The sequence below is a fragment of the Streptomyces malaysiensis subsp. malaysiensis genome (assembly GCF_040653035.1).
Classification (GTDB): Bacteria; Actinomycetota; Actinomycetes; order Streptomycetales; family Streptomycetaceae; genus Streptomyces; species Streptomyces malaysiensis.
The window spans coordinates 282,883-648,818 of sequence record NZ_JBEZNG010000002.1 but is presented as its reverse complement, the minus strand read 5'-3'; the positions used below and the strand labels follow the sequence as shown (position 1 = coordinate 648,818).

Here is a 365,936-nt window from a genome sequence, read left to right as displayed (position 1 = left end):
CGCCGTCGTTGCGGTTGCCGCCGGTCAGGGGCGCGGCTCCGAGGAGCTCCGGTTGTCGGTCAGCTGGACTTCTGTCCGTCGAGCGACTCGCGGATGAGGTCCGCGTGTCCGGCGTGCTGGGCGGTCTCCGCGATGACGTGCATCAGCACCCGGCGCACGCTGTGCGCCGCCCCCGGCTCGTTCCAGGGCGCCTCCGGCAGCGGATGCGTCGCCGACAGATCGGGCACGGTGGTGATGATCTCCTCGCTCCGGGCGGCGACCTCCTCGTAGCGCTGGAGGATCCCGGCCAGCGTGTCACCGGGCAGCATCTGGAAGTTGTTCTGGTTGTCGATCGCCCACTGCGGGATCTCCCGTGCGGTACCGGCCGCGAGGTCGGCCCAGGTGACACCGTCGGGCAGGTCGAAGCGGAGCGCCGACGGGCCTTCGAGTACGAAGCGCAGCCATCCTTCCTCGATGGCCGCGACGTGCTTGATCAGCCCGCCCAGGCACAGCGCGCTGACCGTCGGGCGCTCGCCGGCCTGCTGGTCGCCGAGCCCGCGCACCGTCTTGGTGAGGGCGGATCGCGCGGCGGCGAGCTCGGCGAGCAGATCGGCCCGCTCGCTGTCGAGCTCGGCGGAGGGTGTGGTGGTTGCGGTCACGGTGATCGGGTCCTTCTGGTCGTTCCGGTTGGTCTGACGGAGACAACAGTGGCAGGGGAAGCGGACAGGTTGTGGCCGCTACTGGCGGCAGAATGGGAGTCATGCAGAAGACCTCAGCGCGACTGCTCTCCCTGCTCTCGCTGCTCCAGGCGCGCCGGGACTGGCCGGGGCAGCTGCTGGCCGAGCGGCTGGAGGTCAGCCCGCGCACCGTGCGCCGCGATGTCGACCGGCTGCGCGAGCTCGGCTACCCCATCGTGGCCACCAAGGGCCCCGACGGGGGTTACCGGCTCGGCGCCGGTACGGAACTGCCACCGCTGCTGTTCGACGACGACCAGGCCGTGGCGCTGACGGTGGCGCTTCAGACCGCCACCGCCACCGGGGCGGGAATCGAGGAGGCGGCGGCCCGTGCGCTGAGCACCGTCCGGCAGGTGATGCCCGCACGGCTGCGCCATCGCGTCGACGCCCTCCGGATCACCGCCGTCGAACACGCGGGGGTCCGGCCGCAACCGCGGGTCGACCCGCGGGTTCTGATGACACTCAGCGCGGCCGTCCGCGCCCACGAGGTGCTGCGCTTCGACTACACATCGGCCCGGGTCGGCGACGACGGCCCCGCCACGGCGCCACCGCGCCGGGCACAGCCGCACCACCTCGTCACCCGGGGCGGGCGCTGGTATCTCGTCGCATGGGACCTCGACCGCGAGGACTGGCGCACCTTCCGCGTCGACCGCATCACCCCGCGCACCCCCACCGGGCCCCGCTTCACCCCGCGTGAAGTGCCCGGAGGGGAGGTGGCCGCCTTCGTGGCCGGCCGGTTCCGGGGCTCCGACGGCCCCGGCGACTGGCCCTGCCGTGGCGAGGTGATCCTCGACCTCCCCGCCGCCGACGTCTCCCCCTTCGCCCACGACGGAGTCGTGGAGGAACTCGGCCCGGACCGCTGCCGGCTCGTCCTGGGCGCGTGGTCATGGCCCGGACTGGCCGCCACCATCGGCAGGTTCGACGCCGATATCGAGGTCGTCGGGCCGGCCGAACTCAAGGCCGCCTTCGCCCATCTGGCCCGCCGCTACGCCGACGCGGCGGGCGGACCCGCCGAACCCACGCCGCCACCTTCGAGCCGATGAGCGATGGGCGATGAGCGATGAGCGCCGGGCATCGTGCCTCGGGAGCGTGCCGTTCATCGGGCCTCAGTAGCGCATCGGGCCCCGGCAACGCATCGCGTCTCAGCAGCGCATCGCGTCAGGGCGCGGCGTCGAGATCCACCTCGAGGTTCTCGGTCTCGGTCCAGAACCCGTCGTCCGCGTCCTGGAGTCGGGACGCCGCGTGCCTCAGATGGAGCAGCGCCGCGTCGCGCGCCGCCTCGGCGTGGCGCGCCTCGATGGCGGCCAGGATCGCGTGATGCTCCTGCCGGACCGCTTCGAGGAAGTCGCCGCGGCGCGCTTCGTTCGCGCGCGTGACGCGGATTCCGCCGCGCAGCACCTCGCCGAGGTAGCGCAGCGTCGAGAGCATCACCGCGTTGCCGGTCGATTCGGCGATGGAGCGGTGGAAGGCGAGATCCTCGTCCACGCCGTCGCCACCGGCCGCCACCGCCACGTCGATGGCCTCCAGGGCCTGACGCATCCGGACGAGGTCGGCCGGGGTGGCGCGGGTGGCGGCGAGGTACGCCGCCTCGCCCTCGATGGGGCGGCGCACCTCCACGATCTGCCGCACCTTGGACTTGGTGTCCTCGGCGGTCTCGGCCTCCAGGTCGAGCGGCCGGGTGCGGCGCGGCATCACGAACACACCGAGCCCCTGGCGCGCTTCCACCAGGCCCGCGTTACGGAGCCTGGACACGGCCTCGCGCACGACGGTACGGCTGACGCCCAGCTGCTTGACCAGCTCCACCTCGGTCGGGAGCTTGTCGCCCTCGGCCAGCCGCCCCGACTCGATCTCTTCCGAGAGTATCGACGCGACCCGATCCGCGAGCCGCACGGGACCGCTCACCTTGGAGAACATGGTCTTCAGTTTATCGGCACCGCTCATCGGCACAGCCCCGGCCGCTAGGGTCTGTCGTCAAAGGGGGCGCCCGGCCGCGAGCGGCGGCTGGTGCGGTCGATCGCAAGGCGGAGCGTCGCCCTCGTACTGGACGTACTCGGGTGACGCGACAACGCGGCGAGCGGCCGTGCCAGGCGTCGGGAGCAGGGCGCCCCCTTTGACGACAGACCCTAGGGTCCGTCGTAGGGGTGCGGACCGCCCGCGACCGCGTCGGCGTGGTCTTCGAGGTAGTCGCGCACCACCGATGCGAAGTCCGGGTCGGGGGCCAGGCCGAGCGCGGCGGCTCGGGCGTTGTCGAACGCGGCGGGCCACGAGCCCACTATGGCCTCGACACCGGGATCGGGCGCGATGGACACCAGGTCGGCGACGGCGTCTCCGGCCACCCGCCGCAGTGTGCTCAGCATGTCGGCGACCGAGACCGTGAGCGCCGGAAGGTTGACCGGGACCGCGCCGTCGATCCGGCCGGGCCCGGCGCCGCGCTCCACCTCGGCCACGCGGAGGATGCCCGCGACGGTGCGCCGTGGCGAGGCCAGGGCCACTTTCAGATCTGGGTGGACCGGACAGACGGAGGGGAGGCCCGCGAGCGGTTCGCGGATGATGCCGGACAGAAAGCCGGAGGCCGCCGCGTTCGGCTTGCCCGGCCGTACGGACACGGTCATCAGGCGGGCGACGCGCCCGTCGAGGAAGCCGCGGCGGGTGTGGTCCGCGATCAGCTGCTCGCAGATGAGCTTCTGGATCCCATAGCTCGACCGCGGTGTGGGCAGGGTGGACTCGCTGACGACCGGCGGCAGCGGCAGCGCGGGATCGGAGCCGTAGACGGCGACGCTGCTGGAGAACACCACCCGTGGCGTCGGCCCGCCGGCGGCCGACTGGGCCCGCGCGGCCTCGAGCAGCGCGCGGGTGGTGTCCACATTGGTGCGCATCCCGAGGTCGAAGTCGGCCTCGCATTCGGCCGAGACCGCGGAGGCGAGGTGGATCAGCACATCCACCGGTTCCGTGAACACCTCGTCGAGCCGGTCGGCCAGGTCGCCCCGTACGACGTCCACGAGGGGGTCGGCCGCGGCCGAGCCGGACGGCGCGACACGGTCGGCGAGCACCAGCCGGTCGATCGGCGCACCACGGAACGTCCGTGTGGTGAGCAGCGCCTCGGCGACCCGCTGCCCCAGGAAGCCGAAGCCACCCGTGATGACGATCCTCATGCGTTGTCTCCTCGGTAGTCGTGGCGCCAGCCGAGGCCCTCGCTCGTGCCGGCGCGGGGGATGTACTCACAGCCGATCCACCCGTCGAAGCCCAGGTCGTCGATGACACCGAACAGATGACGGATGTTGAGCTCGCCCCGGTCGGGCTCATGGCGATCGGGTACGCCCGCGATCTGAAGGTGACCGACCCGGCCGGTGGGCAGGTCCCGGCGCAGGGTCGTGGTCAGGTCGCCCTCGACGATCTGGCAGTGGTAGAGGTCGAGCTGCACCTTGAGGTTCGGGGCCGCCACCTCCCGTACCACGGTGTGCGCTTCGGACTGGCGGTTCAGGAAGTAGCCGGGCATATCACGGCGGTTGATCGGTTCGATCAGGATGTCCACGCCCGCCGCGGCGGCCCGCTCCGCGGCCCAGCCGAGGTTGGCCAGGTAGGTGTCACGGTGCTCGGCCGCCTCAACCGGCTCGGCCGGCTCCGCCGGTGTGGCGCCCGCCGGTCCCACCAGCCCGGCCATCACATGCACCCGCGGGCAGCCGAGCTCGGCCGCGTACTCCAGCGCCCGGTCGATCCCCGAGCGCAACTCCGCCTCACGTCCGGGCAGCGCCGCGAGCCCGCGCTCTCCGGACTCCCAGGCGCCCGGAGGCGCGTTGAAGAGCACCTGCCGCAGACCGTGGTCGTCGAGCCTGCGGCGCAGCTCGGTGGCGTCGTACGGGTACGGGAAGAGGTACTCCACGGCCTCGAAGCCGTCCGCCGACGCCGCGGCGAAGCGGTCGAGGAAGCCGTGCTCGGTGTACATCATGGACAGGTTCGCGGCGAACCTCGGCATGCTGGCTCCTGCGTTCGGGCCGGGACCGTCCCGGTCAGCGATTGACGACGTGCTTGTTGGTGGTGAGCACCCCGGCGGCGCCGGCGACGAGGGTGAACGCCAGGACGTACATCGGGATCGACGCCGAACCGGTGGCGTCCTTGATCGCGCCGATCATGTAGGGACTGACGAAACCGGCGAGGTTGCCCACCGAGTTGATGATGGCGAGTCCCGCCGCGGCCGCGGTGCCGCCCAGGAACGCGGTGGGGAGCGACCAGAACAGCGGAGCGCAGGTCAGCACCCCGGCCGCGGCGACGGACAGCGCGGTCAGGGACAGCGCGGTCGATCCGTTCCGGACGGCGGCCGGCGAGAACCCGACGGCGCCCATGAGGCTCGGTATGACCAGGTGCCAGCGGCGCTCGCGGCGCCTGTCCGCCGAACGGCCGAACACGTTCATGGCGACGAGCGTGGCCAGGAACGGCACGGCGCTGAGCACGCCGATCGCGAAGTTGCCCTCGATGCCGGTGGACTCCACGAACGAGGGCATCCAGAAGGTCAGTGCGTTCTGGCCCATCACGAAGCAGAAGTCGATGAGGCACATCAGCCACACCCTGGGCTCACGGAAGGCGTTCCGGACCCGGCTCCGCACCGTCTGGTGCGCGGTGTCATCGGCGACCGCCCGCTCGACCACGGCCTTCTCGGTGCAGTACAGGATCACACCCGGGTAGAACCCCGCCTCCGCCGCACCGGGCAGAAACCTGAGTACGTAGAACGTCGCCTTGTCGGTGACGAACATGAACGCCGCCGAGACCAGGCCCCAGCTGATCATGATGGGGGCGATCCAGAGCGCGACCAGATGGGTGGAGTGGGTGTGGATGATGAACCGGGCCGTGGGGTCGGCCGCGTAGACGCGTCGATGGAGCGTCAGGGTCTTGCTCGCGCGGTCGCCCGCGATCCGCTCGCCGTTGGCGTCCACCAGTGCCAGGCGGTGGCGATCTAGGAAGCCCAGGGCGGCGTCGGTGGGGGTGATCAGATGGCCGTCGCCGACCCTGGCGCTGATGTTCCCGGCGCTGGCGTGGACATAGCCCCTGTTGAACAGGCTCGTACCCACCCGGACGATCTCGTTGCGCGCCTTGTCCACGGCGGTGTCGGGGAGCTCGGTCGTCATGAGGTCTCCCGGTCGGGGCCGAGCAGGGCGAACGAGTCGGTGAAGAAGCCGGGGCCGCCGAAGTTGCCGGACTTCAGCGCGATATGGAGCGTGTCGCCGCCGGGAAGCCGGAGCGTGCCCTCGCCGGGAAGCGCCGCCGCGCACCAGGGCACACCGGGGTCGATCTGCGGGCCGAGCCGCAGTGCGGTGATGCCGAGCGCCCGGACGACCGCCCCCGAGGTTTCGCCTCCGGCGACGACGAGTTGGCGGACACCGCGCTCCACCAGGCCCTGGGCCACGCGGGCCAGGGTCCGCTCCACGAGTTCGCCGGCCTCGGCGGCGCCGAGCCTGCTCTGGACGGTCCGCACCGCCTCGGGCGGCTCGGTGGAGTAGAAGAGGACAGGTCCGTCGGCCAGCCGCGACTCGGCGAAGGCGAGGGCCTGGCCCGCCACGTCCTCACCGGCCGCGACACGCAGCGGATCCACGCGGAACGCGGGCCGGCCACCGCGCAGGAACTCCAGGACCTGCTGATGGGTGGCGGCGGAGACCGATCCGGAGATGACGGCTTGGTGGCCACTCGGCGGTGGCAGCCGCGCGGCGGCCGCGGACGGTGTGAACCCCCAGTTCGCGGGCAGGCCGATGGCCAGGCCCGAGCCCGCCGTCACCAGGGGCATCCCCTGGACCGCCGCGCCGAGGCGCAGCAGATCGTCATTGGAGACGGCGTCGGCGATGGCGATTCCGACCCCCTGCTCGCGCAGTTCGTCGATCCGGGCCCGGACCGCCTCGGCGTCGTGGCCGACGACCGTATGGTCGATCAGGCCGACCGCCCGTGTGGTCTGCGCACCGAGGACCGAGACCAGATCGGGGTCGGTCATCGGGGTGAGCGGATGGTGGCGCATACCACTCTCGCTGAGCAGCACATCGCCGACGAAGAGATGGCCCTTGAAGACCGTGCGCCCGTTGTCGGGGAACGCAGGTGTCGCGATCGTGAAGCCGGTGCCGAGGGCGTCCATCAGGGCCTCGGTGACCGGCCCGATGTTGCCGGCCGGTGTCGAGTCGAAGGTGGAGCAGTACTTGAAGTAGATCTGCTCGGCGCCCGCGGCGCGCAGTCGGGCGAGGGCCCGCAGCGACGTGTCGACCGCGTCGGCGGCCGGAACGGTCCGCGACTTGAGCGCGATGACCACGGCGTCCGCGTCCACCGGCGGCTCGGCGCCCGGCGGCGGTACGTCGATCAGCTGGACCACGCGCATGCCCGCGCGCACCAGGTTGTTGGCCAGGTCCGTGGCACCGGTGAAGTCGTCGGCGATACAGCCGAGTCGGATTCCCATGTCAGCCACCCGCCGGCCGGGGCAGATCGATCCCGGGGAAGATCTTGATGACCGCGCTGTCGTCCTCGGCGCCCAGACCGGACGCCGACGCCTGGAGGAACATCTGGTGAGCGGTGGCGGCCAGGGGGAGCGGGAACCTCTCCGGCCGTGCGGAGTCGAGCACGAGCCCCAGGTCCTTGACGAAGATGTCGACCGCGGAGAGGGGTGTGTAGTCACCGGCGAGCACATGCGCCATCCGGTTCTCGAACATCCATGAGTTGCCGGCGCTGTGCGTGATGACCTCATAGAGCGCCTCGGCCGGAACACCGGCCTTCAGGCCCAGGGCCATCGCCTCGGCCGCCGCGGCGATATGCACCCCCGCGAGCAGCTGGTTCACGATCTTCACCTTCGAGCCGAGACCGGCCTGCTCGCCCAGGCGGTAGACCGTGCCGCTCATGGCCTCCAGCACCGGATCGGCGACCGCGTACGCCTCGGGGGATCCCGACGTCATCATGGTCAGCTCACCGGCCGCGGCACGCACGGCACCACCGGAGATGGGGGCGTCCAGGTAGAGCACACCGCTCCCGGCCAGGCGCGCACCGAGCTGCGCGGACCAGCCCGGGTCGACCGTGGAGCACATCACGAAGACGGCTCCGGGGCGGAGCCGGGCGGCGGCTCCATCGGCGCCGAACAGCACCGACTCGACCTGCGCCGCGTTGACCACCACGCTGACCACGACGTCCACCGCGGCCGCCAGGTCGCCGGGGGTGGCGAACGCCGTCCCGCCGTCGCGGGCGAAGTCCTCGGCCACCTCCGGTCGCAGATCGTGGACCCCGACGTCGTAGCCAGCCCTCCGCAGGCTGTGCGCCATGCCGAGTCCCATGGCCCCGAGCCCCACCACGCCCACGCGCGGCCGTACCGGCCTGTCCTGGTCGCTCATGCCCCTCCTCGTCCCTTGCTGTGCCCATGGGGGAGCGCCGCTGCCCTTGCCGTGCGGTCCGGTGGCGTGATCGGCCCCGGCTGCCTGGTGGCGATCGGGTCATATGATGACCTGAAGATAAGGTTCCCGCATGCTGTGACGTCCGTCACAAAGTGTGGAGGGGCGTGTGGCGGAGCCAGGTGGGACGTGGTGAAGCCGCGTGCCGACGGATTGTCAGCCGGCGTCGGCGAGCAGGGCCTCGGACACCGTCCACAGGCGCCGTGCGTTGTCGGCGTCGACGGCGTAGCGGGCGACTCCTCGCAGGTTGCCCGTGGGACGGTCGACGACCTCGGCCTCGTCGCAGTCGGCGAAGTAGCGGCCGCCGACCCCGTCGAGCAGCGGCGACGTGGCGAGCAGCACCGACGTGGCGGCGCCCTGCTCCACCGACTTCATCTGGTCGGGCCGCACCCGGCCGCCGCCGTCGCCGATGTGGCGCTGGAGGTTGGTCCTGATGGCGCCCGGCATCAGGGCGTTGGCCGTGATGCCGTCGGCTGCCCACCGGCGGGTCGCCTCCACCGCGAAGAGCACATTGGCCGTCTTGGACTGTGCGTAGGCCAGCCACGGGTCGTAAGGGCGGAAGGTGAAGTCGATGTCGTCGAAGACCACGGGCGACCGCTGGTGCCCGGAGGAGCTCACCGACACGACGCGCGCGGCGCCGCCCGCGGCGAGTGCGCCGTGCAGACCGGTGGCCAGCGCGAAGTGGCCCAGGTGGTTGGTGGCGAACTGCCACTCCCAGCCCTGCCGGGTGTGGCGCTCGGGGCACGCCATCACTCCCGCGTTGTTCACCAGGATGTGCAGCGGGCCCTGCCACGCGGCCACGAAGGCGCTCACCGAGGCGGGGTCCGTCAGATCGAGGGGCGCGGTGTGCACCGCCTGGTTGCCGGTCGTCGTGGCGATGTCCTTGGCCACCCGTTCGCCCGCGGCCATGTCGCGGACCGCCAGGACGACCTCCGCACCGCGGTCTGCGAGCGTGCGCGCCGTCTCCACGCCGATGCCCGAGGCGCCGCCGGTGACGATGGCGCGCCGTCCCGTGAGATCGATGCCCGCCGCCACCTCGGCGGCGGTGCTGGAGAACCCGAAGGGGGTCGTGATGGTGCTCATGTGGAACTCCTCGTGGTGCTTCGGCGGGGGTTGCGCATCCGCGGCCCCCTCATGGGGCGCACTCCGGGCAATGGAGTGCGACCCGACGGTGGGCGCGGCCCGGACGCCGTGTCGCACCGGCGGGACCGTGCCGCGCGGGGGCGTCCGCCACCTCACCGTAGAAGCCGGTCATCTATGAGGCCAGCGAAACTTCGGCACACGTGGTATGCGTTGACGTCATGGATTTCCGGGATGTCTCACTCACCGCCCTGCGGGTCTTCCGTGCGGTCGCCGAGCAGGGCACCTTCACGGCAGCGGCGGTGTCCCTCGGCTACACCCAGTCGGCCGTCTCCCGCCAGATCGCCTCCATCGAGCGGGCCGCCGGGGTGAAGCTGCTGGAGCGGCGGCGAGAGGGAGTGCGTCTGACCGCCGTCGGCCACCTCGTACTGCGGCGCGCCACCGCCGCCCTCGACCAGATCGATTCGGCGGCCCGGGAGCTGTCCGGGCTCCCGGACCAGGGCGGGACCGTGCGCGTGGGCTGGGTCCCCAGCGTGGGTGCCGCACTGCTGCCACGGGCCGTCGCCGCGTTGCGCACCACGCATCCCGCCATCACCGTCACCAGCCGTGAGGGCACCACGGCCGCGCTCGTCCGGGCGCTGCGCAGCGGTGGCATCCACCTCGCGCTGCTCAGCTCCGCACCCCCGTTCCGGCCGTTGGACACCGAATCGCCACCGCTGGTGTCCCGGACCCTGACCGAGCGCGGCCTGCGGCTCGCCGTGCCCGCGTCCCACCCCCTGGCCCGCCGGGACTACGTGGACATCGCCGATCTGCGGGGGCAGCGCTGGATCGCGGCACCGCCATCCGGCGAGGACCGGCTGATGGGCGTGTGGCCCGGTCTGGACGAGCGGCCCGAGATCGTCCACACCACCCGTGACTGGCTGGCCAAGCTCAGCCTGGTCGCCGCGGGCTGCGGCCTCACCACGGTCGGGGCCTCGCTCGCCCCGGCCGCCCCCGAGGGGGTACGCATCCTGCCCGTGCGCGGCGGCCCACGGGAGCAGCGCCGCCTCGTCCTCGCCCGGCTCCCCGATCCGCCCGAGGAAGCGGCGGTACGCGTCGCCGAGGCGCTGCGCGCCGCGGCCGTCGAGGAGGCGGACGCGCCGCTGTGAGGCGCCCCGCCGAACATGGTTGATCGGCTGTCCGGTGGTGGCCCAGGGGCCGCGTACGGGCAGCGGCGGAGGCGTCCCGTCTGTCGCCGCCCGTCGTCGGAGCCCCGGCGCGGAACGGATGCGCCGGGGCTCCGACGACGGGTTCGCAATGCGTGCGGACGGGGCGTCAGGACGCGGGTGTCAGGAGGCGGGCGTCAGGACGAGCTTGGCCTTGTGGCCGGAGGCCGACTGCACCCGGATGCTCAGGTTGTTGAGCCTGACGGTGCCGCCCGGACTGGTGCTGCCGCTCAGGCGCGCGCCGCCCGTCGTGGTGGCCGACATCTTCACGGACCGGGAGCTGATGTGGGTGATCCGCAGCTTCCCGAACCCGAACCGGTGGCTGTCGACCTTGATGCTCGTGGGCCTCGACACGGTGGTCTTGCACCGCCCGTCGTAGCAGGGCCCGTGGCCGGCGGCGTGTGCCACCGGTGACATCAGGCCGAGTCCCAGCGTGCTCGCCAGAGTTGTGGTCAGCGCGGCCGTCGTGGTCCTCCAGCGCATACCGGTACCCATCAGTTGGACCTCCTGTGTCGGGGAACTCGTGCGCGGCTTTTCTAACCCGCGGGTCCCGGGACCGTTCCCGAGGAGGTGCCTGACCGTGGTGCGGTGTCCCGGCCGCGGCGGTGGCGGCGGCTGTCCGACACGACCGGTACGTCCGGGAACCGCTTGCGCGGCTCGGCGGCGCCGCGCTCGCTCCGGACGACGTTGACAAGCGCCAGGTCGTGGAACTGGGCCAGGCCCGTCACCAGCCGCCCGACCGACGAGCCCGCGCGGTCTGCACCAGAAGACCGTCGTTTCCGAAGGCCAGGTGTCCCTGTGCCTCACGGCGCAGCATCTGGTACGCCCATCAGTCCAGTGTGATCCGCGCCGCGACCGGCAGATGGTCGCTGCCGGTGGCGGACAGGGCGCGGATGTGGCCGACGGTCGCCGAGCGGGCCATGACCTGGTCGATCCGGGCCAGCGGGAAGCCGGCGGGGAAGCTGAAGGCGAAGCCCCGCTCCGCCACGTTCATCCGAGACGTCAGCGGCGCGAGCCCTCGGTCGTCGACCGTGCCGTTGAGGTCGCCCAGCAGGATCACCGGATTCCGCTTCTCCGCTGCGATGGCCCTGCCCAGCAGGCCGGCGCTCTCGTCACGCCAGGAGGACGCGAGGCCGCTCGCCCGGACGCGGACCGAGGGCAGATGCGCGACATACGCCGCGATCTCGCCACGTGGCGTGTGGACGGCGGTCCGCAGTCCGCGGTTCCATGCCTCCGTGATCCCCCGGGGTTTGATGTCCAACGGCCGGGTATCGGTGAGCGGATGCTTCGACCAGAGCCCGACCGTGCCCCGGACGGCGTGATACGGGTAGTCCCGGGCGAGGGTCTTCTCGTACACCGGCAGCGCCGTGGGCACCAGCTCCTCCAGCGCGATGAGATCGGGCCCGGCGTCGGCCAGGGCTCGGGCCGTCCCCGCCGGGTCGGTGTTCTCATCGCTGACGTTGTGCTGCACCACGACCAGGTCATGAGCGCCCGGTTCCGCCCCGGGCAGGAACAGCCCGCCGAAGAGGTACGTCCAGGCCGCCACCGGCAGGAGCAGGGCCACCAGGGCAATGGCCGAACGGCGCAGCAGCGCCAGGCCGAGCAGCACCACGACCACCAGGCCGAGCCACGGCAGGAACGCTTCCAGTAAACTGCCCAGCCGCCCCACGGAGTTGGGCACCGCCCGGTGGAACGCCAGCAGCCCGGCCGTCAGCACGGCCAGTACGGCGAGCACCCGCCCCCGCGCCCAGGCCGACCGGCCCCGCGCGTCCTCGCCCCGAGCCCACCGCACCACCCGGCGCCCCGCCCGCCGAGGCGCTGCCGCCCGCATCGGCGGCGTCGCACCGCTGTCCACCCGCTCCACCATGGCTTCCCCTCCGTTCGTCCTCGTCTGCCAAGACGAGCCACCGGGCGAATCGGTTTGGGCGGCGAGCGGCGAAATTCCGGTGACGGCGGCCCGCGCGCTTCCTAGGATCGGATCTTGTGTTCTCCCGTCCCTCCTTCATCGGCGACGAAGCGATCGCGCATGCCGTCGCCGCCCACTGGCTGCCCGACGTCGCCGAAATCGCCTATCTGCCCTGGGGTTTCGGCGCCCACCACTGGCGGGTGGCGGCCGGTGGCGGCACGGTCTTGTTCGTGACGTTGGACCAGCTGGAGCCGCGGCACACCGCGGCGACGCTGGAGGCCGCCTACGCGGGGGCGGCGGCGCTGGCCGCGGCCGGTGTGGACGTGGTGTGCGCGCCGCTGCCCGCCCGGTCGTCCGGCCGGTTCACCGTCGGCGTCCAGGCGGGGGCGCTGAGCGTGACGCCGTGGCTGGACGGGCGGAGTCCCACCGAGGAGGAGGCGCGCGGGCCCCGCCACGTCCGTGAGGTCGAGGCCGCGCTGGCCGCGCTGCACCGCGCCGCGCCGCCACCCGGGCTGCGGCGGTGGACCCCGCGGGTCGGCCCGGAGTTCGCCGGGGAGCTGCGGGCGCGGACCGCCCGGCCCTGGACGTCAGGACCGCTGGGGGAGGAGGCGCGGGCCGCGATCGCCGCGCACGATGCCGCGATCGCCCGCTGGACGGACCGCTACCTCGAACTCGCGGACCTCGCCCTCTCCCGCCGGGAGACGTGGGTGCCGACCCATGGCGAACCGCACAACGGTAACCAGGTCGTGGGCGCGTGCGGGCTGAAGCTGGTCGACTGGGAGTCGCTGGCCCTCGCGCCACGGGAGCGGGACTACGCGGATCTGATCGAGGCCGGGGCGGGCGACCGGCTGCGCCCCGACCCGGCGATGGTGGAGCTCTTCGCCCTGGACTGGCGCCTCTCCGAGATCGTCGAGTACGCGCACTGGTTCGCCGCCCCGCACACCGGCACGGACGACGACCACACCGCTCTGGAAGGGCTGCGCGAGGAGCTGCGGTAGCTCACCGGGCCAGGGCCGTCCGGGCCCTCACCGGGCCAGGGCCGTCCGGGCCACCGTGAGCGCCTGCCCGGCGTAGCCGCGGCCGAACAGCACGGTGTGCACCAGCAGCGGGAAGAGCTGGTGCAGTCCGACGCGGTCGGCCCAGCCCGCGGCGAGCGGGGCCACCTCCTGGTAGCCCTCCAGCACCCGGTCGAGATGCGGGCAGCCGAACAGATGGAGCATCGCCAGATCGGTCTCCCGGTGGCCGCCGTGCGCGGCCGGGTCGATCAGCCACGCCTGCCCGTCGGTGCCCCACAGGACATTGCCGTTCCACAGATCGCCGTGCAGCCGGGCGGGCGGCTCGGCGGGTCCGGCCAGCTCCGGCAGCCGCTCACATGCGCGTTCGACCAACTCGGCCTCGCCGCGGCCCACCGTGCCGTCGTCGACGGCGCGGCGCAGATAGGGCAGCACCCGGTGTTCGGCGTACCAGTGCGGCCAGTCGGTGCCCGGTACGTTGCGCATCGGGGCCAGCCCGATGTACGCGTCCGTGGGCCCGTCGGGCGGCGGGGCGCCGAACGCGGGCGCGCCGACGGTGTGCAGGGCGGCCAGGTCGCGGCCGAGCCGGGCCGCCGCCCGGGCGCTCGGCCGGCCGACCGGCACCTGGCCGGTGACCAGCCAGTGCCGGTCGTGGCCGTGCACCGCCGGGACACGGACCGTGTCCGCGTCGGCCAGCCAGCGCAGCCCGGCCGCCTCGGCCCGCACCGCGCCGGGGCCGTCACCCCGTTTGACCATCACCGTCCGCCCGCCGTCCAGGGTGACCTCGGTGAGCGTCGCGGACAGCGGCCGTTGGCGGGTCACCGGACGGCCGGTGAGCCGGGCCGCCGCGGCACCGGGGTCCTCGCCCGTCCCGGCCGCCGGACGGGCGCTCATGAGCCGAGGCGCTCGCGCACCCAGCCCAGCAGGCCGGGCACCGCGGCTTCGATCATGGCCAGCACCTCGTCGAACCCCTTCGGGCCGCCGTAGTACGGGTCGGGTACGTCCAGGTCACCGGTCGCGTCCGGGTCGAAGGACCGCAACATTCTGATGTGGGACGGATCGTCCACCAGCCGCCGCAGCGCCTTCTCATGGCCGCGGTCCATCGCCAGGAACAGCTCGGCGTCCCGGTGCTCGGCGCCGAGCTGGGCCGCGACATGCCCGACCGGGTAGCCGTGCCGGGCCAGCAGCGCCCCGGCCCGTTCGTCGATGGGTTCACCGGCGTGCCAGGGGCCGATACCGGCGCTGCTGACCCGTACCGCGCCATCGAGGCCGGCCCGGCGCAGATGCTCGGCGAAGACCAGCGCGGCGGACGGCGACCGGCAGATGTTCCCGGTGCAGACAAAGCAGATGTGCACGGCCACCAGGGTAGGGCCTGGCCTCGCGGTACCGCAGCGGTCGGGTCGCCCGGGATGACCCGGGCCCGCGCCCCGCTCACTCCGCCCAGGGCTTGTCCACCAGCGGTGTCCGGAACCATCCCATGCGTCCGGTGGCCTCATCGCGCCTCAGATCCAGGATGTGGCCACCGGGCCGGTCCGAGGCCCTCGCGATCGCGCTCACCAGGTGCTCGGCGAGTTCGTCGCCCTCGGCGTCGTCCATGTCGTCGATCGGCGCGCCGCCCCGCACGTCCTGATGGACCTCGTCGCCGTTGTGCAGGGTCAGGATCAGATGCTGGGGCGTCTTCCGGTCCCATCTGACCTGCTCGATGGTGTCGGAGCGCACCATGCGGCCGCCGAACGCCGCGCTGTTCACCCGCACCCACACATCGGGCGTCATCACCGCCGCCCCTCGCGGCGGCACCGCTGTTCCGCGTCCACCATCACGGCTTCCTCCTCCTGTGGCGCGCCGCTTCCTCCTGCCGAGCGACCGGACCCTCTCGTTGTACCGGACGGAGCCCGGGGTCAGACGCCGTGGCCCGCGAACGGACCATCGGCGGTGAAGGCCAGCGCGGCGAAACGCTCCCCCATACGGCGGTGGGTGGCCGCGTCCGGGTGGAGCTCGTCGGGCAGCGGCAGCTCGGCGGCGTCGGCCTCGCCGTAGAGTTCGAGGCCGTCGAGGTAGTGGAGGTGGGGGTCGTCGGCCGCCCGCTGCTTGACGATCCGCGACAGCTCCTCCCGGATGACGCGCAGCGTCAGCTTCCCGGCGGCCCGCTCGGCGGGGTCGCCGGTGGCCTGGAACCGCAGCTTTCCGGCGCCGAGCGCGCTGATGTCGAAGGCCGCGGGGCCGGGCGTGTCCTCGTGGATGGGGCACAGGATGGGCGAGACGACCAGCAGTGGCGTGGTGGGATGCCCCTCGCGGATCGTGTCGAGGAAGCCGTGCACCGCCGGGGTGAAGGCGCGCAGCCGCATCAGATCGGCGTTGACCAGATTGATGCCGATCTTGATGCTGATCAGGTCGGCGGGGATGTCCCGCATCGTCCGGGCGGTGAACGGATCGAGCAGGGCGCTGCCGCCCATGCCCAGGTTGATCAGCTCCACGCCGCCGAGGGAGGCCGCGAGCGCGGGCCAGATGGCGGTGGGGCTGGCGGCGTCGGAGCCATGGCTGATCGAACTGCCGTGGTGCAGCCAGACCTTGCGGCCCCGGGCCGGTACGGGCTCGACGGGGGCGTCGGTGCGCAGGGCGACGAGCTCGGTGGTCTCGTTGTGCGGCAGCCAGATCTCGACGTTCTTGACGCCGTCGGGCAGATCGGTGAAGCGGACGGTGCCCGCCGGGCCGGGGTGGTTCTCGGCGGTCCCGGTGGCAAGGTCGATGGCCAGGGTGTTGCCGCCGGTCACCGTGGACTGCCCGGCCAGGCGGCCGTCGACGAGCAGGTCGTACACGCCGTCCGGGCGGGGCGGGGCGCCCGCGTAGACCCGCTTGGTGGGGAGTGTGTCCAGTTCGACGGCGGTGGCCCGGGTACGGAAGGCCAGCCGTACGCCGGAGGGCTGGGCCTCCGCCATGGCGAGCTGCCCGTCGGTGTTCTGGGCGCGGGCCCAGGCGGGCAGCCGGTGCGGCAGTACGCCGTGCGCGGTGTGCTCCAGGTCCAGGGCGCCCCGCAGGATGTCCGCGGTGATGGGGGTGGTGATCCAGTCGTGCTCGGTGGTGTGCATGGTTCCAGCCTGTTGATCACAGATGTACGGATGGACTGATGGTGCGGATGCGCCGGTGCGCGGCGGGGCCGACCGCCTCGGGCTCGACGCCGTATCCGCCGGTCAGGGGCGGGCCACGGTCAGGGGGCGGGCCAGTGCCGCAGCAGGGCGTCGAGGGCGTCCAGGGCGCGCGACCAGCTCTCCTGGCTGTCGGGGGCGCTGTGGCTGAACCCGCCCGCCAGTTCGAGGCTGACGTAGCCGTGGAAGACGCTGCCCAGCAGCCGGACCGCGTGCGTCTGGTCCGGCTCGGCCAGGTCGTAGCCGCGCAGGATCGCCCGCGTCATCTGCGAGTGCCTGACAGCGGCGCTGGCGGCCGCCGTCTCCGGGTCGAGCCTGAGCCGGGCCGCGGTGTAGCGGCCGGGATGCTCGCGGGCGTAGTCGCGGTAGACGTTCGCGAAGGCGACCAGGGCGTCCTTTCCGGCCCGCCCGGCCAGGGCGTCGGCGGCCAGGTCGGCGAGCTCCTCCAGGGCGAGCAGGGCGATCCTGGTCTTGAGGTCCTGGGAGTTCTTCACATGCGAGTACAGACTCGCGACCTTGACGTCGAACCGCCTGGCCAGCGCCGAGACGGTCACCTGGTCGAAGCCGACCTCGTCGGCCAGCTCCGCCCCCGCCCGGGTCAGGCGTTCCGTGGTCAGTCCCACCCGTGCCATAGCTGTCCTCTCCCTCGCCAGAGCCGATTATGCATTTGCCTAACCCCTTTAGGCAAATTAGCCTGCGGTATATGAAGCCGCTGACTGAGCAAGAGATCCGTGCCGCGTTCGTGAACTGCACCAAGGGCGAGGCGAAGCGCCTCTCCGTCCCCCGCGACCTGGCCGACCGGCCCTGGGACGATCTGGACTACCTGGGCTGGCGAGATCCCCAGGCCCCCGGCCGCGCCTACCTCGTCACCGAGCTGGACGGCCGCCCGACCGCGCTCGCGCTGCGCTGCCCCGCCCCCGCCTCCTGGCAGGCGCGGCGCAGCATGTGCTCGATGTGCCTGACCGCCCACACCGGCGGCGTCTCCCTGATGGTCGCGCCGAAGGCGGGCAAGGCCAGGCAGCAGGGCAATTCGGTGGGTGCCTACATATGCAGCGACCTCGCCTGCTCGCTGTATGTGCGGGGCAAGAAGGACGCGGGCTCCGGATCGCGGCCCCCCGAGTCCCTCACGCTGGAGGAGAAGATCCAGCGGACCGTGGCGAACGTCGCCGCGTTCCTCGCCAAGGTGACCGCGTAGCAGCGCCACACCGCGTACCGGTCCAAGGCGGGAGAAGACGGCTTACGCAAGAAACGCCAGCCGAAATGGGGCTGACGGCCACCGAGCTGTCGGGGGAAGGGATTTCGAACTCTTTGGAACCCGTACCCCCTGAAGTGTGATGTTTTGGTGGAGGGGGCGAGGGTGTTCGCCGGTCATTCTTCGGAGCTTTTGTCGGACGTGCTGTCGTTGCCGGCCATGGGTATCCCGGGCGGTGCTGTCGGTGGTGTGTCTCTCCTAGACTGTGCCGGTCCCCAAGTTGATCGGAGCACCTTATGCGTCGCCTTGCCGCCGCCCTTTTGGTATTGACCGCTTTTGCCTCGCTCGCCGGCTGCGCGCAGGATTTCGACCGGGGCCCCGACGGCCAGGTCACCGACAAGGTCAAGGACGGGAAGAAGTTCTACTTGGTCGTCAATCCGGCCAAGGGGGGTAATGAGAAGAAGTTCCGTGTCAGTAAGTATGACTATCACGACTGCAACCGGGGCTCGAAGTACCCCAAGTGCGTTGACGATTAATCAGCTCCGGCTGCGCCGCCGCTCACAGGGTCGGCCGTGCCTTTCGGCCGGCCCGCCGCCCTCCGCCGCCCTCCGCGGCCCTCCGCCGCCCTCCGCGGCCCGGAACGACTCAGGTCTCCGGACCGCTACCGCCTTTGCGGAAGGAGCGGTTGAGGGTGCGATGGAGTATGCGCTACAGAGAGCGATTGGGATAGGGTCTGGCCGGAGGTGAGCCCCGTGCCCGCTGAGGACGAGTTGTTCAGCGCTGTTGACGCGCTCCTGGAACAGGTCGCCCAGGACGATCTTCCGCCGCCCGCGGAGCGCAAGAGGCTGCGCGAGGCCGCGGGACTGAGCCAGGCCGAGATCTCCAGGGCGCTGGACATCCGCCGGGAAGCGGTGGGCAATTGGGAATCCGGCAAAACCGAGCCCCGGCAGCCGAAGCGTGCCGCCTACGCCCGGCTTCTGAAGGGCCTGGCCGCCCGCTTTCCCACCCCGGCCGCGGAGGCGCCGGGGGCGGGGGCGGGTCCGGCCCCCGCCGCCCCCGAGTCGTCACCTTCCGCCCGGCCCACACCGACACGACCCCCGCACCCGGGCCAGGGTCCTTCCCCCGGGCGGGACCATTCCCCGGCGCGGAGTCACGAGGGCCCCGGGGCGCCCCCAGCACAGGGCGCGCCCCGGCGACCCACCACGCCCCCGACGCAGCGGTCCCACCCGCCCCGGCCGTCCGCGTCGCGCCGCCCGGATGCGAGGAAGCCCGCGACGGCGGCGGCCGACACCACCACGGCGGCCCCCGCCGTGGACCCGCGCTTCGCCAACGGCCCCCTGGCGGTCGTGGATGTCGCCGATGGCGAGGTCCGGGCGTACTGCCCCGGCGGACTGGTGCTGGACACCCCGGCCAAGTCCCTCCCGTCCCTCGTGGAGTGGACTCTGGCCGAGGCGCGGCTGGGCGCGCCTCGGCTGAACCGCAACGGCAGGGACGCCGACCCGGTGGTGGTGCTCACCGACGCGGCCGCGGTGCGCTTCGGCCTCCCGGCCCGGCTGACCGACGAGGAGCGCCGGGCCGGGAGGCTGTCCGAGGGCCACAAGGTCCTCGAGCAGCTGGAGCGGGCCGACTGGCGGCTCACCCGGCGTGGGCTCGGCCCGTGGGCGCGGATCTACCGCCCCGCCGAGGGCTCGCGGCGCGCCTGCGTCCAGCTGTGCGTGCTGGGCTGGGACGCCCTCGACGCGCGCTCCTGGGGCGGGGCCGCGCAGTTGCCGCCCGCCGATCTGGCGCATCTGCTGGGCACCTACGCCGACCGCGTCATGACCCCCTGCGGCTCCACCGCCGTCACCGGCCTGGAGCTGATGACCGCTCTGCACCCGCCCACCCGCGCCGGTGAGCCGGACGACAGCGGCCGGCGGCACGGCGAGCGCAACCCCGGCTCGCTGGGCACCCAGCCGGTGCGGTGCGCCCCGCCCGAGGCCCCGGACGGCCACCCCCTGCTGGCGCATCTGCCGCGCTTCCACCAGCGCACCCCCGACGAGGTCCTGGTGGAGGAGGCGTACGACTGGGCGCGGCCGCTCACCGACGACGAATGCGCCAAGCGCTATGTGGTCGGCATCGACGTCAACATGGCCTTCGCCGCGGCCGCCAACGGCACCGTCTTCGGCCTCGGCGAGCCCGTGCACGTCAAGCGGCCGCCGTTCGACCCGAAGGTCCCCGGCTCCTGGCTGGTGGACCTCTCCCACATCGCACTCGATCCACGCCTGCCGAGCCCCTTCACCCCGACCGGGGAGCGGCCGTCGGGACCCGCCTGGTACGCCACGCCGACCGTCGCCTACGCCGTCGAGCTCGGCTACGGCGTCGCCCCCGTCGAGGCGTACCTCCGCCCGGACAACGGCCGCTATCTGGACGCCTGGTACTCACGGCTGCGGGACGCCTATGTCGCCACGATGGCCGACCTGGGGGTCACCACCGGCATGGGGCCGCGGGAGTTCCTGGCCGCGATGGACGGCCACCGGCAGGCCGACCCGCGGATGGCGATCGTCCTCTCCGCGATCAAGGCGACCGTCAAGGGCGGCATCGGCAAGCTGCGGGAGCGTCCCCGTGGCGGTGGCTGGCGCCCCGGTCAGCCGTGGCCGGCGCTCCAGCGCCCGACCTGGCGGCCGGACATCCGCGCGGCGGTCATCTCCAAGGCACGGATCAATATGCACCGCAAGATGCTCAAGATGGCGGCGGTCACCGGCCAGTACCCGGTGGCGGTCCTCTCGGACTGCGCCGTCTACCCCTCCGACGGGCCCGGCCCACTGGACTTTCTGCCCCATAAGGACGGCAAACCGCTGCCGGGCGGCTTCCGGATCGGTGTGAGTCCGGGGATGGTCAAGCATGAGGGCACCCAGACGACACTGTGGGCCGAGGGCGTGCGCGAGGAGCACGGCGATGACCTCAACCTCGCCCGGTACATCAAGGACGGCCAGGTCACCGGCCCGGACAACGGAGAGTAGAAGACGATGGGCAAGCTGGCGGAGGGCCTGGACAAGGCGGTGGAGGGCGCCTTCACCCGCCCCATCCCCAAGTCGGCGGGTGCGCGGATGCGTTATCTGGTCAGGCAGCTCAAGGGCACCCGGCCGGTGGCCGATCTGCTCGGCATCTCCCAGCGCACCGTCGAGCGCTACGTCAAGGACCAGCTCAAGCGGCCGCGTCAGCCCCTCGCCACCCGGATGGAGCGCGAGGTGAGGAAGCGGTGGCAGCCGCAGATCCGCGCCAAGGCCAAGCAGCACGCCGCCACCACGGGCGGTCTCGTCCTCGACACCCGCGCCCGCTTCGGCTTCACCGCCGCCCCCGGCACCACCGACGACGCCCGGCTGCGCCACATCACCCAGGCGCTGCCACCGCGGTACGCGGCCCGGCTCTTCGACGCCCAGGAGCAGGGCGCGGCCGAACAGCAGCTCATCGACATCGCGGCCGAGGGCCTCCAGGAGATCTACTTCAAGGACCGTGGCCGCCGCGCCCAGGGCCTGCTGGTGGAGTTCACCGACATCGACTACATCGAGGTCGACCTGTGAGCCCCGGCTGCTTTCATCAACCGCACAACTGTGCGGTGACGCACTCCAGTTGGGCTGTGGTGCGGTCAGTAGGGTCGAGGGGTGAGGGTTCGGTGCGGAGCTGAGGAGCGGCATGGCTCGTGTCGTGGGTGTGCATGGCATCGCCCAACAGATGAAGGGCGAGCAGGTCCTGCTCAGCGCGTGGCGGCCGGCGCTGGCCGACGGTCTGACCCGTGCCGCCCACGCCCCTGTGGCCGACGCGGAGGTCGCGATGGCCTTCTACGGGGATCTGTTCCGTCCGCCCGGGGAGCTGCTCGCCGTCGGCGATCCGGTTCTCACCGCGGCGGACGTCGCCCCCGGACTGGAGCGGGAGTTGCTGCTGGCCTGGTGGCGGCAGGCCGCGGCGGTGGACGAGACGGTGGCCCCACCGGACGCGGACACCCTGGTGCGTACACCGGTGTCGGTGCAGGCGGCGCTGCGACAGCTGTCCCGTTCGAGGTTCTTCGCCGGGGTCGCGCTGCGCGCCCTGGTCTTCGACCTCAAACAGGTTAGCCGCTACCTCCTCGACGCCGAGGTGCGGCGGGCCGCCCGGCAGCGGGTGATGGACCGGATCACGGCGGACACCGAAGTGGTGGTCGCCCATTCGCTGGGGTCGGTCGTGGCCTATGAGGCGCTGTGCGCGCTGCCGGAGCACCCCGTACGGGCCCTGGTCACACTCGGTTCCCCGCTGGGCATCGCCCATCTGGTCTTCCACCGCCTCGACCCCGCGCCGGAGGAGGGGCGCGGCCGGTGGCCCGGGACGGAGCGGATGATGTGGACCAATATCGCCGACCACGGGGATGTGGTGGCGCTCGAGAAGGACCTCCGCCCCCGGTTCGGTGACCGGGTGCGCAACGCGATCGTCCACAACGGGGCGCATGCCCACGATGTCACCGCCTATCTGACCGAGGCGCACACGGGCGAAGCGATCGCCGGGGGTCTGCGTGCTCCATGACACCGACCGCGAGGGGAGCCGCGTCGAGGGGAGCGACACCGAGAGGCGATTCCTGATCGCCACCGCCGTGGCGAACCACCGCCACGAGCCCGGGTGGAACCGCCCCGGCCTGGCCGCCGCCCGCGAGGAGATCATCGACCTGTTCACCGGCCCCATGGGGTACGAGCACGTCAATGAGCTTGGACTGGACCCGACGCGTGAGCAACTGACCACGCGGCTGCGGGAGTTCTGCCGCTCCCCGGAACGGCGGCCCACGGATCTGCTCACGGTCTACATCGCCTGCCATGGCGAGGTGCTCGAAGGCAGCGAGGAGCATGTCCTGCTCACCGCCGACACCGACCCCGAGGACATCGCCGACGCGCTGCCCACCGCCGAGCTGGCCCGCAAGATGCTGCTCGGCACCCGGGTGCGGCGGGTGCTGCTGATGCTCGACACCTGCTACTCCGGACGCGGCGGCAACGAACTCACCGCCGCGGCGCTGACCCGGATGGCCCACAGCTGGGAGCGTACGTCGGGATCCGGCCTGGCCGTGGTCACCTCCGCCCAGCCCGCCGAGCAGGCCCGGACCGGCGCCTTCCCCCATCTGCTGCGGAGGGCGGTGGACGGCCTGCCCACGGCCGGCCACGCCCCCTCGACGCTGGCGGTGGACGCGGTGGTTTCGGCGATGAACGCCGACTCCGAGCGGCCCGGGTTCCAGACGATCAGCGCCAGCCTGTCCCTCCTGACCGGCGGGGTGCCGCCGTTCCTGCCCAACCCCCGGCACCGGTCCCGGCCGACCGAGGTGGACCTGGCGATCCAGCGGGCCGGTGACTGGGAGGCCCAGGATGAACGGCGTGCCGTCGAGTACCGGACGCGGCTGCTGACCCGGGCGATGGGATACCAGGGACCGGCCCGCGGATGGTGGTTCCTGGGGCGCCACGCGGCGCTGACCGACATCACCCGATGGCTGGCCAACCCGGACCCGGGGCGGCCCCTGCTGGCGGTGACCGCCGCCCCCGGATCGGGCAAGACCGCCGTACTGGGCCTGATCGCGGCCCTCGCCGACCCCGACCGCCGGGCGACCGTACCCCTGCACGCCCTGGGACTGCCGCCCGCGGCGGTCCCGCCGGCCGGTGCGGCCGATGTGGCGCTCTACGCACAGGGCCTGACGACGGATCAGGTGCTGCGCGGGATCTCCGCGGCCGCCCGCACCGACGCGGACACGCCCGGAAGTCTGCTGGAGGCCCTGTCCGGGCGCTCGGTTCCGCTGACCGTCCTCATCGACGCCCTGGACGAGGCGGGAGACCCCGAGCACCTGGTCCGGCGTCTGCTGCGGCCCCTGGTCGACCACGCGTGCGGCCGGCTGCGGCTGCTGGTCGGCACCCGTCCGCATCTGCTGAAGGACCTCGGCCTCCAGCGTGAGAGCAGCATCGATCTCGACGCCCCGCGCTACGCCGACCTCGACGCCCTGACCGGCTACGCCGCCCGCGGTCTGCTCGACTCCGCCGCCGACAGCCCCTACCGGCGTCAGCCCGCCCCGGCGCTCCGGGCCGTCGCACGGGCGGTGGCGGAGGCGTCCGAGCCGTCGTTCCTGGTGGCCCGGATCACCAGTGGCACCCTCGCCGCCGACCCCGCCGTGCCCGATCCGCGGGACCCCGTATGGCGCCGGAGCCTTCCGCGGCTGCCCAGCGACGCGATGCGCCAGGACCTGGAGGCCCGGCTGGGCCCGGACGCCGCGCGGGTGCGGGATCTGCTCCTTCCGCTCGCCTTCGCCGAAGGTCAGGGGCTGCCGTGGGAGGACATCTGGGCCCTGCTCGCCTCCCGTATCGCCGGAGTGACCTACACCGACGACGACCTGCTCCGGCTGCGCCGCCGCGCCGGCTCCTACGTCGTCGAGGCGCCCGCGGCGGGCCGCTCCGCCTACCGCCTCTACCACCAGGCGCTGGCCGAGCATCTCCGCGACGGTGCGGACGAGGCCACCGTCCACCGCGCGTTCACGCGGGTGCTGCTCGCACGGGTGCCTCCCGGGCTCGACGGTGCGCGGGACTGGACCCGCGCCCACCCTTACGCGCTGCGGCATCTGGCGACCCACGCCGGGCGGTGCGGACTGCTGGACGATCTCCTCATGGACGCCGGCTACCTGGTCCACGCCGAACCCGATGAACTGCTCCTCGCGCTGCGCGACGTCCACACGGACGAAGGGCGGCTCACCGCCGCCGTCTACCGGGCGTCCGCCACGGTGCACCGACCGCTCAGCCCCCGCCGCCGGCGCCATGTACTCGCCACCGACGCCGCCAGGTTCGCGGCCGGCCGGCTGTGTGCCGCGCTCGCGGAGCCGCTCGAATGGCGCCCCCGCTGGGCCACCGGGCAGCAGACCTCCCCGGCCCTGTACGCCAGTGTCCCCGGTGACGAGGGCTCGATGAACACGGTGGCCCGCACCACGATCGACGGCCGGCCCATGGCCGTCGTAGGCGGCCACGACGACGCGGTGCGAGTGTGGGACCTGGCCACCGGCGCCCTCCACACCACCCTGCACGGCCATGGCTTCGGTGCCTCCGCGGTGGCCTGTGCCAGTGTCGACGGCGCTCCCGTGGCCGTCGTCGGCTGCGATAAGCAGGCGCTGGTCTGGGATCTGGCCGACGGCACTCTGCGGGCGACCCTCACGGGCGACGACTGGCATCTGTTCGCGGTGGCGTGTGCGACCGTCGACGGCAGGGCCGTGGCCGTCACCAGCAGCGGCCGGGCCCTGCGGGTGTGGGACCTGGCCACCGGCGCCCTCCGCGCCACTCTCTCGGGCCGCGACACCTGGGTGCAGGCGGTGGCCTGCACCACCGTGGGCGGCCGACCCATGGCTGTCACCGTCAGCGATGAGGACGTGGCGCGGGTGTGGGACCTGACCACCCACACCCTCCATATCGACTTCCCCGTCGCCTCCGCCGACGACCAGGACGACGGTGAACACATGAGGTCGGTGGCGTGCGCCACCGTCGACGGGCGCCCCGTGGCGGTCATCGCCAAGGACCTGGCGGTGCGGGTGTGGGATCTGACCACGGGAGCCCCGCGCGCCACTCTGACGGGGCACAGCGGCGAGGTGAGCTCGGTGGCGTGCACGGAGGTCGACGGCCGGCCCGTGGCGGCCACCGCGGGCCACGACGGGGTGCGGGTGTGGGATCTGACCTCCGGTGCTCTGTACGCCGCCTTCGTCGCCGCCCTCGACGGCGAAGGCGATTCGGTGGAGGCGCTGGCCTGCGCCACGGTCGACGGCCGGCCCGTGGCCGTGACGACCAGTGGAAACGCGATGCTGCGGGTGTGGGACCTGGCGGGCGCGGCCGGGGGGAACATGCCGGACGACGGCCACACCGATGACATCGCCGAGGTGGCGTGCGGCATCGTGGACAGCGGCGCGGTCGCCGTCACCGCCGGCCGTGACGCCGCCGTGCACGTCTGGGATCTGGCCACCGGCGCCCTCCGCACGACCCTCGCCGGGCACCGCGGCCCCCTGCGGGCGGTGGCCTGTGCCACCGTCCAGGGCCGTTCCCTGGCGATCACAGCCGGATGGGAAAGGACGGTACGGGTCTGGGACCTGACGACCGGCGCCCTCCGAGCCACTCTCACCGGCCACACCGACACGGTGGACGCGGTGGTGTGCACGACAGTCGACGATCGCCCCGTGGCCGTCACCGCGGGCCGTGACGCCGTACGGGTGTGGGACCTGACCGCGTTCACACCGCGCATGACCCTGCCCCATGAGGGGGCCTGGAGCGCCACGCTGGCGTGTACGACGGTCGACGGCCGTCCCGTGGCCGTCGTGGGCGACCACACCAGGCTGCGGGTGTGGGATCTGACCACGGGCGACCTGCGCACCACCCTCTCCGGCCTCGCCCAAGGGCTGGACGCGGTGGCGTGCGCGAGCGTTGACGGTCGTCCCGTGGCGGTCACCGCCGGGCGTGACCCGGTGCGGGTATGGGATCTGACCACCGGTGATGTCCGTGCCACGCTCGGCCAATCGTGGGTGGTCGAAGTGGTCTGTGGTGTGATCGACGGTCGGCCCGTGGCCATCACCGCCGGTTACGACCTGACCGTCCGAATCTTCGACCTTCGCACCACGGCCGAGCTGGCGGTTTTCGACGGGGGAGGACCCGTCCACCGGCGGCTGTGCATGGGACCCGGACAAGAAGTGGTCATCGGCACCGGGCGCGACGTCGTGGTGCTCGAACGGCGCGCCCGGCGCGGGCGCGAAGAGGACGGTGGCCGGTCTCTCGGCCGGTGAGCCGGAGTCGGGCGCGCTCGTCGGCCGGACCGTACACCCGATGTGCTCAGCGGCCGGCGACGATGTCCAAGGTGATCTTCAGTCGGCGACCCACCATGCCTTTGGACTTGCTGACACCGAAGGCGTATCGGTCGATCGAGGCGGTGCCATTGGCCGTGATCCGCTTGCCTTCGGCCACCACGGAGCCGATCGTGACAACCACCGGCCGGGTCACTTCGCAGACGGTCAACTCTCCTTGCAGCACATCGCCTTGGGCGGTCCGCTCCAGGCCGCTGCACCCGAAGTGGATCGTGGGATGTCGCTCCACGTCCAGGAAGTCGGACGACCGTACGTGGTCGTCGCGCCGCTGAATGCCGGACGCGAAGCTGGCCGCGTCCAACTCGACGTCCACCGACGACTCCTCCGGCGTCTCGGCGACGGTGATCCGGCCTTGTCCGATGGTGAACGTCCCATGGACCGGGAGCAGCCCGAAGGCGCGCGTTTCGAAGCGAACGGTCGATGCCGCCGGATCGATCTCGTAGCTGCCCGCGGCCGGTGAGGACCGCTCCGCCGCGTTTGGTGTCGCCATGTTCGTAGCCTCCGTCGGCTGAGGACCCGCCTGAGTGGATCAGAATCTCGTACACTCCGGCGGCTGCACCAGCCCTCGTCGAACAACGGCGGCGGAGCGGTACCTGGTTTGCGTGGATATCCCGCGAACCGAGGGTTCTCAGCGGCGGCCCAGCACCTCGGCGACGCGGATGAACCCATCGGTGCCATGGCCCAGCCCGATGGCCCGGCGGGCCATGCCTTCCGCCGCGCGCATCACACCCGCGTCGATGCCGTGGCCCTCGGAGGTGTGGACGATATGGGCCATGGACGATACCGCCGAGGTGATCGGGTTGCCTTCACCGGAGAAACCGCCTCGGTCCACTTCCTCCGCGGTCTCCTCGAAGAGCGGCGGGAGGATCGCGCCGATGCCCTTGGCGAAGGGCGCCAGCTCCCGAGCGCTGATTCCCTCCGCCCGCGCCACCGCCAGGGCGTGTGCGTAGCCCGCCATCGCCGTCCAGAAGATGTCGAGCAGCGCGATGTCGTAGGCCGCCGCCCGGCCGATCTCCTCGCCGAGGTGGGTATGGGTGCCGCCCAGCGCCTCCAGCACGGGCCGGTGCTCCTGGTAGAGCTCCGCCGGGCCGCTGTGGATGAACACCGAGGCAGGGGTTCCGATGGTGGTGGTAGGCGTCATGATCGCGCCATCGAGGTACCGGATACCGTGCCCGGCGGCCCATTCCGATGTGTCCCGGGCCCGGTCCGGAGTGTCCGCGGTCAGACTCACGACGGTGCGTCCCTTGAGCGCGTCGGTGACCGCGTCGCGCCGCAGGATCGCATCCGACGCGTCGTAGTTCACCACGCAGACCACGGTCAACTCGCTGGCGGCGACCGCCTCTTCCGCCGATGGCGCGCCGACCGCGCCCCGCTCGATCAGCTCCCGGTCCCTGCCCGGGGTCCGGTTCCAGACCGTGGTCCGCAGCCCGGCGTCCAGGAACGCACCGGCCAGGGCGCGGCCCATCGGCCCCAGACCGAGCACGGTGACGGCAGACTGTTCGGAGTGCATGGACATGGCTCAACTCCCGTATACATATACGTGTAAGTGATGACACACAAGAAATAGGGTGACGATGACGCGCAGCCGTGCCCAGGACACCAACGTCTGTGGAGTGACCGCCGCGATCGCCGTGATCGACGGCAAGTGGAAGACCGCCCTGCTCTGGGCGTTGGAATCCGGTCCGCATCGCCCCGGCGAGCTGCGCCGGCGGCTGCCGGGCCTCAGTGAGAAGGTGCTGACTCAGGCGCTCCGTGAGATGGAGACGGATGGCCTGGTGCACCGGGAAGTGCACGATGTGCTGCCGCTGAAGACCGTCTACTCCCTGACCGCGTTCGGCCGTGACCTCTCCGAGGCGTTGGCTCCCCTGTCCGATTGGGGCCATCGCCGTCTGGAGAAGCTGGCCGAGGCCCAGCCGGGCCTCTGACGCGACACCACCTCCGTCTCATCCGATCCGGCGGCCCCGCCGGCCGCCCGCAACAAGATTCGCTCGGCCGCCCGTCGCTGCCAAGTACCCACAAATAAGTGGGTACCGCGGACGCCATTCGTCATCCTGGGCCGGAAGCCCGGTGGCCACGCGGCCCCGCGCCCAAGCGCCCCCGCCGTCCGCGTTCAAGGTTTCAGGCCCAGGCTCCGTGCGATGCGCGCGCCGAGGTCGGAGTCCACTCTCGTCCAGTAGTCGCCGACCGCCCGTTCCTGCATGGACCGCTCCACGCCCTGGCTCAGATGCGCGACGATGTTGTCGACTAGATGGTCTCGATCGGTCTGCGTCATCACCTGGCGGTAGAGCATGCCGGGCTGGACGAAGTCGTCGTCTTCCGGGTGCGCCTCATAGGCCGCGCGCATGATCTCGGCGGCCTCCGTGAACCAGCTGGGGTCGCGGAAGCGCTGGGGGTCGGCCTTGGGGCCGCCGTAGCTGTTCGGTGCGTAGACCGGCTGATTCCCGCTGTGGTGGTAGCGCATCGGGCCGTCTTTGTTGTAGTTGTGCACCCCGCTGAGCGGTTGGTTGACGGGGAGCTGCGCATAGTTCGGGCCGGTGCGATAGCGGCTCGAATCCCCGTAGGCGAACATCCGCGCCAATACCATCCGGTCCGGGCTGGGCCCGATTCCCGGGACGAAGTTCGCCACGTCGAATCCGGCCTGCACGATCTGGGCGAAGAAGTTCTCGGGGTTGCGGTCGAGCACCAGGCGGCCGACGGTCATGGGCGGATAGTCCGCATGCGGCCAGACCTTGGTGATGTCGAACGGGTTGAAGCGGTAGTCCGCCGCTTCCTCATAGGGCATGATCTGCATTTCGAGGCGCCATGACGGATATTCCTCGCGGGCGATCGCGTCCCACAGATCACGGCGGTGACAGTCGAGATCTTCGGCGCGCATCGCCTTGGCCTCTGCGTCGGTGAAGTTCTCAATTCCCTGCTCGGTCTTGAAGTGGTACTTGACCCAGAACTTCTTGCCCGCGGCGTTCTCCCACATATACGTGTCGCTGCTGTAGCCGTTCATATGCCGCCAGGTGCGCGGGGTGCCGCGATCGCTCATCAGGACCGTGACCTGATGGGCGGACTCCGGGGAAAGGGTCCAGAAATCCCACTGCATGTTGTTGCTGCGCAGACCGGTGGCGGGCATCCGCTCCTGTGAATGGATGAAGTCCGGGAACTTCATGGGGTCGCGTACGAAGAAGACGGGGGTGTTGTTGCCGACGAGGTCGTAGTTGCCCTGCTCCGTATAGAACCTCATGGCCCAGCCGCGCACATCGCGGTCGGAATCCGGGTATCCCTCCTCGCCGGCCACCGACGAAAAGCGGAGCAGCACCGGAGTGCGCTTGCCGACCTCGTTCAGGAAGGCGGCCTTGGTCCACTCGGTGACATCGGCGGTCACCTCGAAGTAGCCGAACGCACCGCCGCCCTTCACGTGGTACACGCGATCGGGGACGCGCTCGCGGACGAAGTGGGCCAGCTTTTCGATCAGATAGGTGTCCTGGAGCAGGACGGGACCGCCGGCGCCGACGGTGAGTGAGTACTCGTCGCTGCCGACGGGAGAACCGGCATCCGTGGTCGTATGCAGCGGGCGTTCACTCACGTCTGCGTCCTTCGCTCATGGGTCCGGTCGTCTCGGCCACCAGCCGAATCCCCCGCGCGCCGCTGACCAGGTCAGGGCTCCATAGGAGTATTTCGCCGCGATCGGGCCGTTGTCCTGCCACGCCGCCCGCCCGGCGACCGTCCGGGTGAATCGGCGGTCGGCGGGCGCCTCATGATCCCATTTGGAGATGGGACATGTCGGGATTAGGTTGGTTGATGTCAAGCAACCAACTCCCGATGGGAGTGATGCTCGGTGGGTGGGATGACCGAGCGGCGTACGGCCGGAGCCGAGGGGGCCGTACGGCCTTATGCGGACGGCGGCGCGGGGTCGCGATACAAGTGGATCGCCCTGTCCAATACCACGCTGGGCGTTCTCATCGCGACGATCAACATCTCGATCATGCTGATCGCGCTGCCGGACATCTTCCGTGGCATCGGCGTGGATCCGCTGCGCCCCGGGAACACCAGCCTGCTGCTGTGGCTGATCATGAGCTACATGGTGGTCACCGCCGTGCTCGTGGTGAGCTTCGGGCGGCTGGGGGACATGTTCGGCCGGGTGCGGATGTACAACCTGGGGTTCGCGGTCTTCACCGTGTTCTCCGTGCTGCTCTCCGTGACCTGGATGCAGGGCACGTCCGGCGCTCTATGGCTGATCGGGATGCGAGTGCTCCAGGGTGTGGGCGGCGCCATGCTGATGGCCAACTCCAATGCCATCCTCACCGACGCCTTCCCCGCCGATCAGCGCGGTCTCGCCCTGGGGCTGAACCAGGTGGCGGGCATCGCCGGATCCTTCATCGGGCTGATCCTGGGCGGGCTGCTCGGTCCGCTCGACTGGCGCCTGGTGTTCCTGGTCTCCGTCCCCATCGGGGTGTTCGGCACGGTGTGGGCGTATCTGAAGCTGCGGGACACCGGTGTGCGCACCCCCGCCCGGCTGGACTGGTGGGGCAATGTCACCTTCGCCATCGGCCTGATCGCCGTGCTGTCCGGCATCACGTACGGCATCCAGCCCTACGGTGGCCAGACCATGGGCTGGGGCAACCCCGCGGTGATCGCCGCGATCGCCGGGGGAGTGGCGGTGCTGGGCGTGTTCTGTGTGATCGAGAACCGGGTCGCGCAGCCCATGTTCCACCTGGGCCTGTTCCGTATCCGCGCGTTCACCGCGGGGAACGTGGCCAGTCTGCTGGCGGCGCTGGGCCGCGGTGGCCTGATGTTCATCCTGATCATCTGGTTGCAGGGCATCTGGCTGCCCCGCCACGGCTACGGCTTCGAGGAGACCCCGCTGTGGGCGGGCATCTATATGCTGCCGCTGACCATCGGGTTCCTGCTCGCGGGCCCCTTCTCCGGCTGGGCCTCCGACCGGTTCGGCGCCCGTACCTTCGCCACCGGCGGAATGCTGCTGGCCGCCGCCACCTTCGTGGCGCTGGAGGAGCTGCCGGTGAACTTCGGCTATCCGGTGTTCGCCGGGATCCTGCTGGTCAACGGCATCGCCATGGGCCTGTTCAGCTCCCCGAACCGGGCGGCCATCATGAACAGCCTGCCACCCGACCAGCGCGGGGTCGGCGCCGGGATCAGTACCACGTTCCAGAACTCGGCCACTGTTCTGTCCATCGGCATCTTCTTCTCCTTGATGATCGCCGGGCTCGCCGGTTCGCTCCCCGGCGCCCTCACCCACGGCCTGACCGCGCAGGGGGTTCCGCCCGCCGACGCGGCCCGGGTCGCCGCCCTGCCACCGGTCGGGGTGCTGTTCGCCTCGCTGCTCGGCTACAACCCGGTGAAAACTCTGCTCGGACCGCAGGTGCTCGGCCATCTGCCCGCCCACCACGCCGCCTATCTCACCGGGCGCGGCTTCTTCCCGGCGCTGATCTCCCCGCCGTTCGCCCAGGGCCTGTCCGCGGCGTTCGACTTCGCCATCGCGGCGTGTCTGGTGGCCGCCGTGGCATCGCTGCTGCGCGGCGGGCGCTATGTGCACCAGGGCGGGCCCACGGCGGGGCCGAAGGCCGCCGCACCGGCGGTGGTGGCGGCCGCCCCGGGCGGCACGGCGGGCCCCGGCACCGAGCACACCGAGCAGGCCGCGAGCACCGAGCACACCGGGCACGTCGCCGACACCGAGCACACCGCCGACTTCAAGCACACCGAGCACGTCGCGTGCACCGCGCGCCCCGAGGACACTTCCCGCCACCCGGCGCCCGCACCCCGGCCGGTACCCCCACCGGAGTCCGGACCACCATCACGGCCACAGCCGTCACAGCCACGGCCACAGCCACCACCGTCACCGCCTCCGTCCCCGCCCGGCCGCGGGCCGGGCCCACCACCCGAGGAGCCGAGATGACCGCGCTCGATCCGACCGCCCCCGGCCCTGTCACTCCGGGCCCCGCCACTCCGGGCCCCATGGCCCCGGGCCATGTAGCCCGTCCCGCCGTTCCGGAACCCGCGGAGCTGGCCGAACGACTCCGTATCGCCATCCAGGATCTGCTCCCGGCCCTGCGGGGTGCCCGGGGCGAACACGGTGATCTCACCCCCAGCCGCCAGGCGGCCCTGGGAGCGCTCGCCACCCAGGGCCCGATGCGCATCAGCGCCCTCGCGACCCGGCTGGGCATCGCCCTGCCGACCACGTCCCGCATGGTCGATCTGCTCGACGCCTCCGGCTGGATCGAGCGCACCCCCGACCCCGAGGACCGCCGCGCCAGCCTGATCGCCCTCACCGACCCGGGTCGTGAACTCCTCCGCACCGTGCGCCGCGAGGCCGCCACCCGGCTCGCCGCACGGATCGAGAAGCTGAGTCCCGAGGAGCGGCGAACGCTGTACGCCGCGCTGCCCGCCCTGGAGTCCCTGGCCGACTCCATGGGCTCGTAGCCTGGCCGGTGTGCTTCGCGTGGTGGCTCGCCAGGGTCACTGCCCGCGACTACGTCGGCACCGCCCCACGGGTCGGCTGAGCCTTCTCAGCAGTTGGACTCGGGGCCCGGCGCCTCGCGCTGAGCGGTCCGGGCGACGCGCGTCAGGAGACGGCGCAGTTGGCGGGCGTCGTCCTCGTCGAGGTCGGCGAGCAGACGCGCCTCGGCGAGGGAGAGCCGCTGCCGGGCCCGGTCAAGGTGGGCGCGCCCCTCTTCGGTGATCAGGACTTGGCGCGCCCTGATCAGGTGCGGGGCTACCGGTTCGGCGGGATTCGGTAGACGGAGACGTGCGAGCGCGACTCGGCGGTGAATTCGGCGCCGGACCAGTCCGCGTGCCTGCTCTCCAACTCGAATCCCGCCAGCTGGGCCATCAGGTCGAGCTCGGCCGGCCAGATGTAGCGGTGCGGAGTGCGGGTCAGCGGGGCCTGTTTGCTCTCGTCGAACCGGAAGTGGTGCGAGACGACCTGCTGGCGCAGCACGTCGTAGGTGTCCAAGCCGATGTAGCCGGGCTCGGTTTCCCAGACCGTGGCCTTCTGGCCCGGCGGCAGCTTGCGCAGCTCGGGCACCCAGAGCTCGATCACGAACCTGCCACCGGGCCCGAGGTGGCGGGCGGCATTGCGGAAGCACTCGACCTGCTCGGCCTGGGTGAGCAGATTGGAGACGGTGTTGTAGACGAGATAGACGAGTGTGTACTCCCCGGGGGCCACGGACGTGGCCATGTCGCCCACGATCACGGGGATCGTCGCTTCGTCCGCCCTCGTACGCAGTTGCCGGATCATCGGAAGCGACAGCTCGATACCGGTGACGGGGACCCCTCGTCCGGCGAGCGGGACGGCCACTCGGCCGGTGCCGATGGCGAACTCCAGCGCCGCTCCGCCGCCCGCGAGCTCGGCCAGACGGTCCACGGCCGGCCCCAGGATCTCGGGTGCGAACATGCCCGTGCCGGGCGTGTCATAGCGCTGTGCGGCGTCGACGTCCCAGATCTCCTCCTGGTTCATGGCGCCACCATTCACCGCTGGGATACGCGATGTCCACTGATTTTGGGGGCCGACGGGTCCCGGCCCGCCCGGCTCATCCGGCCGGCCGGGGCTCCGTGCTCCTGGAGTGTGTGAGGAGCCGCCTGAGCCAGCGGGTGCGGGCGTCGCGCGCGTCCTTGCTGATGGCCGCCTGCGGTGCCAAGCCGTCGAAGCCGTGGTAGGCGCCGGGCCATACGTGCAGTTCGGCCTGGCCGCCGCTCCGCCAGATCGCGTTCGCGTACGCCACGTCCTCGTCGCGGAACATCTCCGCCGAGCCGACGTCGATGAAGGCCGGAGGGAGACCGGAGAGGTCGGTGGCGCGGGCGGGGGCCGCGTAGGGCGGTACGTCCGCCGCGCCGTGGCGGTCGCCCAGCAGCGCCTTCCAGGCGGTCTCGTTGGAGATGAGGTCCCACATGCCGAGGCCCGACATCTGGTGGCTGGAGAAGGTGTGTCCGCGGTCGTCGAGCATCGGGCACAGCAGCAACTGCCCGAGGACGTCGGGAACGCCGCGGTCACGGACCAGCAGGGCGAGGGCCGCGGCCAGACCACCGCCCGCGCTCTTGCCGCCGATGATGACCCGGTCCGTGTCGATGCCCAGTTCGGCCGCGTGTTCGGTGGCCCAGAGGAGTCCCGCGTAGCAGTCCTCCAGCGGTCCGGGGTAGCGCGTCTGCGGTGCCAGCCGGTACTCGACCGATATGACGCACATGTCCAGCGGAAGGACCCACTCGCGCTGGATCCGCGGCAGTACCGACCATGCGTTGCCCATGATCATCGCGCCACCGTGCATGTAGTACAGCAGCGGCAGCGGCCCTTCCCGTCCGGCGGGTCTCACGCTCACCAGCGTGACGTCGGGCCCGTCCCGCAGCGCCGGAACAGACAGCTCCGCCACCTCGAAACGGCCGTCCGCCCGGAGGTCCTCGGCCGTCGGCCTGGGTCGGGTCGCGGCGTCCCGCTCCTGCCGGGCCGCGAGGTTCTCCGGAGTGACCGGCGCCCGCGGTCCGTTGCCCAGGGATTCCAGCGCGACACTCAGTTCGGGATCGAAGGGCGGCACCGGCGTCGGTCTCGGAGCGGAAGTGCCTGTGGGGGAGAGATCCATACCGGGCATCCAAGCATCCGGTGCTGCCCGAGGGTATCGGCGGGTCCGGCGACCGTACTCCCGCCGCGGTTCGCCGCTCCCGGTGGCTCCGGCCCCGGGAGATCGGCGAACGGTAGCATTTCGGCTGCGGGCCGCAACGAGGGTCGACCGTGGCCGGGGGGAGGCGTGGACAGCACCGGGCAACACAGCGACTCACTCGTCGTGCTGACCGCACTGGACGTGGAGTACGCGGCGGTGCGCGCACACCTGGTCGATCCACGGCCCCAACTCCACCCGTCCGGAACCCTGTTCGAGGTCGGACGGCTCGACGGTACGCCATGGCGGGTGGCCCTTGCCGAGCTCGGCGACGGCAACCAGGGGGCGGCCGTGCTGACCGAGCGGGCGATCGCCATGTTCCAGCCGCGCGCCGTGGCATTCGTCGGCGTGGCCGGGGCACTCAAGGACGATATCGAGCTCGGGGACGTCGTCGTCGCCACACATGTGTACGCGTATCACGGCGGCAAGGACGAGGAGGGCGAGTTCCACTCCCGCCCCAGAGTCTGGCCGGTGCGTCAGGAACTCGACCAGCTGGCCCGCTACATCCGCAGGTCCGGTTCATGGACCGGCCTGCTGCCTGAAGGCCCGCCGGGCACCTCCTGCCCGCCCGGCACCTCCCGACAGACCGGTGGCTCCTGCCCGCCCGGCGCCTCCCGTCCGGCCGTCCACCTCAAGCCCGTGGCCGCCGGGGAAGTCGTCCTCAACTCGGCGGACTCGCCCCTGAGACGGCAACTGCGCCGGATCTACCAGGACGCCGCCGCCATCGAGATGGAGGGCGCGGGAGTGGCGCAGGCCGCCCATCTCAACGCCGCGTTACCCGCCCTGATCGTCCGCGGAATCAGCGACCGGGCCGACGGGAAGAAGTACGACGCCGATGCCGAGGGTTGGCAGTCCCTCGCGGCGCGCCACGCCGCCGCCTTCGCCTTCGCCGTCCTCCGCGAGCTGCCACCCGCACGCGGCCCGGCACCACCCGGGCCGGGTACTCCCACGGGCCCGGTGCCGGGATTCCCGCAAGGCCCGACGGCCCCGGTGCCGGATCAGCCCGCGAGCCCGCCCCCAGCCCCCGTGAGACACCCCGACGCGGAAACCCCACCGGACACCGGACCGGCCGCACATCGCCAACTGCTCCGCTGGGCACGGCGGTTCGCGGACGACCTGGATCTCGTGGACTCCCCGCGGCCGGATGGCGGCACCGCCTCCCCGCCGCAGCTCAGCGGCGGGCTGTATGTGCGGCGCGCCATCCAGGACCGGCTCGTGGAGGCCCTCTACGACGGCGACCCGAAGGCGGTCCTGGTGACCGGGGACGCCGGGAACGGCAAGAGCAGCCTGTTGTGGGGCCTCGCCCGGGACCTGACCGCCCTGGAGGACGCCGAGGTCTTCCTGGTGAACGCCGCCTGGCTGCTGCGCCCTCCGAGCGGCGCCTCGGCGGCCCCCATGCTGACCCCCGGGGCGGTGGTGTCCGGAGCGACCCACGCCCGCACACACGGGCGCACACCCGTGGTCCTCCTCGACACCGCCGATCTGCTGCTGCACGACGACTACCACGAGATGGCGCTGCTCGATCTGTGCGAGGACCTCGCCGCCGCCGGTGTCCGCCTGGTGCTGACCTCCCGGCCGGAGGAGGCGAACCGGCTGCGGACCGGTTTCGTCCGGATGTCGCTGGGCCCGTACGACGACAGCGAGATCCCGCACGCCATCCGAGGACATGCCGCGCTCTACTGCCCCGACGCCGTTCCCCGGGACGACGAGGCGCGGGTGCGGAGGCTGATGGAGCCCGTCGCTCGCGGGCTGCCGGTGCGCGAGGTGTGCCGAAGCCCCCTCCAGCTGCGGCTGCTGTTCGAACTCGCCCGGGACGACGGGGCGTTCCCCAGCGCCGAGATCGACGCCACCGGCCTCTACCGCCGCTACTGGGACCACCGGGTCGTCACCGACCGGCGCCATCACGGCCACCAGCGCGCCACGGCACCGGAGGACCTCTCCTCGGTCACCGGCGCGATCGCCGTCGTGCTGATGTCGGCCGGCCGGACCGAGCTGTCACGCGAGGATCTGATCGAGCGGCTCACCTCGGCGCACGGCGGCCCTTCGTGGCCGTACGAACCGGCGCGCGTCCGGACATCCCTGGAGCTGCTGATCGACCGGGGTGTGCTGGCCAGGGGAGCCTCGGACGGTATCCACTTCTTCCACCAGACCCTGTTCGAGTACGCGGCCGCGCGCGGCCTGCTGCACCTCACCGGGGCGCAAGCGCCACTGTCGCTGTGTGCGTGGATCGGGTCCCATCCCCGTGACTTCTTCGTCGGGGCGATCCTCGAACAACTCCTCATGCTCGCCGCGGCGTCCGAGAGGTATCACGACCCGGTACGGGACACGCTGATGCGGATGGCGGCGCACGAGGACGCCATGATCCTGCACACCGTGGCCGTGGCCGTGGCGGCCCGGAACCCGGCCGTGGGCGTGCCCGTCGAGCCGCTGCTCGCGACGGCGCCGCACGGCGTCGCCCGACGGTACGCGGTCCTGGCCCCGACCGTGCGCGACACGGATGTCGACGCCCTCCTCCCGCGGCTGCGCGGGCTGTGGGAGCGGAAGGAGCCCAGCCTCGAGGAGGCGGTGCTCGAAGCGCTGGAACGGCTGGCCGCCCAGGACTCGCTCGCGGTCCACGCCGCCCTGGCCGAGTGGGGCTGCGTACGGGAACTGACCGGCCGCCGTACGGCCGGCGCGGGTATCGACGTCCTGCCCCGGCTGCTGGTGCTGACGTCACACATCGATGAGGCAGCCGCGCGGAACGGCCTCATGGAGATGCTCGACTTCGCCCTGAACCGGGGGCTGGCGGAGCTGGCATCCGGCCTCATGACCCTGTGGGCCCGGCACTGGGAGACACTCGGCTCGCCGGAGTGGGCCGCGGCCGTCCAGGAGCGGCTCCGGCGTGTGCGCATCGCGCCGAAGTCACACGACGTCGAGGTTTTCCAAACGGCCCTGGCCAGGGTGCTGGCCGCCTCCTGGACCCATGACCACGGGCTTCCCGGGGACCACGCGTTCCCCGGCGACGGCGACGGCACCGACGGCGGTCCGGCCGCCGGGGCACACCCCTGGACGCGTCGCCTCGACACCGCCGTGGCGCTCCTCGAAGCGGACGACCACGACACCGCGGGCAACGCCGGGCTCATCGCCGCCACGGCGATCCTGACCACTCTGCCGCACGGCCACTGGGCCATCGAGGCCACCCTCGACCGCTGTCTGGAGATGACCGGGCCGGGAGCGCCGCACGCACTCCAGCACCGGATGGTCTTCCCCCTGCTGCTCGGCACCGACTGCGCCGCCGCGGAAAGCCTCGTACACCGGCTGGCGGCCATGCTGAGGGCCCTGCCCTGCCCCGAGAATCGGCCCGTCCCGCCGTCGCAACGGTTCGCGCTGGTCGCCCGCCGGATCCTCGCCCACCGGGAGGTGCCTCCGCACCGCGTCCGGCAGGTCCTGGAACACTCCGGCTTCGACGCCGACTCCGACCTGTGGCTGTCCCGGGACGGCCTGGCGACGTTGCTCCTGCCGGCCGCGCTCGGCGGCCACCCCACCGCCGTGAGCAGGGTCGAGAAGGCGACGACCGCCCCCGCGGCCGCCCGGGACCTCGTCCGCCGCTCGCTGCACCGGGCGGTCACGGACGCCGGTCTCCACACCGAGCGCCATATCGGCCTGCTGGTGGACCTGTCGCTGATGGACGCCGACACCGTGCTCCTGGAAGCCATCACCACCGGCCGGGCCAAGAAGGGCACCGGCCCGCTGCCGCCCCTCGCCCATGAGCGGGTGCTCGGCGCGCTCCGGGCATCGGCATCGGCCCTCACCGGACTCATCGCGGACGAAGTGGCCGAGGGCAACAGCGGAAAGCGGCAGCGTCAGGCGCTCACACTCTGGGAGTGTTCCGTGTCGGCCGGTGTTCTCCCCGTGCCCGGCCTGACCGAACTGCTGCCGCGGTACGGCACCTTCTCCGACCAGAAGACCCGCGCGGCCTTCCTCGGGCTGGTGGGCACCATCGCGGCGCGCGAACCCGGCCAGTACACCACGGCACACACCTTCCTCTCGGAGCTGGTGTTCGACACCACGGGCGCCATCCCCCGCCTCGACGACGCATCGGCCGGCACCCGGAACGCCGCCCGCAAGGCCCTGCTCCACGCCGCCTGCGAATCCGGCCCCCTCACCGGGACGGCCCTCGCCACCGCCCTCGACCTGGCCTTCGCCCCACCGACCGACGCCGGGCTGATCAGCGGGCTCGGCCAGCTGGTGCGCCGGCTCAGCGCCGCGCACGGCGCGGCACCCGCCGCCGAGCTGCTGATCCGTGTCATCGGCGCGGCCGTGGCCGCCCAACTGGGCCGCGCCGCGGAGAATCACCTCGCGAAGGCGCTCCGCGGCGCGATGGACAGCATCTTCGACCACGGATCCCCGGTCGTGTACCGGAGGCTGTGGGAGCACCTCGAGGAGCGTGGCCCGGAGGACGACGCGGACCGGGTGGTCTTTCCGGAGCGGTACGCCCTGGGGCTGGTGAGCTGCGCGGTCCGCCGCGCGTACGCGGCGACCCACCAGGATCTGGAAGCACTTGTCGCCCATCCACGGGTGCCACAGCCCACCAAGATGTGGATCGGCGACCAGCTCAGCGCCCGGTCGCGGGAGCACACGGAGCACGACCTCAGCTGGGTGCTGGGCGGCGAGCCGCCCCGGTAGCCAGTGGCAGGATGCTTGCGGTAGTCGTCTTCGAGGTCACGGGTGCGCGGATGCCCGTGCGATCGCGGGAGAGCCGAAGGAGCCCGATGAGCCGTAAGCACCACCATGTCGCCGTGCTCGTGCTGGAAGGTGCGAAGCCACTCGACGTCGGCATCCCCGCGCAGGTGTTCTCCAACCGGCCGAGCATGCCGTACGAGCTGCGGGTGTGCGGTGCCGCGCCCGGGCCGGTGACCGGTGGCGAGGGCCTGTCGTACCACGTGGCCGAGGGTCTGGAGGCGTTCGAGCACGCCGACACCATCTTCATCCCCGGCTATCGGGAGCCCGCCACCACGGAGCCGCCGGCCGCGGTCGTCAGCGCGCTGACGGCCGCCCATGAGCGCGGGACCCGGCTCGCGGCCATCTCCACGGGGGCGTTCGCGCTGGCGGCTACGGGGTTGCTCGACGGCAAGCGGGCGACGACCCACTGGCACTACACGAAGGCCCTCGCCGAGAGACATCCGCGCGTACGGGTGGACGAGAATGTGTTGTTCGTGGACGAGGGCGATGTGCTCACCTCGGCGGGCGCGGCATCCGGTATCGACCTGTGTCTGCACCTGGTGCGCCGCGACCATGGCGTCGGGCTCTCCAACCACGTGGCCAGACGGCTGGTGGCGGCGCCCTACCGCAGCGGGGGACAGGCGCAGTACGTTCCGCGAAGTGTGCCCGAGCCGCTCGGCGACCTGTTCGCGAGCACCCGGGAGTGGGCCCTGGCCCACCTCGCCGAACCGCTGACCCTCGAGGAGCTCGCCCGCAACGCGCGGGTGTCGGCGCGCACCTTCTCCCGGCGGTTCGTGGAGGACACCGGCTACACACCGATGCAGTGGGTGCTCCGGGCACGGGTGGACCTGGCGCGCGAGCTGCTGGAACGCACCGATCTGGGCGTGGAGCAGATCGCCGACCGGGTCGGGCTCGGCACCGGCGCGAATCTGCGTCTGCACTTCCACCGCATTCTCGGCACCTCACCGACGGAGTACCGCCACACGTTCTCGGCCTGAGCGCCCCGCGTACGCCGGGCACCACGGGCACCCCGAGCATCGTCCGTACGCGGGCCGCCGAGGCTGTGGCGAGATCCTTGCGTGTGGTGGCGTTCATGCCGCTTTCGGCCGGGGGTCCGGATACCGAACATGGGGTGCGGAACGAAAGGAATCTCCATGACCCGCATCGCCATCAATGGATTCGGCCGCATCGGACGCAACACCCTCCGGGCCCTGCTCGAACGCGACAGCGACCTCGAAATCGTCGCCGTCAACGACCTCACCGCGCCCGAGTCCCTCGCCCATCTGCTCAAGTACGACAGCGCGCTCGGTCCACTCGGCCGCTCCGTCGAGGTCGACGGGACCGATCTCGTGGTCGACGGCCGCCGTATCAAGGTGCTCGCCGAGCGCGAGCCCGCCAAGTTGCCGTGGGCCGAGCTCGGCGTCGGTATCGTCCTCGAGTCCACCGGTCGCTTCACCTCGGCGGACGCCGCTCGCGCACACCTCGACGCGGGTGCCCGGCGGGTGCTGGTGAGCGCCCCCTCCGCGGGCGCCGATGTCACGCTCGCCTACGGCGTGAACACGGATGTCTACGACCCCGCCGAGCATGTGATCGTCTCGAACGCCTCGTGCACCACGAACGCGCTGGCTCCGCTGGCGGCCGTACTGGACGACCTGGCCGGTATCGAGCACGGCTTCATGACCACGGTGCACGCCTACACCCAGGAGCAGAACCTCCAGGACGGCCCCCACCGCGACCTGCGCCGCGCCCGCGCCGCCGGGGTGAACATCGTGCCCACCACCACCGGGGCCGCCAAGGCCATCGGGCTGGTGCTGCCGAATCTCGACGGCAAGCTGTCGGGCGACTCGATCCGCGTGCCCGTCCCGGTGGGTTCGATCGTGGAGCTGAACACCGCGGTCTCACGGGAGGTCAGCCGTGACGAGGTGCTCGCGGCCTACCGCGCCGCCGCCGACGGCAGGCTCAAGGGCATCCTCGAATACTCCGACGAGCCGCTCGTCTCCAGCGACATCACCCGCCGGCCCGCGTCGTCGATCTTCGACGCCGCCCTCACTCGCGTCGACGGCAAGCACATCAAGGTGGTGGCCTGGTACGACAACGAGTGGGGCTTCTCGAACCGCGTCATCGACACGCTCGAACTGCTCGCGCGCGACTGAGCGCACCGGCTGACCGAACGGTGAGGGGCCGGAACGGACCGGCCCCTCACCGTTCGTGCCAGCGGCTCCAATTTCTCTATGTAGTGCTATATGAGGCATACCCGGCGCGGTGAATGCACTCCGCGAACACGAATGGAATGAGTAACTCCATTCCCGTTCCATTGTTCGACTTGTGACTTGCATCACAAGCCCATCCGCAATGGATCACATTTTCGGATCCCTGTGAAACGATGCCTCGGTGCTGGCCTCGACGAAGTAGTCCATCGCGAGACAGCACCGGACCACCGATCGCCCGAATCCACTTCGGGCGGCAGTACGGCAAGTGACTTCTTCAAGTTCGAGCTAGCCGTAACGGGGGAAACAGGAATGCCGACGATGGTTGTTATCGGCTATAGAGGCGAATTCGGGGCAGCCTATTTACGGCAGCAGCCGAACAAGCCGGCGACCGGAGCCGGTGCTCTCCGTACGAACGGATTTCGAGCGCCGTTTCCTCTTCGATGAGATCGACTACGATTCATCGCCTGACGCACCGGTCGGTCCGTACGGCCGGGTGGGACAGGCCATCGTATCCGACCCGGATGAGCTGAAACCGCGGAAGACGATCGAGGGCATCGTGCGATTCAACGAGGTCGGATCCACCTGATCTGACGGCCGGTCCGGACCGAGCCACCGGCCCGGGATACCCCCGCGTAAAAGAAATCGCCTCACCTCGATCAAACGTGCCGTCGGCGCCACGCTCCGCCCCGGCGCATGCGACCGCGACCCGCCCGGGATCCGCATCACCGTCGTCGGCGATATCGCAGCCCGGCCCTGGTGCCCTTCTCCGGCGTGGCGTGCCCCGAGCTCCGCTCTTCATGGTTTTCCGTCCCTTTTGATCGGAGGACTTCCCCCATGCCCGATCCACATCATGTTTCGACGCTTCCGCAGCTGCTCGAGCGTGCGGCCTCCGACACGGCTCAAGGCATCACGTTCATCGGCGGCCCGTTTCTGACCTACGCCGAATTGCGGGAGTGCGCCTGCCGGATTTCGCAAGGGCTGCGCGACCGCGGCACCGCCCCGGGCGACCGGGTGCTCATCGCGGCCAACGATCCGGAGCTCTTCTTCCGCGCCTTCTGGGGGTGCGTGCTCACCGGCGCGGTGCCGTGCCCGTTCGCGCCGCCGGCCGATCCTTCCCGGCTGCACGCACAGCTGGAGCATCTGCGCACCCTCCTGGGCGATCCCTTGGTGATCGTGTCGAAGACGGCTCACGGAGACCTCCCCGAGGCCGGGCTGCGGACCGTGACGATCGAGGAGCTGAGTCATGCCGCGGCCGAGCCCGATCAGCTCCATACGCCCGCGCCCGACGATCTCGCCCTGCTGATGCTCACCTCCGGGTCCACCGGATCGAGCAAGGCGGTCAGGCTCACCCACGCCAATCTGCTGGCGGCCCAGGCCGGTAAGGCGGGGGCGCTGGAACTCGGGCCCGACGACACCTCGTTGAACTGGATCTCGGTCGATCACATCGCCGCGATCGAGGCACACCTGTTGCCGATGTTCAACGGCGCCGACCAGGTCATGACGACGCCGGCCACGGTGCTCGCGGACCCCGTGGAGTTCCTCAGGCTGCTCACGGCACACCGGGTGAGGGTGACGTTCACCCCCAACTTCCTGTTCGGGCAGATCAACCAGGCCCTCGCCGGGCGGCCCGCCTCGGAGCGGGAGGTGGACCTGTCCTCTGTGCGGCACATCATCTCCGGCGGTGAGGCCACCGTGACCGCCACCGTACGGGCCTTCCTGGACACGCTCTCCCACTACGGGTTGCGCGGAGATGTGATCGTGCCCGCCTTCGGCATGACCGAGACCTGCGCGGGCAGCGTGTTCAACCGCGACTTCGCCACCCATGACCTGGAGACGGAGTTCCCCTCGCTGGGGCGCCCGGTGCGGGGTCTGCGGATTCGTATCACCGACGACGACGGCAAGGTGTCGGCCTCCACCGACCGGCCCGGATCGGCCGAGCCGGGCGAGGTGCAGCTGTACGGTCCGATGGTCTCCGACGGCTACTTCGGCGATGAGCGGGCCACCGCACGGGCGTTCACCCCCGACGGCTGGTTCCGCACCGGGGACCTGGGCCACCTCGACTCCGAGGGCCGGCTGATGCTGGTCGGCCGCACCAAGGACTCCATCATCGTCAGCGGTGTCAACTACCACAGCCACGACCTGGAAGCGGTCCTGGACGAGCTGGACGGGGTTAGGCGCGGACATGTCGCCGCGTTTCCGATACGGCCCGAGGGGGCCGATACCGAACAGCTCGCCATCGCGTTCGTCCCGGCGGGCGACCTCGCCGACGACACCGCGGTGTACCGGGCCATCGTGGCGATCCGGAGCTCCACGGTGATGCACTGGGGGTTCCGCCCCCAGCTGATCCTCCCCGTGGCAGAGGACGAGATCCCCCGCGGCAACCTTGGCAAGATCCAGCGGTCGCGGCTGCGCGCGGCCGTCGAGGACGGGCGGCTGGACGCGGCGGCCCGCCGGTCGGACGAGGTGAGCGCCCGCTTCCTCGGCGGCCATGTGGCGCCGGAGGGCGAGGTCGAGACCGCACTGGCCGGGATCTACGCCCGCGTCCTGGACACCGGGACGGTGTCGGCCACCGCCGGCTTCTTCGACCTGGGCGGTACCTCGCTGGACGTATTGCGGCTCAAGCTGGAGATCCAGACCGAGTTCGGCATCGAGGACGTGCCGATGTCCACGCTCCTCCAGGCCCCGGCCGTGCGAGCCCTGGCCGGGCGGCTGACCGCCGGGCAGGGCGCCGGCGGAGACACCGCCTACGATCCGCTGGTGCCGCTCCAGGTCACCGGGGACGGGACGCCGCTCTTCTGCGTCCACCCCGGCCTGGGGGAGGTGCTGGTGTTCGTCAACCTCGCCAAGTACTTCACCGGCGAGCGGCCCTTCTACGCGCTGCGGGCCCGTGGCTTCGGGCCGGGCGAGACCCACTTCGGGTCGTTCGACGACATGGTCTCCACCTATGTGGCGGCCATCCGGCGGGCGCGGCCCGGCGGCCCGTACGCCGTCGCGGGGTACTCCTACGGCGGGGCGGTGGCGTTCGAGATCGCCAAGCGGCTGGAAGCCGACGGCGACAAGGTCGACTTCGTGGGCATCTTCAACCTGCCGCCGCGGATCTCCGACCGCATGAACGAGATCACCTTCACCGATGGCGCCATCAACCTGGCGCTGTTCCTCGAATTGATCGACGACACCGATGTCGAGCGGCTGACCAGCACACTCCGGCCGCTGCCCGAGGCCGATCAGCTGGCCCATCTGATCGACCACGCGCCGCGGCGGCGCCTGAGCGAACTTGACCTCTCCCTGGAGCGGTTCACCGCCTGGGTTCACCTCGCGCAGAGCATGGTCCACCTGGGCCGCAGCTACGAACCGTCGGGCTCGGTCGGGCAGGTGAAGGTCTTCTACTGCACTCCGCTGCGCGGCACCAAGGAGGAGTGGCTGGACAACCAGCTGAGCCACTGGGACCGGTTCACCCGTGAGCCCAACACCTATATCGAGGTCGACGGGGAGCACTACACCTTGATGAGCCCGCGGCATGTGCAGACCTTCCAGGCAACGCTGCGGCATGAACTGGCCCGTGCGCTCGGCTGAGAGCGGGCAGGGCAACCGCTGACACCACCAGGAGCCGCCGATCATGCGAGGCAAGAAGATACTCATCACCGGTGGGACCGGACAGGTCGCCAGGCCCGTCGCCGAAGCGCTCGCCATCGACAACGAGGTGTGGTGCCTGGGCCGGTTCGGCGACCCACACGCCCGCAAGGCACTCCAGGAACTGGGCGTCCACACCGCCGTCTGGGACATGGCCACCGATGACCTGGAGGGCCTGTCGCGCGACTTCACCCATGTGCTGCACTCGGCGGTGCACCGGGGCGACGGCAGGGACTTCGAGGAGACCGCGCGCGTCAACGCTGTCGGCACCGCACGGCTGATGACACACTGCTCCGCCGCCGAGTCGTTCCTGTATGTCTCGTCCGGGGTGGTCTACAACCGAGCCGATCGCACCCACCGGTACCGGGAGAGCGACCCTCTGGGCGGCGCGGCGCCATGGCTGCCGACCTACCCCATCGCCAAGATCACCGCCGAAGGTGTGGTGCGCGGTCTGGCCGAAGCCCTCGAGCTGCCGACGGTGACGGCCCGCCTCAACATCGCGTACGGGCCGTACGGCCACGGCGGTGTGCCGATGATCCTGTTCAACCAGATGCGCGCGGGGCAGCCCTGCGCGGTGCCCCGCGAGGGGCAGAACTACTGCAATCTGCTGCACACCGATGATGTCGTCCGCCAGGTGCCCTTGTTGTGGGACGCGGCACGGGTGCCCGCGCGGGTGGTGAACTGGGGCGGTGACGAGGAGGTCGGCATCACCGATCTGCTGGAGTACATGTCCGCGCTCACCGGAGTGCCGGTTCAGTTGGACCGCGGCGACTACAGCCGGGAAACGGCCGTCTTCGACCACGGTGTCCGCCGCGGTCTGATCGGCGACTGCTCGGTGGACTGGAGGGCCGGGATCGCCCGCACCCTGGCCGACTTGTTCGAGGAGTACCGCGACCGCATCGACGCGTACATGGACGCGCGCGGGGCCGGGACAGCCAAGTGACACCGAGGAGTGGAGAACGAGCATGCGCAGGTCCGCAGATATCGACGCGCTTCAGCATGTGCTGTCCGCCGCCCTCGGGCCAGGCGCGCCCGTGTGCCCCCTGGCCCGACTGGGCCACGACACGGGCTCCTTCGCCGCACTGGATCCCGCGGTGTTCGAGCGCCCCACCCTGATCGGCGGCGGGGCCCCGTACCACCCGAGCAGCCCCGCCCCCACCCCCCACGCCCTCGATGAACTGGTCCGCCGCGCCGAGGAGTTGGACGTGGCCCAGATCCTGGTGCCCCATGTGCGCCGCGGTGATGACACCGGCGCGCTGCGGGCGGCGGGGTTCGTGCCCCTCGCCACCGAGAGCGAGGGCGTCGTCCGGCTGACCGGGGACGTGGACGAGGTCCTACGGGCCCGCGTCGGTGCCGAACGACTCCAGGACCTCCGCCGGCGTGACCTCGCGCTCTCCCGTGAGGCCACCTGGGAGCGGATCCCGCTGAGTGAGCTCGACGGGAGTCCTTGGGCGCGGGACGCCTTCGTCAGGCTCCACCAGCGGCGGGCCGGGCGCGACGGCGGCCACGGCTGCCTCTACAACGCCGAAGCCCTCGACGCCCTGGCACACGGCGCGCTGGCGGACCGCACCGAGATGCTCGTACGCCGTCGCGAGAACACCGTCCTCCAGGCCGGACTCATCGCCATGTCCCACACCGGCCGGGGGATCTACTCCCTCACACAGGCCGTCGCCCACGACGATCCCGCCGTACGGCGCGACCTCCGCGCCGCGACCGTGTACCGGCTGTGCCTCGACGCCCGGCGCTCCGGTCTGGAGTGGGTCCACCTCGGCAGGGGCGATGTCCACCACATGCGCCGCCTCGGAGCCGATCTGTTCATCCCCCTCGACCACTGGCTGCGCGCCCCCGATCTGGTGCCCCCGGAGGACGGGGGAGCGGAACCGGAGCTGTCGGAGTTCGCGGCTCCTCCCGTCACGGGGGTGCCGGTCCCGGGCCCGGCCCGCTTCCGCCACGTGCCGCGGTTCGACACCATCGACCTGTCCAGCAACACCAGCCCGTTCCTGGGGGTCGCGGGCGAGTATCCGCACCTCGATACGACGGAGCTGGCCGCCACCTACCTGAACACCATCTCGACGTTGCCAGGCCACGGTGGCGTCGAGGCGCTGGGGCCGGATCATCTGCTGTTCAGCAGCGGATCGGTGGACGGCGTCATGCTGCTCCTGACGGCGCTGACGTCACCCGGTGAGCGAGTCTGCGTCACACCGCCCACCTTCCCGCTCTACGGCCACTTCGCCCACCTGCTGCGTCTGCCGGTCGTCGAAGTGCCGCTGTACGGCGACGATTTGACCCAGCTGGACACCGAGCGCATCCTGGCGGCCGATCCCCGGGTGACCATCCTGTGCGACCCCAACAACCCCGTCGGCACCAGGCACGATCCCGAGCAGGTACGCGACCTGCTGGTCCGCGGCCGTGGGCTGGTGGTGATCGACGAAGCCTATGTCGAGTTCAGCGAGAATCCCTCGTACGCCGGGCTGATCGGACGGTACGAGAACCTCATCGTGCTCAGGACGCTGTCCAAGGCATGGGGACTGGCCAGTGCGCGCTGCGGAATCGCGCTGGCCCAGCCCGGCATCATCGAGGCGCTGCGGCGGGTGCAGGTGCCCTTCGGGTTCACCAACGCCTCCCAGCACGCCGTGCGGGATCGGCTGACCAACTCGCGGCCGGTGCTCGCCGGTGTCCAGCGCATCCGTGCCGAACGTGACCGGATGGCCTCGGTGCTGGCCGAGCACCCCGCGGTGGCCCGGGTGTTCCCCTCGGAGACCAACTTCCTGTTCGTCCGACTGCACAAGCACGAACGCGTGATGGACCGGCTTCGGGGCGCGGGGATCCTCGTCGCCGACACCGGGCGCGTGATCCCGGACACATGCCGTATCACCATCGGCGACCGGCGCGCTAACACCGCCCTGCTCGAAGCACTCTCCTCCGCCCTGTGAGCCATATCGAGCCCTGTCGTCCAGCCGAAAGGATCCGGTGTCGTGGGTCATCATTCTCACTCCGATCTCCCTTTGTCGAGCACCGTTGTCGCCGAGGGGTTTGCTCGCTGGAGCCCGGAGCTGCGAAAGGAATTCGACAACAATGCCGATAACGGCTGGATCGGCCAGTCGCTGGTACAGGAGACCGATGCGTTGCGCATCTGGGAGACCCACCTCCGACCGGGAGAGCGGATTCCCGTCCATCGGCATGTGCTGGACTACTTCTGGATAGCCCTCACCGGCGGCCGGGCCCGCCAGCACTCAAGCGATGGCACCACTCATGAAATCTCTTATGCCCGTGGACAGTCCCGGCATTTCTGTTGTCCCGAAGGGCGATACCACCTTCACGACCTGAAGAATATCGGCGACGATGTTCTGTCGTTCTTGACCATCGAGACAAAGGGCGGGCCGAACGAGCCCATTCAGCTGCCCGAGGCATGAGGGACGTTCGGCCCGCGGGGCGAGTGCGCCCCGCGGGCCGACGGCTCAGCCAGCCTTCTTGGTGACCACGAACCGGTCGATGACCAGGTAGTCGATTTCGGTGGCGAGGAAGCACTCCACCGCGTCCCGCGGCGAGCAGACGATGGGTTCACCGGCCACGTTGAAGGACGTGTTCAGGAGGCAGGGCACATCCGTCCGTGCCGTGAAGGCGCGCAACAGCCGTGCGAGCGCGGGGTTCTGCCGCTCGTCCACCGTCTGGGCCCGCGCCGTGCCGTCCACGTGACAGGCACCGGGGATCCGCTCCTGGTACTCCTTCCGCACCGGGAAGACAAACGTCATATAGGGGGACGAGGTCTTCTTGCCCATCTCGAAGACGCGCGGGGCCTCGGATTCGAGGATGACGGGCGCGAACGGACGGAAGGGCTCCCGGTGTTTCACCCGGAGATTGATGATGTCCTTGATGTCGGGGAAGGCCGGATTGGCGAGGATGCTGCGGTTGCCCAGGGCGCGCGGTCCGAACTCGCTCCGGCCCTGGAACCAGCCCACGACGTTCTTCCCGGCCAGCAGCTCCGCCGTCCGTTCGGCGACCGAGGCGGCATCGGGCTCCTCCTGCCACTCCACCCGGTCCGCGTACTCCGCCAGCGTCTCCAGGACCTGCCGCTCATCGTAGGAAGGCCCCAGGTAGGGGGTGGTGACCGCGTCGGCGGGCCGATTCCTGAGACCTGCGGCGTACACGGCCGCGCCGATGGCGACCCCCGGATCGCTGGCCCCGAAGCTGACCTCCATACCGGTGAACGGCGACCTCTCCAGCATCTTCGTATTGGCTACGCAGTTCAGCGCCAGGCCACCCTCGAAGAGCAGGTGGTCCAGATCGGAGCGCGCGGTCAGCGTCCGCAGCTGATGCGCGGTGATGGCCTCGACCATGTGCTGTGCCAGCCCGGCGACCTTGACGCGGAAGTCGAACTGCTCGCGCTTCTCGCTGTCGCCGCCGAAGAGGCTGTCGAACAGGGCGTAATACGCTCCTGTGTCCCGGGGGGTGGTGATGGTGTACGAGCCGTTCTCATGCAGCCGCACCACGCGTTCCAGCAGCGGGTTGTGGTGCGGCGGCGGGCCGTACGCGGCCAGGCCCATCACCTTGTACTCATCGTTGTTCGGCACGAACCCCAGGTAGCGGGTGATCCTCCCGAACGCCACGCCCAGCGAGCTGGTCATGGGGACCGAGCTCTCCTCGAACACGCTGACCACGCCGTTCCGCAGCTCGCCCATGACGGCGGACAGGGTCTCCGCCCGGCCGTCGCTCACCAGGAACGCGGCGTCGCCCCCGCCGGCCAGATAGGCGCCGCACATGAGATGGGCCAGATGGTGGGGGACCAGTACGAGCTTGTTGGGATCCAGCTCATAGCCGGTCCGCCGGACGAAGTCGTCGTACACCGCGTCGCGGCTGATCATGCCGTTGTAGAGCTCGCCCGTGCCGCGCAGGGCGTCGAACTTCGCCGTGACCGGCATGTCGGAGTCACATATCTGCGAAATCATCTCCTCGGCCACCGTCGGCGAAAACCGCCAGGGGAAAGCGAAAACGTCCACCTGGTCGAGGTCGACGCCCGCGGAGTTCAGACACCATGTGATCGCGTGGGCCGGAAAATCGGAGGTCTTCTTGACCCGGCTGAGCCGCTCCTCCTCGACCGCCGCGACCACTTCGCCGTCGATCGCCAGAGCCGCCGCGGCATCATGACCCACCAAAAGGTTACGACCGACACCAGTCGCCCCGTAGAGGCGCCCGAAAAGCTCCGCACCTCTGCTGAATCCGTTGTAACCGAGTACGATCACAGGCTCTCAGCCCCCTCAGTACTACAGTATCGACGGGAGAACAGGCTACTCGGCGTGGATACTTGAGGGATAGGCGTGATACACAAGCAAATTGCGGTTTGCCTTCGCCGGCTGAGGGCGCCTCGGGGAGAATTCCGCGTCGAATGCCGGTGGGCCAGGAAACCAGGGGCGGACGCCGCCATCGTTACGTATGCTTTTGGGCATGTTGAGGTTGGAGCGGCTGAGGGCCGACCATGCACCGGCCCTGTTGGCCTTCGAACGTGAGAACCGGGAGTACTTCGCTCGGACCGTTCCCGACCGCGGGGACGCGTACTTCGTGGAGTTCGCTTCCCGTCACCGTGCCCTGCTCGCCGAGCAGGACGCCGGGGTGTGTCATTTCCATGTCGTCGTGGACGACGAGGGGGAGCTGATCGGCCGCGTCAATCTCATGGACGTCGAGGACGGGGACGCCGAACTCGGCTACCGGATCGGCGAGCGGACAGCGGGCCGGGGGGTGGCAACCGCGGCGGTCGAGGAGATGTGCCGGATGGCCGCCACGGAGTACCGGCTCGACTCCCTCACCGCGGTCACCACCCTCGACAATGTGGCCTCCATGACCGTGCTCGGCCGCAATGGCTTCACCCTCGTGGGAGACGTCACAGTTGGTGGACGCCCCGGTGTGCGGTACCGCCGCGGACTCGTCGCGGCCCGCTGATCCCTGGACGGTTCGGCGCGTCCCCTCGGATGCGGCAGCCGTCGAGCAGGACCGCGCCTCCGAAGGCGCTGATGCCCATTCAGCTGCCCCGGTACTCGGTGCAGGCGTCGAGCAGCCAGGTGGCCAGATAGGAGGCGAACGACGCGCGGACCAGCAGCCAGACGCTGGACGCTCCTTCGCCTCGCACCACGAGGGTGATCGGGGCCTGGGCCAGCAGCGTGGTCAGGCAGGAGCCGACCGGTGTCACCCGCGGGTCCAGATCGATGGCACAGCCCCGCGCCAGTACCTCGCGTACGAGATGCCCGGACAGGGCCAGCGTGGTGCGCTGCGCCGAGACGTCGGTGACAGTGGCGAACTCGTCCCCGATGGCGGATCGCAGCCGCGCGAGGAGATCGTGCCGGCTGTCCTCGGGAGCCACCAGCAGCCATTCGTCCGGGCCCATCCACAGCACCTCGACGTCCTTTGACACCTCGGCGCGCAGGGGGCCCGGCAGCGTGATATCCAGCGAAGCCTCGATGGACCTCGCCGCGGTGCTGCCGGGCTCAGCTCGAAGGGTGAGCTGGGTCGGGCAGGGCAGCTCCCGGACCCGCACTCCGGTCGGCAGCTGCGCGAAGCTGTCCCGCCACTGGGACAGCGGGCTGAAGCGAGCGGGCGTCTCAACCGTCACGGCGAGTTCCCTCCTTGTCGAAGAGCACGGGCTCGGTCACGGTCACCGGTACGGTCCGGCCGTCCAGCGGGACGTAGAGGGTCTCGCCGATGCGCTGGGTTCCCGAGCGCACCAGAGCCAGGGCGAACGTCCGTCGCAGGGCGTCACTGCGGTAGCTGGACGTGATGTGGCCGAGCATGGGTACCGGTGGCGCCGGGATCTCGCTGGTGGCGATGATCTGGGCGCCTTCGGGCAGCAGGACCCGCTCGTCGGCCGGCAGCAGGCCCACGAGCTGCTTGCGGTCGCCGCGCTGGTTCTCCGCACGGGCGAAGGACCGCTTGCCGACGAAGTCCGGCTTCTTCTTGGACACGACCCACGACATGCCCAGGTCCTGCGGGGTGACGGTGCCGTCGGTGTCCTGCCCGATGATCGGGTACGCCTTCTCCGCGCGCAGTACATGCATCGTCTCGGTGCCGTACGGCGTGATGCCGAACGCGCCACCGGCCGTGTGCAGGGCCTGCCACACCGTGATGCCGTCCCACGCGGGCACATTGATCTCGTAGGCGAGTTCACCGGAGAAACTGATCCGGCACACACGCGCCGCCACCCCGGCGACGGTGGCATCCCGCCAGGACATGAACGGAAAGGCGTCCTTGCCGACGTCCAGGCCCGGGGCGACCAGGGCCAGCACATCGCGGGAGCGGGGACCGACCAGAGGGATCGTCACCCAGTGCTCGGTGACGGAGGTGAGGTGCACGCGCAGGTCGGGCCACTCCGTCTGGAGCCACTCCTCCATCCACGCGAGGACCTTGGCCGCGTTGCCGGTCGTCGTGGTCAGCAGGAACTCCCGCTCGGCCACACGGATCACGGTGCCGTCGTCGATGGCCATGCCGTCGACGCCGCACATCACCCCGTAGCGGATCCGGCCCACCTTGAGGGTGCTCATCATGTTCGTGTAGAGCCGGTCCAGCAGTACGCCCGCGTCCGGGCCCTGCACATTGATCTTGCCGAGTGTGGAGCCGTCCATCATCGCGACGCCGGTGCGAGCCGCCCGGCACTCGCGCAGTACCGCCTCGTCCATGGTCTCGTCGGCCCGGGGGTAGTACCAGGGACGCTTCCACTGGCCGACGTCCTCGAACAGGGCGCCGTGCTCGACGTGCCAGGGGTGCAGCGCGGTCACCCTGATGGGGTCGAACAGGTCGCCGCGGTTACGGCCCGCGAGGGCGGCGAAGGCCACCGGCAGCGCGGGCGGACGCGAGCGTGTGGTGCCGAGGTCGGCGACGTCCACCCCGAGGGCCTCGGCGACGATGCCCGAGGTCATCACGCCCGATGTGCGGCCCTGGTCGTGGGCGGTGCCGATCGTGGTGTAGCGCTTGACGTGTTCCACGGACCGCAGACCCGCTCCGGTCGCCCGCAGCACATCGGAGACGAGGGCGTCCCGCTGCAAGTCGACGAACTGCTTCGCGCCGTCCTGATCGTCCTGCGGACTCGGGACCCGCCAGAGCACTTGGGCGGGCGCCGCGTCCGGGAGCGGAGCGGGGCTCGGCAGGGCGGTCGTCCGGTAGGTCCTGCCGATGGCCGACAGGGCCCGCCGGGCGGCGTCCACACCGTCGGCGAGAGCGCCGGCCAGCGTGAACGTACCGCTCGCCGATCCCGCCGTACGGACGCCGTCCAGCGCATGCGCGGGGACGAACGCTCCGATTCCGGCGTCGTAGCGCAGGGTGCCGCGGGCCTGGCTGAACAGGGCCACCGCGGGGTTCCAGCCGCCGGAGACCAGCAGCAGATCGCAGCCGATGCCCTGCCGCTCGCCGAGGCGTCCCCGGCCGAAGGCGGCGACATGGGCACGGGTGACGCGCTCGACACCGCTGGTGCCGGTGACCACGTGGCCCGCGCGGACGTCGATGCCACGTTCGTCGCAGGCGACGCGCCAGTGCTCCGGCACCTCCTCGCGCGCGTCGATCACCGCGGCGATCCGGATGCCCGCGTCGGCCAGTTCGAGTGCGGCCGGGTAGGCGCTGTCGTTGGTGGTGAACACGACGGCCCGCCGTCCGGGCAGGACGCCGAAGCGGTTCAGGTAGGTGCGGGCGGAGCCGGCCAGCATGATGCCGGGGCGGTCGTTGTTGTCGAAGGCGACCGGACGCTCGTAGGCGCCGGTGGCGTACACGACCTGCTTGGCGCGGATGCGCCAGACCCGTTGTCGCGAGATGTGGGCGGGCGCCATGGCACCGAGGTGGTCCGTGCGCTTCTCCAGGGCCAGGACGAGCCCGTCGTCATAGTGGCCGAAGGCGGTGGTGCGCCTCAGCACCTGCACGTCGGCGTGGGCGTCGAGTTCGGCGGCGACCTCGTCGGCCCATACGGTCGCCGGTGCGCCGTCCAGCAGTTCCTGGCCGCCGAGCAGCGACCCGCCGGGCCGCGGGAGTTCGTCGATGAGGATCACGCGGGCGCCGGCCCGGGCGGCCGCCAGCGTGGTGGCCAGCCCTGCCGGGCCCGCGCCGACGACCAGCAGGTCGCAGTGGGCGTGCATGGTGTCGTAGCGGGCCGGGTCCGAGCGGTTGCTCAGCCGGCCCTGGCCGGACAGGCCCCGCGCGACGAGGCCGTCGTACAGCTCCACGGTGGTGGCCGTGAGCATGGGCTCGGGGAAGGGCGCCTCGATCTGCACGAGCGCGTTGGGCTCTTCGGCTCCCGCGGCCAGGACGCCGCGCGGGCGTCCGTACTTGATGCTGCCGGCCACGCGGTGCACGCCGTTGGCCAGCAGGGCCGAGGCGAGGGTGTCGCCGGGGTGTCCGGTGTGGGCGATGCCGTCGAAGGTGAAGGACAGGGTGGTGTCGCGGTCGACATGACCGTGGCCGTGGGCGCGGAACGGCGTGTTCATCGGCTGGCCTCCTGATCCTTCCGCCGCGGTGCGGCGGGTGCGGCGCTCGTGGTGGGAGGGTGCTTCGCGCGGGCGTCGTAGACCGCGAGGAACTCGTGGGTGACGGTGTCGCGCAGGGCGTTGAACCAGCGCCGGCAGCCCGCCGCATGCACCCAGCGCTCGGCGAACGGACCCTTGGTGTTGTCGCGGAAGAAGACGTACTGGGCCCACTGCTCGTCATCGAGCGCGTAGGGGTCGTGGGGGTAGGCGACGTGTGCCTGACCGCCGTAGTGGAATTCGTTCTCCTCGCGCTCACCGCACCAGGGGCAGGCTATGAGCTGCATGACGATCTCCTCGCTGGAGCGGTGGTCAGTGGGCGACGGCGGCCGCGCCGTGTTCGTCGACCAGGGCGCCGGTGGTGAAGCGGTCGAGCGTGAAGGGCGCGTTGTAGGGGTGGGGTTCGCCGGTGGCGATGGTGTGCGCGTAACACCAGCCGACGCCCGGTGTGGCCTTGAAACCGCCGGTGCCCCAGCCGCAGTTGAGGTAGAGGTCCTCGACGGGGGTCAGGCCGACGATGGGGGAGGCGTCCGGGGTGACGTCGACGATGCCGGCCCAGGTGCGCAGCATGTGGGCGCGTGCGAAGACGGGGAAGAGCTCCAGGGCGGCGGCCATCTGGCGCTCCAGGATGTGGAACGCGCCGCGCTGTCCGTAGCCGTTGTAGCTGTCGATGCCGGCGCCCATGACGAGCTCGCCCTTGTGGGCCTGGGAGACGTACACATGCACGGCGTTCGACATCACCACGGTCGGGTGCACCGGTTCGAGGAGCTCCGAGACCAGGGCCTGAAGCGGATGGCTCTGGAGCGGCAGCCGCAGGCCCGCCATGGAAGCCAGCACGGAGGAGTGCCCGGCGCCCGCGAGCGCGACCTTTCCTGCGGCGATGGGGCCCCGTGTGGTCCGCACGCCTCGTATGCGGCCGCCCTGGATGTCGAGGCCGGTGACCTCGCAGTCCTGGATCAGATCGATGCCGTGGACATCGGCCCTGCGGGCGAAGCCCCACGCCACGTAGTCGTGCTTGGCGATGCCCGCGCGCGGCTGGTAGGTGGCGCCGAGCACCGGATAGCGCACATCGGGGGAGACGTTGACGATGGGACAGACCTTGGCGACCTCGTCCGGCTCCAGCCACTCGGCGTCGATGCCGTTGAGCTGGTTGGCGTGGACACGGCGCTTGCTGTCGCGGATGTCCTGAAGGCTGTGGGCGAGGTTGAGCACGCCGCGCTGGCTGAAGAGGATCGGGTAGTCGAGATCCTCTTCCAGGGTCTCCCACAGTTTCAGCGAGTGCTCGTAGATGCCCGAGCTCTCGTCCCACAGGTAGTTGGAGCGGATGATGGTGGTGTTGCGGGCCATGTTGCCGCCCGCGAGCCAGCCCTTCTCCAGGACGGCGACATTGGTGATGCCGTGGTTCTTGGCCAGGTAGTAGGCGGTGGCCAGGCCGTGCCCGCCGCCGCCCACGATCACGACGTCGTACGACCGCCTCGGTTCGGGGTTGCGCCACAGGAAGTCGGGGTGATCCGGCAGGGCGTCGCCGGGCCCGGCGTCGGGGTGCGAAGCTCGGTTGAGGGTGGTGGCGGGAGACGGGCGGGCGGGAGCGTTGTCGCGCGGGGGCGTCATTGGGCAGCCTCCTGGGCCACGGGCCGCGGATCGACGGGGTAGAGCGGGAAGCGGTCGGTCAGGACCTGGACGCGGCGGCGAAGCGCGGCGGCGACCTGGTCGTCGAAGCCGGGCAGGAACGCCGTGGCGACGATGTCCGCGACCTCCGTGAACTCCTCCGCCCCGAAGCCGCGGGCGGCCAGGGCGGGGGTGCCGATCCGGACACCGGAGCTGACCATGGGCGGGCGGGGGTCGAAGGGGACGGCGTTGCGGTTGACGGTGATGCCGACCTGATGCAGCCGGTCCTCGGCCTGCTTGCCGTCCAGCTCGGAGTCGCGTAGGTCCACCAGGACCAGGTGCACATCGGTGCCCCCGGTCAGCACGCTGACCCCGGCCGCCTTCGTGTCCCCGGCCAGCAGCCGCTCGGCCAGGATCGCCGCTCCCTCCAGGGTGCGGCGCTGGCGGCCCGCGAACTCGGGCTGGGCGGCCATCTTGAACGCGACGGCCTTCGCCGCGATGACGTGTTCGAGGGGACCGCCCTGCTGGCCCGGGAAGACTGAGGAGTTGATCTTCTTGGCCAGCTCGGCGGTGGAGAGGATCACACCGCCGCGGGGGCCGCCCAGCGTCTTGTGGGTGGTGGTGGTCACGACGTGAGCGTGCGGCACGGGGGAGGGGTGCAGTCCGGCGGCGACCAGCCCCGCGAAGTGGGCCATGTCGACCATCAGGTAGGCGCCCACCTCGTCCGCTATGCGGCGGAACTCCGCGAAGTCCAGGTGGCGGGGGTAGGCCGACCAGCCGGCCACGATCAGCTTCGGCCGGTGCTCATGGGCGAGTGCGCGGACCCGCTCCACGTCGACGCGGTGGTCGCGTTCGCCTACCTGATAGGCCGCCACCTGGTACAGGCGCCCGGAGAAGTTGAGGCGCATGCCGTGGGTGAGGTGGCCGCCGTGGGCCAGGTCCAGCCCGAGAATCGTGTCGCCGGGCTTCAGCAGGGCGGCCATGACCGCCGCGTTGGCCTGCGCGCCCGAGTGGGGCTGCACATTGGCGGCCTCGGCTCCGAACAGTCGCTTGATGCGGTCGATGGCGATCTGCTCGATGGTGTCGATGTGCTCGCAGCCGCCGTAGTAGCGGCGGCCCGGGTAGCCCTCGGCGTACTTGTTGGTCAGGACCGAGCCCTGGGCCTGCATGACCGCGAGCGGTGCGAAGTTCTCGCTCGCGATCATCTCCAGGGTGTCGCGCTGGCGGGCGAGCTCCGCGTCGATCGCCGTGGCGATCTCCGGGTCGAAGTCCGCGAGCTGGGCGTCGAGAACCGAGCGGTGGGCGGCTCGCTGGGCGGGGGTGTGGGCAGTCATGAGAACTCCCTGAGGAGCAACTAAAAGGCGACTGATATATCAACCTGCTGTTGCGATACGCTAAGAGCACGCTTCGGCTCGCGTCAAGAGAGGGGTTTCGGGTGACCGCGTCGACCGTCGCCGGTCAGGGCGATGGAACCCTGGCCGATCGGGCCTATCGCTCCATCTCGGACCGTCTTGTGACTCTCCGGATCCGCCCCGGAGAGCCGATCAACGATGAGCGGATCGCCGCCGAACTCGGCTTCGGGCGCACTCCGGTCCGTGAGGCCCTCAAGCGGCTGGAGCACGAGCGCCTCATCGTCGCCTACCCGCGGCGCGGAACCTTCGCCACCGAGGTGCAGATCGCCGATCTCGGACACATCTCGGAAGTCCGTGAGCAACTCGAGCCCCTCGCCGCGGGCTTGGCCGCCCGACGCGCCGGCCGGGCCGATCGCGGTGACCTCGAGCGGCTGCTGGTGCGGCTGGCGAAGGTGTCCGGCGGCGGCACGGAACTGATCCGGCTCGATATGGCCGTGCACCGCGCCATCTACGCCGCGACCCGGAATCCCTACCTTGAGGACACCCTGATCAGGTACGACAACCTGGCCACGCGGATCTGGTGCCTGTTCCTCGACCGGCTGCCGGGCCTGGCGGGCCATGTGCACGAGCACGGGCCCCTGCTGCGCGCCGTCATCGACGGCGATGCGGAGAAGGCCGCCACTCTCGCCGCCGGACACGTCGAAGGGTTCGAGGCGGCGATCCGCGGCGTCATCTGACCCACGACCCGGTCGAAGAGGTCGTGCCCGCCGGTGCCCTTCGCCGTGCGGCCGGTGAGTCCGCCGTGTCGGGGTGCCGCGCCCCGCGGTTCCCCCGGGCGCGTGCCGGTCGTCGCGCAGACCGGTGCGCTGAGCACCGGGGAAGCGGTCGAACTCTCCCGCCACGCACAGGCCGCCGGGGCCTCGGTGCTGATGGTGGTCACCCCGTACTACGAGCCGCTCACGTTCGACGAGACGCCGCGCTATCTGCGTACCGTCGCGGACGCCGTGGACATCCGGATCGTGGTAACGCACCGGGTCGCCTGGGGCGCTGGTGGTGGGACCGTATTCAGCGGACGGGATCCGGGCCCGCTGCCGTCACTCCATGCGGGCGTAATGTGTCTATATGGGTGATGTCCGGTGCCAATGGTGCGATGCATCGCTACCGGATCAGGTCGGCCGCAACCGGCGGTATTGCAGCCCGGCTCACCGACAGGCGGCCTGGCGGGCGCGGCATCGATGGTCGGCGGCGGCCCAGACGCGGCAGGCGATGATGCTCGCGGGTGTGGACCTGCTGGCCCGAGTTCAGGCGGTGGCGCGGCAGACGGGTGATCCGGCCCCGGAGCGGGAGGCCGCGGTGGGCTGTCACTGTGACGCGGTGGCGGAGGTCCCCGGGCTGGCCGAGCGGTTGGTGCGGTACGCGGTGCTCGCCGATCGGCAGGCCGGAGCCGGCTGGGCACGGATCGGCGCCGCCCTGGGGACCAGTGGCGAGGCGGCCAGGCGCCGCTTCGGGCATGTGCGGGATCTCTCGGGGGAGGATCGGGGGCCGCGCGATGACGCCACGTCCGCTGTCTGCTCCGGTATGGAGTTCCTGGATACGATCCTGCGTCAGGCGGTACGGGAAACAGGCGCGTCCGCGGGCATGGTGTACCTGCTGTCGCCGTCCGGGCAGGTGCTGCGGCTGGCCACCATGACCGGAGTGCCATCCAAGGTCACCGCACTGTGGGAACGGCTGCTGCTTCCGGCTTCGGGTCCGGTGGCGGACGCGGTGCGGGAACGGCGCCTGGTGTGGCTCGCCAGCCAGGCGGCGCTGGTGCGCCGCTACCCGAGGGCAGCGCTGGTATTGCCCTACCCCGTGGCGCTGGCCGCCGCACCGGTCACCTCCGGCGCCCCTGTTCGGGGCGGACTGGTGCTGCTGTGGCCCGAATCGCGCCCATCGCACCTGAGCGCGCAGGAGCGCGCGGTGATCCGCTCCACCTGCGACCGTACGGGTGCGTTCCTCCAGCACGCCGCCGAGGACGGACACCCGATATCACCCGAGGAGCCGCATATGGCGGACCCACCGCGGGCCCGGACCGGCGCGCGGACCGCGGTGGACTTCGGCGACCGCCCCGCGGAGGGCTGTTGTGTGCTGGACGCGGAGGGCCGGATCGCCTTCATCAGCGCCACCGCCGCCGACCTGGTCGGTGGCGGCGTCCCGGAGCTGCTCGGTGCACCGCTGTGGGAGGCACTGCCATGGCTGGACGACCCGGTCTTCGAAGACCGCTACCGGGCCGCGGTGCTCGGCCGCCGGCCCACGTCCTTCACCGCCCTGCGCCCACCGGACCGGTGGTTGTCCTTCCAGCTCCGTCCGGACGCCTCCGGCGTCAGCGTGCGCGTTTCCCCCACCGAGCGCACCACCCCGGTGGACCACCCGGGGCCGGGGCACGGAGCGGGCACCGCCACACCGGCGCGGGCCGGCACGCTGTACGACCTGATGCATGTGGCCGGTGCGCTCACCAAGGCCGTCAGCGTGCGGGACGTGGTCGAGCTGACCGCCGACCTGGTCCTGCCGGCCTTCGGCGCCCAGGGCTTCGTCCTGTCCGTCGCCGAGGGCGACCGGTTGCGTGTCGTCGGCCACCGTGGCTACTCGGCCAAGGTCATCAGCGCCCTCGACCTCCCGCCCTTCCGGGACGAGTCGGCCCCTACCGTGCGCGCGGTGACCATGGGAGTACCCCTCTTCTTCGCCTCCCGCCGCGAAATGGCACAGCTCGCCCCCGAGATCCCACGGCTGACCAAGCGGGCGGCCTGGGCCTTCCTGCCGCTACTGGCCTCCAGCCGCCCGGTCGGCTGCTGCGTGGTCTCCTACGACCAGCCCCACGACTTCACCCCCGACGAACGCGCCGTTCTGACCTCTCTCGCCGGACTGATCGCCCAGGCCCTCGATCGCGCCCGCCTCTACGACGCCGAGCACCAGCTCGCCCGTAGTTTGCAGAGCGGCCTGCTCCCCGCCACCCTCCCCACCGTGCCCGGACTGGAGGTGGCGGCCCGCTATCTGCCCACGGCGTGCGGCATGGACATCGGCGGGGACTTCTACGACCTCATCCGCTGCGACGCCACCACCGTCGCCGCGGCCATCGGCGACGTCCAAGGCCACAGCGTCAACGCCGCCGTCCTCATGGGGCAGGTCCGCACCGCCGTCCACGCCACCGCCGGCGCGCCTCCCGGCGAAGTCCTGGCCCGCACCAACCGCCTGCTCACCGACCTCGACCCCGGGCTGTTCACCAGCTGTCTCTACGCCCATATCGACCTGGCACACCACCTTGCCCACCTGGCCACCGCCGGTCATCTGCCCCCACTCCTGCGCCATCCCGACGGGCACACCGAGGTCCTCCATCTGCCACCCGGCCTCCTGCTGGGCATCGATCCCGACGCCGACTACCCGGCCACCGAGATCCCCCTGCCGCCCGGCGCCGTGCTGGCCCTCTACACCGACGGCCTCGTCGAAAGTCCCGACGTCGACCTCGACGACGCGACCGCCAACCTCGCCGACCAGCTCGCACAGGCCCAGGACCAGCCCATGGCCACCCTCGCCGACACCCTCATCCACCACGACCCGCACACCGATCCCCGCAGCGATGACATCGCCCTGCTCCTGCTCCACCCACAACCGGATCGCGGATGACATAGCCTCCGCGCCCAGCGGACGTGTGGCCCGTGCCCGGGGGCTGGGACGTTCGTCGTCCAGGACGCATCGCGCGATGCGGCCCAGCGATGTCTTCGCGGGTCACTCCGTGGCTTCTCCGCCGTGCTCGGTCTCGCGCGCCGGGTGTTCGTGGTCCTCGATCCGCTTCAGCGGGCGTACCGCCGGCCCCTGGAGGACACTGCCGTCGACGGCGAACCGTGAGCCGTGGCAGGGGCATTCCCAGGTCCGCTCGGCGTCGTTGAACCGCACCAGGCAGCCCAGATGGGTGCAGCGGGCGGACAGCGAACGCAACCGGCCCTTCTCGTCACGGTGGACGGCCCGCTGCCGGCCACCGAGGCGGACGACCGCCCCGTCGCCGGGCGGGATGTCCCGTTCCGCGTCGGCGCCGTCGCCGGACAGCCGGTCGCCGATGAAGTGGCGCGCGGCCGTGGCCTGGACGCGCAGCAGCGCGGGCGCCTCGCGCACCGGATTCAGCCGTCGCGGATCGTACAGGCTCTCCCAGGGCAGGGGCCGTCCCGTGAGTCGCGCGGCCAGCAGCCTGCCAGCGAGTACGCCACCGGTCATGCCCCACCCGGCGAACCCCGTGGCCACGAAGGCGTGGCGGGAGGCGGGGTGCAGTGGGCCCACATAGGGCACGTGGTCGGTGGTCCAGTTGTCCTGCGCCGCCCAGCGGAAGGCGGGTTCGGCGTCGGGGAAGCGGTCCCGCGTCCAGTCCATCAGCCGCTCATAGCGCCGCTCGACATCACCGCCGCCGGGGGTGAACTTCTCCCCGGTGACGATGAGCAACCGCTGCCCCTGCCCATACGGCGCGGTGCGCACCGAGCGGGTGCCGTCCTCGGGCGTGAGGTACATACCGCGCGGGGCGCGGTCGGAGCGGAGCACCGCGGCGACGACCAGCTCACGCCGCACTTCCAGCCGGGGGAAGAGCAGGGCCCGGTCGAAGACCGGGTAGGCCGTGGCGACCACCACGTCCCGGGCGCGCACCCGCGCTCCGCGGTCGGTGGTGAGACGACACGGATGGCCTTCGGCGAGACTCACCACCCGCGAGCGCTCGAAGACCAGACCTCCCCGCGCGATCAGGTCCGCCACCAGCGCCAGCAGGTACTTCCGGGGGTGGAACTGCGCCTGGCCCGCCACCTCGACCGCCCCCGCGACGGGGAAGGGCAGATCGGTGGCGGTGGTGAACGTGGCGTCCAGCCCAGCCTCCGCGGCGGCCCCCGCCTCGGCCCGCACCTTCGCCAGGGCCTCCTCGCCCTCGGCGTAGGTGGCGGCGGGCGCCTCCTCCAGATCGCAGTCGATCCCCAGCTCGGCGGTCACCTCCCTTACCCGGTCGATGGCATCGGTCTGCGAGCGGGCGTAGCGCCGGGCCGCCTCCTCACCCCGCGCCGCCCGGATGTCCTGGTACGCGAGCCCCTGGAGGGCCGAGAGCTTGGCCGTGGTGTGGCCGGTGGCCCCGGCGGCCAGCCGGTCCGCCTCCACCAGCGCCACCCGGCGTCCGGCGCGCGCCAGCTCCCAAGCCGTGCAGATGCCCGCGATGCCCCCGCCCACCACGGCGACCTCGACATCGGGAGCGGTGCCCTCCCAGCCCGGCTCCAGGGCCGGGTAGGAGGCTCCCGGCGCTGATGACATCCAGTACGACGAGGGCGCGTACCCGGTGGGAAGACTCGTCATCGTCGGCTCCTCTCCCGATCCGCTTCCCGGCCGCGATCCCCTCCCGGGTGCCCCGATACCGATCGGCTACCGCGCTGAAGGGCGGGAGGCGGCGTGGCGGCCGTCGAGTCACCGGTTTCCACCACCGGCCGACCGGGTCCGCCCTGTCCCGCTACGAGCGCCGGGGCGGCACCGGCCTGCCGCTCGCAGCGGGGCAGGGCTAAGGGGTGGGGCGCAGGGCGAGGAGGGCGATGTCATCGGTGCCGTCGGTGACCAGCCCGCCGACCAGTTCGTCGCAGAAGACGTCGAGGGGCGCGCGGGCCAGCGCCGCGGTGTGCTGGCGGAGCCGGGTCTGGCCGTGGGAGAGGGATTCTCCATGGCGCTCGATCAAGCCGTCGGTGAACAGCAACAGGGTGGAGTGGGCCGGTAGCGGATCGCGGCCGGTCGGACGCGGCAACTCGGGATTCATGCCGAGCAGCAGCCCCCCTCCGCCGCCTTCGAGATATCGGGTGTCGCCCTCGCGGGTGGTCAGCAGGGGCGGCAGGTGTCCGGCCGAAGCGTGCTCCAACCACCAGGGGCCTTGCTCCTCCCCCTTGATCAGGGCGTAGATGCAGGTGGCTGTGGCGTTCTGGTACAGCGTGTGATTGGCCATGTCCAGTCGGCGCAGAACGTCACCCGGGGGCTCCTGACGGTCGACGGCGATACCGCGCAGCATATGGCGCAGGGCGCTCATCGCGACGGCCGCTTGCAGGTCATGGCCGGTGACGTCGCCGATCACCAGCACGGTGTCGCCCTTGGGGAGGACGAAGCAGTCGTACCAGTCGCCCCCGACCTGTGCGGTGGTGCGCGAGGGAGCGTAGCGGGCGGCCATCTGGAGGTGGCCGATCTCCGGGAGCGCGGGCAGCAGGGCGCGCTGGAAACGTTCGGCGATGTGCTGGGTCTCCTGATGGAGCCGTGCGTTGTCCACCTGGATCGCCAGGCCACGGACCAGGTCTTCGACCAGGGGGACGTCTTCTTCCGTGAACGGATGGCACGGATCGGTGCGGGAGACGGTCAGGGCGCCGAGAACCTCCCGGCGGGCCCGCAACGGGGAGACGATCGCGCTACGCGCCTCCAATTGATGGAAAAGCTCCAGCTGGCGGGCGTGGAGCGGGTTCACGGCCTGGCTCGGCGGGGGAATGTCGGTGAGCAGCAGCGGCCCGGCGCCCCGCAGCACCCGTGGCAGCGGGCCCACGGCGTCCTCCGGCACCGGCGGGAGCCGGCCTTCGTATCTTCCCGGAGGCAGCACCTCGGGGGTACGGTGCACGACGCTCACACGGTCCAGACGGCCCGGCTCGCGGAGCAGGTCCACCACGCACCAGTCGCCCAGCCGCCTGGTCAGGATCCGGCACACCCGCCGCAACCCCTCGGACAGGTCCAGCGTGCTGGCCAGCGCGGCCCACGCCTCTGTCAGCAGAGCCAGCCGCTCCATCCGCGTCGTGTCGGCTTTGCGCTCCTTCACCCTTTCATCTTGCCGTGTCCCGGCCGTGAAGGCCCCAGCACCGCCGGGTGCCCATGGCCGCCGTGATGATTCGTGCGGATCCGCGCACATCATGGAAGGCGCCCGCGGGCGCGGCGGCGAACCTTGTCAAGATTTGCGGGCGGGCGCCGCACCGACCCAGCGGTGATAGGCGTCTACGTCGACGTTGCTGCCGCACACGATGGTGACGATGTGCCGGCCGGCGAAGCGGTCAGGGTCTTCGAGGAGCGCCGCGATGCCCAGCGCGGCCGACGGTTCGACGATGAGACCGGCATGGTCGAGGAGCATCCGCATACCGGCCGTGATCGACGACTCCTGGACCAGGACGGCGTCGTCAGCGACCAGGAGAAGGTCGTCCAGGACGGCCGGGATGGGACGCCGGCCGGCCACGCCGTCAGCGATGGTGTTGGTCGAGTCGGTGGTGACGACGCGCCGTTGGTGCCACGAGCGTGTCATCGCCGGGGCGCCCAGCGGCTGGACGCAGATCACCTCGACTTCGGGCGCCCACGCCTTCACCACATGACCCACACCGGTGGCCAGCGCTCCGCCGCCGAGGGCGATCAGGACGGTGTCGAACGACGGCGTGGTGTCCACCAGTTCCAGGCCGATGGTCGCCGCGCCCTCGCAGGTCTCGATGTCCAGGCTGTCCTCGAGAAGCCGGATGCCGTCGTACCGCGCGATGGCCGCCGCCCGCTCGCGAGCCATCTCGTGGTCGCCGTCGACCAGTTCCAGCCTGGCGTCCAGTGCGCGGATGCGATCGAGCTTGGCCGCGGTCGCGAAGCGGGACGCCACGACGGTGACGTCGAGCCCCCGGCCGCGACCGGACCAGGCGAGGGCTTGGCCGAGGTTGCCCGCACTGGCGCAGACCACGGCTCGCGAGCCACTGTCGGCGAGGAGGCTCGCGACCACCTCGGTGCCGCGGGCCTTGAAGCTGCGGACCGGGTTCGCCGTTTCGAGCTTGATGCTCACCGTGCACCCGAGGGCGGGCTCCAGCGCCTCGCAGCGGTACAGCGGAGTGTCGAGAAAAACCGGGTCGATCACGCGGCGAGCCGCCCGGATCCGAGCAGTGTCGAGGCGCGTCTCCCGCATGACACAGCACTGTAGCGCCGAAGGTGCCTCTGACGTTCCTCGGACCACATCCAGTGCTCGCACCACATCGCACACGCGCACAACGGCCCCTCGCGGGTACTCGCCACTGATGGTGTTCAAGACCCCTCCGGGTGTGTACGCGCCGCAGGACGACACATGGCTGCTGGCCGGCGCCCTGCTGCGGGAGAACATCGGGGCCGATACGGCGGTTCTCGACGTGGGGACGGGCAGCGGGGCCCTGGCCCTCGTCGCGGCTGGGCGCGGTGCGGCCCAGGTGACCGCCGTCGATGTCTCACCGCTCGCCGTGAGCGCCACCTGGCTGCGGGCCCGTCTCAAAGGGCTCACGGTGCGTGTTCTCCAGGGCGATCTGCTGACACCGGTCGCGGACCGCAGGTTCGATCTCATCGTCACCAACCCGCCCTATGTGCCGATGGCGGAGCGACGGCTCCGGCGGGGCCGCGGTGTGGCCTGGCAGGCCGGTGCCGACGGGCGGGCGCTGCTCGATCGGATCTGCCGCGACGCGCCACCGCTGCTGCGCCCCGGCGGTGCGCTGCTCCTGGTCCATTCGGGGCTGTGCGGCGCGGATCGTACGGTGGAGCAGTTGACGGGGGCCGGGCTGCGGGCGGCGGTGACCGACCGCCGCACGATCCCCTTCGGGCCGGTGCTGCGCGAGCAGACGCCCTGGCTGGAGTCCCATGGGCTGATCGCCCCGGGCGAGACGGAGGAAGAGCTGGTGGTGATCCGTGCCGAACGACGAACATGATCGCGCGGTGAGGGTGCGGCTGGGGACCGACGGCCCGATGCTGATCGAGGGACCGGTCGAGATCACCCTCCCCGATGGCGGCGTGGTCCGCTCCGACCGCTTCATGGTGGCCGTGTGCCAGTGCGGCCGCAGCGCCCGCTACCCGTGGTGCGACACCAGCCACCGCCGCGTACCACCGAGGTCACGGCGCGGATCGGGCGCGGCGTAGAAGAAGCGCGGCATGGCGTAGCAGAACGGCGGTACGACGACGTAGCAGAACGGCGGTACGGCCTATCGGGACCCGGTACGCGAGGCCCGGGACCCGGGTCGGCCGAGGCACGCTCGGCCTCGGCGCGACGGGTCAGGTGGTGGCCAGCAACAGGTCTTCCCCGCTCGACGGACGGAGGCCATCGGCGCGACCGGCGAAGTAGCGCTCGGCGTGCGAAGCGCCGGACACATGCCGGACGTCCTTGAAGCCCGCTTCGCGGGCCAGCGCCAGCATGTCCTGCGGGGCGTAGAAGCTGATGAACGGTGTTCCGGCCGCTTGCGCGCCTTCCTTGCTCTTCCGGAGCCCGGGACGATCGGCGTCGTCGAGGAGTTCGGCCGGCAGCAGGAAGGTCATGGCGAGCGTCGAGCCGGGCGCGAGCCCCGCGATCTGGCGCAGGGTGGCCGCGGTGGCGTCCTCGGTGAGGTACATGGTGACCCCGGTGGAGACGATGACCGCCGGTTGGGCGGGGTCGAATCCGGCGGCGGTCAGCCGCTCCAGCCAGGACTCGCTCGCCTCGAAGTCGACCGGCACCAGGTGCAGCCACTCGGGGATGCCGTAGCCGAGTTCGACCAGGCGGTGGCGCTTCCATGCCTGGGGGCCGGGCTGGTCGACCTCGAAGATCCGCAGCCGGGAGGCGATCTCCGGCCTGCGCTGGGCGAAGGTGTCCATACCGGCCCCCAGGATGACGTACTGGGTGACGCCGCGGTCGGCCTGCTCGGCGACCAGGTCCTCGATGAAGCGGGCACGGGCCACGACGGCCGCCCGGAACCCACGGGTGGTGTCCGGGTCCATGTCGGGGCGGCCGCGCCAGTCGTCGTCGGGCGCCGCCAGCCGCAGTCCGATCTCGTCCTGGAGCACATGTGGCGGCGGGTCGACCTGGACGTGCATCGCCCGCCAGAGGGCGACTCGCACCGCGGTGCTGTCCGGTGTGCTGGTCTGCTCGTCCGCCATGCTGGTCCCTCTCGTCGCGGTCAATTCTTCACGGGGCCGCATCCGCCACCGGCTTCATTGAACCGTACGATTTCCTCGATCGTCCGCTGGAGCTTCGGCTCATCAGGGTCGGATACGATCGCCTGCCCCACGCGGCCGTACGGACCGACCGGCGCATCGGGCGACGAAGCATATTGGATCTCATCGAAACGGAAGTTGCGCTCGAAGTCCTCCTGGGTCACATTGCCGACTTTCGGACGGCGTAGAAGGATGTACCCGTAGAAGCGTTCGGGGGCGCCGCCGTTCAGCGTCCGGGGCACCTCTTCCCCGAGCGCCAGGCTGATTTCGACGTCAAAGAGATCGACGCCGAATGTCAGCCTGTTGACCTGAGGGGAGAGGGCGCCCGGGAGACGGATGGCGCACTCGCCGAAGGTGAGTCCCGTGTCTTCCGTGAACGCTTCCAGATGGAATACGCAATCAGGGGCGTCAAGGCTTGCGAGTGCCTGTCCGGCGAGCGTCTCCGCCTGCTGGAACAGTGCTTCATACCGCCTTCTGTCCAATATATGGGCGGCCAGAACGCCGCCCTGTACGGCACTCAGCGGTGAAATATGGTTGCGGCTCATGGACGACCATTGCAGCTCGCCGCTCTGCCAGATGCCGTCCATATAGACTTCCGAGGCGTCTATGAAGGACTCGGCGACGATCTCGACATCCGACAGCCCTGTGAACAGCTTCAAGGCTCGTCCATAGTCTTCCGGAGACCGGATGATGTTCGTACGGAGAGCGCCGGCTCCGGTGGCCGGCTTGACCACGAAGACATCCCCCAGCTCGTCGGCGAGATCCGTGAACGACGTACCCCTGGGTACGTATCGGCAGCGCGCTCGCTTGATATGAGGCGGCAACTTGCTCTTCTGTAGACACTTGTCCCGGAAGTGGAGAGTGGTCTTTGAATCCGTATTGCCGGGAAGGTTCAGCTGCTGCCGCAGATAGGCGGCCCCGAATACGCCCATTTCATGAACGGTCAGCACTCCCGCTATATCGTCGAGACGCGCGGACAGCACCGCCCGCAGGATTTCCTGGGCGTTCTCCATGTCCGTGACACACCTGAAGCCCCGGCCCTTCGGCGTGCGCACCGGCGGCTGCACGATATAGAAGGGCTCCAGGCCCCGGCGCTCCAGCGCCTCGTCCAGCCCGTCCCGGTATCCGATGACGATCATCGTTGGCATTCTTTTATCCCCCGATTGCGGTCGGCCAAAACCTTGAAGCGGTAATGTGTCATACCGCCGCCCGACGCCAATACGGTGGCATCCTTCCACAGGAATAGAGAGTTGTTGCCTGTGATGTGGGTCACGGCAAAATCTTTGCGATGTCAGCGGCATGGATTGCCCGTCCCTTTTTCGCTCCTCGGTGAATGGCCGCGCCCGGGGCGCCGTGTGCCCGATCGGTGGCGGCGATCGGTCGCGTGGCCCACTGGCCCGGCATACGCGCCGCGACGTCATCGCGGCAAGGGTGACGCCCGGCGTATACGATTCGTGGCAATCAGTCCGCTATGCGGTTATTTGTGGAGTGGTGTCATGGAGGGCATTGCCGATATGGGCGGCACCCCGGGATGGGGCGCCGTTCATCCACCGAGACATGATGAGCCGGTCTTCGACGAGCCCTGGCAGGGACGTGCCTTCGCGCTGGCGATTCTCTCCGGCCGCGTCGCGTGCGGCGGAGCCAATACGGATGCCTTCCGGCACGCGCTGGAGCGTCTGGACCGGGCGGCCTACCTGGACGACGGCTACTTCGGGCGCTGGCTCAACGGCGGGGAGCTGATGCTCACCGACAGCGCCATCCTGGCGCCCGGGGCGGTCGACGCCCGCGCCCGCAATCTGCGGGGCGAACACGTGGCGGAGCCGCCGATCCCCGAGCCCGCGGTACCCGACTACACGCCTACCGCCGAGGGATCGCTGCGTTCCGTGGACACCGCGCCGGCCTTCGCCGTCGGCCGTCGCGTACGGGCCAGGGCCATGTCGGTGCCCGGGCACACCCGGCTGCCGGGCTACGTACGGGGACACATCGGAATTGTGGAGGCCGTGCGGCCCGCTTCCGTGCTGCCGGACACCAACGCCCACTTCCAGGGCGAGAACCCGCAACACGTCTACTCCGTGCGATTCGCCTCGCGCGAGCTGTGGGGCGCCGACGCCGAACCCTTCGCGCTCACCGTTGAGCTGTTCGAGAGCTACCTGGAGCCCACCCCATGACCATCACCGATGGCGGCCCCGAGGAGACCCTTCCCGTGGCCCTGCGCACCGAGGCGCTCGAGCAACTGCTCACCGAACGCGGCCTGATCGACCCGAAGGCGCTGGATAAGATCATCACCACCTACGAGACGAACGTGGGCCCGCTCAACGGGGCCAAGGTCGTCGCCAGGGCCTGGACCGACCCGGAGTACCGGCGGCGGCTGCTCGACGATGGCACGGCGGCCATCAAGGAACTCGGCTTCTCGGGGCCGCAGGGCGAGCACATCGTCGTCGTGGAGAACACCGCGACCACTCACCATGTGGTGGTGTGCACCCTGTGCTCGTGCTACCCGTGGCCGGTGCTCGGGCTGCCACCGAGCTGGTACAAGGACCCCGCCTACCGCGCACGTGTGGTGAAGGAGCCCCGCACGGTGCTGTCCGAGATGGGACTCGAACTCGACGACGACGTGGAGATCACCGTCCACGACTCCACCAGCGAGGTGCGCTGGCTGGTGCTGCCCGAACGTCCGGCCGGCACCCAGCACCTGACCGAAGAGCGGCTGGTGCCACTGGTGACCCGGGACGCGATGGTCGGCGTGGCCAAGGTGGTGGCGCCGTGACCGCGCCGCTGGACGTGGCGGGCCCCGTCGCACCACCGCGCTCCAACGGCGAGTTGGTGTTCGCCGAGCCCTGGGAGAGCCGCGCCTTCGGCATGGCCGTCGGCCTCTACGAGGCGGGGGCGTTCACCTGGCCGCGGTTCCAGGCCGCGCTGATCGCCCGGATCGCGGCCTGGGAGAGCGCTCCGCCACCCGACGAGCCCTATCGCTACTACGCGCTCTGGCTGGCCGCCCTGGAGGACGTGCTCGTCGGTCTGCGCGCCGTGTCCACCGATGAAGTCAGCGCACGCACCCATGCCTTGGCGCGACGTTCCCCGGGCCACGACCACCGGGACGGCCATGACCACGGCCATGACCACGGCCACGACCACGAGCACCGACCCGTGCACTGACCCCGGACGCCCCCGGTCAGGCATGGTGTCCGGACTCCGCCCGGTGTCCGGCGGAGTCCGGGTCGAGACCGGCGTAGGCGACAGGATCAGATTGCCGCCGAGCGCCACACCGATCATGCCGGTGGCGATGGTGGCGAGATGCGCGTCCTCGGCGAGCTGCTCCAGCAGCAGGGCCGCCTCGCGCGGAGCGTCGGTGGCCGCCGTGATCACCTGCTTGGCGACCGACACGGCGAACGGCGGCTGCGCCGCCAGCTCCGCGGCGATCTCCACCGCCTTCTCCCGCACCGCGCCCGCTTCGGCGAGCTCCCCGATCAGCCCCCAGGGAGTAGCCCGACAGGGCCGCCACCGTGGGCTGGGGCGACCTCGTCCCCACGGCGGCGGCCCAAACCCAACTGACCCCTTGAACCGTGCGGGCGCGGAGTGTGTACGGCCGCGATTCCAAGGCGCTTTTGCTGGTCCGTATCCTCACACCGCGTTGATCAGGTCGTGGGTGAGGTGGTGCAGGCGCAGTGCGTCGGCCTGGTCGAATGCCGGGCCTTTCAAGGGCAGTCGGCGTGTGGTGCGGTAGGCGCTGAAGCGGTCGCCCGGCGGTTCGTCCAGGAGGCGGGCCATCGGTGTGACGGCCTTGGGCACGGAAGTGGCGAGCAGGGTGAAGGATGCCTTGGTGAGGGTGCGGAGCGGTTGTGGGAGGTGGTCGGGCATGCCGGTCGACACCATGCCCGGGTTGTAGCCGACGTAGCGGATCGGGGTGTCGGCGTGCAGTGCGGCGAAGGCCACGCCGAGCAGGTCGTTGGCGCGGAAGGACTGCAACGTGGCCTTGAAGCCGCTGTAGCGGCGCGCCAGTTGGGGATCGTCCCAGTGGATCCGGCCCAACGGGACACCGGGGGTCGCCACGTTCATGATGACCGGCTGTGGCGCGGATTCCAGTGCCGTGCGCAGGCCGTGGCCGAGGACGTAGCGGCTCAAGTACGCGAGGGCGAAGCTGTGCTCGAACCCCTCGCGGGTGACGGTACGGGAGCCGAAGAGCCGGTATCGCTGGGCGCACAGGATGAGTTTGTCCACCGAGGAGCAGGCGCTCTCCACCGTGGCGACCAGGTCCCTGGTCGCCGCGACCGACGTCAGATCGGCTTGCAGGAAGACCGCGCGGCCGGCGGCCGAGATGGTCGCCGCCTGGGCCAGAAGTGCCTCGCCCTTGGCGGGTGTGCTGCCCACGGCGAGCACACGCGCTCCTCGGTGCAGGTAGTGCAGTGCGAGCCCTTTTCCGAGCCCGTCGGTTCCTCCGGTGATGACCACAGTCTGCATCCCTGGCCCTTTCCAGAACCATGATCCGGATATCTGGTATCCGCTTCTTCGGGGACAGGACCGTAGCATGAAACGGATATGCTGTATCCGGTTATGGATCGGTCGTGTCATCGGAAGGGCAGTCCATGGGCGGACAGAGGGGCGGCGGGGAACCTGCCGCGGCGGGGGCGCGTCCGCTGAGGCGGGATGCCGAACTCAATCGTCAGCGCATCCTCCGGGCCGGGCGCGAGGTCTTCGCCGCACGCGGACTTCAGGCCACACTCAACGATGTCGCGCACCATGCCGGGCTCGGAGTCGGCACCGTCTACCGGAAATTCCCCGACAAGCGGGCGCTCGCCGAGGCCGTCTTCACCGAAGAGCTGGACGAGATCGCGGCGATGGCGCGAAAGGCGCTGGCCGAGGACGACGGCTTCGCGGCGCTTGCCGGCTTCCTCGAGAGAGCCCTGGGGCTGGCCGCGCACAACCGTGGGCTGCGCGAGTTGATGCGCCATGGCGCGGTCGAGGGCACCGGCCTCGCTCGGGCGCGGCGGCAGGTCGCATCCCACTGTGAGGCTCTGGTGGCACGGGCCCGCGCCCAAGGCGCATTGCGGGACGGGGTCACCGAGACCGATATCGCGCCGATCGCCGCAATGATCGACGCCGTCATGGCTCTGCCGGGCGAACGCCCCTCCGAGCTGTGGCGACGCTATCTGGCGATCATTCTCGACGGGCTCCGCGCCCAGCGGTGCCAGACTTCACTGCCCAGCGCTGGCCGGACATCCGGACATGAAGTGGCCCTCACCGACGGGGGATGCGGTGAGGGCCACTCATAGTGTGGCACGACATAGGTCCGGAATCGCACCTTCCGAGCAACACAGTCGCATATATCTACAACCGGAACTCGACGGCCCGCACGAGCGAGGCGGTCCGGGCGTTGTGAGGCCGTCGTGACGGCCGTCGTAACGGCCTTCGTCGGCGGCCGGGATCAGGGGGGGCGACGGCTTGGATCAGGAGGAGGAGCTTCGTGCCATGGCGGCGGGGTCGGCGATGCGGTCGAAATCCTCCGCGCTGACAAAACCCGAGGCCAGCGCGGCCTCGCGCAGCGTGGTGCCCTCCTCGTCGGCCTTGTGCGCGATGGTCGAGGCTCTGTCGTAGCCGATGGCCGGGGAGAGCGCGGTGACCAGCATCAGGGACCGGTTGACGTAATCGTCGATCTGGTCGCGGTTGAGCTCGGCGCCCTCGATGCAGTACTCGCGCAGCTTGTCGCAGGCGTCGGCCAGGATGGTGGCCGCGTGCAGGAAGTTGTTGATGATGACCGGGCGCATGGCGTTGAGCTCGAAATTGCCCTGTGAACCGGCGAAGGCGATGGCCTGGTCCTCGGACAGCACCTGGATGCAGACCATGACCATGGCCTCGCACTGGGTCGGGTTGACCTTGCCCGGCATGATCGAGGATCCCGGCTCGTTCGCCGGGAGGTCCAGTTCGCCCAGGCCGCAGCGGGGCCCCGAGGCCAGCCACCGGATGTCATTGGCGATCTTCATCAGCGGCACGGCGAGGGCCCGCAGCCCGGCCGAGGCGTCGACCATGGCGTCCAGACCGCCTTGGGCCGCGAACTTGTTGTCGGCGGTGGTGAACGGATAGCCGGTCGCCGCGGCGATCTCGGCGGCGATCCGCTCGCCGTACTCCGGTGGCGCGTTCAGCCCCGTGCCGACCGCCGTACCGCCCGCGGCGAGCTCATGCAGCCCTTCCGCGCACCGGGCCACCCGGCCGGCTCCCTGGGCCAGTTGGTGGGCGTAGCCGGACCACTGCTGTCCGACCGTGAGCGGGACCGCGTCCTCCAGATGGGTGCGGCCGATCTTCACCACGTCGTGCCACTGGTCCACCTTGGCCTCGATCGCCCGCCGAAGCGCCCGCACGCTGGGCAGCAGACGTTCGTGGACCGTCTGGACCGCGGCGATGTGCATGGCGGTGGGGAAGGTGTCGTTCGAGGACTGCCCCATATTGACGTGGTCGTTGGGGTGGATGGGTGTCTTGCTGCCCAACTCGCCGCCGACCAGCTGGATCGCGCGGTTGCTGATCACCTCGTTGGTGTTCATGTTGGACTGCGTCCCGGACCCGGTCTGCCATACGTACAGCGGGAAGTGATCGTCCAGCTTGCCCGCGATGACCTCGTCGGCCACCTTTCCGATCAGCTCCGCCTTCCAGGCCGGCAGCCGCCCGGCCCGCCCGTTGACGATCGCGGCGGCCTTCTTGACGTGCCCGTAGGCGTGGTAGACGGCCTTGGGCATCCGGTCGTCCCCGATGGAGAAGTGGATCAGGGACCGCTGTGTCTGCGCACCCCAGTACCGGTCCGCCGGGACGTCGATGGCGCCCATCGAGTCGGTCTCCCGGCGGGTGCCGGTCGTGTGCAGGCCGATGGGCAGGTCGAGGATCTCCGGGGCGCCGTCGCCCCCGCCAGAGGCGGGCTGCCGCGCGGTCATCACGCCGCTCCGCCGACGTAGACCGGCTCCCACATGGCCTGGTGGACGGCCTGGGCGGGATCGGCCGACGTGCTGGTGGCGACCCCCTCGCCGACCGCCGCCTTGACCACGGCGGCCGCGGTGACCTCCGAGGACTCCCGCAGGCTCGCCACCGGCGGCAGCAGGGAAGCGCCCGGTTGTGTGAGATCGACCTGGTCGGCCACCGCTTGAGCTGCCGCGAGCAGCATGGCCGCGGTCACCGTCGACGCTCCGGAGACGATCGTGCCCAGGCCCAGCCCGGGGTACAGCAGCGCGTTGTTGGCCTGTGCGATCCGGTACGTCACCCCGTCGTACTCCACGGGCGGGACGGGGATGCCGGTCGCTATCAGGGCCTTGCCCTTCGACCAGGCGATGATGTCGGCGGGCATGGCCTCGATGCGCGAGTTCGGGTTGGAGAGCGGGAAGACGATCGGGCGCTCGGTGCCCGCGGCCATGGCCTCGATCACCTGGCGGGTGAACGCCCCGTGCACGGTGGAGGTGCCCAGCAGGATCGTCGGCTCGACCTGGCGCACCGTCTCCAGCAGCGAGATCGCGCCGCCGTCGCCCGCCCAGCCGGCGACCTCCGCCGGGTCGCGCAGATAGGGCCGCTGGAAGTCCCGCAGATCGGGCATGCCACGGGTGAGCAGGCCCTGCCGGTCGATCAGCCAGACCTGTGCGGTGGCCTGCTGGGGGCTCGCCCCGTCGCGGATCATGGCATCGCGGAGCTGGTCGGCGATGCCCACCCCGGCGGTGCCCGCGCCGAAGACCACGAGTTTCTGGTCGCGCATCGGCACACCGCTGACCTTGACCGCCGACAGGGCCGCGGCCAGGGTGATCGCACCGGTGCCCTGCATATCGTCGTTGAAGATCCGGTAGGTGCCGCCGTACGTCTCCAGGATCCGCCGGGCGTTGCTGGGCCCGAAGTCCTCGAAGTGCAACAGCGCGCGCGGGAACATCGACGAGGCCGTCCGCAGATACTTCTCGATGAACGCGTCGTAGTCGGCACCGCGGACCCGGCGGTGCCGGTTGCCCAGGTACAGCGGGTCCTTCAGCAGTGACTCACGGTCCGTTCCCACATCCAGCGACACGGCGATGACACGGTGTGGATCGATACCGGCCGCCGCGGTGTAGACCGCCAGTTTGCCGACCGAGATCTGGATCCCGCCGACGCCCCAGTCCCCGATGCCCAGGATCTGCTCGGCGTCGGTGCACACGATCAGATCCACGTCCTCGGGCCCGAGCTGAAGCGTGGCGAAAGCCTTCTCCATGGCGTCCGCCTGGTCGATCGAGAGGAAGACGCCCCGGGGGCGGCGGTACTCATGGGAGTACTTCTCGATCGCCTCGCCCACCGTGGGGTCGTACACGATCGGCAACAGCTCCACGAGATGCTCGCCGAGTATTTTGTAGTAGAGGGTCTCGTTGCGGTCGTGCAGTTGCTCCAGATACACGTTCTTCGCCAAGTCGCTGCCCTGAGCCTCCAACTGCTGATAGGCGCGCTGCGCCTGCTGCTCCAGCGTCAGCACCCGGGACGGCAGCCGCCCGGTCAGGCCCAACTCGTCCCGCTCCGGCTGCGTGAACGCCGCGCCATGGTTGAGGAGTGGATCCACCAGGGCGCCTGGAGTGGCGGGAGTCGGTGCGGTGCTGTTGGCCATGATGCTCTCCCCATGTGCGGATTCATGCGTGTGCCGCCCGGCGAGCCCGGACCATAAGAGTCCGGGCCGGATGAGCCCGGACCAGGAGAGCCCGCGACGCTATCCCCACCGTGCGCACATCGCGTCCGCTTCCGCTCGTTGACCTTGGGCGGTCGAATTGCTCCGGTATGCGGTGCATGCAATGCCTGTATCGGGGCATTACGTCATGTCGCAGACATACCTCGACGAAGGGCGTGTCATGAAGTTCGCGGTCATGGGCGGTACCGGGCTGATCGGGTCGCAGGTCGTCAAGAATCTGAACGCCGCCGGACATGAGGCGGTACCGCACTCGCAGTCCACCGGAGTCGACGTCATCAGCGGCCAGGGAGTGGACGAGGCGGTGGCGGGGGCCGATGTCGTCGTCAATCTGACGAACTCCCCGACCTTCGACGAAGCCTCCCCGGCCTTCTTCCAGACCTCGATGGACAACCTCCTGGCCGCGGCCCAGAAGGCCGGGGTCGGCCACTTCGTGATCCTCTCGATCGTCGGCGTGGACCAGGTGCCCGAGCTGGACTACTACCGGGCCAAGACGCTCCAGGAGGAGATCCTCGCCGCCGGGCCGATCCCCTACTCGATCGTCCGGGCGACGCAGTTCATGGAATTCATGGAGTCGGTCCTGTCCTGGACCGCCGACAGTGACACCGTCCGGCTGCCCGCCACGCCGATCCAGCCCATCGCCGCCAAGGATGTGGCCGCCGCGGTGGCGGAGGTCGCCGCGGGCACCCCGCTGCGTGGCATTCGCAATATCGCGGGCCCCGAGATCTTCCCCCTGGACGAACTGGGCCGGATCACCCTGTCCCACAAGGGCGATGACCGCCCCGTCGTCATCGACCCCACCGCCGGTATGTTCGCCGCCGTCAAGGGTGACGTCCTCACCGACATGGACGCCCACCTCGCCGCCACCCGCTACGCCGACTGGCTCTCCTGAACCCCCCGCACCCTCCTCACGCTATGGCGTGAAGGGCCCGTGGTCGACGAAACGGTGGAGCTGCCGGGCGAAAGCCCGAGCCTCGCCGGGTGGCCAGGCGGCGAGGGAGTCCTCGATATGCGCGGCGAGGCGCTGCCGGGTGGTTTCGACCGCCTGCCGCCCGGCTTCGGTCAGGGTGAGCAGGGTGGCGCGCCGGTCGCCGGGGTCGGGTTCCCGGCTGAGCAGGCCGGCTTCCTCCAGGCGGGTCGCGCGGCGGGTGACGCCGGAGCGGTCCAGGCCGATCTCGTCGGCGAGGCCCGCGGCGCTACGCGGCCCGGTGCGGGCGAGTCCGCTGAGAACGGGGTAGGTGACCTCGTCCACGGCCTCGCCCAGGCCCTCGGTCAGGCGTCGGTGGATCTGCTCACGGGTGCTGCGCTTGAGCAGCGTTCCCAGCGCGTCGGCGATCTCGTGTCCCACATCGTTCGGCATGACACCAAGATTAGCGTGCGCGGGGCACGCAATATGCGGTACGGTGCGGATGCGTGCTCGACGCACGCGGTTTTCCGCTTCCGATACCGAAGGGCACCCTCATGGCCACCTCCGCCCCCGCCGCTCGCACCAACATCGCCGCCGCCCTCACCGATCTGCTCCTCACGCCCGGCCTCGAACTGACCGAGGCCGTCGACCGGCACTTCGCTCCCGACTACCGTCAGCGCACCGACGGCCGCTGGGACGACCGAGGTGAGTTCATGGCCCACATCGCACATCTGCGCACGATCGTCGCCAGTGGCTCGGTCCAGGTCCTCGACGAACTCGCCCAGGGCGACCGCTACGCGGACCGTCACATCATCGACGTCGCCAAGACCGACGGCTCCACCGTGCGTACGGAGGTCTACCTCTTCGGTGAGTTCGCCCCCGACGGGCGCTTCCGCCGTATCGAGGAGACCACCCTCATGATCGAGGGCGCCGACGCCGACCGGAACCTCGGCAGCGCTCGCTGACGCCGCGCGGCTGCTGACATCCCCTGGCGGGACCGCGTGTTCCGGCTTCTCGCCCGGGATGATGTGATCCCATCCGGCGGTCGCTCCTGACGGCTCTACTTGGACTCGACTCGTCCGAGCGGGTCGGGACCGGCCGTCAGTGCCTCGCACGCCGTCTGCCAAGCGGAATCCCCCGGGGAGAGCTGTGTGCGGAGGTAGGCGCAGGTGAGCCGCTGGACCACGGACACCCGCTCGGGGTTCTCGTCCGTCGTCTCGGCGACGTCATATCCCGAGACCCCGCCGAGCCCGTGCTCCGCGTCGAACAGGGTGAGCAGCGACTTGGGGCCGGGGGAGAGGGTGTACGGATCGGTGTGCCATTCCGCGCCCCGAACCGTCAGACCGGGCGAGGCGTCCTTGTCGCCGGCGACCACGAGCGTGGGCGTCGTCATCTTGGAGAAGTCCGTGGTCAGGAAGAAGGGGAAGTTCTGGGCCGTGGACTCGGTGAGGGCGTCGCCGCCCCTGCCGGGCGCGGCGAGCAGTACACCCGCCGTGATCCGGGGCTCGACCAGGTCCACTTCCGTACCGTCCGCCGGATCGGTGAGCCGGGCGCCCAGCAGCAGGCTCGCGGTGTGCCCGCCCATCGAATGCCCGGCCACGGCGACCTTGCCGCGGTCCACGCGCCCGAGGAGCTGCGGCACGGCGGCCTCGATCACATCGAGCTGGTCGAGGATGCGCTTCATGTCCTCGGCCCGCGACCGCCAGTGCAGGGGCGCCCCGGGGGTAGCGGGGTCCAGGCTCAGCGTCCTCGAGCTGAGATGGGTGGGCTGGATCACCACGAAGCCGTGCGCCGCCCAGAAGTTGGCGAGCGGCGCGTATCCGTTCAGGGAGGAGAGGTGGTTCGAGTAGCCCTGGCCGTGCGAGAGAAGGATGACCGGCAGGTCGCTCCCGGTCACCGGTGCGGAGACTCGCAGCTGGAGGTCCACGGCCCGGTCGGGAGCCGGCAGTACGACCGGGCTGACCGAGAGGACGGGGGCGGGTGGGCCGGAGATATCGGCTGTGTAAGTGGATTCACTCATGTTGTGCGAAATTTCCCTTCAGGGGCATTGTTTGCCACGCCGAAAGCGGATCATCGTTCCGATTAAGATGCGGAGCGTGGTTCCGCTTTGTCAACGGCCGCCCCTGGGAAGGGGAGTACGGTGCCGGGTCGCCCCGGGGGCAGGCCGTGCGGCCCGCCCCCGGGGCGCCAACGCCCGTCAGACCCGGCGCGCGGCGACGCAGCGGGCGTGGGCCGCCAGCAGGGTCGGCATCGCGAGCCGCGGCCCGTCCGGATCCTTTGCCGCGTCGTCCCAGCGGCGCAGCGCGACCGCGTCCGCGGCCAGCGGATGCGCCGCGAACTCCGCCACCTCGCGCTCGTCCATCGGGCCGCCCTGGACCTTGAGGGACGCGACCGACGCCGGGCTGAGCAGGGCGTGGTACGCGGGATCGGTCGCCACCAGATAGCGCTTGGCCGGTACGTGCCGGGCGATGACCCACGCCGCCCGTTCGCCCACCCGGCGCCGGGCGAACTCGGCGCCCGCCACCTCGTGCGGCAGGCCGGGGTGTTCGGCCCGGACCGGCCGGGCCCGGCCGATGTCGTGCAGCGCCGCGGCCACCACCAGTTCGTCGTCCGCGCCCGCGTCCATCGCCAGCCAGGCCGTCTGGAGCGCGTGCGTCCGCTGGTCGACGGGCTCCCCGCCGTACGGCAGGCCCGCGAGGCCGTCGACGAGTGCGGTCAGTTCCTCGCCCGTGAGCGGGGTGGGGGTGGTCATCGGTCCTCCGTTCCGCGGATGGTGTCCGCGAGTTCCTCCGCCAGCCGCGGGGTGGCCGCGACCACGCCCGACCAGCGGCGGGTGAGGTCGGGGTCGATCTCCAGCGGGCGGCCGTGCACATCGATCACCGCGCCGCCCGCCGCCGGGACCGTCACCATCGCGGCCGCCAGGTCCACGATCCGGTGGGTGTCGGAACCCGCGTCGGCGAACGCGTCCGTGGAGCCCTCGGCCACCAGCACCGCTTCCAGGCAACTCGTGGACAGGATGCGGATCCTGGCCGCCCGCGTCGCCACCCGCCACCACGCGTCGGCGATACGGGCCTGCGGCCGCAGCAGACTCACCGCGGCGCCGTCCAGCTCCGTACGGCCGTTGGTGCGGTATGGCGAGGGCTGCCCTGCCACCGTGTGCCAGCAGCGCCCGGTGTCCAGCCAGCAGGTCAGCGCCTCCTTGGGCACGCCGTCCACCGCGATGACGCCCGCGAACGCGGACAGGGGGACACCGGAGGCGGCGTTCGCCGTGCCGTCCACCGGGTCGGTGACCAGCGTGACGGCGGACCCGTTGTCGATGCTGCCCAGCTCCTCGCTGAGCAGATTGACCCGGTGCGCGTTCACGACCTCGGCGATCGCGGTGTCCACCAGGATGTCGAGGCGCATCGTGGGCGTACCGTCCGCGCCGACCCGCACCTTCTCGGCCAGCTGGGCCCGGTCGTACCTCTCGCGCGCGGCGCGGAACGCGTCCACGGCGGCCCGGGTCGCCGCGGCCAGCGCCGGGTGGACACCGGAGGGCAGCAGCGGTTCGGGCACCGGCCACAGGATCCGGCCGCTCATGCCGCCTCACCCCCCGAGCCCGCGCGCAGCACGGCCGCCACGACCGGCCAGGGACGGCCCGGTTCGGCCAGCACCAGATCGGCCCGCAGGCCCGCCTCGAGCCGGCCGCGGTCGTGGAGACCGGCGACGTACGCGGCGCCGCCGGTGACCAGGCCGACCGCCGCGGGCAGCGTCGTCAGCCCCTCCTCGGCGAGCAGCAGCGCCGCCCCGAGCAGCCCCGACGGCAGATAGTCGGAGGCGAGCGCGGTGACCAGGCCACGGCCGACCAGCTCACGGCCGGAGGCGTTGCCGTTGTGCGAGTGGCCGCGCAGGACGTTCGGCGCGCCCATCACGACCGGCATGGCGTGCTCGCGTGCGGACTTCGCGGCCTCCGCCGTCGTGGGGAACTCCGCGACCGCGCCGCCCCGGTCGCACAGCTCCTCGACCTCTTCCGGCGAGCCGGGGTCATGGCCGAGCAGCCGGATCCGGCCCGCCCGGGCCTGCTCGCCCAGCCAGTCCAGCGCCTCCTCGCGGACGTCGAGCCGGCCGTCCCGGTCCTCGATCAGCCGGTCGACGTAGGCGCGCGCCTCCTCCTCGGTGACCCCGCGGGTACCCATCAGATACCGCTCGTAGTAGCCGCGGTCCGCGTACTGCCCCTGGCCCGGGGTGTGGTCCTCGTGCGACACCAGGAGCGGGCCGCCAGCGGTGCCACCGATCTCCTCCAGCCGCTGCCGCAGCCCGGCCAGCCCCTCCGGACAGCGGACGTCCAGCCGGTGCAGGATCCGGTGGTCCACCAGACCGTCGTCGCCGCGGCTCGCCACGGCCGCGCAGATCCGCCGCGCGTTCTCCAGGGTGCGGCGCATCCCGCGGCCGCCGCTCTCCTCGAACGCCGCGCCGTGGAACGCGGTGGTGACACCGGCCGCGCGCAGCTTGCCCTCGAAGGACAACAGCGCGAATTCCAGGGGCAGTTCGGCCCCGGGCCGGGGCAGCTGCTCCTTCTCGAGACCGTCGCTGTGCACATCCACCAGACCGGGCAGACACAGCATGCCCTGTCCGTCGACGTCGGCCTCCACACCGGCCGGGTGGGGTTCGACCGCCGCGATCCTGCCGTCCCGGACCGCGACCAGCGCGTCGTCCAGCACCTGATCCGGCAGCACCGCCCGTACGTGCCCCAGCACGTAGTCCGAGGGCGGGCCGCCCAGTGTCCAGCCCTGGGCCGGCGCCTCGGCCGGCCCCCCGCTCACCAGACCCGTGCTCATGCCGCTGCCTCCAGCATCTGATCCGGTGCGCCCTGCCGGGCGATCCGGCCGTCCCCGACGAACACCACCCGGGACGCCAGCCGCCGGATGGCGTCCATGTCGTGGAAGACGGCGAGGACGGCCACGCCCTGCCCCGCCAGTGAGTCGATCAGCTCCAGCGCGGCCTCCCGATTGGCCGGGTCCAGCGCGGAGACCGGCTCGTCGAGCAGCAGCAGCCGGGGCGGCTGTACCGTTCCCGCGGCGAGGTTCACCCGCTGGCGCTCACCGCCGGAGAGGACACCGCAGTCCACGTCCCACAGCGCCTCGTCGAGGTTCAGCCGGCGCAGCGCGGCCACGGCGGCCTCCCTCGCCGCGCCACGGTCGAGCCCGCGCCGCCGGGCGGTCGCGGCCACCACCTCCAGCGGGCCGGTGCGCGGCGGGGCGGCCAGGAACTGCGAGACATAGCCGAACTGGCGGCCGCGCAGCCGGGCCATCTCCCGGTCGGGCAGGGTGGTCAGCTCGACCGTCCCGGCCGCCGTGCGCAGCCGGACGGAACCGGAGTCCGGCAGATAGGTGCGGTACACACAGCGCAGCAGCGAGGACTTGCCCGCACCGCTGGGGCCGGCGAGGGCCACGTGTTCGCCGGTGTGCACATCGAGGTCGACACCGCGCAGCGACGGGACGGTCCGCCCGTCGATGCTGTGCAGGGTGAAGGACTTGTACAGGGCGCGTACGGAGAGGACGGCGTCCTGGGTCTCGGACGGGGGGTGTGATGTGTTCACCGGGCTCACCTCCGGGCCGCGGCGACGAGCCGCTGGGTGTAGGGGTGGTGGGGGTCGTGGAAGAGCTGGTCGGTCAGGCCGTGTTCGACGACCCGGCCCGTCTGCATGACCAGCGTGCGGTCGGTCAGCGCCTCGATCACGGAGAAGTCGTGGCTGACGACCACGGCGGCGACGTCCCGCTCGGAGAGCAGGCTCCGCAGCAGATCGAGCACACCGGCGGCGACGGAGGCGTCGAGACCGGTGGTGGGCTCGTCGAGCAGCAGTACCGGCGGTTCGGTGGCCAGGGCCTTGGCGATCTGCACACGCTGCCGCATACCGCCGGAGAAGGTGTGCACCGGGTCGTCCATGCGGGACAGCGGCACCTCGACCCGGTCCAGCAGCTCCGCCGCGCGGCGCCGGATGGCGTGATAGCCGCGCCAGCCCGCCGCGGTCAGCCGCTCGGCGATGTTGCCTCCGGCGGAGACACGCAGGTCGAGCCCGGCGGCCGGGTCCTGGTAGACCACGGCCATCGAGTCGATCCGCAGCCGCCGCCGTACGGCCGCGGGCAGTGCGAGCACTTCGGACCCGCCGCCGTCCACCGAGGCCAGGTGCACCTGCCCGGCGGTGGCCGGTTCGTCGCCGACGACACAGCGCAGCACGGTGGACTTGCCGGAGCCCGACTCGCCGATCAGGCCCAGGGCCTCGCCCGGCGCCACGTCGAAGGAGACGTCCCAGGCGGCCACCACCGCACCGGTGGCCGGGCTGATCGCGGTGCCGTGCTCGGGACCCGTGCCGGGTACGGCCGAGGCACCGCCCGCGCCGTGCACCTTGCCGATGCCGTCGACGCGCAGGGCCCAGTCGGGGCCACCGGTCCTCGCCCTACGGGCGGGTGCGGGCGTGTCGTCCGCCGCGGCGGCAGGGGCCACGGGCGTGTCGCGGCGTCCCGCGCGGGCCCGCGGATCGGGCAGCAGGGCCAGTGGCGCGCGCTCCCGGTGGGCGGCGGTGTCGGCGTCCCCCGCCTGGACCCGGGCGCACCACTCGGTGTCGCTGCACGCGTAGGCGCCCTCGGTGCCCGCGTTGACGAGGAAGACGTCGTCGCCGCCGCAGAACGTGCAGCGCGCGCCCGGCTCGTGCTCGACCTCGAACGGCACGTCGTCGAAGGTGAGGGGGCGGACATCGGTGTGCGGGGGCACCGCGTAGAGCCGCTTCTCGCGGCCCGCGCCGAAGAGGTTGAGGTGCTCGGCCTGGTGGAGCCGGGGCACGTCCCAGCGCGGAATGGGGCTGGTCGCCATCACATAGCGGCCGCCGACCAGCACCGGGTAGCCGGTGCTCGCGGTGATCATGCCATTGCGGACGATGTCCTCGTAGAGGCTCACCCACATCGCGGCGTAGTCGCCCTCGGCGTGCATCCGGGCGCATTCGGCCACCGACTTCTGCACACCGCGCAGCGGCTCGGGCACCGGCACCTGGTAGACCAGCACATGGTGGGCGCCCAGGGCCTCCTCGGGGATGCGGTGGCGGGTCTGTACGACCGTGGCCTCCCGGGTGTCGGCGGATTCGCCGCACCCGGTGGTCCGCGCGATCATCCGGCGCAGATTGGTGGCGTTGACCCCGGCGTCATCGCCCTGGTCGATCACCTTCACCGTGTCGCCCGCGCCGATCACCCCCAGGGTGACCTGCAACCCGCCCGAGCCCCAGCCGCGCGCCACGGGCATCTCCCGGGAGCCGAACGGGACTTGGTAGCCGGGTACGCAGACCGCGGCGAGCGCGGCCCGGCGGATCTCCCGCTTGGCGTCCTCGTCGAGGATCCCGGCGGGCGGGCTGCCCGCCTGCGCGTCGGCCACGAGCGTGTCGATCCCGGACGCCCGCGGGGTGTCGTACGCGGTGCTCATCGGCAGTCCTTTCCGGCGGGCTCGGCGGCCCGTACGGGCGGTTCCTCTCCCGCCTCGGCGGCGGCCCGCATGGCTTGCTTGCGCTCGGCCATCGAGCGGAAGGTGACGTAGTGGGGGAGCTTCAGGTGCTCCAGGAAGCCGCCCGAGTCGAGTCCGTCGATGGTGAGCAGCAGCAGTTGCTCCAGCGGCCCGTTGCGCCCGAAGCGGCGGTTGGCGATGTCCAGGTTGGCCATGGCGATCGCCTTGCGCTCGTTGTGCCCGAAGCACAGGCCGTAGCCGATGTCGAACCGCGTACGGTCCTCGTCCGCGCCGTCCAGGTCCTCGATGGCCTCGGCCTCGGTGACCCGGAACTCGCCGACGGTGACGGGGTTTCCCGTGTGCGGGTGGCGGACCCGCAGCGGCAGCCTGCCGTGCCGCAGATCGCCCAGGGTGATCTCGTGCACATCGCCGTCCGGCCCGAGGATCGAGCGGTACCACAGCGCCACCAGCGCACCGGACTCGGCGCGGGCCATGGCGGCCAGGACGGCGGACCGGTCGGCGGGCGGCCGGGCGGGCTTGCGGGTGATGTCGTGCGGCTCCGGATCGTCCGCGGTCCGTCCCTCCGCGACCAGGTCCAGCTTCCGGAGGAGGTCCAGGAACCGGCGGGGGTTGCGCTGCTCCTCGGTGCGCTCCGTGCCGTTCCCGACAAGGGCGGTGTTCTCGTGCGGCGGCTCCGGCGGGCCCTCGGGCCGCTCCAGCAGCCGGCCGGTGTAGTCGGAGGTACGGCCGAGCAGCTGAGGCCCGTCCGGCTGGCGGAACGCCGGCACGATGCGGCGCAGTACGGTCATCTCGCCCGGGTCCACGGGTTCGCTGACCGCCAGCCGCGGCAGGGTGGACCGCTGCGCGCGCAGCAGGTGCGACGCCTCCAGGGTGTCGCCCTCGGCCTGCCGGAAGGCGTCGGCCGCGGTGGGCTCGTGGTACAGCCCGGCCTCGCCCATCACCCGGTCGACGGCCAGCCGGAAACGGGCGGCGATCTGCTCGGTGGACGCCCAGGGCGCGGACGCGTGGTCGCGCTTGCGGCGGACCAGGTCCTCGGCGGCGAGAATCGCCTCGAGTCCTCCACGTGCTCCCGAGTACCCCATCAGTCCTCCTCCTCGGCCATGGCACCGGTAGCGGTGCCGGCCACCGCGTCGGCCACGATCGTGATGGTCGTGCTGCGCGGCAGGCCCATGACGCGGCCGTCGGGCGTGGCGAGCAGCAGATCGGCCCCCGCGGGGAAGCCGGCGACGGCCTCGGCGCGCGCCGCCACGAACCCGTCCGGGACGCCCTGCGGTGCGACGTCCCGTTCGCCCGGCACACCGGGCCCGGAGAGCCGCCACACGGACGGCCCGCCCTCCAGCGCGGTCACCGGCAGGCACAGCACGGCGCCGTCCTCCGGCGCGTCGGCGGTGCCCCGGGGCAGCCGCAGGATCTCCTCGGCCGCGACGGGCCGTACGGCGGCGGCGAGCCGGGCCTTCTCCAGCGCCACCGCGGGGGCGTCGGTGGCCACGCTCACCACGTCGGACCAGCGCCGTGAGCCGTCCTCCTCCAGGACGTGGACACCGGTGCCCAGGTCCGCGAGCGCGAGGAGCGGCAGCAGCGCGGGCGGCACCGCGCCGGGGACGTCCGAGGGGAACCGCGCCACCGTGCCCGGCCGCGCCAGGGCGTCGAGCACGGCGCGGAAGACACCCTGAGCCTGGGCGGGGCGCAGCTTGGCCGCGGTCACCAGCTCCGCGGTGCCGGAGGCGCCCGCGGCGGGTGCCGGAACCATCTCCACGGCGGTCACGTCAGCTCCTCGAATTCGACGACGGTCGGGGCGAGCTCCGCCCACTCCTGGCTCTCCCGCAGCTCCCGGCGCCCCGCGACCCGCTCGCACAGCAGGTCGATGTCGGCGGCGCGGGGACGGCCCGAGTGCGCCTCGGCGTCGAGCACCGCGGCGGCCAGCACGGCCGCGCGGTCGTCCCCGAGGCGCATGGCCCAGCCGCGGTGGCCGGCCAGCTCCACCTCGGCCCGGCAGGCCAGCACGTCACCGAGCAGGAACCGCTGGTCCAGGACCGGCTCGCGGACCTGCGCGGTCACACAGCCGACCTCGGGTCCCACCAGCACCCGTACCCGCGCGCCGTCGGCGATGCAGGCGTCGGCCAGTTCGATCAGTTCGGCCCTCTCGGCCTCGGCCAGCAGGGCACAGCGATGCTCCCTGCTCATGACGTATGTCACTACTTCTCCTGGTTCTCCTGGTTCATTGCGGTGTGATGGCTCTCCGTGGTGTGCCGGCGTCGGCACCGGTGGCCGCCCGTTCGTCGAGTTCGACCACGACACGGACGGCGTCGGCGCGGGTCCAGGTACGGCTGCACATCAGGACGTCGCCGATCGCCTCGTCCCGGCTGACGCTCTCCACCAGCCAGGCGGGCTGGCTGCTCTCCATGCGCAGGACGCGCAGGACCTCCGTCGGCGGGACGTCGATGCTGACCCGGCACCAGGCCCGCATCGGCCGCACCCGCACCGTCTGACGGAGCACCTGGTCGACCGAGTCGACCGCGTGCAGCGCCAGATCCAGATGGGGCACCTCGTCCACCGGGATCCACTCATGGACCCAGGAGGCGAGGAGGTCGTCGATGTAGAACTCGCGCACCACCTCGTGCACCGGCGAGCCGGCCGGCCGCTCGAACCTGTCCGCCAGGTGGGCGGGCAGGGGGATCGTGCGCACCGACTTGACCAGGGCGCGAGGTGTGGCGCCGGCCGCGGCGATCGTGGCGGACCACGACGGCGGGACGCTGCGCGAGATGACGTAGTCGATCCGCCGGTTGACGAACGTGCCCGACCCCTGGGTCCGGCGCACGACGAACCGGCGCTCCAATTCCTGAACGGCCGCCCGTGCGGCGGCCCGGCCCACGCCGAACCGCCGGGCGATCTCGGCCTCGCTGGCCACCCGGGTGCCACGGGCACACTCGGCCAGCTCGGCGGACAACCGCTCCGCGATCTCCAGATACCTGGTCGCACTCACACCGGGAACTGTGATCGGCCCACTCGTCCGGACAACCTGCCGATGGCCAACGAGTCCGGCCGGGAACGTGAACAACCGGGACAGTTGTTTCACGGTTCGAACCGGCCGTCTCCCGTGGAATCCAAGGTGTGCATCCGGCGGTCAGCGGTCCTGCCCGGCCGGGCCGCCCGGAAGCGCGAGCCCGGTGCTCACCCGTTCGGCGGGGCGTGTCCCGGGGCCCGGTGGCCCGGCGAAGTCACCGGTGACAGCATCGGCACTGGCAAGCCGGCGTGGCACGACAAGACGCATCAAGAAAGGTCGCGTCATGGGCGTATGCACCGTGGGTGACTATCTCCTGCGCCGTCTACAGGAGATCGGAGTCAGGCATGTCTTCGGAGTGCCCGGCGACTACCAACTCGAATTCCTGGACCAGGTCGAGGCGATGGACGGCATCGACTGGGTCGGGAACTGCAACGAGCTCAACGCCGCCTACGCCGCGGACGGCTACGGCCGGCTGAACGGGATCGCCGCGCTGGTGACCACCTTCGGCGTGGGCGAGCTGAGCGCCCTGAACGGCGTCGCCGGCGCGTACGCCGAATCGGTGCCCGTCGTGTCCATCGTGGGGACACCGGCCACCTTCGTCGTGGAGGGCAAGCAGAAGGTCCACCACACGGCCGGCGACGGCGACTTCACCCGTGCCGCGAAGTGTGCCGGTGAGTACACCGTCGCCCAGGCGATCCTGACCCGTGACAACGCCGCCTCGGAGATCGACCGGGTGCTGCGCTTCTGCTGGCTGCTCAAGCGTCCCGTGTACATCATGGTGCCCTCGGACGTCGCCTACGAGACGATCGAGGCACCGGCCGACCCCCTCGCCCTCCTGGAGCCCTCCAGCGACCCCCGCAAGCTGGAGAAGTTCGCGGGCCGGGCGCGGGATGCGCTGCGTGCGGCCCGGTCGGTGGCCGTGCTGGTCGGCCCCGAAGTCGACCGCTACCACCTCACCGGCCAGCTGATGGAACTCGCCGAGAGGATCGCCTGCCCGGTCGCCTGCCTCAGCAACGCCAAGGGTGTCTTCCCGGAGGACCACGACCAGTTCATCGGCGGATACGCGGGCAAGCTCAGCGACGCCTACGTCAGGGAGTCCATCGAGAACGCGGACTGCCTGCTGGCCCTCGGCACCCAGTTCACCGACTCGGTGACCGGCGGGTTCTCCCAGAACATCGACCCGTCACGGGTCATCGCACTGCATCCGACGGGCGCCGCCGTCGGCAACACCCAGTACGCCCATGTGTCGATGAAGGACGCCTTGCTGGCCCTCGCCGGCACCGGCGTCCACAAGCCCTCCGCCATCGCCTCGCTCCTCCAGCGCCGCGCCAGGGGGCAGGCGTATGAGCCCGTCCGCTCGGCCCGGCTGGTCCAGGAGCGCTTCTGGGAGCAGTTCCAGGCGTTCCTCGAGCCCGGCGACGTGGTGATCGCCGACCAGGGCACCGCGTACTACGGATGCGCCGAACTGCCTCTTCCGCACGACTGCACCTTCGTGGGCCAGCCGCTGTGGGGGTCGATCGGCTATACGCTTCCGGCGCTGCTGGGAACCATGCTCGCCGCGCCCGGCCGCCGCCACATCCTGCTGATCGGCGACGGCTCCTTCCAGCTGACCGCGCAGGAGCTCTCCACGCTGCTGCGGAACGGGCTGCACCCCGTCATCATCCTGATCAACAACGACGGCTACACGGTCGAGCGCTGCATCCTCGGCGCGGACGCGAGCTACAACGACATCGCCACCTGGCGCTACGACCGACTGGTCGAGGCATTCGACCCCCAGGACCTGGCCATCACCGCCAAGGCGAACACCGAGGACACACTCGCCGCCGCGTTCGCGGCGGCCAGGAGCAACCGCGACCGGCTCGTGTTCGTCGAGGCGGTCATGGAGCGCCTGGACGCCCCGGAGTCCCTGGTCAAGCTGGGCAAGGCGTTCGCCACCGCGGACTACCACCACGCACCCGTCTCCTGAACGCGAACCGGTCCGAACTCCCGTTGAGTTCGGCGGTGGCCGGGAGCGCTGCCCTTCAGCGACGAACCGTGGTCGACTCGGGTAGCCTGACCATCAGGTTCACTTCGTGAACAGACTCAGGTTCACGAAGTGAACACGCTGTCAGGCTCTCGATCACCATCCGGCGGAGGCTCCCCATGAGCAAGTCGACACGGTCGTCCGACGCCACGCGCGCGGACCGTGGCGACCAAGCCGATATCCAGGCGGTGAGCCGGGTCAGCCAGATCCTGTCGCTGTTCGAGCCCGCCACTCCGGAAATGACCGCCGTCGAGGTGGCCGAGCGGCTCGGCCTGAACCGCACCACCGCATACCGGTACTGCACATCCCTCGTCGCGGCGGGGCTGCTCGAGCGCAACGCCGAGGGCAGCTATGTGCCCGGTGGTCTGCTGCTGCAACTCGGTGCCTTCGCCATCGGCCACCGCAGTGTCATCAACCTCGCCCCGCGCCATATGAGGGCGCTCGCGCGCGCCACGCAGACGACCGTGGTGCTCAGCCTCTGGGGCCTCACCGGACCGGTGGTCTCCCGGGTCGAGGAGAACATCTCCGCCGTGGTCGTGGTGTCCGTGCGGGTGGGCAGCCATCTGCCGCTGGATTCGGCGCAGAGCAAGGTCTTCCTCGCGTACCACGCCGACCAGCTGTCGATGGAACGGCTGATGGCGAATCTGCCGGGCCAGGCGCGGGAGGAACTGCGCGCCGATGTCGAGCGGGTGCGCACGGTGGGACACTGCTCCGCGATGAGCACTCCCGGTGTCGTCGCGGTGGGCGCGCCCGTCTTCGACGAGTACGGCATCTGCGCCACCATCGCGGTCGTCGGCCCGGACAACACCCTGTCGATGGCCGATGACACCCCCGAGCTGCGCGTCGTCGTCGACACCGCGCGTGCCCTCACCCAGGAACTCGGCGGCCACTACCGGCCCGACGACCTCGACCAGCGGGCGGTGTAGAGCGGCCGCTGGTCGTACGGGGCCGGGCCGGGTGGCGCCGAGCCGGGTGGTGCCGGGTCAGGCCAATTTCGGGATCGAGCTGTCATCGGCCATGTCGACGTCCTTCGTCTCCGGGCCGAGGAAGCCACCGAACGCGATCAGTGCGCCGGCGAGCGCGATCAGGACGGCCGGGGCGAGGTGTGATGGCATGACGCCGTCGAATTGCCGCAGATAGAACTGGTAGAACGCGGGCGCGATCAGCGCGAGGCTGTACCCGACGCCGTAGCCCGTGGAACGGATGCTCGCCGGGAACCGCTCGGTCAGATACGCGGCGATCGGGCCGAATGTGCCGACGGTGAAGACGCCGATCATGACACCCCAGCCGACGGCCGCGCCCAGGCCGCCGTCGGACACCATCAGCAGCGCGTATGACCCGGCGCCGATCACCATGACCGACAGCCCGTAGCCGATGTAGAACCGCCGCCGCCCGATGCGCTGGGAGAGCAGTCCGAAGAGGGGGTAGCACAGCGCGGCGGACGCGTTGATCACGAGCATGGTCAGCGTGACCTGCTTGCTCGACAGCGCAAGGTGCTCCTTGAGCTGTCCGGGGGTCACGGCGGCCTCCATATTGGTGGCCAGCCAGGTGCCGGTCATCAGCACGAACACCTGGGCCAGCGATTTCGGATAGCGCACAAGGAGCTGGACCAACGGCAGTTTGTGCCGCTCCCCGGTGTACTCGGGCGGCGGCTCGTGCACCTGCTTGAGGTAGTAGCGGAACAACAGGGCCGACAGCACCGCGCCGACCAGGAAGGGTATCCGCCAGCCCCACTGCACATAGCTGCTGTGCAGTCCGGTGGACGGCATCGCTTGCAGCAACAGCAGGGTGAGCGCGGCGATCATCGCGTACGCGGCGGGGGAGGTCGAGGTGATGACCGAGGCGTAGAGCCCGCGCTTGTGCCGTGGGCTCCACTCCATCGCCAGGGGCACCGCGGTGGTGTACTCACCGCCGAGGAAGATCCCGTCGATGAATCTCAGCGCGATCAGCAGGCCGACCGACCAGGTCCCGATCGTCTCGTGGCCCGGCAGACATGCGGTGATCAGCGTGATGACGCCGAAGCCGCCGACCGCGACGAGTGTGGTGCGCTTGCGGCCGACCGTATCGGCGAAGTGGCCGAAGATGATGGCGCCGAGTGGGCGGCCGATGAGCGTCGACGCGAACACCAGCGATGCGAGCAGGGCCGTGGTGCTCGCGCTCAGCTGCGCCGACTGGAAGTAGTCCGTCGCGGGCGCGAGCACCACGATCGGCAGATAGATGTCGAACTGGTCGACGAAGTAGGCGAACGCCCCGCCGCGCACCGCGGCGCGCGCCTTGGCGGTGTCCGGACCGTGCGGGGTGTTCGGGTGAGCGTCGTCGTCCAAGATCGCCGACTGCTGCTCTGCGGGGGGCAGTGGGGACATCGCGTCCTCCGGATCGGTTGCTGGCTGCCCGCAGCTCTGAGGTGCCACATGCGGCGCGTTGCGAACTGCGTGTTCACGAAGCGAACTGTCGACCACCCTAAAGTTGTGACTTGAGTCGCACAAGAGTGCTGCAAGGGGTTGACTTGCGGTCTACAGTGAAACGCGAATTCACAATACGAACCGAGGTGGTTTCCTATGAGGGAACGTCCTGCCATCGCCTCCGTCCTGGACGGCCTGGTCGATATGCATGTCCACTCCGGCCCCAGCCCGTTTCCGCGTCGCCTCGACCATGTCGAAGCCGCACAGGACGGCGCCAGGATCGGGATGCGCGCCATGGTCGCGAAGTCCCACCATCACAACACCCAGATGGACATCCTGGCGATGAAGGGACGCCTCGCCGGGGTCGCCGCCTCCGCCTACGGTGGCATCGCCCTCAACAGCACCGTCGGCGGTCTCAATGTGCACGCGGTGCGCATGTGTCTGCGCATGGGCGGCAAGGTCGTCTGGTTCCCGACCATCTCCTCGGGCCGGCACATCGACTGCCACCCCGAGGACGGGGCGTTCCCGACCACCACCGTGCCCCTGACCCTGGAGCGCATCGACATCGTCGACGGGAACGGGGAACTGAAGCCCGAGGCGGCCGAGATACTCGACGAGATCAAGGAGCAGGAAGCCGTCGTCAACGGCGGTCATATGTACCCCGAGTACATCCGCACGCTGTTCCGGGCGGCGAAGGACCGCGGCATGACGCGGATGGTCGTCAGCCACCCCGACTATGTGATCGGCGCCGACCCCGACCTGTGCCGCGAGCTCATCGCACTCGGCGCGTTCATCGAGCACGAGGTCGGCATGTACGACCCCGAGGGGACGCAGAAAAGGGATCCGAAGCGGCTGCTGACCTGGATCGAGGCGCTCGGCCCCGAGCACACCGTACTGGCCTCGGACTTCGGCCAGGCGGTCAACCCGAAACCGGTGGACGCGTGGCTGCGGGTCGCCGGGGCGCTGCTCGACCTCGGCCTGCCGGAGAAGGACCTGCGGCGCATGGTCTGCGACAACCCGGCCTATCTGCTCAACCTCGACACCTGAGCGAAAGGACACCACGGTGTACGAAAAGGACGACCCCCGCTCCTCGCTCGCCACGGCGACCGCACCACGGCCGGACAGCGGTGCCGCGATAGCCGCCGCCCAGTACTTCGATCTGCACCGCCTCGCCCCGCCCGGCGCCGCGACACCGGACGCCCGTACCGCGGTCGTCCGCGCCCAGAACGTGGTGCTGGCGCACGCCGAAGCGCGAGCCGGCGACGACCTCGACAACGGGACGCTCGACGGTGAGCTCGCCGTGGTGGTCACCGGCGCCTCTCCCGCCTTCACGGTGGTCACCGGCGAGGGGAGCACACGTATCGATACGCCCGGACTCGTGGTGGTCCCGCCCGGTGCCTCGCGGATCAGTGTGCACGGCGACGGCCCGCTGATCCGCCTGGTCGAGGCCGCCGAGCCGGCGTGGCGGGACCGGGCCGCCAACGCCGAGGCGTACGCGGCGGACCACCCGCGCGTCGCACTGCTGGAGCGGTGGCCGGAGCCCGTCGGCGGACCCGCCGTACGGTTCTACCCGCTGGCCGGGGTGCCGGAGGACCCGGCTCGGTTCGGCCGCATCTTCCGCACCCGGTCCTTCATGGTCAACTTCCTGCCGGAACTGGACGGTCCGCGCGACCCGCACAAGCTCTCACCGCACACCCACGACGACTTCGAGCAGCTGTCGCTGGCCGTGCGGGGGCAGTACGTACACCACATCCGCACCCCCTGGCTGGGCGACAGCTCCCAGTGGCGCGACGACGAGCATGTACGGCTCGGCAGCCCGTCCCTCGCGATCATTCCGCCGCCCACCGTGCACACCTCCGAAGCGAGCGATCCCGAGGTGAACCAGCTGATCGACATCTTCAGCCCGCCACGCACCGACTTCTCGGAGAAACCCGGCTGGGTGCTCAACGCCGACGACTACCCGATGCCATGAGCGCGCCACGACGCACGGGCGCCGGGCTGTTCGCACCGGACCGCGCCACCACCCCGCTCGGCACCTGGCTGAAGATCGCCTCGGGTGAGCCGGCCGAGATCATGGCGTACGCCGGGTTCGACTTCGTGGTGATCGACCTGGAGCATGCGCCGCTGGACCTCCAGACCGCGTACCGGCTGATCAACTCGGCCGCCGCGCTGGGCATGGTGCCCCTGGTACGGGTGCCGGACAAGACGGCCTCGACGATCCAGAAGATTCTCGACGCGGGGGCCATGGGCATCCTCGTGCCGCACGTCGACACCGTCGAGGAGGCCGCGGCCGTCGGGCGGGCCTGCCGGTTTCCGCCCCACGGGGTGCGCGGTGCCGGAGGCACCAGCCGGGCCGGGGCGTGGGGGCTGGCCCCCGGCGCCGACTACCTCGCCACCGGCAACGACGATGTGCTGTGCATTCCACAGCTCGAAAGCGTCGAGGCCATCAAGGCCGCACCGCGGATCCTGGCCCTCGACTCCGTCGACGCGGTGTTCGTGGGCGCCGCGGATCTTTCGATGTCGATGGGCTCCACACCGGCCTCACCGGAGGTGCTGGAGCTGATCAGCTCGGCGGAGGAAGCCGCGCACACCGCGGGAAAGCTCTGCGGGCTCGCGTTCGGCGGCGTGCCCGAACGCGCCGCGCGGGCGGTGCGCGACGGCTGCGACTTCGTCCTGCTCAGCAATGACACCTCGATGCTGGCGGAGACCGCGCGCGGGCTGGTCACGGCGTTCCGGGAAGCGGACGGGCACCGATGACGCTCTCCCTGCCCCGCTCGGCGCTGTCGATCGCCGAACTGGACGACCTCGACCACGAGGGAGCGGTGCGTTTCCTCCGGGCCCTCGAAGAGGGCGGCCACCGGATGGTCTGGATCCCCGAGGTCGCCGGGCGCGAAGCGTTCACCACCGCGGCGCTCGCGCTCGGTTCGACACACCGGATGATCGTGGGCAACGGCGTCGCCCGTGCGCTCGAACGTGTGCCGAAGTCCGCCGCGTCGGCGGCGCGGGACCTCGCCGCCGGCTACCCGGGGCGCTATGTGCTGGGGCTCGGGGTCAGCGGCGCGGTCCGCGAGCGGGGTGTCGGCCCGCTGCCCTTCCTGCGCGACTACCTCGACGAGGTCGACGCGACCATCGCCCGCCGGGGCGGCAGCCGGGCGGCGGTGCCACGGGTGCTCGGCGCGTATTCGGCCGGGATCACCCGCCTCGCCGCCGAACGCGCCGACGGCCTGATCACCTTTCTCGTCACACCCGAGCACACCCGCTGGGCGCGCGAGACGATCGGGGACGACCTGTTCCTCTCGGTCGTCCAGTGGGCGGTGGTGGGCCGCGACCGTGCCGCGGCCCGCGATGTGGCGCGCGAACGCCTCGCCTACTACCTGACGCTGCCGCACCAGATCGCCAAGCTGACCCGGCTCGGGTTCACCGAGGCCGACCTCGCACCACCCGGCTCCGACCGGCTCGTGGACGCCCTCGTCGCCTGTGGCACACCCGACCAGGTGCGCCAGGCGGTGCGGCGGCAGTACGACGCGGGCGCCACCCAGGTGGCCATCAGCCTGGTCGGCCGGCTCGACGACGCCAAACTCGACGCCTACCGGGCGCTCGCACCCCCGCACACGACCCGGACGACAGGAGACGACGACACATGACCATCACAGAGGAGAAGAACTGATGCGGGCGGCCGAGAAGGTCATCATCACCACCGCGGTGACGGGCTCCGTACACGTGCCGTCCCAGAGCCCCTACCTCCCGCTGACCGCCGAGCAGGTGGCCCGGGCCGCGGTCGAGTCGGTCGAGGCGGGATCCGCCGTCGTACATCTGCACGCCCGGCGGCCGGACGGGCAGCCCACCTTCGAGCCCGAGGTCTTCGAGCGGATCATCGCGTGGATCACCGCGCGGACCGACGCCGTCATCAACATCACCACCGGTGGCTCACCGGCGATGACGATGGAGCAGCGCCTGGCGGGTGCCGTCCGGGTCCGGCCCGAACTCGCATCGATGAACATGGGCTCGATGAACTTCGTGTACTCGGGGATGGCCGACCGGGTCACCGACTGGAAGCACGACTGGGAGAGGCCCCATGTGCTCATGTCCTACTCCCGCCCGTTCATCAACACCTTCGACGCCATCGAACACGCCTTGCGGACGCTCGGTGAGTCCGGCACCCGGTTCGAGTACGAGTGCTACGACATCGGACATCTCTACTCGCTCGCCCACTTCGTGGAACGGGGCCTGGCGAAACCGCCCCTGCTGATCCAGGGCGTGTTCGGCGTCCTCGGCGGCATCGGCGCCGATCATGAGAACCTGGACCACATGGTGCGCATCGCGGACAAGCTCTTCGGCGACGACTACTCCTTCTCCGCCTTCGCGGCTGGCCGCGACCAGATGCGCTTCGGCACCCACAGCGCCCTGCTCGGCGGCCATGTGCGGGTGGGGCTCGAGGACAGCCTGTGGATCGGCAGGGGACGGCTCGCGGAGAGCAACGCCCAGCAGGTCAGGAAGATCCGGTCGCTTGTCGAGGAGTTGGACCTGCCGATCGCCACCCCCGCCGACGCCCGGGCGATGCTCGCGCTGCGCGGTGCCACGGACATCGACAGGAGCACGGTCTCATGAGCACTCCGCCGCTCGCCGGCAAAGTCATCCTCCTCGTCGGGGCCAGCGCGGGGATCGGAGCCGATGCCGCGCGTGTCCTCGCGGAGGACGGCGCCGCCCTCATGCTCGTCGCACGCACCAAGGAGCCGCTCGCCGCCCTCACCGAGCAACTCACCTCCGAGGGGCACGATGTGGCCTTCACCACCGGCGATATCTCCGACGCGGCGAGCGTGGCCGGGTTCGTCGACGCCACCGTCGCACGGTTCGGCCGGCTCCACGGCGCGTTCAACAACGCCGCGATGACCCAGGGCGGGCGCCTCGACGCGGTCCCGGAAGCGGACTTCGACCGGATCATGGCCGTGAATGTGAAGGGCACCTGGCTGTGCATCCGTGAAGAGATACGTGTCATGGAGGGGCAGGGCTTTGGCTCGATCGTCAATGTGAGCAGTATCGGCGGTCTCCGCGGCAGCTCCGGCATGGGCGCGTACCAGGCCACCAAACACGCGGTCATCGGCCTGACCCGCACCGCCGCCCACGACTTCGGACCGCTCGGAATCCGGGTGAACGTGCTGGCTCCCGGCCCGACCGAGACCCCGATGCTCGCCGAGACCCGGCGGGCCATCCCCGGTGGCGTGGAGGCACGGATCGCGGCCACGCCCTTGCGCAAGGCCGGAACGGGGGCTGAGGTCGGGGCGAGCGCGGCGTTCCTGCTGAGCGACCGGGCGAGCCATATCAGCGGGGCCGTACTGCCGGTCGACGGCGGGTTCCGCGCCTGACCCCCACACCCGCCCGCGTGGGGTTTCTACTCCGCGCTCTCCAGGAGCCTGAACTCCGTCAGGCCGAATTGATGACCGTTGACTTGAAGCTGCACGGCGTGGGTGCCCGGGTAGTAGACGCGTGTGCTGATGGGGCGAAATGAATGGCTGCGCGTCACATCAACGGATTCCGCGGGAGCCAGGTCGCGTTTGGTGAGCTTGAACACCTTGGGTGCCAGCTTTCCGTTCGCCTTGAGGTGATGAACGACGTAGTCGATGGCGAGGGAGACGGGCCGGTCGGAGACGTTGGTGACGCTCGCGGTGAAAACGAGGGTTCCGCCATGAGGGACCGCCGTCTCCGTCAGCAGCGGCCCGACCACTTGGAGATCCTCGCGGCCGCCATGGAAACCGACCAGCTCCAGGGCTGCCGGATCGCCCTTCTTGACGAGGGTGCGCATGGCGTGACGCACCAGGGCCGGTGTGGTGGGCGCCGGGTTGTGCGTCCACCGGGCGGCCACCTTGGTGGCCAGTTCGGCGTCGAGGCGGGAGATGTCATTGACGTGGTTCGCCACCGAGCGCCGCACATCCGGCGAGATATCGGAGTGCAGCTTGTCCAGCACGGGAACGGTGGCGCCGGGATCGCGGTTGAGCTCGGGAACCTGCCGCGCCCAGGGGAGTTTGGGGCGGCTGCCCTCGCTCGCCAGCCGTCGTACGGCCGGGTCGGGGGAGTCCGTCCAGACCAGCGCCGCCGCAAGCGTGCGTTCCAGATCCTGGTTGAGGAATGTCCGCAGGGCGAACTCGCTCGTCAGACGTGGGGTGAGCTCCGCCAGCAGGTCGAGGCCGTCGTCGAAGTGCCGGCCGTCGGCGGCCTCGGTGGCCGCCACGGCGACGGCTTCGCCGACCGGCCAGATCATCCAGCCCGTCAGGTCCGGGTGCGTCAGGCCCTTGCGCACCGCGTGCGCCAGGCGTTCGTAGTCGCGGCCGCAGTCGGTCAGGAGCGCGTCGGCCACGGACCGCGCCCGTTCGCCGAGGCCGAGGGGCCCCAGCGTCGTCGAGCTGTTGGCCACGGACTGCCAGCGTGAGGGGGCGGGGGAGGACTTCTGGAGGATGGCAGCCAGGCGGCGGATGCCGTCGGGGCTGATCAGCTCGTCTGCGGTGGGCACATGTACTCCAGGAAGGCGTGTTGCTCCGGCGGGATCTGGGTGGGCTCGGTCGCAGCGGCTACCGCGCGGGCGCGGGAGGGAAGTCGGCGCCGCGGGACGCGGTTTCGAAGGCGCGCAACTCTTCGAGCATGCCTTCGAGTTGGTCGTGGACGGCATCGTAGCCCGCGCCGCCGAGGACGATCCGGCGAGGAGGGGTGTCCCGCTCCATGGCGTCCAGGACGGCCCGCACTCCGCGGTGGGGGTCGCCGGGCTGCGTACCGTCCTGGCCGATCATGGAGTCGCGGACGGTCTCGACGAACGGCACATAGGCGTCGACCGTCTCGGCCACCGGCTCGGCGGCGAATCCGGCGTACGCGCGGGTGCGGAAGGCGCCCGGTTCGACGGCGAGCACCTTGATGCCGAACGGCGTCACTTCCTCACGCAGCGCTTCGGTGAGACCTTCGAGGGCGAACTTCGCGGCGCTGTAGTAGCCGAAGCCGGGTACGCCCCTGAGCCCCGCGACCGAGGACATATTGACGATCCACCCGCCGCGGCGGGCCCGCATGCCCGGCAGGACGGCGCGCAGGACCGCGGTGACGGAGAAGAAGTTCAGCTCGAAGGAGCGCCGGATGTCGGCGTCGGGCGATCCTTCCACGGAGCCGTACCAGCCCCGGCCTGCGTTGTTGACCAGGACGTCGATGCCGCCGAACCGTTCCTCGGCGGCGGTGACGGCGTCGTGGATCTGCCGGGCGTCGGTGACGTCCAGCGGCAGCACGAGCGCCTTCTCGCCGTGGCTCTTCGCCCACTCGTCGAGCAGATGCGGGCGGCGGGCGGTGAGCACCACGTTGTCACCCCTCTCCAGGGCGGTGTCGGCGTAGGCCATGCCGAATCCGCCGGGGGTGCCGCCGGTGATGAACCAAGTCTTCATGGGTTGCCTCTTAAACGGGTGGGCGTGCGCTGCTGTCATGGTGGCCAGGACGGCCGGACCAGCAACTGCTAAAATAGAAGCTAGTGACTTCTACTTTAGCAGTAACCCTGGGAGGGTGTCATGCCGAGCCGGATCCGGCTGGAGGACCGTGAGTGTCCGCTGTCGACCACGGTGCAGCACGTCGGCGAGTGGTGGACGCTGCTGATACTCCACGACGCCTTCGACGGCTATACGCGCTTCGACCAGTTCCAGCAGAGCCTGAACATCTCCACCAGCATGCTCACCGCCCGGCTGAAGACCCTCGTGGCCGACGGCCTGCTGGAGCGACGGCCGTACCAGACCAACCCGGTCCGCCATGAGTACGTCCTCACCGAGCGCGGGCGCTCCCTGCGGCCGGTGATCGTCGCCCTGGCGGCTTGGGGCAATCAGCACCTCGCCCCCGAGGCCCGCGCCATGATCCTCGTGGACGCGGAAACCGGCGAGGAGGCCGAACCGGTCGTGGTCGACGCGCGCACCGGCAAACGTCTCGACGACAGCAGGATGTACACGTTCACCGCCGGTCCGGCCGCCAGCGAGGCCATGCGGGCGCGCTATGACGAGCTGGACCGGCGGCGCATGGAAGGGAGCACACAGTGACGCGAACACTCGGACTCATCGGCAGTGGATCGATCGGCACATCCCTCGCCCGGCTGGCCGTCGCCGCGGGGCTCGACGTCGTCCTCAGCAACTCGCGAGGGCCCGAAACCCTTCGCGAACTCGTGGACACTCTGGGTGACCACGCCCGTGCGGCCACCCCCGCGGAAGCCGCACACGCCGGAGACCTGGTGGTGGCGACCATCCCGCTGAAGGCTTACGAACAGATCCCCGCGGACGCGCTGAACGGCAAGACCGTGCTGGACACGATGAACTACTACCCCGACCGTGACGGCCGGATGGCCGAGCTCGACGCGGACGACATCACCTCCAGCGGTCTGCTCCAGCGCCATCTGACGGGCTCGTCCGTGGTCAAGGCGTTCAACAACATCGGCTTCCACCAGCTGTTCACCCTCGCCCGGCCCGCCGGGGCACCCGACCGCAGCGCCCTGCCCATCGCCGGCGATGACACAAGGGCCAAGGAAGAGGCCACGCGTCTGCTGGACACCCTCGGATACGACGCGGTGGACATCGGCACACTCGCCGAGAGCTGGCGCAGCGAACCGAACACCCCGGTGTATGTCGAGCCCTATCGCGGCGAGGCACCCGCCGGACTCGGCCCCAAGGACTGGTTCCGGTGGACCTCGGAGGACCCCGGCAGCACCGTCCCCGCGGCGCGGGTCCGCGAACTGGTCGCGAGCGCGGTGCGTGGGCCGTCCCGCGCCGGTGTCCTGCCGGCAGGGCTCGGCGGCTGACCGCCACTTCGGTCCGCGGTCACGCGGCGGCGGACCGATGCGGCGGAATACGGGCCGCTCGGCGGGGACGGTCATACGAGGGTCTCCGTGACGGCGATGGGCGCCAGACCGGGAGCCGGGCCGGACGTCGGGCCGGACGCCGGGCCGGGAGCCAGCCGCAGCCGCTCCAGGAAGAGCACCACCGTGGCGGCGGCGGTGCGGTGCGTCACGTCGTTGAGTACGTCGTGCCGGGTGCCGGCCAGACTCACCAACTCCGCGCCGGGCAGCCCGCGGAACGCACGGCGTACCTCATCGAGGGGGCTGACGGTGTCCTCCGTACCGTGCAGCCCGAGCACGGGAACGGAGATCCCCTCCAGCGTGGGCGACTCCGGCGCCGGCGACCCCGCCAGGGCGCCGCGCCGGAACGCGGGGTCGGCGGTCAGCCTGCCCCGATGCGTGGGGCAGGCGGTGCGCCGCTCCAGCTCGTCCTCCCAGTCCGAAGCGGCCGTTTCGGCCGGACCCGGCCCGGTCGGCAGTCCGGCGAGGATCAACCCGTCGAGTCCGGCGGTGCCGAGGGCGGCGAGCCGCGCCGCGTGGGATGCCCCGGTGTCGGAGCCGACCAGTACGCGGGGGCCCGGGAGCGTCTCGTCGCGCAACAGCTCGGTGGCCGTCTCGGCGATGGCCTCGGGGCCGGACGAGGCGTCGCCCAGGGCACGGACGCGATAGCCGTCGGCGGAGATCCGGCGGCCGAACCGCTCGTACACACCGCCGTGTTCACCCCGACCGGGGAGGAGCACGAGCGTGCCGCGCGGGGCGATTCCCGCTGGTTCGTCCCAGGAGTGGACAGGCTGAGCAGAGGACATGAGAACTCGATTCATCGACAGTGGCGCCACCCGCACGCGCGAGCGGGGGGAGCGGCCGTGCGGGTGAGGAGGTGTGGACGGGGGAGGAGGCGCCGGGAGCGCTTCCCGGCGCGGGGGCGCGCAGGCGCGCGCGGGGAGGCAGCGGAGGAGCGGCGAACAGGCCCCGGCGAGCGCGGCGAAGAAAGCCTTGAGTCAGCGACAGCGCATGGCGCCGGTGCGGCCGAAATCGACCACGCGCCGCCGTGTCAGCATGGCGCTCGTGGCACGGCACACCACCGGTCCGGCGGCCGACGGGCCGGACCCGGTGCGGTGAGTGCGCGGCCCGGCGGCCGCCACGAACGCTGTACGCGGCATGACCTCAGAATGCACGAGGCCGGAGCCGGCCGTCCAACGATGATGTGCACATCGTCGAACGTGACGCCCGGAAGGCCCGGTTCACCGCCCACGGCACCCGGCTTCTGGAAGAGGCCCAGCAGATCGTCGGCACCCACGACGCCGCTCTCCGCAGGCTCATGGGGGAGGGCCCGGCCGACGCGGTCGGCTGCGACCCCGCCCTGACCACAGCCACCATCGAGGCGGTGCGCGCCCTGCTCGGCTTCCGTGACATGGCACCGAGGGCCGTGTAACGCGTACATGGCAGCCGTACGAAGTCGTCATTGCCGCCTGCTGGAAAGGCGAACGCGCGCTTGACCCCTTCTCGGCGTCGTGGATAGCTTCAGCGGCATGCCGATCTCTCCGCGGTTCACGCAGCGGCGCCCCGTCGATCCGATGCGCAGGGCCGGCGCGCTGTGTAGCTGAAATCCAGCGGCGAACAGACCTTCATCGCGCCGAATTCCGCCCCGCGGGACCAGCTGACTTCCGTACGCCCCGCTGCCGTACGCCTCGCGCCCGGGAATGTGCACGCCCAGGCGCGCGCCGTTCGTGCTGACCGCTCTGCCCTCCACATCACCGCAGGTCGGCCGCGCGCACACGACTGTCACCGTGCGCACCCCGACCGAGCTTTTCGCATGTCCCGACGTATGAGGAGTTGCTGGTGAGTCCGACAGCCACCCGACCGTTCATGCTCGCCCTCGGAACCGCGTCGCTGCTGGCCGCCTCGGCCGTGGCCCCGGCCGCCGTCGCCGCGCCCGCCGAGTCGCGTCCATCGGTGGTGCTCGACTGGTACGACACGACAGCCCGGACGATCGCGGCGGCCGGAGCGCCGACCCAGGTGACCAACAGCCGCACATGGGCGGTGAGTTGGCTGGCCGGCGCACGGGCCGGCCGCGAGGTGCCCCCGGGCGTCGACCGGGGCGACTACCAGGACGCCGCGCTGGCCTCCGCGGTGCACAGTTCCCTGATCGCCCTCGTGCCGACGCGCACCGAGCAGCTGGACGCCGCGTTCCGCCGCACCCTCGACGGGATCCCGGACGGCCCGGCCGAGGACCGCGGCGTGGCGGCGGGTGAGCGGGAGGCCCGGTCCGTCCTCGCGTCCCGGGAGGGCGACGGCCTGGACCCGGCGTCGGTCGACGCCCCGTTCACCGTGCCCCCGGCCGCCCCCGGTGTCTGGCAGCCGACGCCGCCCGCGTATGCCCCCGCCACGCAGTACGGCAACCGCGTCGCGCGGCCGTTCGTGCTGGCGGCCCCCGACCAGTTCCGGCTCGGACCGCCGCCGGCGCTGGATTCCCGGCGGTACCGTTCGGACCTGGCCGAAGTGCGTGCCTACGGCGCGGCGGACAGCACACGGCGCACCGCCCACCAGACGGAGACGGCGAATTTCTGGTACGGATCCTCGCTGACCCTCTACACCGAGCCGCTGCGGGTCGCGCTGTCCCGCTCCGCCGGGTCGGTGGAGGAGCGGGCGAAGCTGGTGGCGCTGTTCCACATCGCGTCGGTGGACACGCAGATCGCGACCTCCGACTCCAAGTACGCGTATCTGCGCTGGCGTCCGGTCACCGCCATCCGCACCGGTGCCATCGACCCCGACCCCGACTGGACGCCGTTGCACAACACACCGGCGCACCCGGACTATCCGAGCGGCCACAACACCTTCGCGGGCGCGGCGGAGGGGATACTGTCCGCGCTCACCGGCCCGCGCACCGCGCCGTTCGAGCTGACCAGCCCCACCGCGCCGGGGGTCACCCGTGAGTACACGGACTGGCACCGGCTGACGGCCGAGAACGTCGAGGCGCGGATCCTCTCGGGCATCCACACCCGCTCCGCCGACGAGTCCGGAGTCGCCCTCGGCAAGAAGGTGGCCGCGTACGTCCTGGGTGCGTCCGGTCGGCTCCTGCGCTGAGCCCGCGAAACGGACGGCTCTTGCGCTCACCGCCCCGCCCCCGTCGCCGGATACGGGATCAGCCGCGCGCGGCCGGGACGGCGGCGGGCGTCCGGGGCGGTGAGCGAAGGGCCGTGCCGACGCTTGCCCCCGCTCCCGAGGCAGGAGTCGTGGGCGTCGTGAACCGTTTCCGTCTCGTCATCACCGGGAGTCCGGCATGAGCGAACCCGCCAAGCAGGTGCACCTCGGGGCAGCTTTCCCCGGCGTGAACAACCACACCGTCTGGAGCGATCCGCGCTCCGGCAGCCAGATCGACTTCTCCTCCTTCCGCCATCTCGCGCGCACCGCCGAGCGCGGAAAGTTCGACTTCTTCTTCCTCGCCGAGGGGCTGCGGCTGCGCGAACACCGCGGGAAGATCTTCGATCTGGATGTGGTCGGCAGACCCGACACCCTGCCGGTGCTCAGCGCGCTGGCGGCGGTCACCGACCGCATCGGCCTGGCCGGGACGGTGAACGCCACCTTCAACGAACCCTTCGAACTCGCCCGGCAGTTCGCGACGCTGGATCACCTCTCCGGCGGGCGCGCCGCATGGAACGTGGTCACCTCCTCGGACGCCTTCACCGGCGCCAACTTCCGCCGGGGCGGCTTCCTGGACCGCGCCGACCGGTACACCCGCGCCGCGGAGTTCGTCGAGGTCGCTCGCGAGCTGTGGGACGCCTGGGCCCCGGACGCGGTGGCCGCCGACCCTGCCGCCGGGGTCTTCGTCAAGGACGGGGCCATCGCCGAAGTACGTCATCGGGGTCGGCAGTTCGACATCGCCGCGCGTCCGACGGTGCCGCGCAGCCCCCAGGGCCATCCGGTGCTGATCCAGGCCGGAAACTCCGGCGACGGCCGTGAGTTCGCCGCCGCGACCGCCGACGCGATCTACACCATCCACGCCGAACTGGCGGCGGGTCGGTCCTTCTACGCCGATGTCAAGGGCCGGCTCGCCAAGTACGGCCGTGCTCCGGGGCATCTGAAGATCCTGCCCCAGGCCACCTTCGTGCTCGGTGACACCGAGGAGGAGGCGCGGGAGCGCGCCCGCCACATCCGCCACCAGCAGGTCTCCCCGCAGGGAGCGATCGCGCAGCTCGAACAGGTATGGGGACGCGACCTGTCCGGCTATGACCCCGACGGACCGCTTCCCGACGTCGAACCGCTCGCCGACGCCGTCGGCATCACCCGCGGCCGGGCACGTCATCAACACGACCCCCTCGCGGTGGCGCGCCACTGGCGGGAGGTCGCCGAGGCCAGGAAGCTGAGCATCCGCGGCCTGGTCATCGAGCTGACCGGCCGCCACGCCTTCGTCGGCACACCGGGCCAGGTCGCCGAAGAGATCAACACCCATGTGCAGGGCGACGCCTGCGACGGATTCATCATCTCCGGGCACCTCACCCCCACCGGTCTGGACGAGTTCGTCGACACCGTGATTCCCGAACTCCAGGAACGCGGGGTGTTCCGCACGGAGTACCACGGCACCACCCTGCGCGACCACCTGGGCCTGGGCCCCGCCCCGGCCTCGGTCCGATGAGCGATATCCGCGTCCGCACCGCCCGTGCCCATGAGCATGAGCGGGTCGCGGCCGTCACCGTCGAGGGCTTCCGCAGCCGTAACAGCGCACCCCGCCCCGAACGGCTGGCCCTGCTGCGCGACACGCCCGGCCGCGCGGCCGCCGGAGATCTGCTGGTCGCCGTGCACGAACCGAACGGCACACTGATCGGCACCGCGAGTCTGCTGCGCCCCGGCACCGCGTACGCCCGCCTGGCCCTGCCCGATGAGGCGGAACTGCGCCTGCTGGCCGTCCTGCCCGAACACCGAAGCCGCGGAGCCGGCGGTGCGCTTCTCACCGAGGGCGTCGAGCGCGCCAGGTCCTGGGGCATGCGCGCCCTGGTCCTGGACACGGGCTGGGACAACCTCGTCTCCCAGCGCGTCTACCACCGCCTCGGCTTCGTCCGTCAGTACGCCCGCGAGGAGCGCGAGAACCGGCACAGGCCGCTGAAGACCGCCGTCTTCTCCCACGACCTCGGCCGGCGCCGGGCATGACGGCCGCCACCCGCCCCGACACCGGCCGACACCGGCCGACAGCGAGCAGTCGGCGATGCCGCGTCCGGCGGTGTCGATCACGTGGTGGTCCCGATGCCACGGTTCGTATGCGCGGTCGGTGATGTCCGTCCAGGTGGGCAGGGGCAGGCCGGGGATTCCACCGTGCGCTGGGACGCCCGCCTCTTGCGCTCGGCGGGATCCGAGCAGACGATCTCGATCTCGGCGGCGGCGACGCCGACACGGACAGCGACGTCGCGCCACGCGTCGCGGGTGAGGGCGAGGAGGTTCACGGATTCGGCGATCACGACCTGTCCGGGGAATATGTCGCGGCACCGTCCGAGTTGATGATTGCGTGAGGTCACCGGCCTCACGTAGCGTTCCGAAATACCAGCCTGGGCCCCGAAGGCCCGTCGGGAACGGGAACGAGAGGCGATGGTGATGCGGCCGATGATCCGTCCGCCCGCGCCGGCTCCGGCCCTCCGTGAGGGTGTCCGCTTGTACTCCCGGCACCACATCGACCTGTTGCGCGTGGCCGGCGCGCTCTGTCGTCGCTGACCTGATCACCTCGAAGACCTCGTGCCCTCCCGTCGAGGGGGGCCGATCACCCATGGCTGAACAGGGAGGCACCCTTCGTGTCCGAGTCCTCATCCACGTCCTCTTCCACGCTCCTGCACCTGGCTGTCGCCCTCGACGGGGCGGGCTGGCATCCGGCCGCGTGGCGCGAGCCGCAGGCCCGGCCCCGGGAGCTGTTCGACGCCGCGTACTGGACCGATGTCGTCACCGAGGCCGAACGCGGTCTGCTCGACTTCGTGACCTTCGAGGACGGGCTCTCGCACCAGTCCTCGCACCGCACGGAGCCCGACGGCCGCACCGACCAGGTGCGCGGGCGGCTGGACGCGGTGCTCATCGCCTCCCGGGTGGCACCGGTGACCCGGCACATCGGGCTGGTGCCCACCGTCGTCGCCACCCACACCGAGCCGTTCCACATCTCCAAGGCGATCGCCACCTTGGACTACGTCAGCACCGGCCGCGCGGGGCTGCGGCTCCGGGTGTCCAGGCGGAGCCATGAGGCGGAGCACTTCGGCCGCCGCGCCATTCCGCGCTTCGGCCCCGAGGATCTGGACACCCCGGCGGTCCGGGAGCTGACCGCGGAGCTCTTCGAGGAGGCCGCCGACTATATCGAGGTGGTACGCCGCCTCTGGGACAGCTGGGAGGACGACGCCGAGATCCGGGACGTGGCCACCGGACGCTTCATCGACCGCGACAAGCTGCACTACATCGACTTCGAAGGCCGGCACTTCAGCGTCAAGGGCCCCTCGATCACCCCCAGGCCACCGCAGGGACAGCCGGTCGTCAGCGCCCTGGCGCATCAGAGCGTGCCCTACCGGCTGGTGGCGACCTCCACCGACATCGGCTACCTCACCCCGCACGACACGGACCAGGCGCGCGCCGTCATCGCCGAGATCCGCGCCGCCCAGGCCGCGGCGGGCCGCGCGGAGGAGCCCCTGCACCTCTTCGGCGACCTGGTGGTGTTCCTCGACGACGAACCGGGCGCCGCGGCCGCCCGGCTGGAGCGCTTGGACGCCCTCGCGGGCCAGCCGTACACCAGCGACGCCAAGGTGTTCACCGGCACCCCCGCACAGCTCGCGGATCTGCTGCTGTCCTGGCAGCGGACCGGACTGTCGGGCTTCCGGCTGCGCCCCGGTGTGATCGGCCACGACCTCGAGGCGATCACCCGCGGTCTGGTGCCCGAACTCCAGCGCCGCGGCGCCTTCCGCCGGTCCTACGAGTCCGACACCCTGCGCGGGCTGCTGGGCCTCGCCCGCCCCGCCAACCGCTACGCCACCATCTGAGCCGGAGGGACCACCGACCATGAGCAATTCGCTCAAGCAGATCCACCTGGCGGCCCACTTCCCCGGTGTCAACAACACCACCGTGTGGAGCGATCCGGAGGCGGGCAGCCATATCGAGTTCAGCTCGTTCGCACACTTCGCGCGCACCGCCGAGCGCGCCAAGTTCGACTTCCTGTTCCTCGCCGAAGGGCTGCGGCTGCGCGAACAGGGCGGCCGGATATACGACTTGGACGTGGTGGGGCGGCCGGACACCTTCACGGTCCTGTCCGCGCTCGCCGCCGTCACCGAACGGCTGGGCCTCACCGGCACCATCAACTCCACCTTCAACGAGCCCTACGAGGTGGCGCGCCAGTTCGCCAGCCTGGACCACCTTTCGGGCGGGCGCGCCGCGTGGAACGTCGTCACCTCCTGGGACGCCTTCACCGGGGAGAACTTCCGGCGTGGCGGCTTCCTCCCGCAGGACCAGCGGTACTCCAGGGCCAAGGAGTTCCTGGCCACCGCCACCGAGCTGTTCGACTCCTGGCGGGGTGACGAGATCGTCGCCGACCAGGCGACCGGCACCTTCCTCGACGACGCGCGGGCCGGTGCCTTCGCCCACCGGGGACAGCACTTCGACATCGCCGGGCAGTTCAACGTCCCGCGCAGCCCGCAGGGCCGCCCGGTGATCTTCCAGGCCGGTGACTCCGAGGAAGGCCGGGAGTTCGCCGCGGCCGGCGCCGACGCCATCTTCAGCCGGTACAGCACCTTCAAGGAGGGGCAGGCGTTCTACACGGACGTCAAGGGCCGCCTCGCCCGCCATGGCCGTACCCATGACCAGCTGCTGATCCTGCCCGCGGCCACCTTCGTCCTCGGTGACACCGACGCCGAGGCGCGGGAGCTGGCCCACGAGGTGCGGCGCCAGCAGGTCAGTGGCGCCACCGCGATCAAACACCTGGAGTTCGTCTGGAACCGGGATCTGTCCGCGTACGACCCGGACGGCCCGCTCCCCGACATCGACCCCGACCCCGGTGAGCACACCGTCGCCCGCGGCCGCGCCCAGGTGCGGATGTACCGCGATCCGCTGGCCGTCGCCCGGGAGTGGCGGGAGCTGGCGGAGGCGAACAAGTGGTCCATCCGTGACCTGGTCATCGAGACCGGCAACCGCCAGTCGTTCATCGGCTCCCCGGCCACGGTCGCCGAGACCATCAACTCCTTCGTCCAGGCCGACGCCAGCGATGGCTTCATCCTCGTCCCGCACATCACCCCCGGCGGGCTGGACGTCTTCGCCGACACCGTCGTCCCGCTGCTCCAGGAGCGCGGCGTGTTCCGCACCGAGTACGAGGGCACGACCCTGCGCGACCACCTCGGCCTGGCCCACCCCGCCACCGATACGCACCCGGAACAGGCAGCGTCATGACGTCCCTCGCCACCCCCCTCGGGGTCCTGGACCTCGTGCCCATCTCCTCCGGCTCGACCGCCGCCGAGGCACTGCGCAACAGCGTCGACCTCGCCCGGCAGACCGAGCGGTTCGGCTATGCGCGCTACTGGTTCGCCGAACACCACCTCAACCCGGGCGTGGCCGGGACCTCGCCCGCTGTCGTCCTGGCCCTGACCGCCTCCGCCACCTCCACGATCCGCCTCGGCTCCGGGGCCGTACAGCTCGGCCATCGCACCGCCCTGTCCACCGTCGAGGAGTTCGGCCTGATCGACGCCCTGCACCCCGGACGGCTCGACCTCGGGCTCGGCCGCTCCGGTGGACGTCCCACCGAGCGCACCGGCGACGCACCGCCCACCACGACACCCGTCATCGACGGTCGCACCCCGAACGGTCTGCGCATCCCGCCCAAGTTCTCCGTCCAGCGGCTGCTCGGCTCGCCCCGTATCGCCCTCCAGCGGCGGCTCCTCCAGCAGCCGGGCGCAGAACCGCAGGACTACGGCGAGCAGATCGACGACATCCTCGCCCTCCTGCGCGGCGACTACCGCTCCGAGGGCGAGGAGGCACACGTGGTCCCCGGCGAAGACGCCGATGTGCAGGTGTGGATCCTCGGCAGCAGCGGCGGGCAGAGCGCCCAGGTCGCGGGCCGGGGCGGTCTGCGCTTCGCCGCCAACTACCACGTCAGCCCCGCCACCGTCCTGGAGGCCGTCGAGGCGTACCGCGCCGCGTTCCAGCCGTCCGGGACGCTCCACAAGCCGTACGTCAGCGTCTCCGCCGATGTCGTGGTCGCCGAGGACGACGCGACCGCCCGCGACCGCGCCACCGGCTACGGCTTGTGGGTCCGCAGCATCCGCACGGCCGAGGGCGCCATTCCCTTCCCCACCCCCGAACAGGCCCGTACCCACGTCTGGTCCGACGAGGACCGGGAACTGGTCGCCGACCGCGTGGACACCCAGTTCGTCGGCTCGCCCGCGCGCGTCGCCGACCAGCTCGAACAACTCCAGGAAGCCACCGGCGCGGACGAGTTGCTCATCACCACCATCACCCACCGCCACGCCGACCGGGTGCGCTCCTACGAACTGCTCGCGGAGGAGTGGCGACGCCGCTGAGCCGAGCCGCACAGCGGCAGAAGAGTCGACCACCGGCCTCGGCCGTCGACACCCGTTCGGCGGCCGAGAAGACGCGTTGCCGCAGTGGAGCCGCCAGGGCAGTCGCGATGCCGAGACGGTTTACCCGTCCGTATTCCAAGACATGGTTGACAGGAATGGCGGGCCATCACAGAATTTCTGCCCATGACCTCGGATCCCTTGCTGACCAGCGAACGCTGCGTCGACCTTCTCCGGGTTTCCAGCGCGCGGTGTTGATGGCCTGGGCGCTTTGAGCCCCCAGGAATCAGTCTTCTGACTTTTTCACCCATCTCGTTTGCCGAGATACGGGTTCAGATACGGTCTTGGCCCTGACGCGGCCCGGCCGGTCACCCCTTTCATCCGACGGCACAGCCGAAGAGATCTGTGCTGTCCACTCTTGCCTGCCGCCGGCATGGCATGCGTCCCGTCGCGGACGTGCTCGTAGTGATCGGCTTCGTCACCGTCTCATGTCCCCATGGGCCTCCGCGTCGCCCTTGTCCGGCAACGCCCACCACCGCCATGTCCTCGGAAGGAAATCCGGCTGTCATGAAACTCTCTCAACGCCGGGCGTTTTCGCCCCGCAGCGCCGCCCTGGGGGCGGCAGTCCTGCTGCTCTCGGCTTGCAGCGGCGGCACACAGAACACCGCGAACTCGTCGGGTGACGCGGGGAAGCCACAGTACGGCGGCACACTGAAGTTCTACGACCCGGTGAGCTACAAGGCATGGCAGATAACGAACACCCTGTGGTCGAACAGCAATGTGACGACCAACCTCGCCGACCGGCTGACATGGCAGAATCCGAAGACCGGGAAGATCGAGCCCTGGCTCGCCAAGAGTTGGACGATCAGCCCGGACCATCTGACCTACACCTTCACGATCCGCTCCGGTGTGACGTTCAGCGATGGCAGCAAGCTGGACGCCGAGGTGGTCAAGCACAACCTCGACCAGCATGCCTTCGGCGACAAGAAGCTCGGCGTCGCACCGGATGAGTTCTTCGCGAACTACGCCGGCACGAAAGTCGTCGACCCGCGGACCGTCCGGGTCACGTTGTCGAAGCCCAATGCCGGTTTTCTCCAGGTGCTCTCGATCTACCGGACCGGCATTCTGGCCGAGTCCTATCTCAAGAAGGACTGGAACGACAAGGGCAAGCTCACCAGCCTGATCGGATCAGGCCCCTTCGTCGTCGCCGGAGGCAATGGCACGACCAATGTGGTCCTCAAACGCCGCGACGACTACAACTGGGCGCCGAAGAGCTTCAAGCACCAGGGCAAAGCGTATCTGTCGGAAATCCGCTACACGACCGTTCCGGAGCAGAGCACCGCTGTGGGCGCCCTGCAATCGCAGCAGGCCGATGTCGTACGCAACATCGCGCCGGATGACGAGGAAACGGTCAAGAGCTCCGGCGGTCAGGTCGAAGCGTTTCCGGCGCAGGGAGAAAGCAACGCACTCCACATCTCATTGGCGGCGAACGCGCCCACCCGGGACATCCAGGTGCGGCGCGCGCTCCAGGCGGCGACCGATCGCAAGGAAATCAACAACATCGCGCTCTCGCCCAGTTACGGGGTCGCCAAGAGCATCCTCGTCCACGGCACACCGAAGCGGCCGGACGGCAGCGCCTATCTGAAGTACGACCCGGCCAAGGCCAAACGGCTCCTGGAAGCGGCCGGCTGGAAGACCGGCCCCGACGGAATCCGGGCCAAGAAGGGTGAGCGGCTCTCGTTCACGCTCTATGTCACGCCGTACTACCAGGTTTCCCAGGCCGTGGTCGAAGTGCTCCAGTCGCAGTGGAAGAAGGCCGGGATCGAGGTGAAGCTCAAGAGTCCGTCACTGAGCCAGTACGAGGCGGAGATCGGCAAGAACACCGTCTTCACACAAGGTCAGCTCTCCCGGGCCGAACCCGATGTGCTGCGCTCCGAGTGGCACAGCGAACTCGCCGATTCGACCTACACCGAGCTCCCCGAACTGAACACGTTGCTCGAGGCCCAAGTCGCCGAGTTCGACCCGGCGAAGCGTACGGCGGACATCAAGGCCGTCCAGGACTATGTGCTCAAGAACGCCCTCGCCATTCCGCTGTACGACGAGACGCAGGTCTTCGGCCTGCGGCCGAACGTCCAGGGCTTCCAGACCGAGGCCGTGGCCCGGTCGCAGTTCTACAACACCTGGCTGTCCTGACCCATGGCCCGCTACGTACTCAAGCGCCTGGCGCACACCGTCCTGGTTCTCTGGGCGGCCTACACACTGGCTTTCATCCTGCTCACCGCGTTGCCCGGCAACGCGATATCCAATTTGATCAACAATCCGCAGAACCAGCTGACGCCGGAGGACGGCAAGCTCCTCAAGGCGTTCTACGGCCTCGACCATCCGGTGGTGGTCCAGTACGTCCATGCGCTGGACGCCCTGCTCCACGGGAACCTCGGGTACTCGCTGAGCAGCGGGGCGAAGGTGGCGGATCTGCTCGGTGACGCGTTGCCCGGCACCCTGCGGCTGACCGCGCTCGGTTTCGTCTTCGGATCGGTCATCGCGGCCGGAGTCGGAGTCGTCGGGAGCTACGCACGGTGGAACTGGCTGCGAACTCTTCTCCAGTCCTTCCCGGCCCTGGCCGCCTCGGTGCCCAGCTTTGTGATCGGAATCCTGATCCTCTACTCCTTCTCGTTCCAGCTGCATCTGATCCCCGCGGTCGACGACGGAACCTTCCTGGCCCTGCTGGGGCCCGCGGTCACCCTGGGGATCATGGTCTCGGCACCGCTGTCCCAGGTATTCAGCGCCTCGATCGCGGCGACCCGGCGACAGCCCTTCGTACACGTCCTCCAGGCGAGGGGGGCCGGGGAGCGGTACATCTTCGGACGCGGTGTCCTGAGGAACTCGTCCTTGCCGGTGCTCACCATGCTGGGCCTGGCCGTAGGCGAGTTGATCGCGGGCTCGGTCGTCACCGAAGCGGTGTTCGCACGGAACGGAATCGGTCAGATCACCCTCAACGCCGTCAACACTCAGGACCTGCCCGTCGTCCAGGGCGTGGTGCTGGTCGCCACCACGGGCTACGTCCTGGTCAACCTCGTGGTCGACGTGGTCCACCCGCTCATCGATCCGCGCATCCGGGCCGACATTCTCGCCGCGCGCCCGAAGAAGACCAAGGGTTCGGAGCAGGGGGCCATACCGGCCCGGCCCGGCCCGGAGGAAGCGACCTCTCCCCGGCTCCCGGAGGAGGTGGCCACGCGATGACGACGACAGCCGAGAACCCCGCGCCCTCGGTCGAAGCGCGGGATACCGCAGGGCCGGCGAAGGCGTCGCGAGGCCGTGCCATCGCGATACTGCTGTGGTCGATCCGTCACTGGTCGGTCGTGGTGGCGGGAGCGGTCCTCGTAGTGGCGGTTCTCTGGGCGCTGGTCCCCGGATGGTTCGCCCATTCGAGCCCGACGGCGATCGGGGCGACGGACAAGCTGCTGCCGCCGTCGAGCGCGCACTGGTTCGGCACCGACCGGCTCGGCCGCGATCAGTACAGCCGCGTCGTCCACGGCGCCCGCGCGTCACTGTCGGGCTCGGTGGTGGCCGTGCTCATCGGTGTCGCGGTGGGCTCGGTCTTCGGCGCCCTCGCCGGCTGGTTCGGCCGCTGGATCGACGCCGTCGTGATGCGACTGATCGATGTCGTGCTGTCCATTCCGGGTTTCCTGCTGGCCATCACCATCGTGGTCGTCCTCGGTTACGGGATCTTGCAGGCGGCGGCCGCGGTCGGCCTCACATCGTCGGCGGCCTTCGCCCGGCTCATCCGCTCCGAGGTGCTGCGCGCCAGGACGAGCCAGTACGTGGAAGCGGCGGTCGCGAGCGGCGCCCGTTCGTCGACGATCCTGCTGCGCCATGTGGTCCCCAACTCGCTGGGGCCGACGCTGTCGCTGGTCACCATCCAGTTCGGCATCTCGATCATCTGGATCGCCTCACTGAGCTTTCTCGGCCTCGGCGCCCAGCCGCCGAGCCCGGAGTGGGGCCGCCTGGTCGCCGATGGCCGCAACTTCTTGGCGAGCAAGCCCTACCTGGTGGTCTATCCGGCGCTGACCGTCGCCGCGGTCGTCCTGGCCGGCAACCGTCTCGCCCGCCATTTCGCAGAGAGGCAGAAACGATGAGCGGTGACGTGGCACAGCGGGCCGCCCGAGACGGCACCCCACCCCCTGGTCCGGTCCTGGCCGTGGAGGATCTGAGCGTCGGCTATCAGCTCGGGCACAGTACCAAGACGGCTGTGCGGAACATCTCGTTCGAACTCGAACCGGGCCAAGTCCTCGCTCTGGTCGGTGAGTCCGGCTCCGGCAAGTCCACGATCGGACACGCCATCCTGGGACTGCTGCCCGCCAACGGCCGACTGCTCGGCGGTTCGGTCAGGTTTCAGGGCCGCACCATCAGCGACCTGCCCGGTGGTCAGCTGCGGGAGCTCCGGGGACGCGCGATCAGCCTGATCCCGCAGGATCCCACGGTCTCCCTCGATCCGGTCCGTCGGGTGGGCCCGCAGGTCGAAGACGTCCTGCGCCTGCACACCGGCCTCGACAGCGAGGCGCGGCGCAAAAGGGTCCACGAACTCTTCGCGCTGGTGGGATTCGACGACGTCGAGCGGCGCTTCCGGCAGTTTCCCCATGAGCTGTCAGGCGGCATGCGGCAACGGGTGCTCATCGCGGCCGCCGTGGCCGCCGAGCCCGATGTGATCGTCGCCGACGAGCCGACCTCCGGCCTGGACGCGACCGTCCAGGCCCAGGTACTCGATCTCATCGACGACCTGCGCCGCCGCGGCGGCACCTCGGTGGTGCTGATCACCCATGACCTCGGCGTCGCCGCGGACCGTTCCGATCTCGTGGGTGTGGTCCGGGACGGACGGCTGGCCGAACTCGCGCCCACGGGGGTGTTCGTCCAGAACCCACGGGACGAGTACAGCAGGCACCTGCTGGACAACGTGCCCTCACGGCTGAGCTTCACCAGGGACAGGGACAGGGGCAGCGGAACCGCCCCCGGGGACCCGGGGCCCGCGGTCGAGGTGAGGCACCTGAGCAAGCACTACGGCGGACACGCCGCGGTCGACGACATCTCCTTCACCGTGGCGCGTGGCCAGACCTTCTCGATCGTCGGGGAGTCCGGCAGCGGCAAGTCGACAACGGCACGAATCCTCACCGGCCTCACCCGGGCGACGGCGGGGCGGGTCTCGCTGCTCGGAACCGAGGTCGGCACCCTGGACACCAAGGCGTTCCGCCCACTGCGCCGCGATGTCCAGATCGTCTTCCAGAACCCGTACGCGTCCTTCGATCCGCGATTCGACGTCCTCTCGGTGGTCGAGGAGCCGCTGCGGTCCTTCCAGCCGGCGGGTTCCGCTCGGCGTCGCCGACAGGAGAACCGTGACCGGGTGGTCGCGGCGCTGGAGGCGGCGTCGCTGCCGGCCTCGTTCCTCCATCGTCACCCCCGCGAATTGTCCGGGGGACAGCGTCAGCGGGTCGCGATAGCGCGCGCACTCGTGCTGGAGCCGAAGGTCGTGGTGCTCGACGAGCCGATCTCCGCCCTCGATGTGTCCGTTCAGGCCCAGATCCTCGAGCTGCTGGTCGGGCTCCAGAGCGAGCTCGGCCTGACGTATGTCTTCATCTCGCACGATCTGGCCGTTGTGCGGGCGATCTCCGACCGGGTGGCGGTGATGCGGCGCGGCGGGATCGTGGAGCAGGGAGAGACCGCCCAGGTCTTCGAGAGCCCCGCTTCCCCCTACACCGCCCAACTGCTCGGTGCCATAGCCGGCCGGCGACTGGCCATCCGCTGATCCATGAAGGAGCCCCATGAGCGACCCGTCCCACGCGCTGGAAGAGGCCGTGGCCGAGTTCCGCAGGATCTTCCAGCGGCTGGAAGCGGAGGCCGGTGTCCGCGACCAGTCCCGTAAGCACCCGCATGAGTTCGTACGCGAACTGGCCGACGCCGGATTCGGCCGTCTGCGCGTGCCGATCGCACAGGGAGGCTTCGGCGTCGACCTGCCCACCCTGTTCCGGCTGCTGGCCGAGGCGGGGAAGGCCGACTCCAACATTCCGCAGATCCTGCGGGGCCACTTCACCGCGGTGGAGATACTGCGGCACGCGGACGACCCCGACATCGGCGACCACTGGCTCCGCAGGATCGCGGAGGGCGCCGTGTTCGGCAATGCCCAGTCCGAGGCGGCGGGCACCAGCCCGGACTTCGGCATCTCGACACGCGTCCATGAGGTGGACGGCCGCAGGGTGGTCAGCGGCACCAAGTTCTACTCCACCGGTTCGCTGTTCGCCGACTACATCCGCGTCGCGGTCGCGGACGACGACGGCAACCGCTGGTTCGCCGTGGTTCCCGCGCGGCATCCGGGCGTCACCCACGCCGAGGACTGGGACGGAATCGGGCAGCGTCTGACCGGGAGCGGTACGACCGTCTTCGACCGCGTCCCCGTCGAGGAGAACGGGGAACTGGGCCGGTTCAAGGAGAACCTGCGCTCCCTCCCGGCCTTCGTGCAGCTCGTACACCTGGCCAACCTCGCCGGTATCGCCCACAGCCTGGTCGACGAGACCGTCACCGTGGTGAGGTCCCGCACCCGCACCAGCCTGCACGCACTGTCCGAACAGGCCACCGAGGACCCCGAGGTGCTGGGTGTCGTCGGTCGCCTCCACACCCGTGCCCTCACGGTGGACTCCCTGCTCAGGACGGTCGCCGAGGGCCTTGAGACGGCCGACCGGGACGGTTCGCAGCAGGCGCACACCGCCAACTACATCGATGTGTCGGCCGCGCAGATCGCCATCGTCGAGGCCGTTCTCGACGCCGCGACCATCGCCTTCAACGCCGGCGGCTCGTCAGCGGTCCGGGAGAGTGCCCACCTCGACCGGCACTGGCGCAACGCCCGCACCCTCGCCTCGCACAACCCGGTCATATACAAGCCCAGGGTCATCGGCGCGTTCGTCGTGAACGGTGTCGCCCCGCAGTCGTCGTACGACCGCGGCCGGCGGTCCCAGGAAGGTCGGCAACAGTGACTCGCCAACTGCACATCAACGTCAACATCCTCAACGCCGGTGTCTTCGGCGGCTCGTGGCGCTTCCCCGGGACCGACGGGCGGGCGAGTTACACCATCGAGCACTACACCAGGATCGCCAAGAAGGCGGAGGCGGCGAAGCTGGACGCGGTGTTCCTCGCCGACGGCCCGGTCCTCGAGCCTCTCGTCCGCCACCGGCCCGGCAACAACCTGGAGCCGACCACCGTGCTGGCGCGGATCGCCGCCCAGACCGAGCGCATCGGGCTGATAGGAACGCTGTCGTCGAGCTACAACGATCCGATCGAACTCGCCCGCCGGGTGGGCGACCTGGATCACCTCAGCGGTGGCCGGGTCGGATGGAACGTCGTCACCACCGCGGGCGCCGCCGCCGCACGCAACTTCGGACGGCCGGGCGAGCCCGAGCATGCGCAGCGGTACCGGCGGGCGGCGGAATTCACCCACCAGGTCATCGCCCAGTGGGCGGACCGGCGGACGTTCGCCTCTCCGCAGGGGCGCCCCGTTGTGGTGCAGGCCGGTGGGTCCAGCGACGGACGCCGCCTGGCTTCGCGCGTCGGCGAAGTGATCTTCTCCGCGGACCAGGACATCGACGACGCCACGTCGTTCCGTGACGAGATCCGCGCCGGCGCGGTGGAATTCGGACGCCGTCCCCAGGACGTCGTCGTCCTGCCCGGCCTCTCGACCGTACTCGGCAGCACCGAGGAAGAGGCCCGCAGGCGGCGCGAGACGCTCGACGAGATCCTTCCCGACGCCTACGCGCGACAGCGCCTCGCGGGCCAGCTCGGCTTCTCCCTGGAGGGCCTGTCGGACGACGAACCCATCCCGCGCGAGCTGCTGGTCGAGCCGGACCGGGCCGGTGGCTCACAGACCTTCTACCGGGTCGTGAAAGCCATCATCGACAAGGAGAATCCCACGCTCGGCCGGCTGCTGCGCAAGCTGAGCGGCGGTGGCGGCCACCGGATCGTGGTCGGCACTCCGGAGCAGGTCGCCGACGATATCGAGCTGTGGTTCCGGCAGGGCGCGGCCGACGGCTTCAACGTCATGCCCGATGTACTGCCGTCCGGATTCGACGACTTCGCCGACCAGCTGATTCCCGAGTTGCGGCGCCGCGGTCTCTTCCGCCGTGAGTACGACGACACCACACTGCGCGGCCACCTCGGCCTCCAGACGCCCGGTCCGCCGCGCCCGTCCTACGTGTCCGCCGCACCCGGAGCCACCCGCTAGGCCAGGAGGGCCGGAACACCTCATGACCAGAACCATCGTCCTCGACCTCGCGGTCGGATCCTCCCGCTCCGCCGCCGACGCGATCGAGATCGCCGCGGTGGCCCGCGATACGGGCGTGACCGCGGTGCGCCTCCTCGACGGCGATCCGGATGACGTACTCGACACCACGGTGGTCGCCGCCCACCTGGCCGGTCGTTTCCCCGAGTCGCACTGGATCGTCGACGCTCCGACGACACACAACGCGCCGTACAACCTCGCCCGCCGGGTGCTGTCACTGGACCGCGCCACCGGGGGCCGCACCGGCCTGGCCCTGCGAGCGGGAGACGGTGACGAGGTCAGCGAGGCGACGGTGCCCGACCGGACGGCCACGGCGCGGCACCGGCGGTGGGCCGAATACGCGGGTGTCCTGACCGGTCTGTGGGAGAGCTTTCCCGCCGCGGCCTTGCTCGGTGACCAGGCCACCGGCGTCTTCGCGGAGTCCACTCTCATCAAGCCGATCGACCATGAGGGCCGGTTCTACCGCGTGGCGGGGCCACTCGACGGACCGTCCTCACCGCAGGGCCGGCCGGTGCTCGTCGCCGATGCCCGCGACGATCTGGACTGGGCCGATGTCGTGGCCCTGGCCGATGCCGTCGTCGTCTCCCGGGCCCGGGCCCCGGAGGCGGCCGCACGGCTGGCGGAGGCGTTCGAGCGCGTCGGCCGGCGGCGCGCGGACATCGCGGTGCTCGGCCGGGTCGAGCTGCCGGCGGACGACACCACCGCGGAGCGGACCGCCACCCGGTTGGCCGACTGGGCCGAGCGGTACGACTTCGACGGGCTGGAACTCGTCCCGACGGGCGACCACGACCGCCTTCTCGCCCTGCTGCGAGCACTCGTGCCACGTCTCGGGCCCTCCGGCGGAGCGACCCTGCGCGCCGCGCTCGGCCTGCCCGAACCGATCGGAGCCGGTTCATGACCTGGACGCTCCATGCCACCGGCCGGGCCACAGACCCGGCCGCCCCGCCGACCGTGGCGGGCATCCGCGCCGCGATCGCGCCGGTCCTCGCGGAGCTGGCCGCGACCGCCCGCCACCGTGAAGATACCCGGGACCACCCGTTCGGGCAGGTACGCGCGCTCGCCGAGGCACGGTTGCTGCTGATCGGTATTCCCTCCGAGGACGGCGGCGCGGGCGGGACATCGCGCGATGTCGCCGAGGTGGTCATCGACCTCGCCCGGGCCGATTCCAGCGTCGCCCAGGCACTGCGATCGAGCTTTCTCATCGCCAACCGCGTCGCCGTACGCCATGACCTGCCCCACCGGGAGCGCTCACTGGAGCGACTGCGACACGGCGACCTCTTCGCCGCCACCGGCAATGAGCGAACCGGCGGCGCGAGCGGCTCCGTGGCCACCACCCTCCGCCGTGACGGCTCCGGCCATGTGCTCAACGGCACCAAGTACTACAGCACCGGCGGTCTGTACGCCGCATGGTTCGGCGGCACCGCGGTCGACGAGAACGGCGACATCGTCCAGTTCACCGTTCCCACCGATCGGGAAGGCGTCGAACGGCTCGATGACTTCGACGCCGTCGGCCAGCGCCTCACGGCCAGCGGAACCACCCGGCTGACCGACGTCCGCGTCACCGATGACGAACTCGTCCGCATCGACAGGAACGAGCTGCGCAATCCGTGGCTGGGATCATTCGCCCAGCTCTACCTGGCCTCGATCCAGGCCGGTATCGCCGCCGCGGCGCTCGACGACGCGGTCTGGTTCGGCCGGGAGAAGGCCCGTCCGATCAAGCACAGTACGGCGGGCAGAACTATCGACGACCCGTATGTCCGGCATGTCGTCGGTCAGATGGCGGCCCGCGTACACGCCGCCCGCGGTTCCGTCGTCCTCGCGGCCGAGGCACTGGAGCGGGTCCGGCACACCCCGGACGACGAGGTCCGCACGGCCGGCGCGACCGCGGCCATCGCCGTCGCCCAGGCGCAGTACATCGCCATCGAGTCGGCTCTCACGGCGGGGGAGCTGCTCTTCGACGTCGGCGGAGGCTCCGCGACCGACCGGGAGTACGCCTTCGACCGGCACTGGCGCAACGCCCGGACCGTCGCCAACCACAATCCCCGGGACTGGAAGGCAGCCGTGGTCGGCGCCTACCACCTGGCCGGTGAGGAACCACCGACCACCGGGCTCTTCTGAAACCACACCCGGCCCGCGACCCCTACCAAGTCTTCCCACGTCCACGAAAGGACACCCGTTCATGCCGGCCTCCGGACCCTTCGAAACCACTCACCACGCGGCGGACGACCGCTACACGAAGCAGGAGTACCGACGTACCGGTGACTCGGGCCTCGACCTGCCCGCCTTCTCCTTCGGCCTCTGGCAGAAGTTCGGGACCGACTACCCCTACGAAACCCAGCGCGAGATCGTGCCGCACGCCTTCGACCTCGGAATCACCCATTTCGACAACGTCAACCGCTACGGCCCGCCGCACCGCGCCGCGGAGAAGTTCTTCGGGACGGTGCTGAGGAAGGACCTCGCACCCCACCGGGACGAGCTGATCCTGTCGACCAAGGCAGGCAACCCGATCGGCCCGAGCCCGCTGACCGATGAGGAACTCGCGCTCATCGACCGGCACGGCGTCCACGGGACCGGTGTCCGTGTCTGAGGGGACCTCCGAGCGGACCGGGGCGGTCGGAGCCGGGGTGGCGGACGGCCGCCCCTTCCGGCTCGCCTTCCTGCTCCACCTCGACTCGGACCTCGCCCCCGCCGCGGCCTACCGACAGGCCATCGAGCTGTTCGTCGCCGCCGAACGACTCGGCTACGACTCGGGCTGGGTGATACACCGCCACTTCCGCCAGGGCAACGAGCATGTCTCCGCCCCACTGGTCCTGCTGGCCGCGATCGCCGAGCACACCACCCGCATCCGGCTCGGCACCGGTGTGCTCGTCCTGCCGCTCGCCGACCCGCTGGCCGTTGCCGAGGACGTGGCCGTGCTGGATGAGCTCAGCGGCGGGCGGGTGGAACTGGGCGTCGGCTCGGGGCCGTTCCCCACGGCCTGGGAGGCGTTCGGCCGCAGCCTCGAAGACAAGCGGATCCTCTTCGACCGGAACGTGGCGAAACTCCACGAGGTCCTGGAGGGCCGCCCGGTGAACACCGCCGGAGAGGTGCTGCACCCTCCGGGCACCGGAGTGCGGCAGCGGGTGTGGCAGGCGACCACGAGCGACCCGGGGCGGGCCGTCGACGCGGCGATCGCGGCCGCCGGGGCCGGCGACGGGTTGCAGCTTTCCCGGGCCGGCGACTGGACCGGCCGGCAGACCGTCGAGCAGCAGGCGGCTGTCGTCGCCGCGTATCGCGAGGCCGCGGCCGCGGCCGGGTACGAACCGCGTGTCCAGGTCTCGCGCGCGGTCTATCCGCACCCCGACAGCGCCGGTGCCCTGCGCGCTGTCGCCCCCGGTGTACGCCGCTGGCAGTCATGGGCGTCCAGGCGCCGTGCTGACACCGAGGTCGGCGTCGAGGAGTACCTCGAGCGCGACCGGGCACTGCTCGGGCCGGCCGGGGCGATCGCCGAATCCCTAGCCGCCGACCCGTCCCTCGCCGGAGCCACCGACCTGCTCGTCAGCTTCGTCCCCGGCGTGCCGGGGTTCGACGAGCACATCCGGCTGCTCACCGCCACCGCCCGGGAGGTCGCACCACTGCTCGGATGGCATCCGCTTCAGGAGCCGTGCGACTGCCGCACGCCGATCCGCTGACCTACTTGGACGTCGACCACTTCAGCCGACTCGCGAAGGCCGCCGAGGACGCCAAGATCGACGCGGTCTTGGATCATGTGAGCAAGGGACGCGCCGCGGTGGACATCGTGACCACCGGAACCACCGCGGCCGCGGCGAACTTCGGTCTGGAGGACCACCCGTCTCGGTCTGCCCACGGACAGGTTCGGGCCCGACGACACCATCACGATCGACGATCTCCGATCTCGCAGGCACGTGGACTCTTCCGGAAGGAGTATCCAGCCGGCACACTCCGCGAACACTTCGGGCTCCCATGGCCGCGGTACGTCCGCGCCGCCGCCGAGCGGCCGGACCCTCGCGCGCAGCGGCTCACCGAATTCGGCTGACTCGCCCCGGCGTCCGAGACCGGCGCCGGGGTGCCCGCCTGCCGTCAGAACAGCTTCCGCAGGATCAGCTCCAGGGAGAACTCCACGTGTTCGCGTGCGGTCGTCGCCGCCCGTTCGGCGTCACGGGCGCATACCGCCGTGATGAGCTCGTCGTGCTGCCGGGAGGAGCGGGCGAGCTCATCGGGGCTGTAGAGGGCCGCCAGCCGGGTGTTGAAGTGGAACAGACGGTTGGCCTGGATCGCCGCCAGCAGCCGGAGGTTGCCCGATGCCGCGTTGATCGCGTCGTGGAAGCTGTCGTTGTTGCGGGCGCGGTCGTTCAGTACCGTCGGGTCGTGGGCGGTCATCCTCGGCCGCCAGCCCTCGATCACCTTGAGCTGTTCCGGTGTGGCTCGTCGGCCGGCCAGGCGGGCGGCGTGGCTTTCGAGCCCGCACCTGACCTCGTACAGCTGGACGATCTCGTCCTGGGTGTGCTCATGGACGATCCAGCGCCGTCGATGGGAGTCGATGAGCCCGTCCGCCTCCAGCCGCTGCATGCTCTCGCGCACCGGCGTACGGGAGACACCCAGCCGGGCGGCGATCTCGTCTTCGACCAGCGCGGCGTTGGGCCGCAGCACACCGGCGGTGATCTCGCGGCGCAGCGTCCAGTACACCTCCTCCGAGCGCCGGGTACGCGGGCGGGGCGGCGGAGCGGCGTCCCGTGCGGGGGCCTCGGCGGGCGCGCGCTCCACGGGTTCCGACTGCACTGGATTCTGGGTCATCCGTTCCGATTCCTCATCGCCTGGGGACTGGTGTGCGGCGGCTCTAGTAAACCGGTCGTTCACCGGTGCCCGCCCGGCCCGTGTCCCAGGCGGGCACCGGAGGAGTGTGGTCGATCAGGTGCGGGACCTCGATGTCGAGGTAGAGCGGACCGCCGTCCTCGTGGAAGGAGCGCAGCCTCCGGGTCAGTTCGGGCAGTGACCGGACACGGTGGGCCCGCATTCCGCAGGCCCGCGCCACGCCGACCGCGTCGATGGTGCCGGGATCGACGCCGAAGTAGCGCCGTCCGGTGTACAGATGCTGGAGCATCTTGATCCAGCCGAGGCTGTGGTTGGTGAACTGTAGGTGCACGATGGGCAGTCGCAGCCGCACGGATGTCTCCAGCTCCCCACAGGCCATCGCGAAACTGCCGTCGGCGGTGAAGGAGACGACCTCGCGGCCGGGGTGGGCCATCGCCACCCCGACGGCGGCCGGGATGGCATAGCCCATCGGGCCGTGCCCGCGCGGGATCAGCACACTGCGCGCGGCACGGGTCTGCCGCCAGAACGCCGCCACGTTGGGGGTGGGGGTTCCGGGGTCGGCCACGACCAGAGTGCCGTCGCCGAGGACCGAGTTGACCGTGCGTACGACATCGGCGGGCAGCAGCTGTCCGTCGGCCCTGGTGGCAGGCGCACCGGTGAGGGAGTCGTCCGTGCCCGCGCGGGCGGCCCGCACCCGTGCGCGGCGCTCGGTACGGACGTCGGCGCCCACCGGCGTGATGTGCGTGAGGAGCCGTCCGAGCACGGTGGCGGCGTCGCCCACGAGCCGGATCGCATCCGGGAAGTTGCGCCCGGCGCGGTCGGCGTCGATGTCGATCTGGATGACGGTGGCCCCGCCCTCAGGATCGCGGCTGGGTCCGGTCCAGCTGTTGGTGTCGGTGGCGTTCGCCCGGGTGCCCACCAGCAGGACGGCGTCGGCGTCGCGGACGGCGGCGTTGGCGCCGGGCTGTCCTCCGTTGTTGCCGACCACGCCGAGCGACCAGTCGGAGCTGTCGGGCAGGGCGCCCTTGCCATGGATGGTCGTGGCCACGGCCGCGCCGAGCGCGTCGGCGAGTTCCGCCAGGACGTCCCAGGCACCCGAGACATGCACACCGGAGCCTACGAGGAGGGTGGGGCGCTCGGCGCGGGAGAGCGTGTCCGCGGCCCGCGCCACGGCCGTTGGATCCGCCGCGGTGCGGACGGCGGGCAGCGCGGGCACACCGGTGACCGGGGTGATGTCGTCGGCGGGTTCGTCGAGTACGTTCTCCGGGATGATCAGCGCCACCGGGGCCGGGCGCCCCGATACGGCGGTGTACAGCGCCTCGTGCAGCAGCGCCGGGATCTCCGCGGCGCTCTCGGCGACCCGGGTCCACTTGGTCACCGCGGAGAAGAGGGCGGTCTGGTCGATCTCGGTGAGCGCCCCGGTGCCGCGGCTTCGCGCGTGGATGTCGGAGGTCAGCAGGAGGACGGGGACGCCCGAGGCGTAGGCGTCGCCGAGCCCGCCCACCACATAGGTGGTGCCGCCGCCGCTGGAGACCTCGACGACGCCGACCCGGTTGCCGCTCCGGGCATAGGCGTCGGCCATGGCTCCGGCGTGGCGCTCATCGCGGGCGAGGACGTGCCGGATGCCCTCGGGGCGGTGGTAGAGGGCGTCGTAGAACGCCACTCCGGTGTCGCCCGGGACGCCGAAGAGCGTGTCGACGCCACCGGCGATCAGCGCGTCGACGAGGACATCGGCGCCCCGGCGCGGCCGGGTGCCGCCGGTGCGGGGGACGTCGTCCGCCGGCGCGGTGGCGGTACAGTGGCCGGTCGATTCCAGGTCAGTCATGGGTGTCTCCTGTTCGGTGCGTCGATGGCGGCGCCGGTGACGGGCCGACGTGCTGCCAGGCGAGTGCCGCCAGCAGCCGGGCGGCGTCCGGAGTCACGGAGTCGTCGAACACCGCGGTCGGGGAGTGGTTGCCGGACGGGTGCCCGGGAGCGTCCGCAGGGGCCGCCCCGAGATAGCCATACGCCCCCGGAACACGCCGCAGGACACGGGAGAAGTCCTCCGAGCCGATCCGCGGCCGGGCCAGTTCCTCGAAGCGGTCGTCGCCGAACAGCGCCCGGGCCGTCTCGGCGAACAGGGCCGCGTGCTCAGGGGAGTTGACCGTGGCGGGCAGGACCGTCTCGAAAGTGGCCTCGGCCCGTGCCCCATGGGCGGCGGCGATTCCCTCGACCAGCGCCGGCAGTTCGGCGGCCAGCCGCTCGGTGACCGGGTCGGAGAACGACCGCACCCCCGCACGGAAGACGGCGTGCTCGGGGATCACATTCGGCGCGGTCCCGGCATGGAACTCGCCGACGGTCACCACCACCGGCTCGAACGCGTCGAAGCGGCGGGTCACATACGTCTGTAGGGCGGTGGCGGCCTCGGCGGCGACCGGGATCGGATCGAGCGCCTCATGCGGCCGCCCGCCGTGTCCGCCCCGCCCGGTGACCGTCACCTCCAGCACGCCGTAGGAGGCCATGATCGGGCCGGGCCGGGTGTAGCAACGGCCGGCGGGCAGATCGGCGACGACGTGCAGCGCGTACGCCGCGTCCGGCGGCCGGGGCGTGGCATCGAGCAGTCCCTCGTCGAGCATCAGCCCCGCTCCGTCGTACCCCTCCTCCCCGGGCTGGAACATGAAGACCACGCTGCCCGAGATCTCCTCCCGGCGCGCCGCCAGCAGTCGCACCGCGCCGATGAGCCCCGCCGTGTGCAGATCGTGGCCGCAGGCGTGCATCGCCTCGCCCTCGGCGGCGAACGGCAGCCCGGTGCGCTCTCGCACGGGAAGCGCGTCCATGTCACCGCGCAGCACTACCGTGGGCCCCGGTCCGGCGCCGTCCAGCACCGCGACCACCGAGCTGAGGTTCTCGCCCGTCCGCACGCTCAGCCCCGTCCCGGCGAGCGCGTCCAGCACCAGGGCCTGGGTGCCGGGCAGGTGCAGCCCGACCTCGGGGGCGGTGTGCAGCGACCGGCGCAGGGCGACCAGGTCGGCGGCGAGTGCGGCGGCCTCTTTCTCGAACAGGCCCCCCATCAGATCCCCTCCGCCCGCAGCTTCGGCAGTACCTCCGCGACGACCTCCTCGAAGACGCCCTCCTTGTGCGGCCCCTGGAGCGGATACGGGAACATGAACTCGGTGATGCCGATCTCGCTGAACCGGCCGATGAAGTCGGTGAACCGTTCGGTCGACTCCCAGGGCGCGTCCTCGGTGAACCCGGCCATGAACGACTTCCGGATGCTCGCCGGGTCACGGCCGAACCGCTCCGCGTGCTCGTCCAGGAGCCGCCCGCGGTCCCGGGTGAGCCGCAGGCTCTCCGCCTCGCTCAGCTTCACGCCCCGCCGCAGCTGGGAGAAGAGCGTGCCGTACGTACTCCAGATGTCGGCGTCCCGCGCCGCGATCCGGATGGTCGACTCGACATGCGCGGCGATCAGCAGCGGTGGGTGGGGCGCCGCGACCGGCGCGGGAGCGCGTACGGCTCCCTCGACGCGGTAGTGGCTGCCGGAGAAGTCGAAGCGGTCCTGCCGCAGCAGCCCGCCGACGACCGCGCTGTACTCGTCGAAGCGCGCCGCGCGCTCGGCGGACGGCCGGCTCTCCACGCCCGCCACGGCATGGTCCTTCGGATTGCCCCCGGCACCGATGCCCGGGACGAAACGGCCGCCGGACATGTGGTCGAGCGTGATGGTCTGCTTGGCGAGCACCGCGGGGTTGCGCAGCGGGAAGGCGCTGACCAGCGTCCCCACGGTGATGCGCTCGGTCGCCGCGACCATGCCCGCGGCGAGCTGCCAGGCGTCGAAGCGGGGCCGGGAGGTGACGCCGGAGTCGTCGATGGAACTCCACACGTGGTCGCCGGCCCACAGGCTGTCGAAGCCCTGCTCCTCGAAGGCGCGCCACCGTGCCGTCAGCTCCGGCCAGGGTGCGGCCTCGTAGGTCATCAGCCCGAATCGCAAGTGTGTCGTCGTCATGGTCGTGTCTCAGCCCTGTTCCTCGATGACGTCCCTGATCAGCTCCGCGGTGACGGGACCGGCCCCGGCCCGCGCCTGTGCCGCGAGATAAGCGGCGCGGTAGGCCCCGGCGCGCCGTGCCCGGGGCAGCCGCTCGACGGCCGCTACCAGCTGTTCCTGTACCGCTTGCGGCCACCGCTCGTCGTACGCCCGGCGCGCCGCCCCCAGGTCGAACAGTGCCGCGCGCTCGGGCAGCGACGCCCGGTCGCGTTCGGTGGCCGCCGCGTCGACGGCGCCGTCCCGCAGGACCACGCCGTAGGCGCGCAGCGCCTGCTCCGGGCCGATCAGTCCCCGGGCCGCGTCGACGGCCACCTCATCCGGCGCGCGGTCGGCGGGGTCGCCGAGACCGCCGCCACCGGCGGTCTCGATGAGCAGCACATCACCGGCGGCCAGGGTGACGACGTTGACCCGGCCGAGCTCCCGCTCTCCGGACCTCCCCGGGTTGAGCACGGCGCGCCCCGGAGCGCCGGGCCGTCCGCCGTTCACCCCCCACGGCTGGAAGAGCAGCCGCTCCATGCCCCGTACCGCGAGGGTGACCCCGTCGGCGAGGGCACGCAGCCGCAGCACGATGCCCGCTCCACCGGGTCTGCGGCCCGCGCCGCCGGAGTCCGGGCGGTAGCGGTACTCCTCGACGAGGACGGGCGCGTCCCGCTCCAGCAGCTCGTTGGGGACGTTGCGCAGCCACCCGCCGGTGAAACTCGTCCCGTTGAGCCCGTCCCGGGCCGGACGGCCCCCCGAACCGCCGGTCAGTGGCTGGCCGACGGAGACATGGCGCCGCCCGGTCACCGGGTCGGCGTGGGCGACGGTCGCGATGGCCACGGCGCCGGAGGAGGTGGCGAGCGCGGACTCGGGAGCAGCCTGGGCGAGACAGCCCAGCACGCAGTCCATGATCCGGAAGAAGACGGCGGCCCGCACTCCGCAGGTGGCCCCGGGCCCGGGGTTGACGATGGAACCCGGCGGCAGTTCGGCGGTGATACCGCGCACCAGCCCCGAGTTGTACGGGATCCCGGGGTCGAGCGAGCAGAAGTAGTTCACCAGGGCGAACACCAGCATGTAGTGACCGGGTTCGCCGCCGGTGGGCAGATTGATCGCCTCCGCCACCTGGGGGGAGGTACCGGCGAAGGACAGATGGGTGGAACCTCCGGAGACCGTCAGCTCCAGGCTCAGCCGGGTGGGCGGCACCGTCGTCGCGCCGTCCTCCTCCAGCCCCTCGACATAGTCGACGAAGCGGTAGCGGCCGTCGCGCAGCCCGTCGACGAGCCGGGCCGCGCGCTCGGCCGCCTCGTCCAGCAGGTCCTCGATCGCGTCGCCGACCGCCGCGGCGCCGTACCCGGTGACGATCTCGTCGATCCGGCGCTGCGCGGTGGCGAGCCCGGTCAGCTGCGCCTCGATGTCGCCGCGGTTCTGCTCCGGAACACGGGTGTTGGACAGGATCGTGCGCAGCAGCGCCTCATTGGTCCGGCCCGCCTCGCGGAGCTTGGCGGGCGGGATCAGCAGCCCCTCCTGGCAGCGGTCGGTGTGTGCCCAGGAGATGGAGCCCGGTACGTCGCCGCCGATGTCGGAGGAGTGGACGAAGCTGAACGCGAACGCGATGATCCGCCCGCCCGCGTAGAGCGGCGTCCACAGCCAGATGTCGGGCAGATGGGTGACCAGCCCGCCCGTGGCGTCGGGGTCGTTGCTGATGCCGACATCGCCGGGATGGTAGGGGCCGAGCGATTCGATGGCGGTGCGCGCGGGAATCCCGATCATCAGGTTGCCCGAGATGGCCCGGGGCGCGGCGAAGACCTCGCCCTCGGCGGTCACCAGACACGTGCCGAAGTCGGCGGTCTGCTTGACGAACACACTGAAACTGGTCCGCCGGATGGTCTCGGCCATCTCCTCGACCACGGCGGTCAGCCGGTGGGAAAGGATTTCCCGGGTCACGGGGGAGCTGCGCATCACGATCCCCTCCTGTCGTCGGTGTCGTTGTCCCGACCGGTGGCCGGATCGCGGTCCGGGTCCAGGTCGATCAGCAGATTTCCCAGCGCGTCCGCACGGGCCGCCGCTCCCGTCGGCACGAAGACGGTGGTGTCGGGGGCCGAGACGACCAGCGGGCCGCGGACCGTCGCGTTCACCGGCAGCTCGGCCCGGCGCAGCCGCAGCGCGCGGCGACACTCACCGGATTCGTGGACGGTGTGCTCGCGCGGCGCCCCTGCCGGGCCCGCCGCCACCGCCGGAAGCCGCGGATCGCCGGGTGCGGTCAGGGTCACCCGGAGGTTGCGGACGTCCAGTTCGCCGCCCGAGGCGTCCACGCCGTAGGCGGCCCGGTAGGCATCGGCGAAGAGCGAGCGCAAGGTCTCGACCGTCGGCGGCCGGCCGTCGGGCAGGACCACCGGGAGCGTGAAGGACTGGCCGACCAACTGGACATCGGCCCAGCGGCGCAGTTCGGGACGCTGGTACGGCGCCGTGTGCTGTCGCGCGTACCAGGCGTGCGCCTGCTCGGCGAGGTCCTTCCAGACCCGTTCCAAACGGGCGTCGTCCAGCGTCGCCGTCGTCTCGCCGATGGACGCGACCACGTCCTGGCGCAAGCCCGTGGCGAGAGCGCCGAAGGCGCAGAGCGTGCCGGGTGACCAGGGGACGAGCACCCGCCGGATGTTCAGCGAGCGGGCGAGCAGCGCGGCGTGTACGGGCCCGGCGCCGCCGTAGGCGACGAGATGGGAGCCTGTCGCGTCCAGGCCGCGGCGGGCGAGCAGCGGGACGAGCTGGGCGTGCATCATGGCGGTCGTCACATCGATCGTGGCGGCCGCGGCCTGTTCCACCGTCAGCCTCAGCCGCCGGGCCAGGGGGCGCAGGCTCGCGTACGCGGCCCGGGGGTCGATGGTCACGGCACCGCCCGCGAAGTCCTCCGGATCGATGAAACCGCAGACCACATACGCGTCGGTGAGCGTGGGATCCGTACCACCACGTCCATACGCGGCGGGCCCGGGGACGGCGCCCGCGCTGCGCGGGCCGACCTTGAGCACCCCCGAGGAGTCGACCCGGACCAGCGAGCCGCCGCCCGCGCCGATGGAGGAGATCTCCACCGTGGGGATGATCAGCGGGAAGTCACCGAGCACGCTGTCGGTCGAGTACGGGATGTCGCCCTCGACGAGTGCGACATCGACGCTGGTGCCGCCCATGTCCATGGTGATGAGCCGGTCGACCCCCGTGGCGCCCGCCAGCCGGATCGCCCCGGCGACGCCCGCGGCGGGACCGGAGAGCAGCGTCTCGACGGCGGCGCGCAGGATCTCGTCCGACCCGGTGTCCAGCGACATCACACCGCCGTTGGACTTGGCGATGTACAGCGGGCAGCGCAGCCCCAGCGCCCGCAGCCGGTCGAAAAGCTCACCGAGATAGCCGCCGAGCAGTCCGGCCACATGGGCCGCCAGCACGGCGACGGTCGTACGCTCGTACTCCTTCTCCTCCGGCCACAGTTCGGCCGCGCCCACGATGACCAGCCCGGGGTGCGCGGCGCGGAGCAGCTGCACGGCGCGCCGCTCGTGCTCGGGATGGGCATGGGCGTGCAGAAAGGACACCGCGAGCGCCTGGACACCGTCCGCCACCAGTGCCTCGGCGGCGGCCAGCAGCCCGCCCTCGTCCAGCGGACGCTCCACACTCCCGTCCGCGCGGAGCCGCTCGTCCACCTCCCGGACGTCCGCGCGGTCGACGAGGGGACGGCGTGGGGCGGCGAAGAAGTCGATGGGGTCGCGCAGCCGCAGCCGGCCTATCTCCAGCAGATCGGGGAAGCCCGAGGTCACCAGCAGCCCGGTGCGGGCTCCGGCCCGCTGAAGCACGGTGTTGAGGGCGAACGTCTGGCCATGGGCGAAGTGCTCCACCTCTGCCGCGTCCACCCCGTGCCGCGCCAGTGCGCCGGCGACGCCCTCCGCCACGGCCGAGGCGGGCCTGGCCGCGTCGGAGGGCACCTTGGCGGTGTGCACGGTGCCGTCCTCCACGTGGGTGAGGACGATGTCGGTGAACGTTCCGCCGACGTCGACGCCGAGCCGGTAGCGGGCCCGTCGTGCATGAGGCGCGGTCACGGTGTGGACTCTCCTTCCGCGGACCCCTCGGGTCCGGTGGTCCGTGCCCCGGCCGTCGCGTCCACGCCGCCCAGGGCCCCGCCGGTCCGGCGCGCGGCCACGGCGGCGGCCGCCGCCAGCAGCAGTGAACCGGCGATGAGGATGCTGGACATCGCCGTGACCGTGGGGTCCTGCTGCTGTTCCAGGCGCAGGAACATCGCGACGGGCAGGGTGGTGGTATCGGCCGGCATCAAGAAGACCGAGGTGTCGACCTCGTCGAACGAGGTGATGAACGCGAAGATCCCGGCGGCGAGCAGCGCCCAGCGGATCTGCGGCAGCGTCACGTGCCAGAAGGCACGGCCCGCGGAGGAGCCCAGGTCGCGCGCCGCCTCCTCCAGAGCGGGATCGAGTCCGGCCAGCGCCGCCCCGACGACCGCCACGACGAACGGCATCAGCAGCAGACAGTGCGCGAAGGCGATCCCGCCGACCGTCCCGTACGCGGCCGGGAACAGCGACGCGTACAGCACGAACAGGCAGAATCCCGCGACCACCCGAGGCAGGCTCAGCGGCATCACGAAGACCGAGCGCAGCAGCTCCCGTCCGGGGAAGCGGTAGCGGGCGATGGCGTAGGCGGCCATGGTGCCGAACACCAGGGAGATGACCGTCGCCACGCCCGCGACCTCCAGCGAATAGAGCAGCCCCACCCGGAACGGTTCATGGTCCAGCGCCCGCTGGAACCACCGGAGGGTGAAGCCGCTCGGCCATCCGCCTCCGGTCTCGTCCACGCTGAAGGACGACACGACGACCACGGCCAGCGGAAGCAGGACGAAGACGGCCACGAGGGCGAGGAACAGGACGCGCAGCGCGGCGGCGGCACGCCGTCCGGCGGGGGTCACCGCGAACCACCCCCTTCCGGGCTCCGGTGGCGTATGTCCGCGTACCGGCTGAGCCGGTTGAACAGGGCCAGCACGGCCAGCGCGATGGCCAGCAGAAGCAGCGCCTGGGCGGCGGCCAGCGGCCAGCGCAACTGCTGGATGTTCTGGTACACCGACTGCGCGAGGACGGTGACGCGACCGCCGCCCAGCAGGGACGGGGTGGCGAAGGCGCTGACCGTCAGCGCGAAGACCAACTGCGCGGAGGCGACGATCCCCGAGGCGGTCAGCGGCAGCAGCACCGTGCGCAGCCGGCGGAGCGGGGGCGCGCCGAGGTCGGCGGCGGCCTCCAGGGCCCCCGGGGGCAGATTGCGCAGCGAGGCCAGCAGCGGGAACACCGCGAACGGCAGCTCCACATGGACCAGGGCGAGGATGACCCCCGGTTCGTGGTAGAGCCAGCCGCGCAGCACACCGCCGAGCAATCCGCCGTGGCCGAGCAGCAGCATCCAGCCGTAGGAGCGGACGACGACGCTGACCAGGATCGGCGAGAAGATGATGAACATCAGCAGACCCGCCACCCACCAGCGGCGAACCCGCAGCAGGCACCAGGCGATCGGGTAGGCGAGGACCACGGTGAGCAGGGTGACCACGGCTCCGACGCGCAGCGTCGTCCACAGCACTCCGAGGTTGTAGGGGTTGCTGAGCGCCTCGGCCCAGGTGCCGGTGTCGAACGGGGCGACGAGCCAGCTGGTCTGCTCGGTGCGGAAGCTGTACGACACCAGCAGCAGGATGATCGAGAGGAAGATCAGCACCAGATACGCGGCCCCGGGCGCGACCAGTGCGTAGGCGACCCGCCGCCCGCGTATCCCGCCCTGCCGCTCCTCGGTGACGGTCGGGGCGGACGTCTTCCGGGTCATCCAGCCGCCCCCTTGGCCCTGACGGCCCGGCCGTCGGCCGGCACCACGGTGATACGGGCGGGGTCCACCGCCACACCCACGGTCGCGCCGACCGTCACGGAGGCCGCGTGGGCATCGGTGTCGGCCAGGACCTCCCGCCCCGTCGAGGTCTCCAGGACGATGCGGATCCGCGCTCCGAGGAAGCCCACCGAGCGTACGACCGCGTCCCCGACGGCGCCGTGGTCCAAGGGCCCGACGACACGGATGAACTCCGGCCGCACCGCCACCAGCGGTGACCCGCCACCGGGTACGGGGAAGGTCAGGCCGTCCGCCCGCGACCGGCCGGGGGAGTCGGGATCGGGCGCGGTGTCGAAGAGGTTGTTCTCGCCGATGAACCCGGCGACGAACCGGCTGACGGGGGCTCGGTAGAGTTCCTCGGCCGTACCGAGCTGTTCCACCCGCCCGTCGTTCATCACGGCGATCCGGTCCGAGACCTCCATCGCCTCGCTCTGGTTGTGGGTGACGCAGACGAACGCCGTGCCCGTCTGCCGCTGGAGGCTGCGCAGTTCGCGGCGCATGCGCAGTTGCAGACCGAGATCGAGCGCGCTGAGCGGCTCGTCGAGCAGAAGGACATCGGGGCGGCCGACGAGCGCGCGGGCGATGGCGATCCGCTGGCGCTGGCCGCCGGAGAGCGTCGACGGGGCGCGCCCGGCGAACTCCGACATGCCGACCACATCGAGGATCTCGGCCACCCGCCGGGTGATCTCGGCGCGTCCCGTCCTGCGCGCCCGCAGTCCGTAGGCCACGTTGTCGAACACGGTCATGTGCGGGAACAGCGCGCCCTGCTGGAAGACGAGATTGGTGGGGCGGCGGTGGGGCGGGGTGTCGGTGACGTCGGTGCCACCCAGCAGCACCCGTCCGCGGTCGGGCCGCTCGAGCCCGGCGATGATGCGCAGCGCGGTGCTCTTGCCGCACCCCGATGGTCCGAGGAGGGAGAAGAACTCACCCGCACGGACGGTGAGTTCGATGTCGTTGAGTACGTCCTTCCGTCCGAAGGACTTCGAGAGCGACCGGACGGCTATCGCATGATCGCTCACAGATGTGCCTTGACGTCGCTGTTCCACTGGTCCGTCGCCTGCTGGACGCTCTTGGCGAGCCGTCCCCAGTCCAGCTGGAGCGATTCCCGTACCGCCGTCAGCTGGAAGCCCGGCTTGCGGCGGAATCTGGCGGGCAGCTCGGCGCCCTCGATGAGCGGGATGGTGGCGGTGGCCGCGCTGTAGCGGCTGACGGCGTCGGGCGCGAGGATCTCGTTCATCAGCTTCGCGCCCTCCTTCAGCTGCTCGGAGCTGGAGCCCTTGACCAGCTGGAACCCCTCGGGGAAGGCCATGACGCCTTCCGAGGGCACCGCGAAGCCGATGGGGTCACCCGCGTCGATCCAGGGCTGGGCCACGCCCTGGAAGCCGGGGGCTATCACGACCTGCCCGCTGACCAGTTGCTTGCGCAGCTGGTCGATGGAGGCCACCAGCCCGGCGAACTGGCCCTTCTTCGCGGCGTCCGCGAAGACGTCGATCCCCTTGGACAGATCCGCCTCACCACCGCCTTTGAGCTTGTTGATGACGGGCACGGCGTTGACGGCGAAGGCGGGGGCGTCCCAGGTGGTCACCTTGGAGCGGTACTCGGGCTTGAACAGATCGAGCCAGGACTTCGGGGGACTCTTGACGACGTCGGTGTTGTAAAGGATGCCCATGGCGTCCATCACCGTGTACACCCCCAAGCCGTCATCGCGGCGGAACTCCGGCAGCACCTTGGCCGCGTTGGGGACCAGTTTGGAGTCCACCGGGGCCCACAGGCCCTCGGCGGCCCCCTGGGCGAAGCTCTGGGCGTTGAAGAAGCCGAGGTTCAGCAGGGGCCGGTGGGCGTTGACCTGTACCGAGGAGACGAGTTTCGGGAAGGTCTCGGCATTGGTGCCCTCGATGTACCGGACCGTGACGCCGTTTTTCTTCGCGAAGGCGTCCCCGACCTCCTTCGGCACCTCCCCCTGGGCCCCGGCCCAGCGGAACATGGTCAGCCGGGTCCCGCCGCCGGACGAGCCCCCGGGCGCGCCACAGGCGCTGAGGAGCCCTCCACCCAGGAGGGCCAGTCCGGCCGCTCCGGTGGACCGCAGAACGTCACGGCGACTCACATGGTGCGTCATAAGGCTTCTTCTTCCTCAGATGCGATGCGTCCGGGTTTTCCTCCCGTGAAGTGCTGCCGATACTGCTTCGCATGCGAAGTCGGATGCAAGAGTCGGGAGATTTGTTCACGCGTCTGCAACAGAACAAGCCATATGACCGGATCCCCGTCCCTCGGAGTCGTCGGCCTGCTCGGGAATCCGAGACGATTCGTCTCGGATGCTGAGACGCTGTTGTCTCGCGCGACACGCTCGTACAGTCTTCTCCCCATGTCGAGTCACCGCGTCCCCGTGCACGCCGGCTTCCGCCTGGCGCTCATCGGTGTGCACGCACACGCGGTGTCCGACGTCGACTGTCGCTGAGCCACGGGCTCGAAGAGGCGCTGCCCGCCTCGCGTCGTCATTCCACCGAGCCCGATCCGGCGCAACACTTCTCTCGCCCGTCGGTGCGGTTCGCGCGCTCAGCGCCCTTCTCCAGCTGTTTCCGCTGCCTTCCGACGGCGCCCTCCGCCCCGAAAGGCATCCATTCCCCATGCGTGAACCCAGACCGTTCGCCCAGCGCGCCGCCGTGGCCGCCGTCAGCCTGGTCCTCCTCGGAGGGATCGCGGCCTGCTCCGGGCCGCAGGACGGCGGTGCGAGTTCCGGAGGGGGCGACGGGAAGGCGGCCAAGGGCGGCAAGCTCACCGTGCTCAATTCCGAGCCCCAGTCGGACTTCGACCCGGCCCGCCTCTACACCTCCGGCGGAGGCAACATCCCCTCGCTGGTCTTCCGTACGCTGACCACCCGCAACCGGGCGGCCGGTGCCGCCGGCACGAAGGTGGTCCCCGACCTCGCCACGGGCCTCGGCACCCCCAGCAAGAACGCCACGGTGTGGACCTACACCCTCAAGAAGGGGCTGAAGTTCGAGGACGGCTCCGCCATCACCTCCGCCGACATCAAGTACGGCGTGGAGCGGTCCTTCGCCGCAGAACTCTCCGGCGGGGCCCCGTACCTGCGCGACTGGCTGATAGGCGGCGACACCTACCAGGGCCCCTACAAGTCCGGCAAGGGCAAGGAGACGCTCGACTCCATCGAGACGCCGGACGATCGGACCATCGTCTTCAAGCTGAAGAAACCCGTCGGCGACTTCCCCTACCTGGCGACCCAGACCCAGTTCGCGCCCGTGCCCCGGGACAAGGACACCGGCACCACCTACGAGAAACACCCCATCTCCTCCGGACCGTACGAGGTCGTCAAGAACACCAACGACGGTGAACGGCTCCAGCTGAAGCGCAATACGCACTGGTCCCAGAAGGTCGACGACCAGCGCAAGGCATACCCGGACACCATCGATGTGCGCTCCGGGCTCGACCCGGCGGTCATCAACCAGCGGCTGTCGACCAGTTCGGGCGACGACGCCGCGGCCATCACCACGGACACCAACCTCGGCCCCGCCGAACTCGCCCAGATCGGCCAGGACAAGGCCCTGAAGTCACGCGTCGGGATCGGGCACTTCGGCTACACCGACTATCTGGCGTTCAACCCCAAGGTGAAGCCGTTCAACCGGCCCGGGGTACGCCGGGCGATCTCGTACGCGATCGGCCGCGGCAGCGTCATCAACGCCGTGGGCGGCTCTTCCCTCGCCGAGCCCGCCACCACTTTCCTGCCGAACCAGAAGGCATTCGGCTACACGCCCTACGACCACTTCCCGGCAGGTGGGAACGGCAACCCCGCGAAGGCCAAGGAGGAGCTGAGGAAGGCCGGCTACCCGGACGGCCTCACCGTGACCCTCACCCACTCCACCGCCGAGGGCGAGATGGGCCCCAAGGTCGCCGCGGCCGTCCAGCAGTCCCTGGCCAAGGCCGGCATCACGGTGAAGCTCAAGGGCCTGGAGACCAACGCCTACAACGAGAAGCGCTGGGACACCGACGACACCCCCGGGTTCTTCCTCAGCCGCTGGGGCGCCGACTGGCCCGCCGGCTACCCGTTCCTCGCCCCCATCTTCGACGGACGGCAGATCGTCAAGGACGGCGCCAACTTCAACCACGCCCAGCTCGACGACCCCGCGGTCAACAAGGAGATCGACGAGATCAGCGGGCTCACCGACCTGGACGCCGCGGCCGAGCGCTGGGGCGCCCTGGACAAGAAGATCGGTGAGCGGGCCCTCACGGTGCCGCTCTTCCACCCGGTCTACCAGCGCCTGGTCGGCAAGAACATCCAACACGTCGTCATCAGCGACTGGACCGGCGTCCTCGACATCTCGCAGGTGGCGGTCAAGTAATGGCGGTGCAGGACGTGTTGGCACCCGGGGCGGGCGATCCGCCCGCCCCGGGGCCGGCGGCCGGGGCCCGCGGTGTGTGGCGCAGGCTGCGCACCCGGCCCTCGGCCGTCGTCGCGGGCGCGGTGCTCGCCGCGCTGCTCCTGGCCGCACTCGCCGCGCCGCTGCTCACGGCGGTCAGCGGGCAGGACCCGTACACCTACCACGACGAGCTGGTGAACTCCGCGAGCGGCGGCGCACCGCACGGCGCGTTCGGCGGCATCAGCGGCACCCACTGGCTGGGTGTCGAACCCGGCACCGGCCGCGACCTCTTCGCCCGGCTGGTGTACGGCGCCCGGGTGTCGCTGCTCGTGGCGGCGGGGGCGCTGCTGCTCCAGGTGCTGATCGGGGTGAGTGTGGGCCTGGCCGCGGCGCTCGGCAACAGATGGGCGGACCAGGTCCTCAGCCGGATCACGGATGTGATGGTGGCGCTGCCGATGCTGGTCCTGGCGATCGCGCTGACCACCGTGGTACCCGAGGACTTTCCGCGCCCGCTGCTGCTCATCCTGGTCATGGGCGCCCTCAACTGGGGTGGTACGTCCCGGCTGGTACGGGCCCAGACCCTGACCCTGCGCCGCCTCGACTTCGTCGCCGCGGCCCGCCTCGGCGGCTCGGGCCCGCTGCGCGTGGTCCGGCGGGAGATGCTGCCCTCGCTCGCGGCGCCCGTCATCACCCACGCCGCCATCCTCCTCCCGTCCAACATCGTGCTGGAGGCGTCGCTGTCGTTCCTCGGCATCGGCGTGAAGCCGCCCACGCCCGCATGGGGGCAGATGCTGTCGACGGCGACCACATGGTTCCGTGCCGACCCGATGTACGTTCTGCTGCCGTCCGGGCTGCTGTTCGTCACGGTCCTCGCCTTCACCGTGCTCGGCGACGCGGTGCGCACCGCACTCGACCCGCGGGAGGCCAGCCGCCTGCGGGTGGGCACCCGCAAGGAGAAGACCCGTGACTGAACGATTTACGGGCCTGCGCTTCGCGGCGAAGCGCCTGGTGGGTGCCGTGACGGTACTGCTGGTGCTCTCCGTCGTCCTGTACGCCCTCTTCTACCTCGTCCCCGGCGACCCCGCCCAGCTCGCGTGCGGGGAACGCTGCAACCCGGCCCAGGTGGCGCAGGTGCGCGGCCAACTGGGGCTCGACGAACCGGCGTACGCCCAGTATCTGCACTTCCTCCAGGGCGTGTTCGCGGGCCGCGACTACTCGACGGGGACCTCGCTCCAGCACTGCGCCGCACCCTGCCTGGGGCTGTCCCACCAGAACGACCAGCAGGTCACCGCGTTGATCGTGGCGGGGCTCCCGGCCACCACCTCGCTCGCCATGGGCGCGCTGGTGGTGTGGCTTGCGCTGGGTGTCGGCACCGGTCTGCTGTCCGCGCTGCGCCGCGGCGGGGTGACCGAACGCGTGCTCACCGTCCTCACCCTGGCCGGAACCGGCACCCCCGTCTTCATCCTGGGTCTGCTGCTGCTCATGGCGGTGTGCGCCTATCTGCGGTGGCTGCCGTTCCCGTCGTACGTCCCGCTGTCCCAGGACCCCGAACAGTGGGCCTGGAACATGCTGCTGCCCTGGCTGACCCTCGGCCTCTTCGAGAGCGCGAAGTACGCCCGGCTCACCCGCTCCGCCACCCTCGAGGTCCTCGCGGAGGACCACATCCGCACCTTCCGCGCCTACGGAGTGAGCGAACGCGCCCTCGTCACCCGGCACGCGCTGCGCGGGGCGCTGCCCCCGGTGATCGCCCTGAGCGCGCTGGACCTGGGGCAGGTGATGGGTGGCGCGATGCTCACCGAGCAGCTCTTCGGCCTCCCGGGGCTGGGCCGGCTCCTCGTCGACAGCGTCCGCTCCGTGGACCTGCCGGTCGTCGTCGGTGTGGTGCTCGTCATCGGGACCGCCGTGGTCATCGCCAACGCCGTCGCGGACGTCCTCTACGCCCTGGCCGACCGAAGGGTGGTCCTGTCATGACATCGCGGCAGCCGATGGATCCGGCGGCCGGGACGGCCGAACCCCTGGTCGAGGTCCGGGGACTGACGGTCGACTTCCCCATGGGTGAGGAGACCGTCCGCGCGGTCGACGACCTGTCCTTCCGGCTCACCGCCGGGCAGGCACTCGGCATCGTGGGGGAATCCGGCTCCGGGAAGAGCACGGTCGCCGCGGCGCTGCTGGGCCTGCACCGCGGCACCGGAGCACATCTGACCGGCACCGTACGGGTCGGCGGCATCGATGTGGCGACCGCGTCGGTACGGGAGCTGCGGCGTCTGCGCGGTGGCATCGCCGCCATGGTCTTCCAGGATCCGCTGTCCTCCCTCGACCCCTACCTGCCCATCGGCGACCAGATCGCCGAGGTCCACCGGGTTCACACCCCGCAGGTGTCCCGGCGAGACGCCAGGCAACGTGCGATCACCGTGCTGGACCGGGTCGGCATCCCCGACGCGGCACGCCGCTCCCGGTCCCGGCCGCACGAGTTCAGCGGCGGTATGCGGCAGCGCGCCCTGATCGCGATGGCGCTCGCCTGCGCGCCGCGGGTGCTGGTGGCAGACGAGCCGACCACCGCCCTGGACGTGACCGTCCAGGCCCAGATCCTCGACCTGCTCCACGACCTGCGCGCGGAGACCGGCATGGGCCTGGTCCTGGTCTCCCACGACCTGGGCGTGGTGGCGAGCAGTGTGGAGGACATGCTGGTCATGAGGGGCGGGCGGGCCGTCGAGCGGGGTCCGGTCGGCACCGTTCTGAAGTCCCCGCGGCAGCCGTACACCCGCGAACTGCTGGCCGCCGTGCCCCGGGTGGAGACCCGGCGTGCGCCGATGGCCGCCGCGTCCGCCCTCTCGTCCGCGTCCCCGGGCGATGTCCTGCTGGAAGCGGCACAGGTGCGCCGGGAGTTCGGGCGCAGGAAGGACCGCACGGTCGCCGTGGACGGTGTGTCGCTGACCGTGGCGCGAGGCGAGACCCTCGGCATCGTCGGCGAGTCGGGCAGCGGCAAGACCACACTGGGCCGGATGCTGGTCCGCCTGCTGGAACCCAGTGGCGGCTCCATCCGCTACCGGGGGCGCGAGCTGACCGGTGTCCACAGCGACCTTCAGATGGTGTTCCAGGACCCGGTCTCCTCGCTCAACCCGCGCCGCGGCATCGGCGAGTCCGTCGCCGACCCGCTGCGCGCGGCGGGGGCCCTCACCGACGCGGAAATCACCCGGCGAGCGCGGGAACTCCTGGAGCGCGTCGGACTCGACCCGCGCTGGTACCACCGCTATCCGCATGAGTTCAGCGGCGGTCAGCGCCAGCGCGTCGGCATCGCCCGTGCGCTCGCGCCCGGACCGAAGCTCATCGTGTGCGACGAGCCCGTCTCCGCGCTCGACGTCAGCACCCAGGCACAGGTCCTGTCCCTCCTGGCCGAACTCCAACGCGACCTCGGGCTCGCCCTGGTGCTGATCGCCCACGACCTCGCGGTGGTGCGGCAGGCCAGCGACCGGGTGGCGGTCATGCGCCAGGGCACCGTCGTGGAGGAGGGCCCGGCGGACACGGTCTACGACGCCCCCGACAACCCCTACACCAAGGCCCTGCTCGCGGCCGTCCCCGTACTCGACCCGGCAGAGGCCGCACTGCGCCGCGAGGCCCGCCGAAACGGCGGCGGGCTCCTCAGGGCGAGTGCCGGCTAGAAGTGTCCTTCGGAGCGGGGCCACCGTGCCGGATGGGCCGCCGGGGTGGCCCCGCTCCACGACAACCGCACCCGCCGCGGCCCGCCGTCTTCCGGTCTGCCCGGCACCCTCGGCGATCCCACCGGCGCCCACGAGCGGCAACCTCACCGGACGTCGTCAGGAGCGGGGTCCGCGCACCGGCTCCACTCCGATGACCTTGCGGTAGACACGGGCGCCGTCGCCGTAGTCGTCCACGGCGTAGTGCCAGGTCGCCCTGTTGTCCCAGAGCACGAAGTCACCGGCCTGCCAGCCGAAACGGATCGTGTAGTCGGGCGACGAGGCATGCCTGAGCAGATGGTCGAGCAGCACCCTTCCCTCCTGCGCCGTGACACCTGTCAGACCGAGCGCCGAGGTGCTGATGAACAGTCCCTTCCGGCCGGTCTCGGGGTGCTTCAGAACGACCGGATGCTCGGTGGTCTCTTCGACCCCGCGTCGCCTGCTGCCCTGTGCGTAGTTCTCCGCATTGGCGTCGTAGACCGCGTTGACCGATTCGAGCAGCTCCTTGAAGGGCTCGGACAGGTCGTCGTACGCCGCCTGAAGATCGGCCCACAGAGTATGACCGCCCAGCGCGGGCACGACCTCGTACGTCAGCGACTCGATGGCGAAGACCGGGTTTCGCCACAGCCCGCCGATGTGCCAGGTGCTGGCCTTGCCGGTCCGCTGGACGTTGTACGGATAGACCAGCGGATTGGCGGGGTCCTTCACCGCGGTCGGGTGGGCGAAGGGCTCCGCGAAGGCGCGCACGGCCTCCACATGCTGATCCGGTGTGAGGTGCTGGCCGCGGAACACCAGCACCTTGTGCTCCCGGAACGCCCGGCGCAGATCCTCGGCGGTTCGCTCGTCGACGCCGGTCCTCAGGTCGATGCCGGTCACCTCCGCGCCGAACCGCGGACCTGCCCGCCGTATCTCGAAGCCCGTGGCGGTGGTGGTCATGGTTTCTCCTCTCGGTGTTCCAGTTGCCGCCCGCCGGATGGGGTCCGGCGGGCGGCTGGGGTGATCAGGGAAGGCCGGGTACGGCGATCAGGGGGTCACTGCACGATCTTCAGCAGCTTGTTGGGGGAGCCCGAACCGATGCCGGAGAGCGCCCCCGAGGTGGCCCCGTCCACCAGCGCGCTCCCCACCTCGGACGGGGACGCGGTGGTGTGCCCCGAGAGGTAGATCGCCGCGGCGCCCGAGACATGCGGGGCGGCGAATGAGGTGCCGGAGCCCGTGTAGGTGGCGGTGTCGGAGGTGTTCCAGCCGGCCGTGATGTTCGAGCCCGGGGCGAAGAGGTCCACGGTCGAGCCGTAGTTGGAGTAGCTTGCCCGCGCGTCCGTGTTGGTGGTGGCGCCCACGGTGAGGGCGGTGGGCACCCGGGCGGGGGAGTAGTTCGCGGCGTTGGCGTTGGAATTGCCGGCCGCGATGGAGTAGGTCACCCCGGAAGCGATCGACTTGGTCACCGCGTTGTCGAGGGAGGTGCTGGCGCCACCGCCCAGTGACACGTTGGCGACGGACGGGCCCGAGTGGTTGGCGGTGATCCAGTCCACGCCCGCGATGACGCCTGCCGTGGTACCGGATCCGTCATTGCCGAGCACCCGGACGGCCACGATGTTCGCCTTCTTGGCCACGCCATAGGTGCTGCCCGCGACGGTCGTGGCGACGTGTGTGCCGTGGCCGTAGCCGTCCTGCGCGGTGGTGTCGTTGTCGACGAAGTCGTAGCCGTACGACGCCCGGCCGCTGAACTGCGCGTGGGTGATCCGCACACCGGTGTCGAGGACGTAGACGGTCACGCCGCCGCCGGCACTGTCCGGATAGGTGTACGTGCCGCTCAGCGGCAGGTTGGACTGGTCGACGCGGTCCAGGCCCCAGGGTGCGTCGGTCTGGGTCGCGTCGGCGTGGACCTTCTGGTCCTGCTCGACGGAGGCGACCGCCGGATCGGCGGCGAGTCTCCGGGCCTCGGCGGGCGCCAGGCGCACCGCATAGCCGTTCAGCGCGGCGGTGAAGGTCCGCTTCACCTGGCCGCCGTATCCGGATATGAGGTCCTCGCCCCGGGCGGAGGACGCCGTGAAGCCGGCCGTCTTGTCCAGGGTGACGATGTAGCTGCCCGGGACCGCTTCCGCGGCTCCGGCGTTCAGGACGGTGCCTTCGGCCGGTGCGGCGTGGGCGGGGAGCACCGTAAGTGCTCCGATGGCCGCCGCGGCGGCCATTCCTGCGGCGATCCGCCGCTTGGTGGTACGCATCACTGCCATCGCGAGGGAGTCCTCCTCGGTCGGTGGCGCGCTGCGGTGCGTGCGCGCTCTGCGGGTTGTGGGGCTTGCGCGTTCGCGGGGAGCGCATGGTCACGCTTCCGGCTCGTCGAGGATTCGCCGGGTCGTGTGCGGGTGGCAATGGATGACATAAACATGACATGCAGCCGTGGCGGTGCGTCATATGGCGTTACGGACGGTCAAATCCGTGTCATCACACGTACATACACGGCGGGTGACAGCCGTTTCATCCTCGCTCCGGGCCGGAGCCTTATCGAGGGGCCGCTGTCCGGGGGAGGCGGTCGGTTTCGCGTAGGGCGGCGTACCGGCTCAGGGTGCGCACCATGGCCTGGTGCGGGGTCGGCGGGAGCGGTGGCGCCACGCCGCTCACCGCCCCAGGATCCGGTCGACATCGGCCAACTGCCCGGCGGTGAGCGGCCCCTTCGCGATCGCGCCCGCGTTCTCCTCGGCCTGGAGGACCGTACGGAAGCCGGGGATGGGGATCGTCCGCGGGCTGCGGGCCCAGATCCAGGCGAGGGCGCCCTGTGCGAGGGTACGGCCCTCGCTGGTGAGGATGTCCCGCAGGGCGTCGACCCGCCGGAGCCAGGCCGGGTCCGCGCCCGCGTCCGCGATGAACCCCGGCAGCCAGGCCGGGGGCGCGTTGCGGATGTCCCCGTTCTCCAGGGAACGCCCGGCGGTGTGCTTACCGGTGAGCAATCCCATGGCGAGCGGGCTGCGGTTGATGCTGGCGAGGTCCGACTCCGCGCAGAGCACCAGGAGTTCGTGCGCGTCCTGGAGGACGTTCAGACGGTGCTGGACGGCCGTGCAGTGCGGGCCCTCGGCGAAGACGGCGGCCCGGGCGGGGTCGTCGGTGCTCCACGCGTACGCGCGGATGAGCCCCTCGCGTACGAGTTCCTCGCAGATGTCGCGGAGTCGGGCGGCCCGTTCGGGGGCGACGTCGGAGATATGGAGCTGGTAGAGGTCGACGTGGTCCGTGTCCAGGCGCCGCAGTGAGGCGGTCAGAGCGCGGCGTACATGGTCCGGGGAGTCGTCCTGTCCGTGGCGGATCCGGGTCCGCTCGTCGAAGAGATTGCCCCATTTCGTGGCGACGACGACCTCGGCGCGGTGCTTGCCGAGGGCGCGGCCGAGTATGCGTTCGCTGTGGCCGGTGCCGTACACATCGGCGGTGTCGAAGAAGGTGACGCCGAGGTCGAGTGCGCGCCGAATCGCCCGCACCGACTCGTCGTCGTCAACCCTGCCCCAGCCCAGGGGCTCCCCGTCGGCGGACCGCCACTCACCGCCGATGGCCCAGCAGCCGAAGCCGAGGGCGCTCACTTCGATGCCGCTACGGCCCAATGTCCTGTTGTGCGCCGTGGTCTCCATGCCCGTGGACAGTAGGAGTTGGAGCGCACACGAGGGCAAGCCCCACCGCGACACCGGCGCCCGCCTGTTCGGGCCGGCAACCTCGCCCTCGGCGACAAGGCCGTGTCCCCGGCCGTGAGGCAGGCCGTGGTGGGATTCAGCCGTTCATGACGCGGCGCCAGATCTCCATGGTGGTCGCGGTCGCGTGGGCGAGGTCTTCCCCGGGCGAGCAGGCGGCGCGGTAGAAGGTCCGTTCCGTCATCCAGCACAGGGCGCCCGCCAGCGCGGCGGCTCCGTCGGGGCCGTGCTCATCAGGGATTCCTGTCCGCTTCAGCACCTGGGTCATGGAGCGGGCGAACGCTTCGACCGTGTCGTTCCAGGCGGACCCGATCACCGGGTGCAGCGCGGAGTAGTCGACGGCCGCCCGCATGACGGTGCCGTGCTCGCGCCAGACCCGCTCCACCCCGTGGACGGCCCGTTCCATGACGTCGACGGGTGGGGAGGCGGCATCCTGCGCCGTGCTGTTGGCCTCGGCGCGAATGGTGCGCATGGTGCGCTCGACGAGAGCGGCGAGGACTTCGTGCTTGTTGCCGAAGTAGAAGTAGAGGGAGCCACGTGAGATCCCGGCACCTTTGGCGATCGCCTCGACCGTGAGCTCCTCGAGACTGGTGTGTTCGAGCAGCGCCTCGGCGGCGTCCAGGAGGGCCTGCTCGCGCAGGTCTCCCTTTCTCGGGGCGGCACCGCGCCTTCCCACTGTGGCCTCCCCTGATCGGCTCTTCCGAGCACTGTACTTCCGCCGGACGAGGGACCGGGGCGTGGCCCTCGTCCGGCTCGGTGCCCAACGCGCCGCGGGTCAGTTGCCGGTGAGCTGGGCTCCGCCGGGGAAGTCGGTCGTCCGGGACAGCTTCTCCCAGCCGCGGATGTCGTCGTCCACCGCCTGCCGGGCCGCCGTGATCAGGCGCAGCGCGTCCGAGCCCAGCACGAGGTGGGCGGGCGGCTCGGGGACGTCGAGGATGTGCAGCAGCGCCTCGGCGGCCTTCTCGGGGTTGCCGAGCTGATTGCCACTGGCGCTGATCCGCGCCTCGCGGATCGGCGTGAACAGCTCGTCGTAGTCGTCGATGGCGCGTTCCGCGCGGGTCATCGACCGTCCGGCCCAGTCCGTGCGGAACGAGCCGGGCTCGATGGCCGTGACGTGGATACCGAACGCGGCGACCTCCTTACGGATGCTCTCCAGCATCCCCTCCAGGGCGAACTTGCTGCCGCAGTACGCCGACATGCCGGGCACCGCCATCAGACCGCCCATGGAGGTCACCGCCATCAGATGGCCCGCGCGCCGCCTGCGCATATGGGGAAGGACGGCCTGGAGCGTCGCCGCGGCCCCGAACACATTGGTCTCGAACTGCGCCCGGACCGCCGACAGGGGTGTCTCCTCGAAGATCCCCTCCAGGCCGTAGCCCGCGTTGGCGACGGCCACATCGATCGGACCGACGGTCGCCTCGACCTCGTCGACCACGGCGCGTACGGCCTCGTCATCGGTCACATCCAGCCGGCGCGCATGGGCTCGTCCCGGCGCCAGGGCCTCGAACGCCGCCATGTCGGCTTCCCGGCGCACGGTGCCGATCACCGTGTGCCCCGACTCCAGTGCTCCCTCGGCGAACGCCCGGCCGAGCCCGCTGCTCACACCGGTGATCAGGAAGGTCTTCATTTTCGTTCACATCCCTTGGCCGCGGCAGGTGCGCCGCGTCTGCGATTCGGCCTCTCGCTTAAAATCTACACCACGTCGATTTTTTTCTGCATGGCGTAGATCCGGGGTCGCGGAGCAGGGCATGCTCGAGAGCGCACAGATCGAGGGGGCCGGTGTGATCGAGGTGTTACTCACCGGAGTGGGCACGGCGCGGCCACGACGGCGCGGAGTATGCGCCGCGGGCGTACGGCGCCATCGCGGCCGACACCGCGCGCGGCCGGACGCCCGCCGAGCGCGGGCCGGGCCGGAATGCGGGGTCAGCCCAGGAGATCCTTGGCCATCAGCTCGAGACGCTCGGCGAATTCGGTGAGTCCGGCCTCGCTGACGTTGCCGAAGCTGGCCCGGAACATCTGGCGGTCGTCGGGCAGGAAGGCGGTGCCCGGTATGACGAGCGTGTCGTAGCGGATGATGAGGTCGCGCACGACCTCGTCCGTGGGGCGATCGGCGAAGGGGTGGCGGATCCAGCCGAAGAATCCTCCGCTGCTCATCAGCTCGAAACCGCCCGGCCGATCGGCCAGCGCGGTTTCCAGCCGACGTCGCTTGTCCGCGATCTCGTTCGCACGCGCGCGTCGCCATTCCTGGGCCGAGGCCAGTCCGGCCCAGGCGGCCTCCTGCCCGATGCGCGGAGGACAGATCGCCACACAGTCGAGCAGCTTCATCACCTGGCGGCTCAGCTCCGGCGAGGCGACGACCGCGCCCACCCGGTAGCCGGGAATCGCCAGGTCCTTGGAGAAGCTGTGCAGGCTCACCAGGGTCCGGTCCCAGTCCGGGTCGGCGAACAGCTCGTGTGCCGGTTGCGCGGTGTCGCGGAACGAGCGGTAGGTCTCGTCCAGGATCAGCGCGATATCGTGCCGCTTCGCCACCTCGTAGAACCCCGCGAGCACATCAGGCGTCAGGGTGACACCGCTCGGGTTGCCCGGGGTGACCAGCACGATCGCCCGGGTCCGCGGCGTGATGAGCGCTTCGGCCGCCTCCGGGTCGGGCACGAGGTCGGGGCCGGGCTCCAGGTATCGCGGCACGACGCCGTTCATACGCAGCCACATGTCGTAGTTGAAGTAGTACGGCAGGACTTCGATGACCTCGTCACCCGGCTCGGTGAGCGACTGGGCGACCAGGCAGAACGCCTGATTGCAACCCGCGGTGACGACCATCTGACCGGCCCCCACCGGGCTCTGGTACGCGTGGCTGAGGTCGGCGGCGAACGCCTCCCGCAGCCGGGGCAGCCCGGGAGCCGGTACGTAGGCGGCGCCGTTCGGCTCGTGTGCGACCCTGGCGACGTGCTCGTTCATCTCGATCGCGGGCGGGTAGCTCGGCGCGGCCTGGGCCAGATCGAGTAGCGCACGCTCGCCACTGCGGCCCGCCAGCAGGGCGTAGGTCGCGCCCATCGGCGAATCGATCTCGTGCACGGTTCGCGGGCTGAGTCGCACGTCGGCGCTCCTTCACGGGTTGGCGATTTCACGGGCCGGCGATCCGCTGACCGTCGACCACGATGCTATCGGCGCCATGCCGCTCGGCCTCGGCGCGGCGGGGGAGCGGTATCGGCGCCCGACCGGCGGCCGGGCGCCGATACCCGCCACATCAGGCCGGTGAGGGTACGGCCGCGCCGAGGTGGCGGGCGAAGAACCGGACCGCGCTGTCGGCCTCGAACCTGCCCGCCGCCATCGTCCGCCGGAGCGTGTCGATCTCCCGCTCGTCGACCGCCGTACGCGGCCGGCCGCCGTGGCCGGGCGCGTCGATGGCCACGGCGTGGAAACCGCGGTTGGCCACCAGGAGGTCCGCGCGGCCCACCATCCCCGGTGCCTTCTTGTGTGTGCCGCCACCGTGCCCCAGGGGCCCCGGGGGCGCGCGATCGGGGCCGGACACGGACGACCAGAGCACACGGTGAAGTCGCGTGCCACGACACCGTTGGACGGCGGTACGACGTTGCCCCTCAGCCATCGGCCCCGGCCCCTACCCCGCCCAGGCGAAGGTGGCGGTTCCGCTCACCCCCTCGAAGACGACCGTATCGCCCACGCGGTGGGCGCCCCGGCCCGCGTCCCCCGACGGGCGGCCGTCCTGCCAGGCGATCCGGCCGTTCACGGCGATGGTGCGGTCCTTGCCGAGGAGGGGCACCGCGACCCGGCCGGATGTGCCCTCCGGCGCGCGGACGGTGAGGACGAACGAGTCGTCGCCCGCCCCGCGCCGCCACCGTACGGACACCGTGCCCGCCGGCACCGGCACATCGCCCTGCGCCCAGCGCAGGTCGACCGGATCGGGTTCCACCGCCCATCGGCGGTAGCCGTCGGCGAGCGGCCGGATGCCGAGCACGTTCATCGACAGCGCGGGCACCGCGGTGCTCCAGGCGTGGGCCATACCGACGTGTCCGCCCCAGGTCAGCGAGGTGCCGGGCCGGGGCACGGCCGGTTTCCCGTCGGCGCCGGCCTCCTCCCACGGCGTTCCGGGGCCGTTGCGGACCATGTGGTCCCACGCGGTGCGGATCAGCCCGAGCGCTCCGGTGCCGTCGCCGTGCCGGAACCGGCCCAGGCTCTCCTGGGCCAGCACATACGGGGAGATGTACCGGGTCATGTACGGGTTGTCGGTGTGCCGGGTGGTGAGTGTGCCGTACGGACTACTGAGGTGCGTGTTCAGATGGGCGATGGCGCGGCGGGCCCGTTCGCGGTCGAGCACCCCGAAGGCGAGGGCGGCGGCGTTGGCATCGGCGGTGTGGTCGCGGCGCGGGTCCTCGATGTTGAGCGTCATGGCCCCGGCCACCGGATCCCACAGCCGGGCGATGAGCGCGGCCCGGACCCGGTCCGCCCGGTGGCCGAGCGCCGCCGCGGCGTCCCGGTCGCCCGCCACGGACCGTTCGAGCCGGGCGAGTGAGCGCAGGGCCGCGTAGTAGGCGGCGTTGGTGGTGGCGTCGACACCGGCGGCCCGGTCCGGGGTGTGCCAGTTCTGGGCGGCCAGCCCGCCGTAATCGGCGGTCCGGAACAGCCCGCCGTCGGCGTCCGGGGCATGTTCGGCGAAGAACCGCAGGGCGCGGCGTGCCACGGGCAGCAGCGGCTCCACGAAGGCGCGGTCCCCGGTGAAGCGCAGATAGTCGGCCACGCTGACGACCCACAGGAGGGTGAAGCCGTCGAGCCTGACCTTGCCGGCCTCGCCCGGCGGCTCGAACCCCGGCGGCGACCCGTCCGGCGGACCGGGGTTGCCGGGCTCGCACGGCACGTCGATCAGACTGGTGGCCGGAAGCGTGCCGTCGGGCAGCTGCTGGCAGGCGAACAGGTTGATGGTGTCGCGCAGTACGCGGCGGTACGCGCCGCCCTGCTGGTACGCGGCCAGGGCCACCAGCTGGAGGTCGCCCGCGTAGACGGTACGGTCCCGCTTGGGACCGTCCATGACGACCCACGGCCGGTCCCGCCCCGCGCCGGTACGGCGTCCACGGGCTGTCGACAGGTCCAGGCCGTACGCGCTCGCGTACCAGGCCCGGTTGAGCACCGCGTCGCTGGAGAGGAAGTGCCCGTCGTACGCGCCGGGGAAGGTGGTCTGCCGCACCCGTACGAAGTCCAGAGTGAGCGAGCCGGGTCCGTCCAGCGTGATCGCGATGTACCGCTGGGAGCCGCGCAGACCGGGGCTGCGCAGCACGGTGGGCCTGCGCGGCGGTGCGTGGACGTCCGCCCGTCCGTCGGGATCGTCGTCGGTGCCCAGGGTCCTGCCCTGGTGGAAGAAGCCGCCGGGGTCGGGATCGGCGTCCCCGTCCGGGCCGAGGTACTGGCGCGCCTCCGCGTACGACGCCCTGATCGGCGCGCCCGACGCCCGCCGGACCCCCAACTCGACGTATCCTCCGGCCAGTACGCCGAGGTCGATCACCAGCCGCGCGCCACGCGGCGCGGTGGTGGTGAGGGTCGCCGCCGCGCCGCCCTCTCGCAACACCCCGTCGGCGCCGGTGACGGTGCCACCGTCTCCCTCGGCCGTCACCGATGTGGGCCGTACGAACGTGCCGGGGACGTCCAGCACTTGCTGTCGCCAGGCCGGGTCCATGGCGATCGGCTTCCGGGACATCGCCACCGCCCGGTCCTGAGGTCCGGCGGCATGCGTCCCGGGGAGAGTGGCGGCGAGGGTGGCGGCGAGACAGCCGAGAACCACGGTCGAACGAGTCATTCGGTTCGATTTCATTGTTTATGCTGTACGCATACGCTGAGTGGTGGTCAACGTCTGGCGGGGTGATGGCGGATGGAATCCGGCCACAGCGGGGAGGCGGGCGCCGTGCGCGGCCTGGAACTGCTCTGGGGCCTGGGTGAACGCCCCAACCGAGGCCGGCGTCCCGCCTTCACCCTCGAGCAGATCGTGCGCACCGCCATCGGGATCGCCGACGCGGAAGGGCTCGCCGCCGTCTCCATGCGCCGGATCGCCGATGCGCTCGGCTGCACCACGATGTCGCTCTACCGCTACGTGCCAGGCAAGGCCGAACTGCTCGACCTCATGACGGACGCCGTGATGGGCGAAGTCCCGCCGGCCGACGCCGCCCCGGGCGACTGGCGGACCAGACTGGAGCTGTCCGCCCGCGCCGACTGGGCCCTCTACCACCGTCATCCGTGGATCCTGCGGCTCCCGGCCGGGCGTCCCGCCCTGGGGCCCAACGGCTTCGCCTGGTACGAATCCGTCCTGCGGGTGCTCACCGCGACCGGTCTGTCCCCGGAGGCGCTGGTCAATGTGTTCGACCTGGTCGACGCCTACGTTCGGGGCGCGGCCCGCGACGCCCTCGACGCGGCCGCCGTCGAGCGCCATTCCGGCCTCACCGACGAGCAGTGGTGGGCCGCCCGCGCCCACTTCTGGGACGCCGTCTTCGTCCCCGCCCGCTATCCGGTGGTGGCGAGCCTCCGCGCCGCCGGTGCCCTGCGCCACCCCCGCGACCGGGGCTTCGAGTTCGGCCTCCGGCTCGTGCTGGACAGCATCGAGACGTTCGTCCGGAACCAGCCCCGGCGCCGTGACGGAACGTCGCCACGTTACGAAACTCCCTGCCCGCAGTGCGGCGACCCCATCTCCCGCTCCAGTCCCACCGGCCGCCCCCGTACCTACTGCTCCGACGCCTGCCGCCAACGCGCCTACCGCGCCCGCCGCCGCGACCGCTCCGAGGGGAAGCCCGGCCAGGGGTAGAGGGGAGCGAGGCCGGATCGGATCGCTCCCAAAAGGTCTGTGTTCCCCTTTCTGCGCCTATTTCTCTGCTCACCGCTACGCTCGTCCCGTGATGCAGCCGTGGAAAGACCACGTCATCCGTCATCCCCTGTGGGGCGCACTGGAGTTGACGTTTGCCTGGCATGCCGTGCTGCTGCTGTTCGCCAAGGTGATCCTGCCTCCACTGGCTCCCTCGTGGTATCCGGACCTCGGCGCCACCCTGGTCAACGCCATCTGCGCCACGGGGGCGTGGCTCGTCCTGTGGCGCTGGGGCTGGCTGCGAGCCTCCACGGTGGCCGCGCTCGGCCGTCCCCGCCGCTGGTGGCCGGCCGCGCCGATGCTGCTGATCGCCTGCTCGTACGCCGTGGCGGGACTAGACGGCAGCGCGACACTTATCGTCAGCGGCCTCATCTCGCTGCTGTGGGTCGGCGTCAACGAGGAGATCTACAGCAGGGGACTCGTCCAGGAGACCCTCCGCCCACTCGGTCCGGTCCGCGCGGCCATCGGCGTCGCCATCCTCTTCGGAGCGGGACACATCCAGAACTTCCTGTTCTTCGGCGACCCGCTCGACGACACGCTGTGGCAGATGCTGTCCGCCGGCCTCTTCGGCTTCACCTGCGCCGCCCTGCGCTATGCCATCGGCTCGATCTGGCCGATGGCGGTCGTCCACGGACTCGACGACTTCTTCCAGATCCGCTCTCCCGGCGCGGCCCCCGACTGGTGGCAGGCGAGCGTGTACGCCTTCCACGCCGCGTATGGCCTGTGGCTGCTGCGCCGGTACGGGGCCGAAGAGGCCCCCTCACCTGTCGAAACCGTCCCCGCCGACCCTGGCGGGACACCGCCTGGAACGGCGGCGCGCCGGACCACCGGGCCGCGCTGAACGGGCCCTGCCCGTATGGCTGTTGGCCCGGCCCGTATGGCCGCTCATGAATCAGCGCGTGCCAGCTTCACCCGACGCACCCGGTGGCGGTATCGCAGCGGTGACTCGCCCACCTCCCGTTTGAACGCGGTGCTGAACGCGCTCACCGACGCGTACCCCAGGGTGGCGGCCAGCGACTCGATCGGATCGTCCTCGTCGCGAAGGGCGCGCTGCGCCAGGAGCATCCGCCAGCGGTTGAGATAGGTGAGCGGCGGCATGCCCGCCACGGCCCGGAAGTGCGTGGCGAACGACGTCCGCGACATCGCCGAGGCGCTCGCCAGCGTCTCCAGCCGCCAGGGTTTCGCCGGTTCGGCGTGCATGAGGCTGAGCGCCGGATGCAGCCGATCGTCGGTGAGGGCCCGTAGCCACCCCGGAGGGAGCTCGGCCTGGTCGATGTAGGCGCGCAACGTGTCGAGCAGGAAGAGCTGGCCGTGCTGCCGGATGGCGAACGCGGAGCCGACGCGGTCGCCGGTCAGCTCGTCGAGGAGCGCGTCGAGCCGGTCGCGCAGATGGGTCGCGGCGGGGGAGGCCCGGACATGCCCCACCGGTGGCAGCGCCTGGAGCAGCAGGGTCCGGCCGACCGAGTTGAGGGCGATATGGCCGCCCAGGATCACATCCGCTCCGTCGTGGTCGGCATCGTCTTCGCGGATGGACGTGTAGCTCGCCGTTGTCACATCGATGTCGCGGGGCGGCCCGTCGCCGGTGCCACCCCTCAGCTCCAGCCACGCCCGGTTGTTCAGGATGGCCACGTCGCCCGGTTCGAGGGCGAGGGGACTCCCGGTGCTGTCGGTGGTCAGCCGGGCCCGGCCGCGCGCCACCGCGATGAACTTCAGGGGGTGGTTGAGGGCGCCACGCGCCACCCAGGACCCGCGGGCCGCGAAACCACTCGTCATCAGTCCCTGGATCTCGATGTGATCGAACACTTCGGAGAGCTGATCGTCGACCATGCTCGTACGATCGAGCAAAAAACTCGAACGCGCAAGTATTCAGAGTACGAGGGGTACCCGCGAGAGTGGCCACATGGATCACAAACAACACCCCCTCGGATCCGGCTTCACCGCGGCCTCGACGGCCCGTGAGGTCCTCGCGGGCATCGATCTGTCCGGTACCCACGCCGTCGTCACCGGCGGCCACAGCGGACTCGGCCTGGAGACCACCCGGGCACTCGGCGAGGCCGGTGCGTCCGTCACCGTCGGCTCGCGCGACCCGGATGGCGCCGCTGCCGCGCTGGCCGGGATCGAGGGTGCCGAGGTCAGCCGGCTGGATCTGCTCGACCCGACGTCGATCGACGCCTTCGTGGCCCGGTACCTCGACTCCGGCCGCCCGCTCCACATCCTGGTCAACAACGCCGGTCTGCCGCTCGGCGACGGTCCGGTGCGAGACGCACGCGGCTACGAGTCGCAGTTCGCCACCAACCACCTGGGCCACTTCCAGCTGACCCTGGGCCTGTTGCCCGCGCTGCGCGCCGCCCACGGCGCCCGCGTCGTCAACGTGTCATCCGGTGGCCACCGACTCTCCGACATCCGCTGGGACGATCCGCACTTCACCACCGGCTACGACCACTACCTCGCCTACGGCCAGTCCAAGACTGCCAATGTGCTGTTCGCCGTCGAACTCGACCGCCGCTGGGCCCAGGACGGTGTCCGCGGCTACGCCGTGCACCCGGGCGTCGTCGTCGGCACGAAACTGAACGGCTCGGTCGGCGAGGAGCAGCAGCGGGCCATGGGACTGCTCGACGAGTCCGGCCGGCCCATCGTCGACCCGGACCGCGGGCTCAAGAGCCCGCAACAGGGGGCCGCCACCATCGTGTTCGCGGCGGCCAGCCCACTGCTCGCCGAGATCGGCGGTGTCTACCTCAAGGACAACGACATCTCACCACTGGACGAAGACCCGGCCCCCCTGACCTTCGGCGCCGAGCAGGACCCTCCGTCCGACGTCGTACCGCACGCCATCGACCCCCGGTCCGCCCAGCGTCTCTGGGAGGTGAGCGAGGAACTGATCAGGGTACGGGCCCCACTCGCCTGAGGTCGCGGAGTCCGGCTCGTTCCGCATGGGCCGCGTATGCGTCACGCTGTCGCGGTGATGAATTGCGTCCGGATCTGGACGGACTGGCCGGCTACTGGAAGCTCGAAGTGATTGACTGCCGTCACCTCGTCGGCGTCCTCGATCTGCCATCCGTTCTGCTGGAAGAGTGCCAACCAGGCGTCGCGGGATCGGATCGTGTGCAGGGGACCGGCACCGCTGAACATCACATCGTCCACGGTCGAGACGACGAGGCCGGACTCGAGTCCGGCAGGATGCACTTCGGCGGTGATGGCCAGGGCGCTCCCACTCGCGGCGCGGCTGGAAACCCCGGCGAGGAGCCGCTCGACGCCGCCCGGTTCGAGGAACAGAACAAGATGTTCGGCGATGAAGAGGGTCGGCTGCTGGGCGTCGTGCCCCGCGTGAGCCAAGACCTCGGCGACATCGGCGGTTCCGAAGTCCACTGCGACCAGGGCGATGTGCGTGGTGTCGGTGTCCATCGCTTCGAGCCGACGGGCCTTGTCGGCAACGACGTCAGGCAGATCGAGGTCGAAGAACCGCACGCCGGAATGGCGGAACCGCAGAGCGCGGTCATCGTAGCCGGCACCGAGGTTTACGACCTGGAGAATCCCCGCCTCGACAGCGTCCAGCACCAGCCGGTCGAAGTACGGGGCGCGGGGCGCCAACAGTCCCAGTGACAGGGAGATGTCACTGGGCTCGCCGCCCGGCCCGATCGCTTGCAGCCCCTGTACGAGCGCACGTCCGGCGTCGGGGTCGCCCTCGGCGGTGTGCGGTCGTTCGAACTCGACGCGCCCGAGGGCGCACACCACGCGGATCATGGTCAGTGTCCGGTCTGCTCGCGTCATGATGACGGCACCTTTACTTGCCGGACGCGCTTGTCCGGGCGGGTTCGAGTGCGCGTCGGCCGATGCCGACACGGTGGGGAACGGGATGTGGTTTTGGCGTCTCGGCCGGGCGCGTCACGAGTCGCCCAGGATCGGCAGATCAGCGGTGATCTTGTCGAGCAGTGTCTGGAGGGCGGCGCGCTCCGACCTGGTGAGCGGCGCGAGGATCGACTCGTCCACAGCGATCATCGCCTCCTCACGTCCAGCTACGAGCTCAATGCCGGCGTCCGTGGCGAAGACGCGTTTGCTGCGTTAACGGTGAACTCCCTAACCGGGTCTCCTCTGTCCTGGGCAGGACCGAGGAATCGTTCCCCCGGGCGTCCGCCGCGGCGTGACGCCGTGTCGGGCTGGTCGGCTCACATCGAGCGGATCCGTATGAGATGGCGCGGTCGGCCCGTGTGGGGACATACGATCAGCTGCTATGAGCATCACGCGTAGGCCGCTCGGTCATGGTCCGCAGCCTCAGCCCTCTGCCGCTGCCCAGCTTGAGACGGACGGCGTCCACCGGGTGAGCGCTGCTGAGGCCGACATCGAGGCGGTGCCGCTGTACCGGCCCGGTGGGTTGGAACACCTCGCCCAACTGCGCGAGCGTGGCGTGCTCCGCTCGCCGGATCAGCCCGCCTGACTGCTGTGAGCGCGGGCGGGGCCGGGATGCCCGGTGAAGAGACGATCCGCCGGTCTCAGCCTGCCGTGCGGGCGGACAGCAGCGCCGCGGTCTCGTCCCACAGCCGCTTCTGCACGCGAGGATCCCGGCCGGGCTCGGGGCACTCCAGCGGCCGGGCATCGCGTACGGAGAAGTAGCCGCCACTGGTGTGTGCGAACGCGGGGTCGGTGGCCAGCCGAACGATGATGCCGGCCCCCTTGCGCGGGTCACCGATGCGCAGAGTGTTCAAAACGCGTTGCAGGACCCCGGAGCCGGGCAGGTCACGCCCCAGACCGGTGGCGTTGAAGCCGGGATCACAGCAGTTGACGGTGACCTTCGCGGGATCCAGGTGCCGCGCCAGTTCCTGCGTCCACATGATGGTCATCAGCTTGGTCCGTCCATACAGGGCCATCGACTCCCGTCGGGTGTAGGAGTCGACGCGGCGCAGGTCCTCGGTCGGCGTGATCGTCTTGGCCTGCCGGGATGCCTCGGAGGCGACGTTGACGATCCGCGCCGGCGCCGACGCGAGAAGCCTGCCGGTCAGTGCGTGGGTCAGTACGAACGGGCCAAGGTAGTTGACCGCGGTCATCTCCGCGAAGCCTTCGGCGGTGGTGCGCTGGGAGAAGGCGTGCAGCCCGGCGTTGTTGATCAGCACGTCCACCCGCGGATAGTGCGCGGCGATCTCTTCGCCGACCCGATGGGCGTGCGAGATGAGGCTCAGGTCCGCGTGGAAGACGTCGACCGGAGCGTCACCGAGCGCCGCCTCGAGCTCGCTCACGAGCGCGTCGGCCCTGACGCGGGAGCGGGCCACCACGCCGATGCGGTAGCCGCGGCCGGCCAGGTCCAGAGCGGCGATACGGCCCAGGCCGGAGGTGGCTCCGGTGATCAGGGCGACGGGACGGTGCATGACACGCTCCATTCATGAGGTACCTCACTACTTCTTTGTGGGAGGCTACCTGACACCATGAGCGAGCATGAAGCGATCACCGTCGGCGGTGGCCCTGAACAGGTAGGACTGTCCTTTCTCACCGCGGCCTACGGCGTACGGGAAGAAGTGGACAGATCCATGCTGTCGGCCGCGGGACTGTCCCTGTCCCGCACCAAAGTCCTCCAGGTGCTGGCCGCACGCGGCACACTGCACCAGGCCCAGCTCGCCGATGCCCTCGGTCAGGCACCGCGTTCCGTCACACAGATGGTGGCGGGCCTCGAACGCATCGGCCTGGTTGCCCGCGCCGAGGACGCCGACGACCGCCGCCGCAAAACCGTGTCCCTGACGGACCAAGGCCGCACAACGCTGGCGGCAGCGGAACAGGCAGGAACACACACCCTGCGCCGGCTCTTCGGCTCACTCGACTCGCAGCAGCTGACAACCCTGAGGGCACTGCTTGCCCACCTCGATGCGGCACTTGAGCGCTGAACCGTCACCTCGACGTGTTCGCCGCCCGAGGCGTTGGCCGAGATCATCCTCGCGAACCGCACGGCGGACTCGCGTGCTGGCGTCGGCCCGGTCCGGTGGGCTACGCTGCGCGGCGATGAATACCGGGACGGCCTCGCGCCACACACGGATTGGTGACCCGGTGCTCTTCTGAGCGCCGAACGGGCCGATACGGGCCCGCTGTTCGAACGAGGCCCCGGCGTTGCCGCGCGGGCTCCGCCTCCGTCGCGTTGATCACAGGTTCGACAGATCAACCACGACAGGAGGATTCATGCCCACCAAGACGCTTCGGATTCCCACATCGGACGGCCGGGCCGACGCATTCGCCGCCCTCCCCGACCACGGCGAGCGGCACCCAGGGGTGCTCATGTACGCGGACGGCTTCGGCGTCCGGCCCGTGCTGCGGGAGATGGCCCATGAACTGGCCGGGCACGGGTACTACGTGCTCGTCCCCAATGTCTTCTACCGGCACGGCCCGGCACCGGTGATCGAACTTCCCGAGCACATCGGAGCAGAGGCCCGGCCCCAGGTCATGGCCCAGTTGATGCCCTTGATCGAGGCACACACCGCGGAACGTGTCCTGAGCGACGCCGATGCCTACCTCCGGTTCCTCGCCACCCGGCCCGAGGTCGCCGCCGGCCCGGTCGCGGTGACCGGCTACTGCATAGGTGGCCTTCTGGCGATGCGCACCGCCGCGGCCCACCCCGGCCAGGTGGCCGCCGTCGCCGGATTCCACGCCCCCGTGGACACCGACAGGCCCGACCTTCTCGCCGAGCTCACCGCCCAGGTCCACCTCGGCCACGCCGAAAGCGACATGACACCCGAGGCCCTCGGCGAGCTCAACCGGGCCCTGGATGCCGCGGGTGTCGACCACACCTCCGAGATCTACCCCAGGACCAGCCACGGCTTCACCATGTCCGACACCGACGCTTTCAGCGCCTCCGGGCTGAAGCGCCACTGGGACCGCCTGCTTCCCCTCCTGGACCGCACCCTGGCCAACAGCTGAGGCTCCGGCTCGGCCACCGGCGCCGAACCGACCACGGACGACTGGCTGCCCGAGCCGATGCCCGTCGGGGCCCGTCGCCGCGGCGATGGCGGGACCTCGATCTCATGTGAGTGAGAGGGCTGTCGTCGCGTCGTGGCTGCCGCCCAGCGCGCCGAGCGCGGTTCGGACGAGCAGATCGACCTTCGCCTCGGTCTCGTCTCCGGTGGCCGAGGAGGCCAGGGCCGTGGAGTCCGCGGGCAGGTCATGGACCTCGTGGAGAAGGGCCAGATAGACCCGGCGACACCAGGCGGGGTCCACCGCGGTGATCGCTCCTGTGTCCCGCAGGCGGGCGAAGAGCAGATCGAGGCCGTCGAGAACGGTCGGCGTGATGGCCGCGCTGAGCTGGACGGCGAAGCGGTGGCTGAGCTTGAGGTCGAAAACGATCTCCGTGAGTCGGTGCAGCGCGATAAGGGGCGGCGCGGTCTCCACCCGTGCTTCTGCCAGACCGAGCAGATAGCGCCGGCTGAGCTGCTCGGCCAGCGCGTCCAGCAGCGCGGTGCGGGAAGCGAACCGTCGGTGGACGGTGGCGCGGGCGAGCCCGGCGGCGTCCGCGATCCGCTCCAGGGACGCGTTGGCGTCCTCGGCGAGCACGGTCTCGGCTGCTTCCAGGATGCGGGCCGTGCTGCGTTCGGCGTCCGCCCGTATCCGCCGGGAAGGGGTGTTCCCGCCCATGCAACCTCCTCCTTCGTCGGAGTGTCACCCTACCCTCGACGACGGTAAACGAGACATCGGTGGCGCAGTTATTGACGAAATGAGGCAGCGATGTTTCAGTTATGGCGCTTGAGTCTTCTCACACAGGAGCACGTCATGGATCTTCAGTTCGCCGGCAAGCGCGTCCTGGTCACCGGGGCGAGCAGGGGCATCGGCCTTGCGATCGTTCGGGCGTTCCAGGAGGAAGGCGCCTCGGTGACCGCGACGGCGCGAAGCATCACGCCCGAGCTCGAGGCCACGGGAGCCGCATTCGTTCCCGCCGACCTCTCCACGGCCGACGGCCCGCAGCGCATGGTCGAGGCCGTCCTGGCCGCCCATCCCAGGCTCGATGTCCTGGTCAACAACGCCGGCGGCGGCGTCGTGCCGGATGAGGCGTTCGGCGATCCGCTCGACGGCGGGGACGACGTCTGGGCAGCCGGGTTCGCGCTCAACTTCGACGCGGCGGTACGGACCACCCGCGCCGCCCTGCCCTCGCTCACCGAGGCCAGGGGCGCCGTGGTCAACATCAGCTCCGACAGCGCCCGCCGGCCGGGGGCGGAGCCGCTGCCCTACACCACCGCAAAGGCAGCCCTCAACGCCTTCACCCGACAGCTCGCCGAGCGCGTGGCGTCCTCCGGGGTACGCGTCAACGCGGTGTCGCCGTCAGCCACGCGCACCAACCTGGTGACGGGCACGGACGGATACATCGCGCAAGTGGCGGACAGGGCGGGTATCGACCACGACATGCTGGTGGCCAGCCTGCCGAAGCAGAGCGGGATGCTCACCGAAACCCTGATCGACCCCGCCGAGATCGCCCGGGCGGTGCTTCTGCTGGCCTCCCCGACCATGCCGAGCGCGATCGGCGCGAACTGGTTCGTCGACGCGGCGGCCACCAAGGTTGTCTGAACGCGCATGTCAGTTGTGCCGACGGGCAGATGAGGCGTTCAGAGGCCGACCATTTCGTCGCTCGCGGGTTCGAGGATCCGGTCATCCTTGGTGATGACGACCGTCGCCGGGACGGGGAAGAAGCGGGCCGCTCGTCGACGAGCGGCCGGCAGACCGCGTTGCCGGCCACGGTGATCGTGCCCGCACGCTGTGTCGCCGTGGTCTGCCAGACGTGGCGCGGATTGAGTCGGCCGGTATGCGCGGTGATGGCGCGGCCGCCGACCGGCAGGGCGTTCGTCCCGGTGCGACCAGGACAGATGACGCAGACGGACCCTGACACGAGGGGGATGATGCGGTGTACGGCGGGAGGCATGCTGGTCACAGAGTCCTCAGCGCGGAGGAGCAGGGAGGAGGCGCCCATGCCCAGCCGAGGCCACGGCGCGGAGGTCGCGGAGCCGTACTCCGGGGAGGCCGGGCCTGCTGGCCCGCCGATCGCGTGGGCGCAGTTGGCCGAGCATGCTCCCGACGGTATCGCCGTGATCGACTCCGACGGACAGTTCGTCCAGATCAACGCTGCGGGGTCCGAGTTGTGTGCACGCCCAGCGGAAGACCTGGTCGGAAAGCCCGCACCGTTCGAGCTCGCGCAGCGCTTGTCCGCCGACACCCTCGGGCTTCTCGACGATGGCGCGACTGAGCAGGTCTGCGTCTGGGAGCCGGGCGCCGGGCAGGGCTGTGAGTTCGCCTATCGGACTCGTCCGCTGCCGGGTAATCCGTCGATGACCGTGGTTGCCTTCCGCGACGTCACTGCCGAGCGGCAGCGGCAGCGCCGGGTTGCCGCCATCGCCCGCTCGTCCGTGAAGCTGGTGTCGGAGGGCTCGATCACGGCGACCCTCGACGCCCTCGCCAGGGAGATGTTGCAGGCCGACGCCTTGGCCGGAGTGCAGATCCTCACTTTGGACGAGTCGGGCAGGGGCTTGCAGATCATGGGCTCGGCCGGATTCCGCCGCTGGCCGGACTTCTTCGACCGGCTCATGGAGTGCCGCGGACGCGGGGCCGCCCTGAAGATGATCGACGCGTTCGAGCAGCGCGATCCGGTCGTGGTGCCCGACCGCTGGGCGTCCATCCAACGGGATCCGTCATGGGAACCGCTGCACGAGTACCTCGGCGAGTTGAAGTGGGACTGGTTCGCCAGCGTGCCCTTGACGATCCGCGGCCGCTCCGCCGGCATCCTCAACGCTTTCTTCGCGCCCGGCCAGATCGTCGGTTGCCGGACCATGGAGTTTCTGCTGGCCATGGCCGAACAGGCCGCCGTTGCGGTCGACCACGCCTCCTTGCTGCAAAGCGAGCGGGAGCTCGCGCGCCGCGAGGAGCGGCAGCGGCTGGCCCGTGACCTGCACGACTCGATCGTGCAGCAGGTGTTCTCCATCGGGATGCAGGCCAAGTCGATGGGTGTGCTGGGAGCGCGCGGCGAGAGCATTCCGGGCGAGAGTGTGCGGCGCATCGCCGACGAGGTGGGAGTGCTGTCCAACACCGTCCTGGCGGACCTGCGTGCCATGGTTCACGAGCTGCGGCCGACGGCATCGACTCAGCTGGGGCTCGAGGAGGCCATCCGGGCCTTCGCCAAGAGCACCACGAACCGCACCGGACTGCGATTCAGCGTCATCGCCGGAGCCGGGCTGGACCGCGTCGCCCCGGAGATGGCCGAGGACGTGTACTGGATCGTCGCTGAAGCCATCCACAACATCGTCAAGCACGCCGATGCGAACACGGTCACCATCCACATGGGTGTGCGATCCCACGCCCTTACCGTGAATGTGGCCGACGACGGCAGGGGGATTCGCGCAGCCCATGCCGGATGCCAAGACCTGGCAAGTGGATACGGCCTGATCAGCATGCGCGAGAGGGCGGAACGTTGGGGTGGCATCGTGCAGGTTGGACCGCGCTCGGACGCGGGCACCTCGGTGCGGGCGATGATCCCGCTCCCGGTCCTCGTGCCACACGCCGTACTCTCGCAGCCCGAGCAGCTTGACGAACAGACGGAGGACCCGACACCGTGAACGTCCCGGCCGAACCGACTCCGACCAGGACAGAGATCCGGGTCCTTGTTGTGGACGATCACGTTGTCGTCCGTCGCGGAATTCGCGCCTACCTTGAGGTCCTCGAGGGCGTGGAGGTGGCCGACGAAGCCGGCAACGGCCTGGAGGCCCTGGACCGGCTGGCTGCCATGGCCGTCCACGGCGAATTGCCGGACGTCGTCCTGATGGACCTGTTGATGCCCAAAAAGGACGGGGTGGTGGCAACAGCGCGCATTACCCAGCTGTACCCGCGCGTGAAGGTCGTGGTTCTGACCAGTTTCGGCGAGATGGAGCGTGTGCACGCGGCGCTGGCCAACGGCGCGTCGGGCTACCTGCTCAAAGACGCCGAACCCGGCGAGGTCGTCGCCGCGATCCGGGCGGCAGCGGCTGGGGATGTATTCCTCGCCCCGGCGGTCGCCCGCCGGCTCACCCAGGAGATCGTGTCGCCGCCGACGGGCATCGGTGCTCTGACCGGTCGCGAGCGCGATGTCCTGATCCTCGTCGCCCAGGGGTGCTCCAACCAGGAGATCGCTGACGAGCTCGTCATCAGCGAGCGCACCGCCCGGACACACGTCAGCAACGTCCTGCGCAAACTCCAGCTCACCTCCCGCACGCAGGCCGCGCTCGTCGCGGTGCGGCAGGGGCTCGTGTCCCCGCAGAGCTGACGTGGCCTCGGCCGACGCGCATCAGATGACGAGAGCGCCGACGGGGCGCTGAGGCGGCCGCATGCTTGACGGCAGGGTTGCCGTGGTTACCGGAGCGGGCCGCGGTCTCGGCGGGTTCGTTGCGGAGGACCGGTGCCCGAGGGGACAATCCGTGGAGGTGCCGGGTGGTCATCCCGGCGAAGTGTTGGAGGCGCTGCTTGTGAACACCGCATCGCGGTGCGACTCGCTGTGCGCGCCAGACGCCGACCACTTCGCTTCGCCCACCGGCTGACCTGCTTCGTTCGCGGTGGGCGCTTCCCCTTATGGGAGACCACCGTAGTGCCCGAAGACTTCTTGACGGGTGATCGCCGTCCTCTGACAACGGTTCTTGGCGCCAACCTCGTTTCGATCACTGGGAATTGCCTCACGTACATGGGCGTGCCGTGGTTTGTGCTCCAGAGCACGGGCAGTGCCGCCCAGGCCGGGATCGTCGCGTTCTGCACACTGCTGCCCGTGGTGCTCGCTGCGCTCGTCGGTGGTCCGGTCATCGACCGGATCGGGCGACGGCGGGTGAGTGTCGCTTCGGATCTCGCCTGCGGAGTCGCGGTTGCGGCGATCCCGCTGCTGCAATTCGCCGACATCCTGCATTTCTGGATGCTGTGCGCGCTGATGGCGATGACAGGGCTGTTCCGTTCGCCCGGTGAAACTGCCCGCAGCGTGCTGTTGCCCACGCTCGCCGAACGCGCCGGAATGCCGTTGACCAGGGCTGCCGGGTTGTACGACGGTGCGGCACGCTGTGCGGCGCTGACTGGATCGGCTCTCGGAGGTGTGCTGATCGGCGTACTCGGAGCCGAGAACGTCCTGTTGGTGGATGCCGCGACCTTCGCTGTGTCCGCGCCGCTGTTCGCGTTCGGGGTGCGCGGTCTGCCTGAGGCACAGGCCAGACGGCGCGTCGAGCCCGCGTCATTGCGTGCCTACCGTCGTGAACTCGCGGAAGGGTATCGCTTCGTGGCGGCCACGCCGTTGCTGTTGGGCCTGTGCCTGATGACGCTGGTCACCAGGGGGCTCGATCAGGGATGGAGCGCCGTGCTCCTCCCGGTGCATGCCCGTGAGGAGCTTGATGGTGCCATCGATCTCGGTCTGCTGAACGCGGCGTTTGGTATCTGCGCACTCACGGGGGCGCTGGTCTACGGTGCGGTGGGCAGCCGGTTTCGGCGGTGGCCGGTGTTCACGGTTGCGTTTCTCATCGTGGGCCTGCCGCGCTTCGTGGTGGCCGCCCTCACCGACACCTTCGCGCCGCTGGCCGTGATCATGGCGGTTGAGGGCCTCGCTTGCGGTGTGCTCAACCCCATCATGGCCACCGTGACGTATGAGACGGTGCCGGAGGCACTGCGCAGCCGGGTGCTGAGTGCGACGACAGCCTCGGTCCAGCTGGTCACTCCGCTGGGCGGACTGGCTGTGGGCTTCCTCGTGGATTCGGTCGGCCCGCCCTCCACGCTGCTGACGATCGGGGGTGTGTACCTGCTCGCAACGCTGTGCCCGGTGATCTTCCCGGCCTGGAGACAAATGGACAGTACCGCCACACGCTGGGAAGTCGCCGATGGTCTGGCGACCGTGCAATGACCGATCAGCTTCCCGGCTGCTCGTCCTCTTTTGACCAGGACAAATGACGTAGGGGTACCGTGCTGAGCGAAGGATGACGCCGTTGCGTGACCCCGGGCATGCTGTCTTGGGCAGCCCGCTGTACGGAAGAGCAGTGAGGAGGGCCGATGAACAGCCGTAGTCGTGGCACGGGTGTCGCCGACGTGCGCGACAGGAGCGTCGTGCCTGTGGGTGCGCCGATCACCGATGGGTGCCTGTCCGACGTTGTGCCCGATGGCATCGCGGTGATCAACGCGGAGGGCGCGTTCGTCCGGCTCAACGCTCCAGCGATCACCTTGTGCGCACGCCCCGCCGCCTCGCTCGTGGGGGCTCTGGCTCCATTCAAGCCTGTCCAGGATGTATCACCGGATGCCCTGGGGCTCTTGGACGACGACGCTGCCGAGCAGGTCTGTGTGTGGGATACCGCCGACGGCCGACGTCTGGAATTCGCCTATCGCAGTCGTGCGCTTCCGGACGATCCGTCGATGACGGTGGTTTCCTTCCGGGACGTGAGCGGGGAGAGGCGTCGGCAGCGTCGTCTGGCAGCGATCGCCCGTTCGGCGGTGAAGCTGGCCTCGGAGGGGTCGATCACGGCGACTCTCGACGCCTTGGCGCGGGAGGTGTCGCAGGCGGACGCAATGGCCGGGGTCCAGATTCTGACTCTGGACGAGTCGGGCCAGGCTTTGCAGGTCATGGGTTCGGCCGGCTTTCGTCGGTGGCCGGACTTCTTCGATCGGCTCATGGAGTGCCGTGAGCGCGGCGCAGCGCTGAGAATGATCGACGCTTTCGAGGTTCGGGAGCCGGTCGTGATCCCTGACCGGTGGGCCGCCATTGAGAAGGACCCCTCGTGGGAACCGCTGCATGAGTATCTGGGCGAGCTGAAGTGGAGCTGGTTCGCCAGCGTTCCCTTGCTGATCCGCAGCCGTTCGGCGGGGATCTTGAACGCCTTCTTCGCTCCCGGGCAGGTGGTCGGCCACCGGACGATGGAGTTTCTTCAGGCCATGGCCGAACAGGCTGCGGTCGCCGTCGACTACGCTTCGCTGCTACAGAAGGAGCGTGAGCTCGCCCGTCGTGAGGAACGTCAGCGGCTGGCCCGTGACCTGCACGACTCGATCGTGCAGCAGGTGTTCTCCATCGGCATGCAGGCCAAGTCGGTGGGCGTGCTGGCGGCCCGGGGAGAGAGCGTTCCCGCTGCTTCTGCCCGACGTTTCGCCGACGAGGTGGGCACGCTGACTCAGGCGGTCCTGACGGACCTGCGAGCGATGGTTCACGAATTCCGGCCGGCGTCCCTGACCCAGCTGGGCCTGGAGGAAGCCGTCCGCGCCCTGGCTGAGAGCGCGACGAACCGCACGGGCCTCACCTTCAGCGTGCTCGTCGGTGCGGGCCTGGACCGGCTCACTCCGGAGATGGCCGAGGACGTGTACCGGATCATCGCCGAAGCCATCCACAACGTGGTCAAGCATGCCGAGGCCAGCGAGGTCACGATCCGTATGGGCGTGCGCAACTACGAGCTCGCGGTGACCGTGACCGACGACGGCAAGGGCATCCGAACGACGCGTATGCAAAAGGGCGTCCCCGGCGATCGGTACGGCTTGACGAGCATGAAAGAAAGAGCGGAGCGGTGGGGCGGCACGGTCCGAGTCCGCCAACGCTCCGGCGCCGGCACTGTGGTACGTGCAGTCGTCCCACTGCCGGCGCTCGTGCCCCGCAGTACGCACTCCCAGCCCGGCCAGCACAAGGAACCAGCGGAGGACCCGACACCGTGAACGCTCCGGCCGAACCCGACCCGACCAAGGTGGGCATCCGGGTTCTGATCGTGGACGACCACATCGTCGTCCGCCGCGGTATCCGCGCCTACCTCGAGGTTCTCGATGACATGCAGGTGGCCGCCGAAGCCGGCAACGGCCAGGAGGCGCTGGATCGGCTGGTGGCCATGGCCGTGCATGGGGACCTGCCGGACGTCGTCCTGATAGACCTGTTGATGCCCAAGATGGACGGGGCCGCGGCCACCGCGCGTATCCGGCAGCTGTACCCGGATGTGAGGGTCGTGGTGCTGACCAGCTTCGGCGAGATGGAGCGCGTACACGCCGCGCTGGCCAACGGCGCTTCCGGTTACCTTCTCAAGGATGCCGAACCGTCTGAGGTCGTCGCCGCGATCCGCGCTGCGGCGGCCGGGGATGTCTTCCTTGATCCGGCGGTCGCCCGACAGCTCACCCAGGAGATCGTGTCCCCGCCTACCGGCCTGAGTGCGCTGACGAGTAGGGAGCGCGACGTCCTGATCCTGGTTGCCCAAGGCTGTTCCAACCAGGAGATCGCTGATGAGCTCATCATCAGCGAGCGCACCGCTCGCACACATGTCAGCAACGTGCTTCGCAAGCTCCAGCTGACCTCCCGCACCCAGGCCGCGCTCGTAGCGGTCCGGCAGGGGCTCGTTCCGCCACAGAGCTGACTCATGGACGTCGTCACGGGGCAGGCCATCGCGGCCGGTGGTGACCGGGGGCAATCCGTAGGACCACCTGCCCATGATCACCAGAGCGACGCCGGTCTCTTCTTCCGAACGGAGAGACCGGCGCCGCCGCGCGGTGCGTGGATCAGACGGTGACCGAGGTACGCCATCCCGGCTGGTAGTCCTCGCGGGCCATCGCAGTGTAGGGGGCGGGGCTCACGATGGCGCGGACGGCGAACTGCTCGTGCGGCTGCACGGTGGTCTTCCTGGAGCCGCCGTCGGGCTCACCCCAGATGACCTTGACCTCGGCGCCCAGCGGGACGTCGGGGTTGACGGTGGCCAGCGACAGCGCCTTGCGCTCGTTGGCGCTGTAGCCGGTGAACAGCGACAGGCCGATGGTGTTGCCGTCGGCGTCCTGGACCGCGTCGAAGTTCGACGAGCCGTAATTGGCGTTTGGGAGGTCGAAGAACTGGTAGCCGGGGCCGTCGGGGTCGACGGGGGACGCGAGGAGCTTGGCCACGTCCTCGGCGTTCCAGGCGAGGGTCACCTTACGGCGCTGGGCGGCCGGGTCGATCGCTTCGAGGGCGCTGCGGCCGACGAAGTCGTGGTCGAACTTGACAAAGCCGCCGTAGCCGAGCTCCCAGGGGTTGAGGTAGTAGTCCTCGATGTTGCTGGAGACGAAGCTGCCGGCCAGCGCGTTGATCGCCTCGTAGCTGTTGGGCTTGAGCCACTCGCGGTAGGCATGCAGCTCCGGCGACGTGTAGATCGCGGGCAGCGGGGAGGGGATCCAGCCCGACTCGAGGGTGTTGCAGGAGTAGGCGCGGGCCCCGGACGCCTCCAGGCCGAACTCACGGCCGGCCTCGAGGATGGCTTCGCGGATCTTGTCGTAGCTGTCGTAGGGTCCCCAGATCTCCAGTCCGGGCGCCCCGGCCATGCCGTGGCGCAGGGTGCGGATGCGCTCGCCGGCGATGTTCATGTAGCCCATCTTGAAGAACTTGACTTTGTCGACGGGCCCGCCGTTGACCTTCTCGATCACGTCCCAGGCGCGCGGTCCCTGGATCTGGAATCGCCACACGTCCCGGGTGACCTGCTTGCCGTAGGGGCGGGAAGGCGAGCGGTCGTCGAAGCGGACGTCGACGTCGTAGCCCTGCTCGGCCTTGTAGGTCAGCCAGTTCGCCACCGGGGCGCGGCCGACAAAGACGAACTCGTCCTCGGCCAGGCGGAACAGGATGCCGTCGCCGATCACACCGCCCTCAGGGGAGACCGGCACGAACTGCTTGGCCGAGTCGACCGGGAAGTTGGCGGTGCTGTTGATGCCGGTCTCGGTGAACAGCCGCAGGGCGTCCGGGCCGGACACCCACAAGTTGACCATGTGGTGGGACTGGTTGAACAGCACGGCGGTGTTCTGCCACGCCTGCACTTCGCGGCGGAAGTTGGTGAACTCGGCGGGCACGACCGGGTAGATATAGGCCCCGAGTTGCGAATTGCGCAGCAATTCGACGGTGTTGCCCGCCTGGTCGAGTACTTCCTGTAGATTCTTGGCGCTCATCGGTGCCACCCGTTCTGACGTCTCGGACCTTCCAATGTCCGACGGTATGGAGGGATCCAGCGGAGCGGCAGTGAGGAATGGCGGGACCGAAACGACCGGGACGGCCGGTGCCCGCGGGTCATTTGACGTAGACGCTCGCCTGCTAGGTCATTTGTCGTGTGGGGAACTCGACAGGTCGCCGCGCACCAGTCGCGACAAGTGCGCGATGGCCGGGGGGCTTGGGCGTCCTACGGTCGAAGCAGACCGCCGTCGGCGCATCGCGCGAGCTGAGTCAGGGAGCACTGTATGACCCCACAGAGCAGGGCGGACCTGCCTGGAACCTATGTCTTCGATGGTCCGACGAGCCGCCGCGGGCACAACATGAACAAACTGTTCATGTCGCTGCGCGAGGAAAGCGCCAGGAAGGAATTCCTCGCCGACGAGGCCGCATACTGTCAGCGCTTCAGCCTTTCGGAGGCGCAGTGTGCAGCGATTCTCGGCCGTGACTGGCAGGCGATGCTCGACCTCGGCGGCAGCATTTTCTACATCTACAAGCTCGCAATGATGGACGGGCTGTCCATGCAGTATCTCGGCGGTGTGTTCACCGGGATGTCCGAGGCGGAGTTCAAGGCCGCGATGCTGGCGGGAGGACGCACTGATGTCTGAGGTTATCTGGGGCCTGGCCACGTCGCATGTGCCGTCGATCGGCGCGGCCATGGACCGCGGCATGACGGCGGACCCGGTGTGGGCGCCGCTGTTCGAGGGCTACCGGCCGGCCCGCGACTGGCTTGCCCAGAACAGGCCGGACGTGGCGATCTTGGTCTACAACGACCACGCCAATGGGGTCGACTTCGACATCGTCCCGACGTTCGCCATCGGCACGGCGGAGAAGTACCAGGTGGCCGATGAGGGCTTCGGGCGCCGCCCGGTCCCCCATATCGAGGGAGATCCCGACTTCTCCTTCCACATCCTGCATCACCTGATGGACGAGAACTTCGATCTGACGGTGTTCTCCGAGCTGGATGTCGACCACGGATTCACGGTGCCGCTGTCGGTGTGGACGCCGGAGCCCGGGGATGCCTGGCCCTGCCCCGTCATTCCGATCATGGTCAACGTGATCCGGTATCCGCAGCCGACCGCGGCCCGCTGCTACGCGCTCGGCCAGGCCCTCGGGCGGGCGATCGCCGGCTACGACGGGGTGCGGACGGTCGGCATCCTCGGCACCGGTGGGATGTCGCATCAGCTCGCCGGCGCGCGTGCCGGGTTCATCAATCCCACCTTCGACCACATGTTCCTCGAGGCGATCGAGAAGGATCCGCAAAAGCTCGCGGAGCTGAGCCGGGAGGAGTACATCCGCGAAGCCGGCTCCGAAGGCATCGAGCTGATCATGTGGCTGGTCATGCGCGGAGCGATGAACGCGCAGGTCCGCAAGGTGCACAGCGTTTATCATGTGCCGGCCTCCAACACCGCGGCCGGTCTCGCTCTGTTCGACAACCGGCCGGCCTGATCAACCTCGCGCCGCCGCCCAGCAACCCGTGCAGGAGTACCTCGATGTCGGTGAAAAGCCTCATCCACTCCCCGCCGTCCGCCGGTAGCGAGGAAGCTCCTACTCACCGCTGCCAAGTGATGGGCATCGTCAACGTCACCCCGGACTCCTTCTCGGACGGCGGGCTGTATGCCACGACGGAGGCGGCGGTACAGCGGGGCATGGCGCTGCGGGCGACGGGCGCCGACTTCGTCGACGTGGGCGGCGAATCCACCCGGCCGGGCGCCGGCCGGGTGGATCTCGCGGATGAGCTGCGGCGCGTCATCCCCGTCGTGAAGGAACTGGCAGCGGCTCATGTGCCGGTCAGCGTCGACACCACCCGGGCAGCCGTGGCGGAGCCCGCACTGGCCGTGGGCGCTGTGGTGATCAACGATGTCAGCGGTGGGCTGGCCGATCCCGACATGGCACAGGTCGTGGCCGCCGCCGACGTGCCGTGGATCCTCAACCACTCACGGGGCACGAGCCGGGACATGTACACACAGGCCACATACGACGACATCGTGCGCGAGGTGAGCGCCGAACTGATGGCGCGAGTGGATGACGCGCTGCGCGCCGGTGTCCGTCCGGACCGGCTGATCCTCGATCCCGGTCTGGGATTCGCGAAGCGGGGCGGCCAGAACTGGGCCCTTCTCGCGCACCTCGACGAGATCATCTCGCTTGGATTCCCGGTGCTCGTCGGCGCGTCGAGGAAGCGTTTCCTCAGTGCGGCGCTCGGCGCCGACGGGGAGAACCGGCCCGCGGCCGCCAGGGACGCCGCGACCCTGGCGACAACGGTGCTCGCCGCCCAGGCCGGAGCCTGGGGTGTTCGCGTCCACGACATCTCCGCGTCCGCGGATGCCGTCCGGGTCGTCACGCGAGTCGCTCAAGCCTCGCCGGCGCGCAGGAAGCGGGCCTGACCGGCGGTGACGACGCTGCCTGTGACCGTTCATGCGGATCTCCTGTGCCAGGTCGTATCGGGGGATGAGATATCGGCGGTTCGGGTCAGGACCGTCGCGCTGCGCCACCCGCGAAGGGAGCTGACGAGCGCTACAGCCTCGGCCCGGGCCAGGTCCTGTCGACGGAGTGGCCGTTCGCCGAGTTGGCGCGTGTCGATAAGGCGTGCTCTCTCGACTCCGGGGAAGCAGCCGCTGCCCAGTGGCGGGGTCCACCAGACGCCGTCGAGTCGGACGGCCAGGTTGGCGGTGCAGGCTCCGGTGAGCTCGCCGTACTCATTGACGAGCAGGACGTCGTCGGCCTCCGGGTGGCGTGCGAGCCGTGTCGTGAAGGGCTCGCGCCGGCTCGTTTTGTGGTGGAGCCAGCACTGCGTCGAGTCCACCGGCTCAAGATCGAGGGCGACTCGCGCCGGCCCGGGACGGGACGGCGGCAGGTCCTCGATGTCGATGCGGACACTGCCGTCGCGGAACAAGCTGAGCAGGATGCCGGCGTCGCCCGCTCCCGCCAGGCGCTCGGTGAGTTGCGCCCGCAGTGCCGCTTCGTCGAATCGGAAGCCGAAGTAGGCGGCCGAGTCGGCAGCCCGCGCGACGTGCGCGTCGAACGAGCACAGCCCGATGGCGGCGTGATGGCGCATCACCTCTATCAAGTGGAACTCCTGGGGTCGCACGTCGAGAACGCGGGTCTTGGCCAGCAGTTCCCGGTATTCGGCGGCCGGTTCGGAACTCCAGGTGATGCCTCCGCCGGTGCCGTAGGTGGCCGTCTCGGTGTCCCGGTCGAGGAGGAGGGTCCGAATGGCTACGGAGAAGCGGGCCGAGAAGCGGACGCCGGGCTGGGTCGGGGGTGAGACGACGCCGATCGCACCGCAGTACACCCCGCGCGGGCTGTCCTCCACGTCGGCGATGATGTGCATCGTCCGCACCTTCGGAGTTCCTGTGATGGAGCCGCATGGGAACAGGGCGCGGAAGGCGTCGGTGAGGCCGACGTCGGCGCGCATCTCGGCGGTGACGTCGGAGGTGAGCTGGTGGACTGTCTCGTAGCGTTCGGTGTGCAGCAGGCGCGGGACAGTCACGCTGCCTGGCACTGCAAGACGGGCGAGGTCGTTGCGCACCAGATCGACGATCATGATGTTCTCGGCTTGTTCCTTGGCGCTGGAGCGCAGCGCGGACACTGCTTGGCGGTCCTCACTCGTCGTGCGGCCGCGAGCGGCGGTGCCCTTCATGGGGCGCATCAGGATGGTGCTGCCGCTGGTCTCGAAGAAGAGTTCGGGGCTCGCGCTGGCCAGGACGAAGCGGCCGGTGTCGAGATAGGCGTTGTGGGCGCCGCGCTGGGCGAGAGCGAGGTCGCGGTACAGCCGCATCGGGTCCTCGCGCACGGGGCCGCTGAGCCTCGTTGTCACGTTGCACTGGTAGGTCTCGCCGGCCGCGATGTGGGACCGGACTGTTGCGACGGCCCGCGCGTGGGTGGGTTCATCCCACTCCCGCTGCCATGGCCCGGCCGTGCGGGCGAGGTGGGATCGGTCCGTCTCATGCCGTACGACCGGTACCTGACGGGGGGCGTCGGTGATGGCGAACCAGGCAAGCGGCAGTCCGTCGATGGGTGGGCGTACGGTGAAGCCGGGATCCAGGCCGGGAGCAGCTTCGTAGGTGACATAGCCGAATGCCCACTTGCCCTGGGAGGCAAGGCGTTCAACGGCGTCGAGGACTTCGACGACCTCCTCCGGGCGCTGCGCCACCAGCACCTGCTGTACGGCTTCGAAGACCTGTGCCGTCTGTGCGACCAAGTCGTCGAATCGGGCCCACGGGCCGGGACCGTCTTGCATCGAACTACCTCCCGCCGTTGTAGGCCGGCTCCCGCGGGGCCGGGCGCGGTTTGACCACCGCAGGACCGATATTGCCTGTGACCTGGACTTTCGGGATCGGCGTATTGCGCAGGGCTACCGGGTCTTCCGTCCGCGGGCAGCAACGTCATCTGTCGCGGAGCCGTGTGTTCGAGCCTGGGCTACGTCACTTGTCCTGGGCGCATCGCGACGCTCGGCGAGGGGAGGTCCGGTCATCCGCGCGATCCTTGTCAACGCCGCATTTCTTAGCGTCGTAGCAGGTCCGGAGCCCGGCCCAGCGGCGCCCTGCGGTGGCCTCGACGGCGGCGCACCCGACACATTCGGTTCCGAGGAAAGGTTCTGCTGCGATCATGACTTCCGAGAGTCTGGCGACGGCCATCGCCCGTGTTGGGAACCCAGTCGACCTGCTGCGCAACACCGCCGCTCGCGCCCACACGTTCCCCGTCGCCCCCGAGTTCACCAACTGGCGTTCCGAGCAGCGCGCCTGGGCGGAGTCCTGCGCCCTGCTGGACCAGTCGCATCACATGGTGGACCTGTTCCTCCAGGGCCCCGACGCGCTGCGCCTGCTGAGCGACCTGGGCGTCAACACGTTCAACAACTTCGGTGTGAACAAGGCCAAGCAGTTCGTGGCCGTGAACCCGGACGGTCAGCTGATCGGTGACGCGATCCTGTTCCACCTCGAGGAGGAGCTGTTCGACCTGGTCGGTCACCCCATGGTGCTCGACTGGGTGCTCTTCCACCTGGACCGCGGCGACTACAAGGTCACCGCCGAGCGCGACGAGAACTCCGCTGTCCGCACCGACGGCCCGCCGAAGTTCTACCGCTACGAGCTTCAGGGCCCGACCGCTGCGGCTGTCCTCGAGCAGGCCACTCAGCAGTCGCTGCCGGAGACGAAGTTCTTCACGATGGCCGACTTCACCATCGCCGGCAACACCGTTCGCGGTCTGCGTCACGGCATGGCGGGCCAGCCCGGCTTCGAGCTGTTCGGTCCGTGGGAGGAGGGCGAGGCCGTCCTGGCGGCGCTCCTGGCGGCCGGCAAGGACCACGGGCTCGTCCGCGCGGGCGCGAAGGCGTACTCGACGGCCAATCTCGAGTCCGGCTGGGTTCCGGCCCCCATCCCTGCGATCTTCGGGGACGACCCGCTGCTACAGGAGTACCGGGAGTGGCTGCCGGCCAGCGCCATCGGCGCCATCGGCGGCAGCGTCGACTCCGACGACATCGCCGACTACTACCTCACGCCGTACGACATCGGCTATGACCGCACGGTCAAGTTCGACCACGACTTCATCGGCCGTGCCGCCCTGGAGGAGCTGGCGAAGAACCCGCCGCGTACCAAGGTCACCCTCGTGTGGAACAACGATGACGTCACCGCCGCGCTGGGCTCCCTGCTCGGGGACGGCCCGGGCGCGAAGTACTTCGACCTGCCGAAGATCCGCTATGCGCTCCACCAGGAGGACAGGGTCCTGGTCGACGGGGAGCGGATCGGTATCTCCCTGGACTGCGGCTACATCGCCAACGAGCGCGCCATGGTGTCGCTCGCCACGATCGCCAAGGAGCATGCCGAGCCGGGCACCGAGGTGACCGTCGTCTGGGGCGAGCACCCCCGCTCGGCGAAGCCGCAGGTCGAGGACCACAAGCAGTGGGAGATTCGCGCGACCGTCGCTCCCGTGCCGTTCGTCCAGTTCGCCCGCACCAACTACCGGAGCAAGTGAGATGACACTGGCAACGGACCAGGAAGGCTCTGCTCCGCGGACCGCCAGGGCAGCAGTAGCGCACGCGCTGCGCAACGCGACCTACGAGATCCTGCCGTTCAAGAGCGCCGAGGAGAAGGTGCTGGCGCACGTTCCCTCGGACGTGGCGCTCACGGTGACCACGACCGAGGCCAAGGGCCTGGGACCGACCATCGACCTGGCTGCCTCCCTGAGCAAGCAGGGGTACTCGGCGGCGCCGCACATCGCCGCACGGCTGGTGCGCGACCGGGCGCATCTGTCCGACATCGTGGACCAGCTGCGTGACAGCGGCATCGACCGGCTGTTCTGCATCGGCGGTGACGCCGCCGAGCCGGTCGGCGACTACACGGACGCGCTGAGCCTGCTTCAGGGGCTGCGGGACCTCGGCCACCCGTTCTCCTCCATCGGCATCGGAGGCTATCCGGAGGGGCACGGCTCGATCAGTGACGAGCTGATCGAGCGGGCCCTGGAGAGCAAGGCGCCCTACGCCGACCTGATCATCACCCAGCTCTGCTTCGACGCCGACACCACCATCCGGTGGGCGCGCAAGGCACAGGACCGGGGTATCACGCTGCCCATCCGGGTCGGCATTCCGGGAGCCATCAGCAGGCAGAAGCTGATCCGGGTGTCGGCGGGCCTCGGCCTCGGCCAGTCCGCGCGCTTCCTGAAGAAACAGCAGACCATGTTCTGGCGGTTCTTCCTGCCCGGCGGCTACAGCCCGAACAAGCTGATCCAGAAGCTGACGTCGGCCTTCGCCGAGCAGGACAACAACCTGCGGGGCTTCCACGTCTTCACCTTCAACGACCTGGACAGCACCGAAGCCTGGCGCAAGGCATGGCTCGCCCGCCTGACCTGACCGCTACCCCGCTGCCGGCGTTCCCGTCCACCCGTGGGCCGGCTGTGTACCGCACAACCGGCCGGCCCGCGGGGCCCCAACCTGAGGAGTTGCACCATCCATGAGTGCCCAGGTCATCGACGGGCGTGCCTGCGCCCACGCGCTCAAGGCGACCCTGCCGGCCGATGTGTCGCGCCTCCAGCAGGACGGACTGCCCATCGGACTGGCCACGATCCTCATCGGTGACCAGTACGGGGCCTCCGCCTACGAGCGCCGTATCCGCCGCTTGGCCGCAGAACTGGGCGTTCCCCACCGACCGCACCCGCTGCCGGCGGACACCCCTCAGGACGACGTCATCCGTCTGATCGAGAAGCTGAACAACGACTCCTCCGTGTCCGGCATCCTCGTCCTGCGGCCGCTGCCGGCCCATATCGACGAGGCAACCGTCTTCCGCGCGATCGACCCGCGCAAGGACATCGAGGCGGTCCATCCGGAGAACGCCGGTCTCCTCGCCCTCGGAGTGCCCCGCTTCATCCCCTCCACCGCCGCCTCGGTGTTCCACCTGCTCGACACCTGGCTCGATTCGGTCGGAGAGAACCGCGCAGACTTCTACCACCGTTCGCTGATCGTGGTCGTCGGCCGATCCAACAATGTGGGCAAGCCGGCCATCTCCCTGGGCTACGAACGGCAGGCAACAGTCCAGTCCGTCGATGAGTGGGCCGACCGCACAACCGGTATCGGACGCCACACACGATGGGCCGACGTCCTGATCGTCGCCGCCGGCAAGGCCGGGCTCATCAAGACGGAGCACGTCAGCGAGAACGCCGTCGTCATCGATGTCGGCATCAATCCCCGGACGGACGCCGACGGCCGCGTGCGCATGGTCGGTGACGTCGACTACGCCTCCGTCGCTCCGCGAGTCCGCGCCATCACCCCCGTGCCCGGGGGCGTGGGACCGGTGACCGACGTTTGGCTGCTGCGCAACACCGTGCGTGCCGCCCACCTCCTTGCATGCCTTCCCGTCGACGACGTGCTCTCCTTTGCCACCCCGATTCCAGCGCTCATGGAGGAGTCATGACCCCGCCCACCGCCGCCCAGCGCGGCGTGCTTCTGCTCTCGTGCCCGGACGCCCCCGGCATCGTGCACGCGGTCAGCGAGCTGCTGATGCAGGAGAAGTGCACCATCGTGCAGAGCCAGCAGTTCGGCAGCTCAACCAGCGGCATCTTCTTCATGCGTGTCGAGTTCGCCCACGTCGACGGCTCCTCGCTCGACTTCGACGCCCTTCGCCAGGAGATCGAGCCGCTGGCCGGCAGGTTCGACATGACGTGGCAGCTGGCCGACGCCGCTCAGCGGCTGCGCACCGTCATCATGGTGAGCAAGTTCGCGCACTGCCTGAACGACCTGCTCTTCCGCAACTCCATCGGCGAGCTCAACCTCGACATCGTGGCGGTCGTCTCCAACCACCCTGACCTGGGCCGCATCGCCGACAGCTACGGCGTGCCGTTCCGCCACATCCCTCTGACGAAGGACACCAAGCCGCAGGCCGAGGCCGCCCTTCTGGACCTGGTCCGTGACGAAGACATCGACCTCGTCATCCTGGCGCGATACATGCAGATCCTGTCCGACACGCTCTGCAAGCAGCTCGCCGGCCGGGCCATCAACATCCACCACTCCATGCTGCCGAGCTTCAAGGGCGCCAAGCCCTACCACCAGGCGCACGCGCGTGGCGTGAAGTTCATCGGCGCAACCGCGCACTACGTGACCGCCGACCTCGACGAAGGCCCGATCATCGAGCAGGAGCTGATCCGCGTGGACCACTCCCTCAGCCCGGACCAGCTCGCTGCCCGCAGTCGTGAGGCCGAAACCCGTGCGTTGGCCCGCGCCGTTCGCTGGCACAGCGAGAACAGGGTCGCAGTCATCGGCAACCGGACCGTCGTCTTCCCATGACCGGGCAGACAACCGGGGTCACCCTCGGACAGCAGACAGTCGGAGCGTTCCTTGACGATCTGGCCGCCCGGGTGCCCGCGCCGGGCGGCGGCGCGACGGCGGCCCTGCACGCGGCCCAGGCGGCAGCGCTCCTGAGCATGGTCGCCCGCTACACCACCGGCAAGAAGTACGCCGCGGCAGCTGACGTCGTGAAGAACGTCCTCCGGGCGTCTGAGGCGGAGCGCGCCATCGCCATGCGACTCGCCGCCGACGACGTCGCGGCATTCACCGCGGTGACCGATGCCTACGGCCTGCCCCGTGACACGCACGAGGACAAGGAACGGCGAACGGCGGCCATTGCCGCCGCGCTCGCTCGAGCCGCGAGTCCGCCGGCCGGTGTCATCCGGCTCGCCACCTCTTTGATGTCGCTCGCGGAGGAGCTCCTGCCCGTGGCGAACCCCAACGTCATCACCGATGTCGCTGCGGCCGGCGAGGCGGCCCGGGCCGCAGCCACCACGGCCCGGCTCAACGTTGAGATCAACCTCGGCGGCATCCGCGACGAACCGGTCCGACAAGCTCTCCTCGACACCTTGGCTCAGGTGGACGACCTCACCGTCCGCGCCGCTGCCGTGGAGCGTTCGGTGCGTGAGGCACTGAGATAACGCCCAGGGCGGCGGGCACCCGGTCGGGCCCGGGCGAGCGGAGGACGGGGCGAGCGCCCGGGCACACCGTCGAGTGATCGGCCGGCAGAACCTGTGGTTCTGCGGGCTCGTCCGCCCTTGCCGCCGCGGGCCCACCCGTCAGGGGCAGTTGCGGTGGTGCGGAGTGTCGCGGGACCCGGTCGTCAGCGCCGGTTGATGCGACTGTTGCGGCTGCGTACCAGCCGCCGGCGGAGGGGCAGGTGTCTGCTCCTCCGCCGGCGTGCAGAGGGATCAGGTCGTGGTGTCATCCACGAGGGGGCGGAGTGTGCGGGACGTCGTCGGGACGGCGGCAGGTTCTTCGGCGTAGAGGACCTTGCGGCTCGCTGCGAGGATGGCGCACAGGCTTGTCAGGCAGATCACAGCGATGAGCACGGAGACCGCCGCGCTGGTGCCGTACTCAGCGAACAGGGCCGTGGCCAGCAAGGGCGCCACCCCACCGCCGAGAATGGAGGCGAAGGTGTAGCTGATGGAGGCTCCGCTGTAGCGCAGACGAATGGGGAACATCTCCGTGATCAGGGCGGGCTGCGGGCCTGCCATGATGGAGTTGGCGGCGGTGATGCCGATCAGGGCTATGACGATCAGGGCGATGGATCCGGTGTCGACGAGCCAGAACATGGGGAATGCCCACAGCACGCCGACCGCGGCGCCGAAGGTGAAGGTGGCCTTGCGGCCGAAGCGATCGCCCGCGAGCCCGGAGACGAGCATCATCACGATCCAGGCCCCGCTGACCGAGACAAGGATCCAGAGCATCGTCGGGGTCGGCAATCCGAGGGTCTTGGTGCCGTAGGAGACCATGTAGACGGAGACGATGTAGCCGATCGCGGGGGCCGCGATGGACGCCAGTGATCCGACCAGGATTTGCAGGGAGCTGCGTCTGAATACCTCCACCACGGGCAGCTTCTCGACCTGTCCCGCGTCTCGGACCTTTTCGAAGTCGGAGCTTTCCTCGATACGCAGCCGGATGAGGAGGCCGACGACGATGAGCAGGGAGCTGGACAGGAAGGCGATGCGCCAGCCCCATGCGGTGAAGGACTCGGCGGACATGACGCCGGTGAGGAGCAGGAAGGCAAGTTGCGAGAGCAGGATCCCCGACGGCAGTCCCAGCTGCGGGAAGCAGCCGTAGAGGGAGCGGCGCTTGGGAGGAGCGTTCTCGACGGCCATCAGGACGGCTCCGGCCCATTCGCCGCCGACGCCGACGCCGACGCCCTGGACCAGGCGTAGGACGATCAGGAGGATGGGTGCCCAGGCTCCGATCGTGTCGTAGGTCGGGATGAGGCCGATCAGCGTCGTCGCGATGCCCATCATGAGCAGGGAGACGACCAGCATCGACTTACGGCCGACTCGGTCGCCGAAATGGCCCATCACCACGCCGCCGAGGGGGCGTGCGATGAACCCGACCGCGAAGGTTCCGAGGGAGGCGAGGGTGCCGGCCAGGTCGGAGAAGCCGGGGAAGAACTCGGTGCGGAAGACGAGCGTCGCCGCGACACCGTAGATGAAGAAGTCGTACCACTCGACCGTTGTGCCGATGTAGCTGGCGAGTGCCACCGTGCCGGCCTTGCGGCCGGCCGCGGCGTTCCCCGGGGCTGGTGGGCTGATGGACATGGCGGCTCCTCATTGAGCGGATATCGGTGCGGGACCGGACCTGTGGGGAGGGGGCGGGGGCGTCGCCCGCCGATGTACTCGGGCGTGGGCGACGCCGATCACGCGGGTCTTTCAGCGGAGAAGGCTGCCTCCGTCGCAGACGAGTGACTGGCCGGTGACCAGGCGCCCGTCGGCTGACGCGAGGAAGGCAACGAGGCCGGCGAAGTCTTCGGGGGACACGAACTCCTGAATGGCCTGTTGAGCCATGGTCCGTGCGAAGACCTCGTCGTCTGAATGCGCGCGAGTGCCTGGTGTGGCGATCTGCGCGGGCATGACGGCGTTCACGCAGATTCGGTGTTCGCCGAGTTCACGGGCCATGACGCGGGTCATCCCGATGAGCGCCCCCTTGCTGGCGATGTATGCGATCTGGCCGGGCGCTCCGGTGAAGAACGTTCGTGAGGCGACGTTGATGACGCGGCCTCGGTGGGCGCTGTCCCGCAGGTAGGGGAAGCAGGTTTGGACCATGAGCAGTGGTCCGACGGCGTTCACGGCGTAGTAGCGGTGCAGGTCCTCTGATGTGGCGTTGAGGAGGCTGCTTCGTCCGGAGAGCAAGCCGGCGTTGTTGACGAGGACGTCGATGCCGCCGAGGTGGTCGGCGACCTGGGTGACGGTCGTCCGTATGGCGGTGCGGTCAGTGATGTCGCAGGTCCAGGTCGAGATGCTGCCCGGTCCCTCGCCTGGGTAGGGGTTGTGGTTCCGGTGGAGGTCGAGGGCGGCTACGGATGCGCCTTCGTCGGCGAGGCGGGTCGCGATTGCGGTGCCGAGTCCGCCGGCGGCGCCGGTGACGACCGCGGTCACGCCGGCGAGGCGATGGCTCACTACCTCTCCTGGGGGTGTGTGGCGAGTGCTTCGACGGTGATGTCCATCCACTTCCACATGGGCAGGGAGGTCAGCGCGTCGTGCAGGGCGGCGGGGTCTTCGGCTTCGTACAGGCCGACGGTGGCGTTGCGTCCGGGCACTCGCCAGAGCCGCTTGAGAATGCCCGCTTCGCGCAGTTGCATGGCCCGCTCTCGCTCGCCCTTCTTCAGCTGGTCGCGGACCTCTTCGGGGGTGTCGTGGGGCAGCAGGTTCTCCGTGCGGACCAGAAACTCCACAATGTTCTCCTCGGCGATGGCAGGGGGCGGGTCAGCCGGCTGCGCCGTCCATCAGCAGCGCGGCGAGTTCGTCGGGAGCGGTGACCATGGCCTCGTGGCCGGTGGCGATCTCGTAGGTGGGCCAGCCGCGTGCCGCCGCCTTCTCCGCCTGCGGTGTGAACACGCGCATCCAGTCCACGCACTCGATGAAGGCGGCAGGGACCTGCTCGCCCTTGCCGGTCAGACGCAGAGGCTCGGTGTAGGTGAGATACGGCTGCGGCGTCAGCCTGGGTGTGAGCCAGTCGATGTCCGCCTGGTCGGTGACGCCGAGCTTGGCCAGGGAGCGAACCGGGATCAGCCAGCCGAATCCCGGGCCGGCAGCACCTTCGCGGTAGTGGCCTGCGATCGCCGGAGGGAGCAGGTCGAGGGCGGCGTCGCCGTCGTCACCGACGAAGCCGTCGAGGTGGATCCGCTTGGACAGTCGGCCCGGGATGCGGTCGGCCACACCGGTGATCACCTGGCCGGCGTAGCTGTGCCCGACGAGGATGACGTCGCGGGCGTCGTACGCCTCGATGAGGGACACGACGTCTTGTATATGGGTGGACAGTCCGACCTGCGGGTGGAGCGAGTGGGCGCGGTCGGACAGGCCGGTCAGCGTCGGCGTGTGGACCTCGTGGCCGGCGGCGCGGAGCGCGGGGGTCACGCGCTGCCAGGCCCAGCCGCCGTGCCAGGCACCGTGGACGAGAACGAATGTACTCATCAAGAGTCCTTCTCAGAGGTGGAGGCGTCGTCTGCGGCGTCGACGTAGCGCACGCCGAGCTGTTCGAGAAGAGGACGCATGTTGTAGATGTCGATCCCGAGTTCTCCCTCGCGGAAGCGCAGACGCTTGGCCTCCTCGTTGGCCTCGCGGCGGGCGCATGCCTCGACGACTTGCTCGCTCTGGGCCAGCGGGACGCACAGGACACCGTCGTCATCCGCCACGATGACGTCGCCGGGATGTATCAGTTGTCCGGCGACGACGACCGGCACGTTGACGGAGCCGGGCACTGCCTTGGCTGTTCCCTGCGCGTGCACCGCACGTGACCAGGCGGGGAAGCCCAGGGCGGTGAGGTCGGCGACGTCGCGGACTCCGGCGTCGATGACCAGTCCGCGGACCTTGCGGTGCAGCAGTTGTGTCGCGAACAGCTCGCCGAACATGCCGTCGGTGGACCGGGATGTGGTCGCTACCACGAGCACGTCGCCCTCGCGGCACTGTTCGATGCAGGCGTGGATCATGAGGTTGTCGCCCGGGTGGGACAGGACCGTCACCGCGCGGCCCGCGATGCGCGCGCCCGGGTAGATGGGTCGCAGTTCGGGGCCGAGCAGTCCGCGCCGTCCAAAGGCTTCGTGAGCGGTCGCGACGCCGCTCTTGGCGAGTGCTGTGACGACGTGGTCGGAGGGGCCGCGGCTGGTGCGGACGATGACGGGTCCGCTGTGCGCCGGCGTCATCGCAGTTCTCTCCCGACGATCGGGAAGACACGCTGGTATGCCTCGGCCTGCACGATGGTCTTGGCGCCGCCGTTGCGGACCGCCTGAACGCCGCGGCGCAGGCCCAGGTCGGTGTAGTACTGCACCAGGTGGGACTGCGCGCCCATGCACTCCATGGCCTTGCGCTTGCGGTCGAAGACGGAGGTGATGTCCAGCAGCAGGTTGGGGACGAAGCCGCACTGCTCGGGCTGGTGGGGTTCGAACTGCACCACCTGCGGTGCCCCGATCGGGCTGGTGGAGCGGTCGTGTCCGGCCGCTTGGGCGACCTGCCGGGCCAGCAGCGTCGCCTCGTGTGCGGCGTTGTGGTCGCGATTGTAGGGGTCCGAGGCCACGTGGGTCAGGAGGACCTCGGGCTGTGCGGCACGCATCTCGGCGACGATGCGATCCAGTGCCTCGGGGTCGATGCGCAGCGGGTAGTCGCCCAGGTCGAGGAAGGTGATGCTCGCGCCCAGCGCCTCGGCGGCGGCCTCGGCTTCGGCGCGGCGTCCTGCCTTGGCGCCTTCCAATGTCATCCCGTCCTGCTTCCACAGGCCCTGGGACTCGCCGCGCTCGCCGTAGCTGAGGCAGACGATTCGGACGTCGTAGCCGCGTTCCGCGTACAGGGCGAGCGTTCCGCCCGCGCGCCATACGAAGTCTCCGGAGTGCGCGCTGATCACTTGGATGGAGGGGCGCTTCTCGAGGGTCATGTCTGTAGCCGTCACCTTTCTTGGCCGTTCGGCGGGGGTCAGAGATCGAGGACGAGGCGGCCGTTCTTGGCGCGTGACACGCGGATCATCGTCGTGTCGTTGGCCGCCGTCTCGTCGTCGGTGAGGACGGCGTCACGGTGGTCGAACTCGCCGTCGAGGACTTCCGTCTCGCGGGTGCCGCGGGTGCCGCGGGTGCTTCGGAGCAGGACTTCAGATTCGATCATCTCCTCGCAGCGTTGCCGATGCCCACCGTGCGTTCAGGAGGGCGACGAGACTGACGCTAAAGAGGTCTGCGAAGACAGGTAACTCGCTAATGACCGGATTGACGCGGAGTCTTGTCCTGCCGCAGCTACGTCATATGTCGCAGCCGCGTGGGCGATTTTCAGAAGGGACGCCGCGGCGTGTGGTTGGTCGACCTTGCCGCGCTTGCGGATCCGGACCACCTGGTCGACGCCGTGCTGTCCGACCTGCCAGGTGGCTGATCAGTCCAGCAGGTGGGCCATGAGCCAGTTGCTGGATCACCTGCGTGACCGGTCGATGCTACAAGTCTTGCCGGTGGCACCATTGCCGGTGCCCGATGCCGTAAGGCAGCCGCCTATCGAGGTGCCGGCACGATGCTTTGCGGTCGGCCCGGAGTACCGACAGCGACGATGTCCCCGTCGGCGGCAGTTCCGCCTGCGCCGCCCGGCATTGCAGGGGTGTACTGGTGGTTGGTGGACGGTGCCATCGCGGAGCATCGCGAAGAGCACGTCGGCCCGGCGTCTGGCGAGGCAGAGGAGGGCTTGGGCGTGGTGCTATCCCTGGGCGATCCTGCGGAATACTGAAACATATGGAACTTCATGCTGTGCTGCCGGCGGAGCAGGCCGATGCCGACCCCCGCCGCCTCGTAGAACTCGCCCGCTCCGCAGAGGAGTTGGGGTATGGAGGTGTCTGGCTTCCGGATCACCTGCTGCCTCCGAAGCCGTTCGGTGCCCAGTACGGGGGCCCGCACGACGCTCTGGTGACACTGGCTCACCTCGCCGCTGTCACCGAGCGGATCGAGCTCGGGACCTCGGTGCTCATCCTGCCGCTCCGGAATCCGTTCGTGGTCGCCAAGCAGGCCGCCACTCTCGCCGCGCTGAGCGGCGACCGCTTCGTACTGGGTGTCGGCGCAGGCTGGGAGAAGTACGAATTCGATGCCACCGGAGCCGACTTCACCACCCGTGGTGCTCGTACCACCAGTGCCCTGCGTCTCATCCGGGACCTGCACACGACTGGCGGCGCCCCTTTCGAGGACCCCCACTACGGCCATCCGGGGGGCCATTTCGCTCCCGCTCGGCCGGTGCCGTTGTTGGTCGGCGGCACCTCCGATGCCGCCTTGCGCCGCGCCGCCGCTGTCGGGGACCGGTGGCAAGCGTTCGCCCTGACACCGGAGGCGTTCGCCGAGCGAGCCGCCCGACTGCGCGAACTGGCGGGCCGACCGGTTGGCGTCGAGGCCCGGATCGGAATGGGTGACGGTCCTGCGGCCGAGGCCGTCGCGGCGACCGCGGCCACGCTCGACAGCTGGGCCGCTGTCGGCGCCGAACGTCTCGCTGTCTGGTTCAGCGGTGAGGCCAACAGCGCCGGCGAGCGGATGCGTGCGCTCGCCGCCCGGCCCGAGGCCGCTCCGTACCTCGCTGGGTCTGACGTGGCTGCCGGGGCACACCCAAAAATGACCAGCCAGGCCCCTGTGCGCTGATCGTGGCCCCGGTCACGCTGCCAGGATGGTTGAGTGCTTCAGACGGCGATCACAAGCCTCTCGGCAGACACCGTGCGGTGACGGACAGGACGCCGTGTCGCGGTCCTCGGTCACCCCACAGGACGACCGCCACGGACCCTGTACAGCGCGTACCACCCAGCGGGGCGGGGTGTGCGGGAGGATCGTGTGCATGAATCAACTCGGTGCCGCGCTGCGGGCGTGGCGGGACCGGCTGGACCCCGCGACGGTGGGCTTCGCACACGGCTCACCCCGTCGGGTCCCCGGTCTGCGACGCGCGGAGCTGGCGACGCTGGCCGGCATCTCTGTCGAGTACGTGGTCCGGCTGGAGCAGGGACGGGTGGCGACACCCTCGGCGCAGGTCTGCTCGGCCCTGGCTCGCGCCCTGCGCCTGTCCGACGACGAGAGCGCTCACCTTATGCGCATGGCTGGTCATGCAGCGGATCCGAGCCGGGTTCCGCGAATGATTCCAGGGAGCCTGTACCGGATCGTGGACCAGCTCGCCGGCAACCCGTTGGCGATCTACGACGCCACCTGGCAGTTGCTGCACTGGAATCCGCTGTTCGCGGCCGTGTTCGGCGATCCCACGGTCCGCGGTGTGGGGGACCGCAACGTCCTGGTCTGGCAGTTCCTGGGTGAGCTGCCCCGGGTCCGGCAGACGGCGGCCGATCGGGCGGCGTTCGAGGAGTCCCTCGTCGCCGACCTGCGCGCGACGACGAGCCGGTACCCCGACGATCCCGACCTCGCGGCGTTGGTATCAAGGCTGAACCTCAGCCCACGGTTCTGCGAGTTGTGGAGCCGCCGAGCGGTGGGCGGTCACCAGAGTGCGCACAAACTCGTCCAGCACCCGGATGTCGGAGACATCGCCATGAACTCCGACATCCTCAACACCCAGGACACGAACCTCCGCCTCGTGGTGTACACGCCGCAGCCAGGCACTGACGCCCGTAGCAAACTCGAATTCCTTGCGGCCCTTGGGGTCCAGAGGATGTCTCCTCAGGGATGAAGGCCCGCGTTCCGCCTCGTCCGGTGGACCAGGCCGCTGGGTGGTACGCGCGGTACCAGGAAGTCCCGTAGCTCCCGCCAACCCTCCCGGGGACCCAGCATGGAGTGCGTGAACAGCGCACGACCGTGCTGTTCGGACCAGGAGGAGCCAGCATGACCACCACATTCATCACCGGGGCCAACAAGTCCCTCGGTTTTGAAACCGCTCGTCGCCTCGTCGAGGCGGGGCACACCGTCCTCCTCGGTGCCCGCCACGGTGAGCGCGGTCGGGCCGCGGCCGAGTCGCTCGGCGCCCGGTTCGTTCAGATCGACGTGACCGACGACGCCTCGGTCCGGGCCGCGGCCGCGGACGTCGCCGCGCATGAGGGAACGATCGACGTCCTGGTCAACAACGCCGGCGTACTCGGCAAGGTCGGCCCCGTCGAGGAGTACACCGCGGCCGACGTGAGCGCCGTGCTCGACGTGAACGTCGTCGGGATCGTGCGCGTCACGCACGCCTTCCTCCCGCTGCTGCGCAAGTCGCCGAACCCCGTCCTCGTCAACGTGTCCAGCGGGATGGGCTCCTTCGGCATGACCCAGGACCCGGTGCGGATCGAGTCGCAGTATGCCCTGCCCCTCTACTGCGCCTCGAAGGCCGCGGTCACGATGCTCACGACTCAGTACGCCAAGGAACTCAAGGATGTGAAGGTCAACGCCGCAGACCCCGGGCAGACCGCGACCGACTTCACCGGCGGCCTCGGACACAGCGTCGCCGACGGCGCGGAGTCCATCGTGACCTTGGCGACGATCGGCCCGGACGGGCCGACGGGACAGTTCATCGACCGATCCGGGAACCTCCCGTGGTGAACCTGCTCCCGTCCGGGGGGAGTTCGTCGTCGGCCAGCCGCTGGGCCGCGGCACCGCCGCCCGATCCCCGACCGAACCGTCTGCGCCGATCCCGGGGTGAAACCCTAGGGGGTTGTTCCGGGGGTGTCGTGGGGCTCGAACTATCCAGGCGAGCTACCAACCTTGGGCTCGCAGATCGTGGACTGGGTCTCCGAGTACCTGATCGTCCCGGACGGCCCCACCGCCGGGGAGCCGCTCGTCCTCACCGGTGAGCAGGCCCTGCTTGTGCTCCAGCTCTGCATCCGCCGAGTGCTCTCCCGCCAAGAGCTGAGGGAAGTCCCCGCCGCCGGTGGAGGTGGGGTGCTCCGGGTCGACCAGCCCGAACAACTCGCCGGCGTGGACTGGGGGCCCAACCGCAGGAGTATCTGGTGATGGCTGCGGCTGCCGACATCGCCCTGCTGGCCGGGCACGCCCAGGAACTGCGGACGGGCAAGTCCGGCGAGTGGGTCGCCCGCGGCATTGGGAGTGGCCCTGGCCGCAGACCGCGGTGGCGTGCTGGAGCGGCTCCTCGGCGAGGGGCCGGTCTCCCTCGACCGGGACACCACGCGGTGCCCGCTCGGCGGCCGTCGCCTGCCTATCTGATCGAGTCCAACTCGGCCGCTGCGGACTTCCTCTGCGCTGTGGACCCGGCGGGCGCCTCACCAACCGCGGATTCCAGGATGAGACAACGAGAGGAAACGACCTCTGGGCGGGGCCGGACAGCGGCGGGACGAAGACGCGGAGCTGGAGTCGGGTGCTCATAGCGCTGGTTTCGCTACCCGGGCCGGGACGGGCTGATCGACGCCAAGGAGTCCGTCGTTGGTGAAGTCCGTCGGCAGTGACGCGCTCGGGTGGATCCGGCGTTGCACCCGTGCGGGGACGTTGAACCCGATGAGCAGGATGACAACGAAGGTCAGCGAGAACGAGAGCGTCGACAGCGCCACACCGAGCGAGAAGTTTTCGGCGATGGCGGCGCCGAGCACCGGAGCGATCGCACCACCGAGGGCCCCGACGTTGTAGGTGAAGCCCAAGCCCGCGGCGCGCTGCTCGGTCGGGAAGAATCCGCCGATCCACTTGGGGAGGAGGCCGGAGATGCCCTGCCCGAACAGCTGTTGCAGGAACAGCAGCACCCCGAGTACGGCGAGCTGGGTCCCGCCGATCGCGAATACCGGGAAGATGAGGAACTGCGACAGGAGGAGGCTGCCCACGTACGCCCACCGGGTGCCGAACCTGTCACCGGTGAACCCCGCGACACAGCAGCCGACGGCCGCGCCGAACCCCGCGAAGAACACCACGCCGGAGATCTGTGCCGGGTCGTGGTGCAGTTCGGACGCCGCGTAGGTCGGCAGCAGGGCCTGGATGGGCCATGAGTACAGGAACGCCGCCAGGACGGTCACCGTCACCGCGACGATGAGTGGCCACCGGCGCCCGCCGAACTGAACCATGTAGGACACGAACACCGCGGCGATGAGGATCGCGGCGCCGGCTACTGCCGGGCCGTTCAGCCGGCCGGTGAAGACGAGCATGAGGAGCCCCATCGCGACGATCGCGGTGATCGTGTTGACGACCCGGAGCCGGCGCTTGAACAGCACCGCGAAGACGTTCGGCGCGGTGACGGCGTCCGTTGCCGCGCTGCGGCGTCGGGCCCGCTCCCAGTCCTCGGGCTCGGGCAGGCTCCGGCGCAGCCACAGGGTGAGGGCGATCGGGGCGAGCCCGATGACGAACAGCGCGCGCCAGCCGAACTCCGGAACGACGAACCGGAAGACCTGACCGGCAAGCACGGTGCCGATCGCGGCGCCCGAGATGAGGAAGCCGCTCGCCTTGTTCTTGAGGCGCTGGGGCCACGCCTCGATGACGTAGGTGGAACTCGCACCGTACTCGCCCGCCATCCCGAGACCGATGACGAGTCTGGCGGCGAAGAGGGTGCCGTACGACGGGGCGACGGCGCAGGCGAGGGAGCCGAGCGAGAACAGCAGGATACTCGTGACCATCGCGGTCCGCCGGCCGAACCGGTCGCCGATCGCGCCGATCGCGAGACCGCCGAACCACCGGCTGACGAACGCGGCAGAGACGAGGCTCGCCGCCTGCACGCCGGTGAGTCCGAACTCGTCGGAGATGTCCGTCAGCACGAGGGTGATGAGCACGAAGTCGAAGCCGTCGAGCATGTAGCCGAGCCACGACGCGCCGAACATCTTCCACTGACGGCGGGACACTTCCCGGTACCAGGGCACTGCGGACAAAGGGGGATTGGTCATGATGGCTCCGCACTTCATTGCATGGGTGATCGTGCCTGATGGCCTGGTCGGCCGTGCCGTCAGACGGCTATGGGGGTGAGGAGGTCGGCTCCCAGACACAGCGCGACGACGTTTCGGACCGCGAGGTCGGCCATCGCCTCGCGCGTCTCCCGCGTCGCGGAACCGAGGTGCGGCGCCAACGTCACGTTCGCCAGCTCGGCGAGTCCTGGGGCGAGCAGCGGCTCGTGCTCGTAGACGTCCAGTCCGGCGGCGCCGATGGTGCCGGCGCGCAGGGCGTCGACGAGTGCCGCCTCGTCGACGACGGGGCCACGCGCCGTGTTGATGAGTACCGCGGTCTTCTTCATCGACCGCAGGCGGGCAGCGTCGACCAGGTGTCGGGTGTCGTCGGTGAGCGGGCAGTGCAGCGAGACGACGTCCGACTCTGCGAACAGCCGGTCCAGGCTCATCCATTCGACGTCCGGCTCGGTGCGTGGGCGGCGGGAAGAGGACGCGACAGTCATCCCGAAGGCGCGGGCCCGGTGGGCGACCGCCTCGCCGATGCGTCCGTAGCCGACGATGCCCAGGCGCTTCCCGGCGAGCGAGCTGCCCCACATGAAGTCGAACGCCCACGACCACGGTTTCCCGCTGCGGACGAGCCGGTCGCCCTCGGTCACCCGTCGGGTGGTGTCGAGGAGGAGTGCCATCGTGATGTCGGCCGTGGCGTCGGTGAGGACGTCCGGCGTGTTCGTCACCGTGATACCGGCCGCGGCCGCCGTGGAGACGTCGATGTTGTTGTACCCGACTCCGACGTTCGCGATGAGCCGCGTCCCGGCGTCGCGCAGCGCGGCCACGGCTTCGCCACCGACGGGGTCGGTGATGGTGACGATGGCCGCGTCGATGTTGGTCAGTGCGGTGAGGCCGGATACGCTCTCGACGGGGACAAGGTCGACGCCCAGATCCTCGAGCCTGGCCATGGACCGGGCCGGCAGTACGACGGTGGACCCGATCCGAAACGTCACGAGAGCACCGCCGTCGATGCCTGTAGGATCCCGCGGGCCTCGGTGCCGAGCTGCTTCCACGCCGTGAACAGCATCTCGACGTCGATGCCCAGGGAGAAGTGCCGGAAGCCCCGCGCGCACAGATCGCTGAACTCGCCGAGGTCGGCGAGCTCGATCCTGGCCGGCACGCCGTTGCGGTCGCAAGTGTCGAACAGCTCGCTGCGGGCCCGGTCGATCTCGGCGGCGGTGCCGCCCGAGCTCATCCGGAAGTCCGTGGGGCCCCACTGCACGAAGTCGACGCCCGGGACCGAGAGCAGGGCGTCGAGGTCGTCGAAGCTCTCCCGCTTCTCGATCATGACACCGACGACGGTCTCGGCGACGCTCGTGACATACTCCCGGCCGCCGCCGTAGTTCGGGCGGGCGTTGCGGCGGGCCGCGGCCCCGTATGTGCCGGCGTGCTCCGGGGTGTCCGGGCGAACGGACCCGACGGCCCGCTCGACGTCCTGCCGGGTCCGCATATCCGCGAACAGGACGCCGCTGAAACCGGACCCGACGGCGCGCTGGGCCAGGTAGTGGGCGTGCTCGTAGTCGAGTTTGATCATCGTGCCGAGTCCGTGCAGTTCTGCTGCGCGGCCGATGTTGTCGAGATCGTGGAGGGTGAAGGCGTTGTACTCGGCCAGGAACTCGACGTAGTCGAACACCCCGGTCTGCCCGACCGCCTCGGTGACCGCCGGGTCCGGCAGGAACACGCGGGTTGCGATGGTCGGCGCTCCGCCGGCGAACTTGTCGCGGATGGGGTTGGGGCGCATGGGCCGGTTCCTCTCGTCGATGGGGGGAGCCGCGGCGGCACGCCGCGAACGACGCCGTCCCGGCCTCAGGGCACGGTGGACGGCGCCGGCGCACGGCGTGTCACGGGTACGGTCGCACTGGGTACCGGCCGGTCGCCGCGTCTGCGTGACCTGCGTGACCCGGTATCGCGACTCACGACCGAGAGCGTACGAACGCGATCCGGGCGGCGGCAGACCCCTGGCGAAGTTTCGCGTGTTCTTTCGCTCGCGGCGCGGGCCGGGGCCTCAGCCCGTGCGCATCGTGGAGCCGCGCACCACCAGGCTCGGCTCGACCCGGTGCATGCCCGGCCGCGGGTCGCCGTCGATGGCCCGCAGCAGCAGTCCGGCCGAGAGCCTGCCGAGTTGTTCGAGGTGCATGTCGACCGACGTGAGCGGCGGCCGCGTCGACTCGGCCATGTCCAGCCAGTTGTCGTGCCCGATCACGCGGGCTCGTCCGGGGACGTCCCACCCGAGGTCGCGAAGCACGTCGAGCACGCCGCGCGCGATCTGGTCGTTCCCGCAGAGGAACCCGTCGATGTCGGGCGTGCGTCCGGTCATCGCCCGTGCCGCTGTGCGGCCCCAGGTCTCGGAGTACGTGCCGGTGTGGACGACCCCGCCGACGATCTCGACGCCCGCCGCGGCGAGGTGCCTGCGGGCGGCGTTCGACCGCTGCGCCGTCGCGCGGACGCGGGGATCCCCGGCGATAATCCCGACCTTGGTGGCGCCGGCCTGGACAAGGTGCTCGGCGGCCATGGTGCCGGCCTGCTCGTGGCCGGCGTCGACGGAGGTGTCCTCGGGCGCGCTCGAGGGTGCGTACGCGTAGACGAGCGGCACATCGAACATGCTCCCGAGACTCGCCCGTTCCGTGGAAATGCTGCCGAGCACGATGATGCCGTCGACGTGCCGCTCGACGAGGGCCCGCAGATGGTGCCGTTCCCGGATGGCGTCGCCTCGTGCATCGCACATCACGATCGAGATGGCGCCGAGTCCGAACGCGTCCTCCGCTCCCATCATGATCGGCAGGGCGAACCGTCCGGCGAGATCGCTCGCGATGATGCCGACCGTGCCGCCGAGTTTGAAGCGGCGCGCACCCTGCCGGGGGACGTATCCGAGGCGTTCCGCCGCGGCCACGACGCGTGCCCGGGTGGTGGGGCTGACTCGCGGGCGATCGTTGAGCGCCTTGGACGCCGTCGCGACGGACACACCGGCAGCTGCGGCGACCGCCGCGAGCGAAGCAGCCCCGGGCATGCGTCAACCTTTCGTCCACGTCGATGCGAAAGCGCGCAAAACACTAGCGGCAATCATCGCACCGGCCCCGCACCACGGGACGAGCGCAGCAAGCGAGTCCATGCCACAGCGGCTGGTCTGGATCTGATCGAGGGTATCGACAGTGCCATGGCCGGCGTCGATAGATGCGCAAGGAGATCGACGGAGTCGGGATCCTTGAACCCGGTGACGCGGCCGCCATGGGGGCCGCACGCCCCCCGATGGAGCCAGTCAGCACTGCGCGGCCAAGCGCGAGACCACGAGCTCCTTGAACGGGGTGAGCTCCGCTATGGTCTCGTCCCGCCGAGCCAGGCGCTCTTTTAGCTCGGTGACCTTGGTCCTGAGCCGTTCGATCTGCGCGATCCTACTCGGTCCCTCCGCCGGGACCGGCCGGGCCGGCCGACGCCGCCTCGGCGTCCGGGTCAAGGCGCTCGACCCGGTCGATGAGGAGGGCATAGGAGAGCAGACCGAGGATCGAGAGGAGTGAGACAAAGGCGAGCGCGCCGTTGAAACTGCCGGTGGCGTCGAGGATCACCCCGATCACCACGGGCACGACCGCCCCGCCGAGGTTGGTGAAGAAGTTGAACACACCGCCCGCGAGTCCCATCATCCGCACCGGAGCGATCTCGGAGGCGAGCGTCCAGCCGATGGCCGCGAGGCCCTGGGCGAAGAAGGCGACGGACATGATGGTGATGACGAGCGGCACGCTGTCGGTGTAGTTCGCCGTGACGATCACCCCGCACAGGGCGAACCCGACCATAATGGGGAGCTTCCTCGCCCAGGTCCTGCTCATCCCGCGCTTGAGCAGGTGGTCGGAGAGAAAGCCACTGAGGATGACACCGCAGAGCGCGGCGATGTACGGAAAGGTGCCGACGAAGCCGGCCTTGAGGAAGTCGAGGTGCTTCTGTTCCGTCAGATAGCTGGGGAACCAGGTCAGGAAGAACCACATCGAGCCGTTGCTGCAAAACTGGCTGACGTACAGTCCCCACAGCCGCTTCTTGCGCAACAGGTAACCCACGTCTTTCCGGTCGACTGGCTGAGCCTCGACCGAGCGTTCCTCCTCCGGGGATGCCTCCGTCGTACTTTCTCCCGCCGGGGTGGGCCGGGGCCCGAAGCGGTTCCAGAGCCAGACCGCCACCGCGCCCATCAGCCCGGTGACGAGGAAGACCGACCGCCAGCCTGCGACCGCCACGAGCCAGGAGAGGAACGGCAGCGCGATGGTCAGCCCCAGGTACTGGCCCGCCAGGTACGTCGCCGTGGCCCGTGCCCGCTGTGACGACGGGATCATGGTGGTGACCAGCTTGTTATTGGCCGGATAGGCCGGCGACTCGGCGATCCCCAGCGCCATCCGCAGACCGAGTAGCGAGGCGAACCCCCGGGCCAACGACGTGGCGGCGGTGACAAGTGACCAGGCCAGGATGGACAAGGCGTAGGAGACCCGGACGCCGAAGCGGTCGACCGCCCAGCCCGCGGGCAACTGCGCGATGACATAGGCCCACGAGAAGGACGACAGCAGCAGCCCCTGCTCGGTCGCGCTGAGCCCGAACTCCTCCTTGATGTGGGGCATCGCCACGGAAAGGTTGGAGCGGTCCAGGTAGTTCAGGGCGGTGATGACGAAGAGCAGTGCCAGCAGCACGCCGCGCGCTCTGGTGTTCTTCGTGGGCGTCGTGTCATGCCGTGTGTCGGCGTCCATGGAGCACCTCGCTGTGCTTGAACCGGAGCGGGCCGGAAGGGGACGGGGAGGGTGAAGCAGGGGGGATGGGACCCAGCGGGGGAGAGAAGGGGGTCAGCGGGGTGTGATGACCTTGCCGGGGTTGAGGATTCCGTTCGGGTCGAAGAGCCGTTTGACGCCGCGGTGCAGGGCCAGGCTCCGGGGCCCGAGTTCCTTTGCGAGCCAGGAGCGTTTCACCAGGCCCACACCGTGCTCGCCAGTGATGGTGCCGTCGAGGTCCAGACCGAGCCGCATGACATCGTCGAAGGCCAGCCGGGCCCGGGAGACCTGGTCGGGGTCGGAGGCGTCGAACACCACGGTGGGGTGCATGTTCCCGTCCCCGGCGTGGCCGGTGCAGGTGATGAGGACGTCGTGCCGTTCGGAGATCACGGCGACCCCGCGCACCAGCTCGATAAGACGCGACCGGGGCACGCACACATCCTCGGAGAGGAACGAGCCCAGCAGCTCCTGTGCGTAGCCGACGCTGCGCCGGCCCTCGAGCAGCATGGCCGCCTCGGTGGCATCGGTGGCCACCAGTGCATCGCCGCCGTGCCGTTCGGCGATTTCAGCGAAGACTCGCAGGTCCTCCGGGGCTCGCGGACCGCGGTCCGACTGTGTGATGAGCATGGCCCCGGCGCCCTCGGGGAACCCCAGGTCGCGGTATCTGCGTACCGCTTGGATGCTGGGCTCGTCCATCAGCTCCAGCATCGAGGGCCCGACACCGGTGGCCATGTAGTCGGTCACGGTCGCGCAGGCGTGCGCCACGTCGGAGAAGAAGGCGACCGCGGTCAGGGCGGCCTCGGCCGCGGGCCGCAGCGCCAGGGTGAGTTCGGTGATGACCGCGAGCGTGCCCTCCGAACCGACCAGCAGCCGAGTGAAGTCGTACCCGGCCACCCCCTTCGCCGTCCGCCGCCCGGTCCGGATCGTTGTGCCGTCGGCGAGGACGGCTTCCAGGCCCCGGACGAAGTCTCCGGTGACCCCGTACTTGACGCAGCACAGACCACCGGCGTTCGTAGCGGCGTTGCCGCCGATCGTGGAGTCCTCCCAGGACGAGGGATCCGGCGGATAGAACAGCCCCTGTTCCGCGACGGCTCGGGACAGCACCGCGTTCCGCACGCCCGGTTGGACCACCGCCGTGTGGTCGACTGCGCTGATGTCGAGGATGCGGTCCATCTTTTCCAGGGAGAGCAGCACGCACCCGTCGACGGCGTTCGCCGCACCGGCCAGTCCCGTCCTGGCACCCTGCGGAATCACCGGGACGCGCAGCTCGTTGGCAGCCCGAAGGGTCAGGGCCACGTCTTCCTTGGTTCGCGCCCGCACGAGCGCGAGCGCGGTGCCCGCCGCGCAGAACGGCGCGTGGTCGCGGGAGTGGGAACGCAGGATGTCGGGGTCCGTGACCACTACGCGGCCACCCAGCAGACGGCGTAGCTCGGCCACGGCGTGTTCATCGGCGGTAGTGGATCGGGCGTCCGGGACGGTCATGATCGCTCCATGGACAGTCGGAGTGGGGACCTCGGGCTCGGGACGGCCGGGGGTCGTGCGCCGCGCATGGCAGCGGCCGGGGAACGTCACCATCGATGTGTGGCTTCCGGCGGGACGGCGAGAAGCCCGACCACGGCTTGCCAAGGCGGGAGTTGGCGATGGCAGGGACCGGGTCACCTGCCCGACGACACCCCGTCGGCCCGCTCGTCACCCCTGATGGCTGGGAGGGACCCCGCGTCCGGCCTCACCGGTGGCATTACCGCGCGGCAGCCGGATCCTCGCTCCGCGCTCCGCGAGGCGGTCGCGAACGTACCGCACGTCCAGCTCACCCGGGTCGACGGCCTTTGCGGCAGCCTGCGCGGCGGCGACACCGGCGGCCTCCCCGGTGACGAAGCACGTGGCGGTGATGCGCAGCGAGCCGTTGGCCTCGTGGTCGCTCGACAGGCAGCGCCCCGCGACCAGTAAGTTCGGCACGTCGGGTACGAGCAGGGCGCCCAGCGGGATCTCGTAACCGGCGCCCACGCTGTCGGTGTGCGACAACGTCGGGGTGTCCGCGGCGTGCACGTCGATCGGAAACGCTCCGCACCCGATGGCGTCGGCGAAGACGGCACCGCCCCGGACATCGTCACCGCGGATCGTGTACGTACCGAGCACCCGCCGGGACTCCCGTACCCCGACCCGGTCGGCCACCGCGGTGAGATGACAGTCGGCGAACCCCGGAACGCGCTCGCGGAACCACCGCACGAACTCCAGCACCTGGCGGCTGAGGTGAGCATGTGCTGTACCACGCCACGCGGGTGATGTGCCGTCCCCAACCGCCGTACGGGTCACGTTGACCACGACCTCACGGCGCCGGGCCCACGCCGCCAGGTGCAATTCGGCGCGGCGCAGGCTGAGCAGGCCGTCACGGTGCCCTTCGGTCAGCAGCGTGCGTAGACCCCAGATGTTGGCGTGTGCGGCGGTGTCCTCGCCGATGACGCTGCCCGGACGCAATTCCTCGGGACGCTCGCGCAAGTAGGCCAGCAGCTCCGGTACTTCGACGGAGCCGAGCTTGAACGACAGGGACACCGGCTGCGTCGCGGCCGTGTCGGACTGCATCGGCGCACCGGCGAGAGCGGCCACGGCGGCGTCCCCGGTGGCGTCGATGACCGTCGCCGCTCGCACGGTGCGCGGCCCGTCGGGAGTGTGCACGGCCGCCTCGGCGAGCCGGCCGTCCGCTCCGCGGGTGACGGCGGTGACCGCGGACTCCGTCCACACCGACGCGCCCACCTCCGCCAGCATCATCGACTCGGTCAGCGCCAGTTCGGCGTGGTCGACGGGGGTGCGGCTCGCGGTGTAGCCGACGTCGTCCCGGATGTGGCCAGGGGAGGCCCCGTTCGCGGCCAGCCGGTCGACCAGCCGCTGGGCCCAGCCCGCCACCACCTGGTTGCCGGTGACGCTATGGAAGCCGGCCGAGTGCTCCAGATACTGCCAGGCAAGGGTGCCGCCGACGGATCCCGACGCCTCCACCAAGACGGTGCGGGCACCCTCCTCGGCAGCGCTGCACGCGGCCGCCACTCCCGCCGAGCCGCCACCGGCGACCAGTACGTCCACCTCCTCTGCCTCGGCCGCCCGACCAGCCTCGGACCGGACACCGTTGTTCACCATGCGGGCACTCCTCACAGGGGAAGACGGCGGTTGACGAAACCGCCGTACATCACGGACGTCACCACCAGCAGCGCCGCCGCGATGATCAGTGCCGGAACGAAGCCGCCGAACCGGTCGACGATCATCCCCGTGGCGATGGGCGCGAATGCCCCGCCCAGGAAACCGGCGAAGTTCTGGATGCTGCCGACGGAGCCGACCAAGCGGTCGGTGCTCACCACATCCGCGGCGAGGGCCCAGTAGGAGGCCGTGGTCAGGCTGTAGGCGAACATGCCGAGGGTGAGCATCGTGACCGCGGCGACCGGACCGTTGCTGAAGGCCGTCCCCAGCAGGGCGAGCCCTGTGAGGAGCGCGCCACCGGCGATGGTCCGCCGCCGCGCGTGCATGGCGAGCATGCCCCGCTTGACCAGCATGTCGGAGAACCGGCCACCGATGATCACCGCGATCCCGCCGGCGACGTACGGCAGCGCCGAGACCAGGCCGGCCGTCGTGATGGAGAAATGCTGAGCCGACTCCAGATAGCCAGGCAGCCAGGTGATGTAAAACCAGAACACGTACTGGAGGCAGAACGCGCCGAGCATCATCGCCCAGATCGTTGGGTACCGGAACAGCCGCGCCCAGTCACCTCCCGCGGACCCGCTCACCGTCGGCTGTCCGGCCCGCTGCTCCTGCCGGTCCGCACGCTCCCCACGGTCCTTCTCGATGTAGATGCGTTCCTCGGCGCTGAGCCGGGGGTGGTCCTCGGGACGGCGGTATACGGCCATCCAGCCGATGACGCCCACGAACCCGAGCAGGCCGACGATGACGAACATCAGCTGCCAGCCGAACGCGATCATCAACGCCGTGGTGATCGGCGGCGCGATAGCCAGGCCCACCTGGGTCGCGGCGATGTAGATGCTGGTGGCCCGGGCTTTTTCGTGCTCCGGGAACCACTCGCTGGTCGCCTTCAGCGCCCCAGGGAACAGCGGGGCCTCGGCTACGCCGAGCACTACCCGCAGTCCGAGGAACATGCTTACGCTCCGGGCCGCGCCGGTGAGTGCTCCCGCGACGGACCACAGCCCGGCGGCCAGGGTCATCAGGAGGCGGGGCCCCCACCGGTCGACCGCCCAGCCGGCCGGCAAGTTCATGATCGCGTAGGGCCAGATGAAGGCGGAGAGGATCAGCCCTGTCTCGGTGTTGCTGAAGCCGAGGTCGTCCGCGATCAGCGGAGCCGCCACCGAGAGGTTTCCGCGGTCCAGGTAGTTGGTGATCGTCAGAACCGTGATGGCGCCGATCACCGCCCAGCGTAGGTTCTTGCCCTTCGGCCGTGCCGGAGGATGGGCGGGCTCGGCCTGCTGCCGGAGTACCCGGTGGCTGTTCTCCACTGACACGTTGTCACCTCGTTGTGCTGACGGGGGTCCGCAGCGTGGAAGCAGCCACTCGCGGAGGATGTCACCGGTTACATCTGCATGAGAGCAAGGCCCGAGTCGCTGTGTCAACCAGCGGTATCCAATTTGTTTCCGCTTCTGTTCTCGATGGATCCGGCGCGGTGGCCGGACTGTGTGATGGGCCCCCGTGCCGGGCGTGGGCGGCGGACGCCGTCCTCGCGGCAGAGTCCGCGCTCCGGGAATCGGCGGCTGGGAAGCCTGGGTGCGGTCGAGATCTGGACCAGCCGTGTGCAAGAGCGAGGGGCTGATCGCATCGGCGGGACAGACCCGCGGTCGGGGTTCTGCGGCCAGAGCTTCGACGGTCCTTGCGGCCGATGCCGTCAGGAGGTGCCGACGAGGCGGGCTGCGGCCGATGCCTGTCGAGAAGACGAGGCGGGCTGCGGCCGATGCGCGTCGAGACGAGGTGCGTCCTCGGGCGGGCCGCGGCCGTCGTGACCTGGCAGGACAGTGCGGTGGCCGCCTGGCTACAATCTCAGGAGCGCGGAGGAGGTTGTGAGCTGTGGCCAGTATTCGCGACGTAGCGCGGACCGCGGGAGTCTCGACCGCGACCGTGGTGCGGGTCCTCAATGGAGGTGCCACGGTCAGTGCGGACCGCACCGAGCGTGTCATACGTGCTGTAAAGGAACTCGACTACGTCACCAACGGGGTGGCCGCAGGGCTGTCCCGCGGCCGGACCGGGCTCCTCGGGCTGTTGGTCTCGGACATCGCCAACCCCTTCACCGCCCAGGCCGCGCGCGGCCTGGAGGATGAGGCGGTCCGGCGCAGCTACCAGGTTCTGATCTCCAGTTCGGACTTCGACCCGGGCCGCGAGGCGCAGATCCTCAAGTCGTTCGCCCGCCGAACGGTTGACGCGGTCGCTCTGATGTCCACCGGGGAGGCGGCCGAGGGGGTGCAGCGGCTGATCCGCAACGGGATCCCCACGGTGCTGATCGACCGCAGGCCCCCCGACGTGCTATCGGTCCCGCTGGTGCGCACGGACAGTCTGTCGGCGGCACGGGACGCGGTCCGGCACCTGATCGCACTGGGCCACACCGACCTCGGCATGATCTCCGGTCCGCCCGGCATGGCGACAGCGGCACAGCGGCTGGCCGGGTTCCGGGCCGCGTGCGCGGAGGCCGGCCTGCGCGTTCGCCCGGAGTGCGTGCGCGAGGGCTTCCTCGGCAGCGAGGGCGGACACCGGGCGATGCTGGAGATCCTCGACCTGCCTGTTCGCCCGACGGCAGTGTTCTCGTTCAACAACATGCTCGCGGTCGGCGCGCTCGGGGCGCTGCGCGAGCGTGGCGTGCATCTGCCCGAGGACCTTTCGATGATCACGTTCGACGACACGGACCTGTTCCCGTTCATCGACCCGCCCCTCACCGCGATCGCGCAGCCCGCCTACGAGATCGGCTCGGCCGCGGGAAAGCTGCTGTTCGACGAGCTCGACGGTATCGCCGGGCCGGCCGCTGGTCGGGATGTCGTACTGCCCACGGAACTGCGTGTACGGCGCTCATGCGCCCAGGTGACGGCCACGCGTGCAGCGGATTGTATCCAGTGACCACTCCTTGGCGCGGTCGCGAGGAGCCAGTCACGAAAGTCCACGCCGAACTCGACCCGGGGACCTACGACACTGGCATCAAGGTCACCGACGGCGGCATCGACGCCCGATAGCCAGGTTCCGGACGCCCGCTGACGGCAACTCAACCGATGCACCCGTCGCCGCCACCATCCCGGGCCGCGCGGATGCTTATCACTCAGTTCGGCGACACGGATGCCCTGCTGGCGTCGAGGTCCGAGCATGGTCGAGTCCTCCCTCGGCCATTGCGGCGCCAAGCCGTTCGGGCGCTTGACAGCAGGAGCGGCGGTCACACATGCTGCAAATGTCACCGGTTACATCCAGTGTGCGTACGGCTCGTACTTGCCGACGCGTGGGATTCGAACCCGGTTGACGGCACCTCTCGGCCTTAAAAGGAGACACCTGCGATGACGCTTGATCTTCATGGCATCATTCCCCCGCTTGTCAGCCCCTTCACCGCTGACGAGCAGCCCGACCTTGACGCCCTTCGCGCTGAGGTCCGCTACCACCTCGACCTCGGAGTGCACGGCCTGTGCGTCACCGGCAGCACGGGTGACGGTCAGATGCTCTCAGTGGATGACTCGGTGGCGATCGCCGACACCGCAGTGCGCGAGACCGCGGGACAAGTGCCAGTGATCGCCGGAATCATCCAGGACAGCACTCGCGAGGTCATCCGCTACGGCAAGGCGATCGCCCAGACCGGCGTCGACGCCCTGCAAGTCACCCCGGTCCACTACCTGTTCCAGCCCGACGAGGAGCGGACGATCGAGTACTACCGGCGGGTAGCCGAAGAGACAGGCATGCCGGTTGTCATCTACAACGTGATTCCGTACGCGCTCATCCCCGCGACCACGGTCGCCCGGATACTGAACGAGGTTCCGAACGTCATCGGTGTGAAGCAGTCCGGCGGTAACATCCACCAGTTGGCCGACCTTCTCCACATGAACCCGGCTGGCGGGAAGGTGTTCACCGCCGTCGACGACCTGCTCTTCCCGAGCTACCTGATGGGCGCCCAGGGCGCCATCTCCGCAACCCTGACCGTCGTCCCCGAACTGTGCCTGCAACAGTGGGACGCGGTACAGCGGGGCGACATCGCGACTGCCCTGGAGCTACACAATAAGCAGCTTCCGATCTGGCGTGCCATCGACGGCCCGAACATGACCCCCCGCATCAAGGCGGCACTGGCCATGCAGGGCCGCAACGGAGGCCACAGCCTCTCGCCGCTGACACCGGTCAGCGACACCGAACGCGAGACCCTCCGCGCCGCCTTCAAAGCCGCTGACATCAAAGTCACCAACTGAACCTTGGGTAAGGGGGGCTCGACGAGCAGGTCTGACCTCCTCCTAAGGCGGCACGGCTGATGTGCATCGAGGCGCGTTTTGATGCGTGGCCACTCATGGGTGACCCATCGGGCGATCTCGGACTCGTCCCGCTCGACCGCCCGGCGCTGGGGACGCCGCGGACTCCACCCCAGTCGCCCGGTCGGCAGCCGCCACACCGACGCCCGTGCCAGCTTCACCCCCGCCGCACGCTCTCGGGACGGACCCCAGCATGCCCGCGATCTGCGCATGGGAGCGTCCCTGCTCGAACAACTCCACCGCCCGCATACGTCGGGCCTCGGCCAGCTGCGGTCAACGACCGACATGACGCTTCCGGGGGGTGATCTCGCAACCTGGAGTCTCAGGGGTGCCGTCGGTGGCGGGCGTAGGCATCGGCCAGGGCGGTGAATGATTCCTTGGGCTCCCAGCGCCAGGCGGAGTCCGGATCCGCCGGGCGGTCCCGGATCACTTTCACCAAGCTGTAACTGGCCATATCCAGGTCGAGTTGGTGCTCACGGCGGTGTGGGGCGTCGGGTGTGATGAAGGTGTAGGCCATGGCCGCGTACAGGTTCATCGACTCGAACACCTCCAGCACATCCGTCAGGTAGGCGGCCTGGGTGCGCTCGCTGCGCACCAGTTCCTTCTTCACCCGCGGCGGTGTCGTGGTGTAGTCGACGACGTCCCAGGCCATGCCGCCCAGGCGCGGTGCGCCCTCGAAAGTGCAGGAGCCGAACTCGGTGATCGCCAGCGGCTTGCCGTCACGCTGATACCGGCGCAGCTCCCGGACGTGTCCGGCGCGGTGGGGAAACCAGCCGTAGTAGTCGATGCACACCAGGTCGAACAGGTCCCAGTCCACATCCTCGTCCTGCGCGGCCCCGTACGACAGGGGCCCATGGAAGACCGAGCGGCCGACGGCCGCGGCGCGGGTGGTGAACCGGTGCAGCCGCTGGGCGGTCTTCACCGGGTCGTAGTTGCCCTTGACCAGGTTCTCGATCCGTTCGACCGCGGTGGCGCCGGGCACGATCCCGGGCACGAACAACATGAACTCACAGCCCACGTTCAGATGCACCCGCACGCCCTGCCGCCGCAGGTGTTCGGCGAACCGTCCGGTCTCCGCGAGGTGGTCGAGGATGTCCCCGGCGGGCATATCGCCGAGGGTCGGCTCCAGCCATATGCGCAGACCGCTCTCGGCCGCCTCGGCCGCGGTGCGGGTGAGCCGTTCGACACCATCGCCGGTGATCTTCACCGTGTCGGCATGCAACTCGTGGCGAATCGCCCGCAGATCGGCCCGGGTACGAGCCGGATTCCATGCCGTCGCCGGTGTCTCGCCCTCTCCCACTTCGTAGACGACCCCGCGATATCGCACACCGCCCGGGTCCACGTCTCCCGCCTCCCTCCCATGGACTTTGGTGCGTGTCCCCTCGTACCGCCTCGCCGCTGCGGCCTGCCCGGCGGACAGTGCCGTGCCGACGGCGACGGCCCCCGTGAGCTGCAAAAACCGCGCCCTGCTGATCTGGGCTGCACCCATCTGGTTCTCTCCCGTTCTTCCGGATGGCAGCAGCCTGAAGGGTCACCGCGGTCGGCACCATTCGCCGATGGTCTACGGGGAGACAGGCCCAAGGACCTATCGCCATCGCCGAAAGAACGACCCGGCATGCCCTCCCGGACCGATGGCCTTGACGCCACGCCGACCATCGGCGCCACCCGCCTCGGCCAGGTGGCCGAGGCCGACCTGGCCGGTGGGCCGATACCGCTGCCCTGCGCGGCCCGCATACCCTCACCCCATGACCAACGGCCTCGACCCCGCCCTCCGCGCCGGGCGCACCTGGCGTGACTGGGCGGTGGACGCGGTGCTCTTCTGCGTGGCCGTCTTCCTCGGCATGGTCGTCCTCGGCGTGGTGAAGGAGCAGGGCGAGCTGCCGGGCTGGGTGACCGAACTGGACCCGCTGCTGGGGCTCGTGGCCTGTCTCGCGCTGTGGTGGCGGCGTGGCTTCCCGCTCGCCGTGGCCCTGATCGGGCTGCCCGCGGTGGCGCTGGCCACCAGCGCTCTGCCCGCGGGCGCGGTGATCGTCACCAATGTCGCGCTCCGCCTCCGCTGGCGGCGGGCGCTGGTGATGCTCGCCGCGTACGTGGTGTGCATGGTGCCCTCCGGCCTGCTGCTGTCGGGGCACGCCGAGGACCTGTGGTTCGACGCCGTGTTCTGCCTGGCCTACCTCCTGGCCTCCTTCGCCTGGGGCCATGCCCTGCGCTCCCGTCGGCTGCTCGTCCAGCGGCTGCGCGTGGACGCCGAGCGCGCCAGGGCCGAACACGAGCGCAGACTCGCCGACGCCCGCCGTGGCGAACGCCAGGCCATCGCCCGTGAGATGCACGATGTGCTGGCACACCGCATCTCCCTGCTCTCCGTGCACGCGGGCGCACTGGCCTATCGCACCCGACAGGCGGAGGCCGGCGCCGGACCCGCGCTCAACAGCACCGAGGTCGCCCAGAGCGCCGAGGTGATCCGGGGAAACGCGCACGAGGCCGTGGAGGAGCTACAGGAGGTGCTGCACCTGCTGCACGCGGAGGGCGGTGGCGAGCCGGTGTCGCTGCTCCCGCGGATCCAGGACATCGACGGTCTCGTGGCGGACGCCCGCGCCACGGGCCAGCCGGTGGACTTCCACACCGAGCTGACCGCCGACGCCGTCCACGAACTGCGGTCCCAACTGCACCGGACCGTCTACCGCGTGGCCCAGGAGGGCCTGACCAACGCCCGTAAACACGCGCCCGGTACACCCGTCAGCGTGTGCCTGACCGGAGGACCGGGCACCGGCCTCACCGTCGAGGTCCGCAACGGGCTGCCCACCTCGCCCGCCACCGCCGACACCGACACCGACACCGGCGAGGCGATCCCGGGCACCGGCGCCGGTCTGACCGGGCTCGCCGAACGCGTCCGCCTCGACGGTGGCACCCTCGACCACACCGCCGCCGACAACACCTTCACACTGCGCGCCCGGCTACCGTGGCCCGAGAGGTGACGCCATGATCCGAGTGCTGCTGGCCGACGACGACCCTCTGGTACGGACCGGGTTGACGATGATGCTGCGCGGTGCGGACGGCATCGAGGTCGTCGCGGAGGCGGCGGACGGTGCCCAGGCGGCCGCCGCGGTCCGTGAACACGAACCCGACGTGGTCCTCATGGACATCCGCATGCCGGTCATGGACGGCCTCGCGGCCACCCGGGCACTCACCCGTCACGATGCTCGGGCCCCGCGGGTGATCGTGTTGACCACCTTCGACGAGCACCGCCTGGTGCTGGAGGCGATGCGCTCAGGCGCCGCCGGGTTCCTCGCCAAACACGCCGCGCCCGAGGACATCGTCGAGGCGGTACGACGGGCTGCCCGCGGCGAGCCCGCGCTGTCGCCGTCCGCCGCGCGCGCCCTGATCGAGCACGCGGCGGCCGGACCGGGCGACCGGGCCGAACACGCCCGGCAGCGGCTCGCGTTGCTCACCGCACGGGAGCGAGAGGTGGCCGAGGCGGTCGCCGAAGGCTTGTCCAACACCGACATCGGCGCCCGCCTGCACCTGTCCCTCGGCACGGTCAAGGCACACCTCTCCAGCGCCCTGACCAAACTGCGTCTGGACAACCGCGTCCAGCTCGCCCTTCTCACCCACGACGCCAATCCGCGGCCCTGACCAGGGGGACGAGTGGATGCTGCCACCGGGCCGAGGGGAGTTGGCGCCCGCGGTCAGCCCTCGCGCCGTCAGCCCTTCGGGCGGGTGACCAGGCGGCCGCGGACCTTGCCGTGGCGGAGTCGGTCCAGTCCCTCGTTGAGTTCGGCGAACGGGATCTCCTCCACGATCGGCTCGATCCGGCCCGCCGCGATGAAGTCGAGGACCTGGCGGTATTCGTCCTTGCTGGCGCCGTACGAACCGTGCAGCCGCACGCTCTTGCGGATGAGGCTGCCGTTGGAGAACGTCGTGGTCTTCGTGCCGAGGCCGACCACGACCACCCGGCCGAGACGGCGTACGGCGTCGATCGCGTCGGACGTCGTCGAGCCCACGCCCGCGAAGTCGATGATGGCGTCGGGCCGCAGGTCCGCCAGCGCGGCCACGTCGGTGAAGCACTCACGGGCGCCCGCCGCGCCGGCGGCCTCGAAGGTGTCGGGGTTGATGTCCACGCCATAGACCGTGGCCCTCGCGATCACTCCCGTACGGACTCCATTGAGGCCGAGGCCGCCCAGGCCGACGACGGCGATCACATCGCCGGGTTTGGCCCGGGCCTCGGTACGGACCGCGTGATAGGCGGTCACGACCGAGTCCGTGGCGACGGCCGCATGGACCGTCGAGACACTGTCGGGCAGCGGCACGAGGGTCGAGGCATGGGCCACCAGTCGCTCGGCGTAGCCGCCGTCCACGCCGATGCCCGGCGCGTAGGACGCCTGGACCTCCGGGTGCGCGATGATCGCGACGGCCACGCGGTCGCCGATCGCATAGCCCTCCACCCCCTCGCCGAGCGCGGAGACCGTGCCCGCGACCTCGTGGCCGAAGGTGAAGGGCGGGCGGCGCATCGGTTCGATCAGGCCGTCGATCATATGGACGTCGGAGTGGCACAGCCCGGCGACCTCGACATCCACCACGACCCAGCCCGGGTCCGCCACCGGATCCGGCAGCTCGGCAACTTGCAGCGGGGCGCCCTTTGCCACGTACCGGAAAGCCTTCATCGATCACTCCAAAACTCTTCAACCGAGGCGACCGCCGAAGCCTACCGCCGGGTCAGCTCGCGCCCAGGAGCGGGGAGTTGGAGCGAGGGCGACTACCCGCTCAGCCGCCCACGTCCCCCATCCGCCTCCGCAACCACCGCAGCGAGGCGAGGCCCAGCGCGGTCATCATGGCGATGAGATGGGGATCGGCGCCCGGTCCGGCCCCGGCAGCGGTCCGCAGGAGGAACCCGGCGTGCAGGGCGAGCACCTCGTTGAGCTGAACGGGGTCAAGGCCGCGGGTCAGCGGGTGGTTCTCGGCGATCGGCTGCGGGTCCAGGCCGCTGAGAGACGCGCTCGAGATCAGTGTGACCGCATCACAGTGGCGGGGGCCGACCCAGGCGTGCGGCCAGTCGACGACGAAGACACGGTCCGCTGTCAGCATGATGTTGAACGGGTACAAGTCTCCGTGCAGGAGCGTGGCGCCATCCAGCGAGGCGTTCCCTTCCAGGGCGGCGAGTCGGCCGAAATGGTGGCCCGCCCACGGTGACAGCTCCCCGACCTTGCCTCTGACAACGGCATCGTCCGCCATCGCCAGCCACCCTCCGAGGCGCGGCCTGCTCAAGATGGCCTCATTCACGGGCGAGGGCGTCAGGACCTCTGCCATATCGGTGACGGCTGCGAGCACTCTGTTGAGTTCCTCCCGTCGCCAGGGCTGGGCGGGCAACTGTCCCGGGATCTCCTCGAAGGCCAGCACCACCCAGGTGCCGTCGTCATACGCATCGAGCAGTCGCGGGGCCGGTACCTCCCCGGGAAGCTGCTCGGACACCGCGATCTCACGGCGGTGGAAGTCCGCCTCCGCCGGTGCCATCAGCGAGCTGGCCGCCTTGATGAACGCACGCTTGCCGTTCTCCAGGCGTACGCGTGCGGCGAGCCCTTCGGAAAAGCCGCCCCGCTGGCTGATCGCGTGGGCTACGGGGCTGCCGAGCATCCGCTCGATCCGAGCCGTCGCCTCGCGTGGCATCGCCGCCCAGTCCATCCTGCGGCTCCCCGTGGCCTCGGGCATGCCAAGGCCCGCCACGGTGAGCCTTTCGCCGGGATCGCGTGTCATGGTGATTCCCCCGTTCTTCAGTGAATGGCGGTGACTTTTCAAGAACACGCCGCTGCCACCATGGCCGACAGACCATCGGTCGTGCGTGCTCAGCGCGGCAGTGGCGCCCCGCCCTTCCCTGCCACCGCGTAGCCGGGCACGGACGGCCATCGCACGGTCAGTACCACCGACTCTTCCTCCGCGAACCACGAATGGTCGACGCCGCGCCCCCAAACGACGTAATCACCCTGCTCCTCCAGAAGGACGTTGCGGCCCGGGAGCTCGTCGGGAGACGACGGTTTCGGCGGCTTCCGCGTCGTCCGCCGGTACGGGGGATGTGTTCTTCGGGCCGCGGGCCAGGATGTAGAGGAGCAGGGCGCCCATGACGGCGACGCCTGCCCACATGGCCTGCTGCCAGCCGTCGACGAAGGACTGCCGCGCGGCGTGGACCAGCGCCTGCCTGTGGGAGCCCGCGCCGTTGGCGGCCTCGACGGCGTTTGCCACGCCTTCGCGTGCGGCGTCCGCCGCGCCATGGGGGATGCCGTCGAGCCTGTCGCCGATGGCGCCGCGGTAGCCGGCCGACAGGAGCGCCCCGAGCAGGGCGACGCCGAGAGCGGTGCCGAACTCGCGCGTGACGTCGTTGAGCGCGGACGCGACACCCTGGCGCTCACGCGGCAGGGAACTGGTGATGGCCTCGGTGGAGGGCGTCATCGACAGGCCCATGCCGATGCCCATGGCGAGCATGCCGGGAAGGATGGACAGATAGCCGCCGTCGACGGAGACGATGACGGCCATGAGCGCCAGACCGATTCCGGCCAGGAGGATGCCCGTGGCCATGGTCGAGCGGGGGCCGATGCGCACGGCCAGCTTGGGAGCGAGGCCGGAGGCCATCATCATCAGCACGGCCATCGGCATCAGCGCCAGTGTGGACAGCAGGCCCGACCACCCGAGCACGGCCTGGAAGAACGGGAAGAGAACGACGAAGATGCCCGCCTGAACACCGAAGACGGTCAGCAGCGTGATCGAGCCGCCGGCGAGGCCGCGCTCGCGGAAGAGGCGTACGTCCAGCAGGGCGGCGTCCCGGCGGCGCAGCTCCCAGGCCACGAAGCAGACGGTGGCGATGAGCCCGACGGCGAGGCTGACCAGTGTGGCAGGGGCACTCCAGCCGCGCTCCGGGCCCTCTTGCAGGACGAAGATGAGGCCGACCACGGCGACGACGGAGGTCAGCGCGCCCACGGTGTCGAAGGGGTGGCCGGAGTGCTCGCGCGAGTTGGGGACCGAGCGCAGCGCCATGCCGAGCGCCACGACCACCAGCACGATGGGCAGTACGAACAGGTACCGCCAACTCGCCACGTCCACGAGCGCGGCGGAGAGGAACATGCCCAGGATGCCGCCACCGCCGGCCACACCGGTCCACACACCGATCGCCCGGCCACGTTCCTCCTGGGGGAAGGTGGAGGTGATCACGGCGAGGGTGATGGGCATGATCATCGCCGCGCCCACGCCGCTGAGCAGGCGTGCGGCCAGCATGACCTCGGCCGACGGGGCCAGCACCGCGATGGCACTGGCGACGCCGAAGACGGCGAGGCCGGTGATCAGCATGGGCTTACGGCCCAGCCGGTCGCCGATCGCGCCGAGCGGCAGCAGCAGAGCGGCCAGGGTGAGGGTGTAGATGTTGATGATCCACAGAATCGTGCTCTGCGAGGCGTCGAACGCGATGGCCAGATCGGGCTGGGCCACGTTCAGTCCGGACACCGAGGCGATGACGGCCATCAACGCGACACAGACGGCGATCAGAATGGTGCGCAGCTGACGCGCGTCCGGTACACCCTCGCCGTGGGCGGTGTCGCTCGCTTCGGCGACTGCCGCCCGTGCGGGCTGGTTCGTACTCATGGATTCCTCTCAAAAGGGCATGACGAGTCAAAAGGACATGACGAGTTCGGCTGCCGGACGTGTCCGGCTGCCGGGACGGGGATGAAAGAAGGGGGTGAAGGGGGGAAGGCGCGAGCGCGCCCGGCGGACGTCAGACGGTGGTGGCGCCGCTCTTGGCCGCGGCGAGGGCCGCGTCGGTGTCGGCGATGGCCAGCAGGGCGTTGATGTGGGCACCGGCCAGGGCGCCGGCCGCGGCGGCGGCGCCGACCTGCGCGGTTGGATCGGTCGCGTTGCCGGCCACCCACACCCCTGGCACGTCGGTGGCACCGGCCATGCCGGAGGCGAAACGGCGGCCCATGCCATCGGGCAGGTCCTCGATCGGTAGGCCGAGACCCTCCAGGCCCTCGGTGCGGGCCCGCATCAGGGTGGCGACCGCGAGCACACTGCGGGCGACGACCTGGCCGTCCGCCAGCCGCACACCCGCGATGCCACCGTCGTCGGCCCGCACGACCTCCTCCACCGGAGTGTCGACGACGCGGATGTCGCGTGCGGCGAAGCGCGTACGGGTGTCCTCGTCCAGTTCGGTGCCGCGGGTGAAGTAGACGAGGTCGTCGGTCAACTGCCGGAACAGCAGCGCGTGGTGGACCGAGGCGGGGCCCACCGCCAACACCCCTATGGGTTCATCGCGCACCTCCCAGCCGTGGCAGTACGGGCAGTGCACCACGCCGTGGCCCCAGTGCTCCGCCAGACCGGGAACGTCGGGCAGCACATCGCGCAGGCCGGTGGCCACCAACAGGCGGCGCGCCGTCAGGGTGCGGCCATCGGCCAGGGTGACGGTGAAGCGCGGATCGCCCTCGGCGGGTGGGGTGGCCTCGGCGGACGGGGCGTTCCCGGCGGACGGGTCGCCTTCGGCGGACGAGGCGGACGAAGCGGATGAGGCAGGCAGGGCAGACGGGGCGGCCGGCTCGGCGGAGGCGACCTCGCCGGAGACGATCACGCCACCGTAGCGGCGTACCTCCTCCCGGCCCCGCTCATACAGTTCGGCGGGCGGGGTGCCGTCCAGACCGAGCAGGCCGTGCACGCCCTCGGCGGGCGCGTTGCGCGGGGTGCCGCTGTCGATCACGACGACCGAGCGGCGGGAGCGGGCGAGCATCAGCGCACCGTTCAGCCCCGCGGCACCGCCGCCGATCACCACGGCGTCGACGGTTCCGCCCGGCAGTGTGTCGGTCGCGTACGCGGCAGTCGTCACGGGCATGTCCTCGTACCCTCCCTTCATGTGTGGACCCAGCTGTTCCGGGCCGTCTGCACACGACGCTAAGCACTCTTTGCATCTTGCGCATACGATGTTGCCTATGACGCAAGACGAAGGCGATCTGGACAGCCTGGTACGCAAACGGATCCGCGCTCTGAGGGTGGCGCAGGGCTGGTCGCTCGAGGAGCTGGCCTCCCGCGCCAAGCTCAGCCCATCCACGCTCAGCCGTATCGAGAACGGCCAGCGGCGCCTGGCGCTCGACCAGATGGTCACCCTCGCCCGCGCGCTGGACACCTCCCTCGACCAGCTGGTCGAAACGGCCACGGACGACGTCGTCTCCAGCCCGATGATCGACGCTGCCCACTCGCAGATGCGCTGGCCCATCAAGGCCGAGCCCGGTATGAGCGTCGTGCGTCAGCGGATGACGAACCCGCCGCCGGACAGTCCCTCGCGCATGCGCGCGCACCCGGGCCGTGAATGGTTCGTCGTCCTGTCCGGCACCGCCGTCCTGCTGCTGGGCAACCGCCGCTTCCGGATCGAGACCAACCAGGCCGCCGAGTTCCCCACCATGCTGCCGCACGCCCTCGGTGCCGAGGGAGGGCCGTGCGAGATCCTGGGCATCTTCGACCGCGACGCCCGACGCGGTCACCAACGCGACGGCGGTCCCCAACGCTCCGACAACGGCGGCGCGTCAGCCCGTCCCCGTACGTGACCTCCCGCCGCGGTCGGCGCTTGCGCGCTCAGCATCGCCCATGACGATCACTTTGCCGATACGGCAAGAGATCGTGTCGCATGCGCATGGACCGTCCTAGCGTGACGACATGCCTCATCCACACACACCCCAGCACAGCGCACACCACGACGACCATCACCAGCACGACGGCCACGGCAGCCAGGACGGCCAGGAGGACCAGGCGGAGATCCTCGACCTGGACGCGGAGGTCCTCGCCGAGCACATCGCCGCCATCACCGCGTGGCTGCCCGTCCGGACACCCCCTCGTCAGGTCGTGGATCTGGGCTGCGGGACAGGGGCCGGTACCTTCGCCCTCCTCGACCGCTTCCCCGATGCACACATCACCGCTGTCGACTCCTCGGACCGACACCTTCAGCGCCTGCGGGAGAAGGCATGTGCCCGGGGTGTGGACGATCGCGTGCGCACCGTGCGGGCCGACCTCGACGACGCCGACTGGCCCGACCTCGGCACGCCGGAGCTGGTATGGGCCTCGGCCTCGATGCATCACATGGCCCACCCCGACCGCGCACTGCGCGAGGTACACGACCTGCTCGCGCCCGGCGGACTGTTCGCGGTCGTCGAGCTGGCCGGCTTTCCCCGTTTCCTGCCCGCGAACGCCCCGGAGGACCGGCCCGGTCTGGAAGAACGCTGCCACGTCGCCAGCGAGCGCTTCCACGCCGAGCATGTGCCCCACCGTGGCGCCGCATGGGGGCCGAAGCTGACCGACGCCGGGTTCACCCTCGATGGCGAACGCACCATCACCGTGCACATCGAGGGCTCCCACAACGCGGCGGTCGGCGCGTATGCCCTCGGCAGCCTGCGGCGCGTCCGCTACAGCGCCGCCGACGTGCTCCCGGCCGAGGACCTGGCCGCGCTCGACCGGCTGCTCGACACCGACAGCTCCCACAGCATCCTGCGCCGCGGCGACCTCATGGTGCGCACCGAGCGCACCGTCTGGGCCGCCCGCCGCGACAGCTGATCCACCCGCCGTCGGCGCACCCGCGCACAGTTGCTCGCCAGGCAGCGCTCACGCCGTTCTTCTTGCCTTAGGCGCAATAGTCAATGCGCCTGGAGCATGCGGCTCATAGCGTGAGTGTCAGAACTCGCGCAGTCCCGCTGCGCGGCACGGTCGCCGTGCACACCCCATACGACAGGGGTGTGCACGGCGGTGAGGAAGGAGCGCTCTCATGACCGCACACCGGACAGCCGCCGATCGACCGGCGGACAGCTCCGCCGCGGCCGATCCGCCCGGCGAGTACACGGCATGGCGTCAAGGCCGCTGGGAGGAGGTCGCCGGCCCGAACGGCAAGGCGAAGGTCGTCACCAACGGCAAGATCGTCGGCCGTGGTAGGCATACGCTGCCCGGTGTTCCGGGGCAGTGGAGCACCGACGAAGCCGGTGCCCTGACCGTGACGGCCACGGCCGCGGACGGCGTGAGGGTCGACGGCGAGACGGTGGCCGGAACGGCCGAAGTGCCCCCCGGCCGCCCCCTGGAATTCCCGGAGGGCCGCGTCGGCTTCGCCGGTGGTGGCAACGGCGCCTACGGGCTGGTCGTCATGGACCACGCGGCCGTCGAACGCTCCGGCCTCAGTGGTATCGACACCTACCCCTACGACCCCTCATGGGTGTTCGAAGGCAGCTACCGGGCGGTGCCGGAGGGCCGCCGTATCGAGGTGGGACGGCTGACCACTCCGCGCAGCACGGAAGCCATCTCGGCGCCCGTCGACCTCGTCGTCACCATTCACGGCACCGAGTACGTGTTGGCCGTGCTCGAGGACATGCCAGGGCAGCGGCTGGTGGTCTTCACCGACGAAACCAACGGCGACGGGACCCCGGAGATCGGCCGCTGGCTGGTGCTGCCCCTCCTGGAGCCCGGCAGCACGCTGTCGGTCGACTTCAACAAAGCCACCCTCTCCCACCACCACCTGCGGCCCGCCGTCTTCACCTGTCCGCTCTCACCTCCCGGCAACCACTTGCCGATGCGCGTCGGAGCCGGAGAGCGGGCCCTGATCTACGACACGACCGGCACGAAGTAACCCGAGCACCGGACAGCCCACCTCCACAGAAGGACGAAAACCGTGAGCCAGGACCTCAAGGACAAGGCCATCACCTACCTCCGCGCCCTGGAGAAGGCCGACTGGGCGACCGCCCGGGCGATGTGCGCGCCCACAGCCACCGTCTGGCACAACGACGGAAAGGGCGAGCAGACGATCGAGGAGAACATCAAGGGGATGGAGGGGCAGATCGACGCCATCGAGTCGATGCGTTACGACATCACCCGCCAACTCTCCCGGCCCGGCGATGTTCTCCAGCAGCACGTCGTGCACGTGACCACCAAGAACGGTATGCGCGGCCAGGTCCACGCGGCCGTCTACTTCCGCTTCGAAGACGACCTGATCACCCGTATCGAGGAGTACTCCAACTTCATACCGAGCGACGGCGGCGTCTGACATCCACGGTTGCCCAGGCCGCGCGCGGGCCTTCCCGGCGGCGACGGCGACATCGGCTCCGGGCACCGCGCACGATGCCACCGGCCTTCGCCGCACCTGATCCGGTGGCGCCGTTGGCTGTCTCTCGTCGCCACCGGATCTCGGGCGCCGGTGATCCGGATACGGTCCGCCCGCAGCGGGTCACCGCAGGTGGCCTCAGGTGGCCTCAGGCGGCGGTGGTTTCGCGGAAGCTGCCGAGCCGGCCGCCGTGGAAGATCAGCGGGTCGCCGCTGCCGACGGCGGTGATGTCGCGAACGGCCGCGATGATCAGGTGGTGGTCGCCTCCGTCGAGTTGGTGGAGGAGTGTGCAGTCGATCCAGCCGAGGGACCCGTGGATATGGGGTGTTCCGTACGCGGACATCTCCCACTCCAGGGACCGGAATTTGTCGGGGTTCTTGCCGGCGAGTGCGGTGCAGACGGGCTGTTGTCCATCGGCGAGGAGGCTGACGGCGAAGTGTCCGTTGCTGGCGATGGCGGGCCAGCTGGTGGAGGTGCGGGCGACGCTGAAGGTCACCCATGGAGGGTCCAGGGACAGGGAGGCGAAGGTGCCGACGATGAGGCCGCAGGGTGTGGCGGTGCGCGGGTTCGTGGAGCACACGGCGGCGACACCGGTGGGCAGGTGGCGCATGACGGAGCGGAAGTGTGCCGGGTCGATGGTGGACACGGCGGTTGCGGCGGTGACGGCGGTGCTGGTCATGAGGAAGCTCCTGAGCGCTGGGCACGAGGGTTTCCGGACGGGGTGGCTCAACCGGTGGCGGGCTGCTGGTCCCAGCCGGTGTGGATCTGGCGGGCGGTGCGGATGCCGCTTTCGACGGCGCCGTCGATGAATCCGGCCCAGAGGTTGGCGTGGTCGCTGCTGGCGAAGTGCAGGACACCGGTGTTCTCCTGCTGGGCGCGGTGGTAGCGGGTGAGCTGGCGTGGCTGCTGGATGAGCCAGGTCTGCTGGGCGTAGGGGTCGGTCATCCAGTCGTGCCCGTCGGCCTCCAGTACCTCCAGGTCCGCACGCCATACCTTCAGCGCCGCCTCGATGGCGTGCGGGTCGGTGACGTCGATACGGGTGGCGTCGGCGCCGAAGGCCACCAGGACCGCGTCGTGCTCGCCGGCGTACTCGGTGCGTACCACGGAGAGGGGGTGGTGCTGGGAGGAGTAGGCGAAGAACGGCTTGACGGGGCCGCGGACGCGGATCCACGCCTTCACACCTCGGGAGGCGGTCTTCTCCCGGCTGGGGCGGAGTTTGCCCTCGGGGAGGGCGGGGGTGATGTCGAGCTGGTGCAGGATGTTCTGGGGGACGGTGATGACCACCCGGCGGGCGCTGAGGGTCTGCCCGTCGGCGTAGGTGATCTCCGCGCCGTGTGGGGTGTGGGTGAGGGAGCGCACGGGTGAGGACAGGCGGACGTCGGCGTGGGCGTCGGCGGCGATGGCTTCCGCCAGGGCGCGTGTGCCGCCGGTCAGCCGGAAGATCGCCGATGCCTGGTGCATCAGGTGCCAGGATCCGGCGGTGGCGGCGGTCCAGCGCAGGGCACTGGTGTAGGCGCACAGATGGAGCGGGGCGTTGAAGTGGCCGACCCAGGCCGCCTCGTTGGCGTTCTTCTCGCCGACGGGCAGGTCGAGTTCGTCCAGCATCTCCTGGAGGTTGAACTGGTCGACTTCCGCCAGCCGGGGGACGGTCAGTGGCGCGTCGGGCCGGGGGATCCACTTCATGGTGTCTTCCAGCAGCCGGGTCATGCCCGGGTCGATCAGCCGCATGAAGTCTTCGGCGGTGCCGCGGCGTACGTCGTCACCGGCGAGCCAGTAGGTTTCCTCGGCGCGGGGGCCCCGGGTGACGGCCAGTCCGTAGCGGGTGATCTCGGCCCAGACGTGTGGCTGGACCCAGTGCACCCAGGTGCCGCCCATCTCCACATCCCGGCCGAGACGGTGAGCGGTCCAGGTGCGGCCGCCGATCCGGTCGCGTGCTTCCAGGACGACGGTGCGCAGTCCGGTGCGGTTCAGTTCGCGGGCGGTGATCAGGCCGGCGATGCCGGCTCCGATGATGACGACGTCTGTCTGCTCGTGCATATGCGGCCCTTTCCGTGTTCGGCGGGGGTGTGCGGGTCCGTCCCGGGTGGCGGAGCGCGGGTCCGTGTGTGGCGGGGGATGCGTGGTCCGTGTGCGGCAGAGGGCGCGGGGCTGATCAGTACCCCGCCGGGCCCGCGGCCACGGCAGGGGTGTGGTGTGTTGCGCGGTGCCCGGTGGCGGGGTGTGTTTCGGCGGTGTGCCTGGCGCCAGGTCCGAAGAGCTTCTCGCGCAACGTCACGGCCTGCCCGGTGGCGCGGGCGGGGGAGACGATGCCCTGGCGGCGCAGTTCGGGAAGGGCGAGGTCGATGAACCTCCGCCAGCTGCCCGGTTTGGTGGCGTAGCTGAGGTTGACGCCGTCGATATCGGCCTCGTCCCGCCAGCGCCGCAACTCGGCGGCGACGGTCCGCGGGGAGCCCACGACGATGGATCCGGTGCCCCCGATCCCCAGGAACCGCGCGATGTCGCGGACGGTCCAGGCCCGTTCCGGGCCGGCGGTGGCGAACATGTCGATCAGGGATTGCACACCGCGGGTCTTCATGCTCTTCAGCGGTGTGTCCAGATCCCAGGCGGACAGATCGAGCCCGGTCCAGCCGCCGAACCGGGCCAGGGCGCCCTCGACGCCGACGTGGCGCAGATGGGCCTCGTGCGCGGCTTCCGCTTCCTCGTCGGTGGGCGCCACGATCACCGTGAGCAGGACGATGACCTTGATGTCGTAGGGGTCCCGCCCCGCCTCCACGGCGGCCTTGCGGATCCTGTCCACGCCGCGCCGGGCCTGTGCGGTGGAGACGGCGTTGATGAAGACCGCCTCGGCGTGCCGGGCGGCGAACGCCACTCCCCGCGAGGACGCGCCGGCCTGGAACAGTACGGGCGTGCGCTGCGGAGACGGCTCGCACAGCGCGAATCCCGGCACGCTGAAGTACCTGCCGCGGTGCCCGATCGGATGGACGCGGGAGGGTTCCACGTAGGTGGCCGCGGCCGTGTCGCGCACCACCGCGTCCGCCTGCCAGGACCGCTCCCACAGTTTGTAGACGACCTCCATGTACTCCTCGGCGAGCGCATACCGCTCGTCGTGGTCCAACTGCCGCTCCAGCCCCAGGTTGCGGGCGGCGGACTCGGAGTAGGAGGTGACGATGTTCCACCCCACCCTGCCCTTGGTGAGGTGGTCCAGTGTGCTGAAACGGCGCGCCAGCAGATACGGCTGCTCATACGTCAGCGAACAGGTGACCCCGAAGGCCAGGTGCTCGGTCACCGCCGCCATTCCGCTGACCAGCAGGAGGGGATCGTTGACCGGGAACTGGGCCGCGTCGCGCAACGCCCAGTCGGGACGCTGCTGGTACACGTCGTGGTAGCCGACGGTGTCCGCGAAGAAGATGCCGTCGAAGCCCGCCTCCTCGAGCATCCGGGCAACGCCCTTCCAGTACTCCAGATCGGTGTACCGATGCCCTTCATCCCCGTCGGCGCGCCAGGAACCGGCCGTCAGATGAGCGGGGGCGACGATGTCGAAGGCGAACAGGCGCAGAGGGTGGTTCTTCATAAGAGTGCTGCTCCCTCGCATACAGGGGGACGTTCATATAATGAACGTGACGTTCAAGCTAAATCCCATGCGGACGACCGTCAAGAGGTGCAGCTCCACGGGATTTCCGCGACGTGGATCCTTGAGGTCGCACATGAGCCATCGAACGGCACGTTCAGTATGTGAACGTCGTGCGGTATGCGTAGCGCCTCCGGCGGGCGCACGCCGGGCCGGGCTCTTCGGGGACCGGCCGACCATGTGCATCGTCCACCGAGCGTTACGGTGGTACCCGCCGCTTCCCGGTCCGCCCGCAATGCGGACGACCGGACCGCAGACAGACGAAAGGCCCACGCACTGTGCCCGATGGCAGCAGCACCGACGAGGTTCCGGAAACGCCGGACCTCACCAACAAATCTGTCATCAAGGCAACCGTGCTGCTCAGCGAATTGGGGCGGCATCGCAGTGGCATCACGGTGACCGAACTCGCACAACGTGTCGGCATGACCCGGCCCACCGCCTTCCGGCTCCTGCTCAGCCTGGAACAGACCGGGTTCGTCGAGAGAACCGACAGCAAGTACACGCTGGGATGGGAAATCGCACGTCTGGGAAGGCTGGCCGACCCCTATCGAGGCATCATCGCCCGGGTACAGCCCACCCTGGACACACTCGCGACGCAGCTGAACGAGACCATCGGCTACGCGGTGGTCAACGGCGAGACCGACTTCGACCTCGTCGCCGAGGCGGCCGGATCCCGCATGCTCACCGTGTCACAGCCCTACGTCGGCCAGGAATACCCTCTGCACGCCAGCGCCACCGGCAAGATGCTGCTCGCGGAACTGCCCGACGAGCGGCTCGAGTCGCTGCTCCCCGAGAAGCTGCCCGCCCTGACCCGCTACACGATCACGGACCGGGCCGAACTCCTCCGCGCCCTCCATGAGACCAAAGAGCTGTGCTACACCACCATGGACAACGAAGTCGAGGAGGGCCTGTTCGCCGTGGCCGTGGCCGTACGGGACGAAGCGGCCCGGCTGATCGGTGTGATCAGCGCCAACGGCCCCAGCGAACGGATGAAGTCCGGCCGGCTGCCGTACATGGTCGAACGCCTGCAACGAGCCGCCGGCACCATCGCCACCAACCTGACCCAGGGCCCCAGCCCAAGGTGACGCCCGAAGACCGCGAGGATGCGTCAGCCGTCCGGTCAGGCGGCGCGTTCGGTGTCCGGGGGAGTGGGAGGCTCGACGGCAGCCGACGTGGCCATGTGTTCCACTTCCACGCGGGCGCCGGTACGGGTGGCACCCATACCGGCGGTGACGACCAGGGCGACCCCGAGGGCGGGGCCGGGGCCGGGGATCTGATGGAGGACGAGAAGGCCGACCAGGAGGGCCATGGCCGGTTCCAGGCTCATCAGGGTGCCGAAGGACGACGCCGTCAGACGGCGCAGGGCCAGGAACTCCAGCGCGAAGGGGATGACCGGGTTGAGCACGGCGAGGCCGAGCACGATCAGGGCCGGCCGCCAGTGGACTTCCCCGAGCGTCGGGGCGGCCACCAGCATGGCGGCCACCGCCGCGACGGGTAGCGACACCGCCAGGCCGCTCAGGCCGGTGACCCGGTCGCCGACACGCTGGGTGAGCAGTATGTACGTCCCCCAGCAGGCGGCCGCGCCGAGGGCGTAGGCGACGCCGAGGAGATCGACGCCGCCGTGCCAGGGCTCGGTGAGCAGGACGACACCGGCCGCCGCGGCCGCGGTCCAGCGCAGGCGGCTACGGCCCGGGCCGAAGAGGGACACCGCGAGCGGCCCGAGGAATTCCAGGGCGCTTGCCGTGCCCAGCGGGATGCGGGAGATCGCGAGCGCGAAGAAGACCATCATCCCGGCCGTCGCCACGCCGAGGACGGCACAGGCGGCCAGATCGCGCCCTGCGAAGTCGCGACGGCGGGGCCGGACGAGGATGAGCAGCAACAGCCCCGCCCAGGTCACGCGCAGTCCTGCCGTCCCGAGGACACCGAGGTGGGCGAACATCGGGACGGCGAGAGCCGAACCGAGCTGCACGGTGGCCATGCCGGCGACCCCCATCGCCGTCCCGGTCCGGGCGGCATCGGACGTCGGGGCGGGGCCGGGGCCGGGGCCGGGCTCGGGACTGAGGCTGGGGGCGGTGGTGCTGGTCATGGGGCGAGTAGATCGCGCGGCCAACGTTCGCGTCCACGTGCGGATCATGGACGTACCGTTCGGGATCGCTGAACAATGGCCTTATGGAGACACGGCGCCTGCGATTCCTGGTCGAGCTGGCTCGGCTCGGCTCGATGCGGGCGGTGGCCGACGCCCTGCACACGACCACGTCCACGGTCTCGCAGCAGATCGCGGTACTGGCGAAAGAGACGGGCGTCGCGTTGATCGAGCCGCACGGGCGGCTGGTCCGGCTCACGCCCGCCGGCCGACGGCTGGTCGAGCACGCGACCGGCATCCTGGCCGCGGTCGAGACCGCACAGCGCGACCTCGCGCCCGGAGCCGAACCGAGCGGCACGCTACGCGTGGCCGGTTTCGCGACCGCGATCCGCGCCCATCTGCTCCCGATCATCACCCAGCTGGCCACCGAGCACCCGCGCCTGCATGTGCTGGTGCGCGAGCATGAGCCCGTCGAGGCCCTGGCGCAGCTGGCGGCCGACGAGGTGGACCTGGCCCTCGTCTACGACTACAACCTGGCCCCGGCGGAACCCGATGGCTCCTCGACGGCCCTGCCGCTGTGGACGGAGACCTGGAGCCTGGGCGTCCCCGCCGACCATCCCGCCGCCCAGGCCGACACACGGACCGCCGGTACGGTACCTGCCACGGCGGCGCGGACCGTCGCGCGGTTCCGGTCGGCCGACTGGATCGGCAACTCCCGCAACACCGCGGACGAGACGGTGATCCGCACGCTCGCCTCGATGGCCGGCTTCACACCGCGCATGACCCACCGCTCGGACAGCCTGGATCTCGTAGAGGACATGATCACGGCGGGACTCGGCGTCGGACTGCTGCCGACCGCCCGGACCACCGCACCCGGGGTACAGCTGCTGCCGCTGACCGCCCCGGAGGTCTCGATGCGGGTCTTCGCGGTCGCCCGCCGGGGCCACTCGGACTGGCCCCCACTCGCCGTCGTCACCGGCCTTCTCCAGCGGCGAGTGGAACAGGCGGTGTGAAGCGGCCCGCCGCCAGGGCGGCGGCGATGGCCGCGGCGGTGTACATCGGAGTGAGCCGGAATGGACTCCGGGCTCGAGCCGCGATGAGTTCCGGCCGGGTCGCGAGTCTGTATGTGGTGACCGTCTTAGGACGTCGTACGACGCTGCCCGCACGAGACACCACGGAGGACACCATGACAACCACGCCGAACGACCCGACCACCGCGCTGCCCGGCCGCCCGCCCGTGGTCGACATGGCCACCTGGCAGGCCGCCCGTGACGAGCTGCTGGTCCGCGAGAAGGCCCACACCCGCGAGGGCGACGCCCTCGCCGCGGCCCGCCGCCGGCTGCCGATGGTGGAGTTCGACGGGACGGTCGAGGTCGTCGGGCCCGACGGCCCGGTCCCGTTCCTGGACCTGTTCCAGGGGCGCGACGAGCTCGTGGTCTACAAGCACATGTGGTACGACGGCGCGCCGCACCAGGGGCAGTGCGAGGGCTGCACCACCACGGCCTGGCACCTGGAGGACGCCTCCTACCTCAACGCCCGCGGCGTCTCGTACGCCGTCCTGACCACGGGCCGCTGGGACGAGGTGGCCTCCTACGTCGAGTTCATGGGCTACACCCAACCCTGGTACTCGGTGCGCGACGTGGCCGGGCCGGTCGGCGCCCCCATGGGTTACCTCACCTGTTTCCTGCGCGACGGCGACCGCGTGTTCCTCACCTACTCCACGACGGGCCGTGGCAATGAGCGGGTCAACGGGTCCATGGGCCTGCTCGACATGACGCCCTACGGCCGTGGCGAGACGTGGGAGGACAACCCCGAGGGCTGGCCCGAGGGGCGCCACGCGTGCTGGTCCTGGCGCTCGGACGCGGACGGGAACGCCACCTGGGGGCCGACCAGCCGACCCGTGCCGCAGTGGACCCGCCCCGGCGCGACCCCGGTGGAGACCCTCGGCCGGAACGGCCACCACCACTGACGCGCCTTCGTCGGCAGCGACGGTAAAGGGTCTGGGCGCGCTGACGGCAGGCCGATCGTGGCGGCGCTCCGATCGTGGCGGCGCTCTGATCGTGGCGGCGCTCTGATCGTGGCGGCATTCCGATCGTGGCGCGGAGGCATGACGCAGCGGGGGCCGAACGCACATCAGCCCCCGCCACGTCACAGATGCGCCGCGCCGCGACGCTCCGACGAACCGCTACGAGGCCGACGGTCCGGTCCAGTCGGCCGCCACATGGCCGATGCGCACGCGCTGCGGGTGGTCGCCGACCGACACGGACGCGGTCTTCTCGCCCGTCGCGAAGTCGATCGCGGTGACCCGGTCGGCACCGCTCTCGGAGACGACGCAGGAGGTGCCGTCGCCGCTCACCGTCGCCCAGTACGGTTTCGAAGTCGGCACCAGGGGGCCTTCCTGGAGCGATTCCCGGTCGACGACGGTCGCGTAGTCGTCCATCGTCCCGGCCACGCACAGCTTCCTGCCGTCGGGGCTCATCGACAGGCCGTGGTGGCGGGAGTCGTTGACCCAGGTGGTGCGGTCCTCACTGGTGGCCGGGTTCTTCGGGAGGGTTTTCGCCCGGGTGATCTTGTCGTTGGCCACGTCGTACTCCAGGAACCCGTTGAAGAAGGAGACCTGGAAATAGAGCTTGGACTCGTCGGGGGTGAACGCGACGGGCCGGACGGCGTCGGACAGGTCCTTGCGGCCGAAGGCGTCCAGCCGTTCGCGCATGTCGATGACCTTGACCTGCCGATATGTACTCGTGTCGACCACGGTGATGTGCCGGTCGCCCTTCGTCCAGTCCATCGACGGATCGTCCAGGTCGGTGTTGACCTCGCCGATCGACATGTTCCAGAGGTACTTGCCGCCGTCGGTGAACACGTTCTCATGGGGCTTGTCACCGGCGGAGAACGAACCGAGCTGCTTTCCCGTCTCGATGTCGAGGATATGCACCGTGTTCGAGGTCGAAGCCGACACCGCGACGCGCTTGCCGTCGGGCGACACGGCCATGTGGTCCGCGCGGAAACCCGACACCGGGAAGCGCCAGTTGATTTTGCCCGTCGCGACGTCGATCGAGACCACGTCGGCGAAACTGGGCCGGGATACGACGATGGCGGACCCGTCCGGGGTCGAGTACATGTCGTCCACGAACTGGTCGTGCCCTTCACCCGGCCCCAGCCGGATCCCCAGGAAGAAGGCGAGCTTGATGGGGTTGAGGTAGATCTCGGTGAGCCGCTGGTCCTTGTCCGGTATGACGTTGATCCGGCCGATCTTGGCCAAGTCGCCGCTGGACTTGATGACATCGGCGGTGCCGTCCCAGTTGTTGCCCACGAACATCACCTCCCGCAGACCGGCTGCCTTTGACTCCGCGGAGGCACTCACCGCCGTGGAACCGGTGACGGCCAGTGCCACGGCGGCGGCGAGGGAGAGAACCATTCGGGTGGAGCCACGGTGCTCGGGCGGCATGGCCACTCCATTCGAGGTGGGGGTCTGTCATCGTCGGGGCGCCACCTACTGGAAAGTAATGAAGGCGGATACCTCTCACAAGAGTTGTGACGGCAAAAAATGACAGGCCCTCAACTTCGCAGACGCGGCGGGGTCCGCTCCGGCCTGTGGGTGACACCTTTGCCTCGGGTAGGGCCTCCGGGCTGCCACGTTCCAAGGGGGGAAGTCCGGGCCGGGCCGCGGTCGGGCGGCTGAGTGGTAAGAATAGGTACGTGTCGAAAGAGGTCCAGGTCAGCGCCCCGCGCACGCGCAACCGCTGGGGGGAGGGCGAGCGGCTCCGTGGGGAGATCCTCGCCGCGGCCAGCCGATTGCTGTCCGAGCTCGACGGGGAGGACGGGCTGACCATCCGCGGTGTCGCCCGCGTCGCCGGTATCGCGCCGGCCAGCATCTACCAGCACTTCACCGATCGGGCCGCGCTCGTGGCGGGCCTCACCGAGCACGAGTTCGTCCGGCTGCGCGTCGCGATGGAGGCGGCCGGTGATCGCGTGGACTCCGGGGACGTGGTGGGCCGTGTGCGGGCGATGCTCCACGCCTCCTGCCGGTTCGCGATGGACAATCCGGGGCACTACCGGCTGATGACGGCCAACGGGCCTCCCGGGACCGCGCCCGGCGTCCGTCCGGCCGGGCCACTGGTCGACGTGATCGACCTGCTCGTCGCCGGTTTCGCGCGCTGCGCCGCGGCGGGGGTCGCGCTCCGGGTGTCCCCTGAGCGGGCTGCCGTGATCGCGTTCGTCGGTGCGCATGGTCGCGTCGCCCTCTTCCAGGACTCCGCCAAGCACAACGACGCGGACTCCGTGATGTCGTTCGTCGACGAGTTCGTTGCGCTTGTTTTCGCCTGAAGCGCGGCTTTTTCTCTCATTTCATCCCGGCTGTTCTCCTCTGTGATGGCGGTTTTGATCAAGACGGTGGACAGGTGCCCTCAAGATTCCTAACGTTTGTTCAGTAAGTTGGCGAACGATCGTTTGGTAACTTTTTGGTGAACCCGGAAAGGATCGGCATGTTTCATCTTGATCACCTCTGCCTGGGCGTCCGCGAGTTGGGCGACGGCGTCCGCCGGGTGCACGAGGAGACGGGACTCGCCCACTACGACGGTGGCGTCATCGCCGACGCCATCGCGAACACGATCTTCCCGCTCGGCGAGGACGTCTACCTGGAGGTCGAGGCGGTGACGGCCCCCGCAGCCGTACGGGATGCGGGGGCCGCCTGGTTCGACCGGGCCGTCGCGGACGGCGACCGGTGGATGTTCTGGAGCCTGCGCGCCGACACCCTCGAGGAGCTGGCCGCGGTCGCGCAGCGGCTCGGCGGCGAGGTGGCGCGGCTTCCGGGGCGCGTCCAGCCCGACGGCACCCAGCGCATCATCACCACCGCGCCCGGCCCCGGCCGCGCGTTTGACACGTGCTGGCGCCGGGGGCTGCCGAACTGGTTCTACCGGGAGGACCCGGCCACCAACCCGGATCGCGGGGAGGTGGGGCGCGGTGATCGCGGGGCGGCCGTGACCCGGCTGGAGATTGGCGCCGACGCCGCGGAGCTGCGGGAGCACATCGGTGCCGAGACCTTCGGGCGGCTGCCGCTGGTGGTCGTGCCCGGCCGGCCGGGCGTGCGCGCGGTCACGGTGCGCACCGCGTCGGGGCGCGAGGTGACCCTGCGCAGGGACCCGGCCGACCTGTAGAGCCGTCGGGGATCAGGGCCGGCCGAACCAGGTCCTGATCCGGTCCAGGTGCCCGACGTCCCCGCGGATCGCGCCCATCCGCCCCAAACCCTGCCCTCCAGCCGCCGTCCGGCACCGCATGGCCCCCTTGGAGGGGCCTTCGCGGGCGGGCCGCGCTCTCAACGATCGGTGAGATGTGATCGCATCGCCTCGGCCCCGACCCGGCCGCGTACGGAGAACCACAGGTTGAAGGAGACTCTCTGCCCCGGCCGCAGCGTCGGGGGATCGAGGAGGGCGACGTGGATGCCTTCCCGGGACATCCGCAGTGTGCTGTGTGCGCGCACGGTCACTGCTTTCGGCCGCCGGACGGTGCCCGGCCGTTTCCGGTCGGGCTCGCGCAGCATGGATACTCCCAACTCCGGGGAGTCGGCGAAGATCAGGGTGTCGTCGGTGTCCCCGACGTTGCGGATCTCGAAGTAGGCGGCGGCCGTCTGCCCGGTGGACTGGACGATACGGCCGCCACTGACCCGGATCCTCGGTGTGGGCTCTCCCGCCGCTCCGGTCGCCGTGTAGCCCGTGAGCAGGGCCAACGCCAGTGCACAGCCGCCCACCGGTACCAGCGCCGCCCGTACTCCCCGGGCCGTCGTCCTCCTCAGGCGGCATCGCGGCGTGGTGCGGTCATCGGTCGCTGAGGACATCGGACTTCCTTCCCGGGTGGCTGTGCTCGGTGGCCGCGGGGCGGTATGAGGAGAGGGGAGCGGGCGGGGTGGCGGTCCGCCGCCCGCCGGGGGTGTAGTACCGCAGCCGCAGGCTGTTGGTGACGACGAGGACGGAGCTGGCGGACATGGCCGCGGCCGCGACCATGGGGTTGAGCCAGCCGGTCGCGGCCAGCGGAACGGTGACCACGTTGTAGCCGAAGGCCCAGACGAGATTGGCGCGGATGGTGCTCAGTGTGCGCCGGGTGAGCCGGATGGCGTCGACGACGGCCAGCATGTCGTTGCGTACGAGGGTGATGTCGGCCGCGCCGATCGCGGCGTCGGTGCCACCGCCCATCGCCATGCCCAGGTCGGCGGAGGCCAGCGCGGCGGCGTCGTTGACCCCGTCCCCGATCACCGTGACGCACCGGCCCTGCTCGCGCAGTGCGGTGACGATCCGTTCCTTGTCCTCCGGGGTCACTCCGGCGTGGACCGTGTCGATGCCCGCCCGTTCCGCCATCGCATGGGCGGGGGCGGCGCCGTCACCGGTCACCAGCACCGGCTCGATGCCCAGCGCGCGCACTTCGTGGACGGCCTCGCGACTGGTGGGCCGCAGGGTGTCGCCGACGGCGAGCAGTCCCGTGGGGCGGTCGTCGATCTCCACGATCACGGCGGTGTGCGCGGCGCGGTCGGCGGCCGCGCGCGCCCGGCGCAACGGCTCCGGCAACGGCTCCGACGGCCGGGGGCGGCGTACCCGCACCTCACGGCCGTCCACACGCCCGGACACGCCCTCACCGGCAACGGCCCGGAAGTCCGTCACCTCCGGCAGCCGCGCGACGCCGTCCTCCTCGTGGCGGGCAGCCACGACCACCGCCCGGCCGATGGGGTGCTCGGAGCCCTGCTCCACGGCCGCGGCCAGCCGGAGCACCTCGCTCGCCTCCGGACCGCCCTCCGCCACGGTCGTGTCGGTCAGCGTCATGTGCCCCGTGGTGAGTGTGCCGGTCTTGTCGAAGACCACGGTGTCCACACGGCGCAGCCGCTCCAGCGCCTCCGGACCGCGGACCAGGACGCCGAGTTGCGCCCCGCGTCCGCTGGCCACCAGGAACGCGGTCGGTGTGGCGAGCCCCAGCGCACAGGGGCAGGCCACCACGAGCACGGCCACGGCCGTGGTGACGGCGGTCTCACCCGCCGCGCCCGCGCCGAGCCAGAAGCTCAGCACCGTGCCGGCGATCGCCACGATCACCGGCACGAACACTCCCGCCACCGCGTCGGCCAGCCGCTGGATCCTGGCCTTGCCCGCCTGCGCCTCGGTCACCAGGCGGGTGATGCGGGCCAGTTGCGTATCGGCGCCGACCGCCGTGGCCCGCACGACGAGCAGCCCGCCGGAGTTGACGGCGCCGCCGACCACGGCGGTGCCGGGTGTCACCTCCACCGGCACGCTCTCGCCGGTGACCAGGGAGAGATCCAGCGCCGAGCCGCCCTCGACCACCACTCCGTCCGTGGCGACCTTCTCACCGGGGCGCACCATGAACTCCTGTCCCGTGGTGAGTTCGGCCACCGGGACGCGGCGGTTGCCGTCCTGCTCCCTCAACTCCACGTCATTCGCGCCGAGTTCGGCGAGTGCCCGCAGCGCCGAGCCGCTGCGGTGCCGGGCCCGCGCCTCCAAGTGGCGCCCGAGCAGGACGAACAGCGGCACGGCGACCGCCGCCTCCAGATAGATATGGGGCACACCGTCGTCGGCCGAGGGCAGCAGGCTGAACGGCATGCGCATCCCCGTCACACCCGCGCCACCCCAGAGCAGGGCGTACGCGGACCAGGCGAACGACGCGAGGACGCCGAGGGACACCAGGGTGTCCATGGTGGCCGTGGCATGCCGCAGACCGCGCAACGCCCGTCGGTGGAAGGGCCACGCGCCCCAGGTGGCGACCGGCGTGGCGAGGGAGAAGCAGGCATGCTGCCACCGGTCGAACTGCCAGGCGGGGACCATCGAGATGACGATCACAGGCAGCGCCAGCACCGCCGTGACGACGAGCCGCTCGATGTCGACGACCTCATCGCGGCCGGGCCCGTCGTCGGCCCCGCCCCCGGGCGATCGGCTGTCGTCTTCTCCGGTGGCGGCGGGAGGCGCGGGGAGATCGGCGGTGTAACCGGCTCGTTCGACGGTGGCGATCAGTTCGTCCACGTCCACGGTGACCGGGTGGGAGACCCGCGCCGTGCCGGTGGCGAGGTTCACGGTGGCGCTCACGCCCTCGACGCGGGCCAGTTTCTTCTCCACCCGCGCCACGCAGGCCGCGCACGTCATCCCGCCGATCAGCAGGTCGGTGGTGCGGGCGGACACGCCGGACGAGGTTGTCGGATCGGACGTGGTGTCCGGACATTTGCTCATCGCGCCCCTTCCCAGGCGCCGGGGCCCTGCGGCCCCATGCCCTGCGGCCCCATGCCGTGCGTATCCATGCCTCCGGCCCCGCCGTCCTGCGGCACACTCCGATGGATACCGGGTGCCACCGGACCGGCCGCCCGCCCCACCGCGTAGGAGGCGGCCATCAACACCGCCAGGAGGACGAGAAACCCGGCCAGGGCGGGAGGCGGCAGCGCGCGCCGCGCCCGGGCGACGCGCGGCTCCGCCCCGTCGGGCGCCGGTCGCGGCGGCGAGGTGGTATCGGTCAATGGCATCTTCGGCACTCCCCTGTGCGGGCTTGGCGGAAACGGCCGGGGTTCGCTCACCTCTACGGGCCCGGGACGCCGGCCGCTCACCGTACGGAGGCTCTGTCACACAAGGAGAAAAACCGCCCCGGCCGGGAACCGTCCGGGTGAGTCGGCCGACCTCTGAGCTGTGAGGGTTCTCTGCCCCGGTCCGGCGGAGAGCGGAAGGCCCGACTTGGGAGCGGCCGGGGCACACCTGTCCACCCGGCCGGACGGAGGGGCGGGCGCGGCGGAGGGCGAGCGGTCGCGTCTCCACCGCACCCGGGAGCCTGTTGCCGGACGGGATGCCCTGTGGCGCACATCACACCACACCTCTGAAACTTCTTCCCCCGGAGGCCCGACTACTGGACCGGTACGGCTCCGGCCGACCGGTATCGTCCCCGAGCCAGGAGTTCCCATGTCCGCCGAACCCGTCGCCGCCGACACCGAAGACGGACCACAGCCGCCTGGCACGCCGCAGCCCGACGGCGCGCCCCGGACATCGGACTCGGCCGCGGGTCCTCGTGGCTGGTCGGTCCTGCGCCCGTTGGTCCTGCGCCCGTTGGTCCTGCGCCCGTTGGTCCTGCGACTGCATTTCTACGCGGGAGTCCTCGTAGCGCCGTTCCTGCTCGTCGCCGCCGTGACCGGACTCCTCTACGCGGGCTCCATCCAGGCCGAGAAGATCGTCTACGACCATGAGTTGCGGGTCCCGGTCGGCAAGAGCGAACTGCCCCTCTCTCAGCAGATCGCCGCCGCTCGCAAAGCCCACCCCGACGGGGAGATCGGCGCGATCCGCCCCTCACCGGAGGCGGGCGCCACGACGCGCGTGCTGCTCTCCGGCGTCAAGGGTGTCGACCCCGAGCACAAGCTGGCCGTCTTCGTCGACCCGTACACGGGGAAGGTGCGCGGCGCGTTGGAGCAGTACGGCACCAGTGGCGCGCTGCCGCTGCGCACCTGGATCGACGACCTGCACCGCAATCTGCATCTCGGCGACAGCGGCCGCCTCTACAGCGAGCTCGCCGCCAGTTGGCTGTGGGTGATCACCGGCGGGGGTCTGGTGCTGTGGATCGCTCGACGCCGCAAGGGCTCGGTGAGGCGGAGGCTCCGCGCGACGGCGTTGCCGGACCGGTCCGCCACGGGCCGCCGGCGGATGATGTCCTTTCACGGCTCGGTCGGGGTCTGGGCGGCGCTGGGGCTGTTCTTCCTGTCCGCGACCGGTCTGACCTGGTCCACGTACGCGGGTGCGAACGTCACCGACCTCCGCGCCTCCCTCGGCCAGGCCACTCCGGCCGTCAGCTCCGCCGGCGGCGGCGAACACGCCGGACACGGCTCCATGCCGGGCATGGACATGGGCGGGTCGAGCGGAAAGGGCGGCGAGTCCGCCGATGTCGGTGTCGACGCCGTACTGAAGGCCGCGCGCGCCGAGGGGCTGGGCAACCCGGTCGAGATCGTCCCGCCCACCGGGGCAGGCGCCGCGTACACCGTCAGCCAGATCCAGCGCAGCTGGCCCGAAAAGCAGGACGCCGCCGCCGTTGACCCGGCGACCGGTCAGGTCACCGACGTGGTGCGGTTCGCCGATCATCCGCCGCTGGCCAAGCTCTCCCGCTGGGGAATCGACGCCCATATGGGGAGCCTGTTCGGGCTGCCCAATCAGATCGCCCTGGCCGCCCTCGCGCTCGCCCTGATCTTCCTGATCGTGTGGGGCTACCGGATGTGGTGGCGGCGCGGCCGGGCCGGTGCCTTCGGCCGCCCCATCCCACGCGGCGCCTGGCGGCAGGTGCCGTCGTACGTTCTCGCGGTGTTGACCGTCGTCGTCGCGGTCCTCGGCTACTACCTGCCGCTCCTCGGCCTTCCCCTGATCGGCTTCCTGCTCATCGACCTCGCACTCGGCCGCCTGGCCGACCGGCGTGGAAAACGGGCTGAAACGGCTGGTGCCTGAGGTGAACACCGCTGTCCATACACGCATAACCACGCCCGAGGAACGGGCGACATCGCCGGATGTTCCTGAGTGCCGTCGCGCGGCGGTGGTCCGATGATTGCCGCGACGGGGCTGCGCTGGGTCCTGACCGTACTGTTCCTCGTTCCCGCCCTCTCCGCGGTGTGGCGCGCCGTCATACCCGAACGCGCCGATGGCGGACCGGGCGCCGCAGGGAGAATCACACATCTGCTGCACGCGGTGATGGCCTTCGCCATGGTGGCGATGGTCTGGCCGTGGGGCATGGACCTTCCCGCACGGCCGCAGATCATCCTGTTCACACTGGGCGGGGTGTGGTTCACCCTGGTGGCCCTGGCCCGCCCCGCTCCTCTCTCCCGGACCCGCGCGTTGTCGGATGCCCTCCCGCATGTGGCGATGATGGGCGCGATGGCCTGGATGGCCGCCGCGATGGTCTCGTCCTCCTCGATGCAGGGACACGGCGGCTCCGACGGCATGGACGACATGCCCGGGATGGACATGTCCGGCGGCTCCGGCACCGCGACCATGACCCTCACCGGAACCGGCACCAGGCTGACCGCCGGACTGCTGGCCGGGCTGCTCCTCCTGCTCGCCCTGAGGTGGCTGGCGCGGGGATTCGACGTCGCCCGGCTCGATGGCACCACCGGGTCGCGGCACCCCTCGGCAACGGCCGAGCGCGACGCGTTCGATCTCGGCTGCCACGGCGCGATGGCACTGGGGATGGCGGTGACGTTCGCACTGCTCCTGTGAACGACGGTCACATCGAAGCTCACAGGGCGCCCAGTGCCCGTACGCGATTGTCGACCGCGCGGCGGCTGACGGCTGCCGCGGGATCGAAGGTGTCGAAGGCGCGCGTGAAGTGGTCAGTGGATTCCCTTCGAACAGGCTCACCGCGACCTCCGCCGTGGACGTGGACGTGGACGTGGACGTGGACGTGGACAAGAAAAGCGTGATCGTCGTCCCCGGCGCCGCGGGAAGCCTCTCGCTGGATCCCGGCGTCGCCGGCGGCATCGGCTGGATTCCCGGCCAGGCGGGGTCCACGGAGCTGCCGGGCCTGCTGCGCGAGGCACTGGCCCGCCCCGAGGTGACCGTTGCCACCGCCTGCGGGGGTTCCATCCTCCTCGCCCACGCCGGCCTGGCGGACGGCCGACCGCTGGTCACCCACGAGCGGGGCCAGGACCTCGCCGGAGTGAAGGCGGCACGGCGGGGCAACTGGTGCCCCGTGGTGGGACTGCCAGGTCGGTGAGGTAGCCGTCCACGGCGCCCTCCATACATGGGCCGCTGGTGACACTGCCGTGGCCGTGGCCCTCGTAGGTGAGGAGCACGCCGCTGCGGCCGAGCTGCCGGGCCACCGAGACCGCCCACGGGTAGCCGGTGGCGGGGTCGTGCAGCGCGTTGGACACCAGGACCGGCGGGGCACCGTGTGAGTCCAGGCGGTGCTGCGGGTTGGCGGTCGGCGCGCCCAGACACGCCGCTGCCATGTGGATCGGCAGCAGGTAAGGCAGGTCAGGCGCGGTCATGTTCATCATGGCGACGAGCGAGGCGTACTCCTGGTAGTCGCGCACTGGCAGGTGCCAGTCAGAGCAGAAGACCGGGGTGGCCGGAGGCAGCGGCGCTACCGAGGTGGGCGACGCGGGCAGCGGCCGGCTCGCGTCCATCCCCGCGATCGCCGTGGCCAGGCCCGCGTAGTCGGCCGCGTAGAACTTCCGGAACGCCATCTTGTTGACCAGGTCCGAAGACGACAGCGACGTACCCGGCTTCGCCGGGTCCTCCAGCTCGCCGCGCCCGGCCCGGGCCAACAGGCCCTGCCAGACCGCGCGGACGTCGCGGCCGTGCAGCGCGCAGTCCGCGGCACCGTCGCACCACTTCACGAACTCATGGAATGAATCCTCTGCCGTGGCCGCTTCGGCCTTCAGGAAGTCACGGGTGGTCGGGACGCTGTGGTCCATGACGCTCTCCAGCACCATCGCGCGCACGCGGCGCGGGTAGGTCTCGGCGTACTGTGCCCCGAGCAGCGTGCCGTACGAGCTGCCGTGGAAGGTCAGTTTCCGCTCGCCGAGGGCGGCCCGGAGAGCGTCCAGGTCCCGGACCGTCTGGGCGGTGTCAAGGTGGTCGAACACCGGGCCGGTACGGGCCCGGCAGTCGGCGCGGAGCCGCCTGTTGTACTCCAGGGTGGCGTCGAAGTCCGCCTGGCTCCTCAGCTCCGGTGACGGCCGCTCGGCAAGCAGATCGCCGGAGCAGGTCACCGGGTTGCTGCCGCCCACGCCGCGCGGGTCGAAGCTGACGATGTCGAACCTGCGGCGGACCTCGGGGCTGAACCGGCTGATACGGTCCACCACCATCTCCACACCCGAGTCGCCCGGCCCGCCGGGGCCGAACACCATCGAGCCGACGCGTGCGCTGGGATCGGTGGCCTTGCGGCGGGCCACGGCCAGGTCGAGTCTCGGCCCGTCCGGATGGGCCCAGTCGACCGGCACCGAAAGGATGGCGCACTCGGCTCCCGGCTTCTCCGGGTCGTCACACGGTGCCCACCTCAGGGCCCCGGTGGCAGACGGCGACGCGTGGACCGCAGGCGCGGCGGCGAGGCCGGTGATGACGGCCATGGCGGCTCCAACGGCTGTGGCCGTGCCCCGCACGGCGATGCGCCGCAGTGCGGATCTGCCCCTTAACGGCATGGATCCTCCTCGTGAGAGAACGGTTGTGTCAGGCATGCGGACCCGGCCGGGGCGCCGTCGTCACGTTAGGCGCACTGCCGCTCAGGTGGGGCCCCTGTCAGGGGCTTTTCCGGGTCGGGTCGGGGACCGATCAGGGGCGATCGGGGCGCGGGGCGAAAACGGTCAAGGTCGGGCCAAACGTCAACGACCACGGCCCTTCTGGCCGTAGCCAGGGGGCGACGACTCGGGACGAGGACATGGTCCCGGTGGTCATGGTGGTGACCGCGCCGCCGGGATCGGCGGCGAACACCGAGATGCCGTCGCCCTTCAGACGTTGCGCCAGGTCCAGGGTGTAGGCGAGGTTGGCGAGCTTTGCACGGCCGTACGCGTGCAGGCCGCAGCAGCCCTGGTCATCTGGCTTCGCACATAATCGCCCCAGGTCCTGCCCACCCATACGCGCCTCTCGCCACCTTGCCGGTATCGACCGACATGCGGCCGCTTGGAGAAGTTCACCGAGGCGGATGTCGCTCACCGGTGACGAGGGGCCCACCGGCGATGCGCCAGTCGACGAGGCCGCGGCTCATGTTGACCGCGTCGAAGCCGTTCTCCATCAGCAGGTTCGCCGCACCGGCGGAGCGGATACCGCCGGTGCAGAAGGTGATGAGGAGGCGGACGTCGGGAGTTCCAGGCAGCGTTCGGGCAGCACTTCGAGCGGCATGTGCACGGCACCCGGGATGTGCACGCGGTTCCACTCGAACGCGCGGCGGACGTCCACGACAAGCGCGCCGTCCGCGACAAGACGGACCGCCTCAACGGCGGTGACGGCCGGTGGCCGTCGGAAGTAGTGCCGCAGACTCATGCGCTCCGTACCTCCCGCCGCACGTGATCACCGTAGGTGGCCCGCGCATCCTTGGAACGCGCGAGGATGAACGCGGGGACGGACGACGTGGGGGGCATAGCTGCTCCTCCGTAGATAACCAACCACCCCGACCCCACGGTCGTGAGCCGGGCAGCCGCTTGCGGCGTGCCGCCGCTATGCGGCGGGCGTGCCGCTATCGGCGGTCGCGCGGTTGGCGGCTTCCCACAGGGCCGTACCGAGCTCACGGCTGTGGAGCTGGGCGGAACCCTTGGCAGGGCGGGTGTGGACGAAGTAGGTGCCGGAAAGGGCCTGTTGGCGGGTGGCCAGTTCGGCCAGCCGTGCGGCGCCTTGGCGAGGGGTGCCGATGAACGGGCGGGCGGCGGTCTTCAGGAGGCTGCCGGTGCGGCCCATGTACCGGCCGAAGCCCGAGGCCATGATGCCGGGGTGGGCGGACCAGGCAGATGAGGCGGGCTGGTCGGTCAGCGAGCCGAAGTAGGCGATGGTGAAGTCGAGCCCCGAGGCGGCGAGGATCGCCTCCGCGGTGTCGAAGTCCTGGTAGTCGCGGCGGATGAGCAGCCGGGGCAGCGCCTTGAGCGGCCACGCGGTGTGCTGTCGTGAGGCGCCGCTTCCCCAGGCCAGCGGCATGGCGATACGCCGTACCCGATGCAGATGCATGGCGGCCACCAGATTCGCGGTGGCCCGGGCCATCACCGCTGAGCCGGTACGTGCCTTGAGCCAGAGCGGATTGCCCAGTGCGCTGACGATCGCGTCCTGCCCGTTGACGGCGCGGCGGACGGCGGCCAGGTCATCGCCCACAGCACCCGCCACGATGCGCGGCCCCGGCGTCTCGACCTGCCCTGCGCCTCGTCGTACGAGCGCGGTCACCTGGTGTCCGCGCTCCAGGGAGTGGGTGACCACCTGCCTGCCCAGGCCGCCGTTGGCGCCGACCACGAGGAGCCTCATCTTCGTCATCTCACTTCCTCTGGATCACCAGGCGGCTGCGGTGATCGTCCTGGGGTGTTGTCGCTCGGGGACAGCCGGTCTCCACGGGGGGTGCAGAGGTCACCGCAAGGTCCACTCGCCTCGCGTTTCAGTGGGTATGAAACTCGGGGCCCAGTCCTGCGCTGCGCCCGCTGGAACTGGAGATTGCCTGGATCTCCAGTTAAAGTCAAGCTGAAACCATCCGAGGAGGAACGAGGAGTCGTGACCGCCCAGCCCCCGCCCACCAGCACCGCCTTCCTGCTCGCCGTCCTGGGTCGGCGAGCACGCGAGGACGTCGAACGGGCGCTCAAGCCGACCGGTTACACGCTGCGCCATCTCTCGGCCCTCGGTCATCTGATGGGGGAACCGGGAATGTCCTACAGCGAACTGGGCCGCAGGGCAGGGATCACCGCACAGAGCGCCCAAGCCACCGTCCGGCAACTGGAAGAGCGCGGTGCCGTCGAGCGCCGCACCGACCCCGGACGGGGCCGCACCGCGGAACTCCACGTCACGGCAACCGGCCAGGAACTCCTCCGGGCGGGGCGCGATGCCTACGCCGAAGTGGACGCCGCCCTGGAGCGCGCACTCGGGAAGCAACGGCGCCACGACCTCACCGGGCTTCTTCTGTCGGCGTTGTCCGGAGGCTCTTCAGGGAGGGACTGAGCCGGGGCGATCACCCACGGAAACCGGGGCGGTCGGTGCTCGCGGCCATGCCGAAGTTGACACCGCCGATCCGCCCGGTCCGTGTCCATGACGTCCTGGCCGCCGAACTTCGCCGGGAAGGCCAACCGCCCGTCATCACGGCCTCATTGTGGCGACTTGAGCATCTCCAGCAGGATGCGCCGCAGATCCGTGCGGTCCTGCGGGGTAACCCGCGCCAGCCTGCGGTCGAACTCCGCGGCGAGCGCTGAGAGCGCGCGGTCCCGCGCCGCCTTGCCCTCGGCGGTCAGGGAGAGCCGATGCCGCCGCAGGTCCTCGTCGTCGATCTCACGCCGCATGAACCCCTTTGCGACGAGGTTGCGGACATAGACCGTCACGCTCGCTTTGGGGATCATCAGCGCCGCCGCGAGTTCGGCAGGGTACGGCGACGCAGCCACCTCGGCCAGCACGAAGAACTCCTTCGTCTCCAGCCCGAGCTCGGCCAGTTCAGCGCTACAGGCATCCATTACGACGCTCAGTAGACGCTGGTTCAGCGTCCACAGCTGCGCACCGTCAACCGTCACGCGAGCCCCTCCATCCGTCCAGGTGGTACAGTTCTGAATTAGTTCCAAACTGTACCAGAGGTATTTCGTACTGGACGGCCATGGAACAAACACTTACGCGAAAGGCGTCACCAGATGCTTCAGCACCTCACGATCCCGCGCGGACCGATCGATCTCTCGGCCGACCTCTACCTACCCGACGGCATCGACGACGCGGCGCCGCTGCGCGCCGTGGTGCTCTCCACGCCCGGCAGCAGCGTGAAGGAGCAGATCGGCGCGAACTACGCATCCCGTCTCGCCGCACGCGGCGTCGCGGCGCTCGTCTTCGACCCCGCCCATCAAGGTCAGAGCGGTGGAGAGCCCCGCGATCTCGAGGACCCCTACCGCCGCGGCGAGGACATCTCCTACGCGATCGACGCGCTCAGCACGATCCCCGGCATCGCCCCGGAACGCATCGGCGTCCTCGGCATCTGCGCCGGCGGCGGCTATGCGGTGCACACCGCCCGCACGGACCATCGCATCAAGGCGGTCGGCACGGTCGTCCCGGGCAACATGGGCACGTCGTTCCGCAGCTTCCAGCCGGATGGCGCGGTGGCCGCGCTCGACGCCATGGCCGACGCGCGCACCGAAGAGACCCGCTCCGGCGAGCTGACCCGCGTGAACTGGCTGCCCGACACCCTGGAGGAAGCCGCAGCGGCCGGGCTGACCGATATCGACACGACCCAGGCAGTCACCTACTACCGCACCGAGCGGGGCAGGAACGAACACTCCACGAACCGCCGCCTCTCGCGCGGCGACTCACTGCTGCTGGGCTACGACGCGTATCACCTGGTCGACCAGCTCATGACCCAACCGCTACAGGTCATCCTCGCCGGACGCATCGGCAACACCGGATCTTACGAGTCCGGCATGCAGCTGTGGAAGCTGGCGCCCAACCCGGTCGACCTCATGGTGATCGACGGCGCCGGGCACTACGAGATGTACGACGAGCCCGAGTACGTCGACGCCGCCGTCGACCGGCTCGCCAACTTTTACCTGAACAACCTGTAAATCATCCAGCCCGGCCAACCTGCCGCCGCGGCCTGACGGTGCTTGGCGCGTTCGACCTCCGCAATACGGGGCTCTGGGTTTGACGACGGACCCCAGTCAGGGGGTGACCAGGGCGCCGCAGCCCTTCCGCGGACTCCACCACCCGATGGCTCACGGGCCGGTGCTGGTGCATGGCGGCTCCGAGGGTGTTCCGGGCGGCAGCTGGTGCTTCCGTTCATCGTCGGTGTAGTCGCGGCCCACGCCCTCGCACAGATCCTTGAACCAGGTTTCGGGACGCAGGTCGAAGGACTGCCGCCAATCGTCGCCTGCCATCGTCAGCCGGTTGCCCCGGACGACCGCCGCGTGGCGGCCGCCCGGTATCCGAATAACGCCGACCCGGTCAGCGGTGGCGGCTTCCCACAACTCGAGATCGGTCGCGTACGAGAACGTGACCACTGTGCCTTCGTCGGTTACCCCGACCACATCACCGGCAGTGTCGACCGCTATACGTTGGCCTTGGGCACGTTGCTCGGCAACCCCCCAGCGGCGCAGAAAGCCGTCGTACTGCTTCACCACCAGTTCCTCGCCATCCGGCGAGAAGGCCATGCTGGAGCCGCCGTAATTCGAGTAGACCGTGCTGATCCGATCGCCGGACAGTGTGCCCGTCCGCTTGCGGGCCCGGATGTCCCACAGCGCCACCCTGCCCCGCTCGGCGCCATTCCGGCCCGCCACCGCGACCTGGTCCGGATGGCCAGGACGGGCACGGATCTGACCGATCCCCGCGAACGCTTTGCCGGAGTCCAGGGGCGTGCGGTCGGCCCACAGCGGCGGTCCGATCTGCACGCCGCGTTCCGGGTCCACCCGCAACAGGGCGCCGCCCGCCGTCAGCACGGCGACATCCCCGCCGTACAGCGGCTCGGCCGCGTCCACGGTTCCCAATTCCTTGTCGGTGTCGGGTCCCATGTCCAGCCGCACATCCACCCGGTCGGCCAGGTCACGAGCGGCGTAGGTGGACATCTCCGTACCGTTCGGCTGCCACGTCACGAGCCGCGTGGACCGCGCGGTCCATGTCACCAGCCAATCCCGGTTACGGCGAGTACGGGGAAGCGCGGCGGTGCGGTGGTCGCCGCTCACCAGGTCCATCACCTCCAGTCGGCCGTGGGATACCCGCGCCAAGCGCCGCCCGTCGGATGACAGTGCCCCGACGGGGATATCCGACTTATCGGGCTCCCGGGCGACTTCGCGGAGTGCCTCGACCACCATCAGAGTGTCGCCGACCGGAGCCAGCACCCGCACCCCGCCGCCCCCGCGCGATACGACGGCGATCAGATCCTGTGGCTCGCTGTCCACCGGCACCCGTGTCCGGTAGGTTTCGCCCGTGGTCGGCCGGGTCAGCGCGATCTCGCTATATCCGCCGTTCTCGACCCCCTTGGTATCGAACAGGTACACACCGGTGGCGTCCGGCGTCGTGGAGCTGCCGGGGAGCCGCGCGCTCGACCCCTTGGCCAGATCATGGAGATATGACCGTGACGAGGAGTCCGACTCGATGACGTAGGCTCCACCGCCACCGAGCGACAATGACCCGGCCTTGGTACGGCTTGAGATCTTCCGCACGGATCTTCCGGTACCCAGATCGCGCACCACCACCTCCCTGTTCTTGCCCCGGAACCAGGGCAGCAACAGCACGGTGTCAGGGTCCACCCCGAACGCCGCATCGTTCAGGATGACACCGCGCGGGATCACTTCGTCCGCCATGGGCAGTGGTTGGCCGCTGCCCGTGTCCCATGCCCCCAGGAGCCCCTCGCGGCCGTCGTCCTCCGGCAGTGGTCTGCTGAACGTGAGCAGCCGCAGAAGCCGGCGGCTGTCCGCGCTGAAGTCCAAGCGCGCACTGTTGACGTTGCGCTCGCCCGCCACGTCACGCGCCAACACCCGGGGCCCGCGACTGGTGCCGTCCAGCCGCCACAGCAGTACGCCGCCCTCGGGTGTGGCTATCGCGTAGTGCCGACCGTCCGGGCTGATGGCACTGCGCGTGTCGCCCTCGGGCACACCACGCAGCGTGTAATGGCGCGGTTTTCCCTCCGGTACGCCGGTCACCACGGCCACCTGCTGCGGGCCGAAGCCGGACGGTTTGGACCGCACCACCATGGTGCGCCCGTCCGGCGTGGCGTCCAGCTTCTGCGCCCGGCCCCGCCACAGGCCCCGATAGCCGCCCCGTAGGTACTGCCCGCGCACGTACTGGCGGAGCAGCGCCGCCCGGGCCTGCGGCGTGTGCTCGGTGTGCCAGGCGGCCAGCGCCAGCTGCACCGCCGTGCCGGGGGCGCGTTCGGACTGCTTGTCCGACGCGTCGGCGAGCGTCCGGGAGGCGAGCGTCCGCAGCTTGGCCTCGGTCTCCCGTCGATTCTGCACGGCGACCGCGGCCAGCGTTGACGCCGTCAGCAGCAGTGCGGCGAGTGCCGCGACAGCGGCCTGCCACGCCCGTACGCCGCGCCGCTGGTGCCGCCGTCCGGCCTGGATGTAGGCACGCTCGCCGGAGGTGATGTCTTCGGGCCTGCGCTTCAGCCAGTCTTCCGCCTCGGCGAGCAGCCGCCCGCGCAGCAGCCCTCCCGCCTCTCCGCTCCGGTCCTCCCACCGAGCCAGGTCGCGCCGCAACTGCTCCTGCCAGCCCCGGAACTCGCGGCTGTCCTCCAGCCAGCCGCGCAACCGGGGCCACAGTCTCGTGAGTGCCTCATGAGCGAGGTCGACGATCTCCGTGCCCTCGGAGGTACGGCCGAAGACGACCAGCTTCCCCGGTGCGAGTCGGCGTGCGATCGCCACCGCGGCGGTGTCGAGGTCGGCGACCGGGGTGGGGCGGCGCGTGAAACCGCCCCGGTCGTCCGGGCGGGCCAGTTGGACGAACAGCCGCCGGGCCGCGGGCTCCTCGGAGGCGGGGACGTGTGCGCGGAAGGCATCTTCGGCGTATCCGACCAGCGCCCCGGCGACGCCGCCCAGTTCCTGGTACGCGGCGTGTGTCAGCATGGATCGCTCGCGGCGCTCCCACAACCGGGTCAGCGCGAACTCCGTCAGAGGCATCCGGCCCGGCTCGCCCGCCGCGTCCTCGACGATCCGCTCCGCCAGACCGGGTTCCAGCCACAGCCCCAAAGTGGCGCCGACCGGCCCGGTGACGGCTTGGCGCAACCCCTTGGCGGAGAGCGCGGCGAGGAAGATCACGGCGTCGCTGAGGGCGCCGGAGGTCTCAGGGGTCACCAGGACGTCGAGCGACTCGGGGCGCGCGGTGGCCACCACCCGCGTACCGATCCCCTCGTCGGGCGCTCCCGCGACCGCTGCCAGCAGGGTGAACAGCTCACGCGCCGCAGCCGGTTCGGCGGCCGCGTACTCCTCCAACTGGTCGACGAAGATCAGGTGCCCGCCGCTCCCTCCCCGCCGTCCCAGTGCGGCCCGCAGCCCGGCGGCCACCTCTTGCTCTCTCCCGTCACGCGCCCCGTCGTCCAGGAGTCCGACCAGCTCCTCGCTCTTGCGCAGCCGCTCGACCTCCCCGGCCGCCGGCTCCAGCACCGGCATCACCGCCTGCGCCAGCGCTGTCCGGGGCCGTACGCCCTGTACCGGCCGCAGCACGGACACGGTCGTGCCACGCGCCCGTAACGCCGGCAGCAGCCCGGCACGGACCAGGGAGGACTTCCCGCAACCGGACGGCCCGGCCAAGACGGTGAGCGGACGCGTTCCGACCGCCTTCGCCAGCCGTTCAGCGTCGTCCTGCCGCCCGTGAAAGAACTCCGCGTCCTCTTCCCCGAACACCGCCAGCCCGCGGAACGGGCACCTCGGCCGCAGCACCTCCTCGTCCACCAGTGCCGCGGACGGCACCAGATACGCCGTCCCCGCCAGTCCACCGCGCCCGGCGGCAACGGTCATACCGACGACGCCGCCCTGGGCGTCGTCCCATACCGCCGAACCGCTGAAGCCCGCCCCGATCCGCGAACCGCTGTCGGGCTCGGCGTCCATCTGTAGCCAGCCGGCGCCCTGTGCGGCCCGCAGCGTCCCGGAGGCCCACACTCCGTGCGTGGCGCCCTCCGGGAAGCCGTACACCCGGAAGGTGTGTCCCCACACCGCCGACCCGTCGACCAGTGGCACCGGCCGCGCGTTCGAAACCGTACGATCCAGCCGCAGCAGCGCCACATCGCCGCTGTCATCCCGCTTCACCGGCTGCCAGGAGACGACCTCCGCGAGGACTTCGGGGATCGTCCCGTCCTCTTCGCGCAAAAGCGGGAATTCGACACGAACGGTGCCCTCGGGTGCCCGGGTCAGGTCTCTGGGCAGCCCGAGCGCGTCGGCGACCACATGCGCGCAGGTGCACACAAGGTCGGGGGCGATCAGGAAACCCGCCCCCGCCACACCCCCGCTACCCCACACCCGGGCCGCACCGGATTCCAGCGGCCTGTCGCCCCAAGGGACTCCCATGCGGGCCATCATCCCTGGTCGCGGGTGCCCCATTCCAGACGCACGCTGAAATTGGCCTCACTGGCCGCCTTGGCCACCACGACCCCCGCCTCCGCGGAGAGCTTGATGCCGAACTCGACGCTCACGGTGTCCGGTTGTTGCGCCATGTCGCGCACACTCCGGGCGACCGCTTCCAGCGCGGGTCGGATGTGGGTCAGGGCCTCCTGGAGAGTCTCGGCGGAGCCGCTCACGACGTCGGCGACTCGGCCCACCCGGTCGATCCCGCTGTCTTCCGGCCCGTCGACCTCGACCCGCATCGCCGTTCCATCACCGAGCAACATGTTCCCGATCCGCGTCATCCCGCCCCCATCTGGGTTGTCCGTCTACGGAGAGACCAGGGTCCATCTTCAAACGGATCTTGCCCAGAGCAGGAACGAGGCACGTGCGACCGCCGCTTCTCAGGACACGCCGCACTGCTCGGCTTCGGCAAGTGCCTACGGGTAGCTCATGGGCAGCGGGGCGAGATCGGGCTGCGCGGGGGGCTCCTCCGAGGGCTCCCACGGGCATCCCGGCCCGGAGCAGTCGGCGGGCCAGTGCCATGGCGTACGGGGTGAATACGCGCAGCGCGATAGCCGAAGCCCCGGCACGACCGAAAGCGCGCGAGCAGGACGTCGGCTCCGGTACGGGTGAACGCGGGTCGTGCCCCGGCGTGGTCCGCGTCCCGCGCAGCGGTTACCAGTCGAGCCTGACCGGCATGAACGGCTCGCTCTCGGGAGCCTCCTTGCGCGCCTTCAGGATGCGTTCGGCCGGGGCGCCCGCGGGCACCCGCAGTGGCGGCTCGGGCTGCTCGATCGTGTCGGCGACGGTGGCGGCCACCTCCTCGGCGGTGACGGCGGCGTCACGCAGCGTGCCGATCTGCTGGTGGAGCGGGGTGTACGGATCGTTGTCCGTGAAGAACGCCGTGGCCTTCCCGGCACCGCTCGTGGACACGGCACCCGGCTGCACGATGCTCACCTTGATGCCGAAGTGGCCCGTCTCGATGGCCAGTGTCTCGGCGATCGCCTCCAGAGCCCATTTGCTGGCGCTGTACGGGCCGATGATCGGCAACACCAGCCGCCCTTGGATGCTGGAGACGAAGACCAGGCGGCCCGATCCGCGTTTCCGCATCGCGGGCAGCACTGCCTGCGTCACTCGCAGCGCGCCCAGGGTGTTGAGCTGGAAGAGGCGCTCGACCTCCGCCAGCGGGACGCTCTCCAGCGGTGCGCGCACTGTCGCGCCCGCGTTGCTGACCAGCACGTCGATGTCACCGGCGTCCTCGATGGCCTGGTCGACGCTGTCCTGGTCGGTGACGTCCAGGCGCAGGCGCTGGTCCACGGGGAGGTCGGCCAGGGTTTCCGGTCGGCGGGCGGTGGCGATCACCCGGTGGCCGCGGCGTGCCAGTTCGACGGCGATGGCCCGGCCGATTCCTTGGGACGCGCCGGTGATGAGCACGGACGACATGGCGGTTCCTCCTCGATGACGTGGGTCGCGGGGTCACGCGGGCGGGCAGGTGAGGGCGAGAATCCCGGTGCGGAGGCGGAGCCGGAATCCCAGGGACTCGTACAAGCGGATGGCGCTCGCGTTGGACGCGAGCACGTGCAGGAACGGCGTCTCGCCGCGTTCCCGGATGCCCTCGGCGACGGCCAGCAGCAGACGTGTCCCCAGGCCCTGTCCGCGTGACCCCGGGTCGGTGCAGACACCGCTGATCTCCGTCCACCCCGGAACACGCAGTCGTTCACCGGCCATCGCCACCAGGCGGCCGTTGCGACGGATGCCCAGGTAGGTGCCCATCTCGATCGTGCGCTTCAGAAACGGTCCCGGCCGGGTCAGTTCCGCCAGGGTGAGCATCTCCGGAACGTCCGCCTCATGGAGACGGACGGCCTCCTCGTCCGGCGCGGTGGCGATCCCGCCGCCGGTGAACTGCAACAGCGGGATGCGCGCCTCGACCTGCCAGCCGTCCGGCGGCTCGGGCACGGGCCCGCTCAGCGTGACCCGCGCACCGGGGCCGGCCAGCGCCGCGAGGTTCGCCCAGTCGGCCGCGCCGGGGGAGTCCGGCAGCGCCATGAACGGTGACATGTCGGCGGTGTAGCGCAGTGCGTTGCCACGCCGCCGCGCGAGGTGGGCGTGCGGCCCGGAGAGCGCCGAGTGGATCGCGTTGTCCAACGGATGTGACGGCAAAGTGGTGTCCTCACTTGCTTTCGTCGGCGTGGGACGCACGCGCGGGCACGAGTGGCTGGAGCAGCCGCCGCGGCCTGTTGAGCATCGCGGAGACGGCATCGGAATCGGCGTTCACCGGCTCGAACCCGGGGCCCGGCTCGATGCGGGTGTCCTCGACCGGAACGACCGAACCGCACTCCTGGCAGCGCGCCTCGGAGTCGAGCAGGCCCCCGTCAAGGTCATGGCGCAGCGTGCGCTTCATCCCGCCCGGTGAGTAGAACGCGTCGCCCCAGGCCATCAGGGCACGCACGATCGGCCACAGCTCGACGCCCTTGTCGGTCAGCCGGTATTCGACCGTGCCGGCGCCGTTGTCGTCCCGGGCGAGCACACCCTCCCGTACGAGCAGCTTCAGCCGGTTGGTCAGCACGGCGCGGGGGAGCCCGAGCTGGGTGGCGAAGTCGCCGAATCGGCGGACCCCGAAGAACGCGTCCCGGACGATCAGCAGCGTCCACCGCTCTCCGACGATCTCCAAGGCTCGCGCCAGCGAGCAGTTGCGGTCCGTGTAGGTGGAGGGAAGGGTCATGAGAACCACCCTACCTCGGGTAGTTCGGTCACTGAACCGCCCTGTGTTACAGTTCACTCAGTGAACTACCACGGAGGTGCGCCACCATGTACCAGTTCCTCGCTTCCTTCACCGTGCGCCCCGGGCACCGTGACGACTTCGTCCGGGTGGCCAGGAAGACCGCGCGTGACTCCCTCGCGAACGAGCCCGGCTCCCGGCGGTTCGAGGTCATCGCGGACGAGAAAAACCCGGATGTCTTCTACCTCAACGAGGTCTACGCGGACGTCGACGCGTTCAACGCGCACGCGAACGGCCCCTACTTCGGAGCGTTCTTCGCCGAGGCCGGCGCCTACGCCGAAGGCCCGACGTGGCTCATGAGGGGAAACCTCATCGACGACAAGGCGACCGTCCAGTGACCGCCGCCGCTCGAACCGACAGACTGTTCCTGGTCGCCGGCGCGACCGGCAAGACCGGGGGCGGCACGGTCAACCTGTTGCTGGAGCGCGGTCATCGCGTCCGTGCGCTGGTGCACCGCGAGGATGAGCGCTCGCGGCGGCTGGCGGCGGCCGGAGCCGAGCTCGCCGTATCGGACCTGCATGATCTCGACGGCGTCACCGCGGCCATGCGGGGCGTCACCGCCGCCTACCTGTGCCACCCGATCCTCCCGGGCCTGATCGAGGCGACCACCTACTTCGCCCAGGCCGCGACAGAGGCGGGGGTGCGGTCCGTGGTCAACATGTCGCAGATCTCCGCCCGCCGCGACGCGGGCAGCGACGCCGCCCGGCAGCACTGGCTGTGCGAGCGCCTACTGGACAGGACCGACCTGCTCACCGTCCACATCCGACCGACGTTCTTCGCCGAGTGGCTGAAGCTGTGGTGGGAGAAGCGGGACGGCGAGGGATATCTCCGGCTCCCATTCGGGGAAGGCCGGCACGCCCCGATCGCCTCGGCCGACCAGTCCCGTGTGATCGCCGCCCTGCTGCTCGACCCGGAGCCGCACGACCGCGCCGCCTACTCCCTGCACGGCCCGGTCGAGCTGAACCACCATGACATCGCCGGCATCATGGCCACGACGCTCGGCATCCCGGTGCACTACGAGCCGATCAGCGTCGAGGAGTTCGCCTCGGCCATGGCCGAACGCGGGCTCCCCGCGCATCTCATCCAGCACCTGAGCAATGTCGCGGTGGACTACCGGAACAGCGTCTTCGCGGGCACGAACGACAACGTCAAGAAGATCGGTCATCGCGCACCGATGTCCGTCGAACAGTTCGTCAGCGAGAACAGGGCCGACTTCGACACCAGCGGCCCGAATTTCGTCCCCGCGGCAAACGCAACGGCCAGGAATCCGCGGAAATGACCACCTCGGTCACCGGCGTCAGAGGCGGGCACGGCTGACGCGAGGCGTACCCAGCGGCCTTCCGCGGCCGGGAGTCACCGCTGGGTGAGGTTGTCCATGATCAGTCCGAGGGTGAACTCGAACCGGTCGTGTCCGGTGCCGGAGGTCAGCTCAGCGGCATAGCGGCGGGTCTGCGGAAACGTGTCGGCCGGCAGCGCGGTGAACCGGCGGATCAGCTCCTCGCGGCCAAGGACCCATTCCTGGTCCGGGTGTCTGCGCCGCTGCTGGACCAGTGACTGCTCCAAGGCGTAGGCACTGACGTAGAGGGACAGGGCATCGAGCACCCAGGCGGCGCTCCGCGGTTCGATTCCGCCGGCGAGCACAATCGCCAAGAGCCCTTCCCTGACCCGCAACGTGGCGAGGTTGGTCGGGACCACGCCCAGTGCGGCACGGGAGATCCCGGGGTATTTCAGATACTGGTCGCGGATCTGCGCGTACACGTCGAGGATCTGCTCGCGCCACGCGGCCGGGTCCGGTTCGGGCAGTACGACCTCGGAGCAGAGCCGGCCGACGAGCAGATCGTCGATGTCCTCTTTGCTGACGATGTGCGCGTACAGCGACGACGGCCCGGTGCCGAGTACCGCGGCGACTCGACGGATGGTCAGCGCGTCATAGCCCTCGGTGGCCACGACCTGAAGGGCGGCGTCGGTGATCCGGTCGACCGTGATGGGCTTCTTGCGTGGTGACGCCGCTGAGCGCTCCCCAGGGGGCTGGGCGTGACGAGCTGCTCGGCGTTGCCGGGGATCGGAGGGCATGCCAGCCACTATAGCTTGACACGAACTAAGTTCGCCAAGTAGAGCTTAGATCGTACAAGCAGAACTAAGTTCGTTCCCGCGCGGTTCGCGTACCCCCGCTCAGGCCCTGAGCAGGGTTCGGAAAATCTGTTCAGGAGGTGTGTGATGCGGGTTGCCATCGCCGGGGCCGGCCTGGGGGGTCTGTGCTTGGCACAGGCCCTGCGCGGCGCCGGTATCGAGGCCGACGTGTACGAGCGGGACCCGGCGATCACCGCACGATTCCAGGGGTACCGGCTCGTACTGGATCCGGTCGGATTCGAGGCGCTGCGTAGCTGTCTGCCACAGCGTTGGCACCCGCTGCTGGACGCGGTCGTCAGTGACGCCTACGTCGAGCGACTGGTCCTGGACGCCCAGCTGAACAAGATCGGCGAACTCGGCCCTGCCAGGAGCGGGATCGTGGTCGACCGGCATGTGCTCCGGCACCTGCTGCTCACCGGACTCACCGTGCACATCGGGGCCGCGCTGACCGGTTACGACGTATTGGACAACGGCAGGGTCGAAGCCCGGTTCGCGCACCGCGATCCGGCAACCGCCGATCTGCTCGTCGGGGCGGACGGGGTCGGCTCCGCGGTTCGCCAGGTGCTGACGCCGCGGACCACCCCGACTGACACCGGCGTTCGGTTCGTCATCGGCCGCACGCCGCTGACGGACCAGTTCGCCGGTCTGTCCCGGGCCTACGGAGGGAAGATCGTCGGGGACGGAGTGAGTCTGCTGCTCGGGGCGATGCGGTTCCCCGTTCCGCCAAAGGAAGCGGCGGAGAAACTGGCGCCCGAAGTGACGCTCCCCGACATCCATGACTACGTGCGCTGGGCCATGGTCCTCCCGCCGAACGGCTCTCCCGGCACCCTGACGGCACAGGAGGCCGCGCTGTCCAGGATGAACGGTTGGCACCCGGACCTGCGGGCGCTCATCGAGCGGGCCGACCCGGACAACAGCAGCCTGCTGTCCATCCGGGTGATCGAGCCGGGTGAGCGCTGGGCGCCCGGTCCGGTCACACTGCTCGGTGACGCTGTCCACGCCACTTCTCCGACCGGCGGCAACGGTGCGAACACCGCTCTGCGCGATGCCGACCTGCTGGGCCGCTGCCTGAAGGAGGCCGCCGAGGGCCGTCAAGATCTTCTCGCCGCGGTCGACAGCTACGAGCGGCAGATGTTCCAGTACGGGGGCGAGGCCGTGCGCCACAGCCTCGCGGCGCTACCCGCCTTGACGGCAACAACAGGTATGACGTGAGGTGAGGTGCCTCCCTGCTACGGGTCAGTCAAGAGCCCTGTACTCGGCTGATGGTTCGATCAGCTCGGGGTGCTCAACGGTGTATCGAGCGCCGTAGAGCGCCAGCATCGCCCAATGCCAGGCTTCGTCGTGAAAGAGGAGGCCGCGATGGGCCTCATCGCTTGGCTCGTAGGGGTAACGCTCCACAGCGGCCTGCCAGGCTTGCTCCGGTGTCAGGCCGCCGTGCCGCCGCATCACCCACGCGTAGCAACGCCGCTCGCCTTGCAGATAGCCGACGTACTCCTCCTCGCTCCAGGTCATCTGGCCAATCTAGCCACCGGCTTCATGCCGTTCGCTTCATGGGCTCCTCCAACAGATGAGTCCGCGGACGAGGGTTGCTCTTGAATCGATCATCTAGGCTGGCGCGGTGACTGATGAGCAGGAGCGGGTGCGGCCGTCGGGAGTGTGGGCCACGGCGGTGGGGGTGGCCAGGGTGCGGGCGCTGGAGACCGAGCGGGAGAACGCGCTGTTCCGCGACCCACTGGCGCAGGCATTCGCCGCCGCCGGCGGCCTGTGGCCCTCCTCGCCGCCGCTGCCCGACGACGAGGCCGCGCGACGCCGTCGGCTGGCCGTGTCGTTTTCCATCGTCGTCAGGACGAAGTTCCTCGACGACCTGTTGCGGCAGGCATCCGCGTCCGGGGTCCGGCAGGTCGTGCTGCTCGGCGCCGGCATGGACAGCCGGGCCTTCCGGATGGACTGGCCCGAGGGCACCCGGCTGTTCGAGGTCGACACCGCCGCCCCACTGGACTTCAAGGCTTCGGTGCTGCGCCGGGAGCGGGCCGTCGCGCGCTGCGAGCGGATCACCGTCGCGGTGGATCTGCGCGAGGACTGGCCAGGCGCGCTGGCCGCCGCGGGGCACGACCCGGCCGTGCCGACCGCGTGGATCGCCGAAGGACTGCTGATCTATCTGCCCGAGGACGCGGTGAAGCTACTGCTGGCCCGGATCAGCACGCAGTCGGCGGCAGGGAGTCGGCTGGGGCTGACGTTGGGCTCGCGCGGCGTGATCGAGCGCTTCGGCGCGGACGCCGCGCCGGGATCGGCGGCGTCCATGTGGATCTCGGAGATGCCCGACGACCCGGTGGGCTGGCTGGCCGGGCACGGCTGGGAGGCCGACAGCCACACTCTGCGCGAGCGCGCCGCCGCCTACGGCCGCCCGATCAGCACCCCGCCGCAGCGCGAGGAGCGGCCCGGCGGACTGATCTCGGCGGTCCGCCGGTAGAGCGCCTCCCGGTTCCCCAGATGATCGATTCCCAGGGGGCCTGATGAGTGGAACGAGCTGCGGTTTTCCTCGGTCCGGACGGGGGCCGCCCGCCTTGCGGTCGTACGGGCTCTTGTAAGCGCATGACCTTCGCCGGGCGAGTTCCCGGTCTCAGACCGTGAGGAGGTCGGCGAGACCGACGCGGGTGAGGAATTCGCTGCGGACGCGGTCCGCGACGTCGGAGACCTCCTCGGAGCCGTCGTCGGCCGGGTCGATGTGGACGCGGTAGGGCCGCCGACCTGCGGGCAAGGCCACGATGCGGGCGATCTCGTCGGAGACCATCGAGGCGTCGGCATCGGCCGGGGCGAGGTCGGCGAGCTTCTTGGCGACCTGGTCGACCAGACCGGGGTACTTGGTCTCGTACGCGGCATCGACGTCCGTGTCCTCCGGCCTGCCGGAGCGGGCGAAGTGGTTGGTGCCGCTGGTGAACGACCCGGGCACCACGATCGAGGTCTCCACACCCCAACGGGCCAGCTCCGCGGCGTAGCTGACGGCGAGGGAGTCCATGCCCGCCTTCGCGGCGAAGTAGGGGCCCAGGTACGGCGGGGTCCCGCCCTTGACGCTGGAACTGGACACCCAGACGACCAGTCCGCGACCGGCGGCACGCAGATGGGGCAGGGCGGCGCGGTTGACGCGCTGGGTGGAGAGCACGTTCACGTTGTAGAGCTCGGCGAGTTGCTCGGGTGTGAACGCCTCGACGGGGCCGGTGACCATATGGCCCGCGTTGTGGATCAGGACATCGATCCGGCCGTGTTCGGCGATGACCTGGGCGACGGCGGTGTCGACGGACTGCTGGGAGTTCACGTCGAGCTCGATGGAGCGCAGATCGACGCCGTGCGCACGGCTGTAGTCGGCGGCGGCCCGGACCTGGCCGGCGTTGCGGGTCGTGGTCCGGCGCATACCTGCGTAGACGGTGTGACCCCGGTCGGCCAGGGCGCGGGCGGTGAGGGCGCCGAAGCCGCTGGAGGCGCCGGTGATCAGGACGATGTTGCTCATGAGGGTCTCCTCAGGGTGATGGGGCGCGGTTGCCGGGGGGCGCGGGCGGAAGCCGTGGTCCGCTGCCGGGCGGTGTCGCGCGGTGGCTCAGGCGATGCCGCCGTTGGCGAACAGGACCTGACCGTTGAGCCAACGGGCGGGGCCGGCCAGGAACGCGACGGTCTCGGCGATGTCGTCGGGGGTGCCCAGGCGCTCCAGCGGGGCGGCTTTGGCCAGGTTGTCGATCGCGGCTTGGTCCTTGCCGTCCAGGAACAGCGGGGTGGCGGTCGGGCCGGGGGCGACCGCGTTGACGGTGATGTCCCTGCCCCGCAGCTCCCGGGCGAGGATCATCGTCATGCCCGCGACCGCGGCCTTGCTGGCCACGTAGGCGCCGTAGGCAGGGAACTGGAGGCGGGTGACGGAGGTGGTGAAGTTGATCAGCGCGCCACCGCCGCGGAGCCGGCGCGCTGCCTGCTGGGACACGACGAAGGCGCCTCGGATGTTGGTGCGGTGCATCCGGTCCAGGTCGTCGAGGTCGAGGGTGGCGATGGGGGAGAGCAGCATGATGCCGGCGGTGTTGACGACCACGTCGATGCCGTCGAACTCGCTCTCGACGGCGTCGAAGGCGGTGGTCATCTGGGTCTCGTCGGCGATGTCGCCGACGACGAGCATGGACTTGGCGCCCAGCGCGGCGACGGCGTCGGCGGTTTCCTGGGCCCGGGTCCTGTTGCCGGCGTAGTGGACGGCGACCGCGTAGCCCTCGCGGGCAAGGCGCTCGCAGACGGCGCGGCCGATGCCGCCGGAGCCGCCGGTGACCAGTGCGACGCGGTTCTTGGTGTCAGTCATGACAGATGCTCTTTTCGAAGTGGAGGGGAGGGAAGTGGAGGGGAGGGAAGTGGAGGGATGGGGTGGTCGGCGGTCAGGCGCACTGGAGGGCCCGGTGACGTGCGGACGATGTCACCGGCCACGATCTGAGGATCGGCGGAGACGCCGTTCACCATGAGGCGCTCGGTGTTCTCGCCCACGGGGGCGAGGTACGGGGCGATCTTGTCGTGGGCGGCGGCGGTGCGCGCGGTGTCGCCGGTGAAGGCGGCGCCATCGCCGCCCCGGGCGGGTTCTTCGGACCGTACGTCCAGCTCGCTGACGCTCAGGGATCCGGCGGCTGTCTTGGCGGCGTCCCGCGTGGCCTGGGCCTGTGCCGCGTTACGGCTCTCGGGGTCGCGCGTCGAGGTCATGGCACGCCTCCAGGAGTGGACGGGATTCTGCGGGGATGTGTATCGCCGAGGTGAATCACATCGGTGCTCACCAGGTCGATACATCGACGCTAACACATCGATGCTCACTGTCAACTGTTATCGTTGATGCATGACAGAGGCTGAAGTGATCCCCCAGCCGCGTGAGCGGATCCTGCAAGCGGCCGCCGAGTTGCTCACCCAAGGAGGCAGGGAGGCGGTGTCCACGCGCGCTGTGAGCGCCGCCGCCGGGGTGCAGGCGCAGACGATCTACCGCCACTTCGGTGATATGCGAGGGCTCCTCGACGCCGTCGCGAGGCGCGGCTATGCCGACTACCTCGCGGCCAAGCAGGCTCACATCGGTGCGGGTGACCCGGTGGAACAGGTGCGGGACGGCTGGGATCTCCACATCGCCTTCGCCCTCGCGAATCCCGCCGTCTACCGCCTTCTGTACGCCGACCCCCGGCCCGATGCGGAGTCCCCTCTGACCGGGGAGGCGCACAAGGTACTGCTGGGGCTGGTGGAGGGCATCGCGAAGGCCGGCCGGCTGCGTACGAGCGTCGAGTCCGCGGCGGCGATGGTCCACTCATCCGGTGTCGGCGTGGCGCTCACGCTCATCGCCGCACAGGCCGCGGGGCAGCTGTCCCACTACGAGGGCTTGGCCGACAGCGTCCGCGACGCCGTGCTCGGCTCCGTCCTGGTGGGGCCGCAGGGGAGTCAGGAGGCCGACGACCTGGCGAACAAGGCGGCTGTCCACGCCATCGCGCTCAAAGCCCTGCTCGGCGACGGCGTGCGGCACCTCACCCCCGGTGAACGCGCTCTGCTGGGCGAATTGCTGGACCGGATCGCCGACGATGGCGCCGCGGCTGAGGCGACGGACTGACCATCCCTCCAGCTGGGCCGTGGAGCGGAGGGTGTGAGGGCGGCGACCTGTGCGCGGGGGTTGTCCGTCCGGCGGCGCGGTGTCGTGCACGGGGCCGGATCCGACACCAGAACCTAGTAGCCGAGCGCGCCGCCGGTGGTCATGAGGACGTGTCCGGGCCAAGCAGATCCCGGGTCAGCTCCGGGCTGATGAAGTACTTGGCGTAGGGCGTGTTCGCGAAGTGGTCGGCCATCAGCCTCGACCACAGCAGGACCGACCGCAGCGGCCGGTGGTTGATGATGACGTGCTGGGCCCGGCCCGTGTCGTTGTAGCGCACCACCACGATGCTGCCGATCGGCTCGCCGTGCACCCGCGAGGTGTAGTCCTCGACGAAGCCGTGCTCGCCGTATTCGCCGACGTAGTTGAACTCCTGGTAGTCGTACAGGGTGCGGGCGTAGCCGAGTATCGCGCGCACGGACTCCGCACCCTCGACGATCCCGTTCAGGACCGAGGCTTCCATGGTGGCGTCTTCCGCCAGATCGTCCAGCCATGCCGGGCGGTAGTCCCGCCTGTGCAGATCCGCGTTCCCGCTGCCGAGGTATGTGCTCATGGTCCGTCCTTCAGGGTCCGCTCCAGGGTTATGACAGAAGTGTAAGCCGTTTGCCTATGTCGATCCAGGGCCCGGCCGGGCTGCCCGCGAGGTAGTGTCCAGGCATGGAGGAACTCGCGACAGACCGGCTGCGCCTACCCGCCGGCCGTGCGCCGGGCGGGCTGTGCCTCGTCCAGGAGCTGGTCAACACCTCGACCCGGCTGGAGGCGGAGTCGGACCGGGTGGCGGATCTGCTCACCAACGGGCAGGACGCGAACCGCTGGCTGGCCGCGGCCCTGCGGCAATGGGCGGACGCCGCCGGGCAGCAGGCTCCCGCACTCCAGCTCACCGAGGCGGATCTCGGGCCCCTGCGCCGGCTGCGCGAAGCGATGCGCGATCTCGTCGGAGCGCGGAGCGGTCCCCGCCCGTCGCAGCTCAGCGGTACGAGCATCGCCCTTCGCATCGACGCGGAAGGTCACGTCGTCTACGGCACCACGGCCGGCGGCTGGCGCGCCGTCGCCGCCCTCGTCACCGCCGAGATCCTGCTCGCCCAGCACGCCGGAACCTGGCAGCGCTTCAAGACCTGCCCGTACCCCGTGTGCGGGATCGCCTTCTACGACGAGTCGCGCAACAACAGCCGTGTCTGGCACGACGTCCGCACCTGCGGCAATCGCACCAACCTCGCCGCCGCGCGGGGCCGACGGCGTATGTCCGAAGCCGGGGACGCGGTGGACCGGTCCCAGCCGGCCGCGGACCGGTCCCGGTCGGCCACCTCACCGGCCTGAACGAGCGGCCTCGTGGTGCGGTGGCCGGCCGGTCCGGTCCGCTTGCCCTGACCGGCCGCCGCGCGCGGGGCGCCCGGGGCGGCGTCCCTCGGTCGCGGGCGTCAGCGCTGGGACGGGGTCACGCCGTAGGACCAGTTGTGGCCCAGTTCGCTCTCGCGCTCTCCGCTGACGGGGAGGGCGTCGAGGCGGGCGATCTCCTCCTCGGTGAGGGCCAGCTCCGCCGCGCCGCTGTTCTCCTCCAGGCGCGAGAGGTGCAATGTGCCGGGGATCGGCACGACATCGTCGGCATGTGGGACGTCATCGCCACGCTCCTCGAGCGCCGTATGGCCGGCAACGGCACCCCGAACCGCGTCAGCACCGTCAACATGGCTCTCGGCCTCGCCGCCACCGCCGGAATGATCATCGCCGCCTTCTCCACCGTCGGGAAGGCCCTTCTCGTGTTCGGCGTCTGGGCGCTCCTCTCCGGAGCGATCCAGCTCGTCGTGGCGATCCGGCGCCGGCGCACCGTCGGCGGTCAGTGGCCCATGGTCATCAGTGGCGGACAGTCCGTGCTCGCCGGTGCCACCGTCGCTGCCACGTCAGCCTCGGCGACGAGCAGCCTGTCCACCGTCGCCGGATACTCGGCCTTCGGTGCCTTCTGGTTCCTTGTCTCCGTCATCGCGCTGAGCATCCGCAGCCGACGCGAAAAGGGCTGACCACCGCACCGGGCCCGCCGGCGCGCCTTCCAGGGCGCGCACCTCGCCAAAGCCTCTCCGCGTGAAGACCGGGTTCTCGGCGCCGGTGGCAGCTCCTCGTGGGGGCTGCCACCGGTCCGTGTCCGCCGGGAGGCGACGGGTGGGGCGTCAGCCCTGATTGCCTTCCGCTCCCGGGGCCTTGTGCGTGACATCGCCCGGAGCGGCCTTGATGACGCGCGGAGCGCTCGTGCCGTCCGCCGGGGGGCTGTCGGCTTTCATGGCCTTGGCCTCGCTCTTGAAGATGCGGGCCGCCTTGCCCGCGGAGCGGGTGAGGTCGGGGAGCTTCTTGGCGCCGATCAGGACGATGACGACGATGAGGAGGAGGGCAAGCTCGCTGAGGCCCAACATCGGTGAGTGTCTCCTCCAGTAGGTTGTGGGCGCGGAGAGGGCGCCTCGAATGACGAGAGCAATCTACATAAGTGTAGAAGCGCGGGCCAGGGGGTCATGGGCCGTCGGCCGAGGAAGGCGTGAACTCGGCGGATACTAGCCGTGGGTTGGGCGGGTGTCCTGCGGTTCGGGGGAGGCGAGGAGGTAGGAATGGAGCTGCCCGAGCAGTTCGGTGATGCCCTCCCTGTCGGCGTGGTAGCGGACCAGCTTGCCGGTGCGCGTCGACTGGAGCAACCCGCCGCGTCGGAGAACCGCGAGGTGCTCGGAGGTGGTTGACAGGCCCAGTCCGGCCCGCTCGGCGACCTCTCCCACCGTCAGCCGCTCCCCGTCGGTGAAGTGCGCGAAGAGCCTCTGACGGGTCCCGCTTGCCAGCGCCTTGAGGAAGACCTGAAGATCGTCGCCGGGTATGGCCGCCTCGGGCCGCACACCTTGTTCCGCTTGTTCCGCGCCCGAGTCCGCTCGCGGGGACGCCCGGTCGTCGGTCACCCGTGGGAATTCGTCCGGAGTCCGGTGGAGGCGTGGGGCGCGGAGATCCCGGTGGAGGTCGAACTCGTCCGGAGGGATCTCCAGGGCCGAGCAGACTTCGCGGACGACGGTCCGCTCGCTCTCGTCGAAATGGCCGTCGGCACAGCCGATGACGATGCCGATCTGGATCACGGCCCGGGCCTCGGCGGGTTTCCTCCTGGCCTTGCCGATCTCCCGCAGTGCGCCCGCCTTGCCGATGGTGAAGTCCGCGGTCAGGGTGTCGAGGTGCTCCTCGAAGCGGCGGTGCAGATCGTCCGGGGGGAAGTTCTGGAGTACGTCGTTGGTGGTGATGAGCCGTGTGACGCGTTGGCGCTCGGACGGGTCGATCATTCCGTCCGCCGCCGCCACCAGGGCGCACATCGCCATGCTGGCGTCCCGGAACGCTCCGCTTCGCAACTCGTGCTTTTTCGCTGTGAGCTGGGCCTGCATTGTCTGGACCGAGTCCTTGAGGCGGTCCCACAGCGCCATCTGCATCTCCTTGTCGCCACTGCCCATCACACGTCGTGCGAACGAAATCTACATGTTTGTAGATGGGTGTCGCGAATGACGCCCTCCCGTCATGCCCTTGAGCGGAAGGCCGCGCTGTCGTGATCCGGCCGGACGGCCCGGTGAGGGCTGATGGCTTCAAATGATCGGTTGCCATCTCCTCGCATTTCTACAGTGTTGTAGATTCGATCTGTCCGACACTCGACGAACGCGCGATCCGCCAAGGTTACGTGTCGGAACCGGAGGGGATCGCCAAGGAGTACGGCGGCAACGAGTAAATCCCTCCGGCCGTTAATGTGATGGTGGCGGTGTTGGCCGCTGACCGCGGGATCAGAGGAAGCCGTGAGCACGATCGACGAGGCGGGCGCGGCGGACACGTTCTTACGACCACACCACGGGCGATGCCGATGCCTTCGGCCGAAGGGCCTGGTCGACCTGCGCGGGCACACCGGCCCTCCCGCGGTCCTGGCCTACCCGGCCGACGCTGTGGTGGTCGTCTCCGGCCTGCCCGGAAGCGGGAAGAGCACCTTGATGGAGTGCTGGTCGAGGGCCGCGCCCGCCATCGATCCGAGGGCGGTCCACCTCGCGTGTGAGGCGCTCATGCCCGACTGGCTGCCGTACGGGGTGTACCGGCCCTGGGCTCGGCTCAGACACTTCCAATGGCTGCGGCGGCAGATGCGCCGTATGACCCCGCTGCTGGTGCACGACTGTGGCAGCCGCCCCTGGCTGCGCCGTTGGCTGGCCCGGGCCGCCGGACGGCAGCGGCGTGAGGTGCATGTGGTGCTCCTGGACGTGGGGGCGGACGAGGCGCTGGCGGGGCAAAGGGCGCGGGGCCGGTGCGCCCGGCCACGTGTTTTCGCCCGGCATCAGCGGGGCCTCGACCGCCTGTTGGCCGCGGTGCCCGCGCCCGACGCGGCATGCCCGGGCACCGCGGTGCGGCCGGTCCCCGCACCCCTGGCGGAGGCGGCTTCGATCGTGCTGCTCGACCGGGTGTCGCGGCAGCATGTGGCAGCGGCGAGGTTCGACCGGTGGTCATAGGCGTGGCACTCGTGCGAGCGGGTTCGAGCCGGGTTTCCGCTCGATGCCGTGCTGCGCATGGCGGCAACGGCGCCTGGCGGCAGTGAACGGGGCCGTCGCCCACCTCGGCGGATTAAGATCAACATCGAGCAGTGGCAGCACAGAGTTGAGGACAGTGAGATGGCGGACCGGACCGTCGCACCCAAGGTGCACGCCCTCGTGGAGGGCTCCCGCCGTGTCGTCGACTCGGACTGGTTCGGCATGGCGGTCTTCGGCGTCATCATGGCCAACGCCGCGGTTCTCGGAGTCGAGACGTACAGCGGTGCGGTGGACCGCTGGCACACCGAGCTGAAGATGCTGGAACACGCTTTCCTGGCGGTCTTCACCGCCGAAATCCTGTTACGGGCCGCGGCTCACGCCGACCGGCCCCGGGACTTCCTCCGCGACCCCTGGAACCTTTTCGACATCGCCGTGGTGGCGCTCGCGTTCCTCCCCATCGCGCGCGAGAACGCGACCGTGCTGCGGCTGCTGAGGCTGGCCCGGGTGCTGCGTGCCGCGCGGTTCCTGCCACAGGTGCGGATCGTGATCTCGGCGATCGGCAAGAGCCTTCCGGGCATGCTGAGCTTCGTCCTGGTGGGCACGCTGCTGCTCTACGTCTACGCCATGGTCGGCTGGGTGTTCTTCGCCGACGACGACCCCGAGCACTACGGCTCGATCGGCCGGGCCGTCCTCACCCTCTTCCTCCTCATCACCCTGGACGGACTCGGCGACGCGGTGCGCGCGGGGCTGGAGATCTCCCGCTGGACCATCGTCTACTTCGGTTCGTTCGTGCTCTTCGGCTCTTTCGTGCTGGTCAATCTGCTCATCGGCGTCGTCATCAACTCCCTTGAGGAAGCACGCCAGATGGAGACCGCCATGGATCATCGTCCCTCGTCTCCGGAGCCCACGGGCCCCCGCGAGGAGATACTGCGCGACCGCATCGAGACCGCCCGCCGGGCTCTCCAAGAGCTCGAGACCGCTCTCGATGCGCAGACAGTCCACCGTTCGGCCCGGAGGCGCTATGCACCCGCACATGAAGTTGACCGCGATCACGCTGGACTGCCCTGACCCCCTCGTTCTGGCGGCGTTCTACCAGCAGGCCACCGGTCTGGAGCCGCACCCGGAATCAGATGCCGACTTCGCCGGTCTCAGCCGTGACGGCGGAATCGCCATCGGCTTTCAACGGGTCGACGACTACCGGCCTCCGCGGTGGCCCGAGCAGACCGTGCCCCAGCAGTTCCACCTCGACTTCGCGGTCGACGACCTGGACGCGGCCGAGACCCGCCTGCTGGAGCTGGGCGCGGGCAAGCCGGAGCATCAGCCGGGCGGGGACGGATGGCGGGTCCTCACCGATCCGGCCGGACATCCCTTCTGCCTGGTCAGAAGCTGATTGCGGAGAACCTCGCGGCGACTTCGGTCTCGGAGCCCGCGGTGACGACCGCTCATGCCGGCCCGATGCGTTCAGGAAGTCAGGACGAAACGGCGAACTTCTGCGAGCAGTTGCTGTAGCTTCCCTTCACCACGCAGACCCACAGGTAGTAGGTGTGATCTTCGGGAAGGTCGCCGGTTGTCCACGGGCTTTGGTAGGGCGAGTTGTGGCCTCGGGTGGTGGCTTTGCGGCCGTCGCTCAGATGCGCCTCGATACCGTAGCCGTCCGGCTCTTGATCGTAGACCCGCAAGGCGTCGCCAGGATTGCCGCTCCCCGGGTCCTGTCGCCACTCGGCAAACCCGACCTGCCCGTACCCGTCTTCCTTGACCAAAATGATCTGGCCCCAGGAAGGCCAGGTGGGTTGGAAGCTGTAGGACGCCGCCGCTGCTGGTGGAGCCGCGGCGAGGGTGAGCCCTGCCACCGCGCCGACAGCGCTCATCAAGGCCGCCATACGCTTGCGTCTTTGCATCGAAGCCCCCAAAGCTGTTGAACCGAGCATGACGTCGCCATGAATATCGGATCTCGTGGGCTTCCTCCGTGACTTTTGCCTGTTTGGTGCATTCTCTGCACATGTGGACGCATGGCGTCCCAAACCCTCATATCGATGGCTACGATCCGGCGCGGATGTTCCTCAACCGCCGCATACGCGAGCGAGCCCCGGACCGGTGGTCCGGGGCTCGCGGTTGGCGCACTCATCTCCTACAGGTCGAGCTCCGGGTGTCAGTTCCCCGAAGTCGCTGTGGACGGAACGCGGTCGGTGGTGGCGTGGGCCGGTGTGTAGAAGCGTCCCTTCGTCATCCTGGTGAGGATGACGTGGATGATGGGCCCGAGGAACATCGAGATGAAGGACGCGTACGCCACCGGATAGACCTCGAGGATGCCGAGGGCGCCGACGAACACCGCGAGGCCGAGGGAGAGCAGGCCGCAGGGGTTCCACTCCCGCACTTCGTGCTCGTGGAATTCGATGTCCTCGGCTCGGCCCAGCTTGAGCCAGCGTCGGCAGATGAAGTAGTCGGCGAGGATGATGAGCACCCAGGTGTTGGTGAGGACACCGGTGACGGCCAGGAATGTGCCGAGGTGGTTGATGACGTTCGTGGCGTAGAAGATGACGCCGAACAGCCACACTCCGAACATCCACCAGGGGCGTCCGGGGCGGAACCCCGCGACGACGTCGAAGCCGCTGGACAAGGTGATGGAACCGCCGTACAGGTTCATGACGTTGATGCGGATCTGGGTGATGACGACGAAGACGACGCCGAGCAGCCCCATGAGGTGGACGAAGACGAATCCGGGGTCCTGTGCCTTCTCCTCGCCGAAGGAGCCGACGAGGGACGCGCCCAGCATGGCGCCGAGGAAGATGATGACGAACATGGGGATGAGTTCGAGCAGCATGATGGTCGCCGTGCCGCGGTAGCGGATCTTGGTGCTGGCGAAGCGCCCGTAGTCGGTGGCCATCAGCCCCTGGAAGATCATCTGCCCGTTGGCGAAGCTCATCGCGGTCCACAGCGCGGCTCCGCCGCCGGTCGCGGTGGAGTTCCACTGGCTGAGGCCGGCGACATCGTGGTGGGAGCCGAGGGAGATCAGTGCCCAGGCAAGCAGTCCCACGAAGATCGGGAAACCCCACTTCTGGAGCGTCGACATGGCGTACATGCCGCGCCAGACGAAGCCGATCGTGACCAGACCGATGAGGGCGAAGATCCCGATACCGGCGAGGGAGTCGATGGGGATGTGGAAGTAGTAGGCGATCGCGTGGGAGACGATCGTCCCCTCGAAGAGGAAGTAGTAGACGAAGTTGACCGCGTAGATGAACGAGGTCAGCGCGGCTCCGCGGCTTCCGAAGCCGAGCCCGCGGGATATCAGGCTCTGGGAGAGGCCCTCGCGGCTGGCCATCCGCATGGTCAGGGAGCCGATGAGGATGGCGCCGATGAAGAAGTAGCCGATGGGCAGCAGCATCGTCGGCCAGCCCACGAGGAAGGTCTGCTGGGCGCCGAAGGAGAAGAAGAACATGGCGGTGGCGTTGCCCAGCAGCACGAGGCTGATGGCGGGGATCGGCCAGCGCTTGTTGTCGGGCACGCGCTCGACGGCGAAGCTCTCGATCTGATCGTCGATGGAGGCTTCGGGGCCGCGGAAGGACTCTCTGATGGACATGGGTGGTTCTCCAAGTGGTGCGGGCGGTGTTTCCACGGAACCTGGTCAGACGGTCGGTGCGGCCCAGCGGCTGTCGAGGGCGACGGCGGGATCGGCGCCGAACTCATGGGCGAGCCCGGTGGCTGTGGCGCGGGCCTCGTCCAGACACGTACGGACGAACGCGGTCCGGGCGCCCGGGCCGTCGGCGGGGGAGGGGAGCGTCCGTTCCCACCGCGCTTCGAGGTCGTCGAAGGAGGTGCGCAGACGTGCGGCACGGGCGGTGAAGTTCCGTGCCCGGGGATCCTTCGCGGCGTCGAGCAGGTGTTGCCACTGCCACCAGACCGCGAGCGGGTCGTGCGCGGGCCGGCGGTGGTCGCGGGGATCCCAGGAGAAGTCGGGGGCGGGCCGGGTGAGCCCGTCGGGCAGGCTCTCGATGTCCAGCGGAACGGGAAGGTAGACACCCGTGCAGGGGGTGACGGGGCACCACCAGAGGATGAGCGGACCGGGGCCGTCGTGCAGTTCGACGATCAGTGAGGCCGCGGTGTTGCCCCACGTGAAGCCGGACGGGTGCTCATGCATGCAGAGCGTGTGGAAGTCCGGGCGCGCGGCGTCGAAGGACGGGCCGCCGAGGAAGGTGTCCTCCAGATGGTCGCGCAGGACGCGCTTCATGGTGTGCAGGCCGATGCCCGCGGCCGCCTCGTCGGTGAGGAGCTGATGGGAGCGGCGACGTCGGATGTGTGACACCTGGAGCGGCGTGCCCGGGTCGGTGAAGGCGTCCGCCACGTCCAGCGGCCGCTCGGAGGGCCAGCCCGTCCGTGTCGCCGCCTCACGCAGGCCGGAACTGGTGAGGTCGGCGTCCGCGCGGATGGACAGCTCGTTACTGAGCGACGCGACACCGCTGGTGATGCGGCGGGCCGCCCAGTCGCGTCCGATCGTCTCCAGCACCCAGGCTTCCCGCGGATCGGCGATGACGAAGGCGTTGTCGTAGGAGCCTTCTGCGTGAGGCGTGCCGACCATGGCCGAACCCCACTGGCCGTGGCGCTCCAGCAGATCCGTGATGACGTCCAGCGCCTCACGCGCGGTGCTGCCGCGTTCCAGCCCGAGGCGGACGAGTTCCATACCGAGGATGCCCGGCTGCTGCGAGTCGCCTGCCTTCTCCCTCGCCACGGCGTCCGCCCAGACACGGCTGAAGACGGCCTCGTTGCCGATGGCGACGCGGTGCTCGTTCACGCCCATCTCGTATCCCCAGCACCAGAACGGGCTGGAGCCGATGTGTGCGTAGGCGGGCGCGTCCTCGATGGTGAGGTAGGCGAGGCGCAGGGGACCGCCCGCGGGCCGGGCCGGGCGCCGGCGCAGCGGCTGGGCCTCACCGGCGGGGCGGTCGCTGTTCTTGCCGAAGAGAACCGCTCGGCCGCGGGTGGAGTCGGGGAGCGCGACGATGGTGTCGCAGCTCCAGGGGCGAGTCGTCACGTGCGGGCTCCGTTCCGGTGGGCGGTCCTTGCGCCCAGGTGGGTTTGGATGAGGGCGCGAGTGGCCTGCCCCACGAGGCGGCAGGTCAGCTCGGGGTCGTTGGCGCAGGCGGGATCGATACGGTCGAGCGCGACGGTGTCCGCGAACAGCGCCCGGTCCTCCGCCGTGGCGGGCAGGCGGTCGCTTCCCACGATCGCGACGGTCTTCACCCCGAACGTCCGGGCGAGCCGGGCGATGCTCACGGGAGCCTTGCCCCGCAGGCTCTGCACATCGAGGCGGCCCTCGCCGGTGATGACGAGGTCCGCCCCGCGGATCTCCTCCGCCGCCCCCAGCAGATCGAGGAACACCTCCGAGCCGGAACGCAGCTGTCCGCCGAGCAGGAGACCGGCCCATGCGAGGCCGCCCGCGGCCCCGGAGCCCGGCCGCCGGGCCGCCCCCCGGCTGGTGAGGGCGTTCTCCAGAATGCCCGCCGCATGCGCCAGTCCGGCGGAGAGCCGCCGGATCATGTCGTCATCCGCGCCCTTCTGGCGCGCGAACATCTCGGCCGAGCCGTCGGACCCCACCATGGGTGTGTCGACATCACACGCCAGCACCAGCCGGGCGTTCCGCAGGCCGGGATGGAGACCAGCGGTACGGACGGTCGCAAGCCCGATCAGCGCGGCACCGCCCGGGGCCAGCCGGTCGTCCTGTGCGTCACGCAGCTCGGCGCCGAGCGCGCACAGCAGACCGGTGCCACCGTCGGTGGCGGCGCTGCCACCGAGCGCGAGGGTGATTTCCTCGACCCCGTCGTCCAGGAGGGCGGCGACGATCCGGCCGACGCCGTACGTGGTGGCCGTGGCCGCCTCGGACGGGCTGGGGCGCCGCGCCCCGAGGCCGCAGACGGACGCCACCTCGACGATCGCCCGGCCGCCGAGCCTGGCGACGGGCGCCTCCACGGGCGCGCCCCAGGCGTCGGACGCGGGCACGGTGACGGTGCTCCAGCCCGCCGACACCGCGGCGGCCACGCTGCCGTCGCCGCCGTCGGCGACGGGCAGCCGCGATACGGCCGCGGCGGGGGTCTGCTCCGCGATCGCTGCCGCCATGACATCGACGAGACGCTGCGCCGACACGGTTCCTTTGAACTTATCCGGGGCGAGGACGACGCGCCGGACGGCGTCTACCTGCATAGAGACGCTCCTCCCGAAAATTGTTCGTCAAGTTATCTCACCCGTTTGTCGGATTGTCTAGCACCCAGCGGATACTCTGTGCACCCCCAGACTTCACCCACGACGCGAAGGACCCACATGTCGATCCAGCTCGTAACCCAGTCCGTCGGCGACGCCCTCGTGATGTCGCTGCGGGAACGGATCCTCGCGGACGAGATCACCGCCGGCACGGCGGTGACGGAGGCATCGGTCGCCACGGAGTACAAGGTCGCGCGGCAGACCGCGAAGGCCGCCATCGAACGGCTGGTCGGCGAGGGCCTGCTGGAACGCACCGCGCACCGCAGCGCCCGCGTCCCGATGCTCGATGAGGCGCGCGTGCGGGACCTGTACTTCGCCCGTGGCGTGATAGAAGTGCGGGCCTACGAACTGCTGGCGGGCAGGCGGCTGCTGACCCCCGAAGCCCTGACGGCCCATGAGGCGTTCCGGGAGTGCTCGACGAACTCGGACGTGGCGGCCCTGGTCCAAGCGGATGTCGCGTTTCACCGTGCGCTGATCGACAGTCTGGAGAGCGACCGCCTCTCCCGCGCACACAGCGTGATCATCAATGAAATACGGCTCTGCCTCGCCCAAGTGCAGAACGCGCACCTCCTCGCCCCCGCGGAGATCGCCGAAGAGCACCAGACGATCATCACGGCCATCCGCGACGGCGACGTTCCCGGAGCCGGCCAAGTGGGCCTGGAGCACCTCGAGCACGCTGAGCGGAACTTGCTGGCACACCTGCGCGGATGACCTCCTCCTCCGGAGGGGCCCCTGGCCGGGCCACGAGACGGCAGCGGACTCGCGCACCGCGCCCGGACCCGTGGTTTCGGACTGCCGCCGATGTCCCCGTCCCGCTCAGCCGAGCGTGCGATAGAAGGCCAGGTGCCGCTCGGCGGCCGCCTGCCAGGTGTGACGGGCGGCGAGCTCGCGGCCCCTTGCCCTGCGGGCCGGATCGTCGGCCGTGAGCGCCGCGCCGAGTTCGCTGGCCAGACCGCCTGGGGTGTGCGCGAAACGGGCGGTGTCGCCGTACACCTCGCGCAGGACGGGCAGATCGCGCACGACCAGCGGGACGCCCGCGGCGAGCGCCTCCATGGCGGCGAGCCCGAAGCCCTCCTTGACGGAGGGGAAGGCGAACGCGCCGGCGGCGGCCACCAGCGAAGGCAGTTCCTCCTCCGCCACCTGGCCCAGCACGACCGGCTCGACGCCGAGCTCGGCGGCCCGGGTCTCCCAACGGGCCCGGTAGTCGCGGTAGTCGAACAGTGTCTCGCCGCCCGCGACCACCAGTCGCACATCGGGACGGGCGGCGCGCAGCGCGGCGTACGCCTCCAGCAGGTCCAGCGATCCCTTGCGGGGTTCGATGCCGCCAACGGTGAGGACATAGCGGCCGAGCCGGGAGCGCCAGGCGGCGCGGGCGTCCGGGTCGGTGGTGGCGAAACGTTCGTTCGCCACCCCGTTGGGGATCACGGCCGGGGACAGTCCCCATCCCCGCGCCAGTTCCCCGGCCACCGACCGCGAGACACAGATGTGCGCGTACGGTTCCACGATGGCCCGCTCGTGGCAGGCGGCCAGTTCGGGCGTGGTGAAGTGGTCGATGTGGTGGACGGTGCGCACGCAGCGCCCGACGGCGTTGGCGCTGATGCAGTCCTGGGCGTGGACGATGTCGTACGGCGCCGGGTCGAAGGCGTCGTGGAGGGTGGCGATGGAGCGCAGGACGCGCTCGCCGACGGTCTCGTTCCGCGGGCCGTCCGGGAACGGCACGATCCGCAGCCGTACCGCCGGGTCCACGGGCCGGAAGAAGCCCGCGTCGCCGCCCCGGCCCAGCGTCCACACCGTGACGTCCTGGTCCGCGGCCGCGAGGGCCTCGGCGAGGGCGAGGGTGTGGACCACCCCGCCGCGCGGCTTGGTGGAGTAACTCAGCAGGGCGATCTTCACGACGAGGTCTCCCGGTAGGCGGAGGGGCGCAGTTCGCCGAGGTGGTGCAGGGTGCGGCGGGCCCGGTCGACTTCGGCGGAGACGTCGACCTCGGCGACCGCGAGTCCGGCCTTGGCCCAGGTGCGGGCGAGGATGTCGCCGCCGGGGCCGACCACCTTGGCCTGGCCGAGGAAGCGCATGCCGCCCAGGGCACCGGTCTGGTTGGAGGAGGCGAGGACCACCTGGTTCTCCGCGGCGCGGGCCTGGTCGTACAGGTCGAAGAGCCTGGCCTGGCGGTCCTGGGCCATGCGCGGGGCACGGTTGGTGATGCTGGTGGGCCACGCGGACAGGCAGGCGAGGATCTCGGCGCCGTCCAGGGCCAGGGAGCGGGCCGACTCCGGGAACGTCTTGTCGTAGTCGATGAGCATGCCGATCCGGCCGACCGGGGTGTCGAAGGCGTCGAAACGGTCGCCGGGGGCGTAGGCGGCGGCCTCGCCGGCCGGCAGGTGGACCTTGCGGTGGCGGCCGAGGACACCGTCGCCGCTGACACAGACGGCCGCGTTGTAGCGCTCGGTGCCGCCGTCCTCGCGGTAGCCGACACACACCACCATCTCGGCGGCCAGCCGGGCCACTTCGAGGATGAGCGGGTCGTCGGGCTCGAGCGCCGGGGGCAGCACATCGGGGTCGGGGTGGCGCAGATCGGCGAGGTAGCCGCCGAGCGCCGCGTCGGGCAGCACGAGCAGTCCCGCACCGGATCCGCGCGCGTCGTCGATGACCTTGGCGATACGGGCCAGGTCGAACTCCAGGTCGCGGCCGAAGTGGGCGGCCGCGGCCGCGATCCTGACGGTGCTCATACGGTCGCCGCCGCCGCGGGTGTGTAGGCGTCCTGGCGCCGGTCGCGCAGATGCCCCATGGACCTGCGGGCGGTCCGCAGGGCCTGTGCGACATCGAGTTCGGCGACGGCCATCCCGGCCGGGACTCCCGTGTCCGCGAGGATCTCGCCGCCGGGGTCGACCACCTTGGCGCTGCCGACGAAGCGCAGCGACCCGAAGGTGCCCGTCTGGTTGGCGGAGAGCCATACGATCTGGTTCTCCAGGGCGCGGGCCCGGTCGAACAGGTCGAAGCGGCGCTTCCAGCGGTCTTTCGCCAGATCGGCGGCGGCCTGGGTGCGGGCGCCTGGCCAGGCGGACACGCACACCCCGATCTCGGCGCCGTCCAGCGCCAGCGCGCGGGCGGACTCGGGGAACGCCTTGTCGTAACAGATCATCATGCCGATCCGGCCGACGGGGGTGTCGAAGGCGTGGAAGCGGTCCCCGGAGGCGTAGCTGGCGTCCTCGCCGAGCGGCTGGTGGACTTTGCGGTGGTTGCCCAGGACGTCGCCGCCGGTGACGCAGACCGCGCTGTTGTAGCGCCGTCCGTCCGTGCCCGCCTCGCAGTAGCCCGCCACGACCGTCATCTCCCCCGCCAGGGCGGCCAGCCGGCGGATCTCGGGGCCGTCCGGGGCGAGGGCGGGCGGGCCCTCGTCGGGTTCGGCGCCGTCGAGGCTGAGCAGATAGCCGCCCAGGCAGGCTTCCGGCAGGGCGAGCAGCCGTACGCCGTCGGCGCGCGCCTCCTCGATCAGCCGTTCCACGGTGGCGAAGGCGCCCTCCAGGTCGCGGCCGAACTCGGCGGCGACGGCGGCCATGCGCAAGGCGGTCATGCGGGTCCCATCCCGGTCACCGTGGATGTGACCGCTTCGGTGATGTCTCCGTCGGGCCAGCGCAGCCCGACGCCTTCTCCTGTGCTCAGCTCCCCGCACACGGCCCCCTCGGCGGGCCCGGCCGCGAGCGGTGGCGCGCCGGGCGCGTCGGCGGTGAGCATCGCGAAGCCGGGAAAGCAGGTGAGCCAGTCGCCCATGGCCGCCTCCCGCGGCCGGGGGACTGCTGCCACGTCCAGCACGGCCCGGCAGCCGCTCGCCTCCGCGAGCATGCCGAGGGTGCCCACGACGCCGGCCATCGACACGTCCTTGGCCGCGGCGGGCCGGGCGGCCGCCACCGCGCCGGTCATCGTGCGCAGTTCGTCCGCACGGCGGTGACTGGTGGAGTCCCACTGGCGGCCCCGGTACCCCGGGCGCCAGGTGCCGCCGAGGTCCGCGGTCAGCCGTACGGCGTGACCGGGGCGCCCGCCACCGCCCGGCACCGGATGCCGGGTTCGGCCCAGTGCGGTGACGGACAGGGCCGCCGGAACGCCGAGCTGGGTGTGCCCGCCCAGGACGGGGACGCCGTACGCCTGCGCGGCCCGGCTCAGCCCGGTCAGGACGCGGGCCGCGTGCGCGGCGTCCGGGGCGCCGAGCGCGTCGAGCAGCCCGACGGGTGCGGCCCCCATGGCGGCCAGGTCGTTGACGTTGACCAGGACGGCGCACCAGCCCGCCCAGTCCGGGGCGCGTTCGACCATGGACGGCACGATCGCGTCGCATGCGGCGACCACGTCGGTGCCCGGGACGGGCGCGCCGTCGTCGCCGATGAAACCGGGTGAGGCGGTGGCGAGCGGGTCGAGCAGCGGGCCGAGGGCCGCCTTGGCGGCGGACGCCTGCGCCGCGATCCGTCCGATCGGCCACCGCATCAGCACATGCGGCGAGCCCGCGGCCGTGACGTCGCGCACGCGCCGCCAGCCGAGCCGCCGGAACAGCACCTCGTTGCGCGTCTGGACGGTGGCATCGAACCGGAGCGCGCCTTCCGCCTCGGCGCGGGCGCAGGCCGCCCGGACCAGCGCCGCGCCGACGCCGGCCGAGCCGCGGACGGCCGGGGCGACGACCAGGCGACCGCCCTGCCACCAGCCGATGTCGGGGCCGTCGGTGGCCGGGCCGAGCCGCACTCCGCCGACGACCGTGCCGTCCCGGCCGCGGGCGATGAGCACGAGCGTGCGCGGGTCGGTGTCACGCTCGTCGAGGTCGTGTCCGCGGAACAGTCCCTGCTCGTACACGAAGGCGTCCCGGCGCAGGCGCCGGTAGGCGCTCAGATCGGCCGGCCCATCGGCCTCCGCGATACGGAACGCGGGCTGCCGGGCGAGGGTGCTGCGGTCGCCGAGCAGGGCCAGGATGTCGGGGGCCCGGCCGGAGACGGGTGCGGTGGCGGATCCGTCGAGGTACATCTCAGCCGCCCGCCGACTCGAGCACGCCGCACGCCCCGCAGGCCGCGCAGCCGGCCCTCTGGTCGGCGCCCTTCATCCCGGCCGCGCGCAGCTTGGCCGCGACGCCCTCGGTGACGTAGGCCAGTTGCTCCGCGCTCGGCGCGGGGACGCCGTCGCGGGCCGCGAGGGTGCCGCGCATGGGCCGGAAGGGGACGACGAAGGGGTATACGCCCCTCTCGATCAGCCTCCCGGCGCCCTCGATGAGTTCGTCGGGGTCCTCACCCAGCCCGACCAGCAGATAGGTGGAGACGCGGTTCGGGCCGAAGACGCGTACCGCCTCGTCCCACGCCCGCTCGTAGTCGGCCGTCGGGACGGTGGACTTGCCGGGCATCCAGCGCCGGCGCACCTCGTCGTCGAGCGACTCGATGTGGATGCCGACCGCGGTGGCTCCCGCGTCGCGCAGGGCACGGATCCAGGCGAGGTCACCGGGCGGCTCGCACTGCACCTGGACGGGCAGGCCGGGAACGGCGTCCAGCACCGCCCGCACCGAGCGTACGAGGGTGCGGGCGCCGCGGTCCTGGCCGGTGGTGGTGCCGGTGGTCATGACCATCTGCCTGATGCCGTCCAGCCGCACGGCGGCCTCCGCGACCTCGGCGAGCTGGGCCGGGGTCTTGGCGGCCACCGTGGCGCCGGAGCGGAGGGACTCCTCGATGGTGCAGAAGCGGCAGCGGTCGGCCTCGGCGTAGCGGACGCAGGTCTGCACCACGGTGGTGGCGAGGACATCGGCGCCGTGCAGACGGGCGATGTGCTCGTAGGGGATGCCGTCGGCGGTGCTCAGGTCGTAGAACCGCGGCCGTCGTACGGCGGTCAGGGTCAGGCCGGTGTCCTCGTCGCCGAGCCACACCCTGCCGTCGCGGACCCGGTAGGGGCTGTCCGGGTTGGTGGGGAGCGCGGCGTTGGCACCGTCGACGAGGACGTGTCCGTCGTCGCTCGGGCCCGCGCCGTCCGGCCGCCGCACGGGGGCGTCCAACGCGACTCCTCGCAGGGCGAGTTCGGCGCGGGTCATGATCCGCACGTCCACCGCCGTACCTGTCGTTCCGGTGCCAACGCTCACGTCGTGCCCCCTTACAGCTGGTAGGTGGAGTTGATGATGGCGCCCTTGCGCGCGTAGTGGATCAGTGCGTCCTGGACGTCGAGCGGATGGGTGGGGATGACCCCCTCGATCAGGTCCTCCTCGCGGGCGCCGTGCAGCGACAGGCCGAAGCGGCAGCAGTACGCCTTGCCGCCCTCGGCGATGAACGTCTTGAGCTGGTTGTTGATGTTGTGCTCACCGGGGAAGGCGGAGTTGCCGGTGGTCGGGAAGCCGCGCGTGGCCAGGCAGTTGAGGGAGCCGGGACCGTAGAAGTAGATGGCGGTCTCGAAGCCCTTGCGCAGGGCGCGGGTGGCCTGGAGGACGGCGACGAAGGACACCGACGACTCATGCGCGATGCCATGGACGAGGGTGAAGTAGCTCTCGCCGTTCTCGGCCCGGTAGTCGGGGAAGACCTTGGTGGAACCGTAGATGCTGGAGCCCTCGGGCAGCGAGGGGTGCGGGATCTCGTGGAGTGACTTCTGCTCGACGTCGGTGAGTTCGGCGGTCGCCGGGGTCTCGGACACGCGTGTCTCCTTGGTGTGACGCATCAGATGGGTCGGGTCGGTCAGTCGTAGAGCGCGGCGAACGTGTCGCGGAAGACGAGTTCGCCGAGGGCGCCGCCGCCGGTCGCCGCGGCCATACGGGCGTACTCGCCCGCGAAGTCGCCCCACGGCTGGTCGCTGGCGAAGAGCACCCGGTCGTGGCCGATGCCGCGGCGCTCGATCTCCTGGGCGAGCCAGCGGGGCGTGAAGCCGATGGCCCAGGAGAGGTCGGTGTAGACGCGCTTGCCGACGGTGATCCAGTCGAAGAACCGGGAGCCGGCGAGCTTGATGTGGCCGCTCATTCCGCCACCGAAGTGGACGAGGTGGACGGGCACGTGGTCGGCGTACCGGTCGACGAGATGGCCGACCTCGTCGATGTCGGAGGCGGCGCCCGGGGAGGTGTGCACATGGACCACCAGTGAGTGCCGGGCGGCTTCGGCGAAGATGTGGTCCAGCAGCGGCCGGCAGGCCGGGTCGGTGGGGCGGCCGCCCAGCAGGAAGCTCAGCTTCAGGGCCTTCACGCCCCTCTCCCTCGCCAGTTTCAGCGCCCGGGTGGTCCTGGCCTCGTCCTCGGGGCGGGGCGAGACCCACAGTCCGGCTCTGATCCGGTCGTCGCTCTGCGCTGCCTCGACGGCCAGTTCGTTGAAGGAGAACGCGACGGCGGGGTCCGGCACCCCGTAGTTGGGGATGACCAGGGCGCGCTCGGTACCTTCCGCGTCCAGGTCGGCGATCAGCTGACCGACCGTGGCGCGGGCGGTGGTGTCGGGGTTGACGGGCGGGCCGCCGTAGAAGGGGTGGGCGGGCAGGACGCCGATGTGGCGGTGTGCGTCGAAGACCATGGCGGTGCTTTCAGCCGACGGGGAGTGCGGAGGCGAGTTCGAGCGGCGCGCCGGTGAGGGTGGAGCAGACGTCGGCCGTGCGGCGGGCGGCGTCGATATGGCCGGCCAGGAACTCGGCGTCCCGGCCCACCGCCTCGAAGCGCCCCGAACCCCATGAGTGCTGCCAGGGCAGGCCCAGGAAGTGCAGGCCGGGAGCGCTGGTGGCGCCGCGCCAGTGCATCGGATAGCCGCGCCCGTCGAAGACGGGTGCCTCGATCCACCGGTGATCGCGACGGAAGCCGGTCGACCAGACGACGGAGGTGATACCGGCCGCCGCCAGGTCCAGGCGGCCCGGCTGCCCGGAGGGTTCCCACACCGGTACGTACCGGGGCTCGACGGGAGCCGGGACGCCCCTCGCCTCGATGTACGCGTCGATGGCGTCCTTGATGCCCTCGGCCACCGCGTCCGCGTGGTCCAGGTTCGCCTTCAGATCGTCGGCGAACTCCAGGGTGGTGCCGCGGATCGTGGTGAGCCGTCCGTACAGCCGCATGCCGTCGCGGGCGAAGGCCCGCAGATCGATGTCGCGGCCCCCGTCGCGGCCGGTGACGTAGTGGTTGACGCGCATACGGACCGCGTCGGCTTCGTCGAATTCGTCGATGGTCCTGGTGTAGTGGCCCATGTCGTCCAGCCAGGCCACACAGTCGCGGCCCCGGTAGAACCGGGCCACGCGCGGTGCGCTGCCCACCGCGAGATGGACCTGCCGGCCGGCGAGGTGCAGATCCTCGGCGATCTGGCAACCGGACTGGCCGGTGCCGACCACCAGAACGCCGCCTTCGGGGAGCTGGGCCGGATCGCGGTAGTGCGAGGAGTGGATCTGGTGGATGGCGTCGGGCAGTCGCTCGGCCATCCGGGGCACGGCTGGCGCGTGGTACGGGCCGGTGGCGACCACCACCTGGTCCGCGGTGCAGTCGCCGTCGGACGTGGTCAGCTCGAACACCCCGCTCGCCGCCCGGCGCAGCCGGGTGACGGTCACCCCCTCCACCAGCGGTGGCCGGAAGAAGGCCACGTAGTCCTCCAGGTACCGCACGATCTCGTCGCGGACCATGAAGCCGTCGGGGTCGTCCCCCCGGTAGGGGAAACCGGGCAGTTTGCACTGCCAGTTGGGGGTGACCAGGCAGAAGCTGTCCCAGCGGCGCTCGCGCCACTCGTGTCCCACCCGGTTCGCCTCGATCACGATGTGCTCGACACCGCGCCGGCGCAGGCAGTAGCTCATCGACAGGCCCGCCTGTCCGCCGCCGACCACCGCGACCGGGAAGTGGGCTCCACGGACGTGGGCCCCACGAACGTGGAAATAGCTCTCAGGCATGAAGTCCTCCAGGCGAGGCGCCGAGGTGCTGACACCTCACCGCTGCTTGTGGGGACCACTTCAGCCAGGGGCCATTGCCGAACCGAGTCATCCGGAATAAAGCGGAGTTACAGACTCCTCACCACCTGCGACAGTGTGTGTACGCTGTGTTGCCTCAGAGGCAAAGCGAAACCCATCGGGCCGCCCGGCCGGAAGTCGGCGTGAGCGCCGGGTGGATGTCAGGCGAGGGCGGTGACGACGCGGGAGGGGCTTGGGCGCCCGAGGTGATGGGCCATCCACCGGCTGGTGGCCGCCAGCGCGCTCAGATCGACCCCGGTGTGGATGCCGAGTCCGCGCAACATCCACACCAGGTCCTCCGTGGCGAGGTTGCCGGTGGCGCTGCGGGCGTAGGGGCAGCCTCCGATGCCACCGGCCGAGCTGTCGAACTCGGTGACGCCCGCCGTCAGCGCGGCATGCACATTGGCGAGGGCCTGGCCGTAGGTGTCGTGGAAGTGGAGGGCGGTCCGCTCCAGGGGGATGCCCGCTCCCCGTACGGTGTCGAGGAGTTCCAGGACATGGCCGGGGGTGCCGGTACCGATGGTGTCTCCCAGCGACAGGGACGTGCAGCCCATGTCGAGGAGCCCGCGGGCGACCGAGGCGACCTTGCGGGGCTCCACATCGCCCTCCCAGGGGTCGCCGAAGCACATCGACACATAGCCGCGCACCGGAAGGCCCGCGGCGCGGGCCCGGCGTACGACGGGTTCGAACATCGCCAGCACCCCCGCCATGTCCCGGGCCAGGTTGTTCTTCGCGAAGGACTCCGTCGCGCTGGCGAAGACGGCGATCTCCCGGGCACCGGCGGCCAGGGCCCGCTCCAGACCCCGTTCGTTGGGCACGAGCACCGGGAGGCGGATGCCATCGAGGGGGCCCACGGCGGTGAGCACCTCGTGCGCGTCGTCGAGTTGGGGTATCCACCGGGGGGAGACGAAGCTGGTGACCTCGATGGTGGTCAGGCCCGCCTCGACGAGCCGCCGGACGAACTCGGCCTTGACGGCGGTGGGGACGCGTACGGCTTCGGCCTGGAGGCCGTCGCGGGGGCCGACCTCGTAGATGCGGACCTGTTCGGGCATGCCCCGCTGGGGAGCGATGCGGGGCAGTGCGTCGGTGGACGAGGTGGTCTCGGATGTCATGGCGTCCCCGTCAGGCGGTGGGAAGGGCGAGGGGGGGCGGCCACGCGGAACGTCGCGGGCGGCGACGGGCGTCGGGCGACGGCGGACCGGCGGACCGGCGGACCGGCGGACCGGCGGAATCGGCGGGCGACGGTCGGCCTGCGACGTTCCTGCGTGGATCCGTCATACGGGAGGCTTGCCGACGTTCCGGCGGGAGGGGAAGTCGGGCGGACGGCGTTCGGCGAACGCGGCCAGTCCCTCATGCGCGTCCGGGGAGGTGAACGCCCGCTGCCCGTACAGCGCCTCACTGTGGAACGCCTGGTCCTGCGGGAGGTCCCCGAGGCGCAGCACCGACTCCTTGATCGTCTCCAGGGCGGTGCCGCTGCGGGCGGTGAGCCGGTGCGCCCGGTCCATCGCCGCCTCGAGCAACCGGTCGGCCGGCACCACGGCGTTGAGCAGGCCGTACCGCAGTGCGGTGGCCGCGGTGATCCGGTCGCCGAGCAGCATCAGCTCCATGGCCCAGACGTAGGGGATCTGTCGGGTCAGCCGGGTCAGGGTGCCGCCGGCCGGGACGACTCCGACACCGCTTTCGGGGAGCCCGAACTCGGCTGTGTCGGCGGCGATCCGCAGGTCCGTGGAGAGCATGATCTCGAACCCGCCACCGAGACAGAGCCCGTTGACCGCGGCGATGACCGGCTTGAACAAGGTGGTGTGTTTCTGGTGGGCACCGTCCCACCAGGAGATGTCGAACCGCCCCTCGGCGAGCGCGGGGATCGATTCGGTGAGATCGGCGCCGACGCAGAAGGCACGGTGCCCCGCGCCCGTGAGGACCGCGACGCCGATCGACTCATCGTCGCGGACCTCGTCGAAGGCCGCTCCCAGCTCCTCGTACATCGCCAGGGTCAGTGAGTTCAGCTTCTCCGGCCGGTCGAACCGGATGAGCGCGACCGGTCCGTCACGGTCGAGGGTGATACCGCTCATCTCAGACCACCCCCGCCTCGCGCAGGGCGCGGATGCGTTCCTCGGAGAGGTCCGCGAAGGCGCGCAGCAACTGGTCGGTGTGCTCGCCGACCTGGGGAGCGAGCCCCCGGGGCCGGGCCGGGGTGACATCGAGTTTGACCGGTGAGCCGACCATGCGCAGTGGACCGAATTCCGGGTACTCGACGTCGACGACCATGTCCCGGGCCTGGATCTGGGGATCCGCGATGACCTCCCCGATGTCCTTGATGGCGCTCAGCGGCACGAGGTCACCGGCGAGTTCCTCCAGTTCCAGCTTGGCGCGATCGGCGAACCACCTGTGCAGCAGCGGCCGCACCCGGCGCTCGTAGACCTCCGGGGTGAACCGCTTGGCCATCGTGTCGATCTCCGGGTCGGCCGCCAGCTCGGGTTCGCCGAACATCTCGCATGTCAACCGCCAGAACTTGTCGGTGTAGCCGCCGAAGAAGACGAAGCCGTCCTTGCACGGGTAGAGCTCATAGGGTTTGACGAACGGATGCTCATTGCCGAGGGGAGTCGGTACCTTGCCCTCGACGGTGTGCGAGACGACCGCGTTCTCGGTCAGGCTGAGCACCGAGTCCTGCTGGGAGATGTCCACCAGCTGCCCCTCGCCGGTGTGCTCGGCATGCCGCAGCGCGGCGAGTGTGCCGATCACGGCGTAGAGCGTGGCCGACAGGTCGCCGATGATGGTGCCGACCCGGACCGGCGGGCGGTCCGGGAAGCCGTTCATCGACCACAGACCGCCCGTGGCCTGCGCGCTGTTGTCGTACGCGGGCTTGCGCCGGTACGGGCCGGTCTGGCCGTAGCCGGAGATCGCGGTGTAGACCAGCCGCGGATTGACCTTCCGCAGCTCGTCGTAGCCGACGCCCAGCTTGTCCATGGTCCCGCCACGGAAGTTCTCGACCAGGACGTCCGCGCGACCGGCGAGCGTGCGCAGCAGCTCCTTGCCCTCGGGCCTGGACAGGTCCAGGGTCATGCCGAGCTTGTTCCGGTTGTACTGGGCGAAGAACGCGCTGAACGCCTCGCCCCCGGGCGACGTCAGCAGCGGGGGAAACTCGCGCGCATAGTCCGGGTCCTTCGGATTCTCGATCTTGATGACCGTCGCTCCGAGGTCCGCGAGCATCATCGAGCAGAACGGCCCGGCGACCACCCGTGTGATGTCGAGGACCACGACCCCGCGCAGCGCCCCGCGTGCGGGACCGCCCGGCAGGACGGCACCGAGGTCGAACCCGGCGTTGAACTCCGTCACGCGACCACACCTCCTTTTTCGAATACCGCTGTGGAATCAGCCGGCCGTGGCGGCTTCGACCCGGATGCGCGCGTCGAGCAGGGTGCCGCAGCGCGGGCTGTAGAACTCCTCGAGGAGCACCCGCTGTCCGTGGCCCCGGGGGCGTACCCGGACGCCGTACTCGCCCAGCCGATCGGCGGCCACCCGCGTGGTGACGATGGCGTCCTGCCGCCAGTCGTCCTCGGTGCTGATCAGGGCACCGCTGGCCGGGCAGTACCAGCCGTCCGCGGCACGGCGGGGCGCGGACGCCCCGGCGGCGGCGTCGGCGGCGACCGGCGCGGTCGGCTCCCCGCCGATCCGGGCGGCGCGCATCGCCTCGCGTGCGCGGGCCGTCGCGGCGGCGTCCACGGCACCGTCGGCGAGCACCACCCCGTAGACGGCGGACGCCGTGTGGTCGGTGATGTACGCGTCCCGGACGTCCTCGGCGACGCGCCGCGGGTCACGCAGGAGGGGGTCTCCGTACCCGCCGCCACCGGCGATCCACTGCACGAAGACATCGCCGGCCGAGACCTGAACCGAGGACTGGTTGATGGCCAGCGGGTCCCGTGTGTCGCAGGCGAGGCTGTCGTCGGTGGGCACGGTGCCCGCGGCGAGCAGCCCCGCGATATTGGACCGGCGCAGGATCTCGTGTCCGCTGCCCCCGCCGGGAAGCCCGCCGCCGTATCCGTCGGCGACCACCTGGGCGCTGGGGGCGAACACGGTCTGCATGGCGGAGGGCGCACCGTGCAGGGTCCAGGCGAACTCCAGCCCCAGACCGCCGCGGTGGGCCCCGTGCCCGGCGCTGGCGATGTTGAGCCGCTTCCACAGGTAGAGGACGGGATAGAGCATCTCGTTCATCTCGACGTCCGGGAGCATGTTGTTGACCTGCGTCATCATCCCGGCGCAGTCCAGACCGTCGGTGTCCGGCTGGGCTCCGGCCCCCATGCCGCCGCCGTCCATGTTGAACAGCACGAAGTACTCGCCGTCGTCCGAGGTCCCGGCCGAGATGCCGCCGGTCCAGGAGTCGGCCCACACACCCTGGGTGCGGCCGCGGACGGTCTCGTCCGCGCTGCCCCGGCAGGCGTCGTTCATCAGCTTGGTGACCAGCCGGCTGACGCGGGCGCCGGTCGTCAGGTGTCCGTTGCTGATCGGCGCCGGGGGAGTGGGGTTGACGATGGAGCCCGGCTCGGCGATGACCTCGAAGGCGGTCATGACGCCCTCGTTGAACGGCACGTCCCAGGCGAGGATGGGCACGACGGCCGTGGCGACGCTGCCGACGAGGGCTCCATAGCTACAGTTGACGAAGCCGTCGGTCTGCTCGCTGGATCCGGTGAAGTCGAACGTGATCTGCTCGCCCCGTTTGGTCATGGCGCAGGCGACGCGGTACAGCTCATCGGCATGGCCGTTGTGCTCGGTCCACTCCTCGGCCGTGTACGTTCCGTCGGGGATCTTCGCGACGCGGTCGCGGACCACCTGCTCGGCCAGCTCGAAGCTGAGCCGGGTGTACTCGCGGAAGTCGTCGAGCCCGAACTCCCCGATCGTGGCGAGAAGCCGCTGGATCCCGGTGTTGTTGCTGGCCACCAGGGAGCGCACATCGTTCCAGAACAGCGCGGGCACCCGGACGTTGTTGAGCAGGATGCGCCGCACCCATTCGACGGGCTCGCCCTTTTCGAAGATCTTCACCCCCGGCGGGAGCCGGAGCGCCTCGCTGTAGCAGTCATGGGCCCCGGGGGCGAAGCCGCCCGGTGTCATACCGCCGACGTCGACGAGATGGGCCTGGGACTGCGCCCACCCGATCAGCTCGTCACCGTGGAAGATCGGCGAGATCACATTGGTGTCCGGCGGGTGGCTCGCACCGGCGGTGTGCGGATCGTTGCAGATGAAGGCGTCGCCGGGGGCGAGCGGCTCACCGGCGATCTCCCGGACCAGATTCTGCACGGCGACGCTGCCGGAGCCGATGTGGAACTGGACGTAGTCGGAGTAGGCGTAGATGCGGCCGGTCGGGTCGAACAGCGCGGTGTTGAAGTCGCCGGCCTCGGTGATCACCGGCGAGCCGGACGAGCGGATCATCGCGATGCCCATCTCCTCGACGATGGAGTCCAGACGCATGCGGATGACCTCGAGCGTGACGGGGTCGAACCCGGCGGGAAGCCGGCCGGTGGCGGATTCGGTCATGTGGGTCTCCTGGATCGGGCCGTGGCGTTCAGACGGACGGCTGGAGCCGGATGAGGAAGTGGCCGGCTTCGGTCAGCTCCACCGTGGCTCCGGTGGGCACATAGACGGTGGTGTCGGGCTCCTCCAGCAGGCACGGGCCCTTCGCCCGCGCCAGCGCGGCGAAGCCCCGGTGCACCTCCACCTCGGTCCGGGCCCCGGTCGCCGGTTCGAGGATGGTGCGGCGCAGCAGCGTGTGGCTCTCCCCGTCGGCTTCCACGATCTGCCGGACCTGCTGCACATCGCTGCGGCCGACCGCGCGCACCCGGGAGTTGACCAGCAGGATGTCGGTCTCGGTCCAGGCCGTCCCGGCCCCGAACTCGGTCTCGTAGTCGGCGATGAACCGCGCGCGCAGTTCGTCCTTGTCCGCCTCGGTGAAGGTCCCGCCCTTCAGCCGCGTGGTGACCTCGAAGATCTGGCCGACGAACTTCATGTCGGCCTCGCGGTACAGCTCCCGCCGGTCCTCGGGGATGCCCTCGGCGTCGAACCACGCCCGCGCGCGCCGCTCCAGGGCCTGGAACTCGCGGTCCAGGTCGGCGGCCGGCTGCCGCATCGTCCAGGGGCTGGTCCGCACGGCGGAGTAGACGGAATCGGCGTGCATGAGCCCGTAGGCCGAGAACACCGCGGCGTTGCGGGGGATGACGAGTTCGCTCACCCCGATCTCGGCGGCGATGCTCGCGGCGAACAGGCCGCAGGCGCCGCCGAAACCGACGAGGGTGAACTCCCGCGGGTCATGGCCGCGGTTGACGGTGATCTTGCGCAGCGCGTTCGCCATCTGGGAGGTGGCCAGCCGGTACACCCCCTCGGCCGCGGCGTCCTCGGTCAGTCCGAGGGGCTCCGCGACATGGGCCCGCAGCGCCTCGCGCGCCAGGTCCTCGTACAGCTCGACAGTCCCGCCGAGGTAGTAGCCGGGGTTGATCAGGCCGAGCACGAGCGCGGCGTCGGTGACCGCGGGGCGGGTTCCGCCCTTGCCGTAGCAGGCGGGACCGGGGGTGGAGCCCGTGCTGTGCGGGCCGACCCGGAGCAGCCCACGGCCGTCCACCCAGGCGGCGCTGCCGCCGCCGGCGCCGATCGTCTCGATGTCGACGACGGTCAGACTCGTCGGCAGACCGCCGATCTCGGCCCGCGGGAGCAGCCGGAACTCATCGTCCATGATCGCGGCGGCGTCCAGGCTGGTGCCGCCCATGTCGGCGGTCAGTACCCGGCGCCTGCCCAGCTGCTGCCCGAGCAGACGGGCGCCGGTGACGCCGCCGACCGGACCGGAGTTGAACATGGAGATCGGCGCCTTGCTGGTCTCCTCGACCGACAGGAACCCGCCGTGGACCTGCATGATCTGCACACGAGCACGCAGGCCGCGGGCGCGCAGCTCCTCGGCGAGGTGGTCGAAGTGCGAGGCGACGAGCGGTTTGACCGCGGCGTCGAGCGCCGTGGTGACCATGCGCTCGTACTCACGGTAGACCGGTGTCAGGCTGCTGGAGAGGGTGAACGGGACGTCCGGGTGGTGCTCCCGCAGATACCGGCCGATGGCCTGCTCATGGGCGGGGTTGCGGAAGGACCACAGCAGACATACGGCGATGGCCTCCGCGCCCGTGGCGAGCGCGGTGTCCACCGCGGCGGCGATGGCCTCCTGCCGCAGCGGCACCAGGACCTCGCCGTGCGCGTCGACGCGTTCGGCGACCTCGATGACACGGCCGCGTTCGACGATGCCGGGCGGTGGCAGCATCTTGTGCGGGTCGCGCTCATCGGTCCGCGCCGACCGGGCGATCCGCATCGTGTCGCGGAACCCCTGCGTCGTGAGGAGCGCCACCGTGGCGTACTTCTGCTCGTCGACCGCGTTGGTGACGATCGTGTTGCCGAGCACGAACCGGTCGACGGCCGGGTAGAACTCCTCCTCGGACATGCCCGCGCGCTCCTGGAGCACGGCCAGCGCCCCCAGGATGCCGGTGGTGACGTCCTTCGTGGAGAACGCCTTCCCGCGGACCGCGCGGCCGTCGAGGACCGCGACCGCGTCGGTGAATGTGCCACCGACGTCGATACCAACCTGTAGTGCCATGTCTCAGCGTCTCCCTTGGCTCGGATGCGTGCAGGCGGTGAGGCGAGGCATCAGCCCTCGCCGCGCAGCTCGGCGAGGACCTTCTCGGCATGGTCGGCGCGCACGGCCCGGTCGGTGACCAGCCGGGCGACCACGAGCGGCAGTTCCTCGGGGGTGGCGCCGACGGTGACGGCGACGTTGCGGGCGTGCAGCGACATATGGCCGCGCTGGATGCCCTCGGTCGCCAGGGCCCGGACCGCGGCGAGATTCTGCGCCAGGCCGACGGCGGTGATGACTTCGCCGAGCTCGTGGGCCGTGGTGACGCCGAGCAGGGCCACGGCGGCCTGTGCGACCGGGTGCACCTTGGTGGCCCCGCCGACCAGGCCGACCGCCATCGGCAGCTCCAGCGCGCCGACCAGGTTGCCGTCGGAGTCCTTCTCGAAGTGCGACAGGGATGTGTACCCACGGTACCGGCCGATCGCATGCGAGTGGGCGCCGGCTTCGACGGCGCGGGTGTCATTGCCGGTGGCCAGCACGACCGCGATGACGCCGTTCATGATCCCCTTGTTGTGGGTGGCGGCGCGGTACGGGTCCGCCTCGGCCAGGGCGGCGGCGTGCACGATGTCGTCGACCACCTCAGGCCCTCCGAGCGCCTCGGCGTCGAACACGGCACGCGCCCGGCACAGCCGCAGGTCCGCCTTGTTGCTGAGGATCCGCAGCAGCGTGCGTCCCCGGGCGATCTCCCCGACCCGCCCGGCGATCGCCTCGGCCATGGTGTTGACGGCGTTGGCGCCCATCGCGTCGCGTACGTCCACGATCAGGTGCAGCACCACATAGGTGCCTCGGGGGGCGTCGACCAGATGCACATCCACGTCCCGGACGCCGCCGCCGAACCGGAGGAGCTGTGGGTCCTGTGCGTCGGCCAGCGCGATGAGCTCCTCGCGCGCCTCGAGCAGCCGTAGCCGGGCGGTGTGCGGATCGGCGACATCGAGGACCTGGATCTGCGCCCGCATGAGCGGTTCCGTGGTCGAGGTGGTGAATCCGCCGGTGACGCGGGCGATACGGGCGGCGTTGCTGGCCGCGGCGATCACCGATGGCTCCTCGGTGGCCATGGGGATCAGATAGTCGCGGCCGTTGACGGTGAAATTGGTGGCCACGCCCAGCGGGACACCGAGGACACCTATGGCGTTCTCGACCATGTGGTCGGCCTGCTCGAGGGTGAGGCCGCGCTCGGGGTCGAGCACCTCCAGACTCTCCGGCTCGACCGCGGCACCGCGCGCGATCCGGGCGCGGCGCTCACTGATCGACAGGTCCTTCACGCCGGAAAGCCTGCTGTTGACTGCCATGGATCCTCCTGCTTTCGGTGACGAGCTCAAGGGGAGAGGGGCCCGGCGGCGCGGGCGGGCGGCGGCATGGCTGCCGGGGGCTTGACGGTCAGGGCGCCGCCGGGCGCCGTGACCGGCCGTTTCACCACCCGATCGGCGCCCGGCGACCGGGCAGGTCCCACGGATGTCGGGTGGGAAGCGGAATCAGCAGCTCGGCGCGGACGGCGGTGCCCTGCGGGTTCCGCTGAATCCGGCATGTCGTGGCGTAGGCGTGGACCAGGCCAAGACCCCGCCCGTCCACCATCTGGTCGGGGGGCCCGGTGCCGGGACACCGTTCCCGCCATGTGCCGGCGTCCCTGACTTCGACGGAGGCCATCGAGCCGTCGACCGTCAGCAACAGGCTCACCTCGGCGCTTCCGCTGTGCAGCACGCTGTTGGTGACCAACTCCGTGGCGATCACGCGCAGTGCGTCGATGGTCTCCTCGGGTGCCCCCCACCGTGTCGCCACATCGCGGGTGAAGGCCCGCAGGGCGGGAACCGCCCGGGGCTCCACGCCCATGGAGCACATGGCGGACCGCTGCCGGGGCGCGGCCGCGTCGTTCCGGCGGCGGTGGGTGGGCTGGAGCAACTGTTCATCGATCATGGTCATGTCCTGCGGTGAGGAGTCCGTCGTCACGCCGGAGAGTCGCACTGCGGTCGAGGGGGGAGCCGGGCCCTGCGGTACGGCCCTGTGAACAGCAGATGTTCATTGGATGACGCCGCTGTCACACCTCAGACTGTAGATACGCCCGGTCAGAGCGACCATGTACCATGACTACACGGTGCGAAGTTTTTAATGGGTGATTCACACAGGGCCGGACAGGGTGGACTGGGCTGGACAGGGTGGTGGACATGGGAGCACCCCGGGACACCGAACGGGCGGCACCACAGACCGACGTCCCGGTGGCCGCTGTCCTGGCCCTTCTCGATCTCGCCGCGAAGGGCACCCGGGACGAGCCCGAGGCGGTGACCGACCTGCTGCTCACCGAGCATCTCGACACCGCCACGGCCACCCAGGTGGGCCGCCGGGTTCGCGAGCTCCAGGGCGCGATGGCCCGGTCGCACCGGCGCGGACAGGAACTGGCCGCGCTGTTCTCCAGCGCACGGGAGCTCGCCGAACTGCACGACGTGGATCTGCTGATCACCCGGCTGGTGCAGCGGGCCCACGACCTGGCCGGCACCGATATCACCTATCTGTCCGAGTTCGATGAGACCACCCGTGAGCTGAGGGTCCGCTCCACAGCCGGGGCGGTCGCCCCGTCCTTCCAGAGGCTGCGGGTGCCGCCGCATATCGGTCTGGCCAGCAAGATCGTCGAGACCCGCGCTCCGCAGTGGACCTCACGCTACGAACAGCTGCGCGATGTGCCCCATGACGACAGCATCGACAACGCCGTCCGTGCCGAGGGCCTCGAGTCCATCGTGGGCGTTCCGCTGATCGCCGGCGGCCGGGTCCTGGGAGTGCTGTTCGCCGCCAATCGCACCGAGCACGCCTTCTCCCCGGAGGAGGTCTCGCTGTTGTCGGCCTTCGCCGACAACGTCGCCGTCGTACTGCAATCGGCCCGTCTGCTCACCCAGGCCCGGGACGCGGCGGCCGAGACACAGCGTGCCTATGACGCGCTGGCCGACCATGTCGAGGCGATGGAACGCGCCGGCCGGGTGCACGAGGAGCTGACCGCCGCGGTGCTGCGCGGAGGCGGCGCCGCGGATGTCGCGCGCACTCTGGGAGCGGCACTGGAGCGGCCCGTGGTCATCCTCGACGAGACCTACGCCGTGCTCGCCGCGTCCGACGACCGGAGCACCCCCTCGGTGATCGACCCGCCCGCCGTCCGGTTGGCGATCACCGACAGCCTGCGCTCCGGACGCTGCACTCCGCTGAGCCCGCCGACCGGGGAGTTCCACACGGCCGTCGCGGTGCTCGCCGGGGAGATGATGCTCGGCGGCCTGCTCATCGGTGACGGCGCGGTCGAACTCGGCGCGGTGGAGCAGCGGACCATCGAGCGCGCCGCACAGATCACCGCGCTCCTCACCCTCAAACAGGACGCGGTCCTCCACGCCGAGGACCATGTGCGCGGTGAGCTTCTCGGCGACCTCGTCAGTCTCGACGCCCGGCGTCGCGCGAGCCTCCCTGCCCGGCTGCGCGCTCGCAGATTGCGCCCGGACGACCTGCGCACCGTCGTCATCGCCGTGGTGGCGCCCGAACAGCGCCGTGCCGCGCTGCGGGCCACCCAGACAGTGGCCGCGCCGTCCGGTCTGGCGGGCGAGGTGGACGGTGTCGTCACGCTCGTCGTACCGGAGAGCGATCCGCAACGTGCGGCGACCACCGTCCGTGACCGCCTGTGTGCCGCGATGGGGGCCGGTGAGGTGCTGACCGTGGCCGCGCCCCCCGCGGAGAGCCTGGACGAACTGAGCACCCGTTTCACCACGGCCCGGGATTGCGGCCGGGTGCTGACCGCCCTCGGCATCGAGGCGGCCGCGGTGGCGGCCGACGCCTACCTGCCGTACACCACGCTGTTCGCCCACGACCCCACCAGCGTGCGGCAGTTCATCGACCGCACCATCGGCCCCGTCCGGCGCTGGGACGCCGAACGGGGGACCGAGCTGCTCGCCACCCTCCACCGCTTCGTGGACTGCAATGCCAGCCCCGCCCGCACCGCGCGGCTGATGGGCGTGCACAGCAACACCGTGCTCCAGCGGCTCGACAGGATCACCCAACTGCTCGGCAGCACCTGGCGGGACTCGGAGTCGTTCTTCCGCATCTCGGTGGCGGTGCGCCTGCACACCCTGTCGGAAACCCTTCAGGGCTCCTCACATCCGCTCCGGCGCTCCTGACAGGGGCCCGTCCCGGCGAGTGGAGCGGAGCGGTGTCAGGAGTAGAAGCGCACGTAGTCGAAGCGTGCGGTCACGCCCTCACCGGCCAGGGAGACGAGGCCGATGCGCGGGTCGGAGCCGGCGGGCAGATGCCAGACCCCACCCCAGATGTAGTGCTTTCCATCCCGGCTCGTGGCCGGCTGGAATGTGTGCTCGCCGGTCTTCGGATCGACGGTGTGGCGCAGCCGCAGCCACATGGTGTCGGCCGACGGGCCCAGCTGCATCTCCGGCCAGCTGTCACGGTCCCGGCCGATCCACAGGAAAGCCTGCCGTGACGGGCCGGTCCGGGTCGGGGCCAGATGGATCGAATCCGCCGGGCTCTGGAAGGCGATCAGCCCGGCCTGGCTGCGCCCGTCGGGGGCGTCGGTGATCGGGAAGCGCAGCTTGGTCTCGACCGTGTAAGTGCCGGCCGGAGCGTCACGAAGCAGCGCCGATGCCATGGTGCCCTTGCCGGAGAAGTCGGCATCCTGCGTGGGCCACACATACTGGCCCTCGGCGACCTTCCCGTCGGCGGGGCCGAACCACGTCCAGCCGTCCAGCCGGTCGTCGTCGAAGTCCTCGTCGTACTCCGGCAGCCGGGCTCCGATGCGGGGGTCCGGCTGTTTGACGGTCACCGGCGTGTAGAGCCGGGTCACGCCCACGTTGTCCACCTCGCCGGCGCCGTGGGTCGAGGCGACACCGCCACGGCGCCAGTCCTCGGGCACGTCCACCTTCAGCTCGGCCAGCGGCATGTCGAGCATGGCCGAGCTGACCTGTACGCGCGCCGCGCCGTCGCGGATCTCGGCCGTGAGCGAATGCCAGGTCCGCGGATCGGCGTCGGTGTGTAGACGGGCGGTCCGCTTCCGCACCACCTTCCGGTCCCGGGTGACCTCGACGGCGAGTGTGCCGTTGGAATCCAGCCAGGCCACGGCGTGGTCGGACGGACCCGAGGACGCCAGTACCAGGCCGACCCTGCCGTCGTCGTCGCGCAGCCGGACGTCGGCCTCGATCCTCACATCGCCGTCCGGGGCCCGCCGCGGCAACAGCAGCTGCGGGACCGCGGCCCGGGACCGGCCGCGGGCGTAGCGTCCCGAGTCGGGGTCCGAACCCGTGGTCCAGGCCCCGCGCCCGGCGGTGTCGAAGCGGCCGAGACCTTCGTCGAAGGTGCTGCCCGCGTCCCAGGTGCCCGTCGGTGCGGTCTGCCGGTCCTCGCTGGTCCAGGCGCCCGCGCGCACCGTCGGCCAGCCGTCGATCCAGTCGAGCCGGTCCATCATGCTCGGCCGTCCGCCCCAGCTGGGATCGCTCTCGTGGCGGTCGAATCCATTGGTGAGGATCCAGTCCTGGCCCGACTTGTCGACCACGTTCGCCGAATGGCCGGTCGCGACCCACTTGTTGCCGTTCGGGGCGTTGACGATCGTGCCGCCCGGGTGCAGATCGGCCAGGCCGACGCCCTCGGCGTCCTTGAACGGGCCCATCGGGCTCCTGGCCCGCCCGGCGAACACCGGATAGGCGCCCTCGTCCCGGGCGCAGCAGCCCAGGCCGGAGTAGAAGAGGTAGTACCAGCCGTCGCGCTTCACCGCGTACGCGGCCTCGCCGCGCCGGGCGCCGACCACCTGCACCGGATCGCCGACCGGCGCGGTGCCCTCCTCGTTCAGGCGCACCGCCTGGATTCCGCCGTCGCGGAACGAGCCGTAGTAGAGGTACTTCCGGCCGTCGGAGTCGACGAACACCGACGGATCGATCTGATTGACCGTCGTCCCGTACGGCAGCACGGGGCGGCCGATGTCCTTCCACGGACCCGCCGGATGGTCCGACGTGGCCAGCGCGATGGTGTTCTCGTCGCCGCCGGCGACCGAGTAGTAGAGGTAGTACTTGCCGTTGATGTAGCGGATGTCGGGCGCCCAGTAGTAGGTGCTCGCGAAGTCGCGCCACTCCGGATGATTGTCGGGCCCGAAGACATCGCCGACATAGGTCCAGTTGACGAGGTCGGCCGAGCGGGTGATCGGCATGAAGTGCTGCGACTCCCACGGACCTCCCTGGTTGTCCCGGCGCATGCTGGTCTGGGTCGCGAAGGCGTACCAGTAGCCGTCCTTGCCGCGGATGATCGACGGGTCGGAGAAGGCGTCCGCCACGTTGTCCATCACGGGGTTCTGGAACGTCCCGGCCGGATCGGCGGGATCGGCCGCGGCCGGTCCCGGATGCGCACTGCCGAGGCCGAGGACCATGAGCAGGGCGAGGAGGACGGCGCCGGGTCTGCCCCGGACCGCGGGGAATCGTGCTGATGTCGAAGCCATGTCGGGAGCTCTCCTTTGTGGATACCGGATATGCCGGAGCTATCGGAGATGCCGGGTCGCGGACCGCGCCCGGAGGAACGGATGGGTGTACGGCGCGGGGGGTGGGCTCAGATGACGACGAGGGCCGCGATGCGCCAGAGGCCGTTCAGCTTCGAGCCGGTGATCTCCAGGTCGGCGGTGCGTCCGCCGGCTCCACCGTCGAGGTCGAAGGAGAACCAGACGAAGGCTCGGCTCGGCAGGCTGTCGTCGCCGGAGCGGCCGAGGACCGTGCCGTCCTCGGAGATGGTGGTGATGCCCGAATCGGTGAGGGAGTCGCCGGTCAGCACCCACACCGTGTGCCTGCCGGCCGGCACCGGGACGCGCAGGACGATGGGCTCGCCCCGCTGCATCACGATGTCACGGCGCAGATCGTCGGCGTTGCCCCGGTCACGGGTGTTCGGCCGGTCGCCGACCCAGCCGAAGCCGCGGTCGGCGGTGTAGACGTCCTCGGGCGACAGCCTGGTGTACCCGGTCAGCAGTGGGCTGGACGGCGGGCCGGCGTCGAACGCCGCGGCCGCGTCATCGGGGTGCGGCGTGGTGACCACGGACACCGACCGGCCGCGCTCGATCTCCTCGGCGCCGCTGGTGAGCCGGATCTCGACGGTGGCGAACCCCGGGGTGGACACCGGGGTCGCGGTGACGGTCAGCTCTCGCTCGGCCCCGGCGCGGACGGTCACGGTCCGTTCGGTGCCGGACCAGCCGTCGGGGGTGACGAGGCGGGCGGTGACATCGCGGTCCTCGGTGCCGGTGTTGCGCACCAGCACCGTGACCGGGTTGGCCCGGCCCGTCCACCACACCGGATCCGCCACCGCCCGCATGACGACCAGGGACGGCACCGGGGCGCCGGGGTCCGTGATGGCGAACGCGGACAGCCGCCAGGGTCCGCCCACCCCCGTGAACGTGATGTCCGTGGTGCGGCCGGTGGCACCGCCGTCGAGGGGGAGTTCCAGCCAGGTGAAGGTTCCGCTGGGCTGCTTCGGACTGGTGGCGACCGTGGCGCCGTCCACCGCGACCCGGGTCGGCGAGGCCGTGGCACCGGTGTCACCGACCAGCGCGTACCCGGTGTGCCTGCCCGCCGGCACGGCCACGCGCAGCACCCGGGACGAGTTGTGCCAGAGGTGGTCGCGCAACAGGGGCTCGCCACCGCGGTCCCTGGCCGACGGGGCGGCGCCGACCCAGCCGTGGCCGGCCGACGCCGACCAGGCCGACTCGGGGGTCAGGGCGTCGTAGCCGGGCATCGAAGTCCCGTTCCGCGGACCGGCGTTGAGCGCCATGTGGCATCGGCTGCCATCGGGCGCCACGACCAGGGACGGTGGCCGGCCGTCGAGCCGGGTGAGCTTCGGCGCCACGTCCAGGTCCAGGGCGGCGACGGTGCCCGGCAACGGGGGCGTGACCGGCAGTTCGAACTCGGCGGTCGCGGCCCCGGCCGCGGACCGTTCGGCGGGTTCGGTGCGCCAGTCCGCCGACGGTGGCCGCAGTACGACCGTCAGGTCGCGGTTCCGCGCCGAGGCGTTGGTGACGGTGACCGGCAGGAGGTTCGGACGGCCGCCGAGCAGTACCCGCGAACCGTTCGGCGCCGCTTGCAGCCATTCCCGCCGCGCATCGACGACGCGGCTCTTGTCGAAGAAGAAACCGACCACCGTGTCGCGCCAGAACGTCGCGTGTTCCCGCTGGGCCTCGAAGCCCGCCGTGACGGCGGCATGGCGCCGCGGGTCGACCTTCCCGGACAGTGCGCTCCACCCGGCGAGGAACCGGTCGATGTGGTCGACCCCGGTGAAGTGCGTATCGTAGATGTGCTGGATGACCGTCTTGCCCGACCGCAGCCGATGGCCGTACGGCACCCAGTGCATGAACAGCAGCAGCTCGTCGGGGCAGGCCGCCGTGGACTCGTAGCGCTCCCGCCACGGCCGTGGGTAGAGCCCGGTGAAGCCGCTGCCGGTCGCCTCGGTGCGGTCGAAGCCGGTGCCCTCGGTCGTGGAGTGGTGTGACTGGAAGAGGGTACCCAGCGGGTTCGGGTCGAGATGGTCGCCACCGGGGTCGGTGAGATAGCCCATTCCCAGCGGCGAGGTGTAGTCCTCGTACGTCCGGCGCGAGTGCGTCAGGATGTCGGCCACCACCTCGGTGACCGCCTCGTCGGTGCCGAAGGTCAGCCCGGCCCACTCCGCGGCCAGATCCCGGGGGTCGGCGTCCGGATTCCAGCACATCCTGCCGAAGGCGTAGGTGTTCGCCGCGCCCAGCAGATAGCCGGTCCAGTCGCGGGCGTTGCCGAAGTTGCTGACCCCGGCGATGCCCGCCCGCGGCGCACGGCCGTCGTCGTCCGCGAGGATGTCGGCGACGGTCGGTCCGGTGCCGGGCCCCCGCGTCGGGAAGGTCAGCACCTCCCGCCACAGCGGGGCCAGATAGGTGGTGTGGAGCGTGTGGCCCGTGTACTCCTGGGTGAGCTGGAGTTCCAGCATCTGGTTGGTGTGGCGCATCGCGCCGAACAGGGGGTGTACGGGCTCGCGGATCTGGAAGTCGATCGGTCCGTACTTGGTCTGGAGGATGACGTTGTCGTCGAACTCGCCGTCCAGCGGGGCGAACACCCGGTACTGGTACTCCGCCCAGTCGCTGAAATCCTCGTGGACGAAGCTGCGCCAGACGATCTGCCCGTTGTGCGGTGCGACCGTGCGGGCCAGCATGTTCGCGCCCTCGGCATGGGTACGTCCGTAGTCCAGCGGGCCGGGCTGCCCCTCCGAGTTCGCCTTCACCAGGAACCCGCCGAACCCGGGCAGGCTGTTGAAGACTTCGGCGCTCTTGTCCCGCCACCACTGCTGGACCCGTCGATCGGCGGGATCGGCTGTCGTGATCGGATCGGTGTCATGCGCGGTCAGGATCATCGGGCTGGCGTAGTTGACGGACAGCCAGGTGGAGATGGACCATGACTGGAGAAGCGCGGCCAGGGGTCTGAGCCTGGTCAGCATCTCGCCGGTGATGAAGTCGGCCCCGGCGTTCACATTGTTGAGCACCGAGGCGTTGATGCCGATCGATGCCATGGACCGCGCGTAGTCGACGAGCCGGCCGGAGATGTCCGGCAGCTTGTCCCACTCGAAGAGCGACGTGCCCGCGTAGCCACGCTCGATCGACCCGTCGATGTTGTCCCAGTGATTCATCATGCGCAGCGCGGTGCGCGGCTTCTCCGAGACGGACAGCTTGTGCAGTGGCCGCTCGAGCTGGAGCAGACGGATGAGATGGAAGACCCCGGCCAGCACGCCGCGAGCACCACGGGCCCCGATGACCAGGCGCCGCCTGCCCGGCGGTCCGGTCATCTCGATCACGAACCCCTGCGCACCGATCCGGGCCAGCCGGTCGGGGCTCAGCTGGGAGCGCACGACCGGCGACTCGTCCACCGTGCCGATGACGACCGAGGCCCGGTCGGCGGGAACCCGGGCCGGTGCGCTGCCGGTGAGGCCCCGGGCGGCCCGCCGCAGTTCCAGCTCGGCGCTGTCCATGACCGGGCCCTCGCCCTGGCGCGCCAGACCGGCCAGGGCCTTCCGGTACTCGGCGAGCCGCCGGGCATCGGTGAGGGGGCGGTAGCGCAGCCAGAGATCGTAGCCGTCCTCATCGGGGGTGCCTGCCGATTGGGCGAAGCCGGCCGCCGTGCCCCACGGGCTCAGTACGGTGGCGAAGGCGAGGGCGGACGCCTGGAGCACTCGGCGACGACTGTACTCGTACTCGGATCGCGCCATTGCGGTTTCTCCTCTGTGGAAGAACGAAGGGAATTGCTCCGAGCCCTCGCACGGCGGGACACGCTATGCGCGTGGGCGGGTGAGAATGTCGCGCAGTTCGGCCAGGGGGATCTTCGGCCGGCGGTCCGGTGTGAGCAGGCCGTTGGTCTCCTGTTCCGTGTCGGTGAACTGGGTGTAGCAGTAGCCCGCGAGCCCGGAGTCCACCGCGGCGGCCACCAGGTCGGCGAGGCGTTTCGCGAAGTCCTCCTTCGTGGCCACGGTGTCGTAGCCGAACCACTCGGCGCCTTCGGCCGGTTCGAAGGTCGCGCCGCCGAACTCGCTGAGGACGACGGGCTGCCCCTGGTGGCGGACGCCGTCCAGGGTCAGCCGTTTGGCGCCGGGCCACTGCTCGGCCAGCTCGCCCTGCCGCAGCGAGGCGTGGCCGTACCGCTCACGCAGTACGTTCGCGTGCTGGGTGTAGTCGTGGACGCCCCAGATATCGGCGGCGGAGATCTCCCATCCGTCGTTGGAGACGGCGGGGCGGGAGGGGTCCAGGGCCTTGGTGAGGTGGTAGAGGGCGTCCATGAAGTGGCGCTGCGCGGGGACGAGCGCCGGGTTCGGCACGGACCAGGACTCGTTGATCGGGACCCAGGCGACGATCGAGGGGTGGCTGAGGTCGCGGGAGACGGCTTCGGTCCACTCGGCGACCACGCGCTCGACGGTCCGCGCGCCGAACGCGTACGCCGACGGCATCTCCTCCCACAGCAGCAGCCCGAGCCGGTCGGCCCAGTACAGGAAGCGCGGGTCCTCGACCTTCTGGTGGATACGCAGCCCGTTGAGGCCGATCTCCTTCGCCAGTTCGACGTCGCGGCGCAATTCCTCGGCCGAGGCCGACAGATGCGATGCGGGCCAGTAGCCCTGCTGGAGCGCGAACCGGAGGAAGTACGGCTTGTGGTTGAGGAGGAAGACGCCGTCGTCCCAGCCGATGTCGCGCAGGCCGAGGTAGGACGTCGCACGGTCCACCGGTGTGTCCTCGGCCGCGTCGCGCAGCTCCACCACCGCGTCGACGAGTTGTGGCCGCTCGGGACGCCAGAGCAGGTCGTCGAGGTCCTGCCCGTGCCGCAGGGCGGGCACCGCGACGTCGAACTCCGTCTCCTGGCCCTCGATCAGCGTCCGCTGCTCGGCGAGCACCCGCTCGCCCCGCGTGAGGCGGACCGTCACGGTGAGCGGGCGCCGCGGCCAGTGGCCGAGCCGCAGCCGGCAGCGGACGCGGGCGTGGGCGACCTCGGGGGTCCAGTGCAGAAGCGCGATGTGCTCGGCCGGGACCTCTTCCAGCCACACCGGCTGCCAGATCCCGGAGGTGCGGTGGTACCAGATGACATGCGGATCCCGGCGCCAGTCCTGCTTGCCGCGGGGCTGTGTGGCATCGAGCGGCTGGTCCTCGGCGCGGACGACGAGGGTCTGCTCGCCGTCCCGGTCGACGGCGTCGGTCAGATCGCAGGTGAAGCCGGTGTGCCCGCCCTCGTGCCGTCCCACCAGGCGGCCGTTCAGCCAGACCTCGGCCCGGTGGTCGACCGCACCGAAGTGCAGCAGCAGCCGCCGCCCGGCGGTTGGCCGGGCCACGTCGATCGTGCGCCGGTACCAGAGCACGGGGTGGAAGGCGGTGTCCGCCACGCCCGAGGCCGCGGACTCGGGCGGATAGGGCACGGTGACGGTGCCGGTGAACGGTGCGGAGGTCGCCGGGTCCATCCAGCGGTCCGCGCGGCCGCGGTCCTCGTCGTCGTGGGCGAACCGCCAGGAACCGCCGAGGTCGCGCCAGTCGGGATCGCGGATCAGTTGCGGCCTCGGATGGCCTGCGGCGTCCAGGTGCGGGAGGGGCATGCGTGAACTCCGGTGGTGTGGTGCGTGGGTGGGGGATGGGGAGGTGCCGCTGCGCGGTTCAGCTCTCCTGGGCGTCCGCGGGGGAGCGGAGGTCCACGACCGTGGCGGCGAACGCCAGCGGGCCCGGCAGCAGCGGGATCAGCAGCGGAATCGACCAGGCCAGGAGCCCGCTGAGAAGCACGGCACCGGCCAGCAGAAGACTGCCGCGCGGGTTCGCGGCCGAGCGGAGCAGCGCCTCGCGTGCGGACAGGGCGTGCGGCGCCTCCAGCGCGGCCGCCCGCAGCGCCACGACCGTGGCGCCCAGGATGAGCAGCGCGAGGGCGGGCGCCATGACGGCCGCTCCGGGCAGCGCGGCCCGCATCAGCGCGGCATCGATCAGGACGACCACCGCGAGCAGCGGCGGCACCAGCCCGAGGGCCGCCGACCGCGCGGACAGATGGGCACGGAGGTGAGCGATGTACGTACCGGCCCTGACCTGCACTCCGTTGCCCGCGGCCCGCCGGAGCGTCGCGGACGCGGCGGCGAACGCGGCCGGGGCCGTGACGACCGGCAGACAGGCGAGGCTGGTGAGCAGGCCGATGAGCAGCATGTCGGCGAAGAGGGTGAAGCCGGAGCCGAAGACCTCTCCTGGTTCCCGGCGCTCGCGCGGGGGCGCGATCGGTGCGTGGGCCATGGTGTGCCTCACCCCTTCAGTCCGGACGTGGCCATGCCCTGCACCAGGTAGCGCTGGAAGACGAAGAAGAACAGCACGATCGGCAGCACCGAGATCACCGACATGGCGAACATGGGCCCGTACGCGGAGGTGCTCGACTGGTCGACGAAGCTGCTCAGGGCGAGCGTGATGGTGTACTTCTCCGGCGCGAAGAGATAGATCATCTGCGTGAAGAAGTCGTTCCACGTCCAGATGAACGTGAAGATGGCCGTGGTGATCAGCGCGGGCCGGGCCAGCGGCAGCGTGATCGACCAGTAGGTACGGAAGGGACCGCAGCCGTCGATCCGCGCGGACTCCTCCAGCTCGCGCGGCAGGCCGCGCATGAACTGGACGATGAGGAAGACGAAGAACGCCTCGGTGGCCAGGAACTTCGGCAGGATCAGCGGCCAGAAACTGTCCACCAGGCCGAGCCGGTTGAAGATGATGTACTGCGGGATCAGCACGACGTGGTGCGGCAGCATCAGCGTCGCCACCATGAAGGCGAACATCACCTTGCTCATGCGGAAGCGCAGCCGGGCGAAGGCGTAGGCGGCCAGCGAGCAGGACAGGACGTTGCCGAGGACGGCGCCCCCCGCGATCAGCAGGGTGTTGCCGAGCAGATGTGTGACGGTGACGCCCGAGACCCCGTCCAGGGCGGTCGTGTAGTTCGACCACTCCAGGTGGCTGGGCCACAGATCGAGGCTGGTCATCACCTCGTCGGCCGGCTTCAGCGAGGTGGCCAGCAGCCAGACCAGCGGATACAGCAGGACGAGCAGCGCGACGGCCGAGATCGTGTGCGGCAGCCACCGCTTCGTGGCGATGTTCATCGGCCCTCCTCGTCCGCGTAGAAGACCCAGGACCGGGAGGTCCGGAACAGGATCAGGGTGATCGCGCCGATGGCGATCAGCAGCAGCCAGGCCATCGCCGCCGCGTATCCCATATGCGAGGCCGTGAAGCCGCGCTCGTACAGGTACAGCGTGTAGAACATCGTGGAGTCGGCGGGGCCGCCGTCACCGCCGCTGATGGCGAAGGCCGGGGTGAAGACCTGGAAGGAGTTGATGACCTCCAGGACCAGGTTGAAGAAGACGACCGGCGACAGCATCGGCACGGTGATGGACACGAACTGCCGCCAGCGGCCCGCGCCGTCGAGCGCCGCGGCCTCGTAGAGGTCGGGCGAGATCTGCTGGAGGCCCGCAAGGAAGATCACCATGGGCGCGCCGAACTGCCACACCGTCAGCAGGACGATCCCGTACACCGCGAGATGGGGGTTGCCGACCCAGCCGCCGGTGTGGATGCCCACCGAGTCCAGGACGTCCGCGACGGTGCCGCCGTCGTTGAACAGCGCCTTCCACACCAGGGCGATGGACATGCTCGCGCCGAGCAGGGACGGCGCGTAGAACGCGGAGCGGTAGAAGCCCCGGCCCCGGCTGAGGTTCTTCAGCAGCATCGCCACACCGAGGGCGAGGCCCAGCTTCAGCGGGACGGCCACGACGACGTACAGCATCGTGGTGCCGACCGACCGCCAGTAGCGGGGGTCCTCGGTCAGCATCTCCTTGTAGTTGCGCAGCCCCACCCAGTGCGGCGGGTCGAACAGGTTGTAGTCCGTGAACGACAGGTACAGGGACACGACCATCGGCACGAGGGTCAGCACGACCGCGCCGATCATCCACGGGGAGAGGAACACATAGGCGGGCCACTGCCGTTCACGGACCTGGCGCCGCTTGCTCTTCCGCGGGCCCGGCCGCGTCGTGCGGGCGGCGCGTTCGGGCGCACTCGTCGTCGAGACCGTGCTCATGACTCCAGCTCCCGGTTCGCCTCGTCGATGAGTTCACGTGCCGCCTGCCGCGGTGTGGCCATGCCGTACATCACGCGCTGGTAGCCCCGTTTGAACGCCGTCTGGATCGCGAGGTCGCCGGGCGGCGGTGCGGTCGGCGGGGCGTCCAGGCCGTACTTCTCCATCGTCTGCGAGTATTCGAAGATCTCCCGCTCCGGTCCCTCGAGCGTCTTGGCGACCCGGGCGGCGATCTTGCGGTTCGGCGGAGTGGACCGGGAGAAGCCGAGCATGTCGCCGGCCCGCGGGTCGTTCAGGAGGAAGTCGATCAACTGCGCCGCCTCCTTGGGGTGCTCGGTGTTCGCGCCGATGCCGAGGAGCATGGTCGGTTTGAAATACGTGCCCTGCCGGCCGCCGGTGGTGGGCACGGGCGCGAAGTGGATGTCCTCGCCGAGCAGACCCGTGTACCCGGGGAACGGTGCGTCCCAGGTGAAGTCGGCGGCCGCGAGACGGCGGCCGATGGGGCTGGTCTCGGTGCTCTTGGCCTGCGCGGTGTCCTTGGCCTGAGCGATGGCTCCCGCCCTGCGGAGCCGGTCGCGGAACGACCAGAAGGCGGTCAGATCGTCCTCGGTGAAGCCGAGTTTCGTCTGGTTCGCGTAGAGGTTCTTGCCGCGGCTGCGCAGCCAGGTCTCGAAGACGTCCTCGTTGTCGCCGCCGTCGTTGGAACCCGTGTAGGGGCGTCCGTCGGGGGACTTCATCCCCAGGGCGGCGATCTTCTCGTTGGCCTTCGCCCAGTCCTGCCAGGTCCAGCTGGGCCGGGGCGTGGCGATACCGGCCTTCTTGTAGACGGCGGAGTCGTAGGCGTATCCGGTGATGCCACGCCCCATGGGCAGGGCGAACTGCCTGCCCTCGTAGGTGCCGGTGCGCAGGAAGTCCTTGTCCATGTCGGAGGTGCGGACCGTCCGGTCCTCGATGACACCGTCCAGCGGCATGATCGCCTTGCCGCTCGCGTACTGGGAGATCTGCCGGTAGTCGAGCTGGACCACGTCGGGCACCCCACCGCCGGCCGCCTGGGTGGCCAGCTTCTGGAGATACGAGCCGAAGTCGCCGTTGGACGTGCGCACGGTGACACCGGGGTGTTCCTTCTCGAAGAGGCGGACCGCCTTCTCGGTGCGCGCGGCACGGTCGTCGTTGCCCCACCAGGAGAACCGGAGGGTGATGCCGGACGTGTCGCCGCTCGCGGCGGAGCACGCGGAGAGCGTGCCGGTCAGGGCGGTGCTGAGGCCGACGGCGGCAACGGCCAGGACGGCCCGGCGGCTCGGGCGTGGGAGCCGGCCGTTCGGAGGCTCGGGCATGGGGGCCTTCCAGGGGAGGAGAGGGTGTGCGGGGGAGTGCTGCGCAAGGCAGCCGGAGGGATTCAGATCCCCGGATAGACGTCCAGGCGGCCGCACATGCCGAAGCGTCCGCGTGCGGTGGGCCCGGTCGCGGCGACCCGGGCCTCGGTCAGATACCGCTCGTCCTTGTCGCGCAGGGCGGCGAGGTGGGCCGCGGTCGCCGACGTGGCGGCCCGCGCGCCGTCGCGCCAGCGCCGCTCCCAGGCGTCCACCAGGGGGCGTACGAGATCGGCGGCGGCCCGCTGGAACTCCGCCAGCGGCTTCGGGTCCCCGCTCTCGGTGGCGCCCCGCAGCTCCAGGAACCGGCGCGTCGCCAGATCGCGGCGGGCGCGGGCGACCGCCGCCTGCTCGGCCTCGGGGACATCGGAGGGGATCCGGATCGCGTCCGCGTAGGTCTCGGCGTCGGTGAGCAGGTCGGGCGGCAGCGTGAGCACGGCGTCGCCCGCCTCGGGCAGGCCGCTGTTCTGCATGACGACGGTGATCTCCAGACCGCCCTCGTTGACGAGGCGGTGGATCGTGCCGGGCGTGAACCAGGCCACGGTGCCCGGCTCCAGGGGCGTCTCCTGGTAGCCGGAGGTGGTCAGGGTCTGCACGGCGCCCCGGCCCGCCGTCACCACATACCCCTCGCCGCATGTGAGGTGCAGATGCGGGGTGCCACCGCCGGGCCTGCCGTCGACGGTGGGCCAGTCGTAGACCCGCAGCCGGGACACGCCGACGGCCGCGGGGAAGCCGTCGTAGGTCGCGCTCACCATGTGTGCCGGTCCAGGTGGGCGGTGACCTGCTCGCGGTCCCAGGCGCCGTCGGCGATGGTCACGCGGTAGCCACGGGAGAGGGTGTCGCCGGGGTCGAGGACGAGCTCCTCGTGGAACGCCCAGGACGGCGCGACCGCGGCGAACGGGTCGCTGCGCACGAACCAGTGCGCCGGGTGCGTCCCCTTCTCGCCCGCGTGGTCGTTGGCCGGTGCGTGTTCGAAGACGACCGTGGCGTGGCCGTCGCGCCCGTCGTGTTCACCGACGTATGCCAGCCAGGGAGCCTGGCTGCCCATGAGGTCGCCGCCCTCCGCCTCGGCGGTGAAGACGTGGCCGTCGCGGAAGGCGCGCGGGCCCCGCCAGAACAGCCCGGTGTATCCGGCGGCCGGGCGGCCGTGGGTGGTGGGGCTGCCGAAACGCAGCGGTTCCCTGCGGCGGTTGGTGACCGCCGAGGTCCATGTCAACGACCAGCTGCCGGCCCGCGGATCGACATCGCTCACCTCGATGCGGCGCTCCTCCTCGGCCCACAGCTCACCGTCGTACGGATGCCAGGTCAGCCGCTCGGCGATCACGGCCCGCCCGTCCGCGGCGGCGACCTCCTCGAAGGCGACGTGTGCCATCGAGCCGATCCGCTCCGGCAGCGCGACATACCCCTCGCCGTGGACATAGGTGTTCCCGCCCCACAGGTTCTGGCCCGACAGATGGGAGGCCGTCAGCTGGAGCCCCTTGTGCCAGCGGTGGTCGTTGGGCCGGTAGTCGGTGACGAGACCGCCGGAGAGGGTCCGGACCGGGTGCAGATACGGCTTGGGGGCCTCCCACGCGGCTTCGGGGCGGTACACATAGGCGAACAGTTCGGTGCCGGTCGCCTCGTGGGCCACGGTGATGCGGTCACCGTGGGCGTGGGTCAGTGCGAGCGTCATGCGTGGGCCTCTTCCTTGCGGGCGGTGTCCGGCGCCCAGCCCTGGGCGCCGCCGTGCAGCTCGGTGTAGTAGGGGTCGCCGGGGCCGATCTCCCCCGCGCGGACCGGGGTGTCGGTGAACGCGGACTTGTACAGGGCGGTGATGAACTCGAGCGTCTGCCGGCCGCCCGCGCCGCTGGTCGCGTGGCGGCGGCCCGCCCTGATGTCGGCCACCAGGGCGCGGAGCTGGGCCAGGTGCGAGCTGGGCTCGTCCGTGCCGAAGTCGCGCCAGGTGGCCACGGTCTCCTCGGGGACACCGGGGGCCGGGGTGATGCGCCAGTCCGCGTTGCGGTAGCCGTAGAGGTGGGTCAGTTCGATCGTGGCGAGCTCGCAGTCGATACGGATCCGGCTCACCTCGTCGGGGCTCAGCACGCTGTTGACCACGGTGGCCACGGCGCCGCTCGCGAACCGCACCTGCGCCGTCGACACGTCCTCGGTCTCCACGTCGTGCACGAGCCGCGCCGCCATCCCCCGCACCTCGCTCCAGGGCCCCATCAGGTCCAGGAGCAGATCCGTCTGGTGGATGCCGTGTCCCATGGCGGGCCCGCCGCCCTCGGTCGCCCACCGCCCGCGCCACGGAACGGAGTAGTAGGCGGCGTCCCGGTACCAGGTGGTCTGGCAGTGGGCGACGAGCGGGCGGCCGAACGCCCCGTCCCGCAGCAGCCGCCGCACATGGCGCGCGCCGGAGCCGAACCGGTGCTGGAAGACGATGGAGGCGTACGGTCCCGCGTCCCCGGGCTGCTCGGCGGTCTCGATGGCGTCGAAGTCGGCGAGGGAGGGGCACGGCGGCTTCTCGCACCACACCCAGGCGCCCGCCTTGAGCGCGGTCACCGCCTGGTCGCGGTGCACGGCGGGCGGTGTGCACAACACCACGAGATCGGGGCGCAGTTCGGCCAGGGTCGCGTCGAGGTCCGTCGAGGCGTGCGGGATCCCGGCACCGTCCGCGAACGCGCGCACCGCATCCATGTCGACGTCGACTGCGGCGACGAGCTCCACCTCGCCCGCGTCGGCGAGCGTCCGCAGCGCCGGCAGGTGGCTGGAGCGCGCGATGCCCCCGGTGCCGACCACGGCTGTGCGCAGTGGGGTGGTGGAGCGGTGCGAAGACATGCGGACCCTCTCATGAGATATGCGGTGAGCTTCGGCGCCGTAGGCACGGGCGGGCAGCCCGGACCCGTCCGACGGGCAGCAGTCGGCTGCCCGCGTGACGCCCTCGGTAGCAACCGCTTGCTATCGATTGGTTCCAACGTTGTAACCGCGATATCTCGCCACGGTCAACCCCTCGTCCGGAACGGGATTCCGAGCCACCCCGGCGCTGACAGTCCACCGCAGTCCATGCATAATGCGGAGAAACACAGGTGAGGAGGTTGGCCAGTGGCCGCGGTGACACTCAAGGACGTGGCGGAGCGAGCGGGGGTTTCGGTCAAGACCGTGTCCAACGTTGTACGCAATGCTCCCCGCGTATCCGAGGCCACGCGGAAGCGCGTACTGGAGGCCGTGCACCAGCTCGGCTACCGGCCCAACCCGTCGGCCCGCCGCCTGCGCACCGGGCACAGCGGTCTGATCGGCCTCGCCGTTCCGGATCTGGCCACGCCGTACTTCGCCGAACTCGCCCAGCACGTACGGGCCGAGGCCGCGCATCTGGGCCTGACCGTCCTGATCGAGGAGACGCTGGGCGACGCGACGGAGGAACTGCGCCTGGCGACCGGCGTCGGCGCGTCCCTGCTGGACGGTGTGATCCTGTCGCCCCTGGGCGTCTCGCCCGATGAACTCGCCGCCGTGGCCAATGAGTTCCCGCTGGTCCTGCTCGGGGAGCGCAGCTACGAGCGCGACCAGGTGGGGGCCGACCACGTCCTGATCGACAACGTCGCGGCGGCCCGCGATGCCACCGCGCACCTGGCCGGCCTCGGCCGTACGCGGATCGCCGCCATCGGTGTGGACCAGCAGGCGTCGGCGACCAGCCGTCAGCGCCTGGAGGGCTTCCAACTCGCCCTGCACGAGGCCGGGGTGACCTACGACCCCCGGCTCGCGCCCGCCATCAAGGAGTTCGACCGGCGCAACGGCCTGCTGGCGATGCGCGCCCTGACCGCCCTGCCGGCCCGCGTACGCCCCGACGCGGTCTTCTGCTTCAGCGATCTGCTGGCGGTCGGGGCCCAGCGCGCCCTGTTCGAAGCGGGGCTGACCATCCCGGACGACGTCGCCGTGGCGAGCATCGACGGCTCGGACGAGGCGCTCTACAGCACGCCGTCCCTCACATCCGTGGTCCCCGACAAGACCGCCATCGCCTCGCTGGCCGTGAAGTGCCTGGCGGCCCGCATCCGCTCGGCCGAGCCCCTGCCGTTCGAGGTGCACACGGCTCCGCATTGGCTGCACGCCCGGGAGTCCACGAACGGCGGGCGCCAACAGCTCTTTGGCTGATCCGGGCCGAGGGACCGCCGGGCGAAGGACGGTCCCTCGGCGCACGGGCGCTCAGCCGCTCCTGGTGACGGTCACATGCCGCCAGCTCGCGGTCCCGGCCTGGTCACGTACCCCGACCGCGCCCCGGGTGAAGGAACAGTCCGGATCCTTATAGGTGAAGCCGACCGGTGTGGCGGTGGAGCCCGAGGGCCTGCCGGTCACCGTGAGCGTGCAGCCCACGGCCTTCACCGTCAGGTGGTACCACGTCCCGGTGGCCAGGCCGCCGGGGACGGCCGTCTGCGCCAGCTCTCGCCAAGCGCCGTTCTGCTTGCCGAGGACGATCCGCCGCGAGGACACACCGACGTAGTATCCGTCGAGCGCGTCGGCCCCCTTGCCCGGGTCGGACGCCCGCACGACGAATCCGGCCTGCGCCCCGCCGTCGACGCGTACGTCGCCCGCCAGGCGGTAGTCGGTCCACCCGGTGGAGCCCGCGATCGACTTGTTCCCGCCGGTGCCACCGCAGGTCTCGGACAGGACACCGCCCGACGTCGCCCAGCAGCCCCCGTAGTCGACCCAGCCGGACCTGCCCTTCGCGAAGGCGTCGGCGTACGGCAGAACACCGCTGTTGGCCACCGCCGTGGCCTCCATGCAGCCGGTCGGACCGGTGGCGGTGGCCGTGGTGAAGCGGACCGTCCTGCCGGAGGCGTCCAGGAGCAGGTGCGGACTGTAGCTGGCGCTGCAATTCTGGGTGGGGTCGGCGACGGGCCCGAAGGGCGCCGGGGTCCAGGACCAGGGCCCGGACAGATCGGGGTCGTTGATGAAGACGGCCTGCCGGTCCTCGGGACTGAAGGCGTTCGTTCCCGTGTAGCGGGTCCGCATCCCGGTCAGCAGCAGCCGCCCCGAAGGACCGCGGGCCGGGCTCCATACGAGGTACGGACTGCTCCCGAGGTACCGGCCGTCGGATGTGACCGCCATCTTTCCCAGGTCCGAGGGTCCGGCGCCCCAGGTCGCACCCCCGTCGGTGGACGTCTTCGTATGGGCTTCGCAGTTGCGGCCCGCGCCGCAGATCTCGTACGCCATGACCATCCGCCCGTCCGGCAGCGTGGCGACGGTCGGCATCCCCGGACGGTCGGTGTCCACATCGCTCTGGACGTCGACGACGAGCCCGGGGGCGAAGTTCGTGGAGCCGTCGGGGCGCGCGCTCCAGGTGACACCGCCGTCGTTCGACACCATATGGGCGAGGATCTGGGCGTACTCGGGCTCGCGCCGCTCGTCGGAGAAGTACATGGCCAGGCGACCGGCGCCGTCGACGGTCAGGAACGGCTCCCAGATTCCGGATCCGCCGTGCGGCGCGCCGACACTGCCGCCGCCGGTCTGGAGGATCGACTGGAAGGTCCAGTGCGCCCCATGGTCCGTGCTCCGCCACAGGACGAAGTCGGTACGGACCTTCTCACTGGGCGCGATGTTTCCGGCGAGCAGCAGGGTGCCGGCCGGGAACTCGCCCATCTTCCTGGGGAGTTCGAAGAGGAACGGCTGCCAGAACTGGTCCGAGGGATGGTTCTCGCCCTCCAGCGGGTCGTCCAGTGTCGTGAGCGTCTTCCATGTCCTGCCGTCGTCCTTCGAGGTGCGGATGACGAAGTCGGACGCGGTGCCGTCCTTGGCCGCGTGCTCGAAGGTGCCGATGAGTGTGCCGTTGGCGGAACCGCTGTGCTGGAGGCGGATGATGCGGGAGTAGGCGAGGAACTCATTGCTCGACGCTCTGGTGTAGAAGCTGTCGCCCGGGTCGTTCGCCGCGGCGGTGAGCGGCTGGACGGCGGTGGTCATGGCGGTCAGCAGCAGGGCGAGCAGGAGCCCCAGCGTCCACCGGGCACTTCCCGTCCTTCCTGTTCTTCCTGTTCTTTCGGTTGTTTCGGTTCTTCTGGGTCTTCCGGCGCGCGGTTGCCGTCGCTGTCTCATGCGGATTGTCCCTTTCCCTCGGAATGCCGGTAGGGAGCCAGATGGTTGCGGGGGTCCCGCTTGAGCCGGTAGCCGCCGGGGACCGTGGGCAGCGGGTCCTCGGCCCGCATCTGCCACACGGCCAGCAGGGACAGCAGCCTGACGCGTTCATCGGCGGCCGCCGGGTCCGACCAGCGGTCCACCAGTTCCAGCGGGTCCTCGCGCAGGTTGTACAGGCGGAAATCCCCGACGATGTCGGCGTACAGGGTCCAGTCCCCGCTGCGGACCTTGCGGCGGCGCCCGCTCTGCGTGGCCGCGTTGAGCTCGTCCCAGCGGGGCTCGCCGTCCGGGCCGTCGAAGATGAGTCCGGGCATCTGGTCGGCCACGTCCTCGGGGCCGTAGGGGAGTCCTCCCATGCCCTGCTCCACGTAGACACTGCCGAACTCCTCCGCCGGACAGGGTCGTCCGGTCAGCGACGGCCACAGGCTGCGCCCCTGCACGCCGTCGGGCAGTTCGCGCCCCATCGCCTCGCAGAGCGTGGGCATGAGGTCCGCGAGCGAGACGTGCTCCGGACGCGGCTCGCCGGAGGGCCGCACCGCGTCCCCGTTGACGACCAGGGGAACTCTGGCCAGGATGTCCGGGATCTCCGTGCCCTTGCGCACCAGTCCGTATTCGCCGACGAAGTCGCCGTGGTCCGCGGTGGCGACGACGACGCGTTCGCGTACCCGGTGCCGGCTCTCCAGCCCCGCGAACAGGCGCCGCAGTTCGTCGTCGATGAGCCGCAGCATGCCGAAGTAATTGGAACGCGACGGGGCGATGGCGCCCTCGTAGTCGGCCACCGCGCGCTCGCCCAGGCCGCGCAGGTACCGCCAGGGGAAGGACTTGCCCTCCAGCGCCTCGGCCCCGGTGCGGGTCGGCGGCAGCGACTCCTCAGGGAACAGCGAGAAGTAGGGCTCGGGCACCTGATACGGATTGTGCGGCTCGGGGATGGACACCGTCAGCAGGAACGGCCGGTCCTCCGGGACGGTGGCGGCCCAGGCGAGTGCCTCGTCCACGATGCGGTGCGGGTTCTGGGCCTCGACCGGGAACGGCGTGGGCTCCTCGTGGGTGCGGTGCCGCAGCGCCGCCAGCCACGTGTCGAACTCCTTGTTCAACGCCTTGGAGGGAGCGGTCACTTGGCCGTCGTGCATGAACTCGACCCAGTGGTCCACGGACGAGGCGTCGAGGTAGGTGTGGTTCTTGCCGATCATCGCCGTGGCGTAACCGGCGGCGCGGGCCTCACCGAAGAGATCGGCGTCACGGACCGCGAGCCGGTGCGCCGGGTTCTGGGTGACGCGGTGCGCGCTGGGGAACCGTCCGGTCATCAGGCTGGTGCGCGCGGGGCAGCACAGCGGTGAGGTCGTGTAGGCGCGGTCGAACCAGGCCCCGGAGCGGCCCAGCTCATCGAGGAACGGCGTGGTGTCCAGCGGGAATCCCTCACGGGCGCTGACGTCGGCACGGTGCTGGTCGGTCAGGACGAGAACGATGTCGGGCTGGCGGCGCGCGGTCACGCTCGAGTGGTCCTTTCGGCGAGGTCGGCGCCGTCGGTCGACGGGCCGTCGGGGGTACGGAGGTCGGTGCGGGAGATCCGCAGGCCGATGACGGCCGCGCAGGCCGCGCTGAACAGGACCGAGACGACCACGGCGAGGGCCAGCCACCACGGCGAGCCGTCGGACGCCACGAGCATGGCGTACGCGACCGGTGGGGTGAGGCCGCCGAGGATCGAGCCGACCTGGTAGACGAACGACACCGCCGTGTAGCGCACCTCGGTGGGGAACAGCTCGGCCAGGAAGGTGCTCTGGACGGCGAACTGGGCCGAGTTACACAGCCGGAAGACCGTGATCCCGAGCACCATCCAGAAGAGCGTCCCGGTCTGGAGCAGGGCGAACAGGGGGAAGGTGGTCACGGCCATCGACAGCACACTCCATACGAAGGTGCGGCGGACCCCGAACCGGTCACCGACCCTGCCGAGGTAGAGCATCATCGGCAGGCAGATGATGCTCGGGATCATCGTTCCGACGATCCCGATGCTGTCGCTCCGGTGCAGGTAGGTGACGATGTACGCGGTCACCACGGGCCCGACGACATTGCCGGTGATGGCATCGGCCGCACGCGCGCCCAGCGCGAGCAGCAGCGGCGCCCAGTGGTCGCGCAGAAGTGTGATCAGCGGCGCCTTCTCCACCCCGCGCTTCTTCTGGAGGCGCGTGAAGTCCCCGCTCTCGGCAAGGCGTGTGCGCACCACGAGGGTGTAGACCAGCAGGATTCCGCTGAGCAGGAACGGGACCCGCCACACCCAGTCCTCGTACTGCGTATCCGAGGAGAGCCAGGTGCACAGCAGCACCAGCCCGCTGCTGAAGATGCCGCCCACCGGATTGCCGAGCTGCGGGATGGCACCGAAGAAGCCGCGCCGCTCCTTCGGCACCGACTCGATCGTGGCGAGCGCGGCGCCGGCGTACTCACCGCCGAGGCCGATGCCCTGCAACACCCGCAGGAACAGCAGGATGACCGGGGCGGCCGCGCCGATCGTGGCGTAACCGGGCAGCAGGCCGATCACGAACGTCGGGATGCCCATGAGCAGCATCGTGAGGATCAGGAGCTTCTTGCGGCCGACCCGGTCGCCGAAGTGCCCGAAGACCAGGCCGCCGATGGGCCGGGCGAAGAACCCGACGGCGGTGGTCGTGAGGGCCAGCAGGGAGCCGATCGCGCTGCTCTGCGTCGGGAAGAAGACGTGGCCGAAGACGAGTGCCGCGGTGGTTCCGTAGAGCCCGAAGTCGAACCACTCGAAGGTCGAGCCGAGGAAGCTGGCGAGCACGGTGCGACGCGCGGCGGGGGCTATCCGAGGCGGTGGGTCTGGCCTTGGCATACAGCGGCTCCACTGAGGATTTCAACGGTTACGGTAACCGTTGCATTGCGTGGACGTTAGGACCGCGCGACGTTCTCCGTCAATGACTAGGCGTAAGAAAATGTTGACTCGCGTTCGATTATGGTGAGTGGCACCTCGACATGGCTCCGCGGGCGTGCGCCCTCCCGGACCCGCGCCGTGAGCAGGTCGAGGGCGCGCCGGGCCATTGTGCGGACATCCGCCTGAACGGTCGTCAGGCTGGGCCAGGAGTACTCCGCGTCCTCGTCGTTGCCGAACGCGGCGACCTGGACCTGCCCCGGTACGTCCCGGCCCGCCCCGCGCAGCGCGTGCAACGCCCCGTGCGCGAGCGGCTCTTCGAGCGCGAGCACCGCGTCGAACGGCGTTTCCCCGCCCGGATGTGGAGTCAGCAGTCGAGCGATCGCCGCATACCCGTCGTCCCGGGAGGACCGCGGCGTCTCCACGACGAGAGACGGGTCGAACTTCCGCCCCGCCGCCGTCAGCGCGCGCCGGTATCCGTCGGTGCGCACAGCGGCCGCGCTGTCGCCGCCCGCCTTCCGCTCACCGCCCAGCAGCGCGACGCGCGAGGCGCCACGGCCGAGGAGCAGCCGCACGGCGGCCTCGGCCGCGACGGTGTCCTGCGACGCGACGCTGTCGAAGGGGCTCTCCACCCGGCGCGATCCGAGCAGCACCGTGGGGCCGGGGGAGGGCGGATCCTTCAGGTCCCGCGCGGTGAGCGCGGTCGGCATCAGCAGCACACCGTCCGAGAGGCCCCCGCGGTTGCGCAGCACCTCCAGCTCCCGCTCGCGGTCGCCCCCGGTGGGCTCCATCACGACGCTGATGCCCTCGGCCTCCGCGAGATCGAAGACCGCGGCGGCGAGGGGCGCGCAGTAGCCGTACCCGAGGCCCGGCAGGGCGAGCGCCACCGTGTCCGTCGTCCTCGAATTGAGGCCGCGGGCCAGGGGGTTGGGACGGTAGCCGAGCTTCTCGACCGCGGCGCGCACGGCCCGGACGGTCGCCTCGTTCACCTGCCCGGTGGCATTGACGACGTTGGACACGGTCTTGACGGACACACCGACGGCGGCGGCCACGTCGCGCATGCGCACCACCGCCGGCCGGCCACGGGGGGACTCCGGCTCATTCACGGGCAACGGCGCTCGACTCCCGTTCGACAAGGCGGAATCCGACCGTGTGGTGGCGCGGTTCGGGGAGCGCCGCGCCGGTCGCCCGGGCCTGTGCGCGGTCCGCCAGGAGCGCGACGGCGCGGTGCGCCATCTCCTCCCGCCCGGGGTCGACGGTGCTGAGGGTGGGGGCGCAGTACGCGGCCTGCGCGACGTTGCCGAACCCGACCACGGCGATGTCCTCCGGCACGGTACGCCCCGCGTCCCGCAGGCCGCGGAGCGCGCCCAGGGCGAGCGCGTCGCCGAGCGCGAACACGGCGTCCGTCTCGGGCGCCCGCTCCACGAGTGTCCGCGCCGCATGGGCGCCCGCCGCGAATGTGACGGTCTCCGTACTGACCACCCGCCGCCCGCTCACCGGCAGCCCGGCATCGCGCAGCCCGGCGACATACCCCTGATAGCGCTCGTCGCTCTCCGCGGGCAGCACCTCGCCGGGGGCCAGGGCGGCGATACGGCGCCGCCCGCCCGCGACCAGATGGGCCACGACTGTGCGCGCCGCCTCGAACAGGTCCGTGTCGAAGGAGTCGACGCGGCCCGCGGTGAACGACGCCGTGGCCACGATCAGCGGCTTCGTCACCGTCAACGCCCGCATGTCCTCCTGGCCGAGCGCGACGGGGACCAGCAGGATCCCGTCCACATGCCGCAGATACGGGTCGTCGCAGACACCGCGCTCGCGCCGCACATCGCCATGTGTCTGCGTGATGCGCACGGACATCCCGTGCTTCTGGGCCTCGCGCAGCACGGCGTCGGCGAATTCACGGAAGTACGGGACGGTGAGACTGGGCAGGACGAGCCCCATCACATGGGAGCGGCCCGAACGCAGGCGCCGCGCGGCCAGGTTGGGGCGGTACCCGAGCTCGTCGATCGCGCCCTGCACCCGCCGCCGGGTCTCCTCCCGGACGTTCCCGCGGCCGCGGACCACGCTCGACACCGTGCTCGCCGAGACACCGGCGAGGGCGGCCACATCGCGCAAGGTCGCGGAACCGCGCGTCGCGGAGTCCGCATCCGCGTCAGACAGCCGTCCGCGCACAGCTCACCAAACCCCTTCCACCACGACGTGAGTCTAGCCCCGGCGAATGAAGATCAACAGCTGGAGCGTGAGGGCCCGACCTCGCTTCCAGGCATACGGGAGGGGGTATAGTCGAGGGGTGGTTGTCGGCCCCCTGACCCGAGGGCGGCCGATGAGGGAGAGGCTGTGATGGACGCCGTGTACGCGCGCGGGCGGGCTGTCGCCCGGTTGTCGGCCGTGTGCGCGGTGCTGTTGGGCCTGTTCCTCATGCACGGTGCTCCCGCCACGGCGGCCAGTGGCTGTCACGGCGCGATGCCCGTGTCCGCCCCCGTGGAGCACGCCGGGCAGACCGCCGAGGGCCACCATGGGGACACGGTGATGGCCGCCGCCGATTCCGTGGCGCCGCATGCCGCGCCGCAAGAGGTCTCCGCTGAGCACGGTGCCCAGTGTGTGGCGACCCCGACGCGTGACCGGCTGCTGCTGCCGGTGTGGGCCCTGGTGGCCGTGGCCGTCGTGGCGTTCTCCGTGGAGTGGCCGACCGGGCGAGGTCGGGCGGCCGGGGAGGCCGGTCGGCGTGGCCCGCCCGGCGGCGGGCGGGAGCTGCTGCTGAGGGTCTGCGTCGCGCGGAGGTGACAGCACCTCGCCCGAGCCCGGATGGTGCGGGCTTCGGGCCAGGTGCCCTGATCACCCGTGCGCCGCCCGTGCGGTGCGCACACCCCTGAAAGTGACATGTGATGTCGTTCGCTTCTCGTTTCACCTCACGCCGTCGTGCCCTGGCCGCGGCGGGTACGGCCGTCGTCCTCGCGGCGACGCTGGCGGCCTGCGGATCGTCGAAAGACTCCGGCCCGTCCATGTCCGGCATGGACCACGGCTCCAAGCCCTCCGCCTCGGCCTCCGCCGCCGGTGAGGACCGTGACCACGGTTCCATGCCGGGTATGGACCACGGCGGCATGGGCGACGGTCTGGCCGACGCCAAGGACGGCTACGAGCTGACCTCCACCACCACAGCGCTCCCGGCCGGCGAGAAGGCCGCGTACAGGTTCCGGATCACCGGCCCGGACGGCAAGCCGGTCACCCGCTTCGCCGTCGACCAGACGAAGCGGATGCACTTCTACGCCATCCGCTCGGACCTGACCGGCTTCCAGCACCTGCACCCCGCCATGGGCGACGACGGCACCTGGACCGCCGACCTCGCGGCCCTGAAGCCGGGGAAGTGGCGTATGTACGCCTCCTTCATCCCGGACGACGGCCCCGGCAAGGGCAAGGACCTCGTCCTCAGCCGCACCGTCACCGCCCCCGGCGACGCGCGGCGGACCCCGCTGCCCGCCGCGGCCACCAGCGCCGACGCCGACGGCTACACGGTCACCGTCAAGGGCGATCTGAAGGCCGGTACGACCTACCCGATGACCGTCGGCGTCAGCAAGGGCGGCAAGCCGGTCACCGACCTCCAGCCCTACCTGGACACCTACGCCCATCTGACGGCCTTCCACGAGGGCGACCAGGCGTTCGCCCATCTCCACCCGCGGACCGATGTGAAGGGCGACACGGGCGGACCGGACCTGGCCTTCCGGGCCATGCTGCCCAAGTCCGGCAACTGGCGGCTGTTCCTCCAGTTCCGGACCGGCGGCACGCTGCACACCGCCGCGCTCACCCTGCGCGTCGGCTGACACACATCCCGCTGGGGGCGGCACCGCGGTGCCGCCCCCAGCGGACATTCACCGTGTCGTCGCGGTGGGCGAGCCGGTGCCCAGCATGGTGCGCATCTGGGCGATCTCGGCGGTCTGGGTGGTGACGATGGTGGCGGCCAACTTCTTGGCCGGGCCGTAGGCGCCGTGCCGTTGTTCGGACTTGGCCATGTCGATGGCGCCCTGATGGTGCTTGATCATCATGGTGAGGAACATGGTGTCGAAGGCGCTGCCGGAGGCGCCCTTCAACCGGTTCATCTGGTGGTCGCTCATCATGCCGGGCATCGCCGAGGCGTTATGGCCCACGCCTTCCATGCCACGGGGCACCTGCTCGCCCCAGGCTTTCAGCCACGTGGTCATGGTCCGGATCTCCGGCTGCTGCTCCTTACGGACCTTCCGGGCGAAGGCTTTGACCTTGGGGGAGGAGGCCCGTTCCCCGGCCAGATCGGCCATGGCGATGGCCTGGCGGTGATGCGGGATCATCCGCTGGGCGAAGCTGACGTCGGCCCGGTTGTGCCGTCCGGCGGGCGCGGAGCGCGGGGCGGATGTGGTGGGGGTGGACGTCGGTGCGCCGGCAGCGCTGCTGCCGGCGCCGCAGGCGGCCAGAACGAGTGCCGTGGTCATGGCGGCGGCTGCCACGGCGGCGCGGCGAAACACGGAGCGGGCGGTGTTCAAGGGACGGGCTCCTGGAGGGCGCGGCGGAGAAGGGGGAGTGATCTACCTGTACGCGCCCCATGGGGGACTGCCGATGGCGCCGCGCCGCACGACAGGGTTCTTCACCCTGGTCTGCCGGGGTCACCTGGCGGGTGGCCGGTGGTCGGCGCGAGCAGGATCCGGGGGTCGGTCCGAGCCCGGAGCGGTCCGAGGTGGTGAAGACCGGGCGCTGAGCCACTGTGCGCGAGGGCGGGACGGATCCTGTTCCGGCGGTCTGTGAGGATGGGACGGGGCCGTCACAGGGCAGCCCTCGACGGGTACGAAGGAGCAGTTGGGGTGTCGCAGCGGGGACCGCAGGGCCTGGTCGAGCGGATGGAACACCACCAAGTCGCGATCTACCTGACGGCGATGGCCGCGGGAGTCCTGCTCGGCTGGGCCGCGCCCGCGGCCGGTCCGGGCCTGGAACACGCGATCAGCCCGGTGCTCGGTGCGCTGCTGTTCGTCACCTTCCTCCGGGTTCCGGCGGGGGAGCTGGTCCGCTCGCTGCGCGACGGCCGGTTCCTGTCCGCCGCGCTCGCGGTGAACTTCGTGGCGGTACCGCTCGTGGTCGCCGCGATGTTCGTGTTCCTGCCCGCGGACCAGGCGGTACGGCTCGGGGTCCTGCTGGTGCTGCTGTGCCCGTGCGTGGACTACGTGATCGTCTTCTCCGGCCTGGCCGGGGGTTCCAGCCGCCGTCTGCTGGCCGCCACCCCGCTGCTGCTCGTAGCGCAGATGGCGCTGCTGCCGGTGTTCCTGTATCTGTTCATGGGCTCGGAACTGGCCGACATCGTCGAGGCCGGGCCGTTCCTCGAAGCGTTCCTGACCCTGATCGTCATTCCGCTGGCCCTGGCGTGGGCCCTACAGACGTGGGCCGCGCGCCACCCGGCCGGACGGAAGGTCTCCGAGGCGGCGACCACCACGATGGTGCCGCTGATGGCCGCCACCTTGCTGGTCGTGGTCGCCTCCCAGGTGCCCAGGCTGGACGGCAACCGCGGCGATGTCGCGGCGGTCGTCCCGTTCTACGCCGTCTTCCTGATCGCCATGGCGTTCATCGGCAAGGCCGTGGCCCGTCTCTTCCGCCTGGCCGCCCCGGCCGGCCGCGCGATCGTCTTCACCGGCGCCACCCGCAACTCCCTCGTCGTCCTGCCGCTCGCCCTCGCCCTGCCCGACGACCTGGCTGTCGCCGCGGTCGTCGTGGTCACCCAGACCCTGGTCGAGGTGATCGGCATGGTCGGCTACGTCCGCCTGGTCCCCCGGCTCGTCCCCGAAGAGCGCCCCGCCACCGTTGGCTGACTCGACCGGGGTCGCGGCACCTCGGCAGCCAGCGGTGACGGCTCGGCGGCGGGCGTCAACGCTCCGGAGAGAACTCCGGCAGCACGCCCTTGGTGAGCAGGAAGCACCCGTACGGCCTGTCCTCGCCCGTGATGACCACCGCGAACGCGGAGCGGGCACGTGCGTAGAACGCATGGCGTTCGACCGTCTCCACCGCGACGGGGCGGCCCGATGCCTCCTCCGCGGCGGCGATGAACTCCGTCTGTACCGGCGGCTCGGCGGCGGTGTCGCCGACGACCTCCATCCTCGCGATGGGCTCGGGGATGAACGTGTCGAGCGGCAGCAGTGCGAGCACCGCCCGGCCCGCCGAGACGACGTCGGTGCCGTCCAGCCGAATCACATGGTCGTGCACGGAGTGCGCGGGGAAGTTGCGGTCGACGACGGCGATGGTGTCCCCGTGCCCCATCCGCGCGAGCGTGTACAGCAGATCCGGGGTCAGGAGCGGGTCGAGTCCTTTGAGCACGGTGGGTCAGCCTTCTGTGATGGGGGATGTGCGGGGGCCGGAGCCCGAACCGCCAGGGGACGCACCGGAGTCGGGAGTCCGGAGCGCATGGCTCAGCAGCGGTGGCGCCAGCAGCCCGCACGGCTCGGGCTCGGTGCGGAGTCCGGTCCCGGCGTAGTAGCGGTTGGCCGCCGACGGCGCGACCTGGACGCGGAGTTCGTTCCTCCCGAGCCGCAGGGCGTCGGCGGGGATCGTGACGCGGTACGGCGCCCAGGCGCGCCTGCCCACTCGTGTGCCGTTCATGGACACGGTCACGGCTCCGGCGACAGCCGGGAGCGTCAGCTCCAGGGGGACCGGTGTGTCGAGCTCGATGTGCCGCACATAGTCGGCGGTGCCCGCGAACTCCGGAAGGCCCTGGCGCTCCCAGCCGCAGGTCACCGCGATATCGCGGCGGGTGCCCGCCTCCTCGTACGCGTCCTCGGCGACTTCGAGCAGCCAGCCGGATGCGAGTGCCTCCGGCGCCGACCACTCCGGTGTGCCGCGACCGGCCGCGGCCCCGGAATCCTCCGTGGCGTCCACCGGACCGGAAGCGGGCTCCGCGTCCCCGTACACACGCAACAGACGCAGCGCGTTCTGCTCCAGCCGCAGCACGACCGGGTTCCCGGCGGTGTCGAGGGTGCGCACGGTGCCGTCGGTGGCCTCCCATTCCTCGATATGCCAGGGTCCGTCGGGCAGCAGGAGCTCCACCGTGCCCTCGGACTCGGTGAAGCAGGCGAAGCGGAAGCCGTTGGCCGTGTCCGGGCCGCCGCGCCAGCGCACCGCCGAGCCCGCGGGCACGCGCAGGGTCGGCTCAGTACGCCCACGCCGCGCGGCGAGCCCGCGCAGGACCGCCTCCTCGGGGACCGCGTCGAACACCTCCACGGCGGGGGCCAGATCCGCCCAGTCCTCGGCGGCGGTCTGTGGGCCCTCCTGGTAGACGGTGGGCGTGGCGCCGCTCGCGAGCACCCGTACCCCCGATTCGGCCAGGTGGCGAAGCCGGCGCAGCGACGCTGCCGAGCGCAGCGTGGTCACGGCGGGAAGCACGAGCGCCCGGTACCGGCGGTCCCCGAAGCACACCGTGCCCTCCTCCACGGTGGCGGCGTCGAGATCGCGTTCGTCCACGAGGTGGAAGCCCACCCGGGACTCGGTGAGCGCGCGGGCCCACTCGCCCAGCGCCGACGCCTGTTCGCCGAGCTGACCCGCGGTCCACACCGTACGCAACGGGTACAGGACGGCCACATCGCTCCGCGGTGACACCGGCTCGAGGAATTCGCTCAGCCGCGCACTCTCGAGCGCGAACCGCGGGTGATGTTCGGCGAACCACGGCTCGAAATTGATGCCCGGGGGAAAGTCGAAGCGCGGATTGCGCAGTGATTCGTGATCGTCCCCATGGCCGTGGGTCTGATAGAAGCCATGGAAGATCATCTGGCGCATGCCCTGGAGATGGTGGTTGATCGCCGTTGTGCGCAACTCCTGCAAGCTGAGGCCCCAGTGGCCGGACCACGGGGTCCCGCCTTCGGGCGGGGTGACGAAGTACTGCTCGACCATCGTCCCGCCGCGGCCGTGGTGGCGGGCGACCGAGTCGCCGAACACGGGGCTGAGCTGCACCAGGGCGTCCTGCGCGTCCACCGCGGTGAGGTCGCGGTAGCCGTCCACGCCGAAGTGGTCGAGGCCGAAGTTCACGCGCAGGTCCCAGTTGGCGAACGCGGTGTCGAGCGCCCAGCCGCCCACGTGCCCGAGGACCTCATGGCCGGACTGGCGCAGGCCGTGGGCATGGCTCCAGGCGCGCAGCCTGCCGAGGAACGTCTCCATCGCGTAGCCACTGAAGTGCTCGTAGAACTGGGCGCGAAGGCTCAGCCGCTCCGGGTCGGCCCCGTCGAGTACGGCGGCGAGCACCTGGGGGGTCCGCCCGCCCCAGCGCTCGCGGATCGAGACGGCCAGACTCTCGTGGAACGGCATCGCCGACCGCAGGTCTCCTGTGCGCTGTGCCCAGTCGTAGTACACGGCATGCGGCTGGTCGAAGAACATATAGGCGACGGTGGAGCCGAAGAAGTCGCCCAGGGCGTCGGCGAAGGGCTGGTAGCCGGCCTCGATGAAGCGATCGACCGCGACCGGGTCGACGGGGTTCACGAGCCGGGAGGTCGCGCAGCGGGCGGAGACGAACACGATCGCCTCCGCGCCGTCGGGTACGGGCTCGACGAGGCGGACATGGCACCCGTCGTCGGCGCCGTCCAGGCGGTCGACGAGCTCGGGCCGCTCGGCGGCCGTGCCCGGCTCCCCTTCCACGACGAGCGCGTACTCGACCCGCCAGTCGGCCCAGGCGACGACGCCGCCCTCGTAATGCCAGTCCAGCGCGGCCGGGCCGAGGTTCTCCGTCGCCGAGCGGATCCCGCTGAGCGAACCGTCGCTCGCGCCGGCGGGGATCCGCACCCAGAACAGATGTCGTTCGCGCAGCTCGTCGTGTCCGGTCACGGCCCGGCCCGCGGCATGTCCGGTCTGCCAGTTGTAGTCGTCGTAGATGCCGACGATCATGCCGAGCTCGGCGGCCGTCTCGACGGCCGTACGGCATGCGGCGAGGTAGCCGTCGTCCAGGTAGCCCTCGATCGGGTACGACAGCCGCGCCTGCACCTGGAAGCTCCGGATCCCGGCGTCGTGCATCTGCCGCACCTGCGCGCGGATCGTGTCCTTGTCGGGCAGCCGGTGCCAGAACCAGTAGGCGGCGGGCGCATGCCAGGGGTCCGGGTTCCGGAATCGATGCAGCGCGGTCTCATGTACGGATGAAACGGGCGAACCAGACAAGGGTGTCAGCTCCTCGAACGGCGGCGGGGCCCGCGCGGGCCCCGCCGCCACGGGTCGGTCAGCGTTCGGTGAAGTCGGCCGCGTTCCGGCCGGCCGCCTCGGGAGTCGGAACCTCGAGCCCGCCTGCCCCGTGAGCGGCGTCCGCCGCGGTCACGAGCGAGTAGTCGGGCTTCGGGTCCAGCCGGAGCCCGAAGGTGAGGACCGCGTAGAGCGCGGCGCCGAGCGCCAAGGCGATGACGACACCGAGCCCGCTCGACCCGAACACGCCGGTGCGGCCGCTCTCGGTGAGGAAGAATCCCGTGATCTTCGCGAAGTTCGGGTCGGAGCTGGTCACGAGGCCGAGACCGACGACGGTTCCGGTGATCAGGCTCAGAACCGCCGTCCAGCGCCCGTCGCGGCCGCCATAGCCACGCGGGTTCGCCAGATCGGTGTTCCAGCCCATGCGGCGCTGCCGGATGAAGTCCACGAGCTGGATGCCGCCCATGGTGCCCATCATCACGGCGATGAGCGACAGGAACGACTGGAACGTCGCGAGGAACGAGGTGGAGATGAACAGCAGGTAGAAGGCGCCCGCCGCGATGATGACCGCGTTGATCGCGGTCGTCACCGAGCGGCGCAGCGGTACGCCGACCGCCATGAGCGCGAGACCGGAGCTGTACATGCCGGTGATGGCGGCCGAGACGAGCGAGATGACGATCACGATGGAGAAGGGGACGAAGAACCACATCGGCAGGAGCGCGGTGAGCGCCCCGATCGGGTCGGACGCCGTGGCGGCACCCAGCTTGGAATCCCCGCCGACGAGAAGCGCGCCGACAGCGAGGAGGATGACGACCGGCAGGCTGAGCCCGGTGACCGTCCAGCTGATCACGCCGCGCGCCGGGGTGTCGCGCGGCAGGTAACGGGCGAAGTCGCCGCCGTAGTTGAGGAAGCCGAGGCCCACGAGGGTCATCGCCATGATGATGCCGCCGATGAACACCAGCGGTCCGCCCGCGGGGGTGTCACCGAGGTGCGCCCACTCGATCTCGGGCACCATGAATCCGAGGAACGCGACCGTCATGATGCCGGTCAGCCATGAGATCCAGACCTCGACCTTCATGATGAGCTCGTGGCCGAGGACGGAGACCGTCATCGTCACGGCGAGCACGAGCACGAACCACAGCACGATGGTGGTCGTGGCGCTCGACCCGTCCGCGTCGGCGAACACCGACGGCCACAGCTTCGCGAACAGGTTCGCGCCGGTGGTCGAGGCAAGGGTGATAATCGTTACTTTCCAGCCCATATTGGACAGGTAGGCGAAGAACGCGGGGATCCTGTTGCCCTTCATGCCGAACGCGAAACGCGTCTGGGCGAGGGTCGGCAGTCCCGTGCGGGGCCCGCCGACCGCGAGGATGCCGACGAGGGCGGCCGAGATGAGATAGCCGACGGTCCCGGCGACGATCGTCTGCCAGACGTTCAGACCGAGCCCGAAGACGAAGATGCCGTAACTGATGCCGAGGATCGAGATGTTCCAGGCGAACCACACGGCGAACAGGCCGCTCGGCTTCCCGCGCCGTTCGGCATCGGGAACGGGATTGACGCCGTTCGATTCGACGGTCGTGCCTCTACGACCTTGCTGAGCCTCGTTGCTCATGGAAGGGCGCCTTTCGGTGTATGGCGGTGTGGGGAGGGGCGGATGGTTGCGTTCGGGGAAGTCGTGGGTTCGCGCTGGGGGAGTGCGTCAACCGCGTCCGGGGCCGACGCGGCGCCGTGTGCGGTGTGCTGTGCGCGGTGACCGCCATCGCGCGCCCGTGGGCGGAGGCGTGTACGGCGGTGAGGCGGAGCGCTACGCGGTGGGGTGGACCGCTAATCCGCCGGTGAGAGGGGCGGCGAGCGCGCCGCGGAACGCCCCGCCGACGTCGGCCGTGTCGATCGCGTCGGCGGCGATGCGATTGCCGTCGGGAGCGATGAGCGGGGCGGCGGTCCCCGTCGCGGCGTGGTCGTGACCGATCGCCGTGCCGGTGCCGGTGCCGGTGCCCGGCGCTCCGCGGCCGATGCCCGGCGTGCCGGGGACGACGTCCGCGGTGGCGAGGTCGGCGAGGGTGCGCTCGGCGTCGCCGCCGACAAGTGCGGGCAGGGGGACGTCGGCACCGAGGCGACGGGCGATGAGGGCCTGGTGCGCGCCCGCGCCCCCGCCCGCCTGAAAACGCCTGGTGGTGCGGGTCTGACCAGCGCCGCGCACCAGGCGCGGCAGCCTGTGGCCGAGGTCGCGGTCCACCGGTCCGACGACAAGCGCCCGTCCGCCGCGCCACCGGGTCCGCGGCGGGCGGCCGTACGGTACTCTCATCGTCGGGAAAACCATTTCCGAACCTAAGCACGCCAGCCCCTGCCGCGTCAACGGGTCGTCGATATCGTCCTGATAGCATCGGCGGGCAGAAAGCAGGGGAGATCAGGATGGGCGCGCGCATCGGCTTGAAGGACGTAGCGCTGCGCGCGGGGGTGTCGGTACCGACGGCGAGCCGTGTGCTGTCCGGTGTGCAGCGCAATGTCGATCCGGAGCTGGCGCTACGGGTGCGGAACGCATGCGACGAACTGGGCTACAGGGTGAACGCGGCGGCGCGGGCGCTGCGGATACAGTCGACGGATTCCTTGGCGCTTGTCGTTCCGGCGATCGCGAACGCGTACTTCGCGGAACTGGTGTCGGCGTATTCCCGCCACCTGGATCTCCAGGGCAAGCGGCTGGTGACGATCGACACGGGCGAGAGCCCGGAGACCGAGCAGCGCCAGCTCGGCACCATGGACCGGGTGTTGGTGGACGCGGTGCTCGTGGTGCCCGCGGCCTTCGAGCGCAGTGGCGCGGCCATCACGGAGCTCGCCCGGTCCAACCGCGTCGTGCAGGTCGACCGCCGCGCACGAGACGTCGAAGCGCCATCGGTACGGCTCGACAACGCGGCGGGGGTCCGCCTGCTCGTGGATCATCTGCGGTCGCGGGGCCGCCGCAGCATCCTGATGGTCGACGCCCAGGAAGACTCCTCGTCGAGCATCGAGCGCACCGCCGCGTTCCACGCGCTCGCCGGACCGGACGACCGGGTTCTGGAAATGCCGAACTTCACGGTGGCCAGCGGTATAGACGCGGCGAAGCTCCTGCTCGCGAACCCCGGCGACACGGACGCCATCATCTGCACCGCCGACACGGTCGCGCTCGGCCTGCTGACGGCGCTTCAGCACGCCGGTAAACGCGTGCCGTCCGAGTACGCGATCACCAGCTTCGACGGCACGTACATCTCCGACACCGCGGCGCCGGGGCTCACCACCCTGGGCTCGACCGCCGAGCGCATGGTCGAGGCGTCCCTCTCGCTCCTGGACGGCGACAGCGGTGATGTCGTCCTGAAACCCGAGCTCGTGGTCCGCGGCTCCAGCGGCTGACCGCGAACGCAGCGCCGTGGGCCCCGCGGGCGGACATCAAGGGCGGCGACGTGCTGGGGGGCCGCAGACGCGCGGCGCGGTTTCCGTCGCGAGTGTGCCCTTGAGGCTTCGTCGGGCGCTCACCAGGGGATGACGTCGTCCAGGCGATTCGGTCCACGGAAGACGCCGGTGGGACCGTCGGCAGGAATCGTCGCGAGGAGAACTGGGACGACCGCGCCATCGGCCGTGGTGCGGTCACCGCGGGGGAACGGGGCCGCGGCGTTCTGGTCGGTCGGCACCATGCCCGGGCTGGCTGCGTTGACCTTGATGCCGTCGGCGCGGAGGGCGTTCGCATAGATCACGGTCAAAGCGTTCAGCGCGGCCTTGGACGAGCTGTATGCGAGGAAGCCCTGAGCTGGGAGAGGGCTGTTCGGGTCGCTCAGCAGGGTGAGCGACCCGAGTCCGCTGGACATGTTCACGATCCGCGGGTTGTGCGAGCGGCGTAGCAACGGCACACAAGCCGATGTCACCGAGACGATGCCGAAGACGTTGACCTCGTAGACCTCGCGGAGTTGTGCGGCCGTGATGTCGGCGGGGTGTACGTCCCACTCGACCATGATTCCGGCGTTGTTGACCAGCACGTCCAGCCGACTGGTCGCGGCCCCGATCGTCTTGACGGCTTCTTCCACGGACGCCACGTCGCCTACGTCGAGTGGCACGAAGCGGATGTCCAGCTTGTCGTGACGGTCGGCGAAGTCCGGTTCCCGGCGGGCCGAGTTGGCGGTCAGCGCCTCATGGGCCGCGTCTTCCCGCCCTCTCGTCAGTTCCTCGACGGCCGCGCGGCCGCGCTCCGGGTCGCGGGCGCCCAGGTAGACGGTGAAGCCCTGCTCGGCCAGTCGCCGAACGATCTCACGGCCGATGCCCTTGTTGCCGCCGGTGACGAGTGCCACATCATTCCTGTTCATGCCGCTACTTCAGCCGTTGCGGCGCTGGAACGGAAAGACCAATCCGGTCATGCCTCATACCCTGGAGGTATGGCGGAGCCGGAGATTCGCGAACTGCGCTACTTCTGCGCAGTCGCCGAGGAGTTGAACATCACCCGCGCGGCCGAGCGGCTCGGCATGGCTCAGCCGCCGCTGTCCCGGGCCATGCGCCAGCTGGAGCGTCGGCTCGGCGTCGACCTCTTCGATCGCACCGGGCGCGGGCTGGCGCTGACCCAGGCCGGAGAGATCCTCCTCAAGGAGGCGACTGGCGTCCTCGGCGCCCTCGCCGCCGCGGTACGCCGGACGCAACATGCCGGCCTTTCCGGCCGCAGACTCGTGGTCACCGCCAAACCAGGTGTGGCCACGCAGCTGCTGCTGCGGATCTGCGAACGGTTCCGGGCGGATCCGGACGCACCCGAGCTCCGAGTACTGGTGAGCGGATTCGGGCAGCAGGCCGACATGGTTCGGGACGGGCGCGCGGACCTGGCCATCGCCGCCTGCGTCGACAGCCACGACCTCGACACCGAGCTCCTGAGGACCGAACCACGCGTCGCCGCGCTCGCCGTGGGACACAAGCTGGCCGAGCGTGAGGTCCTCAGCTCCGCCGACCTGCTCACCGAGCCGGCGCCCCGGTGGAGCGACCCGAAGGTCGTCGACCGCGACTACTGGCTGGGAAATCCGGATCGCCCGGCTGACGGTCCGACCGTGCGCGACAGTGCCCAACTACTGGACGTGGTCGCCTTTGGCCAGGCCGTGGCATTGGTGCCCGCTTCGCTGGCCGCGATGAACGTCCGGCCCGACGTGACGTACCGACCGGTGCCCGACGTGGCGCCGTACCAGACCCTGGCTCTCTGGCCGGCAGGCAGCCGATCGCCGTGGATCGCCCGATTCGTTCAGACAGCGCTGGAGGCGTGAGCGCGCGGCGTCCCGCACAACCGTCGCCCTCGCACCAGACGGCAACCGCTGTCCGCCCGCAACGCCGACGAGGGAAACCCGGCGTGCCGCGGCCCGCCGTGCGTCACGAGCTCCAGCCGTCGCATCACACGCGTACGCCCCGCGGAAGATAGCAATGCATGTTGACTATCTTCTAGACTAGGGGCATGGTGATGCCCCGGAACCCCGGCGGCCCGCGGCCGACGGGACAGTCATCGACCAGAAGGAGCCCGCCTTGTCCGTCAGCTCCGGCTCCACGGCCCCCGAGCGTTTCACCCGGCGGCTGGGGCAACTGGTGGGTATCGAAACGCCGTCGGGGTGGGTCCGAGGGCTGAACGACGCCTACGACCTGCTCGAAGCCTGGGCGGGGGACTCCCTGGGCCGGCCCGAACGGGTCGTCTCCGATGGGGTGCCGCATCTGTACTGGCGCGGTACGGATCCCGCCGTGCCGAAAAGCAGCCGGGTTCTGCTGCTCGGGCACGCCGACACGGTGTGGCCACGGGGCACCCTGGCGGAGAACCCGTTCCAGGTGGAGGGAACACGGGCGACCGGTCCCGGCGTCTTCGACATGAAGGCGGGCCTCGTCCTCGCCTTCGAGGCACTCGGGCTGGCCGGGGACGTCTCCCATGTGAGCATGGTCGTGTCCGGGGACGAGGAACGCGGATCGACCACGTCCCGCGCTCTGGTCGAGGAGGCCGCGGCGGCGTGCGGGGCGGTCCTGGTGCTGGAACCCAGCGAGGGTGGCGCGCTCAAGACCGCGCGCAAGGGCGTGGCGCTGTACCGGCTCGGCGTCAGTGGCCGGGCCGCGCACGCCGGGCTCGAACCGCACAAGGGCGTCAACGCGCTGGTCGAACTGGCCCACCAGGTGCTCACGATCAGCGATCTCGCCGACCGTGACAGAGGAACCACCGTCACTCCCACCGTCGGCGGCGCCGGCACCACCACCAACACCGTTCCGGAGCAGGCGTTCGTGGATGTCGACGTGCGGGCCTGGGAGCATGCCGAACTGGTACGGGTGGAACGGGCGCTGCGGGCGCTGCGCCCGCGGGAGCCCGGCGCCGAACTCGCCTTCCGGGGCGGCGTCAACCGCGGTCCGCTGGAACGGGCGATGTCCGTCGACCTGCTGGGCTCCGCCCGCGCGGTCGCCGAGCGGCTGGGACTCACCCCGGTCACCGAGACCGGCGTCGGCGGCGGCTCTGACGGCAACATCACCGCCAGTCTGGGCGTGCCCACGCTGGACGGCCTCGGCCCGGACGGCGGAGGCGCGCACGCCCGCCACGAGTGGGTGGAGCTGACCTCCGTCAGGGACCGTACGTCCCTGATCGCCGGCCTGCTCGCCGACCGCGCGCCCTGACCCCGCGCGGGCCCGACCGATCCGGTTACCCCGCCGCCTTCTGCCGCACCCGTGCCTCCACCGAGTCCAGCAGCATGTCGAGCGCGTGGTCGAAGACCGTGGGGTCACCGATCGCGGCCAGCGGCGCCGTCAGGGCGGCGATACGCGGGTAGGTGTCCGCCGGAAGGCGGCGGTACTCCAGTTCCCAGGCCAGGGTGTCCCGGTCCCGGGTCTCGGGGTCGAGCGCCTGGAGCCCGGCCTCCATGGCGGACAGCGAGCGGATCACGTTCCCGAGGACACGTACGTACATCACCGCCTCCTCATCGTCCAGCCCGGCCCGGTGCAGGCAGTCGAGGGCGAACTCCACATTGGCGAACTCGGTCGGCCGGCGGGTCGTGCGCGCCGCCATCTGCCAGGCGAACACGGGATAGCGCAGATAGTGCTCGTGGATGTACCGGGCCTGGGTCCGCAGATCGTCGCGCCAGGAGTCGGTGGCCCGCAGCTGTCCGCCGTAGGAACGCGCCCGGAGGTCGTCGATGAGCTCAAGGATCAGCTCGTCCTTGTCGCGGAAGTGCCGGTAGAGCGAGGTCGGATGGGCGTTGAGCTCCCTCGCCAGGGCTTGGAAGGTGAATGCCTCCAGACCGTCCCGGGAGGCGACCTTCTCCGCCGCGTCCAGGATCACCCGCCGGCTGAGCGTGTCCCGTGCCAGCCGCCGCCGGCCCCCGGCCCCGCCCGCCGCGGCTCCCTTGCTGTCGCCCGCGCGCGCACCACTCATGATCTTCCTTTCCCTCGGCTTCCGGGACACCGTCGCGACCCTATCGCTCGCTACGAAACGTTATTCACACACGTAGGCAATGCGAACGCATAGTTACTAGCCTATCTCCATTGCTAAGTCTTGTGCCGCTCCTTACGATGAGCCAACGGCTTCGCCACGGAAGGTTTCCAGCCATGCCTCAACTGCTCGCAGCGACCGTTCAGGGCCGGTTCCCGGCCCGACTCCCGGCGGCCGGCGCACTTCTCACCGCCCTGACGCTGACCGCCACAGCATGCACCTCGGGGACCGCCTCCCCCCAGTCGGAAACCAGCACGAACCTCCCGGTCAGGGAGGGTGGCAGCCTGGTCATCGGAGCCGAGCAGGAGCCCGACTGCGCCGACTGGATCGGCACCTGCGGCGCCTCGGTCTGGGGCACCTACCTGATGCAGGCCGAGACCATCCCGCAGGTCTTCGATGTCCGCCTCAAGGGCAAGAACTGGACACCGGTCCCGTCAAACCTGATGGCGTCGGAGCCGATGACGAAAGTGGTCGGGAAACAACAGCGGATCACCTACCGGCTCAACCCGAAGGCCGTCTGGTCCGACGGGAAGCCGATCACCTCCGCGGATCTGAAGTACACCGCCCTCCAGGTCCGCGACGGCAAGGCGATCTTCGACAAGAGTGGCTACGACCGCATCACGTCGATCGACACCCCCGACCGCACCACCGCCGTCGTCACGCTCAAGTCCCCCTACGGCAACTGGAAACAGCTCTTCGGCGCCGGCTACGGCGTGCTCCCCTCCCACCTCCTCCGGGGCAAGGACCGCAACGCCGTCATGAAGGACGGCTACACCTTCAGCGGCGGCCCCTGGAAGATCGCGTCCTGGAAGGAGGGGGTCTCCCTCACCCTCGTCCCCAACGACCGCTACTGGGGCCCCAAACCGCACCTGGACAAGGTCACCTTCCAGTTCGCCTCGGACACCTCGGCGGCCACCCAGGCATTCGCCAGCGGGCAGTTCGACGCCCTCTACCCCACCCCGCAGCTGACCACGGTGGACCAGATCAAGGCGCTGGGAAGTGCGGCCCGTATGCAGGTGCAGGCGCAGACCGGCAACCTCCAGGCGCTGTGGCTCAACAACGCGAAGTTCCCCTTCGACTCGGCCGCCGTACGCAAGGCATTCGCCTACTCGGTCGACCGCGAGGCCATCGTCAAGCGCCTGTTCGGCTCGTACGGCGTCACCACTCCCGCACAGAGCTTCCAGTCGCCGCTGGTCTCCCGCTACGCGTCCACCGACTTCTCCGGCTACAAGCCCGACCCCACCAAGGCGGAACGGCTCATGAAGGCGGACGGATGGGCCAAGAACGCGAGCGGGTTCTGGGCCAAGCACGGCAAGGAGGCCGCGTTCACCGTCACCTCCCTCGCCGGCAACCAGAGCCGTGAACTGACCGAGCAGATCCTCCAGTCCCAGCTCGCCAAGGCCGGGTTCAGAGTGAAGATCAAGAACTCCACGCCCGCGAACATCTTCGGCAAGCTGGCCCCCGCCGGTGACTTCCAGCTGGGTCTGTGGAACATCACCGACTCCTTCCCCAACCCGACGCTGTCCGCCACCTTCAGCAGCACGGCCATCCCGAGCGCCGCCAACAACCAGTCGGGCATCAACTTCATGCGCATCCGCGTCCCGGGCCTGGACCCGGTCCTGGAGCGGGTCGACACCGAACTGGACGACACCTCCCGGATCAAGGAGTCGCACAGGGCGGAGAAGCTCATAGCCGACGACGTCCCCTCGCTCCCGCTGTCCGCCGTCCCGAACGTCCTCGTCACCGGCAAGCGGGTCGGCGGACCGCTCTCCATCAACCCGGTGGAAGGCCCCTGGTGGAACCTCGAGGAATGGGGCCAGGCGAAGTGACACCGGTCCGCTCACCGCGCGGGGGCCGACCATGACGAGGTACGTCCTGCGCCGCCTGCTCGCCTCCGTCCCCGTGGTCTGCGTCGCCTCGTTCATCCTCTTCTGGGCGGTGCGGGCGACCTTCGACCCACTGGCGAAACTGCGTCAGTCGGTCGATCCCGAGGCCCTGCGCCGTGAGACGCTCCGCCTCGGGCTCGACCGCAGCCTGCCCGAGCAGTACCTGCTGTGGGTCAAGGGCTTCGTGCGGGGTGACTGGGGCACCAGCACCCGGACCGGCGGAGCCGTGCTGCCCATGGTCGGCGACGCCCTCGGGACCACGTTGCAGCTGATCCTGTGGGGCGTGGCCCTCGCCGTCGTCCTGGCACTGGCGATCGGGCTGTACTCGGCGGCGCGCCAGTACTCCGCGGGCGACCACGTCCTGACCGGCCTGTCCTATCTGGGCGTCGCCATGCCGGCGTTCTGGTTCGGCCTGGTGCTCATCCAGGTGCTCGCCGTATGGCCCAAGCAGCAGTTCGGGCTGGCGGATCCGCCGCTGTACTTCGTGGGGCTCCACTCCGTGGGACACAGCGGACTCGATCTGGACTATCTGCGCCATCTGGCGCTGCCCGTGGCCACACTCACCGTCGGCCTCGTCGCCTCCTGGTCCCGGTTCGGCCGCGCCACCCTCCTGGAGGCGCTCTCCAGCGACTACGTGCGCACCGCACGGGCCAAGGGTGTCCCACGCCGGCGCATCCTGCTGCGCCACGCCCTGCGCAACGCGCTCGCGCCGTTCGTCACCGTGGTCGCGATGGATGCCGCCGCGCTGGTCGGCGGGCTCGTGGTGACCGAGCAGATCTACTCGATCCCCGGCATGGGCAAGCTGTTCCTCGCCTCCCTGGAGACCGGCGACGTCTTCGTCCTGCTGCCCTGGATGTTCGTCGTGGCCATCGCCGTCATCCTCTTCAACCTGCTGGCCGACCTGTCCTACGCCCTCCTCGATCCCCGGGTGGTCCTGCGATGACCCAGCCCACCGCCCTTCCCACGCCGCCGCCCCCCGTCTCCGGACCGCCCGCCGCGCCCGGCGACCCGCGGACCTCCCGCGTCCTCCTGTCCCGCTTCCTGCGCCACCGGCTCGCGGTGGCCTCGCTGATCGTGCTGGTCCTGCTGGCGGTCTGCTGTTTCGGCGCCACCTGGATCGCGCCCAGCCCGCGCAACGCGCAGAACCTCCTGGACGCCTCCCAGCCACCGTCCGGCGCCCACTGGCTGGGCACGGACTCCCTGGGCCGCGACTACCTCAGCGAGATGCTCTACGCCGGCCAGCTCTCGCTGGCGATCGGACTGGGCGTCGCCCTGCTGGCCACCCTGGTGGGGACGGCGGCCGGCGCGGTGGCCGGGTATCTCGGCGGCTGGGCCGACGAGGTGATCATGCGCGGGGCCGACCTCTTCCTGATCGTGCCCCCGGTCGCCGTGCTTGCGGTGTCCCTCCAGGGCCTCGGTCCCTCGCCCGTGACCATCGTCGTGGTGCTCAGCAGTCTGGGCTGGACCCTCATCGCCCGTGTCGTACGGGCCCGGGTGATCCAGCTGCGCCACCAGGAGTTCGTGGAGGCGGCCCGGGTCATCGGCGCCTCCGGCCCCAGGATCGTCGTACGGCATCTGCTGCCCAATCTGACGGGCCTGATCGTGGTCAATGTGTCCCTGTCGGTGGCCATGGCGATCATCCTCGAATCCACCGTCAGCTTCCTCGGCTACGGCATCCAGCCGCCCCGGTCGAGCTGGGGCAACATGCTCACCCAGGCGGCCGGGCTGATCGGCACCTCGCAGTCCTATCTCCTGTACGTCCCCGGCCTGGCGATCCTCATCACCGTGCTCGCCGTGAACTTCCTCGGCGACGGGCTGCGTGACGCGCTCGACCCCCAAGGCAGGCAGTGATGAAGTCCTTCACCGAAGTGACCGGCGAGGCGACGGCTCCGTTGCTGTCGGTCCGCGACCTGTGCGTCACCTATCGCACCGACGCCGGGCCCGTGGTCGCCCTCGACCGGCTCTCGTTCGACCTGAGGGCCGGGGAGACCCTGAGCATCGTCGGCGAGTCGGGCTCCGGGAAGAGCGCCGCCTCCCTGGCGGTGATGGGACTGCTGCCGCGCAACGCCGTGGCAGCGGGCTCGGTGCGGTTCCGCGGCCAGGAGCTGCTGGGCCTGTCCGACCGGGAGATGCGGACCGTGCGCGGCCGGCGCATCGCCATGGTCTTCCAGGACGCGCTCGCCGCGCTGAACCCGATGATGACCGTGGGCGCCCAGCTCGCCGAGGCGGTGAGCGTGCACGACCCGGACATCTCCCGCGCCGCCCTGCGGGACCGGGCCGTCGAACTGCTCGACGTGGTCGGCATCCCCGACCCCCGGACCCGAGCCGGCCAGTACCCGCACGAGCTGTCGGGCGGCATGCGCCAGCGTGTCATGATCGCCACCGGCATCGCCAACGAACCGGACGTCCTGATCGCCGACGAGCCGACCACCGCGCTCGACGTGACCGTCCAGGCCCAGGTCCTCGACGTCCTGGGGCGTGTCCAGGACCGTACGAAGTCCGCCATCCTGCTGATCACCCACGACCTGGGCGTGGTGGCCGGCCTCGCCGACCGGGTCCTCGTCCTGTACTGCGGGCGCAAGATGGAGGAGGCCCCCGTGGAGCCCCTCTTCTACCGGTCGGCCCACCCCTACACGCGCGGTCTGCTCGCCGCGCTGCCGAGGATCGACCGCGGCACCCGGCGCCTGGCGCAGATCGCCGGCCAGCCGCCTTCCCCCACCGAGCGGCCCCCGGGCTGCCCCTTCCAGAACCGCTGCCCGCACGCCGAGGACCGATGCGCCGAGAGCCTCCTGCCGGTCACGGTCGGCGAGGGGCACACCGCGGTCTGTCTGCGGGCGTCCGAGATCGCGAGCGTGACGCCATGACCGCACCGGCACTGACCGTCGAGGGGCTGGTGGCCGAGTACACCACTGGCCGGCGCGGCCGACGCGCGCAGACCGTACGGGCCGTCTCCGGGGTGGACCTCGTCATCCCGCGCGGCACCACCCTGGGCCTGGTCGGCGAGACCGGCTGCGGCAAGAGCACCCTGGGCCGCTGCCTGGTCCGGCTGACCGACCCGGCCGCCGGACGCATCAGGCTGTTCGACACGGATGTGACGGCGGCCGGCCGACGGGAGCTTGCGGCCGTACGCCGTCGTATCCAGTTCGTGTTCCAGGACCCGTACGCCTCCCTCAACCCGCGGCTCACCGTGCACGCGGCACTTCTCGAACCGTTGAAGATCCACGGTCTGCACCGGGGCCGGGAGAACGACAGGGTGAGCGAACTGCTGGAACTGGTCGGCCTGGACCCCGGGCACGCCCACCGCCATCCGCACCAGTTCTCCGGCGGCCAGCGGCAGCGCATCGGCATCGCCCGCGCGCTCGCGGTCGAACCGGAGGTGCTGGTCCTCGACGAACCGGTCAGCGCCCTCGACGTCAGTGTCCAGGCCGGGGTGATCAACCTGCTGGAGGACCTCCAGGAGGAGCTGGGACTCACCTACCTGTTCGTCGCGCACGATCTGTCGGTGGTGCGCCAGATCAGCGACGAGGTCGCCGTCATGTACCTCGGGCAGATCGTCGAACAGGGGCCCGTGGACACGCTGTTCACCCAGCCCCGCCATCCCTACACCCAGGCCCTGCTGTCGGCCGTGCCCATCCCCGATCCACGTGTCCAGCGGGCGCGCCGGCGGATCGTCCTGGACGGCGATCTGCCCAGTCCGCTGGCTCCGCCGTCCGGCTGCCGTTTCCGCACCCGGTGCTGGAAGGCGCGGGACCTGTGTGCCGAGACCGCGCCAGCCCTCGCCGAGCAGGGCGACGGTCATCTTGCCGCCTGCCACTTTCCCGCTGACCCGCCCCCGGCGATACCGGGCGAACCCAAGGAGGTCACCGCACCATGACCAGGAACTGGCATCGGTTCTTCACCGCCGAACGGCCCCTCGCGGTCCGGCGCGGGCGCGGACCGGGCGACAGGTCGCTGATCGTCGTGGAGAGCGACGAGGGTCCCCGGCTGACGCTGTGGGACACCGAGCACGGCACGGTCCGGCCGCTGAGCGAGGTGACCTCGGGCGACCTCGCGCAGGCGGTGCTCACCTCCGACGGCGGGCACCTGCTCAGCCTGCACGACGACAACGGGTCCGAGGTCGGCCATGTGTACGCGATACGCCTCGACGACGGCGTCAGCCATGATCTGACACCGGACCTGCCGCCCTACACCCTGCGCGGGATGGATGTGGCGGGACGGGCCGACCGTGCCGTGATCACCTGCGCCGCCGAGGACGGTTTCAGCCTGTGGCTGCTCAGCACGGACGGCTCCGCCGGCCCCGAGCTGTTGCTGAGGTCGGGCAACGAGGCGTGGAACGGCCTGATCTCGGCCGACGCCCGCCTCGCCTGCGTCGACACCACCGACCACAACCCAGGGGTCCGCAGGTTCGCGGTCACCGTCGTCGACACCGTCACGGGCGCGGTACTCGCCTGCCTGAGCGACGGACCCGAGGCGCCCGTGCGCGGCGTGCGGTTCTCCCCCGTCCCGGGCGACGACCGGATACTGGCCGCCACCGAACGCACCGGATTCGCCCGTCCCTGCGTCTGGCATCCCACGCGCGGCACCCGCGTCGACATCGACCCATCACATCTGCGGGGCGACCTGGTCCCGCTCGACTGGTCCGAGGACGCCACCCGCGTCCTGGCCGTGCACGTGGACGGCGGTATCCACCGGGTCATGGAGGCCGACCTGGAGTCGGGCGAACTCCGGCCGCTCGACCATCCGCCGGGGGCGTACTTCGAGCCGGACGTGGCGGACACCCACTGCCACCTATGGGCCTCGCACTACGGTCCCGGGCACACCGTGCGCCTGCTGCACCAGCGTTTCGACTCCCCCCTGCGCGTCCTGAACGGCGACGGCCCGGAGAACCTTCCCGGCCCCGAGGTCTTCCCGCGGCAGGACCTGGACGGCGTCCGGTGCCGGTCGGCCGCGGTCCGCTCGGCCGACGGGACGTCCCTCCAGCTGTGGTGGGCCCGGCCGCGCGGCGTCGAGGAGCCCGTGCCCCTCGTCCTGCATCTGCACGGCGGCCCCAACCTGGTGACGGTCGACCGCTACGACCCCGCGGCCCAGGCATGGCTGGACAACGGCGTGGCGTACGCCTCGCTGAACTACTGCGGTTCGGTCACCTTCGGGCGGCGCTTCCGCGAGGGGTTCATGCCGCACATCGGCGACCGGGAGCTGGAGGACATCGAGGCGGCGGTCCGGTGGCTGGTCGCCGAGGGCGTCGCCGATCCCGGCAAGGTCTTCATCACGGGTGCCTCGTACGGCGGTTTCCTCTCGCTGCTGGCCGTGGGACGCCTGCCCGGACTGTTCGCCGGAGCGCTGGCCCACGTACCGATGGCGGACTGGCTGGCGGGGTACGAGGACATGAACCCGGCGCTGCGCGCGGCCTGTTCGTCGTTCTTCGGCGCGCGGCCCCAGGACGACGTGGAGCGCTTCGTGCGCGCGTCGCCCATCACCTACGTAGCCGATGTGGTGGCCCCGGTGTGGATCAACCAGGGCACCCACGACACCCGCACCGCGCCCAATCAGGTGCGCGGCTATGTGGAGGCGCTGCGCGCGGCCGGTGGGAACGTGGTCGTCGACTGGTACAGCGGCGGCCACGAAACCAGCGGCCGGGCCAAGGCGCTGAGCGAGCAGAACACGATGCTCGGCCTGGTCCGCGCCGCCCTGCGCCAACAACCGTGGGACCAGGCCCTGTTGTGAGACCCCGCCGAGCTACGCCGTGCGTGCGCCCTCGCGGTCCTCGAGGGCGCTGATCGCGGTGGCAGTGAGGCTGTGGGTGATGTGGTCGCGCATCAGCTGGGCGGCTTCGGCCGCCCGGCCGTCGACTACGAGGGAGACGAGCCGGTGGTGCTCCTGGAGGTCCCGGGTGCGGGGTTCGTCGCCGGGCGGGAGTTCGAGGCCGAGGCGCCGGTAGCGGTCGGACTTGTCCCACAGGTCGTCCAGGAGCCGGATGAGGACATCGTTGTGCGAGGCCCGGTAGAGCGCCTGGTGGAAGGCGCGGTGCGCGGTGAGCGCCTCGTCTCCCCACTGGCGTGTGACGGGGAGCAGTCTGTCCACCGCTCCCCGCATGGTGGCGATGTCGTCGTCGGTGCGCCGCCGCGCGGCGAGTTCGGCGGCGGTGGGGTCGAGGGAGAGACGGACTTCGAACAGCTGGCGGGCCTCGTCGGAGCTCATGGTGGAGACGCGGACGTCGCGGTGGGTGTCGACGTCCAGGAGGCCCTCGCTGCTGAGGCGGCGGATGGCTTCCCGCAGCGGTGTGATGCTCATGTTGAGGGAGTCGGCCAGCTCGTACTGGGCCAGGCGTGAACCGGCCGGGAGAGTCCCGGTGAGGATCCGGCTGCGCAGTTCCGCGTAGGCGAGATCGCTCTTGCTGAAGAACAGGTTCTGGCCCGCCATAGCCCCTGACCGTTCCTTTCCGGAGGTTCCCCAGCCCTTGACACGGCGTGCTGGACGGTCTCACTCTAACAGCCGTCACATCTTATAAGTTATGAGAGGCACCCGGTCGTGAAGATCACCAACGTCCACGAGGGCACCGTCCCGATCAGCTCCTCGATCCGCAACGCCTGGATCGACTTCAGCTCCATGGACTGCTCGATCGTGGCGATCGAGAGCGATGTCATCCGTGACGGGAAACCGGTCGTGGGCTACGGCTTCAACTCCAACGGCCGCTACAGCGCCGGTGAGATCCTGCGCCGCCGCACCCTGCCGCGCCTGCTCGCCGCGGAGCCCGGCAGTCTCCTGGACGAAGGCGGGGAGCTGGACCCCGCCAAGGCGTGGGACGTCATGATGCGCAACGAGAAGCCCGGCGGGCACGGCGAGCGCTCGGTCGCGGTCGGCGTGGTGGACATGGCGCTGTTCGATCTCGCCTCCAAGATCGCGGGCAAGCCGCTGTACCGGTGGCTGTCGGAGCGCTACGGCGACGGCCGGCCCGACGACTCGGTGTTCGTCTACGCCGCCGGCGGCTACTACGCCCCGGGCAAGACCATCACCGACCTGAAGGACGAGATGCGCGGCTTTCTCGACCTGGGCTACGACGTGGTCAAGATGAAGATCGGCGGCGCCGATCTGGCCGAGGACCTGCGCCGTATCGAGGCCGTCATCGATGTGCTGGGCGGCGACGGCTCCCGGCTGGCCGTCGACGTCAACGGCCGCTTCGACCTGGCCACCGCCCTGGAGTACGGGCGGGCCATCGAGCCGTACGGCCTGTTCTGGTATGAGGAGATCGGCGACCCGCTGGACTACCAGCTCAACGCCACGGTCGCCGAGCACTACGCCGGACCCATCGCCACCGGTGAGAACCTGTTCTCGCTCCAGGACACCCGCAACCTGATCCGCTACGGCGGGCTGCGCCCCGACCGCGACACCATCCAGGTCGACCCCGCGCTCAGCTACGGCCTGGTGGAGTACCTGCGCATCCAGGACATGCTCCACCGGCACGGCTGGTCCTCGCGGCGCTGCGTCCCGCACGGCGGACACCAGTTCTCCCTGCACATCGCGGCCGCCCTCAAGCTGGGCGGCAACGAGTCCTACCCGGGCGAGTTCCAGCCCACCGGCGGCTTCGCCGATGACGCCGTCGTCGAGAAGAGCCGGGTCGGACTGACCGACCTTCCCGGTATCGGCTTCGAGGGCAAGGCCGCCTTCTACAAGGTGCTGCACGACCTGCACCACTGACCGGCACCGCGGCAGGCGAGCTCATCACAGCGGCGGGCCTCCCGCCGCGGGCGCGGCCATATCCACGCGCCACGCATGTCACCGGGGACGCGGACCGCGTCGCGTCCCCGGCACCCCCACGGGACAGGGCTACACACGATCGTCGTGCAAGGGAGCACCAACGATGACATCCACCACCACCGGCCGCCCGCGGCGGTCACGGCTGAACCGTCTGATCGGTGAGCTGTGGTTCCAGGTCGTGCTGGCAGCGGTCCTCGGAATCGCCGTCGGCCTCGCCGCTCCCGGGCTCGGTGAGGAACTCACACCGCTCAACGACTGGTTCATCGCTCTGGTCAAGATGATCGTGGTCCCGGTGGTCTTCTGCGTGGTGACCACCGGTATCGCGTCCATGGACAACCTGCGCAAGGCGGGCCGGATCGGTGTGAAGGCGATCGGCTACTTCCTGGTGCTGTCACTGGTGTCGATGCTCATCGGGCTGGTGGTCGCCAACGTCCTCCACCCCGGCACCGGCCTCGACATCGATCCCTCGAAGCTCAACGCCGACGATGTGCCCGACGCCGCCCATGAGCACGCCACCTTCACCGGCTTCGTCTCCTCCCTGATTCCCTCCTCGCTGCTGGGCGCGATTACCGGCGACGCGATCCTGGCCGCGCTCATGGTCTCGATCGTCTTCGGCGTGGCACTGAACATGGCGGGGGAGGACGCCGCTCCGCTGACCCGCGGCATCCGGGCGCTGTCGGACGTGGTGTTCAGGATCGTGGGGTGGGTCATGCGGCTGGCGCCGCTGGGCACCTTCGGGGCCCTGGCCACCGTGGTCGCCACCTACGGCGCCGAGAGCCTGAAGCAGCTCTCCTACCTCATCATCCTGTTCACCGCGACCTGCGTCCTCTATGTCCTGGTCGTGCTCGGGGCCATCATGCGCGCCTGCCACCTGAGCCTGTTCGCCCTCATGCGCTTCCTCAAGGCCGAACTGCTCGTCGCCCTGAGCACCTGCTCCAGCGAAGCCGTCCTGCCGCAGCTCGTGAGCAAGCTGGAGACCCTCGGCATCGGCCGCCCCGTGGTCGGCATTGTCATCCCCTCCGGGTTCTCCTTCAACCTGGACGGCTCCGCCGTCTACCTCACGATGGCCTCCATGTTCCTGGCCCAGGCCGTGGGCATCGACCTGTCCTGGCAACAGCAGCTCGTGATGGTCGGCGTCATGATGCTCACCAGCAAAGGCACCGCGGGAATCGCCGGTGGCGCGTTCATCGTGCTCGCCAGCACCGTCACCGCGGTCGGCCACATCCCGCTGGCCGCCCTCTCGCTGATCGTGGGCATCGACCGCATCCTCAACGAGGGGCGCGTCTTCATCAACGTCCTCGGCAACGCCGTCGCCACCATCGTGATCGGCAAGTGGGAGAACGACTTCGACACCGACCGGGCCCGCTCCGTACTCCACCCCGGCAAGACGCCGCCCCCGCCGGCGGCCGTCGACACCACCAAGGTCGGCGCCGGCAGCTGACCTGCCCGCCTCGGCCTCGATATCACCCACTTCCCGGACGAGCCCCGGTTACGCCGCTCATGTCCGCGACGAAGGGCCCTCGCCGTGTCCGAAGGGAAGACGGAGCACGCGGTCACGGGTGTGGAACGGCCTCCTGCTCGGACGGTGTGTCCGGGGCTTGTGGCGCGGCGGTTCGCGGGGTGAGTGTTTCGCCTTCCACGTCTACCCGGGGCAGCGTTTTGGCCAGCCATCGCGGCAGCCACCAGACTCGCTTGCCCAGCAGGGCGAGGACCGCCGGCACAAAGGCCATACGGACGATGAAGGCGTCGAAGAAGACGGCGCCGGCCAGGCCGAAGCCGACCATCTTGACCATGTTTTCGCCGCCCGTCATGAAGGCGCCGAACACCGAGATCATGATGAGTGCCGCGGCGCCCACGATGCGTGCGCTGTGCCGGAAGCCGGTGGCAATGGACTGGCCCGGTTCTTCGCCATGGAGGTGGGCCTCACGGATGCGGGAGACGAGGAAGACCTGGTAGTCCATGGCGAGGCCGAAGATGATACCGACCAGGAAGAGCGGCATGATGCTGATGATCGGGCCGGTTTCATCGACGCCGAACGCGCCCGCGCCGTGTCCCTGCTGGAAGACAACGACAATCACACCGAGGGCCGCGCCCACCGACAGCAGGAAGCCGAGGGCGGCCTTGAGCGGGACCAGGATCGACCGGAAGACGAGCATCAGCAGAAGGAGCGCCAGGCTGACGATGACGGCGAGGTAGGGCACGAGGGCGCCCCGCATCTTCTGGGCGACATCGATGTTCAGCGCGGTGGTGCCGGTGACCTCGAAGTCGGCGCCGGTCGCGGACTCGATCGCGGGCCGCTGGCCGCGGATGGAATGAACCAGGTCCTGTGTCTGCCGGCTGGTGGGTGCGGTGGAGGGCACGGCGGACAGGATGGCGGCGTCCCCCGCCTGGTTGAACCGTGCCGGGGAGACGGAGACGACACCCTTGGTATGGGCGATCTTGGCGGAGACGGCCTTGACCGCGGCCTTCGGGTCGTCGGCGTTCTTGGTGTCGACGACCACGGTCAGCGGGCCGTTGAAGCCCGGTCCGAAGCCGTCGGCGAGGGCGTCGTAGGCGCGGCGCTCGGTGGTGCTGGGGGATTTGGCCTCGTCGCCCGGCATTCCCAGCCGCAGATCCAGCGATGGGATCGCGATCGCCCCCAGACCGACTACGGACAGCACGAGCACCGGGACGGGCCTGCGTATGACGAAGTGCGCCCAGCGCACCGCCAAGGGTGCCTTGCCGTCCTTGGCGCCGCTCTTCGACGCCACCTCCCTCGCCGAGCCGCTGCCTTGGCCGGCGGCCTTGCGGACACGGCGCGACAGAACGGCATCGGGCCAGAATCCGAGGAGGGCCGGCACGACGGTGAGCGCGATCAGCACGCCGACCAGGACCGCGAAGGCGGAGCCCACGCCCATCTTGGTGAGCATCGGCACACCGATCACCGCCAGGCCGAGCAGCGCGATGATGACGGTGAGGCCGGCGAATACGACGGCGCTTCCCGCCGTGCCCACGGCCAGGGCCGTGGCCTCCTGTGCGGGACGTCCCTTGGCACGTTCCTCGCGATAGCGGGAGACCACGAACAGCGAGTAGTCGATACCGACCGCCAGACCGAGCATCATGGCCAGCTGGCCGACGCTGGAAGAGAAGCCGAGGGCACTGCTCAGCGCGGTGATACCGGCAAGGCTGACAGCGATGCCCAGCAGGGCGGTGAGCAGCGGCAAGCCGGCGGCGGCCATCGATCCGAAGGTGATCACCAGCACCACGGCGGCGACCACGATGCCCAGCACCTCACCCAGTCCCTGCTCCGGCTGCGAGCTCACCGCGGAGCCGCCGGCGTCCACCGTCAGACCGGTCTGCCGCGCCTGCTCGATGGCCTTGTCCAGATCCGTCTTGCTGGCGTCGGTGAGGTCGTTGGCGGCGACCTTGTAGGTGATGGTGGCGTACGCGGTGAAGCCGTCCTCGCTCACCGCGCCGGTCGCGAAGGGGCTGGTCGCCTGCGCGACTTGAGGCCCGTTGGCTGCCGAGCTCACGAACTGGTCGATGGCGGCCCGGCTTCCGGCCGAGGTGACCTGCCGGCCGTTCTCGGCGACGAACACGATACGGGCCTGCGCGCCGTCCGCCGCAGAGCCCGGGAACCGCTCGTTGATGAGGTCGAATGCCTGCTGGGACTCTATCCCCGGCATGGAGGACGAATCGTCCGGCGCCGCGGGGGCGCTGACAGCACCGAAAACGGCAGCGGCTGTCACCGCGAGCCATACCAGTACGACGGTGCCGCGCTGCCGGAAGGCCCAGCGGCCCACCCGATGCAAGAAGGTCGCCATGAGATGGCATCTCCGAATCTGGGAATCGGGAGTGTCCGTGGTCCGACGGGACCTGGCTGTGCCATCGGCCCGGGTGACACTCCCTGTGCGGAATAAGGCATGCAGGCCGCCACGGCCGATGCGATGCCTTGGCCTCGGTCGAGGCGTCTGACGTCTACCGGGCTGAGGCGAGAGCGCTGAGCTGGTCGGCCAGCCGGTCCAACTCGGCTCGCGTTGCGGGGGAGGCGTTGTTGAGCGCGCTGCTTTCAACCGCCGAGCTGCGCAAGAAACGCCGGAGCATGGGCACGAGCAGCCCCTCGGGCAACTTCTGGAGCATGGCGAAGGCGCTCGGGACCGCAGGCGTCGGCTGGGCGCCGAGGTTGTCCCGGATGTGGCCGAGCATGCGCCGGACCGCCCGCGGATCACCGGCCAGCGCGGAGGGGCCGCCTGCCGCCTGCACCGCCAGCCCGAGCGGTACCTCGAACGCGGCGTGCGTCTTGAGCCAGGCATCCATCCGCGGCTCGGCCTTGGCGTTGAGCCCGGCGGCGCGGAACGTCCGCACGATCCGTTCCAGTCGCGGGGTGGCCCGGCCGTCGGGTTCGCCGATCGGCATCGAGACCCGGCGGGTTACGAAGTTCGCCCTGCGGTAGCGCACCACGTCGCCGTCCATCGTGCCGGCGGCCACCGGGTAGCCCAACAGCACCCGCTCGGGGCCGATCACCTCGCCCAGCGGCCCGGCACCGGCCGCCCAGTTGTGCAGGAACAGCACATCGCCATCGACACCCGCCAGGGAGTCGAGCACCGGGTCGACCTGATGGGCGCGTACGAAAACCGTGGTCAGGTCGTAGCCGTCGGCGGGCCGCTCGACCACCGGCACCGGCACTCCCCGGACGACCGCGCTGTTCTCCTCCGCCAGCCGAACGCCCCGCTCACGCAGGGAGGCCAGACGTTCCCCCCGGGCCAGGAGCGCGACATCGTGCCCGGCCTCGTGCATGCGGACCGCGAACTGGCTGCCCAGCACCCCGGCGCCGTAGACGAGCAGTTTCATGGTGGCCCTCTTCGCGGTCTCACTCATACGTTCGTTTGAATCAATCGTATGTATCATTGCACACATGGCCAACGCTGATACCCGCACCCAGATCCTCGACTCGGCCGAGGCACTCTTCGCCGAGCGCGGTTACCGGGGAACCTCCGTGCGCGCGATCACCGACGGTGCCGGTGCGAACCTCGCCGCTGTCGGCTACCACTTCGGTTCGAAGGCGGAGTTGTGGGCCGCGGTCGCCCACCGTGTGATCGAGCCCATCAACGCGGCGCAGAACGCGGGGCTCGACCGGCTACTCGCGCAATCCTCGAACCCACGGGTCCCCGAGCTGGTGGAGGCGTTCGCGGGGCCCTTGTTCGACGTGACACCGCAAGGCGACAAGGGTGGTGCGCGGACCTCCCGGCTCGTCATGAAAATTCTCAGCGACCCGGCCGACGAGGCCCGCAGCTGGACGGGACCGACCCAGGACAGGGTCCGCGACCGCTACCTGGCGGCCTTCAAACGCGCACTGCCCGGCATCTCGGCGCAAGAGCTGGGGTTCCGGCTGCGCGGACTTCTCGCGGTGACAGCCGTGGACCGCATCGACATCGACACCCAGCGCCACTCGACCGGCGACTTCCCGGCGCAGGACGATGCGGTCCGGCGCTTTGCGATCACATTCCTCGCGGCAGCGATGAGCGCGCCACCGACTCGAAGCTGAGCGTGTTCCTCATCGCGCACGGTCGCCGGCCGGGCGGTAAAGCCGAGCCGCCGGCCGCGTCACGCCGGTGCCGACCCGGGGATGCCCAGTTGGCCGGCCACGGCGGTGAGGGCCGTGCCCAGCGGGAGCGCGACCCGGGTGACGGCGTGCCGGTCGCCCCGGGTCGGGTCGAGGTTGACGATCAGCACCGGCTTCCCGGCCTGGGCCGCCTGGCGGACGAACCGGAGCCCGGACATCACTGTCAGTGAGGAGCCCAGGACCAGCAGCGAGGCCGCCTCACGGACCAGCGTGCGGCAGTGCTCGACCCGCCGGGGCGGAACGGCTTCGCCGAAGAACACCACGTCCGGTTTGAGGACGCCGCCGCAGACCGTACAGGGCACCACGCGGAAGTCCCCGACCTGTTCATCGGTGAGGTCGGCGTCCCCGTCCGGATTGATTCCGGCGGCCACCGGCGCGAAGCCCGCATTGGCCTCCTCCAGCCGCCGGGCGAGTTCGCGGCGGTGGCTGAAGGCGCCGCAGGAAAGGCAGACGACCCGGTCCAGGCTTCCGTGGAGTTCCACGACGCCCTCGCTGCCCGCGGCCTGGTGCAGGCCGTCGACGTTCTGGGTGATCACGCCCGAGAGCAGGCCATGCCGCGCGAACGTGGCCACGGCCCGGTGCCCGGAGTTGGGACGGGCGCGGCCGAAGGTGCGCCAGCCGAGGTGGCTGCGGGCCCAGTACCGGCGCCGGGCCTGGGCGTCGGCCGTGAAGTCCTGGTAGGTCATCGGGGTATGCCGGTTCAGGCTCCCGCCCACACCCCGGTAGTCGGGGATGCCGGACTCCGTGGAGATGCCCGCTCCGCTGAGCACCAGCACACCGCCGGTGCTCAGCGCATCGGCGACCGGTTCCAGGTCCGTGCTGCCCGGCGGCAGGTCCTCGGTGGGGGTCCAGCTCAAAGTGGGGCGCATGCGCATGTCACCAGAGTACGGAACAGGCTGCCACCACCCGCTTCCGCCGTCGATGGCGCCGTTGAACGGGGCGCGACTCCAGCCGTGAAGCCGGTGCGGCGGCGGGCGCTCTCACGGCCGGCGTTCGCGAGCGGGGGAGACGCTGTCGGGCCGCGCCCAGTCGGAGCGGACATGCAGCAGGTGGTGGCGGATCAGATCCTCCAGGCCGTTCATGTCGTTGCGGGCGATGGCTTCGAGTATGTGATGGTGCTCATGGGCGGAGCTGTCGAGGGCCCCCCGTTCCGCGAGCGCTTCGAGGCCGTACAGCCGGGTCTGGTCCCGCAGCGCGGCGACAGCGGCCACCAGGCGCCGGTTGCCGCACAGTTGGAGCAGGTCGAGGTGGAAGCGCCGGTCCGCTTCGAGGAAGCCGACGACATCACCTTCCCGAGCCGTTTTCTCGATCTCGTCCACGATGGCCGTCAGGCGTGTGAGGTCCTCGGGCCGGGCGTTCGCGGCCGCTTGCAGCGTGCCGGGCACCTCCAGGAGCAATCGCATGGTGTAGACCTCGTCGAGATCGTGCTCGCTCATGGGGATCACTCGGTAGCCGCGGTTGCGGACGGGCTCCATCAGGCCCTCGTTCACCAGTGTCAGCATGGCTTCCCGGACCGGACTGCTGGAGACGCCCAGCCTGGTCGCCAGGGCCGCGGCCGAATAGATGTCTCCCGGTCGGATCTCCCCGGATACCAATGCCTGCCGGACCAGGGCAAGGACCTGCTCGCGAAGGTTCGTGCGGTGAAGCGGACCGGCCAGCGCGTCGGGTGCCATCGGTTCTCCGCTCATGTCACTTCATCTCTTCTTGACTTGGCTCCCACTTGCATGCATCTTAACGTCTTACCGGCGACCGGTGGCCGGTAACCGGTTACTCAGGAGTAATGATGACTGAGAAGCACGGGTACTGCACTCTGTGCCGCTCTCGATGTGGTGCCGTCTACACCATCGAGGCAGGCGCTCTGCGGGGAGTGCGGCCCGACCCCGAGCATCCGACGGGCGCGGCGATGTGCCCGAAAGGACGGGCGGCACCAGAAATCGTGCACAGCCCGGACCGTCTGACCCAGCCGCTTCGGCGGACCACTCCCAAGTCCGATCCGGACCCCGGGTGGGAGCCCATCGGCTGGGAGGAGGCACTGAGCGAGACCGCCGAGAAACTGGGACGGATCAAGGCTCAGGACGGCGCGGAAGCCGTGGCCTTCGCCGTGACGTCGCCCAGCGCCACCGCGCTGTCGGACTCCATCGACTGGATCGAGCGGTTCATCCGCCTCTTCGGCAGCCCCAACACCTGCTACTCCACCGAAGTCTGCAACTGGCACAAGGACTGGGCCCACGCCTTCACCTTCGGAAGTTCGCTGCCGACCGCCGACTTCGCCGCCACCGACCTCGCCGTGCTCTGGGGTCACAACCCCGCCAAGACATGGCTGGCTCAGTCGGCGGCCCTCGCACAAGCCCGAGCCGGCGGAGCCCGCCTGGCGGTCATCGACCCCCGCCGCTCGACCAGCGCCCTGGAAGCGGACCACTGGCTCCGTGTCCGCCCCGGTACGGACGCGGCCCTCGCCCTGGGCGTCGCCCGGCTCGTGCAGGAACGTCACGGCTATGACGAGGAATTCGTTCGGGCCTGGACCAACGCGCCCCTGCTCGTGCGCCGTGACACAGGACACTTTCTGCGTGCCCAGGAGATCGATCCGGACCTCGACGGCTATGTCGTCTGGGACACCGCCGACGACACCTGGCGGCCGTACGACACCCTCCGCGCCGCGCGGAACCCCGGCCGCTTCGCCCTGCACGGCACCCATCGAGTGCGCATACGCACCGGCACGGTCGACTGCGAGCCCGCCTTCGAGCGGTACTTCGAGGCATGCCGGCCATGGACCGTGGAGGAAACCGCCCGCACCACCGGCATCGCACCAGCGGAGCTGACCGCCTTCGCCGACGCACTCATCCGGGCACGGTCCGTGTCCTACCACGCGTGGACCGGCGTCGGGCAACAGGCCAACGCCACCCAGACCGAGCGGGCCATCGCCACCCTGTACGCGCTGACCGGCAGCTATGACGCGCCCGGAGGCAACGTCATATGGCCACGGCACGCCCTGAACCCGGCCACCGACCTGACCCAGCTCCCGCACGACCAGCGGGCCAAGGCCCTCGGCATGGCGGAACACCCGCTCGGCCCTCCTGCCCAGGGCTGGATCAGCGGCCGGGATCTGTGCCGCGCGATCCTGTCGCGGGATCCCTACCCGGTACGAGCCCTGGTCGGATTCGGCAGCAACCTGGTGCTCTCACAACCGGATCCGCGACGCACCGCCGACGCTCTGCGCAACCTCGACTTCTACGTACACCTCGACCTCTTCCCCAACCCCACCTCCCAGTTCGCCGACATCGTGCTTCCGGTCAACAGCCCCTGGGAACACGAGGCGATCAAGGCGGGATTCGAGATCAGCCGACGGGCCCAGGAACACGTCCAGCTCCGGCCGCGCATGGTGGAGCCGGTGGGCCAGTCACGCTCCGACACCGAGGTCGTCTTCGACCTCGCGCAGCGTCTGGGCATGGGCGCCGACTTCTTCGACGGCGACGTCACGGACGGCTGGAATCATCAACTGGGGCCCCTGGGGCTGACCGTCGACGAGCTCCGCCGCCATCCTGGCGGCCTGCGGATCCCCCTTGAAACGGTCTACCGCAAGTACGCCCGGAGCACGGAGGACGGCCAGGTCACCGGGTTCGCCACCCCGACCCGACGGGTCGAGCTGTACTCGGAACGGCTCGCGCTGCACGGCTACTCCGCCGTCCCCATCCACGCCGCGCCCGGTACCGGACCCGACTCCCGCTACCCGTTCTCCCTGACCTGCACGAAGAACGGCTACTTCTGTCACAGCCAGCACCGCGGGTTGTCCTCTCTGCGCAAGCGCAGCCCGGAACCCATCGTCGACATCAGCCGGGCACTGGCACAGCGGCGCGGCATTGGCGATGGCCAGTGGGTGGCGCTGTCCACGCGCAGGGGGACGATCCGTATGCGCGCCCGTATCGACCACGATCTGCACGATGACGTCGTATGCGCCGAATACGGCTGGTGGCAGCAGGCCGCTGACCTGGCACTACCGAGTTTCGATCCCTATGACGAGGCCGGCAGCAACTACAACCTCCTGATCGGCGACGACATACGCGACCCGATCAGTGGGTCGGTGCCGATGAGGTCGAGCAGCTGCGACATCCGGCCCATCGCGACGTCCCATTGGGAGGGAACCAAGGAGTTCACCATCGTCTCCGCCGTACCGGAAGGAGCCGACGTCCTGGCCCTGAGCATGGCACCCGCCGACGGTTCGGAGCTGCCCGACTTCCGGCCGGGCCAGCACATCACCCTCGGCTTTCCCACCACCGGCCCCGCGGGCGCGGAACGATCGGCGGCACGCTGCTACTCCCTGACCGGCCCCGCGCAGGACAAGGACCGCACCTCATACAGCATCGCCGTGCGCCGTGTCCCGGACGGACAGGTCTCCGGCCAGGTCCACGCGACCGCGCGTGCGGGGAAGCGCGTGCGACTGACGGCGCCGGCCGGACTCTTCGCCATCCCGCCCGACATCGACCGGCCGGTCGTGCTCCTCGCCTCCGGAATCGGGATCACGCCGTTCATCGGCTACCTCGAGACACTGGCCCGCAGCGGCGGCAGCGTCCCCGAGGTCGTACTGCACTACGGCAGCCGGAATTCCACCTCACACGCCTTCCGGGACCGCGCGAGCGAACTACGGGACGTCATACCCCGGCTGCGCGTCCACACCCACTACAGCCGACCGGAACCCCACGACGTCCTAGGCCGCGACTACGACCACGTCGGGCGGGTCAGCGCCGCCGACGTCGATGCCCGGCTCATCGAGCGCCGCGCCCGGTTCTACCTCTGCGGACCGGAGGACATGCTCTCCGACATCACCAGCGGCCTTGTCGACCGAGGCGTGCCGCGCTTCGACATCTTCGCCGAAAAGTTCCACACCGCCCCACAGCGCGTCGACATCCCCGACAGCGCACAGGCCACCGTCCGCTTCACCCGCGCCAACCGCGAGGTCACCTGGCGCAAAGAAGACGGCACTCTGCTGCAACTGGCGGAGAAGGAAGGGATCCGCCTGCCCAGCGGCTGCCGCCTGGGCCAGTGCGAAAGCTGTGCCATCACCGTCCTGGACGGGCATGTCGCGCATCTGGTCACCCGCCCGGAGGACCTGGCCGACGACCAGTGCCTGACCTGCCAGGCCATGCCCGTGACCGACGTCACTCTCGACGCCTGACCGCTTGACCACCTGATCGAAAGACGACGATGCTGAATATCGACGCCCAACAGACCATCAAAGCACTGCCGTTCCACGACCTCGTCCCCGCGCTCCGGCAAGGCTTCGTTCACGGTGCCAACACTCCTGCCCGCCACCACCACACCGTCGACGCCGACACCGACGCCACCCTCCTGCTCATGCCCGCCTGGTCCCACGGCGAGTTCCTGGGTGTCAAACTCGTCAACGTCTTTCCCGCCAACGCCCTCGAAGGCAGGGCGGCCCTGTCCTCCGCCTTCGTCCTGGCAAGCGCCGCCACCGGGGAGCACCTGGCCATCATCGACGGCAATGAACTGACCCGGCGCCGCACCGTGGCGACCTCCGCTCTGGCCGCCACCTACCTCGCACGGCCCGAGAGCACCACCCACCTGGTGGTCGGAGCGGGGCATGTCGGCAGCCTCGTCGCCGAGGCGTACCGCAGCGTCTTCGACATCCGGACGGTGCTCGTCCACAACCGGTCCGCCGGCCACGCCCATCGCCTGGCCGACACCCTGAAGCAACAGGGGCTTGACGCCCGTGCCGTCACCGACCTGGCCTCCGCGGCCGCCGAAGCCGACATCATCAGCTGTGCCACCCTCGCCACCGAGCCCATCATCCAGGGCGACTGGCTGCGACCGGGCACCCACCTCGACCTCATCGGCAGCTTCCGCCCCACCATGCGAGAGGCCGACGACCAGTGCATACGCCGCGGCGCCATCTTCATCGACACACCACAGGCCCTGCGCGAATCCGGTGATCTGACCCAGCCCATCGACGCCGGCCTCCTCACCCCGGACGACATCGCCGGCACCCTGCCCGACCTGTGCGCCGGCACCATCCCCGGCCGCCGCACCCAGGAAGAGATCACCGTCTTCAAATCGGTCGGCAGCGCACTCGCCGACCTCACCGCCGCCTCGGCGGTCTACCGCTCACACGGCCCGTCCCCCCGGGCCCACACCTGCCAGGAGCCATCATGATCGAGCAGAGGCCCAAAGGGGGCGACGACTCCGCACCTCAGCGACCGCCACGCGATGGATTCCTCGCCCGCGCCGCTACCCGAAGCGCGGCCGTGGCCGAGCGGTGGTTCCCCAACACCCTTGTCTTCGCGCTCCTGACCGTGGCCGTCGTGGCCATCGCCGCAATGGGCATCGGATCGGGCCCGGCGAAGGTCGCCTCTGTCTTCGGCAATGGCTTCTGGGACCTGATCCCCTTCACCATGCAGATGGCCATGGTCGCCATCGGCGGTTATGTCGTGGCCACCTCGCGCCCCATCCAGCGGGTCATCACCCGCCTGGCCCAGATCCCCGCCACAGAGCGGGGTGCCGTGGCCATGGTCGCCACCATCAGCCTCACCTCCGCCCTGCTGAACTGGGGATTCAGCCTCATCTTCAGCGCCCTGCTGGTCAGGCGCCTGGCCGAACGCGACAATCTGCGCGTCGACTACCGGGCCGCCTCAGCGGCCGCGTACCTCGGCCTGGGCGGCAGCTGGGCCCTCGGTCTCAGCTCCTCGGCCGCTCAGCTCCAGGCCAACGCGGAGAGCCTGTCGCCCTCCCTGCTGTCGATCACCGGCGTCATACCCTTCCGGGAAACCATCTTCACCTGGCAGTCCCTCACCCTCGCGGCTGTCGTGATCGTCGTCTGTGTGTCCATCGCCTACCTCACCGCTCCCCGTGGCGACAGTGTGCGCACCGCGGCCGATCTCGGCATCGACCCCAGCGACCCCGTCGAGGACGACGAGCCCCGCACCCGGCCGGGGGAGTGGCTGGAGTACAGCCCCCTGCTCACCTTCGTCGTCGTGGCCCTCGTCGCCGGGTGGGCGGTGCAGGAGTTCGCCGACAAGGACCCCATCGTCGCGATCTCCGCACTCAACACCTACAACCTGCTCTTCCTGACGCTCGGCATGCTGCTGCACTGGCGCCCGCGCCGGTTCCTCGCGGCGGTGAACAAGGCGGTTCCGGCCACGGCCGGCGTGCTCATCCAGTTCCCCTTCTACGCCGGTATCGCCGCCATCATGACCCAGGCCACCAACGGCGGGGGCGACAGCCTCTCCCACTACCTGGCCTCGGCCTTCACCGGCGTCGGATCCTCGACCCTCTTCCCGCTGATGATGGGCGCCTACTCCGTCATCCTGGGTTTCCTCATCCCCTCCGGCGGCGGGAAGTGGATCATCGAGGCGCCCTACGTCATGCAGGCCGCCAACGACCTCAACGTCAACCTCGGCTGGACCGTCCAGGTCTACAACGCGGCCGAAGCGCTTCCCAACCTCATCAACCCGTTCTGGATGCTCCCGCTGCTGGGTGTCCTCGGCCTCAAGGCCCGCGACATCGTCGGCTACACCTTCCTCTACCTCGTCGCCCTGCTGCCGATCGTGCTCGGCCTGCTCACCCTGCTGTCCACCACGCTGCCCTATCACCCGCCTGTCCAGCCCTAGCGCGCTGGCACCTCTCCCCGGGCCCGGGAAGGAACCACGTCAATGCCCCTCGATTCCACAACCGCCGCGCTCTACAACGACATCGTCCACCGCAATCCCGCCGAACCCGAATTCCACCAGGCCGTCGCGGAGGTTCTGCACTCCATCCAACCCGTCCTTCAGCAGCGTCCGGAACTGGGCGACAATGCCCTCCTCCAGCGGCTGTGCGAGCCCGAACGCCAGGTCATCTTCCGCGTGACCTGGACCGATGACAAGGGGAACGCCCACGTCAACCGCGGTTTCCGCGTCGGCTTCAGCTCAGCTCTCGGGCCCTACAAGGGAGGGCTGCGCTTCCACCGCAGTGTCACCCTCGGCACCGTGAAGTTCCTGGCATTCGAACAGATTTTCAAGAATGCCCTTACCGGCCTGGGGATCGGGGGTGGCAAGGGAGGGTCCGACTTCGATCCCAGCGGGCGCTCCGACGGCGAGATCATGCGCTTCTGTCAGGCGTACATGACCGAGCTGCACCGCCACATCGGCCCCCACACCGATGTCCCGGCCGGCGACATCGGTGTGGGCGGACGAGAGATCGGCTACCTCTTCGGCCAGTACAAGAGGATCACCAACCGCTTCGACGCCGGAGCGCTCACGGGCAAGGACCTGAACATCGGCGGCAGCCAGGCACGCCCCGAAGCCACCGGCTACGGCGCCGTCTACTTCCTGGAGGCCATGCTCGCCGAGCGCGGCCACACGCTGGAGGGCAAGACCGCGGTCGTCTCAGGCTCCGGCAACGTCGCACAGTACGCCCTGGTCAAGCTGCACCAGCTCGGGGCCAAGGTGGTCGCCTGCTCCGACTCCACCGGCACGCTCCACGACCCCACCGGCATCCGCGCCGACATTCTGCACGAGGTCAAGCAGGTACAGCGGCGCAAGCTGGACCACTACGTTGAACTGGTCTCCACCGCGCGGTTCGCGCCGGACAGGAGGCCGTGGGACATTCCCTGCGATATCGCTCTGCCCTCCGCGACGCAGAACGAACTCGGCGAGGCCGATGCCGTGTCCCTGGCCAAGAACAACCTCATCGCACTCGCCGAGGGCGCCAACATGCCCTGCACACCGGAGGCGATCAAGGTGTTCCAGGAAGCGAGGATCGCCTTTGGCCCCGGCAAGGCGGCGAACGCCGGCGGCGTGGCCACCTCGGGCTTGGAGATGCAGCAGAACGCCGCACGCACCAAGTGGTCCTTCGAGCACACCGAGCAGACCCTGGCCCAGATCATGCACAGCATCCACCACACCTGCCTGGTCACAGCGGCCGACCACGGCAAGCCCGGGGACTACATCACCGGCGCCAACGTCGCAGGCTTCCTGACCGTGGCCTCCGCCATGAACACCCTGGGCCTGGTCTGACCCACCGAGCCCTGTTGCGGCGCCTGTGATGCGGGTCCGGGGACGGCGACGGCTACATCATCCGGCCGCGGCGAGCCGCCCCGGAACCGGCGTCAGGAGTGATGGGCCTCCGGCTCTCGAGGGCCAACGGTGGCCATGGCGCGGCCGAGGGCGGAGGCCAAGGAGCCCTTGGGGGTCGAGGCCAGCCAGGAGTGCTGGGCGGCGATGAGGCAGCCGAAGGCCGCCGCGGTGACGGCGCGGGGTGTGGGGTCGTCATCGGCGTAGGGCGTGCCCGCCGCCTCGGCGCGGGCGCGCAATTCCGAGACCACGGCATCCTGCATCCGCTGGAGCCGCTGAAGGTACCCGGCGAGCAGCGCGGGGGTCCGGAAGACGATCCGGTGGATCGGCTCCACCAACTCGGCGTGGCCGGGCGCCTCGGCCAGGGCGACCATCACATCGAAGGTGCGGTGCAGCGACGTCCAGATCGGTTCGGCGGCCGGGCGGTCGCGCAGCGCGGCGAGCATGTCGTCCACGACGAGGTCGAACTTGCCGAGGACGATCTCCTCCTTGCTGGCGAAGTATCGATGGACGCTGCGCTGGGACATGCCCACGGCGGCCGCGATGTCGTCGATCGTCGTGGCCTCGAAGCCGCGCTCCACGAACAGGGCCTCCGCGGCTTGGGCGATCTCCCGCCGGACCGCGCGACGGGTGCGCGCACGAAGGCCGGCCTGCTGCTTCTCGCTCATGATGCGCCCAGTCTAACGCGAACCGCCATACCTGTCAGACACTGACAAGCATGGCGTAGGCTGACGCCAGTCAGGATTCGCGAACCATCGGAGATCCCTCATGGCCCCCGGCAAAACCATCGTCATCACCGGCGCGAGCGACGGCATCGGCGCCGCGGCGGCGCGCCAACTGCACCGCAGCGGCCACCGGGTCGTGGTCGTCGGCCGCTCTTCCCACAAGACGCGGGCCGTCGCCGACGAGATCGGCGCCGACAGTTACGTCGCCGACTTCACCCGGCTGGACGAAGTCCGCGCCCTCGCGGCGCGGTTGGACGCCGCGTATCCGCGCATCGACGTGCTCGCCAACAACGCGGGCGGCGTCTTCGGCGATCCCGCCAGGACCCCGGACGGGTTCGAGAAGACCTTCCAGGTCAACCATCTGGCGCCCTTCCTGCTCACCCGGCTGCTGATGGACAAGCTGCTCGCCTCCGGGGCTTCGGTGCTCCAGACCTCCAGCGTCGGCGCGCGCATGGCCGGCAAGCTGGACACCGACGACCTCAACCTCGACCGGAACTTCAGCCCGATCCGGGCCTACGGCGCCGCCAAGCTGGAAAACATCCTGTTCACCAAGGAACTGCACCGGCGCTACCACGCCCAAGGGCTCTCCGCCGCCGCCTTCCACCCCGGGAACGTGGCGTCCAGCTTCGGCACCCGGTCCGAGAGCCGGCTGATGCGGTTCATCGCCACCAACCGGTTCACCCGCGCCATGCTGATCTCACCCGAGAAGGGCGCCGAGCAGTTGACATGGCTGGCCGAGGGCCGCCCGGGCGCCGACTGGGAATCCGGCGTCTACTACGAGAAGCGCAAGCCCGCCCGGCGCACCAACCGCCAGGCCGCCGACGCCGAGCTGGCCCGCCGACTGTGGGATCGCTCGGAGGAGCTGCTGGGCTGAACTCCTCCTCTCGGCGCGGCGGGCGCACGGCGGGTCCGGTCAGCGTGGCGCCGAGCCGCGCACCCGCGACCAGCACGAAGTTCGCCATGGCCGCACTGTGGCGGAGCCACACGACATCCGCTGCGGAAACGTCATCCGCTGCGGAAACGTCATCCCGATACACGTCCTAGGGGCGGGTCCGGCACAGTTCCTGGTCCACGAGTGTGTTCATGGCCCGCTGGGTGTCCTGGCCGCCGTCACTGGTCACGTACACCACGGCGGTCCGGGTCCCGTCTCGGGTGACGCCACCCCAGGTGTGATAGCCGAGCAGTTCGCCCGGGTGGCCGAAGTAGCTGCCGCCACAGGACAACGGGATCTCGCCCAGACCGAGTCCGTACCTCACGCCCAGTTCGGGTGCGGGCTTGGTGGTCGTCATCTCGTCGAGCTGCGCCGGAGCCAGCAGACGGCCGCCGAGCAGTGCGGTGTAGAAGCGGTTCAGGTCGTGCGTGGTGCTGATGATCGAGCCGGAGCCGACGGCCATACTCGGATTGAGTGCCGTGACGTCGATGCTGGTGTTGGTGCCGAACGCGGCGTAGCCACGGGCGTGCGGGCCCGGGATGGACGGGAAGGCGCCGGGCGTACTGGTGCCCCTCAGACCCAGCGGGCGGATGATCCGGTCGTTCACCTCCTGGGCCCAACTCCGGCCGGTGACCTCATGGATGATCATCGCGGCGAGAACGTAGTTGGTGTTGGAGTACGACCAGCCGGCGCCGGGGGAGAAGTGGGGATGGTGCCGCATCGCCAGCCCCACCAATTCCTCGGGAGTGTAGGTGCGGAACCGCTCGGCTCGATAGCCGTCCGCGCTGTTCAACGCGGGTATCTCCGGCAGGACGTCAGGGATGCCGCTCGTGTGTTGCAGCAGCTGCCGCACGGTGACCCGGCTGCCGTCGTTGCCGTTGCCCCGGACCACTCCCGGCAGCCACCGCTCGACGGTGTCCTCCAGGGACATGCGTCCCTCGCCGACGAGTTGCAGCACGACCGTGGCGGTGAAGGTCTTGGTGGCGCTGCCGATCCGGAACCTACCGCCCTGTGGCATCGGCCGTCTGGCGCCCCTTTCGGCCGTCCCGGCACGCGCGCTGTCAGATGTGTCCGGTGACGTCGTCTCGGCGAGCACACCGACGGCCCCGGTGTCGTGGATCGCGTCCACCTGCCGTTGGAGCGGATCGGCCGGCCGCGGCTTCGCCGCCGCCGTCAGCCCGGTCGACGCGGCGAGGAGGACCGCGGCCAGACTGGTCAGGACGAGTGGGCCTCGCCGACGCCTTCCCGACACCTGCATGATGAATCCCCTCCCTGTTCGGGTTGGCTGTGCGTTCAGAGACCGCACAGGTGGCCCGCGGCTGTTTCGCCCCCGGAGCCGGTGGTCGGCGACCATCCCACCAGCGGAGAGCGAATCGGCCCATCCGGCTTTCCCCCCGAAGTCCCGACGCGCTGCCCTCAGGGCGGTGCCTGGGGTTACCCCCCCCGCAGAGGCGCTGAGGCTGATCATTACGGGACATCGCTTAACATTGATGCATGGCGGACTCCGGCATGTCTCCGCCCGGCCGGTGGTTTCCCGCGGGAGCGGAGAGTGTCTTCTCGGATCCGGCAGCCGCTGTCCTCGTGACTGATCCCGCCGGACTGGTGACACCGTGGAGCCCGGGCGCACAGGCCCTGTGGGGACATGCGCCCGAGCAGGTCACCGACACGCCTGTGGCCAGCCCGTTCACGTCCGACGCCACGGCACCCCGGCACCGTGACGGAGAGACCTTGGACGCGTCGGCGCTACCAGCCCCGCCGGCGGGCGCGGAACGGGGGACAGGGCTCCTGGTCCAAGCCGTCCCGGAGGAGGGCGTGGCCGGTGAGCAGCCATTCAGACGGTGAGTCGATCAAGCGGTGGGCGTTCGAGCAGCATCCCGTGGCGACGACGATTTACGACCGGGACGGACGACTGCTGTTCATGAACACCTCGATGCGGCAGGCGACACGACTCTCCGAGGAGGCGACTCGCGGCCGGCTCCTCACCGAGATCGTGCAGGGCGGCGAGTACGCCGAGATCGTCCAGGGCGCCGAGTACGAGGAACTCCAGCAGCGGATCTTCCGGGTGCTGGAGACCGGGCATGTGGAGTCCTACGAGTTCTTCGTCAGGCTGGCGAGCGAGACAAAGGCGCACGCCTGGATCGTGGATGTCGTTCCGCTGAAAGACGAGGCCGGTCGAATCCACGGCGCCAGTGTGTCCGCTTACGACTACTCCGAGCAGTACGAGTCCCGGGAGCGGCTGGCACTGCTGAGCGAGGCCAGGAGCCATATCGGCGCCAGCCTGGACGTGGCCGACACCGCCCGGGAGTTCACCGAGGTCACCGTGGACCGCTTCGCCGATGTCGTCAGCGTCGATCTGCTGGGTCCCGTCTTCCAAGGCGACCTGCCCGGGTCCGACCCCGCCGAGCCCGTCCCGCTGCGCCGGGCGGCATACCGGTCGGCGTACTCGGGCTCCCGGGGAGCCCGAGCCACGGGCGAGTTCGGCCGCCGGCCGACTCCCCGGCTCATCACCCGGTGTCTGGCCACCGGCCAGGCCGAGCTGCACCAGGTCACCGACCCCGATGTCCTTCGATGGCTCATCCGCGACCCCGATCAGGAGGCGCGGACCCTTGCGTGCGCGGTGCACTCCATGATCGTGGTACCCGTCCGAGCCCTGGGCGCCACCCTGGGAGTGGTCGTCTTCCTCAGGTGCGGGTCCCGCGCGCCCTTCGCACGCGGTGATCTGGCCGTCACCGAGGACCTGGTCACGCGCGCCGCCGTCTGCCTGGACAACGCCCGCCGCTACCTCCGCGAGCGCACCACCTCCGAGACCCTGCAACGCAGCCTGCTGCCGCGGAAACTCCCCGACCAGGCCGCGCTCGAAATCGCCTCACGCTACCTCCCGGCCGAAGCCCAGGCCGGTGTGGGCGGCGACTGGTTCGACGTCATCCCGCTGTCCGGCGCCCGTGTCGCGCTGGTCGTCGGTGATGTCGTCGGCCACGGCCTCCAGGCATCCGTCACCATGGCCAGGCTGCGCACCGCGGTGCGCAGCCTCGCCGACCTAGACCTCCCACCCGACGAGCTGCTCACCCATCTCGACGACATCGTCATCCGCCTGTCCGACGACGTCGAGGCAGACGCCGCCGGAGATGTCGGCGCCACCTGCCTGTACGCCGTCTACGATCCCGTGTCCCGCCGCTGCACCCTCGCCCGCGCGGGCCATCCACTGCCGACCCTGCGCACCCCGGACGGCAGCACCACCATCCTCAACCTCCCCGCCGGCCCGCCCCTCGGTCTGGGCGGCCTGCCTTTCGAGGCCGTCGAGGTCGACCTGCCCGAAGGCAGCCTCCTCGCCCTGTACACCGACGGCCTGATCGAAAGCCGCGGCCGCGACATCGACGAAGGCTTCGACGCTCTGCGCCAGGCCCTCAACCGGCCAACCCCCTCCCTGGAGGCCGCCTGCGACGCCGTACTCGAAGCGCTGCCTCCCACCTGCCCGGACGATGACGTCGCACTGCTCCTGGCGCGCACCCGCGCTCTGAGCACCGACCAGGTCGCCACCTGGGATCTGCCGCGTGATCCCGCCACCGTCGCCACGACCCGGCAGAGCGTCTCCGAGAAGTTGACCGACTGGGGACTGGAAGAGCTCAGTTTCGTCACCGTGCTGGTGGTCAGCGAACTGGTCACCAACGCCATCCGCTACGGCCAATCCCCCATTCAGCTGCGCCTGATCCTCCCGCAGCCCGTGGCGGGGCAGGAAGGCACCCCCACCCGCCCGCTGATCTGCGAGGTCTCGGACGCCAGCAGCACCTCCCCGCACCTGCGCCGGGCTCGTGTCCTCGACGAGGGCGGACGGGGTCTGCTGCTGGTCGCCCAGCTCACCCAGCGCTGGGGCACCCGCCACGCCCGCGCCGGCAAGACCATCTGGGCCGAGCAGGTCCTCCCCGCTTCGTGAGCGACGAGGATCCTGCCGGCCAACACGGCGGGCTTCCGCACATCCGGTGTGATGCGGCGCCCGGGCCGCTGCGCCGGCGGCGATTCACAGCAGGACGACGCACCCGCGTTCCTCCAACTCGGTGAGCAAGCGGTGGGAGGGGGTGCAGGTGTTCCAACGAAGGTCCAGCTTCTCCAGGGCGGGCATCCGTGCGACCCAGTCCGGAATCCGGACGATGCGGTTGCTACGGAGGTCGAGTTGCCGGAGCCGGGGAAGGTCGGCCAGCGACGTGGGCACTTCGGCGAACGCGTTCTCACGCAGGTCCAGGTGTCGTAGTTCCCGCAGGCCGGTCACCGTCGTCGGCAGGGTTCTGAGCGCGTTCCCCCGCAGCCAGAGTTCGCGCAGCTTGTGGAGGCGGCCGATGCCGTCGGGCAATCCGGTCAGCCGACCGTGCTGGGCCCGGAGCTCGACCAGTTCCGCCATCCGGCCGACGGTTTCCGGCAGGGCGGTGAGAGGGTTCTCGCCGACGTTGAGGTAGCGCAGCCGCGTCAGGTTTCCCAGTGTGTCCGGGAGCCGGGACACGTTGTTGTCGTGCAGATAGAGACAACCGCTGAGTTGGACCAGGTCGCCCAGCGAGTCGGGAAGCGAGGTGAGTTCGTTGTGGCCGAGGTCCAAAGTGGTCAGGCCGTCCAGCTGTCCGATCTTCGGCGAGAGGGCGGTGAGGCCGTTGTCCGCCAGGATCAGCACTCGGAGCCCGGTGTGCTGCCAGACCGACTCGGGCACCTCTCCGAGCTGTCGGCGCCAGAGGTTGAGTGTGGGCTGCACGGCCCCGTCCTTTCCGTTCGCGGTAGCTCGGTGGCCGAGGCCAGGGTCCGTCTTCGACGACGGACCCTGGCGGGAGGCGCCATGCGGCGGCGCGGGTGTCCGACCACCTCAGGGTGGCCGCGTCGTGACCGGTGAGCTTCTTACTGCGTGGCGGCCGCGCCGGTCTGCTGCTCGTCGGTCGTCGGCTCCTGCGGCGGTTCGCTGAGCTGTTCGCGCAGGTAGTTCCAGACCACCGCGACCAGCGCGGCGACCGGTACGGCGAGCAGACTGCCCACGATCCCGGCCAGGCTGCCGCCCAACGTCACCACCAGCAGGACCACTGCGGCGTGCAGTCCGAGCCCGCGGCTTTGGATCATGGGCTGGAGCACATTGCCCTCGACCTGCTGCACCACGACGATGATCGCCAGCACGATCAGCGCGTCCGTCGGGCCGTTGGACACCAGCGCGATGAGCACCGCGACCAAACCGGCGAACAGGGCACCCACGATCGGCACGAACGCGGAGACGAAGGTCAGCACCGCCAGCGGGAGCACCAGCGGCACCCCCAGAATCCACAGGCCGAGGCCGATGAAGACGGCGTCGAGCAGGCCGACCAGCGCCTGGGAACGCACGAAAACGCCCAGCGTGTTCCAGCCGCGCGCGACGACGATCGGGACGTCGGTGGCGAGCCGGCCGGGCAGCTGACGAGTGAGCCACGGCAGGAAGCGCGGGCCGTCTTTGAGGAAGAAGAACATCAGGAAGAGCGCCAGGACGGCAGTGACCAGGCCGTTGACCACGGTGTTCACCGCCGTGACGACAGTGGCGACCATGCTGCCCGCGCTGCTTTGCAGACGGGCGATCGCGGCGTCGGACGCCTGGGTGATCTCGTCATCTCCGATGTTCAGCGGTGGCCCGGCGGCCCATTCGCGCACCTTGTGGATGCCTGCCACGACGCCGTCGGTCAGCTCGCCGGACTGGGACGCCACCGGAACCGCGATCAGCGCCACGACGCCGGTGGTCACCAGGAGGAACAATACGGTCACGGTTGAGGCGGCCAGGGCGGGAGGCCACCCGTTCCGACGCAGGAAATGGGCCAGGGGCCAGGTCAGCGTGGTGAGAAGGAGGCCGATGACGAGCGGCCAGACGATCGACCACATGCGGCCCAGGAGCCACAGGGACACTGTGGTCATCGCGAGGACCAGCAGCAAGTCGAGCGAGATACGAGCCGATGAGCGGAGCGCGGCGAGGGTTTTCGCCGCATCGAACGTGGGAGGCATGAGATCACCCGTACCACATTTATGCTTCCCGATCGCAGCTGCCCGCCGAAGCCTCGTGTGTTCTAGGGAGATTGACGTGCCGTCAGGCGCTCCTCACCCTCCAACCAGGGTCGAAGCCCAGCCCTGTTGACAGGGGCCGCGACGCTTGCACCTCCGAGGGCGCGCCGCCACTTCCGTCCTCCTCGCCGCCTCCCCTCTCGTCGCCGATGTCACCGGCGAGTACTTCGAAGACGCGGCCCCCGCCCCCGCGCAGCCCGATCCCGCGCCCGGCAAGAACGGCGTCGCCCCCTACGCCACCGACCTCCACCTCGCCGACCGGCTCTTCGACGAGACGCTGCGGATGCTCGACATGAAATAGGTCCGGGGTGCGCAGGGCGGGGGACTCGCCGTGCGCGTCCCCGCCCGGCGCTTGATGCCCTTGAGGTATCAGAGAGGCGGAGAGAGGTCTTGGACGGGGGCAAGCCTGGCGGCGCACTCTTTCAGCGAGGTCATCTCACCGGCCTCAGGAAACAGGAGGCAGCCATGAAGGTTTTTCTGACCGGTGGTTCCGGATATATCGGCAAGGCGGTGATCGCCGCGCTCATCGGGCACGGCCACAGTGTCGAGGCGCTGACCCGCAGCGAGCGGGCCATGCGGACGGTCAGCTCCTTGGGGGCGGTCCCGGTGCACGGTGGGCTCGGCGACCTCGGCGTGCTCAATACCGCCGCGGCCCGTGCGGAGGCCGTGATCCATCTGGCACAGGCCGACACCGGCGACGAGGATCTGGCCGCCGCGACCGCCATGCAGGACGGCATCGGCTCCGGTCCCTACGTGCACACCGGTGGCAGCTGGGTCTACGGCGACACCGACGGTGTGGTCGACGAGACCGCCCCGTGGAACCCACCGGCCCTGGTCGCCTGGCGCAAGCCGGTGGAGGACGCGGTGCTGGGTCGCTCCGGGCGGGGCGGCAGGCCCGTCGTGGTGCGGCCGGGGCTGCTGTACGGCGGCGACAACCGGCTGATCGACAGCTTCTACACCATCCCCGGCAGGGAAGCCGGCGCCGTCCCGTACATCGGTGACGGCGAGAACCACTGGGCGCTGGTGCACGTCGAGGACCTTGCCGAGCTGTACGCCGCCGCGCTCAGGGCCCAGGCCGGTTCGCAGTACGTCGGCGTGGGCGGCGTGAACCCCACCGCCAGGGACTGCTCGCTGGCGGTCGCCCGCTCCATCGGCCTCGACGGCAAGGTCGCCTCGCTCACGCTGGAGCAAGCCCGCGCGCGGATGGGCCCGGTCGCGGACGCCTTCGTCCTGGACCAGCAGCTCACTCCGGCACGCGCCCAGGCCGAGCTGGGCTGGCAGCCCCGGTTCACCGATCCACTCGGCGTCCTCGCCCGCGGCGAGTGACTCGGCCACCAGGCGCATCGGGGGCGTCACCAGCGAGGAGCCTCACGTTCGGGCAGTAGATTGGTGGCTGTCCGAGGGCCTGTCCCACAGGCGGGATCAGGCAGGTGTTGCCAGGCGGTCCGGTGACCGGGCCGTCGCCATCGGCGAGAGTGGGCGGTGAGTCCCGGTGGATCTTGACTTGCGCAAGCTCCGCTACTTCGTGGCGGTGGCCGAGGAGCTCCACTTCGCCCGCGCGGCCGAGCGGCTGCACATCGCCCAGCCGGTGCTGTCCCGGCAGATCCGCAGCCTGGAGCACGATCTCGGCACCGAGCTCTTCGACCGCGACCGGCGGGGCACACTGCTGACTCCGGCGGGCGAGCAGCTGCTGGAGGACGCGCTGCCCCTGCTGGCTTCGGTCCAGGCGCTGACGCGGCGGGTGAAGACGGCCGCGCGGGACACTCCGGAACTGACCATCGGCTTCATGCCCGGCATCACCCTCACCCCGGCCACCGTGGCCTTCACCGGGCGCCACCCGGGGGTGAACGTGCGTCTGCTGCGCACGAGTTGGGACGACCAGGTCGAGGTGTTGCGCGACGGCCGTGCGGACGTCAGCGTCGTACGGCTGCCCGTCGACCAGGAGGGGCTGGAGGTGCGTCCACTGTTCCAGGAGCCCCGGGTCGTGATGGTTCCGGCGGAGCACCGCCTGGCCGGCCGGTCCTCGGTCACCGTCACCGATCTGGCCGGGGAGCATCTGCTCCAGGACCCGGACGCCGTGCCCGAGTGGCGGGACGTGGCGGTGGAGCTGCGCGGCAGGCGGCGGCCCGACGTTCCGGTGGTCCACCAGGTGGAGGAGAAGCTGGAGCTGGTGGCCGCCAAAGCGGGCGTCTGCGTGCTCCCGCTGTCCACCGCCACCTTCTACACCCGGCCGGACGTAGTGGCCCTGCCCGTCGAGGGCATCGGGCCCAACGAGGTGGCTCTCGCGTGGACGGCCTCCCGGCGCTCCCCCCTCATCCACGGCTTCGCGCAGGCCGCGGCGGAGACTCTGACACGGCCCCGTCCGTGACGCGCGCTCCGCTCAGGCGGCTTGGGTGAGTTCGGCGCGGCCGAACAGCAGCGCGTAGCCGCTGGGGAGTTGGCGCAGTATGCGGGTGAGCAGTTCGGGGCCGGCGACGGCGGCGACGGTGGCGAGGACGGAGCCGGTGTCCCAGCGGGTGGTGGCCAGGGGGGTGCCGCCGCGGGTGGCGAGGTCCTTGACGAAGGCCCAGCCGGTCAGGGGCCGGGTGCCGGGGATCTGTTCCGTGAGGATGCGTGCGGCTTCCCGGGGCAGGCGGGCGGCCAGTTCGACGCGTTCCTCGCCCGTCAGCTGGCGTCCGAGTCCCGAAAGGACCAGGCGGACGACTTCCTCGGCCCGTTCCCGGGTGGGGTAGACGCCGTCGTAACGGACCCTGTCCAGCATCTGCTCGAACGTCATCACGGGCAGGTGCTGGAGCGGTGCACACCGGTCGGACATCACTGCGGTGGTTGCCTTTCTGTCGCCTAGGTGGGGATGCCGGTGCCCGGCGGGGTGCGCGGGCACCGGATATGCGGGTGGTCAGGTGGGCCGGGGTGGCCGAAGAGCAGGCCATGGCCTGCGGGGAGATTCGGCTTCGTCGCTCCGGCGGGGGCGGAGGGCGGGCGAGGGGGAGATCGGGTGCCCGTCCTCCGCCGATGATCGGCCCCTGTCGCCGAGGTCAGCCGGAGATCTCCTTGCGGGAGGATTCCCCGCCGATGGCGATCTTGCGGGGCTTGGCGCGCTCGGCGATCGGGATGCGCAGGGTGAGCACCCCGGTGTCGTAGTCGGCCTTGATCTTCTCGGTGTCCAGCGTGTCGGCCAGCACGATCTGGCGGGAGAAGACGCCCAGCGGCCGCTCCGACAGTTCCATGTGTACGTTGTCGGCCTTTGCCACGGGCCGGCGCTCGGCCTTGACGGTCAGCATGTTCCGCTCGACGTCGATGTCGATCGCCTCCGGGCTGACGCCCGGCAGGTCGAACGCCACCACGTACTCATCACCCTCGCGGTAGGCGTCCATCGCCATGGCGGACGGCCGCGACCAGGTGCCCGGGCCCGTCAAGTGCTGAGCCAGCCGGTCGAGCTCACGGAAGGGGTCGGTGCGCATCAACATCGTGAAACACCTCCAGAAGGTTTGGGCAGTACCTGCCAATGCGCCTCACGGAAACCGTTGTAGCATGTCATCCAATGGATGACAAACATGAGGTCATCGAAAGGATGACGCAGCGGAAGGAGACGCCCATGGCAGCAGCCGATCAGCCGGCCTCTTCCGGCACCGACGCCCAGAGCCCGGCATCGTTTCTCGCTGCCGCGGCAGCCCTGGAGGCCATCGACAACGCCCTGCGCGCCGCCCAGGGCGAGGCGCCCAAGGCCCCCCACGGCGAGGCGGCCGGGCCGCAGCAGGCCCTGGCCTCGCTCCTGCTGCTGCGGCAGGTGCGCGAGCAACTCGCCGGCTGGGAAACCGGCCTGATCGAAACGGCACGCGACGCGGGAGCCAGCTGGGCCGACCTCGCCCACCCCCTCGGCGTCGCCAGCCGCCAGGCCGCCGAACGCCGCTACCTGCGCAATCGGCCCGGCCCCGCCGGAACCACCGGCGAACAACGCGTCCAGGCCACCCGCGAACGCCGCGCCGCCGACCGCACCCTCACCGTCTGGGCCCGGAACCACGCCGCCGACCTGCGTCGCATCGCCGGCCAGATCACCACCCTCACCGACCTCCCCACCGCCGCCCGCCTTCCGCTCGGCCAACTCGACGAGGCCCTCGCCCAGGACGATCCCGCCGCCCTCATCCGCCCCCTGAACGCCACCCGCCCCCATCTGACAGCCACCCACCCCGACCTCGCCGCCCGGCTCGACACCCTCACCAAATCCGCCGAAGCCACAAGTGCCGCCTCCGGCTGAGACCGATGTTTCGACGCGCTACGCGGGTTCCGTCGTCATCGGCACCGGCGTGACCGTGTCCGTCAGGGCCAATCGGGACCAAGGGGAGTGGCCCCCTCTGGTCCTGCCCGCACTGATCGGCCCGGCGGCTTCACCACTGAGCAAGGCTGCCGCAGATGCCAGGGCCTGGACTCATATTCCTTGCATGAGCCAGACCATCAGCCTGAGGGCATGGCATATGCGTTTGTACGGGATAGGTGCTCGGGTACGGATCAGCGAGGAGGTGGTACCCCGTGAGACTGTCCCTCGCCGCTGCCGGCGCGACCACTGGCCCGGTGGCTGAACTCGTGCTCACCGGCGATCCGACGTGTCCGGCCCGGCGGGCGGTGTCCGATCTGCCGGCCTGGCCCCAGCACCGGGCCCCCGTTCTGCTCGCGGTCACCATCGACGACACCCCGCTCGACCGTGCGGGTCCCCAGCCCGTGCTGCCGCAGGATCGCTGCGGAGCCCGGCACATCAGCGGCATCGACGCGGTGTGTGTGGACGGCGGCTACACCGCGTGGACGTGAGGAGAGCAACCGAGTGAGCCATGCTTCCACCGTGGACGTGCTGATCGTGGAGCACATGCCGCGGGAAGGCCCGTATGCCATCGGTGTGGCGCTGGAGGCGGCCGGGCTGCCCGTCCGGGCGTGCCGGACATGGGCGGGGGACCCGGTGCCCGACTCGCTGGGCGGCGCCGCGGCGCTGGTGGTGATGGGCGGTTCCGCGGCGGCGTACGAGGACTTTCCCGGCCGTACGGCGGAGCTGGCTCTGCTGCGGACGGCGCTGGAGGCCGAGGTTCCCGTGCTCGGGGTCTGCCTCGGCGCCCAGCTCCTCGCGGAGGCGGCCGGCGGCCGGGCCCTCCCGGGGCGGGTGCCGCGGATCGGCTGGGGCGAGGTGCGAACCGCACCGGCCGCGCACACCGATCCGCTGTTCGCCGACGCCCCGGAACGGCTGCCCGTCCTGCACCGGCACGGCGACGGCGACACCGTGGACCTGCCCGCCGGGGCGACGTTGCTGGCCTTCTGCGACCGCCATCAGGTTCAGGCGTTCAGGATCGGCGGCTCGGCGTGGGGTCTGCGGTTCCATCTGGAGGTCGACAAATCGGCCGTGGACGCCTTCGCCGCGGCCTTCCCCGATGAAGCGGATGAGGCGTCCGCCACCCCGGGCCTCATCGCGTCCGCCCCCGGCCACCTGGCCGACCTCGCCCCGCACCGTGACGCCGTGTTCGCCCGCTTCGCCGCACTCGTGGCGACCCGTGCCGCGCGGAGCGCGACCCGGACCTTCTTCACACCGATGGCGGCGACATGGGAAGAACGCTTCGCCGCCGACACCCCCAGGTACGCGGCAGCCGTCGCCCGCATGGGCCTGCGGTCCGGCCGGCGGGTCCTGGACGTGGGCTGCGGCAGCGGGCGTGCGCTGCCCGCGCTGCGCGCGGAGGTCGGCGACGAGGGTGCGGTCATCGGTGTGGAACTCACTCCGGCGATGCTCACCGCCACCGCCGCCGTGGAAGGCCGAGCGGGCCTCGCCCGGCTGCTCATGGCCGACGCCTGCCGACTGCCCTTCGCGGCCGGGGCGATGGACGGCATCTTCAGCGCGGGCTTGATCAACCACGTGCCCGACCCCGCGGCCGCGCTGTGCGAATGGGCCAGAGTGACGGCCCCGGGAGGCATGCTGCTGCTCTTCCACCCCTCCGGCCGCGCCGAGCGGGCCGCCCGCCACGGCCGTCCGCTCGACCCGGACGACCCGCTGGCCGAGGAGAACCTGCGGCCCGCGCTGCACGCCGCCGGATGGGCCCTGGACTCCTACGAGGACGCCACTCGCCACTTCCTGGCGCGTGCGGTCCGCGTCCGCTGATGCGTGGATGGAATTTCCGGCCATGAGTTGAGAGGAAGACCGCATGCCGCATGTGACGGGCGATTGCGGTGCGGAACCGGACCCGCATCGTGGAGGCCGCCCGTGCGGCCCTCGCCGAGGTCTACCGGCGCGATGTCGAAGAGCTCGTGGCCGCCGCCTCCGCCCTGCTGGTGGAACACGAGCCCGTGGAAGCCTTGCGCCACTGGCTCGACCGAGTGCTCGACTACGCCGCGATCAAGCGCGGCGTCGGCCGATCAGGGGGCTCACCGGGCGGCCGAGGCCGCGAACGGTGCGCAGCGGTTGTGTGAAAACCGTGAGAAGCATGGTGAACAGATGAGGAAGGAACGGACTTTGGGGCACCCCAGGGCTGGTCGAGCTGTCTCTACGCGCGTAACTTTCACCTTCCCCCCACCTGCCCATCCGCACCTGACGGCAAGACCAGGAGAGTCCTCGTGTCCCCATCCACCCCCTCGCACCCGCCACGGCACAGATCCGGCCGCCGCAACAGGCTGATCGCACTCGGCATCCCGGCCGGCCTCGCCATGGCCGCCGTCCCCTTCGTGGCGCAGGGCACCCCGTCCGCCGACGCGGTCATCTCCGAGGTCTACGGGGGCGGCGGCAACTCCGGCGCCGACCTCACGGGCGACTTCATCGAACTGGGCAACGCGGGCGGCGGGTCCTTCGACCTGAGCGGCTGGTCGGTCCAGTACCTGAGCGGCTCACCCGGACCCTCCTCCACATGGCAGGTCACCCCGCTCAGCGGCTCCATACCCGCGTCCGGCCGTTACCTCGTCGCCGAGGCCAAGGGCGCCGGCGGCACCAAGGACCTCCCCGCGCCCGACACCTCCGGCTCCATCCCGATGTCCGCGACCAGCGGCACGGTGGCCCTGGTGCACTCCACGAAGGCGCTGACCTGCCTCACCGCGGCGGACTGTGCCGCCGACGGCACCATCAAGGACCTCGTCGGCTTCGGCACCGCGGCCATCCGTGAGGGAGCTCCGGCCACCGGAGCGGGCAACACCACCTCGGTGGCCCGCGGCGCCGACCTCGCCGACACCGACGACAACGCGACGGACTTCACCGGCGGCGCGCCCACACCGGCCAACAGCGCCGGTCAGAGCGGTGGCGGAGACCCCTCGCCCACCCCCTCGCCCACCGACACCACCCCCGGTGCGCTGCGCATCCATGACATCCAGGGCGCCACCCGGGTCTCCCCGGAGTCGGGGAAGAGCGTGATCAACGTGCCCGGCATCGTGACCGCCGTGCGCGCCACGGGCTCCTCGCGCGGCTTCTGGATCCAGGACCCCGAGCCGGACGACAACCCCGCGACCAGCGAGGGCATCTTCGTCTTCACCGGTTCCGCCACGCCCACGGTCCGCGTCGGCGACTCCGTCCTCGTCTCGGCCAAGGTCTCCGAGTACACGCCCGGCGGGGCGGGCGGCGGCGCCCAGTCGGTCACCGAGCTGACCGGCCCGACCACCGCCAAGCTCTCCTCCGGCAACCCGCTTCCGGCCGCCGAGGCGATCGACGCCCGGACGATCCCCGAGGCGTACACCCCGGACGCCAAGGGCGGCAGCATCAACCCGCTGCCGCTCGAGCCCGCCACGTACGCCCTGGACTGGCTGGAGTCCCGGGAGGGCATGCGGGTGGAGATCGGCACGAGCCGGGTCGTCGGCGCCTCCAACGCGTACAACGAGACCTGGGTGACCACCAAGCCGGAGCAGAACCCGACCCCGCGCGGCGGCACCCTCTACGGCTCGTACGACAGCCAGAACTCCGGCCGTCTGCTCGTCGCCACGCTGACCGGCGACACCCTCGGCGCCAATGTGGGCGACACCCTGGGCGGCACGACCTCCGGTCCGCTGGACTACTCCAACTACGGCGGCTACACCCTCCAGGCCACCACGGTCGGCAAGGTCACCTCGGGCGGTATCAAGCCGGAAGTGGCGAAGCGGGGCAAGGACAACGAGCTGTCGGTGGCCACCTACAACGTGGAGAACCTCGACCCGACCGACCCGCAGGCGAAGTTCGACCGGTTGGCCAAGGGCATCGTCACCCACCTGGCCTCGCCGGACATCGTGAGCCTGGAGGAGATCCAGGACGACAACGGTCCCAAGGACGACGGCACGGTCGCCGCGGACAAGACGCTCCAGCAGTTCACCGACGCGATCAAGGCGGCGGGCGGCCCGGCCTACCAGTGGCGTTCCATCGACCCGGCGGACAAGGCGGACGGCGGCGAGCCCGGCGGCAATATCCGCACCGCGTTCCTCTACAACCCGAAGCGCACCAGCTTCGTCGACATCCCCGGTGGCGATGCCACGACCGCGGTGAAGCCCGTCGCGACCGGTGACAACGGCGTCACGCTGTCCGCCTCGCCCGGCCGGATCAACCCCACCTCCAGCGCCTGGAACAACAGCCGCAAGCCACTGGTCGGAGAGTTCCGGTTCCGGGGCAAGCCGTACTTCGTGATCGGCAACCACTTCAACTCCAAGGGTGGCGACAAGCCCGTCCACGGTGTCGACCAGCCCCCGTCCCGCGGCTCCGAGACCCAGCGGGTGGCCCAGGCCACGGAGGTCAACACCTTCGTCTCCGGTCTGCTCGCCAAGGACAGGAACGCGAAGGTCGTCGTGTTGGGCGACCTGAACGACTTCCCGTTCTCGCCCGCGGTCTCCGCCCTCACCAAGAACAAGGTGCTGACCGACCTGATGGCCACGCTTCCGGCCGACGAGCGCTACAGCTATGTGTACGACGGCAACTCCCAGACCCTGGACCACATTCTGGTGAGCCCGGCCATCAAGCGGCCCGGATACGACGTGGTCCACATCAACGCGGAGTTCGCCGACCAGGCCAGCGACCACGACCCGCAGGTGGTCAACGTCCGCTGACATCCGGCCGTGATGGGCGGCGAAAGCCCGTGTGGGGACGAGGGGCCCGGTCGGCGGACCGGGCCCCTGCGGCACTGGCAGGCAGACCCTTTCGTGTCCGGCCGCGGCGTGGTGCCACGGCCGGGCCGCGCGGGGGGTTAACGCGTGGCACGACGAAGGTTGGACGACGGTAAAACGTGCCGGAGGCCCCACCAGGGGCCGGGGGTGGCGCGGTGTACTGGAGACAAGAGGGCGGTTCGGGGAGAAAGCCCCTGGAGGGGGTCAGCGGTGCCAGGGAGGTGGCACGGTATGACGCCTGGTGGCAGCCGGCACGGAACGGGAACGCGAGAGCCGTCGCACGCGTGGGCGCCGAGGTCGCGGAGGAGTCCGGACGGGCTGCTCGCCTGCGCCGACTGGGACGGTTCGGTCCGGTGGCGGGACGGCGAACGGCTGGAGCGGCTGTTCGAGGAGCGCTGTGACCGGCTGCGCGCGCGAGGTGACGGGGACCGGCTCGCGGTGGACGCCGGTGACATCGCCCTGACGTACGCGCAGCTGGACGAGCGGGCCAACCGGCTCGCGCGTCTCCTGCTCGCCGAGGGGGTGCGGCCCGGGGACCGCGTCGGGCTGCTGCTCGACGAGCCGGTGGACGCCTACACCGGGATGCTGGCCGTGCTGAAGGCACACGCGGTGTACGTGCCGCTGGACATGGGGTTTCCGCCGGACCGGCTGTCCTCCATCGTCTCCGACGCCTCGGTGCGCCTGCTCCTGTCGCACTCCCGGCTCGCCGGGCGGACGGGGCGGCTCCCGGACAGCGTCGACGTCCTGCACCTGGACCGGGTGCGGGCGAGGGTGGCCGAGCAGTTGCCCGGTCGGCTCGGCCCCCCGGCCGTCGGGGAACCGGCCGACGACCTCTGCTACGTCATCTACACCTCCGGTACCACCGGCAGACCCAAGGGCGTGGCCGTCGGCCACGCGGCCGTGTGCAACTTCGTCCGGGTGGCCTCGGAGGTCTACGGCATCACCGGCCAGGACCGGGTCTACCAGGGCATGACCATCGCGTTCGACTTCTCCGTCGAGGAGATCTGGGTGCCCTGGATGGCCGGTGCCACGGTGGTGCCCAGGCCCGCGGGGCCCGGCCTGCTGGGCGCCGAACTGGACGCCTTCCTGCGAAACCGGCGGGTCTCGGCCCTGTGCTGCGTGCCCACCCTGCTGGCCACGCTGGACGAGAACGCCTCGGAGCTGCGCTTCCTGCTGGTCTCCGGGGAGCCGTGCCCGCAGGACCTGGTCACCCGCTGGTCCCGGCCCGGCCGCCGGTTCCTCAACGTCTACGGACCGACCGAGGCGACCGTCACGGCGACCTGGACCCCGCTGGCGCCCGGGCGGCCGGTGACGATCGGCGTCCCGCTGCCGACGTACTCGGTGGCCGTCCTCGACCCGGAGCGGGACACGGTCCTGCCGCCGGGCGCGTTGGGCGAGATCGCGATCGGCGGCATCGGGCTCGCCGGGGGCTATCTCAACCGGCCCGAGGCGACCGCACGCACCTTCGTCCCCGACTTCCTCGGCATCCCCCAGAACCCGTCCGGCAGGATCTACCGCACCGGGGATCTGGGCCGGATCAACGCCCGCGGCGAGGTCGAGCACCACGGGCGCATCGACACCCAGGTCAAGATCCGCGGTTACCGGGTGGAGCTGACCGAGATCGAGTCGGTGCTGCTGCGCGTGCCCGGGATCGCCCAGGCGGTGGTCAGCGACCGGGAGACCACCTCGGGGACGGTGGAGCTGTGCGCGTACTACACCACCTGCCGGGGCGCGACCGTGGATCCGGGGCGGGCCGTGGCCGAGCTGCGCGAGCGGCTGCCCGGCTATATGGTCCCCGCCTACGTCGAACAGCTCGCCTCGATACCGATGCTGCCCAGCGGCAAGGCCGACCGCCACCGGCTGCCACCGCCGGACGGGCCGCGCCGCCACACCGCGCGGGGTGACGGCGCGGCTCCGCGTACCGCCGCCGAACGGACGCTGGCCGAGCGGCTGGCCGGGGTGCTGGGGGTCGAGCGGGTCTCCGTCGACAGCCACTTCTTCGACGACCTCGGCGCCAACTCCCTGCTGATGGCCCGGTTCAACGCGGAGGTGCGCGGATGTCCCGGGCTGCCCGGGGTGTCGATGAAGGACGTCTATCTGCATCCCACGGTGCGTCGGCTTGCCGCGGCCCTGACCGAGGCGCCGCCTCCGGCCCGGGACGCGCCGCCGGAGCGGGCCGAACCGTCGCCGGAGCATGCGGCACCGCCGCGGCCGGCCGCTCCCGACGCTTCGGCCACTCCGGCCGTCGGCACGCTCCGGTACGCGCTGTGCGCGGTCCTCCAGCTCCTGGCCTTCCTGGTGTACGTGTGCCTCGCCTCGGTGGCGCTGGACGTCGGAACGTCCTGGATGGCGCGCGGGCAGGGATGGCTCGGTGTCTACGAACGCGCCGTCGGCCTCGGCGCCGTGGCGCTGATCGGCGCGAGCCTGCTGCCGATCGCCGTCAAATGGGCCCTCGTCGGGCGGTGGAAGCCGCGGCGCATCCGGCTGTGGAGCCTGGCCTACGTCCGCTTCTGGTGCGTCAGAACCCTCATCGCAGCCAATCCGCTGGCCCGGCTGACGGTCGGCACACCGCTGTACACCCTGTATCTGCGGGCGCTCGGCGCCAGGATCGGGCCGCGTGCCCTGGTCTTCACCCGGTGGGCGCCGATATGCACCGACCTGCTGACCGTCGGGGCCGACACCGTGATCCGCCAGGAGTCCTTCCTCAACGGCTACCGGGCGTGCGACGGGGCCATCGAGACCGGCCCGGTCACCATCGGCGCCGGTGCCTTCGTCGGCGAGCACAGCACGCTCGACATCGGGGTGCGCCTCGGCGACGGCGCTCAGCTGGGGCATGCCTCCTCACTGCACGAGGGCCAGTCGGTGCCCGCCGGGGAGCGCTGGTACGGCTCTCCGGCCCGGCCCGCGCCGGAGGGGTACGAATACCTCACCGTTCCGCCGGCCCGCTGTGGCCGTCTGCGGCGCGTGTGCCACAGCGTCGTCATGCTGCTGGTGCTCACGGCCACCGTGGGAGTGGCCGAGGTGGTCGTCGCCGCGCTGCTGGAGTCCCGGCCCGCGCTGGTGCACACCGTCACCGGAGCGGTCGGCCCGGACAGTTGGCGGTACTACGCCGACGGCCTGGAGATCGCGGCGGGCATGGTGCTCGGCCTCGCCCTGCTGGGCTCGGTCCTCGTACCGGTCCTGTCGCGTCTGCTGTCCCGCCTCCTCGCGGCCGACACGGTCCACCCGCTGTACGGGGTGCGTTTCGCGCTCCAGCGGACCGTTGCCCGGCTGGCCAACATCCGGTTCTACATCTTCCTGTTCGGCGACAGCTCGGCGATCACGCACTATCTGAAGGCCCTGGGATACCGGCTGGCGCCGGTCGAGCAGACCGGGACCAACTTCGGCACGATGCTCAGGCACGAGGTCCCCGCGCTCAGCCGCGTCGGCACCGGGACCATGGTCTCCGACGGACTGTCCGTGGCGAACACCGAGTTCTCCAGCACCTCCTTCCGTACCGCCCCGGTCGCCATCGGCCGCCACAACTACCTGGGCAACAACATCGTCTATCCGGCCGGCGGCAGGACCGGCGACAACTGTCTGCTGGCCACCAAGGTCATGATCCCGGTCAGCGGTCCGGTCAGGGAGAACACCGGACTGCTCGGCTCGCCCCCCATCGAGATCCCGCGGTCGGTCGAGCGCGACCACCGCTTCGACCACCTCGGCACCGGGCCCGAGCTGCGGCACCGCCTCGCGGCCAAGAACCGCCACAACGCCGTGACCACGGCCCTGTTCCTCGCGGTGCGGTGCCTGTACGTCTGCGGCCTGCTGCTGATCGCGATGTTGCCGCTGGCGGGCAATGGCGCGCTGTACTGGCCGGAGACGGTCGGTACGGCCCTGCTCGAACTCGCCTTCACGGTCGGGTTCTTCGTCCTCGTGGAACGGGCCGTAGTGGGCTTCCACGCCCTGCGGCCGCGCTTCTGCTCCGTCTATGAGCGGTCCTTCTGGCGGCACGAGCGGTACTGGAAGGTGCCGTCCATCGTCTATCTGCTCCTCTTCAACGGCACCCCCGTCAAACCCCTTGTCTGGCGGATGCTC

General features: G+C 70.5%; 322 protein-coding genes and 4 pseudogenes (1 of these 326 running past the window's edge). 150 read left to right on the top strand and 176 right to left on the bottom strand.

Annotation, left to right across the window (positions count from 1 at the left end):
* Positions 1 to 59: 59 nt before the first annotated feature.
* Complete coding sequence (locus tag AB0E24_RS07105) at positions 60 to 638, bottom strand: DinB family protein (protein WP_102933418.1); 579 nt, start codon at positions 636 to 638, stop codon at positions 60 to 62.
* A 101-nt stretch (positions 639 to 739) separates the two neighbouring features.
* On the opposite strand from AB0E24_RS07105, the gene AB0E24_RS07100 reads away from it, so the two are divergent.
* Complete coding sequence (locus AB0E24_RS07100) at positions 740 to 1,756, top strand: helix-turn-helix transcriptional regulator (RefSeq protein WP_359375244.1); 1,017 nt, start codon at positions 740 to 742, stop codon at positions 1,754 to 1,756.
* Between the two features lie 115 nt (positions 1,757 to 1,871).
* Here the strand turns inward: AB0E24_RS07100 and AB0E24_RS07095 are convergent, their stop codons facing one another.
* From AB0E24_RS07095 to AB0E24_RS07065, 7 genes are all read right to left on the bottom strand, one after another.
* Positions 1,872 to 2,627 carry a FadR/GntR family transcriptional regulator gene (locus AB0E24_RS07095; RefSeq protein ID WP_069863145.1) on the bottom strand — a complete coding sequence of 252 codons (756 nt, stop codon included), beginning with the start codon at positions 2,625 to 2,627 and terminating at the stop codon, positions 1,872 to 1,874.
* Positions 2,628 to 2,836: 209 nt separating this feature from the next.
* A complete protein-coding gene (gene denD, locus AB0E24_RS07090) occupies positions 2,837 to 3,865 on the bottom strand; it encodes a D-erythronate dehydrogenase (RefSeq protein ID WP_359375241.1) in 1,029 nt (342 codons plus the stop codon).
* Positions 3,862 to 4,686 carry a 2-oxo-tetronate isomerase gene (otnI, locus tag AB0E24_RS07085; RefSeq protein WP_347233633.1) on the bottom strand — a complete coding sequence of 275 codons (825 nt, stop codon included), beginning with the start codon at positions 4,684 to 4,686 and terminating at the stop codon, positions 3,862 to 3,864. Before otnI ends, denD begins: the two co-directional genes overlap by 4 nt.
* 34 nt (positions 4,687 to 4,720) lie before the next feature.
* Entirely contained in the window at positions 4,721 to 5,833 is a 1,113-nt protein-coding gene (locus AB0E24_RS07080) for an MFS transporter (RefSeq protein WP_359375238.1), read from the bottom strand.
* Entirely contained in the window at positions 5,830 to 7,140 is a 1,311-nt protein-coding gene (gene otnK, locus AB0E24_RS07075; protein WP_359375236.1) for a 3-oxo-tetronate kinase, read from the bottom strand. Before otnK ends, AB0E24_RS07080 begins: the two co-directional genes overlap by 4 nt.
* Position 7,141: 1 nt before the next feature.
* The gene (gene ltnD / locus AB0E24_RS07070; protein ID WP_359375234.1) at positions 7,142 to 8,059 is read right to left on the bottom strand and encodes an L-threonate dehydrogenase; all 918 of its coding nucleotides are present in this window, start codon (positions 8,057 to 8,059) and stop codon (positions 7,142 to 7,144) included.
* A 213-nt stretch (positions 8,060 to 8,272) separates the two neighbouring features.
* The gene (locus AB0E24_RS07065) at positions 8,273 to 9,199 is read right to left on the bottom strand and encodes an SDR family NAD(P)-dependent oxidoreductase (RefSeq protein WP_102933410.1); all 927 of its coding nucleotides are present in this window, start codon (positions 9,197 to 9,199) and stop codon (positions 8,273 to 8,275) included.
* 218 nt (positions 9,200 to 9,417) lie between these two features.
* Here AB0E24_RS07065 and AB0E24_RS07060 point away from each other — a divergent pair, with 218 nt between their 5' ends.
* The gene (locus tag AB0E24_RS07060) at positions 9,418 to 10,344 is read left to right on the top strand and encodes a LysR family transcriptional regulator (RefSeq protein ID WP_359375231.1); all 927 of its coding nucleotides are present in this window, start codon (positions 9,418 to 9,420) and stop codon (positions 10,342 to 10,344) included.
* Between the two features lie 180 nt (positions 10,345 to 10,524).
* On the opposite strand, the gene AB0E24_RS07055 is transcribed toward AB0E24_RS07060, so the two are convergent.
* Positions 10,525 to 10,896, bottom strand: coding sequence for a hypothetical protein (locus AB0E24_RS07055; RefSeq protein ID WP_359375229.1), 372 nt, complete (start codon positions 10,894 to 10,896; stop codon positions 10,525 to 10,527).
* A gap of 334 nt (positions 10,897 to 11,230) precedes the next feature.
* Positions 11,231 to 12,268, bottom strand: a complete 1,038-nt coding sequence (locus AB0E24_RS07050) for an endonuclease/exonuclease/phosphatase family protein (RefSeq protein ID WP_435865249.1) — start codon at positions 12,266 to 12,268, stop codon at positions 11,231 to 11,233.
* Positions 12,269 to 12,384: 116 nt separating this feature from the next.
* Between AB0E24_RS07050 and AB0E24_RS07045 the strand changes: the two genes are divergently transcribed.
* Positions 12,385 to 13,305 carry a phosphotransferase gene (locus AB0E24_RS07045; protein ID WP_251769914.1) on the top strand — a complete coding sequence of 307 codons (921 nt, stop codon included), beginning with the start codon at positions 12,385 to 12,387 and terminating at the stop codon, positions 13,303 to 13,305.
* 27 nt (positions 13,306 to 13,332) lie between these two features.
* On the opposite strand, the gene AB0E24_RS07040 is transcribed toward AB0E24_RS07045, so the two are convergent.
* From AB0E24_RS07040 to AB0E24_RS07020, 5 genes are all read right to left on the bottom strand, one after another.
* Positions 13,333 to 14,214, bottom strand: coding sequence for a fructosamine kinase family protein (locus tag AB0E24_RS07040; protein ID WP_359375226.1), 882 nt, complete (start codon positions 14,212 to 14,214; stop codon positions 13,333 to 13,335).
* Complete coding sequence (locus tag AB0E24_RS07035) at positions 14,211 to 14,675, bottom strand: low molecular weight protein-tyrosine-phosphatase (RefSeq protein ID WP_359375224.1); 465 nt, start codon at positions 14,673 to 14,675, stop codon at positions 14,211 to 14,213. The genes AB0E24_RS07040 and AB0E24_RS07035 overlap by 4 nt, the downstream gene beginning before the upstream one ends.
* 76 nt (positions 14,676 to 14,751) lie before the next feature.
* On the bottom strand, positions 14,752 to 15,093 hold the full coding sequence (locus AB0E24_RS07030) for a hypothetical protein (RefSeq protein WP_069862452.1): 342 nt from the start codon (positions 15,091 to 15,093) through the stop codon (positions 14,752 to 14,754).
* 125 nt (positions 15,094 to 15,218) lie between these two features.
* A complete protein-coding gene (locus AB0E24_RS07025; RefSeq protein WP_359375221.1) occupies positions 15,219 to 16,406 on the bottom strand; it encodes a GDSL-type esterase/lipase family protein in 1,188 nt (395 codons plus the stop codon).
* 119 nt (positions 16,407 to 16,525) lie between these two features.
* Positions 16,526 to 17,095 carry a TetR/AcrR family transcriptional regulator gene (locus tag AB0E24_RS07020; protein WP_069862456.1) on the bottom strand — a complete coding sequence of 190 codons (570 nt, stop codon included), beginning with the start codon at positions 17,093 to 17,095 and terminating at the stop codon, positions 16,526 to 16,528.
* Positions 17,096 to 17,166: 71 nt separating this feature from the next.
* On the opposite strand from AB0E24_RS07020, the gene AB0E24_RS07015 reads away from it, so the two are divergent.
* From AB0E24_RS07015 to AB0E24_RS06990, 6 genes are all read left to right on the top strand, one after another.
* Positions 17,167 to 17,658: an FBP domain-containing protein gene (locus AB0E24_RS07015; RefSeq protein WP_069862458.1), complete on the top strand. Its 492-nt coding sequence runs from the start codon at positions 17,167 to 17,169 to the stop codon at positions 17,656 to 17,658.
* Positions 17,659 to 17,951: 293 nt separating this feature from the next.
* Positions 17,952 to 18,191, top strand: a complete 240-nt coding sequence (locus AB0E24_RS07010) for a hypothetical protein (protein WP_069862461.1) — start codon at positions 17,952 to 17,954, stop codon at positions 18,189 to 18,191.
* 216 nt (positions 18,192 to 18,407) lie between these two features.
* On the top strand, positions 18,408 to 20,654 hold the full coding sequence (gene tap, locus AB0E24_RS07005; protein ID WP_359375217.1) for a telomere-associated protein Tap: 2,247 nt from the start codon (positions 18,408 to 18,410) through the stop codon (positions 20,652 to 20,654).
* Positions 20,655 to 20,660: 6 nt separating this feature from the next.
* Complete coding sequence (gene tpg, locus AB0E24_RS07000; RefSeq protein ID WP_093701134.1) at positions 20,661 to 21,215, top strand: telomere-protecting terminal protein Tpg; 555 nt, start codon at positions 20,661 to 20,663, stop codon at positions 21,213 to 21,215.
* A gap of 112 nt (positions 21,216 to 21,327) precedes the next feature.
* The gene (locus AB0E24_RS06995) at positions 21,328 to 22,188 is read left to right on the top strand and encodes a hypothetical protein (RefSeq protein ID WP_359375214.1); all 861 of its coding nucleotides are present in this window, start codon (positions 21,328 to 21,330) and stop codon (positions 22,186 to 22,188) included.
* The gene (locus AB0E24_RS06990; RefSeq protein ID WP_359375212.1) at positions 22,178 to 26,437 is read left to right on the top strand and encodes a caspase family protein; all 4,260 of its coding nucleotides are present in this window, start codon (positions 22,178 to 22,180) and stop codon (positions 26,435 to 26,437) included. Before AB0E24_RS06995 ends, AB0E24_RS06990 begins: the two co-directional genes overlap by 11 nt.
* Positions 26,438 to 26,483: 46 nt before the next feature.
* Here AB0E24_RS06990 and AB0E24_RS06985 read toward each other — a convergent pair whose 3' ends face one another.
* Both AB0E24_RS06985 and AB0E24_RS06980 read right to left on the bottom strand, forming a co-directional pair.
* Complete coding sequence (locus AB0E24_RS06985; RefSeq protein ID WP_359375210.1) at positions 26,484 to 27,005, bottom strand: YceI family protein; 522 nt, start codon at positions 27,003 to 27,005, stop codon at positions 26,484 to 26,486.
* 138 nt (positions 27,006 to 27,143) lie between these two features.
* Complete coding sequence (locus tag AB0E24_RS06980) at positions 27,144 to 28,031, bottom strand: NAD(P)-dependent oxidoreductase (RefSeq protein WP_232635836.1); 888 nt, start codon at positions 28,029 to 28,031, stop codon at positions 27,144 to 27,146.
* Between the two features lie 58 nt (positions 28,032 to 28,089).
* Here AB0E24_RS06980 and AB0E24_RS06975 point away from each other — a divergent pair, with 58 nt between their 5' ends.
* Positions 28,090 to 28,440 carry a winged helix-turn-helix transcriptional regulator gene (locus tag AB0E24_RS06975; protein WP_069862475.1) on the top strand — a complete coding sequence of 117 codons (351 nt, stop codon included), beginning with the start codon at positions 28,090 to 28,092 and terminating at the stop codon, positions 28,438 to 28,440.
* Between the two features lie 185 nt (positions 28,441 to 28,625).
* Here the strand turns inward: AB0E24_RS06975 and AB0E24_RS06970 are convergent, their stop codons facing one another.
* Entirely contained in the window at positions 28,626 to 30,089 is a 1,464-nt protein-coding gene (locus AB0E24_RS06970; RefSeq protein WP_359375207.1) for a catalase, read from the bottom strand.
* Between the two features lie 252 nt (positions 30,090 to 30,341).
* Between AB0E24_RS06970 and AB0E24_RS06965 the strand changes: the two genes are divergently transcribed.
* A complete protein-coding gene (locus tag AB0E24_RS06965; RefSeq protein ID WP_359375205.1) occupies positions 30,342 to 32,417 on the top strand; it encodes an MFS transporter in 2,076 nt (691 codons plus the stop codon).
* Positions 32,414 to 32,941: a MarR family winged helix-turn-helix transcriptional regulator gene (locus AB0E24_RS06960; protein WP_359375203.1), complete on the top strand. Its 528-nt coding sequence runs from the start codon at positions 32,414 to 32,416 to the stop codon at positions 32,939 to 32,941. Before AB0E24_RS06965 ends, AB0E24_RS06960 begins: the two co-directional genes overlap by 4 nt.
* Before the next feature lie 292 nt (positions 32,942 to 33,233).
* Here the strand turns inward: AB0E24_RS06960 and AB0E24_RS06955 are convergent, their stop codons facing one another.
* Both AB0E24_RS06955 and AB0E24_RS06950 read right to left on the bottom strand, forming a co-directional pair.
* Positions 33,234 to 33,977, bottom strand: a complete 744-nt coding sequence (locus AB0E24_RS06955; protein ID WP_359375201.1) for a class I SAM-dependent methyltransferase — start codon at positions 33,975 to 33,977, stop codon at positions 33,234 to 33,236.
* A 73-nt stretch (positions 33,978 to 34,050) separates the two neighbouring features.
* Positions 34,051 to 35,091 carry an alpha/beta hydrolase gene (locus AB0E24_RS06950; RefSeq protein WP_100809553.1) on the bottom strand — a complete coding sequence of 347 codons (1,041 nt, stop codon included), beginning with the start codon at positions 35,089 to 35,091 and terminating at the stop codon, positions 34,051 to 34,053.
* A 165-nt stretch (positions 35,092 to 35,256) separates the two neighbouring features.
* On the opposite strand from AB0E24_RS06950, the gene AB0E24_RS06945 reads away from it, so the two are divergent.
* The 8 genes from AB0E24_RS06945 (at position 35,257) to AB0E24_RS06910 (ending at position 49,120) form a co-directional block, all read left to right on the top strand.
* On the top strand, positions 35,257 to 39,831 hold the full coding sequence (locus AB0E24_RS06945; RefSeq protein WP_359375199.1) for a phosphorylase family protein: 4,575 nt from the start codon (positions 35,257 to 35,259) through the stop codon (positions 39,829 to 39,831).
* An 86-nt stretch (positions 39,832 to 39,917) separates the two neighbouring features.
* Positions 39,918 to 40,865, top strand: a complete 948-nt coding sequence (locus tag AB0E24_RS06940; RefSeq protein WP_069862487.1) for a GlxA family transcriptional regulator — start codon at positions 39,918 to 39,920, stop codon at positions 40,863 to 40,865.
* Between the two features lie 156 nt (positions 40,866 to 41,021).
* Positions 41,022 to 42,020 carry a type I glyceraldehyde-3-phosphate dehydrogenase gene (gap, locus tag AB0E24_RS06935; RefSeq protein WP_069862489.1) on the top strand — a complete coding sequence of 333 codons (999 nt, stop codon included), beginning with the start codon at positions 41,022 to 41,024 and terminating at the stop codon, positions 42,018 to 42,020.
* Positions 42,021 to 42,474: 454 nt separating this feature from the next.
* Positions 42,475 to 42,663: a hypothetical protein gene (locus AB0E24_RS06930; protein WP_069862491.1), complete on the top strand. Its 189-nt coding sequence runs from the start codon at positions 42,475 to 42,477 to the stop codon at positions 42,661 to 42,663.
* Positions 42,664 to 42,911: 248 nt separating this feature from the next.
* Complete coding sequence (locus tag AB0E24_RS06925) at positions 42,912 to 45,650, top strand: alpha/beta fold hydrolase (RefSeq protein ID WP_359375196.1); 2,739 nt, start codon at positions 42,912 to 42,914, stop codon at positions 45,648 to 45,650.
* Between the two features lie 43 nt (positions 45,651 to 45,693).
* Positions 45,694 to 46,650 (top strand): NAD-dependent epimerase/dehydratase family protein, encoded by a 957-nt coding sequence (locus AB0E24_RS06920; protein WP_359375194.1) that lies wholly within the window; start codon positions 45,694 to 45,696, stop codon positions 46,648 to 46,650.
* A gap of 22 nt (positions 46,651 to 46,672) precedes the next feature.
* On the top strand, positions 46,673 to 48,640 hold the full coding sequence (locus AB0E24_RS06915; protein WP_359375192.1) for an aminotransferase class I/II-fold pyridoxal phosphate-dependent enzyme: 1,968 nt from the start codon (positions 46,673 to 46,675) through the stop codon (positions 48,638 to 48,640).
* Positions 48,641 to 48,682: 42 nt separating this feature from the next.
* On the top strand, positions 48,683 to 49,120 hold the full coding sequence (locus tag AB0E24_RS06910) for a cupin domain-containing protein (RefSeq protein WP_359375190.1): 438 nt from the start codon (positions 48,683 to 48,685) through the stop codon (positions 49,118 to 49,120).
* 45 nt (positions 49,121 to 49,165) lie between these two features.
* Here the strand turns inward: AB0E24_RS06910 and AB0E24_RS06905 are convergent, their stop codons facing one another.
* Positions 49,166 to 50,947, bottom strand: a complete 1,782-nt coding sequence (locus AB0E24_RS06905; protein ID WP_359375188.1) for a carbamoyltransferase family protein — start codon at positions 50,945 to 50,947, stop codon at positions 49,166 to 49,168.
* Positions 50,948 to 51,149: 202 nt separating this feature from the next.
* Between AB0E24_RS06905 and AB0E24_RS06900 the strand changes: the two genes are divergently transcribed.
* Positions 51,150 to 51,641, top strand: coding sequence for a GNAT family N-acetyltransferase (locus AB0E24_RS06900; RefSeq protein ID WP_359375186.1), 492 nt, complete (start codon positions 51,150 to 51,152; stop codon positions 51,639 to 51,641).
* 79 nt (positions 51,642 to 51,720) lie between these two features.
* Here the strand turns inward: AB0E24_RS06900 and AB0E24_RS06895 are convergent, their stop codons facing one another.
* From AB0E24_RS06895 to glyA, 4 genes and pseudogenes are all read right to left on the bottom strand, one after another.
* The gene (locus AB0E24_RS06895; RefSeq protein WP_359375184.1) at positions 51,721 to 52,308 is read right to left on the bottom strand and encodes a sarcosine oxidase subunit gamma; all 588 of its coding nucleotides are present in this window, start codon (positions 52,306 to 52,308) and stop codon (positions 51,721 to 51,723) included.
* Positions 52,298 to 55,482, bottom strand: a pseudogene (locus tag AB0E24_RS06890) (sarcosine oxidase subunit delta family protein). Before AB0E24_RS06890 ends, AB0E24_RS06895 begins: the two are co-directional and overlap by 11 nt.
* A 25-nt stretch (positions 55,483 to 55,507) precedes the next feature.
* Positions 55,508 to 56,806, bottom strand: coding sequence for a sarcosine oxidase subunit beta family protein (locus AB0E24_RS06880; RefSeq protein WP_359375178.1), 1,299 nt, complete (start codon positions 56,804 to 56,806; stop codon positions 55,508 to 55,510).
* Entirely contained in the window at positions 56,803 to 58,137 is a 1,335-nt protein-coding gene (gene glyA, locus AB0E24_RS06875) for a serine hydroxymethyltransferase (RefSeq protein WP_359375176.1), read from the bottom strand. The genes AB0E24_RS06880 and glyA overlap by 4 nt, the downstream gene beginning before the upstream one ends.
* A gap of 101 nt (positions 58,138 to 58,238) precedes the next feature.
* Between glyA and AB0E24_RS06870 the strand changes: the two genes are divergently transcribed.
* From AB0E24_RS06870 to AB0E24_RS06860, 3 genes are all read left to right on the top strand, one after another.
* Complete coding sequence (locus AB0E24_RS06870) at positions 58,239 to 58,892, top strand: GntR family transcriptional regulator (protein ID WP_174882395.1); 654 nt, start codon at positions 58,239 to 58,241, stop codon at positions 58,890 to 58,892.
* Positions 58,893 to 58,994: 102 nt separating this feature from the next.
* A complete protein-coding gene (locus tag AB0E24_RS06865) occupies positions 58,995 to 59,285 on the top strand; it encodes a dihydrodipicolinate synthase family protein (protein WP_359375173.1) in 291 nt (96 codons plus the stop codon).
* A gap of 448 nt (positions 59,286 to 59,733) precedes the next feature.
* Positions 59,734 to 61,815 (top strand): SpoIIE family protein phosphatase, encoded by a 2,082-nt coding sequence (locus AB0E24_RS06860; protein ID WP_359375276.1) that lies wholly within the window; start codon positions 59,734 to 59,736, stop codon positions 61,813 to 61,815.
* Positions 61,816 to 61,917: 102 nt separating this feature from the next.
* Here AB0E24_RS06860 and AB0E24_RS06855 read toward each other — a convergent pair whose 3' ends face one another.
* The 3 genes from AB0E24_RS06855 to AB0E24_RS06845 form a co-directional block, all read right to left on the bottom strand.
* Positions 61,918 to 63,507: an FAD-dependent oxidoreductase gene (locus AB0E24_RS06855; RefSeq protein WP_359375171.1), complete on the bottom strand. Its 1,590-nt coding sequence runs from the start codon at positions 63,505 to 63,507 to the stop codon at positions 61,918 to 61,920.
* 199 nt (positions 63,508 to 63,706) lie between these two features.
* Positions 63,707 to 64,987: a PP2C family protein-serine/threonine phosphatase gene (locus AB0E24_RS06850; RefSeq protein WP_069862518.1), complete on the bottom strand. Its 1,281-nt coding sequence runs from the start codon at positions 64,985 to 64,987 to the stop codon at positions 63,707 to 63,709.
* A 126-nt stretch (positions 64,988 to 65,113) separates the two neighbouring features.
* On the bottom strand, positions 65,114 to 66,094 hold the full coding sequence (locus AB0E24_RS06845) for a threonine ammonia-lyase (RefSeq protein WP_069862520.1): 981 nt from the start codon (positions 66,092 to 66,094) through the stop codon (positions 65,114 to 65,116).
* A gap of 109 nt (positions 66,095 to 66,203) precedes the next feature.
* Between AB0E24_RS06845 and AB0E24_RS06840 the strand changes: the two genes are divergently transcribed.
* Entirely contained in the window at positions 66,204 to 66,857 is a 654-nt protein-coding gene (locus AB0E24_RS06840) for a HemK2/MTQ2 family protein methyltransferase (protein ID WP_069862522.1), read from the top strand.
* 7 nt (positions 66,858 to 66,864) lie between these two features.
* Complete coding sequence (locus AB0E24_RS06835; RefSeq protein ID WP_370685108.1) at positions 66,865 to 67,065, top strand: CDGSH iron-sulfur domain-containing protein; 201 nt, start codon at positions 66,865 to 66,867, stop codon at positions 67,063 to 67,065.
* 132 nt (positions 67,066 to 67,197) lie between these two features.
* Here AB0E24_RS06835 and AB0E24_RS06830 read toward each other — a convergent pair whose 3' ends face one another.
* The gene (locus AB0E24_RS06830; protein ID WP_359375168.1) at positions 67,198 to 68,055 is read right to left on the bottom strand and encodes a class I SAM-dependent methyltransferase; all 858 of its coding nucleotides are present in this window, start codon (positions 68,053 to 68,055) and stop codon (positions 67,198 to 67,200) included.
* Between the two features lie 20 nt (positions 68,056 to 68,075).
* Entirely contained in the window at positions 68,076 to 69,260 is a 1,185-nt protein-coding gene (locus AB0E24_RS06825) for an ATP-grasp domain-containing protein (protein WP_359375166.1), read from the bottom strand.
* Between the two features lie 348 nt (positions 69,261 to 69,608).
* On the opposite strand from AB0E24_RS06825, the gene nthB reads away from it, so the two are divergent.
* From nthB to AB0E24_RS06810, 3 genes are read left to right on the top strand one after another with little or no spacing between them, the layout of a single operon-like run.
* Positions 69,609 to 70,280, top strand: a complete 672-nt coding sequence (gene nthB / locus AB0E24_RS06820; protein WP_359375164.1) for a nitrile hydratase subunit beta — start codon at positions 69,609 to 69,611, stop codon at positions 70,278 to 70,280.
* Positions 70,277 to 70,879, top strand: a complete 603-nt coding sequence (nthA, locus tag AB0E24_RS06815) for a nitrile hydratase subunit alpha (protein WP_359375162.1) — start codon at positions 70,277 to 70,279, stop codon at positions 70,877 to 70,879. Before nthB ends, nthA begins: the two co-directional genes overlap by 4 nt.
* The gene (locus tag AB0E24_RS06810) at positions 70,876 to 71,268 is read left to right on the top strand and encodes a nitrile hydratase accessory protein (RefSeq protein WP_206331276.1); all 393 of its coding nucleotides are present in this window, start codon (positions 70,876 to 70,878) and stop codon (positions 71,266 to 71,268) included. Before nthA ends, AB0E24_RS06810 begins: the two co-directional genes overlap by 4 nt.
* A gap of 465 nt (positions 71,269 to 71,733) precedes the next feature.
* Here the strand turns inward: AB0E24_RS06810 and AB0E24_RS06805 are convergent, their stop codons facing one another.
* Entirely contained in the window at positions 71,734 to 72,570 is an 837-nt protein-coding gene (locus AB0E24_RS06805) for an SDR family NAD(P)-dependent oxidoreductase (protein ID WP_359375159.1), read from the bottom strand.
* Positions 72,571 to 72,695: 125 nt separating this feature from the next.
* Between AB0E24_RS06805 and AB0E24_RS06800 the strand changes: the two genes are divergently transcribed.
* Positions 72,696 to 73,382: a TetR/AcrR family transcriptional regulator gene (locus AB0E24_RS06800; RefSeq protein WP_359375157.1), complete on the top strand. Its 687-nt coding sequence runs from the start codon at positions 72,696 to 72,698 to the stop codon at positions 73,380 to 73,382.
* A 174-nt stretch (positions 73,383 to 73,556) separates the two neighbouring features.
* On the opposite strand, the gene fumC is transcribed toward AB0E24_RS06800, so the two are convergent.
* Positions 73,557 to 75,029: a class II fumarate hydratase gene (gene fumC, locus AB0E24_RS06795; RefSeq protein WP_351381604.1), complete on the bottom strand. Its 1,473-nt coding sequence runs from the start codon at positions 75,027 to 75,029 to the stop codon at positions 73,557 to 73,559.
* A complete protein-coding gene (locus AB0E24_RS06790; protein WP_069862552.1) occupies positions 75,029 to 76,699 on the bottom strand; it encodes an NAD-dependent malic enzyme in 1,671 nt (556 codons plus the stop codon). Before AB0E24_RS06790 ends, fumC begins: the two co-directional genes overlap by 1 nt.
* Before the next feature lie 238 nt (positions 76,700 to 76,937).
* Between AB0E24_RS06790 and AB0E24_RS06785 the strand changes: the two genes are divergently transcribed.
* The gene (locus AB0E24_RS06785) at positions 76,938 to 77,666 is read left to right on the top strand and encodes an SDR family oxidoreductase (protein WP_079256070.1); all 729 of its coding nucleotides are present in this window, start codon (positions 76,938 to 76,940) and stop codon (positions 77,664 to 77,666) included.
* A gap of 21 nt (positions 77,667 to 77,687) precedes the next feature.
* Here AB0E24_RS06785 and AB0E24_RS06780 read toward each other — a convergent pair whose 3' ends face one another.
* The gene (locus AB0E24_RS06780; RefSeq protein ID WP_093705647.1) at positions 77,688 to 78,134 is read right to left on the bottom strand and encodes a MarR family winged helix-turn-helix transcriptional regulator; all 447 of its coding nucleotides are present in this window, start codon (positions 78,132 to 78,134) and stop codon (positions 77,688 to 77,690) included.
* A 101-nt stretch (positions 78,135 to 78,235) separates the two neighbouring features.
* Between AB0E24_RS06780 and AB0E24_RS06775 the strand changes: the two genes are divergently transcribed.
* Positions 78,236 to 78,646: a nuclear transport factor 2 family protein gene (locus tag AB0E24_RS06775; RefSeq protein ID WP_174882380.1), complete on the top strand. Its 411-nt coding sequence runs from the start codon at positions 78,236 to 78,238 to the stop codon at positions 78,644 to 78,646.
* A 95-nt stretch (positions 78,647 to 78,741) separates the two neighbouring features.
* Here AB0E24_RS06775 and AB0E24_RS06770 read toward each other — a convergent pair whose 3' ends face one another.
* The 10 genes from AB0E24_RS06770 to AB0E24_RS06725 form a co-directional block, all read right to left on the bottom strand.
* Positions 78,742 to 79,701 (bottom strand): alpha/beta hydrolase family protein, encoded by a 960-nt coding sequence (locus tag AB0E24_RS06770; RefSeq protein WP_359375153.1) that lies wholly within the window; start codon positions 79,699 to 79,701, stop codon positions 78,742 to 78,744.
* Positions 79,702 to 79,878: 177 nt separating this feature from the next.
* On the bottom strand, positions 79,879 to 80,433 hold the full coding sequence (locus AB0E24_RS06765; protein WP_069862562.1) for an HD domain-containing protein: 555 nt from the start codon (positions 80,431 to 80,433) through the stop codon (positions 79,879 to 79,881).
* Complete coding sequence (locus tag AB0E24_RS06760; protein WP_359375151.1) at positions 80,430 to 81,260, bottom strand: inositol monophosphatase family protein; 831 nt, start codon at positions 81,258 to 81,260, stop codon at positions 80,430 to 80,432. The genes AB0E24_RS06765 and AB0E24_RS06760 overlap by 4 nt, the downstream gene beginning before the upstream one ends.
* Entirely contained in the window at positions 81,257 to 82,498 is a 1,242-nt protein-coding gene (locus AB0E24_RS06755) for an alpha-D-ribose 1-methylphosphonate 5-triphosphate diphosphatase (protein WP_079256065.1), read from the bottom strand. Before AB0E24_RS06755 ends, AB0E24_RS06760 begins: the two co-directional genes overlap by 4 nt.
* Entirely contained in the window at positions 82,495 to 83,259 is a 765-nt protein-coding gene (locus AB0E24_RS06750) for an ATP-binding cassette domain-containing protein (RefSeq protein ID WP_359375150.1), read from the bottom strand. Before AB0E24_RS06750 ends, AB0E24_RS06755 begins: the two co-directional genes overlap by 4 nt.
* 5 nt (positions 83,260 to 83,264) lie before the next feature.
* Positions 83,265 to 85,130, bottom strand: coding sequence for an alpha-D-ribose 1-methylphosphonate 5-phosphate C-P-lyase PhnJ (locus AB0E24_RS06745; RefSeq protein WP_359375149.1), 1,866 nt, complete (start codon positions 85,128 to 85,130; stop codon positions 83,265 to 83,267).
* On the bottom strand, positions 85,127 to 86,251 hold the full coding sequence (locus AB0E24_RS06740) for a carbon-phosphorus lyase complex subunit PhnI (RefSeq protein ID WP_359375148.1): 1,125 nt from the start codon (positions 86,249 to 86,251) through the stop codon (positions 85,127 to 85,129). The genes AB0E24_RS06745 and AB0E24_RS06740 overlap by 4 nt, the downstream gene beginning before the upstream one ends.
* Positions 86,251 to 86,934 carry a phosphonate C-P lyase system protein PhnH gene (phnH, locus tag AB0E24_RS06735; RefSeq protein WP_359375147.1) on the bottom strand — a complete coding sequence of 228 codons (684 nt, stop codon included), beginning with the start codon at positions 86,932 to 86,934 and terminating at the stop codon, positions 86,251 to 86,253. The genes AB0E24_RS06740 and phnH overlap by 1 nt, the downstream gene beginning before the upstream one ends.
* A complete protein-coding gene (locus tag AB0E24_RS06730; protein ID WP_359375146.1) occupies positions 86,931 to 87,353 on the bottom strand; it encodes a phosphonate C-P lyase system protein PhnG in 423 nt (140 codons plus the stop codon). Before AB0E24_RS06730 ends, phnH begins: the two co-directional genes overlap by 4 nt.
* 34 nt (positions 87,354 to 87,387) lie before the next feature.
* Positions 87,388 to 88,152 carry a GntR family transcriptional regulator gene (locus tag AB0E24_RS06725; RefSeq protein WP_093703862.1) on the bottom strand — a complete coding sequence of 255 codons (765 nt, stop codon included), beginning with the start codon at positions 88,150 to 88,152 and terminating at the stop codon, positions 87,388 to 87,390.
* A gap of 304 nt (positions 88,153 to 88,456) precedes the next feature.
* On the opposite strand from AB0E24_RS06725, the gene AB0E24_RS06720 reads away from it, so the two are divergent.
* Positions 88,457 to 90,139, top strand: a complete 1,683-nt coding sequence (locus tag AB0E24_RS06720) for an alpha-keto acid decarboxylase family protein (RefSeq protein ID WP_359375145.1) — start codon at positions 88,457 to 88,459, stop codon at positions 90,137 to 90,139.
* 176 nt (positions 90,140 to 90,315) lie between these two features.
* Complete coding sequence (locus AB0E24_RS06715; RefSeq protein WP_079256058.1) at positions 90,316 to 91,122, top strand: IclR family transcriptional regulator; 807 nt, start codon at positions 90,316 to 90,318, stop codon at positions 91,120 to 91,122.
* A gap of 57 nt (positions 91,123 to 91,179) precedes the next feature.
* Here AB0E24_RS06715 and AB0E24_RS06710 read toward each other — a convergent pair whose 3' ends face one another.
* The gene (locus AB0E24_RS06710) at positions 91,180 to 92,559 is read right to left on the bottom strand and encodes an MFS transporter (RefSeq protein ID WP_359375144.1); all 1,380 of its coding nucleotides are present in this window, start codon (positions 92,557 to 92,559) and stop codon (positions 91,180 to 91,182) included.
* A 195-nt stretch (positions 92,560 to 92,754) separates the two neighbouring features.
* On the opposite strand from AB0E24_RS06710, the gene AB0E24_RS06705 reads away from it, so the two are divergent.
* From AB0E24_RS06705 to AB0E24_RS06680, 6 genes are read left to right on the top strand one after another with little or no spacing between them, the layout of a single operon-like run.
* Positions 92,755 to 93,645: a DUF6282 family protein gene (locus AB0E24_RS06705; RefSeq protein ID WP_359375143.1), complete on the top strand. Its 891-nt coding sequence runs from the start codon at positions 92,755 to 92,757 to the stop codon at positions 93,643 to 93,645.
* A gap of 16 nt (positions 93,646 to 93,661) precedes the next feature.
* Entirely contained in the window at positions 93,662 to 94,570 is a 909-nt protein-coding gene (locus tag AB0E24_RS06700; protein WP_359375142.1) for a cupin domain-containing protein, read from the top strand.
* A complete protein-coding gene (locus tag AB0E24_RS06695; protein WP_069862588.1) occupies positions 94,567 to 95,355 on the top strand; it encodes an HpcH/HpaI aldolase family protein in 789 nt (262 codons plus the stop codon). Before AB0E24_RS06700 ends, AB0E24_RS06695 begins: the two co-directional genes overlap by 4 nt.
* Positions 95,352 to 96,242, top strand: coding sequence for an LLM class flavin-dependent oxidoreductase (locus AB0E24_RS06690; RefSeq protein ID WP_069862590.1), 891 nt, complete (start codon positions 95,352 to 95,354; stop codon positions 96,240 to 96,242). The genes AB0E24_RS06695 and AB0E24_RS06690 overlap by 4 nt, the downstream gene beginning before the upstream one ends.
* A gap of 22 nt (positions 96,243 to 96,264) precedes the next feature.
* Entirely contained in the window at positions 96,265 to 97,206 is a 942-nt protein-coding gene (kce, locus tag AB0E24_RS06685; protein ID WP_147965062.1) for a 3,5-dioxohexanoate:acetyl-CoA acetone transferase, read from the top strand.
* A complete protein-coding gene (locus AB0E24_RS06680) occupies positions 97,203 to 97,961 on the top strand; it encodes an SDR family NAD(P)-dependent oxidoreductase (RefSeq protein ID WP_359375141.1) in 759 nt (252 codons plus the stop codon). The genes kce and AB0E24_RS06680 overlap by 4 nt, the downstream gene beginning before the upstream one ends.
* A gap of 26 nt (positions 97,962 to 97,987) precedes the next feature.
* On the opposite strand, the gene AB0E24_RS06675 is transcribed toward AB0E24_RS06680, so the two are convergent.
* On the bottom strand, positions 97,988 to 99,103 hold the full coding sequence (locus AB0E24_RS06675) for a DNA alkylation repair protein (RefSeq protein WP_359375140.1): 1,116 nt from the start codon (positions 99,101 to 99,103) through the stop codon (positions 97,988 to 97,990).
* 58 nt (positions 99,104 to 99,161) lie between these two features.
* Positions 99,162 to 100,010: an SDR family NAD(P)-dependent oxidoreductase gene (locus tag AB0E24_RS06670; protein WP_079256050.1), complete on the bottom strand. Its 849-nt coding sequence runs from the start codon at positions 100,008 to 100,010 to the stop codon at positions 99,162 to 99,164.
* Between the two features lie 120 nt (positions 100,011 to 100,130).
* On the opposite strand from AB0E24_RS06670, the gene AB0E24_RS06665 reads away from it, so the two are divergent.
* Complete coding sequence (locus AB0E24_RS06665; protein ID WP_174882366.1) at positions 100,131 to 100,646, top strand: winged helix-turn-helix transcriptional regulator; 516 nt, start codon at positions 100,131 to 100,133, stop codon at positions 100,644 to 100,646.
* On the top strand, positions 100,643 to 101,398 hold the full coding sequence (locus tag AB0E24_RS06660) for an NADPH-dependent F420 reductase (protein WP_102933361.1): 756 nt from the start codon (positions 100,643 to 100,645) through the stop codon (positions 101,396 to 101,398). Before AB0E24_RS06665 ends, AB0E24_RS06660 begins: the two co-directional genes overlap by 4 nt.
* A gap of 71 nt (positions 101,399 to 101,469) precedes the next feature.
* On the opposite strand, the gene AB0E24_RS06655 is transcribed toward AB0E24_RS06660, so the two are convergent.
* Positions 101,470 to 102,240, bottom strand: coding sequence for an alpha/beta hydrolase (locus tag AB0E24_RS06655; RefSeq protein ID WP_147965059.1), 771 nt, complete (start codon positions 102,238 to 102,240; stop codon positions 101,470 to 101,472).
* 192 nt (positions 102,241 to 102,432) lie between these two features.
* Entirely contained in the window at positions 102,433 to 102,594 is a 162-nt protein-coding gene (locus AB0E24_RS06650) for a hypothetical protein (RefSeq protein WP_351381651.1), read from the bottom strand.
* 44 nt (positions 102,595 to 102,638) lie between these two features.
* On the opposite strand from AB0E24_RS06650, the gene AB0E24_RS06645 reads away from it, so the two are divergent.
* From AB0E24_RS06645 to AB0E24_RS06630, 4 genes are all read left to right on the top strand, one after another.
* On the top strand, positions 102,639 to 102,866 hold the full coding sequence (locus tag AB0E24_RS06645) for a hypothetical protein (RefSeq protein WP_359375139.1): 228 nt from the start codon (positions 102,639 to 102,641) through the stop codon (positions 102,864 to 102,866).
* Positions 102,867 to 103,273: 407 nt separating this feature from the next.
* On the top strand, positions 103,274 to 104,518 hold the full coding sequence (locus AB0E24_RS06640; RefSeq protein ID WP_359375138.1) for a vanadium-dependent haloperoxidase: 1,245 nt from the start codon (positions 103,274 to 103,276) through the stop codon (positions 104,516 to 104,518).
* Positions 104,519 to 104,714: 196 nt separating this feature from the next.
* Entirely contained in the window at positions 104,715 to 106,067 is a 1,353-nt protein-coding gene (locus tag AB0E24_RS06635) for an NtaA/DmoA family FMN-dependent monooxygenase (RefSeq protein ID WP_359375137.1), read from the top strand.
* Positions 106,064 to 106,579 carry a GNAT family N-acetyltransferase gene (locus tag AB0E24_RS06630; protein ID WP_359375136.1) on the top strand — a complete coding sequence of 172 codons (516 nt, stop codon included), beginning with the start codon at positions 106,064 to 106,066 and terminating at the stop codon, positions 106,577 to 106,579. The genes AB0E24_RS06635 and AB0E24_RS06630 overlap by 4 nt, the downstream gene beginning before the upstream one ends.
* 77 nt (positions 106,580 to 106,656) lie before the next feature.
* Here the strand turns inward: AB0E24_RS06630 and AB0E24_RS06625 are convergent, their stop codons facing one another.
* On the bottom strand, positions 106,657 to 106,884 hold the full coding sequence (locus tag AB0E24_RS06625; RefSeq protein ID WP_359375135.1) for a hypothetical protein: 228 nt from the start codon (positions 106,882 to 106,884) through the stop codon (positions 106,657 to 106,659).
* A gap of 127 nt (positions 106,885 to 107,011) precedes the next feature.
* On the opposite strand from AB0E24_RS06625, the gene AB0E24_RS06620 reads away from it, so the two are divergent.
* The 15 genes from AB0E24_RS06620 to AB0E24_RS06550 all read left to right on the top strand — a co-directional run bounded on the left by AB0E24_RS06620 (position 107,012) and on the right by AB0E24_RS06550 (position 123,305).
* On the top strand, positions 107,012 to 107,134 hold the full coding sequence (locus tag AB0E24_RS06620; protein WP_349306531.1) for a putative leader peptide: 123 nt from the start codon (positions 107,012 to 107,014) through the stop codon (positions 107,132 to 107,134).
* Positions 107,135 to 107,211: 77 nt separating this feature from the next.
* Entirely contained in the window at positions 107,212 to 108,432 is a 1,221-nt protein-coding gene (locus AB0E24_RS06615; protein WP_359375134.1) for an LLM class flavin-dependent oxidoreductase, read from the top strand.
* A gap of 19 nt (positions 108,433 to 108,451) precedes the next feature.
* On the top strand, positions 108,452 to 109,828 hold the full coding sequence (locus tag AB0E24_RS06610) for an NtaA/DmoA family FMN-dependent monooxygenase (protein ID WP_351381666.1): 1,377 nt from the start codon (positions 108,452 to 108,454) through the stop codon (positions 109,826 to 109,828).
* Entirely contained in the window at positions 109,825 to 110,955 is a 1,131-nt protein-coding gene (locus AB0E24_RS06605; protein WP_079256043.1) for an LLM class flavin-dependent oxidoreductase, read from the top strand. The genes AB0E24_RS06610 and AB0E24_RS06605 overlap by 4 nt, the downstream gene beginning before the upstream one ends.
* Before the next feature lie 564 nt (positions 110,956 to 111,519).
* Positions 111,520 to 113,145: an ABC transporter substrate-binding protein gene (locus AB0E24_RS06600; RefSeq protein WP_351381671.1), complete on the top strand. Its 1,626-nt coding sequence runs from the start codon at positions 111,520 to 111,522 to the stop codon at positions 113,143 to 113,145.
* Between the two features lie 3 nt (positions 113,146 to 113,148).
* A complete protein-coding gene (locus tag AB0E24_RS06595; RefSeq protein WP_359375133.1) occupies positions 113,149 to 114,192 on the top strand; it encodes an ABC transporter permease in 1,044 nt (347 codons plus the stop codon).
* Entirely contained in the window at positions 114,189 to 115,088 is a 900-nt protein-coding gene (locus tag AB0E24_RS06590) for an ABC transporter permease (protein ID WP_147965051.1), read from the top strand. The genes AB0E24_RS06595 and AB0E24_RS06590 overlap by 4 nt, the downstream gene beginning before the upstream one ends.
* Entirely contained in the window at positions 115,085 to 116,749 is a 1,665-nt protein-coding gene (locus AB0E24_RS06585) for a dipeptide ABC transporter ATP-binding protein (protein ID WP_359375132.1), read from the top strand. The genes AB0E24_RS06590 and AB0E24_RS06585 overlap by 4 nt, the downstream gene beginning before the upstream one ends.
* 16 nt (positions 116,750 to 116,765) lie before the next feature.
* Positions 116,766 to 117,971, top strand: a complete 1,206-nt coding sequence (locus AB0E24_RS06580) for an acyl-CoA dehydrogenase family protein (protein WP_359375131.1) — start codon at positions 116,766 to 116,768, stop codon at positions 117,969 to 117,971.
* Positions 117,968 to 119,212 carry an LLM class flavin-dependent oxidoreductase gene (locus AB0E24_RS06575; protein ID WP_359375130.1) on the top strand — a complete coding sequence of 415 codons (1,245 nt, stop codon included), beginning with the start codon at positions 117,968 to 117,970 and terminating at the stop codon, positions 119,210 to 119,212. Before AB0E24_RS06580 ends, AB0E24_RS06575 begins: the two co-directional genes overlap by 4 nt.
* Positions 119,213 to 119,234: 22 nt before the next feature.
* On the top strand, positions 119,235 to 120,167 hold the full coding sequence (locus tag AB0E24_RS06570) for an LLM class flavin-dependent oxidoreductase (protein WP_351381688.1): 933 nt from the start codon (positions 119,235 to 119,237) through the stop codon (positions 120,165 to 120,167).
* On the top strand, positions 120,164 to 121,387 hold the full coding sequence (locus tag AB0E24_RS06565; protein ID WP_359375129.1) for an acyl-CoA dehydrogenase family protein: 1,224 nt from the start codon (positions 120,164 to 120,166) through the stop codon (positions 121,385 to 121,387). Before AB0E24_RS06570 ends, AB0E24_RS06565 begins: the two co-directional genes overlap by 4 nt.
* 61 nt (positions 121,388 to 121,448) lie before the next feature.
* Positions 121,449 to 121,856 carry an aldo/keto reductase gene (locus tag AB0E24_RS06560; protein ID WP_435865248.1) on the top strand — a complete coding sequence of 136 codons (408 nt, stop codon included), beginning with the start codon at positions 121,449 to 121,451 and terminating at the stop codon, positions 121,854 to 121,856.
* Positions 121,849 to 122,940: an LLM class flavin-dependent oxidoreductase gene (locus AB0E24_RS06555; RefSeq protein WP_359375128.1), complete on the top strand. Its 1,092-nt coding sequence runs from the start codon at positions 121,849 to 121,851 to the stop codon at positions 122,938 to 122,940. The genes AB0E24_RS06560 and AB0E24_RS06555 overlap by 8 nt, the downstream gene beginning before the upstream one ends.
* A complete protein-coding gene (locus tag AB0E24_RS06550) occupies positions 122,913 to 123,305 on the top strand; it encodes a hypothetical protein (protein ID WP_359375127.1) in 393 nt (130 codons plus the stop codon). Before AB0E24_RS06555 ends, AB0E24_RS06550 begins: the two co-directional genes overlap by 28 nt.
* A gap of 44 nt (positions 123,306 to 123,349) precedes the next feature.
* Here AB0E24_RS06550 and AB0E24_RS06545 read toward each other — a convergent pair whose 3' ends face one another.
* From AB0E24_RS06545 to AB0E24_RS06500, 10 genes are read right to left on the bottom strand one after another with little or no spacing between them, the layout of a single operon-like run.
* Positions 123,350 to 124,063, bottom strand: a complete 714-nt coding sequence (locus AB0E24_RS06545; protein WP_359375126.1) for a GntR family transcriptional regulator — start codon at positions 124,061 to 124,063, stop codon at positions 123,350 to 123,352.
* Positions 124,064 to 124,106: 43 nt separating this feature from the next.
* Positions 124,107 to 125,906 carry a thiamine pyrophosphate-binding protein gene (locus tag AB0E24_RS06540; protein ID WP_359375125.1) on the bottom strand — a complete coding sequence of 600 codons (1,800 nt, stop codon included), beginning with the start codon at positions 125,904 to 125,906 and terminating at the stop codon, positions 124,107 to 124,109.
* Positions 125,899 to 127,131, bottom strand: a complete 1,233-nt coding sequence (locus AB0E24_RS06535; RefSeq protein ID WP_069862645.1) for a M20 metallopeptidase family protein — start codon at positions 127,129 to 127,131, stop codon at positions 125,899 to 125,901. The genes AB0E24_RS06540 and AB0E24_RS06535 overlap by 8 nt, the downstream gene beginning before the upstream one ends.
* On the bottom strand, positions 127,131 to 128,060 hold the full coding sequence (locus AB0E24_RS06530; RefSeq protein WP_069862647.1) for an LLM class flavin-dependent oxidoreductase: 930 nt from the start codon (positions 128,058 to 128,060) through the stop codon (positions 127,131 to 127,133). The genes AB0E24_RS06535 and AB0E24_RS06530 overlap by 1 nt, the downstream gene beginning before the upstream one ends.
* Positions 128,061 to 128,069: 9 nt before the next feature.
* On the bottom strand, positions 128,070 to 130,037 hold the full coding sequence (locus AB0E24_RS06525; protein ID WP_359375124.1) for a hydantoinase B/oxoprolinase family protein: 1,968 nt from the start codon (positions 130,035 to 130,037) through the stop codon (positions 128,070 to 128,072).
* Entirely contained in the window at positions 130,037 to 132,154 is a 2,118-nt protein-coding gene (locus AB0E24_RS06520) for a hydantoinase/oxoprolinase family protein (RefSeq protein WP_359375123.1), read from the bottom strand. Before AB0E24_RS06520 ends, AB0E24_RS06525 begins: the two co-directional genes overlap by 1 nt.
* Positions 132,151 to 133,029 carry an ABC transporter permease gene (locus tag AB0E24_RS06515; protein ID WP_079256029.1) on the bottom strand — a complete coding sequence of 293 codons (879 nt, stop codon included), beginning with the start codon at positions 133,027 to 133,029 and terminating at the stop codon, positions 132,151 to 132,153. Before AB0E24_RS06515 ends, AB0E24_RS06520 begins: the two co-directional genes overlap by 4 nt.
* Positions 133,026 to 133,922, bottom strand: coding sequence for an ABC transporter permease (locus AB0E24_RS06510; RefSeq protein WP_359375122.1), 897 nt, complete (start codon positions 133,920 to 133,922; stop codon positions 133,026 to 133,028). Before AB0E24_RS06510 ends, AB0E24_RS06515 begins: the two co-directional genes overlap by 4 nt.
* Positions 133,919 to 134,998: an ABC transporter ATP-binding protein gene (locus tag AB0E24_RS06505; protein ID WP_250850462.1), complete on the bottom strand. Its 1,080-nt coding sequence runs from the start codon at positions 134,996 to 134,998 to the stop codon at positions 133,919 to 133,921. The genes AB0E24_RS06510 and AB0E24_RS06505 overlap by 4 nt, the downstream gene beginning before the upstream one ends.
* A complete protein-coding gene (locus AB0E24_RS06500; RefSeq protein WP_069862658.1) occupies positions 134,995 to 136,095 on the bottom strand; it encodes an ABC transporter substrate-binding protein in 1,101 nt (366 codons plus the stop codon). Before AB0E24_RS06500 ends, AB0E24_RS06505 begins: the two co-directional genes overlap by 4 nt.
* 508 nt (positions 136,096 to 136,603) lie before the next feature.
* Between AB0E24_RS06500 and AB0E24_RS06495 the strand changes: the two genes are divergently transcribed.
* The 4 genes from AB0E24_RS06495 to AB0E24_RS06480 are packed head-to-tail and all read left to right on the top strand — an operon-like array spanning position 136,604 to position 142,008.
* Positions 136,604 to 138,331, top strand: coding sequence for an ABC transporter substrate-binding protein (locus AB0E24_RS06495; RefSeq protein ID WP_359375121.1), 1,728 nt, complete (start codon positions 136,604 to 136,606; stop codon positions 138,329 to 138,331).
* The gene (locus tag AB0E24_RS06490; protein ID WP_079152924.1) at positions 138,331 to 139,320 is read left to right on the top strand and encodes an ABC transporter permease; all 990 of its coding nucleotides are present in this window, start codon (positions 138,331 to 138,333) and stop codon (positions 139,318 to 139,320) included. The genes AB0E24_RS06495 and AB0E24_RS06490 overlap by 1 nt, the downstream gene beginning before the upstream one ends.
* Positions 139,313 to 140,320, top strand: a complete 1,008-nt coding sequence (locus AB0E24_RS06485; protein ID WP_232564239.1) for an ABC transporter permease — start codon at positions 139,313 to 139,315, stop codon at positions 140,318 to 140,320. The genes AB0E24_RS06490 and AB0E24_RS06485 overlap by 8 nt, the downstream gene beginning before the upstream one ends.
* Positions 140,317 to 142,008, top strand: coding sequence for a dipeptide ABC transporter ATP-binding protein (locus AB0E24_RS06480; protein WP_359375120.1), 1,692 nt, complete (start codon positions 140,317 to 140,319; stop codon positions 142,006 to 142,008). Before AB0E24_RS06485 ends, AB0E24_RS06480 begins: the two co-directional genes overlap by 4 nt.
* Positions 142,009 to 142,164: 156 nt before the next feature.
* Here the strand turns inward: AB0E24_RS06480 and AB0E24_RS06475 are convergent, their stop codons facing one another.
* The 8 genes from AB0E24_RS06475 to AB0E24_RS06440 all read right to left on the bottom strand — a co-directional run bounded on the left by AB0E24_RS06475 (position 142,165) and on the right by AB0E24_RS06440 (position 151,515).
* On the bottom strand, positions 142,165 to 142,980 hold the full coding sequence (locus tag AB0E24_RS06475; RefSeq protein ID WP_257629715.1) for a TauD/TfdA dioxygenase family protein: 816 nt from the start codon (positions 142,978 to 142,980) through the stop codon (positions 142,165 to 142,167).
* A gap of 95 nt (positions 142,981 to 143,075) precedes the next feature.
* Complete coding sequence (locus AB0E24_RS06470; protein ID WP_347233554.1) at positions 143,076 to 144,275, bottom strand: S8 family peptidase; 1,200 nt, start codon at positions 144,273 to 144,275, stop codon at positions 143,076 to 143,078.
* 384 nt (positions 144,276 to 144,659) lie between these two features.
* A complete protein-coding gene (locus AB0E24_RS06465) occupies positions 144,660 to 145,655 on the bottom strand; it encodes an aldo/keto reductase (RefSeq protein WP_359375119.1) in 996 nt (331 codons plus the stop codon).
* Positions 145,656 to 145,791: 136 nt separating this feature from the next.
* Entirely contained in the window at positions 145,792 to 146,388 is a 597-nt protein-coding gene (locus AB0E24_RS06460) for a TetR/AcrR family transcriptional regulator (RefSeq protein ID WP_359375118.1), read from the bottom strand.
* Between the two features lie 99 nt (positions 146,389 to 146,487).
* Complete coding sequence (locus AB0E24_RS06455; protein ID WP_079256020.1) at positions 146,488 to 147,339, bottom strand: oxidoreductase; 852 nt, start codon at positions 147,337 to 147,339, stop codon at positions 146,488 to 146,490.
* A gap of 296 nt (positions 147,340 to 147,635) precedes the next feature.
* Positions 147,636 to 148,805: an aminotransferase gene (locus AB0E24_RS06450; RefSeq protein WP_069862674.1), complete on the bottom strand. Its 1,170-nt coding sequence runs from the start codon at positions 148,803 to 148,805 to the stop codon at positions 147,636 to 147,638.
* A 151-nt stretch (positions 148,806 to 148,956) separates the two neighbouring features.
* On the bottom strand, positions 148,957 to 149,169 hold the full coding sequence (locus AB0E24_RS06445; protein ID WP_359375117.1) for a hypothetical protein: 213 nt from the start codon (positions 149,167 to 149,169) through the stop codon (positions 148,957 to 148,959).
* Positions 149,170 to 149,328: 159 nt separating this feature from the next.
* Positions 149,329 to 151,515, bottom strand: coding sequence for an alpha-L-rhamnosidase C-terminal domain-containing protein (locus AB0E24_RS06440; protein WP_359375116.1), 2,187 nt, complete (start codon positions 151,513 to 151,515; stop codon positions 149,329 to 149,331).
* Between the two features lie 72 nt (positions 151,516 to 151,587).
* Here AB0E24_RS06440 and AB0E24_RS06435 point away from each other — a divergent pair, with 72 nt between their 5' ends.
* Together AB0E24_RS06435 and AB0E24_RS06430 are read left to right on the top strand one after the other, a co-directional pair.
* Positions 151,588 to 152,511, top strand: coding sequence for a TetR/AcrR family transcriptional regulator (locus AB0E24_RS06435; RefSeq protein ID WP_359375115.1), 924 nt, complete (start codon positions 151,588 to 151,590; stop codon positions 152,509 to 152,511).
* Positions 152,512 to 152,602: 91 nt separating this feature from the next.
* Entirely contained in the window at positions 152,603 to 153,409 is an 807-nt protein-coding gene (locus AB0E24_RS06430; protein WP_359375114.1) for a CPBP family intramembrane glutamic endopeptidase, read from the top strand.
* A gap of 44 nt (positions 153,410 to 153,453) precedes the next feature.
* Here the strand turns inward: AB0E24_RS06430 and AB0E24_RS06425 are convergent, their stop codons facing one another.
* Positions 153,454 to 154,395, bottom strand: coding sequence for an AraC family transcriptional regulator (locus AB0E24_RS06425; RefSeq protein WP_359375113.1), 942 nt, complete (start codon positions 154,393 to 154,395; stop codon positions 153,454 to 153,456).
* 73 nt (positions 154,396 to 154,468) lie between these two features.
* Between AB0E24_RS06425 and AB0E24_RS06420 the strand changes: the two genes are divergently transcribed.
* Positions 154,469 to 155,473: an SDR family NAD(P)-dependent oxidoreductase gene (locus AB0E24_RS06420; protein WP_069862681.1), complete on the top strand. Its 1,005-nt coding sequence runs from the start codon at positions 154,469 to 154,471 to the stop codon at positions 155,471 to 155,473.
* Positions 155,474 to 155,514: 41 nt separating this feature from the next.
* Here the strand turns inward: AB0E24_RS06420 and AB0E24_RS06415 are convergent, their stop codons facing one another.
* The gene (locus tag AB0E24_RS06415) at positions 155,515 to 156,309 is read right to left on the bottom strand and encodes a class I SAM-dependent methyltransferase (RefSeq protein WP_359375112.1); all 795 of its coding nucleotides are present in this window, start codon (positions 156,307 to 156,309) and stop codon (positions 155,515 to 155,517) included.
* A gap of 487 nt (positions 156,310 to 156,796) precedes the next feature.
* On the opposite strand from AB0E24_RS06415, the gene AB0E24_RS06410 reads away from it, so the two are divergent.
* Positions 156,797 to 157,000 (top strand): hypothetical protein, encoded by a 204-nt coding sequence (locus AB0E24_RS06410; protein WP_069862684.1) that lies wholly within the window; start codon positions 156,797 to 156,799, stop codon positions 156,998 to 157,000.
* A gap of 55 nt (positions 157,001 to 157,055) precedes the next feature.
* Here the strand turns inward: AB0E24_RS06410 and AB0E24_RS06405 are convergent, their stop codons facing one another.
* Positions 157,056 to 157,925 carry an SDR family NAD(P)-dependent oxidoreductase gene (locus AB0E24_RS06405; RefSeq protein WP_193524936.1) on the bottom strand — a complete coding sequence of 290 codons (870 nt, stop codon included), beginning with the start codon at positions 157,923 to 157,925 and terminating at the stop codon, positions 157,056 to 157,058.
* A 57-nt stretch (positions 157,926 to 157,982) separates the two neighbouring features.
* Between AB0E24_RS06405 and AB0E24_RS06400 the strand changes: the two genes are divergently transcribed.
* Together AB0E24_RS06400 and AB0E24_RS06395 are read left to right on the top strand one after the other, a co-directional pair.
* Positions 157,983 to 158,435, top strand: a complete 453-nt coding sequence (locus tag AB0E24_RS06400; RefSeq protein ID WP_359375111.1) for a MarR family winged helix-turn-helix transcriptional regulator — start codon at positions 157,983 to 157,985, stop codon at positions 158,433 to 158,435.
* Between the two features lie 289 nt (positions 158,436 to 158,724).
* Positions 158,725 to 159,459, top strand: coding sequence for a dienelactone hydrolase family protein (locus AB0E24_RS06395; RefSeq protein WP_359375110.1), 735 nt, complete (start codon positions 158,725 to 158,727; stop codon positions 159,457 to 159,459).
* A 102-nt stretch (positions 159,460 to 159,561) separates the two neighbouring features.
* Here AB0E24_RS06395 and AB0E24_RS06390 read toward each other — a convergent pair whose 3' ends face one another.
* Positions 159,562 to 160,170: a TetR/AcrR family transcriptional regulator gene (locus AB0E24_RS06390; RefSeq protein WP_359375109.1), complete on the bottom strand. Its 609-nt coding sequence runs from the start codon at positions 160,168 to 160,170 to the stop codon at positions 159,562 to 159,564.
* A 135-nt stretch (positions 160,171 to 160,305) separates the two neighbouring features.
* Here AB0E24_RS06390 and AB0E24_RS06385 point away from each other — a divergent pair, with 135 nt between their 5' ends.
* From AB0E24_RS06385 to AB0E24_RS06360, 6 genes are all read left to right on the top strand, one after another.
* The gene (locus AB0E24_RS06385; RefSeq protein WP_102933319.1) at positions 160,306 to 161,094 is read left to right on the top strand and encodes an SDR family NAD(P)-dependent oxidoreductase; all 789 of its coding nucleotides are present in this window, start codon (positions 160,306 to 160,308) and stop codon (positions 161,092 to 161,094) included.
* 398 nt (positions 161,095 to 161,492) lie between these two features.
* Positions 161,493 to 163,130, top strand: coding sequence for a histidine kinase (locus tag AB0E24_RS06380; RefSeq protein ID WP_359375108.1), 1,638 nt, complete (start codon positions 161,493 to 161,495; stop codon positions 163,128 to 163,130).
* Positions 163,127 to 163,813, top strand: coding sequence for a response regulator (locus tag AB0E24_RS06375; RefSeq protein ID WP_079256008.1), 687 nt, complete (start codon positions 163,127 to 163,129; stop codon positions 163,811 to 163,813). Before AB0E24_RS06380 ends, AB0E24_RS06375 begins: the two co-directional genes overlap by 4 nt.
* Positions 163,814 to 164,131: 318 nt before the next feature.
* A complete protein-coding gene (locus AB0E24_RS06370) occupies positions 164,132 to 165,415 on the top strand; it encodes an MFS transporter (protein ID WP_359375107.1) in 1,284 nt (427 codons plus the stop codon).
* 146 nt (positions 165,416 to 165,561) lie between these two features.
* A complete protein-coding gene (locus AB0E24_RS06365; RefSeq protein ID WP_359375106.1) occupies positions 165,562 to 167,199 on the top strand; it encodes a sensor histidine kinase in 1,638 nt (545 codons plus the stop codon).
* Positions 167,196 to 167,882, top strand: coding sequence for a response regulator (locus AB0E24_RS06360; protein WP_359375105.1), 687 nt, complete (start codon positions 167,196 to 167,198; stop codon positions 167,880 to 167,882). The genes AB0E24_RS06365 and AB0E24_RS06360 overlap by 4 nt, the downstream gene beginning before the upstream one ends.
* 142 nt (positions 167,883 to 168,024) lie before the next feature.
* On the opposite strand, the gene ligM is transcribed toward AB0E24_RS06360, so the two are convergent.
* Positions 168,025 to 169,428 (bottom strand): vanillate/3-O-methylgallate O-demethylase, encoded by a 1,404-nt coding sequence (ligM, locus tag AB0E24_RS06355; RefSeq protein WP_359375104.1) that lies wholly within the window; start codon positions 169,426 to 169,428, stop codon positions 168,025 to 168,027.
* Positions 169,429 to 169,713: 285 nt separating this feature from the next.
* On the opposite strand from ligM, the gene AB0E24_RS06350 reads away from it, so the two are divergent.
* The 3 genes from AB0E24_RS06350 (at position 169,714) to folP (ending at position 171,849) form a co-directional block, all read left to right on the top strand.
* Positions 169,714 to 170,073, top strand: a complete 360-nt coding sequence (locus tag AB0E24_RS06350) for a protocatechuate 3,4-dioxygenase (RefSeq protein WP_069862698.1) — start codon at positions 169,714 to 169,716, stop codon at positions 170,071 to 170,073.
* Positions 170,066 to 170,914: a class III extradiol dioxygenase subunit beta gene (locus tag AB0E24_RS06345; RefSeq protein ID WP_079256004.1), complete on the top strand. Its 849-nt coding sequence runs from the start codon at positions 170,066 to 170,068 to the stop codon at positions 170,912 to 170,914. The genes AB0E24_RS06350 and AB0E24_RS06345 overlap by 8 nt, the downstream gene beginning before the upstream one ends.
* A gap of 119 nt (positions 170,915 to 171,033) precedes the next feature.
* On the top strand, positions 171,034 to 171,849 hold the full coding sequence (gene folP, locus AB0E24_RS06340) for a dihydropteroate synthase (protein ID WP_147966163.1): 816 nt from the start codon (positions 171,034 to 171,036) through the stop codon (positions 171,847 to 171,849).
* Positions 171,850 to 171,878: 29 nt separating this feature from the next.
* On the opposite strand, the gene pabB is transcribed toward folP, so the two are convergent.
* Positions 171,879 to 173,705: an aminodeoxychorismate synthase component I gene (gene pabB, locus AB0E24_RS06335; protein ID WP_359375103.1), complete on the bottom strand. Its 1,827-nt coding sequence runs from the start codon at positions 173,703 to 173,705 to the stop codon at positions 171,879 to 171,881.
* Between the two features lie 368 nt (positions 173,706 to 174,073).
* On the opposite strand from pabB, the gene AB0E24_RS06330 reads away from it, so the two are divergent.
* From AB0E24_RS06330 to AB0E24_RS06310, 5 genes are all read left to right on the top strand, one after another.
* The gene (locus AB0E24_RS06330; RefSeq protein WP_359375102.1) at positions 174,074 to 175,435 is read left to right on the top strand and encodes an aminomethyl transferase family protein; all 1,362 of its coding nucleotides are present in this window, start codon (positions 174,074 to 174,076) and stop codon (positions 175,433 to 175,435) included.
* Position 175,436: 1 nt separating this feature from the next.
* Positions 175,437 to 176,309 carry a methylenetetrahydrofolate reductase gene (locus tag AB0E24_RS06325; RefSeq protein WP_359375101.1) on the top strand — a complete coding sequence of 291 codons (873 nt, stop codon included), beginning with the start codon at positions 175,437 to 175,439 and terminating at the stop codon, positions 176,307 to 176,309.
* 100 nt (positions 176,310 to 176,409) lie between these two features.
* Entirely contained in the window at positions 176,410 to 177,366 is a 957-nt protein-coding gene (locus AB0E24_RS06320; RefSeq protein WP_251769836.1) for a bifunctional 5,10-methylenetetrahydrofolate dehydrogenase/5,10-methenyltetrahydrofolate cyclohydrolase, read from the top strand.
* Positions 177,363 to 178,235, top strand: coding sequence for a formyltetrahydrofolate deformylase (gene purU / locus AB0E24_RS06315; RefSeq protein ID WP_359375100.1), 873 nt, complete (start codon positions 177,363 to 177,365; stop codon positions 178,233 to 178,235). Before AB0E24_RS06320 ends, purU begins: the two co-directional genes overlap by 4 nt.
* Positions 178,232 to 178,876 (top strand): cyclodeaminase/cyclohydrolase family protein, encoded by a 645-nt coding sequence (locus AB0E24_RS06310; RefSeq protein ID WP_359375099.1) that lies wholly within the window; start codon positions 178,232 to 178,234, stop codon positions 178,874 to 178,876. The genes purU and AB0E24_RS06310 overlap by 4 nt, the downstream gene beginning before the upstream one ends.
* Positions 178,877 to 179,146: 270 nt before the next feature.
* Here AB0E24_RS06310 and AB0E24_RS06305 read toward each other — a convergent pair whose 3' ends face one another.
* From AB0E24_RS06305 to AB0E24_RS06275, 7 genes are all read right to left on the bottom strand, one after another.
* The gene (locus AB0E24_RS06305) at positions 179,147 to 180,517 is read right to left on the bottom strand and encodes an MFS transporter (RefSeq protein WP_359375098.1); all 1,371 of its coding nucleotides are present in this window, start codon (positions 180,515 to 180,517) and stop codon (positions 179,147 to 179,149) included.
* A 111-nt stretch (positions 180,518 to 180,628) separates the two neighbouring features.
* Positions 180,629 to 181,375 carry an SDR family NAD(P)-dependent oxidoreductase gene (locus AB0E24_RS06300; protein ID WP_079255995.1) on the bottom strand — a complete coding sequence of 249 codons (747 nt, stop codon included), beginning with the start codon at positions 181,373 to 181,375 and terminating at the stop codon, positions 180,629 to 180,631.
* Positions 181,375 to 181,650 (bottom strand): muconolactone Delta-isomerase family protein, encoded by a 276-nt coding sequence (locus AB0E24_RS06295; RefSeq protein WP_359375097.1) that lies wholly within the window; start codon positions 181,648 to 181,650, stop codon positions 181,375 to 181,377. The genes AB0E24_RS06300 and AB0E24_RS06295 overlap by 1 nt, the downstream gene beginning before the upstream one ends.
* A gap of 31 nt (positions 181,651 to 181,681) precedes the next feature.
* Positions 181,682 to 182,389 (bottom strand): alpha/beta fold hydrolase, encoded by a 708-nt coding sequence (locus tag AB0E24_RS06290; RefSeq protein WP_174882837.1) that lies wholly within the window; start codon positions 182,387 to 182,389, stop codon positions 181,682 to 181,684.
* Entirely contained in the window at positions 182,389 to 183,117 is a 729-nt protein-coding gene (locus tag AB0E24_RS06285; protein ID WP_232635912.1) for a 4-carboxy-4-hydroxy-2-oxoadipate aldolase/oxaloacetate decarboxylase, read from the bottom strand. The genes AB0E24_RS06290 and AB0E24_RS06285 overlap by 1 nt, the downstream gene beginning before the upstream one ends.
* On the bottom strand, positions 183,114 to 183,842 hold the full coding sequence (locus tag AB0E24_RS06280; protein WP_359375096.1) for a PIG-L deacetylase family protein: 729 nt from the start codon (positions 183,840 to 183,842) through the stop codon (positions 183,114 to 183,116). Before AB0E24_RS06280 ends, AB0E24_RS06285 begins: the two co-directional genes overlap by 4 nt.
* Before the next feature lie 38 nt (positions 183,843 to 183,880).
* Positions 183,881 to 184,066 carry a hypothetical protein gene (locus tag AB0E24_RS06275; RefSeq protein WP_359375095.1) on the bottom strand — a complete coding sequence of 62 codons (186 nt, stop codon included), beginning with the start codon at positions 184,064 to 184,066 and terminating at the stop codon, positions 183,881 to 183,883.
* 605 nt (positions 184,067 to 184,671) lie between these two features.
* On the opposite strand from AB0E24_RS06275, the gene AB0E24_RS06270 reads away from it, so the two are divergent.
* The 4 genes from AB0E24_RS06270 (at position 184,672) to AB0E24_RS06255 (ending at position 187,839) form a co-directional block, all read left to right on the top strand.
* Positions 184,672 to 185,559 (top strand): TIGR03619 family F420-dependent LLM class oxidoreductase, encoded by an 888-nt coding sequence (locus AB0E24_RS06270; RefSeq protein ID WP_285903522.1) that lies wholly within the window; start codon positions 184,672 to 184,674, stop codon positions 185,557 to 185,559.
* A 190-nt stretch (positions 185,560 to 185,749) separates the two neighbouring features.
* Positions 185,750 to 186,583, top strand: coding sequence for a helix-turn-helix transcriptional regulator (locus AB0E24_RS06265; protein ID WP_069862728.1), 834 nt, complete (start codon positions 185,750 to 185,752; stop codon positions 186,581 to 186,583).
* Positions 186,584 to 186,735: 152 nt separating this feature from the next.
* Positions 186,736 to 187,428 carry an SDR family NAD(P)-dependent oxidoreductase gene (locus AB0E24_RS06260; protein ID WP_359375094.1) on the top strand — a complete coding sequence of 231 codons (693 nt, stop codon included), beginning with the start codon at positions 186,736 to 186,738 and terminating at the stop codon, positions 187,426 to 187,428.
* A gap of 162 nt (positions 187,429 to 187,590) precedes the next feature.
* The gene (locus AB0E24_RS06255) at positions 187,591 to 187,839 is read left to right on the top strand and encodes a hypothetical protein (protein ID WP_359375093.1); all 249 of its coding nucleotides are present in this window, start codon (positions 187,591 to 187,593) and stop codon (positions 187,837 to 187,839) included.
* A 365-nt stretch (positions 187,840 to 188,204) separates the two neighbouring features.
* On the opposite strand, the gene AB0E24_RS06250 is transcribed toward AB0E24_RS06255, so the two are convergent.
* The 8 genes from AB0E24_RS06250 to AB0E24_RS06215 form a co-directional block, all read right to left on the bottom strand.
* Positions 188,205 to 189,701 (bottom strand): MFS transporter, encoded by a 1,497-nt coding sequence (locus AB0E24_RS06250; protein ID WP_359375092.1) that lies wholly within the window; start codon positions 189,699 to 189,701, stop codon positions 188,205 to 188,207.
* A 59-nt stretch (positions 189,702 to 189,760) separates the two neighbouring features.
* Entirely contained in the window at positions 189,761 to 190,699 is a 939-nt protein-coding gene (locus AB0E24_RS06245) for a 2-hydroxyacid dehydrogenase (protein WP_359375091.1), read from the bottom strand.
* Positions 190,696 to 191,487, bottom strand: a complete 792-nt coding sequence (locus AB0E24_RS06240) for an aldolase/citrate lyase family protein (RefSeq protein ID WP_093700873.1) — start codon at positions 191,485 to 191,487, stop codon at positions 190,696 to 190,698. The genes AB0E24_RS06245 and AB0E24_RS06240 overlap by 4 nt, the downstream gene beginning before the upstream one ends.
* Positions 191,488 to 191,751: 264 nt before the next feature.
* Positions 191,752 to 192,753: a LacI family DNA-binding transcriptional regulator gene (locus AB0E24_RS06235; protein ID WP_359375090.1), complete on the bottom strand. Its 1,002-nt coding sequence runs from the start codon at positions 192,751 to 192,753 to the stop codon at positions 191,752 to 191,754.
* Between the two features lie 382 nt (positions 192,754 to 193,135).
* A complete protein-coding gene (locus AB0E24_RS06230; RefSeq protein WP_347231377.1) occupies positions 193,136 to 194,464 on the bottom strand; it encodes an MFS transporter in 1,329 nt (442 codons plus the stop codon).
* A 93-nt stretch (positions 194,465 to 194,557) separates the two neighbouring features.
* Positions 194,558 to 195,964, bottom strand: a complete 1,407-nt coding sequence (locus AB0E24_RS06225; protein WP_359375089.1) for an FAD-binding oxidoreductase — start codon at positions 195,962 to 195,964, stop codon at positions 194,558 to 194,560.
* A 207-nt stretch (positions 195,965 to 196,171) separates the two neighbouring features.
* Positions 196,172 to 197,611, bottom strand: coding sequence for an FAD-dependent oxidoreductase (locus AB0E24_RS06220; RefSeq protein ID WP_359375088.1), 1,440 nt, complete (start codon positions 197,609 to 197,611; stop codon positions 196,172 to 196,174).
* A gap of 11 nt (positions 197,612 to 197,622) precedes the next feature.
* Positions 197,623 to 198,978 carry an MFS transporter gene (locus AB0E24_RS06215; RefSeq protein ID WP_174882848.1) on the bottom strand — a complete coding sequence of 452 codons (1,356 nt, stop codon included), beginning with the start codon at positions 198,976 to 198,978 and terminating at the stop codon, positions 197,623 to 197,625.
* A gap of 556 nt (positions 198,979 to 199,534) precedes the next feature.
* Here AB0E24_RS06215 and AB0E24_RS06210 point away from each other — a divergent pair.
* Together AB0E24_RS06210 and AB0E24_RS06205 are read left to right on the top strand one after the other, a co-directional pair.
* A complete protein-coding gene (locus AB0E24_RS06210; RefSeq protein ID WP_359375087.1) occupies positions 199,535 to 200,572 on the top strand; it encodes a LacI family DNA-binding transcriptional regulator in 1,038 nt (345 codons plus the stop codon).
* A 425-nt stretch (positions 200,573 to 200,997) separates the two neighbouring features.
* Entirely contained in the window at positions 200,998 to 201,891 is an 894-nt protein-coding gene (locus AB0E24_RS06205; protein ID WP_359375086.1) for a dihydrodipicolinate synthase family protein, read from the top strand.
* A gap of 113 nt (positions 201,892 to 202,004) precedes the next feature.
* Here the strand turns inward: AB0E24_RS06205 and AB0E24_RS06200 are convergent.
* Together AB0E24_RS06200 and AB0E24_RS06195 are read right to left on the bottom strand one after the other, a co-directional pair.
* Positions 202,005 to 202,160: pseudogene (locus tag AB0E24_RS06200) on the bottom strand (winged helix-turn-helix domain-containing protein); the annotation flags it as partial.
* Between the two features lie 110 nt (positions 202,161 to 202,270).
* The gene (locus AB0E24_RS06195; protein ID WP_359375085.1) at positions 202,271 to 203,437 is read right to left on the bottom strand and encodes a glycoside hydrolase family 113 protein; all 1,167 of its coding nucleotides are present in this window, start codon (positions 203,435 to 203,437) and stop codon (positions 202,271 to 202,273) included.
* 256 nt (positions 203,438 to 203,693) lie between these two features.
* On the opposite strand from AB0E24_RS06195, the gene AB0E24_RS06190 reads away from it, so the two are divergent.
* Together AB0E24_RS06190 and AB0E24_RS06185 are read left to right on the top strand one after the other, a co-directional pair.
* Positions 203,694 to 204,923, top strand: a complete 1,230-nt coding sequence (locus AB0E24_RS06190; protein WP_359375084.1) for a sensor histidine kinase — start codon at positions 203,694 to 203,696, stop codon at positions 204,921 to 204,923.
* Positions 204,924 to 204,927: 4 nt separating this feature from the next.
* Positions 204,928 to 205,581 (top strand): response regulator transcription factor, encoded by a 654-nt coding sequence (locus tag AB0E24_RS06185; RefSeq protein WP_069862756.1) that lies wholly within the window; start codon positions 204,928 to 204,930, stop codon positions 205,579 to 205,581.
* A 68-nt stretch (positions 205,582 to 205,649) separates the two neighbouring features.
* On the opposite strand, the gene AB0E24_RS06180 is transcribed toward AB0E24_RS06185, so the two are convergent.
* The 5 genes and pseudogenes from AB0E24_RS06180 to AB0E24_RS06160 form a co-directional block, all read right to left on the bottom strand.
* Complete coding sequence (locus AB0E24_RS06180; RefSeq protein ID WP_359375083.1) at positions 205,650 to 206,609, bottom strand: zinc-binding dehydrogenase; 960 nt, start codon at positions 206,607 to 206,609, stop codon at positions 205,650 to 205,652.
* A 100-nt stretch (positions 206,610 to 206,709) separates the two neighbouring features.
* Positions 206,710 to 207,846, bottom strand: a complete 1,137-nt coding sequence (locus AB0E24_RS06175) for a phosphotransferase (protein ID WP_359375082.1) — start codon at positions 207,844 to 207,846, stop codon at positions 206,710 to 206,712.
* A pseudogene (locus tag AB0E24_RS06170) lies at positions 207,786 to 207,959 on the bottom strand (signal peptidase I); the annotation flags it as partial. The pseudogene AB0E24_RS06170 and the gene AB0E24_RS06175, both read right to left, overlap by 61 nt.
* Entirely contained in the window at positions 207,919 to 209,568 is a 1,650-nt protein-coding gene (locus tag AB0E24_RS06165; RefSeq protein WP_359375081.1) for an MFS transporter, read from the bottom strand. The gene AB0E24_RS06165 and the pseudogene AB0E24_RS06170, both read right to left, overlap by 41 nt.
* A gap of 130 nt (positions 209,569 to 209,698) precedes the next feature.
* Positions 209,699 to 210,802: an NAD(P)/FAD-dependent oxidoreductase gene (locus AB0E24_RS06160; protein ID WP_359375080.1), complete on the bottom strand. Its 1,104-nt coding sequence runs from the start codon at positions 210,800 to 210,802 to the stop codon at positions 209,699 to 209,701.
* A gap of 97 nt (positions 210,803 to 210,899) precedes the next feature.
* Between AB0E24_RS06160 and AB0E24_RS06155 the strand changes: the two genes are divergently transcribed.
* From AB0E24_RS06155 to AB0E24_RS06140, 4 genes are all read left to right on the top strand, one after another.
* Positions 210,900 to 211,511, top strand: a complete 612-nt coding sequence (locus AB0E24_RS06155) for an XRE family transcriptional regulator (protein ID WP_079255971.1) — start codon at positions 210,900 to 210,902, stop codon at positions 211,509 to 211,511.
* A 109-nt stretch (positions 211,512 to 211,620) separates the two neighbouring features.
* The gene (locus AB0E24_RS06150) at positions 211,621 to 212,511 is read left to right on the top strand and encodes a class I SAM-dependent methyltransferase (protein WP_359375079.1); all 891 of its coding nucleotides are present in this window, start codon (positions 211,621 to 211,623) and stop codon (positions 212,509 to 212,511) included.
* A 208-nt stretch (positions 212,512 to 212,719) separates the two neighbouring features.
* Positions 212,720 to 213,568, top strand: coding sequence for a DUF1684 domain-containing protein (locus AB0E24_RS06145; protein ID WP_359375078.1), 849 nt, complete (start codon positions 212,720 to 212,722; stop codon positions 213,566 to 213,568).
* Positions 213,569 to 213,610: 42 nt separating this feature from the next.
* A complete protein-coding gene (locus AB0E24_RS06140) occupies positions 213,611 to 213,982 on the top strand; it encodes a nuclear transport factor 2 family protein (protein WP_069862770.1) in 372 nt (123 codons plus the stop codon).
* Positions 213,983 to 214,187: 205 nt separating this feature from the next.
* Here the strand turns inward: AB0E24_RS06140 and AB0E24_RS06135 are convergent, their stop codons facing one another.
* The 3 genes from AB0E24_RS06135 to AB0E24_RS06125 all read right to left on the bottom strand — a co-directional run bounded on the left by AB0E24_RS06135 (position 214,188) and on the right by AB0E24_RS06125 (position 217,610).
* Positions 214,188 to 214,718 carry a flavin reductase family protein gene (locus AB0E24_RS06135; protein ID WP_359375077.1) on the bottom strand — a complete coding sequence of 177 codons (531 nt, stop codon included), beginning with the start codon at positions 214,716 to 214,718 and terminating at the stop codon, positions 214,188 to 214,190.
* A gap of 47 nt (positions 214,719 to 214,765) precedes the next feature.
* Entirely contained in the window at positions 214,766 to 216,076 is a 1,311-nt protein-coding gene (locus tag AB0E24_RS06130) for a flavin monoamine oxidase family protein (protein WP_359375076.1), read from the bottom strand.
* 115 nt (positions 216,077 to 216,191) lie between these two features.
* Complete coding sequence (locus AB0E24_RS06125) at positions 216,192 to 217,610, bottom strand: LLM class flavin-dependent oxidoreductase (RefSeq protein ID WP_359375075.1); 1,419 nt, start codon at positions 217,608 to 217,610, stop codon at positions 216,192 to 216,194.
* A 335-nt stretch (positions 217,611 to 217,945) separates the two neighbouring features.
* Between AB0E24_RS06125 and AB0E24_RS06120 the strand changes: the two genes are divergently transcribed.
* Positions 217,946 to 218,752, top strand: a complete 807-nt coding sequence (locus tag AB0E24_RS06120) for an IclR family transcriptional regulator (RefSeq protein WP_359375074.1) — start codon at positions 217,946 to 217,948, stop codon at positions 218,750 to 218,752.
* 35 nt (positions 218,753 to 218,787) lie between these two features.
* On the opposite strand, the gene AB0E24_RS06115 is transcribed toward AB0E24_RS06120, so the two are convergent.
* Positions 218,788 to 219,753: an EamA family transporter gene (locus tag AB0E24_RS06115; protein WP_347231378.1), complete on the bottom strand. Its 966-nt coding sequence runs from the start codon at positions 219,751 to 219,753 to the stop codon at positions 218,788 to 218,790.
* Between the two features lie 83 nt (positions 219,754 to 219,836).
* Between AB0E24_RS06115 and AB0E24_RS06110 the strand changes: the two genes are divergently transcribed.
* Positions 219,837 to 220,763 carry a LysR family transcriptional regulator gene (locus AB0E24_RS06110; protein ID WP_359375073.1) on the top strand — a complete coding sequence of 309 codons (927 nt, stop codon included), beginning with the start codon at positions 219,837 to 219,839 and terminating at the stop codon, positions 220,761 to 220,763.
* A gap of 173 nt (positions 220,764 to 220,936) precedes the next feature.
* Entirely contained in the window at positions 220,937 to 221,719 is a 783-nt protein-coding gene (locus AB0E24_RS06105; protein WP_079255963.1) for a DUF899 family protein, read from the top strand.
* 216 nt (positions 221,720 to 221,935) lie between these two features.
* On the opposite strand, the gene AB0E24_RS06100 is transcribed toward AB0E24_RS06105, so the two are convergent.
* Positions 221,936 to 223,198 (bottom strand): outer membrane protein assembly factor BamB family protein, encoded by a 1,263-nt coding sequence (locus tag AB0E24_RS06100; RefSeq protein WP_359375072.1) that lies wholly within the window; start codon positions 223,196 to 223,198, stop codon positions 221,936 to 221,938.
* Positions 223,199 to 223,449: 251 nt separating this feature from the next.
* Between AB0E24_RS06100 and AB0E24_RS06095 the strand changes: the two genes are divergently transcribed.
* Positions 223,450 to 224,076 (top strand): TetR/AcrR family transcriptional regulator, encoded by a 627-nt coding sequence (locus AB0E24_RS06095; RefSeq protein ID WP_087684134.1) that lies wholly within the window; start codon positions 223,450 to 223,452, stop codon positions 224,074 to 224,076.
* 158 nt (positions 224,077 to 224,234) lie between these two features.
* Positions 224,235 to 224,906, top strand: coding sequence for a VOC family protein (locus AB0E24_RS06090; protein WP_359375071.1), 672 nt, complete (start codon positions 224,235 to 224,237; stop codon positions 224,904 to 224,906).
* Between the two features lie 158 nt (positions 224,907 to 225,064).
* On the opposite strand, the gene AB0E24_RS06085 is transcribed toward AB0E24_RS06090, so the two are convergent.
* From AB0E24_RS06085 to AB0E24_RS06075, 3 genes are read right to left on the bottom strand one after another with little or no spacing between them, the layout of a single operon-like run.
* Positions 225,065 to 225,583 carry a copper chaperone PCu(A)C gene (locus tag AB0E24_RS06085; RefSeq protein WP_359375070.1) on the bottom strand — a complete coding sequence of 173 codons (519 nt, stop codon included), beginning with the start codon at positions 225,581 to 225,583 and terminating at the stop codon, positions 225,065 to 225,067.
* Complete coding sequence (locus AB0E24_RS06080; RefSeq protein WP_359375069.1) at positions 225,564 to 227,966, bottom strand: heavy metal translocating P-type ATPase; 2,403 nt, start codon at positions 227,964 to 227,966, stop codon at positions 225,564 to 225,566. Before AB0E24_RS06080 ends, AB0E24_RS06085 begins: the two co-directional genes overlap by 20 nt.
* On the bottom strand, positions 227,963 to 228,253 hold the full coding sequence (locus AB0E24_RS06075; protein ID WP_147967216.1) for a hypothetical protein: 291 nt from the start codon (positions 228,251 to 228,253) through the stop codon (positions 227,963 to 227,965). Before AB0E24_RS06075 ends, AB0E24_RS06080 begins: the two co-directional genes overlap by 4 nt.
* Before the next feature lie 427 nt (positions 228,254 to 228,680).
* Here AB0E24_RS06075 and AB0E24_RS06070 point away from each other — a divergent pair, with 427 nt between their 5' ends.
* The 3 genes from AB0E24_RS06070 (at position 228,681) to AB0E24_RS06060 (ending at position 231,462) form a co-directional block, all read left to right on the top strand.
* Entirely contained in the window at positions 228,681 to 230,201 is a 1,521-nt protein-coding gene (locus AB0E24_RS06070) for a PepSY-associated TM helix domain-containing protein (RefSeq protein WP_359375068.1), read from the top strand.
* A 93-nt stretch (positions 230,202 to 230,294) separates the two neighbouring features.
* Positions 230,295 to 230,966, top strand: coding sequence for a DUF5134 domain-containing protein (locus AB0E24_RS06065; protein WP_359375067.1), 672 nt, complete (start codon positions 230,295 to 230,297; stop codon positions 230,964 to 230,966).
* A 109-nt stretch (positions 230,967 to 231,075) separates the two neighbouring features.
* Positions 231,076 to 231,462, top strand: a complete 387-nt coding sequence (locus AB0E24_RS06060; protein ID WP_359375066.1) for a hypothetical protein — start codon at positions 231,076 to 231,078, stop codon at positions 231,460 to 231,462.
* Here AB0E24_RS06060 and AB0E24_RS06055 read toward each other — a convergent pair.
* The 4 genes from AB0E24_RS06055 to AB0E24_RS06040 all read right to left on the bottom strand — a co-directional run bounded on the left by AB0E24_RS06055 (position 231,374) and on the right by AB0E24_RS06040 (position 234,701).
* A complete protein-coding gene (locus AB0E24_RS06055; protein WP_359375065.1) occupies positions 231,374 to 232,891 on the bottom strand; it encodes an alpha/beta hydrolase in 1,518 nt (505 codons plus the stop codon). The genes AB0E24_RS06060 and AB0E24_RS06055 overlap by 89 nt on opposite strands.
* Positions 232,892 to 233,021: 130 nt before the next feature.
* Positions 233,022 to 233,324: a hypothetical protein gene (locus tag AB0E24_RS06050; protein ID WP_347231379.1), complete on the bottom strand. Its 303-nt coding sequence runs from the start codon at positions 233,322 to 233,324 to the stop codon at positions 233,022 to 233,024.
* 156 nt (positions 233,325 to 233,480) lie between these two features.
* Positions 233,481 to 233,729: a rhodanese-like domain-containing protein gene (locus tag AB0E24_RS06045; RefSeq protein WP_359375064.1), complete on the bottom strand. Its 249-nt coding sequence runs from the start codon at positions 233,727 to 233,729 to the stop codon at positions 233,481 to 233,483.
* Between the two features lie 174 nt (positions 233,730 to 233,903).
* Positions 233,904 to 234,701 (bottom strand): NAD(P)H-binding protein, encoded by a 798-nt coding sequence (locus tag AB0E24_RS06040; RefSeq protein ID WP_359375063.1) that lies wholly within the window; start codon positions 234,699 to 234,701, stop codon positions 233,904 to 233,906.
* Between the two features lie 231 nt (positions 234,702 to 234,932).
* Here AB0E24_RS06040 and AB0E24_RS06035 point away from each other — a divergent pair, with 231 nt between their 5' ends.
* The gene (locus AB0E24_RS06035; protein WP_079255956.1) at positions 234,933 to 235,373 is read left to right on the top strand and encodes a MarR family winged helix-turn-helix transcriptional regulator; all 441 of its coding nucleotides are present in this window, start codon (positions 234,933 to 234,935) and stop codon (positions 235,371 to 235,373) included.
* Between the two features lie 143 nt (positions 235,374 to 235,516).
* Here the strand turns inward: AB0E24_RS06035 and AB0E24_RS06030 are convergent, their stop codons facing one another.
* Entirely contained in the window at positions 235,517 to 235,933 is a 417-nt protein-coding gene (locus tag AB0E24_RS06030) for a MarR family winged helix-turn-helix transcriptional regulator (protein ID WP_206331180.1), read from the bottom strand.
* A gap of 114 nt (positions 235,934 to 236,047) precedes the next feature.
* Between AB0E24_RS06030 and AB0E24_RS06025 the strand changes: the two genes are divergently transcribed.
* On the top strand, positions 236,048 to 236,962 hold the full coding sequence (locus AB0E24_RS06025) for an alpha/beta hydrolase (protein WP_359375062.1): 915 nt from the start codon (positions 236,048 to 236,050) through the stop codon (positions 236,960 to 236,962).
* A gap of 150 nt (positions 236,963 to 237,112) precedes the next feature.
* On the opposite strand, the gene AB0E24_RS06020 is transcribed toward AB0E24_RS06025, so the two are convergent.
* The 5 genes from AB0E24_RS06020 to AB0E24_RS06000 form a co-directional block, all read right to left on the bottom strand.
* A complete protein-coding gene (locus AB0E24_RS06020; RefSeq protein ID WP_359375061.1) occupies positions 237,113 to 241,393 on the bottom strand; it encodes an nSTAND1 domain-containing NTPase in 4,281 nt (1,426 codons plus the stop codon).
* Between the two features lie 8 nt (positions 241,394 to 241,401).
* A complete protein-coding gene (locus tag AB0E24_RS06015; RefSeq protein WP_250850455.1) occupies positions 241,402 to 241,689 on the bottom strand; it encodes a CU044_2847 family protein in 288 nt (95 codons plus the stop codon).
* 415 nt (positions 241,690 to 242,104) lie between these two features.
* Positions 242,105 to 242,872 (bottom strand): SDR family oxidoreductase, encoded by a 768-nt coding sequence (locus AB0E24_RS06010; RefSeq protein ID WP_147966343.1) that lies wholly within the window; start codon positions 242,870 to 242,872, stop codon positions 242,105 to 242,107.
* Positions 242,873 to 242,905: 33 nt separating this feature from the next.
* Positions 242,906 to 243,589 (bottom strand): GNAT family N-acetyltransferase, encoded by a 684-nt coding sequence (locus tag AB0E24_RS06005; protein ID WP_232635948.1) that lies wholly within the window; start codon positions 243,587 to 243,589, stop codon positions 242,906 to 242,908.
* A 10-nt stretch (positions 243,590 to 243,599) separates the two neighbouring features.
* Complete coding sequence (locus AB0E24_RS06000) at positions 243,600 to 244,151, bottom strand: winged helix-turn-helix transcriptional regulator (protein ID WP_079255950.1); 552 nt, start codon at positions 244,149 to 244,151, stop codon at positions 243,600 to 243,602.
* 86 nt (positions 244,152 to 244,237) lie between these two features.
* Between AB0E24_RS06000 and AB0E24_RS05995 the strand changes: the two genes are divergently transcribed.
* Positions 244,238 to 244,546, top strand: coding sequence for a putative quinol monooxygenase (locus AB0E24_RS05995; RefSeq protein WP_232635949.1), 309 nt, complete (start codon positions 244,238 to 244,240; stop codon positions 244,544 to 244,546).
* A complete protein-coding gene (locus AB0E24_RS05990; RefSeq protein ID WP_232635950.1) occupies positions 244,543 to 245,487 on the top strand; it encodes an NmrA family NAD(P)-binding protein in 945 nt (314 codons plus the stop codon). Before AB0E24_RS05995 ends, AB0E24_RS05990 begins: the two co-directional genes overlap by 4 nt.
* 74 nt (positions 245,488 to 245,561) lie before the next feature.
* Here the strand turns inward: AB0E24_RS05990 and AB0E24_RS05985 are convergent, their stop codons facing one another.
* Positions 245,562 to 246,281 (bottom strand): TetR/AcrR family transcriptional regulator, encoded by a 720-nt coding sequence (locus AB0E24_RS05985; protein ID WP_069863285.1) that lies wholly within the window; start codon positions 246,279 to 246,281, stop codon positions 245,562 to 245,564.
* A gap of 144 nt (positions 246,282 to 246,425) precedes the next feature.
* On the opposite strand from AB0E24_RS05985, the gene AB0E24_RS05980 reads away from it, so the two are divergent.
* Entirely contained in the window at positions 246,426 to 247,550 is a 1,125-nt protein-coding gene (locus tag AB0E24_RS05980) for an FAD-dependent oxidoreductase (RefSeq protein WP_359375060.1), read from the top strand.
* A gap of 24 nt (positions 247,551 to 247,574) precedes the next feature.
* Here the strand turns inward: AB0E24_RS05980 and AB0E24_RS05975 are convergent, their stop codons facing one another.
* Positions 247,575 to 247,850: a hypothetical protein gene (locus AB0E24_RS05975; protein ID WP_359375059.1), complete on the bottom strand. Its 276-nt coding sequence runs from the start codon at positions 247,848 to 247,850 to the stop codon at positions 247,575 to 247,577.
* Positions 247,851 to 247,992: 142 nt separating this feature from the next.
* Here AB0E24_RS05975 and AB0E24_RS05970 point away from each other — a divergent pair, with 142 nt between their 5' ends.
* Positions 247,993 to 248,808, top strand: coding sequence for a class I SAM-dependent methyltransferase (locus AB0E24_RS05970; protein ID WP_359375273.1), 816 nt, complete (start codon positions 247,993 to 247,995; stop codon positions 248,806 to 248,808).
* A 150-nt stretch (positions 248,809 to 248,958) separates the two neighbouring features.
* Here AB0E24_RS05970 and AB0E24_RS05965 read toward each other — a convergent pair whose 3' ends face one another.
* The 3 genes from AB0E24_RS05965 to AB0E24_RS05955 all read right to left on the bottom strand — a co-directional run bounded on the left by AB0E24_RS05965 (position 248,959) and on the right by AB0E24_RS05955 (position 251,057).
* A complete protein-coding gene (locus AB0E24_RS05965) occupies positions 248,959 to 249,843 on the bottom strand; it encodes an SDR family oxidoreductase (RefSeq protein WP_359375058.1) in 885 nt (294 codons plus the stop codon).
* Between the two features lie 87 nt (positions 249,844 to 249,930).
* On the bottom strand, positions 249,931 to 250,668 hold the full coding sequence (locus AB0E24_RS05960; protein ID WP_359375057.1) for an SDR family oxidoreductase: 738 nt from the start codon (positions 250,666 to 250,668) through the stop codon (positions 249,931 to 249,933).
* Positions 250,665 to 251,057: a hypothetical protein gene (locus tag AB0E24_RS05955; protein ID WP_359375056.1), complete on the bottom strand. Its 393-nt coding sequence runs from the start codon at positions 251,055 to 251,057 to the stop codon at positions 250,665 to 250,667. Before AB0E24_RS05955 ends, AB0E24_RS05960 begins: the two co-directional genes overlap by 4 nt.
* A gap of 130 nt (positions 251,058 to 251,187) precedes the next feature.
* On the opposite strand from AB0E24_RS05955, the gene AB0E24_RS05950 reads away from it, so the two are divergent.
* Entirely contained in the window at positions 251,188 to 251,937 is a 750-nt protein-coding gene (locus tag AB0E24_RS05950; protein WP_100808576.1) for a TetR/AcrR family transcriptional regulator, read from the top strand.
* A 139-nt stretch (positions 251,938 to 252,076) separates the two neighbouring features.
* Here the strand turns inward: AB0E24_RS05950 and AB0E24_RS05945 are convergent, their stop codons facing one another.
* Positions 252,077 to 252,526 carry a hypothetical protein gene (locus tag AB0E24_RS05945; RefSeq protein ID WP_359375055.1) on the bottom strand — a complete coding sequence of 150 codons (450 nt, stop codon included), beginning with the start codon at positions 252,524 to 252,526 and terminating at the stop codon, positions 252,077 to 252,079.
* Positions 252,527 to 252,630: 104 nt separating this feature from the next.
* Between AB0E24_RS05945 and AB0E24_RS05940 the strand changes: the two genes are divergently transcribed.
* Entirely contained in the window at positions 252,631 to 253,290 is a 660-nt protein-coding gene (locus AB0E24_RS05940; RefSeq protein ID WP_359375054.1) for a CGNR zinc finger domain-containing protein, read from the top strand.
* Between the two features lie 101 nt (positions 253,291 to 253,391).
* Here AB0E24_RS05940 and AB0E24_RS05935 read toward each other — a convergent pair whose 3' ends face one another.
* On the bottom strand, positions 253,392 to 253,565 hold the full coding sequence (locus tag AB0E24_RS05935) for a hypothetical protein (protein WP_359375053.1): 174 nt from the start codon (positions 253,563 to 253,565) through the stop codon (positions 253,392 to 253,394).
* A gap of 12 nt (positions 253,566 to 253,577) precedes the next feature.
* Between AB0E24_RS05935 and AB0E24_RS05930 the strand changes: the two genes are divergently transcribed.
* Positions 253,578 to 253,985 (top strand): DUF308 domain-containing protein, encoded by a 408-nt coding sequence (locus tag AB0E24_RS05930; RefSeq protein ID WP_359375052.1) that lies wholly within the window; start codon positions 253,578 to 253,580, stop codon positions 253,983 to 253,985.
* A gap of 147 nt (positions 253,986 to 254,132) precedes the next feature.
* Here the strand turns inward: AB0E24_RS05930 and AB0E24_RS05925 are convergent, their stop codons facing one another.
* The 3 genes and pseudogenes from AB0E24_RS05925 to AB0E24_RS05915 all read right to left on the bottom strand — a co-directional run.
* Positions 254,133 to 254,372, bottom strand: a complete 240-nt coding sequence (locus AB0E24_RS05925; RefSeq protein WP_069862846.1) for a twin-arginine translocase TatA/TatE family subunit — start codon at positions 254,370 to 254,372, stop codon at positions 254,133 to 254,135.
* Positions 254,373 to 254,507: 135 nt separating this feature from the next.
* The gene (locus AB0E24_RS05920; RefSeq protein WP_359375271.1) at positions 254,508 to 254,837 is read right to left on the bottom strand and encodes an ArsR/SmtB family transcription factor; all 330 of its coding nucleotides are present in this window, start codon (positions 254,835 to 254,837) and stop codon (positions 254,508 to 254,510) included.
* 114 nt (positions 254,838 to 254,951) lie between these two features.
* Positions 254,952 to 255,404: pseudogene (locus AB0E24_RS05915) on the bottom strand (tellurite resistance TerB family protein); the annotation flags it as partial.
* 360 nt (positions 255,405 to 255,764) lie between these two features.
* Between AB0E24_RS05915 and AB0E24_RS05910 the strand changes: the two are divergent.
* The 3 genes from AB0E24_RS05910 to AB0E24_RS05900 all read left to right on the top strand — a co-directional run bounded on the left by AB0E24_RS05910 (position 255,765) and on the right by AB0E24_RS05900 (position 257,868).
* Positions 255,765 to 256,460 (top strand): AAA family ATPase, encoded by a 696-nt coding sequence (locus AB0E24_RS05910; RefSeq protein WP_359375051.1) that lies wholly within the window; start codon positions 255,765 to 255,767, stop codon positions 256,458 to 256,460.
* A 159-nt stretch (positions 256,461 to 256,619) separates the two neighbouring features.
* Entirely contained in the window at positions 256,620 to 257,546 is a 927-nt protein-coding gene (locus AB0E24_RS05905; protein ID WP_351383097.1) for an ion transporter, read from the top strand.
* On the top strand, positions 257,500 to 257,868 hold the full coding sequence (locus AB0E24_RS05900) for a VOC family protein (RefSeq protein ID WP_102933253.1): 369 nt from the start codon (positions 257,500 to 257,502) through the stop codon (positions 257,866 to 257,868). Before AB0E24_RS05905 ends, AB0E24_RS05900 begins: the two co-directional genes overlap by 47 nt.
* Before the next feature lie 79 nt (positions 257,869 to 257,947).
* Here the strand turns inward: AB0E24_RS05900 and AB0E24_RS05895 are convergent, their stop codons facing one another.
* The 4 genes from AB0E24_RS05895 to AB0E24_RS05880 all read right to left on the bottom strand — a co-directional run bounded on the left by AB0E24_RS05895 (position 257,948) and on the right by AB0E24_RS05880 (position 262,670).
* On the bottom strand, positions 257,948 to 258,346 hold the full coding sequence (locus AB0E24_RS05895) for a hypothetical protein (RefSeq protein WP_174882886.1): 399 nt from the start codon (positions 258,344 to 258,346) through the stop codon (positions 257,948 to 257,950).
* A 281-nt stretch (positions 258,347 to 258,627) separates the two neighbouring features.
* Positions 258,628 to 260,055, bottom strand: coding sequence for a purine-cytosine permease family protein (locus AB0E24_RS05890; RefSeq protein ID WP_069862854.1), 1,428 nt, complete (start codon positions 260,053 to 260,055; stop codon positions 258,628 to 258,630).
* A 45-nt stretch (positions 260,056 to 260,100) separates the two neighbouring features.
* Complete coding sequence (locus tag AB0E24_RS05885; RefSeq protein WP_359375050.1) at positions 260,101 to 261,504, bottom strand: C69 family dipeptidase; 1,404 nt, start codon at positions 261,502 to 261,504, stop codon at positions 260,101 to 260,103.
* On the bottom strand, positions 261,501 to 262,670 hold the full coding sequence (locus AB0E24_RS05880; RefSeq protein WP_359375049.1) for a glycerate kinase: 1,170 nt from the start codon (positions 262,668 to 262,670) through the stop codon (positions 261,501 to 261,503). The genes AB0E24_RS05885 and AB0E24_RS05880 overlap by 4 nt, the downstream gene beginning before the upstream one ends.
* Positions 262,671 to 262,787: 117 nt before the next feature.
* Here AB0E24_RS05880 and AB0E24_RS05875 point away from each other — a divergent pair, with 117 nt between their 5' ends.
* Positions 262,788 to 263,438 carry a GntR family transcriptional regulator gene (locus tag AB0E24_RS05875; RefSeq protein WP_359375048.1) on the top strand — a complete coding sequence of 217 codons (651 nt, stop codon included), beginning with the start codon at positions 262,788 to 262,790 and terminating at the stop codon, positions 263,436 to 263,438.
* A gap of 105 nt (positions 263,439 to 263,543) precedes the next feature.
* Here the strand turns inward: AB0E24_RS05875 and AB0E24_RS05870 are convergent, their stop codons facing one another.
* The 15 genes from AB0E24_RS05870 to AB0E24_RS05800 form a co-directional block, all read right to left on the bottom strand.
* Positions 263,544 to 264,620, bottom strand: coding sequence for an MSMEG_0565 family glycosyltransferase (locus tag AB0E24_RS05870; protein ID WP_359375047.1), 1,077 nt, complete (start codon positions 264,618 to 264,620; stop codon positions 263,544 to 263,546).
* Positions 264,617 to 265,453, bottom strand: a complete 837-nt coding sequence (locus AB0E24_RS05865; RefSeq protein ID WP_069862864.1) for a carbon-nitrogen hydrolase family protein — start codon at positions 265,451 to 265,453, stop codon at positions 264,617 to 264,619. The genes AB0E24_RS05870 and AB0E24_RS05865 overlap by 4 nt, the downstream gene beginning before the upstream one ends.
* Positions 265,450 to 266,298: a carbon-nitrogen hydrolase family protein gene (locus tag AB0E24_RS05860; protein ID WP_069862866.1), complete on the bottom strand. Its 849-nt coding sequence runs from the start codon at positions 266,296 to 266,298 to the stop codon at positions 265,450 to 265,452. Before AB0E24_RS05860 ends, AB0E24_RS05865 begins: the two co-directional genes overlap by 4 nt.
* Positions 266,295 to 267,728 carry an MSMEG_0567/sll0787 family protein gene (locus AB0E24_RS05855; RefSeq protein ID WP_359375046.1) on the bottom strand — a complete coding sequence of 478 codons (1,434 nt, stop codon included), beginning with the start codon at positions 267,726 to 267,728 and terminating at the stop codon, positions 266,295 to 266,297. The genes AB0E24_RS05860 and AB0E24_RS05855 overlap by 4 nt, the downstream gene beginning before the upstream one ends.
* Position 267,729: 1 nt before the next feature.
* Positions 267,730 to 268,821, bottom strand: coding sequence for an MSMEG_0568 family radical SAM protein (locus AB0E24_RS05850; protein ID WP_359375045.1), 1,092 nt, complete (start codon positions 268,819 to 268,821; stop codon positions 267,730 to 267,732).
* Between the two features lie 11 nt (positions 268,822 to 268,832).
* Positions 268,833 to 269,363 carry an MSMEG_0572/Sll0783 family nitrogen starvation response protein gene (locus tag AB0E24_RS05845; RefSeq protein WP_167499651.1) on the bottom strand — a complete coding sequence of 177 codons (531 nt, stop codon included), beginning with the start codon at positions 269,361 to 269,363 and terminating at the stop codon, positions 268,833 to 268,835.
* A 41-nt stretch (positions 269,364 to 269,404) separates the two neighbouring features.
* Positions 269,405 to 270,220 carry an amidohydrolase family protein gene (locus tag AB0E24_RS05840; protein ID WP_359375044.1) on the bottom strand — a complete coding sequence of 272 codons (816 nt, stop codon included), beginning with the start codon at positions 270,218 to 270,220 and terminating at the stop codon, positions 269,405 to 269,407.
* Between the two features lie 10 nt (positions 270,221 to 270,230).
* Positions 270,231 to 271,565 (bottom strand): MSMEG_0569 family flavin-dependent oxidoreductase, encoded by a 1,335-nt coding sequence (locus AB0E24_RS05835; protein WP_359375043.1) that lies wholly within the window; start codon positions 271,563 to 271,565, stop codon positions 270,231 to 270,233.
* 218 nt (positions 271,566 to 271,783) lie between these two features.
* Positions 271,784 to 272,734, bottom strand: a complete 951-nt coding sequence (locus AB0E24_RS05830) for a hydroxymethylglutaryl-CoA lyase (RefSeq protein WP_359375042.1) — start codon at positions 272,732 to 272,734, stop codon at positions 271,784 to 271,786.
* A 162-nt stretch (positions 272,735 to 272,896) separates the two neighbouring features.
* Positions 272,897 to 273,694: an enoyl-CoA hydratase/isomerase family protein gene (locus AB0E24_RS05825; protein ID WP_147966366.1), complete on the bottom strand. Its 798-nt coding sequence runs from the start codon at positions 273,692 to 273,694 to the stop codon at positions 272,897 to 272,899.
* A gap of 1 nt (position 273,695) precedes the next feature.
* Entirely contained in the window at positions 273,696 to 274,958 is a 1,263-nt protein-coding gene (locus tag AB0E24_RS05820; protein WP_359375041.1) for a CaiB/BaiF CoA transferase family protein, read from the bottom strand.
* A 36-nt stretch (positions 274,959 to 274,994) separates the two neighbouring features.
* Positions 274,995 to 277,151, bottom strand: a complete 2,157-nt coding sequence (locus AB0E24_RS05815) for a hydantoinase B/oxoprolinase family protein (RefSeq protein ID WP_347233473.1) — start codon at positions 277,149 to 277,151, stop codon at positions 274,995 to 274,997.
* Between the two features lie 28 nt (positions 277,152 to 277,179).
* Entirely contained in the window at positions 277,180 to 279,240 is a 2,061-nt protein-coding gene (locus AB0E24_RS05810) for a hydantoinase/oxoprolinase family protein (protein WP_079255924.1), read from the bottom strand.
* 50 nt (positions 279,241 to 279,290) lie between these two features.
* Positions 279,291 to 280,565, bottom strand: coding sequence for a hydroxymethylglutaryl-CoA reductase, degradative (locus AB0E24_RS05805; RefSeq protein WP_079255923.1), 1,275 nt, complete (start codon positions 280,563 to 280,565; stop codon positions 279,291 to 279,293).
* A gap of 121 nt (positions 280,566 to 280,686) precedes the next feature.
* The gene (locus tag AB0E24_RS05800; protein WP_359375040.1) at positions 280,687 to 281,187 is read right to left on the bottom strand and encodes an ATP-binding protein; all 501 of its coding nucleotides are present in this window, start codon (positions 281,185 to 281,187) and stop codon (positions 280,687 to 280,689) included.
* A 248-nt stretch (positions 281,188 to 281,435) separates the two neighbouring features.
* On the opposite strand from AB0E24_RS05800, the gene AB0E24_RS05795 reads away from it, so the two are divergent.
* Positions 281,436 to 283,412, top strand: coding sequence for a helix-turn-helix domain-containing protein (locus AB0E24_RS05795; protein ID WP_093701811.1), 1,977 nt, complete (start codon positions 281,436 to 281,438; stop codon positions 283,410 to 283,412).
* Between the two features lie 35 nt (positions 283,413 to 283,447).
* Here AB0E24_RS05795 and AB0E24_RS05790 read toward each other — a convergent pair whose 3' ends face one another.
* The 10 genes from AB0E24_RS05790 to AB0E24_RS05745 form a co-directional block, all read right to left on the bottom strand.
* Positions 283,448 to 285,724, bottom strand: a complete 2,277-nt coding sequence (locus tag AB0E24_RS05790; protein WP_359375039.1) for a glycoside hydrolase family 43 protein — start codon at positions 285,722 to 285,724, stop codon at positions 283,448 to 283,450.
* Between the two features lie 107 nt (positions 285,725 to 285,831).
* Positions 285,832 to 289,488, bottom strand: a complete 3,657-nt coding sequence (locus tag AB0E24_RS05785; RefSeq protein WP_359375038.1) for an alpha-glucuronidase family glycosyl hydrolase — start codon at positions 289,486 to 289,488, stop codon at positions 285,832 to 285,834.
* A 63-nt stretch (positions 289,489 to 289,551) separates the two neighbouring features.
* Positions 289,552 to 291,348 carry a glycoside hydrolase family 2 TIM barrel-domain containing protein gene (locus tag AB0E24_RS05780; RefSeq protein ID WP_283888263.1) on the bottom strand — a complete coding sequence of 599 codons (1,797 nt, stop codon included), beginning with the start codon at positions 291,346 to 291,348 and terminating at the stop codon, positions 289,552 to 289,554.
* Positions 291,349 to 291,406: 58 nt separating this feature from the next.
* On the bottom strand, positions 291,407 to 292,021 hold the full coding sequence (locus AB0E24_RS05775; protein ID WP_069862926.1) for a hypothetical protein: 615 nt from the start codon (positions 292,019 to 292,021) through the stop codon (positions 291,407 to 291,409).
* 8 nt (positions 292,022 to 292,029) lie between these two features.
* On the bottom strand, positions 292,030 to 292,866 hold the full coding sequence (locus tag AB0E24_RS05770) for a carbohydrate ABC transporter permease (protein WP_079255916.1): 837 nt from the start codon (positions 292,864 to 292,866) through the stop codon (positions 292,030 to 292,032).
* Positions 292,863 to 293,834 carry a carbohydrate ABC transporter permease gene (locus tag AB0E24_RS05765; protein WP_079255915.1) on the bottom strand — a complete coding sequence of 324 codons (972 nt, stop codon included), beginning with the start codon at positions 293,832 to 293,834 and terminating at the stop codon, positions 292,863 to 292,865. Before AB0E24_RS05765 ends, AB0E24_RS05770 begins: the two co-directional genes overlap by 4 nt.
* The gene (locus AB0E24_RS05760; protein WP_359375037.1) at positions 293,831 to 295,165 is read right to left on the bottom strand and encodes an ABC transporter substrate-binding protein; all 1,335 of its coding nucleotides are present in this window, start codon (positions 295,163 to 295,165) and stop codon (positions 293,831 to 293,833) included. Before AB0E24_RS05760 ends, AB0E24_RS05765 begins: the two co-directional genes overlap by 4 nt.
* Positions 295,166 to 295,227: 62 nt before the next feature.
* Positions 295,228 to 295,956, bottom strand: coding sequence for a cupin domain-containing protein (locus tag AB0E24_RS05755; RefSeq protein WP_174882903.1), 729 nt, complete (start codon positions 295,954 to 295,956; stop codon positions 295,228 to 295,230).
* Entirely contained in the window at positions 295,950 to 296,873 is a 924-nt protein-coding gene (locus AB0E24_RS05750) for a DUF6807 domain-containing protein (RefSeq protein ID WP_359375036.1), read from the bottom strand. The genes AB0E24_RS05755 and AB0E24_RS05750 overlap by 7 nt, the downstream gene beginning before the upstream one ends.
* Complete coding sequence (locus AB0E24_RS05745) at positions 296,870 to 298,018, bottom strand: Gfo/Idh/MocA family protein (RefSeq protein ID WP_359375035.1); 1,149 nt, start codon at positions 298,016 to 298,018, stop codon at positions 296,870 to 296,872. Before AB0E24_RS05745 ends, AB0E24_RS05750 begins: the two co-directional genes overlap by 4 nt.
* A gap of 264 nt (positions 298,019 to 298,282) precedes the next feature.
* On the opposite strand from AB0E24_RS05745, the gene AB0E24_RS05740 reads away from it, so the two are divergent.
* Positions 298,283 to 299,326 carry a LacI family DNA-binding transcriptional regulator gene (locus AB0E24_RS05740; protein WP_206331143.1) on the top strand — a complete coding sequence of 348 codons (1,044 nt, stop codon included), beginning with the start codon at positions 298,283 to 298,285 and terminating at the stop codon, positions 299,324 to 299,326.
* A gap of 51 nt (positions 299,327 to 299,377) precedes the next feature.
* Here the strand turns inward: AB0E24_RS05740 and AB0E24_RS05735 are convergent, their stop codons facing one another.
* The 5 genes from AB0E24_RS05735 to AB0E24_RS05715 all read right to left on the bottom strand — a co-directional run bounded on the left by AB0E24_RS05735 (position 299,378) and on the right by AB0E24_RS05715 (position 306,347).
* Positions 299,378 to 301,129: a 3-keto-alpha-glucoside-1,2-lyase-like domain-containing protein gene (locus AB0E24_RS05735; protein WP_359375034.1), complete on the bottom strand. Its 1,752-nt coding sequence runs from the start codon at positions 301,127 to 301,129 to the stop codon at positions 299,378 to 299,380.
* A 128-nt stretch (positions 301,130 to 301,257) separates the two neighbouring features.
* On the bottom strand, positions 301,258 to 302,790 hold the full coding sequence (locus AB0E24_RS05730) for a sulfatase-like hydrolase/transferase (protein WP_359375033.1): 1,533 nt from the start codon (positions 302,788 to 302,790) through the stop codon (positions 301,258 to 301,260).
* Positions 302,787 to 304,142 (bottom strand): MFS transporter, encoded by a 1,356-nt coding sequence (locus tag AB0E24_RS05725; RefSeq protein WP_359375032.1) that lies wholly within the window; start codon positions 304,140 to 304,142, stop codon positions 302,787 to 302,789. The genes AB0E24_RS05730 and AB0E24_RS05725 overlap by 4 nt, the downstream gene beginning before the upstream one ends.
* 86 nt (positions 304,143 to 304,228) lie before the next feature.
* A complete protein-coding gene (locus AB0E24_RS05720; RefSeq protein WP_359375031.1) occupies positions 304,229 to 305,239 on the bottom strand; it encodes a LacI family DNA-binding transcriptional regulator in 1,011 nt (336 codons plus the stop codon).
* 37 nt (positions 305,240 to 305,276) lie between these two features.
* Positions 305,277 to 306,347 carry a LacI family DNA-binding transcriptional regulator gene (locus AB0E24_RS05715; RefSeq protein WP_359375030.1) on the bottom strand — a complete coding sequence of 357 codons (1,071 nt, stop codon included), beginning with the start codon at positions 306,345 to 306,347 and terminating at the stop codon, positions 305,277 to 305,279.
* Positions 306,348 to 306,515: 168 nt separating this feature from the next.
* On the opposite strand from AB0E24_RS05715, the gene AB0E24_RS05710 reads away from it, so the two are divergent.
* Positions 306,516 to 306,959 carry a hypothetical protein gene (locus AB0E24_RS05710; protein ID WP_251771074.1) on the top strand — a complete coding sequence of 148 codons (444 nt, stop codon included), beginning with the start codon at positions 306,516 to 306,518 and terminating at the stop codon, positions 306,957 to 306,959.
* Between the two features lie 101 nt (positions 306,960 to 307,060).
* Positions 307,061 to 307,993: a DUF8832 domain-containing protein gene (locus AB0E24_RS05705; RefSeq protein ID WP_359375029.1), complete on the top strand. Its 933-nt coding sequence runs from the start codon at positions 307,061 to 307,063 to the stop codon at positions 307,991 to 307,993.
* A gap of 48 nt (positions 307,994 to 308,041) precedes the next feature.
* Here AB0E24_RS05705 and AB0E24_RS05700 read toward each other — a convergent pair whose 3' ends face one another.
* Positions 308,042 to 308,686, bottom strand: coding sequence for a DUF305 domain-containing protein (locus AB0E24_RS05700; RefSeq protein WP_359375028.1), 645 nt, complete (start codon positions 308,684 to 308,686; stop codon positions 308,042 to 308,044).
* A 351-nt stretch (positions 308,687 to 309,037) separates the two neighbouring features.
* On the opposite strand from AB0E24_RS05700, the gene AB0E24_RS05695 reads away from it, so the two are divergent.
* A complete protein-coding gene (locus AB0E24_RS05695) occupies positions 309,038 to 309,997 on the top strand; it encodes an arsenic resistance protein (protein WP_359375268.1) in 960 nt (319 codons plus the stop codon).
* Positions 309,998 to 310,052: 55 nt separating this feature from the next.
* On the opposite strand, the gene AB0E24_RS05690 is transcribed toward AB0E24_RS05695, so the two are convergent.
* The 4 genes from AB0E24_RS05690 to AB0E24_RS05675 form a co-directional block, all read right to left on the bottom strand.
* The gene (locus tag AB0E24_RS05690; protein ID WP_359375027.1) at positions 310,053 to 310,499 is read right to left on the bottom strand and encodes an RbsD/FucU family protein; all 447 of its coding nucleotides are present in this window, start codon (positions 310,497 to 310,499) and stop codon (positions 310,053 to 310,055) included.
* Between the two features lie 6 nt (positions 310,500 to 310,505).
* Entirely contained in the window at positions 310,506 to 313,316 is a 2,811-nt protein-coding gene (locus AB0E24_RS05685; protein WP_359375026.1) for a hypothetical protein, read from the bottom strand.
* Positions 313,317 to 313,374: 58 nt separating this feature from the next.
* On the bottom strand, positions 313,375 to 314,946 hold the full coding sequence (locus tag AB0E24_RS05680; RefSeq protein ID WP_359375025.1) for a purine-cytosine permease family protein: 1,572 nt from the start codon (positions 314,944 to 314,946) through the stop codon (positions 313,375 to 313,377).
* A 192-nt stretch (positions 314,947 to 315,138) separates the two neighbouring features.
* Entirely contained in the window at positions 315,139 to 315,639 is a 501-nt protein-coding gene (locus AB0E24_RS05675; RefSeq protein ID WP_359375024.1) for a hypothetical protein, read from the bottom strand.
* 107 nt (positions 315,640 to 315,746) lie between these two features.
* Here AB0E24_RS05675 and AB0E24_RS05670 point away from each other — a divergent pair, with 107 nt between their 5' ends.
* Positions 315,747 to 316,718, top strand: a complete 972-nt coding sequence (locus AB0E24_RS05670) for a LacI family DNA-binding transcriptional regulator (RefSeq protein WP_359375023.1) — start codon at positions 315,747 to 315,749, stop codon at positions 316,716 to 316,718.
* A 119-nt stretch (positions 316,719 to 316,837) separates the two neighbouring features.
* On the opposite strand, the gene AB0E24_RS05665 is transcribed toward AB0E24_RS05670, so the two are convergent.
* Positions 316,838 to 317,662, bottom strand: a complete 825-nt coding sequence (locus AB0E24_RS05665; protein WP_359375022.1) for an SDR family oxidoreductase — start codon at positions 317,660 to 317,662, stop codon at positions 316,838 to 316,840.
* A 69-nt stretch (positions 317,663 to 317,731) separates the two neighbouring features.
* Here AB0E24_RS05665 and AB0E24_RS05660 point away from each other — a divergent pair, with 69 nt between their 5' ends.
* Positions 317,732 to 318,595 carry a LysR family transcriptional regulator gene (locus AB0E24_RS05660; protein ID WP_359375021.1) on the top strand — a complete coding sequence of 288 codons (864 nt, stop codon included), beginning with the start codon at positions 317,732 to 317,734 and terminating at the stop codon, positions 318,593 to 318,595.
* 253 nt (positions 318,596 to 318,848) lie between these two features.
* Entirely contained in the window at positions 318,849 to 319,967 is a 1,119-nt protein-coding gene (locus AB0E24_RS05655; protein ID WP_359375020.1) for a M20/M25/M40 family metallo-hydrolase, read from the top strand.
* Positions 319,968 to 319,992: 25 nt separating this feature from the next.
* On the opposite strand, the gene AB0E24_RS05650 is transcribed toward AB0E24_RS05655, so the two are convergent.
* Positions 319,993 to 320,721: a TetR/AcrR family transcriptional regulator gene (locus tag AB0E24_RS05650; protein WP_069862963.1), complete on the bottom strand. Its 729-nt coding sequence runs from the start codon at positions 320,719 to 320,721 to the stop codon at positions 319,993 to 319,995.
* A gap of 173 nt (positions 320,722 to 320,894) precedes the next feature.
* On the opposite strand from AB0E24_RS05650, the gene AB0E24_RS05645 reads away from it, so the two are divergent.
* Genes AB0E24_RS05645 through AB0E24_RS05620 form a run of 6 tightly spaced genes read left to right on the top strand, consistent with a single transcriptional unit; the run spans position 320,895 to position 328,388 of the window.
* Complete coding sequence (locus AB0E24_RS05645; protein ID WP_359375019.1) at positions 320,895 to 322,607, top strand: ABC transporter substrate-binding protein; 1,713 nt, start codon at positions 320,895 to 320,897, stop codon at positions 322,605 to 322,607.
* 31 nt (positions 322,608 to 322,638) lie between these two features.
* On the top strand, positions 322,639 to 323,607 hold the full coding sequence (locus AB0E24_RS05640; protein ID WP_069862967.1) for an ABC transporter permease: 969 nt from the start codon (positions 322,639 to 322,641) through the stop codon (positions 323,605 to 323,607).
* Complete coding sequence (locus AB0E24_RS05635; protein ID WP_347231382.1) at positions 323,604 to 324,515, top strand: ABC transporter permease; 912 nt, start codon at positions 323,604 to 323,606, stop codon at positions 324,513 to 324,515. Before AB0E24_RS05640 ends, AB0E24_RS05635 begins: the two co-directional genes overlap by 4 nt.
* Positions 324,515 to 325,528: an ABC transporter ATP-binding protein gene (locus tag AB0E24_RS05630; RefSeq protein ID WP_359375018.1), complete on the top strand. Its 1,014-nt coding sequence runs from the start codon at positions 324,515 to 324,517 to the stop codon at positions 325,526 to 325,528. Before AB0E24_RS05635 ends, AB0E24_RS05630 begins: the two co-directional genes overlap by 1 nt.
* Complete coding sequence (locus AB0E24_RS05625) at positions 325,525 to 326,538, top strand: ABC transporter ATP-binding protein (protein ID WP_093701028.1); 1,014 nt, start codon at positions 325,525 to 325,527, stop codon at positions 326,536 to 326,538. Before AB0E24_RS05630 ends, AB0E24_RS05625 begins: the two co-directional genes overlap by 4 nt.
* On the top strand, positions 326,535 to 328,388 hold the full coding sequence (locus AB0E24_RS05620; protein WP_359375017.1) for a prolyl oligopeptidase family serine peptidase: 1,854 nt from the start codon (positions 326,535 to 326,537) through the stop codon (positions 328,386 to 328,388). Before AB0E24_RS05625 ends, AB0E24_RS05620 begins: the two co-directional genes overlap by 4 nt.
* A gap of 12 nt (positions 328,389 to 328,400) precedes the next feature.
* Here the strand turns inward: AB0E24_RS05620 and AB0E24_RS05615 are convergent, their stop codons facing one another.
* A complete protein-coding gene (locus tag AB0E24_RS05615; RefSeq protein WP_069862977.1) occupies positions 328,401 to 329,084 on the bottom strand; it encodes a GntR family transcriptional regulator in 684 nt (227 codons plus the stop codon).
* 108 nt (positions 329,085 to 329,192) lie between these two features.
* Between AB0E24_RS05615 and AB0E24_RS05610 the strand changes: the two genes are divergently transcribed.
* Entirely contained in the window at positions 329,193 to 330,359 is a 1,167-nt protein-coding gene (locus tag AB0E24_RS05610; protein ID WP_069862979.1) for a mandelate racemase/muconate lactonizing enzyme family protein, read from the top strand.
* A gap of 163 nt (positions 330,360 to 330,522) precedes the next feature.
* Positions 330,523 to 331,860 carry a cation:dicarboxylate symporter family transporter gene (locus AB0E24_RS05605; protein ID WP_359375016.1) on the top strand — a complete coding sequence of 446 codons (1,338 nt, stop codon included), beginning with the start codon at positions 330,523 to 330,525 and terminating at the stop codon, positions 331,858 to 331,860.
* Positions 331,861 to 331,972: 112 nt separating this feature from the next.
* On the opposite strand, the gene AB0E24_RS05600 is transcribed toward AB0E24_RS05605, so the two are convergent.
* Complete coding sequence (locus AB0E24_RS05600) at positions 331,973 to 334,222, bottom strand: MMPL family transporter (protein ID WP_359375015.1); 2,250 nt, start codon at positions 334,220 to 334,222, stop codon at positions 331,973 to 331,975.
* A gap of 154 nt (positions 334,223 to 334,376) precedes the next feature.
* Positions 334,377 to 335,276 (bottom strand): ketopantoate reductase family protein, encoded by a 900-nt coding sequence (locus tag AB0E24_RS05595; RefSeq protein WP_359375014.1) that lies wholly within the window; start codon positions 335,274 to 335,276, stop codon positions 334,377 to 334,379.
* 37 nt (positions 335,277 to 335,313) lie between these two features.
* On the opposite strand from AB0E24_RS05595, the gene AB0E24_RS05590 reads away from it, so the two are divergent.
* Positions 335,314 to 335,943 carry a TetR/AcrR family transcriptional regulator gene (locus AB0E24_RS05590; RefSeq protein WP_069862985.1) on the top strand — a complete coding sequence of 210 codons (630 nt, stop codon included), beginning with the start codon at positions 335,314 to 335,316 and terminating at the stop codon, positions 335,941 to 335,943.
* A 59-nt stretch (positions 335,944 to 336,002) separates the two neighbouring features.
* Here AB0E24_RS05590 and AB0E24_RS05585 read toward each other — a convergent pair whose 3' ends face one another.
* Positions 336,003 to 336,896 carry an NAD-dependent protein deacetylase gene (locus AB0E24_RS05585; RefSeq protein WP_079255887.1) on the bottom strand — a complete coding sequence of 298 codons (894 nt, stop codon included), beginning with the start codon at positions 336,894 to 336,896 and terminating at the stop codon, positions 336,003 to 336,005.
* Positions 336,897 to 337,001: 105 nt separating this feature from the next.
* Positions 337,002 to 337,709 carry a GntR family transcriptional regulator gene (locus AB0E24_RS05580; protein ID WP_079255886.1) on the bottom strand — a complete coding sequence of 236 codons (708 nt, stop codon included), beginning with the start codon at positions 337,707 to 337,709 and terminating at the stop codon, positions 337,002 to 337,004.
* Positions 337,710 to 337,804: 95 nt separating this feature from the next.
* On the opposite strand from AB0E24_RS05580, the gene AB0E24_RS05575 reads away from it, so the two are divergent.
* Genes AB0E24_RS05575 through gdhA form a run of 4 tightly spaced genes read left to right on the top strand, consistent with a single transcriptional unit; the run spans position 337,805 to position 345,026 of the window.
* Complete coding sequence (locus AB0E24_RS05575; protein ID WP_359375013.1) at positions 337,805 to 341,191, top strand: molybdopterin-dependent oxidoreductase; 3,387 nt, start codon at positions 337,805 to 337,807, stop codon at positions 341,189 to 341,191.
* Between the two features lie 29 nt (positions 341,192 to 341,220).
* Positions 341,221 to 342,186 (top strand): bifunctional Delta(1)-pyrroline-2-carboxylate/Delta(1)-piperideine-2-carboxylate reductase, encoded by a 966-nt coding sequence (lhpI, locus tag AB0E24_RS05570; RefSeq protein WP_359375012.1) that lies wholly within the window; start codon positions 341,221 to 341,223, stop codon positions 342,184 to 342,186.
* A complete protein-coding gene (locus AB0E24_RS05565) occupies positions 342,183 to 343,640 on the top strand; it encodes a short-chain fatty acid transporter (RefSeq protein WP_100808623.1) in 1,458 nt (485 codons plus the stop codon). Before lhpI ends, AB0E24_RS05565 begins: the two co-directional genes overlap by 4 nt.
* 42 nt (positions 343,641 to 343,682) lie before the next feature.
* Positions 343,683 to 345,026 carry an NADP-specific glutamate dehydrogenase gene (gene gdhA / locus AB0E24_RS05560; protein WP_359375011.1) on the top strand — a complete coding sequence of 448 codons (1,344 nt, stop codon included), beginning with the start codon at positions 343,683 to 343,685 and terminating at the stop codon, positions 345,024 to 345,026.
* Between the two features lie 92 nt (positions 345,027 to 345,118).
* On the opposite strand, the gene AB0E24_RS05555 is transcribed toward gdhA, so the two are convergent.
* A complete protein-coding gene (locus AB0E24_RS05555; RefSeq protein WP_079255882.1) occupies positions 345,119 to 345,751 on the bottom strand; it encodes a TetR family transcriptional regulator in 633 nt (210 codons plus the stop codon).
* A gap of 100 nt (positions 345,752 to 345,851) precedes the next feature.
* Between AB0E24_RS05555 and AB0E24_RS05550 the strand changes: the two genes are divergently transcribed.
* Positions 345,852 to 346,682, top strand: coding sequence for an SDR family NAD(P)-dependent oxidoreductase (locus tag AB0E24_RS05550; protein WP_069863013.1), 831 nt, complete (start codon positions 345,852 to 345,854; stop codon positions 346,680 to 346,682).
* Between the two features lie 166 nt (positions 346,683 to 346,848).
* Here AB0E24_RS05550 and AB0E24_RS05545 read toward each other — a convergent pair whose 3' ends face one another.
* A complete protein-coding gene (locus AB0E24_RS05545; RefSeq protein ID WP_359375010.1) occupies positions 346,849 to 347,997 on the bottom strand; it encodes a serine hydrolase domain-containing protein in 1,149 nt (382 codons plus the stop codon).
* Positions 347,998 to 348,558: 561 nt separating this feature from the next.
* On the opposite strand from AB0E24_RS05545, the gene AB0E24_RS05540 reads away from it, so the two are divergent.
* The gene (locus tag AB0E24_RS05540; protein WP_435865247.1) at positions 348,559 to 350,670 is read left to right on the top strand and encodes a SpoIIE family protein phosphatase; all 2,112 of its coding nucleotides are present in this window, start codon (positions 348,559 to 348,561) and stop codon (positions 350,668 to 350,670) included.
* Between the two features lie 84 nt (positions 350,671 to 350,754).
* Here AB0E24_RS05540 and AB0E24_RS05535 read toward each other — a convergent pair whose 3' ends face one another.
* Both AB0E24_RS05535 and AB0E24_RS05530 read right to left on the bottom strand, forming a co-directional pair.
* Positions 350,755 to 351,474 carry a leucine-rich repeat domain-containing protein gene (locus tag AB0E24_RS05535; protein WP_359375008.1) on the bottom strand — a complete coding sequence of 240 codons (720 nt, stop codon included), beginning with the start codon at positions 351,472 to 351,474 and terminating at the stop codon, positions 350,755 to 350,757.
* 140 nt (positions 351,475 to 351,614) lie between these two features.
* Positions 351,615 to 352,730, bottom strand: a complete 1,116-nt coding sequence (locus AB0E24_RS05530) for an AI-2E family transporter (RefSeq protein WP_359375007.1) — start codon at positions 352,728 to 352,730, stop codon at positions 351,615 to 351,617.
* A gap of 145 nt (positions 352,731 to 352,875) precedes the next feature.
* On the opposite strand from AB0E24_RS05530, the gene AB0E24_RS05525 reads away from it, so the two are divergent.
* The 3 genes from AB0E24_RS05525 (at position 352,876) to AB0E24_RS05515 (ending at position 355,155) form a co-directional block, all read left to right on the top strand.
* Complete coding sequence (locus tag AB0E24_RS05525; RefSeq protein ID WP_359375006.1) at positions 352,876 to 353,088, top strand: NADP-dependent oxidoreductase; 213 nt, start codon at positions 352,876 to 352,878, stop codon at positions 353,086 to 353,088.
* Positions 353,089 to 353,252: 164 nt separating this feature from the next.
* Positions 353,253 to 354,113 carry an NAD-dependent epimerase/dehydratase family protein gene (locus AB0E24_RS05520; RefSeq protein WP_359375005.1) on the top strand — a complete coding sequence of 287 codons (861 nt, stop codon included), beginning with the start codon at positions 353,253 to 353,255 and terminating at the stop codon, positions 354,111 to 354,113.
* A 166-nt stretch (positions 354,114 to 354,279) separates the two neighbouring features.
* Positions 354,280 to 355,155 (top strand): LysR family transcriptional regulator, encoded by an 876-nt coding sequence (locus AB0E24_RS05515; RefSeq protein WP_359375004.1) that lies wholly within the window; start codon positions 354,280 to 354,282, stop codon positions 355,153 to 355,155.
* Positions 355,156 to 355,167: 12 nt separating this feature from the next.
* On the opposite strand, the gene AB0E24_RS05510 is transcribed toward AB0E24_RS05515, so the two are convergent.
* The gene (locus AB0E24_RS05510) at positions 355,168 to 355,602 is read right to left on the bottom strand and encodes a DUF2267 domain-containing protein (RefSeq protein ID WP_093705499.1); all 435 of its coding nucleotides are present in this window, start codon (positions 355,600 to 355,602) and stop codon (positions 355,168 to 355,170) included.
* A gap of 220 nt (positions 355,603 to 355,822) precedes the next feature.
* Positions 355,823 to 356,254: an Hsp20/alpha crystallin family protein gene (locus tag AB0E24_RS05505; RefSeq protein ID WP_079255873.1), complete on the bottom strand. Its 432-nt coding sequence runs from the start codon at positions 356,252 to 356,254 to the stop codon at positions 355,823 to 355,825.
* 128 nt (positions 356,255 to 356,382) lie between these two features.
* Here AB0E24_RS05505 and AB0E24_RS05500 point away from each other — a divergent pair, with 128 nt between their 5' ends.
* The 6 genes from AB0E24_RS05500 to AB0E24_RS05475 all read left to right on the top strand — a co-directional run.
* Positions 356,383 to 357,042, top strand: coding sequence for a type III effector protein (locus tag AB0E24_RS05500; protein ID WP_359375003.1), 660 nt, complete (start codon positions 356,383 to 356,385; stop codon positions 357,040 to 357,042).
* Positions 357,043 to 357,314: 272 nt separating this feature from the next.
* Positions 357,315 to 357,590, top strand: a complete 276-nt coding sequence (locus tag AB0E24_RS05495; RefSeq protein WP_359375002.1) for a hypothetical protein — start codon at positions 357,315 to 357,317, stop codon at positions 357,588 to 357,590.
* Between the two features lie 13 nt (positions 357,591 to 357,603).
* Positions 357,604 to 358,917, top strand: coding sequence for a methyltransferase domain-containing protein (locus AB0E24_RS05490; RefSeq protein ID WP_359375001.1), 1,314 nt, complete (start codon positions 357,604 to 357,606; stop codon positions 358,915 to 358,917).
* Between the two features lie 68 nt (positions 358,918 to 358,985).
* Entirely contained in the window at positions 358,986 to 359,225 is a 240-nt protein-coding gene (locus tag AB0E24_RS05485) for a hypothetical protein (protein ID WP_237287370.1), read from the top strand.
* 234 nt (positions 359,226 to 359,459) lie between these two features.
* Entirely contained in the window at positions 359,460 to 361,802 is a 2,343-nt protein-coding gene (locus tag AB0E24_RS05480; protein ID WP_359375266.1) for a DUF8508 domain-containing protein, read from the top strand.
* A 288-nt stretch (positions 361,803 to 362,090) separates the two neighbouring features.
* Positions 362,091 to 365,936: the 5' portion of a Pls/PosA family non-ribosomal peptide synthetase gene (locus tag AB0E24_RS05475; protein ID WP_359375000.1), read on the top strand. The gene runs 321 nt beyond the window's last position; the window shows 3,846 of its 4,167 coding nt (coding positions 1-3,846); the start codon lies at positions 362,091 to 362,093; its stop codon lies off the right edge, out of view.

Bases quoted from the DNA above. Each gene is read 5' to 3' on its own strand.
- AB0E24_RS06630 (WP_359375136.1), top strand. From the start codon at position 106,064: ATGAGCGATATCCGCGTCCGCACCGCCCGTGCCCATGAGCATGAGCGG.
- AB0E24_RS06610 (WP_351381666.1), top strand. From the start codon at position 108,452: ATGAGCAATTCGCTCAAGCAGATCCACCTGGCGGCCCACTTCCCCGGT.
- AB0E24_RS05565 (WP_100808623.1), top strand. From the start codon at position 342,183: ATGATCGAGCAGAGGCCCAAAGGGGGCGACGACTCCGCACCTCAGCGA.
- AB0E24_RS06560 (WP_435865248.1), top strand. From the start codon at position 121,449: ATGCCGGCCTCCGGACCCTTCGAAACCACTCACCACGCGGCGGACGAC.
- AB0E24_RS05640 (WP_069862967.1), top strand. From the start codon at position 322,639: ATGACGAGGTACGTCCTGCGCCGCCTGCTCGCCTCCGTCCCCGTGGTC.
- AB0E24_RS05780 (WP_283888263.1), bottom strand. From the start codon at position 291,348: ATGCCCCTCCCGCACCTGGACGCCGCAGGCCATCCGAGGCCGCAACTG.
- AB0E24_RS05510 (WP_093705499.1), bottom strand. From the start codon at position 355,602: ATGTCCGACCGGTGTGCACCGCTCCAGCACCTGCCCGTGATGACGTTC.
- AB0E24_RS05765 (WP_079255915.1), bottom strand. From the start codon at position 293,834: ATGAGCACGGTCTCGACGACGAGTGCGCCCGAACGCGCCGCCCGCACG.
- folP (WP_147966163.1), top strand. From the start codon at position 171,034: ATGGGCATCGTCAACGTCACCCCGGACTCCTTCTCGGACGGCGGGCTG.
- AB0E24_RS07040 (WP_359375226.1), bottom strand. From the start codon at position 14,214: ATGAGCGCCCGTCCGGCGGCCGGGACGGGCGAGGACCCCGGTGCCGCG.
- AB0E24_RS05805 (WP_079255923.1), bottom strand. From the start codon at position 280,565: ATGGCAGTCAACAGCAGGCTTTCCGGCGTGAAGGACCTGTCGATCAGT.
- AB0E24_RS06880 (WP_359375178.1), bottom strand. From the start codon at position 56,806: ATGACGCCCCCGCGCGACAACGCTCCCGCCCGCCCGTCTCCCGCCACC.
- AB0E24_RS06955 (WP_359375201.1), bottom strand. From the start codon at position 33,977: ATGAACCAGGAGGAGATCTGGGACGTCGACGCCGCACAGCGCTATGAC.
- AB0E24_RS06545 (WP_359375126.1), bottom strand. From the start codon at position 124,063: ATGACCCAGAATCCAGTGCAGTCGGAACCCGTGGAGCGCGCGCCCGCC.
- AB0E24_RS07020 (WP_069862456.1), bottom strand. From the start codon at position 17,095: ATGGCACGGGTGGGACTGACCACGGAACGCCTGACCCGGGCGGGGGCG.
- AB0E24_RS06000 (WP_079255950.1), bottom strand. From the start codon at position 244,151: ATGACCCTTCCCTCCACCTACACGGACCGCAACTGCTCGCTGGCGCGA.
- AB0E24_RS06385 (WP_102933319.1), top strand. From the start codon at position 160,306: ATGGATCTTCAGTTCGCCGGCAAGCGCGTCCTGGTCACCGGGGCGAGC.
- AB0E24_RS06045 (WP_359375064.1), bottom strand. From the start codon at position 233,729: ATGAGTCTGCGGCACTACTTCCGACGGCCACCGGCCGTCACCGCCGTT.
- AB0E24_RS06920 (WP_359375194.1), top strand. From the start codon at position 45,694: ATGCGAGGCAAGAAGATACTCATCACCGGTGGGACCGGACAGGTCGCC.
- AB0E24_RS05815 (WP_347233473.1), bottom strand. From the start codon at position 277,151: ATGACCGAATCCGCCACCGGCCGGCTTCCCGCCGGGTTCGACCCCGTC.
- AB0E24_RS05600 (WP_359375015.1), bottom strand. From the start codon at position 334,222: ATGGCGACCTTCTTGCATCGGGTGGGCCGCTGGGCCTTCCGGCAGCGC.
- purU (WP_359375100.1), top strand. From the start codon at position 177,363: ATGACCCCGCCCACCGCCGCCCAGCGCGGCGTGCTTCTGCTCTCGTGC.
- AB0E24_RS06350 (WP_069862698.1), top strand. From the start codon at position 169,714: ATGACCCCACAGAGCAGGGCGGACCTGCCTGGAACCTATGTCTTCGAT.
- AB0E24_RS06125 (WP_359375075.1), bottom strand. From the start codon at position 217,610: ATGAAGAACCACCCTCTGCGCCTGTTCGCCTTCGACATCGTCGCCCCC.
- AB0E24_RS06305 (WP_359375098.1), bottom strand. From the start codon at position 180,517: ATGTCCATCAGCCCACCAGCCCCGGGGAACGCCGCGGCCGGCCGCAAG.
- AB0E24_RS06425 (WP_359375113.1), bottom strand. From the start codon at position 154,395: ATGGTCGACGATCAGCTCTCCGAAGTGTTCGATCACATCGAGATCCAG.
- AB0E24_RS06980 (WP_232635836.1), bottom strand. From the start codon at position 28,031: ATGTCCATGCACTCCGAACAGTCTGCCGTCACCGTGCTCGGTCTGGGG.
- AB0E24_RS06455 (WP_079256020.1), bottom strand. From the start codon at position 147,339: ATGAAGACCTTCCTGATCACCGGTGTGAGCAGCGGGCTCGGCCGGGCG.
- AB0E24_RS06740 (WP_359375148.1), bottom strand. From the start codon at position 86,251: ATGGGGTACTCGGGAGCACGTGGAGGACTCGAGGCGATTCTCGCCGCC.
- AB0E24_RS06115 (WP_347231378.1), bottom strand. From the start codon at position 219,753: ATGACCAGCACCACCGCCCCCAGCCTCAGTCCCGAGCCCGGCCCCGGC.
- AB0E24_RS06535 (WP_069862645.1), bottom strand. From the start codon at position 127,131: ATGGGGGGCCTGTTCGAGAAAGAGGCCGCCGCACTCGCCGCCGACCTG.
- AB0E24_RS06195 (WP_359375085.1), bottom strand. From the start codon at position 203,437: ATGGGTGCAGCCCAGATCAGCAGGGCGCGGTTTTTGCAGCTCACGGGG.
- AB0E24_RS05530 (WP_359375007.1), bottom strand. From the start codon at position 352,730: ATGCCTCCCACGTTCGATGCGGCGAAAACCCTCGCCGCGCTCCGCTCA.
- AB0E24_RS06785 (WP_079256070.1), top strand. From the start codon at position 76,938: ATGAAGTTCGCGGTCATGGGCGGTACCGGGCTGATCGGGTCGCAGGTC.
- AB0E24_RS06780 (WP_093705647.1), bottom strand. From the start codon at position 78,134: ATGCCGAACGATGTGGGACACGAGATCGCCGACGCGCTGGGAACGCTG.
- AB0E24_RS06280 (WP_359375096.1), bottom strand. From the start codon at position 183,842: ATGACCCTCGAGAAGCGCCCCTCCATCCAAGTGATCAGCGCGCACTCC.
- AB0E24_RS07025 (WP_359375221.1), bottom strand. From the start codon at position 16,406: ATGCACACCACCGAGCACGACTGGATCACCACCCCCATCACCGCGGAC.
- AB0E24_RS06475 (WP_257629715.1), bottom strand. From the start codon at position 142,980: ATGACCACCACCGCCACGGGCTTCGAGATACGGCGGGCAGGTCCGCGG.
- AB0E24_RS05785 (WP_359375038.1), bottom strand. From the start codon at position 289,488: ATGGCGCGATCCGAGTACGAGTACAGTCGTCGCCGAGTGCTCCAGGCG.
- ltnD (WP_359375234.1), bottom strand. From the start codon at position 8,059: ATGAGCGACCAGGACAGGCCGGTACGGCCGCGCGTGGGCGTGGTGGGG.
- AB0E24_RS05760 (WP_359375037.1), bottom strand. From the start codon at position 295,165: ATGCCCGAGCCTCCGAACGGCCGGCTCCCACGCCCGAGCCGCCGGGCC.
- gap (WP_069862489.1), top strand. From the start codon at position 41,022: ATGACCCGCATCGCCATCAATGGATTCGGCCGCATCGGACGCAACACC.
- AB0E24_RS05795 (WP_093701811.1), top strand. From the start codon at position 281,436: ATGGGAGCACCCCGGGACACCGAACGGGCGGCACCACAGACCGACGTC.
- AB0E24_RS06620 (WP_349306531.1), top strand. From the start codon at position 107,012: ATGGTGATGCGGCCGATGATCCGTCCGCCCGCGCCGGCTCCGGCCCTC.
- AB0E24_RS06855 (WP_359375171.1), bottom strand. From the start codon at position 63,507: ATGACGAGTCTTCCCACCGGGTACGCGCCCTCGTCGTACTGGATGTCA.
- AB0E24_RS06100 (WP_359375072.1), bottom strand. From the start codon at position 223,198: ATGCCGCCCGAGCACCGTGGCTCCACCCGAATGGTTCTCTCCCTCGCC.
- AB0E24_RS06805 (WP_359375159.1), bottom strand. From the start codon at position 72,570: ATGCAGACTGTGGTCATCACCGGAGGAACCGACGGGCTCGGAAAAGGG.
- AB0E24_RS06570 (WP_351381688.1), top strand. From the start codon at position 119,235: ATGACCAGAACCATCGTCCTCGACCTCGCGGTCGGATCCTCCCGCTCC.
- AB0E24_RS05995 (WP_232635949.1), top strand. From the start codon at position 244,238: ATGTACCAGTTCCTCGCTTCCTTCACCGTGCGCCCCGGGCACCGTGAC.
- AB0E24_RS06775 (WP_174882380.1), top strand. From the start codon at position 78,236: ATGGCCACCTCCGCCCCCGCCGCTCGCACCAACATCGCCGCCGCCCTC.
- AB0E24_RS06265 (WP_069862728.1), top strand. From the start codon at position 185,750: ATGAATCAACTCGGTGCCGCGCTGCGGGCGTGGCGGGACCGGCTGGAC.
- AB0E24_RS06205 (WP_359375086.1), top strand. From the start codon at position 200,998: ATGACGCTTGATCTTCATGGCATCATTCCCCCGCTTGTCAGCCCCTTC.
- AB0E24_RS06395 (WP_359375110.1), top strand. From the start codon at position 158,725: ATGCCCACCAAGACGCTTCGGATTCCCACATCGGACGGCCGGGCCGAC.
- AB0E24_RS05745 (WP_359375035.1), bottom strand. From the start codon at position 298,018: ATGTCTTCGCACCGCTCCACCACCCCACTGCGCACAGCCGTGGTCGGC.
- AB0E24_RS06150 (WP_359375079.1), top strand. From the start codon at position 211,621: ATGCCTCATCCACACACACCCCAGCACAGCGCACACCACGACGACCAT.
- AB0E24_RS06290 (WP_174882837.1), bottom strand. From the start codon at position 182,389: ATGAGTACATTCGTTCTCGTCCACGGTGCCTGGCACGGCGGCTGGGCC.
- AB0E24_RS07065 (WP_102933410.1), bottom strand. From the start codon at position 9,199: ATGAGCACCATCACGACCCCCTTCGGGTTCTCCAGCACCGCCGCCGAG.
- nthA (WP_359375162.1), top strand. From the start codon at position 70,277: ATGACCATCACCGATGGCGGCCCCGAGGAGACCCTTCCCGTGGCCCTG.
- AB0E24_RS06585 (WP_359375132.1), top strand. From the start codon at position 115,085: ATGAGCGGTGACGTGGCACAGCGGGCCGCCCGAGACGGCACCCCACCC.
- AB0E24_RS05520 (WP_359375005.1), top strand. From the start codon at position 353,253: ATGAAGGTTTTTCTGACCGGTGGTTCCGGATATATCGGCAAGGCGGTG.
- AB0E24_RS06275 (WP_359375095.1), bottom strand. From the start codon at position 184,066: ATGATCGAATCTGAAGTCCTGCTCCGAAGCACCCGCGGCACCCGCGGC.
- AB0E24_RS06900 (WP_359375186.1), top strand. From the start codon at position 51,150: ATGTTGAGGTTGGAGCGGCTGAGGGCCGACCATGCACCGGCCCTGTTG.
- AB0E24_RS05965 (WP_359375058.1), bottom strand. From the start codon at position 249,843: ATGAGCAACATCGTCCTGATCACCGGCGCCTCCAGCGGCTTCGGCGCC.
- AB0E24_RS06975 (WP_069862475.1), top strand. From the start codon at position 28,090: ATGACGCGCAGCCGTGCCCAGGACACCAACGTCTGTGGAGTGACCGCC.
- AB0E24_RS06710 (WP_359375144.1), bottom strand. From the start codon at position 92,559: ATGTCCCCACTGCCCCCCGCAGAGCAGCAGTCGGCGATCTTGGACGAC.
- AB0E24_RS05865 (WP_069862864.1), bottom strand. From the start codon at position 265,453: ATGAGCACCGTCAGGATCGCGGCCGCGGCCGCCCACTTCGGCCGCGAC.
- AB0E24_RS05750 (WP_359375036.1), bottom strand. From the start codon at position 296,873: ATGACGCTCGCACTGACCCACGCCCACGGTGACCGCATCACCGTGGCC.
- AB0E24_RS06845 (WP_069862520.1), bottom strand. From the start codon at position 66,094: ATGCGGGAGACGCGCCTCGACACTGCTCGGATCCGGGCGGCTCGCCGC.
- AB0E24_RS05985 (WP_069863285.1), bottom strand. From the start codon at position 246,281: ATGCCCTCCGATCCCCGGCAACGCCGAGCAGCTCGTCACGCCCAGCCC.
- AB0E24_RS06495 (WP_359375121.1), top strand. From the start codon at position 136,604: ATGCGTGAACCCAGACCGTTCGCCCAGCGCGCCGCCGTGGCCGCCGTC.
- AB0E24_RS05945 (WP_359375055.1), bottom strand. From the start codon at position 252,526: ATGAGCACATACCTCGGCAGCGGGAACGCGGATCTGCACAGGCGGGAC.
- AB0E24_RS06605 (WP_079256043.1), top strand. From the start codon at position 109,825: ATGACGTCCCTCGCCACCCCCCTCGGGGTCCTGGACCTCGTGCCCATC.
- AB0E24_RS06860 (WP_359375276.1), top strand. From the start codon at position 59,734: ATGGAGTTCCTGGATACGATCCTGCGTCAGGCGGTACGGGAAACAGGC.
- AB0E24_RS05840 (WP_359375044.1), bottom strand. From the start codon at position 270,220: ATGGTCTTCGACGCACACCGCCACATCGGCGTCCTGCCCGCCCACCCC.
- AB0E24_RS05800 (WP_359375040.1), bottom strand. From the start codon at position 281,187: ATGATCGATGAACAGTTGCTCCAGCCCACCCACCGCCGCCGGAACGAC.
- AB0E24_RS05895 (WP_174882886.1), bottom strand. From the start codon at position 258,346: ATGAGCGCTGTCGGCGCGGTGGCAGGGCTCACCCTCGCCGCGGCTCCA.
- AB0E24_RS06020 (WP_359375061.1), bottom strand. From the start codon at position 241,393: ATGGGAGTCCCTTGGGGCGACAGGCCGCTGGAATCCGGTGCGGCCCGG.
- AB0E24_RS05480 (WP_359375266.1), top strand. From the start codon at position 359,460: ATGGCCGCCGTCCCCTTCGTGGCGCAGGGCACCCCGTCCGCCGACGCG.
- denD (WP_359375241.1), bottom strand. From the start codon at position 3,865: ATGAGGATCGTCATCACGGGTGGCTTCGGCTTCCTGGGGCAGCGGGTC.
- AB0E24_RS06960 (WP_359375203.1), top strand. From the start codon at position 32,414: ATGACCGCGCTCGATCCGACCGCCCCCGGCCCTGTCACTCCGGGCCCC.
- AB0E24_RS06430 (WP_359375114.1), top strand. From the start codon at position 152,603: ATGCAGCCGTGGAAAGACCACGTCATCCGTCATCCCCTGTGGGGCGCA.
- AB0E24_RS06190 (WP_359375084.1), top strand. From the start codon at position 203,694: ATGACCAACGGCCTCGACCCCGCCCTCCGCGCCGGGCGCACCTGGCGT.
- AB0E24_RS06405 (WP_193524936.1), bottom strand. From the start codon at position 157,925: ATGCACCGTCCCGTCGCCCTGATCACCGGAGCCACCTCCGGCCTGGGC.
- AB0E24_RS06435 (WP_359375115.1), top strand. From the start codon at position 151,588: ATGGAATCCGGCCACAGCGGGGAGGCGGGCGCCGTGCGCGGCCTGGAA.
- AB0E24_RS06530 (WP_069862647.1), bottom strand. From the start codon at position 128,060: ATGACGACGACACACTTGCGATTCGGGCTGATGACCTACGAGGCCGCA.
- AB0E24_RS06730 (WP_359375146.1), bottom strand. From the start codon at position 87,353: ATGAGCAGGGAGCATCGCTGTGCCCTGCTGGCCGAGGCCGAGAGGGCC.
- AB0E24_RS05855 (WP_359375046.1), bottom strand. From the start codon at position 267,728: ATGTACCTCGACGGATCCGCCACCGCACCCGTCTCCGGCCGGGCCCCC.
- AB0E24_RS06025 (WP_359375062.1), top strand. From the start codon at position 236,048: ATGCTTCAGCACCTCACGATCCCGCGCGGACCGATCGATCTCTCGGCC.
- AB0E24_RS05905 (WP_351383097.1), top strand. From the start codon at position 256,620: ATGGCGGACCGGACCGTCGCACCCAAGGTGCACGCCCTCGTGGAGGGC.
- AB0E24_RS06565 (WP_359375129.1), top strand. From the start codon at position 120,164: ATGACCTGGACGCTCCATGCCACCGGCCGGGCCACAGACCCGGCCGCC.
- AB0E24_RS06410 (WP_069862684.1), top strand. From the start codon at position 156,797: ATGAGCATCACGCGTAGGCCGCTCGGTCATGGTCCGCAGCCTCAGCCC.
- AB0E24_RS06390 (WP_359375109.1), bottom strand. From the start codon at position 160,170: ATGGGCGGGAACACCCCTTCCCGGCGGATACGGGCGGACGCCGAACGC.
- AB0E24_RS05775 (WP_069862926.1), bottom strand. From the start codon at position 292,021: ATGGCCCACGCACCGATCGCGCCCCCGCGCGAGCGCCGGGAACCAGGA.
- AB0E24_RS05650 (WP_069862963.1), bottom strand. From the start codon at position 320,721: ATGAGTGGTGCGCGCGCGGGCGACAGCAAGGGAGCCGCGGCGGGCGGG.
- AB0E24_RS05975 (WP_359375059.1), bottom strand. From the start codon at position 247,850: ATGACCTGGAGCGAGGAGGAGTACGTCGGCTATCTGCAAGGCGAGCGG.
- AB0E24_RS05980 (WP_359375060.1), top strand. From the start codon at position 246,426: ATGCGGGTTGCCATCGCCGGGGCCGGCCTGGGGGGTCTGTGCTTGGCA.
- AB0E24_RS06250 (WP_359375092.1), bottom strand. From the start codon at position 189,701: ATGACCAATCCCCCTTTGTCCGCAGTGCCCTGGTACCGGGAAGTGTCC.
- AB0E24_RS06185 (WP_069862756.1), top strand. From the start codon at position 204,928: ATGATCCGAGTGCTGCTGGCCGACGACGACCCTCTGGTACGGACCGGG.
- otnI (WP_347233633.1), bottom strand. From the start codon at position 4,686: ATGCCGAGGTTCGCCGCGAACCTGTCCATGATGTACACCGAGCACGGC.
- AB0E24_RS06465 (WP_359375119.1), bottom strand. From the start codon at position 145,655: ATGGAGACCACGGCGCACAACAGGACATTGGGCCGTAGCGGCATCGAA.
- AB0E24_RS06260 (WP_359375094.1), top strand. From the start codon at position 186,736: ATGACCACCACATTCATCACCGGGGCCAACAAGTCCCTCGGTTTTGAA.
- AB0E24_RS06510 (WP_359375122.1), bottom strand. From the start codon at position 133,922: ATGACCCGGAAGACGTCCGCCCCGACCGTCACCGAGGAGCGGCAGGGC.
- AB0E24_RS06490 (WP_079152924.1), top strand. From the start codon at position 138,331: ATGGCGGTGCAGGACGTGTTGGCACCCGGGGCGGGCGATCCGCCCGCC.
- AB0E24_RS06015 (WP_250850455.1), bottom strand. From the start codon at position 241,689: ATGCGGGTCGAGGTCGACGGGCCGGAAGACAGCGGGATCGACCGGGTG.
- AB0E24_RS05675 (WP_359375024.1), bottom strand. From the start codon at position 315,639: ATGAGAGTACCGTACGGCCGCCCGCCGCGGACCCGGTGGCGCGGCGGA.
- AB0E24_RS05620 (WP_359375017.1), top strand. From the start codon at position 326,535: ATGACCAGGAACTGGCATCGGTTCTTCACCGCCGAACGGCCCCTCGCG.
- AB0E24_RS06180 (WP_359375083.1), bottom strand. From the start codon at position 206,609: ATGAAGGCTTTCCGGTACGTGGCAAAGGGCGCCCCGCTGCAAGTTGCC.
- AB0E24_RS05725 (WP_359375032.1), bottom strand. From the start codon at position 304,142: ATGCCAAGGCCAGACCCACCGCCTCGGATAGCCCCCGCCGCGCGTCGC.
- AB0E24_RS07050 (WP_435865249.1), bottom strand. From the start codon at position 12,268: ATGGTGGAGCGGGTGGACAGCGGTGCGACGCCGCCGATGCGGGCGGCA.
- AB0E24_RS06440 (WP_359375116.1), bottom strand. From the start codon at position 151,515: ATGACTCGTTCGACCGTGGTTCTCGGCTGTCTCGCCGCCACCCTCGCC.
- AB0E24_RS05635 (WP_347231382.1), top strand. From the start codon at position 323,604: ATGACCCAGCCCACCGCCCTTCCCACGCCGCCGCCCCCCGTCTCCGGA.
- AB0E24_RS06365 (WP_359375106.1), top strand. From the start codon at position 165,562: ATGAACAGCCGTAGTCGTGGCACGGGTGTCGCCGACGTGCGCGACAGG.
- AB0E24_RS07015 (WP_069862458.1), top strand. From the start codon at position 17,167: ATGAAGCCGCTGACTGAGCAAGAGATCCGTGCCGCGTTCGTGAACTGC.
- AB0E24_RS05940 (WP_359375054.1), top strand. From the start codon at position 252,631: ATGGAGGAACTCGCGACAGACCGGCTGCGCCTACCCGCCGGCCGTGCG.
- AB0E24_RS06285 (WP_232635912.1), bottom strand. From the start codon at position 183,117: ATGACGCCGGCGCACAGCGGACCCGTCATCGTCCGCACCAGCCGCGGC.
- AB0E24_RS05575 (WP_359375013.1), top strand. From the start codon at position 337,805: ATGACTGAGAAGCACGGGTACTGCACTCTGTGCCGCTCTCGATGTGGT.
- AB0E24_RS06420 (WP_069862681.1), top strand. From the start codon at position 154,469: ATGGATCACAAACAACACCCCCTCGGATCCGGCTTCACCGCGGCCTCG.
- AB0E24_RS07080 (WP_359375238.1), bottom strand. From the start codon at position 5,833: ATGACGACCGAGCTCCCCGACACCGCCGTGGACAAGGCGCGCAACGAG.
- AB0E24_RS06790 (WP_069862552.1), bottom strand. From the start codon at position 76,699: ATGGCCAACAGCACCGCACCGACTCCCGCCACTCCAGGCGCCCTGGTG.
- AB0E24_RS06680 (WP_359375141.1), top strand. From the start codon at position 97,203: ATGAGCACTCCGCCGCTCGCCGGCAAAGTCATCCTCCTCGTCGGGGCC.
- AB0E24_RS06595 (WP_359375133.1), top strand. From the start codon at position 113,149: ATGGCCCGCTACGTACTCAAGCGCCTGGCGCACACCGTCCTGGTTCTC.
- AB0E24_RS06940 (WP_069862487.1), top strand. From the start codon at position 39,918: ATGAGCCGTAAGCACCACCATGTCGCCGTGCTCGTGCTGGAAGGTGCG.
- ligM (WP_359375104.1), bottom strand. From the start codon at position 169,428: ATGAGCGCCAAGAATCTACAGGAAGTACTCGACCAGGCGGGCAACACC.
- AB0E24_RS06330 (WP_359375102.1), top strand. From the start codon at position 174,074: ATGACTTCCGAGAGTCTGGCGACGGCCATCGCCCGTGTTGGGAACCCA.
- AB0E24_RS06985 (WP_359375210.1), bottom strand. From the start codon at position 27,005: ATGGCGACACCAAACGCGGCGGAGCGGTCCTCACCGGCCGCGGGCAGC.
- AB0E24_RS06240 (WP_093700873.1), bottom strand. From the start codon at position 191,487: ATGCGCCCCAACCCCATCCGCGACAAGTTCGCCGGCGGAGCGCCGACC.
- AB0E24_RS05670 (WP_359375023.1), top strand. From the start codon at position 315,747: ATGGGCGCGCGCATCGGCTTGAAGGACGTAGCGCTGCGCGCGGGGGTG.
- AB0E24_RS06135 (WP_359375077.1), bottom strand. From the start codon at position 214,718: ATGACCAGCACCGCCGTCACCGCCGCAACCGCCGTGTCCACCATCGAC.
- AB0E24_RS05875 (WP_359375048.1), top strand. From the start codon at position 262,788: ATGTCGATCCAGCTCGTAACCCAGTCCGTCGGCGACGCCCTCGTGATG.
- AB0E24_RS06770 (WP_359375153.1), bottom strand. From the start codon at position 79,701: ATGAGTGAATCCACTTACACAGCCGATATCTCCGGCCCACCCGCCCCC.
- AB0E24_RS06500 (WP_069862658.1), bottom strand. From the start codon at position 136,095: ATGACGCACCATGTGAGTCGCCGTGACGTTCTGCGGTCCACCGGAGCG.
- AB0E24_RS07095 (WP_069863145.1), bottom strand. From the start codon at position 2,627: ATGTTCTCCAAGGTGAGCGGTCCCGTGCGGCTCGCGGATCGGGTCGCG.
- AB0E24_RS06080 (WP_359375069.1), bottom strand. From the start codon at position 227,966: ATGAGCAAATGTCCGGACACCACGTCCGATCCGACAACCTCGTCCGGC.
- AB0E24_RS06130 (WP_359375076.1), bottom strand. From the start codon at position 216,076: ATGCACGAGCAGACAGACGTCGTCATCATCGGAGCCGGCATCGCCGGC.
- AB0E24_RS05585 (WP_079255887.1), bottom strand. From the start codon at position 336,896: ATGCGCATGCGCCCCACTTTGAGCTGGACCCCCACCGAGGACCTGCCG.
- AB0E24_RS06695 (WP_069862588.1), top strand. From the start codon at position 94,567: ATGAGCGCGCCACGACGCACGGGCGCCGGGCTGTTCGCACCGGACCGC.
- AB0E24_RS05595 (WP_359375014.1), bottom strand. From the start codon at position 335,276: ATGAGTGAGACCGCGAAGAGGGCCACCATGAAACTGCTCGTCTACGGC.
- AB0E24_RS05625 (WP_093701028.1), top strand. From the start codon at position 325,525: ATGACCGCACCGGCACTGACCGTCGAGGGGCTGGTGGCCGAGTACACC.
- AB0E24_RS05505 (WP_079255873.1), bottom strand. From the start codon at position 356,254: ATGTTGATGCGCACCGACCCCTTCCGTGAGCTCGACCGGCTGGCTCAG.
- AB0E24_RS06145 (WP_359375078.1), top strand. From the start codon at position 212,720: ATGACCGCACACCGGACAGCCGCCGATCGACCGGCGGACAGCTCCGCC.
- AB0E24_RS06760 (WP_359375151.1), bottom strand. From the start codon at position 81,260: ATGAGCGGCCGGATCCTGTGGCCGGTGCCCGAACCGCTGCTGCCCTCC.
- AB0E24_RS06540 (WP_359375125.1), bottom strand. From the start codon at position 125,906: ATGACTGACCTGGAATCGACCGGCCACTGTACCGCCACCGCGCCGGCG.
- AB0E24_RS05960 (WP_359375057.1), bottom strand. From the start codon at position 250,668: ATGACTGACACCAAGAACCGCGTCGCACTGGTCACCGGCGGCTCCGGC.
- AB0E24_RS06800 (WP_359375157.1), top strand. From the start codon at position 72,696: ATGGGCGGACAGAGGGGCGGCGGGGAACCTGCCGCGGCGGGGGCGCGT.
- AB0E24_RS05720 (WP_359375031.1), bottom strand. From the start codon at position 305,239: ATGCGCGACGTGGCCGCCGCCGTCGGTGTGTCCGTCAAGACCGTGTCC.
- AB0E24_RS06010 (WP_147966343.1), bottom strand. From the start codon at position 242,872: ATGTCGTCCGTGCTCATCACCGGCGCGTCCCAAGGAATCGGCCGGGCC.
- AB0E24_RS06110 (WP_359375073.1), top strand. From the start codon at position 219,837: ATGGAGACACGGCGCCTGCGATTCCTGGTCGAGCTGGCTCGGCTCGGC.
- nthB (WP_359375164.1), top strand. From the start codon at position 69,609: ATGGAGGGCATTGCCGATATGGGCGGCACCCCGGGATGGGGCGCCGTT.
- AB0E24_RS05890 (WP_069862854.1), bottom strand. From the start codon at position 260,055: ATGTCCATCAGAGAGTCCTTCCGCGGCCCCGAAGCCTCCATCGACGAT.
- glyA (WP_359375176.1), bottom strand. From the start codon at position 58,137: ATGACTGCCCACACCCCCGCCCAGCGAGCCGCCCACCGCTCGGTTCTC.
- AB0E24_RS06950 (WP_100809553.1), bottom strand. From the start codon at position 35,091: ATGGATCTCTCCCCCACAGGCACTTCCGCTCCGAGACCGACGCCGGTG.
- AB0E24_RS05925 (WP_069862846.1), bottom strand. From the start codon at position 254,372: ATGTTGGGCCTCAGCGAGCTTGCCCTCCTCCTCATCGTCGTCATCGTC.
- AB0E24_RS05705 (WP_359375029.1), top strand. From the start codon at position 307,061: ATGTCGTTCGCTTCTCGTTTCACCTCACGCCGTCGTGCCCTGGCCGCG.
- AB0E24_RS05810 (WP_079255924.1), bottom strand. From the start codon at position 279,240: ATGGCACTACAGGTTGGTATCGACGTCGGTGGCACATTCACCGACGCG.
- AB0E24_RS06665 (WP_174882366.1), top strand. From the start codon at position 100,131: ATGCCGAGCCGGATCCGGCTGGAGGACCGTGAGTGTCCGCTGTCGACC.
- AB0E24_RS06090 (WP_359375071.1), top strand. From the start codon at position 224,235: ATGTTTCATCTTGATCACCTCTGCCTGGGCGTCCGCGAGTTGGGCGAC.
- AB0E24_RS05680 (WP_359375025.1), bottom strand. From the start codon at position 314,946: ATGAGCAACGAGGCTCAGCAAGGTCGTAGAGGCACGACCGTCGAATCG.
- AB0E24_RS05860 (WP_069862866.1), bottom strand. From the start codon at position 266,298: ATGACCGCCTTGCGCATGGCCGCCGTCGCCGCCGAGTTCGGCCGCGAC.
- AB0E24_RS05555 (WP_079255882.1), bottom strand. From the start codon at position 345,751: ATGAGCGAGAAGCAGCAGGCCGGCCTTCGTGCGCGCACCCGTCGCGCG.
- AB0E24_RS06635 (WP_359375137.1), top strand. From the start codon at position 104,715: ATGAGCGAACCCGCCAAGCAGGTGCACCTCGGGGCAGCTTTCCCCGGC.
- AB0E24_RS06525 (WP_359375124.1), bottom strand. From the start codon at position 130,037: ATGCGCAGCTCCCCCGTGACCCGGGAAATCCTTTCCCACCGGCTGACC.
- AB0E24_RS07100 (WP_359375244.1), top strand. From the start codon at position 740: ATGCAGAAGACCTCAGCGCGACTGCTCTCCCTGCTCTCGCTGCTCCAG.
- AB0E24_RS05615 (WP_069862977.1), bottom strand. From the start codon at position 329,084: ATGGCGGGCCAGAACCTGTTCTTCAGCAAGAGCGATCTCGCCTACGCG.
- AB0E24_RS05660 (WP_359375021.1), top strand. From the start codon at position 317,732: ATGGCGGAGCCGGAGATTCGCGAACTGCGCTACTTCTGCGCAGTCGCC.
- AB0E24_RS06470 (WP_347233554.1), bottom strand. From the start codon at position 144,275: ATGGCAGTGATGCGTACCACCAAGCGGCGGATCGCCGCAGGAATGGCC.
- tpg (WP_093701134.1), top strand. From the start codon at position 20,661: ATGGGCAAGCTGGCGGAGGGCCTGGACAAGGCGGTGGAGGGCGCCTTC.
- AB0E24_RS06175 (WP_359375082.1), bottom strand. From the start codon at position 207,846: ATGGCCGTCCGTGCCCGGCTACGCGGTGGCAGGGAAGGGCGGGGCGCC.
- AB0E24_RS06995 (WP_359375214.1), top strand. From the start codon at position 21,328: ATGGCTCGTGTCGTGGGTGTGCATGGCATCGCCCAACAGATGAAGGGC.
- AB0E24_RS06590 (WP_147965051.1), top strand. From the start codon at position 114,189: ATGACGACGACAGCCGAGAACCCCGCGCCCTCGGTCGAAGCGCGGGAT.
- AB0E24_RS06705 (WP_359375143.1), top strand. From the start codon at position 92,755: ATGAGGGAACGTCCTGCCATCGCCTCCGTCCTGGACGGCCTGGTCGAT.
- AB0E24_RS06320 (WP_251769836.1), top strand. From the start codon at position 176,410: ATGAGTGCCCAGGTCATCGACGGGCGTGCCTGCGCCCACGCGCTCAAG.
- AB0E24_RS05955 (WP_359375056.1), bottom strand. From the start codon at position 251,057: ATGACCTCGACGCGCGACCCCGAGAGCCGTAACGCGGCACAGGCCCAG.
- AB0E24_RS05835 (WP_359375043.1), bottom strand. From the start codon at position 271,565: ATGCCTGAGAGCTATTTCCACGTTCGTGGGGCCCACGTCCGTGGAGCC.
- kce (WP_147965062.1), top strand. From the start codon at position 96,265: ATGCGGGCGGCCGAGAAGGTCATCATCACCACCGCGGTGACGGGCTCC.
- AB0E24_RS06055 (WP_359375065.1), bottom strand. From the start codon at position 232,891: ATGCCGTTAAGGGGCAGATCCGCACTGCGGCGCATCGCCGTGCGGGGC.
- AB0E24_RS06925 (WP_359375196.1), top strand. From the start codon at position 42,912: ATGCCCGATCCACATCATGTTTCGACGCTTCCGCAGCTGCTCGAGCGT.
- AB0E24_RS06085 (WP_359375070.1), bottom strand. From the start codon at position 225,583: ATGTCCTCAGCGACCGATGACCGCACCACGCCGCGATGCCGCCTGAGG.
- AB0E24_RS05950 (WP_100808576.1), top strand. From the start codon at position 251,188: ATGACAGAGGCTGAAGTGATCCCCCAGCCGCGTGAGCGGATCCTGCAA.
- AB0E24_RS06220 (WP_359375088.1), bottom strand. From the start codon at position 197,611: ATGGTGAACAACGGTGTCCGGTCCGAGGCTGGTCGGGCGGCCGAGGCA.
- AB0E24_RS06225 (WP_359375089.1), bottom strand. From the start codon at position 195,964: ATGACCGTCCCGGACGCCCGATCCACTACCGCCGATGAACACGCCGTG.
- AB0E24_RS07060 (WP_359375231.1), top strand. From the start codon at position 9,418: ATGGATTTCCGGGATGTCTCACTCACCGCCCTGCGGGTCTTCCGTGCG.
- AB0E24_RS05605 (WP_359375016.1), top strand. From the start codon at position 330,523: ATGACATCCACCACCACCGGCCGCCCGCGGCGGTCACGGCTGAACCGT.
- AB0E24_RS06380 (WP_359375108.1), top strand. From the start codon at position 161,493: ATGCCCAGCCGAGGCCACGGCGCGGAGGTCGCGGAGCCGTACTCCGGG.
- AB0E24_RS06040 (WP_359375063.1), bottom strand. From the start codon at position 234,701: ATGACGAAGATGAGGCTCCTCGTGGTCGGCGCCAACGGCGGCCTGGGC.
- AB0E24_RS06655 (WP_147965059.1), bottom strand. From the start codon at position 102,240: ATGTCCTCTGCTCAGCCTGTCCACTCCTGGGACGAACCAGCGGGAATC.
- otnK (WP_359375236.1), bottom strand. From the start codon at position 7,140: ATGGGAATCCGACTCGGCTGTATCGCCGACGACTTCACCGGTGCCACG.
- AB0E24_RS06235 (WP_359375090.1), bottom strand. From the start codon at position 192,753: ATGCCCGGGGCTGCTTCGCTCGCGGCGGTCGCCGCAGCTGCCGGTGTG.
- AB0E24_RS06830 (WP_359375168.1), bottom strand. From the start codon at position 68,055: ATGGCGGACGAGCAGACCAGCACACCGGACAGCACCGCGGTGCGAGTC.
- AB0E24_RS06070 (WP_359375068.1), top strand. From the start codon at position 228,681: ATGTCCGCCGAACCCGTCGCCGCCGACACCGAAGACGGACCACAGCCG.
- AB0E24_RS05695 (WP_359375268.1), top strand. From the start codon at position 309,038: ATGGAACACCACCAAGTCGCGATCTACCTGACGGCGATGGCCGCGGGA.
- AB0E24_RS06755 (WP_079256065.1), bottom strand. From the start codon at position 82,498: ATGAGCACGGGTCTGGTGAGCGGGGGGCCGGCCGAGGCGCCGGCCCAG.
- AB0E24_RS06230 (WP_347231377.1), bottom strand. From the start codon at position 194,464: ATGGACGCCGACACACGGCATGACACGACGCCCACGAAGAACACCAGA.
- AB0E24_RS05770 (WP_079255916.1), bottom strand. From the start codon at position 292,866: ATGAACATCGCCACGAAGCGGTGGCTGCCGCACACGATCTCGGCCGTC.
- AB0E24_RS06480 (WP_359375120.1), top strand. From the start codon at position 140,317: ATGACATCGCGGCAGCCGATGGATCCGGCGGCCGGGACGGCCGAACCC.
- AB0E24_RS05735 (WP_359375034.1), bottom strand. From the start codon at position 301,129: ATGACCACCGCCGTCCAGCCGCTCACCGCCGCGGCGAACGACCCGGGC.
- AB0E24_RS05550 (WP_069863013.1), top strand. From the start codon at position 345,852: ATGGCCCCCGGCAAAACCATCGTCATCACCGGCGCGAGCGACGGCATC.
- AB0E24_RS06155 (WP_079255971.1), top strand. From the start codon at position 210,900: ATGACGCAAGACGAAGGCGATCTGGACAGCCTGGTACGCAAACGGATC.
- AB0E24_RS06050 (WP_347231379.1), bottom strand. From the start codon at position 233,324: ATGGGTGGGCAGGACCTGGGGCGATTATGTGCGAAGCCAGATGACCAG.
- AB0E24_RS06270 (WP_285903522.1), top strand. From the start codon at position 184,672: ATGGAACTTCATGCTGTGCTGCCGGCGGAGCAGGCCGATGCCGACCCC.
- AB0E24_RS05830 (WP_359375042.1), bottom strand. From the start codon at position 272,734: ATGACATCCGAGACCACCTCGTCCACCGACGCACTGCCCCGCATCGCT.
- AB0E24_RS06670 (WP_079256050.1), bottom strand. From the start codon at position 100,010: ATGAAGACTTGGTTCATCACCGGCGGCACCCCCGGCGGATTCGGCATG.
- AB0E24_RS06065 (WP_359375067.1), top strand. From the start codon at position 230,295: ATGATTGCCGCGACGGGGCTGCGCTGGGTCCTGACCGTACTGTTCCTC.
- AB0E24_RS06715 (WP_079256058.1), top strand. From the start codon at position 90,316: ATGAGCAAGTCGACACGGTCGTCCGACGCCACGCGCGCGGACCGTGGC.
- AB0E24_RS05880 (WP_359375049.1), bottom strand. From the start codon at position 262,670: ATGCAGGTAGACGCCGTCCGGCGCGTCGTCCTCGCCCCGGATAAGTTC.
- pabB (WP_359375103.1), bottom strand. From the start codon at position 173,705: ATGCAAGACGGTCCCGGCCCGTGGGCCCGATTCGACGACTTGGTCGCA.
- AB0E24_RS06650 (WP_351381651.1), bottom strand. From the start codon at position 102,594: ATGCCGCGTACAGCGTTCGTGGCGGCCGCCGGGCCGCGCACTCACCGC.
- AB0E24_RS06915 (WP_359375192.1), top strand. From the start codon at position 46,673: ATGCGCAGGTCCGCAGATATCGACGCGCTTCAGCATGTGCTGTCCGCC.
- AB0E24_RS06075 (WP_147967216.1), bottom strand. From the start codon at position 228,253: ATGCCATTGACCGATACCACCTCGCCGCCGCGACCGGCGCCCGACGGG.
- AB0E24_RS06745 (WP_359375149.1), bottom strand. From the start codon at position 85,130: ATGAGCACCGCGTACGACACCCCGCGGGCGTCCGGGATCGACACGCTC.
- AB0E24_RS07010 (WP_069862461.1), top strand. From the start codon at position 17,952: ATGCGTCGCCTTGCCGCCGCCCTTTTGGTATTGACCGCTTTTGCCTCG.
- AB0E24_RS06720 (WP_359375145.1), top strand. From the start codon at position 88,457: ATGGGCGTATGCACCGTGGGTGACTATCTCCTGCGCCGTCTACAGGAG.
- AB0E24_RS06580 (WP_359375131.1), top strand. From the start codon at position 116,766: ATGAGCGACCCGTCCCACGCGCTGGAAGAGGCCGTGGCCGAGTTCCGC.
- AB0E24_RS06840 (WP_069862522.1), top strand. From the start codon at position 66,204: ATGGTGTTCAAGACCCCTCCGGGTGTGTACGCGCCGCAGGACGACACA.
- AB0E24_RS05645 (WP_359375019.1), top strand. From the start codon at position 320,895: ATGCCTCAACTGCTCGCAGCGACCGTTCAGGGCCGGTTCCCGGCCCGA.
- AB0E24_RS05930 (WP_359375052.1), top strand. From the start codon at position 253,578: ATGTGGGACGTCATCGCCACGCTCCTCGAGCGCCGTATGGCCGGCAAC.
- AB0E24_RS05545 (WP_359375010.1), bottom strand. From the start codon at position 347,997: ATGCAGGTGTCGGGAAGGCGTCGGCGAGGCCCACTCGTCCTGACCAGT.
- AB0E24_RS07030 (WP_069862452.1), bottom strand. From the start codon at position 15,093: ATGACGCCCGATGTGTGGGTGCGGGTGAACAGCGCGGCGTTCGGCGGC.
- AB0E24_RS05665 (WP_359375022.1), bottom strand. From the start codon at position 317,662: ATGAACAGGAATGATGTGGCACTCGTCACCGGCGGCAACAAGGGCATC.
- gdhA (WP_359375011.1), top strand. From the start codon at position 343,683: ATGCCCCTCGATTCCACAACCGCCGCGCTCTACAACGACATCGTCCAC.
- AB0E24_RS06105 (WP_079255963.1), top strand. From the start codon at position 220,937: ATGACAACCACGCCGAACGACCCGACCACCGCGCTGCCCGGCCGCCCG.
- AB0E24_RS06325 (WP_359375101.1), top strand. From the start codon at position 175,437: ATGACACTGGCAACGGACCAGGAAGGCTCTGCTCCGCGGACCGCCAGG.
- AB0E24_RS05900 (WP_102933253.1), top strand. From the start codon at position 257,500: ATGCACCCGCACATGAAGTTGACCGCGATCACGCTGGACTGCCCTGAC.
- AB0E24_RS05755 (WP_174882903.1), bottom strand. From the start codon at position 295,956: ATGGTGAGCGCGACCTACGACGGCTTCCCCGCGGCCGTCGGCGTGTCC.
- AB0E24_RS05500 (WP_359375003.1), top strand. From the start codon at position 356,383: ATGGCAGCAGCCGATCAGCCGGCCTCTTCCGGCACCGACGCCCAGAGC.
- AB0E24_RS06310 (WP_359375099.1), top strand. From the start codon at position 178,232: ATGACCGGGCAGACAACCGGGGTCACCCTCGGACAGCAGACAGTCGGA.
- lhpI (WP_359375012.1), top strand. From the start codon at position 341,221: ATGCTGAATATCGACGCCCAACAGACCATCAAAGCACTGCCGTTCCAC.
- AB0E24_RS06690 (WP_069862590.1), top strand. From the start codon at position 95,352: ATGACGCTCTCCCTGCCCCGCTCGGCGCTGTCGATCGCCGAACTGGAC.
- AB0E24_RS06345 (WP_079256004.1), top strand. From the start codon at position 170,066: ATGTCTGAGGTTATCTGGGGCCTGGCCACGTCGCATGTGCCGTCGATC.
- AB0E24_RS06445 (WP_359375117.1), bottom strand. From the start codon at position 149,169: ATGGTGGGCCGCGCGGACCTCCTGGTGGCCAACCGCGGTTTCCACGCC.
- AB0E24_RS05790 (WP_359375039.1), bottom strand. From the start codon at position 285,724: ATGGCTTCGACATCAGCACGATTCCCCGCGGTCCGGGGCAGACCCGGC.
- AB0E24_RS05710 (WP_251771074.1), top strand. From the start codon at position 306,516: ATGGACGCCGTGTACGCGCGCGGGCGGGCTGTCGCCCGGTTGTCGGCC.
- AB0E24_RS06415 (WP_359375112.1), bottom strand. From the start codon at position 156,309: ATGATCCGCGTGGTGTGCGCCCTCGGGCGCGTCGAGTTCGAACGACCG.
- AB0E24_RS05590 (WP_069862985.1), top strand. From the start codon at position 335,314: ATGGCCAACGCTGATACCCGCACCCAGATCCTCGACTCGGCCGAGGCA.
- AB0E24_RS06825 (WP_359375166.1), bottom strand. From the start codon at position 69,260: ATGCCAACGATGATCGTCATCGGATACCGGGACGGGCTGGACGAGGCG.
- AB0E24_RS06765 (WP_069862562.1), bottom strand. From the start codon at position 80,433: ATGACCACCCCCACCCCGCTCACGGGCGAGGAACTGACCGCACTCGTC.
- AB0E24_RS06160 (WP_359375080.1), bottom strand. From the start codon at position 210,802: ATGCCCGTGACGACTGCCGCGTACGCGACCGACACACTGCCGGGCGGA.
- AB0E24_RS06165 (WP_359375081.1), bottom strand. From the start codon at position 209,568: ATGAGTACGAACCAGCCCGCACGGGCGGCAGTCGCCGAAGCGAGCGAC.
- AB0E24_RS05580 (WP_079255886.1), bottom strand. From the start codon at position 337,709: ATGAGCGGAGAACCGATGGCACCCGACGCGCTGGCCGGTCCGCTTCAC.
- fumC (WP_351381604.1), bottom strand. From the start codon at position 75,029: ATGACCGCGCGGCAGCCCGCCTCTGGCGGGGGCGACGGCGCCCCGGAG.
- AB0E24_RS06400 (WP_359375111.1), top strand. From the start codon at position 157,983: ATGAGCGAGCATGAAGCGATCACCGTCGGCGGTGGCCCTGAACAGGTA.
- AB0E24_RS06600 (WP_351381671.1), top strand. From the start codon at position 111,520: ATGAAACTCTCTCAACGCCGGGCGTTTTCGCCCCGCAGCGCCGCCCTG.
- AB0E24_RS05630 (WP_359375018.1), top strand. From the start codon at position 324,515: ATGAAGTCCTTCACCGAAGTGACCGGCGAGGCGACGGCTCCGTTGCTG.
- AB0E24_RS07055 (WP_359375229.1), bottom strand. From the start codon at position 10,896: ATGGGTACCGGTATGCGCTGGAGGACCACGACGGCCGCGCTGACCACA.
- AB0E24_RS05825 (WP_147966366.1), bottom strand. From the start codon at position 273,694: ATGAGCGGTATCACCCTCGACCGTGACGGACCGGTCGCGCTCATCCGG.